The organism is Pantoea sp. DY-5, from assembly GCF_019795955.1.
GTDB lineage: Bacteria > Pseudomonadota > Gammaproteobacteria > Enterobacterales > Enterobacteriaceae > Pantoea > Pantoea leporis.
The window spans coordinates 1-461373 of the sequence record NZ_JAIMIE010000004.1 but is presented as its reverse complement, the minus strand read 5'-3'; the positions used below and the strand labels follow the sequence as shown (position 1 = coordinate 461373).

Genomic DNA, 461373 nt, shown 5'->3' with positions numbered 1-461373 from the left:
AGCTGGATTTCCCGGTAATTTTGATTTCGGCTTCGCTGCCCGGTGCGTCGCCGGAAACCATGGCGGCATCGGTGGCAACGCCGCTGGAGCGCTCGCTGGGGCGCATCGCGGGCGTCAGCGAAATGACCTCCACCAGCTCGCTGGGCAGCACGCGCATCATTCTGGTGTTCGATTTTGATCGCGACATCAACGGTGCGGCGCGCGACGTACAGGCCGCGATCAACGCCGCGCAAAGTCTGCTACCAACCGGCATGCCGAGCCGTCCCAGCTATCGCAAAGCCAACCCTTCCGATGCGCCGATCATGATCCTGACGCTGACCTCGGACATTTATAATCCCGGTCAGCTGTATGATTACGCCTCAACGCAACTGGCGCAGAAGCTGTCGCAGATCGAGGGCGTAGGCGATGTGACGGTCGGCGGCAGTTCGCTGCCGGCGGTGCGCGTTGAACTCAATCCGCAGGCGCTGTTCAACCAGGGCGTATCACTGGATGCGGTGCGTACCGCCATCAGCAACGCCAACCAGCGCCGTCCGCAGGGCGCGATTGACGACGTGCAGCAGCGCTGGCAGTTACGTACTAACGGAGAATTGCAAACCGCCAGCGAATATCAGCCGCTAGTGGTGCACTACAACAACGGTGCGGCGGTGCGCCTCAGCGATGTCGCTAACGTGCAGGATTCGGTGCAGGATGTACGCAACGCCGGGATGACCAACGGTAAAGCGGCGGTGCTGCTGGTAGTGCGTAAATCGCCGGAAGCCAACATCATCGATACCGTCGATCGCATTCGTGGCGAATTGCCGGAACTGCACGACGTGATCCCCGCTGCCATCGATCTGCAAATTGCGCAGGACCGCTCGCCAACGATTCGCGCCTCGCTGCATGAAGTGGAGCAGTCGCTGATCATCGCCGTCGCGCTGGTGATTCTGGTGGTGTTTGCCTTCCTGCGCGACTGGCGCGCCACGCTGATCCCCGCTGCTGCGGTGCCGGTTTCATTGATTGGCACCTTCGCCGCCATGTATCTGTGTGGCTTCAGCCTGAATAACCTTTCGCTGATGGCGTTGACCATCGCCACCGGATTTGTCGTCGATGACGCCATTGTGGTGCTGGAGAACATTGCGCGCCACGTCGAAGCGGGCATGAAGCCGCTGCAGGCGGCGCTGACCGGCGTGCGCGAGGTCGGTTTTACCGTGCTGTCGATGAGCCTGTCGCTGATTGCCGTGTTCCTGCCACTGCTGATGATTGGCGGCATTATTGGCCGCTTCTTCTCGGAGTTCGCTATTACGCTGTCGGTGGCGATTCTGATCTCGCTGTTTATCTCGGTCACGCTGACGCCGATGATGTGCGCCTATCTGCTCAAACCGCAGATCAAGCGCAGCCAGCCGCGTATTCGCGGTTTCGGCAAGCTACTGATGAAGGTGCAAAACGGCTACGCGCGCTCATTGGGCTGGGTGCTGAATCACGCCATTTGGGTGCTGATGTTGCTGCTCGGCACCGTGGCGCTCACCGTTTGGCTGTTCATCTCGATCCCGAAAACCTTTATGCCGGAGCAGGATACCGGCCGCTTACAAGGTTTTATCTCGGCGGATCAGAGCATTTCGTTCCAGGCGATGCGCGGCAAGCTACAGGATTTCATGAACATCATCAAAGCCGATCCGGCGGTGGATAACGTCACCGGCTTTACCGGCGGTTCACGTACCAACAGCGGCTCGATGTTCGTCTCGCTCAAGCCGCTCTCCGAGCGCAGTGAAAGCGCGCAGGAAGTGATCGCCCGGCTGCGTATCAAGCTGGCGAAAGAGCCCGGCGCCAATCTCTATCTCAACGCGGTGCAGGATATTCGCATTGGCGGACGTGAGTCCAACGCCAGCTATCAGTACAGTTTGCTGTCGGATAACCTGAATGATTTGCGCGAATGGGAGCCGAAAATCCGTCAGGCGTTCGCCGCCCTGCCCGAGCTGGCGGACGTCAACTCGGATCAGCAGGACAACGGCAGTGAAATGAACCTGACTTACGACCGTGAAAGCATGGCGCGGCTCGGCATTGATGTCTCTGCCGCTAACGCCCTGCTGAATAACGCCTTTGGTCAGCGCCAGATCTCCACCATTTATCAACCGCTCAACCAGTACAAAGTGGTGATGGAAGTTGATCCGCGCTATACCCAGGACATCAGTTCACTCGATCAGATGTTTGTGATCAACAGCGACGGCAAAGCAATTCCGCTGAGCTGGTTTGCCAAATGGCAACCGGCCAACGCGCCGCTGTCGGTGAACCACGAAGGCTTGTCGGCGGCGTCCACTATTTCGTTCAACCTGCCGGAAGGCGTATCGCTGTCGCAGGCGTCTGAAGCTATTGACCGCACCATTACCGCGCTTGGCGTGCCTTCCAGCGTGCGCGGCAGCTTTGCCGGCACCGCGCAGGTGTTTCAGCAGTCGCAATCCAATCAACTCTACCTGATGCTGGCGGCGATTGCGGCGGTGTATATCGTGCTGGGCATTCTGTATGAGAGCTATGTGCATCCGCTGACCATTCTCTCCACGCTGCCGTCGGCGGGCGTCGGCGCGCTGCTGGCGCTGGAGCTGTTCAACACGCCGTTCAGCCTGATTGCACTGATCGGCATTCTGCTGCTGATCGGTATCGTGAAGAAAAACGCCATCATGATGGTCGACTTCGCGCTGGATGCCGAGCGCAACGGCAATCTGTCGCCGCGCGACGCGATTTTCCAGGCGTGCCAGCTGCGTTTCCGCCCGATTTTGATGACCACGCTCGCCGCGCTGTTTGGCGCACTGCCGCTGGTGTTGACCAGCGGTGACGGCGCGGAGCTGCGTCAACCGCTCGGCATCACCATCGCCGGGGGTTTGGTGATGAGCCAGTTGCTGACGCTCTACACCACGCCGGTGGTCTATTTGATGATGGATAAGCTGCGGCGGCGTAAGAAAAAGGTTCAGTTAACCGCTGAATGACCTGCTACATACGCTTGCTATGTAGCATGAAGAGCGTAAACTTTAACCCGTTCATTACTGTGGAGGTTTATATGTCACAAGGTACCGTGTTCACCAGCAACAGGACACAAAACGTTCGCATTCCAGCAGACGTTCGTTTTCCTGATGATGTAAAAAACGTCACCGTCAGAGCGATTGGCAAGGAGCGCATCCTCACGCCCATAGAGAACGCCTGGGACAGTTTTTTCCTCGACGGTCCGACGGTGAGCGATGATTTTATGGATGAGCGTGCTTCGCAGGAACAATCTGAGCGGGAAGCGTTTTAATGCATCGCTACATGCTGGATACCAATATTGTTATCTACGTCATCAAGCGGCGGCCGATTGAAGTGCTCGAACGTTTCAACGCCAATGTCGGCCGGATGGTTATCTCGACGATCACCCTGGCGGAGCTGTTTCACGGCTCAGAAAAGAGCGCCTTTCCTGAGCGGAACCTACGTACCGTTGAAGATTTTGTCTCACGCCTTGATGTGCTGAATTACGATGCCAAAGCCGCTTTCCACTATGGCGCTATCCGCGCAGAGCTTGAGAAAAATGGCACGCCTATCGGCCTGAACGATCTTCACATCGCCGCTCATGCACGCAGTGCCGCCCTGACGTTGGTATCGAACAATTTGCGTGAATTTTCACGCGTGAATGGGCTGATCTGCGAAAACTGGATCTGACATAACGGGTACCTGCATGTCACCTCAAAACGCCACCGTGCGCTGGCAGCTGTGGATCGTCGCGTTTGGCTTCTTTATGCAGGCGCTGGATACCACCATCGTCAATACCGCGATCCCGTCAATGGCGCGCGATCTCAACGTCAGCCCGCTGAATATGCACTCGGTGATCGTCTCTTATGTGCTGACCGTGGCGATTACGTTGCCGATCAGCGGCTGGCTGGCGGACCGTTTTGGCGTGCGCAATATCTTCTTCTGCGCCATTGTGCTATTCAGCATCGGCTCGCTACTGTGCGCCTTCTCCGCCACGCTCGATGAGCTGATTATGGCGCGCGTGGTGCAAGGCATTGGTGGCGCGATGATGGTGCCGGTTGGCCGCTTAACGGTGATGAAAATTGTGCCGCGCGAGCAATATATGTCGGCAATGACCTTCGTCACCACGCCGGGACAAATTGGTCCGCTGCTCGGCCCGGCGCTGGGCGGGATTCTGGTGCAGTACGCCAGCTGGCACTGGATTTTCCTGATCAACATTCCGGTTGGCATCATTGGTGCGATTGCCACGCTCACGCTGATGCCGAATTACACCATGCAGACGCGGCGCTTCGATTTCCTCGGCTTTGTGCTGCTGGCCGTCGGCATGGCGACCTTAACGCTGGCGCTGGATGGCCAGCGCAGCTCCGGCGGATCTCCGCTGTTGCTCGGCTTACTGATTCTGGTTGGGATGTTTTCGCTGCTGTTTTACCTGATGCACGGCCGCAACAACGATAACGCGCTGTTCAGCCTGAAACTGTTTGATAACCGCATCTATTCGATTGGCCTGATCGGCAGTTTTACCGGCCGCATCGGTAGCGGCATGCTGCCGTTTATGACGCCCATTTTCCTGCAGGTCGGCCTCGGCTACAGCCCGTTCCACGCCGGATTGATGATGATTCCAATGGTGCTCGGCAACATGGGCACCAAACGCGTGGTGGTGCGTATCGTCAACCTGTTCGGCTATCGCAATGCGCTGGTCGGCGCGACCCTGGCGCTGGCATCGGTGGTGCTGCTGTTCCCGCTGGTGGCGCTGCTGGGCTGGATTTGGCTGCTGCCGGTGGTGTTATTGCTGCAAGGGATGGTGAACGCCATCCGCTTCTCTTCGATGAACACGCTGACGCTCAAAGAGCTGCCGGACGATCTGGCTTCCAGCGGCAACTCGTTGTTGTCGATGATCATGCAGCTGTCGATGAGTATTGGCGTCACCGTGGCCGGTTTGCTACTGGGCGCATTTGGCCACGGCGTGGTGACCGCCAGCGCGGCGGCGCATCAAACCTTCATTTACACCTATCTGTGCATGGCGCTGGTGATTGCGCTGCCGGCGCTGGTGTTCTGGCGCGTACCGAAGAATGTCAGTAAAAACGTTGACCTTAGAGGCAGGAGCAAAGGATGAAGCGTCCGGTAAAATGGGGCATTGGCGCCAAGCTGTTTGCGGCGATTTTTTCCACCTGCATGCTGGTGATCATTACCATGCATTGGGGCGTGCGGCTCAGCTTTGAGCACGGCTTTGTCGATTACATCAAAAAGGGCAATGAGCAGCGCTTAACCCTGCTGAGCGATGCGCTGGCCGATCAGTATGAACAGCACGGTAGCTGGGATTTTCTGCGCAGCAATGACAAGCTGATTTTTTCTATTTTGCGCTCGCTGGAGCAGAATCCGGGCAGCGTTAATCAGTTACCGCCGCACGGCTGGCGCACACAATTCTGGATTATCGATCAGCAATACAAAGTGCTGTCAGGGCCGCGTCAGCCGGTGCCGCCGGAAGGTACCAGGCGCAATATCACCACCAGCAACGGCAAGATTGTTGGCTGGGTGATTGCCTCACCGGCTGAACGTCTGACGCGCAGCACCGACATCAACTTTGATCAGCAGCAGCGACGCACCAGCTGGATGATTGTGGCGCTGACGGGGTTACTCGCCGCGCTGGTCACCTGGCTGCTGGCACGCGGTTTACTGGCACCGGTGAAACGGCTGGTGGATGGCACGCACCATTTGGCGGCGGGCAATTTCGCTACCCGCGTGGAAGTGGGCAGCAGCGATGAACTCGGCCAACTGGGCCGCGACTTCAACCAACTCGCCAGCTCGCTGGAGAAGAACGAAAGCAACCGCCGCGCCTTTATGGCCGACATCTCCCATGAACTGCGCACGCCGCTGGCGATTCTGCGCGGTGAGCTGGAAGCGATGCAGGATGGCGTGCGCAAGCTGACGCCGGAAGCCATCAGCTCGCTGCAGAGCGAAGTGGTGGTTCTCACCAAACTGGTTGACGATCTGCATCAGCTGTCATTGTCCGACGCGGGTGCCCTCGCCTATCGCAAGCAGCCGGTTGATCTGGTCAATCTGCTGGAAGTGGTGGCCGGCAGCTTCGGCGAACGTTATCGCAGCCGCGGCTTGGCGCTGAATCTGGCATTGCCCGCGCAGGCGGAGAGCTTTGGCGATCCCGATCGCCTGATGCAGCTGTTTACCAATTTGCTGGAAAACAGCCTGCGTTACACCGACAGCGGCGGCGCGGTGCAGCTCTCGATGCAGCTGGCGGGCGAAAACTGGCAGCTGCGCTTTGCGGATAGCGCGCCGGGCGTTGATCCGGCCCATCAGGCACAATTATTTGAACGATTTTTTCGCGCGGAAAGTTCACGCAATCGCGCCAGCGGCGGCTCTGGGCTTGGCCTGGCGATTTGTAAAAACATCGTGGAAGCGCATGACGGCAGCATCAGTGCGGATCACTCTGATTTAGGTGGACTGCAAATCACGCTAAACTTGCCGTATGTTCCTCACTAGACGCCACTTATGAGCCCGGAAAATAGCGATCCTCTGATCCTTGTAGTAGAAGATGAACCCAAACTGGCGCAGCTGATGATTGATTATCTGCAGGCGTCCAACTATCGCACGCACCACATTGCCGACGGTAACGAGGTGTTGAGCTACGTTCAGCACACGCCGCCGGATCTGATGCTGCTGGACTTGATGCTGCCCGGCCGCGACGGCTTAACGCTGTGCCGCGAAATTCGCCGCTTCTCCGAACTGCCGATTATCATGGTGACCGCGCGCACCGAAGAGATTGATCGCCTGCTGGGGCTGGAAATCGGCGCTGATGACTATATCTGCAAGCCGTTCAGCCCGCGTGAAGTGGTGGCGCGCGTCAAAACCATTTTGCGCCGCGTCAAACGTTCGCCGGAAGAGGCGCAGCAGGAATCGCCTCTGCATATCGATGAGAGCCGCTTTCAGGCCAGCTGGCGTGAACAGCAGCTGGAGCTGACACCCGCCGAATTTCGTCTGCTGAAAACGCTGGCGCTGGAGCCGGGAAAAGTGTTCTCGCGCGAGCAGTTGCTCAATCATCTCTACGACGATTACCGCGTAGTCACCGATCGTACTATCGACAGTCACATCAAAAACCTGCGCCGCAAGCTGGAAAGCCTCGATGCGGAACAGCCGTTTATCCGCGCGGTGTACGGCATGGGGTATCGCTGGGAAGCGGACGTCTGCCGCTTGCTGTAGCCTGCAACGGCTTACATTGATCCAGGTCAATTTACATCGGGTGCGGGCCTGCCTACAATTCCCCACCTTTTGCAGGGCCGTATAATGCGGCCGCTGCACCTGCCATCCACGATGGCATGCTGACCTGACATCAGTGAGAAAATCCATGTTAAAACCTGAACTGCTTTCTCCAGCGGGATCGCTGAAGAATATGCGCTATGCCTTTGCCTACGGCGCTGATGCCGTCTACGCTGGCCAACCGCGCTACAGCCTGCGCGTGCGCAACAACGAATTCACCCACGAGATTCTGGCGCAGGGCATCAATGAAGCCCATGCGCTCGGTAAGAAATTCTACGTGGTGGTCAACATCGCCCCGCACAACGCCAAACTGAAAACCTTTATCCGCGATCTGACGCCGGTCATTGCCATGCAGCCGGACGCGCTGATCATGTCCGATCCCGGCTTGATTATGCTGGTGCGTGAAGCCTTTCCGCAGATGCCGATTCATCTGTCGGTGCAGGCCAACGCGGTTAACTGGGCCACGGTGAAATTCTGGCAGCAGATGGGGCTGACGCGCGTGATTCTTTCACGCGAGCTGTCGCTGGATGAGATTGCCGAAATCCGTCAGCAAGTGCCGGAAATGGAGATTGAGATCTTCGTGCACGGCGCGCTGTGCATGGCTTACTCCGGCCGCTGCCTGCTCTCCGGCTACCTCAACAAACGCGATCCCAATCAAGGGACCTGCACCAACGCCTGCCGCTGGGAATATAAAGTGGAAGAAGGCAAGCAGGATGAGATGGGCAACATTGTCGGTTTCCATGAGCCGGTTAAGGTGCAGGAGCCGACTTTGGGCGTCGGCGCGACCACCGACCGCGTGTTCCTGCTGGAAGAGAAGATGAAACCGGGTGAGGTGATGAGCGCCTTCGAAGATGAACACGGCACTTACATCATGAACTCAAAAGATTTGCGTGCGGTGGCGCACGTTGAACGTCTTAGCCAAATGGGTGTGCACTCGCTGAAAATCGAAGGCCGCACCAAATCCTTCTACTACTGCGCGCGCACCGCGCAGGTTTATCGCCGTGCTATTGACGATGCCGCTGCGGGTAAACCCTTCGATCCGGCGCTGCTGGAGACGCTGGAAGGTTTGGCGCATCGCGGTTACACCGAAGGTTTCCTGCGTCGTCATACCCATGACAGCTATCAGAACTACCAGCAAGGTTTCTCCATCTCCGAGCGCCAGCAGTTTGTCGGCGAATTCACCGGCGAACGTCGCGGCGACTGGGCGCAGATTGCGGTAAAGAATAAGTTTATGCTCGGGGATTCTGTCGAGATCATGACGCCCGAAGGCAATCTTAATTGCACGCTGGAAACCATGCAGAACGATAAAGGATCGGCGGTGGACGTGGCGCCAGGCGATGGACACCGCGTGTGGATCCCGGTCCCGGAATCGGTCAACCTCGCCTTTGCCCTGCTGTTGCGTAACTTCACCGATGGCCACAGCACCTACGATCCACACGGAAAAAATCGCACATAAAGAAAAGAAAATGGCGAAGTTAGATTAGGATCACAGACCCTCTCTTCGCCTCGCTTTAGAATCCCGCCTGCTGCTAACGAGTAAGAATAAAAGCAGGTAGTACCAGGAACCACCTCATTCACCCGCCCGGCTCCCCCGTGCGGGTTTTCTTTTTTTCGTCGCCCGCCGATAAAGTTCTCTCCCCAGCTATGCTATAACCTGTGCTCTGTATCTCGCATCAAGGAACTGATAATGCAAAACAAACCGCTGACGCTGCTGATCCTAAACGGGAAAGGCGCAGGTAATGAAGATTTGCGCGCTGCGGTGAATACGCTGCGTGATGAAGGCTTTAATCTGGCGGTGCGCGTCACCTGGGAAAAGGGTGATGGCGATCGTTATGTACAAGAAGCGGTCGCTTTGCAGGCAGAAACCGTGGTGGCCGGCGGCGGCGATGGCACCATCAATGAGATCGCCACCGCGCTGGCGGGATTGCCCGAGCAGCAGCGTCCGGCGCTGGGCATTTTACCGCTTGGCACCGCCAATGATTTCGCCACCAGCGTCGGTATTCCGGAAGGCATGGAACCGGCTTTACGTCTCGCGCTGGTGGGAAAAGCCACGGCTATCGATTTGGCGCGCGTGAACGGCGATCGCTACTTTATCAATATGGCAACCGGCGGATTTGGCACGCGCATTACTACCGAAACCCCCGAAAAGCTGAAATCCGCGCTCGGCGGCGTGTCGTACTTTATTCATGGTTTGATGCGCGTCGATGCGCTAAAACCGGATCGCTGTGAAATCAGCGGCCCCGGCTTTAACTGGCAAGGCGATGCGCTGGTGATTGGCATTGGCAATGGACGTCAGGCTGGCGGCGGACAAAAGCTCTGCCCGGATGCGCTGATCAATGACGGACAGCTCAATCTCAGCATTGTCACCGCGCAAGAGCTGCTGCCAACGTTGCTGCATTCACTGACGCGTGATGATGAGAATCCGAATATCGTCACGGCGCAGTTGCAGTCGCTTACCATTCGTTCACCGCATGAGATGACGTTTAATCTGGATGGCGAACCGCTGACGGGAAGTGAGTTTGAGATTGAAGTGATGGCGGGCGCACTGAGCTGCCGTTTGCCGCCGCAGTGCCCGTTGTTAGCGTGATTTTTTGCGGGTCGCCAATCATGGCGACCCGCAAGCTGATTTACACCTTCATCCAGCGGCGTTCCAGCGCGGAAACCGCTACCGCTTCGAGTACTTTCTGCACCTGCAATCCTTCGGCGAAATCCGGCCACATGCGATCGCCGGCGGCAATGCCATTGATTAAATCGCGAATCTCGACGGTTTTCTGATCGTTAAAACCGATGCCGTGCCCGGCTGAAACGCAGAAGTTGGCGTAATCCGGATGCGCCGGACCGGTCAAAATGGTTTTGAATCCCTGACGCCCTGCCGGTTCATCGTGGATGTACAGTTCCAGCTCGGCCATACGTTCCTGGGTGTAACGCAGCGTGCCTTTGGTGCCAGTAACCACATAGGTCAGGCCCATTTTGCTGCCGCAGGCGATACGCGAGGTTTCAAATACACCGTGCGCACCGTTTTTAAAGCGCAGTAAGGCGCTGGCCTGATCTTCGTTTTCCACTGGCAGCAGGCGCGAAGCATCCTTTGGATCCGGACGCTCCTTAATCACCGTCATCATATCGCCGCTGACTTCTTCAATATCACCGACCAGATAGTGCGCCATATTCACAATATGCGCGGCAAGGTCGCCCAGCGCGCCTAATCCGGCCAGCGCTTTCTGGCAGTGCCAGTCGAGCGGCGTTTCCGGACGTGCCAGATAATCTTCATTGTGCGTGCCGTAGAAGTGCACCACGTCGCCGATTTCACCACGAGCGATAATCTCGCGTGCCAGCTGGCTGGTCGGATTTTTCATGTAGTTAAAGCCGACCAGCGTTTTCACGCCCGCTTGTTGTGCCGCTTGCACCATCTCTTCCGCGTCGGCCACGGATAGCGACAACGGTTTCTCGGAGTAGACGTGTTTGCCGTTGCGAATCGCTTCCAGCGCCATCTCTTTATGCAGGAAGTTCGGTGCGCAGATATCAACCACATCGATGTTCGGATCGCGCACCAGCTCATGCCAGTCGCCAGTAGAACGGGCAAAGCCAAAAGTTGCCGCCTGTTTCGCTGCCAGCTCAGGATTCACTTCCGCCAGCATCTCACGCACGATCTCGCCTTTCAGGGCAAAAACTGTAGGTGCCTGAGCGTAAGCAATCGCGTGACAACGACCGATGTAACCACTGCCAATCATTCCGATTCTGACTTTGTTCATGACTATTCCCGCATTCGCTTAAGAGTTGATCTGGAATATATGTTTCGCTTTTGGCCCCGACAACGGCGAAATGAAATATCTGTGATCATGCATGCGAGGTATCTGACAAAATCGACAAATCAGAATGTAATTTTGCATAGAGATGGTGATCATCGTCACAAAAGAGGTTGTATCAGTAGTGATTTTGCCGCGCTGAGTCCGCTCATAGCGCGCAATTGACGCTTTATTCAGCAGTCAGAACGAATTGTGAAAAAGAGTTTTGACAAGGCGAGGGCCGCTCGATAATATGCGCCCCGTTCAAACGATTCCTCTGTAGTTCAGTCGGTAGAACGGCGGACTGTTAATCCGTATGTCACTGGTTCGAGTCCAGTCAGAGGAGCCAAATTTAAAAAACCCGCTCAGGGAAACCTGAGCGGGTTTTTGTCATTTCAGCGTCGCCATTTAGGGTGGCCGTGATTTCCCGGTCGCCATGAATGGCGCCCCTACGTAACTGTTCCTCTGTGATTCTCTTCACAACTCTTTAACGCCGACTTGTATGGTAGTATTTGTGCGCGTATTTTTTCATCATTGCATTCCCGTTGGAGTAAATGATGAAAAGTGTAGTGATTGAGCAACCGGGTGAACTGGTATTGGCAGAGCGTCCGCTGCCGCAACCCGCTGCAGGTGAAGTACGCGTGAAGGTGCAATTTGCCAGCATCTGCGGTTCCGATGTGCATATCTGGCACGGTCACAATCCTTTTGCTAAATATCCGCGCGTGATTGGTCACGAGTTTTTTGGCCAGATTGATGCGGTTGGCGATGACGTTGCCGCCAGCCGCATTGGCGAACGCGTGGCGGTCGATCCGGTGGTCAGCTGCGGTCACTGCTATCCCTGCTCGATTGGACGCCCGAACGTCTGCACAGCGTTGCAGGTGATTGGCGTGCACCGCGACGGTGGCTTTAGCGAATATGCCGTGGCGCCAGCAAAAAACGCCTTCCGCCTGCCGGATAGCGTTCCCGACAAACTCGCCAGCATGGTCGAACCTTTCACCATCGCGGCCAATATCACCGCCTTCCTCAAACCACAGCCAAACGATGTGGCGCTGATTTACGGTGCCGGGCCAATGGGCCTTACCGCCATTCAGGTGCTGAAAGGCGTGTATGGCGTTGAACAGGTATTGGTGGTTGATCGTCTGCCAGAACGGCTGGCGCTGGCGCAGGAAAACGGTGCCGATCAGGTGTTCAACAACAGCGAAATTCCGCTCGCCGCGCAGCTGGAAGGCGTGCAGCCAACGCTAATTATCGACGCCGCCTGCCATCCTTCGATCCTGGCAGAAGCCGCCGCCCTCGCCTCACCGGCGGCGCGTATCGGCCTGCTGGGTTTTTCTGGCGAGCCGTGCAGCATCACGCAGCAAAGTCTCACCAGCAAAGAGCTGTCGCTGTTCACCTCGCGTCTCAACAGCAATCGCTTCCCGCAGGTGATTGAGTGGATTGAGCAAGGCCAGATCCAGCCGGAGAAATTGGTGACGCACTATTTCCCGCTGGCAGACGTTGAGCAAGCCATGACGCTGTTCGAAAAAGATCCCCGCACCTGCTGCAAAGTGATCCTACAAATGGGTTAAGTTAACCCGCACACCAGGTGTCCCCATGCCGGTCCCTTACCCGCCGGCATTATTACTATAAAAAATGACGATGACGGAGTTTCTATGTTTAAGAACCTGCGCTGGACCCTCGTACTGCTGTTGTTCCTGGTGTTTATGATCAACTACCTTGATCGTATCGCCCTCTCTCTGACGGTACCGCTGGTGGAAAAAGACCTGATGATCAACGCCGAGCAGTTCGGCATGATTTTCGGCAGCTTCTTCTTCGGTTATGCCCTGTTTAACTTCATCGGTGGCCTGGCGACGGATAAATTTGGCCCGACCATCGTGCTCGGCACCGCCGTTGGTATGTGGTCGCTGTTCTGCGGCCTGACCGCGATGGCGACTGGTTTCTGGTCGATGATGATTCTGCGCGTGCTGTTTGGCATGGCGGAAGGCCCCATCTCTGCCTCAGCGAACAAAGCCATTAACGGCTGGTTCCCGAAAAAACAGGCCGCCACCGCAATGGGCTTACTCAGCTCGGGTTCACCGCTGGGTGGCGCCGTTGCCGGTCCGATTGTTGGTTATCTGGCGCTGTCGTTCGGCTGGCGTCCGGCGTTTGTGGTGATCGCCGCGATTGGCTTCGTTTGGCTGGCGCTGTGGTTCTTCTTCGCGTCAGATAATCCGGCGAAAAGTAAGCGCGTCTCGGCAGAAGAGCGTGCCTTAGTAGAAAAACTGAAAGCCGAAGAACCGGCCGACGTGATCGACTCAAGCGGCGCCGCGCATGGTTTGGGCTTTTATCTGCGCCAGCCGATCATTCTGGTCACCGCCTTTGCCTTCTTCTGCTACAACTACATTCTGTTCTTCTTCCTGAGCTGGTTCCCGGCGTATCTGGTGCAGGCGCACGGCCTCGATATCAAAGCGATGAGCATCACCACCATGATCCCGTGGATTGTTGGCTTCGTGGGCCTGGCGCTGGGTGGCTGGATCTCCGATAAGATTTTCAACATCACCGGCAAGCTGCTACTTTCTCGAAAAATTGTGCTGGTGGTTTCACTTACCGCCGCGGCGATTTGCGTGGCGCTGGCAGGTACGATAAAAGAGGTCAACTCGGCGGTGATCATGATGTCGATCTCGATCTTCTTCCTCTACATCACCGGCGCAATTTACTGGGCTATTGTGCAGGACGTGGTGCACAAAAGCCGCGTCGGCAGCATCAGTGGCTTTATCCATCTGATAGGTAGCTTGTCCGGTGTGATCGGCCCGGTGGTGACTGGCTTCATCGTGCAGCACTCCGGTAAGTTTGACAGCGCCTTTATCCTCGCAGGTGCGGTGGCTGGCGTCGGCGCGTTGCTGGTACTGCTGGTAATTCGTGAACCTAAAGCCACCAATAAACCGGTTTCAGTGTAAATCTCATGGGGCGCTGAGCGCCCCATTTGCTAAAAGGAATGACTATGTTAGAGCTTGAACGCCTCCCCGCTGATGTCCAACGCCCCGCTTACGATCGTAGCCAACTCAAGACCCGCATGGTGCACATCGGCTTTGGCGCCTTCCACCGCGCGCATCAGGCGCTGGCGACCGATAAGCTGGCCGCTCAGGGCAGCGACTGGGGTTATTGCGAGGTGAATCTCAACAGCGGCACGCTGATTCAGGCGCTGCGTCAGCAGGATCTGCTCTACACGCTAACCGAAATGGCGGATGAGAGATTACACACGCGGGTGATTGGCGTGGTGACGCAAGCGCTGCATGGCAAAGGCGACGGCATTGAGGCGGTGATCGAGGCGATGAGCCAGCCGGACGTGGCGATTGTCTCGATGACCGTAACCGAGAAGGGTTATTGCTACATGCCGTCGAGCGGCAAGCTCAATCCCGATCATCCCGATATTGTGCACGACCTCGCTCATCCTGGTGAGCCACGTTCGCTGCCCGGCTTGATTCTGGCGGCCATTATCCGCCGCCGCGAACGCAATCTGCCGCCGTTTAGCGTGATGTCCTGCGACAATATGCCAGAGAACGGTCATGTCACGCGCAACGTGATCACCCAGTTGGCCGCGCGCCACAACCCTGCGCTGGCGGAGTATATCCAGGCGCACATTACTTTCCCTTCGACCATGGTTGATCGCATCGTCCCGGCCATGACCGATGCAGCGTTCGACACGCTGACGGAACGTTTGGGCAGCCGCGATCCGGTGGCGGTTGAAGCCGAACCGTTTTTCCAGTGGGTCATCGAAGATAACTTCGTTAGCAGACGTCCGGCGTGGGAAAACGCGGGCGCTGAGCTGGTCAGCGATGTGCTGCCGTTCGAAGAGATGAAGCTGCGGATGCTCAACGGCAGCCACTCGTTCCTCGCGTATCTCGGTTTTCTCGCCGGTTATGAACACATCAGCGATTGCATGGCGGATGCCAGCTATCGTGCGGCGGCGCGCGCGTTGATGTTGCAGGATCAGGCGCCGACGCTGCGCACGCAAGGCGTCGATCTCGAAGCCTACGCTGATTCCCTGATTGCGCGTTACGAGAATCGCGCCATCAAACATCGTACCTATCAAATCGCCACCGATGGCACGCAAAAACTGCCGCAGCGCCTGCTGGATAGCGCGCGCTGGCATCTGCGCAATGGCACCTCGTGCGATTTCGTGTTGCTGGGTGTGGCGGGCTGGATGCGCTATGTCAGCGGTGTGGATGAGCAAGGTCAGGCCATTGAGATTCGCGATCCGCTGAAAGATCAGCTGGCGGACATTGTGGCCAACAGTGAGGACGGTGCGCCACGTGTTAAGGCGTTGCTCGGCCTCAACGCCGTGTTCGGTGACGATCTGCAGCAGCAGCCCGCCTTTATCTCACGCGTGACTGAACTCTATCAGCAACTGGTTAAACAGGGCGCGCGCGCCACCGTTCAAAGCCTCGTCACCCCAGGCTAAGCGACTGCACAAATGTGTAGCGCAGACGCAGCGTGCTGATTAGACTGAACCTTTCTTAACGGGCTGGCAGATGCCAGCCGTAATACGGATATTGCTGCATGTCGACTGCCTATACCATAACCACCAGCGAACCGGTAAATCAGCAGATCTATCGTTATCTGCGCAAAGATATTGTGACCTGCGTTATTCATCCGGGCTCGCTGCTGTCGGAGAAGGAAGTGTCGGCGCGTTTCAACGTGTCACGTCAGCCGGTACGTGAAGCCTTTATCAAGCTGGCGGAAGCCGGACTGGTGCAAGTGCTACCGCAGCGCGGCACCTTCGTGCGCAAAATCTCCGCTCAGCGCGTGGCCGACGGTCGCTTTATCCGTGAAGCGGTAGAGATCGCCGTGGTTCGCCGCGCCGCGCAGGAGATGGGTGCGACCGGATTGATGGCGCTGGAGCATAACCTGCAGCTGCAGCGTCTCGCCGCTGAACGTCATGACAGCCAGGCTTTCCTGGGGCTGGACGATGAGTTTCACCGCTTGATTGCTGAAGGGATTAATTGCCTACTGGCGTGGGAAACGGTGGAGAACATCAAAGCTACCATGGACCGCGTGCGCTTTCTGACCCTGAGCGAGGTGTCACCGCCGGAGCGTTTGATTCAGCAGCATGAAGATATCTATAACGCGTTGAAAGCGCATGATGTTGACGCAGCTGAAAGCGCAATGCGCCGTCATCTGCAGGAGATGATTTTGACCATTACGCCGATTGCCGAGCGTAATAGTGAGTGGTTTGAGGCGCCTTGATTTAGTGCTCGCTGTCCCCCATCCCGGCCTTCCCCCGCGAGCGGGGGAAGGAGATGCTGCCACATGCAGCTTTAACACTGACATATGGCAGCATCTTCCTCCCCCATTAATGGGGGAGGACCGAGGAGGGGGACAGCACGCACTTATTGAAGAGGACCGAGGAGGGGGACAGCACGCACTTATTGAGGAGGACCGAGGAGGGGGAAAATCAGCACAACCCCCACTCAATCAAGCAATCGTCACATCCTTCGACAAATACACATCCTGCACCGCATTAATCAGCTGCACGCCCTCTTTCAACGTCTTCTTAAACGCCTTGCGCCCCAGAATCAGCCCCATGCCGCCGGCACGCTTATTGATCACCGCCGTACGCACTGACTCCGCGGTATCCGTTTCACCCGCAGAAGCGCCGCCGGAGTTGATCAAACCCGCGCGTCCCATATAGCAGTTCGCCAGCTGGTAACGCACCAAATCTATCGGGTTTTCCGAAGTCAGCTTGCTGTAAACGCGCTCATCGGTGTGACCAAACTTCACCGCGTTGTAGCCGCCGTTATTCTCCGCCATCTTCTGCTTGACGATATCCGCACCGATGGTCGCCGCCAGATGGTTGGCCTGGCCAGTTAAATCGGCGCTGGCGTGATAATCGACGCCCTCTTTCTTGAACGCATCATTACGCAGATAGGCCCACAGCACCGTCACCATGCCCAGCTCGTGCGCACGTTCAAAGGCCGCCGAGATCTCTTCAATCTGGCGACGTGATTGTTCAGAACCGAAGTAGATGGTGGCGCCAACCGCCACCGCGCCCAGATTAAAGGCCTGTTCCACGCTGGCGTACAACGTCTGATCGTATTGCGTCGGATAGCTCAGCGTTTCGTTGTGGTTCAGCTTCACCATAAACGGAATGCGGTGCGCGTAGCGACGAGAAACCGAAGCCAGCACGCCGTAGGTAGAGGCGACGCAGTTACAGCCGGCTTCAATCGCCAGCTCAACAATGTTTTTTGGATCAAAATAAGCTGGATTGGCCGCAAAGGATGCGCCCGCCGAGTGCTCAACGCCCTGATCGACCGGCAAAATCGACAAATAGCCGGTGCCGGCTAAACGTCCGGTGTTGTACAGCGTTTGCATGTTGCGCAGTACGGCAGGAGAACGATTGTTGTCGATCATCACGCGATCAACATAATCCGCGCCGGGTAAATAGAGGCTATCCGCTGGAATGGTCATGCAGCGATGTTGAAGAAGGCTATCCGCCTCTTTGCCCAATAACTGTACGATGTCCGTCATGTTCGCTCCTGATAAATGGCTGGATTGGAACCGACCGTTGCCGATTCGCCCCCAACAGCCTGGACCGGAATGCGCCAGGCTGGCAAATTGCTGACTCCATTTTTCAGACGGATGCGCAGTGAAAAAGCGGCAATCTGGCGTTACGCCCTACCACCATTGATGGAAATGGTGCACCGGCCCAATGCCTTTGCCGACCTCCAGCGAATCGGCGTGCAGAAGCGCCTGCTGTAACCAAGCTTTGGCTTCGGCCACCGTTGCCGCCCAGCTATCATGGCGCGGACGCAACGCCGCCAGCGCCGCGGAGAGCGAGCATCCGGTGCCGTGCGTGTGGCGCGTATTGACGCGTGGCGCGGTAAAGCGCTGACGTCCGTCGCGGGTAATCAGCCAGTCCGGGCTTTCGGCATCGCTAAGGTGTCCGCCCTTCATCAGCACCGCTTCGCAGCCAAGATCGAGCAGCGCATCGCCCTGCTGCAACATGGTTTTCTCATCCTGCGCCATCGCGCGTCCCAGCAGCGCGGCGGCTTCCGGCAGGTTTGGTGTGATCAGCGATACCTGCGGCAGCAGCAATTCGCGCACGCTGGCCACCGCATCCGGCGACAGCAGCGCATCGCCACTTTTGGCAATCATCACCGTATCCAGCACCACAAACGGCAGGCTGGCCCGTTTCAGCCGCTCGGCGACCACCTCGACAATCGCGGTTTCGGACAGCATGCCAATCTTTGCAGCATCAATGCGCACATCATTCAGCACCGAATCGATCTGTACGCCAACAAAATCAGGTTCGATGCGATACACCGACTGCACGCCGCAGGTGTTCTGCGCCACCAGCGCGGTGATGACGCTGGTGCCATACGCGCCCAGCGCGGAGAAAGCTTTGAGATCGGCCTGAATACCTGCGCCGCCGCTCGGATCGGTACCAGCAATGGTCAATGCATTGATGCGTTTCATGCCTCGACCTCCAGCGTCCACAGCGTATCGAGGAAAGCAGCGGCAAAGCTGCCTGGCCCAGCGACCTGGCGCGCTGTCTGCTCACCCGCCAGCGACATCACGCGGCAGGCCGCAGCGACATGCTGCAGGCGATCGCCCGGCAAGCTGGTGCAGGCGGCAACCACCGCCGACAACGCGCAGCCGGTGCCAACCACGCGCGTCATCAGCGGGCTGCCGCCGGGGATGGCGAATGTCTGCACGCCGTCAGTAACGTAATCCACTTCACCGGTCACCGCCACAACGGTGTGGTAATCACGCGCCAGCTGCTGGGCAGCGCTTAACGCGGCATTGGCCTGATGCAGACTGTCGACACCGCGTCCGCCGCTAGCCTGTTGCGCCAGGGCGAGAATTTCTGAAGCGTTACCGCGAATCGCCGCCGGTTGCAGGCTCAGTAACTGTTGGCAGAATGCGGTGCGCAGCGTTAGTGCGCCGACCGCCACCGGATCCAGCGTCCACGGCGTGCCTGCGGTTTGCGCCGCTTGCACCGCCGCCCACATCGCATCACGACGGTCGCGCGTCAGCGTACCTACGTTTATCAACAACGCATCGGCAAAACCGGCAAACTGCGCCGCTTCTTCAGGATCGATCACCATCGCGGGCGAAGCTTGCAGTGCCAGCAGCACGTTGGCAGTAAAGGTTTGCACCACGTCATTGGTCATGCAGTGCACCAGCGGCGCTTGCTGACGCAGCAGTTGCAGAGAGTGCGCGAGTTGCGCGGGGGAAAGAAGGTCAGGCTGTTTCATAAGGCTCCCAACCGGCGATCAAGAAGGCGAATGCGGTCAGGCATCTGACTTCCCTACGCTGGCATTATCCAGATCAGGTCGGCGGGTGTATCTCAGCCCTGTATTAAAGGGGCACCCCGAGTCAAAACTACGTTGGCGAGCATAGGGAACAAGTTAGGGTAAAGCAAGTAAACGCCGCTTTCCTGGAATCTGGCTCACAAAGCAACAAATTACACATTCATGTAACTTATTGATAAAACGCCTTAAAACGACGCTTTTTTGCGTGTTGCGTCATACTTTGTAATAAATCCCATTGATAATTCGCGTCGCGAAAAATAGCATCCCCGGCAACTTGTTTCATGACGAAACAATACGGATTTGTTAATTGTTTATGGAAGCATCACGGAGGATTTGCTATGCGTCGGATTCCACGCGCGCCGCTCTCTGCGGCCATTGTCTCTGCCCTGTTTGCCGGCACTTTTGTGCCGGTTCCCTCCGCCCACGCCGTGGGTTTTGTCGAAGACGCCACTCTCTCTGGCAATCTGTTTTACTGGCAACGCCAGCGCGATCGCAAAGAGATGGATCCGCAAAAAGGCTCGTACGGTCAGTATGATGCCAATCTGCATCACGCCTCTGCGAATGCCAATCTCGACTTCTCATCCGGTTACGCCGGTGAGGTGATCGGCCTCGATCTGGCAGCGTTTGGCGCGCTGGAGTTAAGCAACGGCGGCCCGGCGGCACCGAATGAAATTGGTTTCAGCAATGCCCGTACGCGCTGGGATGAGGACTGGAGCGGAGATAAGAGCGGCTTAAGTCTCTATAAAGCCGCCATCAAGGCAAAATGGCAGGATAACTGGCTGCGCGCAGGCTATCTGCAGCCCACCGGGCAGACGCTGCTGGCACCGCACTGGAGCTTCCTGCCCGGCACCTATCGCGGCGTTGAGGCCGGCACCACCTTTGATTTTAGCGACGCCGGCGCCCTTTCCGTCTCATGGATGTGGACTGACGAATACAAAGCGCCGTGGTATCGCGACATGTACAACTTCCGTAAAGCCGATGGCGTGACGGAGATTCCGTGGCTGCAATCCTTTGGTGCCAAATACGATTTTAAAAACGCTCTGGTGCTGGAAGGCGCCTACGGCCAGGCGGCAAATTACATGGATCAGTATTTTGCCAAAGCCTCTTATCAGCTGCCGCTGGCCGATGCACCGCTGCGCACCAGTTATCAATTTTATGGCGCGAAGGATCGTGACAACAGCGGCGTTGGCCAGGTGAACGATGTTTACGATGGCCTCGCGTGGCTGCAGGCGCTGACGTTCGGCTACACGCTCGGCGCGTTCGATTTCCGCCTCGAAGGCACATGGGTAAAAGCCGAGGGCAATCAGGGCTTCTTCCTGCAACGTATGACGCCGTCTTACGCCAGCTCGAATGGCCGCATGGATGTGTGGTGGGATTCACGCTCGGACTGGAACGCCAACGGTGAGAAAGCGCTCTTCGCCGGTGTGATGGTCGATTTGGGACACTGGCAATTACCTGGCTGGCAAGTCGGTACATCGTACGCCTACGGTTGGGACGCGAAGCCTTCCACCAATCCCCTCTACGACCAAAATCAGCGCCTGAAAGAGTCCGCGTGGAGCCTCGACCTGGTTTACACCATCCAGCAAGGCCGCGCTAAAGACACCCAATTCAAGCTGCACTACACCCGCTACGACAATCACAGCGATCTTCCCAGCTATAGCGGCGGCTACGGCAACATCTTCCAGGACGAGAAAGACATCAAATTTATGGTCGTCGCGCCATTCACCCTGTTTTGACCCCGATCTGGCAGGAGCCAGAGACTTACCTCCGTGGAGAAGGATAACAGCATGAAAAAGTTAAAAATCAGTTTACTGGCGCTGAGCGTGATGGGCCTTGCCGCCTGCAGTTCATCCCCGCGCAGTAATCAGCAGGTCGTCGATCAAATCAGTCAGTTCGGCGTGCAGTATCAGGTCACTGACAACCAGGCGGCCGATCACGGCGTGAACTGCGCGAAACTCGGTGCCGATTGGGCATCCTGCAATACCGCCACCATCACGCTGACCAACAACGGTCCGGCGCTCACCAGTAAAAACTGGGCAATCTACATGAGCAACGTGCACGAAACGCTGCGGGTGGATAACGATCAGTTCAAAATGACCCATATCGTCGGCGATTTAACCCGTCTGGAACCGACGGAGAAATTCAAAGGTATCGCGGCGGGTGAGTCGATTGAGATCCCTATCGTCAATGAATACTGGCAGCTGTTTATCACCGACGTGATGCCGCGCTGGTATGTCACCGCCGCCAATGCCACGCCAAAAATTATCACCAGCACCGATACCGAAAACCTCAGCGACTTTGTTAAGCCGTTTGGCGGCCAATGGAAGCGCATTGCCGACGATAAAAACGTGCTAATGCTGCCGCAAAGTCGCTTCTCAAAGAATGCCGATGTGGCGCAACTGCCTGCCAGCGCGCTGCGCGGACAAATCACCCCAACGCCGCGTTCGGTGAAAGTTCATGCGGCGGATGTAGATCTGAGCCGTGGCGTTGCCTTGCATCTTGAGGTATTGGCGGACAACCAGGCCGATGCAGTTAAACAGCGTTTCGATTTGATGGGGCTCAAACCGCAGTCAGCGGGTTATGACATTCATACCCGTATCGCCGTCAATCATTTCCACGGCGCAGAGGCGGTTTCCGGTGCTTATCAACTGCGCATCACACCGCGCGGCACCGATATCATTGGTTACGATCAAGCTGGCGTTTACTACGGCTTAATGTCGTTACTGTCGCTGGTGCCGGCTGAAGGTAAACCGATTATCGCCACGCTTGAAGCGAAAGACGCACCGCGCTTTGCCTATCGCGGTGCCTTCCTCGATGTGGCGCGTAATTTCCACAGCAAGCAAGCGGTGCTGCGCATGCTCGATCAAATGGCGGCATGGAAGATGAATAAATTCCACTTCCACCTGACCGATGACGAAGCCTGGCGTATCGAAATCCCCGGTCTGCCAGAGTTGACCGACGTAGGCAGTAAGCGTTGTCACGATCTGACTGAGCAGCAATGTCTTCTGCCGCAATTGGGCTCCGGTCCGTTCACGGATAACAACGGAACCGGACATTTCAGCCGCGCCGACTATATCGAGATCGTCAAATACGCGCAGGCGCGCAACATCGAAGTGATCCCGGAAATCGATATGCCCGCGCATGCACGCGCGGCGGTGATCTCTATGGAAGCGCGATATCAGCAACTGATGAAAGCGGGTAAACCGCAGCAGGCCAGTGAATATCGATTGGTGGATCCTACGGATACCTCGAATACCCGTTCCGTGCAGCTGTACGACCGCACCAGCTACCTCAATCCTTGCCTCGACTCCTCGAAGCGCTTTGTCGATAAAGTGATGGGTGAAGTGCAGGCGATGCACCGCGAAGCCGGCCAACCATTGACCACCTGGCACTTTGGCGGTGATGAAGCGAAAAACATTCGCCTCGGTAGCGGCTACAGCGATGTTAAGAACCCGAAAGCGGGAACGGGCATTTTAGACCAAAGTAAAGAGGACAAACCCTGGGCAAAATCTCAGGTCTGCCAGGCGGTGGTGAAATCCGGCAAGGTGGAAGATCTGGAGCACTTGCCAAGTCACTTCGCGCTGGAAGTGAGCAAGATGGTGAAAGCGCACGGCATTCCGGTGATGCAGGCCTGGCAGGATGGATTGAAAGATGCCACTGACGCGCACGCCTTCGCCACTTCGCGCGTACGCGTTAACTTCTGGGACACGCTCTATTGGGGCGGCTTTGACACCGCCAACGACTGGACGCTGAAAGATTATGAAGTGGTGATCTCCAATCCGGATTACGTCTACATGGACTTCCCGTATGAGGTGAATCCTAACGAGCGCGGCTATTACTGGGGCACACGCTTCAGCGATGAGCGCAAGATGTTTGGCTTCGCGCCGGACAACCTGCCGCAGAACGCTGAAACCTCGGTGGATCGCGACGGGAAGACCTTTGATGCCACCTCGAATAAGCCGTGGTCAGGCGCATACGGCATTTCAGTACAGCTGTGGAGTGAAACCACGCGTACCGATCAGCAGATGGATTACATGGTATTCCCGCGCCTGCTGTCGGTGGCCGAACGCGGTTGGCATCGCGCGGAGTGGGAGCTGGATTATCAGCAAGGCCGCACCTTTAAAGGCGGTGAAACCCACTTCGTTAACCAGCAGCAGCGCAATCAGGACTGGCAGCGTTTCGCCAATCTGTTAGGCCAGCGTGAGTTGGGCAAGATGGATAAAGCCGGTATTCACTACCGTTTACCGGTGCCGGGGGCGCGCGTCGAGAATGGCACACTGACCATGAACATTGCGCTGCCGGGTCTGCCGCTGGAGTACAGCCTGGATAAGGGTAAGCGCTGGCAGCGTTATCAACCGCATGCTAAACCGGCAATTACTGCTAGCGATAAAGTCTGGGTGCGTAGCGTGAGTCCGGATGGCAAACGCTTCAGCCGCGCTGAAGCACTTTAAAAACTTTCTGCCCCTCGCTGGAGTGCCTGGGGCGAACACTGACAAGGATGTCGATGAAACACTCAACCTTCTCTTTTTATGTTGTTGCGCTGGGTGCCGGTTTAAGCGGCGCCCTGTTCATTCCGACGCTCAGCTTATTTCTAGCCAGTGAACTTAACGTGGCAGCCTGGAAAATCGGCGCCTTCTACAGCGTTAATGCGCTCAGCAGTATTGCGATGAGCTTACTGATTGCCCGTTATTCAGATCGTGTCACGCAGCGTCGCCCGCTACTGCTCTTGTGCTTATTCGCACAGGCGCTCAATGCGCTGCTGTTTATCTTCTGCCGCGATTATCTGCTGTTAATTTCGCTCGGCTCGCTGCTCAATGCTTGCGGCAGTGCGGCGATACCGCAACTGTTCGCGCTGGCACGGCAAACCCGCAGTGACAATGCTTTCAGCGCCATTTTACGCGCGCAATTTTCGCTGGCGTGGGTATTCGGCCCACCGCTGGCATTCTGGATTGTTCAGTTGGCCGGCTTCACCTGGCTGTATGCCGTCATGTTCGTGCTGTTACAGAGCGTGGCGCTGCTGGCTGTCACCTTGCCGCCTGGCGAGCGGCTGGCAAGCGCTGCTCCTGCAAAGCAACCGGACCGGCAGCCGCTGGGACACAACCTTTGCTTCCTGATGTTTGCCACCTTGCTGGTATGGAGCTGCAGCGCACTCTATCTGATTGCGTTTCCTTTGCATCTGGCAGAGCAGCCAACCTTGTCTGCCGACTGGAGTGGCGTGCTTTTTGGCCTCGCTGCGGCGCTGGAAATACCGATCATGCTGCTCAGCGCCAGCATGCTCAAACGCTGGGGTAAGAAAACGCAAATGCAGGCAGCCATGCTGTGCGGCATGATGTTTTATGTGGGAATTTACTTCAGTCAAAGTTTTATCCCACTGATGTTACTGCAAATTTTCAATGCCATTTTCATCGCTATCATCGCTACCGTTGGCATGTTCTGGTTTCAGGATTTACTGCAACATCGTCAGGGAATGGCGGCCACGCTGTATACCAATTCGATGTCCATCGGCGTGCTGCTGGCTGGCGTTTTACAGGGAATTATCACCACCGTCTCACCGCTGGCCATCTGGCCGGCAGCCTGTGTGCTGTTGGTGATGTCATTACTACTGATAACAAAGGTCGACAATGTTTAAACACCCTCATTCGTCGCGCACCGCTGCGCGCAACAAAACACATGGAGTGTACGTAAATGAATGTCTTAATTACTGGCGGTGCGGGCTATATTGGCTCACACATTGCCCTTAGCCTGCTGCAGAAAAACCATCGTGTGATCGTGCTGGATAATTTGTGTAATAGCTCACCGCTGGCCTTAACGCGTGTCGAAGCGTTAAGCGGAAAGAAAATGACGTTTCATCAGGGCGATATTCGCCGCCGCGCCGATCTAAATCTGGTATTTAGCCATCAGCCGATTGATGCGGTTATTCATATGGCTGGGCTGAAATCGGTAAATGAATCGCTGCAGAAACCGGTGAAGTATTATCAAAACAATATTGCCGGAACGCTAATGCTGCTGGAAACCATGAAGCAGCATCAGGTGAAAAAACTCATTTTCAGCTCATCCGCCACGGTTTATGGCATTCCGGTAAAGATTCCGCTGTGTGAGAACTGTGATACCGGCAATACCACCAACCCTTATGGCGCCTCCAAATATATGGTGGAGAAGATCATGGGTGAAGTGGTTGATGCACAACCTGAGTTAGCCATTACCGCACTGCGCTATTTCAATCCTGCCGGCGCACATCCCTCCGGCCAGCTTGGTGAGCATCCTGAAGGGATTCCCAACAATTTGCTGCCCTATCTGTTTCAGGTTGCCAATGGACTAAGAAGCCATCTGCCGGTATTTGGTGATGACTATGCAACGCCCGACGGCACCGGCGTGCGCGACTACATCCACGTGATGGATTTAGCCGAAGGTCATATTCAGGCGCTAAATCATCTCAAACCGGGCTATCGCCATTACAACCTGGGTACCGGACAAGGCTACTCGGTGCTGGAAATCGTGCAGATGTTTGAACAAGTGAGCGGTCAATGCGTGCCGCTCGATATGCGCCCGCGTCGTCCCGGCGATGTCGCCATCTGCTTATCCGATCCCGGTCAGGCGAAAAAAGAACTGGGCTGGCAAGCAACTCGCGGCCTCGAAGATATGCTGCGCGACGCATGGCGCTGGCATACGCAGAATCCGCAAGGCTATGTTGCTCAACCAGCCGGGAGCGAAATTTGATGATGACGCGCGAAACGTTTTTACCTCACTACGAACGCCAACTCGCCGCGCTTAAAAAGCGCTTTACCTATCCCGCGACAGCAGACTGGCAACAAGCATTACGGCAGTTTAAACAGTGGCAAGTGGAACATCAGCCGCACGAGGTGTGCGTTGCGGAACTCTCTTCGATGTTCGCGGTGCCCACCAGCCGACTGACAGCTAATGAATGCACGCTCCATCGCGTCTGGCTCGGCGGACCATCACCACTCAACGTCAACCGCACCATTGCCCAATGGCAACGCGCGATAGAAGCCAGTCGCAGTGATTTCCGGCAAACGCTATGGGTGTGGAATGCACAGCAGCTGGCGGCAGAGGATCGCTTCGTCGCTCAGCAGGGAAACAGCCCCTTTCATGCTGGCACGCTGTTTCTGCCTGATGCGCTGGTGCAGGTCAACAGCCTGAGCGCACTGATGCAGTCATTTGATGGCGCCCTGATCGATGTGCTGCAGCAACTGCATGATAAGCGCTATTACGCCACGCTCTCTGACTTCTTCCGCCTGGCGATTCTCAATCGGTGCGGCGGCGTTTATCTGGATGCCGATACACTTCCCGCTCAGCCTGCGACGCTGTTTCTCTGTCATCCTGAACTGCCTGATTTTACGGCAGAACAGCAGCAAATAAATTGGCTGAATCTCTTCACCGATGAAACCGGCATGATCATCAGTCATCAAAACAATCCGGTGTTGCAGAATTTACAACGGCGGCTCAGTACGGTGTATCGCGGCTGGCCTCAGCCAATTCCAGCAAAAACGCCGGAAAGCGAACGCGCCATCTTCGAACCTTTTTACCAGTTATGGTGCGAGCAATTGCAGGTCACGCAGCTCAGCCATCAGGATTTCAGCCGGTTTGCCGTATGGGGTTTTGATGTTCAGCAGCATCGCGTGAGCGGGATTAAAGGCATGCGCCTGACGGAGGATATTCTCAGCGGTGAACGTCGCCCGCTGAGTGGTGAAGAGCAGCAGCATTATCAGCATACGATTACTCAGCTAGCACAACGCGACTGGCAATTAAGCGATCCTCTGCAGTTAGGTGAACTGGTACCTTTGCTTTCTGAATGCGATATCCTGCAAATTGCTTATGCGCCGCAGCTGCGTGCTGAAATTCCCTATTATCACTATTACGGCGTGCTCTCTCAGGATCCGCAACTGGATAAAGTGAATGCGTTATTCAGCGATTTTTTAATTGCGCTTACCGCAAAGAATATTAAAGCAGGTGATTTCTGGCAGCCGATTGATGGTCAGAAAGCGTCGCCACTGATCTTCAAACCGGGAAGTATTACAGACAAGCAAGAACAGCTCGCGATGGCGAAATTAATTTTCACCACCAGCTATCTGGAATACTGCTCGGTCGATAATATTTATGCCACTGATATAACCACCCTACAGCTGCGGCAAAATATCCAGCCTTTCCTGCAACAGATTGCCGTGATTTATAATCTGCAGGGAAAAATGGTGGGTTTCATTAACGCTGCGCCGATTCAGGATTACGATCACATCAAGGTGCAATATGGCTATCGTCAGGAGGTTTTTCCACTGGATGTGGCTTACGATAGTTTCGTGAATCAGCATCGCCAGCCGGACGATTTCTTCATTTGCAGCGTGGCGCTGCAGCCCGAGGAACAGGGAAAAGGCTATTTCAATCAAATTTTGTCAAAGCTTATGGATCAAGCCCAACAGCAAAAAATGCGCCGCATCACCTTATGCGTCTGGCAATCGAACCCGGCAGCTATGATCTATCGCAAGAAAGGTTTTAAGGTGGTGAGCAGTATGAAACAGGAGGTTGCACGGTTTAGTGATGAAATCGTGTTTATGGCGCTAATGCTGTAATCCTTCCGCGATCAAATAATCCGGTGCGAATCTATTTTTATTCGCACCGGAAGCAACAGAAGCGCGGTGAAATAAGCAAAGTTTTAATCACCTTGATACTTATCAAATTTATTAGGCCAGAAAACGGGCCTAATTGCGCTCCGGATTTGAAGATAAACACCGCCCACTCCATTCCGGTAGCGATAATGAAATTAAAATTCTTCAGCTTTATTCCGCATGCACACAAATGGCATAACATCCGTATTTCCCGCAAAGGCGCTATTTCTCCCACCGGGCGAGCCTACTTCTCAACTCATGTTGAAGCACAATGTAAAGGCTGTGGCGAACGGCTGCATAAAATCTATTACCGCGATATTAGCGATGCGCAAGCCATACGCTGGTTAGGCTAATCATTGTTCCTATATAAAAAAAAGCCCCGCAACATGCGTTGCAGGGCTATTGCGTGGCTATCGCAAAACTTATTCAGCCGGTTTGGTGCGAATCAGATAATCAAAGGCGCTGAGTGAGGCTTTCGCGCCTTCACCGCTGGCGATGATGATCTGCTTGTACGGCACCGTGGTGCAGTCGCCTGCGGCAAACACGCCTTTCAGGCTGGTTTCGCACTTGGCATCAATGATGATTTCGCCCATCTTGTTGCGCTCAACCGCACCTTCCAGGAAGGTGGTGTTCGGCAGCAAACCAATCTGCACGAAGATGCCGCTCAGCGCGATTTCGTGGCTGCTCTGGTTGTTACGGTCGATGTAGGTCAGGCTGGTGACTTTGCTGCCGTCGCCTTTCACTTCGGTGGTCTGTGCGTTCAGAATCACATCGACGTTTTTCAGGCTGCGCAGTTTGTCCTGCAGCACTTTGTCGGCGCGCATTTCGCTGGCAAATTCCAGCAGCGTCACGTGCTCAACAATACCGGCCAAATCGATTGCCGCTTCCACGCCTGAGTTACCGCCGCCGATCACCGCGGTGCGTTTGCCTTTAAACAGCGGGCCGTCGCAGTGCGGGCAATAAGTTACGCCCTTGGTGCGATACTGCTCTTCGCCCGGTACGCCCATGTTGCGCCAGCGTGCGCCGGTAGCAATGATGATGCTGCGGGATTTTAGTACTGCGCCAGATGCGGTTTCAATTGCGTGCAGACCGCCCTCTTTCGCCGCCGGAATCAGCTTGATGGCGCTCTGGGTATCAATCACATCAACATCGTAATCATCAACGTGGGCACGCAAAGAACCGGCCAGCTTCGCGCCTTCGGTTTTCTGTACGGAGATGTAGTTTTCAATGTCTACGGTGTCCAGCACCTGACCACCGAAACGCTCGCCCATCAGGCCAGTACGGATGCCTTTACGTGCAGAGTAGATGGCCGCTGCTGCGCCCGCCGGGCCGCTGCCGACGATCAATACTTCGTAGGCATCACGTTTGTTCAGCTCTTCCGCCGCGCGCTTGTCGGCGTTGGTGTCCACTTTACCGACGATTTCCGCCAGGCTCAGACGGCCCTGACCGAACTCTTTGCCGTTGAGGAATACCGCCGGCACGCCCATCACGTTGCGCTCGGTGATTTCGTTCTGGAACATACCGCCGTCAATCGCGGTATGGCTGATACGCGGGTTCAGTACCGCCATCAGATTCAGCGCCTGTACCACGTCAGGACAGTTGTGGCACGACAGGGAATAATAAGTTTCGAAGTGGAAGTCGCCTTCCAAAGCCACAACCTGATCCAGCAGGCTCTGCGATTCTTTCGAAGGGTGTCCACCGGTTTGCAGCAGGGCTAAAACCAGTGAAGTAAATTCGTGACCCATTGGCGAACCGGCAAAGCGCGGACCGCTCTGGCTGCCTAGGTTAGTGATCAGGAAAGAGGGTTTACGCACCGGACGATCGTTCTCTTCGCGGAAGCTGACTTTGTCTGACAAGCCCGCGATATCGGCCAACAGAGAGCGAATCTCCGCAGATTTGGCGCCATCATCCAATGTGGCAATCAACTCAACCGGTTTCGTTAGTTTCTCAAGGTAAGCCTTGAGTTGGGATTTTAAATTGGTGTCGAGCATAGTGAGTTCCTGTCATGAAAATCGGGTGCCGTGGCACCCGATAGAGAAAGATCGAATGGCAGCTAACTTAGATTTTGCCAACCAGGTCCAGTGATGGAGCCAGAGTTGCTTCGCCTTCTTTCCATTTTGCCGGGCAAACTTCACCTGGGTGAGAAGCAACGTACTGAGCGGCTTTCACTTTGCGGATCAGGTCAGATGCGTCACGGCCAATGCCTTCTGCAGTAATTTCGATCGCCTGGATGATGCCTTGCGGGTCAACGATGAAGGTACCGCGGTCTGCCAGACCTTCGTCTTCGCGCATGATTTCGAAGTTACGGGTCAGCGCGCCAGTTGGGTCACCGATCATCGCGTATTTGATTTTCGCGATGGTGTCAGAAGAACCGTGCCAGGCTTTGTGGGTAAAGTGCGTGTCAGTAGAAACAGAGTAGATATCTACACCCAGTTTCTGGAACTCTTCGTGATGGTCTGCAACGTCACCCAGTTCGGTTGGGCATACGAAGGTGAAGTCAGCCGGGTAGAAGAAGAAAACACTCCATTTACCTTCAACGTCTTTCTCGGTGACTTCGATGAATTCGCCGTTTTTGAACGCTGCGTTTTTAAATGGTTTGATCTTGGTATTAATGATGGACATGGTGACCTCCGTTAAAAGATGTGATGCAGGCTACAGAATTTTCGGGCCAACTTCTAATATGCAGACGTTATCAATCAGATAACCAAAAGCTATCAAAGCGCCGACACCAGATTTCATGCGGCTCGCGGAGGCATTCTACACAAAAAGGGCGCGGTTCTGTCAGGCTTTATCTTTTTGCGGTGAAACTGCTACTTTTATTCAAATACCTAACTGACGGAGCAAATGGGTGCATATACGTTTTTTTGACGAAGCCGATCGGCCTTTTCTGCGCACGCTCTATCTTGCCGCGCGACGCCATAACTGGACGTGGCTGGATGGCGATGATTGGCAGTTAGAAGATTTCGATGCGGTGATTTTGGGCGAAACCGTGCTGGTCGCTGAACTGAATGGGCATCGCGTGGGGTTTGCGGCGGTGCTGGATAATGACAACTTCCTGCATAGCCTGTACGTCGATCCCAATGCGCAGGGACAAGGCGTGGGCAGCGCGCTGTTGGAAAAAGTGCAGTCGCGATTCAGCTCGACGGGCGCCTTGAAATGCCTGCAACAGAATCAGGCGGCGATGGATTTTTATCTCAAACACGGCTGGCGGCGCGAAGCCGTTGGCGAAAGCGAGCAGGGAAAATATGTGCTGATGCATTATCCGCTGGCAACACGCACCAGCGGAAATGGACGGCGTTAAACCGCGCGGAACGCGATATCGCCAGGGATAATTTCTCCCTGCCAATAGAGCTGCGCCGCAACGCGACCCGCCAGTTGGCGGTAGAGCGCGGTGAAATCACTCTCTGGACGGCGCACCACGGTCGGTTCGCCATCATCCAGATCTTCCCGCAGCGTAATGTGCAGTGGCAACTGGGCCAGTAAGCGGGTGCTGTAATCTTCCACCAGCTTCTGCGCACCACCGGTGCCGAAAATCGGCTCGTGATGTCCGCATTGGCTACAGATGTGCATACTCATATTCTCGATCACGCCCAGCACCGGCACGCTTACTTTCTCGAACATCACAATCCCTTTACGCGCGTCAATCAAGGCGATGTCCTGCGGCGTGGTGACGACTAATGCGCCGGTCACCGGCACGTTCTGCGCCAGCGTCAGCTGAATATCGCCGGTGCCGGGCGGCATATCGAGGATCAGGTAATCGAGATCCGGCCACAGAGTTTCGTTGAGCAGCTGCATCAGGGCTTTGCTGGCCATTGGACCGCGCCACACCATGGCGTTGTCGTCGGTGACCAGATAACCAATCGAATTGGTTGCCAGGCCGTGCGCCATAATCGGTGCCATGTGCGTGCCATCCGGCGAGGTGGGACGCTGATTTTCGGTGCCGAGCATGTTAGGGATCGACGGACCGTAAATATCCGCATCGAGAATCCCCACGCGCGCCCCTTCAGCGATCAGCGCCAGCGCCATGTTCACAGCGGTGCTGGATTTGCCCACGCCACCTTTGCCAGAACTGACGGCGATGATGTTCTTCACACCGGTTGCGCCCGGATGGTTTTTCACCCGCTTCAGCGTGGCGATGTCGTGGCGCAGTCGCCAGTCAATGGCGCTGGCGTCCGTCAGGCGCAGCAGTTCGGCGCTGGTTTGCGCTTTCAGCTCTTCAAAAGCGCTGGCCCACGCGAACGGCATCACCAGTTCGATATGCAGCTTGTCATCCAGCAGTGCGACATGGCGCAGGGCTTTCAGCGTGGTCAGGTTGTGTTGCAGCGTCGGATGTTCAAAGTCACTTAGCACGCCGATAACCAATGCTCGTAGCGCTTCAGGTGAATGATGTTGCTGGGATTGTGAAGTCATCCCCTCTCCTTGTTTATTCGTCACGCCAGATTGCGGCGGTGTCTGTTCAATAATATCAGATAGGCGCTAAAAGTGACGCGGATGTCCAGCTGTGTTTACGCCAGAGGGTGCTTCGGTTAACATCTAACACCGATTTTTCTTCAACGGAACGCTACGCAAACATGACTCAAGTCGCTAAAAAAATTCTGGTAACGTGCGCACTGCCGTACGCAAACGGTTCAATCCATCTCGGTCACATGCTTGAACACATTCAGGCTGACATTTGGGTCCGTTACCAGCGAATGCGTGGCAACCAGGTTCACTTCATCTGTGCAGACGACGCTCACGGCACGCCGATTATGCTGAAAGCTCAGCAACTGGGCATCGCGCCGGAGCAGATGATCGCGGAGATGAAGCAGGAGCACGAAACGGATTTTGCTGGCTTCAATATCAGCTACGACAACTATCACTCGACGCACGGTGACGAAAACCGTCAGCTGTCCGAGCTGATTTATGGTCGCCTGAAAGAGAACGGCTTCATTAAGAACCGCACCATTTCGCAGCTGTACGATCCTGAGAAAGGCATGTTCCTGCCGGACCGTTTCGTCAAAGGCACCTGCCCGAAATGTAAGTCACCGGATCAGTATGGCGACAACTGCGAAGTGTGCAGCGCAACCTACAGCCCAACCGAGCTGATCGACCCGAAATCTGTGGTCTCAGGCGCGACGCCGGTGCTGCGCGATTCCGAGCACTTCTTCTTTGATCTGCCCTCTTTCAGCGCGATGCTGCAAGCGTGGACGCGTTCAGGCGCACTGCAAGAGCAGGTGGCTAACAAGATGCAAGAGTGGTTCGAGTCTGGCTTGCAGCAGTGGGATATCTCCCGCGACGCACCTTACTTCGGCTTCGAAATCCCTGGCGCGCCGGGTAAATACTTCTACGTCTGGCTGGATGCGCCAATCGGTTACATGGGTTCATTCAAAAACCTGTGCGACAAACGCGGCGATATCGATTTCGACGAGTTCTGGAAGAAAGATTCCACTACTGAGCTGTATCACTTCATTGGTAAAGACATCGTCTATTTCCACAGCCTGTTTTGGCCGGCGATGCTGGAAGGCAGTAACTTCCGCAAGCCAACCAATCTGTTCGTACACGGTTATGTGACGGTGAACGGCGCGAAGATGTCTAAATCGCGCGGCACCTTTATTAAAGCCAGCACCTGGTTGCAGCATCTGGATGCCGATAGCCTGCGCTATTACTACGCAGCCAAGCTCTCTTCACGCATCGACGACATCGACCTGAATCTGGAAGATTTCGTGCAGCGCGTGAATGCAGACGTGGTGAACAAAGTGGTGAACCTGGCGTCACGTAATGCCGGCTTCCTGACCAAACGCTTTGGCGGCAAGCTGGCGAGTGAACTGGCCGATCCCGCGCTATATCAGACCTTTGTGGAGGCCTCAGAGAAGATTGGCGAAGCCTGGGCCAGCCGCGAATATAACCGCGCGATCCGTGAAATCATGGCGCTGGCCGATCTGGCAAACCGCTATGTCGATGAGCAGGCACCTTGGGTGGTGGCGAAGCAAGAAGGCCGCGATGCCGACCTGCAGGCAATTTGCTCCATGGGCATTAACCTGTTCCGCGTCTTGATGACCTGGCTGAAGCCAGTGCTGCCATCTTTGAGCGAGCGTGCCGAAGCCTTCCTGCAGAGCGAACTGAGCTGGGATGCAATTGCCCAACCGTTGCTGGATCATGAAGTGGCGCCGTTCAAAGCGCTGTATGGCCGTATCGAAATGACCAAAGTTGACGCGCTGATTGAGGCCTCGAAAGAAGATGCGGCGGCGGCGAATAAGCCTGCAGCCACCGGTCCGCTGGCTGATGCGCCGATTGGCGACACCATCACCATTGATGATTTTGCCAAGGTCGATATGCGCGTGGCGCTGATCGAGAAAGCGGAGCTGGTTGAGGGTTCTGACAAGTTGCTGCGTCTGGAGCTGGATTTGGGGGGCGAGAAGCGTCAGATTTTCTCTGGCATTCGCGCTGCGTATCCGGATCCGTCGGTGCTGGTCGGCAAGATGACCATCATCGTCGCCAACCTCGCGCCGCGTAAAATGCGCTTCGGTATTTCCGAAGGTATGGTGCTGTCAGCGGGTCCAGGCGGCAAAGACCTGTTTGTGCTGTCCGTTGATAGCGGCGCAGTGCCGGGCATGCCGGTTAAGTAAGCTAACAAGCCGCCTTAGGGCGGCTTTTTTGTACCTGTTGATCCTGCGCATTGTGGGGTCACCATTAATGGCGACCCTACAAAGGATTGGCGCGTTTTTCGTAGGGTCGCCATTTTATGGCGACCAGGCCAGACAGTATTGTGATCGCTAGCACGCTAATCGCTTAATGCGTATGATAAAGCGCTACGAAAACAGGAGCCTGACATGCCTGCCGTTCTCACTGCTTGTTGGCGCTATGTGCGCGCCTTCGTCATCATCTATGCGGCGCTTTACGCTGGAATGGGGATTTCTGCCCTGCTCCCAATAACCATTCCCGGCAGTATCATCGGCATGCTGCTGCTATTCCTGCTGCTGGGTCTGCAAATCATGCCGGTTGAGTGGGTGAAACCCGGATGCCATTTACTGATTCGCTATATGGCACTGCTGTTTGTGCCGATTAGCGTTGGTGTAATGGGCTATACCGATATCCTCACCGCGCAGTTTGGGCCGATTGTGGTGTCATGCATTGTCAGTACTTTTATGGTGCTGCTGATTGTCGGGCTCAGCGCAGAGCGCCTGCAGCGCCCGCAGGAGAAGCCGAATGAGTGATGCATGGTGGTCGCTGCCGCTGACCGTGATCGCCTATTTCCTGGCGCGTAAGCTGGCGGTGAAAATTAATATCTCCATCGTCAATCCATTGCTGGTAGCGATGGCGATTGTCATTCCGATTCTGCTGCTGACTAACCTCCCTTACACGCGCTATTTTGCCGGCAGCAGCCTGCTCAATCAGTTGCTGCAACCGGCGGTTGTGGCACTGGCGTTGCCGCTGTATGAGCAGATGCATCAGATTCGCGCGCGCTGGAAAACCATCATCAGCGTCTGCTTCATCGGCAGCATCACGGCAATGGTATCGGGCACCGCGATTGCGCTGTGGATGGGCGCAACGCCGGAAATCGCCGCCACCATCATGCCGAAATCCGTCACCACGCCAATTGCGATGGCGGTCTCCGCATCGCTGCACGGTATTCCTGCCATCAGCGCCATCTGCGTGCTTATCGCCGGCGTGCTGGGTGCGGTGTTTGGCCATATGCTGCTCAATCTGTTTAAGGTGAAAAACAAACCCTCGCGCGGGTTAGCAATTGGTAACGCATCGCACGCGTTAGGTACCGCGCGCGCAGCCGAGATCGATTATCAGGAAGGCGCGTTCAGCTCCCTTGCGCTGGTGATTTGCGGCATCATCACCTCGTTACTGGCGCCGCTGCTTTTTCCGCTATTAATGCATTGGTGGGGTTAAAACTTGCGAGAGATCTCGCAAAGTTGAAACAACCCAATCAGCTTGCATTGTCAGAGCGACTTGGATCACATATAAAACGTCAGGCGGCGCATCGCCGCTAACGCGTAACTGAGGTCATCCCATCATGCATTCACGATTCCTAACTGCTTTTTCTGCCCTGCCCGCTGCGCTGCAAGCTGCGATTCAGCCGCTGCTGGATGCGCCGGATTTCCATGGCGTATTGCGTCCGCAGGATGTCGCGCAACTGAAACAGCTTACCGGTCTGGATGATGATGCGCTGGCGCTGGAACTGCTGCCGCTGGCGGCGAGCTGCGCCGTGGCAACCGTGTCTCATTTTAACGTCGGCGCGATTTCGCGCGGCGTCAGCGGCCACTGGTACTTCGGTGCTAACATGGAGTTTCTGCATACCCCGCTGCAGCAGACGGTGCACGCCGAGCAGAGCGCCATTACGCACGCCTGGTTGCGCGGTGAAGAGAAGCTGGCGGCGATTACCGTCAACTACACGCCGTGCGGGCATTGTCGTCAGTTTATGAACGAGCTGAATAGCGGCACGGCGATTCGCATCAGCCTGCCGGGACGCGCGGTTAGTACGCTGGGCGACTATCTGCCGGATGCGTTTGGCCCTGCCGATCTGAACATCACCGAACGTCTGCTGACGCCGGTCGATCATGGTTTTGCGGTTGCAGGCGATGCTTTGCAACAGGCCGCCATTGCCGCCGCCAATCACAGTCACGCGCCTTACAGTCAGAGCTACAGCGGCGTGGCGCTGCGCAGCCAGAGCGGCAAGGTCTTTACCGGTCGCTATGCGGAAAACGCCGCCTTCAACCCCAGCTTGCCGCCGCTGCAGGCTGCACTGATTTTGATGAACATGAGCAACGAAGCGCTGGAGACAATTCAGCAAGCGGTTTTGGCGGAATGCCAGGACAGCACGCTGAGTCAGCTTGACGCGACCCGCGCGACGCTTAAGGCGTTAGGATGTGAGGATTTCTCACTTACTTTAGTTTCGAAAACATCAGTTTAGTGATCCTTTTACCGCTTTTGTGACCTTCTGTTAACAAAAGCTGTACATCTGCAGGAATTTTCATAGGATCGGGCGCCAGAACCTCTTCACTTCAAGATGGACTGGCGTTACCTTTTCCCGGCGATACGTCAGAAAACACTGCAACCGGAGCAAGCACTGCATGGAACTCGACTACGAAAGTAAACGCCCGCTGTATATTCCTTATGCGGGTCCGATCCTGCTGGAATTTCCGCTGTTGAATAAAGGCAGCGCCTTCACCCTCGAAGAACGTAACGAATTTAACCTCAACGGCCTGCTACCCGAAGCGGTAGAAACCATTGAAGAGCAGGCAGAACGAGCCTGGCGCCAGTTCCTGGATTTTAAAAACAACAACGACAAGCATGTCTATCTGCGCAACATCCAGGACACCAACGAAACCCTGTTCTACCGCCTGCTCGACAATCATCTCGAAGAGATGATGCCGATTATCTACACCCCAACGGTCGGCGCCGCCTGTGAACACTTCTCTGAAATCTACCGTCGCGCGCGTGGCGTATTCATCTCTTATAACAATCGCGACCGCATTGAAGACATGCTGCAGAACGCCACCAAGCAGAATGTCAAAGTGATCGTGGTGACCGATGGCGAACGTATTCTCGGCCTCGGCGATTTGGGTATCGGCGGCATGGGCATCCCAATCGGTAAACTGTCGCTGTATACCGCGTGTGGCGGCATCAGCCCGGCTTACACCTTGCCGGTGGTGCTGGATGTCGGAACCAACAACCAGCAGCTGCTGAACGATCCGCTCTATATGGGCTGGCGTCATCCGCGTATTACCGGCGAAGAGTACGAAGAGTTCGTCAATGAGTTTATTCAGGCGGTGAATCGTCGCTGGCCGAACGTGCTGTTGCAGTTCGAAGACTTCGCGCAGAAAAACGCCATGCCGCTGCTGGAGCGCTATCGCGATGAGATCTGCTGCTTCAACGACGATATTCAGGGCACTGCCGCAGTGACCGTCGGCACCTTGATCGCCGCCAGCCGCGCTGCCGGCAGCCGCTTGTGCGAGCAGAAAGTGGTGTTCCTCGGTGCCGGTTCTGCCGGTTGCGGTATCGCCGAACAGATCATCGCGCAAATGAAGTCGGAAGGATTAAGCGATGATGAAGCGCGTGGCCGCGTGATGATGGTCGATCGCTTCGGTCTGCTCACTGACAAGCTGCCGAATCTGCTCAATTTCCAGAGCAAACTGGTGCAGAAGAGCGACAGCCTGAAAGATTGGGACACCAGCAGCGACTCAATTTCGCTGCTCGACGTGGTGCGCAACGCCAAGCCGGATATTCTGATCGGCGTGTCTGGCCAACCTGGCCTGTTCACCGAAGAGATCATCCGCGAGATGCACAAGCACACCAAGCGTCCGATTGTTATGCCGCTGTCGAACCCGACTTCACGCGTTGAAGCGACGCCAGCCGACATCATTGCCTGGACCGATGGCGCCGCGCTGGTTGCCACCGGCAGCCCGTTCTCGCCGGTGACCTGGAAAGGTAAAACCTATCCAATCGCCCAGTGCAACAACTCCTATATCTTCCCTGGTATTGGTTTGGGTGTTATCGCGGCGGGCGCCAGTCGCGTGACGGATTCGATGCTGATGACCGCCAGCCGCGCGCTGGCCGACTGCTCGCCGCTGGTTAACGATGGTGAAGGTCCGGTTCTGCCGGAGATCAAAGACATTCAGGGCGTTTCCAAGCTGATTGCCATCGAAGTGGGTAAAGCCGCGCAGCTGGCGGGCGTGGCGGTGGTGACGTCGGAAGATGTGTTGTCGAAAGCTGTCAGCAACAACTTCTGGCTGCCGCAGTATCGTAACTATCGTCGTACTTCGATCTGATAAATTCGTTGCCGGATCATTTAGATCCGGCAACGTTTAAAAAAACGTCAGCCAACTGGCGTTTACTTGCTTCCCCCGCCCGCCTCAAGTAGCCTTTATCCATTCTGAATTCTGCCAACCGAGTGCCCGCGCGCATGATTAAACGCGTTTTCTTTGGTCTGTTTTTCATCATCTTACTGATGGTGGCGACCGCGCTCGGCTTGGATCGCTGGATCAGCTGGAAAACCGCGCCCTTTATTTACGAAGATGTCACCTCGCTGCCGCATCGTCAGGTCGGCGTGGTCTTGGGCACAGCCAAGTATTACCGCACAGGCGTTATCAATCAGTATTACCTCTATCGCATTCAGGGTGCGTTGAACGCCTATAACAGCGGTAAGGTCAATTACCTGCTGCTGAGCGGTGATAATGCGCAGCAAAGCTATAACGAACCGATGACCATGCGCCGCGATTTGATCAAAGCGGGCGTAGCGCCGTCGGACATCGTGCTGGATTACGCTGGCTTCCGCACGCTGGATTCAATTGTGCGCACGCGCAAAGTGTTCGATACCAACGATTTCATCATCATTACTCAGCGCTTCCACTGCGAACGCGCGCTGTATATCGCGCAGCATCTGGGGATTCAGGCGCAGTGTTATGCGGTGCCATCGCCGAAAAACATGTTGTCGGTACGTTTCCGCGAAGTGGGTGCACGTTTGGGTGCGCTGGCGGATTTGTATTTGATGAAGCGCGAGCCGCGTTTCCTCGGCCCGTTAGTGCCGATTCCTGCGGTGCATGAAGTGCCGGAAGATGCGCAGAGTTATCCGGCGGTGACGCCGGAGCAGCTTTTAGAGTTGGAAGAGAAACTGCAGAAGTAAGTGTGGCCGGTGCATTTTTTGTAGGGACGCCATTTATGGCGACCGCCAATGCAAAAAGGGCCGCATTGCGCGGCCCTTTGTTTGCTGGGTGATGTCTTATTTTTTTCGTGCGTACTTCAGTGAATCCAGCGCCACGGCGAAGATGATGATGCCGCCCTTGATGATGTACTGCCAGTAAGGGTTAACGCCGATGTAGGTCAAACCGTAGTTGATCACAGTGAAGATGATGACACCGGTCACCACGCCCGCCACGGAACCCACGCCACCAGCAAACGACACGCCGCCGACCACACAAGCCGCAATCGCATCCAGCTCATACATAAAGCCGAGGTTGTTGGTGGCGCTGCCGATACGGCCCGCTTCCAGCATCCCGCCGAACGCGTAGAACACGCCAGACAATGCATACACCAGAATCAGGTTGAACGGTACGTTCACGCCAGACACTTTCGCTGCTTCCGGGTTACCACCGATAGCGAAGATGTTTCGGCCGAAGCGGGTTTTATTCCACAGCACCCAAACAAAGACGATGGCAATCACAGCGTAGAAGGTGATGAACGACAGCTTAAAATCACCGAAACGCAGGAAGCCTTGAGCAAATTTGGAGAAGCCAGGATCGAAACCGGCAATCGGCGATGCACCCACGAAGTCGTAATAGAGTGAGTTGATGCCGTAAACGATAATCATGGTGCCCAAGGTGGTGATAAATGGCGTTACCTTGAGGTAAGCAATGATCACCCCGTTCACCAGACCAATCACACCGCCGATGATGCACACGGTCAGGATAACCACCGGAATTGGCACGGTATCCAGATGCGGGAACACCTTGTTCGCGTTATCCATTGCCTGTAGCAGCGTGGCTGCCACCACCGCCGCTAAGCCAACCTGGCGACCCGCTGAAAGGTCGGTACCCTGGGTGACAATCAAACCGGCCACGCCCAGTGCGATAATAATACGCACCGAAGATTGAGTCAGAATGTTACTCAGGTTCATTAAACTTAAGAAGGTTGGATCCTGGAAAATAATAATTGCCAGCAGTACAAACAGGACAACGTAGATGCCGCCCTCTTTTAACCAGGTTAGCGCATTCTTTTTAGTAGTCGCTTTCATGTTAAAGCCCTTGCTTCATTAAAGGTGTAATGACGCTAAACGCAGGATTTCATTCTGCGAGGTCGTTTTGGTATCAACAATGCCTGCTACCTGGCCATTACTCATCACTAAAATACGATCGGTAATACCCAACAGTTCTGGCATTTCAGAAGAGATAATAATGATGCCCTTCTCTTTCTTCGCCAACTCAGCAATAAGTTGGTAGATTTCGAATTTCGCGCCTACATCAATCCCGCGCGTCGGTTCATCAAGCATCAATATTTCCGGCTGCGTTAATAACCAGCGACCAATAATCACTTTTTGTTGGTTACCACCGGAAAGCGAACCAATTTGCGTATGATGACCCGGCGTTTTCACGCGCATCGAATCAATGACCCATTGGGTATCGCTTTTCATGCGTTTATTATCGAGCAGGCCCATGCTGGATTTATACTTTTTAATATTGGAGATAAGCGAGTTAAAGCCAATATCCAGATACGCATAAATACCGGTGGAGCGACGCTCTTCCGTCACCAGCGCAAAGCCGTGATTAATGGCTTCGTTGGCGCTGTGGTTATTAATACTCTTGCCGTGCAGCTTAATGGTACCGCCCGACTTCTCGCGAATGCCAAACAGGGTTTCGACGATGTCGGTACGCTTGGCGCCCACCAAACCGGCAATACCAAGAATTTCACCTTTACGCAGATCGAACGAGATATCACGAATCGACGGCTGACGCAGTGAGGTTAAATGGCGCACCTCAAGAATGGTTTCCCCCGGCACGTTGGTTTTATCCGGGAAGCGCTGGTTCAATGAACGGCCAACCATCATCGAGATGATTTTGTCCATGTCCAGCCCTTCCAGCGGCTGAGTGGCGATCCACTGCCCATCACGCAAAATGGTGATCTCATCGCACAGCTGGAATATCTCTTCCATCTTGTGCGAGATATAGACAATGCCGCAGCCACGATCTTTCAGCTTACGAATAATCGTGAATAAGTGATTCACTTCTTTTTCGGTCAGCGACGATGTCGGCTCATCCATAATGACGATTTTGGCGTCATAGGAGAAGGCTTTGGCGATTTCGATCATCTGCATCTGCGACACCGATAAGGTGGCAACTTTATCGCGCGGATCGATATCAATATCTAATTCATCAAAGATCGCTTTGGTATCGCGATACATTTTATCCTGATCGACAAATACGCCTTTACGTGGATAACGGCCAAGCCACATGTTATCCATGACGTTGCGTTGCAGAACCAGGTTTAATTCCTGATGCACCATGGAAACGCCATTTTCCAGCGCTTCTTTGGAGCTCTTATAATCAATTTCCTCACCCTGAAACAGGATGCTCCCCGTATCCTTTTTATAAATCCCAAACAGACATTTTAATAATGTAGATTTCCCGGCGCCGTTTTCGCCCATTAATGCATGAACAGAGTGCGGCCGCACTTTTAAATTCACATTATCTAAGGCTTTAACCCCTGGAAATGATTTCGAGACATTCGTCATCTCCAGCAGATATTCACGCTGTGTGGTCGGATTCTCACTGGCCATAATTTACCTGGCTAAATAAAGCGTTGGTCAGATGCAATAAGGCGCGGCGAAATGCCGCGCCCAGGATGAATTACTTCACAAACTGCGACAGATTTTCTTTATCTACTGGTACGTAAGGAACACGTACGATTTTGTTGTCCATCTTGAAGTTAGTGCCTGCAGTTGGCTCTTTGCCATTGGCCAGATTGTTAGCAATATCCAGCGTCGCTTTCGCCTGGTTTTCCGCATCGTTCAACACGGTACCGGCCAGCGCGCCTGATTTCACCAGCGCCAGCGCTTCTGGCAGTGCATCGACACCAAACACCGGAATGCTGGTTTTGTTGTGCGCTTTCAGCGCTTCAACCGCACCCATCGCCATCGCATCGTTATTAGCGATGATCACTTCAATCTTGTTGGCGTTCGGGCCAGAGAGCCAGGCGTCAACTTTGTCTTTTGCCTGTGCGGTATCCCACATCGCGGTATCCATCGCCAGCTGCTGCGTTTTCAGGCCGTCTTTGTTCAGGGTATCGATCACGTATTTGGTACGCGCTTCGGCATCCGGATGGCCCGGCTCGCCTTTCAGCAGTACGAACTGGATGGTACCGTCTTTGTTCAGATCCCAGGCTGGCGTGGCTTTCCAGTGCTTCTCAATCAGCTGACCCTGGATGATGCCTGACTCTTTAGAGTCGGTACCGACGTAATACGCTTTCGGGTAGCTGGCCAGCACTTTAGCGTTAGGTTCTTTGTTGAAGAACACCACCGGCACATCGTTGCCACGCGCTTTATCAATCACCACTGCCGCAGCAGCCGGATCCACCAGGTTGATGGCCAGCGCTTTCACGCCTTTCGCCATCAGCACGTCAATCTGGTCGTTCTGTTTAGACTGGTCGTTTTGGGAGTCATTCATCAACAGCTGAATGCCGCCCAATGATTTTGCTTCTTTCTCAATGTCCTTACGCACCATCGACATGAAGTTGTCGTCGTATTTGTAGATGGTCACGCCAATGCGGGTATCGGCGGCGTGCGCAGTTGCACCAAACATCATGCTGGCAACCAGTGCTGTGAGCGTGAAAACCTTCTTATTCATGGTATCTCCGGTTTTTTATGTAGGGCATTTCATTGCGCTATTTGCCTGCGGGCAAACAGCGCCGTCGGTTGTAACCTGATAATGGGCGGACGCGTAACGCAAAGCCGGGCCACCATCGCAATCCTGACTTCCCTGTAGGTAAACGCTTCCTGAAGAGTGTTGTGAACTATTTCAATCGGCTACTGAAACCGGCTGGAAGAGGATTTCTCAGCGTTACATGATGTTTCAGTCCGGTAAGACGCTGCCATCATAGTGAGCGGCATGTTAATTAACTGTGAATGCAATCACAGATTGGAAACGGTTACACTGGGCTATCGCCTGAATTAGTGACCGACTCCACAATTTGCCGCTGGGCAACAGAATGGCGACGCACCAGCGTGGGCATAAAGCAGTGTGTCGCCAGCTGATCCAGCTCGCCTGCGGCACCTTTGAGCGCTAATTCCGTGGCGAGTTTCGCCATAGAAACAATAGGATAACGGACCGTAGTTAGCTGCGGATCGGTATAGCGGGAGATGGGAATATCATCAAAGCCAATGACAGAGAAATGCTGCGGAACCTGGATGCCGTTGTCCTTCAAAGCGGTCAATGCACCGGCCGCCATGCCGTCATTGTAGGAAAACACTGCTGTTAAATGTAAGTTACGACCCAGCAATTCCACCATCGCTGCTTCGCCGCCTTGCATGTCGGGTTCAGCATGCGCAATCCATGACTCCTGCGGGCGAATTCCCTGCTCTGACAAGGCCTGCAGCCAGCCTTCACGCCGCTGCGTCACATCCTCAATCGGGTGGCTGGAGCTAAGAAAGCCGATGCGTTGATGTCCCTGTTGTAACAACATGCGCGTGGCTACCTGCGCGCCGGTGACGTTATCCAGGCAAACGCAGCGGTGTTCATAACCAGGAATTGTGCGGTTAATCAACACCATACCGGGAACCTGATCCATAAACTGCGTCAGTTCGGCGTCTGAAAGCGTTTTCGCGTGCACCACCAATGCGTTACATCGTTGACGTATCAGCACCTCAATTGCGTGACGTTCTTTCTCTTCCTGATGCCAGGAGTTACTGATTAACACGTGTTTATGTACGCGCTGCGCCACGGTATCCACCGCTTTCACCAGCGCGCCAAAGAAGGGATCGGAAACATCCATCACCACCACGCCAATGGTGTCACTGATTTGCGTAGCCAGCGCCTGCGCGTTGGCGTTCGGGCGATAGCCTAACGCATCAACGGCGGCCAGCACGGCTTCCCGGGTATCGGCGGTGACTGCACTGCTGTTGTTGAGCACACGCGACACGGTGGCTACTGACACACCGGCCTGACGGGCGACATCACGAATCGTTATCATGCAGCTGTTCCACAGAGGCTGAAAATGCGCGACAAGCGCGTAACGGCGCTATTCTGTCAGGGCATGTGAAACGACTACGTGAATCACGTCACAGCAATGAAAACGGTTACATACAATTCTGCAACCTTTGTGATGAACATCATTATCTGAGCGAGGAGGAAGGATCAGCTTTTCCCGCGGCAAGACGTGTCAGTTTGCGCCAGATCCACTCCATTGGGCCTTGCGGGAAGACGCGCAGCCACAGTACGGAAAACAGGATATTAACCAGCCAGATAGCCGGTACAAAGGCCAGCAGCTGCAGTCGATCGAACCTGAGGAACAGATCAAAGCGGTAGAACAGCGTGGTGCAAATCAGCGTCTGTAACAGGTAATTGCTCAAGGCCATGCGGCCAACGCATTGAATGGCGTAGCTGACACGCGTTGACGCAATTTGCGGCCAGAATCCCAGGCAAAGTGCGGCATAACCGAGGCTGATAAACGGACTGGCGAGATCGCGCGGCACCTGCAGGAAAAAGCCGGTCCAGCGGAATTCCCAGCCAATCATCCACTGCGCGGCGATGCCGGGAATGGCGATCAGCCAGCCGATAGTCAGCAGCAGCGCCGCCGAACGGCGATAGTGCTGCACGCTAAATTGCCCGCTGAGCCAGCCGCTGCGCATCAATGCCGCACCAATCAGCATCAAACCCGCCAGCTGCCAGCCATATTGCGATGCCAGCGCCATCAAGCCGGATGACAGATGATCCAGCCGGTTCTGCACCGCTTCCCAACCGCCGAGCAGTTTCCAGTAGCTTTCATACTGCAGGTCCGCCGCACCCGGCAGCCAGGATCGCGTGGGATTGGGGCTGGAGACCGCGCCGAAAATCAGCAGCACGCCGCAGCCGACCAGATAGAGTAATGCGCCGGTTTGTAACAACGCGCGGTCGGAAGGCACATCACGCAGCATGCGCCAGATAATCAGCCCAATCAGGCCATAATCCAGCAGGATGTCGCCTTCCCAGAAAAAGATGCCGTGAATGAAACCGAGCAGCACCAGCAGCGTCAGACGCGCCGACATCCAGCGGCTGCCGCGCGGCGCCTGCATATAAAGGCCGGCACCAAACAGCAAGGCAAACAGCGTGAGGAATTTCAGCTGCGCCAGGCCATCCATGATTGCCCACGTCCAGGCATCAGACGTAGCAGCCTCACCGCGCCACGCCGGATTGAGATAGGCGGCCGATGGCAACGCAAAGCCGACAATGTTCAGCAGCAAGATGCCGAGAATGGCGCAACCACGAATGAAATCCAGCGCGAGATAGCGTTGCATCGAGTGCCCTGACGGAGAGAGGAAATCGGGCAACAGGCTGTTGCCCAAACAGATTAGCTGTGACGAACCGCGCGCAAAAACTCCTGACGCGTGTTCTGGCTGGATTTGAACAAGCCACCCAGCGAGGTGGTGGTGGTGGCGCTGGTAGCATCTTTTACGCCACGCGCTTTCACGCAGTAATGCACCGCATCAATTGACACCGCAACGTTATTGGTGCCAAGCAGCGTTTGCAGCGCCACCAGCACTTGCTGCGTCAGGCGCTCTTGCACCTGCGGACGCTGGGCAAAGAACTGCACGATACGGTTGATTTTCGACAGGCCAATCACTTTCTCTTTCGGGATATAGGCCACGGTGGCTTTACCATCGATAATCACAAAGTGGTGTTCGCAGGTGCTGGTCAGCGTGATATCACGCACCGTCACCATCTCATCCACTTTCATCTTGTTTTCGATGACGGTGATTTTCGGGAAGTTGGCGTAATCCAGACCTGAGAAAATCTCATCCACATACATCTTGGCGATGCGGTGCGGCGTCTCCATCAGGCTGTCATCTTCCAGATCCAGGTTCAGCAGCTGCATGATTTGCGTCATGTGGCCGGCAATTTCGCGTTTACGCGCGGCGTCATCCATTTCACGCACCGGGGCGCGTAACGGTGTTTCCAGACCACGCGCCAACAGCGCTTCGTGAACCAGGGCGGCTTCCTGACTTAAGGTGCTCATTTACTCTTCTCCGACAGGTGATGCGCCCGCGGGTTTTCGCCCACGGGGGAAATTCTGAGCGCGTATTGTGAAATACTCCGCGCCCTTAATCCAGTAATCATTCTGATAAGCTTTTCATCACGTACGGCGACGTAAAACCAGCATTCCCGCAAGGATTAAGCTGGCGCCCGCTACCCACAGCGCGGGTTCCAGCTGATGCCATAGCATGCTGGAAATCCACGACAGCAGCGGACCGCCCAACTGCCCGACCGCATAACCGGTGGTGAGCAAACCGGCAAGATAGCGCGCATGCTGCGGTGCCAGCTCGCGCCCATATTGCAGCGTCAGCTGCACCACACACAGGAAGCCGCCGCCGATCAGCGCTGCGCCCAGCATCAGGCCGTTTAAGCCGGGTAGCACAATCGCAGCAATGACGCCCAACGCCTGCGCCCACAGCACCATGGTCAGCCGCAGATGGCTGCTGCCCCAGTGACGCGTCAGAATACCTAACACGATGCCGATCACCGCCGCGCCACCAAATACCGGCCAGACAAACTGAGCAAACGCGCTGTCGGGAAAACGCGCCGCCGCCATTTGCGACATAAAGGTGGCGGGCAGAATGTAGCCAAAGCCGGCGAGGCTGTAGCTCAGTACCAATCGCTTAAGATCGCCATTCAGCACCAGCGGCGATGCAGCTTGATTGGGACGATGCAATTGGCCAGTACGCGGCAGGAAACGCGCAATCGCGGCAATCAACAACAGCGCCAGCAAACCGTAAGCCGCCCACGCAAAGGCCGCGCTAACACCGCTGGCGTGCAGCGCCACCGCCAGCATGCCGCTGATAAAGATGCCGGTGCCGGGTCCGGCAAATACCGCCGCCAGCAAGCCCGGACGTCCGTGATGATGCAGCTGATCGCTGGCCCATGCCGCCAGCAACACCATCGCCCAGCCGCTGGCCCAGCCAATCAGGAAACGAATCAGGCCATGTAACCACGGACCGCTGACGCAGGCCGAGAGCAGCGTTAAAATCACCGCGCCCCACACGCCCGCCTGTAAACGCCACTCGACGCGGTTGCGCGCGCGCATCGCATCAAACGAGCCAAACAGATAACCAAGATAGTTGAGTGCCGCCACCAGGCTGGCGCTGGTGAGCGTCAGTTGATGGTCATGAATCATCAGCGGAACCTGCGGCGTAAAAGCAAATCGCCCAATCCCCATCGCAACCACTAAACTTAAGAACGCGCTAAGCGCGACACGAAACGCCATACCGACCTCAGGATGTTTTATCACTTGTCACTAGCATGCATGACGTTTAAACTCACGGAAAGTGAATAATACTAACCAAGTTGTTTACGAGAAGAGAATATGGATTTAGTACAGCTCCGCATGTTTTGCTCCGTGGCCGAATCCGGTTCGCTGGCCCGTGCCGCCGAGCAACTCCATCGCGTACCTTCCAATCTCACCACGCGTCTGCGCCAGCTGGAAGATGAAATTGGCGTTGATCTGTTTATTCGTGAGAAGCAACGCATTCGCCTGTCGCCGATGGGCCACAATTTTCTTAACTATGCGCAGCGCATCCTGGCATTGAGCGATGAAGCGCTGAACATGGCGCGCGCCGGTGAGCCGGGCGGTAACTTCGCGCTCGGTTCAATGGAGAGCACCGCCGCGACGCGCCTCCCTGCCCTTTTGGCGGCCTATCACCAGCGTTTTCCGGCGGTGGAGCTGTCGCTGATCACCAATACCTCCGGTGAAATCATCGACAAAGTGCGCGAAGGCACGCTGGCCGCCGCGCTGGTGGATGGCCCGGTGGCACACGACGATCTCAATGGCTGCATTGCCTTTAATGAGCAGATGGTGCTGATCACCAGCCCGGCGCATGCGCCGATTGCCAGCGCGCGCGATGTGCAAGGCGACACGCTGTTTGCTTTCCGCAACAGCTGTTCCTACCGGACCAAGCTGGAAGCCTGGTATCGCGAAAGCCAAACCGCGCCGAGCAGCGTGATGGAGATACAGTCTTACCACGCGATGGTGGCGTGTGTGGCCGGCGGCGCGGGCGTGGCGATGATTCCCGCCTCGGTGCTGGCACAAATGCCGGCGCGCGCACGCGTGCAGGAACATGCGCTACCGCCTGCTTACCGCGATACCGCCACCTGGCTGATGTGGCGGCGCGATGCGTTTACACCCAATGTGGAAGCGCTGAAATACTTGATTATTGAACTGTTTGACGATCGCCCGGTTAACGACGAGTTGCGGCATCCGCTGCACGTTGCCGAGTGAGTTTCTGTTTTATCGACATCACGACCATCGGGGCCACTTACCCCGCATCTACAGGAAGAGGGATTGCATGAACATGATTAAAACCCGCGCCGCCGTTGCCTGGGCAGCTGGCGAACCGCTGAAAATCGAAGAAGTGGATCTGATGCCACCGCAAAAAGGTGAAGTGCTGGTGCGCATCGTGGCCACCGGCGTGTGCCACACCGATGCTTACACCTTGTCGGGACAAGATCCGGAAGGCGTATTCCCGGCGATCCTCGGCCACGAAGGCGGCGGCGTGGTGGAAGCAGTGGGTGAAGGCGTGACCAGCGTGGCCGTCGGCGACCACGTGATCCCGCTTTATACCCCAGAGTGCGGCAAGTGTAAGTTCTGTCTTTCGGGCAAAACCAACCTGTGCCAGGCGATTCGCGCTACCCAGGGCAAAGGTTTGATGCCAGACGGCACCACCCGCTTCTTCAAAGACGGCAAGCCGATTTTCCACTACATGGGCACCTCAACCTTCTCTGAATACACCGTGGTTCCGGAAATCTCGCTGGCGGTGATCAGCAAAGAAGCGCCTCTTGAAGAAGTGTGCCTGCTGGGCTGCGGCGTCACCACCGGCATGGGCGCGGTGATGAACACGGCCAAAGTGAAAGAAGGCGATACCGTGGCGATCTTCGGCCTCGGCGGCATTGGTTTGTCGGCGATTATCGGCGCGAAGATGGCGAAAGCCGGTCGCATCATCGGTATCGATCTCAACACCAGTAAATTCGATCTGGCGCGCAAACTGGGTGCAACCGATCTGATCAACCCGAAAGATCACGATAAACCGATTCAGGATGTGATCGTTGAACTGACCGACGGCGGCGTCGATTTCTCCTTCGAGTGCATCGGTAACGTTAACGTGATGCGTTCGGCGCTGGAGTGCTGCCACAAAGGTTGGGGCGAATCAGTGATTATCGGCGTGGCTGGCGCGGGCCAGGAGATTTCTACCCGTCCATTCCAGCTGGTGACCGGTCGCGTATGGCGTGGTTCCGCTTTTGGTGGCGTTAAAGGCCGTTCACAGTTGCCGGGCATCGTGCAGGATTACCTCGACGGTAAATTCGCCCTGAACGATTTCATCACCCATAACCTGCCGCTGGAAGAGATTAACGACGCCTTTGATCTGATGCATGAAGGGAAATCCATCCGTACGGTGGTGCATTTTACTAAGTAATCAGGAGACGTTATGGCTTCCACTTTGGAGCTGTTAGAAGAGCATCGCATCTTTGGTGGCTGGCAGCAGCGCTGGCGTCATCAGTCGGCGGTGCTGAACTGTCCGATGACCTTCAGCATTTTTCTGCCGCCGCCGCAGAGTGACGCACCGCCGCCGGTGGTGTGGTTTCTCGCCGGATTGACCTGCAGCGATGAGAACTTCACCACCAAAGCCGGCGCACAGCGCGTGGCTGCGGAGCTGGGTTTGGTGCTGATTATGCCAGACACCAGCCCGCGCGGCGACGATGTGGCAAACGACAGCGGTTACGATCTCGGCCAGGGGGCAGGTTTCTACCTCAACGCCACCCAGCAGCCGTGGGCGACGAACTTCCGCATGTTCGATTACCTCAGCGCGGAGCTGCCGGAGTTGGTGGCGGATAACTTTAAGCTGAGCGATCGTCAGTCGGTGATGGGTCATTCAATGGGCGGTCACGGTGCGCTGGTGTTGGCATTGCGTCTTGGCGGACGTTTTGCGTCTGCTTCTGCCTTCGCGCCAATCGTCAATCCTACCGAAGTACCTTGGGGGCAGAAGGCCTTTGCCGCATACCTGGGTGAAGATCGTCAGACGTGGCGTGAATGGGATAGTTGCCTGTTGATGCGTGACGTGGAACAGCGCTTGCCGATTCTGATTGATCAAGGGGATAGCGATCAGTTCCTCGCCGATCAGCTGCGTCCAGAGCGACTGGAAGCGGTGGCGCGTGAGCAAGGTTTCCCGCTGGAGCTACGCATTCAGCCGGGTTATGACCATAGCTACTTCTTTATCGCCAGCTTCGTGGAAGATCATCTGCGTTTCCACGCGAAGCATTTGTTGGTGTGATTGTGCTGGCTGTCGTGCTCGCTGTCCCCCATCCCGGCCTTCCCCCGTAAACGGGGGAAGGAGACGCTGCCACATGCAGCTTCCAAACTCACATATAGCAGCATCTTCCTCCCCCATTAATGGGGGAGGACCGAGGAGGGGGACAGCGTGCACCTACCCAACTACACCAACGTCTCCGCCAGCCCGTCGATCATCACCTGCGGCATGCCGCGAGAGCAGTGCTCGATACGGCCGCGCACGCCATACACCTGCGCCAGCGTCTCCGGCGTAATCACCTGCGACGGCTCGCCGTCCGCCAGCAGATTGCCATCCTTCAGCATCAGCGCGTGATCCGCATGACGCAGCGCGATGTTGATATCGTGCACCACCACCACCGTCACAATATTGCGCAACCGGGTTTCACGACGCACCAGATCCATCACGTGGAACTGGTAGTTAAGATCCAGCGCGCTGAGCGGTTCATCCAGCAGCAACAGTTCCGGACGCCGAATCAGCGATTGCGCCAGACCCACCAACTGCTTCTGCCCGCCCGATAGCTGATCGAGATAGCGCATGGCTAAATGCGCGATGCCGAGCTGCTCGAGTAGATGCATGATCTCCGCTTCGCTCGAGGCGCTGTGCAAGCCACCCGACGCACGCTGCGCCACGATAATCGACTCCAGCACGTGCAGATGCACGCCCGCCGGCAAACTTTGCGGCAGATAAACCACACGCTGCGCCCGGCGCGCAAACGGCTGGCTCATCAGCTCCTCACCGTTCAGCCACAGCTCGCCCTGCCCTTTGCCCAAGCCGGCCAGCGCGCGCAACAGCGTCGATTTGCCGCAGCCGTTGGGGCCGAGCAACACGGTGATTTTGCCCTGCGGCAGTTCCGTCACGTTGAGATCGTCAATCACCTTGCGCTTCGGGTAACCGGCGGAGAAATGCTTCAGACGTAATCCCTGCTCCATTACACCGTCCCCCGATGACGCAGAATAATGCTGAGGAAGAACGGCACGCCGACCAGCGACGTCACAATTCCCACCGGAATGATCACGCCGGGAATCAGGTTTTTCGACGCCACCGAAGCCAGCGACAGCACCAGCGCACCGACCAGCGCGCTGGCTGGCAGGTAATAGCGGTGATCTTCACCAAACATCATGCGCGCAATGTGCGGCGCGACCAGACCGATGAAACCAATCGGGCCGACAAACGCCACCGCCAGCGCGGAGAGAATACTGATGCGCAGCAGCGTCGCCAGGCGCAGACGGCGCACGTCGATACCAAAGCTCACTGCACGATCTTCGCCGAGGCGCAGCGCGGTCAGCTTCCAGCTGCTGAGCATGGAGAACGGAATCAGGATGGCAAAGGCGGCGGTTAATACGCCGAGTTTTTCCCACGAGGCGCGCGCGAGGCTGCCCATGGTCCAGAACACCAGGCCCTGCAAGGTATCTTCGCTGGCGATGAACTGCATCATTGAGACTAATGCGTTAAAGGTGAATACCAGCGCGATACCAAACAGCACCACGCCAGAGGTCGAAACTTTGGTCCAGCGCGTCACGCCATCCAGCATCAAGGCGGCAAATAGCGCAAACACAAACGCGTTGGCGGAGATAAACCACTGATCCGGCACGCCAGGAATGCCGATACCAAGAACGATGGCCAGCGCCGCACCAAAGGCCGCCGCCGACGAAACGCCGAGCGTAAACGGGCTGGCAAGCGGGTTATTCAGGATGGTTTGCATCTCTGCACCGGCGAGGCCGAGCGAGAAGCCTACCACCACCGCCATCAAGGCGTACGGTAAACGAATATCCCAGACAATCACGCGCGTGCCCGCATCGACCGCATCGGGATGCGTCAGCGTTTGCCATAAGGTTTCGAGGGAGAGCCCAGCCGGGCCGAGCGTGAAATCAAGAATCACTGACGCCAGTATCGCCAGCACCAGCACGCCAATTAATATCAGTCGCTGGCGCAGTACCTGACGATAGCGCGTCATGGTATCGGTTTCGAGGCCGTTTTCCGCCAGCAGTGTGGCGTCGGTGGTACGCATTGTTCTACCCGTTTCTTGTCGAAATCATAACGGCAGCCACAATAGTGCAGGTGATAATAATTATCAATTCAATCTGAGTAACAAAATCCAAAAAAAAGTGCGCATAATTGCGCACTTTGCAGGATTGTCGTATCGCCATTAATGGCAACCTTCACACAACAATCACTCTTTAAACGTCGGGAATTCCATCTCGCTGTATTTCACAAAGCGCGAGCCGCGTGTCAGCTTGTAGCCCAACCAAATCACCAGGAACAGCGGCAGACCAATATAGGTCGCGGCCACGCCATACCAATCAATGCGGTCGGCAAGGAACGCCTGATAGTTCTGCCCCAGCGTAATGATCAGACACAGAATGAAGGCGAAAATCGGTCCCAGCGGGAAGAAGCCCGAACGGTACGGCAAATCGGCCAGATTGTGACCCTGAGCGATATAACCGCGACGGAAACGGTAATGGCTAATAGCGATACCCAACCAGGCAATAAAACCGGTCATGCCTGAGGTGTTCAGTAGCCACAGGTAAACTTCCTGGTTACCAAATTTCGAGCTCAGGAAGCACAATCCCGCCACCACAGTGGTAGCAATCAGCGCGTTACGCGGGACGCCACCTTTCGAGAGCTTGCCGAAAATGCGTGGCGCTTTACCTTCGCGTGCCAGGTTGAACAGCATACGCGTTGAGGCGTACATGCCGGAGTTACCCGCCGACAGCACCGCCGTCAGAATCACCGCGTTCATTACCGCCGCCGCCGAGAGCAGACCGGCATTCTGGAACACCAGCGTGAACGGGCTGATGGCGATATCGGTGACATCGTTATGCAGCAGCTTCGGATCGGTGTACGGCAGAATCAGGCTAATGATCAGAATAGCGAAGATATAGAACAGCAGAATTCGCCAGAATACCTGACGCACCGCGCGCGGAATGTTCTTCGCCGGATCCTCAGATTCACCGGCCGCGATACCGATCAGCTCGGTGCCCTGGAAGGAGAAGCCAACGATCATCGCCACGCCTATCATCGCGGCAAAACCACCGGCGAACGGCGCTTCGCCCACGGTCCAGTTATGCCAGCCGGCGTTTTCTGCGCCGCGCAGGATGCCGGTGATCATCAACACGCCAACCACAATAAAGATGATGACGGTGGTCACTTTGATCAGCGAGAACCAGTATTCCGCTTCGCCGAAGCCTTTGACTGAGATGTAGTTGAGCAGGAACATCAGGCCAAGGAACAGTGCGCTCCAGATCCAGCCGGGCGTGTCCGGGAACCAGTAGTTCATGACGAGCTGCGAGGCGACGAGGTCAACGGCGATGGTCACCGCCCAGTTGTACCAATAGTTCCAGCCCAGCGCGAAGCCGAAGCCTTCTTCAACATATTTTGAACCGTAGGTGGAGAAGGAGCCAGAAACCGGCATAAAGGCCGCGAGTTCGCCGAGGCTGGTCATCAGGAAGTAAACCATCAGGCCGATGAGCGCATAGGAGAGTAGCGCGCCGCCGGGTCCGGCCTGAGAAATGGTGGCACCCGAGGCGACAAACAGGCCGGTACCGATGGAACCACCAATGGCGATCATGGTGAGATGACGCGCTTTTAATTCACGGCGCAATCCAGGTTGTTGTGTTGTTTTTGAGTCATTATGCATGTGTAAACGCTATGCTGGATAAAAATGAGGCGAGATTGTAGCAGCTAGCCCCAAGCTGTATAGCATTCACGTCGGGTTATTAGTTACCTTCATGATCGGCCGGGAATTATTAGCCGCAGCGTGATCAGCGCTGTGATTATTCACGGCAATACGACAGGAAACGGCTTAAAGCTTTGGACACATGCTTCTGTCGATGATGGATGCGATACAGCGTGCGCGTCAGGCGCGGCAATGGGATCGCGACTTCCACCAGCGTGCCGGCTTCCAGCAGATCCTCAATCACCCGCCGCGACAAACAGCTGATGCCCATGCCGTGACGCACTGCGTGTTTAATTGCCTCTGAGTTGCCCAACTCCATGCCGAGCTGAAACTGCGGCAGATGCGACAGCAGCAGATAATCAACGATCTCGCGCGTGCCTGAACCGCGCTCGCGTAGAATCCACGGCGCGGCGGCGAGCGCTTCCAGCGTAATCGGCTGCTGCAGGATGGCGGCATCCGGCGCGGCAAACACCACCAGCTCATCTTCCAGCCACGGCTCGCTGATAATATCCAGCTCGTGGCACGGACCTTCGATCAAACCGATATCGACGCGAAAATCCGCCACCGCATTAATCGCATCCTGACTGTTACCGACGCTCAGCTCCAGCGGCAACGCGGGGAAATCGCGGCGATAGGCGGCGATCATGCCCGGCAGCAGGTAATTACCGATGGTGCTGCTGGCGAACAGGCGAATCGCCCCGTTATCTTCCTTAAACAGCTGTTCGATTTCGCCCGCCTGCTCCATCAAACCCACGGCGCGCGGATAGAGTAAACGGCCATGCTCATTCACCACCAGTCGCTTACCGACGCGGTCAAACAGCTGCACACCGAGTTGGTTTTCCAAATCTGCTAACGCGGCGCTCACCGCCGACTGCGACAGCGCCAGCACCTGCGAGGCCTGCGTCGTCGAGCCGCTCTTCAGCACTTCGGTAAACACTTCAATCTGGCGCAATGTGATGTGCATACGGTTTCCCTTATATTACTTATTGTGGTTAATTATAAATATATTATCAATTTTACTTTTATACCAGCGCAGCGCACGCTTAGGGCAGAGAGAGATGGTTAGAAGGTCGCCATGAATGGCGACCCTACAGGGTTTTGTAGGGTGCGCATTTATGCCGGCCCATCGAGGAGAAGAGTATGGCTGAGTTAAGTGTCAATAAAACCCCGTTTCATCTACATCACTGGCTGCCTGGGTTGCTGCTAACCATCGCAATTGCAGGTACAGCGGCGTGGTTAAGCAATCAGTCTTGGTTGGCCGGGGCCGGATTCGGTGCGCTGACGTTAGCGATTATTTTGGGCATCGTGCTCGGTAACACCCTTTATCCGCAGATGGCCGGCGCCTGTGACAGCGGCGTAATGCTGGCGAAACAGCGCTTGCTGCGCCTCGGCATCATCCTGTATGGCTTTCGTATTACCATACAGCAGATTGCTGATGTCGGTCTTAGCGGCGTATTGATTGATGTGATGGTTCTCAGCTCCACTTTCCTGCTGACCTGTTTTATCGGCATTCGTCTGCTGAAGATGGATCGCGAAACCGTGTGGCTGATTGGGGCGGGCAGCAGCATTTGTGGCGCGGCGGCGGTGCTGGCGAGTGAACCTATCGTTAAGGCTGCGCCGTCAAAAGTGGCGGTGGCTGTTGCGACTGTGGTGCTGTTTGGTACCCTCGGTATCGTCCTCTATCCGCTGCTGTGGTCGCTGCTGCCAACAGTTAGCGCGGAACATTTCGGTATCTTCACGGGTTCGACGTTGCATGAAGTGGCGCAGGTCGTTGCGGCAGGACACGCGATGGGTGCCGAGGCCGAAAACACCGCCGTAATTGCCAAAATGCTGCGCGTGATGATGTTAGCGCCCTTCTTGCTGATGCTGGGAAGCTGGCTGAAACGTCAGCGTAGCCACAACGCACAGCAACGAGCGATTCGTTTTCCCTGGTTCGCGCTGCTGTTTATTGTGGTGGCGCTGTTTAACTCGCTGCATCTGCTGCCTGCCAATATTGTTAGCACGCTGAATCAGCTGGCCAATCTGCTGCTGGCGATGGCGATGGCTGCGCTGGGTTTAACTACGCGCTTCAGCGCCCTGAAACAGGCCGGTTGTAAACCGTTGCTGCTGGGATTGGTGATGTTTGGCTGGTTAATTCTCGGCGGCGGAGCACTCAATGTGCTGGTGCAACATTTCATGGCGTAACCGCATCCGCTATGATGGGCAGCTTTGCAGCAGCAATCGCCCAATCAGGAGAGCGGCATGAAATATATCGGCGCACATGTCAGTGCATCAGGCGGCGTGGACCAGGCAGTTATCCGTGCCCACGAACTCGAAGCCACAGCCTTTGCGCTGTTCACCAAAAATCAGCGCCAGTGGAAAGCCGCACCGCTGTCAGGAGAAGTGATCGATGCGTTTAAAACCGCCTGCGATCGCTATAACTTCACCTCCGCGCAGATTCTGCCGCACGATAGCTATCTGATTAACCTCGGCCATCCGGTGATGGAAGCGCTGGAGAAATCGCGCGAGGCTTTCCTCGATGAGATGCAGCGTGCCGAGCAGTTGGGTTTGACCTTGCTGAACTTCCACCCGGGCAGCCATCTGAAGCAGATTGAAGAAGAAGCCTGCCTGAAGCGTATCGCCGAATCGATCAACATCGCGCTGGATAAAACCAGCAGCGTGGTGGCGGTGATTGAAAACACCGCTGGTCAGGGCAGCAATCTCGGTTTCCGCTTCGAGCACCTCGCCACCATTATTGAACACGTAGAAGATAAGTCGCGCGTTGGCGTGTGCATTGATACCTGCCACGCGTTTGCTGGCGGTTACGATCTGCGTACCGAAGAAGCCTGCGCCGAGACCTTCAGCGACTTTGAGCGCATCGTTGGTTTCCAGTATTTGCGCGGTATGCACCTGAATGATGCCAAGAGCACGCTGGGCAGTCGCGTTGACCGCCATCACAGTCTGGGTGAAGGCAATATTGGCAAAACGGCGTTTAGCTGGCTGATGAAAGATAAACGTTTTGACGGCATTCCCATGATTCTGGAAACCATTAATCCGGATATCTGGAAGGATGAGATTGCGTGGTTGAAGTCGGAGCAGCAGGGTTAAATATCTGATTAAAAAAAAGGGAGCCGCAGCTCCCTTTTTTATGTCTGACGAAGATTACGCGGCTTTAACCAGCTCTTCTTCCGGACGTTTCAGGATGGCGTAACCAAGTCCCGCTACCGCAGTACCAATCACAATCGCCAGCAGATAACCCAATACTGGAGTAATCGCGCCTGGAATCAGCAGGACGAACAGACCACCGTGCGGTGCCATCAGTTTCGCGCCAATCGCCATGGAAATCGCACCGGTTACCGCGCCGCCAATGATACAGCACGGCAGCACACGCATTGGGTCACGCGCCGCAAACGGAATAGCACCTTCAGAGATGAAGCACAGACCGAGCACCAGCGCCGCTTTGCCCCCTTCCTGCTGACCTTTGTTGAACTTACGACGCGCAACCAGCGTCGCCAGGCCCATCGCCAGCGGTGGCACCATACCGGCTGCCATAATGGCCGCCATCGGTGCGTAGGTTTGTGAACTCAGCAGACCAACACCAAACGCATAGGCCACTTTGTTCACCGGGCCGCCCATGTCGGTACACATCATGCCACCGAGAATCGCGCCCAGCAGTACCGCGTTCGCCGTGCCCATGTTGGCCAGCCAGGTTGTCAGGCCAGTCATGATGCCCGCAACCGGCTTACCTACCACGTAAATCATCAGCAAACCGGTAATCAAACTCGCCACCAGCGGAATGATCAGAATCGGCTTCAACGCTTCCATACTTTGAGGCAGTTTTACTTTGCTGCTGAGCATCTTCGCGGCGTAACCGGCAATGAAACCGGCGATGATGCCGCCAAGGAAACCGGCGTTAATGCTGGTCGCGATCATGCCGCCAATCAAACCTGGCGTCAGACCTGGACGATCCGCAATCGAGAAGGCAATGAAACCGGCTAACACCGGCACCATCAGCGCGAAGGCGCTGCCGCCACCGATCTGCATCAGTGCCGCCGCTAAGGTGCCCGGCTCTTTAAATGCGGTGATACCAAAGGCAAATGACAGCGCGATGCTCAAACCACCGGCAACCACCATCGGCAGCATGTACGAAACGCCAGTCAGCAGGTGACGATAGGCACCGGCTTTCTCTTTGCTGTCGCCCTGTGCGCTGGCCGCCTGATTGCCGCTCGGCTGATAGGTTTTCGCTTCGGCCTGCGCTTTATCCAGCTCCTGCGCGGTTTTCTTCAGCGCCAGACTGGTTGAGGTACGGTACATCGGCTTACCGGCAAATTTCGCCAGATCCACGTCAATATCGGCCGCGACAATCACCAGATCGGCCGCCGCCACTTCTTCTGGTGTGATCGCGTTGCCTGCACCCACTGAACCGCGGGTTTCCACTTTCACCCACCAGCCACGTTTGTTCGCTTCGGCCTGAATAGCTTCGGCGGCCATAAAGGTATGCGCCACGCCAGTTGGGCAGGCGGTCACCGCCACGATGCGTTTCTGAGCAGCGCTCTGCGCAGCTACTGGCGCGGCAGCGGTTGCAGCAGCAGGCTGCCAGGTTTTGGCACTCGCTTTGGCTTGATTGATTGCCGCCAGCGGATCGCGCAGCGCCTGCTGCACATCAACCAGCGCCAGCGATTTACCAGCCAGCTCTGCGTCGTTTGGCATATTGTGGCCAGCAACCAGCACCAGTTCAGCTTCGGCGGCATTGTTGGTCAGCGTCAGGCCAGCTTGTGCCGCCGTCGCGCGTAAACGTTCCAGCGCCAGATGTCCTGACGCCAGTCCCAGTGAAGAATCTTTTATCAGCAGCGTTTTCATTATCGCTCTCCTGCTGTTAGTTAACGGGTTGTAAGTCGACGCGCGCCATCATCGCGGCCAACTGGGTACGATCTTTCACGCCAACGTTGCTTTGGCTGACGGCCATCGCCGCCACTGCCGTCGCCAGACGCAGCGTGTGCTCGCTGGATTCACGCATCAGCAAGCCGTAAATCAGGCCGCCGACCATCGAATCGCCGGCACCGACGGTGCTGACCACTTCGCAGGCAGGCGGTTTGGCGATCCATTCGCCGGAGGCATTCACCCACAGCGCACCTTCCGCACCGAGAGAAATCACTACGTGCGCAATACCTTGCTCACGCAGTTCATGTGCAGCACCGATCACGTCCTGCAGCGCAGGCAGTTTGCGACCAGCCCAAATCTCCAGCTCGCGGCGGTTCGGTTTCACCAGCCACGGCGCGGCTTTCAGACCGGCGACCAGCGCTTCGCGGCTGCTGTCGAAGATGATGCACGGGCACAGCGTGCGCAGATCGCTCATCCATTTGGTGAAGGCTTCTGGCGCCACGCCGGCTGGCAGGCTGCCGCTGACGCACACCATGTCGAACTGGCCGAGCCAGGTGAGAGAATCGGCGGTGAAGCGCTCCCAATCCTGCGCGGTGACCTCAAAGCCAGAGAAATTCAGGTCGGTCACATCGCCGTCTTTTTCGGTCAGCTTAACGTTAATACGCGTACGGCCCTGCACCACCTGAAAACGGTTGGCGATGCCGAGTTCGCTGAACAGCTGCTGAAAGCCGTCCTGATTCTCTTTGCCGAGGAAACCGCCGACGGTGACATCGATACCGAGATCCTTCAGCACTTTGGCAACGTTGATGCCTTTACCCGCCGCGTGCAGGCCGGTGGTTTTCACCAGGTTAACTTCGCCGCGCTCAATTTCTGGCGTGTATCCGACCAGATCGTAAGCCGGGTTTAAGGTAATTGTTGCGACACGACGGCTCATGCAACCCCCTCGCCTAAACCAGAATTGATCGCTTCTTCAATTGCGTTCAGCGCCTGCTGTGCATCTTCGCCGCTGGCGGTGAAGCGCAGGCGATGGCCTTTTTTCACACCGAGCGCAACGACTTTCATCAGGCTGCGGCCGTTAGCAGGCTTACCGCTGCCATCGAGATTAGTTACGGTGATGTCGCTGTTGAACTGTTTGATGACGGTCACCAGCGCCGTGCCCGGACGCGCGTGCAGACCGTGTTCGTTGCGGATGGTGAATTCAGCGGTCAGCAGCTCGGCAGCTTCATCGACTTCGCTGGTCAGCAGCGCCAGGATACCGGCGGCATCGGCTTTCAGCAGACGTTCAGCTTTGTTGCTCAGCAGCAGATTGCTGAGATAGCCCAGCACTTCCAACGGACGCTGATCGTTAGCCGCCACGGTCAGCAACAGCGCGACGTTTTCGCCCTGATGCTGGAATGGCGCTGCCGCGCGGCTTACGGCCACTGCGCTGCCGAGATTGCCGTTGGCGCTGTCGCTCAGCCAGATGCCCTGACCGAGGCTCAGTGGGGCGCGGGAAATCACGTCAGCAATAAAGGATGCGTCCACCGCGCCTGCAGCCTGCAGACGTCCGGCGTTCAGTGCCTGTAACGTGATTAAATCGCTGGCCGCCACATCAACGGCAATCAGCGAGGTATCGAATTTGAATTCTGCCGCCTGGTTTTCGCCCATCAGCAGCGCACGCAGATCTTCCGCCGAGGCGGTTTTCAGCTGTTCAGCAATGCTGTCATCACTTAATACGTGAGTGAGCTGGCGCAGCAACGCGAGGTGTTCATCCGATTTAGCGGCAATACCGATCGCCACATACGCCGTTTGCCCTTCGCCCCAATCCACGCCCTGCGGGAACTGATAAACCTGGACACCGGTTTTCAGCACGAGGTCGCGGGTGTCGGTGGTGCCGTGCGGAATGGCGATGCCGTTACCCAGGAAAGTGGTGGTTTGCTGTTCGCGCGCCAGCATGCCGTTAACGTAGCCTTCGGCCACATTGCCTGCAGCGGTTAACGCAGCGGCAACCTGACGAATGGCCTCTTCTTTATTCTGTGCGCTAGCACCGGTATGAATGGCCTGAACTTCGAGCTGGAACATATCTCTCCTCGCTTACTGTATTGAATCGTTTCAGCTAGATGATGTAAAAAGATGCTATGCATCGCGGACTTAGCCGGAATGGCAACGCTGAAACGTTTCAGGGAATATGGTACAGCCACGTACAGCAGGCAAGAAAATGCGCGATCTGAGTAGCAGATTTTTGACGTTCCGCACACTTCATGTTGGATTTAAGATTTTTACCGGCAGGCAGGCTGATGCTTTTGCTGTACAGACCAACGGCATTAAACCCAATTCTTCAGCTATGCGTCAGCAGTGCTTCAGGGCGCCGTCTCGGCTTCCAGTTTAAGCAGAAATGTCATGGCGCTATCACGGCTACTGCCGCACATTTCGGCGCTGGGCTGTAAGCCAGCACAGACCGCCGGACGCAGCGGTGAACCAAAGATTTTGCAGCGCTGTTGCTCATCAAGCTGTACGCAACGCGTGTTGGCCGGCTTGCCTATAATATCATTATTCACTGTTTAAATTTCACAACCCCACTGTTAACATTTCCAGACTGTTTTTCAGTGCGCGTCGACCAAAGGTAACTATCTTTATGAAACCCAAGCTGTATTCGTATGTGCGTTTTTCCTCTGCGAAACAACGAGAAGGTAACTCATTGGAGCGTCAGCAAGATATCGCTCTGAAAATTGCGACCCGCTTTGATTTAGAACTTGATACAACAGCTTTTCATGATTTGGGTATGTCCGCGTTCAAGGGTAAGAATGCAGATAAAGGAAAGCTATCAGAGTTTATCAAACAAATTGGGGTTAAAGTCCCAGTTGGATCGTGGTTGGTCGTAGAAAATCTTGATCGTTTGAGCCGTGATGACGCCTGGAGTGCTTTAGATCTATTCAAAAGCATTCTTAGCAAAGGAATAGTTGTCGTCACAGGAATGGATGAAAAGATTTACAGATACTCAGACGTTAAAAACAATCCGACCGATCTGATCATCTCTTTGTTGATGTTTACTCGCGCACACGATGAATCCTTAACAAAAAAGAATCGGGTTGAAGCTCAGGCCCGCTCCTTGATAAGAGAGAATCTTGCCAGAGAGCCCGGAACACCTGCAAAGGCCATAGAATCAGTCGGTCAGAACGTTTGGTGGGTGGACACTAAATCAGGTCAAGTACTCCCTCACACTATGTATTTCTTAGCAGCACAAAAGATTATCGAACTAAAACAGAGCGGTGAAACGCTGCTCGGTATACAGCGATATCTTAATGAACATTACCCTGCCCCCAAAAAGAGGGTTTATAAAGATGCAACAGGCCAAGCGAAACCCCCTAAAACGGACAAATGGGGCAAGCACTTAATTCGAACATTCTTAAATCCTACTGTTCATGGGCAAAAGGTTTTTACGCTTGATAAGCGCGATGAATCGGGTTCTGTTGTATACGAATCAGATTCAGAAGAGCCATTGAAAGAAACGTTCGCTATTCCTGACTACTATCCAGAATTGATGTCAGAAATTGATTATCTGACCCTATCAAAACTAGACCGACACAGGGCAATTACCCGTAGTTCCTCGAAATACCCAGAGGGCAACCCTGAACCCGAGATCCCGCTTCTATCAGGTATTGGCATTCTGTTTTGCGGAAAGTGTGGATCTTTCATGTTCAAATCGGGTTCGAACTTAAACAAATACCGTTATATCTGCGGCTCAAAGATTGTTCAGGGTAAGCCTTGCGGTAAGAAAGGCTTTACGTCATATCAGCTTGAGCACACTGTTTTGCAACTAATAGCTGATCACGTTTGGAACAACCATCAAGAAGATAAAACTGCTTGGTTTGAATCTGAGATTGAAAAAATTTCAGGCGCTGTTAAGAAACTGCTAAAGCTAGCAACTTTAACGGACAGCATTGAGGAACTAGCAGAGCAGATTAACTCGAACAAGCATAAAATCACCACGCTTGAAAAGGAATTTCAGCAGTACAAAATTAATCGTTCTGAGATTCAAACTACGGGCTGGGAGAAATTCCAACACTTCGATGTTAATGACACTAAAAATCCTGAACGTAAGAGGATTAGATTGAAGGTGAAGCAAGCAATCAAAAGAATTAATTGTCATGACCTTAATGAGCGACATGGTTACTTTGAGTTGATTTTTTCTGACGATACCAAACAAAGAATTGTAATAAAATTCAACCGCAACCGTTCGCCTGGAGTTTCGTATGTTGAATCTCAAACAGTTAACGATCATAACTTACTAAAAATGCAGGGCCTTGTATTGCACTCCTTCATTGATGAACTTATTTCGCCTGAAAAATTTGCGCAGCATATTAAAGAAACGCATGAAATCAGCATTCTAAACCCGACATTTATAACTGAACTGGAAAATGATATGTGCCGGAGCGAAAGCGATGGAGTAGCAATAAAGGTGGATAGCACTACAAGCAAATCATATGCAACTGTTAATGGCATTCAGTACGAAATCAACTCTCTGGAAGATTTAGAAAAACTTCCACTATAAATCACTTCCCCTTGTCAGATGACAAGGGGAAACAAGCCACCCCCTCCATAAAGCCTATCCATACCTCTGCTACATCAAAGCCTATCTTAGGCTTTACATGCCAATATTGATCGTTTTTATAGATCAATAATCCATTATTGATAGATTAAACAGATCAATGTAGGATTATCATTCTTAGACAATTTTTCCTTAAAACCATACTCATGGGATGAGTGCTCTGCCCGATTGAGTGCTAGAGGATAGAGGCATCCAGAATGAAACCCATCATAAAAATATTAAAAATCATACTCTCAGGCGTCATTGTCATTTCAGGAGCAACCGCCGCCCCTAGTTCCGTTTACTTCCTACCAGAGGCAAAATCAGCAGGTGTCGCCAGCAGCGACCAAAAAGCCCTTATGTTTCTCGGGATGGACAGAGAAGCAAATCTAAAGGGGATATGTTTCGTTATGGCTAAGAGATCACCCTCAATCGTGCCGCTAGTAGAAGTTACTGCTAATACTGATAACGCCAGTTTCAACATGCATGGACTACGCCCAAAGAATAATGACGCTACTAAGGAGTTAGTCTGCTCACTTGGCTCAGAAGCTGGGGATTTCTTGACTGGTATTTCAAAATCAACTGTAGTCAATGTGAAGATGAATTTTAATGGTGAGATTCGTAGTTATAGCTTCAACACACAAGAATTCGGAAAAATGTTGACTGCAAATGGGCAACCCGTGTGGGAAAAAGCAGCAAATGACTATAATCAAGGGGTCCGCGCACCTATTTTCTATGATAAAAGTAGTGAATCTCCTTAGAGCAATACTTTTAACCCACTTATCGAAAATTGTAATAATGAAGCAATCCAAAAGAAATTTTAGTTCTGGTTCAAAACATGGCCCTGCAATACGAAAATGCTTATTCGCTTCTAAAAAATAATTGATAAATCAAAAACATAGATGAACGTTAACCAGAAATGGCATATCGACATGACCAACAAACGCATTGGTAAACTGGAGTTTAAAAATTAAAAGAAAAACTCTAACTTTGGTTAATAAAAATGATTGGGTGACTTCACATTCTAATCATACTTATAAAGGAAAATACATAGTTGGGAAGTTTATCCTGACTGATATTTTTATCCTTGAATATATGAAAATGATACATAGAATTGAAATACCGGATGCATGGATCAATGGATTTTTCACTGACATATCAGATACCGAGACCCGTAAGATTATGTATATGATAAGTTGCGATCTGTTATCCAATAACGCATTAAATGAGATCAGAAACGCAGTGAAGTCTCCGTCGGAAGATGTAAAAATTTATCGCGAAGGAAATAAGATAGTTAAGATGAAAATTATGGAAAATAACAATGAAATCACGAATTAAATGTCGCATACAAAAACCAGTCATAACTGTTGCTATTGCATTCAGTTTTTACTTTTTTCAGGGAATCGAACTAACCCAATACCAAGCCAAATCAAGTGAAGTAAAGCCGAATTTGAACGCAGATACTGAATCCTTACATCAAACCTCGAAATTATCCAGACCGCCTATTATCGATATACTCCCGAGGCTCTATACAGCAGAAGAAGTTTATTCACAATTTAAAGAACATGAATTTAGGGCAACTAACAATTTTAAAAAGTGTCGATTAATGGTTACAGGTATAATAAAAAGCATCGGCACTGCTACATTCAGTAAAAACCCGTTAGTCACTTTGGATATTTCTGGTTCGAAGGAAGGAATGAAATTTATTTTTGAAAATACGGATTATGATAACGATAAGGTAGCTACGTTAAACGTGGGAGACACAGTAATTATAGCCGGATGGAATGCACGCCCTGGTACATTTGAGGGTATTTTTTTAGACAACTCACAAATTATGACTGATATGGTTTCAAAGAAGAAAAGACAAATATTGGCTATAAATGGTGGGATCTATGATCGGGAAATTTGCTATAAGTAAGGCTCAATACGTGCTTGAAATGCAGGGGCTCCCCCCCTGCATCACTAACCAGAAAATTAAATGATTTAATCAAAACATCTTGTACTCTTTCGGATTCGAAAAAATCACCTTAACAATAAGTCAGGGACGTATCCCAAAACATCAGGCATCTTCGGAACTGCTGTTTGTCATGTATCATAAACTGTATCTCACTTTGTATCGCATGGGCAATTCCCACTGACCTGCAACTTCATCTCCTTCCTAAACTCTTTCGTTCAGTAATGTGTTCTGAAATTCTCATAATCAATAATCTCTTTCAGATTAGATGGGGAAAATTGATCAATTAGCTATATAGACTGTAAAAATTATGAATTCATTGTGTGATTCGAAGGTTGGTGCGCGTACTGCTAGAGGCCGTCATTACTGAGCAGATGGACAAACAAAAGGTGTAATCTTAGATCCGCTACGTGGGTTATTAATGTGACAGTGTGGATGATGTTCAGACTGCTTTCTTAAAGGATGAAGTCACGGTTAGTTGCGACAAGGTATACAGATTCAAAATCAAATATGAGCGAGGTGGGGTCAAAGTTGAAGTAGACAGTTGATATGGCAAGTAGCGTTCTAGTGATTGATTAGAGATATATCCTCAAACTTGAATATGCCTATCATAATCGAAGGACGCCACTACAGTAACATTTAACTGGCTTTAGCCCGGCACCGTTCGGTAACCGGCTTGTTTGTTTGGATTTAAGTCAATACACTTCTTTAACCAGCTTCAGGTAAGAATCAAACACCCTACCTCGAACATTACACTTCGCAGAAAGATAACACTGACCTTGTGTTAGACCTGTCCTACAGAGTCACATCGTTTGTCATACTTGTAGCCAATTTTAATAAAAGGTACTTTATTTCAATACTTTGATAAACAATTCCCCACAAGACTTGCTCATAAGAAAAATCGGAGATATAACCTTTTATTGCATAGTTTCCTTCCCGCGGTTCGTGGGTATAGTGGGTTAGTCAAAGGCCACATTCACCGATATTTGTAGTCTGGGATATCCTCCAATTCTAATCTAGGACGGAATTTTCAATTTTTCCGTTATTTTCAAAAGGGATTACGGCAGATGGATAAAGATTGGATACTTCAAAAGAAAGAGACTCGACGTACGTTTTCCAAATCAACTTGGATACCCTTGCGGCAATCGTCAGATAATAAGCAAGGAAATGTCAAAGATGTAGGCTACATCAATGAATTTTTTGGATGTGGTTCAGTTGCATTCCCACCAGAGAGTCGAGAGGTCGCCGAAAGCTTGAGCTGGAGCGAAATAGGGATTGGCACCACGATAGCGCCTTACGCTTACGAGGATGGATATTATTCAGCTATTGATGAGTATCAATATAATGATAGAGAACCAATAGGCACCCATCTAGTTTTGGAATTGCCGCTGCCAGTAGTTGGAGGAAGACAATGGATACTCAATCCTGACCTTGTTGCAGCACTTCGCCTCATCAAAGAAGGAGAGAAATGGGTTAGACCGGAAGAAAATTTTGTAGTTGTCGCTCGTGAAGTTCTCGATAATGATGGCGAACAACGTTCAATCGAGATCAAGAGAGAGTTTTTGCTCGATTATTTAGCAGCCAGGAAGCTATCGTTACGACTTTCTTACTACCGTCAAAGAGTGGAAAATGTCGCCGCCCTTGAAACAAGCCTGTATGCAAATTTGAAGAGTCACCAAGAAAAGCGCGACAGTGGACGATACGAGTTACTAATTCGCGAAATCAATGACGTATTTGGCGGTGGTTGGGCTCTGTTCCGGGCATGGAGAACGGATGTTGACGAAGATGAAGATGCACCCGTGATGGGGCCTGAAACTGATGAAAATACCGATTATGAAAAATCTCAAGGGCAAAAAGGAGGTTATAAAGGTGTTCGCGTTGAGGGTAATTTCTGGCGAGATGAATGGATTGAACATCAAGGAATCAGTACACGCGTAAGAGGAGATGCAGATAAAAACCTACCATCCTTCATCGTTGATACCGATGGAACTCGTTTGGCATCAGTCGAATTAAATAATGAAGATGTCGGAAGATGGTTGTGGTTCCGTCCCAGTATAGTAAACGAGCTTCTTACTCTTCGAGGTTTTTCACTTCGATGGTTTTCATCAGAAACTGGAGGGATCATTTCTACTTCCGGGTATTCAACCCATTTCGGTATAAATTCCTCCGATTTAATAACCATCTACGCTTATGATGTGGCCCGCCTTCCGGCTTGGGAGCAACATATATGGGCTGCGCACAACTTAGCTCCTGATGGGAAGGTTTCAAGTGAGCTTTTGGAATCTCAGGTGAAAGCCAAACCAGTATCAACCCATGCAGTCGAAGAGCTTTTTTTCAAAGTCATTGATTTGCTTGAAGTTGGCTTTAAAGAAGTACTTAACGTTCCTATTTTCACGCATGAAATTGATCGAAATGAGTCTTTGAAGCAAGTTTCCCGCTTCGCCAGTAAAGATCAGGCATCCCTTTTGAGGTTAGCAAAAGAACTTGTACGTGTTTTTTCTGATCGGTTGGATATACGCGAGCTTCGTAAACTTTCGACACACGACAATAAGGCTAAACTAGGTTCTAATAAACTGCTTGAAGATGTATTGGCCCAAAAAATTGGACAAGAGAAAGCTCGTAAAATTTTTGGTCCCATAGCAGGGGCGTACGATATGCGAGTGGGCGATGCTCACCCTACTAGTTCGAAAATCGGGGATGCATTAAGGCTCGCAGCTATTGATGATAGCAATTCATATTTGAAGCAAGGCGAACAACTAATATCCAATTTTGGTCAATCAATTTGGTGGATTGGAAAGCTACTGTTCGAAGAAGAATCAATACGGTGATATCGCTAAAGCTGCGGTGCATGATAGGCATCAGTTAATGTGTAATCAATCGCTGCTCTTTTCGAAAAAACTTTGCTTGTGTCGCTTTAACAATTCCCTAAATGGTATCAAAAATCGTTCATTTAACGATACGACTAAAGACACCATATGTCAGTATCATAAAGTCAGCCTATCAATTTAATGAAACCACCTAGCGAATATGATACCGTTTATTGATACTGATAAGGAGAATATTATGGGCCGCATCTTTGCATATTGCCGCGTTTCAACTGATGAGCAAACGACCGAAAATCAAATCATGGCAATTCAACATGCTGGGTATCATGTAATGGAACATCGTGTCATATCTGAAGTAGTATCAGGAGGAGTGCAGGCAATGAAGCGTAGAAATTTTGCCGATTTGGTTAACCATAAGCTTGAGAGGGGAGATCAGTTAGTTGTATTGAAACTAGATAGGCTAGGCCGTAATAACATTGACGTGCAGCAAACAATTGCAATGCTGATTGAGAGGGGAATTGATGTTGTTTCACTAGATCTTCCCGTTCGTAACCTTGCCTGCGCAGAGGGAAGATTGCTGTTGCAAATGTTCTCCGCATTCGCTGAATTTGAGAAATCCCGAATCATAGAGCGAACTAAAGAAGGATTGGAACGCGCTAAGAAGGAAGGAAAGAAACTCGGACGCCCTATTGCAATTAATACATTTAAACGCGTGCAAGAAGCGAAATCATTAGGGATTAGTCAGTCAAAAGCTGCGCTCAAGCTAGGATTGAGTCTACCTACTATTAAAAGAAACTGGCGCATGAAAGAATGATGCTTTCAAAAATCACCTTCTTCAGCTATTAAAACCAAAAACTTAAAGGCTAATTTTAAATCATTCACCACCTCATTTAAGAGGCAGTGATACTAACGGCTAAAAAAACTATTAGTTTTTTCTATCGATTTGTTGGTCTTTAAGATATCGAAGCATATCCATAGCATCTTTAAGTCGACGCTCAATAGAGCTAATAGCGGGAATAATTTCTGGCTGATGAACGTTGCTTTTAGATGAGATACTAGATGAAGATGTGCTAGTTCCTCCTCTATTAACTATAACTTCAACATTTATGCCCCAAGCGATTTCAACTCTTTGTCTATTCCCTAATGATTTTGTATTATCATTAATCCTCGAGTACATATAAGCTTCTTCGAAAGATATGTCACAATCAGGACGTTTGAAAGGATCCAACATCTCTGTTAAACGAGAAATAAGTTTCCATCCAATCCCGTTGTATGATGATAAAATGTCAGGTGCGGCTGATGTTCCATTCAAAACTCCGAGCAATAAAACCAGTTCAGGCAAAGCTGATACCGACTGACCGAGCAATGCAACTTGGTTCGCTAGTCCACTGGTAGTCTGTGTGAGTAGCTTAGCAAAAGGAAGATAGTCCAAGGACTCATCCGCATGATTCTTGATAAGTTTTGGTATAATATAATCAATTACTTTAACCAAATCTTCCTTAGGCTTACGGTTAAACCCAGGTTCATTAAGTAGTTTTTTTAAATAATCATTTTCAAGTGAATCAGGTTCAAAAATAAGCTCAGGATTTCGATGTTCGACATCTGATGATTTTAAATAAGAATCTTGATTAACAAGCATATAGGCTGACAATACGGATTTTGTTACCCGATTTTGTTCACTCGCTTGTGCAAGACCGCGAGCTTTTGTCCATCTGTCAGATATCTCTTTAGCATCTATTTTTAGCCCACGATTTTCCGCCAAAAATATTGAGAATGACACAGTACTTAAGCAAGACTTCAATTCAATACGATCTGAAAAATTTCCGGAAGATGTCCTCGCGATAACTTCAGCTAAAATTATTGCTACTTGTCGACTAACTATTTCAAGGTGGCTATTGAATTTGTTAATTACTGTTTTAGGTAATGCCTTGACTTGATATGGTTCTACAAGTCTGATAATCCCTGATAGAGGCCCAATATCTTTCATGAAAGCTGCGGACCATGCACAAAGATCTGATAAAGCCTCGGGCGAGCCGACAATGAAATGTGGTAGAGGGTTGAGGTAATCACGCTCACTTTTCCAAACAGCTATGAGCTCATATGCAATAAACTTTTCATTTGCGAGTCGCGAAAGCGATATGCTTTGCTCTGGAACAATTTCACCTTGAAGCAGTTCTGGAAGCCTATCTCTTTCGAAACGAGCTATACTAACTTTAATTTCGCGCATTGAAGATACTCGTCCAATCAGTTATTACTGCTTGCTCTTTATATGGTTCAAGTGCTGCATTTAAATATCCTGGTAATTGTCCATCGTGATAGATAGATAATGAGGATTTAGCACGGGTAACACCTGTGAAAGCAACACGTTTCTGGTTCGCACCGCATGACCTGACAGTCTCAGCAGCGGCAAAATGCACGGCTTGAAACTCTAGTCCTTTCGCACCGTGAACAGTCGATAAGCAAATAGGCCTACTTACATCCAAAGGAAAATAACCCTCATCGCTACTTTGAACCGTCAACAAGTCACCGAGCCCTAAGTCACGTAAGGAACCAGCTATAAAAGCCACATCTTCACGTCTGGGAGCAAAAACACCTATTAGTTCACCTCGATAAGCCCTGACCTGCCCTGCTAAGCGTTCACCAATAAGATTTGCTTGGTCTGATAAATTACCATTATAAACGCGAACCATCTCATTATTTGCTTCTAACGGATACCTACTAGACGGTGCAATACGTTCATATCCACTGGTAAACGTTTTTCCAATCGAGTCGGCAAGATCACAAATCTGGTGGCTGCACCGATAATGAAAGTTTAATGTTTTCACATCATCAACTATATCGGTAAATCTGTCGGCTGCTGTCCCACCTGCATAAATCATCTGTCGAGAATCGGTAGTAAGAAATAGATCCCGAGTAAGAGCTCGAAGAGCCTGTATTTCCTGAGCATTGTGATCTTGGGCTTCATCCACAAAAATGGCATCATATATTGGGCCATTAGTTTTTTTATGAATATTAATCAGAGCCTGTAATGCTTCTTCCCTCCCGCTCTCATATGAGGCATTTTTGTCTAAAGTAATGCCTGCTTCACGGGCCATTTCTGTAACTAAACCACGACTAGTGAAAACGCTATTGGGATCAAGTCCATAGGCTTGCGCTCCAGATCGGATAAACTCAGCAAGGCTTCGATTTAACACCACCACAGCAATGTTGCGTCGAAGAGAGGTTAAATATGCAGCACGCATCAATAAAAGATTGGTTTTTCCTGAACCAGGTGGCCCTCTTAGAACGAAGCTACCATCAGGAGGCAAGCTCATTATATTGCGCTGATCTTCATCTAATTCATTCGCACTGCGCCACCATGTTTGCATAGCTTCCTTTCTCATGTAATTTGTATTGATGTGCCAATTTTAGGGTTTGGATTAGACATAGCGTTGGCAACTAGTTCGTATAACATTTGTTCTAGATTACCAGAGATATCTTCGATATCTGAACGAAGAGTGCCTACTCGATTACACTTTGCGTTTGCATCCAATTGCCCCCAAGTTCCCGCTGCCTCTACAATGGCCGTCTGTTGATCCACTGGAGTTGCCACAACAGTTAGGCGTGCACCTTTACATAACTGATGTTGAGTAGAACCTTCAAACTCAGCCCAAACAATAACTTTATCAGTCTGAATATAATAGTCTACCAAGGCTCTAGGTAAGTCACTGTTCTTTAAGCATAATTTACGCAAAAAATCCCTTATTGAAAGAGCAATCGCTTTTAACTGATGGTGAAATACTCCTTTAGAAACTGGCTCAGTCTCTAAAACTACCCCACTACCACTCTGCATATAGGCCCTAATCCGATCACGAGCATCTTGTTTATGTGTCACTGTCATATCAAATGAATTCCAGTTAACAAGACGCAGGCGGGTTTGCCAATCTTTTTGAAGACAATCGCGAGCAAGGTTTATCAAGCGTTGATCTACGTCGATAGCATCAATAATTACTGACTGATTAGTAACGCTATCAATCAGTTTAGCCATAGGTCCCGACACATTATCAAACATGCGTCTTCCCATTATTAAATCGTGTAGAACTGCGCCTATCTGGTAAAAAGTAATAGCGCGATATCCCTCTCTAGTACCTTCTTCACTGCGCCATACAAACTCTGGCGGGCTGTACCGAATAGTGCCGATGAAGTTGTCTCCAGTTCCAGCATCCTTAGAGTCATTTGGATTCATAGGCATCAAAATCCCCAAGTCAAGCAAGATTGCTCTTTCAAAATCGGGAGTGATGACAATATTCTCAGGTTTAATATCCCTGTGGCAAATATCCAATTCCTCAAGAAATTGTGCTGCTTGAGCTACCTGAACAATAATCTTTAATATGTTTTCACGAGGAAGAGGCTCATCGATTTCATCAAGATTTTTGAATGGCAGGTACTCCATTGCAACAAAAAGCAACTTCGTATCAGCACACCTTCCGCCATCGTAAATTTTGACTAAGTTAGGGTGGTTTTTGCCGACAAGCTTTTGTTCGTAGCTGATCCTAGTTTCTTGTTTTTCAGGGCCGTACTTAGCCTCCAAATCAGGATCAATGATTTTAAGGGCTATTTTTAGACCATCGCGAAACCCTTCAACAACTAGGGCGGAGCCTCCACTACCGAGAAATTTGCCAACTCTCCAGCTGCCTACCTTTTTATCTTTAAGGCTTTCTACCATTCGTTTAGCTTTAGCTTTATCCATATGCATCTCACAAATTTAATCAATCTAATCCCTACCAATGGCTCTAACCATGAAACTAGGAAATTGAACGATTTGCAATAATGCTGAATTGGAAAAGTGTTGGGAGTTTATGCGAGAAGCGCATACTGCATAGATTAAAGTCAACGTGAGCTGCTTGCATACAAGTTTGGGCAGATAGTTTTAGTTAAGGTTTCTTGCATCTGCTCACAACGCCCTCTATCCGGAATGCCTCTAAGCCTCCTCAGAGAGCCTATGGACGACGGTAATGACTCAGGCAATGCAGTGATACTAGTTAGATAAGGAGGCTCTTAAAATGGCTTAAAGGAAGGATAAACATTAATGTTAGTTTGGCTGTTTCATATTGAGTTTTGAGGTCGAAAAAATCCTCTGGCCTTCTCCTAATGAAACCTTGCCACGATTTTTCGCGAGATATGATAGACGTTCAACTAAATCCACCAATGAAGCATGATCACCTTGCTTAAGAGCGTAGCGACCATCAGGTAAATGAACTCGACCAATACCACTTGTCAATTCTTCCCACAACTCACTAATAATTCCAACCATACCACTATTGCGGAAACCAGCGGTATCAACTTGGAAATGCGGAAGGGCAATCCAGCAATGGTAATGAACCTGAGCAGCAGACTCCCTCTCTCTCACCCAGCCGTAGGCGAACTTTTTTATTGGTTGCTTGTTCCAAGCCTTCTTTTTAAAACGACCTCTTAAACGCCCAAAAAGCTCGCTAACTAAATCATTACTTTGACTTACGGACATACCCTCTGGAACTGATAGGTCGAATCTGAAGGCAAACACCTTGCTATAGTGGGATTGAATGGCACGCAGCTGCTTGATGAACGCATCAATAATTTCCCTTCTAATCGGGTGATGGCCTTTTTTCTGCGGATCAAAATTCAAACGGTATAGCAAACCACCCAAAACATATTCTGAGGATACAATGAGGCTGTAACGGCCATTATCTCGATGGTTGGTTATTTTTTGCTCAGGCAACAAGAAGGGATCTAGAGACACTTAACTAACACCACTTAATAGATATTAATAATAACCAGTAACTAGTGGTGACGCTCTTCTGGCAAGAACCCCCGCAGTCATTGGCAAATGGCAGGCTTAAGTGTGACACGGCTAACTCCGAAAAGTTTCCACATCAATTCTTTATCACTATACCCCACTATAATATTTATAGCAACTAGTTTTCAAGGCGATGTCTGCCTTTCAAGATGTATCAAGTAGGACAATGCTTCCTCACGGTTTGTTGAACACATAGCGTAAGAAGGTTGAAGACTACCGCATACTTTTGGACGTAGCTTCGAATCAAAAATTTTGCATAAGTTGTCTTCCGATAACTGGACGCACCTTACATTTGCTGGTTTGCCCTGTGGCATCCCAGGAATTGGGCTCGATATCGAGGGGGCTATGCAACATGCACCACAATCAATACGACACTGCATTAGAAACCTTCCTCACCTGACCTCTGTATTTCCATTAAATTAACAGAAAACAATCATAGCGATCACATGGTTCATATCCAACAAAATCATACTGTGAATAATTGACTGTTAGGCTTGCCGTGCGGCATGCCAGGAATCGGGGACGAGATTGAGGGGGCTGTGCAACAGGCACCGCAATGGTCACGACAAAACATCATGCGCTCCTGCAGAGAATTCGCCGCGACAATAACAGTCCCAGAACGCGAATGCCATGCAGTGGCAACAATTTTACATTGGCTGACTTGCCAGTTTTTCGCCGCGCGAGTAACGTGACGCGCATTAACCTCCTGTCAGCGAGAAAAACACCATGCCAAAGGCAAATGAGATCAAAAAAGGGATGGCTGTCACCTGGAACGGCAAACTGTTGCTGGTGAAAGACATTGATGTACAGAGCCCAAGTGCTCGCGGTGCCGCGACGCTCTATAAGATGCGTTTTACCGATGTCCGCACCGGCCTGAAAGTGGAAGAGCGTTTCAAGGGCGATGATATTATTGACGCCATTTCGCTCAGCCGCCGCGCCGTCACCTTCTCCTATATAGATGGTGATGAGTATGTGTTTATGGATGACGAAGACTACACGCCATACAACTTCAAAAAAGAGCAGATCGAAGAAGAGCTGCTGTTTATTCCCGAAGGCGGCATTCCCGGTATTCAGGTGCTGACGATGGACGGCCAGGTATTGGCTCTTGAATTGCCACAAACCGTCGATATGGAAATTGTTGATACCTCGCCGGGCATTAAAGGCGCCTCCGCCAGCGCCCGCTCCAAACCCGCAGGCATGAGCACCGGCTTATCCATTCAGGTGCCGGAATACCTAAGTAATGGCGATCGCATCCGCATTCATATTGCTGAACGTCGTTATATGGGACGCGCTGACTCATAACGTGCTTCCGTCCGGCGGCCGGTGATTGTTATAGTATAACAAGGCCGTGCGCGCCGGATGCCTCTCATCCACGCGCGATTTATTCTCTTTTTTTGGGAGCCCTTTTGTGACGCGCGTAAACCTCATCACCGGATTTCTCGGCAGCGGAAAAACCACCACTCTGCTGCATCTGTTAGCCAATAAACCCGCGGATGAAAACTGGGCGATTCTGGTCAACGAATTTGGCGAAATTGGCATCGACGGCGCACTGCTCGCCGATCGCGGTGCCACGCTGAAAGAGATTCCCGGCGGCTGCATGTGCTGCGTGAACGGCTTGCCGCTGCAGGTTGGGCTAAACATGCTGCTGAAGCAGGCGAAACCCGATCGTCTGATTATCGAACCTACCGGCCTTGGCCATCCCAAACAGCTGCTGAACATGCTGCGTGCTGCCGTCTATCAACCCTGGATTCAGGTGGATGCCACCTTAACGCTGCTCGATCCGCGCCAGCTTGCCGACGCACGCGTAGTGGAGAATGAGAATTTCCGCGATCAGCTGGTGGCGGCCGATATCATCGTGGCGAACAAAAGCGACCGCTGGAACGATGATGATCGTCAGCGTTTACACACCTGGCAACAGCAATTTTTGGGCGAGCGTCAGCTGGTGGAAGCGGCGTGGGGACGCATCGATCCCGCGCTGTTGACTCAACCCGCCTTGGCGGATCGTGCGGTTCCCGATGCAGCACATCACCACCAGAATTCACGTCCACAAGGCTTGGCCGCACTGAAACTGGATGGCCAGGCGCGCTGGCGTCGTGCGCTAAATGAAGGCCAGGGCTATGCTTCCTGTGGCTGGATTTTCGATGGTGAAACCGTGTTTGATACGATTAAAGCGCTAGAGTGGGCAAGGCATGCGCCGGTTGATCGCGTTAAAGGTGTGTTGCGCACTGCCGATGGTTTAGTGAATATCAATCGCCAGGGCGACGATTTGTTTATAGAAACCCGCCCTACTACACCGCCTGATAGCCGCATCGAATTGATTCATCATCAGCCTGCTGACTGGAACCTTTTGCAGACCGCTTTGTTGAAGATTCGTTTAAATTAGATGCGTTAGGTTGCCCCGTTGTTTTCACTTTGAGTCTATTTTCTATGCGCGCTTCTCGATTAGTCACCATCCTGCTGCTGAATGCACTGGGTGTGATGCTTTTCCTTTCATGGTACCTGCCGCCGGATCACGGGTTCTGGTTTGGTATCGATAAAGCCATCTTTTATGGCTTCAATGACCAGATGGTTGATCATCACGGTTTCGCACTGTTAGTGGCTATCACTAACTTCCGCGGTTTCGATGTGGTTTCGCTGTTGGCTATGGGTTTGCTCTATTTAAGCTACTGGCGTCGCGAGACACCGCAAGGTCGCCGCCGTTTGCTGGCCATTGGCATCACGATGCTGCTGAGCGCGGTAGTACTGAACCAACTCGGTCATCTGCTGCCGGTACAGCACTCCAGCCCAACGCTGTTCTTTGAGAATGTGCATCGCGTAAGCGAACTGACCGGCATCCCGGCCAAAGATGCCTCGAAAGATAGCTTCCCTGGCGACCACGGCATGATGCTGATGATCTTCACCTGCTTTATGTGGCGCTATTTCGGCTTCCGCGCGTTTCTGGTGGGTTTGATGATTACCGTGGTGTTTGCTCTGCCACGTGTGATGGCGGGTGCGCACTGGTTTACTGATATCGCTGTGGGTTCGTTGTCAGTCGTGCTGGTTGGCATGAGCTGGTGCCTGTTAACGCCCTTCAGCGACAAGCTGGTGAATTGGCTGAACCGTTCGTTGCCGGGCAAATATAAGCCGCGCACGTAATTGTTAAGCGCGAGTGATCATAGAACAAAAAGTCAGTCGCTCGCGCTTATTTAAAACCTGAATAAACTATTAGCAAACTAACATTATTCAGGTAAAAGAAAAGATTATGATGAAAAACGCGGAACAATAGCCTTAATCCTAAGTTGTCCAGCCCGAACCCTCTTAAAATCGGTCTTAGCGCCAGAATTACCCCCTTATTGCACCGCTGTTTGGCTATTAAATCGCTGCCAATTGTTGATAAACTCGCCATTGTGTTACAGATTGATTTCACATCGAAAAAACCTTTGAATATTTATATAAAAGCACTCGCCACGCGGTCTGTAATCGGTTAACCTCGAATCCGATTAGTAAGCAACAGCATAAAATGCGGTGCTGAAAGCGACAAAAATGTGTGCATTAACACATTTTAGTAATTAAGGATTTGTCTTAGACGGTCGTACTTATTAATCTCAACCCGTTTTGTCATCTGGCTGACGACATTCTGTCGTAAGGAAATCGAAGGAAAACACGTACAATGGTCAAGTCTCAACCAATTCTGAGATACCTCAGGCGGATCATTCCCGCGGTAGCACTCGCAACACTTTTATCAGCATGCAGCAGTACCCATAACGGTCAGAACGCGAATAACGAGAATCATGAAGTTAACAACCAGAATGGTTTTTTACTTCAAGCGTCTCAGGACGAATTTGAACAGATGGTGCAGAACGTGGACGTTAAGTCCCGCATCATGGAACAGTACAGTGACTGGAAAGGTGTACGTTATCGCTTAGGCGGCGACACCAAACGCGGCATTGATTGTTCTGCTTTTGTTCAGCGCACCTTTCGCGAGCAGTTCGGTTTAGATTTGCCACGCTCAACGTCTGAACAGCAAGACACCGGCAAAGAGATTTCACGCAATAAATTGCGCGCAGGTGACTTAGTGCTGTTCCGCGCCGGTTCTACCGGTCGCCACGTGGGCATCTATCTTGGCAACGATAACTTTGTTCACGCGTCCACCAGCAGTGGCGTAATGATTTCCAATCTGAATGACAGTTATTGGAAAAATCGTTACCGCGAAGCGCGTCGGGTTCTTGCTAAAAACCCAAGCTAACGTATTTCTTTGATGATCCTCTCAGCCAGAGAATCAGAAACGCTGCCCCGGCAGCGTTTTTTTTCGCCCGTAGTTTTTAACTCAAATCCAACCGATAAAAAGTAATTGAGAATCAAAAATATAACGAGACATTCTTCGCGCTCTCGTTATATTCTCGTTGACTTCCTGATACCCAGATATTGCGCTGCAGACACCGTTATCACCGTGGCTGCGGTCTGAAATGGGTAGTGACCAAACGATAAACATAATAAAAAATGGCAAGACAAGGGGAATGCACTCCATGCCACTGTCAGGGACATTAAAACACCACCGCAGTTATTCACGCCGTATCGCCTGGCATAGTGCGATTATCGGCGCGGCATTCTTTCTGCTTTTTGTCACCGTGCTATTAACACTCACCTGGCAAAAACGTGTACAACAACACGAACAGCTTCTGGCACACAGCCGCGACGATTTACAACAGGTGATAGCAAGCCTGGTCGATACACTTTATCCCTTACAGCAATACACCCAGTTAGCCTGCAACAACGTCAGTCGTGAGCTCACTTCTCGCGCCGCCTTTGCCGGTAATATCCGCGCCATCCTGCTGGTGCGTGATGGCAACGCTTACTGCTCTTCTGCCACCGGCGCTTTTCTGATGCCGGCCAACGATATTTCTCCTGAGTCTGAACTGGAACGCGATCGCGATATGCGCTTGCTTGAAGGCACGCCATTGCTACCGAAGAAACCGGCGCTGGTGCTATGGGTGAAAAATCCAGGTTCAGCCGAGACCGGCCTTTTCGCCACCATGAACATCAGCCTGACGCCTTATCAGCTGCTGGCCTCTTATCATCCCGAAATCACCGGCATGGCGCTGGTGGTCGGCAACAAAGCGCTGTTGAGCGGCAGCAACAACGTGGTACGCGCGAGTGATTTACCGGCATCGCTGCATGAAATAGCCTTTAATAACAGCGATCTGCACTTCGTGCTGTTTGGCACCACCTTAGCGCCACGCGATTACTCACTGACGTTGCTGACCGGCCTACTCTTCTCACTGCTGATTTCCGCCCTAAGCGGGTTGTTGCTGACGCGACATCAGCGGCCGGGCAAAGAGATCATGCAGGGCATTAAACGTGGCCAGTTTCATGTTGAATATCAGCCGCTGGTCACTGCGCACGATGGACAACCCTACGGCGTGGAAGCGCTGCTGCGCTGGACGCATCCCACTGAAGGCATGATTCCGCCGGATGCCTTTATCAGCTACGCCGAAGCGCAAAACCTGATTATTCCGCTCACTCAGCATCTGTTCACGCTGGTGGCGCGCGATGCCCAGTTTCTCTGTAAACAGCTGCCGCGCGGCACGCGCCTGAGCCTCAATCTCTCGCCGCTGCATCTCGCTTCAGAGAGCTTCCGGCGCGATGTCCAGGCATGGATTAACATCATGCCCACCGATCACTTCAACTATGTGTTTGAAATTACCGAACGCAGCATGGTCGGTGAAAAAAGCGCGGGAGAAATCTTCGCCTGGCTACATGAGAACAATTTTAAAATAGCGATTGATGATTTCGGCACCGGGCATAGCGCACTGATCTATCTGGAAAAATATCCGTTCGATTACCTGAAAATCGATCGCGGCTTTGTGCAAAGCATTGGTACAGAAACTGTCACCTCACCGGTGCTCGATGCAGTTCTGCTACTGGCGAAAAAACTCAATCTCAAAACTGTGGCTGAAGGGGTCGAAACGGGCGATCAGGCGGCGTGGCTGGTGAATCGCGGCGTGACGCATTTGCAGGGCTATCTGTTTAGTCGTCCGTTACGCCCCGAAAACCTCGTCAGCTATTATCAACGCCAGCGCGCACTGAGTTAACATCACGCGAACCCCATGAAACTGCTACCATAAAGTGCGGAACACCACAGGAGATCGCCCCACTTATGCTGCTGCGTCTTGTCACAGCGTTGTTCATTTGTAGCGCCACTGCGCCGCTGCATGCCGCCACCATCAATGAAAGCTATGCCTTCGCTAAGCTGGGCGAGCCGAAATATGCGGTGAATTTCACTCACTACGATTACGCCAATCCCGCCGCGCCCAAAGGCGGCAAAATCACGCTGGCGGTGGTGGGCACCTACGACAACTTCAATCGTTTCGCCTCGCGCGGCAATCCCGGCATCGGTACCGATACGCTGTATGACGGCTTGTTCACCACCTCCGATGATGAACCTGGCAGCTACTATCCGCTGATCGCGGAATCAGCGCGCTATCCCGACGACTATCGCTGGATGGAAGTGTCGATCAATCCTCATGCACAGTTTCAGGACGGAACACCGATTACCGCGCAGGATGTGGCTTTCACCTTCCAGAAATTCATGACGGAAGGTGTGCCGCAGTTCCGCGTGGCGTTTCGTGACGTGCAAGTGAAAGCGCTAAACCGTCTCACCGTGCGTATCGACATGCCGAAACCGGACAAAGATCGGATTCTCAGCTGGCTAACGCTGCCGGTCATCCCGGAAAAATTCTGGCAAAACAAAAAGTTTAACGAGCCGATTGGTTATCCGCCGCTGGCCAGCGGGCCTTATCGCGTCACCTCCTATAAATCGGGTCAGTTTATCCAGTACAGCCGGGTGAAAGATTACTGGGCCGCCAATCTGCCGGTGAATCGCGGGCGTTTTAACTTCGATACTTTGCGTTATGACTATTATCTTGATGACAACGTGGCGTTTGAGGCCTTTAAAGCCGGCGCTTACGATTTGCGCGAAGAGAGTTCAGCGAAGAAATGGGCGACACAATATCGCGGTCGCAACTTTGACAGTCACGCCATCGTCAAATCGACCATTCCCAACACCGTTTCCACCGACACGCAATGGCTGGCATTTAACAACGAAAAACCGCTGTTCGCCGATCGTCGCGTACGTGAAGCCATCACGCTGGCGTTCGATTTCGAGTGGATGAACAAAGCCTTGTTCTATGGCGCTTATAAACGCACGCGCAGCTATTTCCAGAACACCGACTATGCTGCACTTGGCTATCCCAAAGCCGAGCAGTTGATCCTGCTGGCGCCCTACAAAGCGCAGCTGCCGCCGGAAGTGTTCAACAATGAGTATGCCCCGCCACGTTCTGACGGCAGCGGTTTCGATCGCGGCAACCTGTTGCAAGCCATGAACTTGCTGAAAGCAGCGGGTTGGGAAATCAGAAATCAGCAATTGGTGAATGTGAAATCCGGCCAGCCGTTCCGTTTCGAATTACTGATGCGCAGCGGTACGCAAAACGACTGGGCGTTGCCGTTCCAGCACAGCCTGCAACGGCTTGGCATCCAGGTCTCGCTGCGCCAGATTGACAGCTCGCAATATCTCCGCCGTATGCGCGAAGGCGACTACGACATGATCCCATCGCTCTATTACGCCATGCCATGGCCCTCGACCAGCTTGCAAACGATCTGGCAATCTCAATTTATTGACTCTTCCTGGAACAGGCCGCGCGTGAAAGATCCCATAGTCGACCATTTTGTGCAGCAGATCGTTGAGCATCAGGGCGATGAGAAAGCGCTGCTGCCGCTCGGCCAGGCGCTGGATCGCATCCTGCTGTGGAATGCCTACATGATTCCGATGTGGTACAGCGCGGAAGATCGCATGGCGTATTGGGACAAGTTTTCCCATCCCGAGATTAAACCCGCGTTTGCTACCGGTCTGGAAAACTGGTGGTACGATGTGAACAAAGCCGGGCGATTGCCGGCCAATCGACGCTGAGGAGCACGGTTTGGCAGCCTATTTTCTTCGCAGGTTACTGCTGATCATCCCGACACTTTGGGCGATCATCACCCTGAACTTCTTTATTGTGCAGATTGCGCCGGGCGGCCCGGTGGATCAGGCGTTAGCCAATGTGCAGTTTGGTCACAGCACCGGCATTCCTGGCTCAGGCGGCGGCGACAGCGGCGCGCGCGGTGCGCTGATGCGTGACAATCCCGGCGACAGCCAATATCGCGGCGCTCGCGGACTCGATCCGGAAGTGATTGCGGAAATTAAGCATCGCTATGGCTTCGATAAACCGCTGCTGCAGCGTTACGGTGAAATGCTGTGGAACTACATCCGTTTTGATTTCGGCGACAGCCTGTTCCGCAGCGCATCGGTGCTGCAGCTGATCAAAGAGAGTTTGCCGGTCTCCATCAGCCTGGGATTGTGGAGCACCTTGATCATTTACCTGGTATCAATTCCGCTGGGCATCAAAAAAGCGGTGCGTAACGGCAGCGCTTTCGATATCTGGAGCAGCACTTTTATCATCATTGGCTATTCGATTCCGGCCTTCCTGTTCGGCATCATGCTGATTGTGCTGTTCGCCGGCGGCAGCTATTTCGACTGGTTCCCGCTGCGCGGCCTGACGTCACCGCAGTTTGATGCGCTGCCGTGGTACAGCAAAATCAGCGATTACCTGTGGCACATCACGCTGCCGGTGCTGGCTACGGTGATTGGCGGTTTCGCCACGCTGACCATGCTGACTAAAAACTCGTTCCTTGATGAGATCCGCAAACAATATGTGGTCACCGCGCGCGCCAAAGGGCTGGATGAGAAGCGCGTGCTGTACGGCCACGTGTTCCGCAACGCAATGCTGCTGGTGATCGCCGGTTTCCCCGCCACCTTTATCAGCATGTTTTTCACCAGCTCGGTGTTGATAGAGGTGATGTTCTCACTCAATGGTTTGGGCCTGCTCGGCTATGACGCCACTATTCAGCGCGACTATCCGGTGATGTTTGGCACGCTCTATATCTTCACCCTGATTGGCCTGCTGATGAACATTCTTAGCGATCTGACCTACACGCTGGTCGATCCGCGCATTGATTTTGAGGGACGCTGATGCGCTTATCTCCGGTTAACCAGCAGCGCTGGCAGCGTTTTCGCCATAACCGACGCGGTTACTGGTCGCTGTGGATTTTCCTGATCATTTTTGTTCTGTCGCTGGGCGCTGAGCTGCTGGCTAACGACAAACCGCTGTTGGTGCATTATCAGCAACGCTGGTATGTGCCGCTGCTGTTCAACTACAGCGAAAGTGATTACGGTGGTGATTTCTCTACGCCTGCCGATTATCAGGATCCCTGGCTGAAGCAGCGCATTGATCAACAAGGTTGGGCAATCTGGGCACCGATTCGCTTCAGCGACAGCACCATCAACTTCGCCACCGATGTGCCCTTCCCTTCGCCACCTTCCGCACAAAACTGGCTCGGCACCGATGCTAACGGTGGCGATGTGCTGGCACGCTTGCTGTATGGCACGCGCATCTCATTGCTGTTCGGCATCATGCTGACGCTGTTCTCCAGCGTAATTGGCATCGTGGTTGGCGCGGTGCAAGGCTACTTTGGCGGCCGCATCGATTTGGTGGGTCAACGCCTGATTGAGGTGTGGTCCGGCATGCCTTCGCTGTTCCTGCTGATTCTGCTCTCCAGCGTGATTCAGCCCGGCTTCTGGTGGCTGCTGCTGGTGACGGTGGTGTTTGGCTGGATGAGCCTGGTAAGCGTGGTGCGCGCCGAATTCCTGCGTGCGCGCAACTACGATTATATCCGTGCGGCCCGTGCGCTCGGCGTCAGCGATAGCCGCATTATGCTGCGCCACATGCTGCCCAACGCCATGGTCGCCACGCTGACGTTTTTGCCGTTTATTCTGTGCGGCTCAATCACCACGCTAACTTCGCTGGACTTCCTGGGTTTTGGTTTGCCAGTGGGATCGCCCTCGCTTGGCGAGCTGCTGTTACAGGGCAAAAACAATTTACAGGCGCCGTGGCTGGGACTGGCGGGCTTCTTTGCCCTCGCCCTGCTGCTGTCGTTACTGATCTTTATCGGCGAAGCGGTACGCGATGCCTTTGACCCGAGCCGAGGACGCTAAATGAGCCTGTTAACGGTGAATCATCTGGCGGTGGCCTTTCAGGATCGCCGCGTGGTAGAAGACATTTCGCTGCAGATTGACGCCGGCGAAACGCTGGCGCTGGTGGGCGAATCCGGTTCAGGTAAAAGCGTGACTGCGCTGTCGATCATGCGCTTATTGCCGCAACCGCCGGTCAACTATCCGCAAGGCGAAATTCTGTTTAACGGCCAGGATATTTTGCAAGCCAGCGAACGCACCCTGCGCGGGCTGCGTGGCAACCAGATGGCGATGATTTTTCAGGAGCCGATGGTGTCGCTCAATCCGCTGCATAACGTGGAGAAGCAGCTGTATGAAGTGCTGTCGGTGCATCGCGGCATGCGGCGCGAAGCCGCGCGTGGCGAAATGCTGAGCTGCCTGGATCGCGTCGGCATTCGCCATGCGGCATCGCGCTTGCAGGATTTTCCGCACCAGCTTTCTGGTGGTGAGCGACAGCGCGTGATGATCGCCATGGCGCTGCTAACCCAGCCGAAGCTGCTGATCGCCGATGAACCAACCACCGCGCTGGATGTGACGGTTCAGGCGCAGATTCTACAACTGCTGCGCGAACTGCAGCGTGAACTTAACATGGGCATGCTGTTCATCACCCATAACCTGAATATTGTGCGTCAGCTGGCGCACAGCGTCACGGTGATGCGCAATGGCCGCGTTGTGGAACACAATCGCTGCGATATGCTGTTCAGCCAGCCGCAGCAGCCCTATACGCGCGAACTGATCGCCGCCGAGCCGGATGGCGAACCGGTGCCGCTGCTGGATGCGCAACCGCTGTTGCAGGTGAAAAACCTGCAGGTTGGTTTCCCGATCCGGCGGGGATTGCTGCGTCGCACCGTGGCTGAGAAGATGGCGCTGAAGGATCTTAGCTTTACCCTGCGGCGTGGCGAAAGCCTCGGACTGGTGGGTGAATCGGGCTCGGGCAAAAGCACAACGGGCCTGGCGCTGCTGCGTTTAATTAGCGCGCGCGGTGAGATCTGGTTTGACGATCAGCCGCTGCATCAGCTGTTGCCAAAGCAGTTATTGCCGCTGCGCCAGCGCATTCAGGTGGTGTTTCAGGATCCCAATTCGTCGCTCAATCCGCGCATGACGGTGCAACAGGTGATTGCGGAAGGTTTAGCGGTGCATCGCCCGGAACTGAGCAGTGCGGAGCAGGAAGCCAAAGTGATTGCGGTGATGCAGGAAGTGGGGCTCGATGCCGACAGCCGTTCACGCTATCCGGCGGAGTTTTCAGGCGGTCAGCGCCAGCGCATCGCGATCGCCCGCGCGTTGATCCTTGAGCCGCAGTTGATTGTGCTGGATGAACCTACCTCGTCACTGGACCGCTCGGTGCAGAAGCAAATTCTGACCTTACTGCGTCGTTTGCAGCAGCAGCATCAGCTCGCCTATCTGTTTATCAGCCATGATTTGCAGGTGGTGCGCGCGCTCTGTCATCAGCTGATTGTGCTGCGTCAGGGCGAAGTGGTAGAGCAAGGTGATTGTGAAACGCTGTTCAACGCACCAGCAGCCGATTACACGCGGCAGCTGCTGGCGTCCGCGCAGGGAAAAGATCTGAGTCAGTGACCGTCGAAGGTTTCGGCGATAGCGACACCCTGATTTTTCAGGCAGCAGTTGGTCGCGCTTTCGTCATCGCGTTGAATCAGCAGACAAGGTTGCCCTTCACACTCGGCGATTTTGCACTCGACTTGAATCTGCGCCAGCGTCTCTTTCAGCTGGTGCAGAATTTCCAGCGCCGGATGACCATCGTGGCTCAGCAGGCGCAGCACCACTAAATCTTCGGCATGCACGCCATTCGCCGCTTCCTGACGCTCAATTTCACCCGCATGTTCCAGCGACCAGCGATAATGTTGTGGTAAGCGATGCACAACGGAAAGTTGCAGCATAGTTATACGGCCCCCAGAGACGTTAACTTTATTCACGACGACGGCACAACGTGGTGAATCCCAACCTGATTAGCTCTGAATACCAATTCAGTCTGCCTTCTCGTTTTAAGCACAAAGCGTGTAGCCAATTTATAATTTGCGAGGCTTCTCACATTTATGCCTATGTTTACCGTGTTCGGCTGCGGTTAACAATCATTTTAGACGCATTATCGTTACTTTTTTATCTCTAAATTTTCACATAATGGAAACATTAAGCATAACGAATGAATGGGGATTAGCGAGTGAGGGAGAAGAATTAAGAGAGGCCAGGTCGCCATTTATGACGACCCCGGGGATGTCACGCTGGCTGTTGAGGACGCGAAGCATAGGTGAACAGCACAATCGAAATTGTGGCGCACAGCGCAATGGTGGCAACCATCGGCCAGGCGCTGTTAATGCTGACTAATGAGAGCAGCGCGCCGACTAAAGCACCGACACCAAAACGCAGCGTTCCCGCCAGCGAGGAAGCGGTGCCAGCCATATGCGGAAACTCATCCAGAATCACCGCCATCGCATTCGACGACACCGTCGAAACGCAGCCAATAAACATCGCCACGCCAAACACCAGCGACAGGAAGCCTAAATCCAGCGCGCTGGAGATCAGCAACCAAACGCCCATCGCGAACTGAATCACCAATCCCATGCGGAACATTTTCACCGGACCAAAACGGCGCACGGCGCGACTGTTGATCAGCGTCATCACGAACAGGAACACCACGTTCAGGCCAAAGTAATAGCCGAAGTTCTGCGGGGAAACGTGGTTCACTTCGATATAGACAAACGGACCGGCGTTGAGGAAGGTGAATAATCCGGCAAAGGAGAAACCGCTCGCCAGCATGTAACTAAAGGCGCGCTTGTGGCGCACCAGCGCCACAAAGTTGCCCAACGTGGTCCGCAGATGAAAGCGCTGGCGCTGTTCGGGCTTAAGCGTTTCACGGATTTGCGTCACCACCAGCACGGTGGTGATCAGCGCGGCACCCGCCAGCGTCCAGAAAATAGCGTGCCAGTTCCACAGCAACAGCAGCCAGCCACCGATAATCGGTGCCAGCAGCGGCGCGATGGTGGTCACCAGCATCACGAATGACATCATGCGCGAGAAGTCCTCTTTCGAGTAGGTATCGCGCATCAAGGCGTTGATTACCACGCTGGCAGCGGCGGCCGATAAGCCGTGCAGGAAGCGCATAAAGATCAGCTGATCGATGGTTTGTGACAGCGCGCAAGCCGCGGCGGCGCAGGCAAAGATCAGCGTTCCCAGCACAATCACCGGTTTACGTCCGTAGCTGTCTGCCAGTGGACCATAAACTAACTGGCCAATAGCGAAACCAAGGATGTAAAGGTTGAGCGTCATCTGCACGCTGCCCGCCGAAACCGCAAACTCATGGGCGATTTGCGGCATGGCCGGCAGATACATATCGATAGAGAGCGGCATCAGCATTGCCAGCAATCCGAGGATGACCACTAAACCGACCGGTGAATTCTTTTCCTTGCGCACCGCTTTCTCCCGCTATTTACGTTGTTTGAGTTCTTCTGGCAGGCCGATGCTGTCGACCTCTTGCTGGGTCAGTTCACGATATTCACCTTCGCCGAGATCTTCATCCAGCTCGATGTCACCAATACGTTCGCGATGCAGCGCTGAGACATGGTTACCCATCGCCGCAAACATGCGTTTGACCTGATGGTAACGCCCTTCGCTGATGGTCAAACGGGCAGCTTTCTCATCGAGAATCTCCAGCACGGCCGGCTTGGTGAGCTCTTTTTCATTGTGCAGCTGTACACCCGCAGCGAACTTCTCAACCAGAGCAGGATCGATTGGCTCCTCCACTTCCACCAGATAGGTTTTTTCCAGGTGATGCTTCGGTGAGGTAATGCGGTGTGACCATTGGCCATCGTCGGTCAGCAGCACCAAACCGGTGGTGTCGATATCCAGACGGCCCGCCGCATGCAGCTTGAACGCTGCGGGTTCTTCGATAAAGAACAGCACGGTGGGATGATCGGGATCGTCGGTTGAGCAGACGTAACCCTGCGGCTTATTCAGCATGAAATAGCGCGGTCCTTGCTGCACCACCAGCGGATTGCCGTCGTATTCGACTTCATCGTCTGGCTGTACTTTGTATGCCGCATCGCGCACAACTTCGCCGTTAATGGTGACTTTTTTGGCGCGGATTTCGCGTCCGGCGATAGCACGGCTAACTTCCAGTTGCTGAGATATGAATTTTTCGAGTCGCATGAATTCGCTTTGCCTGTTACTGCGGGGGAAACTGAAACGGTGTTTTTGTCCGTTAAGAAAGTGTGGGCAGTATAGCTTGATCCTTAGAGTGCTAACAGTAGTGAACCTGCGTTTAACTGGCTTTCATGCCATAATGCGCGTCCGTTCCAGAAAAAAGTTTGCCCCGATGTCATTCACCCTGCGCCCATACCAACAAGAGGCGGTTGACGCCACTCTCAACCACTTTCGTCGCCATACCACGCCTGCGGTGATTGTGCTGCCGACCGGTGCGGGTAAGAGTTTGGTGATTGCTGAACTGGCGCGCTTAGCGCGCGGACGTGTATTGGTGCTGGCCCACGTCAAAGAGCTGGTGGAGCAGAATCACAGCAAATATCAGGCGTATGGCTTGCAAGCCGATATCTTCGCTGCCGGTTTGCAGCGCAAGCAGAGCGAAAGCAAAGTGGTGTTTGGCAGCGTGCAGTCGGTGGCGCGCAATCTCGACCGCTTCGACAGCGCCTTTTCGCTGGTGATCGTCGATGAGTGTCACCGCATCAGCGATAACGAAGAGAGCCAGTATCAGCTGCTGTTCACTCACCTGCGGCAGCACAATCCGCAGTTGCGCCTGTTGGGGTTGACCGCCACGCCCTTCCGTCTCGGCAAAGGCTGGATTTACCAGTTCCACTATCACGGCATGGTGCGCGGAGATGAGAAAGCGTTGTTCCGCGACTGCATTTATGAGCTGCCGCTGCGCTATATGATAAAACACGGCTTTCTGGTGCCGCCGGAGCGCTTAGATATGCCGGTGGTGCAGTACGATTTCACCCGTTTGATCCCGCAAAATAATGGCTTGTTTAGCGAAGCCGATCTCAACCGCGAGCTGAAACAACAGCAACGCGTGACGCCGCATATTATCCGTCAGATTATCGAGTTCGCTGAAGATCGACGTGGCGTGATGGTGTTCGCCTCCACCGTGGAACATGCCCGCGAAATCCTCACGCTGCTGCCTGAAAACAGCGCGCTGGTCTCAGCGGAAACGGCGGTGAAGGATCGCGATCGCTTAATTGGTGCATTTAAAGCGCAGCAGCTGAAGTTCCTGGTCAACGTTGCCGTTCTGACCACCGGCTTTGACGCGCCACATGTGGATTTAATTGCCATATTGCGCCCTACCGAATCCGTCAGCCTCTATCAGCAGATCGTGGGTCGCGGTTTACGCTTGTCGCCCGGCAAAAGCGATTGTTTGGTGCTGGATTACGCCGGTAATCCGCACGATCTTTTCACCCCCGAAGTCGGCGCACCGAAAGGGACCAGCGACAATCAGCCGGTGCAAGTGTTCTGTCCCGCTTGCGGTTTCGCCAACACGTTTTGGGGCAAAGCCACCGAAGATGGACACATCATCGAGCATTTTGGCCGCCGCTGTCAGGGCGTGCTGGAAGATGACGAAGGCGAGCGAGAACAGTGTGATTATCGCTTCCGCTTCAAAAGCTGCCCGGATTGCGGTGCCGAGAATGACATCGCCGCGCGGCGCTGCAATCAATGCGACAAAATTCTGGTCGATGCGGATGACATGCTGAAAGCCGCGCTGAAACTGAAAGATGCGCGCGTGTTGCGCTGCGCCGGCATGACGCTGGAGCAAGGACGCGATGATAAAGGCGAATGGCTGAAAGCCACCTATTTCGATGAAGATGGCACCAGCGTCAGCGAGCGTTTTCGCCTGCAAACGCCGGCGCAACGTAAAGCCTTCGAGCAGCTGTTTATGCGTCCGCACCAGCGCGCGCCTGGCGTGGAACTCGGCTGGCAAACTGCAGCGGATGTCATCGCCCTACAACCTTTATTGCGCCATCCGGACTTCGTGGTGGCGCGCGCAAAAGGTCATTTCTGGCAGATCCGCGAAAAAATGTTTGATTATCAGGGCCGTTATCGCCGCGCGAATGAGCTGCGTTAAGCGGCGGAATCATTTGCCCCTGTGGCATCATTGGGGCTATAATGCCGCCCGCTTTTGCATCCGTAAAAGCAGTTTGAATAACCGTCCTGTTGCTGGGTCGCCTGTAGCAGGAACTATTGAAGAGACATCAAATGTTCACTATTAACGCTGAAGTACGTAAAGACCAGGGTAAGGGTGCGAGCCGCCGCCTGCGTGTAGCAAACAAATTCCCAGCCATCATCTATGGCGGAAATGAAGCACCAATTGCTATCGAACTCGACCACGATGCAGTGATGAATGTACAGGTTAAACCTGAGTTCTACAGCGAAGTGCTGACCATCGCGGTTGATGGCAAAGAAGTTAAAGTTAAGGCTCAGGCGGTACAGCGTCATCCGTTCAAGCCAAAACTGTTCCACATCGACTTCGTTCGCGCATAATCGCGAAATGAGTTGTAAGTAGAAGGGCCGGTTGCGAAACCGGCCCTTTTATTTCGCCTAAAATCAACCCGATTTCGTTATCGACGTAATTACCTTGTTCCCTCCTCAGCCTCGTTCTTATTGTATTTAAGACCATTCTTCAGGGTGAAGTCATAGGACTTTCTGGACAATGCGGTTTGCTCAGCATTTTCAAGGAAACGCCCCCTAAGGACTTCAAATGAATAAAATCACCGCTTTATTTTACAGCGCGCTGCTTGTTGCGCTCCCCTCGTATGCGGGAGTCATGCGCCATGATACCAATGTGCAAGATTACCGCGATTTTGCTGAGAATATGGGCAAATTTCGTCCTGGCATCAGTAATATTCCAATTTATAAAAAAAATGGCGATTTATCGGGTAATCTGAATTTTCCTATGCCTGATCTGGGTGGCATCATTCGAGGTGGATATGCTACTTTAAACGCTCCCTCTTATATTATTAGCGTCCGTCATAACACAGATTTAGATCGTATATTTTTTGGTGGTAATTCCGAATACTCTCGGCACTATGTTGGTATTAGTCGTAATGCCATTCCAGATGTCATCGATCAAGATTACATGATGCCGCGATTAAACAAAGTTGTTACAGAAGCTTCACCGCTTGATCTCATTGAAAATAGCGAGCTTAAAAAAGGCCATGTTTCGCGTTATAATGCTTATGCGCGAGCCGGTGCAGGGAAAATGGTTCAAGTAACCGATGATCAAAAGGATGTTGTACAACTCGCAGGCGCTTATTCATGGCTTGCAGGTGGTGCTATCGACCCAAAACTCGTCGAATTTACCAAAAATTATTTTTATTTTACACAGTTATCACCTGATAACCCCCTTTCTACAGCACTTACTATTACCGGACAACCCGGCGACAGTGGTAGCCCTTACTATGGCTACGACTCAATAGATAAGCAGTGGAAACTTGTCGCTGTTCATTATGGAAGTGGTTATGGTGAAGCCCCATATCCTTATTCTCGTGAGTCAGGCGGTACGTTAATTCCAGATGGTTTTTATGAAAGCATTGTTGCTATTAATACATCTCCTGATGTTAAGGACAGTAACAATGCCGGTGCTATTTTATGGAATGCGACAACAATTGATCAAGGCAGCCAGCAATGGAGCTGGAAAGGCTTGGATAAAAAATATCGTCATCTTGCCCCTGCGGCTGCCAGTAATGCCGAACTGGACGCGAGTAAGGATATAAGGTTTAACGGTGACGGTGGCGACATTATTCTCTCCGATGCCGTCAACCTAGGGGCAGGTAAGCTGCAGTTCTCTAATAATTACACGCTCAAATCTGCCGCTGATGTTGACGCCACCTGGGTGGGCGGCGGCGTTGAAGTCGATAAAGATAAAACCGTGCGATGGCAGGTGAATGGCCTGAAAGATGACGATCTGCATAAAATTGGCGGTGGCGTGCTGCACATTAATGCAAACGGCATCAATGAAGGGGGGCTGAATATCGGCGATGGCACCGTTATTCTCGATCAACAAAAAGATGCGCAGGGCAATCGTCAGGCGTTTTCTCGCCTTTATATAACCAGTGGTCGCCCAACAGTAGTAATGAACAGCAGCGATCAGGTTGATGCGAATAACATCTTCTTTGGATACCGAGGTGGAAATCTCGATTTGAATGGCAACAGCCTGACAATGAAAAGAATTAATCACACTGACAGTGGCGCAACATTAATTAATCAAAACCAGACTTCTTTAGCTAATTTAACGCTCACAGGCTTTTCGAATAGCGACATCAAAATCAATACCTGGAGCAGTGTCGATAAGGGTAATATTGGAGATATTTATCAATACTATAACTCTCGTACTGCTCGTACAGAATACTTCCAGTTAAAAAAAGAAAAATACTGGTACTTCCCCACCAACCAGCAGGACAATGCCGACTGGAAGTATCTGGGCTATGACCTGAATGAGGCCAGAGATTATCGACTGACTCAGTTGAATCAGTTAGTCTTTCGTGGAGACATTGGCTCAGTTTCTCAGGATAAAAAACGTGACAAATTTAATTTACGCTTTTCTCCAGTGGATGAAAAATATAATTTAGCACTCACCGGCAATGTTGATATTGACGGCAATATCAATGTCGATAACGGAACATTATTGCTTTCCGGCCAGCCCGTTCCTCATGCCGGTGGCCTGATTATTGACGATGACTGGTATGCCTCTTCTTTCTCCGCCAATAACGTAGTGGTCGCCAGTGGCGCGCGCTTCCAGGTGGGTGAATACGCGCAGGTTAAAGCCGATATTCAGACTGGTGACAACAGTCAGGTTATTCTTGGTTACCATCCCGATGCTGCTGATGAGCAACAAATTTTACGCTGCACTTCAACCGTACTGAAAAGTTCCAGCAGTTGCACTGTCGCACGCAGAAACAATGATGAGCTACGCGTGCTACCCGCCAGTACAGTCGAAGGCAACATCACGCTGGGCGATAACGCAGCGCTCCATCTTGGCAAGGTCAATTATCACGGCCACATCAACGACAGTCATTCAGCGCGAATGACCCTGAGCAGTGAGACGTTCTGGAACATGAACGGTAACAGCCGCGTGCACCGCCTGGATGCAGGTAAAGGCGGTATCATCTCCCTGCTTTCTGCAGATGAAATGGCCTGGACGCCGAAGCTGCTCTCTGTTGAACATCTGACGGCAAATAATCTGCAGCTTGGTTTCGGTATCGCGCCACAATCCGCCATCAGCGACAGTTTATACATTGGTTCCAGCGCGCAGGGCGGCAGCAACACGCTCGATCTCGGTTTTATGCTGGGCGAAACCTTCCCCAATCGCATCGCAAAAGAGATCGTGTTGGTAAACGCACCCGCCGGTACCGCGCATGACTATTTCACGCTACCTGCGGTTAAACGCGGGTTCTCGCTGTATACCGCCGATCATCAGGTTGTGGAAGAGAATGGTCGCGTGAAATGGATCATTGCCAAAACGCCCGATCCGGTGCTGCCACCCGATCCGGTAACTAACCCTGAGCCTGAGCCCGAAATTAATCCTGAGCCCGAAATTAAGCCTGAGCCTGAAGTGAAGCCTGAGCCAGAGATCACGCCAAAACCGGGTACTGCTGAAGACTGGTTTGACGTCATTGATAATCAGCCACTGGTGCAGAGTACTCGCGCCCTACTCGCTTCGCGCCACTACCTGTTCAGTGAAATTAGCAGCATGCTGACCGATCGCGCTCAGCTGCTGCGCGGTAGCCATGAAGACAGCGGTGCATGGGCCAGTCTTAGCCAGAATAGCGGCAGGATGGATAGCATAACGTTAAAAGACAGTAAGCTGGAGGTCGGTGCCGATACGCAAGCGGATGCCTGGCTGTACGGCGTCACCGCCAGTTACAGCCTGGGAAATGCCCGGGATGAAGCCAGCGTCAGCCATAAGCTGAGTACTCTGGGTCTGTATGCAAGCGGCATGAGCGAAAATGGATGGTTTATGGATCTTGCTGCCAGCTACCTGCACCTGCGTCAGGACATCAACCTTGACCCGATATTGGGAGTGGAAAGCACCTCAAAAACCAGCCATATGTTGGCCGGCAGTGCAAAACTGGGTAAATCCTTTCCTCTGGTGGACACGTCGTTCACGCTGTCGCCTTACGTGAAGGCCAGCGCAGGCCATATGCCGGGTTATACGCTGCAAAGCCGAGATGCCAGCATTACTCTGAGTTCAGCCATGCCGTGGGGACTCACGCCGGGTATTGAAGTCAGCAAGCAGGGGCTCGGTGCGCTGCTACCAAGGGTGCGATTCAGCGCAACCGTTGAAAAACAGTTTTCACCGGGCAGCTCCGGCTCTTCACTGACCCTTGAGGATCGCCACAGCCGACGCGTGTATGCCGCGATGGACGACGATCGTTACCGGGCTCATCTGAGCTTCGAAGGGAAAATCAGCGACAACTGGTCAGCGAATATTGGCGCAAAACACAGCTTTGGTGGCAAGTTCCGCACCGATTCACTCATCAGCAGTGGAATAAACTATTCTTTCTGATAAAAAAGCCGGGCACTTTGGTGACCCGGCTTTTTTTATTTACTGCTGGTACGACGTTGCAACTGATCGCGCAGATTCGGTGGCGTACCTTTGATAGTAAGCGTGTCAGTAGTGGGATCCCAGAAGATGCGCTCGCCAAGCAGCATGGCATCAAAGTTCAGGGTTAAGCCACCGCCGCTACCTGCGAACTTGGTCAATTGACGCAAGGTGCTGCGATCCGCTGGGAAGGTCTCTTCCAGTTCGTAACCCTGCTCCTGAGTAAACGCCTGGAAGGTTTTTTCGCCCAGCGGCGGTAATTCGCTGGAGAGATCGTGCAACGCAATCTCTTCACCGGCCTGCAGCTGATCGTTGCAGTACGTGTAAACCTGCTGACGATAGTTCTGGCGCTCGTTTTTATCGAGATCCGATTCGGCGCAATAATCATCCACCGCTTGCAGCAATCCACGGTTTTGCGCTTTGGTGTCTAAACCAACGCTGGCACCGAGAAAATCCATAAAGAAATCCGCTACTTTACGTCCCACGCGACCGCGCAGGAAAGTCAGATAACGGGTAGATTCCGGATTGGTTTCCCACTCGGTGAGATCGATACGCGCCACAATATCCGCATGATTGATATCGAGATAATGGGTGCTGCTGATATCCAGCTGCTCGTTGACGCGCATGCTCGACTGGCTGTTGAGAACCGCAATCAGCAAATATTCGACGGCCAGATAGCGATAGTGCAGGAACAGCACCACGCCGCCTTCCGCAAACGGATATTTGCTCAGCTCATCGCGCAGACGTCCGGTCGCCGCACGGCTAAACGCCAGAAAGTCATCTTCCCCTTTGCGGCAGTTACGCAACGCATCGGCCAGTTCGCTATCTTCGTTAAACAGGCCGTAAGCTTTGCTTTTGGCGCTATAAACCCGGTGCAGCTCTTCTGCCATCTCTTCAACCGCGCGGGTCGCAGGCAGCAAAGTGTCGCGCAGTACCAGTTCCAGCTGGTTTTCATCACGTTTAACTAACTGATGCAGGGCAATCTGGTCGATATCCAGACTCATGGTAGACTCTCCTTTTAGCTCAGGCGCGTATTCAAACACCGCCCGCAGCCGCTTTCAACTACCAGCACAAACTGATCGCTCTGCTTGCGATAAAATTGCGGAAAAAAGTGCGTTGTTACGGTAATATACCGCCTTTTCACCCTTGATTAGACGACGATATGCCACAATCATCCCGTTACAGTGACGAACGCGTGGAAAAGCTCCTCGCAGAGATGGCGCAGATTCTTGAAAAAGACAAAGCGCCAACCGACCTTTCCCTGATGGTATTGGGTAACATGGTAACTAACTTGATCAATACCAGCGTTTCACCGGCTCAACGCCGCACTCTGGCACGATCTTTCGCGGATGCGTTGCAGTCATCCGTACGCGACGATAACGCTCATTAATATGCAGATTTGACCTCATAATATGGTAACCAACCGGCAGCGCTACCGCGAAAAAGTCTCCCAGATGATCAGCTGGGGGCATTGGTTTGCCCTGTTTAATATTATCTTCGCGTTTATATTAGGCAGCCGCTACCTGTTGGTCGCCGACTGGCCCGCGTCGCTCGCGGGACGTATCTATGCCTTTACCAGCTGGATCGGTCATTTCAGTTTTATTGTCTTCGCGGCCTATCTGCTGATCATTTTCCCGCTCACCTTTGTGGTGATGTCACAGCGATTGCTCAGGGTGCTGTCGGCGATTATCGCCACCGCCGGGCTGACGCTGATAATGGTCGACAGCGCCGTATTCAGCCGCTTCCACTTGCACCTCAATCCGGTGGTGTGGGAGTTGGTGATCAACCCTGATCAAAGCGAGATGGCGCGCGACTGGCAGCTGATGTTTATCAGCGTGCCACTGATTTTCCTCGTCGAGATGCTGTTCGCGACCTGGAGCTGGCAAAAGCTGCGCAGCCTTAATCGACGCTCGTTCGGTAAACCGCTGGCTGCGCTGTTTATCAGCGCCTTCTTCGCCAGTCATCTGCTCTATATCTGGGCCGATGCCAATTTCTATCGCCCGATTACCATGCAGCGTGCCAATCTGCCGCTCTCCTATCCGATGACCGCGCGTCGCTTCCTTGAGCGTCACGGTTTGCTAGATGCGCAAGAGTATCAGCGCCGTCTGGTGCAACAGGGCGATCCGGAAGCGTTGTCAGTGCAGTATCCGCTGAGTGATATTACTTTCCGTGATGGTGGTACGCGCCACAATCTGCTGGTGCTAACCGTTGATGGTCTGAACAACGCCACGGTGGAAAAAGCGCTGCCGTCGCTTCATCAATTCGCCAGTGAGAACGTGCGCTTCACCCAGCATTTCAGCGCGGGGCTACAGCCGGAAAAAGGGTTATTTGGCCTGTTCTACGGCATCTCTTCCAGCTATATGGATGGCGTGTTAGCGTCGCGTACGCCTTCCGTGCTGCTGAATGCGCTGAACGCGCAAGGCTATCAGTTTGGCTTGTTCTCATCGGACGGCTTCAGCCAACCGCTGTATCGTCAGGCTTTGTTAGCCGATTACTCGCTGCCGCAGGCCGATACCCAGCCGAATAGCACCACGGTGACGCAGTGGCAAAACTGGCTCAACGGCCAGAGATCTAACAGCGCGCCGTGGTTCTCGTGGATTGCTCTGAACGGTGTCACGGTTAATGGCGACAACCTGAAGGCACGCCAGCGCAACTATACGCGTCAGGCAAGCAGTGTCGATGAGCAGATTAATGCGGTGCTGCAAACCTTGCAGGATCGCGATTTGCTGAAAAATACCGTGGTGGTGATCACGGCGCAGCGTGCGGTCAATCTGGATAGCAACGATGACAATCCAGGCAATCGTGCGACGTTACAGGTGCCGCTGGTGGTGCATTGGCCGAATACGCCAGCGCAAACCATCGATCGCCTGACCGATCAGCAGGATGTGATGACCACGCTGATGCAGCGTCTGCTGCACGTGCGCACCAACCCCGCCAACTTCTCGCAGGGTGAAGATCTGTTTGCCGCGCAACGCAGCCACGATTGGGTGGCGAGCAGCGAAGATGGCAAACTGGTGGTGACCACGCCAACCGTGACGCTAGTGCTGAATAACAACGGCAGCTACAGCGCTTACGATGCGCAGGGTCACAAGCTGAAAGATCATAAACCGCAGCTGGCGTTGCTGCTGCAGGTATTGACGGAAGAGAAGCGATTCGTCGCAAACTGATTAATTATGAGGCAGTTAAATGCTGCTCATATTGCAATCGTGCGCGGAAACAGTAATATTCTTCCACGTTCGGCACGTAGCGCAGCCTGGTAGCGCACGGTCATGGGGTGTCCGGGGTCGGAGGTTCAAATCCTCTCGTGCCGACCAAATCACTTCGGAAAAGGGATTATCTTGCGGGATAATCCCTTTTTCATATCTGAATTTTCTCGCTTACCAGTTACCGTGGAATCCACCGCCCATCGCTGAACCGCCACCAATATGCGGCCCACCGCCTAAGCCGTGAGCGCTATTAGTGTTAGCAGCATTATTAGCACCATTACCGCTACCGCCAAAAGAATGTGATGAAGCCTTATCATTTTTGGAACCTTTGCCCCTATTAACCTGAAACGCGGGAACGTGTGGGACTGATACTTGTACGGATGGATTAACAGCCGCAATAACTCCAGCCGTTATAGTTTTAGTTATCCCGTTCACAGTGACGTTAACCAGTGTTGAAGGTTTCAGGCTGCTAACAGCTACGTTTATTGTTTGTGCTTGCTCAAGCTGATTAACATAGGCACGGTAAGAAGCACCGGTAATCTTAGGTTGTTTGGTTGGTACGGCTTGCGGGGTGAGCTGTTGCTTAACAGTCGGAACACTGTAGGAAGGAGTTAACTGTTCAGTAGGTGCGATCTGAGACGTTAACTGTGCTGTAGGAGTAGGCACACTGTAAGATGGTGTTTTATGTGGTGTTGCTTGAGGTGTGTTAGTTGTTGGTGTGGTTTGTGGTGTTTTCTGAGGCGTAGCCATAGGGCCAGCCTGAGTAGCAACAGAACTAGCTAGCGTACTGATTGCCCCGTTCATTTGTGCATGAGCGTTAGCCTGTTCTCTTGCTGCACTATCAGAAGCATTAGCCCATGAATCTGGCGTACCTGTTCCATAAGAAGAAGCAGCAGCATCTACACGAGCGTTAGCAGCATCCATCATACGGCCTGCATGAGATACAGCCTCTTCACCTTGCGCTACAGTTGCAGCCACGGTAGAAAATGAACTCATTACCAGTAAAGCAAGCATAGTATTTTTCATTTGTTAATTTCCGAATTGAAAAGCTCGTCAGAGCTCGGTTTATTCGTAGCGAATAATAAGTTGACGTATTTATACACTTCTCAATTGTCGGAAATTTGATCTTAATCACACTAATATCTCTACTATAGAAACATTCCCATCATCCTTACTCACTTTGCCACCCTGGCTAGTTGATGGAAACGCCCAAAGCATATGAGGTGTCCGAGGTCGAAGGTTCAAATCCTCTCGTGCCGACCAAAAGCCAAAAAAAGCAGCCTTAATGGCTGCTTTTTTATTGTTTCTAATTCGGTCTAAACGATTCGATTTCTTTGCTGATCTATCACCTTCTCACCATCCTCCTTACTGAATGCGCCCTGCTGCGCATCGGTAAGAATATCGAGCACGGCTTCTGAAGGCCGGCACAAACGCGTTCCCAGCGGGGAGACAACAATCGGGCGGTTAATCAGGATGGGATAATTCAACATCGCCTCGATGAGTTGCTCATCACTAAAACTCTCTTCAGCCAACCCCAATTGTTCGTAAGGTTCGACATTTTTGCGTAATAAAGAGCGCACACTGATCCCCATTGCGCCAATCAACGCCTTAAGCTGCTCACGATTTGGCGGCGTCTCAAGATAGAGAATAATGGTCGGCTCAACGCCGCTATTGCGAATTAACGCCAGCGTGTTGCGCGATGTGCCGCAGGCAGGATTATGGTAGATGGTGATGTCAGTCATGGTTTTCTCATCTTAATGGGACAACGTTAGGCGCAGGGCCAGCGCGCTCAGGGTGACCAGCAGCACGGGCAACGTCATCACGACACCCACGCGGAAGTAATAACCCCAGCTGATGTTGATATTCTTCTGGTCGAGTACGTGCAGCCATAACAAGGTGGCAAGACTACCAATCGGCGTAATTTTTGGTCCCAGGTCGCAACCAATAACATTGGCATAAATCATCGCTTCCTTTATCACGCCCTGCGCGGTGCTGGCATCAATCGACAGCGCACCAATCAGCACCGTTGGCATATTATTCATTACTGAAGAAAGCAGCGCCGTCACCAAACCGGTCCCCAGGGTAGCGGCCCATAAACCGTGGCTGGCAAAGAGGTTGAGTAAGTCAGTAAGATGTTGCGTCAGCCCGGCATTTTTAAGGCCATAAACCACCAGATACATGCCAAGGGAAAAAATCACGATCTGCCAGGGCGCGCCGCGTAACACTTTACCGGTATTAATCGCCTGACCTCTTTTGGCAACGATAAACAGAATTAACGCGCCCAGTGCGGCGATAGCACTGACTGGAATGCCCAGCGGCTCCAGCAGGAAAAATCCCACCAATAGCAATAACAGCACCAGCCAACCGGCTTTAAAGGTAGCGGGATCTTTTAGGGCTTCAGCTGGTAGTTTGAGGCGTGAAACCTCATAGCTGGCGGGAATGTCTTTGCGAAAGAAAAGGTGCAGCACTATCAGCGTGGTGATAATAGCGGCAATATCAACCGGAACCATCACCGCCGCGTAAGCGTTGAATCCCAATTTGAAGAAATCAGCAGAAACGATGTTAACCAGATTGGATACGATCAGCGGCAAACTCGCGGTATCGGCGATAAATCCTGCTGCCATGACAAAAGCCAGGGTTGCACCTTTACTAAAGCCCAGTGCCAGCAGCATCGCGATAACGATCGGCGTCAATATCAGAGCCGCACCATCATTGGCGAAAAGCGCGGCAACGCATGCACCGAGCAACACGATATAGGTGAAAAGCAGCCGCCCTCGCCCACTTCCCCAGCGCGCTACGTGCAAAGCGCACCACTCAAAAAAACCGGATTCGTCCAGCAACAGGCTGATGATAATGACGGCGATAAAAGCCGCTGTCGCATTCCAGACGATATGCCACACCGCGGGAATATCGTTTAACTGGATAACGCCTGTCACCAGCGCCAGTAAAGCCCCTATCGTTGCCGTCCAGCCAATGCTCAGGCCGCGCGGCTGCCAGATGACAAACACGATGGTCAAAACAAATATTGCGCCAGCCAGAAACATCACGCCTCCAATGCATTCGAATAATCGAATGTGTTTAATGATTATTCACAACCCGTAGCAGCGGCGTTCTTCAGCGACTCACGCACTTCCTCACGCTGGCTATTCCAGGCCGTATCGATAATCGATGCAGCCCAGGCCGGCATATGCGGAGAAAGGCGATAGTGTATCCACTTGCCTTCACGTCGATCCAGAATCAGCTCAGCATCGCGCAGCAAGGCAATGTGGCGTGAAATCTTTGGCTGTGATTGTTGGGTAACGGTGCAGAGATCGCAGACACACAACTCTCCGGCCTCTCGTAATAATAAAACGATGGTCGTACGCGTTTCGTCGGCAAGCAGTTTGAAAAGTTGAACAGGGAGCATTGGGCCAGGTTCCAGTAAAAATCTATTACATATGGTAATTCATATGTGTTGGAAGTAAAGGCAGAATATAAAGTCTGGCGATTTCATATGTTTTCCATGCAATAAAGCATTCTCAGATTATCGCCAAAGAAATGCTGATTATTGGCTTTTAATCAGTAACTTACCGAAAGCAACTCAACCCGAGCCAGATCACATTTCTGGATAAATGTTACAGCGCTTCATCAAATTGAAACAAAACTGTCACAGACTTCTCTTACTCTTAGGGCTCTTGTTTTTTCGATGGAAACCATTATGGTCATCAAAGCAAAAAACCTGCAGGATGCGGAAGAACTCCTGCACTCGGGTATCAATAAAGTTGAACTGGCTTACGATATCGGCAGCGACGATTTCTTCCGTCTCGCCTCGCGCTGGTGCGATCGCGGTGCGCGCATCACCAAAGGCCATCAGCACTTCGTAGTGCAGATTAAAGGCATGGCGATTCCGCCAAACAACTAAAAGTAGGCGAGCCCCTTTGGCTTGCTCTCCATCCGGCTGGCTGGTAAAACTACGTTTTCCGTCAGCCGTGATTTTTTATGTTCGCCTCTCAAACGTCGCTTGCTCTGCCCTCTTCCCCGTTTATCCGCGCTGCTGGCATGTCGCTGGATACATTACCGATCGCCTGGTGCGAATTCGATCAACAACATTGGCATGCTGAGCTGCATCAGGCGTGGCAGCTGCCGCTGCCCGCGTCGCTACAGAGCGCGGTGACCAAACGCAAAGCCGAGCATCTGGCGAGTCGCTGGCTGGTGCAGCAAAATTTCGCGCACTTCGGTTTAGCGCATTTTGTGTTGTGTAATGCGCCCGATCGTTCACCGTTGTGGCCCGCCGGCATTCAGGCGTCGCTGTCGCATACGCACAGCGTTGCGGTGATGGCTGCGACGCGCGAGCCACTGTGCGTGGGTGTGGATGTTGAGCAGATTATGGCGGAGGAAACCGCCGATGAAACCGCTGGGATGTTGATGAGCGCGGCGGAAAAACAGCGCCTGCTGGCGCGGCCTCTGCCCTTTGCCCAGGCCGCTACGCTGCTGTTTTCATTGAAAGAGAGTGTATACAAAGCGCTGTGGCCGCAATTGCATCAGCCAATGGATTTTCTTCAGGCGGAAGTGCTGGAACTGGACGTGCAGCAAGGCCGCGCAACGCTGCGGTTGTGTCAGGATTTTGATGCGTATTTCACCACCAAAGCGTTGCTGCAGGCGCGTTTCTGGCTGACTGGAGATCGCGTGATTACGTTGCTGACGCATCCGCTTCCGACAAAATAAAAAACCGGCTCAGAAATAAACCCGAGCCGGTGACAACACAAGACGACAGAAAAGTGTTCCAGGGACGCAGAAACGAGGATTTCTGCTGGGAGTGACTTTACTCACTCCGCAACTTCTTGCCCAATAAGGGTTTTCGCTAAGCTTTCCCGGCTGGCGTTAATGGCCGGTATCGGTGCGTTGCACCGCATCCAGCGTTGCCATCTCGCGTTCATTACCGGTTAACTCACTCAGTTGACCTTCGCGCATCTCCAGCAAGCGATCGGCGTGAATAAAGTAGTGATCGTCATGACTAATAGCGAACACCGTTTTACCCGATTCCTGTAACCACGGCAGCAGCTCACGATAGAAGATGCGACGGAAATGCGGATCCTGATCCGCCGCCCATTCGTCGAGCAACAGAATATCGCGCTCTTCGGCGGCTGCCAGCAGCAGCGCCAGACGTTTGCTCTGCCCTTTCGACAGTTGCAGATTAAGCACTCTGTTGCCTTCCAGCTTGAGCTTGTCCTGCATCTTCAGACGCTCCAGCCACTGCTGCACCAGCGCAGGATTGGCTGGCTGCCCTTGATCGCCGATGAGGCGATCAAACAGATGCACGTCGGTAAACACCGCCGAGAAATGTTTGCGATACGCATCGAGGTTTTGCCAATCCACCACCTTGCCATCCAGCAGCAAACTGCCCGATTGCGGCTGATAGAGGCCGGTGAGCAGCATCGCCAGCGTCGATTTTCCGCTGCCGTTGCCGCCAATCAGGAACACCAGCTCGCCGCGGCGTAGCGTCAAATTGATCGGCCCAACCTGGAATCCGTGCTCGCCGTAGTGGAAGCAGACGTCGCGCAGCTCCAGCGTTTGCCAGTCGCTGACTTTTGGCAGCGCCTTGAACTTTTCTTCATAGGGCGCCAGTTCAAACCTGTTGAGCTTGCGAAACGCCACCTGCGCGCTGAGCAGCGTTGGCAAGGCGCCGACCGCCGCCAGCAGCGGTGTGCGCAGGAACAGCAGCGTCAGCGAATAAGTTGCCGCCACCGCCGTATTTGCCCAGCCCAGCCCGTTCGCCATAAAGAACACGATGCCAATCGCGCCGAGCATCATGATATTCGACCAGTTCACCGCGCTGAGGTGGAAGGTATCGGCGCGCACGATGTGGTGGCGATAGCTTTTGGCATTCTCCTGATAAACGCTGTCGTAAATAAGCTGCGCACGTTCGCGGTTAAGCTGCAGCTCTTTACGCCCTTCGATAATGGTCTGGAAATCGCGATACAGGTCATCTTCGATTTCACGCAGCTTAGCCATGTGCTGATAAACGCGTGATACCAGCAACCAGCCGCCAACCAGCGTCACCACCAGCCACAGGCAGGTGATCAACAGCATTTTTGGCGAGAGCCAGGCGAGATAAAGCGCCGAACCGAGCGTAATAATGATGCCCTGAATCAGCTCGGGTAAACGCACGAAGGCGATGGTGATGGCACGCACATCGCTGGTGAGACCGGCCAGCAGTTGGGCATTGCCGATCTGTTCTATGCGCTCCACGCGCGTATCGAGGATCCGTTTGATGAATTCGCCGCGCAGCCGCCAGACAAAGTGATGGCCGAGCATGGTCAGCGCCAGCTGGGAGCCGAGCGTCACCGCCATCAATAGGAACAGCTGCCCAAGGAAACTCGGCAGCACCGAAATCGAGGTATTCACCGCGACGATCAGCTCATTATTGATATAGGCAATCAGGCCGATACCGAGCACGGCACTTAACAACGTGAGAAGAATGACGCCAATAAAAGGCCAGCGGTACTGGCGAAAAACGACTTGCAGCAATGCCATCAAAGGGTTCCAGCGGTCAATAAAGCAGCCTGCAGTTTAATGTCGCCTTGGCTGATAGCAAGAATAATTCTCATCCTATAGTTGCCTAAGCACAGTGTTGCTTGCCGCTAGTTTGTAGCAGCGCGATTTATCGCGCATTAACTTGCGCAATGCTTGTCAGATAAGGAGATATTTCGATTTAAAGCTGGTGCGGGCTCTGACACATCTGCTGCGTCAAGGGCCGTCCTCGCGCCGCTAAAGCGGTACCTTCGGCTTCCACATTGTGCCAACGGACCGTTCGCGGATCGGCCTTCCTGGCCGGCCCCGAACTGCCACGCGCATCCATGCGCGTGGCTCCTGGCCCAACGTAAAAGCCTCAGCGCTGCGAATGGCCCTTTTGCCACAGCAGACGCGCCAGCGCCTCTGCTAATGTGCCCTTTTTAATAACGCGCAATGAAGGTTCGGAGCTGGTCGGGGCCACTTTTGGGCCGGCATTCCGCAGCGCTGAACGAAGCGAGGAAGCCAGGAGAGCCCGCAGGACGCGGGCGAAAGGCGGAGCCGGGACAAGGATGTCCCGTCTCCGCCGGTCCGTCAGGCAGACGAACGAAGTGAAGGCACCGCGCAAGCGGCGCGAGGACCGCCGGCCCAAAGTGGCACCGGCCAGCGCCCTCATCACTGGCTTAACTAACATTAAGAATAAATTGTGCCGCCACAACAAAAACTAAAATGCGCGGCGGAAAGTCAGGTTGAAACGGAAAGCGCCCGCCTGCGGATGAATGCCAGGTTTGAGCGGCAGAATGCCGTGATAACGCAGGCGCGATGGCCCGCCCCACACCACGATATCGCCATGTTCCAGCAGCACGCGCTGGGTGGCGTCGCCGCGTTCGAAACCGCCGAACTGGAATACCGCAGGCAATCCCAGTGAAACCGACACAATCGGCTGGCGCAGATCCTTCTCATCTTTATCCTGATGCAGCGTCAGTTTTGCGCCGGGTTCATAGCGGTTAATCAGGCAGGCATCAGGATTGAAACTGGCAAAGCCCGCTTCGCGCGCAGTTTGCTGCGCCAGCTCGCGGAACAGCGCGGGCATCGGCGGCCAATGGTGTCCGCTGTTGCTGTCTTGCTCGGTATATTGATAGCCGCGCGAATCGGTGGACCAGCCAAAATCACCACAGTTGGTCATCGCCACCGACATGCGATGGCCACCGGGCGTGATGCGATGGGCAAAGGGATTTTTCGCGGCGATATCGTGAATCGCCGCCAGCAGCGCGTCGGCCTGTTCGCGGGCACGACGTCGCAGAATCACCGCGCCATCCGCTAGCGGTTCCTGCCACGGCGCTTCGTCACTAAATAAATCCAGCATGTGCGCCTCCTTTATTGAGATGCCTGATCGATGAGGAAGGTTTTAAACTGCGGCGACATCCAGTGAGTAAAACCGTCGCCCTGCTTGCTGATCAAATAGACCGCCAGATGCTCTTTCACCGCTAACGCTTTAGCGCGTTCGCTGCCGAGCACCATCAAACCGGTATCCCAGCCATCCGCTTCCAGCGCGGTGGTGGCTATCACCGTTGCCGACACCAGCTTGTGCTCAATCGGTCTTCCGGTAGTCGGATCGATGACGTGCGAAATGCGTTTGCCATCCAGTTCATAATAGTTGCGATAGCTGCCGGAGGTGCTAATGCCGTGTCCTTGCAGATCGACGCGCGCTTCCACCGCGTTTTCGCGATCGGTGGGTTTCTGGATCGCCACGCGCCACGGCTGCTGATTAGCATTGACGCCACGGCTCAATACTGCGCCGCCCACTGAAACCAGATAATCAGTGATGCCTTGCTGCTCCATCAGACGCGCCAGATGATCGGTGGCATAGCCTTCGCCCATGGTGGAGAGATCGACATACAGGCCGGGCAGATCTTTCTGCAGCCATTGACCGTTAACGCCCTGAATCACGCGCAGATGCTGCAAGCCAGTCCGCGCTTTAGCGGCGGCGATTTCTGCCTCGCTGGGGGTATGCGCCGGTTGCTTCGTCGGGCCAAAACCCCACAGATTGACCAGCGGGCCCACGGTGATATCCATCGCACCCGACGTTTTATGCCCGATTCGCAGCGCTTCAGTAACGATGTCCGCCATATCAGCGCTTACCGGCTGCGGTGCGTTGCCTTGATACTGATTAAAGTGCGACAGCACCGAATCGCTTTTCCACGTCGAGAGTTCGCCGTCATCGCGATCCAGCTGTTGCTGGATCAGCTGTTGCAACGCCGCTTTACGCTGCGGATCAACGCCGGCGACGCTGACGCGCCACACGGTGCCCATGGTTTTGCCTTCCAGCACCATCGCGGGTTGGCTGCTGTTTTTTTCGCAACCGCTGAGTCCTAATGCCAGCAGGCTAATTAGCAGAATGTTCTGAAAACTCATCAATTCCTCATCTGTAAACCATTACTACAGCCAATTACAAAGCATAACTCGCTTGTAAAGCAGTCTAAAGCTGCTTGATGTTCGATAAACGCTGACACAGGATAACCGGTTCCTGCAACGTTATGCCTACAGGAGCATCAGATGATTTATATGATTATTGCCGTAACCGCCGGGCTGTTTATTTATGGCAGTTTCAAATGTTGGCAGACGTACCGCCATCGCCTGATTCAGCACTATCCTGCACGCCGACGTTAAATTATTGCACCAGAAAATCACCCTTCTGCACCGCTTCAGCGCTGGCGCAGTGTAGCAAAGTCGCTGCAACCCGCGTGGCGCTGAGAGCGGTGCGCTGGCATGAATGCTGCATTGTTGAAGATGAGTTGAACTTCAGCGAGGTGCAGAATGGAAAATAGCAAAACACAAAACAGTAAATGGCAGCACTGGCTGAGCTTCTCGGCCTTTACGCTGGCGGGTGTTGCGATGGAAGGCAGCCTGAGCGCCATCACCAACCCGCCGCCGCAACCGGCGCCCAAAGCCAAAAAATGGCGCGGTATTCAGTAATCTTTACAGTCCCAACTCACTCAGGCCCGGATGATCGTCCGGGCGCGTGCCGGCTGGCCAGTGGAAAAGACGCTGATCTGCGCTGATCGGCAGATCGTTGATGCAGGCGAATCGCTGAATCATCAAACCATCGGCACCAAAGTGCCAGTTCTCATTGCCATAGCTGCGAAACCAGTTACCGCTGTCATCATGCCATTCATAGGCAAAGCGTACCGCCAGCTTATCTTCATGCCACGCCCATAGCTCTTTGATCAGTCGATAATCCAACTCTTTCATCCACTTACGCTGCAGGAAGGTCACGACTTCTGCGCGTCCATTGACGAATTCACTGCGATTGCGCCAGCGCGTATCTTCGCTGTACACCCGCGAAACACGCTGCGCATCGCAGCTGTTCCAGGCATCTTCCGCCATGCGGACTTTCTGTAATGCGGTTTGTTGATTGAACGGTGGCACCAGCATGTTATTTCTCCCGATTATGTAGACAGGTCTGTCTACTTGATTCATCCTGCCGTATGTAGACAATTCTGTCTACATGCAAACACGGGAATTTTTATGCTTGAGCCTCTGATCTTTGATGCCACCGCCTCCGCGCGCGATCGTATCTTGCTGTGCGCGCAACAGCTTTTTTACCAACAAGGCATTCGCGCCACCGGTGTGGATAAGGTGATTGCGCAAGCGGGCGTGACCAAAGTGACTTTCTATCGTCACTTTCCGGCGAAGAATGCGCTGGTGCTGGCGTTTTTACAGCAGCGCCATCAGCGCTGGATGCTGGCGTTTCGCCAGGCGCTAAATCAGCACGCGGCATTGATCGATGCGCTGCCCGCGGCGTTACTGAGCTGGTTCAGGGATGACGATTATCGTGGCTGTGCGTTTATCAATACCGCTGCGGAACTGGGCAGCACGTTAGCGGAAGCCAGCGAACTGATACGTCAGCATAAGCGTGAGATGGCGCAGGCGATCAGCGACAAACTGTTGCCCGATCAGCAGGTGAAAACGGCGCAGATTGTGTTACTGGTTGAGGGCGCGATTGTGCAGGTACAGATTGGCGAGGAGGCGGAACGGGTGGTTGAGGTACTGCATGCCGCGCTGGATGCGCTGCTGAAAACGGGAGCGTGACCGGCAAGTCACGCTCCATCACCCTTAGAACTGGTAAACCAAGCCCAGTGCTACGACGTCATCGGTATTGATACCGGCTGCGTCGGTGAAGTTGTTGTCGTCCAGCAGGTTGATCTGGTAATCAACGTAGGTCGACATGTTTTTGTTGAAGTAGTAGGTTGCGCCTACATCAATGTATTTCTTCAGGTTCTGGCTGCCGTAACCTTCGATGTCAGAGCCGCGAGAAGAGACGAACGCCAGAGATGGGCGCAGGCCGAAGTCGAACTGGTACTGTGCCACCAATTCCCAGTTATCCGCTTTGTTGGCGTAACCGTAAACGGTGCCGCTATCGCTGGCGCCGAAACGCGTCGCGTTGTATGAACGGCTGTACATTGCGGCCAGGTAAACGTTGTTAGCGTCATACTTCAGCGCACCGCTGTAAGCTTCGGCTTTATCACCGCGACCCAGGATGTTGGCGGTACGTGGATTGTTACCGTTCTGGTTATTGGTACGGTCAGACTGGAACATCGCTGCACCAATACCGAAACCTGAACCCAGATCGTAAGTGGTGCTCAGGCCGTAGCCGTCACCATTCTCGCCCAACACATCACGACCAGAGCCAGTAGATTCGGTTGGGTTGTCGTTTTTGCCTTGATACTGAACCGCGAAGTTCCAGCCATCGACTAAACCGAAGAAGTTGGTATTACGATAGGTTGCGAGGCCGTTGCTGCGCTGGAACAGGAAGTTGTCCGCGCCGTAGGTATCGCCACCGAACTCTGGCAGAACGTCAGTCCATGCGCCGAGATCGTACATCACGCCGTAGTTACGGCCGTAATCGAATGAACCTGCATCACCAAATTTCAGACCGGCAAAACCAACACGCGTATAGCTGTTCGCGGTGCCTTCGCTTTCTGCGGTGTTCAGTGCAGCCTGGTATTCCCACTGGCCGTAACCGGTCAGCTGATCGGTCACCTGAGTTTCACCTTTGAAGCCAAAACGCAGGTAAGACTGGTCACCGTCTGAGCCAGAGTTGTCAGAAAAATAATGCAGACCGTCCACTTTGCCGTAAAGGTCTAATTTGTTGCCATCTTTATTGTAAATTTCAGCTGCGCTTGCTGATCCTGCCACCAGCAATGCAGGAATCATCAGGGAGAGAACGCGACGTTTCATTTTTATTACCCTCTATAATGTGCCTTTATTTTTGCCACTGCGAACTGAATGATTAAAAATTCAGCCGGCACGCCATTGTTATTTTATGTTGGGCAATAATCTATCACGAAAATGCTACTAAATTTCCAAAACTGTTTCAGTGTATTTAATAGTTATTTCAGAATGTAAATTACGGGGAACTAATAACCAGCACAGATAGGTAAAAAATATAGCACTTTTTGACAACATATATTTTAATTGTTTAAAAACATCAAATTACATGAGTTACATTTCCGCACTGAATGACAAAACTCTAAGCCATCCAGAGCATACAATTATCCCCGCTATCATCATTTATTTCATTATTACCTTCATTCACCCCGAATGTTTTGATTTACCCTAATTTCCCGCCGGACCAGATGGTCCGGCATTTTTTTGCCCGCAATTCAGACATCGCCTTATATTGCGTAAAGTTAATTACGCAGGTTAAATTAACCACAATAATTGCCGCGCATTATTTGTCTCTTTTCGCACATTTCGTTCAATTCATAGTCTTAAATCGGCAATGTTAATTTCGGGGCGTAACAAAGATCGCTGCAATATTTGCCGGCACATATTGTTAACGCTCACGCAGTGATTCCCTGGCTTTATTCAGTGGCTTAAGCAAATAATCCATCACGGTTTTCTGACCGGTTTTAATCTCAACATTCGCTACCATGCCGGGCATGATGGCGAACCTGCGGCCGCTTTTATTGGTCAGTTCGGCTTTTTGCGTGCGCACATAGACGCGATAGTAAAACTCGTCGTGCCGCACTTCGTCCTGCAGCGTATCAGGCGAGACGGTTTCGACTTCCCCGTGCAGATCGCCATAAATCGACGCGTCGTAGGCGGTGATCTTCACCACCGCGGTTAAACCCGGCCGGATATAGCCGATATCGCGTGGATTGATGCGCGTCTCAATCAGCAATTGATCCTCCAGCGGTACAATCTCCATCAGCTTGCCACCCGGCTCCAGCACGCCGCCCACGGTGGTGACGCGCACATCCTTCACAATGCCGCGCACCGGCGAAATCAGCGTAGTGCGCGTCAGCAGATCCTGCTTGCCTGCCGCCACCTGCAGCTGCGCATCCAGCTCACCGTTGTTCTTCACCTGCTCTTCATGGGCGCGCACGTAATAATCGTTGCGCGCTTCGTCGATTTTGCCGCGCAGATCGCTAACCTGGCGACGCAGGCGAATCACATCCACCTTACCCGCCGCGCCGCGCAGCATCAGCGGCTCCGTCACGTTGAGTTCTGCCTGCACCAGCGCAAGGGATTGCTGCAAATTGCCGATGGTCTCGACAAAATTCTGCCGCCGCGCCTGATAGAGCTGCGTTTCGCGCGCCACCAGTTCGGGATGTTGCAGGATATCGGCGCTGAACCTCAGCGGCGTGTCGCTGAGCTCGGCCTGTAAACGTTCAGAGGAGGCACGCAGCGTGCGCACCCGCGCAATCGCCTCACCAAAGTTGGTTTGAAAGCGCGTAGGATCGAGTGTTGCCAGCACCTCGCCGCGCTGCACGATATTGCCTTCGTGCACATTGAGCTGTTTGACGATGCCGCCATCAAGGCTATCAATGATCTGCGCGCGGCTGGAAGGCGTGACTTTGCCGATGCCGACCGTGACTTCGTCCAGCACCGCAAAGTACGCCCACAGCAGAAACAGCAGCAGCGCCACCACGCACAGCCAGATGATCGCCGAGGTGCGACGTTCACGCCGCGTCAGATCTTTATCCAACAGCATCACGCTCATGCCGCATCTCCTTTTTTACTGGCGGCGTGACGCAGAATCTCGTCGCGCGCGCCATCGGCCACGATGCGGCCGTTATCCATCACGATAATGCGATCAACCATGCGCAGCAGAGCGGGACGATGCGTGACCAGTACCAGCGTGCGCCCGGTGCCCCATTGCGCCAGCTGACGAATCACCTGCGCCTCCAGTTGCTCATCCATCGCCGCGGTCGGTTCATCCAGCAAAACCACCTGCGGCTGGCGCAGAATCAACCGGCTGAGCAGCACCATTTGCCGCTGGCCGCCGGACAAGCCGCGTCCGCCTTCATGAATAATGCGATCGAGGCTGGCGGCGTCCTGCTGCACCAAGGCTAACGCGCCGCTGATGCGCAGCGCTTGCAGCATCTCCTGCTCGCTGGCGTGCGGATTCCCGAGCAGCAGGTTCTGGCGCAGCGTGCCGAAAAACAGCCGCGCATCCTGCGACAGCCAGCCAAGCTGACGCCGCAGATCGACCGGATCGATGCAGGTGAGATCGACGCCGTCCACCAGCACTTTGCCCTGGCTGGCGCGCGCCTGACCGGCCAGCATCTTCAGCAGCGTCGATTTGCCCGCGCCGACTTTACCGAGAATCGCCACGCGTTCGCCGGGCGTGATCTGCAACTGCGGAATGTTGAGCACGCTATTACCGCTCTCCTCTTCGTAGCGGTAATGCACATTTTGCAGCAGATAGTGGCCGCTGAGCACCGGACAGTGCGCCAGCGTGGCGTGATCGGGTTGGTCGAGCGGCTTCTTTAACAGTTCATCCAGCCCTTTCATCGCCGATTTCGCATGCTGCCAGCGCGAAAACACCATGGTGAGCTGCATCAGCGGCGCGATGGTGCGTGATGAGAGCAAGCTGCACGCCACCAGCGTGCCGGTGGTGATCTGATTGTCGAGCACCAGATAGACGCCGAACACCAACATGCCGGCATAGGTGAGCTGCTGCACGCTGGCCGACCAACCGGTGAGGCGCGCGCCCCACAAACGTTGCTGATTGCTGATGGCCGCGCTAACTTCGTGCGTTTGCTCCCACTGGCGTTGAAAATAGGGTTCCGCTTGCAGCGCTTTGATATCCTCTACACCTTCTAAGGTTTCCACCAGCACCGCCTGACGCAGCGCGCTTTCCCGCAACCCTTCCTGCGCCAGACGCGCCATCGGGATCTGCACCAGTAAGCCAGGAATGACGATCAGCGGGATTGCCAGTAACGGAATCAGCACCAGCCAGCCGCCAATCGACGCCATGATCAGCAGAAACAGCAGCACAAACGGCAGGTCGGCGGCGGCATTCACCGTGGTGGACGTCAGCAGCTCGCGGACCTGATCAATTTCACGCAGTTGGGCAATAAAGGAGCCGGTGGAACGCGGACGCGCTTCGTTGCGGATGTTCATCGCCCGCGCAAACAGCATGGCGGATATTTTCAGGTCGATGCGTTTGCCCATCAGGTCAGAAACCTGGGTGCGCATCAGACGAATCAGATACTCAATGGCGGCCGCCAGCACCACGCCGGCGAACAACACCCACAACGTTGGCTGCGACTGCGCCGGAATCACCCGATCGTACACCTGCATGGAAAACAGAATGCCCGCCAGCGCCAGCACGTTGCCGACCAGCGAGGCCAGGCTGATTTCCGCAATGCGCCGCTTCATGCCACGAAAGTGATGCCAGAACCAGTGCGGCTGATAAGGCTGCACAAACTCATCGATGCGCGCATCACGCGCCCGCGCCGCCACACCAACGACGCCGACCTGCATGTCGGCCTGCATGAGCAAATCCTGCAGCTGACCTGCGCGCACCACATCGCCACTTTCACTCAGCCAGTAACTTACGCCACCGTTACTATCCACCTCTTCTATCAACGCCACGCTGCCGTTTTCCAGCAGCAGCAATACCGGCACAATTTCCTGCCGCCAGCGCAGTTTGCTGTGCGGCACCAGCATCAAATGCAGGCCTAACAGCCGGGCTAAACGTTCTAATTGTTGCGTCGGGGCCAGATGTTGAAACCAGCGCATCTGCTGGCGCAGCGTGCTGCCGTCCGCCGGTTTACCGAAGCGTGCCGCGACGCGCAGCATCGCCGCGATGCCGTTGTCGCTGTTAAAGGGTTGTGCTGTCATCCCTGTTGTCCCGTGAGCAATGAGTGTGGGCAGGCAACCGCTAGCCGATGTTACTAGCGGTTGATGGCGGATTACGCCAGGCTCTGAACCTGATGTTGCTGCAGATGATCGCCGAGGGTGTAACTGCTATCGCTGGCGTTGTAGTGGCTCTCCGTGGCGCGCGCATCGCTGGGCTGAGCGGCGGCGCTGTCGCCTGCGTTGGTCAGCAGCGTATTCAGCGGCTCGCTGCTGACGCTGGCGGCCGCCTCATGACTATCGATGGTCACCGGCTGCGTCGCCGTCGCCACATTGCCCGCTTTGTCCTGCGCGCTGACCTTCATTTGGTAGCTGCCATCATCCAGCGGTGCCAACTGACCCGCCAAAATGGTCAGCGCCCAGTTGCCGTCGGCTTTAACCGTGGCGGTGTAACTCTGATCGCCTAGCGTCAACGTCACCAAACTGCCCTGATCGAGATGGCTGCTGCTGCCCTGAATCAGATGCCAGCTATTTAGCTCCGCCGCATCCAGCACGCCGTCGCCAAACGGTTGATTCAGCGTAATGGTAGGCACCTGATGCGTGGCAACGTTGAACAGGTTCTCAATAATCTGCGTATCGTGGTTGCCGTACTCATCCCAGCGCGTGGCCAGCGCCGACACTTCGCCATCCGGCAGCGCCTGCAGATCTTCGGCGCTGATGGTGACCATGCCGTTGACCGGCGTGTAGTTTTTGCCGTTGAGCGTCAGCTCCTTCACGCCTTCGAGATAGAAACTGAGATCGTGCTGCGCTTCCTGCTGATTCAGCGTGGTATCGCCGCCAATATTGATTTCGTAATAGATGTCTGGCAGTTGGGTGACCACGTTCAGTTCCAGCATTGCGTCAGTGCTGTTGCCAGCGCCATCCTGCGCATAAACGCGGATTTCGCCCAGTGCAATAAAGCTCGCCACTTCACTGGCCGGAATCGTTACCTGCCAGTGACCGTCGCTGCCAATCTGCGCGTGATAGACCGCATCTCCACTGCACAGCAACAGCTGCTGGCCCGGTACCACCACCGAGAGATCGCCGCTAAAGGTGAGATCGTTTTGGCTCTCTTCTTTATTGATCACGTTGTCTGCCGTGACCTTATCGAAACTGATGTGCGGCAGGCTGCTAACGTGGGTAATTAAGGTGACATCCTGCAGATAAGCGGCGGTTTTGCCGTTGGGATCGGTAGCGCTGACTTTCAGGCTGTAGACGCCATCCTGTAACGCCTGAAGATCCTGTGAAGGAATAGCGGCGGTCCATTCGCCTTTATCGTTAACGCCGCCAGAGTATTTTTTCCCGGCTAAAATCACCGTGATATGGCTGTTCGCCGGCATGTGCGTAACACTGCCGTGCACCTCCACGCCGTAAATGCCTTCTGCCACGCTGACCGCGTTATCACCGCTGATCGGATCCACCGTCAGCGTAGGCTTGATGGTTTTATCCACGTAAACCCCAAAGCCCACCTGCGTATCGGTGCTATTACCGGCTTTGTCGGTGAGGGTTAGCGTCAGCGAATAAGCACCGTCGGACAATCCGTTGAGCACCGACGGCGGCATCGAAGCATTCCAGTAACCCCATTTATTTACCGTGCTGTGCCAGACTTCGCCGTTAAAGGTCAGCGTTACGGTGGCGCCTGGCTCAGATTCGGCGCGACCGCGCAGGTGAATATTCCTGCCGGATTCCCATGCGGCAATCACGCCATCTTGTGCAATAGGTTCATAAGGACGTAACGGCGCGGGCGGCGTAGTATCCACGCTGCGCGTTTGCAAAGATGATGTGTCGTCTGCCAGCGGATAAAGAGTGACCGCAGAGTGCAGAATCGCCGCTAATTGTTGTTCGGATTGACGTGAAGACATAGGTAACCTCGTTACAGGGAAGGTATTGCAACGGTCATTAAGCTTATTAATGTTTTAAGCGTACCGGTGCGCCATACAGGCCATTAATCAATGGCCCGCTTCGCCTGATGAAAACGGGTTACCCGCAGGTAACAAGGACTAAAATAAGGCACAGCAAAATTCTCCCAAAGGGGGAGAAATAATCTCGATCTCGCTATATTCCGCATCGGGAGCTGATGGGATGACTAACATATCGGTTTTACGTGGTCGCTGCCTATTGGCGAAAATCCGGAAATGCATGCTTTGCGACAGCGCCAAAAAATTGACGTCCAGGCCGCATGTGGCGCGGAATCTTTCATCAGTATACTGCATCATTCGGCAGAAAAAATTTTACTTAAGTCACTCCAGTAATGATTGGCACATGCCAGGAAAGTTCTGGAAAAGCGCAGCGATGCGTAAAAAATCGGTAATATGCCTGTTTCTGGCGTTTAATCGCTGCCATCTGATAGGGTCTGATGCGCGGTGTGACATGCGCTTTGATGCTAAACTTCGTCGCTTCACCCGCTAATGAAAACTACTCTTTATGACAGCACTGGACGCCGCGCCGCAAAATAAATTGCATCACCGTGTCAACCTCGGGACACGTATCGTTTTCCTCATCGCTGGATTGGGCATGTCCGCATGGGCACCGCTGGTGCCATTCGCCAGCCAGCGTCTGGCATTGAGCGGCGCATCATTGGGCGGTTTGCTGCTGTGTCTGGGAATTGGCTCGCTGGCGGCGATGCCGATTACCGGCGGTTTGATTGCGCGCTTCGGTGGTCGTCGGGTGATGTTGTGCTCCACGCTGGTGGTGCTGGCGATGTTACCGCTGCTGGCGACGCTTAATGTGATGTGGCTGATGGCCGCCACTTTAATGGTGTTTGGTGCCGGACTCGGCATGCTGGATGTCGCGATGAACGTGCAGGCTGTCGAAGTGGAAAAAGCCGCACGCAAGCCGATGATGTCCGGTTTCCACGGCTTCTTTAGCCTCGGCGGGATCATCGGCGCCGGTTCCGTCAGCTTGTTACTCGGCAGCGGCCTGACGCCGTTGCAAGCGGTTGGCGCGGTGATGGCGCTGATTGTGCTGCTGCTGGTGTGGAGCCTGCCGACGCTGATGACCGAACGCCTGCATCAGCCCGATCAGCCGTGGCTGGTTATTCCGCGCGGTTGGGTGGCATTCCTCGGTTTACTCTGCTTTATTCTGTTTCTTGCCGAAGGTGCGGTGCTGGATTGGGGAGCGCTGTTGCTGCTGCAAAGCCCGGAGATGAGCCCGGCGCACGCCGGTTTAGGTTATGCGGTGTTCTCGGTGGCAATGACCATTGGTCGTCTGACCGGCGATAAAGTGATTCAGCGCTTCGGCCGTTATCCGGTGATGTTGACCGGTGCGTTAGCCGCTGCCGCAGGCATGACGTTGGCGGTGTTGCTGCCGTGGCCGCAAATTGCGCTGCTGGCTTTCCTGCTGGTGGGATTTGGCCTCGCCAATACGGTGCCGATGTTGTTCAATGCTGCCGGGAATCAACACGATATGCCGTCGAATCTGGCGATTTCGGCCATGACAACGTTAGGCTATGCAGGTATTCTTTCAGGTCCGGCTTTAATCGGATTAATTTCCCAGTGGATCAGCCTGAGTGGTGCATTTTTGCTTATCGCTCTGCTGCTGCTGGCCGTCGCTGCCAGTGCCCGACGGGTTGCGCGCTAATTCCATGATCCTGAGACACTATGCTGCCTTATAAATTTCCTCTGACATCCGGCAATGTAACGCGCTTTTTCGTGGTGTTTAACCTGGTGCTTTTTCTGGCGCTGGGCGCGATGGTGCACAACAGCGTGAATGCCTGGATGACAGAGAAGCGCTATGCGATGACCGATTTGGCGCGTGCGATGCAGAAACGCATCGATGCGTCGCGCTTCGCTACGTGGCAGATCTATGAGAACCTGGCCACCAGCGCCGCCGGTTCGTCGCCGAACAGTAATCTTCAGGAAACCCGCCTGCGCCCGGATGTCTATTATCTGGAAAAAACCCGCCGCAAAACCGAAGCACTGATTTTCGGTTCGCACGATAGCAGCACGCTGGATATGACCATGCGCATGTCCAACTATCTCGATACGCTGTGGGGCGCGGAAAATCCGACCTGGTCGATGTACTTCCTCAATGGTCAGGATAACAGCCTGATTATGATCTCCACGCTGCCGCTGAAAGACATGGCGACACGTTATAAAGAGAGTGCGATCAATTCGCTGGTTGATAGCCGCCGCGCCGAGATGCTGCAGCAGGCCAATGCGCTGGATGAGCGCGAAAGCTTCTCGCCGCTGCGTCACTTCGCCTGGCAGAACGATCACTACTTTACCCTGCGCACCACTTTCAATCAGCCGGGCCATTTAGCCACCGTGGTGGCATTTGATTTGCCGGTTAACGATCTGATTCCGCGTAATATGCCGCTGGAGAACTTCCAACTGCGTCAGGACGCGACGCAAACGTCGACCACCAACACCACCACCAGCGACGACACTAGCAGCGAAAGCACGCACGTGGCGCTTGTAAACCCGAATCTGGAGATCGCCGCCTCGCTGCCTAGCACTTCGCTGCAGCTGGTGTATCGCGTGCCGCTCACCAGCCTGGCGCTGGATACGCTGCATAATCTGATGTGGCCGCTGCTGATCAACCTTGTGCTGTTTTTACTGTCGATTGCGGGCATTACGCTGCTGCGTCAGCAATCGCTGCGCCCGAACGAGAATCAGAGCGCCGAGCTGGATTCGCTGCGCATGCTTAACGAAGAGATCGTCGCCAGTTTGCCGGTCGGCTTGCTGGTGTACGACTTCGCCACTAACCGCACGCTGCTCAGCAATAAAATCGCTGAACATCTGTTGCCGCACCTGAATCTGCAGAAAATCATCAATATGTCCGATCAACATCAGGGCGTATTGCAGGCGACCATCAATAACGAAGTGTATGAAATTCGCCACGCGCGTAGCGTGCTGTCGCCGCATACTCAGCTATTTATGATGCGCGATCAGGACCGCGAATTACTGGTGAATAAGAAGTTGCAGAAGGCGCAACAGGTGCTGGATCGTAATCACCAGATGCGTCAGCAGTTAATGCATAACCTCGGTCACGCCCTCAATGGTCCACTGCAAAGCATGGTTAAGCAACTAGTACAACTTAGCCAGCGTGACGATGACGAAAGCGTGCTCGATCTGCTCGACGAGAGCCAGGGTTTGGCGCGCCTGGTGGATGACATCGTGCTGCTTAATCGCCTGGAAGCGCATGACTGGTCGCCTGATGCCAGCGTGTTCAACCTGCAGGATATGCTGGACGAAATCGCGCTGGAAAGCCTGCCGCTGCTGCGTCGTAAAGGTTTAGCGCTGGTGGTGAATAACCATTTAGCCAATGACGAGATGCGTTTTGGCGATCGTCGTGCGCTGCGTAAAGTGCTGACCACGCTGATGCACTATTCGCTGACCACCACGCGCTGGGGCAAGATTTCGCTGGAGATCAAAACCAGTGAAGACAAGCCCAACCAGGTCTTGCTGCAGCTGGTGGATACCGGCTCCGGCTTGAGCGTCGATGAACTGGCGAATGTCGATTTCCCCTATCTCGGCGACACCACGCAAGATCGTTTTGGCCAGGCGTCCGGCATGGCATTTTTCCTCTGTAAGCAGCTGTGCAAACAGATGGGCGGCCAGCTGGAGATCATCGCTAAACCCGATATCGGCACACGCTACAATATTCAGCTGCCGCTGGCGTTAGAGCAGCAAGGCGAGCAGGAAGAAAAACTGCTGGAAGGGGTGACCGCGTTGGTGGATATCGCCGTAGAAGACGTACACAAGATCGTTTGTCGCCACCTCGAAAACTGGGGAGCGAAATGCCTGACCTCGGATGAGCGTTTAACTGGTCAGGATCATGATGTGCTGGTGACCGACGATCCGGCGCGCCTGAACGGCTGGGCGCTGCTGCTGGCCGGTGACGAAATGGGTCATCACGCGTTGAACGATCAGCAATTCCGGGTCAACTTCAATCTCAGTAATGCACTGCTTGATGCGCTGCTGGCCCTGATTGAAAAGCAACTTTCTCATGATTTGTTAGAGGAGAGTCGCGAAGATGAAGAAGCCACGCCGCTAATGAGCGGAGGCTATTTCCAGCTGTTTACCGAGACAGTACCGCCAGATGTGAAGAGACTGTATACTGAAGCGGCGGAAAAGGATTATCCCTCGCTTGCTCAGACAGCACATCGCCTGAAAGGCGTGTTTGCCATGCTCAATCTGGGTTCAGGTAAACAGCTTTGTGAAGCGTTAGAACAACACATTAAAGTATGTGACGATTTAACCATTAAAAATACCACCAGTGAAATTGACGCTTACGTCAGCCAACTGCTGCAGCAAGGTAACCAATAAGATGAATAACTTGAACGTAATTATTGCCGATGACCATCCGATCGTTCTGTTCGGTATCCGTAAGTCACTGGAACAGATTGAATGGGTTAACGTTGTAGGTGAGTTTGAAGACTCAACAGCACTGGTAAACAGCTTGCCCAAACTGGACGCTAATGTCCTGATTACCGACCTCTCCATGCCAGGCGAGAAGTACGGTGACGGTATCACCCTGATTAAATACATCAAACGTCACTATCCGGACCTCTCGATTATCGTTCTGACCATGAACAATAACCCAGCGATCCTGAGCGCGGTGTTGGATCTGGATATCGAAGGGATCGTACTGAAGCAAGGCGCACCAACCGATCTGCCAAAAGCACTCGCGGCTCTGCAGAAAGGCAAAAAATATACGCCGGAAAGCGTGGCAAAACTGCTGGAGCGCATCAGCGCCGGTGGTTACGGTGACAAACGTCTGTCGCCGAAAGAGAGTGAAGTACTGCGTCTGTTCGCAGAGGGTTTCCTGGTGACTGAGATTGCTAAGAAACTTAACCGCAGTATCAAAACCATCAGTAGCCAGAAGAAATCAGCCATGATGAAACTGGGCGTGGAAAACGATATCGCGCTGCTGAACTATCTCTCTTCTGTCAGCGCCACTCAGGTCGACAAAGAGTAATACGAATGGGCGGCGTCTTCTGACACCGCCCATTTTTTAGTATCCGCTTTACGCCTCTACCCTGCCCTTTCTGACGCGTTCCGCATACACCGCCAGCGTGCTTTTCAACACATCCAGCGTGACCGGCTTCGACAAACAGTTATCCATACCCGCATCCATACAGCGCTGCTTCTCTTCCGCTAACGCATTTGCCGTGACGCCAATCACCGGGAAAGTATGTCCCAGCTGACGCAGACGTTGCGTCAGGCGATAACCATCCATGTTCGGCATGTTCACGTCGCTCAGCACGATATCGATATGGTTGCGACTCAGCACGTTCAGCGCATCAACGCCATCCTGCGCGGTTTTGGTTTGATAGCCGACGGTGCCGAGCTGTTCTGATAGCAGCATGCGGTTGATCGGATGGTCATCAACAATCAGCACGATAATATCTTCGAAAGTCGCGGCGGCTTTTGGCGCGGTTAACGGCAGCGGCGTGGCGGTTTGGCTATTAATGTTGATGCGGTAGATGCGGCCCAGCAGCTGCGGCAGATCGTGGAGCATCGCGCTGCTCTGAATCCATTGCCCCGGCGCGGTTTCGTGCGGCATATCGATGTGCTCACCACAGATACGAATATGTGCGCGTCCAGTTTGCGCGGCAGGCTCATCGTGATCGCTGATGATCACATCATCAGCCGCCGCCTGGCCGTGGTAATACGCTGCCTGAATGCCCTGCTGTTGCAGCAGACGCAGCAGGAAGCTGGCGAGATACTCATTACGCATATCCAGCCAGATGGCTTTTTCCTGCAAGCCGTCGAGCAGCGGTGGCGCCGCCAGCTGACCGGAATAGATCGGAATACGCACGATAAACTGGCTGCCCATACCCGGTTCGGAATCGACTTCGATGTCGCCGTCCATCATGTTGATCAGCTTTTCACAGATCGCCAACCCTAAGCCGGTGCCCTGGAAGTTACGCTGCACGCCAGAACCCACCTGGAAGAACGGATCGAACAGGCGCGTTACCTCTTTGGCCGGAATACCGACGCCGGTATCGCGTACGCGGAATGCCAGATACCCCTCTTTGACGTAAGCATGCAGGATGATGCAGCCGGTATGCGTGAATTTAATGGCGTTGTTCAGCAGGTTGGATATCACCTGCTGCAGACGCATGGCGTCGCCATCCATGATCAGCGGCACATCGTTTTCGATAAACACATACAGCGTTAGGCGTTTACGCACCACCAGCGAGAGATAGTTGCTGGCAATGTGATTGACCACTTCACGCGGTGAGAACGGATGCGGTTCAATTTTCAGCTGTTCGGATTCAATCTTCGAGAAGTCGAGGATGTCGCTGATGATCTTCAGCAGCAGGCTCGACGAGTTATTCATCGCCGTCACCAGTGAATCGACGCCTTTTGGCAGCACTTTGGTTTGTAGCAGATCGAGGTTACCGATAATGCCGTACAGCGGCGTGCGCAGTTCATGACTGACGGTGGCGAGGAACATCGATTTCGACTGGCTGGCCTGCTCGGCCGAGTGCGCCATCTCCTGCAGCGACTGCTCCATGCGCACGCGCGCCGAAACATCCACCAGCACGCAAATCGCCACGTTTTCATTACGATAGCGCGAATGCACAAAGCTGATTTGCAGGTTGGTATTGCTGCCGGTCAGCACATCGACAAAGTTGACCTGCTGACCGCCAATGATTTCATTCAGACGCTGGCGATCTTCCTGCGTCAGCAGTGTCAGATAGTTATGCGCTAGCTCGTTACTCAGAATGTTGGTGCCATCGCTGGTGCGCAGGATACAGATGCCGACCGGCGCCGAGGCGACAATCTTACGGTTGAACTGCTCGTGCTCCTCCAGCCGATGCGCATTCTCCTCGGCCGGCAGGAACATGCGGCGCTCAAAAATCCACGCCAGCGTGAACAAAATCACCGCGGTTAAGATATTGAGCAGCAGCGCGTTAATCAGCATCAGCTTGAGCTGATCGGTTAACACGTCGGTGGAAAGCGACCACACCACATTGAGATTCGACGGCGGCAGCGGCTTTTTCAGCACCAGCTGGCGATAGCTGTCGAGATAGCCGAACCAGGTGCTGTTATCCGGCAGATCGTCGAGCGAGTAGCCCGGCCCGCCACGACGCGAACTGATCAGCGGACGGTAGTTTTCATCGGTGATGGTGGCCACCAGCGGCAAACCGCCCGGCTGAATAAATTCATCAAGGCGAATATTCTGCTCCACGCCCAGCAACGCCTGCAGCTTGTTCGCCACATATACCGGCATCACCATATAGAAGTTGCCGACGCCCGGCTGCGCGCTGCTGGTGATCCAATACATCGGCTGGCGGCGCTCTTCTTCATTGCCGTTGCGATAATGCAGCACGCGTTCGCGCAGCGCTTTCAGGCTACGTTCACGATCGACCGAATTGTTGCTGCCGATGGTGAAATCAGCCAGACACTGATTCTCTCCGCCGATGAAGAACACGCGGTTCAATTCATACGCCGAGGCAAAATTGCTTTTCCAGTAATTGATGTAGTAGCTGAGCGAGTCCAGCGAGTTACGCCAGGTATTGCTCATTGACGTGCAGTCGCCATCGGAAAATAGCGGCGTGAACTGCGGCAGCGCACCTTTGCCCGGCGGCAAACCGTTGAGCACATCCAGACCATTAGCGCTGCTGCTCAGGCGATTTTCGGTGATGTATTTCAGCTCGCGCATCACGTCCGCCGAATGGCGCACGTACCACTCAGCCTGACCATAATTGGCGGCAAACTCCTGACGCACCGCGTTCTCTTTCTCATGCAGCACGTTGATGATGTAGAAAGTGGTCAGCAGCGCACCCAGCGCCCAGAGCAGCAACGCCAGCGCACGAAACAGATAGCGCGAAATTCGAAGCGTAGTGCGAAAGGAGACGAGATATTTCAAAAGAGGCTCACTGGCGGTAAGAGGTTATCAGGATGTTGAAAAGCTTCCATACACTAGCTTTATCGGCCCTAAAAAGCCAGCTAGCCCGCGCCTTTAGGGGAAAACTCAGATAAAAAAACGGCAGGCCAGTTTCCTGACCTGCCGCTTATTAAAGCCGTTACGAATTACTCTTCGTCGTCAGCTTCTGGTGCTTCGTCGTCGCTGTCCACTTCCGGCGCGATATCCTCCTCGCCTTCCGCTACGCTACCGTCGATGGCGTCGAGTTCTTCCTCTTCCACCGGCTCCGCGACGCGTTGCAGACCCACCACGTTTTCATCTTCCGCAGTACGAATCAGAATCACGCCCTGAGTGTTACGGCCTACCACGCTGACTTCCGACACGCGAGTACGCACCAGCGTACCGGCATCGGTGATCATCATGATCTGATCGCCATCCACCACCTGTACCGCGCCGATAACCGGTCCGTTACGTTCGGTGACTTTAATCGAGATCACGCCCTGCGTCGCACGCGACTTGGTTGGATACTCGCTGTTGGCGGTACGTTTACCGTAACCGTTCTGCGTCACGGTGAGGATCGCGCCCTCTTCGCGTGGCACAATCAGCGACACCACTTTGTCGCTTTCAGCCAGCTTGATACCGCGAACGCCTGAAGCCGAACGGCCCATCGCACGTACTGCCGTTTCAGCGAAGCGCACCACTTTACCGGCGGCAGAGAACAGCATCGCTTCGTCGCTACCGTTGGTCAGCGCCACACCAATCAGCTCGTCATCCTCACGCAGGTTGATGGCGATGATGCCCGCGCTACGCGGACGGCTGAACTCCTGCAGCGCGGTTTTCTTCACGGTACCGCTCGCGGTAGCCATGAAGATGTTGAAGCCCTCGGTGTATTCACGCACCGGCAGAATGGCGGTGATACGTTCGTTGGCTTCCAGCGGCAACAGGTTGACGATTGGACGACCGCGCGCACCACGGCTGGCTTCCGGCAGCTGATAGACCTTCATCCAGTAGAGACGGCCACGGCTGGAGAAGCACAGAATGGTGTCGTGGGTGTTGGCCACCAGCAGACGATCGATAAAGTCTTCTTCTTTAATACGTGCGGCGGATTTGCCTTTACCACCGCGGCGCTGGGCTTCATAGTCGGTCAGCGGTTGGTATTTGACATAACCCTGATGCGACAGCGTCACCACAACGTCTTCCTGATTGATCAGGTCTTCGATGTTGATGTCTGCACTGTTCGCGGTAATTTCAGTACGACGTGCGTCGCCGAACTGATCGCGCATCAGCTCCAGCTCTTCACGGATTACTTCCATCAGGCGCTCAGCGCTTTGCAGGATGTGCAGCAGCTCAGCAATCTGATCCAGCAGCTCTTTGTATTCGTCGAGCAGCTTTTCGTGCTCGAGGCCGGTCAGTTTCTGCAGACGCAGATCCAGAATCGCCTGCGCTTGCTGCTCAGTCAGATAATATTGACCATCGCGAATACCGAACTCGGCTTCCAGCCATTCCGGACGTGCAGCGTCATTACCGGCACGTTCCAGCATCGCGGCAACGTTACCCAGATCCCACGACTGCGCCAGCAGGCCCAGTTTCGCTTCGGCTGGCGTTGGTGCACGACGAATCAGTTCGATGATTGGATCGATGTTGGCCAACGCAATCGCCAGGCCTTCAAGGATGTGGGCACGATCGCGCGCTTTACGCAGTTCGAAAATGGTACGACGCGTAACCACTTCACGACGGTGACGCACGAAGGCTTCGATGATGCCTTTCAGCGTCATGATCTTCGGCTGGCCCTGATGCAGCGCCACCATGTTGATGCCGAAAGAGACCTGCAGCTGTGTCAGCGAGTAGAGGTTGTTGAGAACCACTTCACCCACCGCATCGCGTTTGATCTCAATGACAACACGCATGCCGTCTTTGTCAGATTCGTCACGTAGTGCGCTGATGCCTTCCACGCGCTTCTCTTTCACCAGCTCAGCGATCTTCTCGATCAGACGCGCTTTGTTCACCTGATACGGCAGTTCGTGAACGATGATGGTTTCACGGCCGGTCTTGGCATCGGTTTCCACTTCGCCACGTGCGCGAATGTAAATCTTACCGCGCCCGGTGCGATAGGCTTCTTCGATACCGCGACGACCATTGATGAAGGCCGCCGTCGGGAAGTCTGGCCCGGTGATGTGCTCCATCAGACCTTCAACGGTGATGTCTTCATCTTCGATAAACGCCAGACAGCCGTTAATCACTTCCGTCAGGTTGTGCGGTGGAATGTTGGTGGCCATACCAACGGCGATACCGGAAGAACCGTTTACCAGCAGGTTAGGAATTTTAGTTGGCAGGACTTCAGGGATCTGCTCGGTGCCGTCATAGTTCGGCACGAAATCGACGGTTTCCTTTTCCAGGTCAGCCAGCAGCTCCGAAGAGATCTTTGCCATGCGGACTTCGGTGTAACGCATCGCTGCGGCGGAGTCGCCGTCGACCGAACCAAAGTTACCCTGACCGTCAACCAGCATGTAGCGCAGGGAGAATGGCTGGGCCATACGCACGATACTTTCGTATACGGCGGAATCGCCGTGCGGGTGATATTTACCGATGACGTCACCGACCACACGGGCGGATTTTTTATAGGGTTTATTCCAGTCGTTGCCCAGTTCGCTCATGGCAAAAAGCACACGGCGGTGTACCGGCTTCAGACCATCACGCACATCGGGTAAGGCTCGGCCAACAATGACCGACATGGCGTAATCGAGGTAGGAGTTTTTCAACTCTTCTTCGATATTGACCGGTGTAATTTCTCTCGCAAGGTCGCTCATGGAGCCGCTATCCCTCTACATAATCCCGGATTTAAAGGTGCGAAAGTATATCACATTGCTTCCCTTCGGTGAACGTTAACCAGGCCTTAATCCCGCTTTTCCTTGAGCGTGAGAGATGCGTTCGCGTGAGTTAAGCGTTTATACTGAGGGAATATTTTGTCTGGAGTGATGATTCAATGAGTGAACAACCGCAGGAAAGCCGCCAGAACGTTGACCACGCCGAGATCGCCAAGTTTGAGGCCGTGGCATCCCGCTGGTGGGATTTAGAGGGTGAATTTAAGCCGTTGCACCGTATTAACCCCCTGCGACTTGGCTGGATAGCGCAGCACAGTAATGGCCTGTTCGGCAAGAAAGTGCTCGATGTCGGCTGCGGCGGCGGCATTCTGGCGGAGAGCATGGCGCGTGAAGGCGCTGAGGTTACCGGCCTGGATATGGGCGCTGAGCCGCTGGAAGTGGCGCGTCTGCATGCGCTGGAGAGCGGCGTTAGCGTTAACTACGTGCAGCAAACCGTGGAAGATCACGCCGCAAGTCACGCCGGGCAGTATGATGTGGTGACCTGCATGGAGATGCTGGAGCATGTGCCGGATCCGCGCTCGGTAGTCTTAGCCTGCGCGCAGCTGGTGAAGCCCGGCGGCGAAGTGTTTTTCTCCACCATCAACCGCAATCCAAAAGCCTGGCTGCTGGCGGTATTTGGTGCCGAGTATGTGCTGAGCATGGTGCCGCGCGGGACGCACGACGTGAAGAAATTCATCCGTCCCGCCGAGTTGCTGAACTGGGTGGATGAAACCCCGCTGCGTGAAAGAAATATGATTGGCCTGCACTACAATCCGCTGACCAACCAGTTCCGTCTGGGTCGCGGTGTCGATGTGAACTACATGATTCATACGCATCGTCAGGAGTGATGTCATCCTTTGCCAGAGGCGCTGGCGCGTCTGCTGCGACAAAAGGGCTATTCGCAGCGCTGAGGCTTTTACGTTGGGCCCCGAACTGCCTCGCGCATGGATGCGCGAGGCAGTTCGGGGCCGGCCAGGACGGCCGATCCGCGAACGGTCCGTTGGCACAACGTGGAAGCGGAAGGCACCGCGCCAGCGGCGCGAGGACGGCCCGTGACGCAGCAGATGTGTCAGAGCCCGCTACCTTTTCAAAGCAACATGCTTTCTTAACTGGCAAGCATTACGCCATTAATGGCAACCTCTTATCCAGATCAATTTCCTTTTAGACGCGTACCAGCCTTTTTTATAGGCTAAGCAAGTCACAAAAAATTCATAAGCAATTTTAGATAAGTTCGCTGCTGGCGGCCTTGTCGGGGCTTTTTTCATCTAAGAAAATTCCTGAAGCACGGTGGTTGAGCAAGAAACACGCGTCCGATCATAAAGTGAAAAAAAAGTGCTGAGCGGTTGACACTAAGTGCAGGCCTTGCGGCATGCGGATCCAGGATTTTAGCCAGCCGGTAAGGACGATTTTTGAGTGAAAATCAACTCTTGTTAAGAAGAGATTGCTGACTAGAATACTCACCATATTGTTGTTCAAACTTCCCGCACCCCCTATATATAGTGTTTATCCACAGGCTTACTCACAACGAGCAGCTTGTGCATAAACCTTGTGCATAGATGGGGGATAAATACGTCATTCATGCATGGACAGGTAAAAACGCGACATGAACCAAAGTCTGCTCGTTACTAAACGCGATGGCCGCCAGGAGCGCATTGATCTCGACAAAATTCACCGTGTACTGGATTGGGCAGCCGAAGGGCTGAACAATGTTTCAGTTTCACAGGTTGAACTGCGCTCACACATTCAGTTCTACGATGGCATCAGAACTTCTGATATTCATGAGACCATCATTAAGGCTGCCGCAGACCTGATCTCTCGTGATGCGCCGGATTACCAATACCTGGCCGCGCGTCTGGCTATCTTCCACCTGCGTAAAAAAGCTTACGGCCAGTTTGAGCCGCCGAAGCTGTACGATCAGGTGGTAAAAATGGTTGAGATGGGCAAATACGACCGTCATCTGCTGGAAGATTACAGCACCGAAGAGTTCGAGCAGATGGACGAGTTTATCGACCATTGGCGCGACATGAATTTCTCCTACGCAGCGGTTAAGCAGCTGGAAGGGAAATATCTGGTGCAGAACCGCGTTAGCGGCGAAATCTACGAAAGCGCCCAGTTCCTCTACATTCTGGTGGCGGCGTGCCTGTTCTCTGGCTATCCGCGCGAAACCCGTATGGACTACGTGAAGCGCTTCTACGATGCGATCTCAACCTTTAAGATCTCGCTGCCAACGCCAATCATGTCCGGCGTGCGTACTCCAACGCGTCAGTTCAGCTCTTGCGTACTGATTGAGTGCGGCGACAGCCTCGACTCTATCAATGCCACCTCTAGCGCCATTGTGAAATACGTTTCGCAGCGCGCCGGTATCGGCATCAACGCCGGCCGCATTCGTGCGCTGGGTAGCCCGATTCGCGGTGGCGAAGCGTTCCACACCGGTTGTATTCCGTTCTACAAACATTTCCAGACTGCCGTGAAGTCTTGCTCACAAGGCGGCGTACGTGGCGGCGCAGCGACGCTGTTCTACCCAATGTGGCATCTGGAAGTTGAAAGCCTGCTGGTGCTGAAAAACAACCGCGGTGTTGAAGGCAACCGCGTGCGTCACATGGATTACGGCGTACAGATCAACAAACTGATGTACACCCGCCTGCTGAAAGGTGAAGACATCACGCTGTTCAGCCCGTCTGACGTGCCTGGCCTGTACGATGCGTTCTTCGCCGATCAGGACGAGTTCGAGCGTCTGTACACCAAATACGAGAAAGACGACAGCATCCGCAAACAGCGCGTGAAAGCCGTTGAGCTGTTCTCACTGATGATGCAGGAGCGTGCGTCAACTGGCCGTATCTACATTCAGAACGTCGATCACTGCAACACGCACAGCCCGTTCGATCCAAGCATCGCGCCAGTTCGTCAGTCGAATCTGTGCCTCGAGATCGCACTGCCGACCAAACCGCTGAACGACGTCAATGACGAAAGCGGCGAAATCGCCCTGTGTACGCTGTCTGCCTTTAACCTGGGCGCGATTAACAGCCTTGACGATCTGGAAGAGCTGGCCACCCTCGCGGTGCGTGCGCTTGATGCACTGCTGGATTATCAGGATTACCCTATTCCGGCAGCACAACGCGGCGCCATGGGCCGTCGTACGCTGGGTATCGGCGTGATCAACTACGCGTACTATCTGGCGAAAAACGGCGTGCGTTACTCTGATGGCAGCGCCAACAATCTGACGCATAAAACCTTTGAAGCCATTCAGTACTACTTGCTGAAAGCTTCGAACGAATTGGCGAAAGAGCAAGGTGCGTGCCCGTGGTTCAAAGAGACCACTTACTCGCAGGGCATTCTGCCGATCGATACCTATAAAAAGGATCTCGACGCGGTGTGCAACGAGCCGCTGCATCTGGATTGGGAAGGCCTGCGTGAGTCCATCACCACGCACGGTCTGCGCAACTCAACGCTCTCTGCGCTGATGCCGTCAGAAACCTCTTCGCAGATTTCGAACGCCACCAACGGCATTGAGCCACCGCGCGGACACATCAGCATCAAAGCATCGAAAGACGGCATTTTGCGTCAGGTGGTGCCAGAGTATGAGCGTCTGAAAGATCAGTACGAACTGCTGTGGGAAATGCCGTCCAACGACGGTTATCTGCAGCTGGTTGGCGTGATGCAGAAGTTCATCGATCAGGCGATTTCGTCGAACACCAACTACGATCCGAGCCGCTTTGCGAATGGCAAAGTGCCGATGAAACAGCTGCTGAAAGACCTGCTGACCGCGTACAAGTTCGGCGTGAAAACCCTGTATTATCAAAACACCCGCGACGGTGCGGAAGATGCACAGGACGATCTGGCGCCTTCCATTCAGGATGATGGCTGCGAAAGCGGCGCTTGTAAGATCTAATCTCATCTTGTCAGGGCCGGCATTGGTCGGCCCTCTTCACATTTGGACTCAAAATGGCTTACACCACATTCTCGCAGAACAAAAATGACCAGCTGAAAGAGCCGATGTTCTTTGGCCAGTCCGTCAACGTTGCCCGTTTCGATCAGCAGAAATATGACATCTTTGAAAAGCTGATTGAGAAGCAGCTCTCCTTCTTCTGGCGTCCGGAAGAAGTGGACGTCTCGCGCGATCGTATCGATTACCAGGCGCTGCCGGAGCATGAAAAGCACATCTTCATCAGCAACCTGAAGTATCAAACGCTGCTGGACTCGATTCAGGGTCGTAGCCCGAACGTGGCGCTGCTGCCGTTGATTTCCATCCCTGAGCTAGAAACCTGGATTGAAACCTGGGCGTTCTCCGAGACCATTCACTCGCGCTCTTACACGCACATCATCCGTAACATCGTTAACGATCCGGCGGTGGTGTTTGACGACATCGTCACCAACGAGCAGATTCTGGCGCGCGCCGAAGATATCTCGAAGTACTACGATGACCTGATCGAGATGACCAGCTACTGGCATCTGCTGGGTGAAGGTACCCATCAGGTCAACGGTAAAACCGTTAACGTTAACCTGCGCGATCTGAAGAAGCAGCTCTATATCTGCCTGATGAGCGTCAACGCGCTGGAAGCCATCCGCTTCTACGTCAGCTTCGCCTGTTCATTTGCTTTCGCCGAGCGCGAGCTGATGGAAGGCAACGCCAAAATCATCAAGCTGATTGCACGCGATGAAGCACTGCATCTGACCGGCACCCAGCACATGCTGAACCTGCTGCGCACCGGTGAAGACGATCCAGAGATGAAAGCCATCGCCGCAGAGTGCCGCGAGGAGTGCTACGACCTGTTCAAGAAAGCAGCCGAGCAGGAAAAAGAGTGGGCAGAATATCTGTTCAGCGGCGGTTCGATGATTGGCCTGAACAAAGACATTCTGTGCCAGTACATTGAGTACATTACCAACATCCGTATGCAGGCGGTGGGTCTTGATCTGCCGTTCCAGACGCGTTCCAACCCGATTCCATGGATCAACTCATGGCTGGTGTCGGACAACGTGCAGGTTGCACCGCAGGAAGTTGAAGTGAGCTCGTATTTGGTCGGTCAGATTGATTCTGAAGTGGGCGAAGACGATTTCGACGGCTTCCAGCTGTAAGCATGAGCCGCTCTGTTGTTATTCTGCGTAGCTCCGGCTCCAGGCTGGAGTGCGCAGAAGATCACCCTAATCTGCTGGCGACGCTGGAAGCCAATAATCTGTGCGTTGAGTTTCAGTGTCGCGAAGGCTACTGCGGCTCTTGCCGCATGCGTTTGCTGAAAGGCGAAGTGGATTATGCCGAAACTCCGTTGGCGTTTGTGCAGCAAGGCGAGATTTTGCCGTGCTGCTGTCGCGCCAAAGGGGAGATTGAGATCGAGCTGTGATTGACCAGGCCGCCATTGATGGCGACCTGGTGACCAATCAGCGTTTCACCGTTTCCAGCACATCAATCCAACCGTGACCGGTGCTGACTTCACTGCCGTGCAGCCAGCGACGCAACATGTTCATCGCCATCATTGCCACCACTTTCTGCCGCGTTTCCACGTTATGACGTCCATGAGTGAACTTTACGCGTTGGCCCCAGCTGGCTTCCGGCGTATGCAGCGCAATCGATACTTCGCCTTCCACTAAATTTCCCACCGACAACGCCAGCGCCACGCCCTGCTGTTTCGCCCAGTCACGCGTGCGCGCAACCTGCGCTTCCAGATCTTCATCCTGCGGCGGCAGAATCTCTGCTTTGCTGAGCGCCACGTCCGCTGCGGCCAGCTGCCAGTTAAGTAAGCCGGCGGTGAACTGCTCGCTCAGCGCCAAATGGAAGCCACGCTGCTGCAACTCGCGCGCCAGCAGCGCCGGTAAACCTTCGGTGCCCTCAAAGATGGTGCATTCAGCCAGCAACAGTTTTACCTGCTGCCACACTTGCTCCATCGCCACGCGCTGGCTGGCGGGTCCGGTGAGTTTGATTTCAATAATCGGCATCGATGAGCGATAGCCCATCACTACGCCTTCCGGCAGCGGGAGCGGCTCCAGCTCGGCGGCAATGTCACTTTCCCCACGTCCAAAGGTGGTGAGGCGCAAACACAATGGTGGCTCAGGCAGTTCAAAGCGTGCTTTGAGGCGCGGAATAATCTCCTGCTCAACCATCACTTTAAATTCCGACGGCACGCCGGGCGTGAAGAAGATCCAGCAGCGATTGAGCTGTATCGCAAAGCCGCACGCGGTGCCAACCGGATTATCCAGCATCTCGGCGATGGCGGGGATTTCTGCCTGCTTGCGGTTGCTCGGTGCCATCACACGTCCGCGGCTGGCGAACCAGGCTTCCATTTTTTCCAGCCAGGTTTGCTGAATAACTAATTCGCTGCCGCTGGCAATGGCTGCGGCCTGCGCGCTGAGATCATCACTGGTCGGTCCTAAACCGCCATTCACGATCAGCACGTCAGCAATCTGACTGCGGCTCTGCAGCGCCTCCACCAGCGAGGTCATTGCATCACCGACGGTGCTACGGCTGGTCATCGGTAAACCGTGCTGGAACAGCACATCGGCCAGCCACGCGGCGTTGGTATCGACAATCTGCCCATGTAACACTTCATCGCCCGTTGAGAGCATTTCTACACGTATCACGTTGCGTTCTCCTTTTCCCTGTCGCTTTACTGTAGGAAGCGCGCAGGCTAAACACAATCGCGGATGATGCGAAACAGGGATTTAGCGGGAAAAGCGGCGAGGAAATCAGGAAGCGGGCGCGAAGCGTGTCGCGCCCGTTGGAACTTAACGTCGAGCCAGCAGTAAACCGACAAACAGGCCAGCGGCGGCACCGATGCCAATCCCCTGCCACGGTTTTTCATGCACATAATCATCGGCGCGATAGGCCGCATTTTTGGCACGATAGTAATAGCTGTCTGACGCCTGGCTAACGCGCGATTTCACGTCTTCCAGCGCTTGTTCAGCTTTGAGTTTCAGTTCGATGTATTTCTGATCGGCCGGATCGCCTGACGCGCGTAACACTTCTTCCAGCGTTTCCGTCAGCAGCGCCAGGTCGTCGTCAAGGTGCGTTTCAAATTGGTCTGAAGATGACACTATGTAGTTCCTCCATGTTCCTAACTCGTTGTGGTTTAACTATAGTCATAAATTCCAGATTTGCTGGGCGGCAGCTGCCAGGATTTAACCGAGTTTCATCCCTCTCAATGAAAAGTTGTGTCATCAGCGGCGGAGCGGCGCGAATTCTGCTTCGCTTATTTGATTAATCTGATAAATTTTCCGCAGACTGAATTTTTCATTTTCACGACTGTCGTAACCCCCTGTAGTCAGACGCTTCTCGTCTTACGAGAGTCAAAATACACCCGAGCAGCTAAGGATTAGATTTCCGGCATGAATCGTAGAAAATTTATGAAAGCGTCCATGGCCCTCTCCGCTGTTAGCGGCATGACGGGTCTCTCCACGCTGTTTGCACAATCCGCCTGGGCCGATGATGGTATCGCCGACGGTACCGCGGTTCGCTTCGATTTCGACTCACTGAAAAAGAAAGCCTCCGCGCTGGCAAAACAGCCCTGGGGCGGCGCCCCCGGCCCCTTGCCCGACACCCTGGCCAATCTCACTCCGCAGGCTTATAACGAAATTCAGTACGACGCCAATCACTCGCTGTGGAATAACATCCCCGATCGTCAGCTGGACGTGCAATTCTTCCACGTCGGTATGGGCTTCAAGCGCCGCATCCGCATGTTCTCGGTCGATGCCCAGAGCCGTGAAGCGCGTGAGATCCACTTCCGCCCGGAGCTGTTCAATTATCACAACGCCAACGTCGATACTAAGCAGCTGGTCGGTAAAACCGATCTCGGCTTTGCCGGTTTCCGTGCTTTTAAGAAACCTGAACTGGCGCGCCGCGATATCGTCTCTTTCCTCGGCGCCAGCTACTTCCGCGCGGTTGATGAGACCTTCCAGTACGGCCTTTCCGCGCGCGGCGTGGCGGTAAACACCTTCAGCAACGGCAAAGAAGAGTTCCCGGACTTCACCGCGTTCTGGTTCGAAACGCCAAAAGCGGATGACACCACTTTCGTGGTCTATGCCCTGCTGGATGGCGCGAGCGTCACCGGTGCCTACAAGTTCACCATTCACTGCGAAGAGAAACGCGTAGTGATGGAGGTGGAAAACCACCTGTTTGCACGTAACGACATTCGTCAGCTCGGCATCGCGCCGATGACCAGCATGTTCAGCTGTGGCACCAACGAGCGCCGCATGTGCAACACTTACCATCCGCAAATCCATGACTCCGATCGTCTGGCGATGTGGACCGGTGAAGGCGAATGGATTGCGCGTCCGCTGAACAACCCGCAGCGTTTGCAGTTCAACGCTTATCAGGACGAAAACCCGCGTGGTTTTGGCCTGTTGCAGCTCGATCATGACTTTAAAAATTATCAGGATGTGATTGGCTGGTACGACAAACGTCCAAGCCTGTGGGTAGAACCGATTGGTAAATGGGGCAAAGGCGCCATTAACGTGATGGAGATTCCTACCACCGGGGAAACGCTGGATAACGTGGTGTGCTTCTGGCAGCCGTCAGAACCGGTGAAAGCCGGTAGCGAGTTCAGCTTCCAGTACAAACTCTACTGGAGCCAGTTGCCACCAGTGCGCAGTGGTTTGGCGCGTGTCGATGCCACGCGCACCGGTATCGGCGGCTTCCCGGAAGGTTGGGCGCCAGGCGAACACTTCCCGGATACCTGGTCACGTCGCTTTGCCATTGATTTTGTCGGTGGCGATCTGAAAGCCGCAGCGCCGAAAGGTATTGAGCCGGTGATTACCGTTTCAGAAGGCACATTTAAGCAGGTTGAGATTCTCTACGTCGAGCCACTCAACGGTTACCGCATTCTGTTTGACTGGTATCCAAACAGCGACTCGACCAAACCGGTTGATATGCGCCTGTTCCTACGTACCAAAGATGAAACGCTGAGTGAAACCTGGCTTTATCAGTACTTCCCGCCGCCGCCAGATCAACGTAAATACGTTGATGACCGGCAGATGACGCCAGGCTGATGATTGACGGCGAGGAGCAATCCTCGCCGTTATGCTTTTTGCATGCCGATGTGCGGAATGTCATCTTCCATGTAGACTTCAGTCACCGCTTTAAAGCCCAGACGACCGTAGAACCCTTCCAGATGTGCCTGCGCAGAGAGATAAATAGCGCGCTGCGACCAATACTTTTCACAGCTCTCCAGCGCCTTCTCCATCAAGCGATAGCCCAGCTTCAAACCGCGTGCTTCTTCAGAAACAATCACACGACCAATCATTACCGGCGCAGAGTCTAGCGCTGGCGTTAACACGCGCGCATAGGCCAGCAGCTTACCGTCGAGAAATCCGAGAATGTGGCGATTTTCGGCAGCTAGATCCTGGCCATCAATATCCTGATAAGGACAGTTTTGTTCCACGATGAAGACATGATTGCGCAGTGCCAGCAAAGTGTAGAGTTGTTGCGCTGTCAGTTCACTGTGGTGGCAATCAAGCCAAAGCATTTCCATGGTGCTTCCTTGTCTGAGCGAAAAAAAGGGATCCGCTGAGAATATCACACTGGCTACGCCAAACGCAGTGAGCAGCAGCGGCAGCTGAAAACCTCGTGGTGACTCTGTGCTCAACCTCTCACTACGCCGTGAACTGCAGGCAAAAAAAATCAGGCCCGCAGGCCTGATTCAGTGGTTTCGTGAATCTGAATTACCTTAGCGGCTGAGCCATCTGCACCAGTGTAATCAGCGGCTGCGGATAAACACCGAGCAGCAGCACCAGAATCGCAGAGATCAGCACTACAACGCCGCCGGCCGTAAACGCCCAGTTGGCTTGCGTATCGCGATTGTGCAGTTCTGGTGGGCTGAGATACAGGCTCACCGTCACGCGCAGATAGTAGTAAAGACCAATCGCACTACCCGCTACCACCGCGCCACTCAACCACCACAGATGTGCATTCACACTCGAGGCGATAACGTAGAACTTACCGATGAAGCCAAGCGTCATTGGGATACCCGCCAGTGACAACATCATCACCGTCATTACCGCAGACAGAATCGGACGATGCCAGAACAGACCACGATAGGAATAGAGCGTATCGGCATCCGGACCGCGATATGGGCTCGACATCAGGCTCACTACGCCGAACGCGCCAAGGCTGCTGAACAGGTATCCGGCCAGATAAACACCTGCGGTTTCCAGCGACAGCTGATGGGTTTTCACCGCAATCAGCGCCACCAACAGATAACCAAGGTGCGCGATCGAGGAGTAACCGAGCAGACGCTTAATGTTGCTCTGGGAAATCGCCATCAGGTTACCGAACAGAATCGACGCAAAGGCAATGATGCCCAGCACGGTACGAACCGCTTCGCTGTCAGTGACTGGCGCGTACATGAACAGGCGCATGATCACGCCAAAGATGGCGATCTTGCTGGCGGTGGCGAGGAAGGTTGAAACCGGCGCAGGCGCACCCTGATAAACGTCTGGCGTCCACAGATGGAAAGGAACCAGCGACAGTTTAAAGCCCAGTCCGATAATCATCATGCCCAGACCGAGCAGCAACAGCGGCTCCTGAATCATGCTATCGCTCAGACTTTTACCCAGCTGCACAAAGCTCAGGCTGCCGGAATCAGCATAAATCAGCGCGATACCGAACAGCAGGAACGATGAGGCCGCCGCCGACAGAATGGTATATTTCAGCGACGCTTCCAGCGAACGTTTCTGGCGGAAAGCATAACCAATCAAACCAAACAGCGGCAGTGACAGCAGTTCGATACCGATGAACAGCGCTGCCAGATGATTGGCGCTCGCCAGCACGATCCCGCCGAGTGCTGCAATCAGCACCAGCAGATAGAACTCATCTTTGTTGTCCGGGAAACCGGCCAGCCACGGATAAGCGAAGGTGCAGGTGGCTAAACTCGCCAGCACCACCAGCGCGGTGTAGAACATCGAATAGCCATCAACGCGCAGCAGCGGCGTGACGTCCATCGCTCCCGCCTGGCCTACAAACCACAGAGAAAACAGCGCAATGTTAAGTCCGATCACCGTCAGCGTGGCATTAACAAAGTGATTGCGTCGCCACGCAATGGACAGCATCACCACCACCACCGTCAATCCGACGATCAACAGCGGCAGTAACGCGATCAGATGTTGAGGAGTTATTGTCATGGCGAATTACGGCCTTGTAGTTGAAATTGAAGCGGTAAACCACTGCTGAATATTGCTCATCGCAGCATGGGATGTGTCGAGGATCGGCTGAGGATAAATCCCCAGCAGCACCAGCAACACCACCAATACGCCGATAGTCATGAACTCACGCGGTGACATGCCTGGCAGCGGATCTTTCGACTTTGCTTCGCCGAAGTAAGCGCGCTGCATCATGATCAGGGAGTAAACCGAAGCAAACACCAGACCAAAGGTTGCAATGACGATAATCACCGGTACCACCTGGAAGCTGCCGGTCAGAATCATAAATTCGCCAACAAAGTTACCGGTGCCCGGCATACCAAGGTTTGCAACCGCGAAGAACAGTGACAGACCCGGAATCCATTTGATACGTGACCACAAGCCGCCCATCTGACGCAGGTCGCGGGTGTGCAGACGCTCATACAGCTGACCACACAAGATGAACAGTGCCGCAGCAGAGAGACCGTGCGCAATCATCTGAATCACCGCGCCCTGGAAGGCCAGCTGGCTGCCAGTGTAGATGGCGATGAGCACGAAGCCCATGTGCGAAATAGAGGTGTAAGCGATCAGTCGCTTGATATCAGTTTGTGAGAATGCCATCCATGCACCGTAGAAGATGCCGATGATACCCAGCCACATGGCAATCGGTGCGAACTCTGCTGACGCATTCGGGAACAGCGGCAGACTAAAGCGCAGCAAGCCGTAGGCCGCGGTTTTCAGCAAGATACCTGCGAGGTCAACCGAACCAGCGGTGGGTGCCTGGCTATGCGCATCGGGTAACCAACCGTGCAATGGCACCACTGGCATTTTCACCGCAAAGGCGATAAAGAAGCCGAGCATCAGCAGATATTCAACGGTGTGCGACATTGGGGTTTTCAGCAGTTCTTCGTAGCTGAAAGTCCATACGCCGGTGGCGTTGTAATGGACAAAGACCAGCGCCAGAATCGACACCAACATGATCAGACCAGATGCCTGGGTGTAGATGAAGAACTTGGTCGCCGCGCTGATACGCGTTTTACCGTCTGATGCTTTGTGGCCCCACAGTGCGATGAGGAAGTACATCGGCACCAGCATCATTTCCCAGAAGAAGAAGAACAGGAACATGTCGATGGAGAGGAAAACGCCAATCACACCACCGAGAATCCACATCAGGTTGAGGTGGAAGAAGCCCTGATATTTCTCAATTTCGTTCCAGGAGCACAGCACCGCCATCAAACCGAGCAGTCCGGTCAGCACCACCATCAGCAGGGACAGACCATCAATCGCCAGATGGAAGTTGATGCCAAAACGCGGGATCCACGCTACTGAGAAAGTCGATTGCCATTGCGGAATGCCCGCAGCCTGCGTCAGTGAATAGCCTCCCTGCAACCACAGCTGCAGGCCAAGCGCTAGCGTCAGGCCCATGGTGATCATGGCAATCCAGCGCGGAACTTTTGCGCCAAGACGCTCCGCAAGCCAGCAGAGCAAGCCACCGACAAAAGGTATGATAATTAGCCAAGGTAATAACACGGCAAACTTCCCTTTTTATTGCCTTACTTCAGGCAATTTTTGACATTCTAATTGGGCGAGCGAACCCGCCCCGCTCATCAATCTTTAAATCACCAGCAGCAGCGCCAGCACCACAACGGCACCAACACTCATCGAGGCAACGTACCAGCGAAGATAACCGTTTTCGCTCACTACCAAACCTTTATTACCAATGCGCGACAGCAGCGCAGGCAGGTTCATCAGTGAGTTAAGCGGATCGCGCTTCAGTAACCAGGCAATGCCGAGATAAGGTTTTACAAACACCTTGTCATACAGCCAGTCGAAGCCCCAGGCCGCGAACCACCAGGTGCCGAAGAAACGCCCCGGCGCGCTGTTAGCAATGCTGGTCACCAGTTGACGTTTACCCAGCCACAGTGCTGCCGCGATCAGGATACCGACAATGGCCACCACGCCTGAGGTGATTTCCAGCATCACTTTGCCGCCTTCACCAAACTCGTTCTGCGGCAGAACACCCGCCAGAGGAGGTGTAATCAGCGCACCAATAAAGGTGGAGAGCACCATCAGAACAATCAGCGGCAGGTGATGCGTAATGCCTTTACCGGCGTGAGCATGAATTTTCTCTTCACCGTGGAACACGATAAAGATCATGCGGAAGGTGTAGATCGAAGTGAGGAATGCACCCACCAGACCCGCTACCATCAGATTGATGTGACCATTCGCCATCGCACCAAACAGGATTTCATCTTTACTGTAGAAACCTGCGGTGATCAGCGGCAGCGCGGCCAGCGCGGCACCGCCCACCAGGAAGCAGACATATACCAGCGGGATGCTCTTACGCAGGCCGCCCATTTTGAAAATATTCTGCTCGTGATGGCAGGCAAGAATGACCGAGCCCGAAGAGAGGAACAACAAGGCTTTAAAGAAGGCATGCGTCATCAGGTGGAAAATCGCCGCGTCCCATGCCTGCACGCCAAGCGCGAGGAACATGTAGCCGATCTGACTCATGGTGGAGTAAGCCAGCACGCGTTTGATGTCGGTTTGCACCAGCGCAGCAAAACCTGCCAGCACCAATGTAATCGCACCAATGATACCTACCAGATGCAGTACTTCCGGCGTCAACAGGAACAGACCGTGTGTACGTGCAATCAGGTAAACACCGGCGGTTACCATGGTCGCGGCGTGAATCAGTGCCGAAACCGGAGTTGGACCGGCCATCGCATCCGCCAGCCAGGTTTGTAATGGCAGCTGTGCCGATTTACCGACCGCGCCACCCAACAGCATCAGGGTTGCCCACTGCAGCATGTGGTTGTCTGCAGCGAAGTGGGCTGGTGCCAGTTCAACCAGTTCGCGGAAGTTCAGCGTGCCCAGTTCGTTGTAGAGGATGAACAAGGCGAAAGCGAGGAACACATCACCTACGCGGGTGATAATAAAGGCCTTCATCGCCGCTTTGCCGTTCTCTGGATTGCTGTAGTAGAAGCCAATCAGCAGATATGAGCACAGGCCCACGCCTTCCCAGCCGAGATACATCAGCATCAAGTTATCGGCCAGCACCAACACCACCATGCTCGCGATGAACAGGTTGGTGTAAGCGAAGAAGCGCGAATAACCCTCTTCACCACGCATGTACCATGAAGCGAACATGTGGATGAAGAAGCCAACGCCGGTGACGACGGACAGCATGGTCAGAGAAAGTCCGTCCAGCACCAGATTCACTTTAATGTCAAAGTTGCCGACGTGAATCCAGGTCCAAAGCGCCTGAGTAAACGGCTGCTGACCCTGGTTAAAGAAGTCGAAACCGGCATAAATAGTGGTTAATGCTGCCAGACCAACAGAACCCATACCGATTGCTGCCGACAGGTTCTCCGACCAGCGACCGCGTGAAAACGCCAATAGCAGGAAGCCAATCAGCGGAAATAATACGGTTAAATAGAGAAGATTCATCCGCGCATCTCGCTCACTGTGTCAATGTTCAGCGTCTGACGACGACGATAGAGCTGGAGCAACAGCGCCAGACCAATACTCGCTTCCGCCGCCGCAAGGCTAATTGCCAGGATGTACATCACCTGACCATCAGCTTGTCCCCAATAGCTGCCTGCTACCACCAGCGCTAACGCGGAGGCATTGATCATGATTTCCAGACCAATCAGCATAAACAGGATGTTACGACGCAGCACCACGGAGGTCAGGCCGAGAACAAACAGCACAGCGGCCAGCATCAGGCCGTGTTGTAACGGGATCATGCGTGATCCTCCTTATTCGCTTGCGCATCAGCTTGACGATTGCTCAGCACTTCGCCGTGACGCTCTTCACGTCCAATATGGAAGGCCACGACCAGACCGGCGAGCAGCAGCATTGATGCCAGCTCAACCGCCAGAACATAGGGACCAAACAAGCTGATACCGACTGCTTTCGCGTCGATGACGGTGCCATCAATGCCCTGATCGGTTGCCGTGCTAATCGCGTAAATCATTACCGCCAGCAGCAGTAAAGAGACGATGCCCGGACCAATCCACAGCGAAGGCTTCAGCCATTCGCGCTCTTGATCCTGCTGGGTTTTTCCCAGGTTCAGCATCATCACCACGAAGACGAACAGCACCATGATGGCACCTGCGTAGACGATGATTTCCAGCGCACCGGCAAAGTAGGCGCCCATTGAGAAGAACACGCCGGCAATCGATAGCAGCGAAACAATCAGGTACAGCAGCGCATGTACTGGATTGGTGTGGGTGATGACGCGCAGCGTCGTCAACACCGCCACCAGTCCGCAAAGATAAAACGCAAATTCCATACCTGGCTCCTTAAGGTAACAACCCTTTGACGTCGATCGGCTTGGCTTCGTTTTCCGCTTCGCCCTTCTCTTTTCCGTCGATCGCCATACCAGCCATACGATAGAAGTTGTACTCCGGATATTTACCCGGACCGGAAATCAGCAAGTCTTCTTTCTCATACACCAGATCCTGACGCTTAAACTCACCCAGTTCGAAATCGGGTGTCAGCTGAATTGCGGTGGTTGGGCAAGCCTCTTCACACAGGCCACAGAAGATGCAACGTGAGAAGTTGATGCGGAAGAACTCGGGATACCAACGTCCATCCTGCGTCTCGGCTTTCTGCAGTGAGATACAGCCGACAGGACAAGCTACCGCACATAAGTTACAGGCAACGCAGCGCTCTGCACCGTCCGGATCGCGCGTCAGCACGATACGGCCACGGTAACGCGGCGGCAGATAAACCGGCTCTTCCGGATACATTTGGGTTTCGCGCTTGGCGAAGGCATGCATGCCTATCATCCAGATACTGCGCACTGTCGTGCCGAAGCCAACGACAATATCTTTTAAAGTCATCTCAATGTCCCTTACTGCGCGGTGTACAGAATCACTGCGGCGGTCGCCAGCAGGTTCAACAGCGTCAACGGCAGACACACTTTCCAGCCGAACGACAGCACCTGGTCATAGCGTGGACGCGGCAGCGCAGCACGAATCAGGATAAACATCACCATAAAGAACGCTGTTTTCAGAGCGAACCAGATGAATGGCGGCAGGAACGGACCGTGCCAGCCACCGAAGAACAGCGTCACGATCAGCGCTGAAACGGTGGTGATCGCCACGTATTCACCGACGAAGAACAGACCGAATTTCATACCGGCGTATTCGATGTGGTAACCGTCCGCCAGTTCCTGCTCTGCTTCTGGTTGGTCAAACGGATGACGGTGACATACCGCTACGCCCGCGATGCAGAAGGTAAGGAAGCCGAAGAACTGAGGAATGATGTTCCACAGATGCGCCTGGCTTTCGACAATGGCATTCATGTTGAACGAGCCGGCTTGCGCCACCACGCCCATCAGTGACAGACCAAGGAACACTTCATAGCTCAGCGTCTGCGCCGATGCACGCATCGCACCCAACAGTGAGTATTTGTTGTTACTCGACCAGCCCGCGAACAGCACCGCATACACCGCCAGGCCCGCCATCATCAGGAAGAACAGCAGACCGATGTTCAGGTCGGTGACCATCCAGGTCGGCGAAACTGGCACAATGGCGAAAGCCAGCAGCAGCGATACGAAGGCGATAACCGGTGCCAGCGTAAAGATGAAGCGGTCGGTAAATGGCGGAACCCAGTCCTCTTTAAAGAACATTTTGATCATGTCAGCAGCCAGTTGCAGCGAGCCGCCCCAACCCACACGGTTTGGTCCGTAGCGGTTCTGCCACAGGCCGAGCAGACGACGCTCGGCGAAACTCATGAAAGCACCGCAACCGACAACTACCAACAAGATGACCAGCGCTTTGCCGATGTTGATCAGGATTTCAATAACGTCCGGTGTCAGCCAACTCATTGCGCGGCCTCCTGCAGTTTGTCAATTTGCGCACCTGAGAGGAACGGCGGCACGCCCGGCATACCGAGCGGTAAACCAACCTGCCCTGCTTGCAGCGACGCAGAGAAACGTACCGGCAAGCGCAGTGTTTCGCCCGCACACACCAGCTCAACGGAAGAACCGCTATTAACGCCCAGTTTCTCAGCATCAGCCGGGTTGATCACCAGCGTGGCCGGTGACATACGTTTCTGGAAGGTGGTTGAACGCTGTGTCATCTCCTCGCTACCAAACAGCTGGTAGTAAGGTGCGACGCGCCACTGGCTGCCTTCAACAAAGCTTTCCGGAATCGCGGTAAACCACGGCAGCGAACGATCGCTGGCTTCAAACAGACGCACGCCCGGATCGCCATGACGCAGTTTGCCGCCCACTTCAGCCTGGAACTTGTTCCATGCCTGCGGTGAGTTCCAGCCCGGCGCCCAGGCAAATGGAATCTGCGAACGCGGTGCGCTGGGTTGGTTGTTCCCTTCCATTGAGAAAGCAAACATGGTGTCTTTATCTTGCGGCTGACGCGGTTCATGCACGCTGATGTTGGCGCGCATCGCAGTACGGCCACTGTTACGGTGCGGTGAACGTGCCAGTTTTTGACCGCGGATACGGAAGCTCGCGTCTGGCGCGGCATCCTTAATGCCTTTCAGCTGTGGCAGCGCCGCTACGGTGGCATCAATCACGTGATCCAGCTGAGTCCAGTCGATGTGACGGCTCTCAACCGCGCTGTGCAGCGAACGCAACCAGCGCCAGCTCTCCAGCATCACGACGCTGTCATCGTAATAAGCGGGATCGTAAACCTGGAAGAAGCGCTGCGCACGGCCTTCGTGGTTGATGGAGGTGCCATCGCTCTCCGCGAAGCTGGCGGTTGAAAGCACCAAACCGGCTTTTTCCAGCGTTGCGGTACGTTGATGATCAACCACGATCACGTTGGCGGTGGTATCGAGCGCTGCATCTACGTTGGCTTTCGGCGCATGACGATAGAGATCGTTTTCCAGCACCACCAGCGCATCGGCTTCGCCTTTGCTCAGCTGCTCCAGTGCGCTGTCCAGCGATTGACCGCCCATCAGGCCGAGGCCAAAGCTGTTCGCCGCACCCGCGAGGAAGGTAATACCGACATCGGCACCGCGCGCTTTCAGGGCTTTCGCCACGTTCGCTGCGGCTTCAATCATCGCGATACTACCGGAGTGGGTACCGGAGATAATCAGCGGTTTTTTCGCACCTGCCAGCGCCTGAACCACCACATCTACTTTGCCGTTCAGTTTGCTGTCGAAGCCGCTGACTGCCGGCGCGCTTTCATCCAGCGCATTGGCAATAGCGAAGCCGAGACGCGCCTGATCTTCCACCGGTGCGCGATAGCTCCACGCAGCGATATCATCTAAACGGGTTTCGTCAACGTTGGTCACGAACAGCGGATGTTTAGCGTGCTGACCGATGTTAAGGATTGCCGCGATCTGCCAGTCAGCCACTTTCTGTGCCGCTGCCATCTCACGCGCTTTACCTTTAACTGCCTGACGTACAGACAACGCCACGCGTGCGCCAACCTGAGTCAAATCTTCACCCAGCACCAGCACCGCATCGTAGCCTTCAATCTCGCGCAGTGATGGCGTGTAGATGCCGCCGTCCTGCAGGACTTTCAGCATCAGCTCAACCCGAGCCTGCTCACCGGCTGGCATACCGGTTGAGAAGTTGGCTGCGCCAACCAGCTCACGCAACGCGAAGTTGCTTTCAATGCTGGCACGCGGAGAACCGATACCGATCACTTTCTTCGCCCGACGCAATACATCCGCCGCCGCATTCACCGCTTGTTCAGCATTCAGGCTGACCCAATCGTTGCCGCGTTGCTGTACCGGATGACGTGGACGATCTTTGCGGTTGACGTAGCCGTAACCGAAACGACCGCGATCGCAGAGGAAATAGTGGTTTACGGTGCCGTTATAGCGGTTTTCTATACGACGCAATTCGCCGTAGCGCTCGCCTGGGCTGGTGTTACAACCCACGCTGCACTGCTGACAGATGCTTGGCGCGAACTGCATATCCCATTTACGGTTATAGCGTTCGGAGTGCGTTTTATCGGTGAATACACCGGTCGGACAGATTTCCACCAGGTTACCGGAGAATTCGCTTTCCAGCGTGCCATCTTCCGGACGACCAAAGTAGACGTTGTCGTGAGCGCCATAAACGCCAAGATCTTTGCCGTCGGCATAATCTTTGTAGTAACGCACGCAGCGATAGCAGGCGATACAGCGGTTCATTTCATGAGAAATGAACGGGCCGAGATCCTGATTCTGGTGGGTACGTTTGGTGAAGCGATAACGACGGAAACTGTGTCCGGTCATTACCGTCATATCTTGCAGATGGCAGTTACCGCCCTCTTCGCACACCGGGCAGTCGTGCGGATGGTTGGTCATCAGCCATTCCACCACGCTTTCACGAAACTCTTTCGCTTCGCCATCGTCGATGGAGATAAAGGTGCCGTCCGACGCTGGCGTCATGCAGGACATGACAAGGCGACCGCGGGTATCTTCGGCATTCTGGAATTGCTTCACCGCGCACTGGCGGCAGGCCCCCACGCTTCCCAGCGCCGGATGCCAGCAAAAATAAGGAATATCAAGGCCCAGAGAGAGACACGCCTGCAGCAGGTTGTCCGCTCCGTTCACATCATATTCTTTACCGTCTACATGGATTGTAGCCATAGTGAACATGCTTCCGTAAGGCTCGCCATAAGACGAGCGTTAAACATCTAATTCTTTACCCACGCCATTTCGGCATGAGGTGAGTTCCGTGTACGGCGGCTGATTACCAGCGCGCTTTCAGCAGGTTCGGCTGAATACCGCCGATGGCTCGGGTATTGCCAAACACCTGCGGCGCAATGCCAGCTTCAAACTCTTCACGGAAATATTTAATCGCGCTCTGCAATGGCTCGACGGCGCCCGGTGCGTGGGCACAGAAGGTTTTACCTGGGCCAAGCTGGCGGCAGAGTTGCTGCAGGGTTTCGATATCACCCGGCTGACCTTTCTTCTGCTCCAGCGCACGCAGGATCTTCACGCTCCATGGCAATCCATCACGGCACGGCGTACACCAGCCGCAGGATTCGCGCGCAAAGAACTCTTCCAGGTTACGCACCAGCGAAACCATGTTGATTTCGTGATCGACCGCCATCGCCAGCGCAGTACCTAAACGGCTGCCGGCTTTACCAATGCTGGCAAATTCCATCGGCAAATCGAGGTGCTGATCGGTGAGGAAGTCAGTGCCTGCTCCGCCTGGCTGCCAGGCTTTAAATTTCAGGCCATCGCGCATGCCACCGGCGTAATCCTCAAGGATTTCACGTGCCGTGGTGCCGAACGGCAATTCCCAGACGCCAGGATTTTTCACGCGGCCAGAAAAGCCCATCATTTTGGTGCCGGTGTCTTCGCTGGTAGAGATGTTTTTGTACCAGTCAACGCCGTTAAGGAAGATGGCAGGCACGTTCGACAGCGTTTCGACGTTGTTAACGCAGGTCGGCTTGCCCCACACGCCGGCGCTGGCCGGGAATGGTGGCTTAGAACGCGGGTTCGCACGACGTCCTTCCAGTGAGTTGATCAGTGCTGTCTCTTCACCGCAGATATAACGACCTGCGCCGGTGTGGACGATCAGCTCGAAATCAAAACCGGTACCAAGAATGTTTTTGCCTAGGTAGCCCGCTTCGGTGGCTTCAGCAATCGCGCGACGCAGATTAACGGCCGCTTCGATGTACTCACCACGTAAGAAGATGTAGCCACGATAGGCTTTCAGCGCGAACGCACTGATCAGCATGCCTTCCACCAACTGGTGTGGCAGTTGCTCCATCAGCAAGCGGTCTTTATACGTGCCCGGCTCCATTTCATCGGCATTACACAGCAGGTAACGGATGTTCATGGATTCGTCTTTCGGCATCAGGCTCCATTTCAGGCCAGTGTTAAAGCCTGCGCCACCGCGACCTTTCAGGCCTGAGTCTTTGACCGCGGCGACGATTTCGTCCTGGCTAAAATCTTTCAACGCTTTTTCTGCGCCGACATAACCGTTTTTACTGCGATATTCATCGATCCAGATCGGCTGCTTGTCGTCACGGAGACGCCAGGTCAGCGGATGCGTTTCGGCAGTACGAATGATCTGTTTAATGGTCATTGATACTGCTCCAGCAAGTTGGCGATGCCTTCAGGCGTCAGATGAACATGGGTATCTTCATCCACCATCATGGTTGGCCCTTTATCGCAATTACCGAGGCAGCAAGTTGGCAGCAGCGTAAAGCGTCCATCCGCCGTGGTTTGGCCCGGCTTGATGTTCAACTTCTGCTCCAGCGCATCCTGAATGCCCTGATAACCGGTGATATGGCAGACCACGCTGTCACAGTAGCGAATAACGTGACGGCCAACCGGCGTACGGTAGATTTGGCTATAGAAAGTCGCCACACCTTCAACATCACTGGCTGGAATCCCCAGAACGTCTGCGATGGCGTTAATCGCGCCGTCTGGCACCCAGCCACGCTGTTTCTGCACGATCTTCAACGCTTCGATCGAAGCGGCGCGTGCATCTTCGTAATGGTGTTTCTCGTGCTCGATAGCGTGGTGCTCGGCCTCGCTCAGCACGAAGACCTCAGTAGGGTCGATGGTGTGAATAGCAATTTTTTGATCGTGCATAATTAGCGGTCCACGTCTGACATAACAAAATCGATACTACCGAGGTAAACGATCAAGTCGGATACCAGGCTGCCGCGGATCACCGATGGGATCTGCTGCAGATGCGGGAAGCTCGGCGTACGCACGCGGGTGCGATAGCTCATGGTGCTGCCATCGCTGGTCAGGTAGTAACTGTTGATCCCTTTGGTCGCCTCAATCATCTGGAAGGATTCGTTGGCCGGCATGATTGGGCCCCACGAAACCTGCAGGAAGTGAGTGATCAGGGTTTCAATGTGCTGCAGCGTGCGCTCTTTCGGCGGCGGCGTTGTCAGCGGGTGATCCGCTTTGAACGGGCCCTCAGGCATGTTGTTCAGGCACTGTTCCAGAATGCGCAGTGACTGCCACATCTCTTCCATTTTCAGCTGCACGCGGGTGTACGCATCACTGATGCCAGCGCCAACCGGAATCTCGAAATCGAAGTTTTCGTAACCTGAATATGGACGCCATTTACGCACGTCAAAATCTAAACCGGTCGCGCGCAGACCTGCACCGGTGGTGCCCCACGCCAGAGCTTCATCCATGTTGTACGCCGCAACACCTTGTGAACGGCCCATCAACACGGTATTACGCAGTGCGGCTTTGTCATACTCTTTCAGACGCTTCGGCATCCAGTCGAGGAAGTCGCGCAGCAGACGTTCCCAGCCTTTCGGCAGGTCATGCGCGACGCCGCCGATGCGGAACCACGCCGGGTGCATGCGGAAACCGGTAATCGCTTCCACCACATCATAGATTTTCTGACGATCGGTAAAGGCGAAGAACACCGGCGTCATCGCGCCAACGTCCTGAATAAAGGTGGAGATGTAGAGCAGATGGCTGTTGATGCGGAACAGTTCAGACAGCATCACGCGGATCACATTGACGCGATCCGGCACGGTAATGCCCGCCAGTTTTTCTACCGCCAGCACGTACGGCATTTCGTTCACGCAGCCGCCGAGGTACTCGATACGGTCGGTGTACGGAATGTAGCTGTGCCAGGATTGGCGCTCGCCCATCTTCTCAGCGCCACGATGGTGGTAGCCGACATCGGGAACGCAATCGACGATTTCTTCACCATCTAACTGCAGAATGATGCGGAAAGCACCGTGCGCAGAGGGGTGGTTCGGACCGAGGTTGAGGAACATAAAGTCCTCATTGGTGGTGCTGCGCTTCATGCCCCAATCTTCAGGCTTGAAGGTCAGCGCCTCCATCTCCAGATCTTCTTTCTGCTTAGTCAGCTCGAAAGGATCGAACTCGGTAGCACGCGCCGGATAATCTTTACGCAGCGGATGTCCTTCCCACGTCTGCGGCATCATGATGCGCGTCAGGTGCGGGTGACCATTGAAAGTGATACCAAACATCTCCCAGGTTTCGCGCTCATACCAGTTGGCGTTGGCGAAAATTTTGGTGATGGTTGGCACATTTAGATCGTTTTCAGATAAAGCGACCTTGAGCATGATGTCGCGGTTGCGTTCAATTGAAAGCAGATGATAGAAAACGGAAAAATCAGCGGCGGGCAAACCGGCGCGGTTAGTGCGTAAGCGCTCATCAAAACCGTGCAAGTCATAAAGCATGACATACGGCTTTGGCAGCTTGCGCAGGAATTCAACGATTTCTAATAGCTGTTCACGCTTTACCCAGACAACCGGAATCCCGGTGCGGGTAGCCTGAACGGTAAAGGCATCCGGCCCAAAACGGTTACGCAGCTCGCCGACCACTGGGTCATCCAGGTGATCGCGGGTTTGCCATGAAGGCTGTGCGAGATCTTGCGTGGTTAAATCAGTCATACGTTACTCACCATTCCGGCCTGTAATCAGGCGCTCAAAAGAAGGCGTCAGGATGGCGGCGCACATTAAATTGTGATGTTCTGCTGTGGCCGTGGCTCCATCCGTGTACGGGAAGCTTAAACTTCGTCTGGCGATCTCAGGTTGGTGACGGCAATACGCTCGCCACGCTTTCTTTCACGCTCTGGCTGCATATTGGCGCGATAAACACCCTGATCACCGACCACCCACGAAAGTGGACGACGCTCTTTGCCAATCGACTCGCGCAGCAGCAGCAACGCCTGCATATAAGCTTCTGGACGCGGCGGGCAGCCAGGAATGTAAACGTCAACCGGCAGGAATTTATCCACGCCCTGCACCACCGAGTAGATGTCATACATGCCACCCGAGTTAGCGCAAGCGCCCATGGAAATCACCCATTTCGGCTCCAGCATTTGGTCATATAAACGCTGAATAACCGGCGCCATTTTGGTAAATGGCGTACCGGCGATCACCATGAAGTCAGCCTGACGTGGCGAGGCGCGCATAACTTCGGCGCCAAAACGTGCCACGTCATGCACTGCGGTGAAGGATGTGGTCATTTCCACGTAGCAACAGGAAAGGCCGAAGTTATACGGCCATAGAGAGTTTTTACGACCCCAGTTCACCATGTCATGCAGAGCGTGCTCGAGCTTGCCCATGTAGACGCTGCGGTGAACGTGTTGCTCCAGCGGATCGGTAACCGTTTCCTGTTTCTGCAGAGGATAACGATCGTTATCGCCGCCCCCGTTCGGGTCTACGCGTGTCAGCGTGTAGTCCATCTTATTGCCTCGCTTTTACTGCTTATGAGGGTTGGTGTGGCTGTGACTGACCGGGACAGATTTGACCACTACGCGACGACGCGCAGGAGCCCAATCCAGCGCACCGATGCGCACCAGATAAACCAGGCCTGCCAAGAGCACCAAAATGAAAATTGCGGCTTCGACAAAGCCGACCCAACCGCTTTCGCGAATGGAAGTCGACCATGCGTATAAATAGAGGGCTTCGACGTCGAATATGACGAAGAACATCGCAACCAGATAGAATTTTGCAGAGAGGCGAATATGAGTGTCACCGACCGACTCAATACCCGATTCGAACGGGGTGTCCTTGTGTCGCGCACGCGCACGACCACCTAACAACCAGCCACCGGTCAACATAAAGGCACACAGGCCGAATGCGATAACGATAAAAACAATAAATGCCCAGTGATGAGCGATCACTTCTGTAGTTGTCGACATACTCTTTGCTTACTCATCAAAAGTGGTGATGGCATCCTGCGCTGTTGCAGCAAACACACCACATCGATTCAAGGGAAGGATAAAAAACCTTATAAACTTTGCTGTCATTAGCAATAAAGCAGCAATTTTATAGGGGTTTTTACTCCTTTCTATAACCTTTTGTCAACTTTGACAAAAGTATCCAAACATTATTTTACAGCTGCATCATATTATTAACATTCAACCCTCTGAGCGCCAGCTAAATCGCTTCAGTTTGTGAGGTTAATTTTAGTGTAGCGGGTATTCACATGCGTGGATCGTGCATTTAACAATCATATTTTGACAGGTCTCGCCCGAGATTCCCCCCCCTTGTCAGGGGTATTTTTTTGATCTAAAGCACATAACTGGGTTTTATGCTGCAAAAAACAGCGGAGTGGACGGGCAATTGCCCTGGGAAAGTTGGCACGAATTGATAAAATCATTCCATGTAGAGTAAAAATGGAACACATTTCATTTTTAAGATGTCGAGTGAAATCTTTTTCAGAAAATCGCTCTAAAAATGACGTGTTAAAAGGCATAAAAAAAGCCTTAGCGGATAATTACCCAGCTAAGGCTCATTTTTGTCGCTTTTAACAATTAACCGGTATTCCAATTGAGAGGAATTACCAGTAACTGCAACCCTTACTCTTCATCATCCAGTAACAAGGTACCGTCTGGATTAGCACTCAAATTATAAGGATCGTTGGTGGACTGCATGGCATTGAAGATCGCCAGCGCCAGTTCGTTATCGCTGTCGGGATTACGGCACAGCAGATACTGGGTATCAGGCAATACTGGCAAACCTTCTGCCGCGCCCATCACACGCAGTTCTGGACTCATCATCTCAACTGGACGCGCTGTCACACCCAAACCGGCTTTAACCGCTGCACGGACGGCAGCCAGCGTTGAAGCAACATAGGAGATGCGCCACGGAATGCCAGCCTCGTTGAGGTGATCAATGGCCATATCGCGATACGGGCTTGGCTCATCCAACAGAACCAAAGGAATGGCCTCTCCACGCTGGAAGATATAATCTGCCGCGCAGTACCACAATGTTGGTGATGTACGCAGTACCTGATAAGTAAAGTTTCCTGGGCTGGACGTGGTCACAACCAAATCGACTTCACCTTGATTCAGCATTTCCATCATGAACGGGTTGCGCTTAACACGCACATCAATGGCCAGCTTCGGATAGACCGACGTTACGCGGTTAAGCAGGAACGGCAGAATGGTATCTGAAGTATCATCTGAAGCGCCTATGGTCAGAACGCCCTGGATGTTGCTGTACATTAAAGAGGTGCAAGCTTCGTCATTAAAACGAAGGATTTTCCTGGCGTAACCCAGCAGTTGAATGCCATGCTCCGTCAGCAATTTATTACGTCCATGTCTGGCAAACAGCTCTTTACCTACCAATTGTTCCAGACGTTGCATCTGCTGGCTCACTGCGGACTGCGTTCTGCACACGGCGGCAGCGGCAGCTGCAAAAGTGTTCAGATCGGCAACGGCAACAAATGTACGCAGCAGATCGAGGTCGAGATTCAGTATCGGACGATTTGCATTAGTCATGTTTTTTCTTCACTTATAAGATTTTTTAAAACTACTACCCTGGTGTATTACCCGACTTATCAAAGAGATAAGAGGCAATGGTGCTTAATGACAGCCCTGTGTGGAGCTGCCATGAAAAAATTTTGTCAGGCGGATGCCGACGATTGCACCACTCTGAGATCAGAGCAGCGTCGTCATTATAGACAGCAGAACTTCTGGGCCGAAAACGTAAGTCGTACAGGTGCTGGAAGCTGCGTAGTTGTCTATGTCTCCCGCACAAAGTCCCTGCGGGTTAAAAGAAATAACATCATGTTATGTAGATGCGAAGCGATAAAGTGCATCAAATAATAAATTATACTTAATCATTTTTACGCTATAAATGGAAATGTTTTTGTTCAAAACATCGCAATTTTTGACCAAAAGTCTTTTCGCACACATCCTGCCATAATGCTGCTCTTTTTTTAACCCCTCCAGGTTCTGAATATTAAAGACTTACGTTAAAGATACAGCGCAAATGCCATTTTGCGCGTGTTTTACACTGAGTTGCAGCTGACGATGGTGCTTAATCCTGCCAATAAAAAGTGTATGAGAATGAACTCTATTTTGTGACGCCAAACAGTGCTTAATCATTACCAGACAATTTTTCGCCATCCAACAAGATTCATTTAACTATTTCGTCTGGTCGCTAATGTTTTTTTAAGCCAGTTTTGACTGAAAAATTTCTGAATTGTCTCGGATGTAGATGGAAGAAGGCATTTACACGTCAGGCACACCTTACCAGCGTTTAATATTAACATTCTTCACATTTGTGGACTAATGAACCAGATTAATCGATTTCCAATGACTTTTACGCCAAGTGAAGGGGGAAAAAATGGCAAACACGCCAAAACCAAGCGCTGCCCTTCTTTTGTTAAGGTGAGAAGAGTAAATTGGGCGAGTTTGATTTTTGGTGGCAGGTTAAAGGACTCTGCCCATAAAGGCGGTAACAATGAATTTTCAAATTGATAAATCCGGCAAGCTGGAAAATGTCTGTTATGACATCCGTGGCCCGGTACTGAAAGAAGCTAAACGTCTCGAAGAAGAAGGCAACAAAGTTCTCAAGCTGAACATCGGCAACCCTGCCCCGTTTGGTTTCGAAGCGCCTGATGAAATTCTGGTCGATGTCATTCGCAATCTGCCGAGCTCGCAGGGTTATTGCGATTCAAAGGGGCTGTATTCGGCGCGTAAAGCGATCATGCAGCATTACCAGGCGCGTGACATGCGCGATGTCACTGTCGAAGACATCTATATTGGTAACGGCGTATCCGAACTGATTGTGCAAGCGATGCAGGCATTGCTCAACAGCTGTGATGAAATGCTGGTGCCTGCGCCGGATTATCCGCTGTGGACCGCTGCCGTTTCGCTGTCGAGCGGTAAAGCGGTGCATTATTTGTGTGATGAATCAGCAGGTTGGTTCCCTGATCTGGATGATATTCGCAGCAAGATCACCCCGCGCACGCGTGGCATTGTCATCATTAACCCGAATAACCCGACCGGCGCGGTTTACAGCAAAGAGTTGTTGCTTGAGATTGTTGAAATCGCGCGCCAGCACAATCTGATTATTTTCGCCGATGAAATCTACGACAAGATTCTCTACGACGAAGCACAACATCATTCGATTGCTGCGCTGGCACCCGATCTGCTGACGGTGACCTTCAACGGCTTGTCCAAAACTTATCGCGTGGCGGGTTTCCGTCAGGGCTGGATGGTTTTGAATGGTCCGAAGAAACACGCCAAAGGTTACATTGAAGGGCTGGAGATGCTGGCGTCGATGCGCCTGTGTGCCAACGTTCCGGCACAACACGCGATTCAGACCGCATTGGGTGGTTATCAAAGCATTAGTGAATTTATCGCGCCCGGCGGACGTTTGTATGAACAGCGCCAGCGTGCGTGGGAATTGATTAATGATATTCCTGGCGTCAGCTGTGTGAAGCCGCAAGGTGCGCTCTATATGTTCCCGCGTATTGACGCCAAGAAATTCAACATCTTCGACGATCAGAAGATGGTGCTGGATTTCCTGTTGCAGGAAAAAGTGCTGCTGGTTCAGGGCACCGCTTTCAACTGGCCGTGGCCGGATCACGTACGCATCGTTACGCTGCCGCGCGTGGACGATTTGGAAATGGCCGTCAGCAAGTTTGGTCGTTTCCTGCAAGGGTATCGTCAGTAACAAGCTACGAGTATAGTCATCGTATTTCGGGGAAAGCTAACTTTCCCCGCCATACGAACAGGAACCGTCCATGACTCGTAGCCATTTTTTCGCCCACCTCTCGCGCCTCAAACTAATCAACCGCTGGCCATTAATGCGCAATGTGCGCACTGAAAACGTCTCCGAGCATAGTCTTCAGGTAGCGATGGTTGCTCACGCACTCGCCATCATCAAAAACAAAAAGTTTAACGGCAACCTGAACGCCGAGCGCATTGCCATGTTGGCGCTGTATCACGATGCCAGCGAAGTGCTGACCGGGGATTTACCGACGCCGGTGAAGTACTACAACGCGCAAATTGCGCACGAATACAAAAAGATCGAGAAGATTGCACAACAGAAACTCATCGATATGCTGCCGCCCGAACTGCAGGACGCTTATCGCCCGCTGATTGATGAACACTTGCATAGCGAAAGTGAACAATCCGTGGTGAAGCAAGCGGATGCACTCTGCGCCTATGTGAAGTGTCTGGAAGAGTTATCGGCGGGTAATAACGAGTTTTTGCTGGCCAAAGCGCGCCTGGAAAAAACCCTGACGCAGCGGCGCTCGCCGGAAATGGATTATTTTGTTGAGGTGTTTATTCCCAGCTTTAGCCTGTCGCTGGATGAAATCTCACAGGATACGCCGCTGTAAAAAAACGGGCCGCTGCGGCCCGTTACTTTATGCGGTGATCGAAAGGGTAAATTCGCCGCTATCTTCCTTGGTGACGTTTAGCGGTTCAAGCGTTGCCACGCGGAAGGTGACTTCGTCGAGGCGCGGCGCATCGGCTGGCGCATTGATGGCGATCACCGCACTGCCCGCATCCAATCCTGAAATGATACCCGCTGGCGCATCCTCAACCACCACGCATTGCGTCGCCGAAAGCCCCAAACGCTCAGCACCCAACATATAAGGCTCGGGATTCGGCTTACCGAGCTTGATGTTCTCCGCAGTGATGAACACCTCTGGCATGGGTAGATTGGCGGCTTTATGGCGCGCGTGGGCAACAGGAATCGAACCCGACGTCACAATCGCCCATGGGATCTGAAGCTCGTTCAAGGTAGTCAGTAACGCTAATGCGCCCGGAATCGCCTGCACGCCTTGCGTGTCTTCCGCTTCGAGACGTTCAAGCCAGAGAAACTCCGCCTGGATCGCCTCTTCAGATTGTCCTGCCATAAAATGGCGCAGCGAATTGATGGCAGGCTTACCGTGTATATAGCTCAGGACCTCTTCCGCCGACAAACCGTGGCGCTCGCCCCACAATGACCATGCGCGAATCACAGCAGGCAGTGAATCCACCAGCGTACCGTCTAAATCAAACAGAAAACCCCTGTACTTCACGCATAGCTCCTTATTCAGGCATTGATAATCTGCGCGATCTCATTCGCGCTGAGATGATATTGACGCGGACAAGTGTGCCACACCGTTAGCATGCGTTGGTATTTTTCCCACATCGGCGTTTGGGCATTGAAGCCATGTGTGCCGGAATCAAAGTGGGTATAGCGCCCTTCAACGTTCACCATAAAGCGTACGTAGCCGAGATAACGCGCTTCGGTGGCCGCATCAAAGCCGAGAAACGCCAGGCGACGCTCGTCAATCGCGCTGCCATCTTTGAGGTTTGACCAGGAAACATGCAGCGCATGGTGCATTTCCATAATATCGATCAGCAGGCGACAGGTCGCTTCGGTTAGCTCGCCGAACTCTTTATCCAGTTCGCGTAACTGCAAGCCATAGCCGCGTTCAATAATGGTTTGATAACGACGATAGCGCTCGGCGTTATCGGGTTCCAGCATGGCCATCATTTTGTATTGATTGGAGAGGATCAGTCGTTGTGCGTGGGTCATTTCCATGGTTTGCTCCCGGGCCAGGCGGCCGCTTAAGATTTAAACAATGAAGAAATGATTACACAAGGAAAGTGATGCGTGTATGTCCGCACCACTTTTCTTTGATTTGAACCGGGATTTGGCTCAAATTCTCCGGCAGGTAAAAGCGTCAGCGGATCAAAGATCGTCGAGGAAAGTGCGATCGAGCTGTTTAAAAGCACGCTTCAACACATCGGCGAGCGACTGGTATGTCGGCTTACCGTCGACAGGTGCAATCGCCTGCCCCGCTTCTTGCAGTTTGCTACGCACTTCATGGAACCACTGCAGCAGCGTCGGCGGCAACGGCGTCACAGAACGTTTACCCAACCACCATAATCCTTGCATCGGCAGGCTGCAAGCAAACAGCGCGGTGGCAATTGCTGGACCAAGTTGTCCCCCCATCGCGATTTGCCATGTCAAGGTGAAAATCGCCAGCGGCGGCATAAAGCGAATGGCAAAACGCGTTGCATTCACCACGCGATTTTCAGGAAATACCGGCGCCAGGCGCTTGTCTGCAGGCCAGGTCTTCATGTATCGCTGTCCGCGCTGGAACAAGCCGAACCAGCCGGGTTTGTCTGTCTCATTCGCCATGATAGACCTCAACTAAATCTGCAATATTTAAAATAAACCGATAACTACACAACTTTACGTGACATCCTTCAAAAGTTTTTGTCTTTGCGGGTGACAGTGAGTATTCTGACGCCGTTTGAGTAACATTACCGGAAGCTTTAGCTCAATAAAAGAGCGGCCAGAGCCATGTTTCGCTAAGTGCTTATCAAAAATAAGCGTAAAATCACCAAAATTTTTTGCATGTCACTGAATTTTTGACTAGCACATGATGTTTATCATTAACCTACCAGCTTTCATGGGCTACGCTGTTAGTCTGATTGCGTTTTTTTTAGCCACTATTTAACAAAAATAGGTACTTCCATGTCGACGAAGTTAGTTCTGGTTCTGAACTGCGGCAGTTCTTCACTTAAGTTTGCCATCCTTAACCCTGTTACCGGCGACGAATACCTCTCCGGTTTGGCTGAATGTTTCCATTTACCGGAAGCACGTATTAAGTGGAAACTGGACGGCAGCAAACAAGAAGCTCAGCTTGGCGCGGGTGCGGCACACAGCGAAGCACTGAATTTCATGGTCAAAACTATTCTGGCACAAAAACCAGAGCTTTCGGCACAAATCGCTGCAATCGGCCATCGTATTGTTCACGGCGGCGAGCAGCTGACCAAATCAGTCATCATCGACGAATCTGTTATTCAGGGCATCAAAGACGCCTCTTCTTTTGCGCCGCTGCACAATCCTGCGCATCTGATCGGTATAGATGAAGCGCTGAAAAACTTCCCACATCTTTCTGATAAAAATGTCGCGGTTTTTGACACCGCATTCCATCAGACAATGCCGGAAGAGTCCTATCTCTATGCTCTGCCGTACAAATTGTATAAAGAGCACGGCGTTCGTCGCTACGGCGCACACGGCACCAGCCACTACTATGTGACGCAGGAAGCCGCGAAAATGCTGAACAAACCCGTTAGCGAACTGAACGTCATCACCTGCCACTTGGGTAATGGCGGTTCCGTTTCTGCTATTCGCAATGGTCAGTGTGTTGATACTTCAATGGGCCTGACGCCATTGGAAGGTTTGGTGATGGGCACGCGCAGTGGCGACATCGATCCTGCGATTATCTTCTTCCTGCATGATGCCCTGGGCATGAGCGTTGATGCCATCAACAAGCTGCTGACCAAAGAGTCTGGCCTGTTAGGTCTGACCGAAGTCACCAGCGACTGCCGCTATGTGGAAGACAACTACAGCACCAAAGAAGATGCTAAGCGTGCGATGGATGTGTTCTGCCACCGTCTGGCGAAATACATCGGCAGCTACACTGCGCTGATGGAAGGCCGTCTGGACGCCGTGGTCTTCACCGGTGGTATCGGTGAAAACGCGGCGATGGTGCGCGAGCTGGCGCTGCAGAAACTGGGTCTGCTCGGCTTCGAAGTCGATCACGAGCGCAACCTGGCAGCACGCTTCGGCAAATCGGGTTTCATCAACAAAGAAGGCACGCGCCCAGCCGTGGTGATCCCAACCAACGAAGAGTTGGTGATTGCTCAAGACGCCGCGCGTCTCACCGCTTAAAAACACTTCTCTCCGTCAGCTTAGGCTGACGGAGTTGTTTTAGACAGTCTGCAACACCTGAGAGGTTTCTATCGTGTCACGTACAATTATGCTCATTCCTACCGGCACCAGCGTCGGTCTGACCAGTGTCAGCCTCGGCGTGATCCGTGCCATGGAGCGCAAAGGCGTGCGCCTGAGCGTATTCAAGCCAATTGCCCAGCCACGTGCGGGTGGCGATGCGCCAGACCAAACCACCAGCATTATCCGTAAAAGCTCCGCAATTCCTGCCGCAGAACCGCTGCAGATGTCACGCGTTGAGTCGCTGCTTGGATCTAACCAGCAAGACGTGTTGATGGAAGAGATCATTGCCAACTATCACGCAAACGCTAAAGACGCGGAAGTGGTGCTGGTTGAAGGTCTGGTCCCCACGCGTAAACATCAGTTCGCATCTGCTCTGAACTATGAGATCGCTAAAACCCTGAACGCCGAAATCGTCTTCGTCATGGCGCTGGGCAACGATTCTCCGGCGCAGCTTAAAGAGCGTATCGAACTGACGCAAAGCAGCTTTGGCGGCAGCAAAAACAAAAACATCACTGGCGTGATCATTAACAAACTGAATGCGCCGGTGGATGAGCAAGGTCGTACGCGCCCGGATCTGTCAGAAATTTTTGATGACTCCTCTAAAGCCAGCATCGCCAACATCGATCCTAAGCAACTGTTTGCTAACAGTCCGCTGCCGGTGCTGGGTTGTGTGCCGTGGAGCTTTGATCTGATCGCCACCCGCGCCATCGACATGTGCCGTCACCTGAACGCCGATATCATCAACGAAGGTGAAATCCAGACGCGCCGTGTGAAATCTGTCACCTTCTGTGCGCGTAGCATTCCACACATGCTGGAGCACTTCCGTCCGGGTTCACTGCTGGTGACCTCCGCCGATCGCCCTGATGTGCTGGTTGCCGCCTGTTTGGCCGCGATGAACGGTGTTGAAATCGGTGCAGTGCTGTTAACCGGTGGATATCAGATTGAAGCGCCCATCGCACGCCTGTGCGAACGTGCGTTCCAGACCGGCCTGCCGGTATTTATGGTGAAAACCAACACCTGGCAGACGTCGCTTAGCCTGCAGAGCTTCAACCTCGAAGTCCCGACTGACGATACACAGCGCATCGAGAAAGTGCAGGAGTACGTGGCCAGCTTCATTAATGAAGATTGGGTGGAATCACTGACTGCGACGTCCGAGCGCAGCCGTCGCCTGTCTCCACCGGCATTCCGCTACCAGCTCACCGAGCTGGCGCGCAAAGCCGGCAAACGCATCGTGCTGCCAGAAGGCGACGAGCCGCGTACCGTCAAAGCGGCAGCAATCTGCGCCGAACGCGGCATCGCTACCTGTGTGCTGCTCGGCAATCCGGAAGAGATTCAGCGTGTCGCGGCGGCGCAGGGTGTTGAACTCGGCACAGGTATCGTGATCGTGGATCCAGAAGTGGTACGCGAAAACTACGTGCCGCGATTGGTTGAGCTGCGTAAGAGCAAAGGCATGACCGAAGTGGTCGCGCAGGAGCAGTTGGAAGATAACGTGGTGCTCGGCACCATGATGCTGGAGAGCGGCGAAGTTGACGGTCTGGTATCCGGCGCGGTTCACACCACGGCGAATACCATTCGTCCACCGCTGCAGCTGATCAAAACCGCGCCAAACAGCTCGCTGGTGTCGTCGGTATTCTTCATGCTGCTGCCGGAGCAGGTTCTGGTGTATGGCGACTGCGCCATCAATCCGGATCCCAATCCAGAACAGCTGGCAGAGATCGCGATTCAGTCTGCCGATTCAGCCAAAGCCTTCGGTATCGATCCACGCGTCGCGATGATCTCCTACTCAACCGGTAACTCCGGTGCCGGTAGCGACGTTGAGAAAGTACGTGAAGCCACGCGCATCGCGCAGGAAAAACGCCCGGATCTGGTGATCGATGGTCCGCTGCAGTACGACGCCGCGATTATGGAAGACGTCGCCAAATCCAAAGCGCCAAACTCTGCGGTTGCCGGCCGCGCTACCGTGTTCATCTTCCCAGATCTGAACACCGGTAATACCACTTACAAAGCGGTACAGCGTTCTGCCGATCTGATCTCCATCGGACCGATGCTGCAAGGCATGCGTAAGCCGGTGAACGACCTCTCGCGCGGCGCACTGGTGGATGATATCGTCTACACCATCGCATTGACGGCGATTCAATCGCAGCAGGCCGAAGGCTAATCCCCTTCCACGCCCGCCAAAAAAGCATGCACTTCGGTGCGTGCTTTTTTTTGCCCCGTACTTCACTGGCATAAACCTCACGCTGCGCTAACACTGATTGAAGTCTGCCGCTAATTGCGAGGTGAATAATGAGCAACAGTGATGTGCACCGCCGTCGTTTACAAGCCACGCCGCGCGGCGTAGGTGTGATGTGTGATTTCTATGCGGTGAAAGCCGAGAATGCCACGGTTTGGGATCAACATGGCCGCGAATACACCGATTTTTCCGCAGGCATCGCAGTGCTTAACACCGGGCATCGTCACCCGAAAGTGATGGCTGCGGTGCAACAGCAGCTAGAATGCTTTACCCACACCGCATTTCAAATCATCCCTTATGAGAACTACATTCATCTCGCTGAGCGACTAAATGCGCTGGTGCCGATTAGCGGGCCGGTGAAAACCACCTTTTTCTCAACCGGTGCTGAAGCGGTTGAAAACGCGGTCAAAATCGCGCGTGCGGCCACCGGTCGGCCCGGCATCATCGCCTTCACCGGCGCGTTTCATGGCCGCACCAATATGACAATGTCGCTGACCGGGAAAGTGGTGCCGTATAAAACCGGCTTCGGCCCCTTCGCCAGCCCGGTGTTTCACGCGCGCTATCCCAACGCGCTGCACAAGGTCAGCCTGAGCGATGCGCTCGACAGCCTGGAAGCGATTTTCCGCAGCGATATCAGCCCGCAGCAGGTGGCAGCCATTATCTTTGAACCGGTTCAGGGCGAAGGCGGTTTCTACGGTGCGCCGCCAGAGTTTGTCGTTGCGCTGCGGGAGTTGTGCGATCGCCACGGCATACTGCTGATCGCCGATGAGATCCAGAGCGGTTTTGCGCGCACTGGCAAGCTGTTCGCCAGCGACTATTACGCCGTGCAGCCCGATATCATCACCATGGCGAAAAGTCTGGCTGGCGGTTTCCCGCTCTCGGCGGTATCGGGACGCGCAGAAGTCATGGATGCGCCAGAACCCGGCGGCCTGGGCGGAACCTATGCTGGCAGTCCACCGGCGATTGCGGCGGCGCTGGCGGTGTTAGACATTATCGAAGAAGAGGCGCTGTGCAGCCGCGCCAACCAGCTTGGCAGCCGATTAAAACAGACGTTGCAGCGAGCAGATTGTAAAGCGCTGGCGGAAATTCGTGGTTATGGCTCAATGATGGCGGCGGAATTCAATGATGCGGCGGGCAAGCCGTCGGCGGAGATTGCCAAAGCTATTCAGCAGCAGGCGCTGGAAAAAGGTTTGATTCTGCTAACCTGTGGCGTGTACGGCAACGTGATCCGCTTCCTCTATCCGCTGACTATTCCCGATGCGCAGTTCGAGGATGCGTTGGCACTGTTGGCGGGGATTCTGCGGGAACATTAACAATGGTGTATAAGGTCGCCATGAATGGCGACCTTACGGCAAGATTACGCTTCGCTGCTCTGTTTACGACGTGCAGCATCACTGTTTCGGCTCAGCCACAGTGACAGCGCCTTAAGCGAATCATCGGTGAACTCGTCACAGCGCGCGGTGATCTCTTCCGGCGTCATCCAGAAGATCTCATCCACTTCCTCTTCCTGCATGGCAAACGGGCCATGGGAAACGCAGCTGAACAGCCCGCCCCATACGCGGCAATGCTGATCTTCAAAGTAGAACTGACCGTGCTCGGCGAACGGAACGGCCGCGATACCCAATTCTTCTTCCGCTTCACGACGCGCCGATTCCAGCAGGTCTTCGCCACTCTGCACCACGCCACCGGCAGTGGCATCCAGCATACCCGGCATGAAGTCTTTGATTTCAGTACGACGCTGCACCAGAATTTTGCCCATGCCATCGTGCACCACAATATAGGTAGCCCGATGACGCAGACACTGCGCACGCATCTGCGCACGGCTGGCCTGCGCAATGACTTCGTTCTCTTCGTTAACGATATCAACCCACTCGATACCGTCACCTGCCGTTTGATCCACCATCCGTAACCCTTTTCTGTTTTCGGCGTGCCCAGCACGCGCCTGTTTGCCATGCTTTATTAGAATGAGCGGTAAGGTAAAGCGTTCTTTTCGCCATCGCAAGGCGCATCGTGCTCAGCGTGTTTTACCCGATTCCGCTAACCAGAGTTGCACCGAAGCACGCTGCCACTGGAACTCAGCATAGTGTTGCAGCTTCACCGGCAGCGCATCGCCGTGCAGCGCCAGTCGATTAATCATCACAGCTAAATCGGTATCCGCAATCGACCATTCGCCAAACAGATTTTGCTGTCCATCAGGCAAAAGGCGCTGCACCGCAGCAATGAGTTTGTTGGCAGCTTGCTCACCCGCCGGCGTAAGCGGCGCAAAGCGTTCGCCGGCGAACAGCACTTCGGTTGGACGCTCAGAGCGCAGCGCCATTAAGTCGCTGCGCAGCCATGCCTGCACTTCGCGCGCATGCGCCCGTTTCTCACGATCGCGCGGATAGAGCCGCTCGAACTCTGGCGCCGGAAAACGCTCTTCCAGGTACTCAGCAATCGCTGAAGATTCCGTCAGCAGCACATCATCGATTTGCAGCGTCGGCACGCGGCAGGTCAGCGACAGCGCGCGGTATTCCTCATCCCACTGCGCATTCTGCGATAAATCGACGCGCTTAAGGGTGAAGGGAATGCCCTTCTCGGTGAGCGCAACATAAACCGACATGGCGTAAGGGCTGAAAAAGCAAGAATCTGACCACAAAGTAATGGTTGGATAATTCATTGGCTGCCTCAGAAAAGCGTCAGGTGTGCATCATGTTTACCGATTTTTATTTATTAAGGCAATGGTGCGCTGGTCGGATCTTTAGCGGCTAAGACCAGCGCTGACTTTTCCTTTTTCTTCATAAGCGTAAGCCGAGTCACGCCACGCGCACGCTTCTCTTCTATGCTCAATCTGAGCAGATAAAAAATGACAAGGAGGCTCAACATGCATTTACTGATCACCGGCGGCACCGGCCTGATTGGCCGCCATCTGATTCCGCGTCTGTTGCAGCTTGGCCATCAGGTGAGCGTCGTCACGCGCGATGTCGCCGCCGCACGCGAGAAACTCGACGCCAGCGTGGCGCTGTGGTCCGGCATCAATCAGCAAACCGATTTAAACGGTATTGATGGTGTGATTAATCTTGCGGGCGAACCGATCGCCGATAAACGCTGGACCGAACAGCAGAAGCAGCGGCTGTGCGAAAGCCGCTGGCAGATCACCGAGCAGTTGGTCTCGCTGATTCACGCCAGCAGCAATCCCCCGCAATTTTTGATTTCCGGCTCGGCTACCGGCTTTTATGGCGATACCGGCGACTTAGTGCTGACCGAAGAGGATCCAGGCCAGGATGAATTTACTCATACGCTGTGCGCACGTTGGGAACAATTGGCGTTAACTGCACAGAGCGATCGCACGCGCGTCTGTTTGCTGCGCACCGGCGTGGTGCTGGCGAAAGAAGGCGGCGCGTTATCGAAGATGAAACTGCCGTTTAAGCTTGGCGTAGGCGGTCCGATTGGTAGCGGCAAACAGTATTTACCGTGGATTCACATCGACGATTTGGTTAACGCGCTGCTGTGGCTAATCGATCACTCTGAACTGCGCGGCCCGTTCAACATGGTTGCGCCCTATGCGGTGCGCAATGAGCAGTTCGCCGCCACGCTCGGCCATGTGATGCATCGCCCAGCCTTTATGCGCACGCCCGCCAGCGCCATCAAGCTGATGATGGGCGAATCAGCGGTACTGGTGCTCGGCGGCCAACATGTGTTGCCGAAGCGCCTGGAAGAGTCAGGCTTTGGTTTTCGCTGGTACGATTTGGAGGAAGCGTTGCGGGATGTCGTGTAGGGGCGCCATTAATGGCGCCCGCCTATCACAGATTAACTCCTTTGCTGCGCCACGCGTGATTTCACTGCCGCCGGTTCATGCGTATGTCCCGGCTGCGGCACGCGGATGATAAAGGTCAGCACGCCAGCAAACACGTACAGCGCGGTATACGCCCACACCACGCCGACGATATCGAAAAACGGCAGCAACACCGACGCAATCGCGGGCGCGACAAAATTACTCAGTCCGGCCGACAGATTATAAATCGACACGGCGGCGCCTTTGTGATGCGGCTCCAGTGTCGGAAACACTGCGGTCATCGGCACGAAGGCGGCGACAAAAATTCCTAACATCACCGCCGGAATCAGCGCCACCCAGAAGTTATGTCCGGCATACAGCGGCAGGTAGTAAAACGCCAGACTGGAGATGGCCATACCGAGACAGCCAAACCAGCGCACCTGACGGATCCAACCCAGTTTCTCGCCGGTAATGCCCCAGAAGATGTTGGTAAAAATGGTAACGAAGAAGAACACCGCCCAGATTTGCAGCCATTCGGAAATGGTAAAACCAAGACGATCAACGAACAGCAACGGCATGATAATGGCGAAACCAAACAGCGACAGCGTGTTAATGATGCGAATCAGGCAGGCATAAAACACGTGCTGATTGGTAAACAGAATAGTTACCGCCCGCGACATTTCGGTCATTTTATCGCGCATCGGCAAATTGACGCGCGAACGATCAACCGGCACATGGCGCAAGCTGAAATAGGCCAGCACGCCACCACAGGCAACCCAAATAATCGCCAGCCACAGCGTACCGGTTTCGCCGAGCATCGGGATGGTCAGACTCGGTAAATAGCTGCCGACCACACCGATACCAACGGAATACATTGCCCAGAACCAACCGGTGGCGGCCGCCAGTTTTTCACGCGGCAGCACCTGCACCAGCATCATCATGAATGAGTAAATGAATAGCGGATACGCCAGACCGCGAATGCCGTAAAATAGCACCATCAGCGGATAGTTGCGCATGCCAAGTCCCAGCGACATAAACAGCGTGTGCATGACAATCCACAGCACGAAGCCAATCATCATGGCACGCTGGGGCGTAATCAGTTCCGCTACCACCCCCGATGCCCACGCCGCTAGCGCTGCCGCCAGTCCGTAAAAAGTAAATACTACCGCCGACTGCGCTGGCGTGAAGCCCATATCGGTGATGTGACGCGACAGAAATGCCATTTCAAAGCCGTCACCCGCCATAAAAATAGCGATGGCGAGGAAGCCCCAGAACATCTTTTTCGGTAAGCCAAACCAGTAATCATTCGATTGCATCTCATTCATCCTCTGTCTGGAATTATTCAGGCAACAACACTCGCGCCTGCTGCTGTTGTGCATAGAGCGTGCGGAACAGCTGCAATCGCTGCTGCAGCACCTTGCCGCGCGCAGCATCTGGTTGATATCGCGCCTGCACCGGCGGTTTGAGGCAAACTTCGCTCTCCACACCACCCGCAGCCAGCCACGCCAGACGCGCTGCCCCCAAAGCGCCGGACGCGCTGGCGGGATGCGTGACGATCGGCAGTTGCAGTACATCGGCGATCAACTGCGCCCACAACGTGCTGCGCGCCCCACCGCCGGTCAGGCTGCACTGCTGAATCTGGCGCTGCGCATCACCAAGCACCGCGAACCCGTCGGCCAGACCAAACGCCACGCCTTCAATCACCGCATAGCCGAGCAGCGCACGCGGCGTTTCGTGGCGCAGATTGAAGAAAGAACCGGAGGCGTCAGGATCGTTGTGTGGCGTGCGTTCACCGGAAAGATAGGGCAGGAAAACCGGGGCATGACGCCGCTGCTCTTCGCTGAGCTGTGCCATCTCTTCCATCAGTTGGCTTTCGGTAACGGAGAGCAGATTACACAGCCAGCGCAGGCAACTGGCGGCGCTGAGCATCACACTCATCTGGTGCCAGCGTCCGGGCAAGGCGTGACAGAAGGCGTGCACGCCCGATTGCGGATCGGCCAGCAAACGATCGTTGACGACAAAAATCACGCCGGAGGTACCCAGCGAGATAAAAGCATCACCCGGATTAACCGCGCCGACACCAACCGCCGATGCGGCATTGTCGCCACCGCCGCCCGCCACGCAGACCGCGGCCGACAAGCCCCATTCACTTGCCAGATCGGCTTTCAATGGGGCGCTCACCACACTGCCTTCCACCAGCACCGGCATATTGGCGCGCGTGAGGCCGGTGATGGCTAACAGTTCGTCGCACCAGTCGCGCTGAGCCACATCGAGCCACAACGTGCCTGCCGCGTCTGAAGGTTCACTGATAAATTGTCCGGTTAAACGCCAGCGCAGGTAATCTTTCGGCAGCAGCACTTTATCGATGCGACGGAAAATCTCAGGCTCATGTTCCGCCACCCAACGCAGTTTAGGTGCGGTGAAGCCCGGCATAATCATATTGCCGCTGAGCTGCATCATTTCCGGATGTTGGGCACTGAGCGCGGCACATTGCGGCGCGCTGCGTGTGTCATTCCACAGAATGCACGGGCGCAGCACCTTGCCCTGCGCATCCAGCAGCACCGCGCCGTGCATCTGCCCGGACAAACCCATCGCGCGAATCTCGCTCCAGGCCAGCGCGTCCTGCTGGCGCAATCCAGCAAGGACATCACCGCACGCTTGCCACCAGCGCTCGGGATCCTGTTCTGCCCAGTGCGCATGCGGGCGCTGCACGTTGAGCGTGGCGTGATTCGAGGCAATGATCTCACCCTGCGCATTGATGATCAGCGCTTTGAGCTCGGAGGTGCCAATATCAATCCCAAGATACATAACGCGCTCCTTACACCGCAGCCAGCATGCGTTCTGGCTGTTTCAGCCACAGTTGCAGATCCGCCACGCTGCGCGTCACCAGCGCATGAAACGCCTTGTCCTGTGCCAGTTCGCCAAATAGCGCGCTATCGCTGAGGAAAGCGTTCAGTGCATCGGAGCGGCTAAACTGCTGGCGCAGCGCATCGGCTTGCAGCACGCCATCCTGATAGGTGTAAGGCAAATCATCACAGGCCCAGCGCTGCAGGAACAGGAAGAACAGTGCAGGCAGCACGGCAGTGGCCGCCGGTTCTGCGCCACGCTGGTAGCATTCGCGCAGTGTTGGCGTCACCATGCCGGGGATTTTCGACAAACCGTCCGCGCCAACACGTTGATTGGTGTCTTTAATGTAGGGATTGCTAAAACGCGCCAGTACCACATCGCGATAATCGGCTAAATCCAGCGGGCTCGGCGACAGCGATGGCATCACATCCTGGGTCACGTAGTCATAGGCCAGTTGGTAAATCGCCGGCTGACGCGTGCTGTCATCAATGTAATTGAGGCCAATCAGCGTGCCTGCCCAGGCAATCGCCGCATGCGTGGCGTTAAGGATGCGGATTTTCGCCTCTTCCCACGGCAATACCGATTCCACCAGCTCAACGCCAACCTTCTCCAGCGCCGGCCGACCGGCAATGAAGTCATCTTCAATCACCCATTGAATAAAGGATTCGGCCATCACCGATGCACCATCCTCTTTACCCGTAGCGGCTTTAACGCGCTCAGCCACATCCGGCGTTGGACGCGGCGTTATGCGATCCACCATGGTGTTGGGCGAGGTGGTATTTTCGCGCACCCAATTCGCTAAGGCGTTGTCACCTTTGGCGGTAAGAAACGCGAGGAAGCCGTGACGGAAACGTTCGCCGTTGTGGCGCAGGTTATCGCAGTTGAGCAGCGTAACGGGCGCGCCACCGTTGGCCACGCGCTGCGTGAGGATGCGTGCCAGCGCGCCATAAATCGTGCGGATGTCGCCTTTCACATCGGCCTGCACATCCGGCTGCGTCAGATCCAGTTCGAATTCCGGTGTCAAATAGTAACCGGCTTCGGTGACGGTAAAACCTATCACGCGGGTTTCACTTTTCGCTCCCTGCTCCACCAGCGCGCTGATGTTGCTATCCCACGGCAGGATTTTGCGTAGAGACGTGATGGTTTCATAGGCGCGTTCGCCATCGGGTGTAACGGTTTCCAGCACATATTCGCCCTCTTGCGCAGCGAGTTGCTTTAGCAATGGCGCGGCATCATTGCGGATATTGCCGAGGGCAATGCTCCAGCTGTCATCGCCCTGCTCGCGAAGTTTATGCAGATACCACGCCTGATGAGCGCGGTGAAAAGATCCTGCGCCGATATGCATCCACACTGATTGATTGGTCATAGTCGCCTCAAAATAAACATTTGCCACGATTAAGGGCATTTGCCCGATGAGGCGTAGCATAGTGCGAGCGAGCAGCCTTGTTCTGCGAGCTCAATCACAATTAATACTTTTGCTCTTTTTTAGGGCTTTTGCTCAGTTAACACTTCATCGGCATCTCGCGTTAACATGGCGCACCGGTTTTGACGGAACAGCGCGATGAGCAGAGAAGAGAAAAAACAAGAACTGGCAGCACGTGCGGCCTGGATGTATTACGTGGCGGGCGTGACACAACAGGAAATTGCACGCGCGTTAGGATTGTCACGTCAGGTGGCGCAGCGTTTGGTCTCCAGCGCGCGTGAAATGGGCATGGTGAGCGTAAAGATTGATCATCCGGTTACCCATTGTTTGCATCTGGCGCGCGACGTTCAGGAGAAATTTGGCCTGCAACTGTGCCGTGTGGTGCCATCCGCTAATCTGGATGATGACGCTATTCAGCAGATGCTGGCAGTGGAAGGCGCGGCGGTGATGGCGCAATACATCAGCGAGGAGCAGCCGCAGGTATTTGGCATTGGTTCCGGTAAGACGCTGCGCTCGATGATTGATGCGCTGCCCTGGGTTGAGCGACCGCAGCATCAGTGCGTTTCGATGATTGGCGCGATAGCGCGGGACGACTCGGGTACGCGCTACGACGTGCCGCTGAAGATGGCGGAGAAGATGCAGGGCAAGTATTTCTTCATTCCTGCGCCGCTGTATGCGGATACGCCTGAAGATAAAGAGATGTGGATTCAGCATCAGGTTTATCAGCGCGTGACGTTACGCGCCTTGCAGGCGAATGTGGCTTTCGTCGGCATTGGTGAAGTGCAGCCCGGCTGCCCGCTGCATGCCGAAGGCTTTATCACCGATGCGCAAGTGGCTGCGCTCAACGCGCGCGGCGTGGTGGGCGAAATGCTCGGGCACTTTTTTAACCAGCAGGGTGAACGTGTGTGGGGTGAAACCGATGAACTGCTCACCAGCGTGTTGCTGGAGAGCCAGACGCAACGACAAATTATTGGCTTTGCCGGCAGCGAGCGAAAATATCCGGCGATCCGCGCGGCGCTGCAGGGCGGCTGGGTGTCAGGTCTGGTGACCGATGAGGATACCGCGCTGAAATTGTTGCGGGGGTAGAGGGTGCCCGCTGTCCCCCATCCCGGCCTTCCCCCGCCAGAGGGGGAAGGAGACGCTGCCAAATGCCACTTCAACACCCACATATAGCAGCATCTTCCTCCCCCAATTTTGGGGGAGGACCGAGGAGGGGGACAGCGAGCACTGGCCAGGATGGGGGACAGCGGGCACAAAACTACTTCAACGATCCCTTCAAAAACTGCTGCAAACGTGGGCTTTTTGGATTGCCGAACAGCTCATCCGGCGTGCCCTGCTCTTCAATTTTGCCTTGATGCAGGAAGATCACATGATTAGAGACGTGACGAGCAAACTCCATCTCATGCGTCACCACCACCATGGTTTTACCCTCTTCCGCCAGTTTCTGCATGATACGCAGCACTTCGCCGACCAGTTCCGGATCGAGCGCAGAAGTGGGTTCGTCAAACAGTAACACTTCGGGCTCCATCGCCAACGCCCGCGCAATCGACACGCGCTGCTGCTGACCACCGGAAAGGTGCACCGGATATTTGGCACGCGCACGCGCATCAATGCCGACTTTATCCAGATACTTGATTGCACGCTCACGCGCTTCCGCCTTGCTCAGCCCCAGCACCTGAATCGGCGCTTCGGTAACGTTGTCCAGCACCGTCATGTGGCTCCACAGGTTGAAGTGCTGAAACACCATGGTCAGGCGCGTGCGCAGCATACGCAGCTGCTCTTTGTTCGCGACTTTCAGTTGACCATCGGTGTCGCGCACCAGATTGATCTGCTGGTTGTTGACCGCAATGGTGCCTTCGCTCGGTTTCTCGAGGAAGTTAATGCAGCGCAAGAAGGTACTTTTCCCGGAACCGGACGAGCCAATAATGCTGATCACATCGCCGGCATTCGCCTGCAGCGATACGCCTTTCAGAACTTCATGTTCACCGTAACGTTTGTGCAGTTCGGTAACGCTTAATTTATTGTCAGCCATAGTGATACTCAATGCGATGAAGAAGGTTTTACGTGCGCCAGGAAGCGTTGTTCAGCTTTGCGGAACAAGCTAATCAGCCCGTAAGAGATTATCAGATACAGCACCGCAGCGATGCCAAACGCGGTAAACGGCTGATAGGTGGCCGAGTTGATATCGCGCGCGATTTTTAACAGATCCGGCACCGTCGCGGTAAACGCCAGCGCGGTGGAGTGCAGCATCAGGATCACTTCATTGCTGTACGCCGGCAGCGCGGTGCGCAGTGCTGAAGGCAGAATGATGCAGCGATACAATTTAAACGGTGAGAAGCCATAGGCGCGCGCCGCTTCGATTTCACCGTGCGGCACCGAACGAATCGCACCGGCAAAGATTTCGGTGGTATAGGCGCAGGTGTTCAGCGTGAACGCCAGCAGCGTACAGTTCAATCCACTGCGGAAGAAGGCGTTCAGCAACTCGGTGCCCTTCACCACTTCCAGCGTGTACATGCCGGAGTAGAACACCAGCAGCTGCACATACAGCGGCGTGCCGCGAAACACATAGGTGAACAGCCAAACCGGCGTGGAGATAAAGCGGTTAGAGGAGACGCGCGCAATCGCCAACAGCACCGCGAGCGAACCGCCAATCACCACCGAGATGATCAATAACCACAGCGTAATCGCGATGCCGGTAAAACGGTAACCATCGGTCCAGAGCAGCTGTTTCCAATACTCCTGAATAATCTCAATCATAGCTCTGCCCTTTTCACACCCACCGTGTAGCGACGTTCAAGCCACCACAGCACGCCATTCGACAGCGTGGTAAACACCAGATAAATCACACCCGCCACAATCGCGAAGTAGAACGGCTGCCAGGTACTTTTACCTGCCAGCTGCGTAGCTTTCACCACATCTTCCAGCCCCAGCAGCGAAACCAGCGCCGTGGCTTTGAGAATAACCTGCCAGTTGTTGCCGATGCCCGGCAGCGCAAAGCGCATCATGGCCGGGAACAGAATGCGACGGAAGGTTTGCGAGCCGGTGAAACCGAAGGCGGTTGCCGCTTCGATCTGCCCTTTGGGCACCGCGAGGAACGCACCACGGAAGGTTTCAGTGAAGTAAGCACCGTAGATAAAGCCGAGCGTGATGATACCGGCGACCATCGGGTCGATATCAAATTGCGCCAGTCCCAGCGCATCAGTGAGGGTATTCAAGGCGATCTGCAGACCGTAGAAGATCAGCAGCATCAACACCAAATCGGGCACACCGCGGATTAAGGTGGTGTAGCCTTCAAACAGCATCGCCAGCGGGCGACTGCGGGAAAGTTTGGCGCCAGCGCCAATCAAGCCGAGCACCACCGCCAGCAACACGGAACTGAGCGCCAGCTCCAGCGTCACAAGGGTGCCCTTGAGGATTACTTCGGAATAGCCATACAACATGGGTTCAATCCTGTCGTGAGGGTAAGTTACAAACGCTGCCCAACTGACGGACAGTCCTAACCAGGGAATTTGAATCGCAGGATGGATGGCGGCAAGCGTATGAAGCCGGGCAGTTTACATAGGTAAGCGCCCGGAGTGAATACTTATGTGCAACCTTCCTGCCTTTCACAGACCAGGATTAGGAAACAGGATAATTAATCGCCGTACACGTTGAAATCAAAGTACTTCTTAGCAATCTTGTCGTAAGTGCCGTCTTTACGCATCTCAACAAAAGCTTTATCGATCGCGGCCTTCAGATCGGCGTCATCTTTACGCAAGCCCATACCGGTACCGACGCCAAAGATCTTGTCGTCTTTCACTGCCGGGCCGGCAAACGCATATTTAGCGCCAACAGGCTGCTTCAGGAAACCTTCGCTCGCCTGCACTTCGTCCTGGAACGCAGCATCAATACGACCGGCATTCAGATCCTGATACACCAGATCCTGGTTAGCGTAAGGCGTAACGGTGACACCTTTTGGCTGCCAGTACTCTTTTGCATAGGTTTCCTGAGTGGTGCCCTGCAGCAGACCGATGTTTTTCCCTTTCAGGGATTCAATGGTCGGTTGCAGCGTAGAACCTTTCGGTGCCACTAAGCGCGCGTTCGCCGCATACAGTTTTTCAGAGAAGTTGATCTCTTCCTGACGCTTTTCGGTAATTGACAGAGAAGAGATGATGGCGTCGATCTTTTTCGCTTTCAGCGACGGGATCAGCGCATCGAAATCACTTTCCACATAAGTACATTTAGTCTTGATACGTTTACAAATTTCGTTCGCCAGATCGATATCAAAGCCCACCAGCTGACCTTGCGCGTTCTTGGATTCGAATGGCGGATAAGTCGGGTCAGTTCCGATACGCAGCGACTGCGGCACAGCGGCGAAGACGCTCGCGCTACTTACCATTGTCAGCATCAGAGAAAGAGCCAGAACTCGCTTTTTCATAGGTAACCCTCAAGTGAAGTGCTTATTGTTATGTGGTGCGTGATGTGTTGGTTTGCGCTGTAATATGTGCACGTTTCATGCCAGTTGTGCGAATTGGTTAAACGCTGCGCAAGCGCGCTAAATACTGCGCCGGTTAGCGGCGCAAGCACTTAGTTTGTGAGGGAAATATAACAGTGGTGTGAGGAAGAAAAAGCGACATTGTTAACTTTTGGTGCACAAGATGCACGAAGAGTGATCGCACACGCGAATTTGCACACGAGCAGTGCATTAATGCACCATTATGCGCCACTCCAGCGAGTGAAAAGATCTTCCGGCAGCTCAATATCAAACTGATCGAGCACGCGATTCACCGTTTGATCGACTAAATCGCCGATCGATTGCGGACGATGATAGAACGCCGGCACCGGCGGCATGATCAGCGCACCCAACTCTGCCGCGGTGGTCATCATGCGCAGATGTCCCAAATGCAGCGGCGTTTCACGCACGCACAGCACCAGCTTACGCTGCTCTTTCAACACCACATCTGCGGCGCGAGTTAGCAGGCTATCGCTGTAGCTGTGCACGATCCCTGACAGCGTTTTCATCGAGCACGGCGCGATCGCCATGCCGAGCGTTTTGTAGGATCCGGATGAGATGCTGGCGGCGATGTCGCGCACGTCATGCACCACATCGGCCATCGCTTGCACCTCGCGCAGGCTGAAATCGGTCTCCAGCGCCAGCGTTTGCCGCGCGGCGGGGCTGATCACCAAATGGGTTTCCACCTCCGCCAGCGGTTGCAGCACTTGCAACATGCGCACGCCGTAGATCGCGCCGCTGGCGCCGGAAATACCAATGATCAGTCGTTTCATAATTCAGCCTTGCAGGTTCAGATTGCGGCAATGATAGCGGCTCGCTGAACAAAAATACAAAAACAAACAGGGCGGGATTGCGCCCGCCCTGCTTTTAATCTGCCACAACCGCTGGCTTAGCCTTCGTTGTGCAGCTCCAGACCTTCTACTTCTGTCTGTCGCGCAATGGCTTTGGAATCATCATTACGCAGCGACTGCAGATACTCAAGATACTGTTGATCGACATCTTTGGTGACGTAGATGCCGTTAAACACCGAGCACTCAAAGTTGGCGATATCCGGGTTCTCTTCACGCACAGCTTCAATCAGGTCGTTGAGATCCTGGAAAATCAACGCATCCGCTTTAATCAGCTGGCAGATCTCGTTAACTTCACGGCCATGCGCAATCAGTTCGGTAGCGCTCGGCATATCAATGCCATAAACGTTCGGGAAACGGATTTCCGGTGCCGCCGAGGCGAGATACACTTTTTTCGCGCCCGCTTCACGTGCCATCTCAATGATCTGCTCGGACGTGGTGCCGCGTACGATGGAGTCATCCACCAGCAACACATTCTTATCACGGAACTCAGCACGGTTGGCGTTCAGCTTACGGCGAACGGCGCTGCGGCGCTGCTGCTGGCCCGGCATGATAAAGGTACGGCCAACGTAGCGGTTCTTTACGAAACCCTGACGATATGGCTTGTCGAGGATGCGTGCGATCTCCAGCGCGATATCGGTTGAGGTTTCCGGAATCGGAATCACCACATCGATATCCAGATCTTCCCACTCGCGGGCAATTTTGTTACCCAACTTGGTGCCCATACGCACGCGTGCGCTGTACACCGAGATTTTGTCGAGGAACGAGTCCGGACGCGCGAAGTAAACGTATTCGAACAGGCACGGATTGGTTTTCGGGTTCTCAGCGCATTGACGCGTAGAGAGCTGGCCCTGCTCGGTGATGTACACCGCTTCGCCAGGCGCTACGTCACGAATGAACTCGAAGCCCAGCGTATCCAGCGCGACGCTCTCTGACGCCACCATGTATTCGGTGCGGCCATCGGCGATAACGCGCTTGCCCAGCACCAGCGGACGAATACCGTTGGGATCGCGGAAGGCGACCATTCCATGTCCGATAATCATTGAAACCACTGCGTAAGCGCCGCGCACCTGCTGATGCACAGCCGCCACCGCAGCAAAAATGTTGTCAGCTTCCAGCGGATAGTGCTGAAAACGGTCCAGCTCCTGCGCGAAGATATTCAGCAGGATTTCGGAATCTGAGGTGGTATTAACGTGACGGCGACCCGTTTCGAACAGCTGTTTACGCAGTTCGTGGGCGTTAGTCAGGTTGCCGTTATGCGCCAACGTGATGCCGTAAGGAGAGTTCACGTAGAAAGGTTGCGCTTCAGAGGCGCTGGAGCTGCCTGCCGTTGGGTAGCGCACATGACCAATCCCGATGTTACCCTGCAGACGCTGCATATGGCGCGCTTCGAACACATCGCTGACCAGGCCGTTGGCTTTACGCAAACGGAAGCAGTTAATAGCATCGATGGTACAAATGCCGGCGGCATCCTGCCCGCGGTGCTGAAGCACCGTTAACGCGTCATAGATTGACTGGTTTACTGGCATGAAACCGGTGATACCAACAATACCGCACATATTGTCATTTCCTCATTAGCCGCACTCCCGATGGAGTCACCGGGGTAAAAAACTCGACGTGCTTTTCAGGTAATCGAAAAACCACCTGATGATGTAACTGAACTGGGGAATGAGTTGCGACTGTTGCCAGTCCGGGCTTTTAGAAAAGCCGGTGAATGTATCGAGAAAGAACAGCATAGCAGACACGATCAGCACACCGCGCAACGCCCCGAAACAGACACCCAACACCCTGTCGGTTCCCGACAAGCCGGTTTTTTCAACCAGCGAGCCGATCACATAGTTCACGATGGCACCCACAATCAGGGTGGCAACAAACAACACCGCGATAGCGATGCCGTTGCGAACCAGTTCGTCGTCAAAACCTGTAAACCAGACTGCAAGGTAGGCGTAATAATGACTGGCGACAAAAAACGCGCATCCCCAGGTAACGAGAGATAAGGCTTCCCGGACAAACCCGCGAATCAGGCTGACCAGAGCCGAAAAACCAACTACCGCAATAATGACGTAATCAATCCAGATCATGAACTCTTCCAGCCCAGTGCTATCGCACCCCTGCATCCAGTTCGGGGCGCATTCTAACAGAAAAAGAAAACGTTTGCGTAGGGTTTTCCGGTTCTGTTTCCGCAAAAAGGGCGATGAAAAAAACTTTCCTCGCCCTGTGTATTATCAGTGATTTAATCCACTGATATTCAATGATTTTCCTGTCGCGCTTCGCTACAAAAATTTTGTAAAGCCGCGCCTTTTTCTGCTATTGGCGCGGCTTATCAGCGCGTTATCGCGCGCTATACGGTTTCACCACGCCACCGAGGCCGGAGATGCTTTGCAACTCACTCAGCGAGCCTTGCAGCTTCGCTTTATTGGCATCCGGACCGACGTAAATGCGGGTGATTTGTCCCTGCACCGGCGTAGACGGCACGGTAAAGGCGCGATAACCGGAAAGACGCAGCTGCGCCACAATCTCGCTCACTTTCGCCGCATTCTTCAGCGCTCCGAGCTGCACCACAAATGCCTGACCAGCTGGCGCTGCGGGTTCGCTCTGCTTCGGCGTTTCCACCGGTTTCAACTGCTCTACCGGTTTCGGCTGCTCGACGGGCTTCGGCTTAGCTTGCTCCACCGGTTTTGGCTTCGGCTGTTCAGCCGGCTTCGGTTTCGGCTGCTCGACCGCTTTTGGCTTCGACTGTTCCACCGGTTTCGGCTGCACTTGCTGATGCACCGGCGGCGGCGTGACCACGCTGGGCTCGCTATTCTGCGTGGGCTGCGCGCTGCCGTTAGTGGCGGTTTTACCACCGTTCTGATTCTGGGCCGCGCCCGCCCCTTCCGGCGGCTGCGCCGGTAAAGGTTGCGTCACCGGCGGCACCATTTCGCTATCCTGCTGATCGTCCGGTTTTGGCACCAGCGGAATGGCGGCGAACTCTTCTTTATAATGTTTCTTCTTACCGTCCAGTAGGCCGGGCAAGACGATGACACCAATCGCCACCAGAATGACCGTACCGACTAAGCGATTTTGGAACTTACTTGCCACTGCCGTTCTCCGCTGCCATCGATTCCATAACCTGCGCTACGGTGTGGAAAGAGCCACACACCAGAATCACATCTTCGGGACGCGCCTGCTGACGCGCCGCTTGCCAGGCTGCATCAACGTTGCTGTAAGCCACACCGCCGTCCAGATGAGCCAGCAGCTCATCGGCGGAGGCACCGCGCGGGCCGTCGAGCGGCGCGCAGTACCAACGATCAACCTGTGGTGCCAGCGCCGCCAGCGTGCCCGCGATATCTTTGTCGTGCAGCATGCCAACCACCGCATGCACTTCACCGCTGCGCGGCTCTTCAGCCAGACGCGAAGCCAGATAATAAGCGGCATGCGGATTGTGCGCCACATCGAGTATCACGCGCGGCGCTTCGCTGACGGTCTGGAAGCGCCCCGGCAAAATCGCCAGCGGCAGATGCTGACGAATGATCGCTTCGCTCACCGTTAAACCCGACGCACGCAGCGCGGTCAGCGCGGTGGCGGCATTGGGTAACGGCACCTGCGGCAGCGGTAAATCGCGCAGCTCGCCGTGCGCATCCTGCAACGTCCAGCTGGTACCCGTTTGCTGCCACTGCCAGTCGCGATTGCGCTGCAGCAACACCGCACCCTTCTCCGCTGCGACGTCGGCGATGGTGCCCGGCATATCGGCTTCACCGACAATTGCTGGTTTACCTGCGCGGAACACGCCGGCTTTTTCCCGACCGATACTTTCACGATCAGGACCCAGCCAATCGGTGTGATCGAGCGCGATGCTGGTGATCACTGCCACGTCGGCATCGACAATATTGGTGGCATCAAGACGTCCGCCCAGGCCGACTTCAAGGATCACCACGTCGAGATTCGCCGCGCGGAACAGATTGAAGGCCGACAAGGTGCCGAACTCAAAATAGGTCAGTGAAGTGTCACCGCGCCCGGCTTCAATCGCGGCAAAACTGGCGCTGTGCTGCGCTTCATCCAGTTCAGCGCCCTGCACACGTACACGTTCGGTGTAACGCACCAGATGTGGCGAGCTGTAAACGCCCACGCGATAGCCCGCGGCCATCAATAGCGTTTCCAGCGTGCGGCAGGTGGTGCCTTTGCCGTTGGTACCGGCGACGGTGAAGACAAAAGGAGCGGGTTTGAGCAGGTCGAGGCGTGCGGCGACGCGTTGAATACGATCCAGACCCAGTTCAATGGCCTGCGAATGCAGATGCTCAAGATAATGAAGCCACGTGGCCAAAGGCGACGTGGCTTGAGGAAGAGATTTGTCCATGTGTCCCGTTCAAAATCAATACATCGAGTAACTTAAGGTCGCGGACCACGTTGGATGCAACCTTAAGTATTCAATGTAGACGGTGCATTGGAGGAAGGAAACATTACTGCCTCATTCCGTTGCCTGTCAGGCTTCGTTGCTCTCCGGCTCAGCCACATTAGGCTGATCACCATCCAGCTGCGGCGCTGGCAGGTTCATCATTTTCGCCAGCAGGCTTGCCAGCTTAAAGCGCATTTCCGGACGACGGATGATCATGTCGATCGCGCCTTTCTCGATCAGGAACTCACTGCGCTGGAAGCCCGGCGGCAGTTTTTCACGCACGGTCTGCTCGATAACGCGTGGACCGGCAAAGCCGATCAGCGCTTTCGGTTCCGCCACGTTGAGATCGCCCAGCATCGCGAAGCTGGCTGAAACGCCGCCCATGGTTGGGTCAGTCAGCACGGAGATATACGGCAAGCCGCGCTCCTGCATTTTCGCCAGTGCCGCACTGGTTTTCGCCATCTGCATCAGCGACTGCAGCGCTTCCTGCATACGTGCACCGCCTGACGCGGAGAAGCAGATCAGTGGGCAGTTGTCTTCCAACGCCTGCTCAACGCCACGCACAAAGCGCGCGCCAACCACTGAACCCATTGAGCCGCCCATAAAGGAGAACTCAAAGGCCACAGCAACAATTGGCATGCCGTGCAGCGTGCCTTTCATCGCCACCAGCGCATCTTTCTCACCGGTGTCTTTCTGTGCGGCGACCAAACGGTCTTTATACTTCTTCGAGTCGCGGAACTTCAGTAGATCTTTCGGTTCCAGCTCGCTGCCCAGCTCAACCAGCGAACCTTCATCCAGCATGCTATGCAGACGCTCACGGGCGTGCATACGCATGTGATGGTCGCACTTCGGGCAGACCTCGAGGTTACGCTCCAGCTCGGCGCGGTACAGCACCTGCCCACAACTATCGCACTTGGTCCACACCCCTTCCGGGATGCTGGCTTTGCGCGTTGGCGTGGCAGTGCTTTTATTCAGTATGCGTTCAATCCAGCTCATTGATGACCTTTCTATTTAATGCTGACCTGGTCCAGTCTTCTCATTGCTGCTGAAATCACCTTCAGCAGGCCGTAAATGTCGCTCATTAAACCACAACCCGTTCACGCTGTGGATAAAAATCTGGTAACGAGCTTACTGCGACTTCTGCTGGCGGCGATGACGCCACACTTCAATTACGCCTGGCAGTATAGAAACCACGATGATGCCGACAATCAGCAGCTTCAGGTTCTCCTGCACAACCGGCAGGTCGCCAAACAGATAACCGGCGTAAGAGAACAGCAGCACCCACAGCAGTGCGCCCGTCACATTGTAGAGCGCGAAGTGGCGATAAGACATGTGTCCCATCCCCGCCACAAAGGGGGCAAAGGTTCGCACGATTGGTACAAAGCGCGCAAGTATAATGGTCTTGCCGCCGTGGCGATCGTAGAACGCGTGGGTTTTATCCAGGTAACTGCGACGGAAAATTTTCGAGTTCGGGTTGCTGAACAGCTTCTCACCGAACAGACGCCCAATCGTGTAGTTCACCGCATCACCGAGGATGGCGGCGATCACCAACAGCGTTACCATCAGGTGTACGTTGAGATCGTTCCCCGGCAAGGCCGCCAGCGCACCGGCAACAAACAGCAGGGAATCACCTGGCAGGAACGGCGTGACCACCAAACCGGTTTCACAGAACAGAATCAGGAACAGAATGGCGTAAATCCAGATGCCGTATTGCGCCACCAGCTCGGCCAAATGCACATCAATATGCAGAATAAAATCGACTAAAAAGTGGATGAAATCCATATAACCACAACTCCCCTAACACCCAACAATTAACGGTTAATCCGCGAGGAACAACGGTCCCAACGCAGGCTGAGGTAATGCAAAGTGGGATGGATAATCCACCGCTACCAGATAAAGCCCCTCGGCTTTGGCGGTCGCCGCCGCCAGCTTACGATCTTTGGCCGCGAGCAGCGTCGCCATCCACTCTTCCGGCTGGTTGCCGGTGCCGATTTCCATCAGGCTGCCGACAATGTTACGCACCATGTGATGCACAAATGCATTGGCTTTGATATCCACCACCACATACGGCCCATGACGCGTGACGTTGAGATGCATCACGTTGCGCCACGGCGTGCGTGACTGACACTGCACCGCGCGGAACGAAGTGAAGTCATTCTCGCCAATCAGCGCCTGACCAGCGCGCTGCATCTTCTCTGCATCCAGCGGATGGTAATAATGGGTAATGCCATTGCCCAGAATCGCCGGACGCAGCCGATGGTTGTAAATCACGTAGCGATAGCGGCGTGCCGTGGCGCTAAAACGCGCATGAAACTCGTCCGGCACCGCTTTCACCCAGCGCACCGCGATGTCATCGGGCAGATTGGCGTTCACGCCTAACGTCCAGGCCGCGTCAGCACGCGGCGAGGTGGTTTCGAAATGCACCACTTGTCCGGTGCCGTGCACGCCAGCATCAGTGCGGCCCGCGCAGAACACCACCACCGGATGATCGGCCACCTTCGACAGCGCCTTTTCCAGCTTTTCCTGCACGCTGCGCACTTCATTTTGCCGCTGCCAGCCGTAATAACGGCTGCCATCGTATTCAATACCCAACGCCAGCTTAAGCGTTTTCCCTTCAGGCAACATTAATAGAAATACTCCTGCACCAGTTTCTCAGCGGTTTTCACCGCCATCAGTGCACCGCCGAAACGGATGTTGTCTGCCACAGACCAGAACTGCAGCAGCTCTGGGATGCCGTAATCATTGCGCACGCAGCCAATGCTCAGCACGTCGCTGCCGGACGCATCGCCCACCTGCGTGGGGTAATCGCTCTCTTCAGTCAGGTTGATATCACCGGAGCGGCCCAGTTCATCGCGCGCTTCTTCTGCAGAGAGCGGACGCAGATTCTCCACGTGTACGATCTGCGCATTGCCGTAGAACACCGGCGCCTGCACGCTGCTTACCGCGATCGGCAAACCTTCGTCCTGCAGCACTTTACGTACCTGCTCAACCACGCGACGTTCGCTCTCGACGCTGCCATTGCTGTCCGCAAGCAGCGGCAAAATGTTGAACGCCAGCTGGCGGCCAAAATAGTGCGTTTCCGCCGGCACGCCGTTCAGCAAACGCGCACTTTCACCGGCCAGGCCATCAACCGCCGCTTTACCATGGCTGGAGGCCGCAATCAGGTTGGTAACCTGCAAACGGCTCAGACCAGCCAGATCCACCAGCGGTTTGATTGCGCACAGCAACTGGCTTACCAGGCTGTCGGCAACGGTAATGATGTTGCGATTGCGGTAATCCGCCAGCACCTGTGGATTCACATCCGGCACCACCAGCGGCACGTCCGATTCGAGCGCAAACAGATCGCTGCTATCGATCACCAGACACCCCTGGCTGGCGGCATCTTCGGCATAGCGCGCCGAGGCTTCACGACCCGCAGTGAAGAACGCCAGCTGCACTTGCGTCCAGTCAAATTCGGCCACGTCCTGCACCAGCACGGTACGTCCCTCAAAACGTTTGTTCTCACCGGCACCGTTTTCACTCGCCAGCAAATACAACTCACCAACCGGGAACTGGCGTTCAGCCAGCAGTTCCAGTACAGCGTTCCCTACTGCGCCTGTTGCGCCCAAAAGCGCGATATTCCAGCCGTCAGACATGTTGGTTACTCCAGAGATTGACACAAAAACAGAAGGCGATGAAAACATCGCCCGAGATTTAGGAATTATCCCCCGCAATAGTGCAGGTGATTGAAATTTCTTTACAAACTGGCGCGGAAGCCAAGCTGATTGAGCATCGCCGCCGTCTCCGCATCATCGCAATGCACCTGCAGCGATGACCACTCACGACGCTCTTGATATTGCTTGCGCAGGCGATCAAACTCACCTGGCTTTGCCGCCACTTTACGCAGTGGCGCATCGTCGCGGCGCACATCATACACCAGATGTACTAAGCGTTTTAGCGTTGGCTGATCGAGCTTGCCGCGCAGAGTGATAGAACCGAATTCAGGTGCCGGCAGCAGGCTTTCCAGCGCCACCTGCTGCGGCTGGCCGATAAAGTCGCACCAGGCTTCAAACACTTGCGTGGTGCCGCGCGCTTTACCTTCCAGCGTGTAGCCAGCGATATGGGCGGTGGCGATATCCACTTTATCCAGCAGATCGAGCGACAGATCCGGCTCCGGCTCCCACACATCCAATACCACGCTGAGATCGTGTCGCATCTTCAGCACTTCCAGCAGCGCCGCGTTATCCACCACCGCACCGCGGCAGGCGTTGATCAGAATGGTATTGGGTTTGAGCGCCATCAGCAGCGCCGCATCGGCCAGATGCCAGCTTTTATATGGGCCATCTTTAAACAGCGGCGTGTGGAAGGTAAGGATATCGGCCTGCGCCACCAGATCATCCAGCGAATGGAAGGTTTCCTGATCGCCACGATCGGCGCGCGGTGGATCGCACAGCAGCGTTTTCACGCCCCAGGCTTGCAGACGCTTCTGCAGGCGGCCGCCAACATTCCCCACGCCAACAATGCCCACGGTGCGATCGCGCAATTCAAAACCATCGCGCTCCGCCAGCAGCAGCAGCGAGGAGAACACATACTCCACCACCGCAATCGCATTACAGCCTGGCGCCGCAGAGAAGCTGATGCCCGCCGCCGCCAGCGATGCATCATCAATATGATCGGTGCCGGCGGTCGCGGTGCCGACAAACTTCACCGGCGTACCGGCCAGCAGCGCCGCATTCACTTTGGTGACGGAACGCACCATCAGGCCATCGGCATCTTGCAACTCGGCTTCCGGCAATGGACGTCCCGGCACCGCCACAACATCGCCGGTGCGGCTGAAAAGTTCACGGGCATAAGGCATATTTTCATCGACGAGAATTTTCACTGCGGCGGTCCTGTCTGCAAAAATTTGAGGCGCGTATTTTGCCATAAAGCCGGGGATTAACCTAACCGACTACGATAGCGATCGGGCGTGGTACCGGCCTGCTGCTGGAACATCACTATCAGCGCCGACGCAGAGCTGTAACCCAACTCGTGAGCGATGCCCTGCACGCTGCAGCCCTGCTCCAGCAGCGCGATAGCGCGCAGAAAGCGTAAACGCTGCCGCCACTCGCTGAATGACATATTCAACTGCTGCTGACAGCGTCGCGCTAGCGTACGCTCGGTGGTGAACACGCGCTTCGCCCATTGTGCCAGCGTGGTGTTATCGCCGGGATGCGCTTCAAGCGCGCGCAGAATCGGCGCGAGGAATTTGTCATCCGACATCGGCAAATAGCTGTTATGTACCGGTGCCAGACGTAGGCGATCGATCAACACTTCACACATGCGCCAGTCAGCTTGCGTCTGCGGCTGCTCCAGTTCACGGCGGGCAAAATCATTCATGATGGCGTGGCCAATGGCATCAACATGCAATAAACAGGCTTTATCCGGCAGGCCCGCGCAGAGATCGGCGGCGAGATTAAAGGTGCGAAAACGCGCTTCGTTGTGGTTGTAGCTGCTGTGACGATGGCCGGCCGGAATCCAGATCGGGATATCTGCGGGCGTCAGCAGACGTTCGCCCTCCACTTCCATCTCCAGCACGTGGCTGGTGACGAAAATCACCTGACCCCAATCATGCACGTGGGTGAGGTATTCGGTTTTGGCGTTGACCTCGTCATAACGCATGAAGAAGCGCAGCAAAGGCGCATCAATCGGCGGCTGGTATTCGACTTGTAGATTCATTCTGTCCGGTCACTAACAAATATTGTCCGATTTTAACTATCTACTTTAAACCGGTCAAACGTAAACTATTCGCGATTATCTGAGGAGCTGTATCATGAATTTACTGTTTCCGCTGATCGCGGTATTGATCTGGTCGATCAACACTATCGTCAGCAAACTCTCGGCGGGAAGTATCGATCCTGCGGCGATCTCCTTCTATCGCTGGCTGCTGGCGCTGGTGGTGCTGGCACCGTTTTGCCTGCCGGGCGTGTGGCGTCATCGTCACACCATTAAAGCCAACGGCTGGCGATTGCTGATCCTCGGCCTGCTCGGCATGGTGCTGTATCAAAGTCTCGCCTATTACGCGGCGCACAGCGTTTCTGCGGTGATGATGGGGATTCTCGGCGCGACCATTCCGCTGCTGACCATTCTGCTCAGCCTGTTTGTGCTGCGCCTCGCGCCGACGCGCGGCATCCTGATTGGCGGCGTGCTGTCGTTCGCCGGTTTGGTATGGCTGGTGAGCGAAGGCAATCCGGCGCAGCTGCTGAATCAACGGCTCGGCAATGGCGAATTGATGATGCTGGCAGCATCGACCTCGTACGCCTTGTACGGCGTGCTGACCAAGCGCTGGGCGATTCCGCTGCCGACCTGGCAAAGCCTGTATGTGCAGATTTTCTTTGGCGTGCTGCTGTTGCTGCCTGGCTTCCTGCGCGCGCCGGATGTCACGCTCAACGGGCACAATCTGCCGCTGGTGCTGTATGCCGGGCTGTTTGCGTCGATCATCGCGCCGTTCCTGTGGATCCTTGGCGTACAGCGTCTGGGCGCCAGCACCACCAGCATTTTTATGAACTTCGTGCCGGCATTTACGGCCATTATTGCCGTAATGTTCCTGCATGAGCAGCTGCATGGCTATCACTGGATTGGCGGCGGCATGACGTTAGTCGGCGTTATTCTGGCGCAACGGCTGAAAACCCCGCTGCGTAAGCCGCGCAGCGCGAACCTTCCCGATCCCGCCGCCTGATTTTATTATCCGGAAAGGCCGCAGCCCCCGTGGATTTCCTGGGGGCTTTTGCTATCATGTGGCCTCTTTTTTCCGGCGCACCCGGAGCTGACCCGTTTTCAAGGATTCCGCCATGCAACCTCTCAGCGGTCCCGGTGTGCCCGCGGGCGATCGTTCCCCTTTATCTCAGGCCACTGGCCCAACGCGTCCTGGCGGTCCAGCCGGTGAGCAGCCGCTCTCTCCTGCCCAGCGCACCACGCTGGAACGACTGATTGTTCGCATTATGTCTTTGAGTACGCTGAAAGCGCCGGAACTCTGGGCTGGCGTGCGGCATGAAGTCGGGGTGAAGAGTGAGGCCGAGCTGCAATCGCGCCATTTCCCGGCAGCGGAGCAGCATCTCAATGGTCGCTTAACCCAGGTTCAAAACAGCCTCGCTACGCGCCAGCTGCTGCAACAGCTGCTGGAAAAATTGCCGCAGGGCAATAATCGCCAGGCGGTGAGCGAATTTATTCGTCAGCAGTTTAACCAAACGGTGTTGAGCGCGTTGTCGCAGGATCAGCTGCGTCAGGTGTTGACCATGCTGCAAAACGGCCAGATGGCGATTCCGCAGCCGCAGCAAACGCGCGTCTCCGATCGCAGCTTGTTGCCGGCAGAACAGCAATCGCTCAATCAGCAGGTTACGCGCCTTGCAGCGAAAACCGGTGAATCGCCGGTGAAACTGCTGGCCGATACGCTGAAGCTGGTGAATTTGAAAAGTGGCGATCCGATACCATCGCGCCACTTCCCGTTGCTGACGCAATATTTGCAGGTGCGCCAGACGCTGGCTCAGCACAGTGCGCCAACCTTGCAGATGCTGGAAACCTCGCTGCGCCAGCCGTTAACCCATGATGAGCAGCGACTGCTGGAAGATTACAGCCAGCAACGTTTCCAGGCGCTGCCGACCACCGTGCTGACGCCAGCGCAGACGCAGGATCTGCTGAATCTGCTGTTTAGCCGCCGCGCCGAAAAACTGCACGAACAGCCGCTGGCCGATAGCGAAATTCGGCCACAGCCAATCTGGTCGCCGTTTATCCAGATGCTGCCGCAGCCGCTGGCCCAGCGCCCAGCGTTAACGCTGATTGTCGGCATCTTCCTGTTTATCTTCCTGCTGTGGCTGTTTATCTAGCAGCCGCAGTGTGCAGCGGGCGTGCCGAGTGGCCACTCACCCGCTGCCGCGCCCCACGCCATCGGATGGCCATCGCGTTTCCAGAAATCCAGCCCGCCAATCAACTCCTTGACCTGAAAACCCAACGACGCCAGCTTGAGCGCGGCTTTGGTTGAGCCGTTACAGCCGATGCCGTCGCAATAGGTGATGTAAACCTTGCTGCAATCGAGATGCGCCGTGGATTCCGCATTCATAGTGCGATGTGGAAACGAAAGTGCACCGCAAATGTGTCCAGCCTGATAAACCTCGTCAGAGCGCGCATCAATCACCACGATTGCTGTGATGCCCTGCGCCAAATCCTCTGCTAAATCCCACGCATCGGTGTAGTACGCCAGTTTATGTTGCAGATACGCCACGCTTGCGCTGGCGCTGGCTGGGGCAATTTTTAAGACCGCTGACATCGCATTCTCCTGTTGTGATTTCCCCTGAGTTTACGGCAAAGTGGTCTGCATATTGATACCACTTTCACCATAGTGATAAGACCACCGTGACCACATCATTTCTCGCGCTATTTAGCCATCAAACTCAGGGCGGTTTACGTGAGCGACTGTGCAACACCTTGCGTCAGGCCATCGCCAACGGGCATCTGCGGCATGAGCAGAAATTGCCGTCCAGCCGCCAGTTAGCCAGCGATTTATCGCTGTCGCGCGTCACGGTGGAGGCGGCGTATGCGCAGCTAGAAAGCGAAGGTTATCTGCAGCGTCACGGCGGGCGCGGGACCTTTGTTTCGATTCGCATGGCGTCGCCCACCAGCAAAACCCGCATCAAGCGCTCGCCACACTTTTCTCAGCGCGGCCAGCAGGTTTTGGCAACGGGCGGCTGTCAGGATCCGCCCTTTCCGCTCGCCTTTGCCGCCGGTTCACCCGAGTTACGCGCCTTCCCGCATGCGCAGTGGCGTCGCATCAGCAATCAGGTGCAGCGCTCGCTGGGCAGCAAAGTGATGGGCTACGGCGATCCGCTTGGCTTGCCATCGCTGCGGCAGGCGGTGGCGGATTATCTGGCGCTATCACGCGGCGTGCGCTGCACGGCGGAGCAAGTGGTGATCCTCACCAGCTCACAGCAGGCGCTGCAGTTGCTGGCGTTGATGTTCCTTGATGCGGGTGACGAAGTGTGGCTGGAAGAGCCGGGTTATCCCGGCGCGCGCAATGCGTTTCTTGCCGCCGGGGCGCGCTGTCGCGCCATGCCGCTGGATGCAGAAGGTGCGGTGCCGCTCAAAGACAGCGCGAAACTGGTCTATCTGACGCCAGCGCATCACTATCCCACCGGCACAGCCATGAGCCTGGCGCGGCGCTTGCAGTGGCTGGCGTGGGCGCGGCAGCAGGATAGCTGGCTGATTGAGGACGATTACGACAGCGAATTTCACTACGAGGATCGCCCGGCTCCGGCACTGCAAGGATTAGCCGCGGATGGTCGGGTGATTTGCCTCGGCACTTTCTCCAAAACGCTGTTCCCGTCGCTGCGGCTGGCGTGGATGGTGGTGCCGCCACAACTGGTGGAACCGTTGGGCCGCGCGCGCAGCGTGATGGATGGTCATAGCGCATTGCTGCCGCAGGCGATCAGCGCGGAGTTTTTGCAGCAAGGCCATTTCGCCAGCCATTTGCGTCTGATGCGACAACTCTATCGTAGCCGACGTGACTGCTTGCTGCAGCAGATCGAAACGCGCTTAACAACCTGGCTGGAGCCGCTGCCGGCGGCTGGCGGCTTACAGTTAGCAGTGCGGCTGTTACAAGGTGATGAAGCGCGCTTAACCGCCCAGGCGAAAGAGAGCGGATTATTGCTGCCGCGCCTGTCGCCGCTTTATGCCGGTGACGTGCAGCAAGCGGGCTGGCTGCTGGGCTTTGCGGCGCTGACGCCCGGTGAGATTGTCAGCGCCTGCGATAAGCTGGTTACGCTGTTGTCGCAGCCCGCGCAAACGTCCAGGTAACCAGAATGCCCAGCGCCGCACAACAGGCACCCGCGACATAGACCGAGCCATAACCCAGCGCCTTCGCCAGTAAGCCGGTCAACGGGCCGCTGGCTCCGTACGCGATATCCTGAAACGCAGAGAAACCACCAAGCGCGGTGCCGCGAATCTGCGGCGATACGCGCTTGATCACTTCAACGCCCAGCGCCGGGAAGATCAGCGAGCAGCCGCAGCCGGTCAAAGCCGCGCCAATCAGCGCCATCCAGCCAGAAGTGGCGAACGCCAGTAGCAGCAGACCGGCGGTTTCCACCAGCAAAGAGATCATCGCTACTTTTATGCCGCCGTGACGGTCCGGCAAGCCGCCAAAGAACACGCGCACCAGCACAAACGCACAGCCGAAGGCGGTCAGCGCAAAACCGGCGTTGCCCCAGTTTTCCGCAGCAAAATAGAGTGACGTAAAGGTGCCGATCACCGCAAAACCGGTGCCCTGCAGCGCCAGCGCCAGTCCCGGCTGAAAGATGGTTTTCACCACGCTAAGCAGCGATGGGCGCTCACCGCCCACCACCGGCACTTTGCGGATCCAGCCATTAATCGCCAGCGACAGCAGCGGCAACAGCAGCGCAACCGCACCGAGAGCAGCAAAGCCGCCGTACTGATTGATCAGCAAGCCGAGTGGCGCACCGGCTGCCAGCGATCCATAAATCGCCATGCCGTTCCACGACATCACTAATCCGGAACGTTTGCTGCCCACCAATCCCATGCCCCAGGTCAGATTGCCGGTCAGCAGCAGACTTTCGCCGAATCCTAACAGCAAGCGCCCTACCGCCAGCAAACCGAACTTCGCCCACGGAGAAACCGGTAACATCGCGGCCGCCAGATACGCCACGCCCACCAGCGCGATGGCCAGCATGCCGTGCTGCGTGGTGAGTTTCGCACCGTGTTGATCGGCTCGACGCCCGGCAAAGCTGCGTGTCAACAGCGTGGCGAAGAACTGAATCCCCACCGCCACACCAACCATCAGGTTGCTCATGCCGAGTTCATGATGGACATATAGCGGGATCACTGGCAGCGCGAGGCCGGCGGTTAGATAGGTGAGGAACACCGCAAATGAGGTGCAGGCCAGCGGCATAACGGATTGCGTCGGCGCGTCAGCAGTCGTGGGCATGATGGGTCGAACTCCTTGTAATAACCAGACACGCGCTTGCTGCCAAAACAGAAACGGGATATTTGGTTCACGTTAGTGTGAAGTGATAATTTTGTTTCGGATGGAGTGGGAGTGTAGGCAAGCTGAAGGTGGAATGTCAAAACAACAAGGGCCGGATAACCGGCCCTTGTGATATTGCTGGCATAATTAGGTCGCCATGAATGGCGATCCTACGGGATTATGCTGGCAACTTACGCATGGTCAGAGTGGCGTTAGTCCCGCCGAAGCCAAAGCTGTTCGACATCACGGTGGTCAGCGCTTTATCAGTCGGTTTGGTCACGATGTTCAGACCTTTGCCCGCTTCATCCAGCTCTTCCACGTTGATGCTTGGCGCGATGAAACCGTGCTCCAGCATCAGCAAAGTGTAGATCGCTTCCTGCACCCCCGCCGCACCCAGTGAATGACCGGTCATGGCTTTGGTAGCAGACAGTGATGGGCAGTTATCGCCGAACACTTCGCGAATCGCACCCAGCTCTTTCACATCACCAACCGGCGTAGAAGTGCCGTGGGTATTGAGGTAATCGATTGGGGTATCCAGACCTTGCATCGCCATCTTCATGCAGCGCACTGCGCCTTCGCCTGAAGGAGCTACCATGTCTGCGCCATCTGAGGTTGCGCCGTAGCCCACGATCTCAGCATAAATGTGTGCACCACGTGCCAGAGCGTGCTCCAGCTCTTCAACCACCACCATACCGCCGCCGCCAGCGATAACGAAGCCGTCACGGTTGGCATCGTAAGTACGTGAGGCTTTTTCTGGCGTTTCGTTGTATTTGGTCGACAGTGCGCCCATCGCATCGAACTCACAGGCCATTTCCCAGCTCAGCTCTTCACCGCCGCCAGCAAATACAATGTCCTGTTTACCCAGCTGAATCTGCTCAACCGCGTTACCGATGCAGTGTGCAGAAGTAGCACAGGCTGAACTGATGGAGTAGTTCACGCCGTGAATTTTGAACGGGGTTGCCAGGCAAGCAGAAACGCCTGAACCCATCGCCTTGGTCACCACATAAGGACCGACCGCTTTCAGGCCGCGTGGGCTACGCATAGCGTCAGCACCAAATACCTGATAACGCGGAGAACCGCCGCCAGAACCGGCAATCAAACCCACACGTGGGTTTTGCTGATACTGTTCGTCAGTCAGGCCTGAGTCTTTGATCGCTTCGGCCATTGAAAGGTAGGCATAAATAGAGGCATCACTCATAAAACGCACGATTTTGCGATCGATGAGCCCGTTGGTATCCAGTTTGACGTTGCCCCATACGTGGCTGCGCATACCGGCATCTCTCATCTCTTCAGAGAAAGTAATACCGGAACGGCCTTCACGCAGAGAAGCCAGCACTTCTTGCTGGTTATTACCAATGCTGGAAACAATACCCAGGCCAGTAATCACTGCACGTTTCATTCAATAATCCTCGTTCCACATATTTGGATGACGTGCACTCTAGCGTACAGTTGTAAGCCGAACAAGTCCGATCAGCCATTTCCCTTTGTAAATTTGCGTCATGTGACGTCTATCGCTAAACTCGCGCCACTGCCTGAAATATGAGCCTTTCCCGTGAAATTAACCCCGGTTGAACACGCCCAAATAAACTGGAATGAACAGGGTACACCTGTGTCCCGAGCGTTCGGCGACGTCTATTTCTCCAACGATAATGGACTGGAGGAAACGCGCTATGTCTTCCTCGATGGCAACCATATTCCGCACCGTTTTGCTGAACATTCGCGCGATTTATTTATTGTCGCCGAGAGCGGTTTTGGGACTGGTCTGAACTTTCTTACCCTGTGGCAAGCCTTCGATCGCTTCCGAAATGAGCAACCCAACGCCACTTTGCAACGCTTGCACTTCATCAGCTGCGAGAAATTCCCGCTGACGCACACCGATCTGGTTGCCGCGCATGCCCATTGGCCTGAGCTGCAGCCGTGGGCCGAGCAGCTGCAACAGCAGTGGCCGCAGGCATTACCGGGCTGTCAGCGCCTGCTGTTTAACGGCGGCGAAGTCACGCTGGATCTCTGGCTTGGTGATATTAACGCGCTAATTCACACCTTTGATGACAGCCTCAATCGTCAGGTGGATGCGTGGTTCCTTGATGGCTTCGCGCCGGCGAAAAATCCTGAGATGTGGACGCCAGCGCTGTTCGCCGCGATGGCGCGTCTCGCCCGGCCGGGCGGCACGCTGGCGACTTTTACCGCGTCGGGGTTTGTGCGACGCGGGTTGCAGGACGCCGGTTTCAGTATGCAGAAGCGCAAAGGCTTTGGTCACAAGCGTGAAATGCTGGTCGGCGTGCTGGAGCAAGCCGCTGCATTGCCGCACAGCCAGCCGTGGTATGCGCGCCCACCGGCAGGCAGCAATGAAGTAGCGCTGATTGGCGGCGGCGTCGCCAGCGCAGTATTGGCGCTGGCGCTGCTGCGACGCGGTTGGCGCGTAACGCTCTACTGCGCCGATGACGCGCCCGCGCTGGGCGCATCCGGCAATCGTCAGGGCGCGCTCTATCCGCTGCTGAATCAGCACGATCCCGCGCTGGCCACCTTCTTCCCGGCGGCTTTTGGTTTTGCCCGACGTCTATACGATCGGCTGCCAGTGGAGTTTGAGCATGACTGGAGCGGCGTGTTGCAGCTGGGCTGGGATGATAAAAGCGCGGAGAAAATTGCGCAGATGCTCAACATGGCACTGCCGCATGACATCGCGTACGGTGTTAATAAAGAAGAAGCGCAACAGCTGGCGGGCGTTGAACTTGATGTCGGCGGGATTTTTTATCCGCAAGGCGGCTGGCTGTCGCCTGCACAGCTGACCAGCAATCTGCTGGAATACGCGCAATCGCGGGGATTACGCCTGCACTGGCTACATCGCGTCACGCAATTAACGCGCGATGAAGATCGCTGGACGCTGCACTTTGATGAGCAGCCGCCGGTGCAGCATTCCCAAGTGGTGCTGGCGAATGGTCACGCGTTGCTGGAACTTGAGCACAGCAAAACGCTGCCGGTGTACGCGGTGGCGGGACAAGTGAGCCACGCGCCGACTAATCCGTCGTTGGGCGCGCTGCGCACCGTGCTGTGTTACGACGGCTATCTCACGCCGGTCAGCCCGAACTTCGCCACCCATTGCATCGGCGCCAGCTATCATCGTGGCGATACCGCCACAGATTTCCTCGCCGACGATCAGCAGAAGAATCGCCAACGGCTGATTAACTGTCTGCCGCAGAGCCAATGGCCGCAACAGGTTGATGTGTCCGATAACCAGGCGCGCAACGGCGTGCGCTGTGCCACGCGCGATCATCTGCCGATGAGCGGCAGTGCGCCAGATTATGAAGCGACACTCGCGCAATACGCCGATCTGCCAGAACAGCGTGCGCGCGGTGCAAGTGTAGCCGATGCGCCGGTGCATAACGGTTTGTTTGTGTTGGGCGCATTAGGTTCGCGTGGTTTGTGCAGCGCACCGCTGGCAGCCGAAGTGCTGGCGGCGCAGATGAGCGGCGAACCGCAGCCGCTGGATGCAGCCACGCTGGCGGCGATGAGTCCGAATCGCTATTGGGTGCGAAAACTGCTGAAGGGTAAAAAAGCGGGTCGATAATCTACGGGGCGAGCGATCGCCCCGAGACGTTAAGCGGTTTGACGGGCCTGCAGGAACAGATTGTCCCACATGCCGGTGACCAGCGCCTGATCGCGTGGCGACAGTTCGCCAGCAGCAATGGCTTTTTGCAGGCTGTTGGTGACGTGAGTTTGCAGCGCTTCCGGCGTGTGTTCACCGCTCAGCTCAATCTCCGCCACTGCCAGGGTCAGATGACCACGCAGATAGCCGCCTGCAAACAGCTCGTCATCGCTGGCGTGATCGACCATGTCATCAATCAGGGCCAGAATGCGGGTTTCAAATTCTACGATCATCTCTTCCTCTCTTCTTATAACCTTCGCGGATTACAGATCTTCCGGCCAGGGGAATTGTGCCGCCGTCAGTGGCGGCGTGCCGTAATAATTCGTCAGTGCATCGATGAAGCGGGCTGGTCGTGCCGGAATGCCCTGCTGCAGATACGTCATCACCTGTGCATGCACCTTGCGCTGAAACGCTATGCGATCTGGCTCACAATCGCCTTCGAGATTGTCACAACTTACGTTGAAGGGAAAGCCCGCCGCCACGCAGAATAACCACTCCAGCGCCTGCGGTTTTACCTCAACCGATTCGAACTGGCTCTGCGTTTGCGCATCGCGTCCGTCCGGACAATACCAATAACCAAAATCCACCAGCTTGCGGCGCGCTTCACCGGCAATGCACCAGTGGGAAATTTCATGCAGTCCGCTGGCATAGTAGCCGTGCGCGAACACCACGCGATTCCACGGTGAGGTTTCATCCGCTGGAAGATAAATAGGTTCGTCGTCGCCTTTAATTAGACGGGTCTGAAAATCGTCAACGAAACAGCCATCAAAGATGGTAATCAGCTGATCGTAATGGTGTGTTGTACTCATAATTTTTAATCTTAAAAAAAACCGGCGCCATTGTCGCATTGGCAGCCGGTCTTGACGAGTGTTGGATTACAGCGTGGCCAGCCAGGCCATCAATTCTGCGCCGTGACTGTCCCATAACAATTTAGCGCTCATTACCGCAGAAACGATCACTACCATGGGGCGAATCAGTTTCTGACCACGGCTCAATACCAGCCTGGCGCCGAGGCGAGCGCCGATAAAGGCGCCGAGCAACATAATCGCGCCGGTGCCCCACACCACTTTTCCGCCGAACATAAAGAACAGCAAACTGCCAAAATTCGAGGTGAAATTTAGGATTTTGGCGTGGGCGGTGGCTTTCGCCAGATTGAAACCGCACAGCGTAACGAAGGCCAGCGCATAGAATGAGCCGGCACCGGGGCCAAAGAAGCCATCGTAGAAGCCGACGCAGCCGCCGCCTACCAGCGCATAGGGCAAACCGTGCAGACGACGTTCGCGATCGGCTTCACCCAAACGCGGCATCAGCAGAAACCACAAACCGATGCAGATCAGCAGCAGCGGTAAGATTTGGCGCAGTACATCCGCTTGTAAGTGCTGAATCAAAATGGTGCCAGCAATCGCGCCGAGGAAGGTCATGGCGATATTCAGCCACTGCTCGCTCAGATTCACCGCACCACGTCGGATGAAATAGAGGCTGGCGGAGAACGATCCGCCGACCGATTGCAGCTTATTGGTGGCTAACGCCTGTGCCGGAGAGAGCCCGGCCGCCAGCAAAGACGGCACGGTAAGCAGGCCGCCGCCGCCAGCGATCGAATCGATAAACGCCGCCAGCACTGCCACAAAAAACAGCACACAAAGGATGAGTGGGCTGACAACGAACCAATCCATTGAAATACCTACAGAAGATGCTTATCAAGTAAAGCCTGGCAAGACGGCGGCAATGGCGGCGGCGTTTTCTTCACCGGCGGCGTGCTGCCTGGCTTTTTCGGCAGGAACCAGCTGTCCAACTCAGCGCCACAGCCATCACCCGCCGGTTGAGGTGCCTGGTCTTCACATTCAAGGCTCCCCGCCGGACAACGCAGACGCACGTGCATGTGCGCACGATGAGCAAACCACGGACGCACTTTATTCAGCCACGCGCGATCGCTGCCAGCATCGGCACAAAGCTGCCTTTTGATTGCTGGATTGACGAAGATACGCGTCACTTCATCATCTTTCGCCGCCAGTTTAATCAGGCTATCGATTTGCGGCTGCCAGTGACGCGCAATCACCTGTTTATCATCGGCAGAAACCAGATCGAGCGGCTGCGGCTTGAGCAACTGCTGCGCCGTCCAGCGGGTTTTCGGCAGCTGCAGCCAGATATCGACGTCTAAACCAGTTTGATGGCTGGCGTGGCCGCTGCTAAAACGTCCACCCGCCGCCATGCCCATATCGCCAATCAGCACTTGTCCCAGCTGAAGCTGATGAACTTGGGTGCTGAGACGCTGAATAAAGGCGATCAGATCGGGATGGCCGAAATAGCGGCGCTGATCCTGGCGCATCACCTGATAATTGGGTGAGTTAAGCGGCAACTGCTGCGCACCCACAATACAGCCGTTGGCGAAGCCGCCAATTGACTGCGGGCTGCCGGCAATCGGCTGATGAATTTGCTGCCACGGCGTGGCGGCAATGGCGGCCGCACTGCATAGCAGCGCGGCACAGATAATGAGCAGACGGCGCATCATCGGGTTTACCAGCGCGGAACGCTGCTGTTGACGTCACCGTTTTGCGCACGTTGGCGCAGCAGGTGATCCATCAACACAATCGCCATCATCGCCTCGGCGATCGGCACGGCGCGAATGCCGACGCACGGATCGTGACGACCTTTGGTGATCATCTCGACTTCTTCACCCTCGCGGGTGATGGTGTTGCCTGGCACGGTGATGCTGGAGGTCGGTTTCATCGCCAGATTGGCGCTGATGGTTTGGCCGCTGCTGATGCCGCCCAGAATGCCGCCCGCGTGGTTACTCTGGAAACCGTTGGCACGAATCTCATCGCGATGTTGACTGCCGCGCTGATTGATCACCGCAAAACCGTCGCCGATCTCCACGCCTTTCACCGCATTGATGCTCATCAGCGCATGCGCTAAATCCGCATCCAGACGATCAAATACCGGCTCGCCCAGGCCCGGCGGCACGTTCTCTGCCAGCACGGTAACTTTGGCGCCGATGGAATCGCCCTCTTTTTTCAGGCCGCGCATCAGCTCATCCAGCGCTTCCAGTTTGGAGGCATCCGGGCAGAAGAACGGGTTCTCTTCCACGATGCTCCAGTCTTTCAGCTCGCAGGCCACATCGCCAATCTGCGCCAGATAGCCGCGCACCACGATGCCGTGCTTCATCTGCAGATACTTCTTGGCAATCGCCCCTGCCGCCACGCGCATCGCGGTTTCACGCGCCGAAGAGCGGCCGCCGCCACGATAGTCGCGCAGGCCGTATTTCTGCTCGTAGGTATAATCGGCATGGCCAGGACGGAATAGATCTTTGATGGTGCCGTAATCCTGTGAGCGCTGGTCGGTGTTCTCAATCAGCAAACCGATTGAGGTTCCCGTCGTCACGCCCTCAAACACGCCGGACAAAATTTTCACCTGATCCGGCTCGCGGCGCTGCGTGGTATAGCGCGAAGTGCCAGGACGACGACGATCGAGATCGTGCTGGATGTCGGCTTCCGTCAGCGGAATGCCGGGTGGCACACCGTCAACGATGCAGCCCAGCGCAATACCATGCGACTCGCCAAAAGTGGTTACGCGAAAAACTTGTCCGATGCTGTTTCCGGCCATGCTGGTTCCTTGTTGCGATGTTGCGGGCGAGCGCTCGCCCTCTTATTTAGTCTTTGTAAAATGAGAAGTGATGCTGTGCCGCCACGATTTGCTCGCGCGTCAGCATAAACACGCCGTCACCGCCGTTATCAAACTCCAGCCAGGTAAACGGCACGTCTGGATACTGATCGATCATGTGCACCATGCTGTTACCCACTTCGCAAATCAGCACGCCTTGCTCGGTGAGGTAATCCGGCGCACAGGCCAGAATGCGACGCACCAGTTTCAGGCCGTCGCTGCCCGCCGCCAGACCCAGTTCCGGCTCGTGGCGGTATTCGTTCGGCAGATCGTCCATATCCTCGGCATCCACATACGGCGGATTGGTGACGATCAGATCGTATTTCACCGGCGGCAAGTTGCGGAACAGATCGGCGCGGATTGGCGTGACGTGGTTCAGCAGGCCATGCTCTTCGATATTCTGCTCGGCGACAGCCAGCGCATCGGTGGAGATATCGACTGCATCCACTTCCGCTTCCGGGAAGGCGTAAGCGCAGGCAATGGCGATGCAGCCGCTGCCGGTACACATATCCAGAATGTGATGAGGCGAATCGCTGATCAAACCGGCAAAGCGGTTCTCAATCAGTTCACCAATCGGTGAACGCGGCACTAATACGCGCTCATCAACGTAAAATTCGTGGCCGCAGAACCAGGCTTTGTTGGTGAGATACGCCACCGGAATACGCTCGTTGACGCGGCGAATCACGCGCTCAACAATGCGATGACGCTCGCTGGCAGTCAGGCGCGCATTGCGCATATCTTCTGGAATATCCAGCGGCAGCCACAGCGTTGGCAGAACCAGTTGGACTGCTTCGTCCCAGGGATTATCCGTGCCGTGGCCGTACCAAATGCCTGCCGCCGAAAAACGGCTGACAGCCCAGCGCAGCATGTCCTGAATGGTGTGCAGTTCATTCACTGCCTCATCGACGAATATCTTGTCCACGTAGCCCTCCGCAGGCCATAAAATCAATCGGCCGATAGTGTGCCACGAAGCCGGGCAGAATTCAGCGCAGCGAGGCGAAAAAGCTGACATTTGTTAACAGTAACGGTTAAGGTATGCCACCGGCTGTTTAACCAGCCTTTTCTGACCCAACCACAGAGCCATGAGTAAGAAAACGCCGCTAAGCCAGGACGATCAGGAGATGTTCCGCCAGTTAATGAGTGGAACCCGCAAGCTGAAACAGGACACTATCGTGCATAAACCGGTAGTGAAAACGCGCGAAGTACCGCTTAAACGCCTGCTTTCAGAACAGGTCGATAATAGCCATTATTTTTCAGACGAGTTTCAGCCGTTGCTGTCGAGCGAAGGTCCGGTGCGCTACGTGCGCGCGGATGTCAGTCATTACGAGCAGAAGAAATTGCGTCGTGGCGATTACACGCCAGAAATTTTTCTTGATCTGCATGGCTTAACGCAGATGCAGGCCAAGCAGGAACTCGGTGCGTTGATTGCCGCCTGTCGCCGCGAACATCTGTTCTGCGCCAGCGTGATGACCGGGCACGGCAAACACATCCTCAAGCAGCAAACACCGCTGTGGCTGGCACAACATCCGCATGTGATGGCGTTTCATCAGGCACCGAAAATGTTTGGCGGCGACGCCGCATTGTTGGTGTTGATTGAGGTGGAAGAGTGGCAACCGCCTGAACTGCCGTAAAGGCTGCGGTAAAAAAGGATAGGGCCGCATTTGTAAGCGGCCCATAGAGCGGAATTACATCGCTTTAGCCAATTTTGACGGGCTGACCTGCCACTCCAGCTTGCCTTCGCAGGCCTCTGCATCAAATTTTACGCAGGCTATTGCCGAGGTCGCGAACATCGGCGGCGCTTCCTGCGGGCAGAGTTCAGACACCAGATAACCCACCAGCGGCAGATGCGAAATCACCAGCGCCGATTTAACCCCTTTTTGTGCCAGCGCCTGCAGATAGCAGGCCACCATGCCTGGATCGCCGCCCGGCGTCAGTTCCGGCAAGACATCCTGCCCTTCTGGCAATTTCAGGGTTTCGCGCACCGTGGCGAGCGTTTGCTCGGCACGCAGGTAAGGACTGACTAATACCCGATCAATTTCTGGCGTTTTGCCGTTGAGCCAGCTCGCCATCGCTCTCGATTCATCACAGCCACAGAGTGTGAGAGGTCGAACGGAATCACTCGCTGCTTCCAGAGCTGCATCGCCATGACGCATGATAAAAACTTGCATAAAGCACCGCTGTTGTTTGTCGATATCTGCCGGTACCACAGCACCAGACGCTTCATTCTGCGAATGAACGGTGTGTTTTACCCCAATGGCTTCAGTATAGTCAACCGGTTGTTTATTAAATAAGCATATCTCAGAATGGTGCCGCGCTTGCCGCTGCGCGGCCCGCTGACTAACCCGCTGAATCTGTGCGCCTATTCACGATTGTGCAGAAGTGTAAAAATTCGTTTGCTGTTCTGACATTGCGATCAGCGCCTCACTCGGCGCAAAACGCTCGCCATGTTGCTGCATTAATGACCTTAATGCTTTGACGATATCGCCAATGCCGCGCTGATCCATATAGCGGAACGGACCGCCGAGGAACGGCGGAAAACCGATGCCAAATACCGCCGCAATATCGCCATCACGCGCGTTGCGGATCACCGCTTCATCCAGACAGCGTGATGCTTCGTTCAGCATCATCAATACGCAGCGCTCAGCGATCTGCGCTTCGCTCTGCTTCGCCTGCGGTTTGATATTCAGTAGTGAATAAAGGGACGCATCGACTTTGCGTTTTCCCGGCCAGCGCGAACGTTGATAGAGGTAAAACCCTTTTTGGTTTTTGCGCCCTTTTCTTCCGTCGGCCAGAATGGCGTTCGCGGCGTTGGGGGCGTTGAAACGTGAACCGTAAGCCTGCTCGAGAATCGGGCTGATTTTGCTGCCGACATCAATGCCCACTTCATCCAGCAGCTGCAGCGGCCCAACCGGGAAACCGAATTTCACTAACGCGCGGTCGATATGCTCAATCGGCTCACCTTCTTGCAAGCAGTGCATCGCTTCATTTATATAGGGCGCGAGAATGCGGTTAACGTAAAAGCCGGGACGATCCGCCACCACCACCGCCGTTTTGCCTTGCTGTCGCGCCAGCTGCACGGTGTTCGCCAGCGTTTGCGCCGAGGTGTTGGCATGCGGAATCACCTCCACCAGCGGCATTTTTTCCACCGGGCTGAAGTAGTGCAGGCCGATAATATTTTCTGGTCGCTGCGCATTGGCGGCAATGTCGGCAATCGGCAGCGACGAGGTATTGGAAGCGAAAATGGTGTGCGGCTGGCAATGGCTTTCGATTTCCCTGACCATCTGCTGCTTGAGCGCCAGATCCTCAAATACAGCTTCAATCACCAGATCGCGCTGGCTGAACCCCTGGTAATCGGTGCCACCGCTGATGCGCGCCATCTGCTGCTGGCGTTCGGCGGCTTTTAGCTGACGCCGCTTCACCTTGTTGCTCAGCAGATCCCAGCTGTATTGCAGCGCATGATTCACGCCGACCAGATTGATGTCTTTAATGCGCACTGGCAAACCGGCTTTCAGCGCCGTAACGCTGGCGATGCCGCCGCCCATCAAACCGCCGCCGAGCATGCCAATCTGCTTCAGCACTTGCGGCTCGACACTGGCCATCGACTCTTTCTTTAAGGCCGTTGAGGCGAAGAACAAACTGCGCAGCGCGGCCGATTCTGGCGTCATCACCAGTTGGCCAAAGGCGCGCGCTTCCGCTTCGTGTCCGGCGCTGCTGCCCTGCTCCAGACCGATGCGCACCACGTCAAGAATGCGCTGGGCCGCTGGATAGTTGCCCTGGGTTTTGCTGTGGGTTTGCCGCTGCGCCAGCGAGAACAGCACCTGACGCGCGATTGGTCCCTGCAGAAAACGATCGCGGCGCGAAAGCTCCCGCCGTGCGCCTTTTCCTTTGTGTACGCGCGCAAGCGCCGTTTCCAGCAGAATTGATTGCGGCACCGCGTCATCGACAATCCCCAGCTTGAGCGCCTGTTTAGCGCGCAGCTGTTTGCCGGTGAGGATCAGCGGCAGCGCCTGCTGTACGCCAATCAGGCGCGGCAAACGTTGCGTACCGCCAGAACCCGGCAGCAGACCGAGCTGTACTTCCGGCAAACCGAGGCGCGTTTTGTCATCCAGCGAACAGATGCGCGCATCGCAGGCCAGCGCCAGTTCCAGACCACCGCCGAGGCAAGCTCCGTGAATCGCCGCCACCACCGGAAACGGTAGCGCGGCAATCATCGCCATCACATCTTGTCCCTGCTTTGCCAGCGCCTCAGCTTCCTGCGCCGTTTTGCAGCTGGCGATCATGCTGATATCCGCACCGGCAACAAAGTTGTCTGGCTTACCGGAGATCAACACTAATCCGGCCAACTCCTGATGGCTGCGCGCTTCGTCCAGCACCGCTTTAATCTGCAGCACAAATTCGGCCTTCAGCGTGTTCATCTTCTCGCCCGGCACATCGATGGTGATCACACCGACGTGGTCGAGGCGCATGTGTAAATGAAAGGCGGATTCGCTCATTATTCGGCCTCCAAAACCATTGCCGTACCCAAACCGCCTGCCGCGCAGGCGGTGACCAATCCCAATCCGCCACCGCGCCGCCGCAGTTCCTGCAGCGTTTGCGTGATCATGCGTGCGCCAGTGGCGGCAAACGGATGACCATAAGCTATCGATCCGCCAAGCACGTTAAAGCGTTCTTCATTGACTTCACCTAACGCATGCGGACGATTCAGCACCTCGCGCGCAAAGCGTTCGTCACGGAACATTTTCAGGTTGGCTAAGGTTTGTGCGGCAAAGGCTTCGTGCATATCAATCAGCGTCAGATCGTTGAGCGTGATGCCGGCGCGCTCCAGCGCCAGCGGCGAGGCGTAGGCCGGTCCAAGCAGCATATCCTGCCAGACATCAATCGCCGTAAAAGCATAGCTGCGCAGATAGCCGAGCGGCTGAATGCCGAGTTCGCGCGCGCGCCCTTCACGCATCAGGATCACCGCTGCGGCACCATCGGTCAGCGGCGTGCTGTTGGCGGCGGTCACCGAACCGTGGCGACGATCAAACGCCGGGCGCAGTTTGGCGTAATCGGCGGCGCTGGCGTTGAAGCGAATATTGTTGTCCTGCTCGATGGGCGCTTTCCACGGCGGCACAAATGCGGGCATCACTTCCTGGCTTAACACGCCCGATTGCCAGGCGCGCGCCGCATGCTGGTGCGAACGCAGCGCTAACGCGTCCTGCTGTTCACGCGTGATGCCGTGACTTTTCGCCATCTGCTCGGCGGTATCGCCCATGCGTAATCCGGTGGAATACTCCGCTACCGCCGGTGGCACCGGCAAGAGATCGCGCGGACGCAAATGACGCAGGATGCTGAGTTTTTGACTAAAGCTGCGCGCTTTGTTGAGATCCACCAGCGCACGAGCCAGAGTTTTACTGACGCCAATCGGCAGCACCGAGGATGAATCCGCGCCACCGGCAATGCCGGCATCGATGGTGCCCGCCATTAAACTTTCCGCCACGTTTGCCACCGCCTGAAAACTGGTGGCGCAGGCGCGGCTAACGCTATAGGCATCGGTATGCACGCCTAATCCGCTGCTCAGAACAATTTCACGCGCAATATTGGGCGCTTCCGGCATCTGCACCACCTGGCCAAACACCAGTTGATCGATAATCTCGACCGGTAATTCGCTGCGCGCCATCAGTTCGCTGATCACCATGCGCCCCAGCTCCAGCGCGGGAATGCCGTGGAAATCGGTCGCCTGGCGGGCAAAAGGGGTGCGTAATCCGTGGGTTATGGCGATACGTTCGCCCTGACGCGTCAGCAGCGGCTGCGCTTTGCTCATTGCAATCACCTGTATTTTTCGACCGGGGCATCATTGCCAAACAGGTCTGACCTGATCATCAGTGTTAACTAAGTGTTGCTAAGTAGCCAATAAGCAGAGGAAAAAAGTGCGAGGGAATACACGAAAATGAGTTAAGGCTGCCGAAGGGGTTTCGGCAGCGGCATGATTAGCGTAGGCCGAGCTGGAAAATCAGGGTTTCGGCCTGGCAGGCAAAGGTGAAGTCGATAGACAGACGCACCGCGTCGCCTTCATTGGCAAAATCCGCGCGAATATCGCAAGGATCGGATTCCACCTGACGCGCGCGCTCAGTCAAATGCGCCAGCATCGCTTCCGCCGCATGGCGATCGGCAAACACGCCAGACCAGCTTGCGGTGCAATCGGTGTTATCCATCACGGTTCCCACATCGACACAGCAGCAGGCCGCCGTTTCGTTGGCATTACACTTTTTAATGGCATCAGTCATGATTCTCTCCTGACGATAATTTCAACATAATCGGATTATTTTCTGCCGCAAAGTGTACGCCTGCTGCGTTTTCACATCCACGATCAAGCCGCTAAGTGACGAATATCACACTAAAAATTGATCCACAGCAAAATTGAACGCTATGTTTAAGTCGAACCGCTAAGATTTTGTTAAGCAGATCTGATTTTATCGATCAAATCAGAAATATTTAAAAAACAATATTGCAACAAATACACAGGTCGGACCTATACTCGTCGCACTGGTCTGATATGTGGTTTTGCCATCAGTCCCTACAATTCGCCGCTCTTTGTTACGCGACGTAACAACGTTAAATAATAAATCTAGATGAGGTTGTGGTCATGAACCATAAAAACCTGTTTGCAAAGTCAGCTGTGGCAGCTGCAGTAACGCTCGTCTGTTCTCATGTTTACGCCGCGGGCTTTCAACTGAATGAATTCTCAGCAATTGGTTTAGGTCGTGCATATTCCGGCGAAGGTGCGATGGGTGATACCGCCGCCTCTGCCAGCCGTAACCCGGCAACCATGGCGTTAATGGATCGCCCTTCTTTCTCTATCGGCGCGGTTTATATTGATCCCGAAGTGGATATTAGCGGTCAGAGCCCGACTGGTCGCAGCCTCGATGCCAAAAATATCGCCCCAAATCAGTGGATCCCTAATCTTCACTATGTGCACCCAATTAACGATCAGTGGTGGATTGGTGCATCTGCGACCTCAAACTATGGTTTAGCAACCGAATTTAATGACGGCTATACCGCAGGTGGTTATGGCGGCAAAACCGACCTGATGACCGGTAATTTTAATATCAGCACCGCTTACCGACTGAATGAGAATTTCAGCTTCGGTATCGGCTTTGATGCGGTCTACGCAAAAGCGAAAATTGAGCGCTATGCCGGTGAAGCAGGTGCCGTGGCAGGATTGCCAGCCGATACCCAGATTGCGCATTTAAAAGGTGATGAATGGGGTTACGGCTGGAACGCCGGCATCCTGTACGAAGTGGATAAAAATAACCGCTTTGGCTTTACCTACCGCTCAGAAGTAAAAGTCGACTTTGACGGCGACTACAAAAGCAACATCCCCACCGCCTTTAACGGTACACCGCAGGCACTGGCTTTAGGCCTGCCTTACGGCACCAGCGGCACCACGATTCCAGGTTCTCTGACTTTGAATCTGCCAGAGATGTGGGAAGTGTCCGGCTGGCATAAAGTGGCACCGCAATGGGCGGTTCACTATAGCCTGACTTATACCAGCTGGAGTCAATTCCAGGAGTTGAAAGCCACCGGCAGCAATGGCCAGACGCTGTTCTATAAGGATGAAAGTTTCCACGATGCCTACCGTATCGCGTTGGGTACCACTTACTTCTACGATGATAACTGGACCTTCCGTACCGGCATCGCCTTTGATGACAGCCCGGTTCCGGCCGATAAGCGTTCTATCTCAATCCCGGATCAGGATCGTCTGTGGCTGAGTGCCGGTGCGTCTTACGCCTTCAATGAAGATGCTTCTGTCGACCTGGGTATTTCTTACATGCACGGTCAGAAAGTCACCGTGAAAGAAGGCCCGTATACCTTTAACTCTGAAGGTAAAGCCTGGCTGTACGGCGCGAACTTTAACTACAAGTTCTGATACGTAGCTTGATAAAAAAAGGCGACTCATTGAGTCGCCTTTTTGTTTTATTCAGAATCAATATCTTTCAGATCGTCCTGAATCGCACTGGCGTTCGGATTATCTTCCGGCTTCAGCTTACCGCCGTTGGCAATAAAGTCATGTCGCTGGAAGTAGGCATTACGAATAAAGGCGTACGGATCTTGCTGCTGACGCAAAATGGCGTCCGAATCCAGCAACTGCGCACGGGTTTCAATCCCTTCCAGCGTCCATTTACCTACCGAGATCGGCCAGCTCAACCAGCTTAAGACCGGATAGAGCGTATCAACGAAGTCACCGCCATCTTCACGGATGGTGAAGCTACCGTAGGCCGGCAATTCAACATACGGGCCGTAACCGACGCCATAACGTCCCAGCGTGCTACCAAAGCGATGCGGCACTTCACGCGCCAGTGCCGGATTGGCTTTGCCCGCCACGTCGATAAAGCCACCCAGCCCTAACACGGTGTTCAGGAAGAAGCGGGTGAAGTGGATGCCTGCCTGGCGCGGTTCACCCACCAGAATGGCGTTGACCATGCTGGCGGGCTCTTCAACGTTGGATAACACATTACTGATGCCGCTACGAGCCGGCACCGGCACATAATCGCGCCAGGCGACTGCCACCGGACGCAGAACATACGGATCCAGCACGTTGTAGTTGAAGTTAAACATCGTGCGGTTAAAGCCTTCCAGCGGATCGCTGCGCTGCGCAGGTTCCGTATTTTCAGCCGGTTTTGAGCTGGCACAACCCACCAGCAGTAAGCTGGCTAACGCCAAACCGGTCAGGCGGTTATTCATTCTTCTCTCCCTGTGCGGATCAGTAAGGTATCGCTTCAGGGCTGCTGTTGATTAATTTCCACAGCCAGTTGCTGATGACCATCCCAGGGTGTAACTGCGCTTAAACCCAACCAGTCGCCAGACTGTGGATTGGCACTGCCATCGCGCGAAATGCGCACCCTGACTTGCACCTGATGCTGTGCCGAAAGCAGGCGATCGGGCATCATGGCATTGCTGTCATCGAGCGTGAGCGATAACGGGAAGTGGCTCAGCGGTAAACGCTTTACAGCCACAGGCACCGGTGAAACACCGTCAGACACAGAAATATACAACACTCCGCCTTGCGGTAACATTTTTTCTGCCTGCGGCGTCAAACTCACCGTCAATGCCAGGCTGCTATTTTGCTGTCCCGCGTCGGTTTTCGCTTGTTCAATGCTGCGCTCGATCATGGTGATGCGGCGATCGCCTGCCGGTAACAGTTTCAACATCACCTGCCATGCCCCAATCGCCTCGTTGTACTGCTGCTGTTCAAAGGCGTTAAACGCCAGCAGACTCAGCGTGCGCACATCGCTGTGATCGCGTTTAAGCAGCGCTTTCAGCAACACGTTGGCCTGACGGTTATCCTGCGGATCGCTGGAGCGCGTCAGCACTTCGGCATAATCCTGCTGCAGTTCGATGTTGTCTGGCGCCAGCTGTAGCGCATGTTCAAATGCCTGGCTGGCATCGGTGGCGTTATTCAGCACCATCCCTAAGCGGCCCAGCATCGCCCAATCGTTGAGGTTTGAAGAGTCATTTTGCAGCGAGCTGCGCAGACCCAGCTGCAGACGCGCCAGCTCTTCCATAGTCAGCGGCTTAGCCTGGGGATCCATCACGCGCGCGCGTAAGGCAGGATACTCTTGTTGCACGCTAACAAACGCGGTTTGCTGCGTGAGTCCGCCGGTTTTCAGATACACGCCAACCGATACCACCAGCAGCACAATCACGCCCGGCAGCAACACCCAGCGACTGCTGCGATGAATGGTCGCGGCATCCTGCTGCGGCACATCGGTTAACAGCGTTTGTTGCAGTTCGCGCACCATTTCCGGGCGCTCAGCCACCACGCCCTCTTCTTCATCGCGCTCCAGCTCGCGCAGGCGTTGCTGATAGAAATCGGTGTTGAGACGGTCGCGATCGCCACTGCTGGCCTCGCGCTGGCGCCAGCCGGCACGCAGAAACAGCGCAATAGCCGCCAGCAGTAAAATAATCAGGGTAATCCAGAATCCAGTCATTACGGCTTCCCGTCACGCTTGAGTAACGCCGCAAGGCGCTGTTGTTCACTGTCGTCGAGTTCGCTACGCGCTTTGCCGCGACGATTACGCAGAATAATGATCAGCGCGCCCAACACCACAAACAACGCTGGACCCACCCACAAAATCAGCGTGGAAGGCGTTACCGGCGGCTCATACGTCACGAAATTACCGTAACGCGCCACCATGTAATCAATAACCTGCTGGCGGCTTTCGCCCTGCTTCATCAACTCGTAGACTTTGAGACGCATATCCGACGCGATCATCGCATTGGAATCGGCAATGCTGTTGTTCTGGCATTTCGGGCAACGCAGCGATGCGGTGAGCTCGCGGTATTGCTCTTCCTGCTGCATTGAATCGAACTGATAAGTATCAATCGCCGCCCACAGGCTGGTGCTGAGCAGAATGCCCACTAACAGTAGAAGCAGCCGTTTCATACGCCCGCCTCCTTGTTGTATTTGTCCCACAGCGGTTTCACTTCTTCGAGCCAGACGCGATCGTTCATGTCGCCTGCGTGGCGATAACGGATGATCCCTTTGCCGTCGATCAGGAAGGTTTCCGGTGCGCCGTAAACGCCGAGATCGAGACCGAGCATCCCGTTGCCGTCATACAAGCTGAGCGCATAAGGATTGCCCAGCGTGTTCAGCCAGGTCACTGCTTTAGTGCGATCGTCTTTATAGTTGAGGCCAACCACGCGAATGCCTTTTTCCGCTAGCGTATTGAGGTATTGATGCTCCGCGCGGCAGGTTGGGCACCAGGTCGCCCAGACGTTGAGCAGAATCGGTTTGCCGTTGGTCAGCACCTGCTGATCATAGATTTTGCCCGGCTGATCCAGCGCTTCCAGTTTGAATACGGGTACCGGTTTGCCGATCAACGCTGATTCGAGACGCGTTGGATCATCGCCGTTGGCATTTCGCGACAGCTGCCACAGCAGCGCCGCGGCCAGCAGCAGAAACAGAACTAACGGGATAAACAGGATTTTTTTGTTCATGCCAGCTCCTCGCGCTGCTCTTTTTTACGTGAGCGATAGCGCGGATCGAACAGGCAGAACAAGCCGCCCACCGCCATAAACACGCCGCCGTACCAGATCCAGCGCACAAACGGTTTGTAGTAAATCCGCACCGCCCACGAACCGTCATCCAGCTCTTCGCCCAGCGCCGCATACAGATCGCGGGTGAAACCGCCGCTGATCGCCGCTTCGGTCATCATGGTGCGCGCGGCTGCATAGAAGCGTTTTTCCGCCTGCATCACCGCTTCCAGCTTGCCGTTGCGCGTCACTTCAATCACCGCCACGCCGCCGCTGTAGTTCGGCCCTTGCAGGTTGCGCACGCCGTGGAAGGTAAAGTGATAATTGTGAATATCTACGGTGTCGCCCGCCTTCATGCGCACATCACGCTCAACGCTGTACTGGGTGCTAAAGGCGATACCAACCACGGTCACCGCCACGCCTAAATGCCCCAGCACCATGCCCCAATGGCTGCGCGATAGATGTCGTAAACCTTTGAAGAAAGAGTGGCGATGGGTGGCGCGCTCGTGCAGTTCCATCAACGTCAACATAATCACCCAGATCGACATCAGCAGGCCGATAACCGTCATCGCCTCAATGCGATCCTGCAGCAGCCACGGCAGGGCGATCGACAGAATCAGCGTCACCAACAGGCCCACGCCAAGGCGTTTCCACAGTTTCTGTGGTTGGTCACGACGCCAGCGCACCAGCGGACCGATACCGAGCATCAGCGCGAGCGGTGCCATCAGCCAGGTAAACATGGTGTTGAAAAACGGTTCGCCCACCGAGATGCTGCCGAGACCGAGCTGTTTATGCACCAGCGGCAGCAGCGTACCGAGTAACACCACCAGCATCGCGGCGATCAGCAACACGTTATTACCCAGCAGGAAGGATTCGCGTGACCAGGCTTCGCTCTGTACGCGGCTGCGCACCTGACCGCCTTTCAGCGCGTACAGCAGCAGCGAGCTGCCAATCACAATCACCAGGAAGGCGAGGATAAACATGCCGCGCGCCGGATCGGAGGCGAACGAGTGCACGGAAACCAGCACGCCGGAGCGCACGAGGAAAGTGCCAAGCAGGCTTAACGAGAACGCGGTGATCGCCAGTAACACCGTCCACGACTTGAAGCTGCCGCGCTTTTCCGTCACCGCCAGCGAGTGCATCAGCGCGGTACCAGCCAGCCACGGCATAAAGGAGGCGTTTTCGACCGGATCCCAGAACCACCAGCCGCCCCAGCCGAGTTCGTAATAAGCCCACGCCGAACCGAGGACGATACCGATAGTCAGGAAGACCCACGCGGCGGTGGTCCACGGACGTGACCAGCGCGCCCATGCGGTATCCAGACGTCCGGCCATCAGCGAGGCAATGGCAAACGCAAAGGCCACCGAGAAGCCGACATAACCCATGTACAGCAGCGGCGGATGGAAGATCAGCCCGATATCCTGCAGCATCGGGTTGAGGTCGCGTCCATCAATCGGGAAGTTTGGCAAAGTGCGGGTAAACGGATTCGAGGTGAGAATAATAAACAGCAGGAAGCCGAGGTTAATCATGCCCATCACCGCCAGCACGCGCGCCAGCGCATCCTGCGGCATTCCACGGCTGAAAATCGCCACCGCCAGCGTCCAGGTGCTGAGCAACAGCACCCACAACAGCAGTGAACCTTCGTGCGCACCCCAGGTTGCCGCGATGCGATAATAGACCGGCAGCAAGGTGTTGGAGTTGGTGGCGACATAGCCAACGGTAAAGTCATTCACCACAAAGGCGTGCACCAACACCACAAAAGAGGCGGCGACACAGATAAACGTGCCCCAGGTCAACGGGCGCGCCATGGCCATCAAACGCGCATCCTGCCGCGCAGCGCCCCACAACGGATAGACGCTCAACAGGAGCGCTAAAGCCAGCGCCAGACACAGCAGAAAGCTACCAATTTCCGGCATCATGATTGCGCACCCGACTGCTGATAAGCTGCCGCAGGTCCTGTGTGATTCTTCTTCATGGCATCTTCAATTTCGGGAGGCGTATATTTTTCATCGTGTTTCGCCAGCACTTCTTTGGCGTTCACCAGATTGCCCTCTTCCAGCACGCCTTGCGCTACCACGCCCTGCCCTTCACGGAACAGGTCCGGCAGAATGCCTTCATAGGTCACACTGACCACGCCGTTGGCGTCATACAGTTTGAAAGAGACGGCGAGCGTTTTCGGATCGCGCTTTACGCTGCCCGGCATCACCATGCCGCCAATGCGCAAGCGCTGGCCTGGCTCAGGCTTCTGATGATCTTCACCTTTGCCGTTGATAATTTCACTCGGGGTATAAAACAGGTCGATGTTGGAACGCAGCGCGTACATCACCAGCGCAGTCGCCAAGCCAAGCCCGATCAACACCGCGATCGCCACATAGAGGCGATTACGACGACGGATATTCACACGGATTCTCCCGCTGCTCCACTGGCAGCTTTTTTCGATTTAGCCGCGCGAATGCGGCGCTCCCTGGACTGACGCTGGCGAATTTCCGCCAGCAAACGGCGGCGGAACAGCACGGTGTGCAGCACCAGACCGAATAACGGGATCAACGTGAGGATAACGGCGAGCCAGACGTAAAAGGCATAGCCGCCCATGGCGAAGAAATCGCTCCACGATGCAAAGGCTGGCGTCATGATTTGCTTCCTCCCTGCGCCACATCAATCGCCCACGGACGATGACGCTCGGTGAATAGAATCAAATTGCGCAGGCGCATTAAGGTCAGCGCACCAAACACCAGCAGGTAACCGAGAATGGACCAGCGCAGCGGTGTGCGCATGCTTGGATCGATGGCCTGCTGCAGAATGCCTGATGAGCCCTGATGCAGCGTGTTCCACCATTGCACCGAGAAGTGAATGATCGGCAGATTAACTACGCCAACCAGAATCAAAATGCCGGCGGCGCGCCCGGCGGTGCGGCGGTCTTCAAAGGAGTGATACAGCGCGATAACGCCCATATAGAGGAACAGCAGCACCAGCTCAGATGTCAGGCGTGCATCCCAGATCCACCAGGTTCCCCACATCGGTTTACCCCAGGCGGAGCCGGTAATCAGCGCGATAAAGGTGAACACCGCGCCAATCGGCGCCATCGCCGCCGAGACCAGATCGGCCATCTTCATCTGCCACACCAGGCCGATAAACGCCGCGATTGCCATTGACGCGTACACGCCCATCGACCACATCGCTGCAGGCACGTGAATGTACATAATCCGGAAGCTGTTGCCCTGCTGATAATCCGCCGGTGCAAAGCCGAAGCCCCAGACCCAGCCGAGTAACAGCGTGCCAAAACCCAGCACAGCGAACCACGGAATCAAGCGACCGCATAGCTGGTAAAGCCGCTCAGGCTTTGCCCACTGGTGTAACCATTTCCACATTTTGCATAGCTCACAATAAAGAGAATTCAGGTTTCGACCGCTCTGGGGCGGCACGAATTAATGCAGACTGATACGCAAGGCCGCTGCCGTCGCGAACGGCGACAGCGTTGCGCTTACCGCCAGCATCGCGCCAAGAATCGCCAGATAACCCCCGATCGGCAATCCCATTCCGGCGGCATCAATCGCCGCGCTGGCAAATATCAAAACCGGTATCGACAACGGCAATACCAGTAAACTCAGTAATACGCCGCCGCGCCGCAACCCAACGGTTAATCCGGTACCAATCGCGCCGAGAAAACTCAGCGTTGGCGTGCCAAGTAATAACGTCAATGCCATCGCGCGCCAGCTGGCAAAATCCAGCGACAGCAACAATGCCGCCAGCGGCGACAATAAAATCAGCGGTAGCCCGGTAATCAGCCAGTGAGCAATCACTTTGCCCAGCACCGTGATCGGCAGCGGCGTCGGCAACAGAAGTAGTTGCTCAAGCGAACCATCAAGAAAATCGTCACGAAACAGCCGTTCCAGCGCCAGCAATGAGGCCAGTAACGCGGCAACCCACGCCACGCCCGGCGCAATGCGCGCCAGCTGCTGTGGCTCCGGTCCGATACCTAACGGAAACAGCGTGATAACAATCAGGAAAAACCACAGCGGATTGATCACTTCCCCGCCGCTACGAAAGGCGATTTTTAATTCACGCTGAATGACCCGGCCTAACATCAAGCCCACTCCGAAGTAAGACGAATTTTACGCACGCGCGCGCTGTGATCGGGCAGATCCTGATGCGTGGTCAGAATCACCGCTCCGCCGTTATCGGCATGGCTGACGAATCGCGCCATTAATTTTTCCACACCGCCTTTATCGATGGCGGTTAAGGGTTCATCGAGGATCCATATCGACGCTGGGCTAAGCCATAAGCGTGCTAATGCCACGCGCCGCTGCTGTCCGGCGGAGAGTTGTGCCACCGGCACCTCTTCAAAGCCCAGCAGATCGACCTGCTCAAGCGCGGCAAAAATCGCGTCTTCTTTGCTGCTACCGTGCCAGAAATGCAGGTTCTCTAGCGGTGAGAGTACCGATTTCACGCCGGGATGATGGCCAAGATAGAGCAGATTTTGTTGCCATACTTCGCGCTGTTGACGAAGGGGCTGTGACTGCCACGTTACGTCGCCCTCTTCCGCCCGGCTTAATCCGGCCAGCAGGCGCAACAGCGAAGTTTTCCCGGCTCCGTTTGGCCCTTCAATTTGCACAATGTCACCCGGTTGCACGCGGAAGCTCAACCCATGAAACAAGGTTCGCTCATCACGAACGCATGAGAGATTAATGACTTCAAGCATAGAAGGGAGAATCGCGGCAATGAATGAGGCGGGGATAATACCACATTGAATCTGTGGGCCGAAGTCTGTGAGCTGGCTCCCACTTACCCCAAATGGGGTATTCGTGCGCCCCAGATCAACAAATTGCTCAAAAATCCAACTCAGTTAAAATTTCGTTACTCTTAATTTGAATCTTCGTAACAAATCGACCTTGCAAAAACCAGCTACGCTTATGACGCAATGGCATTATCACCTGAGGAAAACATGAAACAATCACCATCGATTTCAAACAGTGACAACGATGTAGAGAGTGATGAGAAGGAGCAAGGTAAGGAGATAGAAGTCGATGAAGATGCCCTGCCCTCGCAGGCTGCGGCGATTCATGAAGAGATACGCCAGGATGGGGAAAAAGAGCTCGAGCGTGACGGCATGGCGCTGCTCTGGTCCGCGGTTGCGGCGGGACTGTCAATGAGCGCTTCGCTGATGGCGAAAGGCATTTTTCAGGTCCATCTTAAAGGCGTGCCGGGCGCATTTTTACTGGAAAATTTGGGTTATACCTTTGGCTTTGTCATCGTGATTATGGCGCGCCAGCAACTGTTTACCGAGAATACCGTTACCGCCGTTTTGCCGGTGATGCACAAACCGACCGGCAGCAACTTTGCGCTGCTGTTACGGCTCTGGTGCGTGGTGCTGCTCGGCAATCTGATTGGCACCGCATTGGGGGCGCTGGCCTTTAATCATATGCCAATATTCGACGATGCGACGCGTCAGGCCTTTACCGCCATCAGTGAAAAAGTGATGGTGAACTCACCAAGCGAAATGTTCGCTAATGCGGTGATATCAGGCTGGATTATCGCCACCATGGTATGGATGTTCCCGTATGCGGGTGGCGCAAAGATTGTAGTGATTGTGATGATGACCTGGCTGGTGGCGTTAGGTGATTTAGCGCATATCGTGGTCGGTTCGGTTGAGGTGCTATATCTGGTGTTTGCGGGCACGCTGCCGTGGTACGAATTCTTCTGGCCATTTGCCTTGCCTACGCTGCTTGGCAACATCACGGGCGGTACGCTGATATTTGCGTTGATCAGCCATGCGCAGATTCGTAACGATATGAGTGAAGCGGCGAAAGCCAAAGCGCGTGCGGAACAGAAGCGGAAAGAGAAGCAAAAACAGGCGTAAGCCTGGTCTTAAATTGCTGATAGATTGAGCAAACAACCGCTGCATAGTTAAAATCAGGTTCGCGGTGCGCTATACTGCGCGCCCGGCGTCTCCTTAGTTAAATGGATATAACGAGCCCCTCCTAAGGGCTAGTTGCAGGTTCGATTCCTGCAGGGGACACCAGATTTTCATCGTTCTCCCGCCTAAAACAGCCATCTCGCCAGAGCAAGTGTCAGTCCAGCGGTGCTCATTATTCCCGCCACAATCCATTTCGTTTGTTGATTTATCGCCTGATGAAGATCGCTTTTAGTGGCGTAGTTCGATTTAATCACCGCGATATCCGTTTTCATCAGCGCCATATCGGTTTTGATATCGTCGATATCCGCTTCAAGCTTTGAAACGCGCTTTTCCATGTTCACTCCTTGATCATCAATTCACTCAAAACAACCAGCGAGCCAGTGCCAGCGTCATACCTGCGGTACTCAGCATCCCCGCGACTATCCATTTTGTCTGTTTGCTCAACTCCTGATGAATTCTCCCAATATCCTGATGCACTTTGCCGATCTCCTGATAAAGATCGCTTTTGGTGACGTAATTCGATTTGATCACCGCGATATCCGTTTTCATTACTGCCATATCGGTTTTGATATCGTCAATATCCGCTTCCAGCTTTGACACGCGCTTTTCCATAATTACGGCCTCTTGTAACTTGTCATTGTAATCAATGTGATAGCTTAATTTTCCTGCAAAGCATCCTACTCCAAAATCCATGGAAAAAATGCCTCACTGAGTTTGAAAATGCTCAACTGAGAGATGTGTTCAGAAAAAAACAGGGGTTCTTGCAGCCGATTACAACGTTTTAAAAGTGAGATCGTAATCAGACTTGATCGTGGCGCCATGCCGATGGCGTCACGCCATGCAGCTGACGGAAGCGGTTACTGAAGTGACTCGAGGAGTGAAAACCGCAGCGCAATGCGATTTCTGTTAGCGGTAAATGGCTGAATTTCAGCAACTGCAGCGCCGCATCCATGCGGCGGCGCATCACATATTGATGCGGGGCCTCGCCAACGCTGCTGCGGAACATGCGGGCAAAATGGTATTCGCTCAGCGCCGCTTCAGCTGCCAGTTGCGCCAGCGTTAATGGCTGATCGAGCTGCGCATCAATATACGCCATGACTCGCCGCAACACGGCGGGCGCCAGTCCGCCACGCACCTGCGGCGCTTGCCATTGCACATCGCTGTAGCGTTGCAGCAGATGCGTCATCAGCAACGTTGATGCGCTGCTGAGCATCAATTGGTTCGCCGGCTGTTGCCAGTCGGTGCTCAGCAAGAAGTGGCGATATAGTTGAGTGATGCGATCGTCCGCCGCGAAGATCTTTTCATGCAGATTAAGCTGCGACGGACTGCGATCCCAAATCTGCTCGCCCAAATGCCGCAGATGTTCGTCGGTGCAATAGAGATGCACAAACGACAAATCGGCGCGAATATCCCACACCGATTCTACCCCGCTGGGCATCAGGCAAAAGCGATCCGGGCCGCCGCCGTTGCGCCAGCCGTTTTGAGTTTTATACCAGGTTTCATAGCCGTCGGCGGTATACAGGCTCAGCGTATGATGATCGCTAAGATTAGTGACGCGATCGCAGCTGTTAAACCAGGCCGCCAGCTTAATGCCGCTCGACAACTGCACACTGTCGCGCAGCTGCGCTTTGTGGCGCTGCAGCATGTTGAAGGTCTGGTAATCGGCCATGGTTCATATCACTCGAAGTTCATGAGCGCCCAGTGTACGGATCTCCGCAGACAGAAAACAGGCCACAGCCGGACACAGAAGTAAAAAGCGCAAGATTTTGCAATTGCCGCGCAAAAACGTGCAAGCCGCAGGTTGCTTTTCACGCCACACTGCGGGCCAGATTATGTCGGAGAGTGCGCTATGAATGTGATGTTATACCTTGCCGTGGTGATGATTTGGGGAACCACCTGGATTGCCATTTTCCTGCAGCAGGAAGCGGGCGATACGCCCGTTTTGGTGGCGGTATTTTGGCGTTTCTTACTGGCGTCGCTGGTGATGCTGGTGATCCTCAAACTGCTGCATCGGCTACGAACGCTGGATAAGCGCGATCATCTGTTTTGTCTGCTGCAGGGCTGCTGCGTGTTTGGCTTCAATTTTGTCTGCTTCTATCATGCTGCCGCGTGGATCAGCAGCGGACTGGAGTCGGTGATTTTCTCGATGGCCGTGCTGTATAACGCGCTTAACAGCTGGATCTTCTTCCGTCAGCGCCCATCGTTTCGCCTGTTACCAGCGGCGGTGCTTGGCCTGGGCGGTATTGTCGCGCTGTTCTGGAATGATATTCAGGCGGCGCATCCGGCTCCGCAGTTGCTGTGGGGCGTGGGCCTCAGCGCGCTTGGCACGCTGGGATTCTCTTTCGGCAATATGATTTCGCTGCGCCATCAACGCCGTCAGCGTGATGTGTTGACCACCAATAGCTACGCGATGCTGTATGGCGCTTTGGTGATGGCCGCACTGGCATTCATCAACGGCGATTCGCTGGCGCCAGCGCTGAATATGCAGTGGCTAGGCGCGATGAGCTACCTGGCGATATTTGGTTCGGTGGTAGGATTTGGTGCCTATTTCACGCTGGTGGGCCGTATTGGTGCCAGTCAGGCCGCTTACAGTACTTTGCTGTTCCCGCTGGTGGCGCTAACGCTCTCCACGCTTTACGAAGGTTATCACTGGCACAGTAATGCGATTGTCGGGTTGGTAATGATTCTGGCGGGGAATATGGTGATGTTTGTGCGCTGGCCGACGATGGGGCGATTACGGACCGCTTAAATAACGAGAGCGGGCATTGCGCCCGCTCTTTTGTTCCTCTAACGCCAGCCCTGAACGCCGATATTGAGCTGGTGAGGTTTAGTTATGGCTTTTCTGGCAATCCAGTAAAGCAGGACGCGTTCATCATCTTTGTCGCGGTCGGCCATTGCCAGTAATTTCAGCGACAACGTGGATTTATTCACTGGTTGATGCTCATCGCTTAACTCGATCACCGCCTGACCGATAATGCAGCAAACCTCATCCTCATTTGACGCGGATTCATATGTTCGGTCTTTCATATTTCCTCCTTTTGAATGAATTCTAAGCCTGGCAAACATCCACAACTTTGCAGGCGATATGGCGTGATCGATACAAACACTTACAGATAGTTACCCGTAGCAACCGCTACGGCTTAAATGACATCCCTTACTGTCATCACAATGTCATTCATACCCTCTTAACTGCATTTCGTTCCACCATCCGGTTCATTCACGCCTCTGTATCCCCCGCACGCGCGAGAGCAACTTATTATCTCCACAGATTCCGCTTTCTCGAGTGAGAGATAAAAATGACAACAGCAACCCCCGCGAATGACCAACGTACCCGCATGCTCACCCTTATTGGCACTATTATCACCCAGTTCGCTTTGGGCTCGGTTTATACCTGGAGCCTGTTTAACGGCCCGCTGGCAAATAAGCTGAATGCGCCGATCAGTGAAGTGGCTTTCTCGTTCGGTTTACTCAGTCTTGGCCTGGCGATTGCGTCATCGCTTGCCGGGAAATTGCAGGAGCGCTTTGGCGTGCGCAACGTCACCATCGGCGCGGGCATGCTGATGGCGGTAGGTTTCTGGCTGACCGCGCATGCCGATAATCTGATGATGCTCTACCTCAGCGCGGGGATTCTGGTGGGATTGGCCGATGGCGCCGGTTATCTGATGACGCTCTCTAACTGCGTGAAGTGGTTCCCGGAGCGCAAAGGGCTCATTTCCGCCTGCTCGATTGGTGCGTACGGTTTGGGCAGCCTCGGCTTTAAATTCATCTGCGGCGCACTGCTGAGCGCACAAGGTCTGGAGAATACCTTCATGATCTGGGGCGTGCTGGCGATGAGCATGATTATTGTCGGCGCGTTGCTGATGCGTGACGCACCGATGCAGAAGAACAGAGGTAATACGCAGCTGGAAGCCAAATATTACACGCTGGCGCAATCGGTGCGTTTACCGCAGTACTGGATGCTGGCGCTGATGTTCCTGACTGCCTGCATGAGCGGCCTGTACGTGATTGGCGTGGCGAAAGATATCGGTGAAGGCATGGTGCATCTGAGCGCGCAAACCGCCGCCAATGCGGTCACGGTGATTGCGATTGCCAACCTCAGCGGCCGTCTGATTCTTGGCGTGCTATCGGATAAAATGGCGCGCATCCGCGTGATTACACTGGCGCAAATCGTCTCGCTGCTGGGCATGAGCATTTTGCTGTTCACCCATATGAGTGAATCGACCTTCTTCCTCTCCTTAGCCTGCGTGGCCTTCAGCTTCGGCGGTACCATTACCGTGTTCCCGTCGCTGGTCAGTGATTTCTTTGGCCTGAATAACCTGACCAAAAACTATGGTCTGATTTACCTTGGCTTCGGTATCGGCAGCGTGCTGGGTTCGCTGGTTGCTTCCGCCTTTGGCGGCTTCACCGTCACCTTCAGCCTGATTATGACCTTACTGGTGATTTCGCTGGTGTTGTCGCTGAGCATTCGTATGCCAAATCGCCAAAACGTGGCAGAACCTTTACTGCAATAATTAAGTTCGCTGGGATGCCGCATTAATACTCGGCATCCCATTTCTCCACAATTGATCCACAATAACGCGTTAATTGAGAACCACTATTATTAAGCCTTGCCTTTCGGAGGAATCTCGTTATTATTATCAGGCATTCGGCTTATTCCGATTGGTTTATTTTACCCCGCGACTTTTTTAGCATTTAATTGACACACTCCGTAATACATCCCGCAATAACTCTACATTTCCTGCATCTTCACTCCACTATTCCCCTGTAATCTGACGTCATTGGAACAGAGGAGGACTCTCCATGAAGAAAGTTATTAAGCTTGCATCGGTTGTAGCCATTATGACGATGTTGAGTGGCTGTATTATCGATCATCATCGTGGAGGCGGCGGCCCAGGTTGGGGCCATCATGGTGGCGGAGGCTGGCATCATGGGCACGGCGGTTATGGACACCGCAGATAGTTGGGCAAAGCACACACAGCAAATAATAAGAAAATAAAAAAGGGTGGGAAATTATCCCGCCCTATTTTTTAGCTTTTTACCGCGTAATTACACTGATACCAGGCTTTCTTTAATCCGGGCAAATGGCTATTTTGCGACGGCAGTGATTCCACCTTATCAAATCCACGCTGACTGCAATAATTCGCAAGGTCGATCTCCATTGCGTCTTTATTCAGCGTGTGCGGATCGTAACGATACTGCACGGTATTTGAGCTGGTATCTTCATCGACACGCTCAAATCCTCCTGGTTTGCTGACGCTACAACCGGCCAGCATAAAAAGCGCCATTGCGCTAATAAGCATTTTTTTCATTAGGGTTTCCTCTAAAACGTCGCAGTCTAAAATGCAACGCCGCGCTTATCTATAGGATTAAAGCGCGAAATGTCCGGGATTATTGAAGCTTTCGCCAATCAAATCGATAAAACCAAACGGTTTCCCTTATCAAATCAGCGGTGCGATTATGTACCCAGACTAAACGAAGTCTGCACCACACCAGGTGAGTTAATAATAAACATACTGATAGTGACCTTCATGCCCGCGCTGAGCGGGCTTTTTTTTGCCCGCTAACCGGTAAGGCTGACCATCTTACGTAAAAGATTGGCCGCTTGTTTGTCAGGCAATGCGAGAATGCCGCTGTAGAGATCAATCGACATCGCGCACATTGCGCTGCGATCAACCGCAGTATCCGCCGGCATGTTCAGCTGTTGCAGCCGATCGCCCCACTTGCCATACAGCTTTTCCACCACGCTTTGCAGATCGCGCTGCGCCGCAGCCTGATCCAGCGGCTGTTCATTGCCAGTGCTTTGCTGCAGCAGCGTTTCGAGCGCCTGCGCATCGCGCTGATTCAGTTCCGGTGACAGCACCTGTTGCAAATTGACGCCGCCATTCACCTGCGGATAGAGGAAGCGGAAGCAGCGCTGCGGTTCCTGCTGCTGCAACGCCTGCATCTCCTCGACCGAGACACGGATGTAGTCAATGATCGCCGCATCGCTGGCTCTTGTCAGACGTTGATTGACCAGATCCATCAACCAGCCGCGCATATCCCCCAACGCCTGATCGGCGGGAACGCCTTCCAGCCGTTTATGCAGCAGTTCGCGATTGAGCAACTGCCACAATGCGGGTTCCTGAATTTTTAGCAGACGATAACCGGGCGCAAGGCTGAGTTGGGTTGCGACCTCTTCCATCAGCGCCTGCCGCTCCTGACGTGGATGAAGCCAGCTGAACCACAGTAAATTCGCCAGTATTAGCGGCAAGATAAATAACAGCACGCCTTGCCACAGTCGCAGCGAGGTGGTGCGCACCAGCAGAATAATAATGATCGCCAGCAGCGCGAACGCCGCTAGCGTAATCGGAAAAAGCGAGAGCATCGAGCGGGGTTAATCCTTACGCACATCAATTAAAACGGGGCAATTGGCGCGTTCAATCACTGCAGCGCTGACCGAACCTTTCAGCAGACGATTAAACGGCGACAGATGACGGCGTCCCATGATGATCATGCTGGCATGCAAAAGTGTGGATTGCGCCACAATGGTTTCCGCCGCTTCCCCCGCCAGAATCAAACCCTTTGCCGCCACGCCCGCGCGCAAAAGCGGCGCCAGCGCGTGACGCACCACCATTTCGGCGGTGTTCTGCTCATCTTTCGCTGCCACAAAATCATCCGGATCTTCACCGGCATCAATCTCTATCGGTTGATTGCAGGAGGAGTAAGCGGGATCAACGCAGCACAGCACCGTGACCTGTGCCTGATGCGCCAGCGCTTGTTCAATGGTCAACGCAATCACTTTTTCCGCCACCGGAGAGTTATCGATGGCCATCAGCAAGGTTTTCATCAGTTGGTTATCCTTCCACAGCGGTCATTTTGCCAATTTCACGAATCAAGGCGTCTTTGCACTTGATGATTTGCTCACGATAATGCGCTTCCTGCTTATGAAAACGCGCGGTCGGCACCAGTAATGAGATGGAGAAGCGGCCAAACAGCGTATCAATGGCGACCGCCATGGTCGAAATGCCCTCCAGCGTCTCACCGCGATCGATCGCCAATCCGCTGGCGCGTACCTCGGCAATCAGCTCCAGCAATTGCGGCAGCGTTTTCACCGTCATCTCGGTTAACTCTTTATAGGCTTCGCCCACCATCACGCGCACATCTTCATCGCTCTCCAGCGCCAGCAACGCGCGGCCGCCCGATGTGCTGTAAAGCGGCAAATTCAGCCCGATGCGCGGCACCACGCGCAGTTCGCGCGAGGCCACCACATAATGCACGATCGCCAGCTGCGTGCCGCTGGCCCGCGCCAGCGATACCGTTTCATTAATCTCTGCAGAGAGTTGTTCGAGGAATGGACGCACGATTTCCACCACGTCGCTGTGCACGCTGGAGATCAGCTTGAGCAGCGCCGGACCAAGACGTAACCCGCCGGCACCGCTGCTGCGCACCAGCTGTGCGCTGTCCAGCGCACCAATAATGCGCTGCACCGTCGAGCGCGGCAGATCAACCACCTGCGCAATTTCACCCAAACTCATGCCGCCGGGATGCTCACCCAGCGCGTTCAGAATTTTTGCCGCACGCGCGATGACCTGAATGCCACCCGCTTTTTCATCCTCACGGCTTGAGGGAAGTTCAACCATGATGCGTTCCTTTTTGGCCTGCCCTACTTTAACGCGAATGATCGCACTTTTACACCCTGTATCACATTGCAATACAGCATATCGATATGTAAGATGCCATCTGTATCACATCGCAATACACTGCATCAACACTATAACGAGAAGCCTGCTATGAACGCCCAGCCCATTGCGGCTCCGGCCCCCCATCCGTTTACTCTGCGCCTCGCGCTGGGATTGGTTGGCGTGCTGATTGCCGCGCTCACATCGGGATTAAACGATCGCGTCACCGATATAGCGTTAGCCGATATCCGCGCTGCCATCGGCATCAGTTACGATCAAGGCAGCTGGATCATCTCCGCGTATCAGGCCGCTGAAGTGGCGGCAATGATGATTGCGCCCTGGTTCGCCGTCACCTTTTCGCTGCGCCGCTTTGCGCTCACCGTCTCCGCCGGTTTTATGCTGAGCGGCCTGCTGCTGCCGCTGATGCCCAACGCCACGCTGTTTATCGCCTTGCGCGTGGTGCAGGGATTATTTGGCGGCGCGCTGCCGCCGATGCTGATGACCGTTGCGCTGCGCTTTCTGCCGCCGCCGATCAAATTATACGGTTTAGCCGGATATGCGCTGACCGCCACCTTCGGTCCGAATATGGCCGCTTCGCTGGCGGCGTTCTGGACCGATGACGTCAGCTGGCTGTTTGTCTTCTGGCAAGTGGTGCCAGCCATGCTGATTGCCATGCTGCTGATTAGCTGGGGTTTGCCGCAGGATCCGCTGCGCCTTGAGCGTTTTAAACAGATCGACCTGTTCGGCATGCTAACCGGCTGCTCCGGTATGGCGCTGTTGATTCTGGCGCTGACGCAGGGCGAGCGGCTCGACTGGCTAGAATCGCCGTTATTTTGCGGTCTATTATTCAGCGCGCTGGCGTTGCTGACTGTGTTCTTTATTAATGAATGGTTTCACCCGCTGCCGCTGTTCAAATTGCAGATGCTGGGACGGCGCAATCTCGTGCACGGCTTGCTGGTGCTGGCGGGCGTGCTGATTCTGTCACTGTCAGGATCGGCGCTGCCGTCGGCCTATCTGGCGCAGGTGCAAGGCTTCCGCACGCTGCAGTTCGCCCCGCTGGCGTTGACCATCGGATTGCCGCAATTATTGATCGCGCCTTTTGTTGCCGCGCTAATGAATATTCGCTGGGTGGATTGTCGCTGGATGTTGACGGCGGGCGTAGCGCTATTGGTGACGTCCTGCCTGATGGGCATGCACATCACCACCGATTGGGCGCGGCAGAATTTCTGGCTGATTCAGATTTTGCAGGCGTTCGGCCAGCCGATGGTGATTTTGCCGGTGCTGATGAGCGCCACCAGCGTGGTCGCACCGCCGGAAGGCCCCTTTGCCTCGGCGATGTTCAACACGGTGCGCGGTTTCTCCAGCATCGCCGCCAGCACGCTGGTGGAATGGTTTATCAGCCATCGTGAAAAATTCCACTCCAACGTGCTGGTCGATAGCGCCGCCAGCCGTTCATGGCTGATGACGGCACCAAACAGCGCCCAATCCAGCAGCAGCTTGCCGTTGCTGCCGGACGGCAGCGCCAGCAGCGCGGAGAACCTCAGCGGCTTCGCCACCTTGCTAAAACAGCAGGCAATGGTGCTGAGCCTGAGTGATTGCTACCAGATGCTGATTGCCTTCGCTGCCCTGCTTGTACTGTTAACCGCCTGGCTGCCGAAACGCGTCTGGCCACCACAAACTCTGATTCAACCTGTTACGACGACGTCGAGATAACTGATATGCAAGCTTTTGCTCTGAAAAGAACGGTGCTGTTGAGCGCCTTATTACTGGTGTTATTAGCGATGGCCTTTTTTGTCTGGTCATCAATAACCGGCAACGATCACCGCACCACCGATGCCTACGTGAATGCCGATTACACGTTGGTTGCGCCGAAAGTTTCCGGCTACATCGCCAGCGTCAACGTGCAGGACAACCAGCGCGTGAAGGCCGGCGAACTGCTGGCGACACTCGACGATCGCGATTACCGCGTGGCGTTAGAGACCGCGCAGGCCAATTTGCAGGTCAGCGAGGCGAAGCGTTTGAGTAGCCAGGCGCAGCTGGAACAGCAGCAATCCACTATCGACCAGGCGAAGGCCACGTTAGCGGCGAGCCAGGCTTCCGCGCAGTACGCCGGACAAAGCGCCGCGCGTTACAACCAGCTGTATAAAAGTGGCACCATCGCCGCAGACGATCAGCAAAAAGCCAACTCAACGCAGCGCTCCGCCTCGGCTACCGTCCGCCAGAGCGAAGCGGCGCTGGCTTCTGCCGTCAAGCAAGTTGGCGTGCTACAAGCTGCGGTGCGTCAGGCCGCTGCCGATGTCGCTGCCGCGCAGGCCAGCGTCGATCAGGCGCAGCTCAATCTTTCCTACACGCGGATTGTGGCGCCGGTGGATGGCATGGTCGGTCAGCGTTCGGTGCGCCTCGGCGCCTACGTTAGCGCAGGCACGCGTTTGCTGGCGGTGGTGCCGCTGCAGCAAACCTATATCACCGCTAATTATCTGGAAACGCAGCTGGCGGATGTGCAGCAAGGGCAGAAAGTGAGCGTGAAGGTGGATGCCTTGCCGGGCAAGGTATTTAGCGGTCACGTCGACAGCATTGCTCCGGCGACGGGCGCGACCTTTTCCGCCATTTCGCCAGACAACGCCACCGGCAATTACACCAAAGTGGTACAGCGTTTACCGGTGAAAATTGTGCTCGATGAAAACCAGCCGGATCTGGCAAAACTGCGCGTGGGGATGTCGGCGATACCGGAGATTGAGACCCGCTGAAAATGTGAGCAATATCTCAGAAGCGACCTATTTATTTTTGGGACAAATCCGCGTAAATTAGCCCTCGATCCTGTTCCGGGCTTGCCTGGAGCGACCTGAGAAGAAAGCGTGTAGCGATGATGAACTCCACCTTTCTCTTATTCTGTTCGGGTTACGCGGGTTTGGGATCGCCCGCCGGGTAGCCGCTCAGAGGAGTTGTTTTGTGAGATACGCTTTGATGGGAATTTCTTTCTTCCTGTTGCTTTGGGTCGGTACTTTTGTACTGATGCTGTAGAGCCGCCAGGCGGGGCGACGCTGAGTCGCCCCACTTAATGGTTATTCCTCTTCTTCTTCCAGCGCTTTCACCGTTCCCGGCAAAATGCCATCGGCACGGAACATCGATTTAATCCCCCGCACCGCCTGACGAATACGATCGCTGTTTTCAATCAGCGCGAAACGCACGTGGGTATCCCCGTAATCACCGAAACCGATGCCCGGCGAGACGCACACTTTGGCCTCCTGCATCAGTAATTTGGCAAACTCCAGTGAGCCAAGATGCGCGTAGTGATCGGGAATTTTCGCCCAGACGTACATCGACGCCTTCGGCAGATCGACCATCCAGCCCGCTTCGTGCAGGCCTTTCACCAGCACATCACGGCGGCGTTTGTACTGTTCAGCAATATCGCGCACGCACTGTTGATCGCCTTCCAGCGCCGCAATCGCTGCGACCTGCAGTGGCGTGAAGGTGCCGTAATCGTGATAACTTTTGATGCGCGCCAGCGCGGAGACCAGCTCTTTGTTACCGACCATAAAGCCGATGCGCCAGCCCGCCATGTTGTAGCTTTTCGACAGGGTAAAGAATTCTACCGCCACATCACGCGCGCCTGGCACCTGCATAATCGACGGCGCTTTCCAGCCATCGTAGGTGATATCAGCGTAGGCGAGATCGTGGATGACCAGCACGTTGTACTGCTTCGCCAGCGCGATGACGCGCTCAAAGAAGTCGAGCTCAACGCATTGCGCCGTAGGGTTCGACGGGAAGCCGAGAATCATCATTTTCGGTTTGGGATAGCTTTCGCGAATCGCCCGCTCCAGCTCGTTGAAGAAATCAACGCCCGCTACCAACGGAACAGAACGCACCTGCGCGCCAGCAATGACCGCGCCGTAAATGTGAATCGGATAGCTGGGATTCGGCACCAGCACGGTGTCGCCGTGATCGAGCGTGGCCAGCATCAAGTGCGCCAAACCCTCTTTGGAGCCGATGGTGACAATCGCTTCCGATTCCGGATCGATCTCCACCTGATAACGATCTGCGTACCAGCGCGAAATCGCGCGACGCAAACGGGGAATACCTTTCGAGGTTGAGTAACCGTGCGTGTCTTCGCGCTGCGCCACCTGGCAGAGTTTTTCGACGATGTGCGGCGGCGTGGGGCCATCCGGATTGCCCATCGAAAAATCGATGATGTCTTCGCCGCGCCGACGCGCAGCCATCTTCAATTCAGCGGTAATGTTAAAAACATACGGGGGAAGGCGTTCAATACGCGAGAAACGACGGGGTGTGCTGTTATCAGCCATGATGTCCTCTGGTTTACGTAAGCGCCCGGACCGTCCGAGCGACGTGGGTCACTGTGGTGACCGCACCAAGAACATAACGCGCTGATAACAAGATTGTCGAGAGCAGACGGAAATTTTTTTAATGTTGCGGATTCAGGCGGCCAAACACCCAATCGCTTACCCATTGGCCGTTTAGCAGATAATTATCCCGCAGCGTGCCCTCAAGAACGAAACCATTCTTCTCCAGAATGCGGCGTGACGGCCAATTTCCCTCAATCACCATCGCTTTCAGTTTATGAAATTCTACCTGCAGCAAAAATTGGCACAGCGCGTCGAGCGCTTCACTGCCATAACCCATGCCGGTAAACGCCGCGCGCAGCATGTAACCCACTTCGGCCTGACGATAAGGATGCCACTCGGCGCTGCAGCCAAACAGGCCGATCGGCTCGCCGGTTTCCCGGATGCGCGCCACCAGACACAGCATATGAAAACTGCTCGCCTGCCATGGCGCCAGACGCTCAGTAAAGCGTTGACGAATATCATTTTCATCCGGGATTTCACTGACCCACGTCATGGTCGCGCGGTCCTGATGTACAGCCTTGAAAATCTGCCAGTCTTCAGGTTGAAGCCGACTAAGGGACAAACGTGGAGTGAGTAATTGCATGGCTGAGCTCCCCTTTTTTTATACGGCAACATAGCAAACCGGAGTATTCACAACCAGCGATCGGCGCACGCTTTAGCTAATCCTCTTTTTTCTGGTCAAGTTTTCCTCTTTTGGGGAGGTCGCCATGAATGGCGACCCTACAAAGTCGTAACGATATTGATCCGCCATTACGTCGTAGGGGCGCCATTTATGGCGACCTGCATATTAAAAATTGATCTCGACTACGAGAAAGGTCTGCTGAATGCTGTGGCGCTGGCGCATCGTGATCACATTTTTTATCATAGCCTCCCGTTTCTTGCCTGAGAGATGCCCTTGCCTTCCCACTTCGACATGCTGCTGGCGGTTTTTGACCGCGCGGCGCTGATGCTGATTTGCCTGTTCTTCCTCACTCGCACGCGGGTGTTTCGTCAGCTGCTGCAAAAAGATGAGCATTCGGTGCGAGAAAAACTGGTGGTGACGGCAATATTCTCGCTGTTTGCGCTGTTCAGCACCTGGTCAGGCATTAACGTCGACGGCTCTCTGCTCAATGTGCGCGTGATTGCGGTGATGTCCGGCGGCATTCTGTTTGGTCCGTGGGTAGGCATCGCCACCGGCGTGATTGCCGGTTTGCATCGCTATCTGATTGATATGGATGGCGTCACGGCGGTGCCTTGCCTGATCACCAGCATTATTGCCGGCATCGCTTCGGGCGTGATCAACCTCCGGGTGAATAAAGAGCAGCGCTGGCGCGCCGGTATTCTTGGCGGCATGTTGTGCGAAAGCCTGACTATGCTGCTGATTGTGCTGTGGGCCAAGCCGATGACGCTGGGACTGGCGATTGTGTCCGAGATTGCACTGCCGATGATTCTGGGCGCATCAAGCATCGGTTTAATCGTGCTGCTGGTGCAGAGCGTCGAGGGTGAAAAAGAGGCGATTGCGGCGCGTCAGGCCAAGCTGGCGCTGGAGATCGCCAACAAAACATTGCCGCTGTTTCGCCAGGTTGATAGTCAGTCGCTGCATAAAGTGTGCGATATCATCCGCACCGACATTCACGCCGATGCGGTCGCCATCACCAACAACAAACAGATTCTCGCTTACGTCGGTTACGGCGAGCAGAATTATCACAACGGCGATGATGCCATTAGCCCGACCACCGCACAGGCGATCGCCAGCGGAAAAATCATTATTAAGAACAATGATGAGGCGCATCGCACCAAAGATATTCACTCGATGCTGGTTATTCCCCTTTGGGAAAAAGGGGAAGTGACAGGCACGCTAAAAATCTATTATCGCCGTGCGCATCGCATCACCGGTTCACTGAAAGAGATGGCGATTGGGCTGTCGCAAATCATCTCAACGCAGCTGGAAGTGTCGCGGGCTGAACAACTGCGCGAGATGGCGAACAAAGCAGAACTGCGCGCGCTACAGAGCAAAATTAACCCGCATTTCCTGTTTAACGCCCTGAATGCTATTTCCTCTTCGATTCGTCTTAATCCGGATACCGCGCGCCAGTTGGTGATCAATCTGTCACGTTATCTGCGTTACAACCTCGAACTCAACGATGACGAGCTTATCGATATCAAGAAAGAGTTGTGGCAGGTGAAGGACTACATCGCGATTGAGCAAGCGCGTTTCGGCGATAAGCTGTCGATGATTTATGACGTGGATGAAGATCTGCACTTCACACTGCCCAGCCTGCTGATTCAGCCGCTGGTGGAGAACGCCATCGTGCATGGCATTCAGCCTTGCCGCGGCAAAGGCGTAGTGACGCTGAGCGTGAAGGATTTAGGCGATCGGGTGCGCGTTGCGGTGCGCGATACCGGTGATGGCATCAGCGATGATGTGATGAGCCGCGTGGCGCGAAACGAGATGCCCGGCAACAAAATTGGTCTGCTAAATGTGCATCATCGCGTTAAGCTGCTCTCCGGCCAGGGCTTGGTCATCACCCGCCATCATCCCGGCACGGAAATCGCCTTTACGCTTAGCAAGAATGGCCAGCGGCTGCCTGCCCCGCTGCGCCCCACCACGGAAACCGCCACGTGAAAGCCATCATCGTTGAAGACGAGTTTCTCGCCCAGCAAGAGTTAAGCTGGATGATTCAGCAACATAGCCAAATCAGCGTTGAGGCCTGCTTTGATGATGGGCTGGAAGTGCTGAAATATCTGCAGAACCATCGTGTGGATGTGATTTTCCTCGATATCAACATTCCTTCGCTTGATGGCATGCTGCTGGCGCAAAACATCAATCAGTTTGCTCATAAGCCATTGATTGTGTTTATCACCGCGTGGAAAGAGCATGCGGTTGAAGCGTTTGAGCTGGACGCGTTTGACTACATTCTCAAGCCGTATCATGAGTCGCGCATCATGACCATGCTGCAGAAACTGGAAGCCAGCGCGCAACAGCAGTTGCAACCACAAAACGCAGCCACCAGCTCGCCACAAACCGTCAATCTGGTGAAAGATGAACGCATTATCGTCACCGATATCAACGAGATCTATTACGTTGAGGCGCACGAGAAGTTGACGTTTGTGTATACGCGCCGCGAAGCCTATGTGATGTCGATGGTGATCAGTGAGTTTTGCAACCGTTTGCCGGAACAGCAGTTCTTCCGCTGCCATCGCTCTTACTGCGTCAACCTGAGCAAGATTCGTGAAATCGAGCCGTGGTTTAACAATACCTATTTGGTGAAGTTGCGTGATTTGGATGCGCAGGTGCCGGTGAGTCGCAGCAAGGTGAAAGCCTTTCGGCAGTTGATGAGATTATAAGGCGAACGGCGGATGCCGCTCGCCTGCGTGTTTACAGCTCGCGGCCCAACACCTGACGCAGGTGCGCACCGGCGCCGAGTAAGCCCGGCTGATCGTGAGTGATCATATATACCGGAATATCGACCAGATAATCGCGGAAGCGACCTTTATCTTCAAATGCCGCGCGGAAACCGGAAGCTTTAAAGAAATCGAGGAAGCGCGGCACAATACCGCCCGCGATATAAACGCCGCCGAAGGTGCCCAGATTCAGCGCCAGGTTGCCGCCAAAACGGCCCATAATCACGCAGAACAGCGACAGCGCGCGACGGCAATCAATGCAGGTATCTTTTAATGCGCGTTCGGTAACATCTTTAGGCTTGAGGTTTTCTGGCTCACGCTCATCAGACTTCACGATGGCGCGATACAGATTGACCAAACCGGCACCGGACAGCACGCGTTCCGCCGAAACGTGGCCAATCTCCGCGCGCAGCACTTCGAGAATTTCACCCTCTTCTTCGCTATTTGGCGCGAAGTCGACGTGACCGCCCTCGCCCGGCAAGCTGATCCAGCGCTTATCCACGTGCACCAAATGGCTGACGCCAAGGCCGGTGCCCGCACCATAAATCGCGATAGGCTTGCCTTCAACCGGCGCTCTACCGCCGAACTGAATCACTTCCTGTTCGCTCAGCATCGGAATCGCCATGGAAACGGCGGTGAAATCATTAATGATTTCCAGGCTTTCCAGCGCCAGATGCTCTTTCATCACTTTGGTCGAGAACGCCCAATCGTGGTTGGTCATCTCCACCCAATCGCCGGTAATCGGACAGGCAATGGCGATACAGGCGTGCTTAATGTCCTGTTTTTGCTCGTCCAGATAGTGGCGAATCACCGCTTCGAGATTGTCGTAGTCTGATGTTGAGAAAGTTTGGGCTTGCGAGATAGCGCCGTTTTCTACCTCACACAATGCGAGACGGGCATTGGTACCGCCCACATCGCCGACCAGGGCGTATGTTGTCATTCTTCTGCTGCTCCGCTTGGGTCATAAACAATTGCAGGACACTATAAAAGCCTGCCAATAAAACAACAACGCCCACCTGCACGATGGGCGTAATCCATTCAAAGATGCTGCACAGCCTACCGATCACCTGCCCGACTTCCCAGCGGCAACTTTCCGAAATTTAGCCACTATTACGCTGATGCAATGCGGCGGTGACCTTACGCAGCAGCGGCGGCAAGTCCTGTTTGTCCATCACCACTTCCACCAGCGACAGACGTCGATTCCGCATTAATTGTTCCATCACCGCGTCGAGTTGCACCGTTTCGCTGACGCGCCAGCTTTGCGCCGCACAGTGCTGGCTCAGCGCCTGCGGTAGCGCGGTCCAGTTCCATTGCGCGATATCATTGTAACGTTGCTCAGCACCGTGAATCGCGCGCTCAACGGTATAACCATCGTTATTAATCAAGAAGATAATCGGCTGCTGGCCGTCGCGTAGCATCGAACCTAACTCCTGAATCGTCAGCTGCGCAGAGCCATCGCCAATGATCAGGATGACCCGCCGATCTGGCTGCGCGGTTTGCGCACCAAAAGTGGCGGGTAAAGTATAGCCAATCGATCCCCACAGCGGTTGCACCAACAGTTGTGCATCCTGCGGTAAACGCAGCGCCGCCGCGCCAAAGGCCGCAGTGCCTTGATCGGCAAGGATAATATCACCGGGTTGCAGGAAGCGCTGCATCGCCTGCCAGAATGCCTGCTGACTGATTACCGCCGCAGCAATTTGCTCACTTTCCTCGCACTCAGGCGCATCTGCCAGCCGCCAGTGCGCGCAGTGACGCTGATAAATCGGCGTCAGCGCCGCCAGCGCCTGCTGCATGCTCAACGGCGCAAACACCTCGCCAGCGACCGTGGCCTGAAACGGCTGCAGATCGATCACGCGCTCGGCGGGCAGATTTTGTGTGAAGCCGGCGGTTAAGGTGTCGGTAAACCGCACGCCGACGCACAGCGTAACGTCGGTATCTTCGATGGCCTGACGCACCGCATCGCTGCTGCCTTGCGCGGCGTACGTACCGACGTAACCCGGCTGCTGCTCGTTCAGCACGCCTTTGCCCATCAATAAGGTGGCAGCAGGAATCGCGCGCAGCTGGCGCAACGCCTCGAGCTGCGGCTGCAACTGCCAGCGTGAGGCAAGGAAATCCGCCAACAGCGCCACGCGTTGCGCCGGTGCCAGCAAACGTTCTGCCGCATCGGCAAAGGCCGCAGCAACCTGCTGAGGGTTTTCTGCAGCTGTGACTTTCTCGTCAGGGAACGTAATTTCAGCCGCCGCCACATCCACCGCCAGCAATAAATAGCCGGGACGATGTTGCGTTAGCGCCTCGCTGATAACGCGATCGATCTCCGCCACCGCGTTTTTCGCCGTCAGCACCGCCGATGCCACACTTACTTCCTGCGCCATTCGCAGGAAATGACCAAAATCGCCGTCGCCCAGCGAATGGTGCACGCAATCACCCTGCTGCTGTGCCTGACTGGCGGGCGCGCCAACGATATGAATCACCGGCACATATTCGGCATAGCTGCCAGCGATACCGTTGATGGCGCTGAGCTCGCCGACCCCAAACGTGGTCAGCAGTGCCGCCGCACCGTTGCAGCGCCCGTAACCATCCGCCGCATACGCCGCATTCAGTTCATTGGCACAGCCAATCCAGGCAATATCGGGATGCGCAATCACGCTGTCGAGGAATTGCAGGTTGTAATCGCCCGGCACGCCGAACAGATGTCGGATGCCGCTTTGCTGTAATCGGTGCAGTAAATAATCGCCAACGTTGAGGGTTTTCATCGACAGCTCCTTGTTAAGGGGATAATCAGGAGTATTAGCGATGTGGCTGAATTGGCGAGATATTCACCATCGTGGTGCGGTGATTTGTGGCAAGCATTCGTTACGACGACAGATAATTCTGTAAGTTGCGATCCTCGGCGCGTTTCGCCTTAGTGTAAACGCATACACTGCTATGCTGATGTCACTTTCTCCCCTATTGAGACAGGAACGCTGCATGAGTGCTTTTCCCCATCCCGAACGTTATCAACAGATGCAATACCGTCGCAGTGGCCGTAGCGGCCTGAAGTTACCGGCGATTTCACTGGGTCTGTGGCATAACTTTGGCGACAGTACGCGCGTTGATAACAGCCGCGAACTGCTGCGCCACGCCTTTGATCGCGGCATTACCCATTTCGATCTCGCCAATAATTACGGCCCGCCACCGGGATCGGCAGAGTCCAACTTTGGTCGCATTCTGCGCGAGGATTTTCAGGGGCTACGCGACGAGCTGGTGATCTCAACCAAAGCCGGTTACACCATGTGGGACGGCCCGTACGGCGATTGGGGTTCACGCAAATATCTGATTTCCAGTCTCGATCAAAGTCTGAAGCGCATGGGATTGGAGTACGTTGATATCTTCTATCATCACCGTCCCGATCCCGAAACGCCGCTGGAAGAGACCATGCGTGCGCTGGATCAGGTGGTGCGTCAGGGCAAGGCGCTTTATGCCGCCATCTCTAACTATCCAGCAGACAAAGCCGCCGAAGCGATTGCGATTCTGCGCGACCTCGGCACGCCATGCCTGATCCACCAGCCGCGTTATTCGATGTTTGAACGTACGCCTGAGCAGGGTTTACTGGATGTGCTGGGCGACAACGGCGTTGGTTGTATCGCCTTCTCGCCGCTGGCGGGTGGCGTGTTAACCGACCGCTATTTGCAGGGCATTCCGCAAGATTCGCGCATCGCCAGCGGCAGTAAGTTCCTGAATGAAAACCAGTTGACGCAAGAGAGGATGGAAAAAGTGCATCAGCTGCAGGCGATCGCCCAGCAGCGCGGCCAGAAGCTGGCGCAAATGGCGCTGAGCTGGGTGCTGCGCGATGCGCGTGTCACCTCGGTACTGATTGGTGCCAGCAAAACCGCGCAAATTGATGATGCGGTTGAGATGTTGAGCCAGCCGGTGCTGAGCCAGGACGAGATCGACGCCATCCACAATATCTTAGTGTAAACGTTTACCCGCCCGGCATTTGTCGGGCGTTTTCCGCAGCAGAAAATTCTCATTTCAGATTTCCCTCAGCGTTTTCAGACTGATTCTCAAGGCTTACCTGGTCCGATGTGGCAAACTAGCGCAACGGTGGCAGTTATAAGCTACTGAAAAGGAGAAGTTATGAAACGTGCCATTTTGTTTGCCGCCTTGCTGGCAACCTTATCCCCGTTGGCTATCAGCACAGCACAAGCCGACAGCGCCACCATCAATTTGGGTCCGGGCGTTACGCTGCATCTCGGCGATCGCGATCGTCACGGTAATTACTGGGACGGCGGTCGCTGGCGCGAGCCGCGCTGGTGGAACGATCGTTATCAGTACAACGATCATCGCTGGTGGCGTCACGAAGAGTGGAAACGTCATCGCGCCTATGAACGTGAGCGCGAACGCCGCTGGCATGAGCGTGAACGTCGTGAACATCACCGCCACGATCATCGCCATGATGATCGTCGAGGTCACCACGATCACCATCATCACTAAACAAAAAATCCCGCACAATGGCGGGATTTTTCTTTTCTCTGGCAGTTACCAACCGAGCGCTTCGCCGACCAGCAAATAGAGATTGAGGGCGATCACCAGCACCACAATCAGCCGCCCGGCATTCTGCATCAGGCGTGAGTTCACCATCTCATCGCCCATCAATTCGCGGTTGCCGGTAAAGGAGAGCAGCGGAATCAGCGCCAGCGCGATACCGAAACTCAACAGCACCTGACTCATTACCAGAATGCGCGTGGGATCCCAGCCCGCCCAAATTACTATAAAAGAGGGCAACATGGTGATAGTGCGGCGGAACCACAGCGGAATGTGGAAACGGATAAAGCCCTGCATCACTACTTGTCCCGCCAGCGTGCCGACCACGGTAGAAGAGAGACCGGCAGCCACCAGACTCAAACCGAACACAATCGCCGCCGCTTCACCCAACAGCGGTTGCAGCGTTAAGTAAGCCTGATCGAGATCGACGATGCTGGAGTGACCGCTAAAGTGAAATGCCGCGGCGGCGGTGGCCATCATCGCCAGATTCACAAAGCCAGCGATGGTCATGGCGATAGCCACATCCAGCTTGGTTGAACTGTAACGTTGCGCCTTGCTGCCTTTATTGCCGTGCTGCGTCAGCGCCGAGTGCAGATAAATCACGTGCGGCATAATGGTGGCGCCTAACACACCAGCAGCGAGGAATACCGCATCCGATGTTGGCAGCGATGGCAGCGCCATGCCAACCACCAGCTCACTCACTTTAGGCTGGGAGAAAAACAGCTCCACAATATAAGCCGCCGCTACAAACAGCAGCAGACCGCCAATCACCAGTTCCAGCGGCTTCTGCCCGCGACTTTGCAGCATCAGAATCAGGTAGGTCGCGATACCGGTTAACACCGCACCCTGCAGCAGGGAAATGCCAAGTAATAGCTTGAAGCCGAGCGCCGCGCCGATAAATTCAGCGAGATCGGTGGCCATGGCGATGATTTCCGCCTGCACCCAATAGAACCACACCGCAGGGCGCGGGAAGCGATCGCGGATGTGTTCTGCAAGATTTTTGCCGGTAGCAATGCCCAGCTTGGCGGACATCAGCTGGATCAGCATCGCCATGACGTTGGCCCACACCACAACCCATAACAGCTTATAGCCATAGGCGGCGCCGGCCTGAATGTTGGTCGCGAAGTTGCCGGGATCGATGTAGCCAATCGCCGCAATAAAGGCGGGGCCCAGCAGCGCGAGTTTGATCTTTCTGGCTCCGCGAGCGGCGCGCTCGGCGGTGCGGCTTTCTAGCATAGTTTTACCCTGTCCTAATGCTTGTTGACCTGTCCAGATTAAGGGTCATTCAAGGCAGATGAAATTTGGTTATAGTTATTGTAGTAATAGATGGTGCTATAAAGTATAGCCATTGCTATACATTGCGGTAAAGTCAGTTCTTGCTTAAAACAAGTGCAACGCAAAAGACTCTACTCTTGGGTTATTTTATAGACAATGTTTTTGTGGATATTTCTTGTGATGAATTTGTAATAGGGTTGTGAGCGGTCAGACTTATCTGAGAAAAAACGCGATAGCGAATACTTATAATGTGGTTTTGATCTCGTTTTTAAGTAACGCGTTACATAGAATACGCAACAAAATACAACCCTCCTCAAATTTGGAGCCGACATGTCCCATGTTTTGCATTTTCTTTTAGCACTAGTGGTGGTAGCGGTGCTGGCCTTGCTGGTCAGCCACGATCGTAAAAGCATCCGTCTTCGTTATATCGTTCAACTTCTGGTAATCGAAATTCTGCTGGCCTGGTTCTTCCTGAACTCCTCCATCGGTCTCGGCTTTGTGCAGGGCTTCGCAGGTTTCTTTGATCATCTGCTCAAATATGCCGCCGAAGGTACCAATTTCGTGTTTGGCAATATGAGCGAAAAAGGTCTCGCTTTCTTCTTCCTTAACGTGCTTTGCCCCATCATTTTCATCTCTGCGTTAATCGGTATTTTGCAGCATTTCCGCATCTTGCCGTGGGTGATTCGCGGCATTGGTACCGTGCTGTCCAAAGTAAACGGTATGGGCAAACTGGAATCCTTTAACGCCGTGAGCTCTCTGATTTTGGGACAGTCAGAAAACTTCATCGCTTATAAAGATATCCTTGGCAAAATGTCACAGCGCCGTATGTACACCATGGCAGCGACTGCCATGTCGACGGTTTCGATGTCAATTGTCGGCGCCTATATGACCATGCTGCAGCCAAAATATGTGGTGGCCGCGCTGGTATTGAACATGTTCAGCACCTTTATTGTGCTGTCGCTGATTAACCCGTACCGCGTGGATAGCGAAGAAGATCTGCAATTGCAGGACCTGCATAAAGGCCAGAGCTTCTTCGAAATGCTGGGCGAATACATCCTCGCCGGTTTTAAAGTTGCGATGATTGTTGCCGCAATGCTGATTGGTTTTATCGCCTTGATCACCGGTCTGAACGCGCTGTTCGACCTGATTTTCGGCATCAGCTTCCAGGGCGTGCTGGGTTATGTATTCTATCCATTTGCATGGGTGATGGGTGTTCCTTCACACGAAGCGCTGCAGGTGGGCAGCATCATGGCCACCAAACTGGTTTCCAACGAATTCGTGGCAATGATGGATCTGCAGAAAATCGCCGGTCAGCTGTCGCCACACTCAGAAGGTATTCTCTCGGTGTTCCTGGTCTCCTTTGCTAACTTCTCCTCTATCGGGATTGTGGCGGGCGCGATTAAAGGTCTGCACGAAGAGCAAGGTAACGTGGTTTCACGCTTCGGCCTGAAACTGCTGTACGGTTCAACGCTGGTGAGCGTGCTGTCAGCCGCTATAGCTGGTCTGGTATTGGCCTTCTGATATACGGGGCGAGCTGCGGCTCGCCCTTCTCTTCTTAATTATTTCAATCGGTTCTAATCCGCGTCGCTTCCGCTTTTCCCCCGCTATCACCCGCTTCACTGTTAAACGCAAAACCTTTGCACAATATTGAATTTCCGTTCACACCGCCTGCGCCCGTAGTTTTTCTCCATGACGTCACTTCAGGAGAACCGCATGAGCATTCAATTCCTTGGCATGATTGGCCACCGCCTCGCTTCCGAAATTATTCCGGCTAGCGGCCCGCTGTTCGATAAAGAGTACATTGCGCGTTTTGCGCGTGCGCATGAAGACGCTGGTTTTGATCGCATTCTGGTGGGCTATTGGTCGGATCAGCCGGATGGCTTTCTGGTGACCGCGCACGCGGCGGCGCACACCTCGACGCTGAAATTTTTGCTGGCGCATCGCCCCGGCTTTGTCTCGCCGACATTAGCGGCGCGCAAACTGGCTTCCCTTGATCACCTCACCGAAGGCCGTTTAGCGGTGCACATTATCAGCGGCGGTAGCGATGCCGAGCAGCGCCGCGACGGTGACTTCCTCAATAAAGCCGAGCGCTATGCGCGTAGCGATGAGTTCCTCACCGTATTGAAGCAGAGTCTCGAATCCGCGCAGCCGTACGATCATCAAGGCCGGTTTTATCAGGCCGAGCAGGCGTTCTCAGCCATCAAACCGCTGCAGAATAAACTGCCCATCTATTTTGGCGGATCGTCGCAGGAGGCGATTGATGTTGCAGCACGCCATGCCGATGTGTTTGCGCTGTGGGGCGAGCCGCTGAAAGGCGCGGAAGAGACGGTACGCAACGTGCGTGTCGCTGCCGCCAGACAGGGCCGCGAAATTAACTTCAACATCTCGTTCCGGCCGATTCTTGGTACAACTGAAAAAGAAGCCTGGGAACGTGCGGAGCACATCCGCGCCACGGCTGAAAAACAGCTTAACGAAAGTGGCTTTGCCTTTGGTAAGGCGAAGCCGCAGAGCGTTGGCGCGCAGCGTTTACTCGCCGCCGCCAATGAAGGCGATCGTCTGGATAAAGTGCTGTGGACCGGCGTCGCAAAACTGGTTCAGGGCGGCTACAACTCCACTGCGCTGGTGGGAACGCCGGAGCAAGTTTCCGATGCACTGCTGGAATATTATCGCCTTGGCATTCATAGCGTTTTGATTCGCGGCTTCGATCCGCTTAACGATGCGGTGGAATATGGTCGCGAGCTGATTCCGCTTACGCGCGCGAAAGTCGATGCGCTCTCAGCCGCCGAGAAAAGGAGCGCCTGAAGCTTATGAGCCAGTATCAGCACCAGCGCCTGCGTGATTTTGTCGCCAATCTTGCCAACTTGCTGGATGCGCAGCCGGAGGAGGCCACGGTGTTGCAACGTGGCAGCGCGTGGCTTGGCGAGTTGATTCGCCACGACGACTGGCTGGACGACGCCTTTACCCAACCTCATCCCGAACACTATCAACAATATTTGTTGTATGCCGATGCGCAGCAGCGCTTCTCGGTGGTGAGTTTCGTCTGGGGACCGGGCCAGCAAACGCCGATTCACGACCATCGCGTATGGGGATTGATTGGCATGCTCCGCGGCGCAGAGATTTCACAATCCTGGCAGCCGGGGCCAAACGGATTGCAGCCGGAAGGCGCGCCAGTCCGACTCGATCCCGGCCGCGTTGAAGCGGTATCGCCGACGGTAGGCGATATTCATCGCGTCAGCAACGCCTATGACGACCGCGTCTCCATCAGTATTCACGTTTATGGCGCCAACATTGGCGCGGTCAAACGTGCGGTCTACCGCGAAGACGGCAGTGAAAAAACGTTTATCTCCGGTTACAGCAACCGTTACTTACCGAACATTTGGGACCTTTCACATGACTAAATCGGTTTTCCCTTTACGCCAGGCGGCGGAAATTATTGAGGCCCTGCGTCAGCAGCAGGAAGTGGCGATTGTCGATGTGCGCGATGAAGCGCTTTTTGCCACCGCGCATCCGTTGTTTGCGGTGAATATTCCACTGTCAAAACTGGAGCTTGAGCTGCTGGACCGCATTCCGCAGCGCACCACCGCGATCACGCTGTATGACGGTAACGAAGGCCTGGCGCAAACCGCTGCCGAACGGATTGCCGCGCTGGGTTACAGCAACGTCGCGCTGCTGGCAGATGATTTGGCCGGCTGGCAAGCGGCGGGCGGCGAACTGTTTATCGACGTGAATTCACCCAGCAAAGCCTTTGGCGAGCTGGTTGAGCATCACAATCACACACCTTCTTTGTCTGCGGACGAGGTGCATCAGCTGATTAACAGCGATGCTAACGTGGTAGTGCTCGATGCGCGTCGTTTCGATGAATATCAAACCATGAGTATTCCAGGCGCCACCAGCGTGCCGGGCGGTGAACTGGTGCTGCGCGTGCGTGACATCGCGCCATCGCCGGAGACCACAGTGATTGTTAACTGCGCCGGTCGCACGCGCAGCATCATTGGCACGCAATCGCTGGTGAACGCCGGGATTCGCAATCCGGTGTTCGCACTGCGTAATGGTACCATCGGCTGGACGCTGGCCGGGCATGCGCTGGATAAAGGCCAGTCGCGCCGCTACGGCGAGGCCAGCGAAACCGCACAGCATCAGGCGGCGAACAATGCGCGCATCATCGCCGATCGCGCCGGTGTGGAACGTATCCCACTCGCCACGCTGAAGCGCTGGCAGCAGGAGACGCGCACCACTTATCTGTTTGATGTGCGTGATGCCGACGAATACGCTGCCGGGCATCTGCCTGGCAGCCGCCATGTGCCGGGAGGTCAACTGGTGCAGGAGACCGATCATTACGCCAGCGTGCGCGGTGCGCGCATCGTGCTGATTGATGATGACGGCGTGCGCGCCAATATGACCGCATCCTGGCTGGCGCAGCTTGGCTGGCAGGTTTCGGTACTGGAGGAGCTGCAGGCCAGTGATTTCAGTGAACGCGGTAACTGGAAAGCGCAGGTGCCGCCCGTCGCTCAACCCGAATTCATCTCACCGCAACAGTTGGCGGAATGGCTGCAGGAAGGACAAACGCAGGTACTGGATTTCACCACGCGCGCGAACCATCTCAACAGCCATATTCCGGGCGCGGCCTGGTTGCTGCGCTCTACCCTGCAGCAGCAAGGCAAAGCATTGTTGCCGGAGGCACGTCGCTATGTTCTGACCTGCGGCAGCAGCCTGCTGGCGGGTTATGCGGTGGAACAAGTGGCTGAGCTGACCGGCAAGCCGGTGTTTGTGCTGGAAGGCGGTAACGCTGCCTGGCGCGGTGCGGGTTTGCCAACGGAGCAAGGAGAGCAGCATTTGCTGTCACCGGCCATCGATCGCTATCGTCGCCCGTATGAAGGCACCGATATTGAAGCGGGCGTGATGCAGGCGTATCTGGACTGGGAATACGGCTTGGTGGCGCAGCTGGATCGCGATGGCACGCACGGTTTCCGGGTGCTGCAGTTGCAGCCGCAGGTAGCAACCGTCTGATAGCGTATTATGTGGGACGTATTGCTCGCGTACAGGTTGGTCGCCATAAATGGCGACCCTACAACGACAAAAATCGCAATTGATTGCGTTGCGTTTAGAGGATGATTTTTTGAATGTGTTCAGAACGAACAGAGATTTGGTGGAGATAAGCGGGATCGAACCGCTGACCTCTTGCATGCCATGCAAGCGCTCTCCCAGCTGAGCTATACCCCCACATCTGGAAATCATTTTTCGGTCAAACCGTTGGGAGCGGTTTGGTGGAGATAAGCGGGATCGAACCGCTGACCTCTTGCATGCCATGCAAGCGCTCTCCCAGCTGAGCTATACCCCCGAACCGAAAAACTGCCGAGTAAACTCGACGGACGGGATAATATGAAACCGCCCCTTGAGTGTCAACGTCAAATTCTCGTTCTGTGTTTGATCGCTGAAAAAGGCGTCAACCCCGCGTCAGCATGGTTTTTTTTCAACACGCCATCCCGCTTCGCGACTATTTATATGCATTATCCAACAATGCTTCCCCACTCCAACCTCAACCCAGCGTTAACTTTAGGTTAAAGATGTTAGAAGCAGTCTTGTTTTCGTTAAAAGTGCGTGTAAAACTTAGCGCGCTAATTAACCGGTCATCCTACCAGGGTGTTCTCTCAATGACCGGCCAGCAACGTCCCCATTAATCCATAAAAGAAAAGTGAACTATGTCGCTGCATACACCTAAAGAGATCGCCCAACTGGCGATTCAAGCTGGCGTGGCTAAAAGCCGCCTGCCTATCTCCACCTTGTTGATTCTTGGCTTTATGGCCGGTGCGTTTATCGCCACTGGCTTCCTGCTCGATCTGCATGTCATTAACCAACTGCCTGCTGAATGGGGTTCATTCGGCGTGCTACTCGGCGCTGCGGTGTTCCCGGTCGGGTTGATCATGACGGTACTGGCGGGCGGCGAGCTGCTGACCGGCAATATGATGACGATGCCCATCGCCTGGTTCGCTCGTCGCATCAGTGGCTTCAGCGTTCTGCGTAACTGGTTTTGGGTTACCCTCGCCAATTTCATTGGCAGCGTTGCGGTTGCTTGGTTCTTTGGTCACATGCTGGGCATGACCGAAGGCGATTACCTGAAAAAAACCGTGGCGATTGCGCACGCAAAAGTGAATGCCGATTTCCTGCATGCCTTTATTTCCGGCGTGGGCTGCAACTGGCTGGTGTGTCTGGCGGTGTGGCTCGCCTTCGCCAGTAAAGATGTAGTGGGTAAAATTTTCGGTATGTGGTTCCCGGTGATGGCGTTCGTGGCGATTGGCTTCCAGCACGTCGTCGCAAACATGTTTATTGTTCCGGCGGCAATTTTTGCCGGCCAGATGAGCTGGGCGGAATTTGCGCCAAACGTGATCGCGGTGTTCCTCGGTAACGGCGTGGGCGGTGCAATTTTTGTTGGCCTCACCTATTTCATCGCTTTCCGTCCGGAACAAGCCGCAGTGAGCCAGGCGCAATAACCTAATTTTGCCTTTTGTTGGAGAGCAGAAGGCATTTTCTGTTCAGGTTACTTTTCCCCGTTACGTTTTGTTGTAATATGTAGAACTAATGTATTTAACAGGGACAGCATCGTGAAAAAGGAATGGCTTACCCCCGAGGAGCTCGCGCAGGAAACGGGCTACAGTCGGCAAACGGTGAATAAATGGATCAAGCGTGAAAACTGGACAACCACGCCAAAGCCCGGTGTTCAGGGCGGTAAAGCGCGATTGATCCATATAGATGAGCGCGTAAAGAGCTTTGTTCAATCCACCCGCCACGCGAACGAACCGGCGGCTAATTACGGTGCACAACAAAATACGTTACCTGCGTTATTAATAAATTCTGTCCAGCAAATGACGGCAGCGGAGCAAGATCAATTTGCGGCGTTGTTGTTGCGGGAGGGAATTCGAGGCGTACTGGAACGTCTGGGGATTCAGGAAGAATAAATAAGCCGGAAGCAGATGCTTCCGGCTTTTTCATATTATGCGTTTGCTTCGCGCTCCGCGATGAATGCCAGCGCTTTTTCGATTCGCGCAACGCTGCGGCTGCGACCAATTGCTTCCACCGTCACATCCAGCGCCGGTGACTGACCAGAACCGGTCACCGCTACACGCAGTGGCATACCGACTTTGCCCATCCCCAGCTCCAGCTCATCTGCCGCAGACTGAATTGCATGATGCACATTCTCTGCGTTCCAGTTGCTGTCGCTGATTGCAGCCAGTTTGTCGCGCACCACTTCCAGCGGCTGACGCGCGACCGGACGCAGATGCTTCTTCGCCGCGTCAGCATCAAAGGCTTCAAACTCTTCATAAAAGTAACGGCAAGATGCCGCGATCTCTACCAGGGTTTTGCAACGCTCGCCCAGCAAGGTAACCAGCTTTGCCAGCTCCGGACCGGTGCGGGTATCAATCTTCTGCTGTTCAATATGCCATTGCAGCTGCGTAGCAACGTACTCCGGCGGCAGCGTATTAATGTAGTGATGATTCAGCCACTGCAGTTTTTCAGTATTGAAAGCACTGGCCGACTTACTCACGGCATCCAGAGTGAACAGCTCTGCCATTTCCGGCACGCTGAAAATCTCCTGATCGCCATGTGACCAGCCAAGACGTACCAGATAGTTGAGCAGCGCTTCCGGCAAATAACCGTCATCACGATACTGCATCACGCCAACAGCGCCATGACGCTTGGACAACTTCTTACTGTCATCGCCGAGGATCATTGATACGTGCGCGTAAGTTGGCACTTCTGCACCGATCGCTTTCAGGATATTGATCTGGCGTGGCGTGTTGTTGATATGGTCTTCACCACGAATCACGTGAGTGATGCCCATATCCCAGTCATCCACCACCACACAGAAGTTATAGGTGGGTGAACCGTCGGTACGGCGAATGATCAGGTCATCCAGTTCCTGGTTGCTGAATTCAATCGGACCACGAATCTGATCGTCAAAGATGACAGAACCGTCCTGCGGGTTGCGGAAGCGCACCACGCACGGCTCATCAGCGGCGTGATGTTCATGGCTGTCGCGGCAGCGGCCGTCATAACGCGGCTTTTCGCCTTTTTCCATCTGCTCTTCACGCAGCGCATCGAGACGTTCTTTACTGCAGTAGCATTTATAGGCCGTGCCCGCTTCCAGCATGTCGTCGATCACCGCGTTGTAGCGATCAAAACGCTTGGTCTGATAATACGGACCTTCATCCCAGTTAAGGCTCAGCCAGTTCATACCATCCATGATGGCTTCAATGGCTTCCGGTGTGGAACGCTCCAGATCGGTATCTTCGATACGCAGAACGAATTCGCCTTTGTTATGGCGAGCATAAAGCCAGGAGTAAAGAGCAGTACGAGCACCGCCTACGTGCAGATAGCCCGTTGGGCTGGGTGCGAAGCGAGTTTTGATTTTCATTCAGCATTGCCTTAAATGCGCAGGTTTCATTGTCTGGATGACAAAAAAACGGGTTAACGCGAAAAAACAGTGCGCACATTCTAGCAGGTGAGGCTGATTCCTCAATGATTGTCGCGGTGGCATCCCGGTTTGCTGTGCGCTTTTCTGCTAATAAAACCAGCACATTGGCGAAAAGCGCCCCACGATGATTATTTTTAAAGCGAACGCACATTTAAGTTTTAAAAACCGTTGACTCACTTTGAAGGATCCCTATAATGCGACTCCACACAGCGGGGGTGATTAGCTCAGTTGGTAGAGCATCTCCCTTACAAGGAGGGGGTCGGCGGTTCGAGCCCGTCATCACCCACCACTCTTTAGAAGGTTTAAAGATGGCCCGCAGTGAACAAGAGATAAGATATGGGTGATTAGCTCAGTTGGTAGAGCATCTCCCTTACAAGGAGGGGGTCGGCGGTTCGAGCCCGTCATCACCCACCATATCTTAGTCAGATGACACTCTTGTTAAGCAGTACCGAAGTGGGTGATTAGCTCAGTTGGTAGAGCATCTCCCTTACAAGGAGGGGGTCGGCGGTTCGAGCCCGTCATCACCCACCACTTCGGGTCGTTAGCTCAGTTGGTAGAGCAGTTGACTTTTAATCAATTGGTCGCAGGTTCGAATCCTGCACGACCCACCAATGTAGAAAGGCGCCCTAAAGGCGCCTTTTTGCTATGCGTTAAATCTGTGGTTAGCGCCAAATCCTAACAACCCCTTTTCGCAAGTTTAACACTCCCTGCCCTCAAGCCTCCTTATACTCTGACCGATAACGATAATGGTCTATTGCAAGGAGAAAACCATGTCTATATCCAGCGTAGGTAGTGTCAGCACCGCAAGTAGCGGCGGCGGTTCTACCTCAGAAATCGCCAGCCTCTATAAACAGATTCAATCCATCACTAAGCAGCTGAAAGATCTTTCCAGCGACGATACGCTCACCGATGAGCAAAAGTCTGAACAGGAGCAGATGCTGCAATCACAGATTCAAATGATTGAAGCGCAAATCGCGCAAATTGAGCAGCAGCAAGCTGAGAAAGCGCAACAGAAACAGGAAGCACAGCAACCTGCGGCCACCAAAGCTGATGGTATTAACCGCCCAACTGATACCAATCAAATCAACGTGTACGTTTAAAACGCCGGCTTTAGCATGCGTTGTTGCGTCAGCAGGGCTGCCTGCTGGCGCACTTCCTGCCAGATCGCTTCGGCGGCGGGTGTCAGCGAGCGATTTTTGCGCTTTATCAGCATCAGGCTGCGATTAATTTCCGGATAAAGACGCCGCACCGTGAGTTTGCGTCCTGACGGCAACGGCAAGGCCAGCGCAGGCAGAATGCTGATGCCAATTCCCGCTTCCACCATCGGATAAAGCGTAGCGGGATGACCGATTTCCTGCACCACATGCACACTCAACGCCAGCTGTTGCAGCGCGGCATCAACTAACACGCGACTGCCGGAAGCATAATCCTGTAGCACCATATTGCGTCCGGCCAGCATCGACCATTGCGCCTGTTCAATTTGCGCCAGCTCGTCATCTTCATGACACAGCAGTAAAAAAGGCTCCTGCAGAATCTCTTCGCTGTCGAAATCAGTGTCGTTGAGCGGGCCAATTACAATGCCAAAATCAACCTCCGCATTGCGTACGCTTTGCAGCACCCATTGCTGTACGCGGTCATGCAGGATGACGCGGATATCCGGATAGCGCTGCTGGCTGCTGGCCAGGCACTGCGGCATCAGATGGGCAGAAGGCGTTTGGCTGGCGGCAACACGCACCGTGCCGCTGCGCTGTTCGCCATAGCTGCGCACATCCAACACGGTGGTATTGAGGTCGTCCAGCAGACGGTTAAGCCGTGTGGCCAGCTGCTGCCCCGCCTCGGTCAGCATTACTTCCCGCGTAGTGCGATCGAGTAAGCGCACGCCCATTTCCGCTTCCAGCTCTTTAATGCTATGGCTGACCGCCGATTGACTTAAACCAATCGCTTGTCCGGCCAGACTGAAGCTGCCGTGATGCGCCACCGCGACAAAGGTACGCAACTGACGTAAGGTGTAATTCATCGATATCGCTCATAGATTGATGCAATAAATCAATTTTATTTCTAAACCTAGCAGGCGCACAATCAGCACCATCATTTTTTAAATTTAACCGGATTTTAACAATGGGATTTTTACGCCTCGATCCGATGATGATTAAACTCATCATTACCGTGCTGCTGGCCAGCTTTATTCCTGCCAAAGGCGTCTTTGTCGATATCTTCGAATATCTGACCACCGCCGCCATCGCCCTGCTGTTCTTTATGCATGGCGCCAAACTGTCGCGCGAGAAGATCATTGCCGGCAGCAGCCACTGGCGTTTGCACTTGTGGATTATGTGCAGCACCTTTGTGATTTTCCCGATTATTGGTTTGCTGATTGTCTGGTGGCATCCGGTTAACGTCAGCCCGGAGATTTACACCGGCTTTATCTATCTGTGTATTCTGCCAGCGACCGTGCAATCCTCAATCGCCTTCACCTCAATGGCGGGCGGCAACGTCGCCGCTGCAGTATGTGCGGCTTCAGCCTCCAGCCTGCTCGGCGTATTTGTCTCGCCGCTGCTGGTGAATCTGGTGATGAATGTTCACAGCGAAATGCCGGGCAACGGTCTGGAGCAGATTGGCAAAATCATGCTGCAACTGCTGGTGCCGTTTGTTTTAGGACATCTGTCGCGTCGCTGGATTGGCGCGTGGGTCGAAAAACATCGCAGCCTGATTGGTAAAACCGACCAAACCTCGATTCTGCTGGTGGTTTACTCCGCGTTCAGCGAAGCGGTGGTGAACGGCATCTGGCATCGCGTGGGCGTGGATACCTTGCTGTGGATTCTGGTTGGTAGCGTGCTGGTGCTGTTTATCGCACTGGCGATTAACCTGGCAGCATCGCGCCTGTTTGGTTTCAGCCGTGCGGACGAGATTGTGGTGCTGTTCTGTGGCTCGAAAAAGAGTCTGGCGAACGGTGTGCCGATGGCTAACATCCTCTTCCCGGCCAGTTCCGTGGGGATAATCGTGCTGCCGCTGATGATTTTCCATCAGGTGCAGTTAATGGTGTGTTCTTTCATTGCCCAGCGCTACAAAGCCGGGAATGAAAAACGGCTGGCGCAGCAGCAAGTAGAAGCGCAGAAGTCCTAAATAAAACGGCCCGCAAAAGCGGGCCGTTTTATTATTCATTGCGCTTGAGCGGTTTGATTAAACCTTCCAGCCCTTCGATCTTGATGGTCAGCGTAAGCTGCATCAATTCGCCTAACTTACCGGCCGGGAATTCATCTTTGCGAGCGAACCACAGCAAATACTCCTCCGGCACATCAATCAGCGCTCTGCCCTTGTACTTGCCGAACGGCATCACGGTATTGGCGATTTCAACCAGTTGCTGTTTATCCACATTACGCTCCGAGCAGGCGAATCATTTCCGCTTCGTCGATCACCGGAATGCCGAGCTCCTGCGCTTTCGCCAGCTTGGAACCGGCCGCTTCACCCGCAATCAGCAAATCGGTTTTCTTCGACACGCTACCGCTCACCTTAGCGCCCAACGCTACCAGACGCTCTTTGGCATCATCGCGATTCATCTGCGACAGAGAGCCGGTCAGTACCACGGTTTTACCGGCAAATGGACTATCAATTTCTTCGACATTGACCACTTCAACCTGCGGCCAGTGCACGCCAATCTCTTCAGTAAGATCGCGAATAACGGCGCGGTTGCTCTCTTCATCCATAAAGTTACGCACATGCGTCGCCACCACTTTGCCGACATCTTGTACTTCAATCAGCGCATCGAGATCGGCGTTCATCACCTTTTCCAGCTCGCCAAAGTGATTGGCAAGGTTGGCGGCAGTGGCTTCGCCCACTTCGCGAATACCCAGCGCATAGAGGAAACGTGCCAGCGTGGTGGATTTGGCCTTTTCCAGCGCATCAACCACGTTCTGAGCCGATTTAGGGCCCATGCGCTCGAGTCCGGTTAGCTTACCGGCAGTAAGGCGGAACAGATCGGCTGGCGTTAAGACGTACTCTTTCTCGACCAACTGATCGATGATCTTATCACCCATGCCATCGACATCCATCGCACGACGCGAAACGAAATGTTTAAGCGCTTCTTTACGCTGCGCGCCACAAATCAGGCCGCCGGTGCAGCGCGTCACGACTTCACCTTCCACGCGTTCAACGTCTGAACCGCACACCGGGCAATGACTTGGGAAGACGATTTCACGCGTCTCTGCCGGGCGCTCCGACTCCACCACGTTGACCACTTGCGGAATTACGTCACCGGCGCGGCGAATCACCACCTTGTCGCCAATGCGCAAACCCAGTCGGGCAATTTCATCGGCGTTATGCAGCGTGGCATTACTTACCACAACGCCCGCAACCTGAACCGGCTCCAGACGCGCGACGGGCGTAATCGCGCCGGTGCGGCCCACCTGGAATTCGACATCGCGCACGAACGTCATCTGTTCCTGCGCCGGGAATTTAAAGGCCACAGCCCAGCGCGGCGCACGCGCCACAAAGCCGAGCTGCTCCTGCAGCGCCTGTGAATCGACTTTGATAACCACGCCATCGATATCGAAGCCGAGCGACGGGCGCTCCTGCTCAACCTGACGATAAAACGCCAGCACTTCATCGGCGCTGTGTGCCAGGCGAATACGATCGGTGACTGGCAATCCCCACGCCTTAAACTGTTGCAGACGTTGCCAATGGCTGGCAGGCATTTCACCGCCTTCCAGCAGACCAAAGCCGTAGCAGAAGAAGGTCAGTGGACGTTTAGCGGTGATGCGTGGATCGAGCTGGCGCAGTGAACCGGCTGCGGCGTTGCGTGGGTTAGCAAAGACTTTCGCGCCGGTGCGACGCGCTTCTTCATTCAGTTTTTCAAAACCGCTTTCGGTGATAAACACTTCGCCACGCACTTCAACGCGTGCGGGGATGTTATCGCCATGCAGACGCAGCGGAATGGCGTGAATTGTGCGTACATTAGCCGTGATATTCTCGCCGGTGGTGCCATCTCCGCGCGTAGCGGCACGCACCAGCAGGCCATCTTCATACAGCAAGCTCACGGCTAAACCATCCAGCTTGAGTTCGCAGCAATAAGTCAATTCGTCAGTGCTTTTAAGGCGATCCCGCACACGCTTGTTGAAGGCAAGGAAGCCCGCTTCATCAAAGGTGTTGTCCAGCGACAACATCGGCACTTCATGACGTACTTGCTCAAAAGCGGCCAGCGGTGCCGCGCCCACGCGTTGGGTGGGTGAATCAGGGGTGATCAAATCAGGATGTGCGCTTTCCAGCTCGCGCAGCTGAACCATCAATCGGTCATACTCTGCATCCGGAATTTCCGGCGTATCCATCACGTGGTAGAGATATTCGTGGTGACGTAACGTGGTGCGCAGCGCGGTGATCTGCTCCTGAACCGATTTCATAGTCTCTTATCCGATAAAAAACCCCCGACAGGCGGGGGTTATATTTGTTTTGACTCAGCTAGCGGCGATTAACCGATAACTTCGCGAATACGCGTTTTGTAGGTTTCCAGCTTCTGCGGCGTCATCATGCGACGCTCATCATCTAGCACCACGCCGCCTACATCATCAGCGATACGCTGCGCGGATTGCAGCATCAGCTTGAAGTTCTGATTCGCATCGCCGTACGACGGCACCATCATGAAGATCGAGACGCCAGGCGTTGAGAAATTCCCCATTTGATCCGGATCGAATGAACCCGGCTTCACCATGTTCGCCAGGCTAAACAGCACCGGACCGCTGCCGGCTGGGCTAAGATGGCGATGGAAAATGTTCATCTCACCAAACTGGAATCCGGCCTGCAGGATGCCCTGCAACAGCGCTTCACCGTTCAGTTCGCCGCCCGCATGTGCAGCAACGTGCAGCACTAATACGGCCTCTTTTTTACTGCCAGGCGCAGTAGCCGCTGGCTGTGGCGCTTCTGGTTGATGTGCAACTGGCGCTTCAGGTTCGAATTCTGGCTCTTCTGCGGCGAGGAATTCAGGTGCAGGTTGAGTCGCGGAAAGCGGTTCGTTATCCAGCAATGGATCGGCCTGAATTGGTTGTGGTGCAGGCGCTGGCTTCGCCACTGGCGCTTGCGGCGCAGCCGGCTTACGCACGTCTGGCTCGTCATCCAGCAGCGGATCGCCTAATAATGGGTCAGCCTGACGTGATGCCGGTTGACGTACAGGTTCAGGCGCACGCGGCGCGCTCGCTGGACGTGCAGTGAATTCAGGTTCTTCATCCGCATCACGAGGACGACGTACACGGACTTCGCCGACGCCATCATCTTCTTCGCTCAGCAGATCTTCATCGGCTTCTTCGCGCTGTTTCAGACGTTTGTGCGGGCGATCACGAAACACGGAGGAGCGCTCTTTACGGCTGGTCCACAGTCCATGAAGTAGCAGCGCTATTATGGCGATCGCGCCAACAACGATTAATATCAGACGCAAATCCTGCATCATTGTATTCTCTGTTGTTCCAATACCTTGCCACCACGGCAAACTTTATCCTCTAACTGTATTTGCCCAGCTAAACAAGTGCAAGTCTGTGCAGTATTTTCTGACAAATTAGATAGCTGCCCCACGCTTTTTTGCTGTTTTTTCGCGCAAACACTGCCTGAAGCCGATAAAAAGCCAGGTTATGATGGTCGCGCCGCTATATTTAGGAGAAAGGCTCGCTATGCCCGCAGGAAATTCGGTCTCAACATTTAATGGTGTTCACTACTTCGCTGAAGGATGGAAATTGGTGCGCCTGCCCGGCATTCGTCGCTATGTCATCATGCCGCTACTGATCAACATCGTGCTGCTTGGCGGTGCCTTTATCTGGTTGTTTCAGCGCTTGGGGCAGTGGATCCCGGCTTTAATGTCACATATCCCCGACTGGCTGCAGTGGCTGAGTTATCTGCTATGGCCGCTCTCAGTGATTTCGATTGTGTTGGTATTCAGTTACTTCTTTTCGACTCTGGCAAATCTGATTGCCGCGCCCTTCTGTGGCTTGCTCGCCGAGCAGCTTGAAGGGCGATTGACCGGAACGCCATTACCAGATAGCGGTTGGGTGGGCCTGATAAAAGACATACCGCGCATCATGAAGCGAGAGTTTCAGAAGCTCGGCTACTATTTGCCGCGTGCGCTTGGTTTGCTGTTGCTGCACTTTATCCCCGGCTTTGGACAAACGGTGGCGCCCGTTCTATGGTTTTTATTCAGTGCGTGGATGCTGTCCGTGCAGTATTGCGACTACCCATTTGATAACCACAAAGTGAGTTTCCAGCAGATGCGCCAGGCGTTGAGCCAGCACAAAAGCGCAAATATGCAATTTGGTGCGCTGGTTAGCCTGTTCACCATGATCCCGATTATCAATCTGGCGATTCTGCCGGTTGCGGTATGCGGTGCAACGGCCATGTGGGTGGATCGTTATCATGCACAACATGCGCGCCGCTAAAGCTTTAAATCGTCTTATGCATTTTTGCGTAAGGCTTATGGTTGTGCGCTATATAGATATGCGATTTCTTTCCTTCCGCACATCATTAGAAAAGGTATGCTCTGAGGGTTCCCAATATTTCATACAGTTAAGGACGAGCTATGAGTAAGATCTATGAAGACAACTCTCTGACAATTGGTCATACGCCGCTGGTTCGACTGAACCGCATCGGTAACGGCCGCATTCTGGCTAAGGTCGAGTCGCGCAACCCGAGCTTCAGCATCAAATGCCGTATCGGTGCCAATATGATTTGGGACGCGGAAAAACGCGGTATTTTGAAGCCGGGCGTTGAGCTGGTTGAACCAACCAGCGGTAACACCGGTATTGCGCTGGCTTACGTCGCCGCAGCGCGCGGTTACAAGCTGACGCTAACCATGCCAGAAACCATGTCAATTGAGCGCCGCAAACTCCTGAAAGCGCTGGGAGCTAACCTGGTGCTAACCGAAGGTCCTAAAGGCATGAAAGGTGCCATCGCGAAGGCGGAAGAGATTGTCGCCAGCGATCCGGACAAATATGTGCTGTTGCAGCAGTTCAGCAACCCAGCCAACCCGGAAATCCACGAAAAAACCACCGGTCCAGAAATTTGGGAAGACACCGACGGCGAAGTGGACGTGTTTATTGCGGGCGTGGGCACCGGCGGTACGCTGACAGGCGTGAGCCGCTACATCAAGAATACCAAAGGCAAGACCGAGTTGATTACCGTTGCCGTTGAGCCAACCGATTCACCGGTTATTGCTCAGGCACTGGCGGGCGAAGAGATCAAACCAGGCCCACATAAAATCCAGGGCATCGGTGCCGGCTTCATTCCTGGCAATCTTGATCTGGAATTGATCGACCGCGTAGTGGCGATCACCAATGAAGAAGCCATTAGCACCGCCCGTAAGCTGATGGAAGAAGAAGGTATTTTAGCAGGTATCTCTTCAGGTGCTGCCGTTGCTGCCGCGCTGAAGCTGCAAGAAGATGAAGCCTTCGCCAACAAGAACATCGTGGTGATTCTGCCCTCCTCCGGCGAACGTTATTTAAGTACCGCGCTGTTTGCCGATCTCTTCACTGAGAAAGAACTTCAGCAGTGATGCTGAAAGTCTGAAACTGACGAAAAAAGCACCCGAATGGGTGCTTTTTTGTGGTGCAGATCTCACTTTTATCACCAGACAGATTGCTTTCAGTGATGCGGCTCTGGTATTTAAGCTTCCAATTATTTCGGTGCCTGAAATTAATCTGCCTTTGAAGTGGATCAAGCTGAATCGATTTACTGATTTGGCGAAACGGCGAATCACGGCATAATGAGAAGAGTGACGCATTCGTGCAGTTTTTGATCTGTCACTGTTAATGACGTACTCATTCGAGCGCATTTTATGGTGAGCTTAAAGCCATACCAGCGCACCTACACAGGCTAAAGTTACGGCTCCAGGCTAGACTTTAGATCCATAACACCAAACCTGATAAAGTTGGGGAAATAGAATGTTCCAGCAAGAAGTTACCATTACCGCACCTAACGGCCTTCATACTCGTCCTGCAGCCCAGTTCGTCAAAGAAGCAAAGGCTTTTAAGTCAGAAATCAATGTGACCTCTAATGGCAAATCTGCCAGCGCGAAAAGCCTGTTTAAACTGCAGACTTTGGGTCTGACTCAAGGTACGGTTGTTACGCTGTCTGCTGAAGGTGAAGACGAGCAGCAAGCGGTTGAGCACCTGGTCAAGCTGATGGCTGAGCTGGAGTAACCGGCTCAGTTCGCAACTAAACCGACCCCTTTGCCCCATTGAGTGCAAATATCTTGATCGCGGACAATCTGTCCGCGTTATTGCATCTTTAGAGTACTGCTCCGCGACAGTGGCGACGCATCGGGTCAATGAGCCATCGTGATTAAAAGGTAGGGTTATGATTTCAGGCATTTTAGCATCACCGGGTATCGCTTTCGGCAACGCACTTTTGCTGAAGGAAGATGAGATCGTCATCAGCCGTAAAAAAATTACTGACGATCAGGTTGAGCAGGAAGTTCAGCGCTTCCTTGATGGACGCAGCAAAGCTGCTTCACAGCTCGAAGCCATTCGCATTAAAGCCGGTGAAACCTTCGGTGAAGAGAAAGCGGCGATCTTTGAAGGTCACATCATGCTGCTCGAAGACGAAGAGCTTGAGCAGGAAATCATCGACCTCATCAAGAAAGACCATGCTACCGCGGACGCCGCTGCTCACACCGTGATTGAAGGCCAGGCCGTTGCACTGGAAGAGCTGGATGACGAATACCTGAAAGAGCGTGCGGCTGACGTACGTGATATTGGTAAGCGTCTGCTGCAGAACATTCTCGGTCTGCACATTGTCGACCTGAGTGCGATTGCTGACGAATCTATTCTGGTGGCGAAAGATTTAACGCCGTCAGAAACCGCACAGCTGAACCTGAAAAAGGTGCTGGGCTTTATTACCGATCTGGGTGGGCGTACATCTCACACCTCGATCATGGCGCGTTCGCTTGAGCTACCTGCGATTGTCGGCACCGGCAACGTGACTGCCACCGTGAAAAACGGTGATTTCCTGATCATTGATGGCGTGAACAACAAAATTTACGTCAATCCAACTGATGACGTGCAGGAAGAATTGAAAGCAATTCAGACTCAATATCTGTCTGAAAAGCATGAACTGGCGAAACTGAAAGATCTGCCAGCCATTACGCTGGACGGCCATCAGGTTGAAGTCTGCGCTAACATCGGTACCGTGCGTGATGTTGCCGGTGCTGAACGCAACGGTGCGGAAGGTGTTGGCCTGTATCGTACCGAGTTCCTGTTTATGGACCGTGATTCACTGCCAACCGAAGAAGAACAATTCCAGGCGTATAAAGCCGTGGCTGAAGCCGTGGGTTCGCAGGCGGTTATCGTGCGTACCATGGACATCGGCGGCGACAAAGATCTGCCTTACATGAACCTGCCGAAAGAAGACAACCCGTTCCTCGGCTGGCGCGCGATTCGTATCGCCATGGACCGTAAAGAGATTCTGCATGCGCAGCTGCGCGCGATTCTGCGTGCATCCTCATTCGGTAAACTGCGCATCATGTTCCCAATGATCATTTCAGTAGAAGAAGTTCGCATTCTGAAAGGCGAACTGGAGCTGTTGAAAGCGCAACTGCGTGAAGAAGGCAAATCCTTTGATGAGACCATCGAAGTCGGCATCATGGTTGAAACGCCAGCATCCGCAGTGATTGCTCGCCATCTGGCGAAAGAAGTCGACTTCTTTAGTATTGGGACAAATGACCTGACGCAGTATACTCTGGCGGTCGATCGTGGTAATGATTTGATTTCACACCTCTATAACCCAATGACGCCGTCTGTTCTTGGCCTCATCAAGCAAGTGATCGACGCATCACATGCCGAAGGGAAATGGACCGGCATGTGTGGTGAGCTGGCTGGTGATGAACGTGCTACACTACTGTTACTGGGAATGGGGCTGGACGAATTCAGCATGAGCGCCATTTCAATCCCAAGCATCAAGAAAATCATTCGTAATACTAATTTCGAAGATGCGAAGGCATTGGCGGAGCAGGCTCTGGATCAACCAACAGCGGATGATTTGATGAATTTGGTCAACAAGTTCATTAAAGAAAAAACGCTCTGCTGATCCACGGACGCTAGCCTCAAATTACTGCTTAGGAGAAGATCATGGGTTTGTTTTCTAAACTTTTTGGCGAAAAATCAGAGAGCGCGTCAGGCACTATTGATATCGTTGCGCCTCTGTCAGGCGAAATCGTAAATATCGAAGACGTACCTGATGTGGTATTCGCTGAGAAAATCGTGGGTGACGGTATCGCAATCAAACCAACCGGCAACAAAATGGTTGCACCGGTTGATGGTACTATCGGCAAGATTTTCGAAACTAACCACGCATTTTCAATCGAGTCTGATAACGGTATCGAACTGTTTGTTCACTTCGGTATCGACACGGTTGAGCTCAAAGGTGAAGGTTTCAAACGCATCGCTGAAGAAGGCCAGAAGGTTAAGAAAGGCGACGTGGTGATCGAGTTTGATCTGGCACTGCTGGAAGAGAAAGCTAAATCCACGCTGACGCCGGTTGTAATCTCGAACATGGACGAGATTAAAGATCTGATCAAGCTCTCCGGTCAGGTAACTGTGGGCGAGACTCCGGTTATCCGCATCAAGAAGTAAGCTTTGGCTGATTCGTGAGAATTGTAAAACGGCACCCAATGGGTGCCGTTTTTGTTTGAGACTGCCCTACCCTTGCCTCTTTCAGCGCGCACAATGCGGAAAGAGGTCGGGACGACGGGGCAGAAGAGTAAAGCGTCTCGTGCCAGGGAAGGCGCGAGCCGAGGCCCAGGGACGGTTTATGCCGTCTTTACGATCTGCCCCATCGTCCTGACCTAGTGCACCAAGCCTTATTCCGGTTTCCAGCGCGGCAGCCTTAACGTCAGCTCCAGACCACCTTCCGGGCGATTAACCGCCTGAACTTCACCGTGATGCGCCAGAATCACCTTACGCACAATCGATAACCCCAAACCGTAGCCTTTGCCCATCAGCGGAGAATTCACGCGGACAAAAGGATCGAAAATGCTCGAAAGCTTCTCTTCATCAACGCCCGGCCCTTGATCGCGCACGCTAATTGCCAGCCACTGATTTTCCGCCTGCAGCCGCACGTTGATGTGCTGCCCTTTGTGCGAGAAACGCAGCGCATTGCGCAGCACATTCTCCACGCCACGGCGAATCAGCTCAGCATTGCCGTGAACGGTGTAATCCGCATTATCATCCACCTGAAAATCGACCTTCACGCCGGGAATCTGCGCCTCGTAGCGCACATCGGTGACCACCGCATGCAGCAAGCCGGTGAGATCGAAATACTGTTCGCCCGGCATACTTTCGTGCTCAGCACGCGAAAGCGTCAGCAGCTCGCCAATCATCTTGTCGAGGCGTCGCGCTTCCTCATCAATGCGATTAAGCGAGGATTCCACAGATTCTGGCGTCTGGCGCGCCAGGCCGGTCGCCAGCTGCAATCTCGCCAGCGGTGAGCGCAGCTCATGGGAGATATCATGCAGCAGCTCCTCACGCGCTTTCACCAGCGTATCGAGGCGCTCCACCATCGCATCAAAATCCTGCGCAACGTTCGAGAGCTCATCATGGCGTTTACGCATCACCGGATAGAGCCGTACCGACAAATCACCGCTGGAGACGCGCGCAAAGCCCTCACGCAGCTGCCGCATTGGTCGCGTCAGGTTCCACGCCAGCAGCAGGCTAAACAGCAGCCCCAATGCGCCAGCGAAGGTAAACATCGGTTCGGGGATATTCAGGATGCGGCGCGGGCGGCCGCCGCCCATTGAGCTGTCTTCGCGCAGACCTTTAACGTCGTAACGCAGCTCGTACTGTTTGCCATCCTGCCCTTTTACCCAGCGCACAATCACATCAGGAAACGGTCCCTGAAAGGGTTCGTTGATGCTTTCTGGCGGCGCATTGTTGGGCGTCGCAGCGGGCTTTTCGTGCTGGATCACCGAGAAGAATTGCCGATCGTTCGGTTCCCAGTCGGCCATCATGTCATCAAGCGAGCTGGGACCACCGCGCTCCAGTACTGAAACCGCTGACGCCATTTGCAGATTAACGATACGCCGAATCGCCACCAGCTCTGGCGGCTCATGTCGATTACCGGAGAGCGTAAAGCCTAGCCACAACAGTTGGCTGATGATGACAAACACAATCCAGAAGCCTAGCAAAATCTTCCAGAACATGCGGCCGCGATAGCTGTGTTTCATCGAATGCGATAACCAATACTGCGCACAGTTTCAATGTTGACGCTGTCGGCGGTTAAGGCAGCCAGCTTTTGACGGATGTTGCTGATATGCACATCAACGCTACGATCGTAAGCTTCGCGCGGACGGCCAAGGCCTTTTTCCGACAGCTCATCTTTCGACACCACGCGATCCGGCGCACGCAGCAGCAAATCCAGCAAGTTAAACTCTGAAGCCGTCAGATCGAACGCTTTGCCCTGCCATTCGGTAATACGCGTGGCGGGATTGAGGCTGAGATCGCCCCAGCGCAGCAGCTCTTTCTTATCCGGCAGCGGAGTCTGATCTTCAAAGCGACGCAGCACGGCGCGCAGACGGGCCACCAGTTCACGCGGATAGCACGGTTTCGGCATGTAATCATCCGCACCCATTTCCAGGCCGATCACCCGATCAATATTGTCGCCTTTCGCCGTCAGCATAATCACCGGTAACCGGCTGTTCTGCCGCACCTGGCGCAAAACATCGATGCCGCTCATATCAGGCAGCATGATGTCGAGAATCATTGCGGTATAGTTGCCCGATAACGCGCCTTCCACACCGGCGCTACCGGTTAAAACCAGTTGTGTTTCAAAACCTTCAGCAATCAGGTATTGGCTCAACATGGTGCCAAGTTCTACATCATCATCAACCAGCAGAATTTTCATCGTTATCTCTCGTGTAAATTGCCGCTATTTTGTCCTGAGTCCACAACGAACGCAGCCGGTTTTACGCGATCCTTACGTTGCTTACGTCAGACGATTATTACGAAGACTATAGACAAAAATGGCCTGGACGTACCATCACAGTACGCGCAGGCCAAATCATCGGTGGGAAAGTGGGATCAGTGGAAAACGCCGGTTGAGAGATAGCGGTCGCCGCGATCGCACACAATCGCCACCACCACGCTGCCAGGCTGGGCCGTGGCGATACGCAATGCGCCGGCCACCGCGCCGCCAGAGCTGACGCCACAGAAAATCCCTTCACGCTGCGCCAGCGCGCGCATGGTCTCTTCCGCCTCGCGCTGCGCCATATCTATTACCTCATCCACTAACTCCGGGCGGAAGATGCCGGGCAGATAGGCTTCCGGCCAGCGACGTATACCGGGAATGCTGCTGCCCTCTTGTGGCTGCAGGCCAATTATCTGCACCGCTGGCGCGAACTCTTTCAGGTAACGTCCAACGCCGGTAATGGTGCCGGTGGTGCCCATGCTGGAGACAAAATGCGTCATGCGGCCCGCGCTTTGCTGCCAGATTTCCGGGCCCGTAGTGAGATAGTGGCCCAGCGGATTATCGGGATTGTTGAACTGATCCAGCACGCGTCCTTCGCCGCGATCGGCCATCGCCTGCGCCCAATCGCGTGCCCCTTCCATGCCCTGATCGCGCGATACCAGCAGCAATTCAGCGCCGTAGGCGCGCATCGCATCCTGGCGTTCCTGGCTCATGTTATCGGGCATCAGCAGGCGCAGCTTGTAGCCCTTCATCGCGGCGATCATCGCCAGCGCAATGCCGGTGTTGCCACTGGTGGCTTCAATTAAGGTATCGCCCGGTTTGATGTCACCGCGCAACTCCGCCTGATGAATCATCGACCAGGCCGCACGATCTTTGACGGAACCGGCTGGATTGTTGCCTTCCAGCTTTAGCCAGATCTCGCTGCCGTTATCAGGCGTCAGGCGCTGCAACTTAATCAACGGCGTATTGCCGATGGTATTTTCCAGTGTGGTCACGGTTTGATTCCAGACGAAAGAAGTGCAAATAAAACGGGCGGGAAAGTCCCGCCCGAAGGAGTGTCAAAAATATCAGGCGCTCTCGGCAAAGGCAACCGGGCGCAGCGGCGTAGTGCCATGGTAAATTCGCGCCTGTTGCAGGCCAACGAACAGGCGTTCACCACGCATCGGCGCATGGTGATCGCCGTCGAACACCACGGAGAACACCTCGCCCTGCCAGCCGCTCGGCTGCACCACCAACTGCCAGAAGTGGCCGCGCGGGCTGATCTCCAGCACCTGCACCGGCAAAGGCGTTTCCAGGCTGCTCTGGCGTGAAATATCGATTTCCCACGGACGTAGGAACAGTTCAACTTCGCCCTGATGCGCCGGCGTATAGCCCAGCGGCCAGCGATGCGCGGCCACATGGAACTGCGAGCCGTGCACTTCGCCTGCAAAGCGATTCACTTCACCGAGGAATTCGAGCACAAAGCGCGTCGACGGATCGCGCCAAACATCATCTGGCGTACCAACCTGTTCGATATTGCCCTGGCTCATCACCACCACGGTGTCCGCCACTTCCATCGCTTCTTCCTGGTCGTGGGTCACGAACACGCTGGTGAATTTCAACTCTTCATGCAGCTGACGCAACCAGCGACGCAGCTCTTTACGCACCTGCGCATCAAGCGCGCCAAACGGCTCATCCAGCAGCAGAATTTGCGGCTCAACGGCCAGCGCACGCGCCAGCGCCACACGCTGTTTCTGCCCGCCCGACAGCTGCGCCGGGAAACGGTTGGCCAGATGTGCCAGCTGCACCATCTCCAGCAGACGCGTGACGCGTTTTTTGATCTCTGCGGCATTCGGACGTTCACGGCGCGGCAGCACCGTCAGGCCAAAGGCGATGTTGTCGAACACCGTCATGTGGCGGAACAGCGCGTAGTGCTGGAACACAAAGCCCACCTGACGATCGCGCGCATGGATGCGGCTGACGTCTTTACCATTGAAATGGATCTGTCCGCTATTCTGGTGCTCAAGCCCTGCGATGATGCGCAACAGCGTGGTTTTACCGGAACCGGATGGGCCCAGCAGCGCCACCATCTTGCCGGAAGGAATGTCCAGAGAGATGTCGTTCAGTACCGAAGTGCGGTCAAACGCTTTGTTAATTTGTTTAATCTCAATGCTCATGATTTTCCTCCTGTAGGCGCTTCTGCTGATGCTCTAATCGCCACTGCACCACGCTTTTCAGAAACAGCGTTACGATTGCCATCAGGGTCAGCAGCGCGGCGGCAGTAAAGGCGCCCACGGTATTGTAATCCTGATGCAGTAATTCAACCTGAAGCGGCAAGGTATAGGTTTCGCCGCGAATCGATCCCGAAACCACCGAGACCGCACCAAATTCACCAATCGCTCGTGCATTGGTCAGCACCACGCCGTACATCAGCGCCCAGCGGATATTCGGCAACGTCACGCGGCGGAACATCTGCCAGCCGGATGCGCCCAGCAGCACCGCCGCTTCATCTTCGTGACTGCCCTGACTCAGCATCACCGGCACCAACTCACGCACCACAAACGGACAGGTAACGAAGATGGTGGCCAGCACCATGCCCGGCCAGGAGAACATAATCTGAATATTGTGCGCATCCAGCCAGCCACCCGCAGGACCGTTGACGCCCCAGAACAGCAGATACATCAAACCAGCAACTACCGGCGACACCGCAAACGGGATATCAAACAGTGTCAACAGCAGCTGGCGGCCTGGGAAGGTGAAGCGCGTCACCAGCCACGCCAGCAGCGTACCGAACACCATGTTGACCGGCACGGTAATCAGCGCCACTAAAATGGTCAGCCAGATGGCATGCAGCATGTCGCCATCTTTCAGGTTACTCAGCGAGGCAACCAAACCCTGGTTGAGGGCTTCCCAGAAGATGGAAACCATCGGCACCACCAGCAGCAGGATGGAAACCAGCGCACCGATGCCAATCAGCAGCCACTTGCCCCAGTTGGTTGGCTGGCGGTCAGCGTGATTGATGTGTGAAATCTCCGCCATCAGTGGCCTCCTAAGCGACGGCCGAAGCGGCTCTGCAAGGTGTTAATCGCGAACAGCAGCAGCAAAGAAGCCGCCATGATCACCGAGGCGATGGCGCTCGCCGCCGGATAATCAAACTCCTGCAGACGCACAAAAATCATCAGCGAGGTCACTTCCGTTTTCCAGGCGATGTTGCCGGCGATAAAGATTACCGCGCCAAACTCACCGATGCTGCGGGTAAACGACAGCGCAGTGCCGGCCAGCAATGCCGGCGCCACTTCTGGCAGCACCACGCGACGGAAGCTCTGCCAGCGCGTTGCGCCCAGCGTTTCCGCGGCTTCTTCATATTCCGGACCTAACTCTTCCAGCACCGGCTGCACGGTACGCACCACAAACGGAATGCTGGTAAAGGCCATCGCCACAGCGATGCCGATCCAGGTGTAAGAGACTTTAATATCAAAATGCGCCAGCCACTGACCGTACCAGCCGTTGACCGAAAACAGACCCGCCAGCGTTAAACCTGCCACCGCAGTCGGCAGCGCAAACGGCAGATCCATCAAACCATCCAGCAGCGTGCGGCCGGGGAAGCGATAACGCGTCAGAATCCACGCCATCAGCATGCCGAATACGGCGTTGAACAGCGAGGCCACGCCCGCCGCCAGAATCGTCACTTTATACGCGGCGATCAGCTGTGGATGGCTAATCACCGCCCAGTATTGCGCCAGCGTCATCTGCGACAACTGCATCAGCAGCGCGCTGATCGGCAGCAGCAGAATCAGACAGGTGAAGAGTAAGCTGGTGCCGAGGCTCAATCCAAAGCCCGGCAAAACACGTTTTTGAGCGAGCGCGAACATTAACCGCGCCCCGCTGCCAGTAATTTGTCCAGCTCACCGTCATTGGCAAAATGGACTTTCATCACGTTATCCCAGCCGCCAAAGGCGTCTTTGACGTGGAACAGTTCTGTCTGCGGGAAGCGATCTTTCTGCTCCGCCATCAGCTGCGGGTTATTCACGCGATAATAATAATTAGTGATGATTTTCTGCGCTTCAGGCGTGTAGAGATAATTCAGATAGGCTTTGGCCGCGTCGATGGTGCCGTTGTGCTCGACATTTTTGTCGACCCACGCCACCGGGAACTCCGCCAGAATATTGGTTTTTGGCACGATCACTTCGTAGTCGTCTTTACCGTACTGATTACGGATGTTATTCACTTCCGATTCAAAGCTGATCAGCACATCGCCCAGACCGCGCTCGGCAAAGGTGGTGGTCGCACCGCGACCGCCGGTATCAAACACTTCCACGTTCTTGAGGAACTTCGCCATAAAGGCTTCAGTTTTGGCTTTATCTTTGCCATCCGCCTGATCGGCCGCACCCCACGCGGCGAGATAAGTGTAGCGGCCGTTACCCGAGGTTTTTGGGTTAGGGAAAATCAGCTTCACGTTATCGCGCGCCAGATCGGCCCAGCTGTGAATCTGCTTCGGGTTACCTTTACGCACCAGAAACGCCATGGTGGAGTAAAACGGTGAACTGCTGTTTGGCAGACGTTGTTGCCAGTCAGCGGGAATCAGTTGGCCTTTGTCGTGCAGCACCTGCACATCTGTCACCTGATTGTAGGTCACCACATCGGCGCGCAGCCCTTGCAGAATCGCCAGCGCCTGCTTAGAAGAACCGGCGTGCGACTGCTTGATGGTCAGTTTGTCATTGGGATGGGCAGCGTCCCACTGTTTTTCAAAGGGTGCATTAAGGGCAACGAACAGTTCGCGCGAAACGTCGTAAGAGCTATTCAGCAACTCGGTCGCTTGCGCCGCACCGGCTAAAGCACACGACAGCGCGATACCGCCAAGCCATTTTTTCGAAATCGGAAGTGTCATGCTGCACCCTGAAAGACGGCAGTTAAGCCAATGCCATTAGATGCTGTCAGTGTATTTATAACTCAGGGGAAAGCTGTAACGGTTTTATATATCGTTTAGGGATTTAAAAGTCTAAAAAGGCATAAGACGGCGGGAGAGTTTATGCGGCGAATGCAAATGTAAATCGGCATTAAGCGATTCATTGCGCATTAAATTGCGCCGCGACAAATAAGGGCTGATATCCGTAGCGGCGCGATGAATCGCGCCAGGTTGACCTTAATACATAGCGGTTACAGCGCTTGCAAAGCATCCAGCGACGGCGCAAAAAAGTAGCTGCCGCTGACCGGTTTGGTGAAGCGCAGCATGGCGTCCATTTTGCCGTCGCGCTCGCCGAACATGCTCAGCAATTGCTGCTCGATATTGTAGAGACGATGGCAGTAAGAGATGAAGTACAGCCCATGCGTGCCACTGGCGCTGCCGTATGGCAGGCTCTGGCGCAGAATCTTCAGCCCTTTGCCCTTTTCTTTCAGATCGACACGGCTGAGATGCGATGTAGCAGGACGCTGATCGCCCGGCAGCTCTTCATCCGTCTCTTTAGTACGGCCAATAATCGCTTCCTGTTTCTCCACCGCCATGCGGTTCCACAGCTTAAGGTTGTGCTCCCAGCGCTGGGTAAACACATAGCTGCCGCCCGCATCCGCGCCTGCGCTGATAATCGCTACCTCCTTGCGTGCTTCACCCTGCGGATTTTCCGTGCCATCGACGAAGCCCGACAGATCGCGATTTTCAATCCAGCGGAAACCGTGCGTCTCTTCTTCGATATTGACCGCAGCGGCAAAGGCGCTCAGTGCCGCCTGAGCCAGCGCGAAGTTCACGTCATGTCGTTGGGATTGAATATGGATCAGCAAATCGCGCTGCGTGGCAGGCGCAATGCCGTTACCAAGCGCGGCGAAAGCTTTGAGTTCAGGTGCAGAAGCGTTGCCTTGCAGATCGCGCCACAGCGCATCACCAAAGGCGATCACCGCGCCCAATCCGGCATCACTGAATTGCGTCTGCAGCGCTTCAAGCTGCTGTATGAAGAATTTGCAGCCCTGGCGCAGCGCGTCAAGATCGCCCGTGACGCGGGCTTCGAGCCAAATGGCGAAACGGCGGTGCTCCAACAGGATCCCGCTCTGAAACTGAGACATTGCTATGCTCTCCGGCATGAAGATTAGACGACATTTTTTCGCCCGCATCATACCGGAAAGCCACACTTTTTGAGTGGGTTTTTAAGCAAGTTTTATCTGGTTTAACGCTGCCAGACGATCTTGCTGATTTTCCAGCTTTTCAGGGTATCGTCCGACGGCATCAAGCCTTCCGGACCATGCCATTCACCGCTGTAAATGTAGGAGATGTGCTGGCTGCCCGGCGCACGGCACTCAACATCGCGTGCATCAAGACCGGTGACCATTTTGCAGTTGTTAAAGGCTTTGCTGAACTTGTCGCTGAACAGATCGCCGATCTTGCTGCCGTCCGCCGCTTTGGCATCGGCATCCTGCACTTCAATGCGCTCCACGCTGCTGCTGCCGTTAATCACCAATTTAACGTTGTCGCCATCCAGCGCCTGCCAGAAATCCACCACCTGACCATTCTGCGTGCGCATGCCCTGACGCAGTTTGTAATCGCCGTTCAGCGCTTTATGGATGGCGTCTTCCGACATTGAGGTGGTGCTCGTCAGGCCCGCAACGCCTTGCTCTGTCACCTCCAGCGATCCACCAAACCAGCCGAGTGGATTGAGCGCCGACCAGTGATAGCTAAGCGGATTGTACCAATGGCTTTCGCTATCGCTCGCGCTGCCAGAGGAACCCAAACTGGCGCAGCCGGCCAGAACCATGCTGCTAACCAGCAGTGCGTGACGAACAACTTTCATGAAAACTCCTTGATCTGCTAAGCCGATTGGCGTGCCTGTTGGAGTCACAAACCGGCAAAAAGTTTATTCGACCTGCTGATGTTCCGGCAGAAAGCAGTCGCGCAAGCGAGGTTGCGTTTGCAGCCAGAACAACGCCAGCAGGTCAAATAGCGTCAATAACAGCGGCAGCGGCGAGTCGGGAAAGGCGCCTTGCAGCAGGCTGGAACCCTGCCACAGCAGGCTGACAAGTAGCGATGCGCTCAACACATGACGCCAGCTTTGCCACAAGCGCGGCCAGCGCTGGCGATAGCCGGTCAGCAATAAGCCGATAGCCGCCGGAATGCCTAACGCCAGCCCCAGCCAGAAGCTTTGGCGGTCGGGATAGAACAGCGCCAGCAAATCATTGCCCTGCTGGCGTGATGCGCCCGCCATCACCAGCAGCAGCCAGGTGCGCGCCTGCAATAACAGGATCAGCCAGAAAAGAAACGGCAGCCGCAGCTGCCCTTTCGCATCGTACTCTTGGGGAAGGTATTTCAAACCGACTCTCAATACTCGCGATCTTCAATCAAACGCTTGCCCAGCAGCAGCGAGTCCACCGGCTCGTATTCGAGCTTTTCGTAAAACGCCACCACCTGATCGTTCTCTTCGCGCACCATCAAATTGATTTTTGGGCAACCGCGCGCAATCAGCTTCTTCTCAAGACGATTCATCAACGCATTGGCAAAGCCACGGCCCTGATAATCAGGATGCACCGCCAGATAGTAGACGGAGCCGCGATGGCCGTCGTAGCCGCCCATCACCGTACCAACCACTTCGCCACCGACTTCCGCGACCAGAAACAGTTCCGCGTCGTGGTTCATTTTGCGTTCAATGTCCAGCTCCGGATCGTTCCATGGGCGTAACAAATCGCAACGCTCCCAGAGCGTGATCACTTCTTCAAAATCTTCCTGGCGGAAAGAACGGATTTCCATCGACGTTACCCTGCTGTTAGGCACAATTCGCTGATTATCACGCATTCTTTGCCAGGCGCAACCCTCACGCGTGACAACGGAGCAAAAAAAGCGCGACATCGCTGTTAGTCTGTTGCAATAGAAAGTAAACACTTGAAATAGTTGCGAGGTCGCCGCCTGGCTATTGTTACGCTATAACACGGGGCAGGATTTACCTGCCATGGACCCGTAAATGAAGAAGATTTCACTGCTTAAGCGCCTTACCAATCGTCGCCAACTGATACTTTCCGGTTTAGCGCTGGCGGTGTTATCACCGCGTGCGGTGCAGGCCAAAGAACAGAACAGCGATTTGCGCGTCAGTCCGCGTCATACGCCACCGAAACCCGCCAGCAACGGCAAACGTATCGTGATGATTGATCCCGGCCACGGCGGCATCGATTCCGGCGCCGTCGGCGAAGAGGGTTCGGAAGAGAAACACATTGTGCTGGCGATCGCCAATACCGTGAAGACGCTGCTGCAATCACATCCACGCATCGAAGTGCGCCTGACGCGCGACAGCGACCACTTTATTCCACTCTATCAGCGCGTCGAAATCGCCCACCAGCACGGCGCTAACCTGTTTATGTCGATTCACGCCGATGGCTACACCAGCCCGGATGCTAACGGCGCATCGGTTTTTGCCCTTTCCAATCGCGGTGCCAGCAGCGCGATGGCGCGATATCTTTCGCAGCGTGAAAACGATGCCGACAAAGTGGGCGGTGCTGAGGTGCAGGATAAAGATCATTACCTCAACCAGATTCTGTTCGATCTGGTGCAGACCGATACCATTCGCAACAGCCTGACGCTGGGTAAACACGTCCTCGACCAGATTCGCCCGGTGCATCATCTGCACAGCCAGCACACCGAACAGGCTGCATTTGCGGTGCTGAAATCGCCGTCGATTCCTTCGGTGCTGGTGGAAACCTCCTTCATTACCAATCCGCGTGAAGAGCAGCTGCTTGGCACGCAGGCGTTCCGCCAGAAAATTGCCAGCGCCATTGCCGACGGCATCACCCGCTACTTCGATGAGGTCGATCGTCGCGAAGCATAGCCTTTATCCTGTGGTAGAATCGCGACAAATTTCCGGAACGAGTGACTGATGAGCAATCCCGATATTTCCCGCGTCAAAGCCTTTTTGCTGGCGCTGCAAGATGATATTTGCGCCCAATTAGCGGCGGAAGATGGCAAGGCGAGCTTTGCCGAAGATGAGTGGCAACGTCCCGGCGGCGGCGGCGGCGGCGGACGCAGTCGCGTATTGCGTGATGGCGCGGTGTTTGAACAAGCCGGCGTTAACTTTTCGCACGTGCATGGCGATCAAATGCCCGCGTCCGCCACCGCGCATCGTCCTGAACTGGCCGGGCGCAGCTTTGAAGCGATGGGCGTATCGCTGGTGGTGCATCCATCCAATCCTTACGTGCCCACCAGCCACGCCAACGTGCGCTTCTTTATTGCGGAAAAACCGGGCGCCGATCCGGTGTGGTGGTTTGGTGGCGGTTTCGATCTTACGCCCTATTACGGCTTCGAAGAGGATGCGCTGCACTGGCATCAAACCGCGCACGATCTGTGCCAGCCGTTTGGTGAGGATGTTTATCCGCGCTATAAAAAGTGGTGCGACGATTACTTCTACCTCAAGCATCGCGACGAGCAGCGCGGTATCGGCGGCCTGTTTTATGACGACCTGAACACGCCCGATTTCGATTACTGCTTCGATTTCATGCAGGCGGTCGGCAACGGTTTTGCCAACGCCTACCTGCCGATTGTGGCCAGGCGCAAAGCGCTGCCGTGGGGCGATCGCGAGCGCCAGTTTCAGCTCTATCGTCGTGGTCGCTACGTCGAGTTCAATCTGGTGTGGGATCGTGGCACGCTGTTTGGGCTGCAAACCGGCGGCCGCACCGAATCCATTTTGATGTCGATGCCACCGCTGGTGCGCTGGGAATACGATTATCAGCCAGAAGTCGATTCCCCCGAAGCCGCCTTATACCGCGATTTCCTGCCGGTCAAAGATTGGCTGAAATAACCCGTAGTGTCGCCATTCATGGCGACCTTTTGGATGGTTCTACAACGGTTCGGTCTGCGCCTCCACCACCGCTAACGCCACCATATTCACTATGCGCCGCACCGAGGCGATACGCGTCAATACATGCACCGGCTTGCTGATCCCCATCAACACCGGCCCCACCGTGACACCTTCGGAGCAGGAGACGCGCAGCAGGTTATAGCTGATACGCGCCGCTTCGACGTTCGGCATAATCAGCAAATTCGCGGTGCCTTTCAGCGGGCTGTCCGGCATCAGTTCACGGCGAATACTCTCGACCAGCGCCGCATCACCGTGCATTTCGCCGTCAATCTCCAGATCCGGGGCGCGTTGCTGAATCAACGCGAGTACGTCGCGCATTTTGCGCGCGCCCGGCGCATTTGAGGTGCCAAAGCTGGAGTGCGACAGCAGCGCCACGCGCGGTTCAATGCCGAAGCGTCGCACCGTTTCCGCCGCCAGCAGCGTGATATCCGCCAGCTGTTCTGCGCTGGGATCTTCATTAACGTAGGTGTCAGCTATAAAGGTATTACCGCTCGGCAATAGCAACGCATTCATCGCGCCCGCCACCTTCACGTCCTCTCGCAGCCCGAACACTTTCTCCACCACATCATAATGTTCCTGATAATCGCCGATGGTGCCGCAGATCAGCGCATCGGCCTCACCGCGATGCACCATGATCGCGCCAATCAGCGTGGGATTGCCGATCACCGCGCGCTGGGCAGTTTCCGGCGTCACGCCGCGCCGTTTCATGATCTGGTAATACTCATTCCAGTACTCTTTAAAACGTGGATCCGATTCGTTATTGACGATCTCAAAATCTTTGCCCGCCTCGATCTTTAAACCCTGCTTTTGTAGACGCATAGCGATGACATTCGGCCGGCCAATCAGGATCGGCTTCGCCAGCCCTAACGTCACCAGCTCCTGCGTGGCGTGCAGCACGCGCACCTCTTCGCCTTCTGCCAGCACCACACGTTTGGGATCTCTACGCGCCTGCGAAAAGATCGGCTTCATAAACAGGTTGGTTTTATAGACGAACTCGGTGAGCTGCTCACGATAAGCATCAAAATCCTCGATCGGTCGCGTGGCGACGCCGGATTCCATCGCCGCTTTCGCCACCGCGGGCGCGATCTGCACGATTAAACGCGGATCAAAAGGTTTGGGGATCAGGTAATCCGGGCCGAAACTCAGATCCTGATCGTCATATGCCGACGCCACCACATCGCTCTGTTCCGCCTGCGCCAGCGCCGCAATCGCGTGCACCGCCGCCAGCTTCATCTCTTCATTGATCGCCGTGGCACCCACATCCAGCGCGCCACGGAAGATAAACGGGAAGCACAACACGTTGTTCACCTGATTGGGGAAATCAGAGCGCCCGGTGCAGATAATCGCGTCGGGCCGCACCTGTTTGGCCAGCGGCGGCATGATTTCCGGTTCGGGATTGGCCAGCGCCAGAATCAGCGGATGCTGCGCCATCTTCTGCACCATCTCCGGCGTCAGCGCTTTGGGGCCGGAACAGCCAAGGAAAATATCCGCGCCGCCAATCACCTCATCCAGCGTGCGTGCGCCGCTGTCGGCCACCGCATAGGCCGCTTTGGTCGGCGTCATATTCGGCTCGCGATCGCGATAGATCACCCCTTTGGAATCGCACACCACAATGTTGTGCTGCTGCATGCCGAGCGCTACCAGCAGATTCAGGCAGGCAATCGCCGAAGCCCCTGCGCCGGAAACCACCAGCCGCACCTCGCTGATGGCTTTTTTAACGATGGTTAAGCCGTTGAGCACCGCCGCGGTACAGATGATCGCCGTGCCGTGCTGATCGTCGTGGAATACCGGGATCTGCATGCGCTCACGCAGCTGTTGCTCAATATAGAAACACTCGGGCGCTTTGATATCTTCCAGATTGATGCCACCAAAAGTGGGTTCCAGCGCGGCAATCACCTCAATCAACTTATCGGGATCGCGCTCATCGATTTCGATATCAAACACGTCAATGCCGGCGAACTTTTTGAACAGCACGCCCTTGCCTTCCATCACCGGCTTACTCGCCAGCGCGCCAATGTTACCCAGCCCCAGCACCGCGGTGCCGTTGGAGATCACCGCCACCAGATTGCCACGCGCGGTGTATTTGCGCGCCGCCAGCGGATCGGCGGCAATTTCCAGACAAGGCGCAGCGACGCCGGGCGAATAGGCCAGTGCCAGATCGCGCTGCGTGGCTAACGGTTTGGTGGGTGAAACCTGAATTTTTCCGGGCGTGGGAAATTGATGAAAATCGAGCGCGCTTTGCTTGAGTTGATCGTCCATTGGGCATCCTTTGGCATCGCTAAATAGGCATTCAGTATAGGAATGTGCGGCACAAAAGAGGGTGAAGGCGCTCAAAGAACGCACAGACTGAAAGGCACGGATTGCCACCGCTTCGCCTGCGGGATCGGCACAGCCTGCTATCCTTATTGATGGCAAAAAGCGTAGCTGAACCGTTTAGGCCAGTCCTCCTTTCACTATCGCACCTCTTAAGCGCCACGACGCCACAATCAGAGAAAACGCATTTTCTTCGTGTAACGTCTGTAGCACTGTGTTGGACCAATACTTAACAGGAATGGGTGCAACACCTTTGCCCACATTATTGCTAATCAAGGAGTTAAGTGATGAACCAGCTAGATGCATTGAAACAATACACCACCGTGGTGGCGGACAGCGGCGATATCGAATCCATTCGCCATTACAATCCAGAAGACGCGACCACCAACCCCTCATTGATTCTGAAAGCCGCCGGTCTTGAGGGTTATAAACATCTGATTGATGACGCCATCGACTACGCGAAAAAACAGGGCGGCAGCAAAGAGACGCAAATCATCAACGCCAGCGACAAAGTGGCGATTAACCTCGGTATGGAAATTCTGAAAAGCATACCGGGCCGTGTTTCGACCGAAGTGGATGCGCGCCTCTCCTTCGATCGTGGCATGTGTGTCACCAAAGCTGAGAAGCTGGTGCGTCTGTACGAAGAGCACGGCATCGACCGCTCACGCATTTTGATCAAACTGGCGTCAACCTGGGAAGGCATCAAAGCTGCTGAGGAGCTGGAGAAAAACGGCATTCAGTGCAACCTGACGCTGCTGTTCTCCTTTGCTCAGGCGCGTGCCTGTGCCGAAGCCGGTGTGTTCCTCATTTCGCCATTTGTTGGCCGTATTTACGACTGGTACAACACCCGCAAACCGATGGATCCGTATGTGGTTGATGAAGATCCGGGCGTGAAATCTGTGCGTCGTATCTACGATTATTACAAGAAGCACCGTTACAGCACAGTTATCATGGGCGCCAGCTTCCGTAAAGTGGAACAGATTCAGGCGCTGGCCGGCTGCGACCGTTTGACCATTTCCCCTAACCTGCTGGAAGAGCTGGCCAACAGTGATGCGCCGCTGGAGCGTAAGCTGGAGCCATCAACCGAAGGCTTCCATCAGCCTGCTTCACTGTCTGAAGCGGAATTCCGCTGGGAACATAATCAGGATCCGATGGCGGTAGAAAAACTGTCAGACGGCATCCGTCAGTTCGCCATCGACCAGCAAAAGCTGGAAGACGTGCTCTCTTCTCGTCTGTAATCCGCACTCACTCTTATGGCGGATGGGCATTGGCTCATCCGCTATCGCCAAATCACAAGGGAGAACCTTATGTCTTCACGCAGAGAGTTGGCTAACGCAATTCGTGCACTCAGCATGGATGCGGTACAAAAAGCAAATTCCGGGCACCCAGGTATGCCGATGGGCATGGCAGATATCGCCGAAGTGTTATGGCGCGATGTGTTGAAACACAATCCCAACAATCCGGCGTGGGCCGATCGTGACCGCTTTATTCTTTCCAACGGTCACGGCTCGATGCTGCTATACAGCCTGCTGCATCTCACCGGCTACGACCTGCCGATGGAAGAGTTGAAAAACTTCCGTCAGCTGCACTCTAAAACGCCGGGGCATCCCGAACTCGGTTACACGCCAGGCGTGGAAACCACCACCGGACCGCTCGGCCAGGGCCTGGCCAACGCGGTAGGTTTAGCGATTGCCGAACGCACGCTGGCGGCGCAGTTTAACCGTCCCGGCCACGACATCGTCGATCACCACACCTACGTGTTTATGGGCGATGGCTGTTTGATGGAAGGCATCTCGCACGAAGTGAGCTCGCTGGCCGGTACGCTCGGCCTCGGCAAACTGATTGGCTTCTACGATCACAACGGCATCTCCATCGATGGTGAAACCGAAGGCTGGTTCACCGACGACACGCACAAACGTTTCGAAGCCTACAACTGGCACGTCATCGGTAGCGCAGAAGGTATCGACGGCCACGATTCGGCAGCGATCGCTGCGGCGATTAAAGAGGCGCAAAGCGTCACCGATAAGCCGTCACTGATTATCTGCCGCACCACTATCGGCTTCGGCTCGCCGAACAAAGCCGGTAAAGAGGAGTCGCACGGCGCGGCGCTGGGCGAAGAAGAAGTGGCGTTGACGCGGCAGAAACTGGGCTGGCATTATCCGCCGTTTGAGATCCCGAAAGAGATTTATCAGCAGTGGGATGCCAAAGAAGCGGGCGCGCAGCGCGAGAAATCCTGGGATGATAAGTTTGCCGCTTATAAAGAGGCACACCCCGAGTTGGCGCAGGAGTTTACCCGTCGTCTGAGCGGTGAAATGCCGGCTAACTGGAGTAGCGAAGTGCAGAAGTTTGTTGAAGAGCTGCAGGCTAATCCACAGAAAATCGCCAGCCGTAAAGCCTCACAAAATACGCTGGAAGTGTTTGGCAAGCTGCTGCCGGAATTCCTCGGCGGCTCAGCGGATCTGGCACCCAGTAACCTCACCATCTGGTCGGGCTCAAAATCGATCAAAGAGGATAGTGCCGGTAACTACATTCACTACGGCGTACGTGAATTTGGTATGACGGCGATCGGTAACGGCATCGCGCATCACGGCGGCTTCGTGCCTTACACCGCCACCTTCCTGATGTTCGTCGAGTACGCGCGTAATGCGGTGCGCATGGCGGCGCTGATGAAGGCGCGTCAGGTGCTGGTGTATACGCATGACTCCATCGGCCTCGGCGAAGATGGTCCGACACACCAGCCGGTTGAGCAGATTGCCAGCCTGCGCGTTACGCCAAACATGAGTGTGTGGCGTCCGTGCGATCAGGTGGAAACCGCCGTGGCGTGGCAAGCCGCCGTTGAGCGCCATCATGGGCCAACCGCGCTGATCCTGTCGCGTCAGAACCTGCTGCAGCCAGAGCGTAGCAAAGAGCAGGTGGCGAATATTGCACGCGGTGGCTATGTGCTGCAGGACAGCAACGGCACGCCGGATGCGATCATCATCGCCACCGGTTCGGAGATTGAAATCGCGCTGGGCGCGGCAGATAAACTCACCGCTGCTGGCCACAAGATTCGCGTGGTTTCGCTGCCGAGCACCGACGTGTTTGATAAGCAGGACGTTGCGTATCGCGAATCGGTGCTGCCATCCGGCGTGAAAGCGCGCGTGGCGGTCGAAGCCGGTATTGCTGATTACTGGTACAAGTATGTTGGTCTGGACGGCGCGATTGTCGGTATGACCACCTTTGGTGAGTCAGCTCCGGCCGGCAAACTGTTCCCGGAATTCGGTTTCACCGTCGAGAACATCGTTAGCCACACTGAAGCATTACTCAAGCCGCACTAATCGATCTGGCCCTGCGTCTTTTTGGCGTAAGGGCCATTTTTTGATCACAGCCTGATACAGAAAAAAATCCGCCCTGCCCCCTTCACGCCTCGCGCAAACTGATTACTATAAGCTTTCCTCCGATTCTCATAGCGGACCCTTTCCCGTTGAAAAAACGTACTCCTTTTTTACTGGCCTTAATGGTTTCAGTGCTTCCATTAAAAAGCATGGCGCAGTCGTCGCCCGATCCGCTGTTGGCATCGCAAATTGTTGATCGCTACGCCGAGCACATTTTCTATGGCAGCGGCGCAACCGGCATGGCGCTGGTGGCGATTGATGGCAATCAGCGGGTTTTCGCCAGCTTTGGTGATACGCGCCCCGGCAACAACGTGCGTCCGCAGCCTGATTCGGTGATTCGTATTGCCTCGCTCAGCAAGCTGATGACCAGCGAAGTGATGGTGAAGATGGCCGAACGCGGTCAACTGCGTCTTGACGATCCGCTCAGCAAATACGCGCCGCCTGGCGCGCGCGTGCCAAGCTATAACGGCCAGCCGATTCGCCTGATTAACCTCTCCACCCACACCAGCGGCCTGCCGCGCGAACAGCCTGGCGGTAAACCGCATCGTCCGGTGTTTGTCTGGCCGACCAGGTCCGATCGCTGGCAGTGGCTGAGCGGAGCGGCATTAAAGGCCGCGCCAGGCACCAATGCCGCCTATTCCAACCTGGGCTTTGATCTGCTGAGCGATGCGCTCGCCAAAGCGGCGGGCATGCCCTATCCAGCACTGTTCCAGCAGTTGATAACGCGTCCGCTGGGCATGAAAGACACCACCTTTACGCCGTCACCGGATCAGTGTCAGCGTCTGATGATTGCCGAGAAAGGTGCCAGTCCGTGTAACAACACGCTGGCGGCCATCGGCAGCGGCGGCGTTTACTCAACGCCAGACGATATGGGCCGCTGGATGCAGCAGTTCCTTAACTCGGCGGTGAATCACCGCACGCCGCAAATTGATCGCCTGCAAACGCTGATTTATCGTCGTGACCAGCTAACCAAAGTGGAAGGCATGGATGTGCCGGGCCGCGCCGATGCGCTGGGCATGGGTTGGGTCTATATGGGGCCGAAGGAAGGTCGTCCGGGGATTATTCAGAAAACCGGTGGCGGCGGCGGCTTCATTACCTATATGGCGATGGTGCCGCAGCACAACGTCGGCGTGTTTGTGGTGGTGACTCGCTCGCCATTAACGCGTTTCACCCCGATGAGTGATGGCGTGAATAATATGCTGACCGAGCTGGTGGGCAATCAGTCGGGTTCACCGATGACGGTGCAAGCGATTCGTTAATTATATGGGGAAGGTCGCCATGAATGGCGACCCTACGGATTAACGCGACTGCACCGGATTTTGCGATTCAGTTACCCAGAGTGTTGGCCAGTCGTCACTGCTGTGCCACGCATCGCAGGTCTTCTCTTCCGCATACTCTGCCAGCACAAACTCGTTGCCGTCATACTGCCAGCGCGTTGCCACCCCGCAGTCCCCCAAGCCACGTCCTTTACTGAAGGTGTAGAGCAATCCATTGCTGGCATCGAATTCCGCGTTCACCAACTCCAGCTGATTATCGCTGCGCGAAGCGGGGGTAAACGGCAGCGTTAAGCTCAAACCACGCGACACATAAGGCGCACTGCGCGTCACTTCAAATGCCAGATCGATAACGTTATACGCACCGGTTTCGCAGCTGATCAGCAGCAGCGCTTTGCTGTCGGTCAGCGGCGACACGCTCACTTCACGCCGCAGTGGATCGAGCGAGCAGTTATCGGTATTCACCCGCCAGGTACCAAAATCAATTAAACCGCTGGTCTCTTCCTGCGTCAGCGGTGGCGGCGGCGGTAATGGCGAAGGTAACGCCGGCAACGCTGGCTGCGGCGGCACATCCCACTGCACGCGGTCGCCACGCTTCACCCAGGCGCTGGCACCGTTGACGCGGCCCTGCACGTCATCCATCAACAGTAATGCCGCCTTCATGCCGCTAAGCGGAATGGTGGCGTTGGCTTTATAGGTCAGCTGCAGATTTTGCGCATCCAGCGTCTGCGCCAGAAACTCGTCGATGGCGATAGCATTACTGGTCGCCAGATGATGCGGTTCCACCGTCCAGTGTTTAAGGTCTGGTGTGAGACGGCGTTGATCGAGTAGCAGGTTATCCTTGAGCGGGCCGCCCGGCAGCTCGCCGCTGTAGGCGCTGCCGTAATCAATACGCAGCAAGGGACGATCGTTGACGCCAGCATGACGTGAGAGCGTCATCACTAAGCCGTTGTCACCGGGAAAACTGCGTGCCACGCAAAAAGCCGCGTTATTGCAGGTCAGTTGCCAGTCAGAAAATGACTTTTGCAGTGGCTGAGCCTGAACGCACGCGACAAAAAGAAAGGGCAATAAAAGCAGTAACTTCATCCAATACGACATCAAAAAATCGGTCCCCAAATTCCTGGAAAGAAAATAATAGCGCAACGGGAACGCTGTCAGCAGGCCTAAACTGTGAGCCGGCCCTAAAAGCGAGGTTAACCGCTGAAAAAGCCGTCACCTGTGGCGAACGGGTACTGGATGGGGCAAGCGCTCATCATCCGTTTTGGCCGATTACTGCTCAATCGGATTCGTCGGACTCTTGTTAACTCATCACAAAACGGTCAAATACACACAAACGGTCATAAGCGGTCATGTTAGGTTAAATTCATGTTTTGGATTTGCAACGCGCGTAGAACGCGGATTTCGCGCCACTAAGCTTATTTATGTGAGTCATATCACTTAATTTTGATAACCAGACATCTCATTTACATATAAAACAGATCCAGATCACTCTAATCAGCTAAGGCGTTTTGGTGACTGTGGACTCGTGCGCAGCCCACACTTTCCAAATGCGCTATCCAGTAATTTATAGCCATCGGAGGTTAGTTATGTTGCCGATTGAAAGACAGCAGCGAATTATTGACGAATTAAATTTAAATGGTCGGGTCATTGTCGCTGAATTAGTCACGTTATGTCAGGTTTCACAAGAAACTATTCGGCGTGATTTAACGCAGCTGGAGAAACGTGGTCTGTTACAACGCAGTCACGGTGGTGCGGTACCAGCAAAACGACAGGCCGCCAACATTCAGGGAAATACGCGAGGTGTTAACGAGTATGAATTATCTTTCCGCCAGAGAGTCAATGAACATGTTGATGCAAAAATGGCTATTGCCAAACGCGCACTCGATTTCATTAGCCCCGGCGATTGTATATTACTCGATAGCAGCACCACTTGCTGGTATTTAGCGCGACAGCTGCCGGATATTGAATTAACGGTATTAACCAATTCCATCAGGATTGTGCAAACCCTTGCGGCGCGCGGCAGCATCCGCACCATCTGTCTGGGGGGAGAATATTCTGACCGTTATGAAGATTTCCACGGCGTCGTCGCCGAGCAACCGCTCAGGGAATTTCAGATCAATAAGATCTTTTTCTCCTGTAGCAGTTTAGGCAATGACGGTTATTTACGTGAAGGTAACGAAAACAACGCACATTTAAAACAGCAAATGTTATTAGCAGCGGAAAGAAAACATCTGCTGCTGGACGGAAGTAAATTCCTGCGGCCCTCATTCGCGCGTATTTGTCATTATCGCGATGTGGACTTTCTCATTACTGACCAATTAAAAGACAAAGAGCTGGAACAAGAATTAGCGTGGAACGGCGTCAATATTATTGATTGCTCCCAGCGCAGCCATTCGATGCAGCTAATAAAAAATTAAATCGGAGTCTTTATGAAAAAACATCTTATCGCCTGTTCTCTGCTCGCCCTGTTTGCCGCCTCCGGCGCGCAGGCTGCTGACAAATTACGCATGGGCATCGTGGTGAAAATTGGCGGTATTCCGTGGTTCAACGCCATGGAAGCGGGCATCAAGAGTGAAGCGGCGAAACGCGGCATTGACGCCTGGATGGTGGGACCAACGGCGGCCGATCCGGCTCTGCAGGTGCGCGCTATCGAAGATTTGATTGCCCAGAAGGTCGACATCATTGGCGTGGTGCCAAATGACCCGAAAGTGCTGGAACCGGTGCTGAAGCGCGCCCGTGATGCTGGCATTGAAGTGATCACCCACGAATCGCCGGATCAGAAAGGCGCTAACTGGGACTTCGAACTGGTGGATGCGCCGACGCACGGCATCAACCATATGAAAGCGCTGGCGAAATGCATGCATGAAGAGGGCAAATACGCCATGTACGTCGGCAGCCTGACCGTGCCGCTGCACCAGCAGTGGACCGACGCCGCGCTGAATTATCAAAAAGAACACTATCCGAAGATGCAAATGGTCACCGACAAGTTTGGCGTCGGCGAATCGCTGGATGACTCGATTCGCACCACTAACGAACTGATGTCCAAGTATCCGGATTTGAAAGGGATTATGGCCTTTGGTTCACAGGGTCCGATTGGCGCCGGTCGCGCGGTGATGAACCGTAACAAGATCGATCAGGTCTGCGTAATTGGTGCCTTTAGTCCTGGCCAGGGCGCATCGCTGGTGCAGCGTGGCGCGATCAAAGGCGGCTACATCTGGAATCCACAAACCGCTGGCGAAGTGTTCGTGCGTATCGCCGACATGATGCAGAAGAAAGAGCCAATCACCGACGGAATGACCATCGAGGGTTTGGGCAAAGTGAAAGTTGACGAGGCGACCCACACCATCCTCGGCAACAACACCGAAAGCCTGGACAAAGAGAACCTGCCAAAACTGGTGAAAATGGGGCTGTAACGATGAATGAGGTGATCCCACAGACGCTGATTGCGCTCGATAACCTGTCGAAAACATTTGGTGGCAACCGCGCACTGAGCGATATCTCGCTGACCTTACTGGCTGGCGAAGTGCACTGTCTCGCTGGCACCAACGGCTGTGGCAAGAGCACCTTAATCAAAGTCATTTCCGGGGTGCACGCCCCGGATAGCGGCAGCCGCATCACGCTGGGTGAAGGCCCGAGCTTTCCGCGTCTGACCACTCGCCAGGCGCGTGACTTCGGTATCCAGGTGATTTATCAGGATCTGTCGCTGTTCCCCAACCTCAGCGTGGCGGAAAACATCGCCTTCGAGCACAACCTGAATAGCCTGCTCGGCTGGCATCGCAAAGCCAAACTGCGTGAAACCGCGCAGCGCATCATTGATGAACTGAAGTTTGAACTCGATCTCGATGAGAAAGTGGCGTCGCTGTCAATTGCGCAGCGTCAGCAGGTGGCGATCTGCCGCGCGCTGGTCGCCGATGCGCGGCTGGTGATCATGGATGAGCCGACGGCGTCGCTGACGCGCACCGAAGTGAATCAGCTGCTGCGCACCGTGCGTTACCTGAAAGACAAAAACATCTGCGTGGTGTTTGTCAGCCATCGACTGGATGAAGTGCTGGAGATCTCAGATCGCGTGACGGTGATCCGCGACGGCCGCAAAATGGGCTGCTGGCCCGCCAAGGCGATGACGCCGCACCATCTGACCGAGCTGATGACCGGCCTGAAACTCGACTATCAGCTGAAAACGCCGACGCGCCATGACGATCGCCTGATCCTCGAAGTCGAAAAACTGACGCGCGCCGGACAATACCATGACGTTAATTTCAAACTTTATCAGGGCGAAGTGCTGGGCCTGTGCGGCCTTTTAGGCTCGGGACGCACCGAACTGGCGCTGTCACTGTTTGGCATGACCAAACCGGACAGCGGCAAGATCTGGCTCGACAGCAAACCGGTGCGTTTCCGTGGACACGAAGATGCGATCAAAGCCGGCATCGGCTACGTCTCCGAAGATCGCTTAACCCTGGGTTTGGTGCAGCAACAATCGGTGGCCGACAACATGGTGCTGCCGATCCTCGACAAGCTGCAGAACCGTTTTCACATCATCGATGAATACCGTAAGAACAAGCTGATCCTGCAGTGGATTCAGCAGCTTGGCGTGCGTGTTGCCGATCCCAATCTGGCGATCTCCACGCTCTCCGGCGGCAACCAGCAGAAAATCGTGCTGGCGAAATGGGTGTTGACCCAGCCGCGCATCCTGATCCTCGATTCGCCCACCGTTGGCGTGGATGTCGGCGCTAAAGCCAGCATCTATCAGCTAATTCATCTGCTGGCGAAAGAGGGTTTGTCGATCATCCTGATTTCCGACGAAGTGCCGGAGGTTTGGTACAACTGCGACCGCATCCTGCACTTCCGTGATGGCACCGTTCATGCCGAATACCAACCCGATACCGTTGAGCAACAGCAGCTGGCGGAGGTGATCAATGCCTGATTTTTCTCGTTTACGCCCGCACTCCAGCCAGGGCTGGCTCGCCTGGGTTTTGCTGGCTTTTATCCTGTTCTTCTCCGCCGCCAGCGACCAGTTCCTGACGGTGCAAAACCTGCTGGATCTGGCAGAAAGCTACGCCGTAACCGGCATCTTCGCCCTCGGCCTGTTTGTGGTGCTGGTGACCGGCGGCATCGATATATCCTTTGCTGCGGTGGCGTCGGTGGTGCAATACCTGATCGCCTCGCTGTTTGTGCAGTTCCAGTTTGATAACGCCCTGCTCAGCATCCTGCTGGCGGTGGTGTGCGGCACGCTGTTTGGCGTGATCAACGCCCTGCTGATCACCACGCTGCGCGTCGTCTCGATCATTATCACCATCAGCATGCAGTCGCTGCTGTTTGGCCTGTTGATGTGGGTAACCGGCGGCAAAAGCCTCTATTCGCTGCCGGACTGGTGGATCACGCTGCGCAGCGTGCTGCCATTCACCTGGCAAGGCAACAGCTTCCAGATTGGCTTGCCGCTGGTGACCATGCTGGTGATTGCCGGACTCACCGCGCTGCTGCTGAACAAAACCAATCTCGGTCGCCAACTGTATGCGGTGGGCGGCGATGCGGAATCGGCGCGCCGCATCGGTATTCGCGTCGGTCTGATTCATGTCTTCGCCTATGGCTGGCTGGGTGCCATGGCGGCGATTGGCGGCTTGGTGCAGGTCTATCGCATGGGCGAAGTGGTGCCAAATGCGCTGGTCGGCGGCGAGCTGGATGTGCTGGCCGCCACCGTTCTTGGCGGTGCCAGCCTGATGGGCGGCAAAGGCACGGTGAGCGGCACGCTGATGGGTGTCTTTCTTATCGCCATCCTGAAGAACGGCCTCAACCTGATTGGCGTCTCCAACTACTTCATGAACATCGTGGTGGGCGGCGTAATCATGGTGGCCATCGCCGTGACTCACTACAAAAAACGTAAAGAAACTGATGTCAGTTTCGTCTAACGGGAGCCGCATCAACATGAAATCACTCTCTGCTCTGCGTCCGGACGGCACCAATATCGGCCTGATGCTGTTAATCGCGCTGGCGCTGGCGATCTTCACCGTCATGTTGCCGGGCCGCTTTCTCACTGATTCGACCTTTCTGAGCATGGCATTTCAGCTGCCCGAACTGGGCTTGCTGACGCTGGCGATGTTTATCGCCATTCTCAGCGGCGGACTGAATCTGGCGATCATCGCCACCGCCAACCTGACGGCGCTGTTTATCGCCTGGACGCTGATGCGCGCCCTGCCCGCCGATGCCGGCACCGGCATGCAACTGCTGTGGCTGTTTATTGCGATTATCGGCGCGATGCTGATTGCGGCGGTGATCGGCGTGATTACCGGCGTGATGGTGACGCGCATCGGTGCGCACCCAATTCTGGTGACGCTGGCGACCATGATGACGCTGAACGGCATCGGCATCTGGCTGACCAAAGGCGCGGCCGTCAGCGGCATGCCGTCGGTGGTGCAGGCGCTCGGTTCCAACACGCTGCTCGGCGTTCCGCTGCCGCTGTGGGTGTTCCTGTTTGCCGCCGCGCTGCTGGCGCTGTTCCTCGGCAAAACCCGTGCCGGTAAATGCATCTACATGGGCGGCAGCAACATCAACGCCACCTGGTTTAGCGGCATCAATACGCATCGCATGGTGATTCTGGTGTACGTCATCTCCAGCCTGCTGTGCGTGTTGGCCGGTTTGATCATGATGGCGCGCTTCAACTCGGCGCGTATGGGTTACGGCGATGCGTATCTGCTGCTGACGGTGCTGGCAATCATCCTTGGCGGCACCGATCCCAACGGCGGCTTTGGTCGCGTGACCGGCGTGGTGCTGGCGCTGATCGCGCTGCAAGTGCTCTCCACCGGCTTCAACCTGATGAACATCAGCCAGCACGTTAGCCTGGCAATGTGGGGCGCAGTGCTGATTGTGGTGTTGGCCTTCAAACAATTCAAAACTCGCTTTAACGAACATCGTGCCGTCAAGCTCAGCAAACTGGCGGCGGCGCTTAACCCTTTGACCGAAAAAAAGGAAGTATGATGCGTATTCAAGTCTCCCCGTCGTTGATGTGTATGAATCTGATGGAGATCAAGCACCAGCTCGCCGTGCTGGACTCCCGCGCCGACTTCCTGCATATCGACATTATGGATGGTCACTACGTGAAAAATATCACGCTGTCACCGTTCTTTATTGAGCAGATTCGCCCGTTCACCAAAGTGGCGCTGGATGTCCATTTGATGGTCGAGCAGCCTACCGATTTCATAGAAGTGATTGCCAAAGCGGGTGCCGATTACATCTGCCCGCACGCCGAAACCATCAACCGCGATGCATTCCGGGTGATCAATATGATCCGCAGCTTCGGCAAGAAAGTGGGTGTGGTGCTCAACCCCGCCACGCCGGTCTCCTTTATCCACCACTACATTCATTTGGTGGATAAGATCACCGTGATGACGGTGGATCCCGGCTACGCTGGACAACCGTTTATTCCGGAAATGGTGCAGAAGGTGCAAGAGCTGAAAGCGCTGAAGCAGGCCAACGGCTATCAATATCTGATTGAGATTGACGGTTCCTGCAATACCCGCACCTACAACACGCTGGTCGGCGCGGGCGCAGAAGTGCTGATTGTCGGCACCTCCGGTCTGTTCAATATTCACGACGATCTGGAAACCGCCTGGAATATGATGCGCGAAAGCATTGATGAGGCTCAGGGATTGGCGCAGGTATCCGCATGAAAAAATGCTGGCTCGGTATCGACATTGGCGGCACCGGCACACGTCTGCAGCTGATGGAAGAGGAGCGCGTTTGGTCGAGCTTCCGTAAAGTGCCGACGGCCAGCTGGGCGCAGCAGCCTGATGCGCTTAACGCGTTGGGCCAGTTAATCAGCGAAACGCTGGAGCAGCAGCCAGTTAGCGGCGTGATGCTCGGATTACCCGGCATTCTCAGCCGTGACCGCCAGCAGGTGATTTCGCTGCCGTTTATTCAGGCGCTGGATCAGCAACCGGTTGCCGCACGGCTCACCGAACGCCTTGGCGTACCGGTGGCGATGGACAAAGATGTTAACCATCTGATGCTGTGGGATTTACTGCAGCTGGAGCAGCTACCGGACAGCGCGGTGGGTTTGTATCCCGGCACCGGCATGGGCAACAGCCTGTGGCTTAACGGCCAGTTTTATCATGGTCAACACGGTGGCGCGGGTGAGCTTGGTCATGTGCCTGTTGCCGGCAACGATCTGCCCTGCCCGTGCGGCAATCGTGGCTGTGCGGAAACCGTGACGTCGGGCCATTGGCTGAGTCGCTGGGCGAGCACCCATGTGCCGGAAACCAACATGTCGGCGCTGTTTACCCAGCATCGTGAGCATCCGGAGCTGCAGGCTTTTGTACAGCGGCTGGCGCAACTGATTGCCACCGAGATGAACATACTCGATCCGGAATACCTGATTCTGGGCGGCGGCGTGCTGGCGATGGCGGACTTCCCGCTGGCACAGCTGCGCAGCCAGATTCAGCAGCATCTTCGTCCACCCGCCACGCGTGAGGGTTTGAAGATCGTGTTTAGCCAATCCACCGACCACACCGGTTGTCGCGGTGCCTGTTTAGCCGCCGAACGTCTGTTCAGGAGTGCATGATGAAAGGAAAAGTGTGTGTGTTTGGCTCGTTCAACCTCGACGTAGTCGCGGTAATGAACCGCTTTCCAATGCCGGGCGAATCGCTCACCGCCCATACCAGCATGATGGGACCGGGCGGCAAAGGCGCGAACCAGGCGACGGCCGCGCTGCGCGCCGGCGCGCGCGTGCACTATATCGGTAAGATTGGTAATGATGACTTCGGCATGTTTGCGCGTCGCCATCTGGAAAAGACCGGATTCGATGCCATCACCTTGTTTACCTGCAAGGAGAAACCGACCGGCAATGCGCTGATTTATGTCGCCGGGGACGATGCCGAGAACATGATATCGGTCTATCCCGGCGCGAACACCACCGTAACGGCCGCCGAGGTGACGCGCTGCCAACCCACCGTTGCGGCAGCCGATATTCTGCTGGTGCAGCTGGAGAATAATCTCAGCGCCATCCAGCGCATGATCGACAACGCGCGCGCCGGCGGCACCTTTGTGATTATGAATCCCGCGCCCTGGCAGAAGGTCACCGATGCGCTGCTGGCAAAAGTGGATTTGCTGACGCCTAACAGCACCGAAGCGATGCAGCTGACCGGCGTGAAGGTCACCGACTTCGCCAGCGCGCAGCAAGCGGCAGAAAAGCTGCACCGTAAAGGCGCGCGTCAGGTGATTATTACGCTGGGGGTTTGCGGTGCGTTGCTGTCAGTGGCAGACCAGCCGCCGCTGCGTATTCCGCTGTTCCCGGCTCAGCCGCTGGATACCACCGGCGCGGGCGATGCGTTTAATGGCGCACTGGCGGCGCGGCTGGCTTCCGGCGATGAACTGCCACAGGCGGCGCTGTTTGCTTCAGCTTATGCTTCGCTGTGTGTGGAACGCTCCGGTGCGGCACATTCGATGCCCTCTTACGCCGAAGCGCTGGCGCGTTTGCAGGCGTATCCGCAGTGCGTGCCGGAAGCGTTGGGTGAATCGGTTGAGGTGGTGCGGTGATTGACCAGGTCGCCATAGTTGTGCGGTGATTGGCCAGGTCGCCATAAATGGCGACCCTACGTAAAAACTACGGCTTTAACCAACCGGCGATCTGCGCATGCTGCAGCAGCATAATGGCTTTACCGTCACGAATGCGGCCATCTTTCACCATCGCTAGCGCCTCCGGGAAACTCAGCTCCAGCACGGTAATCTCTTCATCCTCAACGCCACCGCCCTTGTTTGCGCGCTGTGCATCGCTGTATTCCGCGGCGAAGAAGTGGATCAGTTCAGTCACGCCGCCCGGCGACATGTAGGCTTCAAAAACTTTATCGACCTTACCCACCTGATAGCCGGTCTCTTCTATCGCTTCTTTGCGGATGCAATCTTCCGGCGAGTCGTCATCCAGCAGCCCGGCGCAGGTCTCAATCAGTTCGCCACTTTCATTGCCATTGACATAAGTGGCAATGCGGAACTGACGCACCAGCAGCACGCTATTTTTTTCAGTGTTGTACAGCAGGATGGTGGCGCCGTTACCGCGATCGTACACTTCGCGCTTGTGACGCAAGACTTCGCCGTTGTTGCGGGTGAGTTCGTAGGTGAAGTTGCGCAGCACAAACCAGTTTTCTGACAGCAACTTGTCTTTGATGATGTTGATCTTTAACGACATAACCACTCCACTGCTAAATTGAGGGAGCCTGAGATGATAGGCCGAAGCGGCGGGGAAAACTATCTGAATTGTGAGACGGGTCGCCTTATAAAAACCAGGTCGCCATAAATGGCGACCCTACGGGAAATAAGCTGGTATATAGGGTTGCCATTTATGGCAACCTGGTCAATCACCGCAGCATGACGGGTTCAAAAACCGTTCGGCTGGTCTTTCATATCCGGCAGATGGTGCGCGATGCCTTTGTGGCAATCGATACAGGTTTTCCCTTCCTCAACTGCTTTGCTGTGCATCTTCGCCGCCACGGTTTTCTGCGCAGTGAAATCCATATAATCGAAGTTGTGGCAGTTACGACACTCCTGCGAATTGTTGTTTTTCATCCTGCGCCACTCGTTTTGCGCCAGCTTAATGCGATGATCCTCGAACTTTTGCGGCGTATCGATGATGCCGAAAATCTTGGCATACACCTCTTTGCTCGCCTGGATCTTACGCAGCATTTTCGGGCCCCACTCGTGCGGCACGTGACAATCCGGACAGGTGGCGCGCACGCCGCTGCGGTTGTTGTAGTGCACCGTCTGCATATATTCCTGATAGACGTTGTTACGCATCTCATGGCAGCCGATACAGAACTGCTCGCGGTTGGTCATCTCCATTGCGGTGTTGAAGCCGCCCCAGAAAATGATGCCGCCAGCAAAGCCCAGAATCAGTAGCGTACCAAGCGCCAGACGGCTCGGACGCCGCCACCAGCGCCAGATGCGCAGAAGTTTCTCTTTCATCATGTCCTCACTTACCGAAGCCGTCAGCCGGTTTAAAGGTGTTTTCCACCACCGGTTTGGCATCGGTTTGCGGTACGTGACACTGCAGGCAGAAGTAGCGACGCGGCGACACGGTGCTGCTCACCAGTCCATCGCGATCGGTAAAGTGCGTTGGGCTAACGCGTGGCGCGCCGGTGGTGAGATAGCTCTGCGTGCCGTGGCACTGCAGGCAACGGTTGACGTTTTTCGTCACCTGATAGCCATCGACGCTATGCGGGATCACCGGCGGCTGATTCACGTAGTTCAACGGCTTGCGGCTCTGCTCTTTGGGCTGATGAATGGTGCCCTGCTGCGTGGCCGTCACTTCCGGTGACTGATTGAGATCGACGCCGTTGTGGGCGTAAACCGTGCCGCCCAGCATCAGGGCGGCCAAAGTAACAAGTGTGATTAAGGGTTTCATTGCATCCTGCCTTAAATTTTAACCAGCTTGACGGCGCATTTTTTGTAATCGGTCTGCTTCGACAGCGGATCGGTGGCGTCCAGCGTGACGTTGTTGGCCAGCACGCCCGCATCAAAGAACGGCATAAATACCAGACCTTTGGGCGGCTGATTGCGACCGCGCGTTTCCACGGTGGCAAGGGTTTCACCACGACGCGACACCACGCGGACTTTCTCGCCGCGCCGGAAATTACGCTCTTTGGCATCCAGCGGGTGTATATAGAGTAGCGCCTGCGGCACCGCACGATGCAGTTCCGGCACGCGACGCGTCATGGTGCCGGTATGCCAGTGTTCCAGTACGCGACCGGTACAGAACCACAGGTCGTACTCTTCATCCGGCGATTCGGCTGGCGCTTCGTAAGGCAGCGCGAAAATGGTGGCTTTGCCATCCGGCTTGCCGTAGAAACGCACGCCTTCACCGGCTTTGACGTAGCTGTCGTAACCTTCGCGATAGCGCCAGCGCGTCTCTTTGCCATCGACCACCGGCCAGCGCAGACCGCGCGCCTGATGGTAAACATCGAACGGCGCGAGATCGTGGCCGTGACCGCGACCAAAACTGGCATACTCCTCAAACAAACCTTTCTGGATGTAGAAGCCAAACTCGCGCGCTTCATCATTCAACTGGTCATCTGCCACTTCACTCAGCGGGAATTGGTTGACCTGGCCGTTGGCGTACAGCACATCAAACAGCGTTTTGTCGTGCAGCTCCGGATTCTGCGCCAGCAGCGCTTCCGGCCACACTTCCGCTACCTTGAAACGTTTAGAGAAGTTCACCAGCTGCCACAAATCGGATTTCGCGTCGCCCGGCGCTTTCACCTGCTGATGCCAGAACTGAGTGCGACGCTCGGCGTTGCCATACGCGCCCTCTTTCTCCACCCACATCGCAGTGGGCAGAATCAGGTCAGCCGACAAGGCGCTGACGGTGGGATAGGGATCGGAAACCACGATGAAGTTGCGCTCATCGCGCCAGCCCGGCATACGCTCCTGCGTCAGGTTCGGACCGGCCTGCATGTTGTTGTTACACATCACCCAGTAGGCGTTGAGCTTGCCATCTTTCAGCGCGCGATCCTGCGCCACGGCGTGCAAACCAATTTTGGCCGGCACCGTGCCCTGCGGCAGCTTCCACAGCTTCTCGGCGGTAGCGCGGTGTTTGTCATTATTAACCACCATGTCCGCCGGTAAACGATGTGAGAAGGTGCCGACTTCACGCGCCGTGCCGCATGCCGACGGCTGGCCGGTGAGCGAGAACGGACCGGTGCCCGGACGTGAAATTTTGCCGGTCAATAAGTGCAGGTTGTAGCACAGGTTATTGGCCCACACGCCGCGCGTATGCTGGTTGAAGCCCATGGTCCAGTACGACACCACGTTGACTTTCGGATCGGCATACAGCTCGGCGAGGGCGATGAGTTGATCTTTCTCCACACCGCTCATTGCGCTGGCTTTTTCCACCGTGTACTCAGAGACAAACTTCGCAAACTCGTCAAAGCTCATCGGCGTGGATTCGCCGCTGTCCGGGTTCTTCGCCGAAGCCTGACGCGGATCGGTGGGGCGCAAACCGTAACCGATGTCGGTCACGCCTTTGCGTAGCGTAACGTGGTTCTGCAGGAAGGTTTTATCGACCTTGTTGTTCTGAATAATGTAGTTGGCGATGAAGTTGAGGATCGCCAGATCGCTCTGCGGTGTGAACACCATCGCGTTGTCGGCCAGCTCAAAACTGCGATGACGATAGGTGGAAAGCACCGCCACTTTGACATTCTCACTGCTGAGACGACGCGCGGTAATACGTGACCAGAGAATCGGATGCATCTCCGCCATGTTGGAGCCCCACAGCACAAAAGCGTCGGCCTGCTCGATGTCGTCGTAGCAGCCCATCGGTTCGTCCATGCCGAAGGTGCGCATAAAGCCAACCACCGCTGAAGCCATGCAGTGACGCGCATTGGGATCGAGATTGTTGGTGCGGAAACCGGCTTTCATCAGCTTGGAGGCCGCGTAACCTTCCCACACCGTCCACTGACCGGAACCGAACATGCCGACCGAATCCGGGCCGTTGGCTTTCAGCGCCGCTTTGAACTTCTCTTCCATGATGTCGAAGGCTTGATCCCAGCTGACCGGGGTGAACTCGCCCTCTTTGGCATATTTACCGTCGGTCATGCGCAGCAGCGGCTGGGTCAGACGATCTTTCCCGTACATGATCTTCGGCAGGAAATAGCCTTTGATACAGTTCAGACCGCGGTTCACTTCTGCCTGCGGATCGCCCTGCGACGCCACTACGCGGCCATCCTGGGTGCCAACCAACACGCCACAGCCGGTGCCGCAGAATCGGCACGGCGCTTTTTCCCAGCGAATTGGCGCAGCCAATGAGGTCGCGGCTTTGGTGACGGTGGGAATGGTGAGTCCTGCAGCCGTTGCAGCTGCAGCCGCCGCATTGGCCTTCATAAAATCACGACGACTTATACTCATGATGCTTCCTTACAAGGTTCTTCAATTTCGTCTTGCTGGTGATACACCAGCGATACCGCCAACACGCCAGCGATGTTGCGGCTCTCTTCAATATTGCGCAGCAGCGCGGCGCTATCCGTAGCACCCAGCGTCACCGCCAGCGTGCCGCGCGCGGCGTCTTCCGCGGCGATGTCGCAATCGGCAAAGGCCAGCAGCGCACTTTTCACGGCGGGAATCGACGCCGGTCGCGCCTGAATCACCAGGCCGCAGACGTGCCAACTGTTTTCATGGTTCATGGTGTAATCCTGTGGCTGAGACCGGGCAAGGTGCGATGCAGGCGCCGCAACCGGTGCAATGCTGCGGAAGGGTTTCAGGCTGTGCGATGCCGTTCGGCATCAGTTGGAAACGGATGGCTTGCTGTTCACAACTCTCCTGACAGCTGCGGCAATTCACGCCAAGGAAGGTGATGCAGCGGTTGTCGATACGAATACGCTGCGGAAACGGCTCGGTTTCACGCGCGTGGAACAGTGGCTGCGGGCAAGCGTCTACGCAGGCGGCGCAAAACGTGCATTCGCCCTGCAGAAAATCGAGGTGCGGCACTTCACCGGCAGCCAGGCGGATGATGTGGGTTTCGCAGGCCGAGACGCATTTGCCGCAGCCATCACAACCCTTCTCTCCCCGCCACCACGGCAAAGCGATGCCGTCAGCAGACGCTACGCGCTGCCCGGTAAAGAGTTCACGTCGCGACAGCGCCATCGGTTCACCTTAAACGGGGGAAAGAGAGATGGTGCGTAAAATAACCTGACGCTAATGAGGGCTATATCACCCCAAAGGGGTAAATCCCGACGTGGGATCAAGTGAAGGGGAATTGAAATAGAAACGGGGGCCAAAAGGCCCCCGCAGATGAGAATCGCTACGATTAACGCGCGTTATCGTCCGCCAGTTTCGGCGATACATCATCCTGGTCGTCAGCATGATGTTCGTGCTCTTTCATCGCTTCGGCATTAACGCGTTTGCGCACGCCAAACCAACCCAGCACGAGCACCACGGCAATCAGGGGAATCGAGGCGATGGTGTACGTCCCGTTCGGATAGTCGAACGCCATCAGCACCAGCACGCTCACCAGGAACAGCAGCGTCAACCAGGAGGTGAACGGCGCCCACGGCAGCTTGAAGCTGACATCTTCGGCTTTACCCTCTTTAATCGCTTTGCGCAGACGCATCTGGCACACCACGATAAAGGCCCACGACGAGATGATGCCGAGTGACGCCACGTTCAGAACGATTTCAAACACCTGCGACGGCACATAGTAGTTCAGCACCACGCCGATGATGTAAACGGCAACGGTGACCAGAATGCCGGCATACGGCACCTGCTGCTTGCTCATCTTCGACATAAACTGTGGCGCAGAACCGCCCATCGACATGGAGCGCAGAATACGGCCGGTGGAATAGAGACCCGAGTTGAGGCTCGACAGCGCGGCGCTCAGCACCACGATGTTCATTACGCTACCGATATAAGGCACGCCCAGTTTGGAGAAGAAGGTCACGAACGGACTTTGCCCCGCCTGATAGGCATTCCACGGCAGCAGCAGTACCAGTAGCACCACGGAACCGACGTAGAACAGGCCGATACGCCAGATCACGCTGTTGATGGCTTTTGGCAGCATGGTCTTGGGATCTTTACATTCGCCTGCTGCGGTACCTACCAGCTCAATCGAGGCGAAGGCGAACACGACGCCCTGCACCAACACCAGCGCCGGCAGCAAGCCGTGCGGGAAGAAACCGCCGTTATCGGTGATCAGATGGAAGCCGGTGGTATTGCCGTCCAGCGGTTTACCGCTGCCGAGGAACACCACGCCGACAATCAGGAACACCACGATAGCCAGCACTTTCACCAGCGCGAACCAGAACTCCATCTCGGCGAACCACTTCACGCCGATCATGTTCATGGTGCCGACAATCGCCAGCGCGCCTAGCGCAAACACCCACTGCGGCACATCGCCAAACGCGCCCCAGTAGTGCATATAAAGCGCGACTGCGGTGATATCGACGATACCGGTCATCGCCCAGTTAACGAAATACATCCAGCCCGCAACGTAAGACGCTTTTTCCCCAAGGAATTCACGCGCATAAGAAACAAAGCTGCCGCTGGAAGGACGATGTAACACCAGTTCGCCCAACGCTCGGAGGATAAAGAAGGAGAAGATACCGCACACCAGATAAACCAGCGCCAGTGCAGGACCGGCCATTTGCAGGCGCGCGCCAGCACCGAGGAACAGACCGGTACCGATAGCACCGCCGATGGCGATCATTTGTACCTGGCGGTTACCCATTGCTTTGTGGTAACCGCTGTCGTGCGAGTTGAGCCAGCGTCTTTTCGCAGCGCGTTGTTCGGCTGCGGTTTTTTTAGTTGATTTCATAGCTATCCTGTTTGTCCTGACCATCAATCACCGCGTAACCAAACGATTGCGTATGGCGGTGCGAAATGGGGTAAAAACCCGGTGTCACAGCGGCGGAACGATGTCGCGTGGCGGGCTGGGAATTTACGGCGATGAATCCTACCCGTTCTGCAAGAACGAAGCAAAAAATACCGCCAGGCTGCACAAGATGAATTGTAATAATCCGTCGCGGTGCACAAAAAAACCGGCCAGAGGGCTGACCGGTAAAGGGATGGCTACAGGGATAACTACTGGAGGGAATTAACGATAAATCTCTGCGGTGCCGCTCCACAGGCTGGAGTCGCCCGGAGTTTGTACACCAATAACACGATAGCCGCTGGCACCTTCCTCTTGCGCTTTTTGCGACAGATGGCGCGTTGCATCATCCAGCGAGCCGCGTACGCCGCTGATGGAAACGGTGCCCGCGCTTTGCAGGTTTTGCGCTTGCGTGGCGCTTACGGGCTGGGCCGCCAACGTCGAGAAACTTGCGGTGGCAAGCAGTGCAGCAGTCAGAACGGCATAACGTCTCTTCATGTGATGCTCCTGTTGTCTTCCGTTAAGGGTTAAGCGTTACAGGACTTATTATCACGCAGGGAATGAAAACCAGGTTGAGCAAGCCGTAAAGCCGTTTAATAATTCGCCAGCTTAGCGCGGGTTATTTAGAGAAAGGTAAAGAGAAAGGGTTTTCTCTGTTAAAAGTAACCTGATGTGACGAGATGACACTCGCCGTCACCGCACGGCTGCCCTATAATCCCCCGCTCTTACAAGGGTTATTACTGTGATTGTGAAACGTCCCGTTACTCGTACCATTGCGCGCGCACTTAGCGTGATTGTGCTGCTGTCGCTGTTGACCACCGGGCTGGCGCTGATGACGCTCTCCAGCAGCCTGCGCGATGCCGAAGCGGTGAATGTCGCCGGATCGCTGCGCATGCAGATATACCGTCTGGCATGGGACAGCACGCGCGATCCGCAACAGTTGGATCATCACATCCAACTCTACCGGCAAACGCTGGAATCCCCGGCGCTGCAGCATCTGGAGCGCGCGTGGGTACCGCTTGAAGTGAGTAGCCGCTATCGCTATCTGCGTCACAGCTGGCCGATGCTGCAGGAAACGTTGCAGCCCAAGCGGGCACAAATCTACCAGCAGCGTGTCGCGGGCTACGTCAGCGAGATCGACCGCTTCGTGCTGGCATTACAGCATTATGCTGAAATGAAGATGCATCTGGTGGCCGCCAGCAGCCTGTTCGGTTTTCTGGCGATTGTGGCGCTGGCGTTGTGGACGATTCGCTTTATCCGCCGCAACGTGGTGCGACCGCTCAACGCGCTGGTGACCGCCAGCCAATATGTTGAGCAGGCGAATTTCGCTTTTCCGCCGCTGCCGGTGCAACAGCCGAATGAACTGGGCGTGCTGGCGCAGGCTTTTACTACCATGGCCGAACGGCTGCATTCGCACTATCGCCTGCTGGAGTGCGCGGTGCGTGATAAAACCGAAGATCTCACCCAGGCCAATCGCACACTTTCTCTACTGTATGAAAGCTCACAAATTCTCACCAGCAGCCCACCCAATCCCGAACTGTTTCAGGGATTGCTGCGTCTGGTACAGCGCCGTGAAGCGCTGACGGTGCTGAAAATTGTCAGCGAAGGGATTGAGTTTCAGGCCGGTGTGGCAACGGATGAGGTGAGCTGGCAGCGTTTGCCGTTGATGCAGGAAGAGCAGCGGCTGGGCGAACTGTGCTGGCAAACCCACCGCGCACCGCCCGCCGACGAACTGATGCAGAGCCTGGCGAACATGCTGGCGCGCGCACTGTGGATTTGGCAGACGCAAAAGCAGTATCAGCAGATGCTATTAATAGAAGAGCGCGCCACCATTGCGCGCGAACTGCACGATTCGCTGGCGCAGTCGCTCTCTTTCCTGCGCATCCAGCTGGCGCTGCTGCGACGCAATGTCGATGGGTCGCAACCGCAGGCGCTGGCGATTATCGCTGATTTCGATCGCGCGCTGGCCGAAGCCTATCAGCAGCTGCGCGAACTGCTGACCACCTTCCGTCTGACCATCGAACAGGCTGATTTGGTGCAGGCGATGCAGGCGATGATTGCGCCGCTGCAGGAGCAATCGCAGGCGGCAATCGACTTCGATTATCAGCCCGGCTTGCAGATGCTGGATGCGCAGCAGCAAGTGCATGTGCTGCAGATTGCGCGCGAAGCGCTGCTCAACGCGATTCGCCACGCGCAGGCGCACAATATTCAGATTCACTATCAGCGTGTCGCTGATGAGGACCACTTACTGACAATCGAAGACGATGGCTGCGGCATCAGCAGCCTCGAAGAGCCGCCAGGACATTATGGTCTCACCATCATGGCGGAGCGCGCCGCGCGGTTATCCGGCACGCTGATGATTACCCCGCAGGCGCAAGGCACGCGCGTCACGCTGCGTTTTCCACCGCGCCCGACGCACCGGTTGAGCTGACAGATTATATAGCGCACCTGCTGTAGCGGCGCGATTCATCGCGCAATAAACTGCGCCGCTACGGCAGATGCGTTAATGAAAGAAAGTTGCCTTTGATACTGGAGATATTATGGCTAACCCTTCCCTGACTATTATGATCGTTGACGATCATCCGCTGATGCGCCGTGGTATTCGCCAGCTGCTGGCGCTGGAGCCTCGGCTGGATGTGGTGGCAGAAGCCAATAACGGCACCGAAGCGCTGGCCGAAGCGCGCCGTTTGTCGCCGGATGTCATCCTGCTGGATCTCAACATGAAAGGCATGTCCGGGCTGGATACGCTGAAAGCGCTGCGTAACGAAGGCATCGCCGCACGGATTCTGGTGCTGACAGTTTCCGATGCGCGCAGTGATATTTATGCGATGGTGGACGCCGGTGCCGACGGCTATCTGCTCAAGGACAGCGAACCCGAACTGCTGCTGGCGCAAGTGATGCGCGGCGCGAAGGGTGAAAACGTGTTTAGCGATGCGGTGGCTGATTATCTGGCGACGCGCCAGCCAACGTCAAATCCGTTCAAACAGCTGACGGAACGCGAGCTGGATGTGCTGCAGGAAGTGGCGCGCGGATTATCGAACAAGGAGATTGCCGCCACCTTACATATCTCCGAAGAGACGGTAAAAGTGCACATTCGCAACCTGCTGCGCAAGCTGGATGTCCGTTCGCGCGTTGCCGCTACGGTACTGTGGCTCGAAAGCCGACATCTGTAGTCGCACACAAAAAAACGTCACTGCATTCACACTTTCTCCATAATTTACTCACGATTCTCTAATTTGCTCAGCGTAAAGTACTATCAGCAGGCGTTTTCGTTAGAGGACCTTGCACTCCGCCAGCGTGACGCCGTCCGCGCATCGCGCTCATCATAATAAAAGTAAAAAATACGCAGTTGAGGAGTGTCGGTTCCATGTCGAATTTTTTTATCGACCGCCCCATTTTTGCCTGGGTTCTGTCTATTCTGCTCTGCCTGTGCGGCACGCTGGCGATCATCTCGCTACCGGTTGAGCAATATCCCGACCTCGCGCCGCCTAACGTGCGTATCACCGCCAACTATCCCGGCGCATCCGCGGAAACGCTGGAAAATACCGTCACGCAAGTTATCGAACAGAATATGACCGGCATCGATAATTTAATGTACATGTCCTCCAACAGCAGCAATACCGGCCAGGCACAAATCACCCTCACCTTTACCGCCGGCACCAACCCCGATGAAGCGCGCCAGCAGGTACAAAACCAGCTGCAGAGTGCGCTGCGCAAACTGCCCGCGGCGGTACAGTCACAAGGCGTGACGGTTAACAAAACCGGTGATAGCAACATCCTGATGATTGCCTTCGTCTCTACCGACGGAAGTATGGACAAACAGGATATTTCAGATTATGTCGCCAGTAACATTCAGGATCCGCTCAGCCGTGTTGATGGCGTCGGCCAGGTTGATGCTTACGGCTCGCAATATGCGATGCGTATCTGGCTCGATCCCAACCAGCTGATTGCCTACGCGCTGACCACCGAAGACGTGGTGAGCGCGATTGAATCGCAAAATGCGCAGGTGGCGGTGGGTCAGGTAGGCGGATTGCCGTCGGTGGACAAACAAGCGCTCAACGCCACGGTGAATGCGCAGTCGATGCTGCAAACCCCGGCGCAGTTCAAAGCGGTGACGCTGAAAACCAACAGCGACGGCTCGGTGGTGACGCTCGGCGATGTGGCGGATGTGGCGATGGGCGCGGAAAAGTATGACTTCCTCAGCCGCTACAATGGTCAGGCGGCATCGGGGCTCGGCATTAAGCTGGCTTCCGGTGCCAATGAGATGAACACCGACAAACTGGTGCGCGAGCGAATTGAGGAGTTATCGCATTACTTCCCGCACGGGCTGGAAGCCAAAGTCGCTTACGAAACCACGCCGTTCGTTAAGGCCTCGATTAAAGACGTGGTGAAAACCCTGCTGGAAGCGATCCTGCTGGTGTTCCTCGTGATGTACCTGTTCCTGCAAAACTTCCGTGCCACGCTGATTCCGACTATTGCCGTGCCGGTGGTGCTGCTCGGCACCTTTGCGGTGCTCTATGCCTTTGGTTACAGCATCAACACCTTGACGATGTTCGCGATGGTGCTCGCCATCGGCTTACTGGTGGATGATGCCATCGTGGTGGTGGAAAACGTCGAGCGCATCATGAGCGAGGAAGGTCTGTCGCCGCGCGCCGCCACGCGCAAATCGATGGGCCAGATTCAGGGCGCGCTGGTCGGCATTGCGCTGGTGCTGTCGGCGGTGTTTGTGCCGATGGCGTTCTTCGGCGGCACCGTCGGCGCTATCTATCGCCAGTTCTCGATCACTATCGTTTCGGCGATGGTGCTTTCGGTATTGGTGGCGATGATTCTGACGCCCGCGCTCTGTTCCACGCTGCTGAAACCGCTGGAGCAAGGCCATCATCACGGTCGTCGTGGCTTCTTCGGCTGGTTTAACCGCACCTTCAACGCCAGCGCGGAACGTTACGAGCGCGGCGTCGCCAAAATTCTGCGCAAAGGCGGTCGCTGGCTGCTGCTCTATCTCGCAATTATCGGCCTTATGGCATTCCTGTTTATTCGCCTGCCCACCTCGTTCCTGCCGCTGGAAGATCGCGGCGTATTCCTGACGCAGGTGCAATTGCCCGCCGGTTCAACGCTGCAACAAACCTCGAACGTGGTGGCGAAGGTCGAGAATTACTACATGACGCAGGAGAAAGACAATGTGGTTTCGGTGTTCTCCACCATCGGTGCCGGGCCCGGCGGTAACGGCCAGAACGTCGCGCGCCTGTTCGTTCGCTTGAAAGATTGGGAAGAGCGTCCGGGCAGCGATCGCACCTCTTTCGCCATCATCGAGCGCGCGACTAAAGCCTTCCACAAGATCAACGAAGCGCGCGTTATCGCCAGCAGCCCGCCCGCGATTACCGGCATGGGCAGTTCGTCAGGCTTCGATATGGAGCTGCAGGATCACGGCGGCATCGGCCACACGCGGCTAATGGCAATGCGCGATAAGTTACTGGAGATGGCTGACAGCAATCCGGCGCTGTCGCGCGTGCGTCACAACGGCCTCGACGACAGCCCGCAGTTGCAGATTGATGTCGACCAGCGCAAAGCGCAGGCGCTTGGCGTGTCGCTGGATACCATCAATGACACCTTAACCACCGCGTGGGGCTCGACCTACGTTAATGACTTCCTCGATCGCGGTCGCGTGAAAAAAGTCTACGTGCAGGCAGCGGCTGAGTTCCGCATGCTGCCGGAAGACGTAAATAAGTGGTATGTGCGTAACAACAGCGGCAGCATGGTGCCCTTCTCTGCCTTCGCCACCAGCCATTGGCAAACCGGTTCACCGCGTCTGGAGCGCTACAACGGTTACTCTGCGCTAGAGATTGTCGGTGAAGCGGCGAACGGCGTCAGCAGCGGTACCGCGATGGACGAGATGGAGAAACTGGTTGGGCAGCTACCGCTGGGCGTAGGCTTCCAGTGGACCGGCGCCTCCTATCAGGAGCGCTTATCCGGTTCTCAGGCGCCGGCGCTGTATGCGATTTCGCTGCTGGTGGTATTCCTGTGTCTGGCGGCGTTGTATGAGAGCTGGTCGATTCCATTCTCAGTGATGCTGGTGGTGCCGCTCGGCGTGGTGGGCGCGCTGGTGGCAACCTGGATGCGCGGGCTGGAGAACGATGTCTATTTCCAGGTGGGCTTGCTCACGGTGATTGGCTTGTCGGCGAAGAATGCCATTTTGATTGTGGAGTTCGCCAATGAGATCAACAGTAAAGGCCGCGAGCTGATGGAGTCGACGCTGGAAGCCTCGCGTCAGCGTCTGCGCCCGATTCTGATGACTTCGCTGGCGTTTATCTTCGGGGTGCTGCCGATGGCCATCAGCAGCGGTGCCGGTTCCGGCAGCCAGCACGCGGTGGGTACCGGCGTGATGGGCGGGATGATTTCTGCCACCGTGCTGGCGATTTTCTTTGTGCCGCTGTTCTTTGTGGTGGTACGCCGCCGCTTCCCGCTGAAAGAGAAGCCGCACGATTAAGCAGGCCATTGCGCCGCTACGGTTTGTGCGGACATCAGTTTCCGCGCATATCGAGTGCACACACTTGTCGCGGCGTGATTCATCGCGCGCGGTTAAATGAATAAAAAAGCCGCCATGAACATCCATGGCGGCTTTATTGTTGTGTGTGGTAAGAATTACAGCAAGTTGGGAAATGCCCTGCTTTTCTCTTCACGCGTTACTTACGTAACATCGCTTCGATGAATTCTTTCCAGTTTCCCATTTCGGTGTCGACCATAAAATCCTCTCTTATTGTAGCGGCAATTCTACGCCGTTTTTTTCTGGTGGTGAATACGTTTCCACCTGTTATCACTATCGGCAAAAGCGGTGAAAAGCTTCAATCTGTTAAAATTGCGTACTGACGCACATTTCAGCAACTCTATAATGCGTCAGGAAAAATGGCTGACTTAAATCGGGTAGCAGAAATCCGCGCTTAAGATAATCCTTAGCGGCTTAATGATGTTGCAGGCAATTATTAAATGCGTAAGTGAAAGCGCTTCCCGGCCCTAAGTAATAGAATTTATAACGGCAAAAGGGTCATGAAAAATAGCTGAATAAGGCCGGCTTTCGCCGTCAGCGCTCACAGCCCTTAGATCGCTGTGGTAAACTCGCGCTTTATTTTTTACTCAATGGGAATAAGCGATGACAGCGCAGTGGGTGATGTACGGAATTAAAAATTGCGACACGATTAAAAAAGCACGCAACTATTTAGCGTCTTCCGGTATCGACTACTGTTTTCACGACTATCGCGTGGAGGGCATTGACGACGCACTGCTGCAATCGTTTATCGATCAGCTCGGTTATGAGGCGCTGCTCAATACGCGCGGTACCACGTGGCGCAAGCTGCCGGAAGCCGAACGCGACGCGGTAAACGATGCCGCCAGCGCCAAAGCGGTGATGCTGGCGCAGCCTGCCATCATCAAGCGTCCGGTGTTAGCCGCGCCGAATGGCGATCTGCTGGTCGGCTTCAAAGATTCCCTTTATTCCGCCTTTATCCAGGAGAAGTCATAACATGTTCTGTCCGGTTATTGAGCTGGCTCAGCAGCTTATCCGTCGCCCGTCACTCAGCCCGGATGATGCCGGTTGTCAGGCGCTGCTGATTGCGCGTCTGGAAGCCATCGGCTTCACGGTCGAGCCAATGCACATTGGCGATACGCTGAACTTTTGGGCGACGCGCGGCCAGGGCGAAACGCTGGCGTTTGCCGGTCATACCGATGTGGTACCGCCGGGCGACGCCAACCGCTGGATCAGCCCGCCGTTTGAGCCCAGCATCCGCGACGGCATGCTGTTTGGCCGCGGTGCCGCCGATATGAAAGGTTCGCTGGCGGCGATGGTGGTGGCAGCGGAACGCTTTGTGGCCGCTAATCCGCAGCACAAAGGTCGCCTGGCGTTTCTGATTACTTCCGATGAAGAAGCCAGCGCGGTTAACGGTACGGTGAAAGTGGTTGAGCGCTTGATGGCGCGCAATGAACGCATGGATTATTGCCTGGTCGGCGAACCGTCGAGCACCGAGATCGTGGGTGACGTGGTGAAGAATGGCCGTCGCGGCTCGATGACAGCTAATCTCACCATTCACGGCGTGCAGGGCCACGTAGCCTATCCGCATCTGGCGGATAATCCGGTGCATCGCGCCATGCCGGCGCTGAATGAGCTGGTGAAGACAGTTTGGGATGAAGGCAACGAATTCTTCCCGCCGACCAGCATGCAGATCGCCAACGTGCAGGCCGGAACCGGCAGCAACAACGTAATTCCTGGCGAATTCTTTGTGCAGTTCAACTTCCGTTTCAGCACGCAGTTGACCGATCAGATGATTAAAGATCGCGTGGCGGAGCTGCTCGATCGTCATCAGCTGCGCTATACGCTGGAGTGGAATGTTTCCGGCCAGCCATTCCTGACATCACGCGGTAAGCTGGTGGATGCCGTGGTGAACGCTGTGGCGCACTATAATGAGATTAAGCCGCAGTTGCTGACTACCGGCGGCACCTCCGATGGGCGCTTCATTGCGCGCATGGGTGCGCAGGTGGTGGAACTGGGCCCGGTGAACGCCACCATTCATAAGATCAATGAGTGCGTGAAAGCGTCAGATTTGCAGATGCTGAGCCGTATGTATCAGCGCATCATGGAACAGCTGATCGCCTAAGCGCAAAAGGAGAAAGGGGATGGAATTCTTTAAAGAGTACTGGTGGATCCTGGTGATCCTGCTGATGGTTGGTATTTTGATGAACGTTTACAAAGACCTAAAACGTATCGACCATAAAAAATTCATGGACAACAAACCGACGTTACCGCCGCATCGTGATTTCAACGATAAATGGGATGACGAGGACGACTGGCCGAAAAAGAAATAATCGTCATATCGCAAACGGCGCGATAACTCGCGCCGTTACGCATCCTGCTACATCATCATCACCACATCATCATCGCCCGGCTTCGCACCGCTTAGCGCCTCATCGAAGTAACGACGCGGCACGGTATAACGCAGATGATTCAGCGCCAGCTCCATGCTGCGATCGTTAATCGCGTGCGGTAAATCTTCCACCACATCCAGCGTGACATCGCCGCCCAACGAAATCAGACGTTGCTTCGCCTCTTCAGCGTGCTGCAGCGGGATCTGTTCGTCGTAATCGCCATGAATCAGATGAATGGTGTTACGCGTGCTGGCCCGCAACGGCAATGTGGCATAGCGGCCGCTAAACACAATCGCGCGTCCCGCCAAATCCGGCTGCGCTTTCATGCCTTCCAGCACCATGATGCCGCCCTGGGAAAAGCCCACCAGCGCCGTGGCTTCGGCACGCACGCCGCTCTCTTGCTGCCAGTGACGCACCGATGCCACGAACTCTGGCATGATCGCATCCACGCCCTGCTGTTCCGAACGATCGTGCGGCGGAATATCGGCAAACCACTGACGTCCTTGCGGCACGCTGCCCGCGTAAGGTGCGCCGACCGACACCACCAGCGCTTGCGGGAACGCTTTTGCGAACCAGCTACCAATCTGCGCCATCGAATCCGGGTTGTCGTTGATGCCGTGATACAGCAGAAACAGCTGTGCTGCACTGCTGGGTTGCTGAACAATTACATATCGTAGTGCCATAAGATCCTCCTCAAATCACTATACGCCGCTGCGGGCACAGAGATATCGGGAAAATTTGAACGAGATAATGGATTTATTGCAATGAACGCAGCCGCTGCGCCGCGTCGGGATTGAGGCGAATCAGTGCTGCGCCAGCTTCCGATCGCAGCTGGTTTATCAAGGCTTTACGCCCGCTGAGACCGGCATGTTGCGCGGCATCGGTTAGCGTCTGTTTTTGCAGCAGGATGGCATTCAACAACGGTGAAGGAGACTGGCGCACCAGCCGCTGTAGCGCCGCGTAGCTGGCTTCGAACGGGCGCTGCGCCCAGGCAAAACCGGCCAGCAGCGCCCAGTCATCCTCGTTTAGCTGCTGGCCGGCATCGCTTACCAGCGTTAACGGTAAATCTATAATCGCTTGCAGCCACGGCCAATCACGCGCCAGCCGCTGCGCTGCCTGTTGTTGTAGCGCTTCACCGGCCGCAGAGATTGCCAGCATCGCCATCGCCGCATAGCAGCCGCTGCTGGCTTCGCGCTGCGAGCCAATCCGCACTAGCGTAAAACCGCAGGCGCGCCAGAAGTGCCACAAAGATTCGGTGTAGCCGAAACTCACCGAGAGATAATCACAATTCTGCGCCTGTTTATGTGCCGTGGCCACCAGCGCTTTGCCGATCCCGCGCTGGCGCTGTGACGCCTGCACCGCAATCCGGCTAATGCGCAGTGAGCGCAGCGTCGCCGCCTGCGCGAACCCGGCATGGGCCGCCAGCGATTGCGCCACCAGATTGCCGCGTGGCCGACGATGACCGGCCCACACCGCGTCGGCCAGTGCCTGATCCAATCCGCCCTCTTCCACCAGCCACAGCGCGCCAGTTACCTGATCGGCTTCACCCGCCAACCAAAAGCGCATGCCGGGCGCATCCAGCATGCGCCGCAAATCCAGTGGCGAAGTGCGATAGTGCGCGCTGGCAAGCAGGCGATAGCCCGCTTCCAGCGCCGCTACGTTGTGGTCTGGCGTTGCTGGATAAATCGCGATAGCACCGCTTGTGCGGCTCTCCTGCGCATCTTCAAACAGCAACGCCTGGCTGAGCCACTGCTCCAGCGGATCGTTCGGCGACCAGCGCAACGGCTCGTCGAGCTGGTAGTAGCGCACGTCAGGTAAGGTGGCGCAGAAGCGCAGCATAAAGCCGCGTCCGGTGCCTTCGTAACCTTGCACGGTGGTGATAAGCAGCACGCGCGAGAAACGTTGCACCAGCTGTTGCAGGATGGGCGCGGGAATGGCGGCCGCTTCATCGACAATAAGCCATTGCGCCTGAAGCGGATTTTCCTGCGCGAGAATGGCATCGGGTGCCATGAAACTGAAGTGCTCACCACCAAACTCGGCCAATACCGTCGTGGAGACTTTAGCTGGCGCCGTGACTAAACAGTGTTGATTGCGCTGCACCAGCATGCCGGCCAACGCGGATTTGCCGCGACCGCGCGCGGCAGTGATCACTGCAACGCCTTGCGGCATCGCTTCAAGTTGTTCAAGAATTTGCGACTGCTGCTGCGGTGCCTGACAGCGCCAGTCGGGCAGATGCGTTTCCACGGGATAACGCACCGCTTGATGCTGACGTTGCAACATCACCTGCGCGTCTTGCCGCATCAGTGCTTGCAGGTGGTGGATAAAATGCGGCGTGGCGATCGGCTCGGCGACATCCGCCCAGCGCAGGCTGTCGGCATCGGTTTGCTTGGGCCAACTTTCCCAATCAGGCGTTAACAGCAATAACCAGCTGCCCGCGCGTAAGGTTCCGGCCAGCGCTGCAAAAGCTTCAGCGTGAAAACCGCGGCGGGCATCAAATATCGCATGCTGGAATTCACGGCCCAGCAAGGTGCGTAAGGCAGCGGGCGCGACGGCGTGCGGGAAATCGGCGCTGTCGCTCAGCGTCAGCCAGTCGCCGGGCAGCGCGGTGTGCCAACCTGTGGCCTCCTGCTGCGCCCACTCCGCATCACCCGCAATAACGCAAAGGCGGCGAATGCCTGCACGCTGCATCGCCGCCGTTTGTTCAACCACGGAGATCACTTGCTAGCGAAGGTGTTGCACTGGCCGGGATCGCCGCTATCGAAACCGCGTTTCAGCCAGGTGTAACGCTGCTGAGAGGTGCCATGGGTGAAGCTATCCGGCACTACGCGGCCCTGACCTTTCTGCTGCAGACGATCGTCGCCAATCGCTTCAGCTGCGTTGAGTGCTTCCTGCAGATCGCCCACTTCCAGAACGTTTTGCTGCTCCATGTAATGGCCCCAAACGCCGGCGAAGCAATCCGCCTGCAGCTCCATTTTCACCGACAGCTGATTCGCCTGCGCCTGGCTCGCGCCCTGCTGCATCTGACGCACTTTTGGCTCAATGCCCAGCAGCTTTTGAACGTGATGCCCCACTTCATGCGCAATCACGTAGCCTTGCGCAAAGTCGCCACCGGCACCGAGTTTGGTTTTCATGTCATCGTAGAATGACAAATCGATATACACGGTTTGATCGGCAGGACAGTAAAACGGCCCCATCGCCGATTGGCCAGTGCCGCAGTTGGTGCGCGTTGCCCCGCGATACATCACCAGCTTCGGCGGCACATACTTTTTGTTCATCTGCTGGAACAGCTTGCTCCAGGTATCTTCGGTGGTTGCCAGAATCACCGAGGTGAATTTGGCATCTTCGTTGCTCTGCGCGGTGTTTACCTGACGCTGCTGCGACGTTGGCGCGACACTGCCGCCGCCTTCCAATAACGCGGTGAGGTCGTAGCCGTAATAGCCGGCAACAGCGACCACCACCAGCAAGATAAGGCCGCCTTTGCCGCGTGGAATGCGGATTTGCCGTCCACCGCCGCCAAGGCCTGGTGAATCATTGCGTCGATCTTCTACATTGTCGCTCTCACGACGCCCTTGCCAGCGCATGGTCTAACTCCTTTAAACATGTTTGGCATGATTTTAGTTGGCGGCAGCGGGAAGCACCAGTGTTGTAGTGACAGAACACCGTTGCGCCGTGATTTATGACGACCTGAATTGCGGGCATAAAAAAAGGTCGTCATAAATGACGACCCTACGAGAGACGTATGGACTTAGTCCAGCTTGACACCTAAACGGTGTGCAACTTCTTCGTACGCTTCAACCAGGCCGCCGAGGCTCTGACGGAAACGGTCTTTGTCCATTTTGTCCATGGTGTTTTTGTCCCACAGACGTGCGCCATCTGGTGAAAACTCATCGCCCAGCACCACTTCGCCGTTGAACAGACCAAACTCCAGCTTGAAGTCGACCAGGATCAAACCTGCGTCATCAAACAGTTTGCTCAGCACGTCATTGGCTTTGAAGGTCAGCTCTTGCATGCGTGCCAGATTCGCTTTGCTTACCCAGCCGAAAGTTTCGCAATAGGATTCGTTGACCATCGGGTCGTGTTTGGCGTCATCTTTCAGGAAGAGATCAAACAGCGGTGGATTGAGCACAATGCCCTCTTCCACGCCCAGACGTTTTACCAGCGATCCTGCCGCACGGTTGCGTACCACGCACTCTACCGGCACCATCTCCAGCTTTTTCACCAGCGCTTCGTTATCCGACAGCAGCGCTTCCATCTGGGTCGGAATGCCCGCTTCCTGCAATTTGGTCATGATGAAATGGTTAAACTTGTTGTTTACCATTCCTTTGCGATCAAACTGCTCGATTCGTGCACCGTCTCCTGCTGACGTATCGTTGCGGAATTCAAGTACCAGCAGATCCGGATTATCGGTGCTGTATACGGTTTTCGCTTTACCGCGATACAACTCAGCTCGCTTTTGCATCTTGTTAACTCCAAACATGAAAGAACCCGTGTTCAGCGGTGTTTCACCGCGCGCCGATTGCGTGACGCAATCGTTTACTTCGCCGGGCGCTATTATGCCAAATCCAAAACAAAAAGGCCGGAGAATCTCCGGCCCTTTGGCAATTTATTTCAGCGCACCTTGAATCACCTGCACCAGCGCGTCGTTCTGCGCCTGGGTTAGCACGTGACCTTTCGGATCGATGAACTGCAGACTGCTGCGGTTATCCAGATCGCCAACCTGCAACTTGTAATCGCCGTTTGGCAGTTCTGGATCTTTGGCGCCAATCTGATCCCACACGCCGCTGCCCGGCTGTTTGTAGGTCACTTTCAGGCTGCCCTGCGAACGGTTGTCATCCGTGATTTCCATGCCCACGCGTTTCAGCGCCGCTGGCAAACGCTGCCAGGTGACGTTAAACGGTGCGCGCAGAATCAACAGCGGTAAACCGGTGTCATCCGCGCCGCTCTGCACATCAATCTGTCCGGTGGCACGGTTGGCCGCCGCATCCTGGCTGGCAGAATCGACTTTATCCAGACCGGTGCTGATGTCGTTCAACATCTGGCCGGTATAGCGTTGAATCTGTGCCGGAGAAGTAACGGCTTGACCCGACTGCTGCAGTTCCAGCAAACGTACGGTCAGCACTTGCTGATAGCTCTGATTCTGCACGCTGATCTGATAGCGACCGCGATACTGGTTATCTTCGTCAGCACGGTTCCACTGCACCCAATCGGTGGTCAGCTGTTGCGAAGCGTCATCACGCTGGGCAATCGGGAACTTGTAAGACTGAATCACACCCACAACCTGCGACCAGATAGAACCACGGCTGCTTTCGACTGCCAGCACGCCCGTATTACCGGTGAACTGTGCACGCGTGCCGTTCAACAGCGCCAGCGGCTGGGCTGGCGGACGAATATCCAGCTCTTTGCCCACTGCGCCTTTCGCCACGTTATGCGGAACATCGTAATCACCATTCTGCAACGGCAGAATCATGCCCGCTGGGGCTTTTAAATCGTGCAGCTCAGGCGCCTGCAGGTAAGATTCATCACCGCTGACCTGGCGCTTATAACGCTGATCGTTGGAACACGCTGTGAGCAGCATCAGGGTGGAAAGGCCCACTACCGTTGCCAGCGTCGAGCGCTTAACTGAATAACTCATTGATTCTCCCTAAATTATCGCAGACCCGCTTTAATCAGCGCTTGCGCCGTTTTCGCCTGACCGGCTTCGGTCAGTGGCGTCATTGGCAAACGCAGCGTGTCATCCGCGATTAATCCTAGCTGTTTTGCTGCCCATTTCACCGGGATTGGATTGGGTTCACAGAAAAGCGTCTGGTGCAGATGCATCAGACGCTGATTCAGGCGACGCGCTTCGGCGAATTTGCCCTGTTGCGCCAAGGCACAGAGTTCAACCATTTCACGCGCTGCAATGTTAGCCGTGACCGAAATTACGCCTTTGCCGCCCAGTTGCATGGAGTCCAGCGCCGTCGCGTCATCGCCGCTGACGATGATGAACTCATCATTAACCAGCTCTTGGATCTGTGAGACACGCGATAAGTTCCCGGTGGCCTCTTTGATTCCGATAATATTTTTAATTTCGGCCAGACGCGCGACGGTTTCCGGCAGCATGTCGCAACCGGTACGCGAAGGAACGTTATACAGCATCTGCGGCAGATCGGTACTTTCCGCAATGGCTTTAAAGTGCTGGAACAGACCTTCCTGCGTCGGACGGTTGTAATAAGGCGTGACCGTTAAACAGCCCACCACACCGCTGCCGGTAAAGCGTTTGGTCAGAGAGATGCCTTCAGCCGTGGCATTTGCGCCGGTGCCGGCGATAACCGGAATACGGCCATCCGCCAGTTCCAGGGTTTGCATAACCACATCACCGTGCTCGTCATGGCTGAGCGTGGCTGATTCGCCGGTGGTGCCAACAGAAACAATCGCCGCGGTGCCGCTGGCAACATGATAATCAATCAGTTTTTTCAAACTTTCGCGGCAGACATTACCTTTTTCATTCATTGGCGTAATGAGCGCAACAATACTTCCGGTGAACATGGGCTATCCCCTCGACAAACAAGTGCCTCATGTTACGTTTTACATTGAAAGAAAAGCAAGCGAGCCACGCCATTCCCGCGCTTGTCAGCAGTTTTTTTTATGTTTACCTTATAGTTATTAGCGAACGTACAGGAAATGCCATTTTGTCGCAGTCACAGCCTCACCATCTGGTGATCACCGCACTGGGCGTTGATCGTCCGGGTATCGTCAATACCATCACCCGCCACGTCAGCAGCTGCGGCTGCAACATCGAGGACAGCCGTTTAGCGATGCTGGGCGATGAGTTCACTTTTATTATGCTGCTGTCCGGTAGCTGGAACGCGATAACCCTGATTGAATCGACGCTGCCGATGAAAGGTGCCGAGCTGGAGTTGCTGATTGTAATGAAGCGCACCAATGCGCGCGCCACGCCACCGATGCCCGCCACCGTATGGGTGCAAATCGAAGTGCCGGATTCACCGCACATCATTGAGCGCTTCACCGATCTGTTCGATAAACATCAGATGAATATTGCCGAACTGGTGTCCAGAATTAAACCGGCGCAGGATGACGTGGCACCGACGCTCTATATTCAAATAACGGCGCACAGCCCGGCCAATCAATTCAGTGCGCCCATCGAGCAGGCTTTCAATCAGCTGTGCGAAGAACTGCATGCACAAGGCTCAATTCGTCTTTATAGTGTCACCGACGATGCTAATAGCACCGTTTAATCAGGCTCCGGGTTATTTCGCCACACACTCTGCCGCTGCGGCAAACCGTGTGGTGAAATAACCCTGACGGTAAACACCACCTGGCACTTTTGCTCTTGATGGTGTATTACCCACAGCATGTAAAAAAATGGAGAGTTGTGATGAATCCACTGAAAGCCGGTGATACCGCACCGAAATTTAGTTTGCCCGATCAGGACGGCGAACAAGTAAATTTGGCCGACTTCCAGGGACAGCGCGTTCTGGTCTATTTCTATCCGAAAGCCATGACGCCGGGTTGCACCGTGCAGGCTTGCGGTCTGCGCGACAACATGGATGAGTTGAAAACTGAGGGCGTTGTTGTGCTGGGTATCAGCACCGACAAAGCGGAGAAGCTGTCACGCTTTGCCGATAAAGAGCTGCTGAACTTCACGCTCTTATCGGATGAAGATCATCAGGTGTGCGAGCAGTTTGGCGTCTGGGGTGAGAAAACCTTTATGGGCAAAACCTATGACGGCATTCACCGCATCAGCTTCCTGATTGATGCCAACGGCAACGTTGAGAAAGTGTTCGACGATTTCAAAACCTCCAATCACCACGACATCGTGCTGGATTATCTGAAGTCAGCCTGATGTAAACGGGTGCGCAGGTCGCACCCGTTTTCTTTTACTCTGCGCGTGGCTCCTCGAGCGCCGGTGTTTCCGGCCACGCACGCACCACCGCTTTTACCAGCGTCGCCAGCGGAATCGCAAAGAACACGCCCCAGAATCCCCACATCCCACCGAAAATCACCACTGACAGAATGATCACCAACGGATGCAGGTTAACCGCTTCAGAGAACAGAATCGGCACCAGCACGTTGCCATCCAGCGCCTGAATCACCAGATAAATAGCGATCATGGTCCAGAAATCGCTGCCCAATCCCCACTGGAACAGACCAACGCCGATCACCGGAATGGTGACCACCATCGCGCCGATGTAGGGAATCAACACGGAAATGCCGACCAGCACCGCCAGCAGCAGCGAATAGTTGAGGCCGAGCAGCAGGAATGCCAGCCAGGTGACAAAGCCCACCGCCACCATCTCCAGCACTTTGCCGCGAATATAGTTGGTGATCTGCTGATTCATCTCTTGCCACACCACGCCCGCCAAACCGCGATTACGCGGCAGCACGCGGCGTACCGCATTCAGCATCTGCTCTTTATCTTTCAGCAGGAAAAACACCATCAGCGGCACCAGCACCAGATAGATCATCAGCGTCATCAAACCGACCAGCGACGCCAGCGAATACTTCACCAGCGATTCGCCGAGGCCGGTGAGACGGCTGCGCAGGTTCTCGACGATGATATCGATGATGCCGGCATCAACCAGCGCCGGATAGCGCTTCGGCAAGCCTGCGGCAAACACGTAGAGCTTATTCAGCATGTTGGGCAAGTCGCGCGTCAGGTTGATGCCCTGCTGCCACGCCACCGGCGCAACAATCAGCACCATCACCAGCAAGATGCCCGCAAACACCACCAGCACCGCGCTGGTTGCCCAGGTTCGGCTACAGCCAACACGCTGCAAGCGTACCGTTGGCCACTCCAGCAGATAAGCCAGCACTAACGCTACCAGCAGCGGTGCCAGCAAACCGCTGAGGAAGAACAGAATGCAAAACGCCGCCAGCAGAATCACCAGCAGCCCGATGGCCTGCGGATCGCTGAAGCGGCGTTTGTACCATTGATAAAGCAGAACGAGCATTTTTACTTCCAGTTGTACGTAGGGTCGCCATTCATGGCGACCGATTGATAATTTGATTGAGGGGATTAATGCGTAATGCTACTGACCAACGCATCCTGACCGGAGATCATCACGCAGTTGCGTCCGGCATTTTTCGCCTGATAGAGCGCGGCATCGGCCTGCTTGAGGCTTTGCTCCTGCGAACCACTTTCCGGCTGCCAGTCGGCAATGCCCACCGACAGCGTGACATTGCCAACCTGATCAATCCAGTTTTCCGCAATGCTGATGCGCACGCGCTCGGCCAAAATGCGTGCATCCTCAACCGACGTCGCAGGCAGCAGCATCAGGAACTCTTCCCCGCCGTTACGGCACACCACATCGGTTTGACGTGCGCTGCCGCGTAAGGTTCGCGCCACATGTTTAATCACTTCATCACCGACGTCATGACCGAAGGTATCGTTGACCCGTTTGAAATGATCGATATCCAGCGCCAGCACCGAGAACGGTTGGCGCATGGTGGCGAAGTAGTCGAGCACCGCGCTCAGGCCTCGACGGTTAAGCAGATTGGTCATGGGATCGCTCTGCACTTCCGATTTCAGGCGACCAATCTTATCCTGCACTAAACCAATACCGGTGAGCAGCGCGCGTTTGACCTGCGCCGCTTCGAAATACCAGGCGCGAATGCCGCCAATCTCGTTCGACACGCCCTGGGAATCCATCTGGCTGGCTTTGCGCGCCAGTTGCCACAGCGGCAGCGCAATCAGACGCGCCAGAATCACCGCCACCAGCAAGGTCAGCAGCGCAAATGGCACCGAGTTTTTCAACACTTTCAGCAGCAAGCCGGTGAGCGGCGCCAGCGTGACATCGGTGGGTTTGAGCGCCACCACCATCCAGCCGGTGGTGGGCACGATGGCGTAACCGGCCAGCTTAGGCACGTTCTCTTCCGTCAGTTGCACTTCACCGTTGGTTTTCTCCTCGCGTTGGCGATCGCTAACGATGCCCGGCACGCTTTTACCAATCAGCTGGGTATTCTGGTGGTACAGCACCTGATTATTGCGATCCAGCACGTAAACATGCGTGCCATCGCGATAGAACTGCTCGCCGAGCAGCGCGTTGAGGATGCTTTTCTTCTTCAGATAGATGGTGCCGCCAACGTAGCCAAGGTAACGTCCGTCTTTGCTCCAGATCGGCCAGGAGACAAACACAATCAGATTATTGGCGGCGGAGATGCTGGGTTTGCTGACCATCGGCTGACGCTGCGCCAGCGCTTCACGCGAAGCCTGGCTGGTGAGCTGCATGCCTTTCAGCATCAGCGATTCAGGTGAAATGGCTTTCACGATGCCGTTGCTGTCCACCACCGCCACCGAGTTAAAGCTATTAGTTTGCTCACGCAGGCGATTGACTTCCTGCTGCGCCAAATCGGCATCATCAAAATCATTGCCCAGCTGCGTCGCGCTGTAGTGCAGCTGCGACTGAGCCAGCTGAAAGAAGACCTCTGTCGTCGCCGCCAGTTTAGTGGCGTAAGCGCGATTGGCTTCGAGGGTGCTTTCGATCAGGACCATACGTTGTACGCGCCAGGTGGCGTACAGCGTGTTGGCAAGTGTGATGACGATGCTGGTGATCGCCAACAGCGCGATCAGCGTGCGCAGGTCAGTTTTTGGCCGCAGGCGCGTTAGCATAGCGCACCGACCTTAGTGAATAGATTCATCGATATGTGTGCCTGACAGTCTTGTTATAATTGGATGCACTTGCCCTGGTGAGCTAACGGGCGATTGTACACCCACAACGCAAATTGAGCACGAAGCATCCTGTCAGCCACACACAATTCTTTCTCTACGCTGGCGCTAATCGATCAAACCGTTGGCATCGTAAAACGGCCACGGACCGGGATAATCGCCGATAGCACACAAATGCGTGCTCATGCCCTGCAGCGCATGCCAGCGATGCAGCAGAAAACCGGGCGGCTCCAGCATAAAATTCGCCGGTGCATTTTCCGCGAGATCAAACGCCACCTGATGCGATACACCCGGCGCCACGCACGCCAGCGTACCGGCAAAACGCGCCTGCACCGAGCGGTGCAGATGGCCGCTCAGCACGCGTTCCACCTGTGGATGGCGCTGGATAATCGCCGCCAGCGCCGCCGGATTGCGCAGCGGCTGGTTATCCATATGTTTGATGCCGCAAAGAAACGGCGGATGATGCAGCATCACGAGCGTCGGCAACTGCGGCTGACGCTGCAACTGCTCATCAAGCCAGTGCAACTGCACTTCATCCACATAACCCCACGGCTGCTGCGGCACGCTGGAATCGAGCGCCAGCAGTTGCACACCTTTCACCTGCATCTGCCAGTTCAGGGTTTCTCCGTGCTGCAGATAGTGATGATCCGGGAACGCCGCACGCAGCGCCTGGCGATCGTCGTGGTTGCCCGGCATCAGCAGAAATGGCAGCTGCAGCTGGCGCAGCGCCTGCTTTAACGTTTGATACTCTTCCGCGGTGCCGAAATCGACCAGATCGCCGGTAATCACCACCATGTCGGGGCGCGGCGCAAGGCGGTTTAGCGTCTCAATCACCCGCAGTAGCGCGGCTTGGGTGTCGACTTTTTTATAGGATAAACGGCCGTTGGCCTTGATGTGTAAATCGCTGATTTGCGCGATGAGCGTCATTGCTTCAGACACGAATTTTTCCTTTGGATATTTGGGTGCTAATCGGTCGCCATTAATGGCGACCCTACGACGGCATTGCATAGATTTATGGCGACGGTACTGCGCGCTTTTGTAGGGTCGCCATTTATGGCGACCGTGCCAATTATGAAAACTGCAGCGCGGCGTCATGCGCCAGCGTCCAGCTCACCGCTTGTCCGGCATGCCAGGCTTCACGCGCGTGGCGATCCACCTGAATTGGCGTCGCCAACCCGATGTCGATCATCAGCCGCTGCGACGCGCCCAAAAAGGTGCTGGCGACAATAAAACCCTGGCGCTGATAGCGCCCATCGCTGGCAAGCAGCACATCTTCCGGGCGGCAGAAACGTTGCGGATGGCCGCGCGTATCCACATCTACGCAGTTAATCGCACCCACAAAATCGGCGACAAATTTTGACGCCGGATGCTGATAAATTTTCTGCGGCGTATCGATCTGCACCAAACGTCCCTGCTCCATCACCGCAATACGATCGCCGAGCGCCATTGCTTCCTGCTGATCGTGCGTCACGTAAACGGCGGTGATCGCCAGCTTCTTCAGCAGCGCGCCGATCTCCAGACGCAGACGATCGCGCAGGCGCGCATCCAGCGCCGCCAGCGGCTCATCAAACAGCAGCACTTTGGGCCGCGCAGCTAATGCGCGCGCCAGCGCCACACGCTGCTTCTGGCCGCCGGAGAGTTTGTCGATGCTGCGCTGCGCCAGCGCGGTGAGATCCACCAGCGCCAGCATCTCCTGCACGCGCTCTTCCCGTTCGGCACGCGCCACGCCCTGCACTTTCAGGCCGTACGCCACGTTCCCGGCCACATTGAGATTCGGGAACAGCGCGTAGTTCTGGAACACCATGCCGACGTTGCGTTTTTCAATCGGCAAAGCGGTAACGTTGCGATCGTCAAACCACACTTCGCCGCCGACATCGCAACTCTCCAGCCCGCTGATAATGCGCAGCGTGGTGGTTTTGCCGCAGCCGGACGGCCCCAGCAGCACCAGCGTTTCGCCGGCATGGACGGTGAGATCAAGCGGTTGCAGCGCCTGATGATGATTAAAATGACGTGCGCAGCCGCGCAGCGTCACGGTAACGGCCGCAGGGTTCATGCTGCCTCCTTGTGTTGGCGCGAAACCGCGCGGTTAAGCCAGTGATTCACGGCATTGAGCATCAGCAGCAGCGGCAGAATCATCAGAATGAAAATCAGCGTGTAGGCGGAACCCACTTCCAGCCGCATCGAGGCGTAGCTGTCGGCAAGGCCAACCGGCAAGGTTTTAGTCAGCGGCGTATGCAGCATCCAGGTGATGTTGAATTCCCCCACCGACAGCGTGATCACCATAAAAGCGCCGGCGAGAATGCCGTTACGGCAGTTCGGCACCACCACGGTAAAGAAGCGCTGCCACAAGCTGGCGCCAAGGCTGGCCGAGGCTTCTTCCAGGCGCGGCATATCTACCGCCTGCATCACCGCCAGTACAGGTCGCATCATAAATGGCAAGGTAAACAGCACGTGACCAATCAGGATGAACAGCCAGCTGTCACGCAGACCGGAAAACTGGCCGTAGAGCAGAATGATGCCGAGCGCGGTAGCCAGACCGGGCAGCGCCACCGGCAGCATCAAGCACTCTTCAATACGCGCCGCCCAGCGGCCCGGCGCTTTCAGCAATCCCCACGCGGCGGGAACACCAATCACCAAGGTGACCAACAGGCAGAACAGCGCGATCAGCAGTGACAGCCAGAAAGTATCGGCGTACATCTGCCACACTTGCTCCACCCACTTCAGCGTGAAGCCGCTGCGCAGGCCGATGAAGTAGTTATTGGTGACGCCCGCCAGCATCGACAGCACCACCGGCACGATCATAAACAGCGCGGTGATGGCGGTGATCAGCAGTTGCAGGCTAAACAGTCCACGACGTTTCATGATTGCACCTCTTTCGCCTGCGCCATACGGCGCGCCAGCATCAGCGCCAGCCAGGCGCATCCGCCCATCAACACCGACAGCGCAGCGGCGGTGGCAAAGTTGGCGTAGTTGGTGAACTCGCCGTAAATGGTCAGCGGCAGCACCGCCAAATCGGTGCCGAGCGTAAAGGCGGTGCCAAAAGCGCCCATGCTGGTGGCGAAGCACAGCGCGCCGGTAGAGAGCAGCGCCGGTTGCAGGCCGGGCACAATCACATCCCAGGTGATGCGCCACTGGCTGGCACCGAGCGAACGCGCCGCCTCTTCCAGCGAGCGCTCGAGTTTTTCACTGGCCGCCACCAGCGTGACGATGGCGCGCGGCAGCGAGAAATAGAGGTAACCGATAAACAGACCCGCCAGCGAATAGGCCAGCGTCCAGCGCTCATGCACCAAACTCATGCTGATTTGCGCCAGCAATCCCTGACGTCCGGCCAGCATCACCACCAGAAAACCCACCACCACGCCGGGAAATGCCAGCGGAAAGGTCAGCAACGCCAGCAAGGTGCCGCGCCCGGTAAAGCGCTGACGCGCCAGAAAGCAGCCGACGATAGCGGCAATCAGTAACGTCACCAGCGTCACTGCCAGCGACAGCAGCACGGTGTTCAGCAGGCTCAGCAGATAGTGCGGCTGGGTGATCACCGTCCAGTAACCGCTGTGCTGGGTGCTGCGATCGTCCTGCATGCCGATTTGCAGCAGGCGGGCAAACGGCAGCAGCCAGAAAGCGCAGAAGAACAGCAGCGCGGGCAGCGTCAGCCACAGCCAGCGGCTGCCCGGTTGCGTAGGTATCTGGCGGCGCGAGGCCGCCAGGGTGTCAGCCATCGACATTAACGAATCTCGCTCAGGTATTTCGCCGAGAAGGCTTTCTGCGCATCGGCCATCTGCTGATAGTTCACGGTTTGCGCACGCGCATAATCGCTGTCTGGCAGGAAGAATTTCTTAGCGTCTGCTGACATCGCCGAGGTGCGTACCGGACGCAGGAAGGCATTGGCCCAAATAGCCTGACCTTTATCCGACAACACGTAGTCGATCACTTTCTTGCCGTTGGCTGCGTGCGGCGCGTTCTTCACCAGGCTGATGACGTACGGCACCGTCACCGTGCCCTCTTTCGGAATCACAAAGGCGACATTGGCGTGATCTTTATACTTGGCGCGATAAGCGTTGAAGTCGTAGTCGAGCAGGATCGGAATCTCACCGGAGATCAGGCGCGCGTAGGCAGTCTGCTTCGGTACGATTGGCTGGTTAGCCTGTAATTTTTTGAACCACGTCAGCGCGGGCGTGAAGTCCTGCATGTTGCCGCCCTTCGCTTGGTTGACCGCCACAGCCGCCACGTAACCGACAAAGGCGCTGGCCGGGTCGAGATAGCCAATCATGCCTTTGTATTCCGGCTTCAGCAGATCCTCCCAGGATTGCGGCACCGGCGCGCCGCCCAGCGCATCGACGTTAACCATAAAGCCCATGGTGCCGGAGTGCAGCGCCACCCATTTGCCGTCGGAATCTTTCATTCCGGCTGGGATCTCGTCCCAATGCGCGGGCTTATAGGCGCTGATGACACCGGCGCTGTCCGCCTGGATGCCAAAACTGACGCCGTAATAAACCACATCTGCCACTGGATTGCCCTGCTCCGCCACCAGTTGCGCCAGCGCCTGGCCGGAGTTTTTGTTGTCCTGCGGTACCTGAATGCCGGTGTCTTTGGCAATGGCGTTAAGCTGGGTTCCCCAACCCGCCCATTCGGGAGGACAGTTGTAGCAAATCGCCGTATCGGCGGCCTGCGCCAGCGAACTGAACAGCGAACCGGCGGTGAGTGCGAGCGCCCCGGCAATCATTGTGACTTTTTTCATGATGGTTCCCTGATATTGGCAATGGAAGAAAAAGAGGTTGCTGGCGCGGCGATACTGGCGCCGAGCCTTAATCGATGTGGCAGCACGCGCGTGCCGCGGCTGGCTTGTTGTAACAGCATGTCGATCGCACCGGCGCCGAGCATGTCAGCTGGCTGGCTCACGCTCGCCAGCGACGGCGCGATGTGCTCGCCGATATCGATGCCATCAAAACCCATCACCGACAGCTGCTGCGGAATGCGCACTCCGGCGCGCGCCGCAGCACCAATCAGGCTGATGGCGAGCAGATCGTTGGTGCAGATCACCGCGCTGAGCGGCGTGTCGCCACTCAGCTGCGGCTGCAGCAGCGTGAAGTCGGATTGGGTATGGCTGGGCATTTCAATGACCGGCAGCGCGTCGAGTCCGGCTTGTTGCATCGCATCGCAATAGCCCTGATAGCGCAGACGGGCGCGATCCGATTGCAGCATGGGGCCGGCCACCATGCCGATGTGGCGATGGCCGAGCTGCAGCAGATGCTCGGTGGCTTGCTGCATCGCCTGGCGGTTATCGACGCAAATCGCGGGCCAGTGCGTGGCCTGCGGCACGTTGTGCGTCAGGACAAACGGCATGCTGGCATGATGCAGCGTATGCAGGATGGCGCTGTTATCGGCGTCGGCGACGGTGAGCACCAAACCGGCAACGCGCTGGTTCAGCATGTGCTCCACAATCGCCGCTTCCCGCTCGGGCTGATAATCGCTGGTTGCCACCAGCAGGCCGTAACCGGCGGCACGCGCCTGACGCTCCATCGCTTGCAGTTGGCGGGCGAAGATCGGATTCAGCAGCGACGGCAGCAGCACGCCGAAGGTGGTTGAACTTTGGGTACGCAGTTGGCGGGCAATATGATTGGGGCGAAAGCCGAGCTGCTCAGAGGCGCTTAACACCTTTTCCAGCGTGTCAGCACGCAGCAGGTGCGGATCAGAGAATGCGCGGGCGGCGGTAGCGCGAGAAACGCCAGCCAGTTTGGCCACGCTGATTAAATCGGACATGTTCGCCTCGTAAAGTGCCAATGAGATCGATCTCATTGGCGCTTAAAGTAGCGGCGAACTGTGACAGCAACATCGCGGATAAATGACAGCGAGATGACAGCAGCGCGAACTGCCGTCAGGCAGGAATCAGAGCATCAGGAAGGCGTAACCTTCGTTCTGCAGCGACGCCACGGTGGTGCCGCTCGACAGCGTGTGGGTGACGCGCGTATCGATCCAGTTGCGCTCCAGCTGATGGAAAGCCACCGACTGATCGCAAATGGTCACCTTCACGCCGGCTTTTTTCAGCTCATCAATCAGCTTGAGATTGGGGTTATCGGTGCCGTAGGTTTTGCGGAATTGCTCATTATTCAATGCCGCAGGAACCGCATCGCTGTTAATCGACACCACAAATTTCAGCTGATCGAGCGGTACGCCCGCCGCGTAATAGAGATTGGTGACGCGTGCCACGCGCTCCAGCCCAAGGTTCGGCTGACGCACATCGCCTTCATTACGGTTGATCTGGAAAACGATTTTATTGCTCAACCCTGGCGTGGTGGCCGGATTGTAGTCCGGCACATTCACAAAATGGATTTTGCCGTAACCGTCGATCGCCGGCGTGCTCCAGAAATCCGCCGGTTCACTTTTCTTGTCAGCAAATTTGTCGCTGACCTTGTCGACCAAATCGGGGAGCTGTAATACATTGCCGCCGACAAACCCTGCCAGAGCCGCAATAACGATATAGGATGCTGGACGCATTTCACTTCTCCTGTGCCTGAAATTTACATCTGTAAGAGTGCATAACCCTGATTTTCCAGCGTCGACACGGTAGTCGGGCTGGAGAGTGCATGAATCACCGATGGGTCAATCCACTCTCTCGGGAAGTGATGGAACGCCACCGACTGATCGCATACGGAAACCTTCACGCCCAACTTATTCAGTGCGCCGATCAGCGCCAGATTGGGGTTGTCCGCCTGGTAGAACTGCTGGAAATGTGCGTTATCCAGCATCGCAGGCGTGGCATCACCGGTGACCGATACCACAAAGTGCAGGTCGTCAGCGGGCACGCCCGAAGCGATATAGAGATTGACCACGCGCGCTACGCGCTCCAGTCCAAGATTTGGCCGCGTCATCTCCCCTTCACTGCGGGTAATTTGAAACACCACTTTGTTGCTTAAACCGACCACCGGTTTGAAAGCCGCATCCGGTTCGTAATGGATTTTGCCGTAGCCGTCGACGGCGGGCGTGCTCCAGAAGCCGTCGGGATCGGCGGGTGCAGAGGAGAAATGGCTGACAACACGCTGATACAGGTCATCACCTTTACTCACGGTGGCGCCAACAAAGCCACCGACAATTGCGATAAGGGCGTATGAAACTACAGAACGCATAAAAACTCTCCGGCTTACACTGCGCGTCAATTCACAGTCCGTTTGAATAAAGTGCCTTATCTATACCACAGCGTGAGCAAGGCAAAAGTCCTGTAGTGACGGGCTGTCCGACGTTTTCATTGCGTGAAAAATAATTAGCAAGGTTAATTGAAAAAGGGTTTCGATTGTCGCTTTGGCAGGAGTTGATAAAAGAGTGGCCGTGAAATTGTGCGCCTAATGCAGAGAGTATAAGTTTACGTGCGTTTAAAATCCGTCCGATGATAACTGTGCAACATGCCCCGCACATCGTTTGCACGATTAAAAACACTGATGGATAAAGCGGGCCAAAACCGCTGATTTGCTGCCTCTTTTCAGAGTAAACCTGGAAAAGCTCATGCCAAATTCAATAATTTTGAGCAACTTTACGTAACTTTAACTATTGCGGGTGAAGAAGCCTGTTTATCTCGCGGCGTGCTATTCAATTTTTTGCTGCAATTTCGTCGCGCTGTAACCATTTTTTCATTTAAAGCGCATGAATCTTCATCGTTTGCTTGTCGCCGCAGTCTGGTTAAGATAGAGCGCATTACGCAAATGGAAAATAGTGCAGAACATTTGAACCACTTACCTGTCCAATTTCGGGTGACTTTTACAGGATCAAGGCATGTTTAACCGGTTGAAAAAATCAGTGCTGGCGGCCCTTATTCCTACGCTGCTGCTGACGCCTGCGCTGAGTGCGCGCGCTGACGTCAGTGATACGCTGCCCGACATGGGCACCACAGCAGGTTCAACGCTTTCGATTAATCAGGAACTGCAGATGGGCGACTTCTACGTGCGCCAGCTGCGCGCCAGTGCGCCACTGATTAACGATCCGCTGTTGAATCAATACATTAACGAGCTTGGTCAGCGACTGGTGGCGCATGCCAACTCGGTCCGCACGCCGTTCCACTTCTTTTTGATCCAGAACGACGAACTCAACGCCTTCGCCTTTTTTGGCGGCAACGTGGTGCTGCATTCATCGCTGTTCCGCTATACCGATAACGAAAGCCAGCTGGCGTCGGTGATGGCGCACGAAATCTCGCACGTCACGCAGCGCCATCTGGCGCGCGCCATGGAAGAGCAGCGACGCAATGCGCCGCTGACCTGGGTCGGCGCATTGGGATCGATTCTGCTGGCAATGGCCAGCCCGCAAGCCGGCATGGCGGCGTTGACCGGTACGCTGGCGGGTGCACAGCAAGGCATTATCAGCTTTACCCAGGGCAACGAGCAGGAAGCTGACCGCATCGGTATTCAGGTTCTGCAACGCGCTGGATTCGATCCGCAAGCGATGCCGACTTTTCTGCAGAAGCTGGCGGATCAGAGCCGCTTCTCCTCCAAGCCGCCGGAAATTTTGCTGACGCACCCGTTACCCGACAGCCGACTTGCCGATGCGCGTAACCGCGCCAACCAGATGCGTCCGGTGGTGGTGCAGTCGTCGCAGGATTTCTACATGGCGAAAGTGCGCTCGCTCGGCATGTACGCCACTGGCCGCAATCAGTTGACCGATGACCTGCTGAACGAATACGCCAAAGGCAACGTGCGCGAGCAGCAGGCGGCACAGTACGGCAAAGCGATACAGTTCCTGCAGGCCAAAAGCTTTGATAGCGCCAAACGGGTGATCGCCCCGCTGCTAGCGAAGCAGCCGGATAACGTCTGGTTCCTTGATATCATGACCGACATCGACATCGGCCTGAATCAGCCGCAGCAGGCGATCGCCATGCTCAGCAGCGCCAAAGGCAGCAGCAGCAATCCGGTATTGCAGTTGAATCTGGCTAATGCCTATGTCGAAGCAAAGCAGCCCGCCAACGCCAGCCGCATCCTCAATCGCTACACCTTTGCCCATCCAGACGATGTTAACGCCTTTGATCTGCTGGCGCAGGCCTCTGCGGCGCAGGGTTTGCGCGATGAAGAACTTTCGGCGCGCGCGGAAGGTTTGGCACTCAACGGCCAGCTCGATCAGGCGATCTCCACCTTGAGCAGCGCCAGCGCGCAGGTGCCGCTCGGCAGCCTGAAACAAGCGCGCTATGACGCACGTATCGACCAGTTCCGTGAACTGCAGAAGCGTTTTAAGGTTTATCAAAAAGGATAAGAAGATGGTCAGCATTTATCACAACCCGCGCTGCAGCAAGAGCCGCGAAACGCTGGCGCTGTTGCAGGAGCGAGGTATCGAGCCCGATGTGGTGCTTTATCTTGAGACGCCGCCCGATGTCCCCACGCTAAAACGTCTGTTGAAACAGCTCGGCATGCACAGCGCGCGCGAACTGATGCGGCGTAAAGAGGACTTGTATCAAGAGTTGGCTTTAGCGGATAGCGCGTTAAGCGAGGATCATCTGCTGCAGGCGATGGTGGATCATCCGAAACTGATCGAACGCCCGATTGTGATCAAGGGCGAACAGGCGCGTATTGGTCGTCCACCCGAAGCGGTGCTGGAGATTATCTAAAGCTCCAGCGCTTCTTTAACAAAAGGAATGGTGAGTTTGCGCTGGGCGCTGATGGAGGCGCGATCGAGACGATCCAGCGTATCAAACAGCGTGCGCATCTCACGGTCGAGGCGTTTCAACAGGAAGCGCCCGACATCTTCCGGCAACTCAAAACCACGCAATCCGGCACGCAGCTGCATCGCCTGTAATTTGTCGTCATCAGAAAGCGGCTGCAAACGGTAAATCTGTCCCCAGTCGAGACGTGAAGCCAGATCCGGTAAGCCAAGATTGAGCTGGCGCGGCGGTCGATCGCCGGTTATCAGCAAACGCGTTTTACCGATTTCCAGAATGCGGTTGTAGAGATCAAAGATCGCCATTTCCCACTCCGGATCGCCCGCGATGCACTCGATATTATCAATGCACACCAGCGCCAGATTCTCCATGCCTTCCAGTACTTCCGGCACAAACCAGGTGCGCTTATCCAGCGGCACATAGCCCACCGCTTCGCCGCGCGCCGAGAGTTCCGCACAGGCGGCATGCAGCAGATGGCTGCGGCCACCGCCTTCGCGCGACCAGAAATAGAGATAGCTACCGTGTTGCTGAGAGAGTGCGCCTTGCAGCGCCGCCAGCAGAGACGTGTTTTCCCCCGGCCAGAAACTGGCGAAGGTTTCATCATCGGGTAAATAGAGTGGCAATGAGAGCTGTGCCGGCGTGTTCAGAAGTACCTCAACGGATGAGCGGGCAGAAAACCGCGCAAGTTTATCACGATCTTTGCCGGAGATGAACCGGGCTTCCCTGCCCGGCTTGCAGCCTTAACTTTCGCGCTTCTCTTCAGCGTCCAACACCACTTCTTCCGGGCGCAATACGCTGATTAAACGGAAGATCAGCGCAAGACCCACGCCTACAATAGTCGCCAACGCCATGCCTTTCAGCTCGGCCGCGCCGATATGCACTTTGGCACCGCTCACGCCGATGATCAGGATCACCGAGGTCAGGATCAGGTTCTGCGCTTTGTTGTAATCCACCTTAGATTCGATCAGCACACGAATACCGGAGGCGCCAATTACGCCGTACAGCAGCAGCGATACGCCGCCCATCACCGGCACGGGAACCGCCTGAATCGCCGCCGCCAGCTTGCCAACGCACGAGAGCAGAATGGCAAAAATCGCCGCGCCGCCAATTACCCAGGTGCTGTACACACGGGTAATCGCCATTACGCCGATGTTCTCGCCGTAAGTGGTGTTCGGCGTGGAGCCGAAGAAACCGGAGATCATGGTGGATAAACCGTTGGCGAACATTGAGCGGTGCAGGCCCGGATCGCGGATCAGATCTTTCTTCACGATATTCGCGGTGACCACCAAGTGACCCACGTGCTCGGCAATTACCACCAGCGCGGCTGGCAGAATGGTCAGCATCGCCACCCACTCAAAACGCGGCGTATAGAAGGTTGGCAGCGCAAACCACGGCGCATTTTCCACCGCGGTCCAGTCCACAATGCCCATCGCGTATGAGAGCGCATAGCCGACCAACACGCCGACTAAAATCGGGATGATGGCGAGGAAACCACGGAACAGCACCGAACCAAACACCGTAACCGCCAGCGTCACCATCGAGATGATCACGGTTTTGCTGTCTGGCGATGCGCCGTCAGCAGGCAGCAAACCGGCCATATTCGCCGCCACGCCCGCCAGTTCCAGACCGATAACCGCGACAATCGCGCCCATCGCTGCCGGTGGGAACATCACGTCCAGCCAGCCGGTACCGGCTTTCTTGACGATCAGCGCCACAATGCAGAATAGCAAACCGCAGAGAATAAAACCGCCCAGCGCCACTTCATAACCCAGCGGCAACAGCAGCAGCACCGGCGAAATAAAGGCAAAGCTTGAACCGAGATAAGCCGGGATTTTGCCTTTACAGATAAACAGATAGAGCAGCGTTCCGACGCCGTTAAACAGCAATACCGTGGCCGGGTTGATGTGGAACAGAATCGGCACCAGCACGGTTGCGCCGAACATGGCGAACAGATGCTGCAAGCTGAGTGGAATGGTTTGTAACAGCGGTGGGCGTTCGCTCACACCAATAGCGCGACGAGTCATTATTATCCCCTATCCTCTTCGTTCTTCGAGCCATGGCTGCGTTGGCTCGAATAACTCGAGGATGACAATGTTGTGTTTTTGCCAAAAAAAAGCCGACTCTCTGGCCGGCTGGTTTCTTTTATTTGGTTCCGAAAATCTTGTCGCCTGCATCTCCCAAGCCTGGAATAATGTAGCCCTTCTCGTTCAATCCCTGATCGATAGATGCGGTGTAGAGCTCCACATCCGGATGCGCTTTCTCCAGCGCGGCAATACCTTCAGGTGCGGCCACCAGCACCAGCACTTTGATGCTGGTGCAACCGGCTTTCTTCAGCAGATCGATAGTAGCGATCATCGAACCGCCGGTTGCCAGCATCGGGTCGACCACCAGCGCCAGGCGCTCTTCAATGTTCGAAACCAGCTTCTGGAAATAAGGTACCGGCTCCAGCGTCTCTTCATCACGATACACGCCAACCACGCTGATACGCGCGCTTGGCACGTGCTCGAGCACGCCTTCCATCATGCCGAGGCCAGCACGCAGAATCGGAACCACCGTGATTTTTTTACCTTTGATCTGATCGATTTCAACCGGACCATTCCAGCCTTCGATGGTGACGCGCTCGGTTTCCAGATCGGCGGTGGCTTCATAGGTCAGCAAGCTGCCCACTTCCGAGGCCAGCTCGCGGAAACGCTTGGTGCTGATATCATGCTCACGCATCAGGCCCAGTTTATGTTTGACCAGCGGGTGTTTGACTTCCACGATCTTCATGATTGTTCTCCCGGAATTGAGTTGAGCTAAAAAAAATCGCCGGATTATACCGCCTTTTCGCCGCTGCGCCACATGTCATCGGTCAATAGCCTGCTTACTCTAAGGATTGGCGAAAATCTGAGGCGATGCAAAGGCAGCATGAGATGGGACTCGCAAACGTTTGCCTGCGCTGTTAGAATTGCCGCGCTTAATTTTTGCCACCAACCGCAACTCGCGTGGGGATTCCGCAGTGACCGACAAAACCTCTCTCAGCTACAAAGACGCCGGTGTTGATATTGATGCTGGTAACGATCTGGTTGACCGTATTAAAGGCGTAGTGAAAAAAACCCGCCGCCCGGAAGTGATGGGTGGATTGGGCGGATTCGGCGCGCTCTGTGCGCTGCCGCAGAAGTACCGCGAGCCGGTGCTGGTCTCCGGAACCGATGGCGTCGGCACCAAGCTGCGTCTGGCGATGGATCTCAAACGCCACGACAGCATCGGCATTGATCTGGTCGCGATGTGTGTGAACGACCTGATTGTTCAGGGTGCTGAGCCGCTGTTCTTCCTCGATTATTACGCGACCGGCAAGCTGGATGTGGATACCGCGTCATCGGTGATCACCGGCATCGCCGAAGGTTGCTTGCAGTCGGGTTGTGCGCTGGTCGGCGGTGAAACCGCTGAAATGCCGGGCATGTACCACGGCGAAGATTACGACGTGGCGGGTTTCTGCGTTGGCGTGGTGGAAAAATCAGAGATCATTGACGGTTCGAAAGTGCAGGACGGCGACGTGCTGATAGCGCTGGGTTCCAGCGGCCCACACTCGAACGGTTATTCACTGGTGCGCAAGATTCTTGAAGTCAGCCAGACCGATCCGGCCACCAAACAGCTGGATGGCAAATCACTGGCCGATCACCTGCTGGCGCCAACCCGCATCTATGTGAAAAACATCCTTAGCCTGATCGAACAGGTTGATGTGCATGCGATTTCGCATCTGACCGGCGGCGGCTTCTGGGAAAACATCCCGCGCGTGCTGCCAGACAACACCCAGGCGGTGCTGGAAGAGAGCAGCTGGCAGTGGCCGTCTGTGTTCAGCTGGTTGCAGCAGGCGGGCAACGTCAGCCGCCACGAAATGTACCGCACCTTTAACTGCGGCGTGGGCATGGTGATTGCGCTGAGCCCGGCAGAAGCCGATAAAGCGGTACAGCTGATGACCGACGCGGGCGAAAAAGCGTGGAAAATCGGTGTGATTAAAGCGTCTGATTCCGAAGAGCGTGTGGTTATCAACCCATGAAAAAACTGGTTGTACTGATCTCCGGCAACGGAAGCAATCTTCAGTCCATCCTTGACGCCTGCGCAAGCGGGCGTATCAACGGCAGCGTCGCTGCCGTTTTCAGTAATAAAGCCAGCGCCTATGGTTTAACCCGCGCGCGGGAAGCCAACGTCCCGCCGCATGCGTTAGCCGCCAGTGATTTTGCCGACCGCGAAGCCTTTGATCGCCAGCTGATGCAGGAGATTGATGCTTACGCGCCGGATCTGGTGGTGCTGGCCGGTTATATGCGCATCCTCAGCAGCGCTTTTGTCGCGCACTATCACGATCGTCTGGTGAATATTCATCCGTCGTTGTTGCCGAAATATCCGGGCTTGCACACGCATCGTCAGGCGCTGGAAAACGGCGACGAGGAGCATGGCACCTCAGTGCATTTTGTCACTGACGAGCTGGATGGCGGACCCATTATTTTGCAAGCTCGTGTGCCGGTGTTTGCTGGCGACAGCGAAGACGAGATCAGCGCGCGCGTGCAGCATCAGGAACACGCGATCTATCCGCTGGTGATCAGCTGGTTTGTTGATGGGCGTTTGCAGATGCGTGAAGGTAAAGCGTGGCTGGATGGTCAGCCGTTGCCGCCACAAGGATATGCACACGACTAACGTAGGGTCGCCATTCATGGCGACCGTCATCACGTCCGCACCATCAACCAAACCGTCCCGTAATGTAATCTTCGGTGCGTCGCGCTTTTGGCGAGGTGAAGATGCGATCGGTTTCGTCAAACTCCACCAACTGTCCGTTATGCATAAACGCGGTGTAATCTGACACGCGTGCCGCCTGCTGCATATTGTGCGTCACCAGCACCAGCGTGAAATGCTGCTTCAGCGTGGTCATCAACTCCTCGATCACCAGCGTTGAGATCGGATCAAGTGCCGAAGTGGGCTCATCCAGCAGTAACACTTCCGGCTCGATGGCAATGGCGCGCGCAATCACCAAACGCTGCTGCTGGCCGTTAGAGAGCGTTAACGCGTTCTGCCCCAGCTGATCTTTCACTTCGCCCCACAACGCCGCCGCACGCAGCGCACGCTCACAGGCTTCATTCAGCACGCGACGATCGCGCACGCCCTGCAAGCGCAGGCCGTAAACCACATTTTCGTAGATCGATTTAGGAAACGGATTCGGCCGCTGGAACACCATGCCAATGCGGCGACGCAGCGCGGGAAGATCCTGATTCGCCTGCATCACCGCGTAATCATCGAGCAGAATCTCGCCTTCAATGCGGCAGCGATCGATCACATCATTCATGCGATTGAAGCAGCGCAGCAGCGTCGATTTACCGCAGCCGGAAGGACCAATCAACGCCGTGATGCGGTTCTTCGGGATCTGCAGATCAATGTTATTCAGCGCCTGGCGTTCGCCATACCACAGCGACAGCTGATTAACGCTAAGGGCAATGTCGTAATCGGGCGTCATCAGAAACCTTTTTAGTGCGTCATAATCCGGTAACGCTCACGCAGCCGATGGCGCAACGCCATCGCCAGCAGATTGAGCGACAGGATGATCACCACCAGCAGCAAAGCGGTGGCGTAAACCAGCGGTCGATCAGCATCGATGTTAGGGCTCTGGAACGCCAAATCGTAGATCTGAAAACCGAGGTGCATGAATTTGCGATCGAGGTGCAGATAAGGGAACACCGCATCAACCGGCAGCTCCGGAACCATCTTCACCACGCCCACCAGCATCAGCGGCGCGGTTTCTCCGGCCGCACGCGCCACCGCCAGAATCAAGCCGGTGAGCATGGCCGGTACCGCCAGCGGCAGCACCACGCGCCACAGCGTTTCCGCCTGCGTTGCGCCCAGCGCTAGCGATCCCTGACGCAGATTATCCGGAATGCGCGACAATCCCTCTTCGGTGGCAACGATCACCACCGGCAGCGTCAGCAGCGCCAGCGTCAGCGCGGCCCACAGCAAGCCCGGCGTACCAAAAGTAGGATTGGGTAAGGCGCTGGAGAAAAACAGCTGGTCGAGGGTGCCGCCAATCAGCCACACAAAGAAACCGAGGCCAAACACGCCGTAGACAATTGACGGCACGCCCGCAAGATTCACCACCGCGATGCGCACCAGCCGCGTCAGTGCATTGCGTCCGGCGTATTCGTGTAGCCATACCGCCGCGATGACGCCGAGCGGCATGACGATGATCGACATCAACAGCACCATCAGCACGGTGCCAAAAATTGCCGGAAAAGCCCCGCTCTCGCCGCCACCGGAAGTCGGTGAATCGCTGACGAATTGCCAAATCTGACCGAAGAAGTGCAGCGTTTTGTTGGTTAAGGTCATGGCATTCGGATACCACGCATCCACCACCTGCGCCAATGGGATGGTGTGATCCACGCCGTTCACATCGCGCAGCACCAGCGTATCGCGCTGACTTTCGTGCTGCAGATGAGTTAACTGCTGCGCCAGCGCGTTAAAGCGGCGCTGTAACGCCGTGCGATTGGCATCAAACTCAGACTGCACTTCCAGGCTGAAGCGGCCGTTACGCTGCTGCTCATCGGCCTGCTGCTGCAGGCTTTCCAGCTGTGCATTAAGGCGCGCCATCTCAATGCGGCGGATGTTACTCGCCTGGCGCAGCTGCTCATGTACCTGCTGCAAACGCTGATGCAGCAAAGCATCGCGGCTCTGAGCGGTCATTACTTCGTTATCCTGGCGCAGCTCCACCAGCCAGCCATAAGCATTGCCGCCGTTGCGGCGCTGCAGCACCAACACATCAGCAGGACGACGGGTTTTCGCCTCGCCCTGACTGTAAAGCACGCGAAAATCCGGCGCGGCAAAGTCACGGTTGCCGGTTTTCACCACGTAGCGCCACTGTTCGCCCTGCTGCTGCTTTTGCAAGGTTTCGCCCAGCACCATCACCGCGCTGCCTTCAGGCGGCTGGAACTGATATTGATCGACCGGCTGCGGCCAGAAGGCGCGCATGCCTTGCCAGCCGAGCAAACCAATCAGCAAGGTGAACGCCAGCAGGCAAACCGCGACGGCCCCAGCGGTAAGCCAGCGCCAGCGATCGTTTTGTTTCATCGCCGTCATCCGTGGCCCTCGTGCTGGCTGTAGCGTTGGCGCAGGCGCTGACGAATCAACTCGGCGATGGTGTTGATCACCAACGTGAAGATCAACAGCAACAACGCACTGAGGAACAGAATGCGGTAATGAGCACTGCCCGCGGCGGCTTCGGGCATCTCAATGGCAATGTTGGCGGAGAGCGCACGCAGACCAGCAAATAAACCGCCTTCGCTAACCGGCGTGTTGCCGGTGGCCATCAGCACAATCATCGTCTCGCCGACGGCGCGGCCAAAGCCAATCATCAAGGCGGCGAAGATGCCCGCCGAGGCGCCCGGCAGCACCACGCGCGTCAGGGTTTGCCACGGCGTGGCGCCCAGCGCCAGCGAGCCCTGACCCAGCGCGCCCGGCACGCTGAATAGCGCATCTTCCGATAAGGTGAAAATCAGCGGCACCAGCGCAAAACCCATCGCCAGCGCGGCCACCAACAGATTGCGCTGTTCGTAATGGGCTAAACGCTCGCCAATCTCCGGCCAGAACAGCGTCGGCAGCCACAGCGTCAGCAACGTCACCACTAACAATAGCGGCAGCAGCAGAATCACTTCAAAGCCGGGACGTCGCCAGCTGGCCGGCAAACGCGGACTCAGCACGCCGCACAATAATAAGGTCGCGGCCAACACCGGCGGCAGTAGCAGCACGCCAACCAGCGCGGTGCTGATGTGCGGTGCCAGCCACACGCCAGCGATTAAACCAATCACCACGCTGGGCAGCGCGCCCATCATTTCGATCGCCGGTTTCACCCAGCGACGTAAACCCGGCGACATAAACCAGGCGGTATACATTGCGGCGGCCAGCGCCAGCGGCGTGGCAAACAGCAGCGCCAGACTGGCGGCTTTCAGCGTGCCCAGTACCAGCGGCATCAGGCTGAACTTAGCTTGATAGCTGTCGCCCGCCGCGGTGGATTGCCATACCCAATCGGCCTGCGGATAGTTTTCGTACCAGATTTTTTGCCACAGATTGCGCCAGGTGAAGTCCGGCCACGGGTTATCTAGCGCAAACTGTTGCCATTCCCCGGCGCGTTCAATGATCAAGGCATCACCGTGCGGCGCGAAGGCCAGTGCCTGAATGCCCGGTGCCAGCTGACGCGTTAAAATCGCGCCCTGCTGCTTGCTGGCGAACAGCTGAACCGTGCCCTGCGCATCGTAAGTGGCAAACACGCGGCGCTGCGACTCCGGCGTTATTCCGCGTACCTGCTGGCTACCGTTGAAGGTGTGAATCTGTTGTAAGCGCGGCCCATTATTACTGGCGATAGCGAACCATTGCTGCACGCCCTGCGCATCCTGAATCAGCAAGGTGCGTCCACCGGCCAGCATATGCAGGCTTTGCGGCGGCAGATTGAGGGTTTGCGTTTCACGTAACTGTGCGCCATCAGATGTGATTTGCCACACGCGCAGCAAACGCCCGCTGCTGGCGTAAAGCAAAGAGCCATCCGGTGATAGCAGCAGATGATCGGCCTGCTGCTGCGGCAACAGGATCTGATTCACTTTTTGCTGATTTTCCAGCGTCAGCAGGCTGATGCCAGCTGCGGTTTGCGCCGCGATCAACCATTGATGGTCGTTGAGCGACGTCAGCGCCATATTACTGACCGGGCCTTGCGGTAAGCGCAGTGGACGATCGCCGAGCGGGAAGCCCCATTCGCCGCTGCCGTTGCGGATAACCGGTTGCATTAACAGCAGTTCGCCCTGCATATTGAGCAGCACGCTGCGGTTATCAAAGCTTGCGATCGCCGCATCGGGTTTGCCATTCAGCGCCAGTGCGGGAGCGGCAGGTTGACCATCAAGCGGAATAAAGCGCGCTTCGTTGCGGCTGATGCGCCAGCCTAAATGGCCGTCGCTGCCCATCGCCAGCATTGGGGCTTTGTCCCACAGCTGAATATTGGTGGTGGCATGCATTCCCGGCGCGCTAAACAGCGGCAACACCACCCAGATCAACCAGAAGAACAGCAGTAACATCAGCAGCAAAATTCCCACGCCGCAAGCTGTGACGACGCGGCGCACTAAATTATCAGTGGCGCGTCGACGACGGTCGCTAAAGTGGACGGGAATACGATTTATGCTCATGCAGGCCAGGTTACCGGTGGAAACAAGTCGCTATGTTGCCCGTAGCTGATTGATAAGACAACCTTTGACGTTGGACAAGCCTGCCATACTCTCGCCATAATGGTGACGGACACTGAGCGGTAACGCATTTTTGTGCATTTTCCGCCGGACATTCCGTCCAGCATCAGCATCTCGGAGTCAGAATGGGTCAGGATAAGCTGTATATAGAAAAAGAATTAAGCTGGTTAAGCTTCAATGAACGTGTGTTACAGGAAGCCTCGGATAAAAGTAATCCGCTGATTGAGCGCATGCGCTTCCTGGGGATTTACTCCAATAACCTCGAAGAGTTCTATAAAGTGCGCTTTGCCGATCTCAAGCGGCGGATTCTGATCAGCGAAGAGCAAGGCAAACCGACCTCTTTGCGGCATCTGTTAAAGAAAATTCAGCTGCGGGTGCAGAAGTCGGATCAGGAGTTTGATGCGCTCTATAACGATCTACTGCTGGAAATGGCGCGTAATCAGATCTTCCTGATTAACGAACGCCAGCTGTCACCGAATCAGCAAGAGTGGCTGCGCTACTACTTCAAACATCAATTACGTCAGCACGTCACGCCGATTCTGATTAACCATGACACCGATCTGATCGAATTCCTGAAAGACGATTACACCTATCTGGCGGTGGAGATCATTCGCGGCGACGATATTCGTTATGCGCTGCTGGAGATCCCGTCAGATAAAGTGCCGCGCTTTATTAACTTGCCGGCTGAGTCGCCACGTCGCCGCAAGCCAATGATTCTGCTGGATAACATCCTGCGCTATTGCCTTGATGAAATTTTCAAAGGCTTCTTCGATTACGATACGCTAAATGCCTATTCAATGAAGATGACGCGCGACGCCGAATACGATCTGGTTACAGAGATGGAATCGAGCCTGCTGGAGCTGATGTCGTCGAGCCTGAAGCAGCGTCTCAATGCCGAGCCGGTCCGTTTTGTTTATCAGCGCGATATGCCGGATGCAATGGTGGAAATGCTGCGCCATAAGCTGTCGATTTCGAACTACGATTCGATTGTGCCCGGCGGCCGCTACCATAACTTCAAAGATTTCATCGGCTTCCCTAACGTTGGTAAAAGCAATCTGGAAAACCGTCCGCTGCCGCAAATTCGCCACATCGGCTTTGACGGCTTCCGCAACGGTTTCGACGCCATCCGCAATCGCGATGTGCTGCTCTACTATCCGTATCACACCTTTGAGCATGTGCTGGAGCTGCTGCGTCAGGCCTCGTTCGACCCGAACGTGCTGGCAATTAAGATCAATATTTATCGCGTAGCGAAAAACTCGCGCATCATGGATGCGATGATTCACGCCGCCTATAACGGCAAGAAAGTCACGGTGGTGGTGGAACTGCAGGCGCGCTTCGATGAAGAGGCCAACATCCGCTGGGCGAAACGCCTGACCGAAGCGGGCGTGCATGTGATCTTCTCCGCGCCGGGTCTGAAAATTCACGCCAAGCTGTTCCTGATTTCGCGCCGTGAAGGCGAAGAAGTGGTGCGTTATGCGCATATCGGTACCGGGAACTTCAACGAAAAAACCGCGCGCATTTATACTGACTATTCATTGCTGACCGCCGATGCGCGCATCACCAATGAAGTGCGTCGCGTGTTCAACTTCATTGAGAATCCGTATCGTCCGGTCACCTTCGAGCATTTGCTGGTGTCACCGCAGAACTCGCGTGACGTGCTGTATAAGTTCATTGATGCCGAGATCGCCAACGCGCAGCAAGGCAATCCTGCTGGCATTACGTTGAAGATCAACAACCTGGTGGATAATGGTTTAGTTGATCGACTTTACGCCGCCTCGTCGGCAGGCGTGAAAGTGAATCTGCTGGTGCGCGGCATGTGTTCGCTGATTCCTGATTTACCGGGCATCAGTGAAAATATTCGTATTACCAGCATCGTTGACCGCTATCTCGAACACGACCGCGTCTATATTTTTGAGAACGGCGGCGAGAAAAAGGTGTTCCTCTCTTCCGCGGACTGGATGACGCGTAACATAGACCACCGCATTGAAGTAGCCGTGGCGATTCTTGATCCCCGCGTGAAGCAGCGCATATTGGACATCATCGCCATTCTGTTTAGTGATACGGTGAAAGCCCGCATCGTCGATAAAGAGCTGAGTAATCGTTATGTGCCGCGCGGCAACCGTAAAAAGGTGCGTTCGCAGCTGGCCATTTATGACTACATCAAGAAACTGGAACAACCCGAATAACACCTATGCCAATCTCACATAAAAGTACGCCGAAACCTCAGGAATTCGCGGCAATCGACCTCGGCTCGAACAGCTTCCATATGGTCATTGCCCGCGTGGTGGATGGCGCTTTGCAAGTGCTGGGACGCCTGAAACAGCGCGTGCATCTGGCCGATGGCCTGGATGCGCACAATCGCCTGAGCGAAGAAGCGATTGAGCGCGGGCTGAGCTGTCTGGCGTTGTTCGCCGAACGTTTGCAGGGCTTCAGTTCCGCCAACGTGACGATCGTCGGCACGCACACGCTGCGTATCGCCAGCAATGCGGAAGAGTTTCTGCAGCGCGCGGCCGAGGTGATTCCCTATCCGATCGAGGTGATCTCCGGCAACGAAGAAGCGCGTCTGATTTTTATGGGCGTGGAGCACACGCAGCCGGAAAAAGGCCGCAAGCTGGTGATCGATATCGGCGGCGGCTCCACCGAACTAGTGATTGGGGAAGACTTTGAGCCGCAGCTGGTAGAGAGCCGCCGCATGGGCTGCGTCAGCTTCGCCAATCTCTTCTTCCCCAAAGGCGAAATTACGCCAGAAAACTTCCGCCGCGCGCGCCTCTCCGCTGCGCAAAAGCTGGAAACCATGGCGTGGCAATATCGTTTGCATGGCTGGCAATATGCGCTGGGTGCGTCGGGCTCCATTAAAGCGGCCTGCGAAGTGCTGCTGGCGATGGGCGAAAAAGAGAAGCTGATTACGCCAGAAACGCTGGAATTGCTGACCAGCGAAGTGCTGAAGCATAAGTCGTTTAATGCGCTGAGCCTGCCGGGCTTGTCGGAAGAGCGTAAGGCGGTATTTGTACCGGGCTTAGCAATTTTGTGTGGCGTGTTTGATGCGTTAGCGATTCGCGAGCTGCGTCTTTCTGACGGCGCACTGCGTGAAGGCGTGCTGTATGAGATGGAAGGCCGTTTCCGTCATCAGGACATTCGCAGCCGCACCGCGCAAAGTCTGGCAAATCACTATGCGATTGATAGCGATCAGGCGCGCCGTGTGCTGGAAACCACCGAGAAGCTCTATTTGCAGTGGCAGGAGCAGAATCCCAAGCAAGCTAATCCACAACTGTCGGCGCTGCTGAAATGGGCCGCGCTGCTGCATGAAGTGGGATTGACCATCAATCACAGCGGTATGCAGCGCCATTCGGCTTACATCCTGCAGAACTCCAACATGCCGGGCTTTAATCAGGATCAACAGATGCTGTTGGCCACGCTGGTACGTTATCACCGCAAAGCGGTGAAGCAGGATGAGATGCCGCGTTTCACCTTGTTTAAAAAGAAACAGTTTCTGCCGATGGTATTCCTGCTGCGTCTCGGCACGCTGCTGAATAATCAGCGCCAGGCGACCACCAAACCGGATTCGCTCAAGCTCAGCACCGACGACGGCCACTGGACGTTGACCTTCCCTGCCGGCTTCCTGAGCCAAAATACGCTGGTGCAGCTGGATCTGGAGCGCGAGCAAGCGTACTGGAATGATGTCACCGGCTGGAAACTGATGCTGGAAGAAGAGGAGTAAAGCGGGCAACTGGCCCGCAATCTGGTTATGACGACACGCCCCGATAACTATTACGCTGAAAAATACGGTCTCACGCCGACCCATTCTGAAGTGCTGGCGGCCCTGCCGCATCTTGAGGTGGGGAAAGCGCTGGATTTGGGCTGCGGCCAGGGCCGCAATAGCCTGTTTCTCAATCAGCATGGCTTTGACGTGACGGCCTGGGACAGCAATCCCGCCAGTCTGGAGCGCCTGAACAGCATCATTGCGGAAGAGAATCTGCAGAACATTCACACCGAGCTGTGCGATCTGAATAGCGTGCGCTTCAACGGCGCCTATCAGTTTGTGCTGTCGACCGTGGTGATGATGTTCCTGCAGCCGGCAACAATTCCGCAGCTGATTGCCGATATGCAGGCCAGCACGCGTAAATATGGCTACAACCTGATTGTGGCGGCGATGGATACCGATGATTATCCCAATACGCAAAACTTCCCGTTTGCGTTTAAATCCGGTGAACTCAGCCACTATTACCGCAACTGGCATATTGTGAAATACAACGAAGAGGTCGGTGAGCTGCATCGTCGTGATGAAAACGGTAACCGCATTAAAACCCGTTTCGCCACGCTACTGGCGCAGAAAGCCAGTTACTGAATTAACGGCCGCTTTGTGCGGCCGTTCGATTGTCTGATGTCGATCAGTGCACTGAACCTTTTTTGCTCATTTTTCACACAGCGATTGCTTTAGCGATCTAAGTGTGACTAAATATTGCCTCCGCCCATCGGGCATTTACAGGAACCACCCCGCGTGAACAGCGCTATCTCTGCACGAAGACGTCCCAAAACTGGCACCATGACCCGCATTGTTTTACTGGTCAGCTTCTTAATTTTGTTTGGCCGCCTGCTTTTCATCATTCCCGGTGCCATCGAGCATCATCAGCAAAAGAAAGCCATCCCTGAACCGGTCACGCTGAGCACCAGTGATTCGCGCTAAATAATTTGCGGGTCGTCTGTCGCTGCTAAACATTGTCCTTTGAGACAATGCTGCTTTTTACGTCCTGTTACCCGCAACGCGCTACACTGTGAGCTGACTTTACAGACACAAGGAACGCGTTATGTCTGCTTCGCATTCACAAAAATTAGCTGAAACCCGCCATCACATCCTTAACCTGCTGCTCAACGAGCATGATCTTGTTGATGTTCTGCTGGATAAATCCGTCGATCTGAATGCCGCCGAACTGCGTGATATCACCGACTGGCGTCATGAATTAGAGCTTGAGCTGCAGCAATTGCACGCCGCGGATTTAGCCGACATCCTCGAAGCCTTGCCGGAAGAAGAGCGTCAGGCGCTGTGGCGTTTAGTGCCGACGGCACAGCGCGGTCACGTTCTGGTTGAGGCTTCAGAAACCGTTTGGGCCAGCCTGACGGAAGAAATGTCTGATCGCGATATTCTGCACGCCATCGAGCCGCTGGATATCGACGATCAGGTATATCTGGCGCGCTACCTGCCGCGCGATTTAACCGGACGTTTGCTCACCACCCTTGAACCTAGCCTGCGCGCGCGACTGATGAGCGTGATCGAGCTGGATCGCGATCGCGTCGGGCAGATCATGGATTTCAATATCCTGACGGTGCGCTCTGACGTGACCTTAGCCACGGTGCAGCGCTATCTGCGTAAAGGCAAAAAAATGCCTGACGGCACCGATAAGATCTTTATCACCGACGAACAAAATCAACTGGTAGGTGAGTTAACGCTTACTGATATTCTGCTCAACAAACCGAAGATGCTGGTCGCAGAAGTGATGAATTCGCATCCCACCACGTTTCAGCTCAACGATAAAGCGGAAGACGCCGCCAGCGCGTTTGAACGTTATAACCTGATCTCCGCTGCGGTCACCGATGCTCAAGGCAAACTGATTGGCCGTATCACCATTGAAGACGTGGTCGATTTGGTGAACGAAGAGAACGAAAGCAACATCCGTAAAATGGGGGGTATCAGCCAGGGCGAAGACGTGTTTGCGCCGGTGCGCAAAGCGGTGGGCAAACGCTGGGCCTGGCTGGCGGTTAACCTGTGTACCGCATTTGTCGCTTCGCGCGTGATTGGCCTGTTTGAAGCCACCATATCGCAGCTGGTTGCGCTGGCGGCGCTGATGCCAATCGTCGCCGGCATCGGCGGCAACACCGGCAATCAAACCATTACCATGATTGTGCGTGCGCTGGCGCTGCATCAGGTTGAACCGGGTAACTTCTCGTTCCTGATCATGCGTGAACTCGGCGTGGCATTGATTAACGGCCTGTTCTGGGGCGGCATTATGGGCGGCGTCACCTGGCTGATGTACGACAACCTGCAACTCGGCGGCGTGATGATGCTGGCGATGGTGCTGAACCTGCTGTTGGCCGCGCTGATGGGCGTGCTGATTCCGTTAATCATGACCAAAATGAAACGCGATCCCGCCGTTGGCTCTAGCGTGCTGATCACCGCGATCACCGATACCGGCGGATTCTTTATCTTCCTTGGTCTGGCGACGATATTTTTGCTGCATCATTAAGGCTTTAAACAGTGTGCGTAACGTTGCAGCATCTGCTGTAAATTGAGTTGCAACGTTGCGCGCGCCAGTTCACTCAGTGCTGGATTGACCCGCGTTGAACCACGCTGATTTAACCACTCCAGCACATCGATTAAATGCCATATGGCTGTTTTTCCATCATGAATCGGACGCGGAAACTGCGGGCTATGGCTGAGCATCAGCTTGCGCATGTTCTGCCGCGAAACTCCTATCAACTCTGCGATATCCGTCAGCCCGACTAAATCTGGCGCGGCTTCAATCAGTTCCGCATCTGGCAATGCCTGAAAAACATCCTCCAACGCGCTGCGCACCGCATCCTGCGCAGTGCTGGCTTCGCGGCAGAACGTCATGCTTAATTTTCCCGCCACACCCGCGCCAATTAACGCATCAGTGCAGCCTTGCCAACCGAGCCGTTCGATCACTTCATCGATGTCGCTCTCATCATTGAGCTGAAAACGCAGCGTAAACTCAAATTCCATGTTTCACTCCTCGTCACTTAACCCGCTGAGGGCTTTCACTGCAGTTATCCACCACGCGCCGTAACAGTTTGGCATGCGTTTCGGGATTTTTTGGCGTACTCCAGATGCAGGTAATGCAGTAATCCCCACATCGACACTCTGTCGAATTATCTGGGCAGTACATCTTGCCCCACGCATGGTGACCGCCAACGGCAATCTTCCAACCTCTTGCTTCTGCATATCGCAAAGCTCCTTCGACCGCTTTATGCGGATGCCGCTTCCTCTCTGACATCGCTGGCTACCTTATGCCCACCGCAATAAGTTGTCAACTGACAACCGCGAAGTGTTTCGGTACTATTTCAGCGGCGAATGCTGCAGAAAATAACCAGAACGGTCTCAACGCGCTTTGATTCAGTTTTGTGCTGGAAGACAGCGCACAAAATCAAGCGCACAGCGCCTAAAGTGCATATAGACTCTGTTGTTATCACTGACCTGACGGAGAAGAAGCATGTTTAACGTGGATGATTTTGTGCAGTCTAAGACCGGTGGCCCAAAGATGCAGGTGCTGCGCGTGGAAGGCGATATGCTGTGGTGCGCTCGCGTTGACGATCATATCAAGCGTGAAATTGAAGTCAGAGTCGATAGCGTGAATCTGTATCACGAAGACGGCGATTTCGGCGTCTGTTAAAAAAACGGCCCCAAACCGGGGCCACTTTTAGGGATTGTCTCGCTGCACATTATTCTGACCGATGCCGCCGATAAACGGCAGACGCAGCCTAAACGGTGTGAAATCCAGCCCCATGTTTAATCCCAGCAGATTCACTTCCAGCCCCTCTTCCGCGCCAACCGTCACACCCAACACGCCCAGCAGAGAAAGCTGCACGCCGCGACCTGAAGGCGGTAAACCTACCGGATTAAGCAGCGAGCGATAATCTTTGCCGAGCGCGTTAGCCGGTAGATCCAACTTCAACGCCGGAACCTCGCGGCCGATATGCGCCATAAAAGTATTGCTGTTGGGTCCCGGCCAGGCGTGATACGTGGTCGGCCAGGGATAGGATTTAATGGCCGCTTCGATCTGCGGAATCATCGCTTCTGCGCTACTGCCGCGATGGTCAACCAGCAGACGCGGCTTCGCACCGTACCAATAACCATCGGGAAGATTGCTGTTACGACGCACTTTATCGCCGCTGCCCCAGCTAATCACTTCGTAACGGTTATAGCGGGTTTCACCGGCGCGCTTGAAGATAATCCACGGATGTACCGCCACCGCGCCCTTCCAGCCATAAGTCGGCGCAGCATAAACCTGCACGATAGCTTCTGCCGCATAACGCTGCGGATCCGGTGCGATACCGGCCGAATCGCGCCTTGCGGATGCCCAGCCACCGCGTTCAGAGGTGAGCTCACCGCTTCGCGTTGCCTGCGCCAAGCTCGCGCCTAATGAAAGCAAGATGATGCAAAGAAAAGAGATCAGTACGGCTTTGAAAGGCAACATCGACGGCATCCTGATGAGTAAAAATTACTCGCTATCTTGCATCGAAATGGGGGGGGTTGTATTCACGAACTATTCGATGAAGCGAAAAAGCGGCATGCCTAACAGAAGTAAATTGCTTGTACAAAATTTGATTGTCTTACTGTCATTTATAAAAGACAATCTGCTAAGGATTCAGTGCTTGCGAGGACGCTATGCTGTACACGACTCAACGTTATCAGGACGCTACCGGTAAAGTCCCCTACACTGAGTGGATCAAAAGGTTACGTAAAAAAGATCCTCGTGCTGCAGCAAAAATTGATATCCGCATTGACCGCGCAGAAAGCGGCAATTTTGGCGATCATAAGTTTGAATTGGATGGTGTTTGGGAGCTTAGAATTGATTATGGCCCCGGTTATCGTGTCTATTACGCCCTTGATGGTGAAAGAATAATTTTACTCCTCGTTGGTGGAGATAAATCCACTCAAGCAAGCGACTTAATGAAAGCTGTAAAATTTTGGCGGGATTATCAAAAGAGGTAAGAATATGACTATCATCATTCAGTCTGCTAAAAAGAAAAAAGCAATAAACCACGATGATGCGATGGTAGCAGAGCTGCGCGAAAATCCTGAATATGCACAAATTTATCTGCAGACCGCTCTCGAAGATATTTATGAAGAAGGGGGTATTGCAGCCTTCCTCATCGCCTTACGCCGTGTTGTTGAAGCGCGTGGTGGGATCAGTGAAATATCAAAAAAATCAGGGCTGTCACGTCAACAACTGTATAAAACGCTATCTGAAAACGGCAATCCTACATTGACGACTCTTACGGAGATCACGCGTGCAGCAGGTGTGCGTCTTATTCCACAACACTAAACAGCAGAAGTCATAAAAAAGCCCGCAATTAAGCGGGCTTCGTTTTTACGCAGTGATCAAAGCAGGATTTATTCCCACTCAATCGTCGCAGGTGGTTTACCTGAAATATCATAAACCACGCGGGAAATGCCGTTAACTTCGTTGATGATGCGGTTAGAGACGCGGCCGAGGAAATCGTACGGCAGGTGCGCCCAGTGCGCTGTCATGAAGTCGATGGTTTCCACCGCACGCAGTGAAACTACCCAATCATATTTACGACCATCACCCATCACGCCAACAGAACGTACTGGCAGGAACACGGTGAACGCCTGGCTGACTTTGTTGTACAGGTCAGCTTTATGCAGCTCTTCGATGAAGATAGCGTCTGCACGGCGCAGCAGGTCGCAGTACTCTTTCTTCACTTCGCCCAGCACGCGCACGCCCAAACCTGGACCTGGGAACGGATGACGATACAGCATGTCGTACGGCAGGCCGAGTTCCAGACCGATTTTACGCACTTCGTCTTTGAACAGCTCTTTCAGCGGCTCAACCAGGCCCATCTTCATCTCTTTCGGCAAACCGCCCACGTTGTGGTGCGATTTGATCACGTGCGCTTTACCGGTGGCAGAAGCCGCCGATTCGATCACGTCAGGATAGATGGTACCTTGTGCCAGCCACTTCACGTCTTCCAGACGCAGCGCCTGCTCGTCAAACACCTCTACGAATACGCGGCCGATGATTTTACGTTTGGCTTCGGGATCGTTCTCGCCCGCCAGCGCATCAAGGAAGCGCGCTTCTGCCGCAACGTGCACGATGTTCAGACCGAAGTGGTCACCGAACATTTCCAGCACCTGCTCAGCTTCATTCAGACGCAGCAGGCCGTTATCCACGAACACGCAGGTCAGACGCTCGCCGATGGCGCGATGCAGCAGCATCGCGGTCACAGAAGAGTCCACGCCGCCAGACAGACCGAGAATCACTTTGTCATCGCCAACCTGCTGACGAATACGCTCAACCGCATCTTCGATGATTTTGGCTGGCGTCCACAGCGCTTCACAGCCGCAGATGTCACGAATGAAACGCTCAAGCATACGCAGGCCCTGACGCGTGTGCGTCACTTCCGGGTGGAACTGCACGCCGTAGAATTTCTTCTCTTCGTTAGCCATGATGGCAAACGGACAGGTTTCGGTGCTGGCAACGGTTTCGAAACCGGCTGGGATGGCGGTGACTTTGTCGCCGTGGCTCATCCAAACGTCCAGCAGCGGTTTACCTGCTGCGCTAATCGCATCTTCGATGTCACGCACCAGCGCGCTCTGAGTCAGCACTTCAACCTGCGCATAACCAAATTCGCGCTCGTTAGAGCCTTCAACCTTGCCGCCCAACTGCATCGCCATGGTCTGCATGCCGTAGCAGACGCCCAACACTGGCACACCCGCGTTAAACACGTATTCCGGCGCACGCGGGCTGTTCAGCTCGGTGGTGCTCTCCGGACCGCCAGAGAGAATGATGCCGTTCGGGTTAAACTGGCGAATTTGCTCTTCGGTGACATCCCACGCCCAGAGTTCGCAGTAAACACCCAGCTCGCGCACGCGGCGCGCAACCAGCTGCGTATACTGAGAACCAAAATCGAGGATCAAAATGCGATGTTTATGAATATTTTCAGTCGTCATTGAGGCGTTTCCATTGGGATGGACTTAATAATAAAAGCGCCCGGCGGGTGCCGGGCGCTAAATTTTACGGGATTATGAACCCATGCGGTAGTTTGGTGACTCTTTGGTGATGGTCACGTCATGCACGTGGCTTTCATTGATGCCCGCGCCGCTGATACGCACGAACTCCGCTTTGGTGCGCAGATCGTCAATGGTCGGGCAACCGGTCAGGCCCATGCAAGAGCGCAAGCCGCCCATCTGCTGGTGCACGATCTCTTTCAGGCGACCTTTGTAGGCAACGCGGCCTTCGATACCTTCCGGTACCAGTTTGTCAGCGGCGTTATCGCTCTGGAAGTAACGGTCTGAAGAGCCTTTAGACATCGCGCCCAATGAACCCATACCGCGATAAGACTTGAACGAACGGCCTTGATAAAGCTCGATTTCGCCCGGAGACTCTTCGGTACCGGCCAGCATTGAGCCAACCATAACGGCCGCTGCGCCTGCTGCAATCGCTTTTGCGATGTCGCCAGAGAAGCGGATACCGCCATCAGCGATAACCGGAATGCCGGTGCCTTCCAGCGCGGCAACCGCATCAGAAACCGCGGTGATCTGTGGAACACCAACGCCGGTCACGATACGCGTGGTACAGATTGAGCCAGGACCGATACCCACTTTCACCGCGCTCACGCCGGCCTGCGCCAGCGCCAATGCGCCTGCGCCGGTGGCAACGTTGCCGCCGATGATTTCCAGGTTCGGGTATTTTGCACGGGTTTCACGAATACGCTGCAGCACGCCTTCAGAGTGACCGTGTGATGAGTCAATCAGCAGCACGTCAACACCGGCAGCAACCAGCGCATCAACGCGCTCTTCATTGCCCGCACCGGCACCAACAGCAGCGCCTACGCGCAGACGGCCTTCCGCATCTTTACACGCGTTAGGTTTACGTTCGGCTTTTTGGAAGTCTTTAACGGTGATCATGCCCAGCAGGTGGAAGCTGTCATCAACAACCAGCGCTTTCTCAACACGTTTTTCATGCATTTTGTGCAGCACAACTTCGCGTGCTTCACCCTCTTTCACCGTTACCAGGCGCTCTTTCGGGGTCATCACCGCGGAAACCGGTAAGGTCAGGTCGGTAACAAAACGCACGTCACGGCCCGTGATGATGCCTACCAGCTCGTTGTCGGTGTTCACGACCGGGTAGCCGGCGAAGCCGTTACGTTCGGTCAGCTCTTTCACCGCCGCCAGCGCGGTGGTTGGCAGCACGGTTTGCGGATCGGTAACGACGCCGCTTTCGTGTTTTTTCACCTTACGAACTTCATCCGCCTGGCGCTCAATTGACATGTTTTTGTGAATAAAGCCTAAACCACCTTCCTGCGCCAGCGCAATTGCCAGACCGGCTTCGGTCACGGTGTCCATTGCAGCGGAGAGCATGGGGATGTTCAGACGGATGTTTTTCGTCAGTTGAGTGCTGAGATCAGCGGTGTTCGGTAAGACAGTGGAGTGAGCGGGAACGAGCAGAACGTCGTCAAATGTGAGGGCTTCTTTAGCGATTCTTAACATTGCAATATCTCCACCTGGGGGCGATTAAAACAGATAAAATATTGCCGCGGCATTATACAGGCCGAAACCGATTGCCTCCAGTGTTTTTTCAGAAAATGTCTTGATCCTCGGGGCAAGCAATGTAGTATCAGTTGATTAACCCTCTGATTTAAAATTTGATCTACATCACATGTCGCTACCGCCAACCGCCAATATTTTTACCGTCAGCCGCCTGAACACCACGGTGCGCCAACTGCTGGAAAATGAGATGGGCCTGGTGTGGCTCAGCGCTGAAATTTCAAATTTCACTCAGCCCTCTTCCGGTCATTGGTACTTCACGTTGAAGGATGATGGCGCACAAGTGCGCTGCGCGATGTTCCGCAACAGCAATCGTCGCGTCACCTTCCGTCCTCAACATGGCCAGCAGGTGTTAGTGCGCGCCAGCATCACGCTGTATGAGCCGCGCGGCGATTATCAGCTGATTATCGAAAGCATGCATCCGGCCGGTGAAGGCTTGCTGCAGCAGCAATTTGAACAGCTGAAAGCGCGTTTGGCTGCAGAAGGCTTATTCAATCAACAGTTCAAACAGTCGCTGCCGGATCCGGCGCGTCAGGTGGGCGTGATTACCTCCGCCACCGGCGCGGCGCTGCACGACGTGCTGCGGGTGCTGCAGCGACGCGATCCTTCACTGCCAGTGATTATCTATCCTACCGCGGTGCAAGGCGTGGATGCGCCAGCAGGCATTGTGCGTGCCATTGAGCTGGCCAACCAGCGCGATGAGTGTGACGTGTTGATTGTCGGTCGTGGCGGCGGTTCGCTGGAAGATTTGTGGAGCTTCAATGACGAGCGCGTGGCGCGGGCGATTTTTGCCAGCCGCCTGCCGATTGTCAGCGCCGTTGGGCATGAAACCGATGTCACCATCGCTGACTTCGTAGCGGATTTACGTGCGCCGACGCCGTCTGCTGCGGCAGAACTGGTGAGCCGTAATCAGCTTGAGCTGTTGCGCCGTTTGCAGTCGCAGCAGCAGCGCATGGAGATGGCGATGGATTTCTATCTTGCACAGCAGCAGCGTCGCTTCACGCGCGTTAAGCACCGCTTACAGCAGCAGCATCCGCAGCTGCGTCTGGCACGCCAGCAAACCGCGCTCTTCCAGCTGCAGCGTCGTCTCGGTGAAGCGATGGACCAGCGTATGCGTGTGGCCAATCGTCAGCAGGATCGCCTGCTGCAGCGCCTTAACGCCCAGCAGCCGCAGGGACGTATTCTGCGCGCTCAGCAGCAGCTCCAGCAGTGGCACTATCGCTTACGGCAGGGCATGGAAAAGCAGCTCAATCACAATCGTCAGCGCTTTGGCACGCTGGCGGCACAGCTGGAAGGCGTAAGCCCGCTGGCGACGCTGGCGCGTGGCTTTAGCGTAACCACCGACACTCAAGGTCAGGTGGTGAAGAAAACCCAGCAGCTCAGCAAAGGCGACTTGCTACGCACCCGACTCGACGATGGCTGGGTGGAAAGCCAGGTTACCGCCCTCGAACCGCAGAAATCCCGGAGTCGCAAAGCACGTTCATAGTATGAAAACTATACTTTCTGGCACATTCGTAAAAGAGCCAGGGAGATTGGTATGTCTTACAGCGTTATTCCTCCTTACATTCTGCGCAATATCATTGATAACTGCTCCGGCGCGCAGCAAGACTACGCGCGCCGCACCCTCACCCACGTCCAACACTTGATGGGCGAACATAACGTTAAACCGGCAGGTACCGCCACAGCGCAACGAGGCACGGTGCTGCGTGCTATTTACGACGCCAAAGGGACGCAAAATCTGCCCGGCACTTTGGTGCGCGAAGAAGGCCAGCCGGGAAATGGCGATGTTGCAGCCGAAGAAGCCTGGAACTATCTCGGCATTACCTACGATTTCTTCTGGAAAACCTACCAACGCAACTCGCTGGACAATAAAGGCCTCAAGCTCGATGGTACCGTGCATTACGGCAAGGAGTATCAGAACGCCTTCTGGAACGGGCAGCAGATGGTGTTTGGTGACGGCGACGGCGAGATTTTCAATCGCTTCACCATCGCGCTGGATGTAGTGGCGCACGAGCTGACGCACGGCGTGACGGAAACCGAAGCGGGATTGATCTATTTCCAGCAGGCAGGCGCGCTGAACGAATCGATGTCTGACGTGTTTGGCTCGCTGGTGAAGCAATTCCACCTCAAGCAGAGCGCCGATCAGGCTGACTGGATCATCGGCGAAGGTTTGCTGGCACAGGGCATCAATGGGCGCGGATTGCGCTCGATGTCGTCACCGGGAACGGCCTACGATGATCCGGTGCTGGGTAAAGATCCGCAACCGGCCGATATGGCGCACTATATCGAAACGCGTGACGACAACGGCGGCGTGCACCTCAATTCCGGCATTCCCAATCGCGCTTTTTACCTCGCCGCTAAAGCGCTGGGCGGCTTTGCGTGGGAACAGGCCGGTCAAGCCTGGTACGACACGCTGTGCGACAAAACGCTGCCACAGGATGCCGATTTCAGCACCTTTGCGCGCTTTACCGTGCAGCACGCGAAACAGCGGTTCAACAACTCAGTGGCGGAGAAGATCCAATCCGCCTGGCAGCAGGTAGGCGTAACATGGACATCCAACTGACCGATGACGCAATCATCGAGCTAGCGCGGGAAGGCGGAATCGCTTTTATCCCTAAACTGCGCGGCGAACGGCGCTTTGCGCTGGCGGAACTGCCGGAACCGCAAAAGCAGCGCGTCTGCGAAGTACTGGAACAGGCAATGCCGTTGGGGGAAACGGAAGATCAGGCGGCAAATGTCGGTCGTGGCGATCAGCGCTACTTCCGCATTCAAATCACCTACGCCACCCATCGCGAAGCGGGAAATTTCGTGATTTTAATTCCCGAACAACTGGCGCCCCCCGAGCTGCAATCGCTGTGGCGAGACGGTGAATAGGTTATCGGAGGTCTCTCAAGGCAGAGCGTAACTGATTGACTATACTCATTATGTGGCTAGCTAGTCCACGTCGAAGAAAACACCCTTAGATGAGGTCTCTGCTATGACACAAAAAAAGCAACGAGGTGGTGCCGGGAACTTTGCAGAGGACCCGGAGCGCGCCAGGGAAGCCGGTAGCGCTGGCGGCAAAGTCAGTGGGGGTAATTTCAGAAACGATCCTGAAAGAGCCAGGGAAGCTGGAAGAAAAGGAGGTCAAAAAAGCCGTCGCCCTTCTAAGCAGCAGTAATTAAGGTGCCTTAAAGGAAGAGATGTGCCACGGAGGGTGATAAAAAAAAGGCCGACATCATGATGTCGGCCTTTCTCCATTTTTAACTTACTTGCTGTCTGGCAGCGCGTAAGCAATCACGTAATCACCACGGTCTGGCGACTGACGTGCACCGCCTGCGGAGATCAGGATGTACTGTTTGCCGGTTTTCGGCGAAACGTAGCTGATTGGACCGCCCTGGCTGCCGACTGGCAGACGTGCTTTCCACACTTCTTTACCGGTTGAGCTATCGAAAGCGCGCAGATAGTAATCCTGCGTACCCGCGATGAACACCAGGCCACCCTGCGTTGCCAGCGTGCCGCCTAAGGTCGGCATACCAATTGGCATTTTCGCGCGCATTTTGATACCAAACGGACCGGTATCTTCTACCGTACCCACCGGCACCTGCCACACAATCTGACGGGTTTTCATATCAATCGCTGACAGCGTACCGAACGGCGGAGCCTGGCACGGAATGCCCAGCGGCGACATGAAGCGGTTTTTGTTCACCGCGTACGGTGTACCTTTCAGCGGAACCGCACCCATACCGGTGTTGATGGCTTCACCGCCGTTGCTGGCCGCCGTTTTGCTGGTGTCTTGTGGGATCATCTGTACCCACAGGCCCAGACGCATGTCGTTAACGAACATGTACTGGTTGTTCGGGTCAAACGAGATACCGCCCCAGTTCATACCACCCAGTGAACCTGGGAAGCTGAGGGATTTATCGGTATCCGGCACGGTGAACAGACCATCGTAACGCATGCCTTTAAAGGCAATACGGCACGCCAGCTGATCAAACGGTGTTGCCCCCCACATATCCGATTCCGTCATTTTCTGGTTGCCGATATTTGGCATTTCCACAGAGTGCGGCTGAGTTTTGGTGTACTGCTCGTTCGGGATGTGACCCTGCGGCATCGGCAGCTCTTCAACTTTGGTCAAAGGCTTGCCGGTCAGGCGATCCAGCACCCAGATCATGCCGGTTTTCGCACCGATAACTACGGCTGGCTTGTTGGTGCCATCCTTCATCGGGAAGTCTACCAGGCTCGGCTGCATTGGCAGGTCGAAGTCCCACAGATCGTTATGCACGGTCTGATAAACCCACTTCTGCTTACCGGTGGTGGCATCCAGCGCCAGGATTGATGCGCCGTAAGTGTGATCCAGTTTGGTACGGTTCGCACCCCACAGATCCACTGACGAGCTACCCATCGGCAGGAACACGGTGTTCATTGCCGGATCGTAAGACATTGGCGCCCACGAGTTTGGCGTACTGCGGGTGTAATTTTTACCCGGCATCAGCACCGCATTTGGGTCGTCATTGCCTGGGTCAAACGCCCAACGCATCTGACCGGTGATGACGTCAAAACCACGCAGCACGCCGCCAGGCATGTCGGTCTGTACGTTATCGGCGACACGACCACCCACAACAACAGTGGTACCGGCCATCGCTGGCGGTGACGTCAACTGATATTGCGGATCTGGCGCACTGCCCAGACCGGTTTTCAGGTCAACCACACCGTGCGTACCGAAGGTGTCGCACAGCTCACCGTTGTCGGCGTTGATAGCAATCAGACGCGCATCAATGGTGTTCATCAGAATACGACGCTGACAGGTATCGCCAGCAGGCAGCACAGCGGCAGTAACCGGCGTTGAACCCGGCTCGGTTGGCTGCTGCAGGGGTTTAGTCGCATCGAAATAGGCTAAGCCACGGCAGCGGTTCCACACTTCTGCCTGCGCGTTGATTTCGCGTTTCCAGATTTCCTTACCGCTGTCTGCGGCAACCGCAATCACATTGTTATGCGGGGTACACAGGAACAGCGTGTTGCCCACCTGCAGCGGGGTTTGCTGATCTTCCGCACCGTTACCGGTTGGGCTGATTGGCGTATCGCCAGTGTGGAAAGTCCAGGCAACCTGCAGGTCTTTCACGTTGTCGCGGGTAATCTGATCGATGGCAGCGAAGCGGTCGCCACCCGGCGTACGGCCGTAGCTGCTCCAGTCTTGCTGAGGTTTTGATTTATCGACCGGAATCAGCGGCAGCTGTTTACCGTCAAATGCCACGGTAGGATGCGGCTGGAACATCTGCACGAAAGTCGCCACCATGCCCACCACGATCACCGCAGAGAGCACATAAGAAACTTTCGCCAGAGAGTTTTTGCCTTCGCTTTTACGCAGGGCTGGCCAGGTGAGGAATGCAAACAGCATCAAGCCAGCCGGCACCATCAAGCGCGAGACCAGCGGCCAGAAATGCAGGCCTGCATCAAACAGTGACCAAATCAACGTGCCAGCAAACACCAGAATAAACAGGGTGACGGCGGATGATTTGCGACGGAAGAACTGAATGGCCGACAGCAGCATGACGATACCGGCGATGAGGAAGTACCAGCTGCCGCCCAGCGCGACCAGCTTGCCGCCGCCGATTGCGAAGAACAAGCCGATTGCCAGCAAGACCAGGCCAAACAGTACGGACCAGATGCTCAGCCCTTTGCCGGGACGAGCGGAATTTTCTGCCATAACAAAAACTCTCCTGAAAAAATAAAGCGCTGGCGCCGATAAATCTGTGGCAGCCGATGACAAGGCCCCAGCCGAAGCGGGAGACAGGAACTATTCCGTTACGCTTTATTTTATATCTATTGGTACGGGTGCAATGCCCGTGATTCGGCGCTTGTGAGCGAGGACACAACGCAGGTGAGAGTGATTCTCGCGACAAGGCGGCAGGATTGTACCACCTGGTACAATAAAAAGTGAATATCCATAACGCGGCAGTCACTGGTTAATAGCATTTTTGCTACAAATCCAGGCGTAACTTGTTAATAAATATAGGCGTGAAAGCCGGAGTTTTTAATCTGCGGTGAAGGCAGGCGTAAATTCGACGCGCTTTTTCGAGATCAAACCGTCGCCGTGCTGACAAAAGTAATCGACAGCGCCGCAGGCTTTCAGCACTTGTAACGGCTGATGGCAATCCGGGCATAAGGCGATACGATCGAAATGACGTTCACAGTTGGGGCAGTCAAAACCGGTTTCACTGAGAGTGAGTAATTGCTGACAGGCTGGGCAGGAAAAATTCATCAATTGTCCTCTGCGCTTTGGATGGCGGTCGCCATGAATGGCGACCCTACGAGTTACAGGTGCATAAAAAAAGGGCCCTGATGGGCCCTTCTCATCTTAACGCTTGTTCTTCTTAAGATGCGACATCAGACGCTGACGTTTACGCTGCTGCGTTGGCGTCAACAGGTTGCGTTTGCCCGCGTACGGGTTATCGCCCTCTTTGAACTGAATGCGAATCGGCGTACCCATAACGTTGAGTGAACGACGGAAGTAGTTCATCAGATAACGCTTGTAGGAATCGGCCAGATCTTTCACCTGGTTGCCGTGAATCACCACGATTGGCGGGTTATAACCACCGGCGTGCGCATACTTCAGCTTCACGCGGCGACCCCGTACCAACGGCGGTTGGTGATCGTCGGCGGCCATAGTCATGATGCGCGTCAGCATTGCGGTGCCCACACGCTTGGTGGAGCAGTCGTACGCTTCGGTCACCGATTCGAACAGGTTGCCGACGCCGCTGCCGTGCAGGGCGGAAATAAAGTGGATGCGCGCAAAATCGATAAAGCCCAGGCGGAAGTCCAACATCTCTTTGACTTCATCTCTGGCTTCCTGCGTCATGCCATCCCACTTGTTGACCACGATCACCAGTGAGCGCCCACTGTTCAGGATAAAGCCGAGCAGCGAGAGATCCTGATCGGAGATTCCGGCACGCGCATCAATCACCAGCATTACCACGTTAGCATCTTCGATAGCTTGCAACGTTTTGATAACTGAGAATTTTTCGACGGTTTCGGTGATTTTACCGCGCTTACGTACGCCAGCGGTATCAATCAGGACATACTCACGTCCGTCACGTTCCATCGGAATATAGATGCTGTCGCGCGTGGTGCCCGGCATGTCGAAGACCACGACACGGTCTTCGCCAAGAATGCGGTTAGTTAGCGTTGACTTACCCACGTTCGGGCGGCCAACGATAGCGAGTTTGATTGGCAGTGTGGTTGGGTCGAAATCTTCTTCTTCCTCTTCCTCCAGCGCCTTCTCACTCTCTTCTTCTAAATCGGCCCAATAAGCAGCGTTCTCTTCTTCTTCAGTGAGCTCGACTTCTGGAACGATTTCTTCCATCCACGGCAACAGTGCGGTTTCCAGCAGGCTGTTAACGCCGCGGCCATGCGAAGCTGCAATGGCGTGAATCTCGCCTAAGCCCAGCGCATAGAAATCCAGCACCGCCGCTTCCGGGTCGATACCGTCAGTTTTGTTGGCGACAACAAAGGTGGCTTTCTCACGGGCACGCAGATGATTGGCGATTTGCTGATCCGCCGGCATTACGCCCGCGCGCGCATCCACCATAAACAGCACCACATCGGCTTCTTCAATCGCCAGCAGCGACTGCTCCGCCATGCGGTTTTCTACGCCCTCTTCGGTGCCATCAATACCGCCGGTATCAATAACAATGAATTCGCGCCCTTCCACTTCGGCGCGACCATATTTGCGATCGCGAGTCAGTCCAGGAAAATCCGCCACCAGCGCATCACGTGTGCGTGTTAAACGGTTAAATAGCGTAGATTTTCCCACATTGGGACGCCCAACCAGCGCGACCACAGGTACCATAACACTTGCCTCAGTTTTTAAAATAATTCGCCCGAATGGCGTGATTATAACGACATTTGACGCCAGGCGTCAGGCTGAAGGCGCAAAGAATACCATGCCTGACTAAAAACGAAACGGCCCCTGACGAATCAGGAGCCGTGTAAGCGAGCGGGAAACGCGTTCCCGCAGAGCCAAATCCTTAACGGGTGATGGCGTAAACTTCTCCGCCTTTCGCCTGGATCAGCAGCTTGTCACCGGCAACAACCGGTTCAGTCTGGAAGCCATCGCTGTCCAGTTTCTGCTGCGCCACGAAGCGGCCGTCAAGGGTGTTAATCCAGTGCAGATAACCTTCGCTATCACCGACAACCAGATAACCGTTGAACAGCACCGGCGAGGTCAGATTACGATGCAGCAGATCGCTTTGACGCCAGATGGCTACGCCACCGTCAGCATTCAGGGCAATCACGCGGTCATCCTGATCGACCAGATAGATACGACCCGCATCCACCACCATGTCTTTCACGCCGCCAATCTCACGTTTCCACAGCACCTGACCAGAACGCAGTTCCAGCGCGGTGAGGTTACCGTTATACGCCAGCGCATAAACCACACCGTTTACCACGACTGGCGTAGTATCGACGTCGCTCAGGCGATCGATTTCCGTGGCGCCGCTTGGCTGCGAAATACGCTGCTGCCAAATCAGCTGACCTTGATTGACGATGACTGCGCTCACGCGGCCGTTATCGCCACCCACAATTGCGCCACCAAAGGCCACGGTCGGGGCTGATTCACCGCGCAGTGACAGCGCAGGCATATCAAGGTTAACAGTCCATTTGATCACGCCAGTGCTCTGATCAAGGCCTTGCAACATACCGTTGCTGGTGTGAACTAGCACTAAACCGTCGCTCACCACCGGACGCGACAGCGCTTCACCGGCGACCTTGGTCTGCCAGGCAATGCCACCATCGCTGGTATTCAACGCAAATACCTGTCCACGTTCGCTACCGATGTAGATGCGGTCGCCGCTGGCGGTGACGCCGCCAGAGAGCAGTGCCGAGATGTTTTTCGAGAAGAAGCCGGTTTTCTCAGAGAGATCGACTTTCCATTTCTCTTTACCATTGCTGGCATCAAGCGCTTTAACCACACCAAAACGATCCGCAGCATACACGGTACCGTCCAGCCAGGCTGGATGCAGATTGGAATAGAAATCACCAACGCCGTCGCCAACCGAGGTGCTCCACGCGGTCTGCGGCGTAAACTGGTTTTCCACTTTAGGCAGCGGGGCCATTTTCACTACATCTTCTTCGCCGCTGAACAGCGAGCAACCGCTGAGCAGAGTGACTGAAATCAGCCCTGGCAGCAGGTATTTACGTAATTCCATGTGCGCTCTCTTGACTGGCTTAACTTAAGTTATTCATCTTCATCTGCAGCATTTGCTTCAGCGCAGGAGAGGCCTGCGATTCAACACCTTTGCTCCAGGCATCACGCGCGCCCTGCTTATCGCCTTTGCTCAGCAGTGCTTCGCCACGAATGTCCGCCACAATGGCTGTCCAGCCATCACCTTTAACATTGTTAAGGGTAGAAAGTGCGGCATCGGCCTGACTTTGCTGCAACTGAATGCGAGCCAGACGCAGGTTAATCACCGCCTGCAGGTTGGCATCTTTGGTATCTTTCAGCCCACTCTGTAACAGAGTGATAGCTTTATCGAGCTGATTGGTTTCAACATACTGCTTAGCCACATCCAACGAAGCCAACGCACCATAGGTGTTGTTGTTTTCGCTGGCGAAAGTGGCGACCGCTTCCAGCGAATCAGGCTTGTCCGCTTGCATCGCGCTGGTCAGCTGTTGATATTCTGCTGATGCCGCTTTATCGGTGCCTTCCTGATGACTGGACCAGAAACGCCAGCCACCCAGCGCAGCGATACCGATGATTACGCCAACGGCCAGAAATTTGCCATTGTTGGCAAAGAACTGACGCAGCGCGTCAACTTGTTCGTTTTCGTTGCTGTAAACTTCCACGCAATCCCTCTCTTTAAAATGGCTGTTGCAGTGCTGCGCTTACTGCAGCAGCGTGCGCAACGTTGCTGCGGCGTCGCTCTGAGCCAGCGTCTGTTGATCGCCGGTACGCAGGTCTTTCACCACAACCTGGCCCGCTTTCACTTCATCTTCGCCCAGCACCAGCGCAATGCGTGCGCCCCACTTGTCTGCACGGGCAAACTGCTTCTTGAAGTTACCGCCACCAAAGTTGGTCATCATCTTTAGTGCCGGATCAGCATCACGCAGTTTTTCCGCCAGTTGCATCGCGGCGGACTGAACGCCCTGCCCCGAAGCGATAACATAGACATCAACAATGCGCGTCGGTTCAAATTCTGGATTAACTGCTTGCACCAGCAACACCAGACGCTCCATACCCATCGCAAAACCAACCGCTGGCGTGGCACGTCCACCCAGCTGTTCAACTAAACCATCGTAACGTCCGCCGCCGCACACGGTGCCCTGCGAACCGAGGCTGCTGGTCACCCATTCAAACACGGTACGGTTATAGTAATCGAGGCCGCGCACCAGGCGCTGGTTAATGCGATAGTTAATGCCCGCGTCGTCCAGCAAGGCGCACAGGCCGCTGAAGTGCTCGCGTGACTCCTCATCAAGGAATTCGCCTAGCGTTGGCGCATCGTTTAACAGTTTCTGGATGTCAGGATTTTTGCTGTCGAGCACGCGCAGTGGATTGGTGTACATGCGGCGTTTGCAATCTTCGTCGAGTACGTCCTGATGTTGCTCCAGGAATGCCACCAGTGCGCTGCGATAGTTGGCACGCGCGTCCAGCGAACCGATAGAGTTCAGCTCCAGCTCAACGTGCTCGGCAATACCTAACGCTTTCCACCAACGCGCGGTCATCATGATCAGCTCAGCATCTACGTCCGGGCCTTGCAGGCCGAAGACTTCTACACCCATCTGGTGGAACTGGCGATAACGACCTTTCTGCGGGCGCTCGTAGCGGAACATCGGGCCGGTGTACCAAAGACGCTGTTCCTGATTGTACAGCAGACCGTGCTCGATACCGGCGCGCACGCAACCTGCAGTGCCTTCCGGACGCAGCGTCAGGCTTTCGCCGTTGCGGTCTTCAAAGGTGTACATCTCTTTCTCAACCACGTCGGTGACTTCACCGATCGCGCGGCTGAACAACGGGGTGTGCTCAACGATTGGCAGACGGATTTCACTGTAACCATAGCTGGCCAGCACCTGCTTAAGGGTGCCTTCAATACGCTGCCAAATCGCGGTATCCGCCGGCAGGTAATCGTTCATCCCGCGAATCGCTTGAATATTCTTCGCCACGTTAGAATCTCTTTAAGACAAAAAAACCTGAGCGGCATCATACCTTATGAGGATGAAACCGCACAGGTTCAATCACAAACTGGCACGCGACTGGCGCGCGCCACGATTATTTTTCCAGCTGCTGCACGTTGATACGGCGGCTTTCATCCAGCATGCTGGCTTTGGCGCGAATACGCGCTTCCAACTGGTCGATCATGTCGTTGTTATCGAGACGATCGCGCTGGCGCACACCATCTTCGTAGAAGCCGCTTTTCTTGGCTCCGCCGGTCACGCCGAGGGTAGAAACTGTCGCTTCACCCGGACCGTTCACCACGCAACCGATAATGGAAATATCCATCGGCGTAATGATGTCTTCCAGCCGCTCTTCCAGCGCATTGACCGTACCGATGACATCAAACTCCTGACGCGAACAGGTCGGGCAGGCAATAAAGTTGATGCCGCGGGAGCGGATGCGCAGAGATTTGAGGATATCGTAGCCGACTTTCACTTCTTCAACCGGATCGGCCGCCAGCGAAATACGCAGCGTATCGCCGATGCCTTCGGCCAGCAATAAACCTAAACCGATCGCCGATTTCACGGAACCCGCACGCGCGCCGCCCGCTTCGGTGATACCGAGGTGCAGCGGCTGATCGATGGCTTTCGCCAGCAAACGATAAGATTCAACGGCAAGGAACACGTCAGAGGCTTTGACGCTCACTTTGAACTGATCAAAATTGAGGCGATCGAGGTGATCCACATGGCGCATCGCGGATTCGAGCAGCGCCTGCGGCGTTGGCTCGCCATATTTTTCCTGCAGATCTTTTTCCAGCGAACCGGCATTCACGCCGATGCGGATCGGAATATTGTAATGACGCGCACAATCCACCACCTGGCGGATACGCTCATTGTTGCCGATGTTGCCTGGATTGATACGCAGACAATCGACGCCATATTCAGCGACTTTCAGTGCGATGCGATAGTCAAAGTGAATGTCCGCTACCAGCGGCACGTTGACCTGTTGCTTAATCAGTTTGAAGGCTTCAGCCGCATCCATAGTGGGAACGGAGACGCGCACGATATCAACCCCGACGCGCTCAAGCTGGCGAATCTGGTTAACGGTGGCGTCCACGTCAGTGGTGCGGGTGTTGGTCATTGACTGAACGGCGATGGGCGCACCATCGCCAACTGGCACCTTGCCGACGTAAATCCGTGTTGATTTGCGACGGATGATGGGTGCTTCGTTATGCATATTCTCTCTCCACAATTACCCGGAAAGCGCGCTGCGCGTTATTGCGCACCCAGCGTCAGACGGGCAACCTGGTTATTACGGATAAAACGACTTAAATCAACGGGCTGATTCTGATATTGCACGTCAACCGCACCCGGTGCGCCAATTTTCAGACGATACGGAGCCGTTCCGGACAAACTCAGCTTACCGCCGCTACGTTGCAGACCGCTGAACAGCTTCTTGCCGGTCGCATCGCTGACTTCCAGCCAGCAGTCGGCTTTAAAGTTCATCACGATGGCATTGGGATCGCCTGCTGGTTGGCTGACTGCCGCATTCGCGGTAGGCATTTGGCCAGCAGGAACGCTATTGGCTGGCGCCGGAGACGTCGCCGCTGGCGGCGCCGTATCAATCGGAGCCTGGCTTGGCGAAACCACGGCGTTGTCGCTGCCTGTGGTTTGCGCTGTAGTGCTATTGCTAGCCGCAGGTGCGGCGGCGTTGCTTTCAGGCGTGGCCACTGCGCCAGCACCGTTATCGACTGGCGTACCGGCAGCATTAGTATCCGCATCGGTATTGCTGTCGGTGCTGTTGTCGCCCAACGGAATGGACTGGCTATTGTCGCCGCTGCCGTTTTGATCGGCCATTGACACCAAATCAGCCTGTGACGCTTTATGGTTCTGCCACCACCATGCACCGGTTAAACCGACTACGACAAAAATCACCAACCAAGTGAAGATCATCAGCCAGCCATCGCGCTTTTTACGACGCTTACCCAATGAGAAGCTCTGCATTGGCTCGATCCTGGCAGCGCGCACCGGAGCCTGTTTTGCCATCATCGGCAGCAGGTCATCTTCCGGCACATGCACCAGTCGGGCATAAGAGCGAATGTATCCGCGCAGGAATGTCGAAGCCAAATCAGCAGGTGACTTATCCTCTTCAATATCACGCACGGTAGTAAGTTTCAGGCACAGGCGTTCAGCGACGTTTTGCTGGGTCAGCCCCATCTGCTCACGGGCCAGACGCAGGCGTTCACCTGTGGAATGTACTGCAGAATTCTCTTGAGTGGCTTCAGTATTCATTAGCTAAATAACGCTGGTACTGTATCGATTGTGGAAAACTTCGCGCCAACCGGTCGCCATAACGTGTAACGTCAGCAGCGTTTCCCTGTTGCGCGGCGAAACGTATCTGTAACCACAGGCTCTCTGCCGTTGCGGGCAAACGCTGGTGGTACACTTCTAAAAGCAGCGGAACCGACGGCTGTTCCTGCTGTTCAAGCCGCCTTTCCACTTCCCTTAGCAGTTGACTGCCCTGCTCCGGCGCGGCATCCAGCGCGTAACCTAATTGCTCGCGCGCTGCGGCACTCTCATCAGCCTGCAGGTAACAATAGCCCGAAAACAGGAATGCATCCTGACGAGCATCGATTTCCTGCGCCTCAATTGCCAGCTTAAACTGTTGATGCGCTTCGTCATACTGCCTTAAACCGCAGAGAAACGCACCGTAATTGTTAGCCACATAACCATTCAGCGGTGCTAACTGCTGCGCCCGCTGATAGTGCCAGCGGGTTTGTGCACTGTTCTGCTGCGCCTGCGCCACCCGAGCAAGGGCCAACGGGACGCGATAATCTTTCGGTGCTGCCTGCTGAGCACGCAATAAATTGCGCTGTGCAGCGGCATAATCCTTCACCGCCAGATAATGCAATCCGAGCTGCAAACGGATATCCGCTGCACTCTGCTTTGCAGGATGATTGACACAACCGGTTACAACAAAGCCAGCCAGAATCGCGGCGGGTAATCCTTTACGCATTTCAGTCTCTCCATGAAAAATATGTGGAGAGACTGACATGAGTTACGCCCGCTGAATATCAGCAGGCGCTGGCTTTCAGAGCGCCTTCACAGAGATGGCTTCGCCCGCCATTTTCTTACGCAGCGTACGCTTGGTACGGTCAATCACATCGCCCGCCAGCTGACCACAAGCGGCGTCGATATCATCACCACGGGTTTTACGCACGATGGTGGTGAAACCGTAATCCATCAGTACTTTGGAGAAGCGATCGATACGGCTGTTGGAGCTACGACCATACGGCGCGCCCGGGAACGGGTTCCACGGAATCAGGTTGATTTTGCACGGCGTCTCTTTCAGCAGTGCCGCCAGTTCATGCGCGTTGTCGGTGCTGTCATTGACGTGATCCAACATCACATACTCGATGGTCACACGGCCCTGATTGGCGTTGGACTTGCCGATGTAGCGTTTTACCGCCGCAAGGAATGTCTCGATGTTGTACTTTTTGTTGATCGGCACGATCTCATCACGAATCGCATCGTTCGGCGCGTGCAGTGAAATCGCCAGCGCTACGTCGATCATGTCGCCAAGCTTATCCAGCGCCGGCACCACGCCTGAGGTTGACAGCGTAACGCGACGTTTTGACAGGCCGAAACCGAAGTCGTCCAGCATGATATCCATCGCCGGCACCACGTTGTTCAGATTCAGCAGCGGTTCGCCCATGCCCATCATCACCACGTTGGTGATCGGGCGCTGACCGGTAATTTTCGCGGCACCGATGATTTTCGCGGCGCGCCATACCTGGCCGATAATTTCTGATACGCGCAGGTTGCGGTTAAAGCCCTGCTGCGCCGTCGAACAGAATTTGCACTCCAGCGCACAGCCTACCTGCGAGGAGACGCACAGGGTTGCGCGATCCGCTTCCGGGATGTAGACGGTTTCAACCAGCTGGTCGCCCACGCGAATCGCCCATTTAATGGTGCCATCGGTGGAACGCATCTCTTCCGCCACTTCCGGCGCACGGATTTCAGCGCGCTGCATCAGCTTACCGCGCAGCACTTTGTTGATGTCGGTCATCTGCTCGAAATCATCGCAGCAGTAGTGGTACATCCACTTCATAACCTGATCGGCACGGAACGGCTTTTCGCCCATCTCAAGAAAGAATTCGCGCATCTGATGACGGTTAAGATCCAGCAGGTTAATTTTTTCGTTTTTTGGGGAAACAACCACGGGGGAAGCGGACGACGGCGTCACAATCTGTTCGGACATAATGTTCTCTGGCCTCGTTGTTACACGTTACGGCTCTGGTTAATAGTAGGAAAAAAACAGCGCCCTCGCTGAGGCTGGCTCAACAAGGGCGCATAATTGTACTACATCTGCTGCATGATGCCAGGGGAACCGTTTCACAGAGGTTGAACAGCTGTAAAGACGGGTGTCCGCTCAGGCCATCAACGCACTTAGCGAGTGCGTGGGCAGACTTCGTTTTCTGCGAAGAAGTACGCGATTTCGCGTGCTGCAGATTCAGCAGAGTCAGAACCGTGGGTCGCGTTCTCGGTGAAGCTGTCCGCGTAATCCGCACGCAGGGTCCCTGCCAGCGCGTTGTCTGGGTTAGTTGCACCCATCAGATCGCGGTGACGCTGAACGGCGTTTTCGCCTTCCAGTACAGAAACCACAACCGGACCAGAAGTCATGAATTCAACCAGACCATCAAAGAATGGACGGCCTTTGTGCTCAGCGTAGAAGCCTTCAGCCTGCTCTTTGGTCAGGTGCAGCATTTTTGCGCCAACGATTTTGAAGCCCGCGCTTTCAAAACGGTTATAAATTGCACCAATCACGTTCTTAGCGACGGCGTTTGGTTTCACGATTGAGAAAGTACGTTCGATTGCCATGTTGACCTCTAGTTAGCATCCTGAAGAATCCGGGAGCTCCTCCCGGTAAGAAAACGCGCCGATTATAGGGATATCGCAGCGCGTTGCCTATTAGCGATTTGCGGAATTATTGAAAATAATTGATTTTTGTCGGGGCGCGCAGGCAAAAAGTATGCCATATCCATGCACTTAACCGCGGATAAATGACACCGATGAGAGTTGCCCCGCTTCATCCATCACCACCAATTGATAACTGCCCGGCTCATCTAGCACCAGCGCCGCACTCTTATCATTCGCGTCCCGCTCCAGCGGCTCTCCGTTTAAGAACCACCAGCGCTGCTCACCTTGCCCGCCCTGCACCGCAACCGGCATCACCAGCACCACTTTACCCGGCAGCGGCTGTACGCGCTGGCCGTTGATCACACCAGTAATCACCATCGGCGGCGCATTGCCCTGATTGCGCGGCGGACAAGCGGGATCGATCGGCGGCAAGCGCTGCGCACGGCGTTCAGCAACCGGCAGCCAGGGTTCAAGCGGCAGCGGCCACATCAGGCGCTCCCGACTTTGTGCATCCGGGCAATCTGCCGCCACACGCCATCCCCGGCTGTTCTGCCAGTAGCGCTGACGCAAGCCATTGACGCCTTCCTGCCCCGGCGCCAGCAGCGTCGGGGGCACAGTTTGATTCAACACCCAACTCTGACGACGCTGGCGACAGTTTTCGTCGCCGGGAGCCAACGGCTGACCGCCAGGCCAGCAAATGCTCATGGCGCTGACCGCAAGCGGACGCGGATCGCGCGGCGCACCGCTCACCGGCATGTGTCCCGCCAGCACATTATTGACCTGATTCATCACCGGCACCGCCGAGGCAAAACCAAATTGCCCGGCGACCGGCGTGGCATCCGGCCGCCCAACCCACACGCCAATCAGATAGCGCGGCGTGATGCCAATCGTCCATGCATCACGGTAGCCGTAACTGGTACCGGTTTTCCACGCCAAAGGCGCAATCTCCGCCACCGCGCCGCTGGCCGGAGGTTGCGCCGCGCCAGCCAGAATGCGCCGCACAATCCATGCTGCGCCCGGCGACAACAGCGGCCTCTCCTGCAGCGGCTGTGTCGTCAGCCAGCGCAACTGCGCCGCATTGCCGTGACGGGCAAAGGCGCTGTAGGCCGCCACAATCTCATCCATGCGTGCGCCGGTGCCGCCCAGCACCAGCGACAGATTGGGCTCTGCGCCAGCGGGAAAGCGCAGATTCAATCCCACGTTACGCAAGCGCGCGGCGACACTTTTTGGCCCCAGCGCATCCAGCAACTGCACCGCCGGGAGATTGAGCGACCGCTCCAGCGCAGCGCTGGCGCTCACCGGCCCGTGAAAGCCCGAGTCAAAGTTGCCGGGACGATAGTCACCGAAGCGGCGCGGCACATCCTGCAGCAGTGATTCGCCATGAATCAGCCCATCATCCAGCGCCATGCCATAGACAAAAGGCTTCAGCACCGATCCCGGCGATCGCACGCTGGAGATCATATCGACATGACCAAAACGGCTGTCGTCATTGAAATCCACCGATCCGACATAGCCGCGCACTTTCATGTTTTGGTGATCCACCACCAGCAGCGCCAGCGAGGTGCGCGGCGGTAAGTTGTTTTTCAGCGACGTCGCCAGATTCTCCAGTTCGCGCTGCAGCGACACATCAATGGTTGAGGTGATTTTGTTGTCGGGTGACAGCGACAATAGGCGCCGGGCCAGCAGCGGCGCACGTTGCGGCATTTGGCGCGGCGGCAGCCACACCGCTTCTTGTTTGATATCGGCGACATCCTGCGCTGACCAGACGTGATATTGCGCGAGGCGATCCAGCACTTTATTGCGTGCTGCTTCGGCGCGCTGAGGCCAGCGGTCCGGACGCAGGCGGCTTGGTGCCTGAGGCAACACCGCCAGCAGCGCCGCTTCACCTTGGGTAAGTTGCGAAGGCGGTTTCCCCAGCCACATCCAGCTCGCCGCGCCAACACCCTCAACCGTGCCGCCAAACGGGGCGCGATTGAGATACAGCGTGAGGATGTCGCGTTTTGAGAGATGATATTCAAGCTGCAGCGCGCGCCACGCCTGCACCACTTTGCCGCGCAGGGTGCGCGGTTGCGGATCAATAAGCCGCGCCACCTGCATGGTGAGCGTGCTACCGCCGGAGACCACGCCGTGATGCAGCACGTTCTGCCCGACTGCACGCATAATCGCCATCGGATTGATGCCGGGATGATGCCAGAACCAGCGATCTTCGTAGGTCAGCAGCGCCTCAATATAGGAAGGCGAGACATCCTCCAGCGTCACCGGATAGCGCCAAATGCCTTGCGGGTCAGCAAAGCGCCACAGCGGCGTACCGTCCTCAGCCACCACCACGCGCGCCGGCTGTAACTCATGCAGCGGTAGCGGTGTAAGGCGATCCAGTAGCCACAGCGCGGCCAGCAGCAGCAGTAAAAAAAGCGGCAGCCAGCGCCACCGCTTTAGTCGCTTACTTCCAGACATCAATGCTTAACGCACATTGAGTTTTTCCGGCGTGCTGCCAATCGCGCGCCATTCCGGCACATACATCGATTCCACCTGCGGCGGCGGCAGGCGATAGCTGCCCGGCGTCACCGCTCGCGCCAGATACAGCAGCGTGCCCGGCGTGTAGCCATCGAGCGCCAGCGCGGCGACGAAGCGGTCGTCACGGAATTCGATGTGCTTGATGTTGGCTTGTTGCATATCCATCATGCTCTCTTTCAGCGCATCGGCACTGTCGCCTAAACTGGCGCTGCTGTCGCTCAGGTTCTGGTTTTCCAGCTCCAGTCCGGCAGGCAGCAGATCCACCACCAGCGCATCACTGACGCGCTCGCTGGCCGCGACTTTAAGCCGCACCACCAGCAGCTCGCCACTTTTCAGGTTGGTGAGATCCGCCGGCTTACCCTCCAGCGTGAAGTACTCACGACTGATCTGCAGCACGTTGCTCATCGGCGACGGTGCGGTGCGCGGATACCCCACCACATTCAGCGTGCCGTAAAGCGGTGATGCGTTGTCGCTTTTCACCGACACGCCCTGACGCAGCTGATCTTCCGTCATGCCAATATTGAGCGGCTGATCTCTGCTGAGCGGTTCCGCTTTACCCTGCAGGGTCGCCTGCCAGCTTTCACCTTTGTGCTGCTGCAAGGTGCGAGCGGCGAGGAACAGCGCGTTGTTTTCCTGGGTCGAGAACCAGCGCTGTCCGTGCACGGCTTTTGCCAGCTCGATCAACAACGGACCTTGCATCTCCGGCAGCAGCTGGTTTTCTGTCAGCAGCGACAGAATCAGCGCGCGATCGCGCACCGGGCTGCCGTAATCGCCGAGCCAGCTGTTGGGTTTACGTTCCAGGCCAATGCCCTGCGCCAGCGCCAGTTGCGCGCGCTGTTGATCGCCCATCAGCTTCAACGCCACGCCAAGTTGCACCATCGCCAGGCCCGATTTAGCCCGATCGCGCTTTTCATACAGCGCACGCAACGCACCGAGCGGCGCCTGCTGCTGACGCGCCAGCACCAATCCGGCATAAGCCTGCACGCTGAAACGCAAGCCATCGGCATCGCTGCTCCAGCTGGTTTCGATCTGCGCGGGATCCTGCAGATAGCGCAGCAGACGTTCGTCGGCACGGGTAATCACGCCATCCGGTACGCCGTAACCGGCTTCGCTGGCGCGCAGCAGGAAATCGGTGACGTAAGCCGTCAGCCAGAACTCTTCCTGACTCTCTTTGCTCCACAAACCAAAGCTGCCGTTGCCGCGCTGCATGCCGGCAAGACGCGCGATGCCGGTATCAATTGAGGCGCGACGCGCTTCATCGTTACTGGTTTTGATGCCCATCGCCGTCAGCTGCGCATGATTGGTGAACACCGACGGCCAAATACCGCTGGCGGTCTGTTCAAGGCAACCATAAGGATAGGCATACAGCGAACGGATATAGCTGGCGATATTCAGCGGTGGACGGTTACTGAGCGACAGCTGTCCGCTCAAGGTATCCTGCTGCAAGCCATTGAAGGCGCTGGCCATCACCTGCCAGTTCTGGCCGGTTTGCATCACGTTATCGAAACTCAGCGTTTGTGCCGGATACGCCGGTCGCACACCAATTTTCCATTTACGCTCGCTCGCTGCCAGCGTTTCACCCGGCAAACTCATGCCGGAAACCCTGACCTGTACCTCTCCTTCACCGAAGCCGCCCAGCGCTCTGACCGGAATTTGCAAGGTGGTGCGCGCGCCTTGCGCCAGCTGCACGCTGGCAGGGATGTTGCCGTTCAGGGCGATCTGGCCGCTGGCGCTGATGTTGATTTTCAGCGTTTGCGGTTGATCGGTTAGGTTAGTGAGATCCAGCGCCAGCGTAGATTGATCGCCGCTGGCCAGGAAGCGCGGCGTCGCCAGTTCACTGATCAATGGCGCGGCAACCACCAGCTTACGATCGGCCGACCCGAAGCTGTCGTCACTCCACACCTGCGCCATCAAACGCAATTCGCCATTAAACGCCGGAATCGGCAGTTCCAGCATGCCTTCGCCATTGCCATCCAGCGTTACGGGCTGCAGCTGCTGCGCCACGATCTGCACGTCGGTGACCGGTTTTTTGCCGCCGCGCGACAGCGCATCCGCATCGTCGCCGTCACCACCAAAGCGCAGCGCGGCCAGTTTGCCACCGCCTTCAATCAGTTGACCAAACACATCGTATTGATCGGCGTTATAGCGCTTGCGGCCAAAGAACGCTTCCCACGGATTCGGGGTTTTGTAGTCAGTGATGTTAAGCACGCCGCTGTCCACCGCCGAGAGTAATACCTGAACCTGCTTCGGTAATGCGCCACCTTCACGGCTGGCTTTGACCTGCACTTTTAGCGTCTGCTCAGGACGGATCTTATCCGGCGCGTCGAGCGCTAAGCTAAGGCGGCGCGCTTCGGTCGCCATCGGCAGATGCAGTAACCCCACCGCGCGTTTCGGCGTGACGCCGCTGGCCTTGTCGCCGTCGCGCACCACGATGGCGCTGAGATAGAGATCGTGTCGCTTCCAGCTGTCGCTAATCGGTACATCAATGGTTGCGCCGCCCGCCGGAACCTCCAGCGGTTGCCACCACAGCGTGCCGCTGCTGGATTCCACCATCAGATAGCCTTTGCCGGCAGCAGGCGACTCCACCTGTACGTGTGCGATGTCGCCCGCCTGATAGGCGGTTTTATCAATTTTCAGTTTGACCTGATCCGGACGCAGCGCGCCGGTGCCGTTGGTATTGTCCTGCCACCCATATCCGGCCTGGAAGCGTACGCTGCTCATGATGTTGTTGCCGGCATGCACTTCCAGGCGATAGGTGCCCCACTCCACCGGGAAACTCACTTTCTGGCTGCCGCCCGCCGCAATAGAGATGCGCTGCTGATCCTCCTGCAGATCCTTTTGATCGAAGCGCGATTGCCAGCCTTCGCTGTCAGAGAAGCTCCAGTAATAGTCGCGGCGTTCGTGGATCAGGCGCACATCAAGCTCTGACGCCGCCAGTTTTTCGCCCTGCGGATTGGCGTAGACCACGTCGAACTCCGCGAGGCTGTTTTCCGCCACGGTCGGCTCATCGTGATAACGATCGCTGCGATAGTCATATACCGATTCACTGTTAAACAGCGGGCGAATGCCAGGCAGCGCCGCTGCCGGCCAAATTGCCTGAGTCGCGCGGCGCGTCACTGGACGGCCGCCGGTTTCCAGCAGGCTGGCTTGCAGAATCAGATTGAGCGGTGAATGGCTCTCTTTCCAGCTGCTCTCAACGTTAAGCTGCAGCTTGCCGCTCTCATCCAGCTTCTCATCCACATCATCGAGCGAACGTTTCAGCTCTTCAGTGATGTCACCAAATTGATAGCCAGGCAGCGCGGCAACCGCATCACGCGCGGGACGCAGGAACAGCTGCCCTTGCAGCTCGTTACCCGCAGCCGGCGCGCCGTACAGATAGCGGCCTTCAACAGCAAAGGTGATGTCGTCATCCGGCGCCACCGGCTGCGCGCTGTTGGTCAAATCCAGCGCCATGCGCTCCGGCAGGAAGTCTTCGACGTGGAACGGCCAGCTGCGCGGCTGGTTGTCGCCACTGTTGATACGCAGCATCCATTCGCCGGTCATCGCCGCAGCCGGTATCGCGAAGCGATGTTGATAGACGCCGTTCTCCGGCTGCCAGACAAAGGTCTGCGACACTTCGCCATTCGGCTGCACCACGTCGGCTTTCACCGGCTGCGGCGGCAACGGTTTGCCATCAGCATCACGCAGCAGCGCGTTGACGATCACCGTTTCACCCGGACGATAGAGATCGCGCGGACCAAATACGAACAACTGTTTGTCGTAGCCTTGCGGACCATCAATCGGGAACTCCGCCAGATCCAGCGCCGGACGATTAAGATCGATCAGCGAAGTTTGGTCCTTTTGTGTCGCCAGCAGCAGCTTGCCTTTAGCATTTGCCGGTAGGCGCAAATGACCGTTGCTGTCACTGGTGCCACTGGCGAGTTGTTTTCCTTTTTCATCCAGCAGCTGCACGCTAACGTCATCCAACGGCGCGCCGTTGCTCAGGCTTTGGGCAAACAGTTCCAGCTGTTTAGGGAATTGGTGCAGCGACAAACCGATGTCGCTCAACGTAAACAGTGTCGCCGGTTGCGTGTAGTTGTAGGTTCCGGCCTGTTTCATCACCGCCAGATAAACACCCGGCTGCTTCAGCGCATCGACATCGCCCAGCGGCAGCTGCATTTTCTCGCGCGTGTTGCGTGCCGGATTAAGATCGAAGCGGGCGCCGTAAACCAGATCGGCATTTTTCAGCAGCTCGCGTGATTCCCAGTACGACATATTGTTGCCGTAATTCCACTGCGCCAGAAAATCGGCCAGCGAGGCGTTTTTCACGCGGAAGAAATCGACGTCGACGTTATTCACATTCAGCGCCAGCACCGGCAATCCCTGCGTCAGACGCAGCGGCAGCAGCGATCCGCGACTGGCAAAACCCACCATCGGCTGGATATCGCGCGTGGTGAGCGATTGGCTAAAAGATTTCGATAAGGTGCTGCCATCGGCCGCTTTGAGACCGGCATCGACGTTAACCGTCAACTTGCGCGACGGTTCAGGATGACGAAAACGCAACGCTTTACCGTTTGGCGCCAGCTCCCAGCCGCCATCAACCTTGCCGCTTTTCTCATCGATAATCTGCACGCGCGCAGCGAAATCCTGCTTCGCTTCAAGCGGCGTGTTGAAGGTCAACACCAGCGCGGCTGCGCCGTAGAGTTGCAGCTCGGAGAGATCGATAACTGACAGCGATTTCTGCGTTGCTGTAGCGGCTGCCGTTTCCTCCGCGTAAATCGTCGAGGTTCCGCCGCCCAGTAATCCACCACCGATCAGCGCGCTCAGCAGCAGCCGGTTAAAACGTTTTGCCATGGTAATTCCCTCACCAGTCCCAGAAGTTAAGAAAACGCAATTTCGCGCAATTTCACATCAACCCGCCAACTTTAGCAATCATACCCTTGAGATAGCGTTCACATTCCCGGAGACTGGTTGTTTCCCGTTTGCTGAGAAGAGGTTGCTATGACAGCCATTTTTGTGTCCGCTGATTGGTTGAAAGAACATTACACCGAGGAAACATTGCAGGTGCTTGATGCCCGCATGTTACCGCCTGGCCAGGAAGCCCTACGCGATCTGCAGGCTGAATATCTGGCTGGTCATCTGCCGGATGCCCCGTTCTTCGATATTGAAGCCCTGTCCGATCACACCAGTGCTTATCCGCACATGATGCCGCGTCCCGAATCTTTCGCGGTGGCCATGCGTGAGTTGGGCATCAGCCAGGATAAACATCTGGTGGTGTATGACGAAGGCAACCTGTTCTCGGCTCCGCGTGCGTGGTGGATGCTGCGCGCCTTTGGCTGCGAAAATGTGTCGATTCTCGCCGGAGGATTACAGGGCTGGAAAGCGGCCGGTTTCGATGTCGCGACCGGACCGGTTAGTTTGCCGGAAGGTGAGTTCGAAGCGACTTATGATGGCGCACAGGTGAAACGTCTCACCGACGTGCTGCTGGTCAGCCACGAAGGCGGCGCGCAGATTGTCGATGCCCGCGCGGCGAACCGTTTTAACGCCGAAGTGGATGAACCGCGTCCGGGCTTGCTGCGCGGGCATATTCCCAACAGCCTGAACGTGCCGTGGAACAGTTTAGTGGTCAATGGTGAATTGAAACCCGCAGCGGAACTGCGCGATCTGTTTGCTCAGGCGGGGGTAAAACTGGATCAGCCGGTGATTGCCAGCTGCGGTTCGGGTGTCACGGCGGTGGTGGTGATTCTGGCGCTCACCTCGCTGGGTGTGCGGGATGTGACGCTGTACGACGGTTCGTGGGGCGAATGGGGCAGCCGCGACGATTTACCAATCGAGAAGTAACAGCAGGTCGCCATCAATGGCGACCGCGCATTATATAATCCGCTGACTGCCCTTAAAATCGCGCAGGAAACTGCCCCAGCGACGTTCATAGAACGGCGTGATGTGGGCAGTAAAGAAGTGGCTCACGCCGCGATCTTCATTAACCACTTCACAGATATCAATGGGCGCATCATCCGCAAGCGTATCCGTCGCTACACCGCCCGCCGCCTGAATAATCTCATCGATATCGCTATCAGCTTCGATACCAATCAGCAGGTTCGGTGCTTCGCTAGCGCTTTCACGAATGCTGGCGATGTAAGCACGGCGTACCTGTTTGTACTTGGCAAACAGTTGCGTTAACGAATCAATCATCTGCGCTGGCGGCTCGGCCACTTCGGACAACAGCAACGCATGACCACCTTCCAGCACGGTTTGCTGGCTCAGCGCACTGCCCTCTTCGCCAATCAAATGGGCGATTTCACCCGGCGAAAACTCTTTACCCGCAGGCAGTTTCGGATTGAGGAACAGCGTTTCGCCTTGCGTGATCTCAAACAGCGTGCGCACCGGCATGCGCAGATAAGGCTGTTCATCTTTGATGGCCTCGCCCATCGCCTCTTCCGAGGTGAAGAACGGGATCACGCTGCCGCCACCCTCTTTTTCCCAATGCTGTAATTCGACCGGCGAAGTCGCATCAAACTGTTCGGCGGGACTTTCGCCTGGCACCCACACATCGGCTTCCAGCAGCAGTTGGAAAAACTCCGGACGGTGCGCAGGCTCAGTGGCCGCCAGCTTCAGCACCTCTTCAAGACGGTTACTCATTTATCGTATTCCAAAAAAGACGGCAAGCTTGCGCCTGCCGTGATGAGGATTATTTCAGTAACAGATTGGCGACGGTGCGCACACCCAAACCGGTCGCACCGGCGGACCACTGATCCACCGCGCTTTTGCGGTACGTCGCGGAGCAGTCAATGTGCAGCCAGCCTTGCTGATATTTGCTGACGAAATGCGACAGGAACGCCGCCGCACTGCTGGCACCTGCCGCATGTGACGGACTGGCGATGTTATTCAGATCGGCAAAGTTTGAAGGCAGATGGCTGCGATGGAACTCGGCCAGAGGCAGACGCCAGAAGGCTTCGTTTTCGCCGGTTGCGCTGCCAAGCAGCGATTCCGCCAGCACATCGTCAAAGGTAAAAAGCGCGTGATAATCGTTACCCAGCGCGGTTTTCGCCGCGCCGGTCAGCGTTGCCGCATCGATTAGCAGTTCAGGATTTTGCTCGCTGGCATCGATCAGGCCATCGGCCAATACCAGACGACCTTCCGCATCGGTGTTCATCACTTCCACGGTTTTACCGTTGCGATAGCGAATGATGTCGCCCAGACGGAACGCGTTGCCGCTGACCATGTTGTCTGCGCAGCATAGATAAAGTTTCACGCGCTTATTCAGACCGCGTGAAATCGCCAGCGCCAGCGCGCCAGTCAGCGTTGCCGCGCCGCCCATATCAGACTTCATTGAGTCCATGAAAGCGCTCTGCTTCAGGCTGTAACCGCCGGTATCAAAGGTGATGCCTTTACCGACCAGACAGGCGTAAACCGGCGCATTTTCATCGCCAGTTGGATTGAAATCCAGCGCCAGCAACACCGGTGCGCGCGTGGAGCCGCGGCCCACGGTGTGGATACCGGCGTAACCCTGAACACGCAAATCGTCACCTTTGGTGATGCGATAGCTGACTGCTTTGCCGCCCACTTCGTTGATCAGATCAACCGCGTTGTGCGCCAGCTGTTCCGGGCTGAGATCTTCCGCCGGCAGGTTGATGGTGTCGCGTACCCAGTCAACGATCTTCAGGCGACGCGCAAATTCAGCCTGATCGGCCTCATTGAATTCCGGCCACTCGACCTGACGTTTGCCTTTCGGGCTGCGGTAGCCTTGCCAGAATGCCCAGCACTTTTCCAAATCCCAGCCTTCGCCCTGCAGCGAGACGTGACGAATGCCCTGGCCGTCCAGCTTGCGACCCGCGCGCTGAATGCTCATCAGCGCATCTGCGCCAGTCAGGTGAACGGTCATGCCACTGTCGTTGCTGCTCAGCAGCGCTTTGTCACCCCAGCGCGCGTCGGCGGCCTGGGAGCTGAGCGTAATTATCATCGGTTTTGTTGTCATCGCGTGGCTCCGTTTGCGTTAGGTGTCACCTTGCGCCAGAACCGGCGCAAGGGGTGCATGAATTAGCGGGTGTTTGCCGCAGGCGAAAGTGCCCGCAGACGTGTTACCGCTTTGTTGACCAGCTCGATAGCGTACTCAATTTCCTCTGCGCTGGTGAAGCGTCCGAGCGAAAAACGCAGCGAGCTGTGTGCCAGCTCCTGCTCAACGCCCATCGCGCGCAGCACATAGGAAGGTTCGAGACTGGCCGAGGTACAGGCGGAACCGGATGACAGCGCCAAATCTTTCAGCGCCATAATCAGCGATTCGCCATCGACGTGGGCAAAACTAATATTGAGGATGTTCGGAGCGCCCTGCTCCAGCGAACCGTTGAGGTTCACGTTACCCAATTGACTAATACCGCGCCACAGACGCTGGCGCAGCTCGGCCAGACGCGCCATTTCGCTGCCCATCTCTTCACGCGCAATACGGTAGGCTTCGCCCATGCCGACAATCTGATGCACCGGCAACGTGCCCGAACGCATGCCGCGCTCGTGACCGCCACCGTGCATCTGTGCATCAATTTGCAGACGCGGTTTACGACGCACCCACAGCGCGCCGATGCCTTTCGGTCCATACAGCTTGTGCGCTGAGAACGACATCAAATCCACCGGCAGTTCAGTGACGTCAATCGGCAATTTGCCGACGCTTTGCGTGGCATCAACGTGAAACAGGATGTCACGCGCACGGCACAGCGCGCCGAGTGCGGCGATGTCCTGAATCACACCGGTTTCATTATTGACGTGCATCAGCGATACCAGCACCGTGTCGTCACGCAGTGCAGATTCGAGCATCTGCGGCGTAACGATACCGTCGCTGCCCGGCTGTAAGAAGGTGACATCAAAGCCTTCGTGCGCCAGTTGCTGGCAACTGTCAAGCACCGCTTTGTGTTCGGTTTGGCTGGTAATAATGTGTTTGCCGCGCGCCTGATGGAATTGCGCGGCACCTTTGATCGCAAGGTTGTCCGCTTCGGTCGCGCCGGAGGTAAAAACGATTTCACGGGGATCGGCATTGACCAGCTCAGCAACTTGATTGCGAGCCACATCAACAGCTTCTTCAGCCTGCCAGCCAAAACGGTGGGAACGGGACGCGGGGTTACCGAAAGTGCCATCCATTGTGAGGAACTGCATCATTTTGGTGGCAACACGCGGATCCGCAGGCGTAGTGGCTGCGTAATCCAGGTAAATCGGTAATTTCATTGCGCTAAAACTCCGTATAAAAAATCATACGTCTTTATAGCACATTCGGCCTCGCCCGTATGAACAGGAAAGGCCGAAGGAGAACTGATTAAGCGCGCAGATTAACGTTGATGGTTTCTTGCACACGATGCTGCTGGAAACGACGATTGTCGACGGTATTCTGACGATCGGCCACTTCGAGGATTTCCTGATTATTCACCAGTTCCGCCAACGTGATGTTGTTGAGGAAGTCGCTGATGCGCTCACTCAGATCACGCCACAAAACGTGGGTCAGGCAACGCTCGCCGCCCTGGCAGCCCTCTTTGCCCTGGCATTTAGTGGCATCGACAGATTCGTCAACGGCGGTAATAACCGCGCCCACAGCAATCGCGCTTGAATCTTTGCCTAACAGATAACCGCCGCCTGGACCACGAACGCTGGCCACTAAGCCGTGCTTACGCAGACGTGAGAATAACTGCTCCAGATAGGACAAAGAGATGCCCTGACGCTCAGAAATGTCAGCTAGCGGCACCGGGCCCTCATTGGAGTGCAGTGCAACGTCCAGCATAGCGGTTACGGCATAACGTCCTTTGGATGTCAGTCTCATAGCATACAACCTCGTAAGCGTCCGTCCGGTTATCGGCGGGTTATCTGAAGAATTGACGCCAGTCTGACATTCCTGAGTAAAACGGTCAACTATTTAACCAAGTAAATTGCTCAACTATTTAACCAACTGTTTTACTCAACTATTATCCACATTACCTTTGCGCTTTTCGAACGATGCCATCATGCCGCGCAGGATGTTCAGTTCGTCGCGTTCGGGGCGCGCACGTGTATATAAACGACGCAGCTTGCTCATCACCTGGCTTGGCGTGCCTTCACGGATAAAGCCGCTGTTCAGCATCATCTGTTCGATGTGCTGATAGAAGCGCTCCAAATCGTCAACCAGCGGATACGGTGATTCGACAGGCTCTTCCGTCGGCGCGGCTTTTTCCTGCGCGTCCAGCCAGGCCATGCGCACTTCGTAAGCGATAATCTGCACCGCCATCGCCAGATTCAGTGAGCTGTATTCCGGGTTCGCCTGAATCGCGACGTGATAGTGACATTTCTGCAACTCTTCGTTAGTCAGGCCCACGCGCTCGCGGCCAAACACCAACGCCACCGGCGCCTGTTGGCCCTCTTCCACGCTTTTAATGCCGCACTCGCGTGAATCCAACATGGGCCACGGCAGTGAACGTGAACGTGCGCTGGTGCCAACCACCAAACTACAACCGGCAATGGCTTCATCCATGGTATCGACAATGCGCGCATTACCAATGACATCGCTGGCACCGGCGGCGAGGGAAATGGCCTGTGAATCCGGTTTCACCAGCGGATTGACCAGATAAAGGTTGGTTAAGCCCATGGTTTTCATCGCGCGTGCGACGGAGCCCATGTTGCCAGTGTGCGACGTTTCTACCAGTACGATTCGGATATTCTGCAGCATAATTAGAGGCGGTCAGGGAAATGATGGCGCGCATCCTAACATAAAAAGAGGACATTTGCTGAACACGCTGATATACTCCGCGCCGTTTTCCCCGTTCTTTAACATCCAGCGAGAGATACCGATGCATCCGATGCTCAACATAGCCGTGCGCGCCGCGCGTAAGGCCGGAAATTTAATTGCCAAGAATTATGAAACCCCGGACGCTGTCGAAGCCAGCCAGAAAGGCAGCAACGACTTCGTTACCAATGTTGACCGTGACGCAGAACGTCTGATTATCGAAGTAATTCGTAAATCGTACCCGAAACACACCATCATCACCGAAGAAAGCGGTGAGCTGGCGGGCGAAGATCAAGACATTCAATGGGTAATCGATCCGCTGGATGGCACCACCAACTTCATCAAACGTTTACCACACTTCTCCGTTTCTATCGCTGTGCGCATCAAAGGCCGCACCGAAGTTGCTGTGGTTTACGATCCAATGCGCAACGAACTCTTCACCGCAGTACGCGGTCAGGGCGCCCAGCTGAACGGCTATCGCCTGCGCGGCAGCACCGCGCGCGATCTGGATGGCACCATCCTGGCGACTGGCTTCCCGTTCAAGTTGAAGCAGCACGCAACGCCTTACATCAACATCGTTGGCAAACTGTTCACCCAGTGCGCTGATTTCCGTCGTACCGGTTCAGCTGCGCTGGATCTGGCTTACACCGCTGCGGGTCGCGTTGATGGTTTCTTTGAAATTGGCCTGAAGCCGTGGGATTTTGCGGCGGGCGAGCTGCTGGTGCGTGAAGCGGGCGGCCTGGTAACTGACTTTACCGGCAACCACGGTTACGTGATGTCAGGTAACATCGTTGCGGGTAACCCACGCGTAGTGAAAGCGATGCTGGCATCGATGCGTGAAGAATTGAGTGAAGCGCTGAAGCGCTAAATAAGAGAAGGCGGCTGAATCAGCCGCCTTTTTTATTACCGACGTTCGTGACTTAATACCTGACGCGGTTGCGTCTTGCGACCTACGCGTCCCAGCAATGCTGCCAGTACCGCTTCAATCACCAGCATAAAGAAGGTGAACCAGCTCGCTTTCGCCGTTGCGGCGGCCGCTTGCTCAGCGACTTCACGGGCTTTCTGCTCCGCCTGCTGTTTCAACTCCTGATACTGTTGCACGGCTTTTTTATAGCTCTCCTCGGTCTGAGTCACAATCTGCTCAACCTCCTGATCGCTTTTACCGGTGCGCGCTTTGATAATATTTTTCAGCGCATCACGATCGGCAGCCTGCAATGTATCTGAATGGCGATTCATAACGCCTTTCAACCAATTAGCCAGATCATTATCAGCATTCTGTGGATTTTGTGCCGTTTGCTCAGCTTGATTTTGCGCGTTATTGGCTTCGTTATTTACATCCTTTTGTAGATTCTCAGGTTGTAATTCTGACTTACCGGTTTGACGCAGGGTAGTTTGCAGTTCATTTTTTAAATCATCTAAATTGATATTACTTTCCTGCAGCTTCTCTTTTGCCATATTGGTCAGTGAAGGCGCAGCTGCAGAAATTCCATTGCCCACGGCATTTACGCCAGCACCTAAAATATTAAAGGCACCGCCAATAACGCCAGTCGCCAGGGTAATCGCGAGCCATAATGTCAAAATGGTGCTAACACCAAACATCAACAAACCATGCATCGCCCCTTCGCGCTGCGCCAGACGCCCCGCAACGTAGCTACCTACGCCCATGGCAATCAGCATACTCAAGCCGGTCCAGATTAACGCGCCGGTTCCCAGATGCTGCAGCGGATTTTGTTCCTGTTGTGGATCGATGGTTGTTGCACCAATCGCTGTACCCAATATCCCCAATAAAATATGAATGATTAGCGCAGCGATAACGCCGGCAAATACTGCGCTCCATGAAATACGTTTTAATGGTAGGCCGCCATGCACGTCGTGCACCGTATCTACGCTGCCATTATTAATCCGAGTTTCAGGCATCGTTTTCTCCTCGCAGAATATTTCGCTGAAATTTTATAATTGCTAATCCACCAGGATATTGACTGGTGTAATTGAGCTTAGACAGAGAAATCTATTTTCACCAGCGCGCTAAGCGGAGATATTTAATTAACTGTTGAGGGGGAGAATACTTGCAACAGTGGAATATTTACACTACCCAAATATCCTTAATGTCAGAAAGGACGAACTCCACCGCCGATGCCCGGCGCGGCACTTTGCCATAATGCACCGCCCGCAACGATTAACAGCACGCTACCTAACATGGCGAGCAGCGGCACCAGCAGTCTGGTCACAGGATGATTACCGCCGGCCTGCCCTAAGCGCTGAGCCAGCAGACGGGAGCGCTGCACTAACAAGCCGAGCGCCGAAACCGTCACAGCAGTGCCCACCGCCATCGCCACGGCAGAGGCGACGCCCCACGCATACACACCAATCACTTTGGCAAACAGCAGCATCATGATGGCGCCGGAACATGGCCGCAGCCCCATGGAAAACACCACCAGCGCCTGCGTTTTAGCGCTAACTGCCTGATCCATCTGCGCAGCGCTGGGCAGATGCGCATGTCCGCAGCCGCAGTGTTCATCGTGCTGATGCGCTGGGCGAATAGCGTGGATCTGCAACTTTGGCTGAGGACGCCATTGCTGGCGCAGCGACCGCAATGCACGCCAACCGACCCAAATACCCAGCGCGACGACTAACAGATAACTGCCCTTTTCCAGCCAGTAACTGCCGAGATGCATCTGACGCGACGAGGTTTGCAGTACTACCAGCATCAGCGTTACCAAACCAATCGCCACGCCGCCCTGCAGCAAAGCCGCCAGCAGCGTTAGCTTCATGCTGGTTTTCAACTTTGCCGGATGGGTGGCAAGAAAGGTAGTGATCACCACTTTGCCGTGTCCCGGCCCCAGCGCATGCAGCACGCCGTAAGCGAGGCTGAACAGCATCAGCGTCACGCCCGCCTGCTGCGGTTGTTCAGCCACCTGCTGCAAAAGCTGAGTCATCTCGCGATTGAGGTTTTTTTGCCACAGCACGCTTTGCAGCAAAATCTGCGACCAGTGTTGCCACAGCAGCACGCCCGCCAGCAGCAATAACACCGCTATCAGCCACAGCGGCCATAAACGACGTGAACGGGAGGGAAGCGAAATCAGTGACATGTCAGTGTCACCGTTTGGGCGAATTGCTGGCCAAGATCCATATCCTCTGGCGGCGCATCGGCTTTATCCAGCGATAGCGCATATTGCTTCAGCGAGTCATCCGGTTTCGGCGTGTGCAGATCGATCTGGCAATGCGATTTAACGGTGTCGTCCATGGTTAATGCCTGTGGATTATCGTAATACATATCAACAAAGTAGCTGGGATCAAAAGTCTGAATGCGATACTGCTTCGCGCTCAATAACTGCGGCTCGCCAAACGGCACGATAAACTCCAGCACCGCTTTGTTGCCGTTGCGCGATAAGTTGTACTCTTTCGGCAGATTGAGAAATTTGACCCGATTTTTGTCCTGCCACACTTCGGTGAAATAGTGCTGACCGAGCACATTTGCCATCACCTGCGCCGCCAGCTTTTTCCACACCACATCACCGGGCTTGGCTTTACCTGCGTCGTATAACAGATCGGCGGAGGTTATCTCATCCATGGTCCACACCATTTTCATGCCGCTAAGATGTTGGTTGTCACTGATGAACTCGGTTTTCATGTCAATAAAGCTATGCGGATGTGGCCAGGCTGCGGTGCTGAACAACAGCGTAAACGTAATGAGTGCAATTTTCATGTGTTATAAAGTAACAATTTTAAAGTGAAGTGTAGAGTGGCCCAAAAAAATTGTGACCCGCCCTAAAGCTCTGAACAAAAGTCACGACAAAGTGCAAGGTTACCGCGTGGAGTTAGCTATTCTTAGCTCAAAAGTGACCTGCGGATAAACCATTGATGAGTTCTGCACCCTCCTCTGCACCACTCTTCAGCCGTTCCCAGCGTCGTTGTCATCTGTTACTGCTGCTATTTCTGCCCGCTCCCGCGTTGACGCTTGAAAAGCTCTGCCAGTTAAATGGCGTGGCGCCTGTTGTCGCCCGACAGGATATCGCGGATGTGGGAGAGGAGATACAGCGTTACCATCAACTGGAGCTACACCAGATGGTCGATGGCAGCTTCCGCATTCACGGGACGGAACTGGACAGGCGGCTGTGCCTGATCCATTGGCTGCGACGCGCGCTGCGTTTGTCGCAGGATTTTGTCTGCGAGCATTTTGCCCCGGTGCTGCGTCAGCGCCTGAAAGTCCTGAAAATCGAGAAAGCGCTGTGGGATGAAACCAACTTGCAGGCGCTGATTCAGCACTGCAGCCTGCGTCTGGCGCGCGACTTCAGCCCGCGCGACCGCCTGTTTCTGCAAATCTTCATGAAGTATGCGCTGTGCCAGCGCCAAAACGCCTTGTTCAATGACGGACAGCGCGCGTGGCTGGCGGAAAAAGTCGAACGTGCTGCCGCCGACGACGTCATCCATCACTGGCAGAAGCGCTGCCACTTAGCGCCGGATGTAAGCGAGACCGACTTCTGGACGCTGCTATTTAGCCTGATTCACGCGCCAACCGCTACGCAGCTGGAGCATCCGCAGGCAGTAAAGCTGATGCAGTCAGTGGAAGCGCTGATTGCGCGCTTTGAGCAGTTGGCACAAACCACCTTCAGAAATCGCGCCGAACTCACTCAGCAACTCTTTACGCATCTGGCGCAGGCGCTGGATCGCAGCCATTTTGCCATCGGCATCGATAACAGCGTGGCGCTGGATGTCGCACGACTCTATCCGCGCCTGCTGCGCACCACTGAACGCGCACTTGAGCATTTCAGCCGTAACTTTGCCACGCGCTTTAGTGCTGAAGAGATAAGTCTGGTGGCGGTGTTATTTGGTGCCTGGCTGATGCAGGAGAGTGCATTGCAGGAAAAGCAAGTGCTGCTGCTGACGGGCGCGGATGCGGCGCTGGAGCAGTTGCTGGAGCAGCAGCTGCGGGAAATGACGCTGCTACCGATCAACATCAGCTATCAGGACGTCGTGCATTTTCAGCGTGAAGGCGCGCCGCGCGATATCGCGCTGGTGATCACGCCGTATGCCATTTCATTGCCGCTGTTCTCACCGCCGCTAATCCAGGCGGAGCTGCCGCTGAGTCGTCATCAGCAGCAGCGTATTCTCCAGTTGCTGGAGAATTAAGCGGCGCGCGGACGCAGGAACAACGCCGGCAGCGCCACTAACGCCATCACCCAGAACAGATGTCCTTGCAGATGCGTAAACAACACGCCGCAAATCATAGTCATCACCGCAATACCGCCGCCCATGGCCAGCGCCGAATAGAGCGATTGCAGACGAATCACTTCCGCGCCTTGGCGCGCGGCAATAAACCGCATCGCCGCTAAATGGCAGACGGTAAAGCTGCCGCAGTGCAGAATTTGCGCCACGATCAGCAACGGCAACGCGGTGCTGGATCCCAGCATTGTCCAGCGGATAATGGCGCACACGCCTGATAACAGCAGCAGATCGCGCGCACTCCAGCGGCGGAACAGTCGGCTGCTGAGGGCAAAAATGATGATTTCAGCCACCACGCCCAGCGACCATAAATAGCCAATAATCGACGCGGAATAACCGCTCTCCTGCCACCAGATGGCGCTGAAGCTGTAGTAAGCCGCGTGCGCGCCCTGTAACAAGGTCACGCACAACATAAAGCGCCACACAGCATTTTCGCGCAGCAAATCACGCCATGCCTGCCAGCCACCGTCGGTTGACGTCTGACGTTCACTGCCCTGCGGCTTAGTTGCAGGCGTTAACATCATCCCACCCAACATGCTGATCGCGCCCAGTGACAGCAGCACCAGAATCGCCTGAGATGAGAACGCCGTGACAAGCATGCCGGTTAACGCGGAACTGATGACAAACGCCAGCGAACCCCATAAACGAACCGGGCCATAAGTCAGACCGATTTGCTGCGTCCAGGTGGCGGCCAGCGCATCGCTCAGCGGCACCAACGGTGAGAAAAACAGGTTGAAGCCAATCATCACGAACAGCAGCCACATCCACTGTTGCCCCAGCCAATAACCGATGGCGAACAGGCAGGTCATCAGCGCCAGCAGGCGCAGCGCGGTGATCAGCTGGGAGGGATTTTTTACCTGCGAAGCAATCAGCAAACTGCCGACAAAACGCGCCACCATGCCGCAACCCAGCAGCAGGCCGATTTTTTCCGCATCGAGTCCGGTGCCTTTTAGCCACACGCTCCAGAAAGGAAGGTAAATACCGTAACAGAAGAAGTAAGTGAAGTAGCCCAAACCGAGCCATTTGGCGGAGCCGATTGCCATATTCCCTCCAGCAAAAATGCTGCTGAGCAGCACGAGTGGGCGCTACTTTGTCAGAGCGCTGCCGCGACGGCAATAAAAAAGGATGGCTTGCGCCATCCTTTTTTGAACTACATAGAGAAGCTTAAAACTTACGCGTACACCGGCAGACGGCTGCAGATTTCCAGCACTTTCTGTTTGGTACGTTCGATGGTCGCTTCGTCGTTGATGTTGTCCAGCACGTCAGCGATCCAGCCAGCCAGCTCGCGAACGTCAGCTTCTTTGAAGCCACGACGCGTCACCGCTGGCGTACCGATACGCACGCCAGAGGTTACGAACGGGCTCTTCGGATCGTTAGGTACGCTGTTTTTGTTCACGGTAATGTTGGCACGGCCCAGAGCGGCATCGGCTTCTTTACCGGTCAGGTTTTTGCTGACCAGATCGATCAGGAACAAGTGGTTGTGTGTGCCACCGGAAACGATATTGTAACCGCGCTCCAGCAGAACTTCCACCATCGCTTTGGCGTTCTTAGCAACCTGCTGCTGATAAGTCTTGAACTCTGGCTCCATCGCTTCTTTGAACGCCACCGCTTTACCGGCGATCACGTGCATCAGAGGACCGCCCTGACCACCCGGGAACACCGCGGAGTTCAGTTTTTTATACAAATCTTCGTCACCGTTTTTCGCCAGGATCAGGCCGCCGCGCGGACCCGCCAGGGTTTTATGGGTGGTTGAAGTCACGATGTGGGCATGAGGAACCGGGTTCGGATAGACGTCTGCTGCGATCAGGCCCGCAACGTGTGCCATATCGACGAACAGGTAGGCGCCAACGCTGTCTGCGATTTCACGCATTTTGGCCCAGTCGCACACGCCAGAGTAAGCAGAGAAGCCGCCGACGATCATTTTTGGCTTGTGGGTTTGTGCCAGCTCAGCCAGTTCTTCGTAGTTGATTTTGCCGGTTTCATCGATGCCGTAAGGGATAACGTTGTACAGCTTACCCGACAGGTTTACCGGGGAACCGTGCGTCAGGTGACCACCATGCGCCAGGTTCATACCCAGAATGGTGTCGCCCGGCTGCAGCAGCGCGGTGTAAACCGCGAAGTTGGCCTGAGAACCGGAGTGCGGCTGCACATTAGCGAAATCTGCGCCGAACAGCTCTTTAGCGCGATCGATCGCCAGTTGCTCAACGATATCGACGTATTCACATCCGCCGTAATAGCGTTTGCCCGGATAGCCTTCGGCATATTTGTTGGTGAGCTGTGAACCTTGGGCCTGCATTACGCGTGGGCTGGTGTAGTTTTCAGAAGCAATCAGTTCAATGTGCTCTTCCTGACGCACTTTCTCTTGCTCCATAGCCTGCCACAACGCGGCATCATAATCGGCAATGTTCATATCACGCTTTAACATCCGGACTCTCCTGACTCAGCTAACTTTTTAACGGCAGTTTAGGCCCCGGCTAGGGGGCGAAGGCGAACAGTGTAAACGGTTTTGACAGGTGACGGTAGCGTCAATCCCCTCTTTTTGCGCAAACGATTGGCATGGCGCTGGAAGGGGTTTTTTACGCTTTTTTGCAAGCCAGAAAATCACGAAATTTGCTCACTTTCATGGCGAAAGAATTTCAGCTTTGCGCGCCAGCCCGCACCTTTCTTGCTTAATCCTTAATCACAACAAGGGATTTACAGGCGCTTCGATTACCCATAAGATGCATTTAAAATACATGTTTAAATTCACTCTGAGGATTTCACCATGCTCGACGCGCAAACCATCGCTACCATCAAATCGACCCTGCCCGCCATTGCCCAGGTTGGACCGCAGCTGACCGGCCATTTCTACCAACGTTTACTGACGCAACATCCTGAACTGAAAAACGTATTCAACATGAACAATCAGCGCAGCGGCAATCAGCGGGAAGCGTTGTTTAACGCCATTGTGGCTTATGGCAGCAACCTGGAAAATTTGGCCGTACTGTTGCCGGCGGTGGAGAAAATCGCGCAGAAGCATGCCAGCCTGAACATTCAGCCCGAGCAGTATGCGATTGTGGGTGAAAACCTGCTGGCGACGATTGATGAGCTGCTGCAACCGGGTGAAGAAGTGCTGACCGCATGGGGCAAAGCGTACGGCGTGCTGGCCGATGTGTTTATCCAGCGTGAAGAAGCCATCTATTCGGCCTCCGAAGAGAAAACCGGCGGCTGGCGCGGTGCGCGTGATTTTCGTATTCGCGCTATCAATCAGGAGAGTTCGGTGATCAAGAGTTTTGAACTGGTGCCAAACGACGGTAAGCCGGTGGCAACCTTTCTGCCAGGGCAGTATCTGGCCATCAGCCTACAACCGGCAGGCTGTGAAAATATTCAGCATCGCCAGTATTCGCTGACGCACCAGCCAAATGGGCAATTTTATCGCATCGCGGTTAAACGCGAAGCGCTGGGCAGCGTGTCGGGCTGGCTGCATGATCGTGCGCAGGTGGGCGATATCGTGCAATGCGCGGCACCAGCCGGTGATTTCATCCTGCAGGCTGAAGCCGCTACGCCGATTACGCTGATCTCTGCTGGCGTCGGCCAAACCCCAATGCTGGCGATGCTGGCTACTCTGGCGCAGCAGCAACATCCGGCGGCGGTTAACTGGCTGCACGCCGCGGAAGCCGGTTCGCAGCATGCGTTTGCTGAAGAGGTGAAATCCCTTGGCGCACGCCTGCCAAACTTCACCAGCCACGTTTGGTATCGGCAACCAGAAAGTGCCGATGCCGGGCGTTACGACGCGCAGGGCTTGATGGATTTGGCGAGCGTATCCTCCGCGCTGAACCAGGCCGATCGTCAGTTCTGGATCTGTGGTCCGCTGCCGTTTATGCAGTTTGTCGCACGTCAACTGGTCGATGCCGGCATCAATGCCGATCGCATCCACTACGAAGTATTTGGCCCGCACAAGGTGCTGTAAAACAAAAAAGCCTGCGCAAGGCAGGCTTTTACAGGCAATGCGCGAAGGGGCTTAAATCGCCTCTTCGTCCTCTTCACCGGTACGGATACGCACTACGCGCGCCACGTCAAAGACGAAGATTTTGCCGTCGCCGATTTTGCCGGTCTGCGCGGTTTTCATAATGGTTTCTACGCAGGTATCGACGATATCGTCACCTACCACCATTTCGATTTTCACTTTTGGCAGAAAATCGACCATGTACTCAGCGCCGCGATACAGCTCAGTGTGACCTTTCTGACGACCAAAGCCTTTCACTTCACTGACGGTCATCCCGGTGATGCCCACTTCCGCTAAGGCTTCACGTACATCATCGAGTTTGAATGGTTTGATAATTGCATCGATCTTTTTCATGACAGATCCTTTTTTACTCCCTCCATGATGGACGGATACCGTTAGTATAATTGTTCCTGACGCTGCCGCAGCAAGCTACTCTTTAAATTCGCTGGCGTCCAATTCATGGCGCGACAGCAGCTTATAGAATTCAGTGCGGTTACGTCCAGCCAGACGCGCAGCGTTAGTGACATTTCCTTTGGTCATCTGCAGCAGTTTACGCAGATAGTTCAGCTCAAACTGATTACGTGCTTCGACGAAAGTCGGCAGCGCGGTATTTTCCCCCGCCAGCGCCTGTTCAACCAGCGCATCACCGATGACCGGCGCGGTACTCAAGGCGACGCACTGTTCAATCACGTTGACCAGCTGGCGCACATTGCCCGGCCAGGCGGCGCTGACCAGCCGCTTCATCGCATCCACCGAAAAGCTACGCACGAAAGGTTTATGGCGATCGGCGGATTGGCGCAGCAGATGATTCGCCAGCAGCGGGATATCTTCAGCGCGCTCATGCAGTGCGGGAATTTTCAGATTCACCACGTTAAGACGATAGTAAAGATCTTCGCGGAAACTCTTCTTCTCCATCGCTTTGGGCAAATCGCGATGCGTCGCGGAAATAATCCGCACGTTGATATCCAGATCGCGGTTGCTGCCTAACGGCCGCACTTTGCGCTCCTGCAGCACACGCAACAGTTTCACCTGCAGCGCCTGTGGCATGTCGCCTATCTCATCAAGAAACAGCGTGCCGCCTTCCGCCGCCTGGAACAGACCTTCACGTGCGCTGACCGCGCCGGTAAAGGCCCCTTTAGCGTGGCCAAACAGTTCGGACTCTAAAAGTTGTTCCGGCAGCGCACCACAATTGATGGCGATGAACGGCTTGGTTGCGCGCGGGCTGGCGGCGTGAATCGCCTGCGCCAGCACCTCTTTACCGGTGCCGCTTTGACCGTTAATCAATACGCTGACGTCAGATTGCGCCACCATGTGCGACTGCTCCAGCAACCGCAGCATCTGCGGATTGCGCGTCACAATCGCTTCGCGCCAGCCGTCATCGCTGATCGGTGCGCGCTGGGCCAGCGCTTCATCTATCGCTTTATACAAAGCGTCACGATCGACCGGTTTGGTCAAAAAGCTAAACACGCCTTGTTGCGTGGCGGATACCGCTTCCGGGATCGAACCGTGCGCGGTGAGAATGATCACCGGCAAGCCCGCATGACGTTTTTGCACTTCGCCGAACAGCGCCAGACCATCCATTTCGTCCATGCGCAGGTCGCTGATCACCAAGTCGACCTTCTCTTTCTGCAGATGGCGCAAGGCTTCCGGCCCGCTGGCGGCCGTCGCGACCTGATAGCCTTCGCTGCTCAGACGCATGCCGAGCAGTTTCAATAAGCCCGGATCGTCATCCACCAGCAGTAAACGTGCGGCTTGTTTCATGGTTACTGATCCTCACTTTGCACATCGCTGCCGCCGTGCGATGTGTCGCTGCTGTCGGACGCTTTGCGCGACGACAGCTGGCGTTCAATATCGGTTAAACGCTCTAACTTGCGTTGGGTATCGGCCAGCGACTGACGCATTTTGGTTTGCTGCTGGCGCAGGTTATCCATCTCCGCATCATTACTCTGCTGCAAAGCGGCGTAGCGTCCGCGCGCTTCGCTCAGCTCCAGTTGGGCCGCCTGATTGCTGCGCCACAGCTGGAGCAGCGGACGCACCGATGCCGGATAAGCCGCGCTGTAACCGTCTAAGGTGGTGACGAAATCACGACGCTCAACTGGCGTGACGTTACCGTTCGCGAGCAAGATGCCCTGCTTGAAGGCGCGGGCCCAGCCTTGCACCGGCCAACGACGCGCTTCCGCCCGCGCTTCGGCCGGCGACAAACGCTCGGCGCAATCCATAGCGCGCTGCCAATAGAGCGGATTGCCTGCCGCGGCTGGCGTTTCGATTTGCCACACGTTTTGGCAATCGGTCGCCAGATAATCCGGCAGGCGCACCTCAGGTTCAGGCACGCTGACGCCATTATGCTGCGTACGATCTTGTGAGGGTGCCTGGCAGGCGCTGAGGCCGAAAACCAGCACTGCACTGGTCACAAGTTTGAATAGGGTTAATTTCATTAATCAGGCATTCCCGGCGCTGGTCGTCAGAATGATACGAAAACAGACATCCGCATCCTTGCGCGTTACCAACTGCAGATCGCCGTGCATCCTGCGCAGACAATCTTTGGCGATGCTTAAGCCCAGCCCGCTGCCTTTGACCGGCCCTTTGCGCTGTTGGCTGCCCTGATAAAAGGGCTCAAAAATCATCGCCTGCTCTTCAGCCGGAATCGGTGTGCCGGTGTTTGCCACCTCAATCCATACCTGGTTGCCCTTCTGCTGGCTCTGCAGCCAGATGTTACCGGATTCGCTGCCGTAGTTCACGGCGTTCGAATAGAGGTTATCGATCACCCGCTGCAGCAGCGTCGCCTCCGCCAGACAGTGATGCACTTGCAGATCAACGTGGGTGGTCATTTCACGCGCATTGGCTGGCAACGAGTGCACTTTTACCACCGAATCAATGATCTCATTTAGCGCCACGGGCTTCAGCGCCATCGGTCCATCGGCCAGCTTGCGGTTGTAATCGAGCAACTGCTCAATCAGCCGCTGTAAATGACGACTGCTGGTATCGAGAATCGCTACCACTTCCTGCTGCTCGGCATTGAGTGGTCCAGCGACCTGATCGGCCAGCAGTTCTGTGCCTTCACGCAGACTGGCAAGCGGCGTTTTCAGCTCATGCGACAGGTGGCGCAAAAATTCGTGGCGCTGCTCTTCCAGCCAGCTTAACCGCTCACTCAGCCAGACAATGCGCTGCCCCAGCGAACGAATCTCACGCGGACCACGGAAACTGCCGCTATCGCCCAGCGCCTTACCTTCGCCCAATCGATTAATCATGCGTTCAACCCGCTTCACCGGACCGATGATCATCCCCGTGAACAGCAAAACCAGCACCAGGCTAATCAGGAACAGAATCAGCGCCTGCCAGCCAAAAAACTGACCGCGATCGGCGATTTCACGCTGCAGCTGTAAGCCGCGCGAAAATACCACTTCTCGCGTTGCCTGCACCATTTGCGTGTTGGTATCGGAAAAACGCTCCAGCGCGCTGGCGGCTTGCGCCTCAGGATTGCCGTTATCGCACTGCAGTTGCTGCAGCGAAGGCAAGGTGGTTTGCAGTACTTTAAAGGAAGGTAGATCGGGCAAACTGGCGGCGTGACTGCTGAGCATTTGGCCGTAGCGCGTCCACTGCGTTTGATACAGCTTCGCCAGCGACGCATCGCCGAGCACGCAATATTGGCGGTAGCTGCGCTCCAGTTCCAGCGCAGTACGCGCCATCGCTTCGCTGCGACGCACATCGGTAAAGGTATTGCGGTTGGTATCCGCCGCCTGGTTGCTTAACGCCGAAAGACTTTCCCACGCTTGCCACGCCAGCACCAGTAACGGTAGCAGTACCAGCAGGAAAGCCATTAACACTAACTGCCGCAGGGATCGGGGAAACAGACGCCATTTCATCACAACCGCGCTTCCTTAAATGTGAGCTGCAGGCATGCTAGCGAAGTATCAAAACGTAAGAAAGGCCAGATATGAAAACGGCAGGCCTTTTGGCCTGCCGTGAGAGCGACGCCGCAGCATCGCTTGCAAAATAGGTGGAGCCTAACTCAACGTTGCGCCCGATGTTTGATAACGTTGCAAAGCAAACGATTATCGGTGAGGTGGACGACAGGCTCCGTTTGGTGCGTCATTCGGTTTTTATCAGCTCAGCCGCTAAAGCGGGGCAATCATAAACAGGTGAATGAGCCACGCAAGGAGTGTAGCAAGTATCGTGCCAATAAATAAATAGCGTTTATTATCAGAGGAATGCCAGAGACGAAGCACTCTCCCAGAGAAAAGCGGACCGGACGGTCTGTGAAAAGTGTCGCTGATTAGCAACGTGTTTGTCGTGGTAATTTATTGGATATAAAAATCAATGGGTTAAATGTCACCTTTTGACGACAACGTATTGGCGGGATTGTCGTTATTTTCCGACAGTTTGAAGATTATGCGGATTTCAGCAAGGTCGCCATGAATGGCGCCCCTACAAAACGCGCAGTAGAATAAAAAAGGCCGCTGTTTAACGGCCTTTGTTTTGCTTATCCCAACTGCTTACGCGCGTTGCGGAAGATACGCATCCACGGGCTGTCTTCGCCCCACTCTGCCGGATGCCAGGAGTTGCTCACGGTACGGAACACACGCTCCGGGTGCGGCATCATAATGGTGACGCGTCCGCTCTCGTTGGTTACCGCAGTGATGCCATTAGGCGATCCGTTCGGGTTGGCCGGATAGCTTTCTGTCACTTTGCCGAAGTTATCGACGAAGCGCAGCGCCACCAAACCTTTGCTCTCCAGCTGTGCCAGATGCGCGCCGTCACGCACTTCGACAAAACCTTCACCGTGCGATACCGCGATTGGCATATGCGATCCGACCATGCCATCCAGCAGCAGCGATGGGCTCGCCGCTACTTCAACCAGGCTGAAACGCGCTTCGAAACGCTCGGACTGGTTGCGCACAAAGCGTGGCCACAGCTCGCTTCCCGGAATCAGCTCGCGCAGGTTCGACATCATCTGGCAACCGTTACACACGCCAAGTGCCAGCGTTTGTGGACGATGGAAGAAGTTTTCGAACTCGTCACGCACGCGACCGTTGAACAGGATGGATTTCGCCCAGCCTTCACCCGCGCCCAGCACGTCACCGTACGAGAAGCCACCGCAGGCGACCAGCGCCTGGAACTCTTCCAGACCGCGACGGCCCGCCAGCAGATCGCTCATATGCACGTCAACTGCAGTAAAGCCCGCACGATGGAAGGCGGCGGCCATCTCTACGTGTGAGTTAACGCCCTGCTCACGCAGCACTGCCACACGCGGACGTGCGCCCGTCGCAATCATCGGTGCCGCAACATCTTCTTCTGGTTTGAAGGTCAGATGGACGTTCAGACCTGGGTCGTTATCGTCTTTCTTCGCTTCATGCTCCTGATCGGCACAGGCTGGGTTATCACGCAGACGCTGCATCTGCCAGGTGGTTTCTGCCCACCAGGTACGCAGCGTGCTACGGCTTTCGCTGTACACGGCGCTGTCGCCAGAGCGGATCACGAAGCGATCGCCTGGCAGGGCTTTACCAATCACGTGCAGGTTAGCGCTCAGACCGTGGTCAGCGAACACCTTCTCGACGGCTGCACGATCCGCTGCGTTGATCTGCAGCACCGCGCCCAGCTCTTCGGTGAACAATGCGGCTAACGCATCGCTGCCCAACGCGGCAATTTCGGCTTCGATACCGCAGTGACCGGTGAAGGCCATCTCCGCCAGCGTGACCAGCAGGCCGCCGTCAGAACGGTCGTGGTAAGCCAGCAGTTTCTGCTCGGCCACCAGCGCCTGAATGGCGTTGAAGAAGCCCGCCAGCTGCGTAGCATCACGCACGTCGGCAGGCTTATCGCCCAGCTGACGATAAACCTGCGACAGCGCAGTCGCGCCAAGGGTGTTCGCGCCGTTGCCGAGATCCACCAGCAGCAGCAGGTTGTCTTGATCCGCCTGCAACTGCGGCGTCACGGTGCGACGCACATCTTCCACGCGCGCAAAGGCGGTGATCACCAGCGACAGCGGCGAGGTCATTTCGCGCTGCTCAGTACCTTGCTGCCAGCGGGTTTTCATCGACATGGAGTCTTTGCCCACCGGAATGGTGATACCCAGCGCGGGACACAACTCTTCGCCGACCGCTTTAACCGCCGCGTACAAGCCCGCGTCTTCGCCTGGATGACCGGCGGCGGCCATCCAGTTCGCAGAGAGCTTAACGCGTTGCAGCGAACCAATGGAGGTTGCGGCGATGTTGGTCAGCGCTTCACCGACGGCGAGGCGACCTGAAGCCGCGAAGTCGAGCAATGCGACGGGTGCACGTTCACCAAGCGAGAATGCTTCACCGTGATAGCTATCGAGGCTGGCGGTGGTGACGGCGCAGTTCGCGACCGGAATCTGCCACGGTCCTACCATCTGATCGCGCGCCACCATGCCGGTTACGCTGCGGTCACCAATGGTGATCAGGAAGGTTTTTTCCGCCACGGTCGGCAGGTGCAGCACGCGATTCACCGCATCCGCTACGCTAATCCCGTCACGCTGCAGCGCTTCGCCGTTGGCCTGCTGGCTGGCAACATCACGCGTCATCTTCGGCGTTTTGCCCAGCAGCACGTCGAGCGGCATGTCGATTGGCTTGTTGTCGAAATGGCTGTCGGCGAGGTTCAGATGCAGCTCTTCGGTGGCTTCACCGATGACCGCATAAGGCGCGCGTTCACGCTGACACAGCTCGTCAAACAGCGCCAGTTTCTCCGGCGCGACCGCCAGCACATAACGTTCCTGCGACTCGTTACACCATACTTCCAGCGGACTCATGCCTGGCTCATCGCTGAGGATGTCGCGCAGGTTGAAGTTACCGCCACGATTACCGTCGCTCACCAGCTCTGGCATGGCGTTCGAAAGGCCGCCCGCGCCGACGTCGTGGATAAACAGAATCGGGTTGGCTTCGCCCAGCTGCCAGCAGCGGTCGATCACTTCCTGGCAACGACGTTCCATCTCTGGGTTGTCGCGCTGTACTGACGCAAAGTCGAGATCGGCATCCGATTGGCCTGATGCCATTGACGATGCCGCGCCGCCGCCCAGACCGATGTTCATAGCCGGGCCACCCAGCACGATCAGCTTGGCGCCGACCACGATCTCGCCTTTCTGCACGTGATCGGCACGGATGTTACCGATGCCGCCCGCCAGCATGATGGGCTTGTGATAGCCGCGCAGCTCCACGCCATTGTGGCTGTGAACGCGCTCTTCGTAGGTACGGAAGTAGCCGTTGAGGGCTGGACGACCAAATTCGTTGTTGAACGCCGCGCCGCCCAATGGACCTTCGGTCATGATATCCAGCGCGGTGACGATGCGATCCGGCTTACCGAAATCCTCTTCCCACGGCTGTTCAAAGCCCGGAATACGCAGGTTCGATACCGAGAAACCGACCAGACCGGCTTTAGGCTTCGCGCCACGTCCGGTTGCGCCTTCGTCACGAATTTCGCCACCGGAACCGGTCGCGGCACCCGGCCATGGTGAAATGGCGGTTGGGTGGTTATGGGTTTCAACTTTCATCAGGATATGTGCGGCTTCCTGATGGAATTCATATTCGCCCTTCTGCGCATCGGCGTAGAAGCGGCCAACCTCAGAACCTTCCATTACCGCAGCGTTGTCTTTATAGGCAGACAGCACGTGCTCAGGATTGTGTTCAAAGGTGTTCTTGATCATTTTAAACAGCGACTTTGGCTGCTTTTCGCCGTCGATAATCCAGTCGGCATTGAAGATCTTGTGACGACAGTGCTCGGAGTTTGCCTGCGCAAACATGTAGAGCTCGATGTCGTTTGGATTGCGGCCCAGTTTAGTAAAGGCATCAAGCAGGTAATCGATCTCATCATCAGCCAGCGCCAGGCCCAGCGTGGTGTTGGCCTGCTCCAGCGCGCTGCGGCCTGCGCCCAGCACGTCAACGCTTTTCAGCGGCTGCGGCTGATGATGAGCAAACAGCTGCTGCGCATCGTTGAGATCAGCGAACACCGTTTCCATCATGCGGTCATGCAACAGGCTCGCCAGCTGCTGCCACTGTGCTTCCGTCAGCTCAGGTGCCTGCACATAGAAGGCCATACCGCGCTCAAGACGCAAGACCTGTGGCAGATCGCAGTTATGGGCGATGTCGGTGGCTTTCGATGACCACGGTGAGATGGTGCCGGGACGCGGCGTTACCAGCAACAGACGCCCTTGTGGCGCGTGTTCGGCGAGAGAAGGACCGTATTTCAGCAGGCGTTGCAGGCGGGCTTGCTCATCCGCGCTGAGCGGTGCACTAACATCGGCAAAATGGACGTACTCGGCGTAAATATCACTCACCGGAAGGTGAGCGTCCTGAAAGCGGGTCAGCAGTTTGTTTACACGAAATGCCGACAGAGCGGGCGAACCACGCAGAATTTCCATCATTAAAGATCTCTCGTCTTTGAAGTGCCGGGCGACGCTTCATTGGGCGCAACAGGGGAAAACGGGCGGTATTATAGAGAAACAGCTCGGGTTACGAAACCGTTTGCGCATAAATTCTGGCACCTGGCGTTTGGCTGAATTTTGCACAATTCTTGCTATAAAAGTTGCCCTGCCCCTTTTTGTTGCGCAAAATGCCCCTCGCTCTGGGAGTTAAAACAACATAAATACTGCCTTTAAAAGACAGAGGCCTGTGAGCCATTACGAGACAACTATTTGAAACGCCTAAAAATAAACTATCTGTTTATCGGTCTGATCACCGTGCTACTTGCGCTAGCATTGTGGCCTTCAATCCCGTGGTACGGGGGCGGAACAGACGCGCTATCACAGATCAAATCACGCGGAGTGCTGCGCATCAGTACCGTTAACTCTCCGCTGACTTACTACACCATTAACAATGCACCAGCCGGTATGGATTACGAGCTGGCGAAGCGCTTCGCCGATTATCTTGGCGTGAAACTGGAAGTTGAGGTGCGTCCTAATCTCGGCGATCTGTTTGACGACCTCGATGACGGTAAAGCGGATTTGCTGGCGGCCGGCTTGATCTACAACAGCGAGCGCCTCGCGCACTACCAAAGTGGCCCGAGCTACTATTCGGTGTCGCAGCAGCTGGTGTACCGCATCGATAAGCCTCGTCCGAAGAATCTCGGCGATCTCAAAGGCCGCCTGATTGTGCAGTCCGGTTCGGCATATCTGTCAACTTTACGTTCCGCCAAAGCTGACAGCTATCCCGATCTCGACTGGGCGATCTCCACCGATCAGGGTCAGAAAGCGCTGCTTGAAGCGGTTGCTGAAGGCAAACTTGATTACACGGTGGGCGATTCAGTTACCATCGGCCTGCTGCAGCGCATTCATCCGCAGTTGGCGGTGGCGTTTGATGTGACCGACGAAGAGCCGGTCACCTGGTATTTACCGCGTAACGAAGACGACAGCCTGAGCGCGGCGATGCTCGACTTCTACAGCCAGATGGGCGAGGAAGGCACGATGGCGCGGCTGGAAGAGAAGTATCTCGGCCACGTTGGCACCTTCGATTACGTTGATACCCGCACCTTCCTGCGCGCCATTGATAACACGCTGCCGGATATCAAACCGCTGTTTGAGAAATATTCCGCCAGCATGGATTGGCGTTTACTGGCGGCGATCTCTTATCAGGAGTCGCACTGGAATCCGCAGGCCACATCGCCAACCGGCGTGCGCGGCATGATGATGTTGACGCGTAATACCGCCGACAGCCTTGACGTCAACGATCGCCTCGATCCCGAACAGAGCATTCGCGGCGGCAGCGAATATCTCAAGCGCATGATGGAGAAAGTCCCGGAAACGATTCCTGAAGATGAACGTATCTGGTTCGCACTGGCGGCATATAACATGGGCTACGCGCACATGCTGGACGTACGCAAGCTGACGGCGAAACAGGGCGGCAATCCCGACAGCTGGGCCGACGTGAAGCTGCGTTTGCCGATGTTGAGCCAGAAACGCTACTACACGCAAACCACCTACGGCTACGCGCGCGGCCACGAAGCCTATAACTACGTGGAGAATATCCGTAAGTATCAAATCAGTTTGGTGGGATATTTGCAGGAGCAGGAGAAGCGTTTAGCGCAACAGTCGGCGCTGGAAGCGGAGTTAGGCGCCGGTTACCCGGCGGTCGAACCGAAAATTGCCATGAATTAACCGGTGCGCTGCGCCTGACGCAGCGCCTTCTTCTGTTCGCGACGCATCCGGAAGAAGTCACTCAGCATCCCGGCACACTCCTCCGCCAGCACACCGCAATCAATCTGAATTTGGTGATTCATGCCGGGATGGCCAATCACATCCAGCAGTGAACCGGCCGCACCGGTTTTCTCATCTTTAGCTCCATATACCAGCCGCGTGATGCGGCCGTGCACCATCGCACCGGCGCACATCACGCAGGGTTCCAGCGTGACGTAGAGCGTGGTATCCAGCAGACGATAGTTTTCCAGTACTTTGCCGCCCTGACGCAGCGCCATAATCTCGGCATGTGCAGTGGGATCGTGCTGACCAATCGGCCGGTTCCAGCCCTCGCCAATCACCTTTTCGCCCTGCACCAGCACCGCACCAACCGGCACTTCGCCCTGCTCCAACGCGCGCTTCGCCAGTTCCAGCGCATAACGCATCCAATATTCATCAGTTTGTGGGTTCACCGGGCAACTCCTGCGGGCAATAAAGGCGGCGCATTATAGCGATGCTGCGGCAGGAATCGAAGCGTTATTCCAGCTGTTGCAGCTCACCGCGCGGCGTGACGCGCCAGCGGTGCTGACAGAAGAACAGCAGCGGGTTGTCCTGTTTGCTGTCGCTGTAGCCGCTATACAGTTGCAGCGGCGTGCCGATTTTCTCCTCCAGCTGTGCCACCTTTTCATGGCCGAGGCAGCGCATCGACAGCAAACGTCCGCCGCGGCCCGGTTTCATCTGGCTGGCAATCAGCTGTACGCGCGGTAAGAAGGCCGAGTCGAAATAGACTTGCTCCACCAGAGACTGCGGCGAACCGGTAATCAGCCAGACATCGGCATCGCTGCTACTGAGATAGTCGGTGAGTCGCTGCTGCACCACCGGAAACGCAGTAACACGCTGGCGGAACCACTCAGCGAATTCCGCCTCACGCTGGCGCAGACGTTTTTCGCTGTGGCCGAAGGTAATCGCCCACAGCAATAAACTCATTGGCCAGCGTGCGGCGCGCCCTTTGATTAGCATGCCAAGACCAATCACCGGTAACAGCGGTACCACCAGCAGCAGATTGATCGGCTGACGTCGCAGCAGATAGCGCATAAAGGTGCCAAACATGTCTTGCTGATGCAGCGTGCCATCGAGATCGAAAAATACCACGCGTCGTTGTGTACCCTTTGTCAAACAGCACTCCTTCTCTATCCTTCGCGGTTTCTGCACTACAGTGTAGCCAGCTTCGGCGTTCGAGGCGAAAGCTGCTATTTTTAATTCCAGTGACTACAATGCCATTTGAATAGTTTATTCTTCGCGTTTACGAGCTGTTTGCGGATAAAGGAATTAAGGATCGAACCATGAGTTCATTGCTGCGCATTCGTCAGCTCTACCCTCGACTGGCGCTAAATGAGCGCCGGCTGGCGGATTTTTTGCTGTCGCAGCCGGATCGTGCACGGCATCTCAGTTCACAAAAACTCGCTGAGGAATCGGGCGTTAGCCAGTCCAGCGTGGTGAAGTTTGCCCAGAAGCTGGGCTACAAAGGGTTTCCAGCGCTGAAGCTGGCGCTGAGCGAATCGATGGCCGATCGCGATGCGATTACCGTGCATAACCATATTCTCAGCGACGATCCGCTGAAAGTGGTCGGCGAAAAGCTGCTGACCGAAAAGATCTCGGCGATCCGCGCCACGCTGGACATCAATAGCGAAGAGAAGCTGCTGCAAACCTTGCAGCTGCTGAAAAATGCCAATCGTATTTTGCTGGTTGGCATCGGCGCGTCCGGTTTAGTGGCGAAAGATTTTTCGTGGAAGCTGATGAAGATCGGCATCAATGCGGTGGCGGAGCAGGATATGCACGCTTTGCTCGCCAGCGTGCAAGCGATGGCGCCGGGCGATGTGCTGCTGGCGATCTCCTATACTGGCGAACGTCGCGAAATCAATCTGGCGGCGCAGGAAGCGGCGCAGGTCGGTGCCGATGTGCTGGCCTTTACCGGCTTTACGCCGAATGCTCTGCAGCAGTGCGCCACGGTTTGCCTCTACACCGTGGCGGAGGAGCAGAGCACGCGCAGTGCGGCGATCTCGTCGACCAGCGCGCAGCTGGCGTTGACCGATCTGCTGTTTATGGCGCTGGTACAAAACGATCCTGAACGCGCCTCCAGCCACATTCGCCACAGCGAAGCGTTGGTGAAAAAGCTGGTCTGATGAGATCAGGCGCGTATAATACCCGCGCCTTTTCTGCTGTTATTGGACTTCTGCCATGGCCTTGCTCATCACCACCAAATGCATCAATTGCGATATGTGCGAACCTGAATGCCCAAACCAGGCAATCAGCTTAGGCGACGCGATCTATGAAATTGATGTCGACCGCTGCACCGAGTGCGTGGGCCATTATGATGTGCCGACCTGCCAAAGCGTCTGTCCGATTGATAACACCATCATTACCGATCCACAGCACCCGGAAAGCCGCGAGGCGCTGTGGGAGAAGTTCGTGGTGTTGCACCCTTAGTTCTCGATAATCACCGTTGCGCAGGCGTAATGGCGTTCATCCGCTAACGTCACATGCACATGCTTCACGCCGAGCTGGCTGGCAATCACCCTGGCCTGCTCAAAGAAACGTAATCCCGGTTTGCCCAGCGCATCGTTGTACACTTCGAACTGATTGAAGGCCAGGCCACCGCGAATGCCGGTGCCAAACGCTTTCGCTGCCGCCTCTTTCACCGCAAAACGCTTAGCCAGAAAGCGCACCGGTTGCTGGTGCGCCTGATATTGCTGCCACTCGGCTTCGCTTAATACGCGACGCGCCAGACGGTCGCCGGAGCGTTCAATGACGCCAGCAATGCGCTCGATCTCTACGATATCGCTGCCGAGCCCGAGAATCGCCATTAGCGACGCGCTTCCCGCATCAGCTGCTTCATTTCGCTGACCGCATCGGCCAAACCGCTGAACAGCGCGCGACCAATAATCGCATGGCCAATATTCAGCTCGTGCATTTCCGGCAATTCAGCAATCGGCTGCACATTGTGGTAAGTCAAACCGTGGCCGGCATTGACTTTCAGGCCGAGGCTGGCGGCGAAAGTCGCGGCTTTGCGGATGCGCGACAGCTCAGCCTGGCGCGCGAGACCTTCGGGCGCTTCGGCATAGGCACCGGTGTGAATTTCGATATAAGGCGCGCCGCTGGCAACCGCCGCTTCAATCTGGCGGTGATCGGCATCGATAAACAGTGACACCAGAATGCCGGCGTCGCTTAACAGGCGCACCGCAGCATTGATTTTATCCTGCTGACCCGCCACATCCAGCCCGCCTTCGGTGGTCACTTCCTGACGCTTTTCCGGCACCAGACAAACGAAGTGCGGCTTGATTTCGCAGGCAATGTCGATCATCTCGTCCGTTACCGCCATCTCCAGATTCATGCGCGTCTGGATGGTGTCACGCAAAATGCGTACATCGCGATCGGTGATGTGACGGCGATCCTCACGCAGATGCACGGTAATGCCGTCAGCGCCGGCCTGCTCAGCAACAAACGCGGCCTGCACCGGATCGGGATAGTTTGTACCACGTGCGTTACGTACGGTGGCAATGTGGTCAATGTTGACGCCTAACAGCAACTCAGCCATGACAATCCTTAAATGTGTTCAGTGTGTTTGCAGTGTACCGCGCTGAATATATCAGGCGGTACGACCAGCGCTAGTCGTTTGCCACATCGGGTTTCTTTTTTGGCACAAACTGGCGAAACAGTTCCTGACTCTTCAGCGGCTTGCCGCCTAGATAGGGTTTCAGCGCCATACGCGTAAAGCGTTTGGCGGCGCGCAAGGTATCGGCGTCGGGGAATTCGCGTTCCCACAACGCACGCAGCTGGCGGCCGGTAAAGCTGCGTTGATTGACCACCAAACTGGCAATGAATCCCTTCTCTTCGCGGTAGCTGTAGGTCATGCCATCAGCTACTTCTTCGCCGCTGCCGGCACAGTGCAGAAAATCCACGCCGTAGCCGAGATGCCCGAGCAGCGCCAGTTCAAAGCGGCGCAGCGCCGGTTCAGGCGAGCCGTTGCCTGCCGCCAGCGTTTGGATGCAATTCAGGTAATCGAAGAACATGTCAGAGAAGGGAATTTGCTGCTCCAGCACGCGCGACAGCAGCTCGTTGACGTAGAGCCCGCAATACAGCGTAATGCCGCTGAGCGGCAATGCCAGCGAAACGGCTTCGGCATTGCGCAGCGTTTTGACGTCACCACGTCCGCCCCAGCGCACCAGCAGTGGCGTAAAGGGTTGCAGTGCACCTTTTAGTTGGGAGCGGCGCGAGCGGGCGCCTTTGGCAAGGACGCGGACGCGCCCTTCGCTTTCGCTGAACAGATCGAGGAGTAGGCTGGTTTCGCTGTAAGGGCGACTATGCAGCACAAAGGCGCGTTGCCAGCCTTCCATTACTTAACCTTCGTCAGAGTAACCTAAGCTGCGCAGCGCACGTTCATCGTCCGCCCAGCCCGATTTCACTTTAACCCACAGTTCGAGATGCACTTTCGCTTCAAACATCTCTTCCATGTCTTTACGCGATTCAATGCCGATGGTTTTGATCTTGGCGCCTTTATTGCCGATGACCATTTTCTTCTGGCCTTCGCGCTCAACGAGGATCAGGCCATTGATGTCGTAGCCGCCGCGATCGTTCGAAACAAACTGCTCAATTTCGACGGTAACGGAGTAAGGCAGTTCTGCCCCCAGGAAGCGCATTAACTTTTCACGGATGATCTCAGACGCCATAAAGCGCTGCGAGCGGTCGGTGACATAATCTTCCGGGAAATGATGCTCAGATTTTGGCAGGCATTTACGCGCAATCGCCGCAATCGCGTCGACATTTTTGCCGCTTTCAGCTGAGATAGGGACGATTTCAAGGAAGTTCATCTGCTGGCTAAGGAACTGCAGATGCGGTAACAGAATACTCTTGTCCTGGATATTGTCGACTTTGTTGATCGCCAATACCACCGGAACTTTGTTATCACGCAGCTTGTTGAGCACCATCTCGTCGTCTGGTGTCCAGCGCGTACCTTCAACCACAAAGATCACCAGCTCAACGTCACCAATGGAGCTGCTGGCGGCACGGTTCATCAGGCGGTTGATCGCCCGTTTCTCTTCCATGTGCAGCCCTGGCGTATCCACGTAGATCGCCTGATAAGCGCCTTCGGTATGGATGCCCATAATACGGTGACGCGTGGTTTGCGGCTTGCGCGACGTGATCGACACTTTCTGCCCCAGCAACTGGTTCAGCAAAGTGGATTTACCGACGTTTGGTCGGCCTACAATCGCGACAAAGCCGCTATATGTTTCGAGTTCGCTCATTCGAGTCCTGACTTGGGCAGCGCCGCTTTCGACGCTGCAATGTGACTATTTATTCGAGGCCAAGCTTAATTAACGCCTGTTCGGCGGCTGCTTGCTCGGCTTTACGGCGGCTGGAGCCAATGCCCACCACCGGTTCTGCCATGCCACTCACCTGACAGTGAATGGTGAATTCCTGATCGTGGGCTTCGCCACGCACCTGTACCACCAAATACGACGGCAGCGGCAGATGACGTCCCTGCAAATACTCCTGCAGGCGCGTTTTCGGATCTTTTTGCTTATCGCCCGGACTGATCTGTTCCAGTCGTGAGTGATACCAGTCGAGAATTAACTTTTCGACGGTTTGAATGCTGCTATCGAGGAAGATGCCGCCAATTAAGGCTTCAACGGTATCCGCGAGGATCGATTCACGACGGAAACCGCCGCTTTTCAGCTCGCCCGGACCGAGGCGTAAACATTCGCCAAGGTCGAACTCTCGCGCCATCTCTGCCAGCGTATTGCCGCGCACCAGCGTGGCACGCATACGGCTCATGTCGCCTTCGTCCACACGCGGGAAGCGGTGATAGAGCGCATTGGCAATCACGTAGCTGAGAATAGAATCGCCAAGAAATTCAAGACGTTCATTGTGTTTGCTACTGGCGCTACGATGCGTCAGTGCCTGCTGCAATAAATCCGGATGAGTAAAAGTGTAGCCCAGTTTGCGCTGCAGCTTGTTAATGACGATGGGGTTCATGCTATTCCAGTTGTTCTGTGCGCCTATCACTGCATACGAAACAGGGCTGAGGTTCCAACCTGTTCTGTTTGGTGTGCACTGGCCTCCCGAAAGAGAGGCCAACCTTTTTTGAAGCTAATTAGTGAATCCCACCAATGCGGCTAAAGCGCACGCCGGTCGGCCACTGTCCTTCCTGTTTCTCGAAGCTCATCCAGATGGCCACCGCTTTGCCGACCAGATTCTTCTCGGGCACAAAGCCCCAGTAGCGGCTGTCGGCGCTGTTATCGCGGTTATCACCCATCATGAAATATTGCCCTTGCGGCACAATCCAGGTCGATTGCGGCTGGCCCGGCTGCTGATAATACATGCTTGCCTGACTTTGCGCTTCGTTTACCAGCAAGATATCGTGCGTTACGTTGCCCAATGTCTCTTTGCGGGTGCCGAGACGCAGGCCGCCCTTCATGGTTTCGCCCTGCGGCGCCTGGAAGAAGCCGTTGCCGGTTTCATTGCCATCAAAGCCGCTGAAGGTTTGAATGAAGTTACTTGGCTCAACGTTAGTGTAAGTCACTGGCAGCGCCGTGTCGCAACTGCCGCTACTGCAACCCGGATTGATGGTCAGGGTTTTGCTGTAAGGATCAAACACCACTTTATCGCCCGGCAAGCCAATCACGCGCTTGATGTAGTCCACGCTGGGATCTTTCGGGTATTTGAATACCGCGACATCACCGCGCTGCGGATGGCCAGTTGGTATCAGTGTGGTTTGGGTAATCGGATCTTTAATACCGTAAGCAAACTTCTCCACGAGGATGAAGTCGCCAATCAGCAGCGTTGGCATCATTGAGCCCGAGGGAATCTGGAACGGCTCAAAAATAAACGAACGCACGATCAACACCACCGCCAGCACCGGGAACACCGATGCGGTGGTTTCTACCCAACCCGGCTGTGCGGCTACTTTCGCCAGCGTTTTACTGTCGAGTGCGTTGCCGGCCTGCGCTTGCGCGGCAGCTTGCTTCGCACGACGCGCCGGTGCCCATTTAAAGCGATCGATACACCAGATAACGCCAGTGATCAGCGTTGCGATCACTAAAACCAGGGCGAACATGTTAGCCATTAAAAATCCTTATTTGCTGTCTTTACCGACATGCAGAATGGCAAGGAATGCTTCCTGCGGCAGCTCAACGTTGCCGACCTGCTTCATTCGCTTCTTACCGTCTTTCTGCTTCTGCAACAGTTTCTTCTTACGGCTCACGTCACCGCCATAGCATTTCGCCAGGACGTTTTTACGCAGCTGTTTTACCGTTGAGCGAGCGATAATGTGGTTGCCGATTGCCGCCTGAATCGCAATATCAAACTGCTGACGTGGGATCAGATCTTTCATCTTCTCCACCAGGTCGCGGCCACGATATTGTGAGTTATCACGGTGAGTAATCAGCGCCAGCGCATCAACACGTTCTGAGTTAATCATCACGTCGACACGCACCATGTCAGAGGTCTGGAAACGTTTGAAGTTGTAATCCAGCGAAGCATAACCGCGCGAGGTTGATTTCAGACGGTCGAAGAAGTCAAGAACCACTTCCGCCATCGGAATCTCATACGTCAGCGCAACCTGCTTGCCGTGGTAAACCATGTTGGTTTGCACGCCACGTTTTTCAATACACAGCGTAATGACGTTGCCGAGGAACTCCTGCGGCAGCAGCATGTGACACTCAGCAATCGGCTCACGCAGCTCGGCAATATTATTCAGCGGTGGCAGCTTCGACGGGCTATCTACATAGATAGTTTCACCGTCGGTGGTTTCCACTTCATACACTACGGTTGGTGCAGTGGTGATCAGATCCAGATCGTATTCACGCTCCAGACGTTCCTGAATGATCTCCATATGCAGCAGACCAAGGAAGCCGATGCGGAAACCGAAGCCCAGCGCCGTTGAGCTCTCTGGCTCGTAGAACAGTGACGCATCGTTCAGGCTCAATTTGCCCAGCGCATCACGGAACGCTTCATAGTCGTCAGAGCTGATCGGGAACAGACCGGCGTAAACCTGTGGCTTCACTTTCTTGAAGCCAGGCAATACTTTCTCCGCCGGATTGCGTTGTAAGGTCAGCGTATCACCCACCGGTGCGCCGAGGATGTCTTTAATCGCACACACCAGCCAGCCGACTTCACCGCAGTTCAGCTCGTTGCGATCAACACGCTTCGGCGTGAAGATGCCGAGACGGTCAGCGTTGTAGCTTTGACCGGAGCTCATGACTTTAACTTTGTCGCCTTTACGCAGGGTGCCGTTCTTAATACGAATCAGCGATACTACGCCAAGGTAGTTATCGAACCAGGAATCGATGATCAGCGCCTGCAGCGGACCTTCCGGATCGCCTTCTGGCGGCGGGATGTCACGCACCAGACGTTCCAGCACGTCGGGCACGCCGACGCCGGTTTTCGCCGAGCAACGCACCGCATCGGTCGCGTCAATGCCGACAATATCTTCAATCTCTTCCGCTACACGTTCTGGATCGGCAGCAGGCAGGTCGATTTTGTTCAGTACCGGTACCACTTCCAGATCCATTTCCATTGCGGTGTAGCAGTTTGCCAGCGTCTGAGCTTCAACGCCCTGCCCTGCATCGACCACCAGCAATGCCCCTTCACACGCCGCCAGCGAGCGGGAAACTTCATACGAGAAGTCAACGTGACCGGGAGTATCGATAAAATTGAGCTGGTAAGTTTCACCGTCCTGCGCTTTGTAATCGAGCGTGACGCTCTGCGCTTTAATGGTAATGCCGCGCTCGCGTTCCAGATCCATGGAATCCAGAACCTGCGCCGCCATCTCACGATCGCTCAGGCCACCACAAATTTGAATCAAACGGTCAGAGAGCGTTGATTTGCCGTGGTCAATGTGAGCGATGATGGAGAAATTTCGTATGTGCTTCATTTATATGAATATCTTCACGTAGAAAATCAGTGGGAAACTTGAGCACGGACACATTCAGGAAAGTGAGCTTTACCCGGAACCCTGTCGGCCTCATTAATGACGACGCATATTACACTGTTAACGCCGCGCGTTAAAGAATGGAACTGTGGGGAATCGCAACAGATTTCAGCGGTTAAGCTGATTGGGGAAGGCCGCATCAAACGCGGCCTGGACGGGGATCAAGCTTCGCTTTCCACGCGCAACGCATCAGGCGGTAACGCAACGCTGAGAATCACCGGTTGGAAAGCCTCGCGATCGCCGAAGAGTTTGGATACACCTTTCGCTACGATAAAGCCGCCAATGCCGCCCAACAGCGCACCACAGGCCGCAGCCAGATCGCTGGCGAACAGCATCTGGAAGATGCCAGCCACTAAAAACAGGCCAAACAGTGGCGTCATGTAAACCAGCAAGGCAGAACCCAGCAGGCTGCTTTCGCGGATGCCTAACTCAATGCGCTGGCCGGGTTGCAACGGCTCCGCGCTGGCGATAGTCATCACGTGGGCATTTTTCGGCCCCAGCTGATTAAGCGCATGGCTGCCGCAGCCTTTACGCGCCGAGCAGCTGTTACAAGACGTTTTCGCTTCCGTGTGCAGGGTGGCGATGCCTTCTTTCCACGCCACCACGGTGGCCCATTCTTTCATCATTTTGGTGAACCCGAATCTATGCTGTCCGCAATACGTTTGGCAGTGGCTGGCGGTAACTCGCCCACCACCGTGATTTCGTTATTATTGCGTACTTCTGTCTGCACCGTACGACGCCCAGTGCGCAATGCCTGAACGCTGCTGCTTTTATCTGCTGGCGTAACGTTAATGGCAAAGCTAAACAAGCCATCGCTGTACAGGCGCGATTCGACAGTTTTGTTCATCGACGGGATATCGCGGCGACTTTGTGAGATCAGTTTCATGCCCGCCGGAAGCCAGTTTGGCTGCCAGCTGAGTTCCACTTTGTCACCGGCCGGTAACGACAGCGACGGCGGCAAGTTGGCCTTCTCCAGCCCTTGCATCAGATTGCGTACGCCTTCATCGACGGCAAAGCTGATGACGCGGAACTGTTCCAGCGTTTCACCGTCCCGATCGAGCAGATCAATACGCAGCGGCAATTTGGTATCCACATCCAGCCACACGACATAGCTGTAGCGCGTGCCATCGCGTGACACGATGCGCACCACTTCGCACATCTGATCGGCCATGCGCGAGCGGCCCACCGGAATGAAATCGTAAGACTCACCCAAACGGGAGAAGTCGGCAAACATCAAACCAGGTAACGCATCGATAATGTGATTGCCCGGCAGCGAGAAGGGATCTAATCCCGGCTCGAAATAGCTGATGTCGTTTCCGCGTTGAATCACTTCACGGCGCGGCCCGTCCATCTGCAACAGTTGGGCGAAGATACGATTGTCGATAACCGCGTGGCGATAACGCAGAGATTCAATGCCGAGACGCGAGACATTGATGTAGGCAAATTCGTAGTTGAGGTTCTGGCTTGCCTGCTCCATCTGTTGCAACAACGCCCCGGACGCAGAGGTCTGCGCCGAGGCGATAGATGAGCAAAACAGGCTGCCTGCCAGCAGGCTAACGGCACACCAAAGCTGCTTCATTACTGCTGCTGAGTTCCTAACGACTGATTTCCGGGAACATTAGCCTGAGCCTGTTGCGGATCGTTTTTCTCAAACTGAACCTGATCGGCATGCAGACGGCGTTGCAGTTCATAATCCTGCAGCATGGCATTCACGCGACGACGCTGTTCCTGCACCTGCTGATTAGAGCTGTTGGTGTCGAAGGCTTCAGAAGGCACGCCTAAGCTGACCGGTGACGCTTTACCCATCATCGGCAAGGTGTTGAATGCCGGTGAATCGGAGGTTTCAGTCGCGCTGCCAGTTGGTGAACTGTTGTAGTGCTGAACACCGACAATCACCGCCAGTGAGACACAAGCAGCAACACCAACTTGCGTCAGCTGTGCCGCCCAACTGCCACCACGACGCCAGAACGGCATCTTCTCGTAACGTGACGGCTCAGGCTGCGCTTCAGGGATCAGCGGAGTGACTTTGCGTGCCGGCTCGTTTTCGATGGCCGCCGCCACACGTGCGGAGATATCAAAATGCAGCACTTCTCCGATATCACCGCGTAAGGTGTCGCGAATGAGATGGTAGCTTTCCCAGCTGTGCTGAAGATCCGCATCCTTCGACAACGATGCCAACAGCTCGTTATCTAAAGTTTCACCATCCATTAAAGCGGAAAGTTTTTCTTTCTGCATGCCTTGGTACCCTTCCAGTAGCCGTTATCACTGACGTTGGATAAGCGGTTGAACTTTATTATCAATAGCCTCTCGTGCACGGAAGATACGCGAACGTACGGTACCGACCGGACAATCCATGATGACGGCAATCTCTTCGTAACTCAGACCATCCAATTCCCTAAGGGTAATGGCCATACGAAGATCTTCGGGAAGCGCCTCAATGGTACGAAAGACGATTTGTTTCAGTTCTTCAGACAACATTAAGTTCTCAGGGTTCGAAATTTCTTTCAGTGCACCCGCACTTTCGAAATTTTCCGCATCGATAGCATCCACATCACTGGATGGCGGACGTCGCCCCTGAGCAACCAGATAATTTTTCGCTGTGTTTACCGCGATGCGGTACAGCCATGTATAAAAGGCGCTGTCGCCACGGAACGATTCCAGTGCGCGATACGCTTTAATAAAAGATTCCTGAACCACATCAGGCACATCGCCTGACGGAACATAGCGTGAAACCAGGCTCGCCACTTTATGCTGGTATCGAATCACCAGTAAATTAAAGGACTTTTGATCTCCCTTCTGAACCCGCTCAACGAGAACCTGATCCGTTAACTGCTCGCTCATCCGAGGTAATATCTCCCCAAAACTTTTTTATGCGTAAGTGAACTGCCAGCACATCTCATTGTTCTGAGCAAGCATGCGCTTAGAGCGGCCCTTTGGCCCGAAGTTCACTACGACCAGAATTTTCCGTATCGGAACCACGACATCATTGTTGTTGATTGTCTTTCAGTGTAGCGACTTGCCACGCTGGTGGTGTCTTTTGCGGCACCGATAATCGCTGGCAGAGTACCTTATGACGCCGTCATTTTCACCTTTATTCCCTGAATTTTCAGAGTGTTTGATATAAAAAACACATTGTGCTCAATTTCAGAGTTAACTCACTGAATTCACGCTACTATCTCTATCCGCTGAATAATTTTTCCGCGCAGTTGGTTCAAAATACTTCACAGCACCCCCATCACGGCTTATGCTCAAGCCACCTTTTGTTTAGTAAATTAAACATCATGACTTCTCTCCCAGAATATCAGTGTGATGTCCTCATCGTCGGCAGCGGTGCGGCAGGTTTATCGTTAGCGCTGCGCTTAGCGCCGCATTATCAGGTTACCGTGCTGAGTAAAGCGCAGGTGAATGAGGGCTCAACGCTGTATGCGCAGGGCGGGATTGCGGCGGTGTTTGATGAAACAGACAGCATCGAATCACACGTTGAAGACACGCTGGTTGCTGGCGCTGGCTTGTGCGACCGCGATACGGTGAGCTTTATCGCCAGCAACGCGCGTCACTGCGTGCAGTGGCTGATTGATAACGGCGTCGCCTTCGATAAAGAGCCGCAGGCGGAGGGTGAAGCGCGTTACCACCTCACGCGCGAAGGCGGGCACAGCCATCGCCGCATTCTGCATAGCGCCGATGCCACTGGCCGCGCGGTGGAAACCACGCTGGTAAGCCAGGCGCTGAGCCATCCCAACATCCGCATTATTGAACGCACCAATGCGGTGGACTTAATCCTCTCTGATAAGCTTGGCCTGCCCGGCAAGCGCCGCGTGGTTGGCGCGTGGATCTGGAACCGTAAACGTGAACAGGTGGAAACCTGCCGCGCGCGCGCCGTGGTGTTAGCCACCGGCGGCGCAGCGAAAGTCTATCAGTACACCACCAATCCGGACGTGGCCTCCGGCGATGGCATTGCGATGGCGTGGCGTGCCGGTTGCCGCGTAGCGAACCTCGAATTTAATCAATTCCATCCCACCTGTTTATTCCATCCACAAGCGCAAAACTTCCTGCTGACCGAAGCGCTGCGCGGTGAAGGTGCCTGGCTGTTGCGTCCTGACGGCACGCGCTTTATGCCTGACTTTGATGAGCGTGCCGAGCTGGCACCGCGCGATATTGTGGCGCGCGCCATTGACCATGAGATGAAACGGCTGGGCGTCGATTGCATGTATCTCGACATTAGCCACCAGCCGGAAAGCTTTGTGCGCGCGCACTTCCCGATGATTTACGAAAAATTGCTGACCTTTGGCCTCGATCTCACTAAACAGCCGATTCCGATTGTGCCAGCCGCGCATTACACCTGCGGCGGCGTGGTGGTGGATCAGCAAGGACGTACAGATGTTGACGGACTGTATGCGATTGGCGAAGTGAGCTACACCGGCTTACATGGCGCAAATCGCATGGCGTCCAACTCCCTGCTGGAGTGCCTGGTTTACGGTTGGTCTGCGGCTGAAGATATGATCGCCCGCTTGCCGGACATCGCGGCGGTAGAACATCTGCCCGCATGGGATGAAAGCCGCGTTGATGATGCCGATGAGCGCGTAGTGATCCAGCATAACTGGCATGAACTGCGATTGTTCATGTGGGATTACATGGGAATTGTGCGTACTACCAAACGTCTGGAGCGTGCGCTGCGGCGTATTAATTTGCTGCAACAGGAGATTGACGAGTACTACGCGCACTTCCGCCTCTCTAACAATCTGCTCGAGCTGCGCAATTTGGTACAGGTCGCCGAACTGATGGTGCGCTGTGCGCTGGAGCGCAAGGAGAGCCGAGGGCTGCACTTTACACTCGACAATCCCGATCTGCTGGATGAAGCGTTACCGACCATCCTGCAGCCCGAAGCTAGCGGAACAGGTAAAAGTCTTTCACCAGGCTGAGCCAGTCGGCTGAATAGCTTTTATCTTCATCACGAATGGCGAGACGTTCCAGCAAGGTTTCGCCGGCGGAGGGAGAAAAGCCTAACACCACGCGATTCGGCGGGCGCTGCGCATAGGCGGCGACATCGTAGCGATAACGCAAATGCCAGCCATCCGCCAGCGCCAGTGAAATCAATGCTTCGCCAGCTTCAGCCGGCAGCACCACGCAAAATAGCCCTTCTTCTTCAATCAACTGGGCGGCACAACGCAGCAGCGTCAGATGGTCGAGCGTGGCGGTGCTGCGTGCGGTATCGCGCGCGACACTACCGGTTGCCATACCGGGCGCAAAAAAAGGCGGATTACTGACGATGAGCGAAAAGCGTTTTTCACACTGTTCGCTCCAGCTGACAATATCCTGATGGTGGACGTGGATGCGATCCGCCCACGGCGAAGCCTGCATATTTTCCTGCGCCTGCTGCGCTGCGCTGGCTTCCAGTTCGACGGCATCAATCTTTACCGAATTGGGCGTACGTTGCGCCAGCATCAGCGCAATCAAGCCACTGCCGCAGCCAATATCGAGGACGCGACGCGCGCCGGCTACTGGCGCCCAGGCCCCGATTAACACGCCATCGGTGCCGACTTTCATCGCACAGCGATCGTGCGCCACGAAAAATTGCTTAAAGGTAAAACCGTCTTTTCTTAACGTCGGCCGCGCGTGCGGCTGGTCCTGAGACATACTTCACTACCATTGAATTTTTTACTGCCGGAAGTGTAACGTGGTGGCGATGGGAATTCACCTGCGCCGGTAATACCTACACAAACAGATGAAGATTATATTCGTTCTGTCTATAATCAGCGCCCCAAACTGAGGTAGACCATGACCGTAACCACATTCTCCGAACTCGAACTCGACGAAAGCCTGCTACAAGCTTTGCAGGAAAAAGGCTTCACTCGCCCTACTGTTATTCAGGCCGAGACCATTCCTGCCGCGCTGGAAGGCCGTGACGTTCTGGGTTCGGCTCCAACCGGGACGGGGAAAACTGCAGCGTTTTTGCTGCCCGCTTTACAGCATTTGCTCGATTTCCCGCGTAAGAAATCAGGCCCACCACGCATTCTGATCATCACCCCAACGCGCGAACTGGCGATGCAGGTTGCCGATCACGCGCGCGAGCTGGCTAAACACACGCATCTGGATATCGCCACCATCACCGGGGGCGTGGCGTATATGAACCATGCCGAAGTATTCAGCGAAAACCAGGACATCGTCGTCGCGACCACCGGCCGTTTGCTGCAGTACATCAAAGAAGAGAACTTTGACTGCCGCGCCGTAGAAACGCTGATTCTCGATGAAGCTGACCGCATGCTCGATATGGGCTTTGCGCAGGACATCGAAACCATCGCCGCAGAAACCCGCTGGCGCAAACAGACGCTGCTGTTTTCGGCGACGCTGGAAGGTGAGCACATCAAAGACTTCGCCGAGCGTTTGCTCAACGAGCCTGTGTTTATTGAGGCCGACCCAAGCAAAAGCGAACGCAAAAAAATCCAGCAATGGTATTACCGTGCCGATAATTTAGAGCATAAGAATAAGCTGCTGATTCACCTGTTGAAACAGCCAGATGCCACGCGCGTCATTGTATTTGTGCGCAAACGTGAGCGCCTGCATGAGCTGGTTACCTGGCTTCATGAAGCGGGCATCCGCACCAGCTACCTCGAAGGCGAAATGGTGCAGGTCAACCGTAACGAAGCCATCAAGCGTATGAATGATGGCCGCGTGAAGGTGATGATTGCCACCGACGTTGCTGCGCGCGGTATCGACATCGACGATATCTCGCACGTGATTAACTACGATTTGCCGCGCACCGCAGATACCTATCTGCACCGTATCGGTCGTACCGCGCGTGCGGGCCGTAAAGGTACCGCGATCTCGCTGGTTGAAGCGCACGATCACGTGCTGCTGGGTAAAATCACCCGTTACATCAACGAGCCGTTAAAAGCGCGTGTGATTGATGAGCTGCGTCCAGAAAGCCGTGCGCCAAGTGCTAAAGTGACGGGAAAACCGTCGAAAAAAGCACTTGCGAAGCGTCAAGAGCGTAAAGAGAAAGAACAAGAGAAACCGCGCGTCAAGCAACGTCATCGCGACACCAAAAATGTGGGTAAACGCCGCAAACCAAGCGGTAGCGATGCACCAAAGTCTGGTGCGGAATAAAACAGCACTCGCTGTAATTAATCGCCTCTTTTGAGGCGATTTTTTTGTTTTAAGCGTAGTGAAAACGCGCTTTCGCTATCATCCGCCCTGAAGAACCGTTCTTTTAAACTCGCCAGATAAAAAAAGCCGCGCCAATCAACATTGGCGCGGCTTGTATTGCTGTGTGTCTTTTCGTCAGCGCTGCAATTACAGGCTTTCGGTGAATGTACGTGTAATCACGTCACGCTGCTGCTCTGGCGTCAGCGCGTTAAAGCGCACGGCATAGCCAGATACGCGAATGGTCAACTGCGGATATTTTTCCGGATGATTGACGGCATCTTCCAGCGTTTCGCGGCGCAGCACGTTAACGTTCAGGTGCTGACCACCTTCGATGCGCACCTGCGGTTTCTGCTCAAGTGGAATTTCACGGTAAGCGATTTCGCCGAGATCGCTGATAGCAACAACCTGATCTTCTGCGAAATCCCCTTTGGCGCACAGGCAGCGCGCTTCGGCTTTATCATCGTCCAGCAGCCAGAATGAGTTCAACAGCTGTGGATTATTTGCCTGAGTAATTTGAATACCGGTAATCATAGTAGGTCTCCAGGGCTTTACGCTGTCGCAACTGGGCAGCGAGGTTCATAAGGTTTTGGAATGCTGTGGTATATCACTGCAGGAAATGCTCCGTTTTGACCTGTATCAATTTCGTCTAGTCACGATTACACGCTGAAAACCTAACAAATTGATTAATAACAACTTCGCCAATTAAAATTTTACGTAAATATTCAAATTATTTTTATCCTTCTGCTGTTGAGTCCGACACGTTAAGCTAGGCGCACTATTTTGCAGGGAGTCAACGATGGCTGAGAAGCTGACCTGGCACGACGTGCTGGCTGAAGAGAAAGAGAAACCTTACTTCGTGGAAACGCTGAAAGCGGTGGCCAATGAACGCGCAGCCGGCGTAACGGTGTATCCGACGCAGAAGGATGTGTTTAATGCCTTTCGGCTGACCGAACTGGGCGATATCAAAGTGGTGATTTTGGGTCAGGATCCCTATCACGGCCCGAATCAGGCGCATGGTCTGGCTTTTTCCGTTCTGCCCGGCGTGGCGATCCCGCCGTCATTACTGAATATGTACAAAGAGCTGGAGCAGGATATGCCCGGCTTTGTGCGTCCTACACACGGTTTTCTTGAAAGCTGGGCAACACAAGGCGTGATGCTGTTGAACACCGTGTTAACGGTGGAAGCCAGTAAGGCGCATTCGCACGCGCGCTTTGGCTGGGAAACCTTTACCGATAACGTCATCAGCGCCATCAATCAGCATCGCGAAGGGGTAATTTTCTTGCTGTGGGGTTCGCATGCGCAGAAGAAAGGCAGCATCATTGATACGCAACGTCATCATGTATTGAAAGCGCCGCACCCTTCTCCGCTCTCCGCGCATCGCGGCTTTTTTGGCAGTAAACACTTCTCGCAGGCGAATGCGCTGCTGAGGCAATCGGGCCAGTCACCAATTGACTGGATGCCGGTGTTGCCTTAATAAACAAACGGCCGCATTAAGCGGCCGTTGTTATTACAGCGACAGATTAGCCTTTGGCTTTGGTCACTGCCACCATCGCCGGACGCAGCAGGCGACCATTGAGGGTGTAACCGCGCTGCATCACCATCAGCACGTGATTTGGCGCCATATCTTCTGATTCCATCATCGACATCGCCTGATGGATCTCTGGATTGAATGGCACATTGGTTTCGCCCACCACTTCCACGCCAAACTTACGCACCGCGCCCAGCAGCGACTTCAGCGTCAGTTCGATACCTTCGATCATCGAAGCCAGTTCAGCGTTCTCTTTGTCTGCCACTTCCAGCGCGCGCTCCAGGCTATCGATCACGGGCAGCAGCTCGTTGGCAAATTTCTCCAGCGCAAATTTATGCGCCTTTTCCACGTCCATTTCAGTACGGCGACGAATATTTTCGATCTCCGCCTGCGCACGCAGCTGTGCATCTCGCACGCCGGTTTGCGACACGGCTAACTCGGCTTCCAGTTGCGCGATACGCTCATCACGCGGATCCACCTCAGCGGTTGTCTCTGCGTCCACGTGCTGCTGATCCTGTTGAATTTCGTCTGAGACTTGCTCGTTTGGGGTGTTCTGTTCTTTACTACTCATGAATTTCTCCGCGTTTTGCACATTCATCTCGCTGGTTGGCTTATTATGGGGATCAGTTTGACGGTTTCAAGTAAACCCATCACATTGCCTGGCCGTTTTGGCTTATAAGGAACTCGCGCTAAATGAACAAACACTTTAACTGCATCGGGATTGTCGGCCATCCGCGCCATCCTACTGCGTTAACCACCCATGAAATGCTCTGGCGCTGGCTAACGGCAAAGGGTTATGAGGTGATTGTCGAGCAGCAGATTGCGCGCGAACTGGATTTGAAAAATGCCCAAACCGGCAGCCTTGCGGATATTGGTCAACGCGCTGATTTAGCTGTGGTGGTTGGTGGCGATGGCAACATGCTTGGGGCTGCTCGCGTGCTGGCGCGCTATGACATCAAAGTGATTGGCATCAACCGTGGCAACCTCGGTTTTCTCACCGATCTCGATCCGGACAACGCACAACAGCAGCTGGACGATGTGCTGCAGGGCGATTACTTCGTCGAAAGCCGCTTCTTACTGGAGGCGCAGGTGTGCAAAGAAGCGTGCTCGCCGCGCATTGGTAGTGCCATTAATGAAGTGGTGCTTCATCCCGGAAAAGTCGCGCATATGATTGAATTCGAAGTCTATATTGATGAGGTGTTTGCCTTTTCACAGCGCTCCGATGGTTTGATTATCTCCACGCCGACCGGCTCCACCGCCTATTCGCTCTCGGCTGGCGGCCCCATTCTGACGCCGTCGCTGGATGCGATTACGCTAGTGCCAATGTTCCCGCACACGCTCTCTGCGCGTCCGCTGGTGATCAACAGCAGCAGCACCATCCGCCTGCGTTTTTCTTCCCTGCGCAGCGATCTCGAGATCAGTTGCGACAGCCAGATTGCCTTGCCGATTCAGGAAGGTGAAGATGTCCTGATCCGCCGCAGCGCCAATCATCTCAATCTTATCCATCCTAAAAATTACAACTATTTTAATACCTTAAGTTCAAAGCTGGGCTGGTCTAAAAAATTGTTCTGAAAATCAGCACTGGCTACTTTACTGTATAAAAAACCAGGATATACTGTATGTAAAACCATATCTGTTTTTACATACAGGTGATTCTATGCTGGCACAATTGACCATCAGTAACTTTGCTATCGTTCGTGAACTGGAGATCGACTTTCATCGTGGTATGACGGCGATCACGGGTGAAACCGGCGCGGGTAAATCTATCGCCATTGATGCGCTGGGCCTGTGTCTGGGCGGCCGCGCTGAAGCAGATATGGTGCGTCAGGGTGCCAGCCGCGCTGATATATGCGCCCGCTTCCAACTCAAAGCTTCGCCTTCCGCACAACGCTGGCTGGTGGAGAATCAGCTGGATGAAGGCAATGAGTGTTTGCTGCGGCGTGTGATTAGCGCGGATGGTCGTTCGCGTGGCTTTATCAATGGCACGTCGGTGCCGCTGTCGCAGTTGCGTGAACTGGGCCAGTTACTGATTCAGATTCACGGTCAGCATGCTCACCAATTGCTGCTCAAATCCGATCATCAAAAACATCTGCTGGATGCGTATGCAGCCCACGATGATTTGCTGTCTGAAATGCGCCAGCACTATCAACGCTGGCATCAGAGTTGCCGCGCGCTGGCGCAGCATCAGCAGCTCTCGCAAGAGCGTGAATCCCGCCGAGAGCTGCTGCAGTATCAGTTGAAAGAACTCAATGAATTTGCCCCACAGCTCGGCGAATTTGAACAGATTGATGAAGAGTACAAGCGCCTGGCGAACAGCGGCCAGTTGCTGTCTACCAGCCAGCAAGCGCTGCAAATTCTCGCCGATGGTGATGACACCAACCTGCAAAGCTTGCTGTACAGCGCCCGCCACATGCTGGGTGAATTAGTGACGCTGGATAATAAAGTCAGCGGCGTATTCAATCTGCTGGAGGAAGCCGCGATTCAACTCAGTGAAGCCAGCGATGAACTGCGCCACTACTGCGAACGTCTGGATCTCGATCCCAATCGTCTGCATGAGCTGGAGCAACGTCTGTCACGGCAGATTGCATTGGCGCGTAAGCACCATGCCTCACCTGAAACTTTGCCGGTGCTTTATCAGCAGCTACTGGATGAAGCGGAATTGCTTTCGCAACAAGAGAGCGATCAGGAAACTTTGCAGTCTGAAGTTGTCGCCCACCACAAAGCCGCGTTAGTCAGCGCTGAAAATTTGCATCAACTGCGCGAGCATTCCGCTCAAGAATTGAGCCAGCTGATCACGCAAAGCATGCGCACGCTGGCAATGCCGCACGGCCAGTTTGCCATTGTGCTGGAGTTCAATGCCGATCAACTTACTGCAGATGGCGCAACGCGCATTGATTTCCGCGTTACGACGAACCCAGGCCAACCGCTCCAGCCGCTGGGCAAAGTGGCATCCGGCGGTGAGCTGTCGCGTATTGCTCTGGCGATTCAGGTGATTACCGCACAGAAAATGGAAACGCCAGCAATGATCTTCGATGAGGTGGATGTAGGGATCAGCGGCCCAACCGCTGCAGTCGTCGGCCAAATGCTGCGTCAGCTGGGCGAGTCAACGCAGGTGATGTGTGTCACGCACCTGCCGCAGGTTGCCGGCTGCGGTCATCAGCACTTCTACGTCAGCAAAGAGACCGATGGCGCGATGACAGAAACGCATATGCAGCCGCTGGATAAACGCGCGCGTCTGCAAGAGTTGGCGCGTTTGCTGGGCGGCAGCGAGGTAACGCGCAACACGCTGGCCAACGCCAAAGAACTTTTAGCCGCCTGATACCGCACTTTTTTCCCGGCTGGTGGTCATATGCTTGCTCTGTAGAGGTTTCAAATAGCGAAAAGGTTTATTATCATCGGCAGTTATGTCGTCTGAGTAATAAAGCCTGCCGCAGGCAGAGTTCAGAATTTGATGGCAAAAAAATAGCCTGCTGAAAGGCGTTTGGCCCCAGAAAAGGAATGTATAGATGCGCTGTAAAACGCTGACTGCCGCGGCAGTAGTAATGTTGATGATGACCGCTGGATGTTCCACCCTTGAGCGCGTTGTGTATCGTCCGGATATCAATCAGGGGAATTACCTGGTCGCCAACGATGTGTCGAAGATTCATAACGGCATGACGCAGCAGCAGGTTGCCTACACGCTCGGTACGCCGATGATGCGCGATCCGTTTGGCAGCAACGTTTGGTATTACGTGTTCCGTCAGGAACCAGGTCATGAAAGTGTGAAACAGCAAACTCTGACGCTGACCTTTGACAGCAACGGAACGCTGACTAACATCGACAATAAGCCGAAGCTCTCAGGCAAAGAAGGCTAAGCGAACGGCAATAAAAAAGGCGCTTAAGCGCCTTTTTTCGTTTTTACATTCCGACTATTTCTTCTCAGCTGACCGCTCTGCGCGTTGACGCCGTAACTCTTTCGGGTCGGCAATCAGCGGACGATAGATCTCAATGCGATCACCATCCTGGACGGCATCACCCAATTTTACCGGGCGGCTATAAATCCCAACCTTATTCGAGTTCAGGTCAATATCTTTACGCAGTGACAGCAACCCCGAAGCCTTGATCGCTTGCTCAACGGTTGCGCCTTCTTCAAGCGTTACGGCACGCATATACTGCTTATCTGGCAGTGCGTAAACCACTTCCACGCTGATATCAGGCACGATAGACCTCTTTTGCGCGCTGACTGAACGCCTGCACCATGCTGTTTGCCAGCTCTTTAAAGATGCGGCCGAACGCCATTTCTACCAGCATATTGGTGAACTCAAAATCGAGGTTCAACTCAACCTTGCAGGCATCATCACCTAATGAAGTGAAATGCCAGCCGCCGGTCAATTTACGAAACGGGCCATCAACCAACTGCATCAATATGCTTTGGTTGCTGATCAGCGTGTTGCGCGTGGTGAAAGTTTTACTGATGCCCGCTTTCGAGACATCAACGGCCGCGGTCATTTGATCTCCGCTGTTATCCAGCACGCGACTGCCGGTGCAACCCGGCAGAAACTGAGGATAAGCATCCACGTCATTCACAAGACGGTACATCTGTTCAGCGCTATAAGGGACCAGCGCTGAACGACTAATCTGGGCCATAATGGTTCCTGTTCATCACAAAACCATTGAATAATACCATTTTCAGTCACCAAACAAAAATTCACGGCTTTGCTTGCTGTGCTAAAATGGAGTGTTTTTTACCGCCCTGCAGGACAGGGGATGCGCCCATAAACTGAGTGATGTAGACTACGCCGCACTATGACAAAGAAAAAAGTTAACAAACCCGGTTCAGCCACTATTGCCCTCAATAAACGCGCACGTCATGAATACTTCATTGAAGAAGAGTTCGAGGCGGGTATGTCGTTGCAAGGATGGGAAGTCAAATCACTCCGTGCCGGTAAGGCTAACATCAGCGATAGCTACATTCTGTTGCGCGATGGTGAAGCTTACCTGTTCGGCTCTACTTTCCAGCCGCTAGCGGTTGCTTCAACGCATGTGGTGTGTGATCCCACGCGAAGCCGCAAGCTGCTGCTGAAACAACGCGAACTCGATTCGCTATACGGTCGCGTCAACCGCGAAGGTTTTACCGTGGTTGCGCTGTCGATGTACTGGAAAAATGCCTGGGCCAAACTGAAAATCGGTGTGGCACGCGGTAAGAAAGAGCACGACAAGCGTGACGACGTGAAAGAACGCGAATGGAAGATGGACAAAGCGCGTATTATGAAGAATTCAAAGCGTTAAGCGCTGGATTTTGGCGTCGCTTGTCTGTAGTATTGAAATTTCTTGGGGCTGATTCTGGACTCGACGGGATTGTGAAGCCTTAGGAGCATGCCGAGGGGCGGTTTGCCTCGTAAAAAGCCGCAAAAAAATAGTCGCAAACGACGAAAACTACGCTTTAGCAGCTTAATAACCTGCTTTGAAGCCCTCTCTCCCTAGCTTCCGCTCTTAAGACGGGGATCAAGAGAGGTCAAACCCAAAAGAGATCGTGTGGATGCCTTGCCTGGGGTTGAAGCACTAAATCTAATCAGGCTAGTTTGTCAGTGGCGTGTCTGTCCGCAGCTGGCCGGCGAATGTAAAGACTGACTAAGCATGTAGTGCCGACGGTGTAGTAATTTCGGACGCGGGTTCAACTCCCGCCAGCTCCACCAAAATCCTTCGAAGATGATTCCAGAGTCATCCGTAGAAGTCCTGAAAGCCCGCACGGCACAAGCCCTGCGGGCTTTTTTGTGTCTGTAACCTTCCGAGACGATCCGCCTGAATCCAGAGATAATTGGTACACGAATTGGTACACGCTATAATGTGTACCAAAAACGTGTACCAATTATGGACGGAAACTAGTCATGGCGCGGATTACACGCCCCCTCACCAACAACGAAATCCTCAAAGCTAAGCCTCAAGAGAAAGACTTTACGCTGCACGATGGCGACGGACTTTTCTTGCTTGTCAAAACATCAGGTAAGAAGCTTTGGCGTTTTCGCTACCAGCGACCAAATAGCAGCAGTCGCACAAATCTCAGCCTTGGCTCTTACCCTGCCCTAACGCTCGCTGTCGCACGCCAAATGCGTGACCAATATCTGTCGCTGCTTGCGCAAGGGATTGACCCGCAGAAGCAGCAAGAGGAAGTATCAGAACAACAGCAAATCGAACTGGATAGCATTTTTTCAGTTGTTGCCGGAAGGTGGTTCCAGCTTAAGAGCAAAAGCGTTACCGAGGATTATGCTAAGGATATTTGGCGATCGCTGGAGAAGGACATCTTCCCTACTATCGGTGATATTCCTGTTCAGGCACTCAAGGCCAGAACGATCGTTGAAGCACTGGAGCCGATTAAAGCTCGCGGAGCGCTTGAGACAGTTCGCCGGTTGGTGCAGCGCATCAACGAGATCATGATTTATGCAGTCAACACCGGGTTGATTGATGCAAATCCGGCTTCAGGCGTTGGTATGGCTTTTGAAAAACCCAAAAAGCAAAACATGCCAACACTTCGACCGGAAGAATTGCCTGGACTAATGCGCTCGTTGGCTATGTCTAATCTATCAATTACGACTCGTTGTCTAATTGAATGGCAACTTCTTACCATAGTTAGACCCTCAGAGGCTTCAGGCGCTCAATGGACAGAAATCGATTTTGATGGAAAAATTTGGACGATCCCGGCTGAACGTATGAAGTCTAAACGCGAGCATATTGTTCCTCTAGCACCTCAAGCATTAGATATTCTTAATGTAATGAAGACAATCAGTGCAAAGCGTACATACATTTTTCCAAGCAGGAATGATCCAAAATTACCAATGAATAGCCAGACAGCTAATGCAGCTTTAAAGCGAATTGGCTATGGCGGCAAACTTGTCGCTCATGGCTTACGCTCAATAGCCAGCACAGCTCTTAATGAACATGGCTTCAATGCAGATGTAATTGAATCTGCATTAGCTCACAGTGACAAGAATGAAGTAAGGCGTGCTTATAATCGCTCAACATATTTAGTTCAAAGAATAGACCTCATGCTTTGGTGGGCTGCTTTGGTGAGAAGTTGAACTAAGTGAGGCGATGCCTCACTTTTATTACATTAAATGCCAGTGATGAATAGCAATGTGTTTTTTGCTATTCCATGCAACTCCTGAACATTTAATTCTTTTACTTTTGTATCAAATCCATCTGCATGATGATAGCTCTTAGAATAGTCATTTATCTGTTCAATTTTTGAAAGGCAATTTGAACTATCATAAAGTGGGCTTTTTGGATCCGTTTCATTTCTAATTAGGTTTATCATTTCTCCTAGCCAATGCCCCTCAGTGAAATGATTAGGTAGATGCATTCGCATATAGGCTTCCAATATAGGACGAATCAGTCTAGCTATTGCAACCTTGCTATCTTCTGAAGGCGACTTTACAAAATCATATAGTTTTCTATATTCGAGTTCATAGGAGTGCTTAACATATGCATCAAAATCACTTTTGTGAATTATCTTAGATTTAAATACTTTATCACTGTTAACATCATATTCATCTAAGTCATTGATGCTAACAGATAATTCAAAGCACTTAGAAATTGATGAGTTACCTGAATATTTCCTCACCTCAGTCAAGAATGCAGCATCATGACTAAAAACAAAGACTTGAGCACCTCTACATGTAATATCAGACAATTCAACTATCGTTTTATTTCGTCTGTGACTATCTAATGATGACATGGGATCATCGAATACTAAAATGTCATTCTCGTGGATTTTACTTTTGAACTTAGAGAGGAAGAATGCCAGTGCTAGAGCCGATTTATCCCCCATGCTTAAGATCTCAGTAAGCAAGAGCTTACTTTCATCTTCATTCTCTAATGCTAATTCCTTCCCTAAAAAAACAATTTTAAATTTGAATCTAGTATTTCCGCCACTTGCCTTATTATCCCTATTAATCTCGACAATTCTGATATTGCTATTAAAACCTAATAATAGTTGATTAATTTCATCCTTATGCTTATGAATTATCCCTTCTTGCTCTCTAACTATTTCCTCTCTTAATAATTTAATTTTGACTTCATTTTCTTTCTTTTTCTTCTCGTAAAAGTCATAATCGATTAAATCTTTGAGAGTATCCTCTTGAAATCTCAATTTATAGTCTTCAATGTCTGATATTTTTCTTTTAACATCATCGATATTTTCTTGATCTAGGGTCTGCAAATAATGGTTTATTTTATTGTTTGCAACATCAATTTGCTTATTGTATTCATTTAAATCTATCTCTTCAAAAAGACTTTTAAACTTTAACTCCAATTCTTTATAGTCCACGGCATAAAATATGTCTTTAAGTTTTTGATTTATTAAATAATCAAGATCAGCAAGAAGAACACAAAACTTTTCGTGAATTAAAAAATTATCATACTTAGCATGAGTGAGCTCTACTTTATCTAACCAAGTATTTATGGTGACTTCGTTACGTTCTATTAAATTTTTTATCTCTTCAAATTCAGAGCATTTCTCTGAAAGTTTTAAATATTCATTGGCGCTGTCACCCTCAAACGTTGAAACAGCATTATCATATTCATTGCCAAGAAAATCTTTATACATGGAGAAGATAGATGAATTGCTTAGAGGCTGAGCACAGAAAGGACAATGATTACTTTCTGTAACAAGAGCGAATCCAGTCTCTAACCAGCCCACATCCCTTTCTTTGAGATGCTCGGCTATATGCTCATCAACTTTTATTTTAGCATCCTTAGATATACTTTCTAAAGAAACATCCAAAAAACTAAAATCAATCTTAGGTGATTCATAGCTTATTTTATTAGGCTTAGCTCTTATTTTTATAATTGAAACACCTGACAAATCAACAAGTTTTTTATTTAAAAACGATAGTTCACTTTCAGGTTCGAACCTCTTCTTTTCTTTTATTTTTTTGATGGCTTTGATATCAACTCTAGAATTAAACCTTGCTTCTACTCTTGATTTAATAACGTTTGAATGAATAATATTATTTTCGTTTTCGATTTTTAAATTATTTATTTCTTTTTGCTTGTCAACTGAAGAGTCACCTAAGCAAAAATCATGGTAGTTTTTTAAATTGCTGCTAGCTACTTTCGAACCTGCATAAACATTATTATCAATAAAATCTTGATTAAACACCTTAAACCTCCAGATTAATTCTGATAGGTTTTTAGTAGTGATCGATTTAGTTTTACCATTTTCATGAAATAGAAAATTCAACTCGATGTTATCAGTATTACCACATTCTATTGACCTTAATTTTTCTAACAATGAAAGGTCTTTATCATTGATGAAGTTAAACACTTTACATAGAGTTGATTTGCCAGCTCCATTATTTCCATAAATCAAATTCAAACTCTCAAAGCCATGATCAGGTGAAGATGTGTGGTTTAATTGCTTGATATTATTAAGCTTTACAATTTTATATAGCATACAGCGCTCCATACTGAAATTAATGTCATATAAAAAACGATTTCAATACATACACTAAACCGATAGGTCAACAAAAATCCACATCAAAGTTAATTTAAAACTCGATATTTCATAGGGGTGGATAATTTTATTTTGGCTCAAGCGCGCAATGCTATCCCCCCCTCGCCTGCCCGCTTTATGGACCGCTTTTCATGCAGGTGCATAAAGCCATCTGAGCCACACCCTGTATAGCCTCAGCGCATACTGTTGGCGCATGATCTTGCATGCAAATCCATGCAACCTATGCATGCACGGCTCTTTATAAAGCGGCTTGCCAGAAAAAAGCTTTCGAAATGCAAATAGCGGACATAAAAAAGCCGCTGTGTGATCAGCGGCTGTGAGGATTAATGAGTGATTCGAAATGCTGAGCCGTATCGTCCTAACGTCTGCCGTTCTTTAACTGGCATCGGCGAAACGTCCTCAACTGTTTCCGGCGGTGGCGGCGAGGTTATGACTTTCGTGATGCTTTCATTCGTCTTAAACGTGCAGGAGCAATCCAGATTCGTGCACTGGTGATAACGCTCTTTTACCTGCTCGGACATATAGCGGCTGGATTTAGCGTGCGCCGGGCTTTTGCAGTAAGGGCAGTGCATCATTGCTGGTCGCCCTCCTGAAGTTTTAAACGCTGCTCCCTGATTGATTCCGCCAGCTTCTGACGGCGTAAAGGACGCGAATATAGATCCATATCAACACCCGTCAGAGCCGGACGACGGACACCGATAGATTCCAGTAATGGAGCTTCATTTAGAACACTTTCAGGCAGCGCGGCAGCAGCTCGCGTCAATGCTTCTCCTACAAGCCCAGCGATATCGCGGATCGGGTCACGATCGTCTCCGACAAAGGTTGAGGCAATTTTTTCGCGCTGAATGCGCAACTTGATCGCCCATAGCAACGAAGGGCTAACGTTTCGCAGTGCCGATTCCCAATGCGAGTCTGCAAACTCAGTAAAAGCAGTTTGATGTGCTTCAACGTATTTTTTACCGCTGGTACAACAGCACAGCACGGCGTACTGCTTATCCAGCTCCAGTTCTTTCAACAATCCCGCAAACTCATCGGCCAGTTCTCGATTGGCTATACGCTGAGTGTGTTCGGCGCGAAGTTCCTCCGTGAGATTACCGCGCAGTTTTCGAAAATTAGTGCGCCAGTTACTCTCAGCTTCCTTACCCGCCTCGATAGCGGCCTGACGCTCTTTTTCGCAACGGGTGATGTTAGCGACAACACCATTAAATGCCGTCATCTGTTCAGTATGTTCCGCTCGCGCTTTTTCAAATCGAATTAGTGAGGCTGATTTGTTTGCTGTTGTGTTCATCTTTTTTGTCTCGCATCGTCTGTAAAGGATGAAGACATTCTGTCGTGCACCAACGGACAAATCATTTCATTGCTTTCTGCCTGTCGCTCAGCAAACAAACCCAAGATTGCGGCTGGAACATACCTTGAATACTTTTAGTTCTTATAAAACTATTCACTACTGTTCACTAAAGTAAAAAAGATAATAAATACAGTAATTAAAGTAGTGAACAGATACACGTTAAGTCTTCACTCAGTGTTCATTAGTCTTCACCGTCTTTCAAATAGCAGCCTTTTTCTGGCTAGCTATTTATAGAATTTATTCCTACTAATTTGGCCATTTCAATTACCGTTAGCTATTAAAAGGCAAGCTTTGGCATCCCCTGGCAAACAGGGTGTAACAGGATAGAACAGAGCTGAATTTTTGCTCATTTATCAGCAAACAAGGGGTTGTTTACATTAGATAAAATATTCTCAAAATAGCGAGTTACCTAAAGACACACCCGGAACCGGGCAGCACCGACCGGACTCATTATGAGGTAACACCATGCATGCAGTTTCCCCTATTCCAACCCCAATGACGCCTTTAACTGGCAACGTTTCTTACCCTCGTGATCGCTTCATGCGCCTACCAGAAGTGATCAACACCTGCGGCCTGTCACGCTCGACCATTTATGACTTAATCAGCCGTGAGCAGTTTCCGTCACAGATTTCCCTCGGTGGTAAAAACGTTGCTTGGCTGGCCTCTGAAATTGATGGCTGGATGCAATCACGCATCGCACAGCGCGCAGGTGGTGGAGCATGATCACGCTGAATTTCAACACCCTCTCATTTCCGCTGACCAAAGATGAAGCAACCTTTATCGCTGGAGGCCTCACAAGCGCAATCAGCAATAAGCCACCAACTTCACCTTCTTTTAACAGTGGTATGCACGGCCATATTTCGGTTCTGGGCAAAAAAGCTCAGTCAAGAAATCACATAACGGGTAAAGCTGACAGCAAACGCCGATCAAATCCGCAGCAGTCCGATCAAGTCCTGACCGATTGCTAAGGAAAACGTACTAATGAACGAAAAAAGCCTTTTCTCTGGCGAGCGGCCGTTATACAGTTTTCGCGCTGCCGCAAAATCGGCAGTCGGGCGTAGGAACCCGTGTAAAACAAAGGCGACACAACACGCGCCATGCGTGTTTTTTTGTGTCATCGCCTCAGTGCACCCATTTTACGGGCAGTGGATTTTTTACCACTGTTACGTCTGCGTTATGGTGGCCCGGGCGGGGCAGCTTTCGGGCTGGCCGGTTTCCTTTGTTGCCGGTATTCCTACCCCCGTCCGGGTTACCACCCATGAGCGTAGGAACTCCGGTGGTAGCTTTTACAAGCTAACAAAGGATTCAATCATCATGGTTTCAGTTCTTACTGCCACTCATCCTAAATTCATATTTATTTTCGCTGCAGTGCACCGCACTGATCGCGCTGCCCGTCCCTGCATGCTGCGTTTTGCGGCGAAAGACGAGCGCACAGCCCGTGCCAATTTCATTCGTGACTATGTCCTGTGCTTCGCTGGCCGCGTGCCGGTACAGGCGGTGGCTGCATGAATACTCTTGCCGCTCGCACCAACAGCAATAGCACCTATTCAATTCCACACGCCGATTATCTACGCCTGCTGCATGCTCATTCCGTCGGCGTAACAGTGCTTGATATGTTCGATTCCGTTCATTGCCTCAGTGCTCAAAGTTGCGTGCCAGACAGCGCCGCACTGGCTTCTGTCGTCGCCCTTCTTACTGACCAGCTCGGTAAAGTCGTTGAAACCTGTGATTCCCTGATTCTTGCCACGGAGGCTCGCCATGATGACCGCTAATAATTCCTGCTTACCTGTTGAAGTACGCACTGCCGTTTACCGTCGCGCGCTGGCGCAGGGTTATCTCAACGCCTGCAAAACGCTGGGCATCACCGTTTCGGCAACGCTCGACGAGCTACAAATGACCATCGCGCTCGAACTGGAAGGATTTTATGTTCGTCGACACGGCGCAGAAGCCGGAATGGAAATGGCCTGCACCATGCTGGGCGATATGGTTGAACCTGACCTGCTTACCGCGCCGCCGCGCCTGACCCGTCTTGGCGCGACCATGATGGATGAGCTGTTCTGTAGCCAGCTTGCCGCGACTCGCCGCGCCACCTTGCACTGAGGGAGATCCAGCAGATGAAACACATTGTCTCTGACACGGTAAAAGCGGCCGCCGGATTCTGGCCGCAACTGCTGCCCGCGCTCGGCATCAGCATCCACGCCAGCGGCAGACACGGCGCATGCCCGGTTTGCGGCGGCAAAGATCGTTTCCGCTTTGACAATCAGGACGGTCGCGGTACGTGGCACTGCAACCAGTGTGGAGCCGGTGACGGCCTGAATCTGGTTGAAAAGGCGCTCGACGTCAGCACCAAAGAGGCGGCAATCAAAATCGCCGATATGCTGGGCGCGCTGCCACCGGTATCAAAAGCCCCGGTAAACACAGTTGATAAAGCAGTCGCACAATCTGAGGCCGCCGCGCGGGCGCAGAAGCTGATCGCCGCCGCCGTCAGCCGCACGGATAACGCCTACCTTTTATCGAAAGGGCTGCACAGCACTGAAGCGTTAACGCTGGCTGTCAATCTGCACTGTGGCGGAATCAGTTTTGCGGCTGGCGATCTGCTTGTGCCGCTAACCGACGATAGCGGCAATGCCGTCAACATTCAGCTAATCAGCGCCGCTGGCGATAAGCGCACCCTGCCCGGCGGACAGGTGAAAGGCGCTTATCACCTTGCAGGCAAATCTGACGGCAAAACGCTGTGGCTCACCGAAGGCTATGCAACCGGCCTTACGGTTCAGCGCCTGACGGGACAACCCGTTTATGTGGCGCTCAGCGCCAATAATCTGCCGGCACTTGCCGCGCAACTGCGTAAAGCCAATCCTGATGCGCTGATGTTGATTGCCGCTGATCGGGACGACAACGGCACAGGCCAGCTTAAGGCCGAGGAAGCAGCGAAAGCCTGTAAGGGCAAGGCCGCTTTACCGCCGGAAACCGGCGACTGGAACGATGTATGGCAGGCACAGGGCGACATCGCTACGCAGGCTCTACTTTCCGCATTCACTCAACCTCACAAGCCAAGCCCGTTTGAGTCGGTGAGCGAGGCCGACCTCAAAGCCATGAGCGCGAGTGAAAAGGCGGAGCTGCTGGTCGGTCATTACGGGCAGGCGCTTGCCGTGCCACCCGTCGGCGAGGAAATTTGCCGTTATGAGAACGGCGCGTGGCAGGTGATGCCGGTGCAGATGCTGCGCCGCGAAATCGCTGCGCTGTTTCAGAAGGTGCGCGCACCGTTTTCAGCGGCCGGAATTGGCAGCGTGCTCGATACGCTCAAGCTGATGGTGCCGCAAATGGGTGAACCGGCACGCCGTCTGATTGGTTTTCGTAACGGCGTTTTTGATACGACCAACGGCACATTCAGCCCGCACCGTCGCGAGAACTGGTTGCGCACGGTAAACAGCGTTGATTACTCTGCGCCGCGCCCCGGTGAAAATCTCGCAGACCACGCGCCAAACTTTTACCGCTGGTTAACGCGGGCAGCCGGACACAATCACGACAAGCAGGAGCGCATCCTCGCGGCGTTATTTATGGTGCTGGCAAACCGCTATGACTGGCAGATGTTCCTGGAAGTGACTGGTCCAGGTGGAAGCGGGAAAAGCGTGTTAGCCTCGATCGCCACGCTGCTCGCTGGCCGCGATAACACCACATCCGCCACCATCGACACGCTGGAGTCATCGCGGGAACGTGCCAGCGTGGTGGGATTCTCGCTGATTATTCTGCCCGATCAGGAGAAATGGAGCGGCGACGGCGCTGGCATCAAAGCGATTACCGGCGGCGATGCGGTCGCTATTGATCCCAAATATCGCGATGCCTATTCAACCCATATCCCGGCGGTGATTTTGGCGGTGAACAATAATCCGATGCGTTTCAGTGACCGCAGCGGCGGCGTTTCGCGTCGCCGGGTAATCCTGACCTTCCCGGAGGTGATACCGGCGAAAGAGCGCGACCCGCAGCTGCTCGACAAAATCAGCGCCGAGCTGGCCGTAATTGTTCGTCATCTGATGCAGCGCTTCGCTTCACCTGATGAAGCGCGCGAGCTGTTGCAGGCGCAACAATCATCCGGCGAAGCGCTGGAGATAAAGCGACAAGCCGATCCGCTGGTCGATTTCTGTGGCTATCTGATGCCGCTGAGCACACCCAACGGGCTGTTTATCGGTAACGCGAATATTCGCCCGATAAACCCGAAGCGCTATCTCTATCATGCGTATTTGTCATTTATGGAATCGCGCGGCCATCAGCACCCGCTCAGCCTGACGGCCTTCGGCCAAGCGGTGCCGCAAACGTTGAAAGAGTACGAGCGCGTGTTAATCAAGCGCCGCACGAATAACGGCATACAAACTAATCTGACGTTACATGAAGACAGCGAGGCAGATTGGTTGCCAGCGTGTAGCATCTGATTACTCGATATCACATAAACCGGCTTAGGCCGGTTTTACACTTTTAATGATATAGGTAAATATCAGATGGGATTAGCTATTAGCGAGAAGCATATGTTAGCAACCGTATCCACCGACTTAATTACAGTCTTAATTAGTGGAGCTAATGTCAGAGACTCACAATACTGGTTCTTATTGCAGAGATTAGGAAAAACCATCTTTTAAAAAAAATGGTAAATTTTCCTTTTGCATCAAAAGATATGATTGCTTAATATGGCTTGTAATAAAATATTACATTTAGATTTTTCTTTTTCTTAACTATACATAGCTGAGGGTTTTATGTCTTTAAATTACATTAATTTAGATGATTCAACCAAAGGATTCATGCTAAAAGAAATTGAATTTGATAAAGAAAATAATAGTTTTTATTTGAGCAACTATCTCACTGCTCAAGGTAAGGCTGAGTGGCCATCTTTGTTAGAAGAAGCATCTCAACAGGATGATTCATGGCTTGAGCGAGAGATCTTAAATCGAGGATTACTAGCCACCCATTATCCTCGAAGAAAGCCAAATAGCACTGAGATGATTCAGGCTAAAGTCCCCCACACGGCTGCTCAAACTTTAGCTGAAGGAGAATTCAATCGTTTATATGCTCGAGGCTTGAGTTCGCGAGCAAAAGCAGAAGGAATTGAATTTGTTGAAGCTTACCGAGCAAGACACTCAGAAAACCCTCGCCCTGAATCTCAAGATGTAATTGGTAAGAAATTCCGACCAGATGAAATTCTTGAGGATTTACGTAATAACCCAGGTGTAGATACGGCACTAGGCGTTCCTCCAGGCCCTAACTCCGGCATAACAATAAAACTTGTTAAGTAAAAAATTAAGAAAGGCACTTTCGGAATTTTAATCCTTAAGTGCTTTTTTAATGACGTGCATCACAACTGGATATCACACTCTGACCTAAGCAGGTCTTCGCTTTTGGCAAGGTGCTGACAATTTTTTTATCCAAGCATCTAATAACATCATCTCACTTATCCCGCTTTTGACTGGTTTTCAATCATCACGGCTAATGTGATCACCCTTAGTGCACACGAGTGTACATCCCGCTTCAAACCATTCACCACCTAACTAAATGAATTTATTAAAAAAATATCAAAGTGAACAGTGTGAACACTTTTCTCTAAAATCATTTTATTTTGGATTTAGCGCCGTGCATTCGTTATCATTGCTCTGCCGTTCCGGGGTATGAGATCTAATAATTGGTACACGTTTAGGTACACAACACAAAGTTGAATTAGATAAAAACGCCTAAATACATGAGCTTGCGGATTATGTTCAAACTCCGCCAGCCCACCAAAATTCTCCATCGATGATTACCAGAGTCATTCGATGAAGTCCTAAGAGCCCGTATGGCGCAAGCCTTACGGGCTTTTTTGTATCTGGACTCTTTCAAGGCGACTCGCATGAAAATCCCAAACCGACTCCAGCCTCTCGTCGATGATGGCTTGGTAGATGAAGTACTACAAAGACTAAGAAGCGGCAAAGAAGCTGACGTTTATACCGTGTTAACGGGCGGCAAAATCCAATGTGCCAAAGTGTACAAGGACGCCACACAACGAAGTTTCAAGCAGGCCGTGCATTATCAGGAAGGGCGCAAAGTCCGCAACAGCCGTAATTCACGTGCGATGCAAAAAGGGTCGAAATTCGGGCGCAAGCAGCAAGAAGAGACCTGGCAAAGCGCGGAAGTTGATGCGTTATTCCGCCTGGCGCATGCTGGCGTTCGCGTCCCGCAGCCCTACGTTTGCATCGACGGCGTTTTGTTGATGGAGCTGGTCACAGACGCAGAAGGTCTGGTTGCGCCACGCCTGAGCGATGTGTTCCTGACTGAAGAGAACGCCCTGAAGGATTTCGATACCATGATCCGCAATATCGTGCGCATGTTGTGCGCCGGCATTGTTCATGGCGATCTGTCGGAATTCAACGTGCTGCAGGATGCCAACGGACCGGTGATTATCGACTTGCCACAAGCGGTTGATGCCGCGGCAAACAACCACGCTGAATCTATGTTTGAGCGCGATGTGAACAATATCACCGCCTATTACGGGCAATATGCTCCGCAGATTTTGCAAACGCGCTATGCGAAAGAGATCTGGCAGTTATATGAAGATGGAAAGCTGACGCCAGAAACGCCGCTCACCGGTCTCTTCGTAGAAGAGGTGCATGAAGTGGATATGAACTCATTGATGGATGAGATCATCGCCGCCGAAGATGAGTTCTATGATCGTCAGCGCGCCGCTAAAGAGCGCGACGAAGAGTAGAGGCGGCTCCACAGCTCAGGCAGGCTGGCGATAAACGCCTCGGCTATCGCGTGTTTATTGCCACCCGGATTCCACAACGTTACCAGCGTAACGTTCAATCCCTGATTGCCAACCTCGGTACGCAACCGTTGCACGTGGCGCCACTGCTATGCTGCACCAGACAGATAGCAGATTAATATTGCAGAGCCACCGCTCAGGTGGCTCTTATCCCTTCCTGCAACAACCTAAAATGCTATCTACTGGTGATTTTGCCAGCGAAACTAGACCTTTTTCATTCCTGGTTTATTCTTAAATCTTTCCATCCCGGCCTGTGCCAGGATGATTACCTGAGACGACATATTTCATGAAAGAGGGAATTATGAAAAAGACCATTATTGCACTGTCAGCCATTCTGATGGCATCTTCGGCTTTTGCCGCGACCACACATGCAACTGATGAAACTGTCGCTAACGCGCAGGCCGGTGCGAACACTGCTAAAGAAAAACTGCATCAGGCGCAGAACGAAGGTAAAGAGCAGCAGCTGAAAGCGAAGCATGCGGCAGAAGGCAAAAGCGATAACCTGACCAGTAAAGCCAGCGAAGGTACGCAGAAAGCCTGGAACAAAACCAAAGAAGGTTCTGAGAAAGGTTGGGATGCCACCAAAGAAGGTACGCAGAAAGGCTGGAATAAAACCAAAGAAGGTGCCAGCGATCTGAAAAAGAAAGTGACTGAATAACGTTCTTCGCTCAATCCAGAGGCCGCGTTTGCGGCCTTTTTTATTGCCTGTTTTCCCTCAACTTTGCATCTTTAACGCTATCCCCTTAGACTTTACCCAACACTCCATTAACCAATAATGCTCATGTCTGACACCTTTACCCGCCAGCCGCTGCCCTTACCCAACGGTCATAATAAAGTCCTGTTGCACTCTTGCTGTGCGCCCTGCTCGGGCGAAGTGATGGAAGCGATGTTGGCTTCTGGCATCGATTACACCATCTTCTTCTACAACCCAAACATTCATCCACTGAAAGAGTATGAGCTGCGTAAAGAGGAGAATATCCGCTTTGCCGAGCAGTTTGGCGTGCCCTTTGTTGATGCCGATTACGATAAAGACAATTGGTTTGAGCGGGCGCGTGGCATGGAGTGGGAACCGGAACGTGGCGTGCGCTGCACCATGTGTTTCGACATGCGCTTTGAACGCACCGCGCTGTATGCACATGAAAACGGTTTCCCGGTGATCACCAGTTCACTCGGTATTTCGCGCTGGAAGAATATGCAACAGATCAACGACTGCGGCGTGCGCGCGGCGGCGCACTATCCCGATATGCTTTATTGGGAGTTCAACTGGCGGAAAGGTGGCGGTTCGTCACGCATGATTGAGATCAGCAAGCGCGAACGTTTCTATCAGCAGGAGTATTGCGGCTGCATCTACTCGCTGCGCGACAGCAATCGCCATCGCGTAGCTAGCGGCCGCGAGCGCATTGAGATCGGCGTGCAGTATTACCAGCCCGACGAAGAGTAAAGAAAAGGGCAGGAAATCCTGCCCTTTTTTCATTAACGAAACACCAGCGTTAACACCACCATGACAACCATCATCATTATCAGGTGAAACACCACCTTATTGAGATTGCTGTTACGCATTTCACCTCCATGTGTTTAAAACCACTGACCAAAGCGCTTGATGTAGAGCATTTTCATGCCCTGCGCGACCACGCAATAACCGAGCAGCGTTGCCACCAGCCATGGGAAGTAAGACCATGGCAGCGGCACCAATCCCACCATCGCGCCCAGCGGTGAGAACGGCAGCAGAATGCCGGCGATCATCACACACGCAGTGGTCAGCAGCACCGGCAGCGCCGCACGGCTCTGGATAAACGGAATCTTTTGCGTGCGCAGCATATGCACCACCAGCGTTTGCGACAGCAAGCCTTCAATAAACCAGCCGGACTGGAACAGCGACTGCATTTCTGGCGTATTCGCCGCGAACACGTACCACATCAGCGCAAAAGTGGTGATATCGAAAATCGACGACGTTGGCCCAATCCACAGCATAAAGCGTTTGATATTACGCGCGTCCCATTTACGCGGCTTACGCAGGAACTCGCGGTCCATTTTGTCCCACGGCAGTGCCAGCTGAGACAGATCGTACATCAGGTTCTGAATCAGCAGATGAATCGCCAGCATCGGCAGGAACGGAATAAAGGCGCTCGCCACCAACACCGAGAACACGTTGCCGAAGTTCGAGCTGGCGGTCATGTTCAGGTACTTAATGATGTTGCCGAAGGTTTCGCGTCCCTTCATGACGCCCTCTTCCAGCACCATCAAATCTTTTTCCAGCAGGATGATATCGGAGGACTCTTTAGCGATGTCCGCCGCGCTATCGACGGAAATCCCGACATCAGCATCACGCAGCGCCGGCGCATCATTAATCCCGTCGCCGAGGAAGCCAACGGTATGGCCCTGTTGCTGTAGCGCGCGCAGGATGCGTGATTTCTGCAGCGGCGTGAGTTTAGCGAATACCGCACTCTGCGCGGCGGCGTCTGCCAACTGCTCGTCGCTCATCAGGGCAATTTGGTCGCCGGTGACGATCGCGCTGCTGTCGATGCCAACCTGCTGGCAAATGCGCGCGGTCACCACCGGATTATCACCGGTCAGCACTTTGACGCTAACGCCATTGTCGCGCAGCGCGCCGATGGCTTTGGCGGCGCTCTCTTTCGGTGGATCGAGGAAGGTCAGCAGCCCTTCAACCGTTAAGCCTTGCTCATCCGCCACGCTCAGCGGCTGCTGTAAACCCGGCTCCGCCAGCACGCGGCTCGCCACCAGCAGCACGCGGAAACCCTGCTCATTGTATTGATGTGCCAGCGCCAGCAGTTCTGCTCGGCGCGTTTCGTTCAGCGGCTGCACCAGCTTACCTTCACGCTCGGCAGTCGCGATGCTCAGCATCTCTTCCACCGCGCCTTTGCAGATCAGCATCTGTTGATTGAGGCGACGATCGCGCACCACCACCGAGACGCGACGGCGAATGAAATCAAACGGCAGTTCATCCACTTTGATATAGGTATCGCTCACCGCTTCGCTGACGCGGTTTTTGCCGTACTGCAAAATGGCGCGATCCATCAGATTCAGCGTGCCGCTTTGATAGTGGCTGTTAAGCCAGCTCAGCATCAGCACGCGTGAGTTCTCCACGCCAGCACAATCCAGATGATGCTCCAGAATGATGTTGTCCTGCGTCAGCGTGCCGGTTTTGTCGGTGCAGAGAATATCCATCGCGCCGAGGTTTTGAATCGCATTCAGACGTTTGACGATCACTTTACGCCGCGACATGGCGATGGCGCCTTTCGCCAGGTTGGAGCTGACGATCATCGGCAACATTTCCGGCGTTAAACCTACCGCTACCGCCAGCGCAAACAGTGAAGCATCCAGCCAGTCGCCTTTGGTTAGGCCATTAATCAGCAACACCACCGGTACCATCACCAACATGAAGCGGATCAGCAGCCAGCTCACGCTGTTGACGCCGCGGTCAAAGGCGGTTTGTGCGCGATTACCCACAATCGATTTCGCCAGGCTACCGAAGTAAGTTTCGCTGCCGGTTGCCACTACCACCGCTTTGGCGCTGCCGCTGGACACGTTGGTGCCCATCAGGCAGACGCTGCCCAGTTCCAGCAGCGATGTGCCCTGTTCGCTGGCACCGCTGCTTTTGCTGGTGACGTGACCGGTAACGTCATATTTCTCAACCGGTAACGATTCGCCAGTCAAAATCGCCTGGCTGATAAACAGATCGCGTGAATCCAGCAGCCGTACATCGGCTGGCACCAAATCCCCCGCCGACAGATAGATGATGTCACCCGGCACCAGCGTGGCGATATCGACTTCCTGTTTGAGCGGCGCTTGCTGCGCTGACTCACGACGCAGCACCGTGGCGGTGGTGCGCACCATCGATTTCAGCGCCTGCGCCGCTTTATTGGTACGGAACTCCTGCCAGAAGCGCAGCAAACCGCTGAGCGTTACCATCGTCACAATGATGATGACACCGGTCAGATCGGTCTCCTCGCCGTTGCGCAGCGGCAGCCAGAAATCAGTGAAAAAGCTCACCAGCGCCAGCGCCATCAGGACATAGATAAACGGATTGTTGAATGCCTGCAGCAACTGCAACAACGCCGGTGGCGCTTTGTCGTGTTCGACCTGATTGCGGCCATATACATCCAGCCGCGCCTCGGCTTCACGTTCACTCAGGCCAAGCGCATCGCTGCGCAGACGCACCAGCGTTTCGTCGGCAGTAAAACCGGCTTCATCTTCAATCAGGTAACGCGGTGTTTTTTGACGCGGCTGGCGCGTGGTGTTCCAGGCTTTTTTGTCCTGGTTGAGTTTCATGTCAGTCATAGTGACATTCCTCTTTATTACGGCAATAAAAATCCCTGCGTGCGAGGCACACAAATTAAATTAACGGCAATGCGTTTTTAAATTAAAAATAACCTGTCGGGAATTTCCATATCACCTCCCGGAAATTAAAGACGAAAAGAGTCGCTCGTTAAATAACGAGTAATTAATAAATTCGAAGGTAAACACCACGTAGTCAAACAGCGAGAAGCTGTCTAATGCGCAGCGCAAATCAGCACGCTGAGGTTCAGCGCGCGTATCGAGGCGGAGGGAAAAGTGTGTTAAAAATCATGTGCATGATGATATCCCCACGGGCTTTGGCCCGTTACAGTGTCGTTTTAAGGGAACAATCATCAAGTAAAGAGAGGATTGCTGCCCGCCGTGTTGGCAAGCAGCGACAAAAAAGTTCGCGCGTCAGCTTGCCTTGTGATGCCTACTAAAAGGGTGACTGTCCAACTGAACTCTCCTGCTTTGAAATTGCGGCCATTATATTCCGGGAAGTAACGAAGTAAAGTTAATTATCGGTTAGTCACCGATCATTTATATTCCGTTGCAGTTAAGTTGATATATCGCATTCCGGTCGCCATAAATGGCGCCCCTACGACGGCTTTGCCAATTTATGCGCACCGGGAAATGGGTAGTCATTATGGTTTTCGTAGGGTGCGCATTCATGCGCACCTCTCCAACAGCCCATAACGCTTTCAAGCCTTATAACTGAACCCCACAGCTTAGATCATTAATGCATATGCATAGCCTGAAATTGACTATTCTTCACTGCTGCGCTCTCGTAAACTCGCGTTACTTTTTTTAGGCAAGGAAACAACATGAAAAAAATTATTCCATCACTGCTGGCGTTATCGCTGGTAGCCGCCTTCTCGGTTCAGGCAGCGACGCCGAAAGATACGCTGGTGATTGCCCAGTCTACCGATGATGCCGACAGCTTCGACCCTGCGCAGGGCTTCGAACTCACCACGGTGCAAGCGTTCACTAACATTTATCAGCGCCTGGTTCAGTCCGATCCCACTAATCCAACCGATTTGCAGCCAACGCTGGCCACGTCCTGGCAAGCGGGCAGCGATAATCGCAGCCTGACGTTTGAACTACGCAAAGGTGCTCAGTTCGCCAGCGGCAATCCGCTGCGTCCGGAGGATGTGATCTTCTCACTGGGTCGCGTGGTGAAACTCAACCTCGATCCCTCCTTTATTCTTACCCAACTTGGCTGGAATAAAGACAACGTCGATACCTTCCTGAAAAAGGTTGATGACAACCACGTACAGATCAGCTGGAGCGCCAACGTCAGCCCGGCGTATGTGCTCAGCCTGCTCTCCGCGCCGGTCTCTTCGATTGTTGATGAGAAAACCGCGCAGGCCAACGCGAAGAACGGTGACTTCGGCCACGCGTGGCTCGGTACTCACTCTGCCGGTAGCGGCCCGTATCAGATTCGTAAAGTGGTGCTGCACGAAGCGGTTCTGCTGAGCGCGAATCCAACTTCGCCAGCGGGCGCTCCGAAGCTGAAAAATATCCTGATTAAAAACGTTCCGGAACCGGCTGCGCGTCGTCTGCTGCTGGAACAGGGCGATGTGGATATCGCGCGTAACCTCGGTGCGGATCAGATCGCCTCGCTGAAAGGCAAAGCGGGCGTGAAGACCGAAGCGATTCCGATGGCTTCTCTCTATTACATCCAGTTCAACATCGGTGAAAACCCGGTGCTGAAGAACCCGGCGCTGTGGGAAGCAGCTCGATACCTATTCGACTATAAAGGTATCGCTAACGACCTGCTGAAAGGCCAGTTCGACGTGCATCAAACCTTCCTGCCGAAAGGCTTCCTCGGCGCAATCAACGACACGCCGTACACTTACGATCCTGAGAAAGCCAAAGCGATTCTGAAGAAAGCCGGTCTGACCAACGTCAGCTTCAAGCTCTCCACCAGCAACCAGCCGCCTTACCTCGATATCGCGCAGGCGCTGCAGGGCAGCTTTGCCAAAGGCGGCGTGAAGGTGGAAGTGCAACCTGGCCTGAGCTCTGAAGTCTCGACCCGCGTGAAGGCGCACAAATATGAAGCCACCCTCAACGCCTGGGGCGCAGACTATTTCGATCCCAATACCAACGCCGCATCCTTCGCTTACAACCCGGAAGATGGCAGCAAAACCGTGGCTTACCGTTCTGACTGGCACATCCCGGAGCTGAACAAGCAAACGCTGGCCGCCACCGCCGAGAGCGATAACAACAAGCGCGTCGAACTCTATCAGGCGATGCAGCGTGAAGTGCTGAAGAACTCGCCGTACGTGATTGGCTTGCAGGCGAAAAACCTGATTGCGCTGCGCGACAATCTGCAAGGCTATGTACAGGGCATCAACCCGGACATGGTGTATTACTCGCAGGTTTCTAAGTAATGGCAGTGTCAGCTTCACAGGCCGGGTTCGCCCGGCCACTCTGGCAACGCGTTAGCCACATCGTTACCAGCCTGCTCTCGCTGCTGGTGACGCTAGTTGGTTTGTTAGCGTTCACTTTTATGCTGTCGCACCTTTCGCCAGTCGATCCGGTGCAACAGATCGCAGGCGATCACGCCAGCGAAGCCACCTACGCACAGGTGCGACACGATCTCGGCCTCGATCAGCCGGTGCTGGTGCAGTTCTGGCGCTATATCAGCCATCTGGCGCGCGGCGATCTCGGCTTATCGCATCTGACCAATCAACCGGTCAGCGCCGACCTGATGCGTACCTTCCCGGCCACCATTGAGCTGGCCACCTGCGCGATGATTTTTGCTGCAGTGTTCGGCATTGCCTTAGCGCTGCTGGCGGCGTGGAAACCGGGCAGCATCATCGATAACGTGGCGCGTTTTGTGTCGCTGCTAGGCTACTCGGTGCCAGTGTTCTGGCTCGGCCTGCTGGGTTTGCTGCTGTTTTATGCCGTGCTGCACTGGTCCGCCGGACCGGGCCAGCTTGATGACATCTGGATCTACACGCTGGAGCCAAAAACCGGCTTTGTGCTGATTGATAGCTGGATGTCCGGCGATCCCGAGATGTTCCACAATGCGATTGCCCACTTGTGGCTGCCGGTGGTGATTCTCGGCCTGCTGGCGATGGCGGGCATTACGCGCCTGCTGCGCGCGGCGCTGCTGGAAGAGAGCAGTAAAGAGTATGTGGTGCTGGCGCGTGCGAAAGGTGCCAGCCGTGGACGCATTTTACTGCGTCATATTTTCCCCAACGTGCTGGGCACGCTGATTACCGTTATCGCCCTCTCCTACGCCACGCTGCTGGAAGGTTCGGTACTGACTGAAACGGTATTTGCCTGGCCGGGCGTTGGTCGCTACATGACTAACGCGCTGTTTTCCTCCGATGTACCGGCGATTCTCGGCTCGACCTTGCTAATTGGCAGCTGCTTTATTTTGCTCAACGCGCTGGCCGATGCCCTGACCTGGTTAACCGATCCGAGAACCCGATGACTCAACAACTCTCTGAACTGGAAACGCTGCGTCCGCGCCGCCGCCGCGCGCGCGTGACCTCGCTTTCCATCGGCCTGACGCTGGTGCTGATTGTGGTGGCGATGGCGTTGTTCGCGCCATTGCTGGCGCCTTTCGATCCCAATGCGCAGATCATCTCCCAGCGTTTGCAGGCGCCGTCGGCGCTGCACTGGTTTGGCACCGATGGCTTTGGCCGCGATCTGCTGTCACGCGTGATTTATGGCGCGCGCCCAACGCTGCTGTTGGTGTCACTGATTCTGGTGCTGACCATTCCGGTTGGCCTGCTGGTCGGCATCACCGCCGGTTACGTGGGCGGCTGGACCGAGCGCGTGTTGATGCGCATAACCGATATCTTCCTGTCGCTGCCGAATCTGGTGATCGCGCTGGCGCTGGTCGCCATGCTCGGCCCCGGCTTGATGAATGGTGCACTGGCGCTGGCGCTCACCAGCTGGCCGCCATTTGCCCGTCAGGCGCGCGCGGAGACGCTGGCGCTGCGCCGCAGTGATTACCTCGCCGCCGCGCGCATGCAGGGCATCACCGGTTTACGCCTGATGTTTGGCCACATTCTGCCGCTGTGTATGCCAACGGCGGTGGTACGTGCCGCGCTAAGCCTCGGCGGAATCATTCTTTCAGCGGCGGGCCTCGGCTTCCTTGGCATGGGCGTGCAACCGCCTACCGCCGAATGGGGTTCGATGGTGGCAGAAGGCAGTAAAGTGATCTTCGACCAATGGTGGGTAGCCGCCGCACCCGGCGGCGCGATTCTGTTCGCCAGCCTGGCGTTTAACCTGACAGGCGATGGCCTGCGTGACCGACTGGATACTCGCCATGCCAAATGATCTGTTAATTGATGTACAAGGCCTGACGATTCGCAGCGATGATGCGCTGCTGGTCGATAACATCGGCTTTCAAATTGGCCGCGAGCGCGTGGCGCTGGTGGGTGAATCCGGTTCCGGTAAATCACTCACCGCGCGCACGCTGATGGGCTTGCTGTCACCTTCGCTGCACTTGCAAGCCGATCGTTTGCAGATTGTCGGCACCGATGCGTTGAGCCTGCGCGAGCGTGACTGGATTCAACTGCGCGGCAGCAAAGTAGCGATGGTGATGCAGGATCCGAAATATGCGCTTAATCCCACGCGCACCATTGGCTGGCAGGTGGAAGAACCGCTGGTGCTGCACCACAAATTGAGCCGCGCTGAACGTAAAGAGAAAGTGTGCGAGATGCTGGATGCGGTGGGCTTGCCCGACCCGCGTCAGCTGATGAAACGCTATCCGCATCAACTTTCTGGCGGCATGGGGCAACGCGTGATGCTGGCGATCGCCCTGATCACCGATCCTGAACTGCTGATCGCCGATGAACCTACGTCGGCGCTCGATCACGCGATGCGCGATCAGGTACTGGCGCTGATTCGTCGTCTGGTTGAACAGCGCAACATGGGTTTGCTGCTGATCAGCCACGATCTGCAACAGGTTTCCGAGCACTGCGAACGTGTGATGGTGATGTATCAGGGCCGCGTGCTGGATACCTTGCCGGCGTCCGAACTCTCCAACGCCAGCCATCCTTACACCAGCACCTTGTGGGCCTGTCGCCCGAGTAAAGCCACGCACGGCGAGCGTTTGCCGGTGCTGGATCGTGCCGCGCTGGAGAAGAATTATGATTGAGTTAGCGAACCTCAGCGTTTCGCACAAGCAAGGTTACGAGCTGCGCACCGTGGTGCACGATGTGTCGCTGCAGGTCGCGGCCGGTGAGTGTTTTGGTCTGGTTGGTCCGTCCGGCTGCGGCAAGTCGTCGCTGCTGTGGGTGCTGGCGGGATTGAATCCGCACTGGAGCGGCAGCATGTCGCTGGCGGGCACCGCCGTGCAGCCCGGCAAAGCGTTTACCGGCCAGCTGCGCCGCGATGTGCAGATGGTGTTTCAGGATCCCTACGCTTCGCTGCATCCGCGCCATCGCCTGCGTCGCACGCTGGCGGAACCGCTGAAAATGCTCAAACGTGATAACATCGACGACCGCATTAATGCCGGGTTCCGCCATGTCGGGCTCGATCCGGCGCTGGCGGATCGCTATCCGCATCAGCTTTCAGGCGGTCAGCGTCAGCGCGTAGCGATTGTGCGCGCCCTGCTGCTGGAACCCAAGATCCTGCTGCTGGATGAGCCGACCTCGGCGCTGGACATGTCGGTGCAGGCTGAGATCCTCAACCTGCTCAACGATCTAAAGCAAAAAGATGGTTTAACCATGGTGCTGGTCAGCCACGATCCGGATGTGATCGATCACATGTGCGATCGCGCGGCGCGTATGGCGCAGGGCCGCATCGTGGAGCAACATTCAACAACAAGGAACACCGTATGACGGTTAAGTTACGTCCGCTGGAGCGGGAAGATTTACGCTTTGTGCACCAATTAGATAACAACGCCAGCGTGATGCGTTACTGGTTTGAAGAACCGTACGAAGCGTTTGTCGAGCTTTCAGACCTGTATGACAAACATATCCATGACCAAACCGAGCGTCGCTTTGTGGTGGAGCATGATGGACACAAAGCCGGGTTGGTGGAGTTGGTCGAGATTAATCACGTGCATCGCCGCGCTGAGTTTCAAATCATTATCGATCCTTCCCATCAGGGCAAAGGCTTAGCCACCAAAGCGGCAAAGCTGGCGATGGATTACGGCTTTTCGGTGCTGAATCTCTACAAACTCTATCTGATTGTCGATGAAGAGAATAAGAAGGCGGTGCATATCTACACCAAGCTGGGTTTTGAGGTGGAAGGCGTACTGAAGCACGAATTTTTCATCAACGGCGAATACCGCAACACCATCCGCATGTGCATTTTCCAGCAGCAACATCTGGCGCAGCATAAAAGCGCCAATGCGATGGTGAAGCCTACCGCGCAGTAACTCAAACTGTTGAATGATTTGTAGCGGCGCAATTAATTGCGCTGTTTTTTTTCGCGGCAAGATTGCGCAATAAATTGCGCCGCTACGATCGGTGCGGGCTTATTAACCCCGCGCGCCGACGACGTTCAGCTTCGGCTGTGGATGTTCTGGTTTGAGATCGTACATGCCGCCGTAGAAGGGATCGACCAGCAGCCAGCCGGGGAAGCCCAACAGCGGAATATTGCCGAGCAAATACCACAGATTGGCATTGGCCTCGATCGGCAAGGTTAGCGGCACGTAGCCCGGACTCTCCAGCATCACCTGATAGTGCTTCTTACCAAAGTAATTCCCGGTCGATTTCGCCAGCTCGACGGTTTGCGGCGTATAGCCCTGCGCCACCGCGCGGCCGGTCTCATCCTGCACGGTGAAACGCGCGCCTTGCGGCAGGGAGTCGATTTTTACCGGTTGCGTTTCAGTGCCGACAATGGTGGCGCAGCCGCTCAGCAGCAGCGCACAGGCAGGAAAAAGAGGTCGCAGGTTCATAGCAGGTCCGCTTCAGCATCAGATAGGACAGTGTAAACTGCCCTTCTGTTCTTAATCGCGCTATCACTGATGATTTTCTGCGCTTTATTACGGTTGACAACAGGCAGCAATCGCCGCGATATCCTGCGGCGTGGTTCGGCAGCAGCCGCCAATCAGACGTGCGCCCGCCTGCTGCCATTCAGCGAATTTGTCATGCAGCGTGCAGCCCGACGGCGCGGAGTGCCAGGTTTTGCTGCTAGCATCGTACTGCTCGCCGGAGTTCGGATAGACCAGCAGCGGCTTATCACACAGCGCCTGGAAGCGGCGCAGAGCGGGCGTTACGCTCTCCAGCGCCACGCAGTTGATGCCAACCGCCACCACCTGCGGTGCCGCATGCACCAGCTCAGCCACTTTACTCAACGGCGTGCCGTCGCTGATGTGTTCGGCATCGCGCAGGGTAAAGGAGAACCACGCGCTGCTGGCAGGGAATTCAGCCAGTAAACTCACCAGCGCCTGCGCTTCGGTAAAGGACGGCAACGTTTCACAGGCCAGCAGATCGACACCCGCTTCCAGCAACGCCTTCACGCGCGGACGGTGGAACGCTTTCATCTCCTCTTCCGGCAGCGCGTAATCACCGCGATACTCCGCACCATTGGCCAGAAAAGCGCCATACGGCCCGACCGAACCGGCCACCAGCAATGGCGCGGTGCTGGCGGAAGATGCGCGATAGTCGTCACGCGCGCGCTGCGCCAGCTCTACGCTCTGGTTGATCAGTGCCAGCGCCTGCGCTTCATCTAAGCCGCGCGCGGCAAAACCCTGCGGCGTGGCCTGATAGCTGGCAGTGATCGCCACATGCGCGCCGGCAGCAAAGTAGTCGTGATGCACCTGATAAATCAGCTCAGGATTTTCCATTAGCACTTTGGCCGACCACAGCGCATCGGCCAGATTGCAGCCGCGCGCCTCCAGCTCGGTCGCCAGCGCGCCATCCAGAATCAACGTGTCAGTTTGGGTTAGAGCCTGCGCGATAGGATTACGCGACATCGTTGGCCTCCTCAGCCTTAAGGGATGACTTGCGTCGTTGCGTGACATGGTATGCGGCATAGCAGAACAGCACAAACGGAATGCCGCACCACAGCGCAATACGCTGCGATGGATCGAATGCCAGTCCGACGCACGCCAGCAGGCATAACAGGAAGCCCAGAATCGGCGTCAGCGGATAGAGCGGCGCGCGATACGCCAGCTGTTGTAAGCTGCCGCCCGCCTGCAGATGGCGACGACGGAACACATAGTGCGAGGCGCAGATGCTGAGCCACACCGCCACCACGGCAAAACCGGAAATCGCCGACAGCGCCACAAACACCGTGTCCGGCGCAATCACGCTGGAGAACAGCGCCAGCAAGCCGCCAATCATGCTCACGGTCAGCGCCAGCACCGGAATGCCACGACGGTTGACGCGCGCAAAACAGCGCGGCAGCGTCCTCTCATTAGCCAGCGACCACAACATGCGGCCAGAAGCATACAGGCCGGAGTTGGCGGCGGAGAGAATGGCGGTGAGGATCACGAAGTTGAAAATATCCGCCGCGTACGGGATGCCGATCTTTTCAAACACCAGCACAAACGGGCTTTTGACGATCCCGGCCTGATCCATCGGGATCAGCGCCGCCAGCACAAATACCGTGCCGATAAAGAAGATGATCAACCGTGCGACGGTGGTGCGGATCGCCAGCGGCAGCGCTTTTTGTGGCCGCTCGGTTTCACCGGCAGCGATACCGATCAATTCCGTGCCCGAGAAAGCGAAGTTTACCGCCACCATGGTCATCAGAATCGGCAGCGTGCCGTGCGGCAGCCAGCCGGAAGCGGTGAGATTGTGTAATCCCGGCGCAGCGCTGCCGTCTTTCATCGGGATAAAACCAAAGATCGCACCCGCACCGAGAATGATAAAGGCGATGATGGTGATCACTTTAATGATGGAGAACCAGAATTCACCTTCGGCAAAAAAGCGCGTTGAGACGATATTCAGCAGATAAATAGCGATGCAGAACACCAGACACCACGTCCACACCGGCACGCTTGGGAACCAGTACTGCATACAGAACCCGGCGGCGGTCAGGCTGGAACCCAGCGCCACCGTCCAGGTGAGCCAGTAAAGCCAGGCGACGGTATAACCGGTGGCCGGACTGAGATAGCGCGCGGCATAGACGTGGAACGCGCCGGTTTCCGGCATCGCCACAGCCAGTTCGCCAAGACAGACCATCACCAGCCACACCACCAGCGCACCAATCAGATAGGCCAGCAAGGTGCCGGCTGCACCGGTGGTTGAGATGATGTAGCCGGTATTGAAGAACAGCCCGGTTCCGATCACACCGCCGAGCGACAGCATCACCAGATGCCGTACTTTCATGGTGCGCTTAAAGTTTTCCCCTGGAGGCGTATCCTGAGTTTGCATGATATTTATCCGTATGGACGTCTGAACATCTATATGGACACAAGGTTATACGCGTCAGCGTGCGGATTTGCAACGGGACAGAAAGAGAGGATTGAGTGAGAGTTTGCGGCCCCGCGCGAAACGGGGCGCAAGATCAGGCGCCGAATACACCTTGCAGATAACGCTCAAGCGCAACGCGCGAGCTGAAGCCGTGCGGAATACCGTAATGCTCCTGCGAATCGCCCATTAAGTAGAGTGGGAATTGCGTGTAATGATCGCAGGTTTTCATCTCTGAAGCCGGTTCAGCAAAGCTCTGGCTTTTCTCTTTCAGCGTCGGGTGAATGATTAAGGCGGTCCGCCCCATACGCGCTTCGCGATTGACGTACACATAGTTTTCGCCGCGACGATAACCGTAAATTTTTGGCGTTTGGGTATCCATTTCGAAGCCCACTTTCTCAAGTACGCGCGCTACCTCATCTGGTCGTAAATACATGCTTGCTCCTCTCTTCTCACAGCCCCGCAACCTTACAGCAGCAGGATGGCATGGGCATTCGGAATTTTCCCTAAAGCCTGGCACATCCCTGCGTTTAATCACGCTTCGTCTACACTGATTATTACGTTTTAAATCAAAGGGAGCTAAAAAATGTTTAATCGAAGCGCAAAAAACGATGACATTGATATTAATCAGGATGTAAACGAACTGGCCGATTCGCTAGAGGCGTTACTTAAATCTTATGGCAGTGAAGCTAAAGATGAGGTTGATAATGCACGCAGCCAGGCGCAGGCGCTGCTGAAGCAGACGCGTGCCAAACTGAGCGGCGGACAGAGTCGCGTATCGCAAGCGGCGCGTGAAGCGGGTACGCAGGTTGATGCCTATGTACACGACAAGCCGTGGCACGGCGTGGGCGTCGGTGCGGCGATAGGTTTAGTGCTTGGCGCGCTGCTGGTGTCTTCACGCCGATAAGCATGTGTTCGTTGATGCAATGAGCCTCGCTGATGCGGGGCTTTTTTGTGGGCGCGAGATAGTGCGCGCTTTCCCTCACCCTAACCCTCTCCCGCAGGCGGGAGAGGGAATGTTTAGGTGGCGTTCAACTGTAACACCTATGCTGGATCGGCTCCTTCTCCCGCTTGCGGGAGAAGGCTGGGATGAGGGCCAAATCGCACAAAATCCAACCAACCTTCCCACTCCATTCCCTTTACAAAAAATTTTTCCGGCCTGGAAGGCGCATGATCTCTGGTCTTAGCGAATATCCGAAGATCAAAATCACAAAACCCTATATCTGGTGGGCTTGACCCTTTTACCCACTACATCTAGTATTCAACCCATCAGCCAGCTACCAAATGTCGTCACGGACGAAGTTCGATGCAAACAGGAATTTGCTTCGTATCTCGCAATCTGACCGCAATCAAAGGGAAATACGAATCATGCGCATTATTATTTACACCAAAGACAACTGTGTCCAGTGCAATGCGACAAAAAATGCCATGGACCGCAAAGGTATCGACTATCAGCTGATCAACCTTGATACCCAACCAGAAGCCATCGACAACCTCAAATCTCTCGGCTATCGCCAGGTGCCGGTGGTGATGACGCAAGACGATCACTGGAGTGGCTTCCGTCCCGACAAAATTGCCAGCCTGCGCCAGCTCGCGGCCGTCGGGGGATAAGCCATGTTTCCACTGGTTTATTTCTCTAGCCAGTCGGAAAACACGCACCGATTCATCACGCGTCTTGGGCTGCCTGCCCGCCGCATTCCGGTTGACGGCAAGCAGCGCCTGCATATCGAACAGCCCTACATTTTAGTGGTGCCGAGCTACGGCGGCGGCAGTTCGCGCGGTGCGGTGCCGAGACAAGTGATTCAATTCCTCAATGATGATGCCAACCGACGCGGGATTCGCGGGGTGATCGCTGCCGGTAACCGCAACTTCGGTGAAGGCTATTGCCTGGCGGGCGACATCATTGCGCAGAAATGTCAGGTTCCCTATCTCTACCGCTTTGAGCTGATGGGAACCCCCGACGATATCGCTAATGTAAAAGCGGGAGTGACCCAATTTTGGCAACGACAGACACCCTAAACAGCTCGCTGACTGATTACCACGCGCTTAACGCGATGCTGAACCTGTATGACGCCGATGGCCGCATCCAGTTCAGTAAAGATCACGAAGCGACGCGCCAGTTCTTCCTGCAGCATGTACAACCCAATACCGTGCAGTTTGCCTCGGCAGGCGAGCGCCTGCGCTATCTGGTGGCCGAAGGCTACTACGAAGCCGAGGTGCTGAATCAGTACGCTTTCGATTTCCTGTGTCAGCTGCACGATGAAGCTGATGCGGCAGGTTTCGCCTTTCACACCTTCCTCGGGGCGTGGAAGTTTTACACCAGCTACACGTTGAAAACCTTCGACGGCAAACGCTATCTGGAAACCTTCGAACAGCGCGCCTGCATGGTGGCGCTGACGCTGGCACGCGGCAATGAAACCTTAGCGCGCGAGCTGCTGGCGGAAATGCTGAGCGGTCGCTTCCAGCCGGCTACGCCAACTTTCCTTAACTGCGGTAAGCAGCAGCGCGGCGAGCTGGTCTCCTGCTTCCTGCTGCGCATCGAAGACAACATGGAATCGATTGGTCGCGCGGTGAACTCGGCGCTGCAACTGTCGAAACGCGGCGGCGGCGTAGCGTTCCTGCTCTCCAATTTGCGTGAATCAGGCGCGCCGATTAAGCGCATTGAGAACCAGTCGTCCGGCGTAATTCCGGTGATGAAGATGCTGGAAGATGCGTTCTCCTACGCTAACCAGCTGGGTGCACGTCAGGGCGCAGGTGCGGTGTGGCTGAATGCGCATCACCCGGATATTTTCCGCTTTCTCGATACCAAACGTGAAAACGCCGACGAGAAGATCCGCATCAAAACGCTGTCGCTCGGCGTGGTGATCCCGGATATCACCTTCCAGCTGGCGAAAGAGAATCGCGATATGGCGCTGTTCTCGCCGTACGATGTCGAGCGCATCTACGGCAAAGCCTTTGGTGATATCAGCATTAGCGACCATTACGACGAGATGCTGGCGGACGATCGCATCACCAAAACCTACATCAAGCCGCGCGATTTCTTCCAGACGCTGGCGGAGATTCAGTTTGAATCCGGCTACCCGTACATCATGTTTGAAGACAGCGTGAACCGCAGCAACCCGATTGCCGGGCGCATCAACATGAGTAATCTCTGTTCCGAGATTTTGCAGGTTAACAGCGCCAGCGAATTCAATGACGATCTTAGCTATCGTCGCGTCGGCAAAGATATCTCCTGCAACCTCGGCTCTCTCAACATTGCGCATGCCATGGATTCGCGCAATCTGGCGCAAACCGTGGAAACCGCTGTGCGTGCCCTGACCGCCGTTTCCGAGATGAGTGAGATCAATTCGGTGCCTTCGGTGGCGGAAGGCAATCGCCGCTCGCACGCGATTGGCCTCGGTCAGATGAACCTGCATGGTTATCTGGCGCGCGAAGGCATGGCGTACGGTTCAGAAGAGGCGCTGGATTTCACCAATCTTTACTTCTATTGCGTCACCTATCACGCCGTGCGCACCTCGAATCTGCTGGCGCAGGAGCATCAGAAGAGTTTCGACGGTTTCGCCGAGTCGAAATACGCCAGCGGCAGTTACTTCGATAAATATGTCGAACAGCGCTGGCTGCCGCGCACCGCGCGCGTGGCAAAACTGTTCGCCGATGCCGGACTGACTCTGCCAACGCAGGCCGACTGGCAAGCGCTGCGTGCAGCAGTGATGCAACATGGGCTGTACAACCAGAACCTGCAGGCGATTCCGCCCACCGGTTCGATCTCGTACATCAACCATGCAACCTCCAGCATTCACCCGATTGTGTCGCGCATTGAGATCCGTAAAGAGGGCAAAACCGGCCGCGTTTACTATCCGGCGCCGTTTATGACCAACAACAATCTCGACCTCTATCAGGATGCGTACTCAATTGGGCCGGAAGCGATTATTGATACCTACGCCGAAGCCACGCAGCACGTCGATCAAGGCCTGTCGCTGACGCTGTTCTTCCGCGACGACGTCACCACGCGCGATATCAACAAAGCGCAGATCTACGCGTGGAAAAAAGGCATCAAAACGCTCTATTACATCCGTCTGCGCCAGATGGCGCTTCAAGGCACCGAGGTGCAGGGCTGCGTCTCCTGCTCACTGTGATGAAAACTATGCAACTAAAACAAATTCAAGCGATTAACTGGAACCGCATCCAGGACGAAAAAGACCTCGAAGTGTGGAACCGACTGACCAGTAATTTCTGGCTGCCGGAAAAAGTGCCGCTCTCCAACGATCTGCCCGCATGGCAGTCGCTGGACCACCAGCAGCAACAGCTGACTATTCGCGTGTTTACCGGATTGACGCTGCTCGACACCATCCAGAACGTGATTGGTGCGCCTGGCCTGATGGAAGATGCGATTACGCCACACGAGGAAGCTGTACTGTCGAACATCTCCTTTATGGAAGCGGTGCATGCGCGTTCGTACAGTTCGATTTTCTCCACGCTGTGTAATACCGCAGATGTCGATGCGGCGTATCGCTGGAGTGAAGAGAATGAAGCGTTGCAGAACAAGGCGAAGATTGTGCTGGAGCACTATCGCGCCGAGGATCCGCTCAAGAAGAAAATCGCCAGCGTGTTCCTTGAATCGTTCCTGTTCTACTCCGGTTTCTGGCTGCCGATGTATTGGTCGAGCCGTGGCAAGCTGACCAACACCGCAGATCTGATTCGCCTGATCATTCGCGACGAAGCGGTACACGGTTACTACATCGGCTATAAGTACCAAAAGGCGCTGGAAAACGTCGATGCTGGCCGCCGCGAAGAGCTGCAGCAGTTCGCGATTGATTTGCTGCTGGCGCTGTACGAAAACGAAGTGGTGTATACCGAAGCGTTGTACGGTGACGTCGGCTGGGCGGAAGAGGTGAAAACCTTCCTGCACTACAACGCCAATAAAGCGCTAATGAACCTCGGCTACGAAGCGCTGTTCCCGGCGGAACTGACCGCAGTCAACCCGGCGATTTTGTCCGCGCTGTCGCCCAACGCCGATGAAAACCACGACTTCTTCTCGGGTTCAGGTTCTTCCTATGTAATGGGTAAAGCCGTAGAAACCGAAGACGAAGACTGGAATTTTTAACATTAAAAGCCGGTGCGCATGAATGCGCACCCTACGATGCAGGTCGCCATTTATGGCGACCTGCATTCCAAATTTATTCCCATCTCCTGTTCATAATAGACAATTAAATCTCCCGCAACCGCCCTCTTTCTATTTCCACTAACAATATCTTTTTTCACGCCATTGACACCATTTCCGCCATGAAATAGTGATAAATCACACTCTCCGTCATAAAAAATCAATCCACGCGCATCCCTTGTGAGCACTGGAAATTTTAGCGATTGACTGCTGCGCGCGCTGCCAAATATCGCCCTTCAGGGTTGTCAGATAATTTCACTATGTTAGGGTATAGGGCGCTTAATTTTACTCAGGACCACAACAAGAAATAGTTAAACATTTAACCGGGAAATTAATTACTGCATGGCAATTAAACTCGAAGTAAAGAATTTATATAAGGTATTTGGGGATAATCCCGAAAAGGCATTTAAGCTGATCGATAAAGGCGAAAGCAAAGAGAGTATTCTGGCAAAAACCGGCCTCTCTGTTGGCGTCAAAAATGCCAGTCTGGCCATTGAAGAAGGCGAGATCTTCGTCATCATGGGGCTTTCAGGTTCAGGTAAGTCCACCATGGTTCGCCTTCTCAATCGTCTGATCGAGCCCACTCGCGGCCAGGTAATCATAGACGGTGTCGATATTGCCAAAATATCGGAATCGGAACTGCGTGAAGTCCGCAGAAATAAGATCAGTATGGTATTTCAATCCTTCGCGCTGATGCCACACATGACGGTGCTAAATAATGCCGCCTTTGGCATGGAATTAGCCGGCATTCCTTTAGTCGAACGTCAGGAAAAAGCGCTGGAAGCATTGCGTCAGGTTGGCCTGGATAATTACGCCCACTCTTACCCCGATGAACTTTCTGGCGGTATGCGTCAACGCGTTGGATTAGCCCGCGCATTGGCGATTAATCCTGATATTTTATTAATGGATGAAGCTTTCTCAGCACTTGATCCGTTGATTCGTACCGAAATGCAGGATGAACTGGTAAAACTGCAGGCCAAACATCAGCGTACCATTGTATTTATTTCTCACGACCTCGATGAAGCGATGCGTATTGGCGACCGTATTGCCATTATGCAGGGCGGCGAAGTGGTACAGGTCGGCACGCCGGATGAAATCCTCAATAATCCTGCCAACGATTATGTGCGCACCTTCTTCCGCGGCGTCGATATTAGTCACGTGTTTAGCGCCAAAGATATTGCGCGTCGCAGTGCGGGTTCTCTGATCCGCAAAGCCGCCGGTTTTGGTCCGCGATCCGCCATCAAGCTGCTGCAGGATGAAGATCGCGAATATGGCTACGTGCTGGAGAAACAGAAGTTTGTTGGCGTGGTGTCCACCGATTCATTGAAAGCCGCGCTGGCGGCCGGTGAAGGGCTGGATAGCGCGCTGCTCGACACGCCCTTAGCGGTTCCTGCCGATACCTCCCTGAACGATCTGCTGTCGCATGTGGCACAAGCGCCCTGCGCCGTGCCGGTAGTCAGCGAGGAGAATCAGTACGTCGGTATCATTTCAAAAAGCATGCTGTTGCGTGCTTTAGACCGTGAAGGAGCCTAATCATGAGCGAACAAACAGCGAATCCGTGGGAAAGCGCCAGCCAAACCACCCAGCAACCTGCCACCACCGATACCAGCGCCGCCGCCAGCAGCAGCGATCCCTGGGCGAGCGGCGGTGCCGCGCCTGCAGATAGCAGCTCCGGCAGCGCCGATGCATGGGGCGATCCCTCCGCCGCCAGCAGCGGTGGCCACGATGCCGCCAGCAATGCTGCCAGCAGCAGCAGCAGCGACTGGCTGAGCAGCGCACCCGCTCCCGCGCCGGAACATTTCAACCTCATGGACCCGTTCCATAAAACCTGGATTCCGCTTGATAGCTGGGTGACTGAAGGCATCGATTGGGTGGTCAGCCATTTCCGCCCGGTGTTTCAGGGCATTCGCGTGCCGGTGGATTACATCCTCAGCGCGTTCCAGCAGTTACTGCTCGGCATGCCCGCGCCGGTAGCGATTGTGGTGTTCGCACTGATCGCCTGGCAGATTGCCAGCCCGGCGATGGGCATTGCCACATTGGTCTCGCTGATTGCCATTGGCGCGATTGGTGCCTGGTCGCAGGCGATGGTTACGCTGGCGCTGGTGCTAACCGCCCTGCTGTTCTGCATCATCATCGGCTTGCCGCTCGGCATCTGGCTGGCGCGCAGTGAACGTGCCGCGCGCATTATTCGTCCGCTGCTAGATGCAATGCAGACCACGCCGGCCTTCGTCTATCTGGTGCCGATCGTCATGCTGTTTGGTATCGGCAACGTGCCGGGCGTAGTGGTGACCATTATCTTTGCGCTGCCGCCGATTGTGCGCCTCACCATTCTTGGGATTAAGCAGGTACCAGCCGACCTGATTGAAGCGAGTGAATCCTTCGGTGCCAGCCCGCGTCAGATGCTGTTCAAAGTGCAGCTGCCGCTGGCGATGCCGACCATCATGGCTGGCGTAAACCAGACGCTGATGCTGGCGCTGTCGATGGTGGTGATCGCCTCGATGATCGCGGTTGGCGGTCTCGGTCAGATGGTGCTGCGCGGCATTGGTCGCCTGGATATGGGCCTCGCCACCGTCGGTGGCGTGGGCATCGTGATCCTCGCCATTATCCTCGATCGCTTGACGCAGTCGATGGGCCGCGACAGCCGCAGCCGTGGCAGCCGTCACTGGTACAGCACTGGCCCGCTCGGTCTGCTGATGCGCCCTTTCAGTAAAAAAGCCTGATTTCAATGGGCGGTCCGCTGCGGCCGCCCGTCTTCGACGTAACACGTAAAATAAGGAATGACTATGCGCAAGACAGCTCTCATCGCCGCCGTCCTGACGACGTTCGCCGCGACGCACGTGTCCGCCGCCGACCTGCCCGGTAAAGGCATCACCGTTAAACCGACGCAGAGCACCATCTCTGAAGAGACCTTCCAAACGCTGTTGGTGAGCCGCGCGCTGGAGAAACTCGGTTATACCGTTGAGAAGCCAAGCGAGATTGATTACAACGTGGCGTACACCACCATCGCAGCCGGTGATGCCACCTTTATTGCCACCAACTGGCAACCGCTGCACGACGATATGTATAAAGCCGCGGGCGGCGATGCGAAGTTTTATCGCCAGGGCACTTACGTCGGTGGCGCGGCTCAGGGTTACCTGATCGATAAGAAAACCGCCGAGCAGTATCACATCACCAATATTGAACAGCTGAAAGATCCCAAGATCGCCAAACTGTTTGATACCAATGGTGATGGCAAAGCGGATTTGACCGGCTGTACGCCAGGCTGGGGCTGTGAAGCGGTGATTAATCACCAGATTGATGCCTACAAGCTGAGCAACACCGTGGAGCACAATCAGGGCAACTACTCGGCGATGATCGCCGATACCATCACGCGCTTTAAACAGGGCAAACCGGTGTTTTATTACACCTGGACGCCGTATTGGGTCAGCGACGTGCTGAAGCCGGGTAAAGATGTGGTATGGCTGCAGGTGCCGTTCTCTTCACTGCCGGGCGAGCAGAGCAAAGTCGATACCAAGCTGGCGAACGGGGCTAACTACGGTTTCCCGGTGAACACCATGCATATCGTCGCCAACAAAGCCTGGACCGAGAAAAACCCGGCCGCGGCAAAGCTGTTTGCTGAGATGAAGCTGCCGATTGGCGACATCAACGCCGAGAATGCGGCGATGCATGCGGGCCATGCTTCTGAAGCCGATATCAATGGCCACGTTGATGGCTGGATCAAAGGCCACCAGGCGGAATTCGATAAGTGGATTCAGGACGCACTGGCGGCAGCGAAGTAACGCATTTACATTAGCGTTGGTATTGTAGCGGCGCGATTTATCGCGCCGTTTTTCATGCAAGAAATCCACTTCAAGAACTCAGCGCAATAAATTGCGCCGCTACGGCAAATGGCTGCCTTCCCCTTTTCCTTTCCCTCAATAAGCGAAGCGTGCGCTATAGCGCACTGGTACGTCCTGTTAATTAACACACCATTGAAATAATTTTTTCGGTTACTATTACCTACAAATGATTATCTCTCTTATCCGCACGCAATGACTGCTTCCCGTTTAGCGATCAAATTCCATCACTTTGGCTGGTGTCGCATTCGCGCGGGCGTTGTTAAGAGCATGTTAATCAACAGCTTGATTTACGTGGATAAGCGGCGCGCGAAAAGTGTTTAGAAATCGTAAAGATGGTTCTAAACCGCTGAGCAATACTATTCATTAATGATTGGGTTTGTTATGGTTAGCAGCGCAGTTATTCACCAGAGTTATTTTTTCTCGCGAAATTATTTATCTGTAAAAAGGTTTCCCGAGATGAATTGATGGCATCGGCTGCCTGTATGTTCAGGTGGGATGTCAGGGCAAAATGCCCAGGGTTAAGGAACAACCTGGAATGTCAGATGTTGACTATGTGATCGTGCTAACAATCACCTGCGGAAATTGTGACTACGCTTAATCTGTCACCATCATTACTATACCAGTTGCAACTAAGAGGTTTTTTTAAAATGGAAAGTTCGTTTACTCCCATTGAACAGATGCTAAACATCCGTGCTAACCGCCATAAAGATTTTCCGCTGCAGGAGATCATTCTGACCCGCTTGTGCATGCACATGCAGGGTAAACTGCTGGATAATCGCAACAAAATGTTGAAGGCGCAGGGAATTAACGAGACCTTATTCATGGCGCTGATTACCCTTGATGCGCAGGAAAATCAGAGCATTCAGCCTTCAGAACTGAGTTCTGCCCTCGGCTCTTCACGCACCAATGCCACGCGTATCGCCGATGAGCTGGAGAAGCGCGGCTGGATCGAACGCCGTGAAAGCGAGAACGACCGTCGCTGCCTGCATCTGCATTTGACCGAAAAAGGCAATGAATTCCTGCGTCAGCTGCTGCCACCGCAGCATCAGAGCCTGCAATACCTGTGGTCTTCGCTCTCTACCAACGAGCAGGATCAGCTGGAATCGATTACCCGTAAGTTACTTAACCGTCTCGATAAAATGGACGAAGATCAGGTTATCGCTTCCCTATCGCGCTAATAGCAAGAAGTGCGACACAATCACCTTCCGAAATCGCTATTTTAATCCCCTTTTGTCCGGCCAGCGCTTAAGTGCTGGCTTTTTTGACTCGGGCAACCGTGTTGAAGGATCGGCACATCCCGACTAAATGGAAAACGTGGAGAACGACATGAGTGCGACAGCGGAAGCTCAAAGCCCGCAACAGCCAGCGAATAAAAAGAAGAAGCGCAAAGGTGTGCTGATCCTGCTGGCTATCGTGTTTGTAATTATTGGTTTTTCGTATCTGGCTTACTGGTATCTGGTGCTGCGTCACTTCCAGGAAACCGATGATGCGTACGTAGCAGGTAACCAGGTGCAGGTGATGGCGCAGGTTTCCGGCAGCGTAAACAAAGTGTGGTTCGACAACACCGACATCGTGAAGAAAGGCGATGTGTTGGTGTCGCTGGATAAAACCGATGCCGAGCAGGCGTTTGAAAAAGCGCAGACCGCGTTGGCCACCAGCGTGCGTCAAACCCACCAGCTGATGATCAATGGCAAGCAGTATCAAGCCACCATCAAACTGCAGCAAACCGCGCTGGAACAGGCCGAAGCTGACCTGAAACGCCGCGAGCCGCTGGGCGCGTCTAACCTGATTGGCCGTGAAGAGCTGCAACACTCGCGTGATGCCGTGGCGACAGCCAAAGCGCAGCTGGATGTGGCGGTGCAGCAATACAACGCTAACCAGGCGATGATTCTGAATACCTCGCTGGAAAAACAGCCGGCTGTTCAGCAGAGTGCGGCTGAGCTGCGTGATGCCTGGCTGGCGCTGCAGCGTACTGAAATCCGTAGCCCGATTGATGGCTTCATTTCACGTCGCAGCGTACAGGTTGGCTCGCAAATCTCCACCACCACCCCGCTGTTGGCGGTGGTGCCGTCCACCAATCTGTGGATCGATGCGAACTTCAAAGAGACCCAGCTTGCAGGTGTACGTATCGGCCAATCGGCCACGGTGATCAGTGATATCTACGGCGATGACGTCGAGTATCACGGCAAAGTGGTGGGTCTGGATATGGGTACCGGCAGCGCCTTCTCGCTGCTGCCTGCGCAGAACGCCACCGGTAACTGGATTAAAGTGGTCCAGCGTCTGCCGGTGCGTATTGAGCTGGACCCGAAACAAGTGGCGGAACATCCGCTGCGTATCGGCCTCTCCACGCTGGTGAAAGTGGACACGCAGAACAAAGATGGCGCCACGCTGGCCAGTGCTGCGCGTTCGCAAGCCGCGTATGAAAGTAATGCGTTGGCAATCGACCTCGCGCCGGTTAACCAGCTGATTACTGACATCGTTCGTGCCAACGCTGACTAACGCCGCGGGAGGCTGTTATGGCACAAAAACCGCTTGAAGGTGCGCCGTTAGTCCTGATGACCATCGCCCTGTCGCTGGCGACGTTTATGCAGGTACTCGACTCCACCATCGCTAACGTGGCGATTCCGACCATCGCCGGTAACCTCGGTGCTTCGAACTCGCAGGGCACATGGGTAATTACCTCTTTCGGGGTGGCGAACGCCATCTCGATTCCGATTACCGGTTGGCTGGCGAAGCGCATCGGTGAAGTGAAGCTGTTTACCTGGTCGACCATCCTGTTTGTGCTGGCGTCATGGGCTTGCGGCATGTCCGAAAGCCTCGAGATGCTGATCTTCTTCCGCGTCATTCAGGGCGTGGTTGCCGGTCCGCTGATTCCGCTGTCGCAAAGTTTGCTGCTGAACAACTATCCGCCGGCGAAACGCAGCGTGGCGCTTTCGCTGTGGGCGATGACGGTGATTGTGGCGCCGATCTGCGGTCCAATTCTCGGCGGCTGGATCAGCGATAACTATCACTGGGGCTGGATCTTCTTCATCAACGTGCCGATTGGCTTGGTGGTGGTGTTGCTGACGCTGCAAACGCTGCGCGGACGTGAAACCAAAACCGAAATCCGCCCGATCGATATGGTCGGCTTAGTGCTGCTGGTGGTGGGCATTGGCTCACTGCAGGTAATGCTGGATCGCGGTAAAGAGCTCGACTGGTTCAGCTCAACTGAGATCATTGTGCTGATGGTGGTCGCCGTGGTGGCTCTGCTGGTGTTGCTGGTGTGGGAGCTCACCGACGACCATCCGATAGTCGATTTGTCGTTGTTCAAGATGCGCAACTTCACCATCGGCTGTTTGTCGATTAGCCTGGCCTATATGCTTTACTTCGGCTCGATAGTGTTGCTGCCGCAGCTGTTACAGGAGGTATATGGCTACACCGCCACCTGGGCCGGATTGGCGTCGGCACCGGTGGGGATTCTGCCGGTGATCCTGTCGCCGATCATTGGCCGCTTCGCCCACAAGCTGGATATGCGTAAGCTGGTGACCTTCAGCTTCATCATGTATGCCGTCTGTTTCTACTGGCGCGCCTACACGTTTGAGCCGGGAATGGATTTTGGTGCATCAGCGTGGCCGCAGTTTATTCAGGGCTTTGCAGTGGCGTGCTTCTTTATGCCGCTCACCACCATTACGCTGTCAGGCTTACCGCCAGAACGCATGGCGGCGGCATCAAGCCTGTCGAACTTCGTGCGTACGCTGGCAGGTTCCATCGGTACCTCGATTACTACCACCATGTGGAGTAACCGTGAATCGATGCATCATAGCTATCTGTCGGAGTCGGTGAATCCGTACAACGTCAATTCTCAGCAGATGTATGACCAGTTGCAAAGCATGGGCATGACCCAGCAGCAGGCCTCGGCATATATCGCGCAGCAAATTACCAATCAGGGTCTGATTATTTCGGCGAATGAGATCTTCTGGGCATCGGCGGGCGTGTTCTTGATCTTGCTGGTGCTGGTGTGGTTTGCGCGTCCACCATTTGGTGCGGGCAGTGGCGGCGGTGGTGCTCACTAAGCGAGACAAACAAAAACGGGCCTTGCGGCCCGTTTTTTTATGCGTTCTGACGCCACCATTCGGCGAGCAGAATACCGGTCGCCACTGACACGTTGAGGCTTTCAACGTTGCCGGTGCCACCAATCGACAGGCTGAGATCGCCCTGCTGGAAAGCGCTGTCTGACAGACCTTCGCTCTCCTGACCCAACACCAGCACCATTTTGGCAGGCAGCTCAGCTTTCGCCAGCGGTGTGCCTTCGTGGCTTGAGGTGGTAACGATGGTGTAACCCGCTTTACGGAACGCTTCCAGGCCATCGGCAAAGCTTTCGCCGCTGATTGCCTGTACGTGTTCAGCGCCACCTTCGGCGGTACGTACTGCCGCACCTGACTCCAGCAGCGAAGCATCATTCACCAGCAAACCTTTCACACCGAAGTGCGCGCAGCTACGCATAATGCCGCCGAGGTTGTGCGGGTTGCTGACATCTTCCAGCGCCAGTACGCAATCTTTGGTCGGTGCCTTGGTCAGCCACTCGGTAACCGGCATGCCCATGCGTTTTTTGATGATGAAGCACACGCCACCGTGGTGTTCAGTACCTGAAGCTTTGGTCAGCTCAGCATCTTCCACCACATGATAGGCTTTGCGGTTGGCCGCCAGCCAGCGCAGAGTTTCACGGAAACGCGGTGTTACGCTCTGAATAAACCAGGCGCGCACGATGCTTTCTGGACGGCTCAGGAACAGCGCCTGACAGGCATTTTCACCGTAGACGCGCGTCTCTTCCTGACGCTGACGGCGAATCTGCTCGGGATCGATGACCGGCTTGTTCGCGGCATCATCCAGTTGGCTATCATCCGCGACCGGCGGACGAGAAACGGTGCGCCACGGCGAATCACCGAAGCTGCGGTTGTCGTCACCACGATCGTCACGACGACCAAAGCTGCGGCCGCGTTCGGTATTACTCGCACCGCGCGGTGCCGAGCTGCGTGCGCCGCTACGGCCACCTTCTTCATTATTACGTGCACCGCTGCGAGGACCAGAACGACGATTATCTTCCTGGCGCGCAGCAGGACGGCCGCCTTTGCCGGTACGGGGATTCGGCTTTTGACCACCCTCCTCATCACGTACGTACATCACTTTTACCTTGCCGCTTTTGCCTTTAAATTCGTCGTTCATCTGTTCCTCCAGCATTGAGAGCGCGAAGATTACCTGATGTGTCGGTGCTTAGCTATCAACTATTGAACCTATTGGGCAATCCAGATTGAGCATAGCACTCAACCTTTTCATAATGTCCGGCAATCATCAGATTTACAGGTCCGGGTTGAGGTAAATATGAATACAGTTTGTGCCTCCTGTCAGGCAACCAACCGCGTGCCTGAGTCGCGCATTGCCGATGGAGCAAAATGCGGTCGTTGCGGCGGCGAGCTATTCAACGGTGAAGTCGCCAACGCGACGGCAGCCACATTGGATAAGTATCTGCAAGACGATCTGCCGGTGGTGATCGACTTCTGGGCGCCGTGGTGCGGCCCGTGCGTTAACTTCGCACCGGTATTTAAAGATGTCGCCGACGAGCGTCGCGGCAAGGTGCGCTTCGTGAAAGTGAATACTGAAGCCGAACCCGCGCTCAGCTCGCGTTTCCGCATTCGCAGCATTCCTACTATTATGCTGTTCAAGAACGGCGAGATGGTCGACATGCTGAATGGCGCAATGCCAAAAGCGCCCTTCAACGAGTGGCTAGACGAATCGCTGTAAACCGCTGATGGCCAGCCGCGTGCTGGCCTTCCTTATTACCTTTCCCGGCTAATTCCATTACACTGGCGTTTTTTCTCCTGCCTGCGAATTTATGTTTGAAAATGCCGTTCTGCGCTTACGTGCGCAACGTTTAGCGCGCGCCACGCGCCCGTTTCTTGCGCGCGGTAATCGTGTCATTCGTTGCCAACGCTGCCTGCTGCCGCAGAAAAACTGTCTGTGCGCCACCATCCAGCCGCAGCAAGCGCGCAGTCGCTTCTGTCTGGTGATGTTCGATACCGAGCCGATGAAGCCGAGTAATACCGGAAGATTAATCGCCGATGTGCTGCCGGACACCGAGGCGTTTGGCTGGTCACGCACCGAGCCGGATGCCGCGCTGCTGGCGGCGGTGAAGAACGCGCATTATCAGCCGCTGGTGGTTTTCCCGGCGTCTTACGCAGATGCCGATCGCGAAGTGCTCACCAGCCCGCCGCTCACCGGCAAACCGCCGCTGTTTATTATGCTCGACGGCACCTGGACGGAAGCGCGCAAGATGTTCCGCAAAAGTCCGTGGCTGGATGCGTTGCCGGTGATGTCGCTCAACGTGTCTGCGCCCTCGCGCTACACGCTGCGCGAGGCCCACGGCGAAGGCCAGCACTGCACCGCCGAAGTCGCTGCCGCGCTGCTGGAGCAGGCCGGGGATCTCGCCGCCGCCGCGGAGTTGCAGCACTATTTCACCCGCTTCCGTCATGCTTATCTGGCGGGGAAACCGCATCATCCGATTCATGCTTTGGAAGAAGCATTGAGTAGCGGAATCTGAAGCTGGCTCTCAGCCTGCGATCGGTGAATCGGCACGCGCGCTAAAAAGCGTTTACAATCATGCCAATCTTGATAGCAGGAGCGGATGATGAGCCAACGCGGACTGGAAGCGCTGTTACGACCTAAATCAATCGCGGTAATCGGTGCGTCAATTACACCGGGGCGCGCCGGCTACTTTATGATGCGTAACCTGCTGGCCGGTGGATTTAGCGGTCCGGTATTGCCGGTGACGCCGAAGTATAAAGCGGTGAGCGGCGTTCTGGCCTGGCCGGATATCGCCAGCCTGCCCTTCGCGCCCGATCTCGCCATCATCTGTACCCACGCCAAACGTAATCTCGAACTGCTGCAACAACTGGGCGAAAAAGGCTGTAAGGCCTGTATTATTCTCTCGGCGCCGTCCAGCCAGCTGGAAGAGCTGAAAGCCTGCGCCAGTCAGTGGCAAATTCGCCTGCTTGGGCCCAACAGCTTAGGTTTGCTGGCGCCGTGGCAAGGGTTGAATGCCAGCTTCTCGCCAGTGCCGATTGCTAAAGGTCGCATTGCTTTTATTTCGCAATCCGCTGCGGTCTCTAACACCATTCTCGACTGGGCGCAGCAGCGTAACCTCGGTTTCTCCTGGTTTATCGCCTTGGGTGATAGTCTGGATATCGACGTTGATGATCTACTGGATTTCCTCGCGCGCGACGGTAAAACCAGCGCCATTCTGCTCTACCTCGAACACCTCAGCGATGCGCGTCGCTTTGTTTCCGCTTCACGCAGCGCCTCACGCAATAAACCGATTCTGGTGATAAAAAGTGGTCGCAGCCATCAGGCGCAGGCGATGATCGGTACCCACAGCGGATTGGATGCTGCCTGGGATGCGGCGATTCAGCGCGCCGGTTTACTGCGCGTACAGGATACGCACGAGCTGTTTACGGCGGTTGAGTCACTGAGCCATATGCGTCCCTTGCGCGGCGATCGACTGATGATCATCAGCAACGGCGCGGCCCCGGCGGCGCTGGCATTGGATGAACTTTATGCGCGCAACGGTAAGCTGGCGACGCTGAGTGACGAAACGTTGCAAGCGCTGGCCACACTGCTGCCGGAAGGCGTTGGTCGCGGCAATCCGCTGGATTTGAAAGATGACGCGACTCCAGCGCGCTATGTCGCCTGCATTGAACGGCTGCTGGATAGCCATGAACTCGATGCACTGATGATCATTCATGCGCCAAGCGCCGTTTCACCTTCGAGCGAAACCGCCGAGCAGATTATCGCTGCGGTTGCCAGACATCCGCGTGGCAAGCAGGTCACGCTGCTGACGAACTGGTGTGGCGAATACTCCTCGCAGAGCGCGCGGCGCGCGTTTACTCAGGCTGGCATTCCCACCTGGCGCACGCCGGAAGGCACCGTTACCGCCTTCATGCATCAAGTGGAATATCGCCGCAACCAGAAACAGCTGCGTGAGACGCCCGCGCTGCCGATCGGTTTGACGCAGAACAGCGCGCAGGCGCATCAGTTGATTCAGCAAGCACTGGATAAAGGCATCACCACGCTGGACACCCACGAAGTGCAGCCGGTGTTGCAGGCTTACGGCCTGGCGACGCTGCCCACCTGGATTGCCAGCGACAGCGCCGCGGCTGCCAGCATCGCCGATCAGATTGGCTATCCGGTCGCGCTCAAGCTGCGTTCGCCGGATATTCCGCACAAGTCTGAGGTACAAGGCGTAATGCTGTATCTGCGCAGCGCTGCAGAAGTAGAACAAGCGGCTGAAGCCATTTTCGATCGCGTGCGCGAAACCCATCCACAGGCGCATATTGATGGCTTGTTGGTGCAGAGTATGGCGAATCGCGCGGGAGCGCAGGAGTTGCGTGTGGTGGTCGAACAGGATCCGCTGTTTGGTCCCATCATCCTGCTGGGCGAAGGCGGCGTGGAGTGGCAGCCCGACAAGCAAGCCGCCGTGGCTTTGCCGCCGCTGAATATGACGCTGGCGCGCTATCTGGTGATTCAGGCGATGAAAAGCGGCAAAGTTCGCAGCCGTAGTGCGTTGCGACCACTGGATATCACCGGGCTTAGCCAGCTGTTAGTGCAGGTTTCAAACCTGGTGGTCGATTGTCCGGAGATTCAGCGCCTGGATATTCATCCGCTGCTGGCATCAGCTGACGAATTCACGCTGCTGGATGTCACGCTGCAGCTGGCGCCTTTCAATGGTGATAACGAAACACGGCTGGCGATTCGTCCTTACCCGCATCATCTTGAAGAGCAGGTGCAGCTGAAAAATGGGCAATATTGCCTGTTCCGCCCGATCCTGCCGGAAGATGAACCGCAGCTGCGCGCCTTTATCGCCCAGGTAACGAAAGAAGATCTCTACTATCGTTACTTCAGTGAAATCAATGAATTCACCCATGAAGATTTGGCGAATATGACGCAAATTGATTACGACCGCGAAATGGCGATTGTCGCTGTACGGCAGCACAACGGCGTCGACGAGATCATTGGCGTAACACGTGCGATCTCCGATGCCGATAATATCGATGCTGAATTCTCCGTGCTGGTGCGGTCTGACCTGAAAGGCTTGGGCATGGGCAGGCGCTTACTGGAGAAGATGATTCGCTATACGCGCGATCATGGCCTGCAACAATTGAACGGTATCACCATGCCAAACAATAGCGGCATGATCACGCTGGCGCGAAAGCTCAATTTTCGCGTGAATATTCAATTGGATGATGGCATTGTCAGCCTGAATTTGCCGCTCGGTGATGTCTTCAGCTAACCTGTACAGAAAGGTAAAATTCCTCCTCTACAGGCCGGTTGATGGTATTATTTACCGTTAGGATCATGATTTGATGGCAAAAGGCCATGCAATGAACAGAGAAGAAGTGCACTGTGATGTTGTCTAAATTTAAACGTAATAAACACCAACAACACCTCGCACAGCTGCCTAAACTGTCACAATCCGTGTCGGATCTGACGACGCTTTACTCGCCTGCCGAGTTTCGCGAAACCCTGCTGACGAAAATTGCCGCAGCAGAAAAGCGTATCTGTATCACCGCGCTGTATCTGGAGAATGATGACGGCGGTCGGGGAATAATGCAGGCGCTGTACGCAGCGCGTCAGGCACGTCCGGAGCTGGATGTCTGTATTCTGGTTGACTGGCATCGTGCGCAGCGTGGTCGTATTGGCGCTGCTCGCGGCGTGACCAACGCTGACTGGTATTGCGAAATGGCGACTCAGCACCCGGATATCGCTATTCCGGTTTACGGCATTCCGGTTAACACCCGCGAAGCGCTCGGCGTGCTGCATCTGAAAGGGTTTATCATTGATGATATGTTGCTCTACAGCGGCGCGAGCCTGAACGATGTCTATCTGCATCAGCATGATAAATACCGTTATGACCGCTATCAACTGATCCGCAATCCACAGCTTACTGATACCATGTATGCGTGGATCTGCGAAAATCTCAAGGATTCCGATGCGGTTAACCGCCTCGATAAAACTGAGCGCCCTTCCAGCCCGGAAATCAAAAACGAAACGCGTCAATTCCGTCAGGAGCTGCGCAGCTTTAACTATCAGTTTACCGGCAATGCAGATAATGAATCCCTTGCCGTCACGCCGCTGGTTGGCCTGGGCAAACGCAGCCTGCTGAACAAAACCATTTTCCATTTGATGCCTTGCGCCGAGCGCAAGCTGACATTATGTACGCCCTATTTCAACCTGCCGGCTATTCTGGTGCGTAACCTGATTCAATTACTGCGTCAGGGTAAAGAAGTTGAGATCATTATTGGCGATAAAACGGCCAATGATTTCTACATCCCGCCAGAACAGCCGTTTAAGATTATCGGTGCGCTGCCTTATCTCTATGAGATTAACCTGCGTCGCTTCCTTAGCCGGTTGCAGTATTACGTGAATAACGGTCAGCTGACGGTGCGCTTGTGGAAAGATGGTGAGAACAGTTATCACCTGAAAGGCATTTGGGTGGATGACGAATGGATGATGATCACCGGCAATAACCTCAATCCACGTGCGTGGCGACTGGATCTGGAAAATGCGGTGCTGATTCACGATCCGCTCAATCAATTGGTCGAGCAGCGCGAAAAAGAGCTGGCGTTGATTCGTGAGCATACTTCCGTGGTGCAGCATTATCGCGAGCTGGAAAGTATTTCCGATTATCCGGCGAAGGTTCGCAAGCTGATCCGTCGCCTGCGCCGTATCCGCATCGATCGCTTGATTAGCCGTCTGCTCTAGCCGATGCGTGCGCTCATCCTCTGCGTGGTTTTGCTGTGTAGTGGATGTGCGCATGTCGCCAATGATAACTGGACCGGCAAAGACAAAGCGCAACACTACTTCTCTTCTGCTGTTCTGGCTGCCGCAGGTAGCGAGATTTCTCAGCATCAAAATTACAGCCGCGGGCAGAATTTGCGTTTCGGCTTTCTTTTCTCGTTGAGTTTTGGTGTGGGGAAAGAGTTATATGACAGCCGCTCAGCGGGGAGCGGCTGGAGTTGGAAAGATCTTAGCTGGGATGTCGCCGGCGCCGCCAGCGGTATCGCACTGTGGAATCTCAGTCAGTAACTACAGCGCAATCCCCTTCCCTTTGCGATGCAGCATCAGCGATACCAGGAATGCTAAAGCGCCCATTGCCGAAACATACCAGAAGAAGCTGGTTTCAATACCTTCCCTTTTCAGCAGTAAGGCTACGTACTCTGCTGAACCACCAAAAATAGCATTCGCCACCGCATAGGAAAGCCCAACGCCCAGCGCGCGGACTTCCGGCGGGAACATCTCTGCTTTCAAAATGCCACTGATAGCGGTGTAGAAACTGGTGATGATTAGCGCCAGCATGATCAAGGCAAATGCCAGCCAACTGCTTTGCACATTTTGCAGCAATAGCAAAATAGGTACCGTACAGATAGCTGCCCCGGCACCAAAAATCATCATTGAGGCGCGACGACCAATTTTATCTGACAGTGCGCCAACTATCGGCTGAATCAACATGAATACCAATAAGCAACCGGTCATTAATCCACTGGCACTGCGCGCATCCATCCCAGCAGTATTCACCAAATATTTTTGCATGTAGGTGGTGAAGGTATAGAAGCTTAGCGAACCGCCTGCGGTAAAGCCCAGCACCATCAGAAATGCACGGGTGTGATTGCGCAGTAAGCCGGTAATGCTGCCGGCGTCACGATGTTCACGGTGTTTTTTCTCTGAGGTTTCGTTGAGTGAACGACGCAACCACAATGCCACCACAGCCAGCACCGCCCCGAGGAAGAACGGGATACGCCATCCCCAGCTGCGAAGTTCTTCATCACTGAGGATTTGCTGCAAGACTACAACGGTCAGCACCGCTAACAGTTGGCCGCCAATGAGCGTCACATACTGGAAAGAGGCATAAAATCCTTTTCGTCCTTCCAATGCTACTTCGCTCATATAAGTGGCGCTGGTACCGTATTCCCCACCAACCGATAATCCCTGAAACATACGCGCCAGCAGAAGAATGATAGGCGCGGCCAGGCCAATTTCGCTGTAGCCAGGGAGGCAAGCGATCACTAATGATCCCAGACACATCATGCACACTGAGATCAACATTGAGGTTTTGCGGCCGTGACGATCGGCAATGTAGCCAAATAACCATCCACCGATCGGACGCATCAGAAAACCAGCGGCAAAGACGCCAGCTGTTTGCAGCAATTGGGTGGTGGTATCCCCGCTTGGGAAGAATACGTGGGCAAAATAGAGTGAGAAGAAGGAGTAGACGTAGAAATCGAACCATTCGACTAAGTTGCCGGATGATGCCCCGACAATCGCCCAGATGCGCTTTTTACTGTCGGCTGCCGTTTCCGATAGTGCTACTTTTTGTTGTTGTGAGTCAGTCATGCTTACCTCTTTTCCTTGCGAATAATTAGCGCCAAAGGATTCAGTAAAGCATCTATTAAGTGGTTGCGGGAATTGTCTCTATTCCTGGAGTACAAAATGTGACTGCCGCGGAGTTTTTAGTGCAATTTCTTGCTGATTTTCACGTAAATTCAGCCATCTACTGGCTTCATTCCGCTATGTACAGACGTAAAAAAGCCCCGAACTTTCGTTCGGGGCTTCTTCACTGTCTGATGCCTGGCAGTTCCCTACTCTCGCATGGGGAGGCCCCACACTACCATCGGCGCTACGGCGTTTCACTTCTGAGTTCGGCATGGGGTCAGGTGGGACCACCGCGCTAAAGCCGCCAGGCAAATTCTTTGCGCAAAAACGAATGTCTTTCGCTTCCGCTAAATCTTTAATCCGTAAAACAAGCTGAAAATCCGGTCTCTCAGACCAAAACGCCTCTGGCGTTGTAAGGTTAAGCCTCACGGGTCATTAGTACCGGTTAGCTCAACGCATCGCTGCGCTTA

Annotated in this window: 413 protein-coding genes, 9 tRNA genes, 1 rRNA gene, 1 other RNA gene, 1 pseudogene and 1 riboswitch (1 of these 426 only partly in view); of the genes and pseudogenes, 189 read left to right on the top strand and 236 right to left on the bottom strand. The window is 54.7% G+C overall.

Annotated features, from left to right (window positions below; genetic code table 11):
* The 8 genes from mdtC to yegS all read left to right on the top strand — a co-directional run.
* Positions 1–2957 carry the 3' portion of a multidrug efflux RND transporter permease subunit MdtC gene (mdtC, locus tag K5Y30_RS15765; RefSeq protein WP_222212060.1) on the top strand. It extends 115 nt beyond the left edge of the window, so only the last 2957 of its 3072 coding nucleotides appear in the window; its start codon lies beyond the left edge, outside the window; its stop codon occupies positions 2955–2957.
* 71 nt (positions 2958–3028) lie between these two features.
* Complete coding sequence (vapB, locus tag K5Y30_RS15760; protein ID WP_101763423.1) at positions 3029–3262, top strand: type II toxin-antitoxin system VapB family antitoxin; 234 nt, start codon at positions 3029–3031, stop codon at positions 3260–3262.
* Complete coding sequence (locus K5Y30_RS15755) at positions 3262–3660, top strand: type II toxin-antitoxin system VapC family toxin (protein WP_061717750.1); 399 nt, start codon at positions 3262–3264, stop codon at positions 3658–3660. Before vapB ends, K5Y30_RS15755 begins: the two co-directional genes overlap by 1 nt.
* Before the next feature lie 16 nt (positions 3661–3676).
* The gene (gene mdtD, locus K5Y30_RS15750) at positions 3677–5083 is read left to right on the top strand and encodes a multidrug transporter subunit MdtD (protein ID WP_222212058.1); all 1407 of its coding nucleotides are present in this window, start codon (positions 3677–3679) and stop codon (positions 5081–5083) included.
* On the top strand, positions 5080–6465 hold the full coding sequence (gene baeS, locus K5Y30_RS15745) for a two-component system sensor histidine kinase BaeS (RefSeq protein WP_222184746.1): 1386 nt from the start codon (positions 5080–5082) through the stop codon (positions 6463–6465). The genes mdtD and baeS overlap by 4 nt, the downstream gene beginning before the upstream one ends.
* A gap of 9 nt (positions 6466–6474) precedes the next feature.
* On the top strand, positions 6475–7182 hold the full coding sequence (gene baeR, locus K5Y30_RS15740; RefSeq protein ID WP_222212056.1) for a two-component system response regulator BaeR: 708 nt from the start codon (positions 6475–6477) through the stop codon (positions 7180–7182).
* Between the two features lie 145 nt (positions 7183–7327).
* Positions 7328–8695, top strand: coding sequence for a tRNA 5-hydroxyuridine modification protein YegQ (yegQ, locus tag K5Y30_RS15735; protein WP_101763345.1), 1368 nt, complete (start codon positions 7328–7330; stop codon positions 8693–8695).
* Between the two features lie 231 nt (positions 8696–8926).
* Positions 8927–9826 carry a lipid kinase YegS gene (gene yegS / locus K5Y30_RS15730; protein WP_110866633.1) on the top strand — a complete coding sequence of 300 codons (900 nt, stop codon included), beginning with the start codon at positions 8927–8929 and terminating at the stop codon, positions 9824–9826.
* 40 nt (positions 9827–9866) lie between these two features.
* Here yegS and K5Y30_RS15725 read toward each other — a convergent pair whose 3' ends face one another.
* On the bottom strand, positions 9867–10988 hold the full coding sequence (locus tag K5Y30_RS15725) for a Gfo/Idh/MocA family protein (RefSeq protein ID WP_217548664.1): 1122 nt from the start codon (positions 10986–10988) through the stop codon (positions 9867–9869).
* Positions 10989–11294: 306 nt separating this feature from the next.
* Here K5Y30_RS15725 and K5Y30_RS15720 point away from each other — a divergent pair.
* From K5Y30_RS15720 to K5Y30_RS15700, 5 genes are all read left to right on the top strand, one after another.
* Positions 11295–11370: transfer RNA gene (locus tag K5Y30_RS15720), tRNA-Asn, on the top strand.
* Positions 11371–11578: 208 nt separating this feature from the next.
* On the top strand, positions 11579–12589 hold the full coding sequence (locus tag K5Y30_RS15715; RefSeq protein ID WP_222212176.1) for a Zn-dependent oxidoreductase: 1011 nt from the start codon (positions 11579–11581) through the stop codon (positions 12587–12589).
* Positions 12590–12673: 84 nt separating this feature from the next.
* Entirely contained in the window at positions 12674–13957 is a 1284-nt protein-coding gene (locus K5Y30_RS15710; protein WP_101763341.1) for an MFS transporter, read from the top strand.
* 44 nt (positions 13958–14001) lie between these two features.
* The gene (locus K5Y30_RS15705; RefSeq protein ID WP_222212054.1) at positions 14002–15462 is read left to right on the top strand and encodes a mannitol dehydrogenase family protein; all 1461 of its coding nucleotides are present in this window, start codon (positions 14002–14004) and stop codon (positions 15460–15462) included.
* A 98-nt stretch (positions 15463–15560) separates the two neighbouring features.
* Positions 15561–16247, top strand: a complete 687-nt coding sequence (locus tag K5Y30_RS15700; RefSeq protein ID WP_101763339.1) for a GntR family transcriptional regulator — start codon at positions 15561–15563, stop codon at positions 16245–16247.
* 228 nt (positions 16248–16475) lie between these two features.
* Here the strand turns inward: K5Y30_RS15700 and fbaB are convergent, their stop codons facing one another.
* The 3 genes from fbaB to thiM form a co-directional block, all read right to left on the bottom strand.
* A complete protein-coding gene (gene fbaB, locus K5Y30_RS15695; RefSeq protein WP_110866629.1) occupies positions 16476–17528 on the bottom strand; it encodes a class I fructose-bisphosphate aldolase in 1053 nt (350 codons plus the stop codon).
* A gap of 147 nt (positions 17529–17675) precedes the next feature.
* Positions 17676–18476 carry a bifunctional hydroxymethylpyrimidine kinase/phosphomethylpyrimidine kinase gene (thiD, locus tag K5Y30_RS15690; RefSeq protein WP_222212052.1) on the bottom strand — a complete coding sequence of 267 codons (801 nt, stop codon included), beginning with the start codon at positions 18474–18476 and terminating at the stop codon, positions 17676–17678.
* Positions 18473–19258 carry a hydroxyethylthiazole kinase gene (gene thiM / locus K5Y30_RS15685; RefSeq protein WP_222212051.1) on the bottom strand — a complete coding sequence of 262 codons (786 nt, stop codon included), beginning with the start codon at positions 19256–19258 and terminating at the stop codon, positions 18473–18475. Before thiM ends, thiD begins: the two co-directional genes overlap by 4 nt.
* A 33-nt stretch (positions 19259–19291) precedes the next feature.
* A riboswitch (TPP riboswitch) is annotated at positions 19292–19387 on the bottom strand.
* Positions 19388–19653: 266 nt separating this feature from the next.
* On the opposite strand from thiM, the gene K5Y30_RS15680 reads away from it, so the two are divergent.
* The 6 genes from K5Y30_RS15680 to K5Y30_RS15655 all read left to right on the top strand — a co-directional run bounded on the left by K5Y30_RS15680 (position 19654) and on the right by K5Y30_RS15655 (position 28286).
* Positions 19654–21051 (top strand): OprD family outer membrane porin, encoded by a 1398-nt coding sequence (locus tag K5Y30_RS15680; protein ID WP_192233354.1) that lies wholly within the window; start codon positions 19654–19656, stop codon positions 21049–21051.
* A gap of 51 nt (positions 21052–21102) precedes the next feature.
* Positions 21103–23766, top strand: coding sequence for a beta-N-acetylhexosaminidase (locus K5Y30_RS15675; protein ID WP_222212049.1), 2664 nt, complete (start codon positions 21103–21105; stop codon positions 23764–23766).
* A gap of 53 nt (positions 23767–23819) precedes the next feature.
* Positions 23820–24944, top strand: a complete 1125-nt coding sequence (locus tag K5Y30_RS15670; RefSeq protein WP_222212047.1) for a sugar efflux transporter — start codon at positions 23820–23822, stop codon at positions 24942–24944.
* Positions 24945–25000: 56 nt separating this feature from the next.
* Positions 25001–26032: a UDP-glucose 4-epimerase GalE gene (gene galE / locus K5Y30_RS15665; protein ID WP_222212045.1), complete on the top strand. Its 1032-nt coding sequence runs from the start codon at positions 25001–25003 to the stop codon at positions 26030–26032.
* The gene (locus K5Y30_RS15660) at positions 26032–27897 is read left to right on the top strand and encodes a GNAT family N-acetyltransferase (protein WP_222212043.1); all 1866 of its coding nucleotides are present in this window, start codon (positions 26032–26034) and stop codon (positions 27895–27897) included. The genes galE and K5Y30_RS15660 overlap by 1 nt, the downstream gene beginning before the upstream one ends.
* Positions 27898–28082: 185 nt before the next feature.
* A complete protein-coding gene (locus tag K5Y30_RS15655) occupies positions 28083–28286 on the top strand; it encodes a hypothetical protein (RefSeq protein ID WP_101763330.1) in 204 nt (67 codons plus the stop codon).
* A 69-nt stretch (positions 28287–28355) separates the two neighbouring features.
* On the opposite strand, the gene ahpF is transcribed toward K5Y30_RS15655, so the two are convergent.
* Positions 28356–29924, bottom strand: coding sequence for an alkyl hydroperoxide reductase subunit F (ahpF, locus tag K5Y30_RS15650; RefSeq protein ID WP_222212041.1), 1569 nt, complete (start codon positions 29922–29924; stop codon positions 28356–28358).
* Positions 29925–29991: 67 nt separating this feature from the next.
* Positions 29992–30555, bottom strand: coding sequence for an alkyl hydroperoxide reductase subunit C (gene ahpC, locus K5Y30_RS15645; RefSeq protein ID WP_101763328.1), 564 nt, complete (start codon positions 30553–30555; stop codon positions 29992–29994).
* A 226-nt stretch (positions 30556–30781) separates the two neighbouring features.
* Between ahpC and K5Y30_RS15640 the strand changes: the two genes are divergently transcribed.
* Positions 30782–31234 carry a GNAT family N-acetyltransferase gene (locus K5Y30_RS15640; RefSeq protein ID WP_222212039.1) on the top strand — a complete coding sequence of 151 codons (453 nt, stop codon included), beginning with the start codon at positions 30782–30784 and terminating at the stop codon, positions 31232–31234.
* On the opposite strand, the gene apbC is transcribed toward K5Y30_RS15640, so the two are convergent.
* Positions 31231–32343, bottom strand: coding sequence for an iron-sulfur cluster carrier protein ApbC (gene apbC / locus K5Y30_RS15635; RefSeq protein ID WP_222212037.1), 1113 nt, complete (start codon positions 32341–32343; stop codon positions 31231–31233). The genes K5Y30_RS15640 and apbC overlap by 4 nt on opposite strands.
* Positions 32344–32504: 161 nt before the next feature.
* Between apbC and metG the strand changes: the two genes are divergently transcribed.
* The 6 genes from metG to sanA all read left to right on the top strand — a co-directional run bounded on the left by metG (position 32505) and on the right by sanA (position 39544).
* The gene (gene metG, locus K5Y30_RS15630) at positions 32505–34538 is read left to right on the top strand and encodes a methionine--tRNA ligase (RefSeq protein ID WP_222212035.1); all 2034 of its coding nucleotides are present in this window, start codon (positions 32505–32507) and stop codon (positions 34536–34538) included.
* 204 nt (positions 34539–34742) lie between these two features.
* Entirely contained in the window at positions 34743–35126 is a 384-nt protein-coding gene (locus K5Y30_RS15625; protein ID WP_110866616.1) for a CidA/LrgA family protein, read from the top strand.
* On the top strand, positions 35119–35811 hold the full coding sequence (locus K5Y30_RS15620; RefSeq protein WP_222212025.1) for a CidB/LrgB family autolysis modulator: 693 nt from the start codon (positions 35119–35121) through the stop codon (positions 35809–35811). Before K5Y30_RS15625 ends, K5Y30_RS15620 begins: the two co-directional genes overlap by 8 nt.
* Before the next feature lie 124 nt (positions 35812–35935).
* Positions 35936–36832 (top strand): cytidine deaminase, encoded by an 897-nt coding sequence (gene cdd, locus K5Y30_RS15615; protein ID WP_222212022.1) that lies wholly within the window; start codon positions 35936–35938, stop codon positions 36830–36832.
* 160 nt (positions 36833–36992) lie between these two features.
* Complete coding sequence (locus tag K5Y30_RS15610) at positions 36993–38690, top strand: NAD-dependent malic enzyme (RefSeq protein ID WP_101763321.1); 1698 nt, start codon at positions 36993–36995, stop codon at positions 38688–38690.
* Positions 38691–38824: 134 nt separating this feature from the next.
* Positions 38825–39544 carry an outer membrane permeability protein SanA gene (gene sanA, locus K5Y30_RS15605; RefSeq protein ID WP_008104952.1) on the top strand — a complete coding sequence of 240 codons (720 nt, stop codon included), beginning with the start codon at positions 38825–38827 and terminating at the stop codon, positions 39542–39544.
* 96 nt (positions 39545–39640) lie between these two features.
* Here the strand turns inward: sanA and mglC are convergent, their stop codons facing one another.
* The 7 genes from mglC to K5Y30_RS15570 form a co-directional block, all read right to left on the bottom strand.
* Entirely contained in the window at positions 39641–40651 is a 1011-nt protein-coding gene (gene mglC, locus K5Y30_RS15600) for a galactose/methyl galactoside ABC transporter permease MglC (RefSeq protein ID WP_007889502.1), read from the bottom strand.
* Between the two features lie 18 nt (positions 40652–40669).
* Positions 40670–42190, bottom strand: a complete 1521-nt coding sequence (gene mglA / locus K5Y30_RS15595) for a galactose/methyl galactoside ABC transporter ATP-binding protein MglA (RefSeq protein WP_110866613.1) — start codon at positions 42188–42190, stop codon at positions 40670–40672.
* A gap of 70 nt (positions 42191–42260) precedes the next feature.
* Positions 42261–43256: a galactose/glucose ABC transporter substrate-binding protein MglB gene (gene mglB / locus K5Y30_RS15590; RefSeq protein WP_101763715.1), complete on the bottom strand. Its 996-nt coding sequence runs from the start codon at positions 43254–43256 to the stop codon at positions 42261–42263.
* A gap of 301 nt (positions 43257–43557) precedes the next feature.
* Positions 43558–44598 (bottom strand): HTH-type transcriptional regulator GalS, encoded by a 1041-nt coding sequence (gene galS, locus K5Y30_RS15585; protein ID WP_222184716.1) that lies wholly within the window; start codon positions 44596–44598, stop codon positions 43558–43560.
* A gap of 142 nt (positions 44599–44740) precedes the next feature.
* Positions 44741–45901, bottom strand: a complete 1161-nt coding sequence (yeiB, locus tag K5Y30_RS15580; RefSeq protein ID WP_101763713.1) for a DUF418 domain-containing protein YeiB — start codon at positions 45899–45901, stop codon at positions 44741–44743.
* Positions 45902–45954: 53 nt separating this feature from the next.
* Positions 45955–46620: a GTP cyclohydrolase I FolE gene (gene folE, locus K5Y30_RS15575; RefSeq protein WP_049852430.1), complete on the bottom strand. Its 666-nt coding sequence runs from the start codon at positions 46618–46620 to the stop codon at positions 45955–45957.
* 117 nt (positions 46621–46737) lie between these two features.
* Positions 46738–47865 (bottom strand): YbfB/YjiJ family MFS transporter, encoded by a 1128-nt coding sequence (locus tag K5Y30_RS15570; protein WP_222212021.1) that lies wholly within the window; start codon positions 47863–47865, stop codon positions 46738–46740.
* 99 nt (positions 47866–47964) lie between these two features.
* Here K5Y30_RS15570 and K5Y30_RS15565 point away from each other — a divergent pair, with 99 nt between their 5' ends.
* From K5Y30_RS15565 to fghA, 3 genes are all read left to right on the top strand, one after another.
* Complete coding sequence (locus K5Y30_RS15565) at positions 47965–48876, top strand: LysR family transcriptional regulator (RefSeq protein ID WP_222212019.1); 912 nt, start codon at positions 47965–47967, stop codon at positions 48874–48876.
* 67 nt (positions 48877–48943) lie between these two features.
* Positions 48944–50068, top strand: a complete 1125-nt coding sequence (locus K5Y30_RS15560; RefSeq protein WP_064739274.1) for an S-(hydroxymethyl)glutathione dehydrogenase/class III alcohol dehydrogenase — start codon at positions 48944–48946, stop codon at positions 50066–50068.
* A 12-nt stretch (positions 50069–50080) separates the two neighbouring features.
* A complete protein-coding gene (gene fghA, locus K5Y30_RS15555; protein ID WP_222212017.1) occupies positions 50081–50923 on the top strand; it encodes an S-formylglutathione hydrolase in 843 nt (280 codons plus the stop codon).
* Positions 50924–51084: 161 nt separating this feature from the next.
* Here fghA and K5Y30_RS15550 read toward each other — a convergent pair whose 3' ends face one another.
* From K5Y30_RS15550 to yieE, 4 genes are all read right to left on the bottom strand, one after another.
* A complete protein-coding gene (locus tag K5Y30_RS15550; RefSeq protein ID WP_222212015.1) occupies positions 51085–51870 on the bottom strand; it encodes an ABC transporter ATP-binding protein in 786 nt (261 codons plus the stop codon).
* Positions 51870–52949 (bottom strand): iron ABC transporter permease, encoded by a 1080-nt coding sequence (locus tag K5Y30_RS15545; RefSeq protein WP_222184708.1) that lies wholly within the window; start codon positions 52947–52949, stop codon positions 51870–51872. Before K5Y30_RS15545 ends, K5Y30_RS15550 begins: the two co-directional genes overlap by 1 nt.
* Before the next feature lie 162 nt (positions 52950–53111).
* Positions 53112–54578: an amino acid permease gene (locus K5Y30_RS15540; protein ID WP_222184707.1), complete on the bottom strand. Its 1467-nt coding sequence runs from the start codon at positions 54576–54578 to the stop codon at positions 53112–53114.
* 136 nt (positions 54579–54714) lie between these two features.
* A complete protein-coding gene (gene yieE / locus K5Y30_RS15535) occupies positions 54715–55581 on the bottom strand; it encodes a DNA-binding transcriptional regulator YeiE (protein ID WP_101763706.1) in 867 nt (288 codons plus the stop codon).
* A gap of 176 nt (positions 55582–55757) precedes the next feature.
* On the opposite strand from yieE, the gene K5Y30_RS15530 reads away from it, so the two are divergent.
* A complete protein-coding gene (locus tag K5Y30_RS15530) occupies positions 55758–56801 on the top strand; it encodes a YeiH family putative sulfate export transporter (RefSeq protein WP_222212013.1) in 1044 nt (347 codons plus the stop codon).
* Between the two features lie 57 nt (positions 56802–56858).
* Positions 56859–57704: a deoxyribonuclease IV gene (gene nfo / locus K5Y30_RS15525; RefSeq protein WP_101763704.1), complete on the top strand. Its 846-nt coding sequence runs from the start codon at positions 56859–56861 to the stop codon at positions 57702–57704.
* A 54-nt stretch (positions 57705–57758) separates the two neighbouring features.
* Here nfo and fruA read toward each other — a convergent pair whose 3' ends face one another.
* The 4 genes from fruA to K5Y30_RS15505 form a co-directional block, all read right to left on the bottom strand.
* Positions 57759–59456 (bottom strand): PTS fructose transporter subunit IIBC, encoded by a 1698-nt coding sequence (fruA, locus tag K5Y30_RS15520; RefSeq protein WP_222184703.1) that lies wholly within the window; start codon positions 59454–59456, stop codon positions 57759–57761.
* Positions 59457–59472: 16 nt separating this feature from the next.
* Positions 59473–60411, bottom strand: coding sequence for a 1-phosphofructokinase (gene fruK, locus K5Y30_RS15515; protein WP_101763702.1), 939 nt, complete (start codon positions 60409–60411; stop codon positions 59473–59475).
* Positions 60408–61538: a fused PTS fructose transporter subunit IIA/HPr protein gene (gene fruB / locus K5Y30_RS15510; protein WP_101763701.1), complete on the bottom strand. Its 1131-nt coding sequence runs from the start codon at positions 61536–61538 to the stop codon at positions 60408–60410. The genes fruK and fruB overlap by 4 nt, the downstream gene beginning before the upstream one ends.
* Before the next feature lie 278 nt (positions 61539–61816).
* Positions 61817–62014, bottom strand: a complete 198-nt coding sequence (locus K5Y30_RS15505; RefSeq protein ID WP_370634203.1) for a Fe-S-cluster oxidoreductase — start codon at positions 62012–62014, stop codon at positions 61817–61819.
* Positions 62015–62091: 77 nt separating this feature from the next.
* On the opposite strand from K5Y30_RS15505, the gene K5Y30_RS15500 reads away from it, so the two are divergent.
* The 5 genes from K5Y30_RS15500 (at position 62092) to K5Y30_RS15480 (ending at position 69637) form a co-directional block, all read left to right on the top strand.
* Positions 62092–64008 carry a recombinase family protein gene (locus K5Y30_RS15500; RefSeq protein ID WP_222212012.1) on the top strand — a complete coding sequence of 639 codons (1917 nt, stop codon included), beginning with the start codon at positions 62092–62094 and terminating at the stop codon, positions 64006–64008.
* A gap of 254 nt (positions 64009–64262) precedes the next feature.
* Positions 64263–64805, top strand: a complete 543-nt coding sequence (locus tag K5Y30_RS15495; RefSeq protein WP_255606670.1) for a DUF1311 domain-containing protein — start codon at positions 64263–64265, stop codon at positions 64803–64805.
* Between the two features lie 560 nt (positions 64806–65365).
* On the top strand, positions 65366–65962 hold the full coding sequence (locus K5Y30_RS15490) for an OB-fold putative lipoprotein (RefSeq protein ID WP_222212010.1): 597 nt from the start codon (positions 65366–65368) through the stop codon (positions 65960–65962).
* Positions 65963–67065: 1103 nt separating this feature from the next.
* Positions 67066–68826, top strand: coding sequence for a hypothetical protein (locus K5Y30_RS15485; RefSeq protein WP_222212008.1), 1761 nt, complete (start codon positions 67066–67068; stop codon positions 68824–68826).
* 235 nt (positions 68827–69061) lie between these two features.
* Positions 69062–69637: a recombinase family protein gene (locus tag K5Y30_RS15480; protein ID WP_222212006.1), complete on the top strand. Its 576-nt coding sequence runs from the start codon at positions 69062–69064 to the stop codon at positions 69635–69637.
* 111 nt (positions 69638–69748) lie between these two features.
* On the opposite strand, the gene K5Y30_RS15475 is transcribed toward K5Y30_RS15480, so the two are convergent.
* The 6 genes and pseudogenes from K5Y30_RS15475 to K5Y30_RS15450 form a co-directional block, all read right to left on the bottom strand.
* Positions 69749–71050, bottom strand: a complete 1302-nt coding sequence (locus K5Y30_RS15475) for a hypothetical protein (protein WP_222212004.1) — start codon at positions 71048–71050, stop codon at positions 69749–69751.
* Positions 71037–72191, bottom strand: a complete 1155-nt coding sequence (locus tag K5Y30_RS15470; protein ID WP_222212002.1) for an ATP-binding domain-containing protein — start codon at positions 72189–72191, stop codon at positions 71037–71039. The genes K5Y30_RS15475 and K5Y30_RS15470 overlap by 14 nt, the downstream gene beginning before the upstream one ends.
* 11 nt (positions 72192–72202) lie before the next feature.
* Positions 72203–73552, bottom strand: a complete 1350-nt coding sequence (locus K5Y30_RS15465; protein ID WP_222212000.1) for a protein kinase — start codon at positions 73550–73552, stop codon at positions 72203–72205.
* A 342-nt stretch (positions 73553–73894) separates the two neighbouring features.
* A complete protein-coding gene (locus tag K5Y30_RS15460; RefSeq protein ID WP_222211998.1) occupies positions 73895–74581 on the bottom strand; it encodes an inovirus-type Gp2 protein in 687 nt (228 codons plus the stop codon).
* Between the two features lie 182 nt (positions 74582–74763).
* Positions 74764–75018, bottom strand: coding sequence for a YkgJ family cysteine cluster protein (locus K5Y30_RS15455; RefSeq protein WP_222211996.1), 255 nt, complete (start codon positions 75016–75018; stop codon positions 74764–74766).
* Positions 75019–75128: 110 nt separating this feature from the next.
* Positions 75129–75212 (bottom strand): annotated as a pseudogene (locus K5Y30_RS15450) (YkgJ family cysteine cluster protein); the annotation flags it as partial.
* A gap of 152 nt (positions 75213–75364) precedes the next feature.
* Between K5Y30_RS15450 and yeiP the strand changes: the two are divergent.
* The 9 genes from yeiP to yejF all read left to right on the top strand — a co-directional run bounded on the left by yeiP (position 75365) and on the right by yejF (position 86297).
* On the top strand, positions 75365–75940 hold the full coding sequence (yeiP, locus tag K5Y30_RS15445; RefSeq protein WP_008105009.1) for an elongation factor P-like protein YeiP: 576 nt from the start codon (positions 75365–75367) through the stop codon (positions 75938–75940).
* A 106-nt stretch (positions 75941–76046) separates the two neighbouring features.
* On the top strand, positions 76047–77021 hold the full coding sequence (locus K5Y30_RS15440; RefSeq protein ID WP_192411497.1) for a GTP-binding protein: 975 nt from the start codon (positions 76047–76049) through the stop codon (positions 77019–77021).
* A gap of 44 nt (positions 77022–77065) precedes the next feature.
* On the top strand, positions 77066–77773 hold the full coding sequence (locus tag K5Y30_RS15435) for a phosphatase PAP2 family protein (protein ID WP_101763698.1): 708 nt from the start codon (positions 77066–77068) through the stop codon (positions 77771–77773).
* A 514-nt stretch (positions 77774–78287) separates the two neighbouring features.
* On the top strand, positions 78288–78863 hold the full coding sequence (gene mepS, locus K5Y30_RS15430; RefSeq protein ID WP_008105015.1) for a bifunctional murein DD-endopeptidase/murein LD-carboxypeptidase: 576 nt from the start codon (positions 78288–78290) through the stop codon (positions 78861–78863).
* A gap of 280 nt (positions 78864–79143) precedes the next feature.
* Complete coding sequence (locus tag K5Y30_RS15425) at positions 79144–80709, top strand: cyclic di-GMP phosphodiesterase (RefSeq protein WP_222184701.1); 1566 nt, start codon at positions 79144–79146, stop codon at positions 80707–80709.
* Positions 80710–80774: 65 nt separating this feature from the next.
* The gene (locus tag K5Y30_RS15420) at positions 80775–82583 is read left to right on the top strand and encodes an extracellular solute-binding protein (protein WP_222211994.1); all 1809 of its coding nucleotides are present in this window, start codon (positions 80775–80777) and stop codon (positions 82581–82583) included.
* A 10-nt stretch (positions 82584–82593) separates the two neighbouring features.
* Positions 82594–83685 (top strand): microcin C ABC transporter permease YejB, encoded by a 1092-nt coding sequence (locus tag K5Y30_RS15415; protein WP_137386169.1) that lies wholly within the window; start codon positions 82594–82596, stop codon positions 83683–83685.
* Complete coding sequence (locus K5Y30_RS15410) at positions 83685–84707, top strand: ABC transporter permease (protein WP_101763694.1); 1023 nt, start codon at positions 83685–83687, stop codon at positions 84705–84707. The genes K5Y30_RS15415 and K5Y30_RS15410 overlap by 1 nt, the downstream gene beginning before the upstream one ends.
* On the top strand, positions 84708–86297 hold the full coding sequence (gene yejF / locus K5Y30_RS15405) for a microcin C ABC transporter ATP-binding protein YejF (RefSeq protein WP_222211992.1): 1590 nt from the start codon (positions 84708–84710) through the stop codon (positions 86295–86297).
* On the opposite strand, the gene K5Y30_RS15400 is transcribed toward yejF, so the two are convergent.
* The 3 genes from K5Y30_RS15400 to rsuA form a co-directional block, all read right to left on the bottom strand.
* Positions 86291–86617, bottom strand: a complete 327-nt coding sequence (locus K5Y30_RS15400; protein ID WP_222211991.1) for a hypothetical protein — start codon at positions 86615–86617, stop codon at positions 86291–86293. The two genes, yejF and K5Y30_RS15400, sit on opposite strands and share 7 nt — an antisense overlap.
* Before the next feature lie 337 nt (positions 86618–86954).
* Positions 86955–88148: a Bcr/CflA family multidrug efflux MFS transporter gene (locus tag K5Y30_RS15395; RefSeq protein ID WP_176973713.1), complete on the bottom strand. Its 1194-nt coding sequence runs from the start codon at positions 88146–88148 to the stop codon at positions 86955–86957.
* A gap of 12 nt (positions 88149–88160) precedes the next feature.
* Positions 88161–88883 carry a 16S rRNA pseudouridine(516) synthase RsuA gene (gene rsuA / locus K5Y30_RS15390; protein WP_222184693.1) on the bottom strand — a complete coding sequence of 241 codons (723 nt, stop codon included), beginning with the start codon at positions 88881–88883 and terminating at the stop codon, positions 88161–88163.
* Positions 88884–89049: 166 nt separating this feature from the next.
* On the opposite strand from rsuA, the gene K5Y30_RS15385 reads away from it, so the two are divergent.
* From K5Y30_RS15385 to K5Y30_RS15375, 3 genes are all read left to right on the top strand, one after another.
* Positions 89050–90804 carry a DEAD/DEAH box helicase gene (locus K5Y30_RS15385; protein ID WP_222184691.1) on the top strand — a complete coding sequence of 585 codons (1755 nt, stop codon included), beginning with the start codon at positions 89050–89052 and terminating at the stop codon, positions 90802–90804.
* Between the two features lie 131 nt (positions 90805–90935).
* Positions 90936–91220 carry a 50S ribosomal protein L25 gene (gene rplY / locus K5Y30_RS15380; protein WP_101763688.1) on the top strand — a complete coding sequence of 95 codons (285 nt, stop codon included), beginning with the start codon at positions 90936–90938 and terminating at the stop codon, positions 91218–91220.
* Positions 91221–91437: 217 nt separating this feature from the next.
* A complete protein-coding gene (locus K5Y30_RS15375; RefSeq protein WP_222211989.1) occupies positions 91438–95244 on the top strand; it encodes a S6 family peptidase in 3807 nt (1268 codons plus the stop codon).
* A gap of 35 nt (positions 95245–95279) precedes the next feature.
* On the opposite strand, the gene yejK is transcribed toward K5Y30_RS15375, so the two are convergent.
* Entirely contained in the window at positions 95280–96284 is a 1005-nt protein-coding gene (gene yejK, locus K5Y30_RS15370; protein ID WP_222184687.1) for a nucleoid-associated protein YejK, read from the bottom strand.
* A gap of 158 nt (positions 96285–96442) precedes the next feature.
* Here yejK and K5Y30_RS15365 point away from each other — a divergent pair, with 158 nt between their 5' ends.
* The 3 genes from K5Y30_RS15365 (at position 96443) to K5Y30_RS15355 (ending at position 98594) form a co-directional block, all read left to right on the top strand.
* Positions 96443–96670, top strand: coding sequence for a YejL family protein (locus K5Y30_RS15365; RefSeq protein ID WP_036648480.1), 228 nt, complete (start codon positions 96443–96445; stop codon positions 96668–96670).
* A gap of 22 nt (positions 96671–96692) precedes the next feature.
* Positions 96693–98447, top strand: a complete 1755-nt coding sequence (gene yejM / locus K5Y30_RS15360; protein WP_222184685.1) for an LPS biosynthesis-modulating metalloenzyme YejM — start codon at positions 96693–96695, stop codon at positions 98445–98447.
* Positions 98448–98517: 70 nt separating this feature from the next.
* Positions 98518–98594 (top strand) — tRNA-Pro (locus tag K5Y30_RS15355).
* A gap of 63 nt (positions 98595–98657) precedes the next feature.
* On the opposite strand, the gene K5Y30_RS15350 is transcribed toward K5Y30_RS15355, so the two are convergent.
* The 4 genes from K5Y30_RS15350 to K5Y30_RS15335 form a co-directional block, all read right to left on the bottom strand.
* Positions 98658–99512, bottom strand: a complete 855-nt coding sequence (locus K5Y30_RS15350) for a hypothetical protein (protein ID WP_222184683.1) — start codon at positions 99510–99512, stop codon at positions 98658–98660.
* Positions 99513–99802: 290 nt separating this feature from the next.
* Positions 99803–100228 carry a glutaredoxin-dependent arsenate reductase gene (gene arsC, locus K5Y30_RS15345; RefSeq protein WP_222184681.1) on the bottom strand — a complete coding sequence of 142 codons (426 nt, stop codon included), beginning with the start codon at positions 100226–100228 and terminating at the stop codon, positions 99803–99805.
* 12 nt (positions 100229–100240) lie between these two features.
* Positions 100241–101530 (bottom strand): arsenic transporter, encoded by a 1290-nt coding sequence (locus tag K5Y30_RS15340; protein ID WP_222184679.1) that lies wholly within the window; start codon positions 101528–101530, stop codon positions 100241–100243.
* Between the two features lie 41 nt (positions 101531–101571).
* On the bottom strand, positions 101572–101892 hold the full coding sequence (locus K5Y30_RS15335; protein WP_101763682.1) for a metalloregulator ArsR/SmtB family transcription factor: 321 nt from the start codon (positions 101890–101892) through the stop codon (positions 101572–101574).
* A 291-nt stretch (positions 101893–102183) separates the two neighbouring features.
* On the opposite strand from K5Y30_RS15335, the gene K5Y30_RS15330 reads away from it, so the two are divergent.
* A complete protein-coding gene (locus K5Y30_RS15330) occupies positions 102184–102387 on the top strand; it encodes a hypothetical protein (RefSeq protein WP_008105079.1) in 204 nt (67 codons plus the stop codon).
* A gap of 77 nt (positions 102388–102464) precedes the next feature.
* A complete protein-coding gene (locus K5Y30_RS15325) occupies positions 102465–103190 on the top strand; it encodes a 4'-phosphopantetheinyl transferase (RefSeq protein ID WP_222184678.1) in 726 nt (241 codons plus the stop codon).
* 156 nt (positions 103191–103346) lie between these two features.
* Here the strand turns inward: K5Y30_RS15325 and K5Y30_RS15320 are convergent, their stop codons facing one another.
* From K5Y30_RS15320 to apbE, 3 genes are all read right to left on the bottom strand, one after another.
* A complete protein-coding gene (locus K5Y30_RS15320) occupies positions 103347–104999 on the bottom strand; it encodes a multidrug ABC transporter permease/ATP-binding protein (RefSeq protein ID WP_222184676.1) in 1653 nt (550 codons plus the stop codon).
* A 700-nt stretch (positions 105000–105699) separates the two neighbouring features.
* On the bottom strand, positions 105700–106341 hold the full coding sequence (alkB, locus tag K5Y30_RS15315; RefSeq protein ID WP_222184674.1) for a DNA oxidative demethylase AlkB: 642 nt from the start codon (positions 106339–106341) through the stop codon (positions 105700–105702).
* An 11-nt stretch (positions 106342–106352) separates the two neighbouring features.
* Complete coding sequence (gene apbE / locus K5Y30_RS15310; protein ID WP_370634202.1) at positions 106353–107390, bottom strand: FAD:protein FMN transferase ApbE; 1038 nt, start codon at positions 107388–107390, stop codon at positions 106353–106355.
* Between the two features lie 402 nt (positions 107391–107792).
* Between apbE and K5Y30_RS15300 the strand changes: the two genes are divergently transcribed.
* Complete coding sequence (locus tag K5Y30_RS15300) at positions 107793–107951, top strand: hypothetical protein (protein ID WP_167391201.1); 159 nt, start codon at positions 107793–107795, stop codon at positions 107949–107951.
* A 3-nt stretch (positions 107952–107954) separates the two neighbouring features.
* Here the strand turns inward: K5Y30_RS15300 and K5Y30_RS15295 are convergent, their stop codons facing one another.
* Positions 107955–108410, bottom strand: a complete 456-nt coding sequence (locus K5Y30_RS15295; RefSeq protein WP_222184671.1) for a nuclear transport factor 2 family protein — start codon at positions 108408–108410, stop codon at positions 107955–107957.
* Positions 108411–108503: 93 nt separating this feature from the next.
* Here K5Y30_RS15295 and K5Y30_RS15290 point away from each other — a divergent pair, with 93 nt between their 5' ends.
* On the top strand, positions 108504–109067 hold the full coding sequence (locus K5Y30_RS15290; protein ID WP_222184669.1) for a TetR/AcrR family transcriptional regulator: 564 nt from the start codon (positions 108504–108506) through the stop codon (positions 109065–109067).
* 24 nt (positions 109068–109091) lie between these two features.
* Here K5Y30_RS15290 and ompC read toward each other — a convergent pair whose 3' ends face one another.
* The 4 genes from ompC to K5Y30_RS15270 form a co-directional block, all read right to left on the bottom strand.
* Positions 109092–110216: a porin OmpC gene (gene ompC, locus K5Y30_RS15285; protein WP_101763675.1), complete on the bottom strand. Its 1125-nt coding sequence runs from the start codon at positions 110214–110216 to the stop codon at positions 109092–109094.
* Positions 110217–110814: 598 nt separating this feature from the next.
* Positions 110815–111984 carry an HlyD family efflux transporter periplasmic adaptor subunit gene (locus K5Y30_RS15280; protein WP_222184667.1) on the bottom strand — a complete coding sequence of 390 codons (1170 nt, stop codon included), beginning with the start codon at positions 111982–111984 and terminating at the stop codon, positions 110815–110817.
* Entirely contained in the window at positions 111981–114113 is a 2133-nt protein-coding gene (locus tag K5Y30_RS15275) for a type I secretion system permease/ATPase (RefSeq protein ID WP_222184665.1), read from the bottom strand. Before K5Y30_RS15275 ends, K5Y30_RS15280 begins: the two co-directional genes overlap by 4 nt.
* Positions 114114–114184: 71 nt before the next feature.
* Positions 114185–115969: an Ig-like domain-containing protein gene (locus K5Y30_RS15270; protein ID WP_222184663.1), complete on the bottom strand. Its 1785-nt coding sequence runs from the start codon at positions 115967–115969 to the stop codon at positions 114185–114187.
* A gap of 562 nt (positions 115970–116531) precedes the next feature.
* Between K5Y30_RS15270 and K5Y30_RS15265 the strand changes: the two genes are divergently transcribed.
* Genes K5Y30_RS15265 through rcsB form a run of 3 tightly spaced genes read left to right on the top strand, consistent with a single transcriptional unit; the run spans position 116532 to position 121028 of the window.
* Complete coding sequence (locus K5Y30_RS15265; protein WP_222184655.1) at positions 116532–117686, top strand: MFS transporter; 1155 nt, start codon at positions 116532–116534, stop codon at positions 117684–117686.
* Positions 117687–117709: 23 nt separating this feature from the next.
* Entirely contained in the window at positions 117710–120376 is a 2667-nt protein-coding gene (rcsD, locus tag K5Y30_RS15260; RefSeq protein WP_110866697.1) for a phosphotransferase RcsD, read from the top strand.
* Position 120377: 1 nt separating this feature from the next.
* Positions 120378–121028 carry a response regulator transcription factor RcsB gene (gene rcsB, locus K5Y30_RS15255; protein ID WP_007889370.1) on the top strand — a complete coding sequence of 217 codons (651 nt, stop codon included), beginning with the start codon at positions 120378–120380 and terminating at the stop codon, positions 121026–121028.
* Between the two features lie 48 nt (positions 121029–121076).
* Here rcsB and rcsC read toward each other — a convergent pair whose 3' ends face one another.
* Together rcsC and gyrA are read right to left on the bottom strand one after the other, a co-directional pair.
* Positions 121077–123932, bottom strand: coding sequence for a two-component system sensor histidine kinase RcsC (gene rcsC, locus K5Y30_RS15250; RefSeq protein WP_222184653.1), 2856 nt, complete (start codon positions 123930–123932; stop codon positions 121077–121079).
* A gap of 164 nt (positions 123933–124096) precedes the next feature.
* Positions 124097–126736, bottom strand: a complete 2640-nt coding sequence (gene gyrA / locus K5Y30_RS15245; RefSeq protein ID WP_110866580.1) for a DNA topoisomerase (ATP-hydrolyzing) subunit A — start codon at positions 126734–126736, stop codon at positions 124097–124099.
* A 176-nt stretch (positions 126737–126912) separates the two neighbouring features.
* Here gyrA and ubiG point away from each other — a divergent pair, with 176 nt between their 5' ends.
* From ubiG to yfaE, 4 genes are all read left to right on the top strand, one after another.
* Positions 126913–127638: a bifunctional 2-polyprenyl-6-hydroxyphenol methylase/3-demethylubiquinol 3-O-methyltransferase UbiG gene (gene ubiG, locus K5Y30_RS15240; RefSeq protein WP_222211986.1), complete on the top strand. Its 726-nt coding sequence runs from the start codon at positions 126913–126915 to the stop codon at positions 127636–127638.
* Between the two features lie 755 nt (positions 127639–128393).
* Positions 128394–130679, top strand: coding sequence for a class 1a ribonucleoside-diphosphate reductase subunit alpha (gene nrdA / locus K5Y30_RS15235; RefSeq protein WP_137386188.1), 2286 nt, complete (start codon positions 128394–128396; stop codon positions 130677–130679).
* Between the two features lie 53 nt (positions 130680–130732).
* A complete protein-coding gene (nrdB, locus tag K5Y30_RS15230; protein WP_222211984.1) occupies positions 130733–131863 on the top strand; it encodes a class Ia ribonucleoside-diphosphate reductase subunit beta in 1131 nt (376 codons plus the stop codon).
* Positions 131864–131865: 2 nt separating this feature from the next.
* Positions 131866–132126 carry a class I ribonucleotide reductase maintenance protein YfaE gene (gene yfaE / locus K5Y30_RS15225; RefSeq protein ID WP_061717835.1) on the top strand — a complete coding sequence of 87 codons (261 nt, stop codon included), beginning with the start codon at positions 131866–131868 and terminating at the stop codon, positions 132124–132126.
* A 37-nt stretch (positions 132127–132163) separates the two neighbouring features.
* Here yfaE and K5Y30_RS15220 read toward each other — a convergent pair whose 3' ends face one another.
* Both K5Y30_RS15220 and elaB read right to left on the bottom strand, forming a co-directional pair.
* Complete coding sequence (locus tag K5Y30_RS15220; RefSeq protein ID WP_222211982.1) at positions 132164–133360, bottom strand: nicotinamide mononucleotide deamidase-related protein YfaY; 1197 nt, start codon at positions 133358–133360, stop codon at positions 132164–132166.
* 144 nt (positions 133361–133504) lie between these two features.
* Positions 133505–133813, bottom strand: coding sequence for a stress response protein ElaB (elaB, locus tag K5Y30_RS15215; protein WP_008105125.1), 309 nt, complete (start codon positions 133811–133813; stop codon positions 133505–133507).
* A gap of 291 nt (positions 133814–134104) precedes the next feature.
* Here elaB and K5Y30_RS15210 point away from each other — a divergent pair, with 291 nt between their 5' ends.
* Entirely contained in the window at positions 134105–135763 is a 1659-nt protein-coding gene (locus K5Y30_RS15210) for a glucan biosynthesis protein D (RefSeq protein ID WP_222184640.1), read from the top strand.
* A 29-nt stretch (positions 135764–135792) separates the two neighbouring features.
* On the opposite strand, the gene K5Y30_RS15205 is transcribed toward K5Y30_RS15210, so the two are convergent.
* From K5Y30_RS15205 to lrhA, 15 genes are all read right to left on the bottom strand, one after another.
* A complete protein-coding gene (locus K5Y30_RS15205) occupies positions 135793–136245 on the bottom strand; it encodes a GNAT family N-acetyltransferase (RefSeq protein ID WP_101763661.1) in 453 nt (150 codons plus the stop codon).
* Between the two features lie 190 nt (positions 136246–136435).
* Positions 136436–137893, bottom strand: coding sequence for an NADH-quinone oxidoreductase subunit NuoN (gene nuoN, locus K5Y30_RS15200; protein ID WP_222211980.1), 1458 nt, complete (start codon positions 137891–137893; stop codon positions 136436–136438).
* Between the two features lie 6 nt (positions 137894–137899).
* On the bottom strand, positions 137900–139420 hold the full coding sequence (gene nuoM / locus K5Y30_RS15195; RefSeq protein WP_222211978.1) for an NADH-quinone oxidoreductase subunit M: 1521 nt from the start codon (positions 139418–139420) through the stop codon (positions 137900–137902).
* 84 nt (positions 139421–139504) lie between these two features.
* Complete coding sequence (nuoL, locus tag K5Y30_RS15190; RefSeq protein WP_176971190.1) at positions 139505–141340, bottom strand: NADH-quinone oxidoreductase subunit L; 1836 nt, start codon at positions 141338–141340, stop codon at positions 139505–139507.
* Entirely contained in the window at positions 141337–141639 is a 303-nt protein-coding gene (nuoK, locus tag K5Y30_RS15185; protein ID WP_007889334.1) for an NADH-quinone oxidoreductase subunit NuoK, read from the bottom strand. Before nuoK ends, nuoL begins: the two co-directional genes overlap by 4 nt.
* Positions 141636–142187, bottom strand: coding sequence for an NADH-quinone oxidoreductase subunit J (nuoJ, locus tag K5Y30_RS15180; protein ID WP_008105138.1), 552 nt, complete (start codon positions 142185–142187; stop codon positions 141636–141638). Before nuoJ ends, nuoK begins: the two co-directional genes overlap by 4 nt.
* Positions 142188–142197: 10 nt before the next feature.
* Positions 142198–142740 carry an NADH-quinone oxidoreductase subunit NuoI gene (gene nuoI, locus K5Y30_RS15175; RefSeq protein WP_007889332.1) on the bottom strand — a complete coding sequence of 181 codons (543 nt, stop codon included), beginning with the start codon at positions 142738–142740 and terminating at the stop codon, positions 142198–142200.
* A gap of 11 nt (positions 142741–142751) precedes the next feature.
* Positions 142752–143729 (bottom strand): NADH-quinone oxidoreductase subunit NuoH, encoded by a 978-nt coding sequence (nuoH, locus tag K5Y30_RS15170; protein WP_008105140.1) that lies wholly within the window; start codon positions 143727–143729, stop codon positions 142752–142754.
* The gene (nuoG, locus tag K5Y30_RS15165) at positions 143726–146449 is read right to left on the bottom strand and encodes an NADH-quinone oxidoreductase subunit NuoG (RefSeq protein WP_222211976.1); all 2724 of its coding nucleotides are present in this window, start codon (positions 146447–146449) and stop codon (positions 143726–143728) included. Before nuoG ends, nuoH begins: the two co-directional genes overlap by 4 nt.
* Before the next feature lie 103 nt (positions 146450–146552).
* Positions 146553–147893: an NADH-quinone oxidoreductase subunit NuoF gene (gene nuoF / locus K5Y30_RS15160; protein ID WP_176519213.1), complete on the bottom strand. Its 1341-nt coding sequence runs from the start codon at positions 147891–147893 to the stop codon at positions 146553–146555.
* 2 nt (positions 147894–147895) lie between these two features.
* The gene (gene nuoE / locus K5Y30_RS15155) at positions 147896–148411 is read right to left on the bottom strand and encodes an NADH-quinone oxidoreductase subunit NuoE (protein ID WP_008105146.1); all 516 of its coding nucleotides are present in this window, start codon (positions 148409–148411) and stop codon (positions 147896–147898) included.
* A gap of 2 nt (positions 148412–148413) precedes the next feature.
* Positions 148414–150213 carry an NADH-quinone oxidoreductase subunit C/D gene (nuoC, locus tag K5Y30_RS15150; protein ID WP_008105149.1) on the bottom strand — a complete coding sequence of 600 codons (1800 nt, stop codon included), beginning with the start codon at positions 150211–150213 and terminating at the stop codon, positions 148414–148416.
* 116 nt (positions 150214–150329) lie between these two features.
* Positions 150330–151010: an NADH-quinone oxidoreductase subunit B family protein gene (locus K5Y30_RS15145; RefSeq protein ID WP_008105151.1), complete on the bottom strand. Its 681-nt coding sequence runs from the start codon at positions 151008–151010 to the stop codon at positions 150330–150332.
* A gap of 15 nt (positions 151011–151025) precedes the next feature.
* On the bottom strand, positions 151026–151469 hold the full coding sequence (locus K5Y30_RS15140) for an NADH-quinone oxidoreductase subunit A (protein WP_007889316.1): 444 nt from the start codon (positions 151467–151469) through the stop codon (positions 151026–151028).
* A 660-nt stretch (positions 151470–152129) separates the two neighbouring features.
* The gene (gene lrhA, locus K5Y30_RS15135; RefSeq protein WP_021509211.1) at positions 152130–153053 is read right to left on the bottom strand and encodes a transcriptional regulator LrhA; all 924 of its coding nucleotides are present in this window, start codon (positions 153051–153053) and stop codon (positions 152130–152132) included.
* Positions 153054–154020: 967 nt separating this feature from the next.
* Between lrhA and K5Y30_RS15130 the strand changes: the two genes are divergently transcribed.
* On the top strand, positions 154021–155238 hold the full coding sequence (locus K5Y30_RS15130; protein WP_222211975.1) for a pyridoxal phosphate-dependent aminotransferase: 1218 nt from the start codon (positions 154021–154023) through the stop codon (positions 155236–155238).
* 70 nt (positions 155239–155308) lie between these two features.
* Positions 155309–155908: a 5'-deoxynucleotidase gene (gene yfbR, locus K5Y30_RS15125; protein ID WP_176971187.1), complete on the top strand. Its 600-nt coding sequence runs from the start codon at positions 155309–155311 to the stop codon at positions 155906–155908.
* Positions 155909–155935: 27 nt separating this feature from the next.
* Here yfbR and K5Y30_RS15120 read toward each other — a convergent pair whose 3' ends face one another.
* From K5Y30_RS15120 to yfbV, 3 genes are all read right to left on the bottom strand, one after another.
* A complete protein-coding gene (locus tag K5Y30_RS15120; RefSeq protein WP_222184634.1) occupies positions 155936–156595 on the bottom strand; it encodes a sugar phosphatase in 660 nt (219 codons plus the stop codon).
* A 14-nt stretch (positions 156596–156609) separates the two neighbouring features.
* The gene (locus K5Y30_RS15115; RefSeq protein ID WP_008105160.1) at positions 156610–157104 is read right to left on the bottom strand and encodes a YfbU family protein; all 495 of its coding nucleotides are present in this window, start codon (positions 157102–157104) and stop codon (positions 156610–156612) included.
* Positions 157105–157254: 150 nt separating this feature from the next.
* Positions 157255–157707, bottom strand: coding sequence for a terminus macrodomain insulation protein YfbV (yfbV, locus tag K5Y30_RS15110; RefSeq protein ID WP_222184632.1), 453 nt, complete (start codon positions 157705–157707; stop codon positions 157255–157257).
* Positions 157708–158046: 339 nt separating this feature from the next.
* Between yfbV and ackA the strand changes: the two genes are divergently transcribed.
* The 3 genes from ackA to K5Y30_RS15095 all read left to right on the top strand — a co-directional run bounded on the left by ackA (position 158047) and on the right by K5Y30_RS15095 (position 162855).
* A complete protein-coding gene (gene ackA, locus K5Y30_RS15105) occupies positions 158047–159249 on the top strand; it encodes an acetate kinase (RefSeq protein ID WP_101763649.1) in 1203 nt (400 codons plus the stop codon).
* A 73-nt stretch (positions 159250–159322) separates the two neighbouring features.
* Positions 159323–161467, top strand: a complete 2145-nt coding sequence (pta, locus tag K5Y30_RS15100) for a phosphate acetyltransferase (RefSeq protein ID WP_176971183.1) — start codon at positions 159323–159325, stop codon at positions 161465–161467.
* Between the two features lie 128 nt (positions 161468–161595).
* Positions 161596–162855, top strand: coding sequence for a 4-aminobutyrate--2-oxoglutarate transaminase (locus K5Y30_RS15095; protein WP_222211974.1), 1260 nt, complete (start codon positions 161596–161598; stop codon positions 162853–162855).
* Between the two features lie 44 nt (positions 162856–162899).
* On the opposite strand, the gene yfcD is transcribed toward K5Y30_RS15095, so the two are convergent.
* Positions 162900–163445: an NUDIX hydrolase YfcD gene (gene yfcD, locus K5Y30_RS15090; protein ID WP_007889295.1), complete on the bottom strand. Its 546-nt coding sequence runs from the start codon at positions 163443–163445 to the stop codon at positions 162900–162902.
* A gap of 111 nt (positions 163446–163556) precedes the next feature.
* Positions 163557–164198 (bottom strand): glutathione transferase, encoded by a 642-nt coding sequence (gene yfcF / locus K5Y30_RS15085; RefSeq protein ID WP_008105173.1) that lies wholly within the window; start codon positions 164196–164198, stop codon positions 163557–163559.
* A gap of 204 nt (positions 164199–164402) precedes the next feature.
* On the opposite strand from yfcF, the gene K5Y30_RS15080 reads away from it, so the two are divergent.
* Positions 164403–165296: a TIGR01777 family oxidoreductase gene (locus K5Y30_RS15080; RefSeq protein WP_101763646.1), complete on the top strand. Its 894-nt coding sequence runs from the start codon at positions 164403–164405 to the stop codon at positions 165294–165296.
* A gap of 32 nt (positions 165297–165328) precedes the next feature.
* Here the strand turns inward: K5Y30_RS15080 and K5Y30_RS15075 are convergent, their stop codons facing one another.
* Genes K5Y30_RS15075 through dalD form a run of 3 tightly spaced genes read right to left on the bottom strand, consistent with a single transcriptional unit; the run spans position 165329 to position 169506 of the window.
* Positions 165329–166609, bottom strand: coding sequence for an MFS transporter (locus K5Y30_RS15075; protein ID WP_192233267.1), 1281 nt, complete (start codon positions 166607–166609; stop codon positions 165329–165331).
* Positions 166610–166631: 22 nt separating this feature from the next.
* Entirely contained in the window at positions 166632–168101 is a 1470-nt protein-coding gene (xylB, locus tag K5Y30_RS15070) for a xylulokinase (protein WP_222211973.1), read from the bottom strand.
* Between the two features lie 10 nt (positions 168102–168111).
* Entirely contained in the window at positions 168112–169506 is a 1395-nt protein-coding gene (dalD, locus tag K5Y30_RS15065) for a D-arabinitol 4-dehydrogenase (RefSeq protein WP_222211972.1), read from the bottom strand.
* 195 nt (positions 169507–169701) lie between these two features.
* Between dalD and K5Y30_RS15060 the strand changes: the two genes are divergently transcribed.
* Positions 169702–170649 (top strand): sugar-binding transcriptional regulator, encoded by a 948-nt coding sequence (locus K5Y30_RS15060; RefSeq protein WP_192233261.1) that lies wholly within the window; start codon positions 169702–169704, stop codon positions 170647–170649.
* Between the two features lie 172 nt (positions 170650–170821).
* Here K5Y30_RS15060 and hisP read toward each other — a convergent pair whose 3' ends face one another.
* The 15 genes from hisP to K5Y30_RS14985 form a co-directional block, all read right to left on the bottom strand.
* Positions 170822–171595, bottom strand: coding sequence for a histidine ABC transporter ATP-binding protein HisP (gene hisP / locus K5Y30_RS15055; RefSeq protein WP_101763641.1), 774 nt, complete (start codon positions 171593–171595; stop codon positions 170822–170824).
* Between the two features lie 8 nt (positions 171596–171603).
* Positions 171604–172320 (bottom strand): ABC transporter permease, encoded by a 717-nt coding sequence (locus K5Y30_RS15050; RefSeq protein ID WP_008105190.1) that lies wholly within the window; start codon positions 172318–172320, stop codon positions 171604–171606.
* Complete coding sequence (locus K5Y30_RS15045) at positions 172317–173003, bottom strand: histidine ABC transporter permease HisQ (RefSeq protein ID WP_008105192.1); 687 nt, start codon at positions 173001–173003, stop codon at positions 172317–172319. The genes K5Y30_RS15050 and K5Y30_RS15045 overlap by 4 nt, the downstream gene beginning before the upstream one ends.
* A gap of 194 nt (positions 173004–173197) precedes the next feature.
* Positions 173198–173980 (bottom strand): lysine/arginine/ornithine ABC transporter substrate-binding protein ArgT, encoded by a 783-nt coding sequence (argT, locus tag K5Y30_RS15040; RefSeq protein ID WP_101763640.1) that lies wholly within the window; start codon positions 173978–173980, stop codon positions 173198–173200.
* A gap of 278 nt (positions 173981–174258) precedes the next feature.
* Positions 174259–174828: a UbiX family flavin prenyltransferase gene (locus K5Y30_RS15035; protein ID WP_061717852.1), complete on the bottom strand. Its 570-nt coding sequence runs from the start codon at positions 174826–174828 to the stop codon at positions 174259–174261.
* A 116-nt stretch (positions 174829–174944) separates the two neighbouring features.
* Positions 174945–176462: an amidophosphoribosyltransferase gene (purF, locus tag K5Y30_RS15030; RefSeq protein ID WP_101763639.1), complete on the bottom strand. Its 1518-nt coding sequence runs from the start codon at positions 176460–176462 to the stop codon at positions 174945–174947.
* A gap of 36 nt (positions 176463–176498) precedes the next feature.
* Entirely contained in the window at positions 176499–176984 is a 486-nt protein-coding gene (gene cvpA, locus K5Y30_RS15025) for a colicin V production protein (protein ID WP_064739347.1), read from the bottom strand.
* Between the two features lie 250 nt (positions 176985–177234).
* Complete coding sequence (gene dedD / locus K5Y30_RS15020; protein ID WP_222184623.1) at positions 177235–177984, bottom strand: cell division protein DedD; 750 nt, start codon at positions 177982–177984, stop codon at positions 177235–177237.
* Positions 177974–179239 carry a bifunctional tetrahydrofolate synthase/dihydrofolate synthase gene (gene folC, locus K5Y30_RS15015; RefSeq protein WP_222184621.1) on the bottom strand — a complete coding sequence of 422 codons (1266 nt, stop codon included), beginning with the start codon at positions 179237–179239 and terminating at the stop codon, positions 177974–177976. Before folC ends, dedD begins: the two co-directional genes overlap by 11 nt.
* 126 nt (positions 179240–179365) lie before the next feature.
* Positions 179366–180274 (bottom strand): acetyl-CoA carboxylase, carboxyltransferase subunit beta, encoded by a 909-nt coding sequence (gene accD, locus K5Y30_RS15010; RefSeq protein WP_008105205.1) that lies wholly within the window; start codon positions 180272–180274, stop codon positions 179366–179368.
* A gap of 132 nt (positions 180275–180406) precedes the next feature.
* Positions 180407–181060 (bottom strand): DedA family protein, encoded by a 654-nt coding sequence (locus K5Y30_RS15005; protein ID WP_101763636.1) that lies wholly within the window; start codon positions 181058–181060, stop codon positions 180407–180409.
* A 36-nt stretch (positions 181061–181096) separates the two neighbouring features.
* Positions 181097–181903, bottom strand: coding sequence for a tRNA pseudouridine(38-40) synthase TruA (gene truA, locus K5Y30_RS15000; protein WP_101763635.1), 807 nt, complete (start codon positions 181901–181903; stop codon positions 181097–181099).
* Positions 181903–182913, bottom strand: a complete 1011-nt coding sequence (locus K5Y30_RS14995; protein WP_222211970.1) for an aspartate-semialdehyde dehydrogenase — start codon at positions 182911–182913, stop codon at positions 181903–181905. Before K5Y30_RS14995 ends, truA begins: the two co-directional genes overlap by 1 nt.
* Positions 182914–183014: 101 nt before the next feature.
* Positions 183015–184139 carry a 4-phosphoerythronate dehydrogenase PdxB gene (gene pdxB, locus K5Y30_RS14990; protein ID WP_222211968.1) on the bottom strand — a complete coding sequence of 375 codons (1125 nt, stop codon included), beginning with the start codon at positions 184137–184139 and terminating at the stop codon, positions 183015–183017.
* Between the two features lie 56 nt (positions 184140–184195).
* Positions 184196–184975 carry a helix-turn-helix domain-containing protein gene (locus tag K5Y30_RS14985; protein ID WP_192233259.1) on the bottom strand — a complete coding sequence of 260 codons (780 nt, stop codon included), beginning with the start codon at positions 184973–184975 and terminating at the stop codon, positions 184196–184198.
* A gap of 94 nt (positions 184976–185069) precedes the next feature.
* Here K5Y30_RS14985 and K5Y30_RS14980 point away from each other — a divergent pair, with 94 nt between their 5' ends.
* Together K5Y30_RS14980 and flk are read left to right on the top strand one after the other, a co-directional pair.
* Positions 185070–185975, top strand: coding sequence for a DMT family transporter (locus tag K5Y30_RS14980; protein ID WP_222211966.1), 906 nt, complete (start codon positions 185070–185072; stop codon positions 185973–185975).
* A 112-nt stretch (positions 185976–186087) separates the two neighbouring features.
* A complete protein-coding gene (gene flk / locus K5Y30_RS14975) occupies positions 186088–187119 on the top strand; it encodes a flagella biosynthesis regulator Flk (RefSeq protein ID WP_222184614.1) in 1032 nt (343 codons plus the stop codon).
* On the opposite strand, the gene K5Y30_RS14970 is transcribed toward flk, so the two are convergent.
* Positions 187116–187559: a rhodanese-like domain-containing protein gene (locus tag K5Y30_RS14970; protein WP_222184612.1), complete on the bottom strand. Its 444-nt coding sequence runs from the start codon at positions 187557–187559 to the stop codon at positions 187116–187118. The genes flk and K5Y30_RS14970 overlap by 4 nt on opposite strands.
* Before the next feature lie 86 nt (positions 187560–187645).
* Between K5Y30_RS14970 and K5Y30_RS14965 the strand changes: the two genes are divergently transcribed.
* Positions 187646–189082, top strand: coding sequence for a PLP-dependent aminotransferase family protein (locus K5Y30_RS14965; protein ID WP_222211964.1), 1437 nt, complete (start codon positions 187646–187648; stop codon positions 189080–189082).
* On the opposite strand, the gene K5Y30_RS14960 is transcribed toward K5Y30_RS14965, so the two are convergent.
* Positions 189045–190226 (bottom strand): MFS transporter, encoded by a 1182-nt coding sequence (locus K5Y30_RS14960; protein WP_222211962.1) that lies wholly within the window; start codon positions 190224–190226, stop codon positions 189045–189047. The two genes, K5Y30_RS14965 and K5Y30_RS14960, sit on opposite strands and share 38 nt — an antisense overlap.
* 217 nt (positions 190227–190443) lie before the next feature.
* Positions 190444–191664 (bottom strand): beta-ketoacyl-ACP synthase I, encoded by a 1221-nt coding sequence (fabB, locus tag K5Y30_RS14955; RefSeq protein WP_110866552.1) that lies wholly within the window; start codon positions 191662–191664, stop codon positions 190444–190446.
* Positions 191665–191817: 153 nt separating this feature from the next.
* On the opposite strand from fabB, the gene mnmC reads away from it, so the two are divergent.
* Positions 191818–193830, top strand: a complete 2013-nt coding sequence (gene mnmC, locus K5Y30_RS14950; RefSeq protein WP_222211960.1) for a bifunctional tRNA (5-methylaminomethyl-2-thiouridine)(34)-methyltransferase MnmD/FAD-dependent 5-carboxymethylaminomethyl-2-thiouridine(34) oxidoreductase MnmC — start codon at positions 191818–191820, stop codon at positions 193828–193830.
* Positions 193831–193859: 29 nt separating this feature from the next.
* Here mnmC and K5Y30_RS14945 read toward each other — a convergent pair whose 3' ends face one another.
* The 6 genes from K5Y30_RS14945 to prmB all read right to left on the bottom strand — a co-directional run bounded on the left by K5Y30_RS14945 (position 193860) and on the right by prmB (position 198487).
* On the bottom strand, positions 193860–194141 hold the full coding sequence (locus K5Y30_RS14945; RefSeq protein WP_008101252.1) for a YfcL family protein: 282 nt from the start codon (positions 194139–194141) through the stop codon (positions 193860–193862).
* 30 nt (positions 194142–194171) lie between these two features.
* On the bottom strand, positions 194172–194717 hold the full coding sequence (locus K5Y30_RS14940; RefSeq protein ID WP_101763626.1) for an elongation factor P hydroxylase: 546 nt from the start codon (positions 194715–194717) through the stop codon (positions 194172–194174).
* Positions 194718–194783: 66 nt separating this feature from the next.
* Positions 194784–195581 carry a sulfite exporter TauE/SafE family protein gene (locus tag K5Y30_RS14935; RefSeq protein ID WP_101763625.1) on the bottom strand — a complete coding sequence of 266 codons (798 nt, stop codon included), beginning with the start codon at positions 195579–195581 and terminating at the stop codon, positions 194784–194786.
* A gap of 8 nt (positions 195582–195589) precedes the next feature.
* Positions 195590–196417, bottom strand: a complete 828-nt coding sequence (gene mepA / locus K5Y30_RS14930; protein WP_370445554.1) for a penicillin-insensitive murein endopeptidase — start codon at positions 196415–196417, stop codon at positions 195590–195592.
* A gap of 5 nt (positions 196418–196422) precedes the next feature.
* Positions 196423–197508: a chorismate synthase gene (gene aroC / locus K5Y30_RS14925; RefSeq protein ID WP_101763624.1), complete on the bottom strand. Its 1086-nt coding sequence runs from the start codon at positions 197506–197508 to the stop codon at positions 196423–196425.
* A 46-nt stretch (positions 197509–197554) separates the two neighbouring features.
* Positions 197555–198487, bottom strand: a complete 933-nt coding sequence (gene prmB / locus K5Y30_RS14920; protein ID WP_110866547.1) for a 50S ribosomal protein L3 N(5)-glutamine methyltransferase — start codon at positions 198485–198487, stop codon at positions 197555–197557.
* Positions 198488–198647: 160 nt separating this feature from the next.
* Between prmB and smrB the strand changes: the two genes are divergently transcribed.
* Positions 198648–199196, top strand: coding sequence for an endonuclease SmrB (smrB, locus tag K5Y30_RS14915; protein WP_101763622.1), 549 nt, complete (start codon positions 198648–198650; stop codon positions 199194–199196).
* Positions 199197–199250: 54 nt separating this feature from the next.
* Here smrB and sixA read toward each other — a convergent pair whose 3' ends face one another.
* From sixA to K5Y30_RS14895, 4 genes are all read right to left on the bottom strand, one after another.
* The gene (gene sixA, locus K5Y30_RS14910) at positions 199251–199733 is read right to left on the bottom strand and encodes a phosphohistidine phosphatase SixA (RefSeq protein ID WP_222211958.1); all 483 of its coding nucleotides are present in this window, start codon (positions 199731–199733) and stop codon (positions 199251–199253) included.
* Positions 199734–199928: 195 nt separating this feature from the next.
* Positions 199929–202058, bottom strand: a complete 2130-nt coding sequence (gene fadJ, locus K5Y30_RS14905) for a fatty acid oxidation complex subunit alpha FadJ (protein WP_222211956.1) — start codon at positions 202056–202058, stop codon at positions 199929–199931.
* Complete coding sequence (gene fadI, locus K5Y30_RS14900) at positions 202058–203368, bottom strand: acetyl-CoA C-acyltransferase FadI (RefSeq protein ID WP_217548754.1); 1311 nt, start codon at positions 203366–203368, stop codon at positions 202058–202060. Before fadI ends, fadJ begins: the two co-directional genes overlap by 1 nt.
* A 166-nt stretch (positions 203369–203534) precedes the next feature.
* A complete protein-coding gene (locus K5Y30_RS14895) occupies positions 203535–203831 on the bottom strand; it encodes a YfcZ/YiiS family protein (protein WP_101763619.1) in 297 nt (98 codons plus the stop codon).
* A 359-nt stretch (positions 203832–204190) separates the two neighbouring features.
* Between K5Y30_RS14895 and fadL the strand changes: the two genes are divergently transcribed.
* On the top strand, positions 204191–205474 hold the full coding sequence (gene fadL / locus K5Y30_RS14890) for a long-chain fatty acid transporter FadL (RefSeq protein WP_101763618.1): 1284 nt from the start codon (positions 204191–204193) through the stop codon (positions 205472–205474).
* 47 nt (positions 205475–205521) lie between these two features.
* On the opposite strand, the gene mlaA is transcribed toward fadL, so the two are convergent.
* Genes mlaA through ccmA form a run of 10 tightly spaced genes read right to left on the bottom strand, consistent with a single transcriptional unit; the run spans position 205522 to position 213280 of the window.
* The gene (gene mlaA / locus K5Y30_RS14885; protein WP_101763617.1) at positions 205522–206289 is read right to left on the bottom strand and encodes a phospholipid-binding lipoprotein MlaA; all 768 of its coding nucleotides are present in this window, start codon (positions 206287–206289) and stop codon (positions 205522–205524) included.
* Positions 206290–206324: 35 nt separating this feature from the next.
* On the bottom strand, positions 206325–207536 hold the full coding sequence (gene ccmI, locus K5Y30_RS14880; RefSeq protein ID WP_222211954.1) for a c-type cytochrome biogenesis protein CcmI: 1212 nt from the start codon (positions 207534–207536) through the stop codon (positions 206325–206327).
* Entirely contained in the window at positions 207536–207991 is a 456-nt protein-coding gene (locus K5Y30_RS14875) for a cytochrome c-type biogenesis protein (protein WP_222211952.1), read from the bottom strand. The genes ccmI and K5Y30_RS14875 overlap by 1 nt, the downstream gene beginning before the upstream one ends.
* Entirely contained in the window at positions 207988–208545 is a 558-nt protein-coding gene (locus K5Y30_RS14870; protein WP_222211950.1) for a DsbE family thiol:disulfide interchange protein, read from the bottom strand. The genes K5Y30_RS14875 and K5Y30_RS14870 overlap by 4 nt, the downstream gene beginning before the upstream one ends.
* Positions 208542–210500 (bottom strand): heme lyase CcmF/NrfE family subunit, encoded by a 1959-nt coding sequence (locus tag K5Y30_RS14865; protein ID WP_222211948.1) that lies wholly within the window; start codon positions 210498–210500, stop codon positions 208542–208544. Before K5Y30_RS14865 ends, K5Y30_RS14870 begins: the two co-directional genes overlap by 4 nt.
* Positions 210497–210982, bottom strand: coding sequence for a cytochrome c maturation protein CcmE (ccmE, locus tag K5Y30_RS14860; protein ID WP_008101293.1), 486 nt, complete (start codon positions 210980–210982; stop codon positions 210497–210499). Before ccmE ends, K5Y30_RS14865 begins: the two co-directional genes overlap by 4 nt.
* Positions 210979–211212, bottom strand: coding sequence for a heme exporter protein CcmD (gene ccmD / locus K5Y30_RS14855; RefSeq protein WP_101763612.1), 234 nt, complete (start codon positions 211210–211212; stop codon positions 210979–210981). Before ccmD ends, ccmE begins: the two co-directional genes overlap by 4 nt.
* Entirely contained in the window at positions 211209–211949 is a 741-nt protein-coding gene (locus K5Y30_RS14850; protein WP_222211946.1) for a heme ABC transporter permease, read from the bottom strand. Before K5Y30_RS14850 ends, ccmD begins: the two co-directional genes overlap by 4 nt.
* A gap of 57 nt (positions 211950–212006) precedes the next feature.
* Positions 212007–212666 carry a heme exporter protein CcmB gene (ccmB, locus tag K5Y30_RS14845; protein ID WP_137386223.1) on the bottom strand — a complete coding sequence of 220 codons (660 nt, stop codon included), beginning with the start codon at positions 212664–212666 and terminating at the stop codon, positions 212007–212009.
* Entirely contained in the window at positions 212666–213280 is a 615-nt protein-coding gene (gene ccmA / locus K5Y30_RS14840; RefSeq protein WP_192411448.1) for a cytochrome c biogenesis heme-transporting ATPase CcmA, read from the bottom strand. The genes ccmB and ccmA overlap by 1 nt, the downstream gene beginning before the upstream one ends.
* Positions 213281–213523: 243 nt before the next feature.
* Between ccmA and K5Y30_RS14835 the strand changes: the two genes are divergently transcribed.
* On the top strand, positions 213524–214438 hold the full coding sequence (locus K5Y30_RS14835) for a formate/nitrite transporter family protein (protein WP_137386225.1): 915 nt from the start codon (positions 213524–213526) through the stop codon (positions 214436–214438).
* 87 nt (positions 214439–214525) lie between these two features.
* A tRNA-Arg gene (locus K5Y30_RS14830) sits at positions 214526–214600 on the top strand.
* 20 nt (positions 214601–214620) lie between these two features.
* On the opposite strand, the gene K5Y30_RS14825 is transcribed toward K5Y30_RS14830, so the two are convergent.
* The 3 genes from K5Y30_RS14825 to K5Y30_RS14815 form a co-directional block, all read right to left on the bottom strand.
* Positions 214621–214830: a hypothetical protein gene (locus K5Y30_RS14825; protein WP_137386226.1), complete on the bottom strand. Its 210-nt coding sequence runs from the start codon at positions 214828–214830 to the stop codon at positions 214621–214623.
* Positions 214831–214855: 25 nt separating this feature from the next.
* Positions 214856–215188, bottom strand: a complete 333-nt coding sequence (locus K5Y30_RS14820) for a hypothetical protein (RefSeq protein ID WP_245250832.1) — start codon at positions 215186–215188, stop codon at positions 214856–214858.
* Between the two features lie 106 nt (positions 215189–215294).
* Positions 215295–216164, bottom strand: coding sequence for an AraC family transcriptional regulator (locus K5Y30_RS14815; protein ID WP_222211944.1), 870 nt, complete (start codon positions 216162–216164; stop codon positions 215295–215297).
* A gap of 180 nt (positions 216165–216344) precedes the next feature.
* Here K5Y30_RS14815 and K5Y30_RS14810 point away from each other — a divergent pair, with 180 nt between their 5' ends.
* Positions 216345–217244, top strand: coding sequence for a DMT family transporter (locus K5Y30_RS14810; RefSeq protein WP_222184584.1), 900 nt, complete (start codon positions 216345–216347; stop codon positions 217242–217244).
* A gap of 38 nt (positions 217245–217282) precedes the next feature.
* On the opposite strand, the gene K5Y30_RS14805 is transcribed toward K5Y30_RS14810, so the two are convergent.
* Positions 217283–217522, bottom strand: coding sequence for a hypothetical protein (locus tag K5Y30_RS14805; protein WP_008101313.1), 240 nt, complete (start codon positions 217520–217522; stop codon positions 217283–217285).
* A gap of 269 nt (positions 217523–217791) precedes the next feature.
* Here K5Y30_RS14805 and K5Y30_RS14800 point away from each other — a divergent pair, with 269 nt between their 5' ends.
* Positions 217792–219006: an MFS transporter gene (locus tag K5Y30_RS14800; protein ID WP_222211942.1), complete on the top strand. Its 1215-nt coding sequence runs from the start codon at positions 217792–217794 to the stop codon at positions 219004–219006.
* 516 nt (positions 219007–219522) lie between these two features.
* Here the strand turns inward: K5Y30_RS14800 and K5Y30_RS14795 are convergent.
* The 4 genes from K5Y30_RS14795 to K5Y30_RS14780 all read right to left on the bottom strand — a co-directional run bounded on the left by K5Y30_RS14795 (position 219523) and on the right by K5Y30_RS14780 (position 222114).
* Complete coding sequence (locus tag K5Y30_RS14795; RefSeq protein WP_154190406.1) at positions 219523–219804, bottom strand: membrane lipoprotein lipid attachment site-containing protein; 282 nt, start codon at positions 219802–219804, stop codon at positions 219523–219525.
* A gap of 251 nt (positions 219805–220055) precedes the next feature.
* On the bottom strand, positions 220056–220859 hold the full coding sequence (locus K5Y30_RS14790) for a hypothetical protein (protein ID WP_222211940.1): 804 nt from the start codon (positions 220857–220859) through the stop codon (positions 220056–220058).
* A gap of 9 nt (positions 220860–220868) precedes the next feature.
* Positions 220869–221321: a universal stress protein gene (locus K5Y30_RS14785; RefSeq protein WP_101763602.1), complete on the bottom strand. Its 453-nt coding sequence runs from the start codon at positions 221319–221321 to the stop codon at positions 220869–220871.
* Between the two features lie 7 nt (positions 221322–221328).
* Positions 221329–222114: an IclR family transcriptional regulator gene (locus K5Y30_RS14780; protein WP_008101326.1), complete on the bottom strand. Its 786-nt coding sequence runs from the start codon at positions 222112–222114 to the stop codon at positions 221329–221331.
* A gap of 150 nt (positions 222115–222264) precedes the next feature.
* On the opposite strand from K5Y30_RS14780, the gene K5Y30_RS14775 reads away from it, so the two are divergent.
* From K5Y30_RS14775 to ypdK, 3 genes are all read left to right on the top strand, one after another.
* Positions 222265–223866: an MFS transporter gene (locus K5Y30_RS14775; RefSeq protein ID WP_222211938.1), complete on the top strand. Its 1602-nt coding sequence runs from the start codon at positions 222265–222267 to the stop codon at positions 223864–223866.
* A 5-nt stretch (positions 223867–223871) separates the two neighbouring features.
* On the top strand, positions 223872–224900 hold the full coding sequence (locus tag K5Y30_RS14770; protein WP_222211936.1) for an HlyD family secretion protein: 1029 nt from the start codon (positions 223872–223874) through the stop codon (positions 224898–224900).
* Positions 224901–225102: 202 nt separating this feature from the next.
* Positions 225103–225174, top strand: coding sequence for a membrane protein YpdK (gene ypdK / locus K5Y30_RS14765; RefSeq protein WP_099686956.1), 72 nt, complete (start codon positions 225103–225105; stop codon positions 225172–225174).
* Between the two features lie 41 nt (positions 225175–225215).
* Here the strand turns inward: ypdK and alaC are convergent, their stop codons facing one another.
* Positions 225216–226454 carry an alanine transaminase gene (gene alaC, locus K5Y30_RS14760; protein WP_008101332.1) on the bottom strand — a complete coding sequence of 413 codons (1239 nt, stop codon included), beginning with the start codon at positions 226452–226454 and terminating at the stop codon, positions 225216–225218.
* A 118-nt stretch (positions 226455–226572) separates the two neighbouring features.
* On the bottom strand, positions 226573–227097 hold the full coding sequence (locus K5Y30_RS14755; RefSeq protein WP_222184573.1) for a GNAT family N-acetyltransferase: 525 nt from the start codon (positions 227095–227097) through the stop codon (positions 226573–226575).
* Positions 227098–227427: 330 nt separating this feature from the next.
* Between K5Y30_RS14755 and K5Y30_RS14750 the strand changes: the two genes are divergently transcribed.
* Together K5Y30_RS14750 and K5Y30_RS14745 are read left to right on the top strand one after the other, a co-directional pair.
* Positions 227428–229119: a sensor histidine kinase gene (locus tag K5Y30_RS14750; protein WP_304623904.1), complete on the top strand. Its 1692-nt coding sequence runs from the start codon at positions 227428–227430 to the stop codon at positions 229117–229119.
* On the top strand, positions 229116–229841 hold the full coding sequence (locus K5Y30_RS14745; protein ID WP_222211934.1) for a LytTR family DNA-binding domain-containing protein: 726 nt from the start codon (positions 229116–229118) through the stop codon (positions 229839–229841). The genes K5Y30_RS14750 and K5Y30_RS14745 overlap by 4 nt, the downstream gene beginning before the upstream one ends.
* 31 nt (positions 229842–229872) lie before the next feature.
* Here the strand turns inward: K5Y30_RS14745 and glk are convergent, their stop codons facing one another.
* Both glk and K5Y30_RS14735 read right to left on the bottom strand, forming a co-directional pair.
* Positions 229873–230838, bottom strand: a complete 966-nt coding sequence (gene glk / locus K5Y30_RS14740; RefSeq protein WP_101763595.1) for a glucokinase — start codon at positions 230836–230838, stop codon at positions 229873–229875.
* A 160-nt stretch (positions 230839–230998) separates the two neighbouring features.
* On the bottom strand, positions 230999–232651 hold the full coding sequence (locus K5Y30_RS14735) for an alpha-keto acid decarboxylase family protein (RefSeq protein WP_222211932.1): 1653 nt from the start codon (positions 232649–232651) through the stop codon (positions 230999–231001).
* A 214-nt stretch (positions 232652–232865) separates the two neighbouring features.
* On the opposite strand from K5Y30_RS14735, the gene mgrA reads away from it, so the two are divergent.
* Together mgrA and K5Y30_RS14725 are read left to right on the top strand one after the other, a co-directional pair.
* Positions 232866–233855, top strand: a complete 990-nt coding sequence (gene mgrA, locus K5Y30_RS14730) for an L-glyceraldehyde 3-phosphate reductase (protein WP_222211930.1) — start codon at positions 232866–232868, stop codon at positions 233853–233855.
* Positions 233856–234014: 159 nt separating this feature from the next.
* The gene (locus K5Y30_RS14725) at positions 234015–234371 is read left to right on the top strand and encodes a DUF2502 domain-containing protein (protein WP_101763592.1); all 357 of its coding nucleotides are present in this window, start codon (positions 234015–234017) and stop codon (positions 234369–234371) included.
* A 45-nt stretch (positions 234372–234416) separates the two neighbouring features.
* Here K5Y30_RS14725 and K5Y30_RS14720 read toward each other — a convergent pair whose 3' ends face one another.
* Positions 234417–235658, bottom strand: coding sequence for an Nramp family divalent metal transporter (locus K5Y30_RS14720; protein ID WP_008101352.1), 1242 nt, complete (start codon positions 235656–235658; stop codon positions 234417–234419).
* Positions 235659–236027: 369 nt separating this feature from the next.
* Here K5Y30_RS14720 and K5Y30_RS14715 point away from each other — a divergent pair, with 369 nt between their 5' ends.
* From K5Y30_RS14715 to K5Y30_RS14700, 4 genes are all read left to right on the top strand, one after another.
* Positions 236028–237218, top strand: a complete 1191-nt coding sequence (locus K5Y30_RS14715; RefSeq protein WP_101763591.1) for a NupC/NupG family nucleoside CNT transporter — start codon at positions 236028–236030, stop codon at positions 237216–237218.
* 192 nt (positions 237219–237410) lie between these two features.
* Positions 237411–238499, top strand: coding sequence for an LLM class flavin-dependent oxidoreductase (locus K5Y30_RS14710; RefSeq protein WP_222211928.1), 1089 nt, complete (start codon positions 237411–237413; stop codon positions 238497–238499).
* Positions 238500–238504: 5 nt separating this feature from the next.
* On the top strand, positions 238505–239095 hold the full coding sequence (locus K5Y30_RS14705; RefSeq protein ID WP_101763589.1) for a cysteine dioxygenase: 591 nt from the start codon (positions 238505–238507) through the stop codon (positions 239093–239095).
* A complete protein-coding gene (locus tag K5Y30_RS14700) occupies positions 239088–240704 on the top strand; it encodes a rhodanese homology domain-containing protein (protein ID WP_222184563.1) in 1617 nt (538 codons plus the stop codon). Before K5Y30_RS14705 ends, K5Y30_RS14700 begins: the two co-directional genes overlap by 8 nt.
* Before the next feature lie 137 nt (positions 240705–240841).
* Here K5Y30_RS14700 and K5Y30_RS14695 read toward each other — a convergent pair.
* Both K5Y30_RS14695 and K5Y30_RS14690 read right to left on the bottom strand, forming a co-directional pair.
* Positions 240842–240917: transfer RNA gene (locus K5Y30_RS14695), tRNA-Ala, on the bottom strand.
* 42 nt (positions 240918–240959) lie between these two features.
* A tRNA-Ala gene (locus K5Y30_RS14690) sits at positions 240960–241035 on the bottom strand.
* A 361-nt stretch (positions 241036–241396) separates the two neighbouring features.
* Between K5Y30_RS14690 and K5Y30_RS14685 the strand changes: the two genes are divergently transcribed.
* Both K5Y30_RS14685 and K5Y30_RS14680 read left to right on the top strand, forming a co-directional pair.
* Positions 241397–242185: a formate/nitrite transporter family protein gene (locus K5Y30_RS14685; protein WP_222184561.1), complete on the top strand. Its 789-nt coding sequence runs from the start codon at positions 241397–241399 to the stop codon at positions 242183–242185.
* 111 nt (positions 242186–242296) lie between these two features.
* Complete coding sequence (locus K5Y30_RS14680; RefSeq protein ID WP_101763586.1) at positions 242297–242650, top strand: YfeC-like transcriptional regulator; 354 nt, start codon at positions 242297–242299, stop codon at positions 242648–242650.
* Positions 242651–242685: 35 nt separating this feature from the next.
* On the opposite strand, the gene gltX is transcribed toward K5Y30_RS14680, so the two are convergent.
* Complete coding sequence (gene gltX, locus K5Y30_RS14675; RefSeq protein WP_101763585.1) at positions 242686–244107, bottom strand: glutamate--tRNA ligase; 1422 nt, start codon at positions 244105–244107, stop codon at positions 242686–242688.
* 273 nt (positions 244108–244380) lie between these two features.
* On the opposite strand from gltX, the gene K5Y30_RS14670 reads away from it, so the two are divergent.
* The 5 genes from K5Y30_RS14670 to K5Y30_RS14650 all read left to right on the top strand — a co-directional run bounded on the left by K5Y30_RS14670 (position 244381) and on the right by K5Y30_RS14650 (position 245267).
* Positions 244381–244456: transfer RNA gene (locus tag K5Y30_RS14670), tRNA-Val, on the top strand.
* Between the two features lie 49 nt (positions 244457–244505).
* Positions 244506–244581: transfer RNA gene (locus tag K5Y30_RS14665), tRNA-Val, on the top strand.
* Between the two features lie 41 nt (positions 244582–244622).
* Positions 244623–244698 (top strand) — tRNA-Val (locus K5Y30_RS14660).
* Positions 244699–244702: 4 nt separating this feature from the next.
* Positions 244703–244778, top strand: a tRNA-Lys gene (locus tag K5Y30_RS14655).
* A 159-nt stretch (positions 244779–244937) separates the two neighbouring features.
* Positions 244938–245267 (top strand): FlxA-like family protein, encoded by a 330-nt coding sequence (locus K5Y30_RS14650; protein ID WP_101763584.1) that lies wholly within the window; start codon positions 244938–244940, stop codon positions 245265–245267.
* Here the strand turns inward: K5Y30_RS14650 and K5Y30_RS14645 are convergent.
* Positions 245264–246184 carry a LysR family transcriptional regulator gene (locus K5Y30_RS14645; RefSeq protein ID WP_101763583.1) on the bottom strand — a complete coding sequence of 307 codons (921 nt, stop codon included), beginning with the start codon at positions 246182–246184 and terminating at the stop codon, positions 245264–245266. The two genes, K5Y30_RS14650 and K5Y30_RS14645, sit on opposite strands and share 4 nt — an antisense overlap.
* A gap of 101 nt (positions 246185–246285) precedes the next feature.
* On the opposite strand from K5Y30_RS14645, the gene K5Y30_RS14640 reads away from it, so the two are divergent.
* On the top strand, positions 246286–247287 hold the full coding sequence (locus K5Y30_RS14640) for a bile acid:sodium symporter family protein (RefSeq protein ID WP_101763582.1): 1002 nt from the start codon (positions 246286–246288) through the stop codon (positions 247285–247287).
* A gap of 31 nt (positions 247288–247318) precedes the next feature.
* Here the strand turns inward: K5Y30_RS14640 and K5Y30_RS14635 are convergent, their stop codons facing one another.
* The 3 genes from K5Y30_RS14635 to zipA form a co-directional block, all read right to left on the bottom strand.
* A complete protein-coding gene (locus tag K5Y30_RS14635; RefSeq protein WP_101763581.1) occupies positions 247319–247537 on the bottom strand; it encodes a DUF3820 family protein in 219 nt (72 codons plus the stop codon).
* A 1-nt stretch (position 247538) separates the two neighbouring features.
* Positions 247539–249557 carry an NAD-dependent DNA ligase LigA gene (gene ligA / locus K5Y30_RS14630; RefSeq protein WP_222211926.1) on the bottom strand — a complete coding sequence of 673 codons (2019 nt, stop codon included), beginning with the start codon at positions 249555–249557 and terminating at the stop codon, positions 247539–247541.
* A 68-nt stretch (positions 249558–249625) separates the two neighbouring features.
* On the bottom strand, positions 249626–250597 hold the full coding sequence (zipA, locus tag K5Y30_RS14625) for a cell division protein ZipA (RefSeq protein WP_222211924.1): 972 nt from the start codon (positions 250595–250597) through the stop codon (positions 249626–249628).
* A 217-nt stretch (positions 250598–250814) separates the two neighbouring features.
* Here zipA and cysZ point away from each other — a divergent pair, with 217 nt between their 5' ends.
* The 5 genes from cysZ to crr all read left to right on the top strand — a co-directional run bounded on the left by cysZ (position 250815) and on the right by crr (position 255761).
* The gene (gene cysZ, locus K5Y30_RS14620) at positions 250815–251573 is read left to right on the top strand and encodes a sulfate transporter CysZ (RefSeq protein WP_222211922.1); all 759 of its coding nucleotides are present in this window, start codon (positions 250815–250817) and stop codon (positions 251571–251573) included.
* A 140-nt stretch (positions 251574–251713) separates the two neighbouring features.
* Positions 251714–252685 (top strand): cysteine synthase A, encoded by a 972-nt coding sequence (gene cysK, locus K5Y30_RS14615; protein WP_101763577.1) that lies wholly within the window; start codon positions 251714–251716, stop codon positions 252683–252685.
* A 388-nt stretch (positions 252686–253073) separates the two neighbouring features.
* Positions 253074–253331, top strand: coding sequence for a phosphocarrier protein Hpr (gene ptsH / locus K5Y30_RS14610; protein ID WP_101763576.1), 258 nt, complete (start codon positions 253074–253076; stop codon positions 253329–253331).
* A gap of 157 nt (positions 253332–253488) precedes the next feature.
* The gene (ptsI, locus tag K5Y30_RS14605) at positions 253489–255216 is read left to right on the top strand and encodes a phosphoenolpyruvate-protein phosphotransferase PtsI (protein WP_110866519.1); all 1728 of its coding nucleotides are present in this window, start codon (positions 253489–253491) and stop codon (positions 255214–255216) included.
* Positions 255217–255257: 41 nt separating this feature from the next.
* Positions 255258–255761 carry a PTS glucose transporter subunit IIA gene (gene crr, locus K5Y30_RS14600; RefSeq protein ID WP_008107804.1) on the top strand — a complete coding sequence of 168 codons (504 nt, stop codon included), beginning with the start codon at positions 255258–255260 and terminating at the stop codon, positions 255759–255761.
* A 227-nt stretch (positions 255762–255988) separates the two neighbouring features.
* Here the strand turns inward: crr and K5Y30_RS14595 are convergent, their stop codons facing one another.
* The 11 genes from K5Y30_RS14595 to K5Y30_RS14545 all read right to left on the bottom strand — a co-directional run bounded on the left by K5Y30_RS14595 (position 255989) and on the right by K5Y30_RS14545 (position 265795).
* Positions 255989–257350 carry an ATP-binding protein gene (locus K5Y30_RS14595; protein ID WP_222211920.1) on the bottom strand — a complete coding sequence of 454 codons (1362 nt, stop codon included), beginning with the start codon at positions 257348–257350 and terminating at the stop codon, positions 255989–255991.
* On the bottom strand, positions 257347–258027 hold the full coding sequence (locus tag K5Y30_RS14590; protein WP_008107810.1) for a response regulator transcription factor: 681 nt from the start codon (positions 258025–258027) through the stop codon (positions 257347–257349). Before K5Y30_RS14590 ends, K5Y30_RS14595 begins: the two co-directional genes overlap by 4 nt.
* 176 nt (positions 258028–258203) lie before the next feature.
* Positions 258204–259085, bottom strand: a complete 882-nt coding sequence (gene cysM, locus K5Y30_RS14585; protein WP_222184549.1) for a cysteine synthase CysM — start codon at positions 259083–259085, stop codon at positions 258204–258206.
* 72 nt (positions 259086–259157) lie between these two features.
* Positions 259158–260246 carry a sulfate/thiosulfate ABC transporter ATP-binding protein CysA gene (gene cysA / locus K5Y30_RS14580; protein ID WP_222211918.1) on the bottom strand — a complete coding sequence of 363 codons (1089 nt, stop codon included), beginning with the start codon at positions 260244–260246 and terminating at the stop codon, positions 259158–259160.
* On the bottom strand, positions 260236–261108 hold the full coding sequence (cysW, locus tag K5Y30_RS14575; protein WP_222211916.1) for a sulfate/thiosulfate ABC transporter permease CysW: 873 nt from the start codon (positions 261106–261108) through the stop codon (positions 260236–260238). The genes cysA and cysW overlap by 11 nt, the downstream gene beginning before the upstream one ends.
* On the bottom strand, positions 261108–261941 hold the full coding sequence (cysT, locus tag K5Y30_RS14570) for a sulfate/thiosulfate ABC transporter permease CysT (RefSeq protein ID WP_222211914.1): 834 nt from the start codon (positions 261939–261941) through the stop codon (positions 261108–261110). Before cysT ends, cysW begins: the two co-directional genes overlap by 1 nt.
* On the bottom strand, positions 261941–262957 hold the full coding sequence (locus K5Y30_RS14565; protein WP_222211912.1) for a sulfate ABC transporter substrate-binding protein: 1017 nt from the start codon (positions 262955–262957) through the stop codon (positions 261941–261943). Before K5Y30_RS14565 ends, cysT begins: the two co-directional genes overlap by 1 nt.
* 269 nt (positions 262958–263226) lie before the next feature.
* The gene (locus tag K5Y30_RS14560; protein ID WP_217548930.1) at positions 263227–264123 is read right to left on the bottom strand and encodes a Dyp-type peroxidase; all 897 of its coding nucleotides are present in this window, start codon (positions 264121–264123) and stop codon (positions 263227–263229) included.
* Positions 264124–264224: 101 nt separating this feature from the next.
* A complete protein-coding gene (locus K5Y30_RS14555) occupies positions 264225–264845 on the bottom strand; it encodes an RpoE-regulated lipoprotein (RefSeq protein WP_222211910.1) in 621 nt (206 codons plus the stop codon).
* Positions 264846–264908: 63 nt separating this feature from the next.
* Positions 264909–265361, bottom strand: coding sequence for a DUF2919 domain-containing protein (locus K5Y30_RS14550; RefSeq protein WP_255606668.1), 453 nt, complete (start codon positions 265359–265361; stop codon positions 264909–264911).
* An 8-nt stretch (positions 265362–265369) separates the two neighbouring features.
* The gene (locus K5Y30_RS14545) at positions 265370–265795 is read right to left on the bottom strand and encodes a GNAT family acetyltransferase (protein ID WP_061717913.1); all 426 of its coding nucleotides are present in this window, start codon (positions 265793–265795) and stop codon (positions 265370–265372) included.
* A gap of 211 nt (positions 265796–266006) precedes the next feature.
* Between K5Y30_RS14545 and amiA the strand changes: the two genes are divergently transcribed.
* Entirely contained in the window at positions 266007–266864 is an 858-nt protein-coding gene (amiA, locus tag K5Y30_RS14540) for an N-acetylmuramoyl-L-alanine amidase AmiA (protein ID WP_217548935.1), read from the top strand.
* Positions 266865–266912: 48 nt separating this feature from the next.
* Entirely contained in the window at positions 266913–267830 is a 918-nt protein-coding gene (gene hemF, locus K5Y30_RS14535) for an oxygen-dependent coproporphyrinogen oxidase (RefSeq protein ID WP_222211907.1), read from the top strand.
* Positions 267831–267869: 39 nt separating this feature from the next.
* On the opposite strand, the gene maeB is transcribed toward hemF, so the two are convergent.
* Positions 267870–270149 carry an NADP-dependent oxaloacetate-decarboxylating malate dehydrogenase gene (gene maeB, locus K5Y30_RS14530; RefSeq protein WP_222211904.1) on the bottom strand — a complete coding sequence of 760 codons (2280 nt, stop codon included), beginning with the start codon at positions 270147–270149 and terminating at the stop codon, positions 267870–267872.
* A gap of 341 nt (positions 270150–270490) precedes the next feature.
* On the opposite strand from maeB, the gene tal reads away from it, so the two are divergent.
* The 3 genes from tal (at position 270491) to ampH (ending at position 274836) form a co-directional block, all read left to right on the top strand.
* Complete coding sequence (tal, locus tag K5Y30_RS14525; RefSeq protein WP_222184533.1) at positions 270491–271441, top strand: transaldolase; 951 nt, start codon at positions 270491–270493, stop codon at positions 271439–271441.
* 69 nt (positions 271442–271510) lie between these two features.
* The gene (gene tkt / locus K5Y30_RS14520; protein WP_110866508.1) at positions 271511–273520 is read left to right on the top strand and encodes a transketolase; all 2010 of its coding nucleotides are present in this window, start codon (positions 271511–271513) and stop codon (positions 273518–273520) included.
* 146 nt (positions 273521–273666) lie between these two features.
* The gene (gene ampH, locus K5Y30_RS14515; RefSeq protein ID WP_222211902.1) at positions 273667–274836 is read left to right on the top strand and encodes a D-alanyl-D-alanine-carboxypeptidase/endopeptidase AmpH; all 1170 of its coding nucleotides are present in this window, start codon (positions 273667–273669) and stop codon (positions 274834–274836) included.
* 39 nt (positions 274837–274875) lie between these two features.
* Here the strand turns inward: ampH and K5Y30_RS14510 are convergent, their stop codons facing one another.
* On the bottom strand, positions 274876–275949 hold the full coding sequence (locus tag K5Y30_RS14510; protein ID WP_222184529.1) for a DUF1176 domain-containing protein: 1074 nt from the start codon (positions 275947–275949) through the stop codon (positions 274876–274878).
* Positions 275950–276437: 488 nt separating this feature from the next.
* On the opposite strand from K5Y30_RS14510, the gene K5Y30_RS14505 reads away from it, so the two are divergent.
* Genes K5Y30_RS14505 through K5Y30_RS14470 form a run of 8 tightly spaced genes read left to right on the top strand, consistent with a single transcriptional unit; the run spans position 276438 to position 284376 of the window.
* Positions 276438–277268 carry a DeoR/GlpR family DNA-binding transcription regulator gene (locus K5Y30_RS14505; RefSeq protein WP_101763547.1) on the top strand — a complete coding sequence of 277 codons (831 nt, stop codon included), beginning with the start codon at positions 276438–276440 and terminating at the stop codon, positions 277266–277268.
* Between the two features lie 12 nt (positions 277269–277280).
* Positions 277281–278264, top strand: coding sequence for a substrate-binding domain-containing protein (locus tag K5Y30_RS14500; protein ID WP_110866506.1), 984 nt, complete (start codon positions 277281–277283; stop codon positions 278262–278264).
* Positions 278265–278266: 2 nt separating this feature from the next.
* On the top strand, positions 278267–279772 hold the full coding sequence (locus tag K5Y30_RS14495) for a sugar ABC transporter ATP-binding protein (protein WP_222211900.1): 1506 nt from the start codon (positions 278267–278269) through the stop codon (positions 279770–279772).
* The gene (locus K5Y30_RS14490; protein WP_222184526.1) at positions 279765–280754 is read left to right on the top strand and encodes an ABC transporter permease; all 990 of its coding nucleotides are present in this window, start codon (positions 279765–279767) and stop codon (positions 280752–280754) included. Before K5Y30_RS14495 ends, K5Y30_RS14490 begins: the two co-directional genes overlap by 8 nt.
* 16 nt (positions 280755–280770) lie before the next feature.
* A complete protein-coding gene (locus tag K5Y30_RS14485) occupies positions 280771–281820 on the top strand; it encodes an ABC transporter permease (RefSeq protein WP_222211898.1) in 1050 nt (349 codons plus the stop codon).
* Positions 281820–282512, top strand: a complete 693-nt coding sequence (gene alsE / locus K5Y30_RS14480) for a D-allulose 6-phosphate 3-epimerase (RefSeq protein ID WP_061717928.1) — start codon at positions 281820–281822, stop codon at positions 282510–282512. The genes K5Y30_RS14485 and alsE overlap by 1 nt, the downstream gene beginning before the upstream one ends.
* Positions 282509–283402, top strand: coding sequence for an allose kinase (gene alsK / locus K5Y30_RS14475; RefSeq protein ID WP_101763543.1), 894 nt, complete (start codon positions 282509–282511; stop codon positions 283400–283402). Before alsE ends, alsK begins: the two co-directional genes overlap by 4 nt.
* Positions 283402–284376 (top strand): ribokinase, encoded by a 975-nt coding sequence (locus tag K5Y30_RS14470; protein WP_222212171.1) that lies wholly within the window; start codon positions 283402–283404, stop codon positions 284374–284376. The genes alsK and K5Y30_RS14470 overlap by 1 nt, the downstream gene beginning before the upstream one ends.
* 67 nt (positions 284377–284443) lie before the next feature.
* Here K5Y30_RS14470 and nudK read toward each other — a convergent pair whose 3' ends face one another.
* The 8 genes from nudK to K5Y30_RS14430 all read right to left on the bottom strand — a co-directional run bounded on the left by nudK (position 284444) and on the right by K5Y30_RS14430 (position 291685).
* Positions 284444–285022 carry a GDP-mannose pyrophosphatase NudK gene (gene nudK / locus K5Y30_RS14465; RefSeq protein WP_222184522.1) on the bottom strand — a complete coding sequence of 193 codons (579 nt, stop codon included), beginning with the start codon at positions 285020–285022 and terminating at the stop codon, positions 284444–284446.
* Positions 285023–285210: 188 nt separating this feature from the next.
* A complete protein-coding gene (gene napC, locus K5Y30_RS14460) occupies positions 285211–285795 on the bottom strand; it encodes a cytochrome c-type protein NapC (RefSeq protein WP_101763540.1) in 585 nt (194 codons plus the stop codon).
* A gap of 7 nt (positions 285796–285802) precedes the next feature.
* Positions 285803–286234, bottom strand: a complete 432-nt coding sequence (gene napB / locus K5Y30_RS14455; RefSeq protein WP_101763539.1) for a nitrate reductase cytochrome c-type subunit — start codon at positions 286232–286234, stop codon at positions 285803–285805.
* Between the two features lie 11 nt (positions 286235–286245).
* Complete coding sequence (gene napA / locus K5Y30_RS14450) at positions 286246–288732, bottom strand: nitrate reductase catalytic subunit NapA (protein ID WP_222211896.1); 2487 nt, start codon at positions 288730–288732, stop codon at positions 286246–286248.
* The gene (locus tag K5Y30_RS14445; RefSeq protein WP_101763537.1) at positions 288729–289007 is read right to left on the bottom strand and encodes a chaperone NapD; all 279 of its coding nucleotides are present in this window, start codon (positions 289005–289007) and stop codon (positions 288729–288731) included. Before K5Y30_RS14445 ends, napA begins: the two co-directional genes overlap by 4 nt.
* Positions 288997–289467, bottom strand: coding sequence for a ferredoxin-type protein NapF (napF, locus tag K5Y30_RS14440; RefSeq protein WP_222211894.1), 471 nt, complete (start codon positions 289465–289467; stop codon positions 288997–288999). Before napF ends, K5Y30_RS14445 begins: the two co-directional genes overlap by 11 nt.
* Before the next feature lie 163 nt (positions 289468–289630).
* Positions 289631–291133 (bottom strand): L-asparagine permease, encoded by a 1503-nt coding sequence (ansP, locus tag K5Y30_RS14435; RefSeq protein ID WP_101763535.1) that lies wholly within the window; start codon positions 291131–291133, stop codon positions 289631–289633.
* Between the two features lie 279 nt (positions 291134–291412).
* Positions 291413–291685 (bottom strand): YdgH/BhsA/McbA-like domain containing protein, encoded by a 273-nt coding sequence (locus tag K5Y30_RS14430; protein WP_101763534.1) that lies wholly within the window; start codon positions 291683–291685, stop codon positions 291413–291415.
* A gap of 244 nt (positions 291686–291929) precedes the next feature.
* On the opposite strand from K5Y30_RS14430, the gene narQ reads away from it, so the two are divergent.
* From narQ to acrD, 3 genes are all read left to right on the top strand, one after another.
* The gene (narQ, locus tag K5Y30_RS14425) at positions 291930–293618 is read left to right on the top strand and encodes a nitrate/nitrite two-component system sensor histidine kinase NarQ (protein WP_222211892.1); all 1689 of its coding nucleotides are present in this window, start codon (positions 291930–291932) and stop codon (positions 293616–293618) included.
* Positions 293619–293727: 109 nt separating this feature from the next.
* On the top strand, positions 293728–294360 hold the full coding sequence (locus tag K5Y30_RS14420; RefSeq protein WP_222211890.1) for a response regulator: 633 nt from the start codon (positions 293728–293730) through the stop codon (positions 294358–294360).
* A gap of 194 nt (positions 294361–294554) precedes the next feature.
* A complete protein-coding gene (gene acrD, locus K5Y30_RS14415; RefSeq protein ID WP_222211888.1) occupies positions 294555–297671 on the top strand; it encodes a multidrug efflux RND transporter permease AcrD in 3117 nt (1038 codons plus the stop codon).
* 196 nt (positions 297672–297867) lie between these two features.
* On the opposite strand, the gene ypfM is transcribed toward acrD, so the two are convergent.
* A complete protein-coding gene (gene ypfM / locus K5Y30_RS24955) occupies positions 297868–297927 on the bottom strand; it encodes a protein YpfM (protein WP_137386901.1) in 60 nt (19 codons plus the stop codon).
* A gap of 404 nt (positions 297928–298331) precedes the next feature.
* Here ypfM and K5Y30_RS14405 point away from each other — a divergent pair, with 404 nt between their 5' ends.
* Genes K5Y30_RS14405 through K5Y30_RS14395 form a run of 3 tightly spaced genes read left to right on the top strand, consistent with a single transcriptional unit; the run spans position 298332 to position 300037 of the window.
* Positions 298332–298700 carry an ArsC family reductase gene (locus K5Y30_RS14405; protein WP_101763530.1) on the top strand — a complete coding sequence of 123 codons (369 nt, stop codon included), beginning with the start codon at positions 298332–298334 and terminating at the stop codon, positions 298698–298700.
* Between the two features lies 1 nt (position 298701).
* The gene (dapE, locus tag K5Y30_RS14400) at positions 298702–299829 is read left to right on the top strand and encodes a succinyl-diaminopimelate desuccinylase (protein WP_222211884.1); all 1128 of its coding nucleotides are present in this window, start codon (positions 298702–298704) and stop codon (positions 299827–299829) included.
* 19 nt (positions 299830–299848) lie between these two features.
* Complete coding sequence (locus tag K5Y30_RS14395; RefSeq protein WP_008108368.1) at positions 299849–300037, top strand: YpfN family protein; 189 nt, start codon at positions 299849–299851, stop codon at positions 300035–300037.
* Positions 300038–300084: 47 nt separating this feature from the next.
* On the opposite strand, the gene ypfH is transcribed toward K5Y30_RS14395, so the two are convergent.
* The 6 genes from ypfH to dapA all read right to left on the bottom strand — a co-directional run bounded on the left by ypfH (position 300085) and on the right by dapA (position 306622).
* A complete protein-coding gene (ypfH, locus tag K5Y30_RS14390) occupies positions 300085–300780 on the bottom strand; it encodes an esterase (protein WP_101763528.1) in 696 nt (231 codons plus the stop codon).
* A 73-nt stretch (positions 300781–300853) separates the two neighbouring features.
* A complete protein-coding gene (locus tag K5Y30_RS14385; protein ID WP_370634205.1) occupies positions 300854–302812 on the bottom strand; it encodes a tRNA(Met) cytidine acetyltransferase TmcA in 1959 nt (652 codons plus the stop codon).
* Positions 302812–303678 (bottom strand): neutral zinc metallopeptidase, encoded by an 867-nt coding sequence (locus K5Y30_RS14380; RefSeq protein ID WP_222211883.1) that lies wholly within the window; start codon positions 303676–303678, stop codon positions 302812–302814. Before K5Y30_RS14380 ends, K5Y30_RS14385 begins: the two co-directional genes overlap by 1 nt.
* A 164-nt stretch (positions 303679–303842) precedes the next feature.
* Positions 303843–304556 carry a phosphoribosylaminoimidazolesuccinocarboxamide synthase gene (purC, locus tag K5Y30_RS14375; RefSeq protein WP_176971088.1) on the bottom strand — a complete coding sequence of 238 codons (714 nt, stop codon included), beginning with the start codon at positions 304554–304556 and terminating at the stop codon, positions 303843–303845.
* A 144-nt stretch (positions 304557–304700) separates the two neighbouring features.
* Positions 304701–305729, bottom strand: coding sequence for an outer membrane protein assembly factor BamC (gene bamC, locus K5Y30_RS14370; protein ID WP_222184506.1), 1029 nt, complete (start codon positions 305727–305729; stop codon positions 304701–304703).
* 14 nt (positions 305730–305743) lie between these two features.
* Positions 305744–306622, bottom strand: a complete 879-nt coding sequence (gene dapA, locus K5Y30_RS14365; RefSeq protein WP_222184504.1) for a 4-hydroxy-tetrahydrodipicolinate synthase — start codon at positions 306620–306622, stop codon at positions 305744–305746.
* A 143-nt stretch (positions 306623–306765) separates the two neighbouring features.
* Between dapA and K5Y30_RS14360 the strand changes: the two genes are divergently transcribed.
* Entirely contained in the window at positions 306766–307332 is a 567-nt protein-coding gene (locus K5Y30_RS14360; protein ID WP_217548954.1) for a glycine cleavage system transcriptional repressor, read from the top strand.
* 140 nt (positions 307333–307472) lie between these two features.
* Positions 307473–307940 (top strand): thioredoxin-dependent thiol peroxidase, encoded by a 468-nt coding sequence (gene bcp, locus K5Y30_RS14355; RefSeq protein WP_176971085.1) that lies wholly within the window; start codon positions 307473–307475, stop codon positions 307938–307940.
* 34 nt (positions 307941–307974) lie between these two features.
* Here the strand turns inward: bcp and K5Y30_RS14350 are convergent, their stop codons facing one another.
* The 10 genes from K5Y30_RS14350 to K5Y30_RS14305 form a co-directional block, all read right to left on the bottom strand.
* The gene (locus tag K5Y30_RS14350; RefSeq protein WP_176971084.1) at positions 307975–309048 is read right to left on the bottom strand and encodes an AI-2E family transporter; all 1074 of its coding nucleotides are present in this window, start codon (positions 309046–309048) and stop codon (positions 307975–307977) included.
* Positions 309049–309113: 65 nt separating this feature from the next.
* The gene (locus K5Y30_RS14345) at positions 309114–310706 is read right to left on the bottom strand and encodes a sensor domain-containing diguanylate cyclase (RefSeq protein ID WP_222184502.1); all 1593 of its coding nucleotides are present in this window, start codon (positions 310704–310706) and stop codon (positions 309114–309116) included.
* Between the two features lie 165 nt (positions 310707–310871).
* Positions 310872–311690, bottom strand: coding sequence for a phosphodiesterase (locus K5Y30_RS14340; protein WP_255606679.1), 819 nt, complete (start codon positions 311688–311690; stop codon positions 310872–310874).
* 142 nt (positions 311691–311832) lie between these two features.
* Complete coding sequence (locus K5Y30_RS14335; protein WP_222211881.1) at positions 311833–312816, bottom strand: ABC transporter ATP-binding protein; 984 nt, start codon at positions 312814–312816, stop codon at positions 311833–311835.
* Complete coding sequence (locus K5Y30_RS14330; RefSeq protein ID WP_101763519.1) at positions 312813–313625, bottom strand: ABC transporter permease; 813 nt, start codon at positions 313623–313625, stop codon at positions 312813–312815. Before K5Y30_RS14330 ends, K5Y30_RS14335 begins: the two co-directional genes overlap by 4 nt.
* Positions 313622–314485, bottom strand: coding sequence for an ABC transporter permease (locus K5Y30_RS14325; protein ID WP_222211880.1), 864 nt, complete (start codon positions 314483–314485; stop codon positions 313622–313624). Before K5Y30_RS14325 ends, K5Y30_RS14330 begins: the two co-directional genes overlap by 4 nt.
* The gene (locus K5Y30_RS14320) at positions 314485–315498 is read right to left on the bottom strand and encodes an ABC transporter substrate-binding protein (RefSeq protein ID WP_222211879.1); all 1014 of its coding nucleotides are present in this window, start codon (positions 315496–315498) and stop codon (positions 314485–314487) included. The genes K5Y30_RS14325 and K5Y30_RS14320 overlap by 1 nt, the downstream gene beginning before the upstream one ends.
* Positions 315495–316520, bottom strand: coding sequence for a substrate-binding domain-containing protein (locus K5Y30_RS14315; RefSeq protein ID WP_222211878.1), 1026 nt, complete (start codon positions 316518–316520; stop codon positions 315495–315497). The genes K5Y30_RS14320 and K5Y30_RS14315 overlap by 4 nt, the downstream gene beginning before the upstream one ends.
* A 126-nt stretch (positions 316521–316646) precedes the next feature.
* Positions 316647–317255, bottom strand: a complete 609-nt coding sequence (locus K5Y30_RS14310) for a DsrE family protein (RefSeq protein WP_137386267.1) — start codon at positions 317253–317255, stop codon at positions 316647–316649.
* 23 nt (positions 317256–317278) lie between these two features.
* Complete coding sequence (locus K5Y30_RS14305; protein WP_101763514.1) at positions 317279–317884, bottom strand: DsrE family protein; 606 nt, start codon at positions 317882–317884, stop codon at positions 317279–317281.
* Positions 317885–318524: 640 nt separating this feature from the next.
* On the opposite strand from K5Y30_RS14305, the gene K5Y30_RS14300 reads away from it, so the two are divergent.
* Positions 318525–319988: a M48 family metallopeptidase gene (locus K5Y30_RS14300; RefSeq protein ID WP_192233031.1), complete on the top strand. Its 1464-nt coding sequence runs from the start codon at positions 318525–318527 to the stop codon at positions 319986–319988.
* 4 nt (positions 319989–319992) lie between these two features.
* Complete coding sequence (gene arsC, locus K5Y30_RS14295) at positions 319993–320340, top strand: arsenate reductase (glutaredoxin) (RefSeq protein WP_222211877.1); 348 nt, start codon at positions 319993–319995, stop codon at positions 320338–320340.
* Here the strand turns inward: arsC (K5Y30_RS14295) and hda are convergent.
* The 3 genes from hda to upp form a co-directional block, all read right to left on the bottom strand.
* On the bottom strand, positions 320337–321038 hold the full coding sequence (gene hda / locus K5Y30_RS14290; RefSeq protein ID WP_036649513.1) for a DnaA inactivator Hda: 702 nt from the start codon (positions 321036–321038) through the stop codon (positions 320337–320339). The two genes, arsC (K5Y30_RS14295) and hda, sit on opposite strands and share 4 nt — an antisense overlap.
* 93 nt (positions 321039–321131) lie before the next feature.
* Positions 321132–322415 (bottom strand): uracil permease, encoded by a 1284-nt coding sequence (uraA, locus tag K5Y30_RS14285; RefSeq protein ID WP_222184482.1) that lies wholly within the window; start codon positions 322413–322415, stop codon positions 321132–321134.
* Positions 322416–322533: 118 nt separating this feature from the next.
* Positions 322534–323160: a uracil phosphoribosyltransferase gene (gene upp, locus K5Y30_RS14280; RefSeq protein WP_008108331.1), complete on the bottom strand. Its 627-nt coding sequence runs from the start codon at positions 323158–323160 to the stop codon at positions 322534–322536.
* 229 nt (positions 323161–323389) lie between these two features.
* Between upp and purM the strand changes: the two genes are divergently transcribed.
* Together purM and purN are read left to right on the top strand one after the other, a co-directional pair.
* The gene (gene purM, locus K5Y30_RS14275; RefSeq protein ID WP_008108330.1) at positions 323390–324430 is read left to right on the top strand and encodes a phosphoribosylformylglycinamidine cyclo-ligase; all 1041 of its coding nucleotides are present in this window, start codon (positions 323390–323392) and stop codon (positions 324428–324430) included.
* A complete protein-coding gene (gene purN, locus K5Y30_RS14270) occupies positions 324427–325065 on the top strand; it encodes a phosphoribosylglycinamide formyltransferase (RefSeq protein WP_222211876.1) in 639 nt (212 codons plus the stop codon). Before purM ends, purN begins: the two co-directional genes overlap by 4 nt.
* A 43-nt stretch (positions 325066–325108) precedes the next feature.
* Here the strand turns inward: purN and pstB are convergent, their stop codons facing one another.
* From pstB to K5Y30_RS14255, 3 genes are read right to left on the bottom strand one after another with little or no spacing between them, the layout of a single operon-like run.
* Positions 325109–325876 carry a phosphate ABC transporter ATP-binding protein PstB gene (gene pstB, locus K5Y30_RS14265; protein WP_222211875.1) on the bottom strand — a complete coding sequence of 256 codons (768 nt, stop codon included), beginning with the start codon at positions 325874–325876 and terminating at the stop codon, positions 325109–325111.
* 11 nt (positions 325877–325887) lie between these two features.
* Positions 325888–327486 carry a phosphate ABC transporter permease PstA gene (pstA, locus tag K5Y30_RS14260; RefSeq protein ID WP_222184476.1) on the bottom strand — a complete coding sequence of 533 codons (1599 nt, stop codon included), beginning with the start codon at positions 327484–327486 and terminating at the stop codon, positions 325888–325890.
* Complete coding sequence (locus K5Y30_RS14255) at positions 327483–329576, bottom strand: ABC transporter permease subunit (RefSeq protein WP_222211873.1); 2094 nt, start codon at positions 329574–329576, stop codon at positions 327483–327485. Before K5Y30_RS14255 ends, pstA begins: the two co-directional genes overlap by 4 nt.
* 182 nt (positions 329577–329758) lie before the next feature.
* On the opposite strand from K5Y30_RS14255, the gene ppk1 reads away from it, so the two are divergent.
* The 5 genes from ppk1 to mgtE all read left to right on the top strand — a co-directional run bounded on the left by ppk1 (position 329759) and on the right by mgtE (position 335872).
* On the top strand, positions 329759–331819 hold the full coding sequence (gene ppk1, locus K5Y30_RS14250; protein WP_101763506.1) for a polyphosphate kinase 1: 2061 nt from the start codon (positions 329759–329761) through the stop codon (positions 331817–331819).
* A gap of 5 nt (positions 331820–331824) precedes the next feature.
* Complete coding sequence (ppx, locus tag K5Y30_RS14245) at positions 331825–333351, top strand: exopolyphosphatase (protein WP_101763505.1); 1527 nt, start codon at positions 331825–331827, stop codon at positions 333349–333351.
* A 21-nt stretch (positions 333352–333372) separates the two neighbouring features.
* Complete coding sequence (tehB, locus tag K5Y30_RS14240) at positions 333373–333978, top strand: tellurite resistance methyltransferase TehB (protein ID WP_222212166.1); 606 nt, start codon at positions 333373–333375, stop codon at positions 333976–333978.
* A 153-nt stretch (positions 333979–334131) separates the two neighbouring features.
* Positions 334132–334317, top strand: a complete 186-nt coding sequence (locus K5Y30_RS14235; protein ID WP_110866478.1) for a YfgG family protein — start codon at positions 334132–334134, stop codon at positions 334315–334317.
* A 121-nt stretch (positions 334318–334438) separates the two neighbouring features.
* Positions 334439–335872 carry a magnesium transporter gene (gene mgtE / locus K5Y30_RS14230; protein ID WP_110866477.1) on the top strand — a complete coding sequence of 478 codons (1434 nt, stop codon included), beginning with the start codon at positions 334439–334441 and terminating at the stop codon, positions 335870–335872.
* Here the strand turns inward: mgtE and K5Y30_RS14225 are convergent.
* On the bottom strand, positions 335869–336369 hold the full coding sequence (locus tag K5Y30_RS14225; protein ID WP_222211871.1) for an AlpA family transcriptional regulator: 501 nt from the start codon (positions 336367–336369) through the stop codon (positions 335869–335871). The two genes, mgtE and K5Y30_RS14225, sit on opposite strands and share 4 nt — an antisense overlap.
* Before the next feature lie 13 nt (positions 336370–336382).
* On the bottom strand, positions 336383–336640 hold the full coding sequence (locus tag K5Y30_RS24860) for a hypothetical protein (protein WP_255606666.1): 258 nt from the start codon (positions 336638–336640) through the stop codon (positions 336383–336385).
* A gap of 216 nt (positions 336641–336856) precedes the next feature.
* Between K5Y30_RS24860 and K5Y30_RS14220 the strand changes: the two genes are divergently transcribed.
* The gene (locus K5Y30_RS14220; protein ID WP_222211869.1) at positions 336857–337036 is read left to right on the top strand and encodes a DUF2158 domain-containing protein; all 180 of its coding nucleotides are present in this window, start codon (positions 336857–336859) and stop codon (positions 337034–337036) included.
* Between the two features lie 27 nt (positions 337037–337063).
* Here the strand turns inward: K5Y30_RS14220 and K5Y30_RS14215 are convergent, their stop codons facing one another.
* Entirely contained in the window at positions 337064–337840 is a 777-nt protein-coding gene (locus tag K5Y30_RS14215) for a DUF3750 domain-containing protein (protein ID WP_008108318.1), read from the bottom strand.
* Between the two features lie 191 nt (positions 337841–338031).
* Here K5Y30_RS14215 and K5Y30_RS14210 point away from each other — a divergent pair, with 191 nt between their 5' ends.
* Positions 338032–338358 (top strand): type II toxin-antitoxin system RelE/ParE family toxin, encoded by a 327-nt coding sequence (locus tag K5Y30_RS14210; protein WP_222211867.1) that lies wholly within the window; start codon positions 338032–338034, stop codon positions 338356–338358.
* Between the two features lie 4 nt (positions 338359–338362).
* The gene (locus K5Y30_RS14205; RefSeq protein WP_222184465.1) at positions 338363–338692 is read left to right on the top strand and encodes an addiction module antidote protein; all 330 of its coding nucleotides are present in this window, start codon (positions 338363–338365) and stop codon (positions 338690–338692) included.
* A gap of 68 nt (positions 338693–338760) precedes the next feature.
* On the opposite strand, the gene guaA is transcribed toward K5Y30_RS14205, so the two are convergent.
* Positions 338761–340341, bottom strand: coding sequence for a glutamine-hydrolyzing GMP synthase (gene guaA / locus K5Y30_RS14200; protein ID WP_101763498.1), 1581 nt, complete (start codon positions 340339–340341; stop codon positions 338761–338763).
* Between the two features lie 72 nt (positions 340342–340413).
* Positions 340414–341880, bottom strand: coding sequence for an IMP dehydrogenase (gene guaB, locus K5Y30_RS14195; RefSeq protein ID WP_222211865.1), 1467 nt, complete (start codon positions 341878–341880; stop codon positions 340414–340416).
* Between the two features lie 169 nt (positions 341881–342049).
* On the opposite strand from guaB, the gene xseA reads away from it, so the two are divergent.
* The 4 genes from xseA to K5Y30_RS14175 all read left to right on the top strand — a co-directional run bounded on the left by xseA (position 342050) and on the right by K5Y30_RS14175 (position 345097).
* Positions 342050–343423 (top strand): exodeoxyribonuclease VII large subunit, encoded by a 1374-nt coding sequence (xseA, locus tag K5Y30_RS14190; RefSeq protein WP_222211863.1) that lies wholly within the window; start codon positions 342050–342052, stop codon positions 343421–343423.
* A 51-nt stretch (positions 343424–343474) separates the two neighbouring features.
* Entirely contained in the window at positions 343475–344500 is a 1026-nt protein-coding gene (locus tag K5Y30_RS14185) for a M4 family metallopeptidase (RefSeq protein WP_222211861.1), read from the top strand.
* Complete coding sequence (locus K5Y30_RS14180; protein ID WP_222211859.1) at positions 344485–344811, top strand: protealysin inhibitor emfourin; 327 nt, start codon at positions 344485–344487, stop codon at positions 344809–344811. The genes K5Y30_RS14185 and K5Y30_RS14180 overlap by 16 nt, the downstream gene beginning before the upstream one ends.
* Before the next feature lie 103 nt (positions 344812–344914).
* Positions 344915–345097 carry a general stress protein gene (locus K5Y30_RS14175; RefSeq protein WP_045814915.1) on the top strand — a complete coding sequence of 61 codons (183 nt, stop codon included), beginning with the start codon at positions 344915–344917 and terminating at the stop codon, positions 345095–345097.
* 87 nt (positions 345098–345184) lie between these two features.
* Here K5Y30_RS14175 and K5Y30_RS14170 read toward each other — a convergent pair whose 3' ends face one another.
* The 13 genes from K5Y30_RS14170 to K5Y30_RS14110 form a co-directional block, all read right to left on the bottom strand.
* The gene (locus K5Y30_RS14170; protein ID WP_222211857.1) at positions 345185–347623 is read right to left on the bottom strand and encodes a glucose/quinate/shikimate family membrane-bound PQQ-dependent dehydrogenase; all 2439 of its coding nucleotides are present in this window, start codon (positions 347621–347623) and stop codon (positions 345185–345187) included.
* A gap of 327 nt (positions 347624–347950) precedes the next feature.
* A complete protein-coding gene (locus K5Y30_RS14165) occupies positions 347951–348178 on the bottom strand; it encodes a zinc ribbon domain-containing protein (protein WP_222184457.1) in 228 nt (75 codons plus the stop codon).
* Between the two features lie 96 nt (positions 348179–348274).
* Positions 348275–349765, bottom strand: coding sequence for a ribosome biogenesis GTPase Der (gene der / locus K5Y30_RS14160; protein ID WP_101763491.1), 1491 nt, complete (start codon positions 349763–349765; stop codon positions 348275–348277).
* Between the two features lie 178 nt (positions 349766–349943).
* On the bottom strand, positions 349944–351125 hold the full coding sequence (gene bamB, locus K5Y30_RS14155; RefSeq protein ID WP_110866466.1) for an outer membrane protein assembly factor BamB: 1182 nt from the start codon (positions 351123–351125) through the stop codon (positions 349944–349946).
* Positions 351126–351144: 19 nt separating this feature from the next.
* Positions 351145–351762, bottom strand: a complete 618-nt coding sequence (locus tag K5Y30_RS14150) for a YfgM family protein (protein ID WP_222211855.1) — start codon at positions 351760–351762, stop codon at positions 351145–351147.
* Between the two features lie 39 nt (positions 351763–351801).
* Positions 351802–353076, bottom strand: coding sequence for a histidine--tRNA ligase (gene hisS, locus K5Y30_RS14145; protein ID WP_192233011.1), 1275 nt, complete (start codon positions 353074–353076; stop codon positions 351802–351804).
* Positions 353077–353182: 106 nt separating this feature from the next.
* On the bottom strand, positions 353183–354304 hold the full coding sequence (ispG, locus tag K5Y30_RS14140) for a flavodoxin-dependent (E)-4-hydroxy-3-methylbut-2-enyl-diphosphate synthase (protein ID WP_101763487.1): 1122 nt from the start codon (positions 354302–354304) through the stop codon (positions 353183–353185).
* 38 nt (positions 354305–354342) lie between these two features.
* Positions 354343–355359, bottom strand: a complete 1017-nt coding sequence (gene rodZ, locus K5Y30_RS14135) for a cytoskeleton protein RodZ (RefSeq protein ID WP_222211853.1) — start codon at positions 355357–355359, stop codon at positions 354343–354345.
* Complete coding sequence (gene pilW / locus K5Y30_RS14130; RefSeq protein WP_222211851.1) at positions 355349–356083, bottom strand: type IV pilus biogenesis/stability protein PilW; 735 nt, start codon at positions 356081–356083, stop codon at positions 355349–355351. Before pilW ends, rodZ begins: the two co-directional genes overlap by 11 nt.
* Before the next feature lie 75 nt (positions 356084–356158).
* Complete coding sequence (locus tag K5Y30_RS14125; protein ID WP_222211849.1) at positions 356159–357328, bottom strand: bifunctional tRNA (adenosine(37)-C2)-methyltransferase TrmG/ribosomal RNA large subunit methyltransferase RlmN; 1170 nt, start codon at positions 357326–357328, stop codon at positions 356159–356161.
* A gap of 188 nt (positions 357329–357516) precedes the next feature.
* On the bottom strand, positions 357517–357948 hold the full coding sequence (gene ndk, locus K5Y30_RS14120) for a nucleoside-diphosphate kinase (protein ID WP_007884899.1): 432 nt from the start codon (positions 357946–357948) through the stop codon (positions 357517–357519).
* A 168-nt stretch (positions 357949–358116) separates the two neighbouring features.
* A complete protein-coding gene (pbpC, locus tag K5Y30_RS14115; protein ID WP_222211847.1) occupies positions 358117–360441 on the bottom strand; it encodes a peptidoglycan glycosyltransferase PbpC in 2325 nt (774 codons plus the stop codon).
* A gap of 6 nt (positions 360442–360447) precedes the next feature.
* The gene (locus tag K5Y30_RS14110; protein WP_222211845.1) at positions 360448–365334 is read right to left on the bottom strand and encodes an alpha-2-macroglobulin; all 4887 of its coding nucleotides are present in this window, start codon (positions 365332–365334) and stop codon (positions 360448–360450) included.
* Between the two features lie 147 nt (positions 365335–365481).
* On the opposite strand from K5Y30_RS14110, the gene sseA reads away from it, so the two are divergent.
* Complete coding sequence (gene sseA, locus K5Y30_RS14105) at positions 365482–366321, top strand: 3-mercaptopyruvate sulfurtransferase (RefSeq protein WP_222211843.1); 840 nt, start codon at positions 365482–365484, stop codon at positions 366319–366321.
* A 30-nt stretch (positions 366322–366351) separates the two neighbouring features.
* Here the strand turns inward: sseA and sseB are convergent, their stop codons facing one another.
* The 5 genes from sseB to trmJ form a co-directional block, all read right to left on the bottom strand.
* Positions 366352–367119, bottom strand: coding sequence for an enhanced serine sensitivity protein SseB (sseB, locus tag K5Y30_RS14100; RefSeq protein WP_101763481.1), 768 nt, complete (start codon positions 367117–367119; stop codon positions 366352–366354).
* A 49-nt stretch (positions 367120–367168) separates the two neighbouring features.
* A complete protein-coding gene (pepB, locus tag K5Y30_RS14095) occupies positions 367169–368455 on the bottom strand; it encodes an aminopeptidase PepB (RefSeq protein WP_222211841.1) in 1287 nt (428 codons plus the stop codon).
* Between the two features lie 62 nt (positions 368456–368517).
* A complete protein-coding gene (locus tag K5Y30_RS14090; protein WP_222211839.1) occupies positions 368518–369690 on the bottom strand; it encodes an IscS subfamily cysteine desulfurase in 1173 nt (390 codons plus the stop codon).
* An 88-nt stretch (positions 369691–369778) separates the two neighbouring features.
* Positions 369779–370276, bottom strand: a complete 498-nt coding sequence (iscR, locus tag K5Y30_RS14085; RefSeq protein ID WP_008108287.1) for a Fe-S cluster assembly transcriptional regulator IscR — start codon at positions 370274–370276, stop codon at positions 369779–369781.
* 135 nt (positions 370277–370411) lie between these two features.
* Entirely contained in the window at positions 370412–371155 is a 744-nt protein-coding gene (gene trmJ, locus K5Y30_RS14080; RefSeq protein WP_110868266.1) for a tRNA (cytosine(32)/uridine(32)-2'-O)-methyltransferase TrmJ, read from the bottom strand.
* 121 nt (positions 371156–371276) lie between these two features.
* Between trmJ and suhB the strand changes: the two genes are divergently transcribed.
* Positions 371277–372080, top strand: a complete 804-nt coding sequence (gene suhB / locus K5Y30_RS14075) for an inositol-1-monophosphatase (protein WP_008108283.1) — start codon at positions 371277–371279, stop codon at positions 372078–372080.
* A gap of 35 nt (positions 372081–372115) precedes the next feature.
* On the opposite strand, the gene K5Y30_RS14070 is transcribed toward suhB, so the two are convergent.
* From K5Y30_RS14070 to K5Y30_RS14060, 3 genes are all read right to left on the bottom strand, one after another.
* Positions 372116–373129 (bottom strand): hypothetical protein, encoded by a 1014-nt coding sequence (locus K5Y30_RS14070; RefSeq protein ID WP_222211837.1) that lies wholly within the window; start codon positions 373127–373129, stop codon positions 372116–372118.
* Between the two features lie 191 nt (positions 373130–373320).
* The gene (locus K5Y30_RS14065; protein WP_222211835.1) at positions 373321–374301 is read right to left on the bottom strand and encodes a nickel/cobalt transporter; all 981 of its coding nucleotides are present in this window, start codon (positions 374299–374301) and stop codon (positions 373321–373323) included.
* Complete coding sequence (locus K5Y30_RS14060; protein WP_222184437.1) at positions 374292–374918, bottom strand: DUF1007 family protein; 627 nt, start codon at positions 374916–374918, stop codon at positions 374292–374294. Before K5Y30_RS14060 ends, K5Y30_RS14065 begins: the two co-directional genes overlap by 10 nt.
* A 155-nt stretch (positions 374919–375073) precedes the next feature.
* On the opposite strand from K5Y30_RS14060, the gene csiE reads away from it, so the two are divergent.
* Positions 375074–376342, top strand: a complete 1269-nt coding sequence (gene csiE, locus K5Y30_RS14055; RefSeq protein WP_222211833.1) for a stationary phase inducible protein CsiE — start codon at positions 375074–375076, stop codon at positions 376340–376342.
* Here csiE and K5Y30_RS14050 read toward each other — a convergent pair.
* Together K5Y30_RS14050 and glyA are read right to left on the bottom strand one after the other, a co-directional pair.
* Positions 376339–377478: a 3-phenylpropionate MFS transporter gene (locus K5Y30_RS14050; RefSeq protein ID WP_222211831.1), complete on the bottom strand. Its 1140-nt coding sequence runs from the start codon at positions 377476–377478 to the stop codon at positions 376339–376341. The two genes, csiE and K5Y30_RS14050, sit on opposite strands and share 4 nt — an antisense overlap.
* Positions 377479–377606: 128 nt before the next feature.
* Positions 377607–378860, bottom strand: coding sequence for a serine hydroxymethyltransferase (gene glyA, locus K5Y30_RS14045; protein WP_176971039.1), 1254 nt, complete (start codon positions 378858–378860; stop codon positions 377607–377609).
* Positions 378861–379199: 339 nt separating this feature from the next.
* Between glyA and hmpA the strand changes: the two genes are divergently transcribed.
* A complete protein-coding gene (gene hmpA, locus K5Y30_RS14040) occupies positions 379200–380384 on the top strand; it encodes an NO-inducible flavohemoprotein (protein WP_222211829.1) in 1185 nt (394 codons plus the stop codon).
* Positions 380385–380435: 51 nt separating this feature from the next.
* Here the strand turns inward: hmpA and glnB are convergent, their stop codons facing one another.
* The 5 genes from glnB to purL form a co-directional block, all read right to left on the bottom strand.
* Positions 380436–380774, bottom strand: coding sequence for a nitrogen regulatory protein P-II (gene glnB / locus K5Y30_RS14035; RefSeq protein ID WP_007886217.1), 339 nt, complete (start codon positions 380772–380774; stop codon positions 380436–380438).
* A 75-nt stretch (positions 380775–380849) separates the two neighbouring features.
* A complete protein-coding gene (gene glrR, locus K5Y30_RS14030) occupies positions 380850–382181 on the bottom strand; it encodes a two-component system response regulator GlrR (protein ID WP_101763469.1) in 1332 nt (443 codons plus the stop codon).
* Positions 382182–382183: 2 nt separating this feature from the next.
* Complete coding sequence (gene qseG, locus K5Y30_RS14025) at positions 382184–382855, bottom strand: two-component system QseEF-associated lipoprotein QseG (RefSeq protein WP_222211827.1); 672 nt, start codon at positions 382853–382855, stop codon at positions 382184–382186.
* 3 nt (positions 382856–382858) lie between these two features.
* Positions 382859–384286 (bottom strand): HAMP domain-containing sensor histidine kinase, encoded by a 1428-nt coding sequence (locus K5Y30_RS14020; protein WP_101763467.1) that lies wholly within the window; start codon positions 384284–384286, stop codon positions 382859–382861.
* Between the two features lie 614 nt (positions 384287–384900).
* Positions 384901–388791: a phosphoribosylformylglycinamidine synthase gene (gene purL, locus K5Y30_RS14015; protein ID WP_222211825.1), complete on the bottom strand. Its 3891-nt coding sequence runs from the start codon at positions 388789–388791 to the stop codon at positions 384901–384903.
* 270 nt (positions 388792–389061) lie between these two features.
* On the opposite strand from purL, the gene mltF reads away from it, so the two are divergent.
* The gene (mltF, locus tag K5Y30_RS14010) at positions 389062–390519 is read left to right on the top strand and encodes a membrane-bound lytic murein transglycosylase MltF (protein ID WP_222211824.1); all 1458 of its coding nucleotides are present in this window, start codon (positions 389062–389064) and stop codon (positions 390517–390519) included.
* Here mltF and tadA read toward each other — a convergent pair.
* Together tadA and yfhb are read right to left on the bottom strand one after the other, a co-directional pair.
* On the bottom strand, positions 390516–391010 hold the full coding sequence (tadA, locus tag K5Y30_RS14005) for a tRNA adenosine(34) deaminase TadA (RefSeq protein WP_222211822.1): 495 nt from the start codon (positions 391008–391010) through the stop codon (positions 390516–390518). The two genes, mltF and tadA, sit on opposite strands and share 4 nt — an antisense overlap.
* A gap of 64 nt (positions 391011–391074) precedes the next feature.
* A complete protein-coding gene (gene yfhb, locus K5Y30_RS14000; RefSeq protein WP_192232985.1) occupies positions 391075–391713 on the bottom strand; it encodes a phosphatidylglycerophosphatase C in 639 nt (212 codons plus the stop codon).
* 167 nt (positions 391714–391880) lie between these two features.
* Between yfhb and K5Y30_RS13995 the strand changes: the two genes are divergently transcribed.
* Together K5Y30_RS13995 and K5Y30_RS13990 are read left to right on the top strand one after the other, a co-directional pair.
* On the top strand, positions 391881–392720 hold the full coding sequence (locus tag K5Y30_RS13995) for a MurR/RpiR family transcriptional regulator (protein ID WP_101763462.1): 840 nt from the start codon (positions 391881–391883) through the stop codon (positions 392718–392720).
* Between the two features lie 55 nt (positions 392721–392775).
* A complete protein-coding gene (locus tag K5Y30_RS13990; RefSeq protein ID WP_101763461.1) occupies positions 392776–393024 on the top strand; it encodes a YfhL family 4Fe-4S dicluster ferredoxin in 249 nt (82 codons plus the stop codon).
* On the opposite strand, the gene acpS is transcribed toward K5Y30_RS13990, so the two are convergent.
* The 11 genes from acpS to rpoE form a co-directional block, all read right to left on the bottom strand.
* Positions 393021–393401 carry a holo-ACP synthase gene (acpS, locus tag K5Y30_RS13985; RefSeq protein WP_101763460.1) on the bottom strand — a complete coding sequence of 127 codons (381 nt, stop codon included), beginning with the start codon at positions 393399–393401 and terminating at the stop codon, positions 393021–393023. The two genes, K5Y30_RS13990 and acpS, sit on opposite strands and share 4 nt — an antisense overlap.
* Positions 393401–394132 carry a pyridoxine 5'-phosphate synthase gene (pdxJ, locus tag K5Y30_RS13980; RefSeq protein WP_007886179.1) on the bottom strand — a complete coding sequence of 244 codons (732 nt, stop codon included), beginning with the start codon at positions 394130–394132 and terminating at the stop codon, positions 393401–393403. The genes acpS and pdxJ overlap by 1 nt, the downstream gene beginning before the upstream one ends.
* 70 nt (positions 394133–394202) lie before the next feature.
* Positions 394203–394931: a DNA repair protein RecO gene (gene recO, locus K5Y30_RS13975; RefSeq protein ID WP_008101510.1), complete on the bottom strand. Its 729-nt coding sequence runs from the start codon at positions 394929–394931 to the stop codon at positions 394203–394205.
* A gap of 3 nt (positions 394932–394934) precedes the next feature.
* The gene (gene era, locus K5Y30_RS13970) at positions 394935–395840 is read right to left on the bottom strand and encodes a GTPase Era (protein ID WP_008101512.1); all 906 of its coding nucleotides are present in this window, start codon (positions 395838–395840) and stop codon (positions 394935–394937) included.
* A 49-nt stretch (positions 395841–395889) separates the two neighbouring features.
* Entirely contained in the window at positions 395890–396570 is a 681-nt protein-coding gene (rnc, locus tag K5Y30_RS13965) for a ribonuclease III (RefSeq protein WP_036620136.1), read from the bottom strand.
* 118 nt (positions 396571–396688) lie between these two features.
* Positions 396689–397660 (bottom strand): signal peptidase I, encoded by a 972-nt coding sequence (lepB, locus tag K5Y30_RS13960; protein ID WP_101763459.1) that lies wholly within the window; start codon positions 397658–397660, stop codon positions 396689–396691.
* A gap of 9 nt (positions 397661–397669) precedes the next feature.
* The gene (lepA, locus tag K5Y30_RS13955) at positions 397670–399469 is read right to left on the bottom strand and encodes a translation elongation factor 4 (protein ID WP_101763458.1); all 1800 of its coding nucleotides are present in this window, start codon (positions 399467–399469) and stop codon (positions 397670–397672) included.
* Between the two features lie 218 nt (positions 399470–399687).
* A complete protein-coding gene (gene rseC / locus K5Y30_RS13950) occupies positions 399688–400152 on the bottom strand; it encodes a SoxR-reducing system protein RseC (protein WP_061718009.1) in 465 nt (154 codons plus the stop codon).
* Positions 400149–401105 carry a sigma-E factor regulatory protein RseB gene (gene rseB, locus K5Y30_RS13945; protein ID WP_222184427.1) on the bottom strand — a complete coding sequence of 319 codons (957 nt, stop codon included), beginning with the start codon at positions 401103–401105 and terminating at the stop codon, positions 400149–400151. Before rseB ends, rseC begins: the two co-directional genes overlap by 4 nt.
* Positions 401105–401761: an anti-sigma-E factor RseA gene (rseA, locus tag K5Y30_RS13940; RefSeq protein WP_176971027.1), complete on the bottom strand. Its 657-nt coding sequence runs from the start codon at positions 401759–401761 to the stop codon at positions 401105–401107. The genes rseB and rseA overlap by 1 nt, the downstream gene beginning before the upstream one ends.
* A gap of 27 nt (positions 401762–401788) precedes the next feature.
* Entirely contained in the window at positions 401789–402367 is a 579-nt protein-coding gene (gene rpoE, locus K5Y30_RS13935) for an RNA polymerase sigma factor RpoE (protein ID WP_007886161.1), read from the bottom strand.
* 440 nt (positions 402368–402807) lie between these two features.
* Between rpoE and nadB the strand changes: the two genes are divergently transcribed.
* Positions 402808–404445 carry an L-aspartate oxidase gene (gene nadB, locus K5Y30_RS13930; protein WP_222184425.1) on the top strand — a complete coding sequence of 546 codons (1638 nt, stop codon included), beginning with the start codon at positions 402808–402810 and terminating at the stop codon, positions 404443–404445.
* On the opposite strand, the gene K5Y30_RS13925 is transcribed toward nadB, so the two are convergent.
* Positions 404411–405160 carry a tRNA1(Val) (adenine(37)-N6)-methyltransferase gene (locus tag K5Y30_RS13925; RefSeq protein WP_222184422.1) on the bottom strand — a complete coding sequence of 250 codons (750 nt, stop codon included), beginning with the start codon at positions 405158–405160 and terminating at the stop codon, positions 404411–404413. The genes nadB and K5Y30_RS13925 overlap by 35 nt on opposite strands.
* Before the next feature lie 141 nt (positions 405161–405301).
* On the opposite strand from K5Y30_RS13925, the gene srmB reads away from it, so the two are divergent.
* The gene (gene srmB / locus K5Y30_RS13920) at positions 405302–406630 is read left to right on the top strand and encodes an ATP-dependent RNA helicase SrmB (RefSeq protein WP_137386305.1); all 1329 of its coding nucleotides are present in this window, start codon (positions 405302–405304) and stop codon (positions 406628–406630) included.
* A 186-nt stretch (positions 406631–406816) separates the two neighbouring features.
* Here the strand turns inward: srmB and grcA are convergent, their stop codons facing one another.
* A complete protein-coding gene (gene grcA / locus K5Y30_RS13915; RefSeq protein ID WP_008101535.1) occupies positions 406817–407200 on the bottom strand; it encodes an autonomous glycyl radical cofactor GrcA in 384 nt (127 codons plus the stop codon).
* Between the two features lie 265 nt (positions 407201–407465).
* On the opposite strand from grcA, the gene ung reads away from it, so the two are divergent.
* Positions 407466–408143 carry a uracil-DNA glycosylase gene (ung, locus tag K5Y30_RS13910; protein ID WP_222184420.1) on the top strand — a complete coding sequence of 226 codons (678 nt, stop codon included), beginning with the start codon at positions 407466–407468 and terminating at the stop codon, positions 408141–408143.
* 46 nt (positions 408144–408189) lie between these two features.
* Here ung and grpE read toward each other — a convergent pair whose 3' ends face one another.
* Positions 408190–408768, bottom strand: coding sequence for a nucleotide exchange factor GrpE (grpE, locus tag K5Y30_RS13905; RefSeq protein ID WP_101763451.1), 579 nt, complete (start codon positions 408766–408768; stop codon positions 408190–408192).
* A gap of 122 nt (positions 408769–408890) precedes the next feature.
* Between grpE and nadK the strand changes: the two genes are divergently transcribed.
* The 3 genes from nadK (at position 408891) to bamE (ending at position 412051) form a co-directional block, all read left to right on the top strand.
* Positions 408891–409769, top strand: a complete 879-nt coding sequence (nadK, locus tag K5Y30_RS13900; RefSeq protein WP_061718023.1) for an NAD(+) kinase — start codon at positions 408891–408893, stop codon at positions 409767–409769.
* Positions 409770–409854: 85 nt separating this feature from the next.
* Positions 409855–411516 carry a DNA repair protein RecN gene (gene recN, locus K5Y30_RS13895; protein ID WP_222211819.1) on the top strand — a complete coding sequence of 554 codons (1662 nt, stop codon included), beginning with the start codon at positions 409855–409857 and terminating at the stop codon, positions 411514–411516.
* A 187-nt stretch (positions 411517–411703) separates the two neighbouring features.
* Complete coding sequence (gene bamE / locus K5Y30_RS13890; protein WP_222211817.1) at positions 411704–412051, top strand: outer membrane protein assembly factor BamE; 348 nt, start codon at positions 411704–411706, stop codon at positions 412049–412051.
* Positions 412052–412105: 54 nt separating this feature from the next.
* Here the strand turns inward: bamE and K5Y30_RS13885 are convergent, their stop codons facing one another.
* Both K5Y30_RS13885 and K5Y30_RS13880 read right to left on the bottom strand, forming a co-directional pair.
* Positions 412106–412396, bottom strand: a complete 291-nt coding sequence (locus K5Y30_RS13885) for an RnfH family protein (RefSeq protein ID WP_110868282.1) — start codon at positions 412394–412396, stop codon at positions 412106–412108.
* A complete protein-coding gene (locus tag K5Y30_RS13880) occupies positions 412389–412823 on the bottom strand; it encodes a type II toxin-antitoxin system RatA family toxin (protein ID WP_008101549.1) in 435 nt (144 codons plus the stop codon). Before K5Y30_RS13880 ends, K5Y30_RS13885 begins: the two co-directional genes overlap by 8 nt.
* A 159-nt stretch (positions 412824–412982) precedes the next feature.
* Here K5Y30_RS13880 and smpB point away from each other — a divergent pair, with 159 nt between their 5' ends.
* The 3 genes from smpB (at position 412983) to K5Y30_RS13865 (ending at position 415252) form a co-directional block, all read left to right on the top strand.
* Positions 412983–413465 carry an SsrA-binding protein SmpB gene (smpB, locus tag K5Y30_RS13875; RefSeq protein ID WP_007886141.1) on the top strand — a complete coding sequence of 161 codons (483 nt, stop codon included), beginning with the start codon at positions 412983–412985 and terminating at the stop codon, positions 413463–413465.
* Between the two features lie 44 nt (positions 413466–413509).
* Positions 413510–413872: a transfer-messenger RNA gene (ssrA, locus tag K5Y30_RS13870) on the top strand.
* Positions 413873–414064: 192 nt separating this feature from the next.
* A complete protein-coding gene (locus tag K5Y30_RS13865) occupies positions 414065–415252 on the top strand; it encodes an integrase domain-containing protein (protein WP_222211815.1) in 1188 nt (395 codons plus the stop codon).
* A 32-nt stretch (positions 415253–415284) separates the two neighbouring features.
* Here the strand turns inward: K5Y30_RS13865 and K5Y30_RS13860 are convergent, their stop codons facing one another.
* From K5Y30_RS13860 to K5Y30_RS13850, 3 genes are all read right to left on the bottom strand, one after another.
* Positions 415285–417627: an AAA family ATPase gene (locus tag K5Y30_RS13860; RefSeq protein WP_222211813.1), complete on the bottom strand. Its 2343-nt coding sequence runs from the start codon at positions 417625–417627 to the stop codon at positions 415285–415287.
* 383 nt (positions 417628–418010) lie between these two features.
* Positions 418011–418262 carry an ogr/Delta-like zinc finger family protein gene (locus K5Y30_RS13855; RefSeq protein WP_222211811.1) on the bottom strand — a complete coding sequence of 84 codons (252 nt, stop codon included), beginning with the start codon at positions 418260–418262 and terminating at the stop codon, positions 418011–418013.
* Complete coding sequence (locus tag K5Y30_RS13850; RefSeq protein WP_222211809.1) at positions 418259–418975, bottom strand: hypothetical protein; 717 nt, start codon at positions 418973–418975, stop codon at positions 418259–418261. The genes K5Y30_RS13855 and K5Y30_RS13850 overlap by 4 nt, the downstream gene beginning before the upstream one ends.
* A gap of 525 nt (positions 418976–419500) precedes the next feature.
* Here K5Y30_RS13850 and K5Y30_RS13845 point away from each other — a divergent pair.
* The 8 genes from K5Y30_RS13845 to K5Y30_RS13810 all read left to right on the top strand — a co-directional run bounded on the left by K5Y30_RS13845 (position 419501) and on the right by K5Y30_RS13810 (position 425759).
* Positions 419501–419758, top strand: coding sequence for an AlpA family transcriptional regulator (locus tag K5Y30_RS13845; RefSeq protein ID WP_222211807.1), 258 nt, complete (start codon positions 419501–419503; stop codon positions 419756–419758).
* Entirely contained in the window at positions 419755–420003 is a 249-nt protein-coding gene (locus K5Y30_RS13840; RefSeq protein ID WP_222211805.1) for a hypothetical protein, read from the top strand. Before K5Y30_RS13845 ends, K5Y30_RS13840 begins: the two co-directional genes overlap by 4 nt.
* A gap of 13 nt (positions 420004–420016) precedes the next feature.
* A complete protein-coding gene (locus K5Y30_RS13835; RefSeq protein WP_222211804.1) occupies positions 420017–420544 on the top strand; it encodes a host cell division inhibitor Icd-like protein in 528 nt (175 codons plus the stop codon).
* The gene (locus tag K5Y30_RS13830; protein WP_034896822.1) at positions 420541–420807 is read left to right on the top strand and encodes a hypothetical protein; all 267 of its coding nucleotides are present in this window, start codon (positions 420541–420543) and stop codon (positions 420805–420807) included. Before K5Y30_RS13835 ends, K5Y30_RS13830 begins: the two co-directional genes overlap by 4 nt.
* On the top strand, positions 420794–421135 hold the full coding sequence (locus K5Y30_RS13825; protein ID WP_034896820.1) for a DUF5375 family protein: 342 nt from the start codon (positions 420794–420796) through the stop codon (positions 421133–421135). Before K5Y30_RS13830 ends, K5Y30_RS13825 begins: the two co-directional genes overlap by 14 nt.
* A gap of 14 nt (positions 421136–421149) precedes the next feature.
* Complete coding sequence (locus tag K5Y30_RS13820) at positions 421150–423462, top strand: primase-like DNA-binding domain-containing protein (protein WP_222211803.1); 2313 nt, start codon at positions 421150–421152, stop codon at positions 423460–423462.
* Between the two features lie 318 nt (positions 423463–423780).
* A complete protein-coding gene (locus K5Y30_RS13815; RefSeq protein ID WP_222211802.1) occupies positions 423781–424317 on the top strand; it encodes a hypothetical protein in 537 nt (178 codons plus the stop codon).
* A 587-nt stretch (positions 424318–424904) separates the two neighbouring features.
* Positions 424905–425759 (top strand): PA4780 family RIO1-like protein kinase, encoded by an 855-nt coding sequence (locus K5Y30_RS13810; protein ID WP_222211801.1) that lies wholly within the window; start codon positions 424905–424907, stop codon positions 425757–425759.
* Here K5Y30_RS13810 and K5Y30_RS13805 read toward each other — a convergent pair.
* On the bottom strand, positions 425726–425893 hold the full coding sequence (locus tag K5Y30_RS13805; protein WP_206098222.1) for a hypothetical protein: 168 nt from the start codon (positions 425891–425893) through the stop codon (positions 425726–425728). The genes K5Y30_RS13810 and K5Y30_RS13805 overlap by 34 nt on opposite strands.
* A gap of 224 nt (positions 425894–426117) precedes the next feature.
* On the opposite strand from K5Y30_RS13805, the gene K5Y30_RS13800 reads away from it, so the two are divergent.
* Positions 426118–426474: a hypothetical protein gene (locus K5Y30_RS13800; RefSeq protein ID WP_110868297.1), complete on the top strand. Its 357-nt coding sequence runs from the start codon at positions 426118–426120 to the stop codon at positions 426472–426474.
* Positions 426475–426597: 123 nt separating this feature from the next.
* Positions 426598–427257 carry an epoxyqueuosine reductase QueH gene (locus K5Y30_RS13795; RefSeq protein WP_008101584.1) on the top strand — a complete coding sequence of 220 codons (660 nt, stop codon included), beginning with the start codon at positions 426598–426600 and terminating at the stop codon, positions 427255–427257.
* A 134-nt stretch (positions 427258–427391) separates the two neighbouring features.
* Here K5Y30_RS13795 and mgtA read toward each other — a convergent pair whose 3' ends face one another.
* Positions 427392–430115, bottom strand: coding sequence for a magnesium-translocating P-type ATPase (gene mgtA / locus K5Y30_RS13790; RefSeq protein ID WP_222211800.1), 2724 nt, complete (start codon positions 430113–430115; stop codon positions 427392–427394).
* 821 nt (positions 430116–430936) lie between these two features.
* On the opposite strand from mgtA, the gene K5Y30_RS13785 reads away from it, so the two are divergent.
* From K5Y30_RS13785 to speG, 6 genes are read left to right on the top strand one after another with little or no spacing between them, the layout of a single operon-like run.
* On the top strand, positions 430937–432505 hold the full coding sequence (locus K5Y30_RS13785) for an ABC transporter substrate-binding protein (RefSeq protein WP_222184374.1): 1569 nt from the start codon (positions 430937–430939) through the stop codon (positions 432503–432505).
* On the top strand, positions 432505–433557 hold the full coding sequence (locus tag K5Y30_RS13780; RefSeq protein ID WP_222211799.1) for an ABC transporter permease: 1053 nt from the start codon (positions 432505–432507) through the stop codon (positions 433555–433557). The genes K5Y30_RS13785 and K5Y30_RS13780 overlap by 1 nt, the downstream gene beginning before the upstream one ends.
* On the top strand, positions 433554–434411 hold the full coding sequence (locus tag K5Y30_RS13775) for an ABC transporter permease (protein ID WP_101763443.1): 858 nt from the start codon (positions 433554–433556) through the stop codon (positions 434409–434411). The genes K5Y30_RS13780 and K5Y30_RS13775 overlap by 4 nt, the downstream gene beginning before the upstream one ends.
* Positions 434401–435234 (top strand): ABC transporter ATP-binding protein, encoded by an 834-nt coding sequence (locus K5Y30_RS13770; protein WP_061718038.1) that lies wholly within the window; start codon positions 434401–434403, stop codon positions 435232–435234. Before K5Y30_RS13775 ends, K5Y30_RS13770 begins: the two co-directional genes overlap by 11 nt.
* Positions 435227–435919, top strand: a complete 693-nt coding sequence (locus K5Y30_RS13765) for an ABC transporter ATP-binding protein (protein ID WP_137386313.1) — start codon at positions 435227–435229, stop codon at positions 435917–435919. Before K5Y30_RS13770 ends, K5Y30_RS13765 begins: the two co-directional genes overlap by 8 nt.
* Complete coding sequence (gene speG, locus K5Y30_RS13760; protein WP_008101618.1) at positions 435916–436461, top strand: spermidine N1-acetyltransferase; 546 nt, start codon at positions 435916–435918, stop codon at positions 436459–436461. Before K5Y30_RS13765 ends, speG begins: the two co-directional genes overlap by 4 nt.
* A 102-nt stretch (positions 436462–436563) precedes the next feature.
* Here speG and K5Y30_RS13755 read toward each other — a convergent pair whose 3' ends face one another.
* The 4 genes from K5Y30_RS13755 to K5Y30_RS13740 form a co-directional block, all read right to left on the bottom strand.
* Positions 436564–436983 carry a hypothetical protein gene (locus K5Y30_RS13755; protein ID WP_008101619.1) on the bottom strand — a complete coding sequence of 140 codons (420 nt, stop codon included), beginning with the start codon at positions 436981–436983 and terminating at the stop codon, positions 436564–436566.
* An 87-nt stretch (positions 436984–437070) separates the two neighbouring features.
* Complete coding sequence (mmuM, locus tag K5Y30_RS13750; protein WP_222211798.1) at positions 437071–438003, bottom strand: homocysteine S-methyltransferase; 933 nt, start codon at positions 438001–438003, stop codon at positions 437071–437073.
* Positions 437993–439408 (bottom strand): S-methylmethionine permease, encoded by a 1416-nt coding sequence (gene mmuP, locus K5Y30_RS13745; protein ID WP_222211797.1) that lies wholly within the window; start codon positions 439406–439408, stop codon positions 437993–437995. The genes mmuM and mmuP overlap by 11 nt, the downstream gene beginning before the upstream one ends.
* Before the next feature lie 133 nt (positions 439409–439541).
* Positions 439542–439880 (bottom strand): DUF2002 family protein, encoded by a 339-nt coding sequence (locus K5Y30_RS13740; RefSeq protein ID WP_008101622.1) that lies wholly within the window; start codon positions 439878–439880, stop codon positions 439542–439544.
* A gap of 150 nt (positions 439881–440030) precedes the next feature.
* On the opposite strand from K5Y30_RS13740, the gene K5Y30_RS13735 reads away from it, so the two are divergent.
* The 11 genes from K5Y30_RS13735 to emrB all read left to right on the top strand — a co-directional run bounded on the left by K5Y30_RS13735 (position 440031) and on the right by emrB (position 452496).
* Positions 440031–440351 (top strand): DUF883 family protein, encoded by a 321-nt coding sequence (locus K5Y30_RS13735; RefSeq protein ID WP_222211794.1) that lies wholly within the window; start codon positions 440031–440033, stop codon positions 440349–440351.
* Between the two features lie 461 nt (positions 440352–440812).
* Entirely contained in the window at positions 440813–441055 is a 243-nt protein-coding gene (gene nrdH / locus K5Y30_RS13730) for a glutaredoxin-like protein NrdH (RefSeq protein ID WP_008101624.1), read from the top strand.
* Positions 441056–441058: 3 nt separating this feature from the next.
* Positions 441059–441463, top strand: coding sequence for a class Ib ribonucleoside-diphosphate reductase assembly flavoprotein NrdI (gene nrdI, locus K5Y30_RS13725; protein ID WP_061718050.1), 405 nt, complete (start codon positions 441059–441061; stop codon positions 441461–441463).
* Complete coding sequence (nrdE, locus tag K5Y30_RS13720; RefSeq protein ID WP_222211792.1) at positions 441442–443580, top strand: class 1b ribonucleoside-diphosphate reductase subunit alpha; 2139 nt, start codon at positions 441442–441444, stop codon at positions 443578–443580. Before nrdI ends, nrdE begins: the two co-directional genes overlap by 22 nt.
* Before the next feature lie 8 nt (positions 443581–443588).
* Entirely contained in the window at positions 443589–444548 is a 960-nt protein-coding gene (nrdF, locus tag K5Y30_RS13715) for a class 1b ribonucleoside-diphosphate reductase subunit beta (RefSeq protein ID WP_222184365.1), read from the top strand.
* A 399-nt stretch (positions 444549–444947) separates the two neighbouring features.
* Positions 444948–446138, top strand: coding sequence for a glycine betaine/L-proline ABC transporter ATP-binding protein ProV (gene proV, locus K5Y30_RS13710; protein WP_222184363.1), 1191 nt, complete (start codon positions 444948–444950; stop codon positions 446136–446138).
* 2 nt (positions 446139–446140) lie between these two features.
* The gene (gene proW, locus K5Y30_RS13705) at positions 446141–447325 is read left to right on the top strand and encodes a glycine betaine/L-proline ABC transporter permease ProW (protein WP_222211790.1); all 1185 of its coding nucleotides are present in this window, start codon (positions 446141–446143) and stop codon (positions 447323–447325) included.
* 63 nt (positions 447326–447388) lie between these two features.
* The gene (gene proX / locus K5Y30_RS13700) at positions 447389–448384 is read left to right on the top strand and encodes a glycine betaine/L-proline ABC transporter substrate-binding protein ProX (protein ID WP_101763435.1); all 996 of its coding nucleotides are present in this window, start codon (positions 447389–447391) and stop codon (positions 448382–448384) included.
* A 707-nt stretch (positions 448385–449091) separates the two neighbouring features.
* A complete protein-coding gene (mprA, locus tag K5Y30_RS13695) occupies positions 449092–449622 on the top strand; it encodes a transcriptional repressor MprA (protein ID WP_008101638.1) in 531 nt (176 codons plus the stop codon).
* Positions 449623–449770: 148 nt separating this feature from the next.
* Entirely contained in the window at positions 449771–450943 is a 1173-nt protein-coding gene (gene emrA, locus K5Y30_RS13690; protein WP_222211788.1) for a multidrug efflux MFS transporter periplasmic adaptor subunit EmrA, read from the top strand.
* Between the two features lie 17 nt (positions 450944–450960).
* The gene (emrB, locus tag K5Y30_RS13685) at positions 450961–452496 is read left to right on the top strand and encodes a multidrug efflux MFS transporter permease subunit EmrB (protein ID WP_176971478.1); all 1536 of its coding nucleotides are present in this window, start codon (positions 450961–450963) and stop codon (positions 452494–452496) included.
* 37 nt (positions 452497–452533) lie between these two features.
* On the opposite strand, the gene K5Y30_RS13680 is transcribed toward emrB, so the two are convergent.
* The gene (locus K5Y30_RS13680; protein WP_176971479.1) at positions 452534–453646 is read right to left on the bottom strand and encodes a tRNA/rRNA methyltransferase; all 1113 of its coding nucleotides are present in this window, start codon (positions 453644–453646) and stop codon (positions 452534–452536) included.
* A gap of 156 nt (positions 453647–453802) precedes the next feature.
* Here K5Y30_RS13680 and trxC point away from each other — a divergent pair, with 156 nt between their 5' ends.
* The 5 genes from trxC (at position 453803) to K5Y30_RS13650 (ending at position 459559) form a co-directional block, all read left to right on the top strand.
* A complete protein-coding gene (gene trxC, locus K5Y30_RS13675) occupies positions 453803–454222 on the top strand; it encodes a thioredoxin TrxC (RefSeq protein WP_222184356.1) in 420 nt (139 codons plus the stop codon).
* 91 nt (positions 454223–454313) lie between these two features.
* Positions 454314–455018 (top strand): tRNA-uridine aminocarboxypropyltransferase, encoded by a 705-nt coding sequence (locus K5Y30_RS13670; protein WP_222211786.1) that lies wholly within the window; start codon positions 454314–454316, stop codon positions 455016–455018.
* Positions 455019–455105: 87 nt separating this feature from the next.
* Positions 455106–457763, top strand: a complete 2658-nt coding sequence (locus tag K5Y30_RS13665) for a bifunctional acetate--CoA ligase family protein/GNAT family N-acetyltransferase (protein ID WP_222184881.1) — start codon at positions 455106–455108, stop codon at positions 457761–457763.
* Positions 457764–457879: 116 nt separating this feature from the next.
* Positions 457880–459235, top strand: a complete 1356-nt coding sequence (pssA, locus tag K5Y30_RS13655) for a CDP-diacylglycerol--serine O-phosphatidyltransferase (protein ID WP_222184352.1) — start codon at positions 457880–457882, stop codon at positions 459233–459235.
* Between the two features lie 3 nt (positions 459236–459238).
* Positions 459239–459559, top strand: coding sequence for a YfiM family lipoprotein (locus K5Y30_RS13650; RefSeq protein ID WP_222184350.1), 321 nt, complete (start codon positions 459239–459241; stop codon positions 459557–459559).
* On the opposite strand, the gene K5Y30_RS13645 is transcribed toward K5Y30_RS13650, so the two are convergent.
* Together K5Y30_RS13645 and rrf are read right to left on the bottom strand one after the other, a co-directional pair.
* Entirely contained in the window at positions 459560–460864 is a 1305-nt protein-coding gene (locus tag K5Y30_RS13645; protein WP_222184348.1) for an MFS family transporter, read from the bottom strand.
* Between the two features lie 232 nt (positions 460865–461096).
* Positions 461097–461212 (bottom strand): 5S ribosomal RNA (gene rrf, locus K5Y30_RS13640).
* Positions 461213–461373 lie beyond the last annotated feature (161 nt).

What these genes read in the sequence shown, in the direction of transcription:
- vapB (WP_101763423.1), top strand. Translation starts at nt 3,029, where the DNA reads ATGTCACAAGGTACCGTGTTCACCAGCAACAGGACACAAAACGTTCGC.
- K5Y30_RS15755 (WP_061717750.1), top strand. Translation starts at nt 3,262, where the DNA reads ATGCATCGCTACATGCTGGATACCAATATTGTTATCTACGTCATCAAG.
- mdtD (WP_222212058.1), top strand. Translation starts at nt 3,677, where the DNA reads ATGTCACCTCAAAACGCCACCGTGCGCTGGCAGCTGTGGATCGTCGCG.
- baeS (WP_222184746.1), top strand. Translation starts at nt 5,080, where the DNA reads ATGAAGCGTCCGGTAAAATGGGGCATTGGCGCCAAGCTGTTTGCGGCG.
- baeR (WP_222212056.1), top strand. Translation starts at nt 6,475, where the DNA reads ATGAGCCCGGAAAATAGCGATCCTCTGATCCTTGTAGTAGAAGATGAA.
- yegQ (WP_101763345.1), top strand. Translation starts at nt 7,328, where the DNA reads ATGTTAAAACCTGAACTGCTTTCTCCAGCGGGATCGCTGAAGAATATG.
- yegS (WP_110866633.1), top strand. Translation starts at nt 8,927, where the DNA reads ATGCAAAACAAACCGCTGACGCTGCTGATCCTAAACGGGAAAGGCGCA.
- K5Y30_RS15725 (WP_217548664.1), bottom strand. Translation starts at nt 10,988, where the DNA reads ATGAACAAAGTCAGAATCGGAATGATTGGCAGTGGTTACATCGGTCGT.
- K5Y30_RS15715 (WP_222212176.1), top strand. Translation starts at nt 11,579, where the DNA reads ATGAAAAGTGTAGTGATTGAGCAACCGGGTGAACTGGTATTGGCAGAG.
- K5Y30_RS15710 (WP_101763341.1), top strand. Translation starts at nt 12,674, where the DNA reads ATGTTTAAGAACCTGCGCTGGACCCTCGTACTGCTGTTGTTCCTGGTG.
- K5Y30_RS15705 (WP_222212054.1), top strand. Translation starts at nt 14,002, where the DNA reads ATGTTAGAGCTTGAACGCCTCCCCGCTGATGTCCAACGCCCCGCTTAC.
- K5Y30_RS15700 (WP_101763339.1), top strand. Translation starts at nt 15,561, where the DNA reads ATGTCGACTGCCTATACCATAACCACCAGCGAACCGGTAAATCAGCAG.
- fbaB (WP_110866629.1), bottom strand. Translation starts at nt 17,528, where the DNA reads ATGACGGACATCGTACAGTTATTGGGCAAAGAGGCGGATAGCCTTCTT.
- thiD (WP_222212052.1), bottom strand. Translation starts at nt 18,476, where the DNA reads ATGAAACGCATCAATGCATTGACCATTGCTGGTACCGATCCGAGCGGC.
- thiM (WP_222212051.1), bottom strand. Translation starts at nt 19,258, where the DNA reads ATGAAACAGCCTGACCTTCTTTCCCCCGCGCAACTCGCGCACTCTCTG.
- K5Y30_RS15680 (WP_192233354.1), top strand. Translation starts at nt 19,654, where the DNA reads ATGCGTCGGATTCCACGCGCGCCGCTCTCTGCGGCCATTGTCTCTGCC.
- K5Y30_RS15675 (WP_222212049.1), top strand. Translation starts at nt 21,103, where the DNA reads ATGAAAAAGTTAAAAATCAGTTTACTGGCGCTGAGCGTGATGGGCCTT.
- K5Y30_RS15670 (WP_222212047.1), top strand. Translation starts at nt 23,820, where the DNA reads ATGAAACACTCAACCTTCTCTTTTTATGTTGTTGCGCTGGGTGCCGGT.
- galE (WP_222212045.1), top strand. Translation starts at nt 25,001, where the DNA reads ATGAATGTCTTAATTACTGGCGGTGCGGGCTATATTGGCTCACACATT.
- K5Y30_RS15660 (WP_222212043.1), top strand. Translation starts at nt 26,032, where the DNA reads ATGATGACGCGCGAAACGTTTTTACCTCACTACGAACGCCAACTCGCC.
- K5Y30_RS15655 (WP_101763330.1), top strand. Translation starts at nt 28,083, where the DNA reads ATGAAATTAAAATTCTTCAGCTTTATTCCGCATGCACACAAATGGCAT.
- ahpF (WP_222212041.1), bottom strand. Translation starts at nt 29,924, where the DNA reads ATGCTCGACACCAATTTAAAATCCCAACTCAAGGCTTACCTTGAGAAA.
- ahpC (WP_101763328.1), bottom strand. Translation starts at nt 30,555, where the DNA reads ATGTCCATCATTAATACCAAGATCAAACCATTTAAAAACGCAGCGTTC.
- apbC (WP_222212037.1), bottom strand. Translation starts at nt 32,343, where the DNA reads ATGACTTCACAATCCCAGCAACATCATTCACCTGAAGCGCTACGAGCA.
- metG (WP_222212035.1), top strand. Translation starts at nt 32,505, where the DNA reads ATGACTCAAGTCGCTAAAAAAATTCTGGTAACGTGCGCACTGCCGTAC.
- K5Y30_RS15625 (WP_110866616.1), top strand. Translation starts at nt 34,743, where the DNA reads ATGCCTGCCGTTCTCACTGCTTGTTGGCGCTATGTGCGCGCCTTCGTC.
- K5Y30_RS15620 (WP_222212025.1), top strand. Translation starts at nt 35,119, where the DNA reads ATGAGTGATGCATGGTGGTCGCTGCCGCTGACCGTGATCGCCTATTTC.
- cdd (WP_222212022.1), top strand. Translation starts at nt 35,936, where the DNA reads ATGCATTCACGATTCCTAACTGCTTTTTCTGCCCTGCCCGCTGCGCTG.
- K5Y30_RS15610 (WP_101763321.1), top strand. Translation starts at nt 36,993, where the DNA reads ATGGAACTCGACTACGAAAGTAAACGCCCGCTGTATATTCCTTATGCG.
- sanA (WP_008104952.1), top strand. Translation starts at nt 38,825, where the DNA reads ATGATTAAACGCGTTTTCTTTGGTCTGTTTTTCATCATCTTACTGATG.
- mglC (WP_007889502.1), bottom strand. Translation starts at nt 40,651, where the DNA reads ATGAAAGCGACTACTAAAAAGAATGCGCTAACCTGGTTAAAAGAGGGC.
- mglA (WP_110866613.1), bottom strand. Translation starts at nt 42,190, where the DNA reads ATGGCCAGTGAGAATCCGACCACACAGCGTGAATATCTGCTGGAGATG.
- mglB (WP_101763715.1), bottom strand. Translation starts at nt 43,256, where the DNA reads ATGAATAAGAAGGTTTTCACGCTCACAGCACTGGTTGCCAGCATGATG.
- galS (WP_222184716.1), bottom strand. Translation starts at nt 44,598, where the DNA reads ATGATAACGATTCGTGATGTCGCCCGTCAGGCCGGTGTGTCAGTAGCC.
- yeiB (WP_101763713.1), bottom strand. Translation starts at nt 45,901, where the DNA reads ATGCAACGCTATCTCGCGCTGGATTTCATTCGTGGTTGCGCCATTCTC.
- folE (WP_049852430.1), bottom strand. Translation starts at nt 46,620, where the DNA reads ATGAGCACCTTAAGTCAGGAAGCCGCCCTGGTTCACGAAGCGCTGTTG.
- K5Y30_RS15570 (WP_222212021.1), bottom strand. Translation starts at nt 47,865, where the DNA reads ATGGCGTTTCGTGTCGCGCTTAGCGCGTTCTTAAGTTTAGTGGTTGCG.
- K5Y30_RS15565 (WP_222212019.1), top strand. Translation starts at nt 47,965, where the DNA reads ATGGATTTAGTACAGCTCCGCATGTTTTGCTCCGTGGCCGAATCCGGT.
- K5Y30_RS15560 (WP_064739274.1), top strand. Translation starts at nt 48,944, where the DNA reads ATGAACATGATTAAAACCCGCGCCGCCGTTGCCTGGGCAGCTGGCGAA.
- fghA (WP_222212017.1), top strand. Translation starts at nt 50,081, where the DNA reads ATGGCTTCCACTTTGGAGCTGTTAGAAGAGCATCGCATCTTTGGTGGC.
- K5Y30_RS15550 (WP_222212015.1), bottom strand. Translation starts at nt 51,870, where the DNA reads ATGGAGCAGGGATTACGTCTGAAGCATTTCTCCGCCGGTTACCCGAAG.
- K5Y30_RS15545 (WP_222184708.1), bottom strand. Translation starts at nt 52,949, where the DNA reads ATGCGTACCACCGACGCCACACTGCTGGCGGAAAACGGCCTCGAAACC.
- K5Y30_RS15540 (WP_222184707.1), bottom strand. Translation starts at nt 54,578, where the DNA reads ATGCATAATGACTCAAAAACAACACAACAACCTGGATTGCGCCGTGAA.
- yieE (WP_101763706.1), bottom strand. Translation starts at nt 55,581, where the DNA reads ATGCACATCACATTGCGCCAGATTGAAGTGTTTACCGAAGTGCTGAAG.
- K5Y30_RS15530 (WP_222212013.1), top strand. Translation starts at nt 55,758, where the DNA reads ATGGCTGAGTTAAGTGTCAATAAAACCCCGTTTCATCTACATCACTGG.
- nfo (WP_101763704.1), top strand. Translation starts at nt 56,859, where the DNA reads ATGAAATATATCGGCGCACATGTCAGTGCATCAGGCGGCGTGGACCAG.
- fruA (WP_222184703.1), bottom strand. Translation starts at nt 59,456, where the DNA reads ATGAAAACGCTGCTGATAAAAGATTCTTCACTGGGACTGGCGTCAGGA.
- fruK (WP_101763702.1), bottom strand. Translation starts at nt 60,411, where the DNA reads ATGAGCCGTCGTGTCGCAACAATTACCTTAAACCCGGCTTACGATCTG.
- fruB (WP_101763701.1), bottom strand. Translation starts at nt 61,538, where the DNA reads ATGTTCCAGCTCGAAGTTCAGGCCATTCATACCGGTGCTAGCGCACAG.
- K5Y30_RS15500 (WP_222212012.1), top strand. Translation starts at nt 62,092, where the DNA reads ATGAAACCCAAGCTGTATTCGTATGTGCGTTTTTCCTCTGCGAAACAA.
- K5Y30_RS15495 (WP_255606670.1), top strand. Translation starts at nt 64,263, where the DNA reads ATGAAACCCATCATAAAAATATTAAAAATCATACTCTCAGGCGTCATT.
- K5Y30_RS15490 (WP_222212010.1), top strand. Translation starts at nt 65,366, where the DNA reads ATGAAATCACGAATTAAATGTCGCATACAAAAACCAGTCATAACTGTT.
- K5Y30_RS15485 (WP_222212008.1), top strand. Translation starts at nt 67,066, where the DNA reads ATGGATAAAGATTGGATACTTCAAAAGAAAGAGACTCGACGTACGTTT.
- K5Y30_RS15480 (WP_222212006.1), top strand. Translation starts at nt 69,062, where the DNA reads ATGGGCCGCATCTTTGCATATTGCCGCGTTTCAACTGATGAGCAAACG.
- K5Y30_RS15475 (WP_222212004.1), bottom strand. Translation starts at nt 71,050, where the DNA reads ATGCGCGAAATTAAAGTTAGTATAGCTCGTTTCGAAAGAGATAGGCTT.
- K5Y30_RS15470 (WP_222212002.1), bottom strand. Translation starts at nt 72,191, where the DNA reads ATGCAAACATGGTGGCGCAGTGCGAATGAATTAGATGAAGATCAGCGC.
- K5Y30_RS15465 (WP_222212000.1), bottom strand. Translation starts at nt 73,552, where the DNA reads ATGGATAAAGCTAAAGCTAAACGAATGGTAGAAAGCCTTAAAGATAAA.
- K5Y30_RS15455 (WP_222211996.1), bottom strand. Translation starts at nt 75,018, where the DNA reads ATGCAGTGTCGTATTGATTGTGGTGCATGTTGCATAGCCCCCTCGATA.
- yeiP (WP_008105009.1), top strand. Translation starts at nt 75,365, where the DNA reads ATGCCAAAGGCAAATGAGATCAAAAAAGGGATGGCTGTCACCTGGAAC.
- K5Y30_RS15435 (WP_101763698.1), top strand. Translation starts at nt 77,066, where the DNA reads ATGCGCGCTTCTCGATTAGTCACCATCCTGCTGCTGAATGCACTGGGT.
- mepS (WP_008105015.1), top strand. Translation starts at nt 78,288, where the DNA reads ATGGTCAAGTCTCAACCAATTCTGAGATACCTCAGGCGGATCATTCCC.
- K5Y30_RS15425 (WP_222184701.1), top strand. Translation starts at nt 79,144, where the DNA reads ATGCCACTGTCAGGGACATTAAAACACCACCGCAGTTATTCACGCCGT.
- K5Y30_RS15420 (WP_222211994.1), top strand. Translation starts at nt 80,775, where the DNA reads ATGCTGCTGCGTCTTGTCACAGCGTTGTTCATTTGTAGCGCCACTGCG.
- K5Y30_RS15410 (WP_101763694.1), top strand. Translation starts at nt 83,685, where the DNA reads ATGCGCTTATCTCCGGTTAACCAGCAGCGCTGGCAGCGTTTTCGCCAT.
- yejF (WP_222211992.1), top strand. Translation starts at nt 84,708, where the DNA reads ATGAGCCTGTTAACGGTGAATCATCTGGCGGTGGCCTTTCAGGATCGC.
- K5Y30_RS15400 (WP_222211991.1), bottom strand. Translation starts at nt 86,617, where the DNA reads ATGCTGCAACTTTCCGTTGTGCATCGCTTACCACAACATTATCGCTGG.
- rsuA (WP_222184693.1), bottom strand. Translation starts at nt 88,883, where the DNA reads ATGCGACTCGAAAAATTCATATCTCAGCAACTGGAAGTTAGCCGTGCT.
- K5Y30_RS15385 (WP_222184691.1), top strand. Translation starts at nt 89,050, where the DNA reads ATGTCATTCACCCTGCGCCCATACCAACAAGAGGCGGTTGACGCCACT.
- rplY (WP_101763688.1), top strand. Translation starts at nt 90,936, where the DNA reads ATGTTCACTATTAACGCTGAAGTACGTAAAGACCAGGGTAAGGGTGCG.
- K5Y30_RS15375 (WP_222211989.1), top strand. Translation starts at nt 91,438, where the DNA reads ATGAATAAAATCACCGCTTTATTTTACAGCGCGCTGCTTGTTGCGCTC.
- yejK (WP_222184687.1), bottom strand. Translation starts at nt 96,284, where the DNA reads ATGAGTCTGGATATCGACCAGATTGCCCTGCATCAGTTAGTTAAACGT.
- K5Y30_RS15365 (WP_036648480.1), top strand. Translation starts at nt 96,443, where the DNA reads ATGCCACAATCATCCCGTTACAGTGACGAACGCGTGGAAAAGCTCCTC.
- yejM (WP_222184685.1), top strand. Translation starts at nt 96,693, where the DNA reads ATGGTAACCAACCGGCAGCGCTACCGCGAAAAAGTCTCCCAGATGATC.
- K5Y30_RS15350 (WP_222184683.1), bottom strand. Translation starts at nt 99,512, where the DNA reads ATGAAAAATACTATGCTTGCTTTACTGGTAATGAGTTCATTTTCTACC.
- arsC (WP_222184681.1), bottom strand. Translation starts at nt 100,228, where the DNA reads ATGACTGACATCACCATCTACCATAATCCTGCCTGCGGCACATCGCGC.
- K5Y30_RS15340 (WP_222184679.1), bottom strand. Translation starts at nt 101,530, where the DNA reads ATGTTTCTGGCTGGCGCAATATTTGTTTTGACCATCGTGTTTGTCATC.
- K5Y30_RS15335 (WP_101763682.1), bottom strand. Translation starts at nt 101,892, where the DNA reads ATGCTCCCTGTTCAACTTTTCAAACTGCTTGCCGACGAAACGCGTACG.
- K5Y30_RS15330 (WP_008105079.1), top strand. Translation starts at nt 102,184, where the DNA reads ATGGTCATCAAAGCAAAAAACCTGCAGGATGCGGAAGAACTCCTGCAC.
- K5Y30_RS15325 (WP_222184678.1), top strand. Translation starts at nt 102,465, where the DNA reads ATGTTCGCCTCTCAAACGTCGCTTGCTCTGCCCTCTTCCCCGTTTATC.
- K5Y30_RS15320 (WP_222184676.1), bottom strand. Translation starts at nt 104,999, where the DNA reads ATGGCATTGCTGCAAGTCGTTTTTCGCCAGTACCGCTGGCCTTTTATT.
- alkB (WP_222184674.1), bottom strand. Translation starts at nt 106,341, where the DNA reads ATGCTGGATTTATTTAGTGACGAAGCGCCGTGGCAGGAACCGCTAGCG.
- apbE (WP_370634202.1), bottom strand. Translation starts at nt 107,390, where the DNA reads ATGAGTTTTCAGAACATTCTGCTAATTAGCCTGCTGGCATTAGGACTC.
- K5Y30_RS15300 (WP_167391201.1), top strand. Translation starts at nt 107,793, where the DNA reads ATGGAAAATAGCAAAACACAAAACAGTAAATGGCAGCACTGGCTGAGC.
- K5Y30_RS15295 (WP_222184671.1), bottom strand. Translation starts at nt 108,410, where the DNA reads ATGCTGGTGCCACCGTTCAATCAACAAACCGCATTACAGAAAGTCCGC.
- K5Y30_RS15290 (WP_222184669.1), top strand. Translation starts at nt 108,504, where the DNA reads ATGCTTGAGCCTCTGATCTTTGATGCCACCGCCTCCGCGCGCGATCGT.
- ompC (WP_101763675.1), bottom strand. Translation starts at nt 110,216, where the DNA reads ATGAAACGTCGCGTTCTCTCCCTGATGATTCCTGCATTGCTGGTGGCA.
- K5Y30_RS15280 (WP_222184667.1), bottom strand. Translation starts at nt 111,984, where the DNA reads ATGAGCGTGATGCTGTTGGATAAAGATCTGACGCGGCGTGAACGTCGC.
- K5Y30_RS15275 (WP_222184665.1), bottom strand. Translation starts at nt 114,113, where the DNA reads ATGACAGCACAACCCTTTAACAGCGACAACGGCATCGCGGCGATGCTG.
- K5Y30_RS15270 (WP_222184663.1), bottom strand. Translation starts at nt 115,969, where the DNA reads ATGTCTTCACGTCAATCCGAACAACAATTAGCGGCGATTCTGCACTCT.
- K5Y30_RS15265 (WP_222184655.1), top strand. Translation starts at nt 116,532, where the DNA reads ATGACAGCACTGGACGCCGCGCCGCAAAATAAATTGCATCACCGTGTC.
- rcsB (WP_007889370.1), top strand. Translation starts at nt 120,378, where the DNA reads ATGAATAACTTGAACGTAATTATTGCCGATGACCATCCGATCGTTCTG.
- gyrA (WP_110866580.1), bottom strand. Translation starts at nt 126,736, where the DNA reads ATGAGCGACCTTGCGAGAGAAATTACACCGGTCAATATCGAAGAAGAG.
- ubiG (WP_222211986.1), top strand. Translation starts at nt 126,913, where the DNA reads ATGAGTGAACAACCGCAGGAAAGCCGCCAGAACGTTGACCACGCCGAG.
- nrdA (WP_137386188.1), top strand. Translation starts at nt 128,394, where the DNA reads ATGAACCAAAGTCTGCTCGTTACTAAACGCGATGGCCGCCAGGAGCGC.
- nrdB (WP_222211984.1), top strand. Translation starts at nt 130,733, where the DNA reads ATGGCTTACACCACATTCTCGCAGAACAAAAATGACCAGCTGAAAGAG.
- yfaE (WP_061717835.1), top strand. Translation starts at nt 131,866, where the DNA reads ATGAGCCGCTCTGTTGTTATTCTGCGTAGCTCCGGCTCCAGGCTGGAG.
- K5Y30_RS15210 (WP_222184640.1), top strand. Translation starts at nt 134,105, where the DNA reads ATGAATCGTAGAAAATTTATGAAAGCGTCCATGGCCCTCTCCGCTGTT.
- K5Y30_RS15205 (WP_101763661.1), bottom strand. Translation starts at nt 136,245, where the DNA reads ATGGAAATGCTTTGGCTTGATTGCCACCACAGTGAACTGACAGCGCAA.
- nuoN (WP_222211980.1), bottom strand. Translation starts at nt 137,893, where the DNA reads ATGACAATAACTCCTCAACATCTGATCGCGTTACTGCCGCTGTTGATC.
- nuoL (WP_176971190.1), bottom strand. Translation starts at nt 141,340, where the DNA reads ATGAATCTTCTCTATTTAACCGTATTATTTCCGCTGATTGGCTTCCTG.
- nuoK (WP_007889334.1), bottom strand. Translation starts at nt 141,639, where the DNA reads ATGATCCCGTTACAACACGGCCTGATGCTGGCCGCTGTGCTGTTTGTT.
- nuoJ (WP_008105138.1), bottom strand. Translation starts at nt 142,187, where the DNA reads ATGGAATTTGCGTTTTATCTTTGCGGACTGGTGGCGGTGTTGACGACG.
- nuoI (WP_007889332.1), bottom strand. Translation starts at nt 142,740, where the DNA reads ATGACTTTAAAAGATATTGTCGTTGGCTTCGGCACGACAGTGCGCAGT.
- nuoH (WP_008105140.1), bottom strand. Translation starts at nt 143,729, where the DNA reads ATGAGTTGGCTGACACCGGACGTTATTGAAATCCTGATCAACATCGGC.
- nuoG (WP_222211976.1), bottom strand. Translation starts at nt 146,449, where the DNA reads ATGGCTACAATCCATGTAGACGGTAAAGAATATGATGTGAACGGAGCG.
- nuoE (WP_008105146.1), bottom strand. Translation starts at nt 148,411, where the DNA reads ATGCACGATCAAAAAATTGCTATTCACACCATCGACCCTACTGAGGTC.
- nuoC (WP_008105149.1), bottom strand. Translation starts at nt 150,213, where the DNA reads ATGACTGATTTAACCACGCAAGATCTCGCACAGCCTTCATGGCAAACC.
- K5Y30_RS15145 (WP_008105151.1), bottom strand. Translation starts at nt 151,010, where the DNA reads ATGGACTACACGCTGACACGCGTAGACCCGAACGGGGGCGGCGATAAC.
- K5Y30_RS15140 (WP_007889316.1), bottom strand. Translation starts at nt 151,469, where the DNA reads ATGTCGACAACTACAGAAGTGATCGCTCATCACTGGGCATTTATTGTT.
- lrhA (WP_021509211.1), bottom strand. Translation starts at nt 153,053, where the DNA reads ATGACTAATGCAAATCGTCCGATACTGAATCTCGACCTCGATCTGCTG.
- K5Y30_RS15130 (WP_222211975.1), top strand. Translation starts at nt 154,021, where the DNA reads ATGAATTTTCAAATTGATAAATCCGGCAAGCTGGAAAATGTCTGTTAT.
- yfbR (WP_176971187.1), top strand. Translation starts at nt 155,309, where the DNA reads ATGACTCGTAGCCATTTTTTCGCCCACCTCTCGCGCCTCAAACTAATC.
- K5Y30_RS15115 (WP_008105160.1), bottom strand. Translation starts at nt 157,104, where the DNA reads ATGGAAATGACCCACGCACAACGACTGATCCTCTCCAATCAATACAAA.
- yfbV (WP_222184632.1), bottom strand. Translation starts at nt 157,707, where the DNA reads ATGGCGAATGAGACAGACAAACCCGGCTGGTTCGGCTTGTTCCAGCGC.
- ackA (WP_101763649.1), top strand. Translation starts at nt 158,047, where the DNA reads ATGTCGACGAAGTTAGTTCTGGTTCTGAACTGCGGCAGTTCTTCACTT.
- K5Y30_RS15095 (WP_222211974.1), top strand. Translation starts at nt 161,596, where the DNA reads ATGAGCAACAGTGATGTGCACCGCCGTCGTTTACAAGCCACGCCGCGC.
- yfcD (WP_007889295.1), bottom strand. Translation starts at nt 163,445, where the DNA reads ATGGTGGATCAAACGGCAGGTGACGGTATCGAGTGGGTTGATATCGTT.
- yfcF (WP_008105173.1), bottom strand. Translation starts at nt 164,198, where the DNA reads ATGAATTATCCAACCATTACTTTGTGGTCAGATTCTTGCTTTTTCAGC.
- K5Y30_RS15080 (WP_101763646.1), top strand. Translation starts at nt 164,403, where the DNA reads ATGCATTTACTGATCACCGGCGGCACCGGCCTGATTGGCCGCCATCTG.
- K5Y30_RS15075 (WP_192233267.1), bottom strand. Translation starts at nt 166,609, where the DNA reads ATGCAATCGAATGATTACTGGTTTGGCTTACCGAAAAAGATGTTCTGG.
- xylB (WP_222211973.1), bottom strand. Translation starts at nt 168,101, where the DNA reads ATGTATCTTGGGATTGATATTGGCACCTCCGAGCTCAAAGCGCTGATC.
- dalD (WP_222211972.1), bottom strand. Translation starts at nt 169,506, where the DNA reads ATGACCAATCAATCAGTGTGGATGCATATCGGCGCAGGATCTTTTCAC.
- K5Y30_RS15060 (WP_192233261.1), top strand. Translation starts at nt 169,702, where the DNA reads ATGAGCAGAGAAGAGAAAAAACAAGAACTGGCAGCACGTGCGGCCTGG.
- hisP (WP_101763641.1), bottom strand. Translation starts at nt 171,595, where the DNA reads ATGGCTGACAATAAATTAAGCGTTACCGAACTGCACAAACGTTACGGT.
- K5Y30_RS15050 (WP_008105190.1), bottom strand. Translation starts at nt 172,320, where the DNA reads ATGATTGAGATTATTCAGGAGTATTGGAAACAGCTGCTCTGGACCGAT.
- K5Y30_RS15045 (WP_008105192.1), bottom strand. Translation starts at nt 173,003, where the DNA reads ATGTTGTATGGCTATTCCGAAGTAATCCTCAAGGGCACCCTTGTGACG.
- argT (WP_101763640.1), bottom strand. Translation starts at nt 173,980, where the DNA reads ATGAAAAAGCGAGTTCTGGCTCTTTCTCTGATGCTGACAATGGTAAGT.
- K5Y30_RS15035 (WP_061717852.1), bottom strand. Translation starts at nt 174,828, where the DNA reads ATGAAACGACTGATCATTGGTATTTCCGGCGCCAGCGGCGCGATCTAC.
- purF (WP_101763639.1), bottom strand. Translation starts at nt 176,462, where the DNA reads ATGTGCGGTATTGTTGGTATCACCGGTTTCATGCCAGTAAACCAGTCA.
- cvpA (WP_064739347.1), bottom strand. Translation starts at nt 176,984, where the DNA reads ATGATCTGGATTGATTACGTCATTATTGCGGTAGTTGGTTTTTCGGCT.
- folC (WP_222184621.1), bottom strand. Translation starts at nt 179,239, where the DNA reads ATGGACAAATCTCTTCCTCAAGCCACGTCGCCTTTGGCCACGTGGCTT.
- accD (WP_008105205.1), bottom strand. Translation starts at nt 180,274, where the DNA reads ATGAGCTGGATTGAACGCATACTGAATAAAAGCACTGCCACGCCAACG.
- K5Y30_RS15005 (WP_101763636.1), bottom strand. Translation starts at nt 181,060, where the DNA reads ATGGATTTCATCCACTTTTTAGTCGATTTTATTCTGCATATTGATGTG.
- truA (WP_101763635.1), bottom strand. Translation starts at nt 181,903, where the DNA reads ATGTTGCCTGAAGGGAAAACGCTTAAGCTGGCGTTGGGTATTGAATAC.
- K5Y30_RS14995 (WP_222211970.1), bottom strand. Translation starts at nt 182,913, where the DNA reads ATGTCTGACGGCTGGAATATCGCGCTTTTGGGCGCAACAGGCGCAGTA.
- K5Y30_RS14985 (WP_192233259.1), bottom strand. Translation starts at nt 184,975, where the DNA reads ATGAATCTACAAGTCGAATACCAGCCGCCGATTGATGCGCCTTTGCTG.
- K5Y30_RS14980 (WP_222211966.1), top strand. Translation starts at nt 185,070, where the DNA reads ATGAATTTACTGTTTCCGCTGATCGCGGTATTGATCTGGTCGATCAAC.
- flk (WP_222184614.1), top strand. Translation starts at nt 186,088, where the DNA reads ATGCAACCTCTCAGCGGTCCCGGTGTGCCCGCGGGCGATCGTTCCCCT.
- K5Y30_RS14970 (WP_222184612.1), bottom strand. Translation starts at nt 187,559, where the DNA reads ATGTCAGCGGTCTTAAAAATTGCCCCAGCCAGCGCCAGCGCAAGCGTG.
- K5Y30_RS14960 (WP_222211962.1), bottom strand. Translation starts at nt 190,226, where the DNA reads ATGCCCACGACTGCTGACGCGCCGACGCAATCCGTTATGCCGCTGGCC.
- fabB (WP_110866552.1), bottom strand. Translation starts at nt 191,664, where the DNA reads ATGAAACGTGCAGTGATTACTGGCCTGGGTATTGTTTCCAGCATTGGT.
- K5Y30_RS14945 (WP_008101252.1), bottom strand. Translation starts at nt 194,141, where the DNA reads ATGATCGTAGAATTTGAAACCCGCATTCTGGCCCTGATTGATGACATG.
- K5Y30_RS14940 (WP_101763626.1), bottom strand. Translation starts at nt 194,717, where the DNA reads ATGAGTACAACACACCATTACGATCAGCTGATTACCATCTTTGATGGC.
- K5Y30_RS14935 (WP_101763625.1), bottom strand. Translation starts at nt 195,581, where the DNA reads ATGGATTGGTTCGTTGTCAGCCCACTCATCCTTTGTGTGCTGTTTTTT.
- mepA (WP_370445554.1), bottom strand. Translation starts at nt 196,417, where the DNA reads ATGATGCGCCGTCTGCTCATTATCTGTGCCGCGCTGCTATGCAGTGCG.
- aroC (WP_101763624.1), bottom strand. Translation starts at nt 197,508, where the DNA reads ATGGCCGGAAACAGCATCGGACAAGTTTTTCGCGTAACCACTTTTGGC.
- smrB (WP_101763622.1), top strand. Translation starts at nt 198,648, where the DNA reads ATGAGTAAGAAAACGCCGCTAAGCCAGGACGATCAGGAGATGTTCCGC.
- sixA (WP_222211958.1), bottom strand. Translation starts at nt 199,733, where the DNA reads ATGCAAGTTTTTATCATGCGTCATGGCGATGCAGCTCTGGAAGCAGCG.
- fadJ (WP_222211956.1), bottom strand. Translation starts at nt 202,058, where the DNA reads ATGAGCGAATCCGCCTTTCATTTACACATGCGCCTCGACCACGTCGGT.
- fadI (WP_217548754.1), bottom strand. Translation starts at nt 203,368, where the DNA reads ATGAGCAAAGCGCAGCCGCTGCTGACGCGTCAGGGCGAACGTATCGCC.
- K5Y30_RS14895 (WP_101763619.1), bottom strand. Translation starts at nt 203,831, where the DNA reads ATGACTGATGCCATTAAAAAGTGTAATGCCAACGAAACGGCGGCCTGC.
- fadL (WP_101763618.1), top strand. Translation starts at nt 204,191, where the DNA reads ATGAACCATAAAAACCTGTTTGCAAAGTCAGCTGTGGCAGCTGCAGTA.
- mlaA (WP_101763617.1), bottom strand. Translation starts at nt 206,289, where the DNA reads ATGAATAACCGCCTGACCGGTTTGGCGTTAGCCAGCTTACTGCTGGTG.
- ccmI (WP_222211954.1), bottom strand. Translation starts at nt 207,536, where the DNA reads ATGACTGGATTCTGGATTACCCTGATTATTTTACTGCTGGCGGCTATT.
- K5Y30_RS14875 (WP_222211952.1), bottom strand. Translation starts at nt 207,991, where the DNA reads ATGAAACGGCTGCTTCTACTGTTAGTGGGCATTCTGCTCAGCACCAGC.
- K5Y30_RS14870 (WP_222211950.1), bottom strand. Translation starts at nt 208,545, where the DNA reads ATGAACAAAAAAATCCTGTTTATCCCGTTAGTTCTGTTTCTGCTGCTG.
- K5Y30_RS14865 (WP_222211948.1), bottom strand. Translation starts at nt 210,500, where the DNA reads ATGATGCCGGAAATTGGTAGCTTTCTGCTGTGTCTGGCGCTGGCTTTA.
- ccmD (WP_101763612.1), bottom strand. Translation starts at nt 211,212, where the DNA reads ATGACGCCAGCCTTTGCATCGTGGAGCGATTTCTTCGCCATGGGCGGC.
- K5Y30_RS14850 (WP_222211946.1), bottom strand. Translation starts at nt 211,949, where the DNA reads ATGTGGAAATGGTTACACCAGTGGGCAAAGCCTGAGCGGCTTTACCAG.
- ccmB (WP_137386223.1), bottom strand. Translation starts at nt 212,666, where the DNA reads ATGTTAGGCCGGGTCATTCAGCGTGAATTAAAAATCGCCTTTCGTAGC.
- ccmA (WP_192411448.1), bottom strand. Translation starts at nt 213,280, where the DNA reads ATGCTTGAAGTCATTAATCTCTCATGCGTTCGTGATGAGCGAACCTTG.
- K5Y30_RS14835 (WP_137386225.1), top strand. Translation starts at nt 213,524, where the DNA reads ATGAAACAATCACCATCGATTTCAAACAGTGACAACGATGTAGAGAGT.
- K5Y30_RS14825 (WP_137386226.1), bottom strand. Translation starts at nt 214,830, where the DNA reads ATGGAAAAGCGCGTTTCAAAGCTTGAAGCGGATATCGACGATATCAAA.
- K5Y30_RS14820 (WP_245250832.1), bottom strand. Translation starts at nt 215,188, where the DNA reads ATGGATTTTGGAGTAGGATGCTTTGCAGGAAAATTAAGCTATCACATT.
- K5Y30_RS14815 (WP_222211944.1), bottom strand. Translation starts at nt 216,164, where the DNA reads ATGGCCGATTACCAGACCTTCAACATGCTGCAGCGCCACAAAGCGCAG.
- K5Y30_RS14810 (WP_222184584.1), top strand. Translation starts at nt 216,345, where the DNA reads ATGAATGTGATGTTATACCTTGCCGTGGTGATGATTTGGGGAACCACC.
- K5Y30_RS14805 (WP_008101313.1), bottom strand. Translation starts at nt 217,522, where the DNA reads ATGAAAGACCGAACATATGAATCCGCGTCAAATGAGGATGAGGTTTGC.
- K5Y30_RS14800 (WP_222211942.1), top strand. Translation starts at nt 217,792, where the DNA reads ATGACAACAGCAACCCCCGCGAATGACCAACGTACCCGCATGCTCACC.
- K5Y30_RS14795 (WP_154190406.1), bottom strand. Translation starts at nt 219,804, where the DNA reads ATGAAAAAAATGCTTATTAGCGCAATGGCGCTTTTTATGCTGGCCGGT.
- K5Y30_RS14790 (WP_222211940.1), bottom strand. Translation starts at nt 220,859, where the DNA reads ATGCTCTCGCTTTTTCCGATTACGCTAGCGGCGTTCGCGCTGCTGGCG.
- K5Y30_RS14785 (WP_101763602.1), bottom strand. Translation starts at nt 221,321, where the DNA reads ATGAAAACCTTGCTGATGGCCATCGATAACTCTCCGGTGGCGGAAAAA.
- K5Y30_RS14780 (WP_008101326.1), bottom strand. Translation starts at nt 222,114, where the DNA reads ATGGTTGAACTTCCCTCAAGCCGTGAGGATGAAAAAGCGGGTGGCATT.
- K5Y30_RS14775 (WP_222211938.1), top strand. Translation starts at nt 222,265, where the DNA reads ATGAACGCCCAGCCCATTGCGGCTCCGGCCCCCCATCCGTTTACTCTG.
- K5Y30_RS14770 (WP_222211936.1), top strand. Translation starts at nt 223,872, where the DNA reads ATGCAAGCTTTTGCTCTGAAAAGAACGGTGCTGTTGAGCGCCTTATTA.
- alaC (WP_008101332.1), bottom strand. Translation starts at nt 226,454, where the DNA reads ATGGCTGATAACAGCACACCCCGTCGTTTCTCGCGTATTGAACGCCTT.
- K5Y30_RS14755 (WP_222184573.1), bottom strand. Translation starts at nt 227,097, where the DNA reads ATGCAATTACTCACTCCACGTTTGTCCCTTAGTCGGCTTCAACCTGAA.
- K5Y30_RS14750 (WP_304623904.1), top strand. Translation starts at nt 227,428, where the DNA reads ATGCTGCTGGCGGTTTTTGACCGCGCGGCGCTGATGCTGATTTGCCTG.
- glk (WP_101763595.1), bottom strand. Translation starts at nt 230,838, where the DNA reads ATGACAACATACGCCCTGGTCGGCGATGTGGGCGGTACCAATGCCCGT.
- K5Y30_RS14735 (WP_222211932.1), bottom strand. Translation starts at nt 232,651, where the DNA reads ATGAAAACCCTCAACGTTGGCGATTATTTACTGCACCGATTACAGCAA.
- mgrA (WP_222211930.1), top strand. Translation starts at nt 232,866, where the DNA reads ATGAGTGCTTTTCCCCATCCCGAACGTTATCAACAGATGCAATACCGT.
- K5Y30_RS14725 (WP_101763592.1), top strand. Translation starts at nt 234,015, where the DNA reads ATGAAACGTGCCATTTTGTTTGCCGCCTTGCTGGCAACCTTATCCCCG.
- K5Y30_RS14720 (WP_008101352.1), bottom strand. Translation starts at nt 235,658, where the DNA reads ATGCTAGAAAGCCGCACCGCCGAGCGCGCCGCTCGCGGAGCCAGAAAG.
- K5Y30_RS14715 (WP_101763591.1), top strand. Translation starts at nt 236,028, where the DNA reads ATGTCCCATGTTTTGCATTTTCTTTTAGCACTAGTGGTGGTAGCGGTG.
- K5Y30_RS14710 (WP_222211928.1), top strand. Translation starts at nt 237,411, where the DNA reads ATGAGCATTCAATTCCTTGGCATGATTGGCCACCGCCTCGCTTCCGAA.
- K5Y30_RS14705 (WP_101763589.1), top strand. Translation starts at nt 238,505, where the DNA reads ATGAGCCAGTATCAGCACCAGCGCCTGCGTGATTTTGTCGCCAATCTT.
- K5Y30_RS14700 (WP_222184563.1), top strand. Translation starts at nt 239,088, where the DNA reads ATGACTAAATCGGTTTTCCCTTTACGCCAGGCGGCGGAAATTATTGAG.
- K5Y30_RS14685 (WP_222184561.1), top strand. Translation starts at nt 241,397, where the DNA reads ATGTCGCTGCATACACCTAAAGAGATCGCCCAACTGGCGATTCAAGCT.
- gltX (WP_101763585.1), bottom strand. Translation starts at nt 244,107, where the DNA reads ATGAAAATCAAAACTCGCTTCGCACCCAGCCCAACGGGCTATCTGCAC.
- K5Y30_RS14650 (WP_101763584.1), top strand. Translation starts at nt 244,938, where the DNA reads ATGTCTATATCCAGCGTAGGTAGTGTCAGCACCGCAAGTAGCGGCGGC.
- K5Y30_RS14645 (WP_101763583.1), bottom strand. Translation starts at nt 246,184, where the DNA reads ATGAATTACACCTTACGTCAGTTGCGTACCTTTGTCGCGGTGGCGCAT.
- K5Y30_RS14640 (WP_101763582.1), top strand. Translation starts at nt 246,286, where the DNA reads ATGGGATTTTTACGCCTCGATCCGATGATGATTAAACTCATCATTACC.
- ligA (WP_222211926.1), bottom strand. Translation starts at nt 249,557, where the DNA reads ATGAAATCGGTTCAGGAGCAGATCACCGCGCTGCGCACCACGTTACGT.
- zipA (WP_222211924.1), bottom strand. Translation starts at nt 250,597, where the DNA reads ATGATGCAGGATTTGCGTCTGATATTAATCGTTGTTGGCGCGATCGCC.
- cysZ (WP_222211922.1), top strand. Translation starts at nt 250,815, where the DNA reads ATGCCCGCAGGAAATTCGGTCTCAACATTTAATGGTGTTCACTACTTC.
- cysK (WP_101763577.1), top strand. Translation starts at nt 251,714, where the DNA reads ATGAGTAAGATCTATGAAGACAACTCTCTGACAATTGGTCATACGCCG.
- ptsH (WP_101763576.1), top strand. Translation starts at nt 253,074, where the DNA reads ATGTTCCAGCAAGAAGTTACCATTACCGCACCTAACGGCCTTCATACT.
- ptsI (WP_110866519.1), top strand. Translation starts at nt 253,489, where the DNA reads ATGATTTCAGGCATTTTAGCATCACCGGGTATCGCTTTCGGCAACGCA.
- crr (WP_008107804.1), top strand. Translation starts at nt 255,258, where the DNA reads ATGGGTTTGTTTTCTAAACTTTTTGGCGAAAAATCAGAGAGCGCGTCA.
- K5Y30_RS14595 (WP_222211920.1), bottom strand. Translation starts at nt 257,350, where the DNA reads ATGAAACACAGCTATCGCGGCCGCATGTTCTGGAAGATTTTGCTAGGC.
- K5Y30_RS14590 (WP_008107810.1), bottom strand. Translation starts at nt 258,027, where the DNA reads ATGAAAATTCTGCTGGTTGATGATGATGTAGAACTTGGCACCATGTTG.
- cysA (WP_222211918.1), bottom strand. Translation starts at nt 260,246, where the DNA reads ATGAGCATTGAGATTAAACAAATTAACAAAGCGTTTGACCGCACTTCG.
- cysW (WP_222211916.1), bottom strand. Translation starts at nt 261,108, where the DNA reads ATGGCGGAGATTTCACACATCAATCACGCTGACCGCCAGCCAACCAAC.
- cysT (WP_222211914.1), bottom strand. Translation starts at nt 261,941, where the DNA reads ATGTTCGCGCTCGCTCAAAAACGTGTTTTGCCGGGCTTTGGATTGAGC.
- K5Y30_RS14565 (WP_222211912.1), bottom strand. Translation starts at nt 262,957, where the DNA reads ATGACACTTCCGATTTCGAAAAAATGGCTTGGCGGTATCGCGCTGTCG.
- K5Y30_RS14560 (WP_217548930.1), bottom strand. Translation starts at nt 264,123, where the DNA reads ATGTCTCAGTTTCAGAGCGGGATCCTGTTGGAGCACCGCCGTTTCGCC.
- K5Y30_RS14555 (WP_222211910.1), bottom strand. Translation starts at nt 264,845, where the DNA reads ATGAAAGTTGTTCGTCACGCACTGCTGGTTAGCAGCATGGTTCTGGCC.
- K5Y30_RS14545 (WP_061717913.1), bottom strand. Translation starts at nt 265,795, where the DNA reads ATGGAAATCCGTTCTTTCCGCCAGGAAGATTTTGAAGAAGTGATCACG.
- amiA (WP_217548935.1), top strand. Translation starts at nt 266,007, where the DNA reads ATGAAGAAGATTTCACTGCTTAAGCGCCTTACCAATCGTCGCCAACTG.
- hemF (WP_222211907.1), top strand. Translation starts at nt 266,913, where the DNA reads ATGAGCAATCCCGATATTTCCCGCGTCAAAGCCTTTTTGCTGGCGCTG.
- maeB (WP_222211904.1), bottom strand. Translation starts at nt 270,149, where the DNA reads ATGGACGATCAACTCAAGCAAAGCGCGCTCGATTTTCATCAATTTCCC.
- tal (WP_222184533.1), top strand. Translation starts at nt 270,491, where the DNA reads ATGAACCAGCTAGATGCATTGAAACAATACACCACCGTGGTGGCGGAC.
- tkt (WP_110866508.1), top strand. Translation starts at nt 271,511, where the DNA reads ATGTCTTCACGCAGAGAGTTGGCTAACGCAATTCGTGCACTCAGCATG.
- K5Y30_RS14510 (WP_222184529.1), bottom strand. Translation starts at nt 275,949, where the DNA reads ATGTCGTATTGGATGAAGTTACTGCTTTTATTGCCCTTTCTTTTTGTC.
- K5Y30_RS14505 (WP_101763547.1), top strand. Translation starts at nt 276,438, where the DNA reads ATGTTGCCGATTGAAAGACAGCAGCGAATTATTGACGAATTAAATTTA.
- K5Y30_RS14500 (WP_110866506.1), top strand. Translation starts at nt 277,281, where the DNA reads ATGAAAAAACATCTTATCGCCTGTTCTCTGCTCGCCCTGTTTGCCGCC.
- K5Y30_RS14495 (WP_222211900.1), top strand. Translation starts at nt 278,267, where the DNA reads ATGAATGAGGTGATCCCACAGACGCTGATTGCGCTCGATAACCTGTCG.
- K5Y30_RS14490 (WP_222184526.1), top strand. Translation starts at nt 279,765, where the DNA reads ATGCCTGATTTTTCTCGTTTACGCCCGCACTCCAGCCAGGGCTGGCTC.
- K5Y30_RS14485 (WP_222211898.1), top strand. Translation starts at nt 280,771, where the DNA reads ATGAAATCACTCTCTGCTCTGCGTCCGGACGGCACCAATATCGGCCTG.
- alsE (WP_061717928.1), top strand. Translation starts at nt 281,820, where the DNA reads ATGCGTATTCAAGTCTCCCCGTCGTTGATGTGTATGAATCTGATGGAG.
- alsK (WP_101763543.1), top strand. Translation starts at nt 282,509, where the DNA reads ATGAAAAAATGCTGGCTCGGTATCGACATTGGCGGCACCGGCACACGT.
- K5Y30_RS14470 (WP_222212171.1), top strand. Translation starts at nt 283,402, where the DNA reads ATGAAAGGAAAAGTGTGTGTGTTTGGCTCGTTCAACCTCGACGTAGTC.
- nudK (WP_222184522.1), bottom strand. Translation starts at nt 285,022, where the DNA reads ATGTCGTTAAAGATCAACATCATCAAAGACAAGTTGCTGTCAGAAAAC.
- napC (WP_101763540.1), bottom strand. Translation starts at nt 285,795, where the DNA reads ATGAAAGAGAAACTTCTGCGCATCTGGCGCTGGTGGCGGCGTCCGAGC.
- napB (WP_101763539.1), bottom strand. Translation starts at nt 286,234, where the DNA reads ATGAAACCCTTAATCACACTTGTTACTTTGGCCGCCCTGATGCTGGGC.
- napA (WP_222211896.1), bottom strand. Translation starts at nt 288,732, where the DNA reads ATGAGTATAAGTCGTCGTGATTTTATGAAGGCCAATGCGGCGGCTGCA.
- K5Y30_RS14445 (WP_101763537.1), bottom strand. Translation starts at nt 289,007, where the DNA reads ATGAACCATGAAAACAGTTGGCACGTCTGCGGCCTGGTGATTCAGGCG.
- napF (WP_222211894.1), bottom strand. Translation starts at nt 289,467, where the DNA reads ATGGCGCTGTCGCGACGTGAACTCTTTACCGGGCAGCGCGTAGCGTCT.
- ansP (WP_101763535.1), bottom strand. Translation starts at nt 291,133, where the DNA reads ATGAAATCAACTAAAAAAACCGCAGCCGAACAACGCGCTGCGAAAAGA.
- K5Y30_RS14430 (WP_101763534.1), bottom strand. Translation starts at nt 291,685, where the DNA reads ATGAAGAGACGTTATGCCGTTCTGACTGCTGCACTGCTTGCCACCGCA.
- K5Y30_RS14420 (WP_222211890.1), top strand. Translation starts at nt 293,728, where the DNA reads ATGGCTAACCCTTCCCTGACTATTATGATCGTTGACGATCATCCGCTG.
- acrD (WP_222211888.1), top strand. Translation starts at nt 294,555, where the DNA reads ATGTCGAATTTTTTTATCGACCGCCCCATTTTTGCCTGGGTTCTGTCT.
- K5Y30_RS14405 (WP_101763530.1), top strand. Translation starts at nt 298,332, where the DNA reads ATGACAGCGCAGTGGGTGATGTACGGAATTAAAAATTGCGACACGATT.
- dapE (WP_222211884.1), top strand. Translation starts at nt 298,702, where the DNA reads ATGTTCTGTCCGGTTATTGAGCTGGCTCAGCAGCTTATCCGTCGCCCG.
- K5Y30_RS14395 (WP_008108368.1), top strand. Translation starts at nt 299,849, where the DNA reads ATGGAATTCTTTAAAGAGTACTGGTGGATCCTGGTGATCCTGCTGATG.
- ypfH (WP_101763528.1), bottom strand. Translation starts at nt 300,780, where the DNA reads ATGGCACTACGATATGTAATTGTTCAGCAACCCAGCAGTGCAGCACAG.
- K5Y30_RS14380 (WP_222211883.1), bottom strand. Translation starts at nt 303,678, where the DNA reads ATGCGCTGGCAAGGGCGTCGTGAGAGCGACAATGTAGAAGATCGACGC.
- purC (WP_176971088.1), bottom strand. Translation starts at nt 304,556, where the DNA reads ATGCAAAAGCGAGCTGAGTTGTATCGCGGTAAAGCGAAAACCGTATAC.
- bamC (WP_222184506.1), bottom strand. Translation starts at nt 305,729, where the DNA reads ATGAGTTATTCAGTTAAGCGCTCGACGCTGGCAACGGTAGTGGGCCTT.
- dapA (WP_222184504.1), bottom strand. Translation starts at nt 306,622, where the DNA reads ATGTTCACCGGAAGTATTGTTGCGCTCATTACGCCAATGAATGAAAAA.
- bcp (WP_176971085.1), top strand. Translation starts at nt 307,473, where the DNA reads ATGAATCCACTGAAAGCCGGTGATACCGCACCGAAATTTAGTTTGCCC.
- K5Y30_RS14350 (WP_176971084.1), bottom strand. Translation starts at nt 309,048, where the DNA reads ATGCTCGTTCTGCTTTATCAATGGTACAAACGCCGCTTCAGCGATCCG.
- K5Y30_RS14345 (WP_222184502.1), bottom strand. Translation starts at nt 310,706, where the DNA reads ATGCTAACGCGCCTGCGGCCAAAAACTGACCTGCGCACGCTGATCGCG.
- K5Y30_RS14340 (WP_255606679.1), bottom strand. Translation starts at nt 311,690, where the DNA reads ATGACGCTCATCGCGCAAATCAGCGATTTACACATCAAGGCCAACGGC.
- K5Y30_RS14335 (WP_222211881.1), bottom strand. Translation starts at nt 312,816, where the DNA reads ATGAACCCTGCGGCCGTTACCGTGACGCTGCGCGGCTGCGCACGTCAT.
- K5Y30_RS14330 (WP_101763519.1), bottom strand. Translation starts at nt 313,625, where the DNA reads ATGAAACGTCGTGGACTGTTTAGCCTGCAACTGCTGATCACCGCCATC.
- K5Y30_RS14325 (WP_222211880.1), bottom strand. Translation starts at nt 314,485, where the DNA reads ATGTCGATGGCTGACACCCTGGCGGCCTCGCGCCGCCAGATACCTACG.
- K5Y30_RS14320 (WP_222211879.1), bottom strand. Translation starts at nt 315,498, where the DNA reads ATGAAAAAAGTCACAATGATTGCCGGGGCGCTCGCACTCACCGCCGGT.
- K5Y30_RS14315 (WP_222211878.1), bottom strand. Translation starts at nt 316,520, where the DNA reads ATGTCCGATTTAATCAGCGTGGCCAAACTGGCTGGCGTTTCTCGCGCT.
- K5Y30_RS14310 (WP_137386267.1), bottom strand. Translation starts at nt 317,255, where the DNA reads ATGCGTCCAGCATCCTATATCGTTATTGCGGCTCTGGCAGGGTTTGTC.
- K5Y30_RS14305 (WP_101763514.1), bottom strand. Translation starts at nt 317,884, where the DNA reads ATGCGTTCTGTAGTTTCATACGCCCTTATCGCAATTGTCGGTGGCTTT.
- K5Y30_RS14300 (WP_192233031.1), top strand. Translation starts at nt 318,525, where the DNA reads ATGTTTAACCGGTTGAAAAAATCAGTGCTGGCGGCCCTTATTCCTACG.
- arsC (WP_222211877.1), top strand. Translation starts at nt 319,993, where the DNA reads ATGGTCAGCATTTATCACAACCCGCGCTGCAGCAAGAGCCGCGAAACG.
- uraA (WP_222184482.1), bottom strand. Translation starts at nt 322,415, where the DNA reads ATGACTCGTCGCGCTATTGGTGTGAGCGAACGCCCACCGCTGTTACAA.
- upp (WP_008108331.1), bottom strand. Translation starts at nt 323,160, where the DNA reads ATGAAGATCGTGGAAGTCAAACACCCGCTGGTCAAACATAAACTGGGC.
- purN (WP_222211876.1), top strand. Translation starts at nt 324,427, where the DNA reads ATGAAAAAACTGGTTGTACTGATCTCCGGCAACGGAAGCAATCTTCAG.
- pstB (WP_222211875.1), bottom strand. Translation starts at nt 325,876, where the DNA reads ATGACGCCCGATTACGACATTGCCCTTAGCGTTAATCAGCTGTCGCTG.
- pstA (WP_222184476.1), bottom strand. Translation starts at nt 327,486, where the DNA reads ATGACGGCGATGAAACAAAACGATCGCTGGCGCTGGCTTACCGCTGGG.
- K5Y30_RS14255 (WP_222211873.1), bottom strand. Translation starts at nt 329,576, where the DNA reads ATGAGCATAAATCGTATTCCCGTCCACTTTAGCGACCGTCGTCGACGC.
- ppk1 (WP_101763506.1), top strand. Translation starts at nt 329,759, where the DNA reads ATGGGTCAGGATAAGCTGTATATAGAAAAAGAATTAAGCTGGTTAAGC.
- ppx (WP_101763505.1), top strand. Translation starts at nt 331,825, where the DNA reads ATGCCAATCTCACATAAAAGTACGCCGAAACCTCAGGAATTCGCGGCA.
- mgtE (WP_110866477.1), top strand. Translation starts at nt 334,439, where the DNA reads ATGTCTGCTTCGCATTCACAAAAATTAGCTGAAACCCGCCATCACATC.
- K5Y30_RS14225 (WP_222211871.1), bottom strand. Translation starts at nt 336,369, where the DNA reads ATGGAATTTGAGTTTACGCTGCGTTTTCAGCTCAATGATGAGAGCGAC.
- K5Y30_RS24860 (WP_255606666.1), bottom strand. Translation starts at nt 336,640, where the DNA reads ATGTCAGAGAGGAAGCGGCATCCGCATAAAGCGGTCGAAGGAGCTTTG.
- K5Y30_RS14220 (WP_222211869.1), top strand. Translation starts at nt 336,857, where the DNA reads ATGTTTAACGTGGATGATTTTGTGCAGTCTAAGACCGGTGGCCCAAAG.
- K5Y30_RS14215 (WP_008108318.1), bottom strand. Translation starts at nt 337,840, where the DNA reads ATGTTGCCTTTCAAAGCCGTACTGATCTCTTTTCTTTGCATCATCTTG.
- K5Y30_RS14210 (WP_222211867.1), top strand. Translation starts at nt 338,032, where the DNA reads ATGCTGTACACGACTCAACGTTATCAGGACGCTACCGGTAAAGTCCCC.
- K5Y30_RS14205 (WP_222184465.1), top strand. Translation starts at nt 338,363, where the DNA reads ATGACTATCATCATTCAGTCTGCTAAAAAGAAAAAAGCAATAAACCAC.
- guaA (WP_101763498.1), bottom strand. Translation starts at nt 340,341, where the DNA reads ATGACGACTGAAAATATTCATAAACATCGCATTTTGATCCTCGATTTT.
- guaB (WP_222211865.1), bottom strand. Translation starts at nt 341,880, where the DNA reads ATGTTAAGAATCGCTAAAGAAGCCCTCACATTTGACGACGTTCTGCTC.
- xseA (WP_222211863.1), top strand. Translation starts at nt 342,050, where the DNA reads ATGTCGCTACCGCCAACCGCCAATATTTTTACCGTCAGCCGCCTGAAC.
- K5Y30_RS14185 (WP_222211861.1), top strand. Translation starts at nt 343,475, where the DNA reads ATGTCTTACAGCGTTATTCCTCCTTACATTCTGCGCAATATCATTGAT.
- K5Y30_RS14180 (WP_222211859.1), top strand. Translation starts at nt 344,485, where the DNA reads ATGGACATCCAACTGACCGATGACGCAATCATCGAGCTAGCGCGGGAA.
- K5Y30_RS14175 (WP_045814915.1), top strand. Translation starts at nt 344,915, where the DNA reads ATGACACAAAAAAAGCAACGAGGTGGTGCCGGGAACTTTGCAGAGGAC.
- K5Y30_RS14170 (WP_222211857.1), bottom strand. Translation starts at nt 347,623, where the DNA reads ATGGCAGAAAATTCCGCTCGTCCCGGCAAAGGGCTGAGCATCTGGTCC.
- K5Y30_RS14165 (WP_222184457.1), bottom strand. Translation starts at nt 348,178, where the DNA reads ATGAATTTTTCCTGCCCAGCCTGTCAGCAATTACTCACTCTCAGTGAA.
- der (WP_101763491.1), bottom strand. Translation starts at nt 349,765, where the DNA reads ATGGTACCTGTGGTCGCGCTGGTTGGGCGTCCCAATGTGGGAAAATCT.
- bamB (WP_110866466.1), bottom strand. Translation starts at nt 351,125, where the DNA reads ATGGAATTACGTAAATACCTGCTGCCAGGGCTGATTTCAGTCACTCTG.
- ispG (WP_101763487.1), bottom strand. Translation starts at nt 354,304, where the DNA reads ATGCATAACGAAGCACCCATCATCCGTCGCAAATCAACACGGATTTAC.
- rodZ (WP_222211853.1), bottom strand. Translation starts at nt 355,359, where the DNA reads ATGAATACTGAAGCCACTCAAGAGAATTCTGCAGTACATTCCACAGGT.
- pilW (WP_222211851.1), bottom strand. Translation starts at nt 356,083, where the DNA reads ATGCGTAAAGGATTACCCGCCGCGATTCTGGCTGGCTTTGTTGTAACC.
- K5Y30_RS14125 (WP_222211849.1), bottom strand. Translation starts at nt 357,328, where the DNA reads ATGTCCGAACAGATTGTGACGCCGTCGTCCGCTTCCCCCGTGGTTGTT.
- ndk (WP_007884899.1), bottom strand. Translation starts at nt 357,948, where the DNA reads ATGGCAATCGAACGTACTTTCTCAATCGTGAAACCAAACGCCGTCGCT.
- pbpC (WP_222211847.1), bottom strand. Translation starts at nt 360,441, where the DNA reads ATGTCTGGAAGTAAGCGACTAAAGCGGTGGCGCTGGCTGCCGCTTTTT.
- K5Y30_RS14110 (WP_222211845.1), bottom strand. Translation starts at nt 365,334, where the DNA reads ATGGCAAAACGTTTTAACCGGCTGCTGCTGAGCGCGCTGATCGGTGGT.
- sseA (WP_222211843.1), top strand. Translation starts at nt 365,482, where the DNA reads ATGACAGCCATTTTTGTGTCCGCTGATTGGTTGAAAGAACATTACACC.
- sseB (WP_101763481.1), bottom strand. Translation starts at nt 367,119, where the DNA reads ATGAGTAACCGTCTTGAAGAGGTGCTGAAGCTGGCGGCCACTGAGCCT.
- pepB (WP_222211841.1), bottom strand. Translation starts at nt 368,455, where the DNA reads ATGACAACAAAACCGATGATAATTACGCTCAGCTCCCAGGCCGCCGAC.
- K5Y30_RS14090 (WP_222211839.1), bottom strand. Translation starts at nt 369,690, where the DNA reads ATGAAATTACCGATTTACCTGGATTACGCAGCCACTACGCCTGCGGAT.
- iscR (WP_008108287.1), bottom strand. Translation starts at nt 370,276, where the DNA reads ATGAGACTGACATCCAAAGGACGTTATGCCGTAACCGCTATGCTGGAC.
- trmJ (WP_110868266.1), bottom strand. Translation starts at nt 371,155, where the DNA reads ATGCTGCAGAATATCCGAATCGTACTGGTAGAAACGTCGCACACTGGC.
- suhB (WP_008108283.1), top strand. Translation starts at nt 371,277, where the DNA reads ATGCATCCGATGCTCAACATAGCCGTGCGCGCCGCGCGTAAGGCCGGA.
- K5Y30_RS14070 (WP_222211837.1), bottom strand. Translation starts at nt 373,129, where the DNA reads ATGCCTGAAACTCGGATTAATAATGGCAGCGTAGATACGGTGCACGAC.
- K5Y30_RS14065 (WP_222211835.1), bottom strand. Translation starts at nt 374,301, where the DNA reads ATGTCACTGATTTCGCTTCCCTCCCGTTCACGTCGTTTATGGCCGCTG.
- K5Y30_RS14060 (WP_222184437.1), bottom strand. Translation starts at nt 374,918, where the DNA reads ATGAAAATTGCACTCATTACGTTTACGCTGTTGTTCAGCACCGCAGCC.
- csiE (WP_222211833.1), top strand. Translation starts at nt 375,074, where the DNA reads ATGAGTTCTGCACCCTCCTCTGCACCACTCTTCAGCCGTTCCCAGCGT.
- K5Y30_RS14050 (WP_222211831.1), bottom strand. Translation starts at nt 377,478, where the DNA reads ATGGCAATCGGCTCCGCCAAATGGCTCGGTTTGGGCTACTTCACTTAC.
- glyA (WP_176971039.1), bottom strand. Translation starts at nt 378,860, where the DNA reads ATGTTAAAGCGTGATATGAACATTGCCGATTATGATGCCGCGTTGTGG.
- hmpA (WP_222211829.1), top strand. Translation starts at nt 379,200, where the DNA reads ATGCTCGACGCGCAAACCATCGCTACCATCAAATCGACCCTGCCCGCC.
- glnB (WP_007886217.1), bottom strand. Translation starts at nt 380,774, where the DNA reads ATGAAAAAGATCGATGCAATTATCAAACCATTCAAACTCGATGATGTA.
- glrR (WP_101763469.1), bottom strand. Translation starts at nt 382,181, where the DNA reads ATGAAACAAGCCGCACGTTTACTGCTGGTGGATGACGATCCGGGCTTA.
- qseG (WP_222211827.1), bottom strand. Translation starts at nt 382,855, where the DNA reads ATGAAATTAACCCTATTCAAACTTGTGACCAGTGCAGTGCTGGTTTTC.
- purL (WP_222211825.1), bottom strand. Translation starts at nt 388,791, where the DNA reads ATGATGGAAATTCTGCGTGGTTCGCCCGCTCTGTCGGCATTTCGTGTA.
- K5Y30_RS13995 (WP_101763462.1), top strand. Translation starts at nt 391,881, where the DNA reads ATGAGTTCATTGCTGCGCATTCGTCAGCTCTACCCTCGACTGGCGCTA.
- K5Y30_RS13990 (WP_101763461.1), top strand. Translation starts at nt 392,776, where the DNA reads ATGGCCTTGCTCATCACCACCAAATGCATCAATTGCGATATGTGCGAA.
- acpS (WP_101763460.1), bottom strand. Translation starts at nt 393,401, where the DNA reads ATGGCGATTCTCGGGCTCGGCAGCGATATCGTAGAGATCGAGCGCATT.
- pdxJ (WP_007886179.1), bottom strand. Translation starts at nt 394,132, where the DNA reads ATGGCTGAGTTGCTGTTAGGCGTCAACATTGACCACATTGCCACCGTA.
- recO (WP_008101510.1), bottom strand. Translation starts at nt 394,931, where the DNA reads ATGGAAGGCTGGCAACGCGCCTTTGTGCTGCATAGTCGCCCTTACAGC.
- era (WP_008101512.1), bottom strand. Translation starts at nt 395,840, where the DNA reads ATGAGCGAACTCGAAACATATAGCGGCTTTGTCGCGATTGTAGGCCGA.
- rnc (WP_036620136.1), bottom strand. Translation starts at nt 396,570, where the DNA reads ATGAACCCCATCGTCATTAACAAGCTGCAGCGCAAACTGGGCTACACT.
- lepB (WP_101763459.1), bottom strand. Translation starts at nt 397,660, where the DNA reads ATGGCTAACATGTTCGCCCTGGTTTTAGTGATCGCAACGCTGATCACT.
- lepA (WP_101763458.1), bottom strand. Translation starts at nt 399,469, where the DNA reads ATGAAGCACATACGAAATTTCTCCATCATCGCTCACATTGACCACGGC.
- rseC (WP_061718009.1), bottom strand. Translation starts at nt 400,152, where the DNA reads ATGATGAAAGAATGGGCCACCGTGGTGGCGTGGAAAGAAGGCATCGCC.
- rseB (WP_222184427.1), bottom strand. Translation starts at nt 401,105, where the DNA reads ATGAAGCAGCTTTGGTGTGCCGTTAGCCTGCTGGCAGGCAGCCTGTTT.
- rseA (WP_176971027.1), bottom strand. Translation starts at nt 401,761, where the DNA reads ATGCAGAAAGAAAAACTTTCCGCTTTAATGGATGGTGAAACTTTAGAT.
- rpoE (WP_007886161.1), bottom strand. Translation starts at nt 402,367, where the DNA reads ATGAGCGAGCAGTTAACGGATCAGGTTCTCGTTGAGCGGGTTCAGAAG.
- nadB (WP_222184425.1), top strand. Translation starts at nt 402,808, where the DNA reads ATGACTTCTCTCCCAGAATATCAGTGTGATGTCCTCATCGTCGGCAGC.
- K5Y30_RS13925 (WP_222184422.1), bottom strand. Translation starts at nt 405,160, where the DNA reads ATGTCTCAGGACCAGCCGCACGCGCGGCCGACGTTAAGAAAAGACGGT.
- srmB (WP_137386305.1), top strand. Translation starts at nt 405,302, where the DNA reads ATGACCGTAACCACATTCTCCGAACTCGAACTCGACGAAAGCCTGCTA.
- grcA (WP_008101535.1), bottom strand. Translation starts at nt 407,200, where the DNA reads ATGATTACCGGTATTCAAATTACTCAGGCAAATAATCCACAGCTGTTG.
- ung (WP_222184420.1), top strand. Translation starts at nt 407,466, where the DNA reads ATGGCTGAGAAGCTGACCTGGCACGACGTGCTGGCTGAAGAGAAAGAG.
- grpE (WP_101763451.1), bottom strand. Translation starts at nt 408,768, where the DNA reads ATGAGTAGTAAAGAACAGAACACCCCAAACGAGCAAGTCTCAGACGAA.
- nadK (WP_061718023.1), top strand. Translation starts at nt 408,891, where the DNA reads ATGAACAAACACTTTAACTGCATCGGGATTGTCGGCCATCCGCGCCAT.
- recN (WP_222211819.1), top strand. Translation starts at nt 409,855, where the DNA reads ATGCTGGCACAATTGACCATCAGTAACTTTGCTATCGTTCGTGAACTG.
- bamE (WP_222211817.1), top strand. Translation starts at nt 411,704, where the DNA reads ATGCGCTGTAAAACGCTGACTGCCGCGGCAGTAGTAATGTTGATGATG.
- K5Y30_RS13880 (WP_008101549.1), bottom strand. Translation starts at nt 412,823, where the DNA reads ATGGCCCAGATTAGTCGTTCAGCGCTGGTCCCTTATAGCGCTGAACAG.
- smpB (WP_007886141.1), top strand. Translation starts at nt 412,983, where the DNA reads ATGACAAAGAAAAAAGTTAACAAACCCGGTTCAGCCACTATTGCCCTC.
- K5Y30_RS13865 (WP_222211815.1), top strand. Translation starts at nt 414,065, where the DNA reads ATGGCGCGGATTACACGCCCCCTCACCAACAACGAAATCCTCAAAGCT.
- K5Y30_RS13860 (WP_222211813.1), bottom strand. Translation starts at nt 417,627, where the DNA reads ATGCTATATAAAATTGTAAAGCTTAATAATATCAAGCAATTAAACCAC.
- K5Y30_RS13855 (WP_222211811.1), bottom strand. Translation starts at nt 418,262, where the DNA reads ATGATGCACTGCCCTTACTGCAAAAGCCCGGCGCACGCTAAATCCAGC.
- K5Y30_RS13850 (WP_222211809.1), bottom strand. Translation starts at nt 418,975, where the DNA reads ATGAACACAACAGCAAACAAATCAGCCTCACTAATTCGATTTGAAAAA.
- K5Y30_RS13845 (WP_222211807.1), top strand. Translation starts at nt 419,501, where the DNA reads ATGCATGCAGTTTCCCCTATTCCAACCCCAATGACGCCTTTAACTGGC.
- K5Y30_RS13840 (WP_222211805.1), top strand. Translation starts at nt 419,755, where the DNA reads ATGATCACGCTGAATTTCAACACCCTCTCATTTCCGCTGACCAAAGAT.
- K5Y30_RS13835 (WP_222211804.1), top strand. Translation starts at nt 420,017, where the DNA reads ATGAACGAAAAAAGCCTTTTCTCTGGCGAGCGGCCGTTATACAGTTTT.
- K5Y30_RS13830 (WP_034896822.1), top strand. Translation starts at nt 420,541, where the DNA reads ATGAATACTCTTGCCGCTCGCACCAACAGCAATAGCACCTATTCAATT.
- K5Y30_RS13825 (WP_034896820.1), top strand. Translation starts at nt 420,794, where the DNA reads ATGATGACCGCTAATAATTCCTGCTTACCTGTTGAAGTACGCACTGCC.
- K5Y30_RS13820 (WP_222211803.1), top strand. Translation starts at nt 421,150, where the DNA reads ATGAAACACATTGTCTCTGACACGGTAAAAGCGGCCGCCGGATTCTGG.
- K5Y30_RS13815 (WP_222211802.1), top strand. Translation starts at nt 423,781, where the DNA reads ATGTCTTTAAATTACATTAATTTAGATGATTCAACCAAAGGATTCATG.
- K5Y30_RS13810 (WP_222211801.1), top strand. Translation starts at nt 424,905, where the DNA reads ATGAAAATCCCAAACCGACTCCAGCCTCTCGTCGATGATGGCTTGGTA.
- K5Y30_RS13800 (WP_110868297.1), top strand. Translation starts at nt 426,118, where the DNA reads ATGAAAAAGACCATTATTGCACTGTCAGCCATTCTGATGGCATCTTCG.
- K5Y30_RS13795 (WP_008101584.1), top strand. Translation starts at nt 426,598, where the DNA reads ATGTCTGACACCTTTACCCGCCAGCCGCTGCCCTTACCCAACGGTCAT.
- mgtA (WP_222211800.1), bottom strand. Translation starts at nt 430,115, where the DNA reads ATGACTGACATGAAACTCAACCAGGACAAAAAAGCCTGGAACACCACG.
- K5Y30_RS13785 (WP_222184374.1), top strand. Translation starts at nt 430,937, where the DNA reads ATGAAAAAAATTATTCCATCACTGCTGGCGTTATCGCTGGTAGCCGCC.
- K5Y30_RS13780 (WP_222211799.1), top strand. Translation starts at nt 432,505, where the DNA reads ATGGCAGTGTCAGCTTCACAGGCCGGGTTCGCCCGGCCACTCTGGCAA.
- K5Y30_RS13775 (WP_101763443.1), top strand. Translation starts at nt 433,554, where the DNA reads ATGACTCAACAACTCTCTGAACTGGAAACGCTGCGTCCGCGCCGCCGC.
- K5Y30_RS13770 (WP_061718038.1), top strand. Translation starts at nt 434,401, where the DNA reads ATGCCAAATGATCTGTTAATTGATGTACAAGGCCTGACGATTCGCAGC.
- K5Y30_RS13765 (WP_137386313.1), top strand. Translation starts at nt 435,227, where the DNA reads ATGATTGAGTTAGCGAACCTCAGCGTTTCGCACAAGCAAGGTTACGAG.
- speG (WP_008101618.1), top strand. Translation starts at nt 435,916, where the DNA reads ATGACGGTTAAGTTACGTCCGCTGGAGCGGGAAGATTTACGCTTTGTG.
- K5Y30_RS13755 (WP_008101619.1), bottom strand. Translation starts at nt 436,983, where the DNA reads ATGAACCTGCGACCTCTTTTTCCTGCCTGTGCGCTGCTGCTGAGCGGC.
- mmuM (WP_222211798.1), bottom strand. Translation starts at nt 438,003, where the DNA reads ATGTCGCGTAATCCTATCGCGCAGGCTCTAACCCAAACTGACACGTTG.
- mmuP (WP_222211797.1), bottom strand. Translation starts at nt 439,408, where the DNA reads ATGCAAACTCAGGATACGCCTCCAGGGGAAAACTTTAAGCGCACCATG.
- K5Y30_RS13740 (WP_008101622.1), bottom strand. Translation starts at nt 439,880, where the DNA reads ATGTATTTACGACCAGATGAGGTAGCGCGCGTACTTGAGAAAGTGGGC.
- K5Y30_RS13735 (WP_222211794.1), top strand. Translation starts at nt 440,031, where the DNA reads ATGTTTAATCGAAGCGCAAAAAACGATGACATTGATATTAATCAGGAT.
- nrdH (WP_008101624.1), top strand. Translation starts at nt 440,813, where the DNA reads ATGCGCATTATTATTTACACCAAAGACAACTGTGTCCAGTGCAATGCG.
- nrdI (WP_061718050.1), top strand. Translation starts at nt 441,059, where the DNA reads ATGTTTCCACTGGTTTATTTCTCTAGCCAGTCGGAAAACACGCACCGA.
- nrdF (WP_222184365.1), top strand. Translation starts at nt 443,589, where the DNA reads ATGCAACTAAAACAAATTCAAGCGATTAACTGGAACCGCATCCAGGAC.
- proV (WP_222184363.1), top strand. Translation starts at nt 444,948, where the DNA reads ATGGCAATTAAACTCGAAGTAAAGAATTTATATAAGGTATTTGGGGAT.
- proW (WP_222211790.1), top strand. Translation starts at nt 446,141, where the DNA reads ATGAGCGAACAAACAGCGAATCCGTGGGAAAGCGCCAGCCAAACCACC.
- proX (WP_101763435.1), top strand. Translation starts at nt 447,389, where the DNA reads ATGCGCAAGACAGCTCTCATCGCCGCCGTCCTGACGACGTTCGCCGCG.
- mprA (WP_008101638.1), top strand. Translation starts at nt 449,092, where the DNA reads ATGGAAAGTTCGTTTACTCCCATTGAACAGATGCTAAACATCCGTGCT.
- emrA (WP_222211788.1), top strand. Translation starts at nt 449,771, where the DNA reads ATGAGTGCGACAGCGGAAGCTCAAAGCCCGCAACAGCCAGCGAATAAA.
- emrB (WP_176971478.1), top strand. Translation starts at nt 450,961, where the DNA reads ATGGCACAAAAACCGCTTGAAGGTGCGCCGTTAGTCCTGATGACCATC.
- K5Y30_RS13680 (WP_176971479.1), bottom strand. Translation starts at nt 453,646, where the DNA reads ATGAACGACGAATTTAAAGGCAAAAGCGGCAAGGTAAAAGTGATGTAC.
- trxC (WP_222184356.1), top strand. Translation starts at nt 453,803, where the DNA reads ATGAATACAGTTTGTGCCTCCTGTCAGGCAACCAACCGCGTGCCTGAG.
- K5Y30_RS13670 (WP_222211786.1), top strand. Translation starts at nt 454,314, where the DNA reads ATGTTTGAAAATGCCGTTCTGCGCTTACGTGCGCAACGTTTAGCGCGC.
- K5Y30_RS13665 (WP_222184881.1), top strand. Translation starts at nt 455,106, where the DNA reads ATGAGCCAACGCGGACTGGAAGCGCTGTTACGACCTAAATCAATCGCG.
- pssA (WP_222184352.1), top strand. Translation starts at nt 457,880, where the DNA reads ATGTTGTCTAAATTTAAACGTAATAAACACCAACAACACCTCGCACAG.
- K5Y30_RS13650 (WP_222184350.1), top strand. Translation starts at nt 459,239, where the DNA reads ATGCGTGCGCTCATCCTCTGCGTGGTTTTGCTGTGTAGTGGATGTGCG.
- K5Y30_RS13645 (WP_222184348.1), bottom strand. Translation starts at nt 460,864, where the DNA reads ATGACTGACTCACAACAACAAAAAGTAGCACTATCGGAAACGGCAGCC.